440 protein-coding genes, 4 tRNA genes, 1 other RNA gene, 1 pseudogene and 1 riboswitch (2 of these 447 only partly in view) are annotated in these 433,854 nt (G+C 66.9%); of the genes and pseudogenes, 224 read left to right on the top strand and 222 right to left on the bottom strand.

The window, feature by feature from the left end:
• Together ACGRVM_RS10095 and ACGRVM_RS10090 are read right to left on the bottom strand one after the other, a co-directional pair.
• On the bottom strand, positions 1-1,807 hold the 5' portion of the coding sequence (locus tag ACGRVM_RS10095) for a monovalent cation/H+ antiporter subunit A (protein ID WP_377170270.1). It extends 1,064 nt beyond the left edge of the window; the window shows 1,807 of its 2,871 coding nt (coding positions 1-1,807); it begins with the start codon at positions 1,805-1,807; the stop codon falls past the left edge of the window.
• A 172-nt stretch (positions 1,808-1,979) separates the two neighbouring features.
• On the bottom strand, positions 1,980-4,007 hold the full coding sequence (locus ACGRVM_RS10090) for a 4Fe-4S dicluster domain-containing protein (protein ID WP_377170273.1): 2,028 nt from the start codon (positions 4,005-4,007) through the stop codon (positions 1,980-1,982).
• 122 nt (positions 4,008-4,129) lie between these two features.
• Between ACGRVM_RS10090 and ACGRVM_RS10085 the strand changes: the two genes are divergently transcribed.
• From ACGRVM_RS10085 to ACGRVM_RS10005, 17 genes are all read left to right on the top strand, one after another.
• Positions 4,130-4,843, top strand: a complete 714-nt coding sequence (locus tag ACGRVM_RS10085) for a biotin/lipoate--protein ligase family protein (protein ID WP_377170275.1) — start codon at positions 4,130-4,132, stop codon at positions 4,841-4,843.
• Positions 4,840-5,406 carry a DUF6505 family protein gene (locus tag ACGRVM_RS10080; protein ID WP_377170277.1) on the top strand — a complete coding sequence of 189 codons (567 nt, stop codon included), beginning with the start codon at positions 4,840-4,842 and terminating at the stop codon, positions 5,404-5,406. Before ACGRVM_RS10085 ends, ACGRVM_RS10080 begins: the two co-directional genes overlap by 4 nt.
• Positions 5,403-6,422 carry a DUF6352 family protein gene (locus tag ACGRVM_RS10075; protein WP_377170279.1) on the top strand — a complete coding sequence of 340 codons (1,020 nt, stop codon included), beginning with the start codon at positions 5,403-5,405 and terminating at the stop codon, positions 6,420-6,422. The genes ACGRVM_RS10080 and ACGRVM_RS10075 overlap by 4 nt, the downstream gene beginning before the upstream one ends.
• On the top strand, positions 6,422-6,958 hold the full coding sequence (locus tag ACGRVM_RS10070; RefSeq protein ID WP_377170281.1) for a DUF3305 domain-containing protein: 537 nt from the start codon (positions 6,422-6,424) through the stop codon (positions 6,956-6,958). Before ACGRVM_RS10075 ends, ACGRVM_RS10070 begins: the two co-directional genes overlap by 1 nt.
• Entirely contained in the window at positions 6,955-7,605 is a 651-nt protein-coding gene (locus ACGRVM_RS10065) for a DUF3306 domain-containing protein (RefSeq protein ID WP_377170283.1), read from the top strand. The genes ACGRVM_RS10070 and ACGRVM_RS10065 overlap by 4 nt, the downstream gene beginning before the upstream one ends.
• A gap of 134 nt (positions 7,606-7,739) precedes the next feature.
• A complete protein-coding gene (locus ACGRVM_RS10060; protein ID WP_377170285.1) occupies positions 7,740-8,405 on the top strand; it encodes a TorD/DmsD family molecular chaperone in 666 nt (221 codons plus the stop codon).
• Positions 8,406-8,465: 60 nt separating this feature from the next.
• Positions 8,466-8,675, top strand: a complete 210-nt coding sequence (locus ACGRVM_RS10055; RefSeq protein WP_377170288.1) for a hypothetical protein — start codon at positions 8,466-8,468, stop codon at positions 8,673-8,675.
• A 3-nt stretch (positions 8,676-8,678) separates the two neighbouring features.
• Positions 8,679-11,639: a formate dehydrogenase subunit alpha gene (locus ACGRVM_RS10050; RefSeq protein WP_377170290.1), complete on the top strand. Its 2,961-nt coding sequence runs from the start codon at positions 8,679-8,681 to the stop codon at positions 11,637-11,639.
• A gap of 15 nt (positions 11,640-11,654) precedes the next feature.
• The gene (gene fdh3B, locus ACGRVM_RS10045; RefSeq protein WP_377170292.1) at positions 11,655-12,251 is read left to right on the top strand and encodes a formate dehydrogenase FDH3 subunit beta; all 597 of its coding nucleotides are present in this window, start codon (positions 11,655-11,657) and stop codon (positions 12,249-12,251) included.
• A 23-nt stretch (positions 12,252-12,274) separates the two neighbouring features.
• Positions 12,275-13,285 carry a formate dehydrogenase subunit gamma gene (locus tag ACGRVM_RS10040; RefSeq protein ID WP_377170294.1) on the top strand — a complete coding sequence of 337 codons (1,011 nt, stop codon included), beginning with the start codon at positions 12,275-12,277 and terminating at the stop codon, positions 13,283-13,285.
• A gap of 114 nt (positions 13,286-13,399) precedes the next feature.
• A complete protein-coding gene (locus ACGRVM_RS10035) occupies positions 13,400-14,509 on the top strand; it encodes an Mrp/NBP35 family ATP-binding protein (RefSeq protein ID WP_377170296.1) in 1,110 nt (369 codons plus the stop codon).
• Between the two features lie 3 nt (positions 14,510-14,512).
• On the top strand, positions 14,513-14,668 hold the full coding sequence (locus ACGRVM_RS10030; RefSeq protein ID WP_377170298.1) for a hypothetical protein: 156 nt from the start codon (positions 14,513-14,515) through the stop codon (positions 14,666-14,668).
• A gap of 20 nt (positions 14,669-14,688) precedes the next feature.
• Complete coding sequence (locus ACGRVM_RS10025) at positions 14,689-15,909, top strand: c-type cytochrome (protein ID WP_377170301.1); 1,221 nt, start codon at positions 14,689-14,691, stop codon at positions 15,907-15,909.
• Between the two features lie 198 nt (positions 15,910-16,107).
• Positions 16,108-17,271 (top strand): tyrosine-type recombinase/integrase, encoded by a 1,164-nt coding sequence (locus ACGRVM_RS10020; protein ID WP_377170303.1) that lies wholly within the window; start codon positions 16,108-16,110, stop codon positions 17,269-17,271.
• 203 nt (positions 17,272-17,474) lie between these two features.
• Entirely contained in the window at positions 17,475-17,810 is a 336-nt protein-coding gene (locus ACGRVM_RS10015; RefSeq protein WP_394624054.1) for a helix-turn-helix transcriptional regulator, read from the top strand.
• A gap of 319 nt (positions 17,811-18,129) precedes the next feature.
• Positions 18,130-18,963 (top strand): recombinase family protein, encoded by an 834-nt coding sequence (locus tag ACGRVM_RS10010; RefSeq protein ID WP_377170305.1) that lies wholly within the window; start codon positions 18,130-18,132, stop codon positions 18,961-18,963.
• A complete protein-coding gene (locus tag ACGRVM_RS10005) occupies positions 18,960-20,384 on the top strand; it encodes a hypothetical protein (protein ID WP_377170307.1) in 1,425 nt (474 codons plus the stop codon). Before ACGRVM_RS10010 ends, ACGRVM_RS10005 begins: the two co-directional genes overlap by 4 nt.
• A 219-nt stretch (positions 20,385-20,603) precedes the next feature.
• On the opposite strand, the gene ACGRVM_RS10000 is transcribed toward ACGRVM_RS10005, so the two are convergent.
• The 8 genes from ACGRVM_RS10000 to ACGRVM_RS09965 all read right to left on the bottom strand — a co-directional run bounded on the left by ACGRVM_RS10000 (position 20,604) and on the right by ACGRVM_RS09965 (position 27,566).
• A complete protein-coding gene (locus ACGRVM_RS10000; protein ID WP_394624048.1) occupies positions 20,604-21,173 on the bottom strand; it encodes a hypothetical protein in 570 nt (189 codons plus the stop codon).
• Positions 21,163-21,516 (bottom strand): hypothetical protein, encoded by a 354-nt coding sequence (locus ACGRVM_RS09995; protein ID WP_394624047.1) that lies wholly within the window; start codon positions 21,514-21,516, stop codon positions 21,163-21,165. Before ACGRVM_RS09995 ends, ACGRVM_RS10000 begins: the two co-directional genes overlap by 11 nt.
• Complete coding sequence (locus ACGRVM_RS09990) at positions 21,516-22,556, bottom strand: hypothetical protein (RefSeq protein ID WP_377170312.1); 1,041 nt, start codon at positions 22,554-22,556, stop codon at positions 21,516-21,518. Before ACGRVM_RS09990 ends, ACGRVM_RS09995 begins: the two co-directional genes overlap by 1 nt.
• Positions 22,557-22,840: 284 nt before the next feature.
• Positions 22,841-22,915, bottom strand: a tRNA-Glu gene (locus ACGRVM_RS09985).
• A 116-nt stretch (positions 22,916-23,031) separates the two neighbouring features.
• The gene (gene recJ / locus ACGRVM_RS09980; RefSeq protein ID WP_377170315.1) at positions 23,032-24,774 is read right to left on the bottom strand and encodes a single-stranded-DNA-specific exonuclease RecJ; all 1,743 of its coding nucleotides are present in this window, start codon (positions 24,772-24,774) and stop codon (positions 23,032-23,034) included.
• A 79-nt stretch (positions 24,775-24,853) separates the two neighbouring features.
• Positions 24,854-25,819 (bottom strand): class II fructose-bisphosphatase, encoded by a 966-nt coding sequence (glpX, locus tag ACGRVM_RS09975; protein ID WP_377170317.1) that lies wholly within the window; start codon positions 25,817-25,819, stop codon positions 24,854-24,856.
• A gap of 47 nt (positions 25,820-25,866) precedes the next feature.
• Positions 25,867-27,153, bottom strand: coding sequence for a homoserine dehydrogenase (locus tag ACGRVM_RS09970; protein ID WP_377170319.1), 1,287 nt, complete (start codon positions 27,151-27,153; stop codon positions 25,867-25,869).
• A 113-nt stretch (positions 27,154-27,266) separates the two neighbouring features.
• Positions 27,267-27,566, bottom strand: coding sequence for a hypothetical protein (locus ACGRVM_RS09965; protein WP_377170321.1), 300 nt, complete (start codon positions 27,564-27,566; stop codon positions 27,267-27,269).
• Positions 27,567-27,733: 167 nt separating this feature from the next.
• Between ACGRVM_RS09965 and ACGRVM_RS09960 the strand changes: the two genes are divergently transcribed.
• Complete coding sequence (locus ACGRVM_RS09960; RefSeq protein ID WP_377170323.1) at positions 27,734-28,678, top strand: NAD(P)-dependent oxidoreductase; 945 nt, start codon at positions 27,734-27,736, stop codon at positions 28,676-28,678.
• Positions 28,679-28,741: 63 nt separating this feature from the next.
• Here ACGRVM_RS09960 and ACGRVM_RS09955 read toward each other — a convergent pair whose 3' ends face one another.
• Genes ACGRVM_RS09955 through ACGRVM_RS09945 form a run of 3 tightly spaced genes read right to left on the bottom strand, consistent with a single transcriptional unit; the run spans position 28,742 to position 31,597 of the window.
• Positions 28,742-29,305, bottom strand: coding sequence for a TadE/TadG family type IV pilus assembly protein (locus ACGRVM_RS09955; protein ID WP_377170325.1), 564 nt, complete (start codon positions 29,303-29,305; stop codon positions 28,742-28,744).
• Position 29,306: 1 nt separating this feature from the next.
• Entirely contained in the window at positions 29,307-29,855 is a 549-nt protein-coding gene (locus tag ACGRVM_RS09950; RefSeq protein ID WP_377170327.1) for a TadE/TadG family type IV pilus assembly protein, read from the bottom strand.
• Entirely contained in the window at positions 29,852-31,597 is a 1,746-nt protein-coding gene (locus ACGRVM_RS09945) for a pilus assembly protein TadG-related protein (RefSeq protein ID WP_377170329.1), read from the bottom strand. The genes ACGRVM_RS09950 and ACGRVM_RS09945 overlap by 4 nt, the downstream gene beginning before the upstream one ends.
• 323 nt (positions 31,598-31,920) lie before the next feature.
• Between ACGRVM_RS09945 and ACGRVM_RS09940 the strand changes: the two genes are divergently transcribed.
• The 6 genes from ACGRVM_RS09940 (at position 31,921) to ACGRVM_RS09915 (ending at position 38,637) form a co-directional block, all read left to right on the top strand.
• Positions 31,921-33,351 (top strand): Glu/Leu/Phe/Val family dehydrogenase, encoded by a 1,431-nt coding sequence (locus ACGRVM_RS09940; RefSeq protein WP_377170331.1) that lies wholly within the window; start codon positions 31,921-31,923, stop codon positions 33,349-33,351.
• A gap of 166 nt (positions 33,352-33,517) precedes the next feature.
• Positions 33,518-33,826 (top strand): hypothetical protein, encoded by a 309-nt coding sequence (locus tag ACGRVM_RS09935; RefSeq protein ID WP_377170334.1) that lies wholly within the window; start codon positions 33,518-33,520, stop codon positions 33,824-33,826.
• 75 nt (positions 33,827-33,901) lie between these two features.
• The gene (gene dnaG, locus ACGRVM_RS09930) at positions 33,902-35,869 is read left to right on the top strand and encodes a DNA primase (protein ID WP_377170336.1); all 1,968 of its coding nucleotides are present in this window, start codon (positions 33,902-33,904) and stop codon (positions 35,867-35,869) included.
• Between the two features lie 126 nt (positions 35,870-35,995).
• Positions 35,996-37,978, top strand: a complete 1,983-nt coding sequence (gene rpoD, locus ACGRVM_RS09925; RefSeq protein ID WP_377170338.1) for an RNA polymerase sigma factor RpoD — start codon at positions 35,996-35,998, stop codon at positions 37,976-37,978.
• A gap of 6 nt (positions 37,979-37,984) precedes the next feature.
• Complete coding sequence (locus tag ACGRVM_RS09920) at positions 37,985-38,302, top strand: hypothetical protein (RefSeq protein WP_377170340.1); 318 nt, start codon at positions 37,985-37,987, stop codon at positions 38,300-38,302.
• 86 nt (positions 38,303-38,388) lie between these two features.
• Positions 38,389-38,637, top strand: a complete 249-nt coding sequence (locus ACGRVM_RS09915) for a hypothetical protein (RefSeq protein ID WP_377170342.1) — start codon at positions 38,389-38,391, stop codon at positions 38,635-38,637.
• A 93-nt stretch (positions 38,638-38,730) separates the two neighbouring features.
• Here the strand turns inward: ACGRVM_RS09915 and ACGRVM_RS09910 are convergent, their stop codons facing one another.
• Complete coding sequence (locus ACGRVM_RS09910) at positions 38,731-39,405, bottom strand: SDR family oxidoreductase (RefSeq protein ID WP_377170344.1); 675 nt, start codon at positions 39,403-39,405, stop codon at positions 38,731-38,733.
• Positions 39,406-39,589: 184 nt separating this feature from the next.
• Between ACGRVM_RS09910 and nrdR the strand changes: the two genes are divergently transcribed.
• Positions 39,590-40,084 (top strand): transcriptional regulator NrdR, encoded by a 495-nt coding sequence (gene nrdR / locus ACGRVM_RS09905; protein ID WP_377170346.1) that lies wholly within the window; start codon positions 39,590-39,592, stop codon positions 40,082-40,084.
• Positions 40,085-40,107: 23 nt separating this feature from the next.
• A complete protein-coding gene (gene ribD / locus ACGRVM_RS09900; protein WP_377171369.1) occupies positions 40,108-41,178 on the top strand; it encodes a bifunctional diaminohydroxyphosphoribosylaminopyrimidine deaminase/5-amino-6-(5-phosphoribosylamino)uracil reductase RibD in 1,071 nt (356 codons plus the stop codon).
• A 4-nt stretch (positions 41,179-41,182) separates the two neighbouring features.
• On the opposite strand, the gene ACGRVM_RS09895 is transcribed toward ribD, so the two are convergent.
• The gene (locus ACGRVM_RS09895) at positions 41,183-41,833 is read right to left on the bottom strand and encodes a carbonic anhydrase (protein ID WP_377170348.1); all 651 of its coding nucleotides are present in this window, start codon (positions 41,831-41,833) and stop codon (positions 41,183-41,185) included.
• 172 nt (positions 41,834-42,005) lie between these two features.
• Between ACGRVM_RS09895 and ACGRVM_RS09890 the strand changes: the two genes are divergently transcribed.
• The 3 genes from ACGRVM_RS09890 (at position 42,006) to ACGRVM_RS09880 (ending at position 44,724) form a co-directional block, all read left to right on the top strand.
• Positions 42,006-42,386 carry a hypothetical protein gene (locus tag ACGRVM_RS09890; protein WP_377170350.1) on the top strand — a complete coding sequence of 127 codons (381 nt, stop codon included), beginning with the start codon at positions 42,006-42,008 and terminating at the stop codon, positions 42,384-42,386.
• A gap of 95 nt (positions 42,387-42,481) precedes the next feature.
• Positions 42,482-43,885 (top strand): leucyl aminopeptidase family protein, encoded by a 1,404-nt coding sequence (locus ACGRVM_RS09885; RefSeq protein WP_377170352.1) that lies wholly within the window; start codon positions 42,482-42,484, stop codon positions 43,883-43,885.
• On the top strand, positions 43,882-44,724 hold the full coding sequence (locus ACGRVM_RS09880; RefSeq protein ID WP_377170354.1) for a C40 family peptidase: 843 nt from the start codon (positions 43,882-43,884) through the stop codon (positions 44,722-44,724). The genes ACGRVM_RS09885 and ACGRVM_RS09880 overlap by 4 nt, the downstream gene beginning before the upstream one ends.
• An 18-nt stretch (positions 44,725-44,742) precedes the next feature.
• Here the strand turns inward: ACGRVM_RS09880 and ACGRVM_RS09875 are convergent, their stop codons facing one another.
• From ACGRVM_RS09875 to ACGRVM_RS09865, 3 genes are read right to left on the bottom strand one after another with little or no spacing between them, the layout of a single operon-like run.
• On the bottom strand, positions 44,743-46,164 hold the full coding sequence (locus ACGRVM_RS09875; protein WP_377170356.1) for an FAD-binding oxidoreductase: 1,422 nt from the start codon (positions 46,162-46,164) through the stop codon (positions 44,743-44,745).
• A gap of 3 nt (positions 46,165-46,167) precedes the next feature.
• Entirely contained in the window at positions 46,168-46,404 is a 237-nt protein-coding gene (locus ACGRVM_RS09870) for an Lrp/AsnC family transcriptional regulator (protein WP_377170358.1), read from the bottom strand.
• Between the two features lie 28 nt (positions 46,405-46,432).
• Positions 46,433-46,858, bottom strand: coding sequence for a tellurite resistance TerB family protein (locus tag ACGRVM_RS09865; protein WP_377170361.1), 426 nt, complete (start codon positions 46,856-46,858; stop codon positions 46,433-46,435).
• Between the two features lie 122 nt (positions 46,859-46,980).
• On the opposite strand from ACGRVM_RS09865, the gene ACGRVM_RS09860 reads away from it, so the two are divergent.
• Positions 46,981-48,555, top strand: a complete 1,575-nt coding sequence (locus tag ACGRVM_RS09860) for a lysine--tRNA ligase (RefSeq protein ID WP_377170363.1) — start codon at positions 46,981-46,983, stop codon at positions 48,553-48,555.
• A 68-nt stretch (positions 48,556-48,623) separates the two neighbouring features.
• Complete coding sequence (locus tag ACGRVM_RS09855; RefSeq protein WP_377170365.1) at positions 48,624-49,034, top strand: c-type cytochrome; 411 nt, start codon at positions 48,624-48,626, stop codon at positions 49,032-49,034.
• On the opposite strand, the gene ACGRVM_RS09850 is transcribed toward ACGRVM_RS09855, so the two are convergent.
• The 14 genes from ACGRVM_RS09850 to ACGRVM_RS09785 all read right to left on the bottom strand — a co-directional run bounded on the left by ACGRVM_RS09850 (position 49,022) and on the right by ACGRVM_RS09785 (position 63,772).
• Positions 49,022-51,433, bottom strand: coding sequence for a ligase-associated DNA damage response DEXH box helicase (locus ACGRVM_RS09850; protein ID WP_377170367.1), 2,412 nt, complete (start codon positions 51,431-51,433; stop codon positions 49,022-49,024). The genes ACGRVM_RS09855 and ACGRVM_RS09850 overlap by 13 nt on opposite strands.
• A 58-nt stretch (positions 51,434-51,491) precedes the next feature.
• On the bottom strand, positions 51,492-52,808 hold the full coding sequence (locus tag ACGRVM_RS09845; RefSeq protein ID WP_377170370.1) for an ATPase: 1,317 nt from the start codon (positions 52,806-52,808) through the stop codon (positions 51,492-51,494).
• A gap of 91 nt (positions 52,809-52,899) precedes the next feature.
• Positions 52,900-53,394: a prepilin peptidase gene (locus ACGRVM_RS09840; RefSeq protein ID WP_377170372.1), complete on the bottom strand. Its 495-nt coding sequence runs from the start codon at positions 53,392-53,394 to the stop codon at positions 52,900-52,902.
• Between the two features lie 19 nt (positions 53,395-53,413).
• The gene (locus ACGRVM_RS09835) at positions 53,414-54,271 is read right to left on the bottom strand and encodes a tetratricopeptide repeat protein (protein ID WP_377170374.1); all 858 of its coding nucleotides are present in this window, start codon (positions 54,269-54,271) and stop codon (positions 53,414-53,416) included.
• Between the two features lie 71 nt (positions 54,272-54,342).
• Positions 54,343-54,897, bottom strand: a complete 555-nt coding sequence (locus ACGRVM_RS09830) for a tetratricopeptide repeat protein (RefSeq protein ID WP_377170376.1) — start codon at positions 54,895-54,897, stop codon at positions 54,343-54,345.
• A gap of 25 nt (positions 54,898-54,922) precedes the next feature.
• Complete coding sequence (locus ACGRVM_RS09825; protein ID WP_377170378.1) at positions 54,923-55,891, bottom strand: type II secretion system F family protein; 969 nt, start codon at positions 55,889-55,891, stop codon at positions 54,923-54,925.
• Between the two features lie 13 nt (positions 55,892-55,904).
• A complete protein-coding gene (locus ACGRVM_RS09820; protein ID WP_377170380.1) occupies positions 55,905-56,873 on the bottom strand; it encodes a type II secretion system F family protein in 969 nt (322 codons plus the stop codon).
• 5 nt (positions 56,874-56,878) lie between these two features.
• Complete coding sequence (locus tag ACGRVM_RS09815) at positions 56,879-58,321, bottom strand: CpaF family protein (protein ID WP_377170382.1); 1,443 nt, start codon at positions 58,319-58,321, stop codon at positions 56,879-56,881.
• 27 nt (positions 58,322-58,348) lie between these two features.
• Positions 58,349-59,575, bottom strand: coding sequence for an AAA family ATPase (locus tag ACGRVM_RS09810; RefSeq protein WP_377170384.1), 1,227 nt, complete (start codon positions 59,573-59,575; stop codon positions 58,349-58,351).
• A gap of 305 nt (positions 59,576-59,880) precedes the next feature.
• Positions 59,881-60,543, bottom strand: a complete 663-nt coding sequence (locus ACGRVM_RS09805; RefSeq protein WP_377170386.1) for an OmpA family protein — start codon at positions 60,541-60,543, stop codon at positions 59,881-59,883.
• A gap of 17 nt (positions 60,544-60,560) precedes the next feature.
• A complete protein-coding gene (locus ACGRVM_RS09800) occupies positions 60,561-61,982 on the bottom strand; it encodes a type II and III secretion system protein family protein (RefSeq protein WP_377170389.1) in 1,422 nt (473 codons plus the stop codon).
• Positions 61,983-62,187: 205 nt separating this feature from the next.
• Positions 62,188-63,057: a Flp pilus assembly protein CpaB gene (cpaB, locus tag ACGRVM_RS09795; RefSeq protein ID WP_377170391.1), complete on the bottom strand. Its 870-nt coding sequence runs from the start codon at positions 63,055-63,057 to the stop codon at positions 62,188-62,190.
• Positions 63,058-63,209: 152 nt separating this feature from the next.
• Positions 63,210-63,407, bottom strand: coding sequence for a Flp family type IVb pilin (locus ACGRVM_RS09790; RefSeq protein WP_377170393.1), 198 nt, complete (start codon positions 63,405-63,407; stop codon positions 63,210-63,212).
• 164 nt (positions 63,408-63,571) lie between these two features.
• Entirely contained in the window at positions 63,572-63,772 is a 201-nt protein-coding gene (locus tag ACGRVM_RS09785; RefSeq protein ID WP_377170395.1) for a Flp family type IVb pilin, read from the bottom strand.
• A gap of 352 nt (positions 63,773-64,124) precedes the next feature.
• On the opposite strand from ACGRVM_RS09785, the gene ACGRVM_RS09780 reads away from it, so the two are divergent.
• The gene (locus ACGRVM_RS09780; RefSeq protein WP_377170397.1) at positions 64,125-64,970 is read left to right on the top strand and encodes a lytic transglycosylase domain-containing protein; all 846 of its coding nucleotides are present in this window, start codon (positions 64,125-64,127) and stop codon (positions 64,968-64,970) included.
• Positions 64,971-65,024: 54 nt separating this feature from the next.
• On the opposite strand, the gene ACGRVM_RS09775 is transcribed toward ACGRVM_RS09780, so the two are convergent.
• The 6 genes from ACGRVM_RS09775 to tldD all read right to left on the bottom strand — a co-directional run bounded on the left by ACGRVM_RS09775 (position 65,025) and on the right by tldD (position 72,838).
• Complete coding sequence (locus ACGRVM_RS09775) at positions 65,025-65,663, bottom strand: 3-oxoacid CoA-transferase subunit B (protein WP_377171371.1); 639 nt, start codon at positions 65,661-65,663, stop codon at positions 65,025-65,027.
• The gene (locus ACGRVM_RS09770) at positions 65,663-66,367 is read right to left on the bottom strand and encodes a CoA transferase subunit A (RefSeq protein ID WP_377170399.1); all 705 of its coding nucleotides are present in this window, start codon (positions 66,365-66,367) and stop codon (positions 65,663-65,665) included. Before ACGRVM_RS09770 ends, ACGRVM_RS09775 begins: the two co-directional genes overlap by 1 nt.
• Before the next feature lie 124 nt (positions 66,368-66,491).
• The gene (locus tag ACGRVM_RS09765) at positions 66,492-67,073 is read right to left on the bottom strand and encodes a L,D-transpeptidase (protein ID WP_377170401.1); all 582 of its coding nucleotides are present in this window, start codon (positions 67,071-67,073) and stop codon (positions 66,492-66,494) included.
• Positions 67,074-67,203: 130 nt separating this feature from the next.
• Entirely contained in the window at positions 67,204-69,921 is a 2,718-nt protein-coding gene (gene topA, locus ACGRVM_RS09760) for a type I DNA topoisomerase (protein ID WP_377170403.1), read from the bottom strand.
• 228 nt (positions 69,922-70,149) lie between these two features.
• On the bottom strand, positions 70,150-71,289 hold the full coding sequence (gene dprA, locus ACGRVM_RS09755; RefSeq protein ID WP_377170405.1) for a DNA-processing protein DprA: 1,140 nt from the start codon (positions 71,287-71,289) through the stop codon (positions 70,150-70,152).
• A 127-nt stretch (positions 71,290-71,416) separates the two neighbouring features.
• Complete coding sequence (tldD, locus tag ACGRVM_RS09750; protein ID WP_377170407.1) at positions 71,417-72,838, bottom strand: metalloprotease TldD; 1,422 nt, start codon at positions 72,836-72,838, stop codon at positions 71,417-71,419.
• A gap of 269 nt (positions 72,839-73,107) precedes the next feature.
• On the opposite strand from tldD, the gene coxB reads away from it, so the two are divergent.
• From coxB to ACGRVM_RS09700, 10 genes are all read left to right on the top strand, one after another.
• Positions 73,108-73,998, top strand: coding sequence for a cytochrome c oxidase subunit II (gene coxB / locus ACGRVM_RS09745; RefSeq protein ID WP_377170409.1), 891 nt, complete (start codon positions 73,108-73,110; stop codon positions 73,996-73,998).
• 118 nt (positions 73,999-74,116) lie between these two features.
• On the top strand, positions 74,117-75,073 hold the full coding sequence (locus tag ACGRVM_RS09740) for a heme o synthase (RefSeq protein ID WP_377170411.1): 957 nt from the start codon (positions 74,117-74,119) through the stop codon (positions 75,071-75,073).
• Positions 75,073-75,249, top strand: coding sequence for a hypothetical protein (locus tag ACGRVM_RS09735; protein WP_394624046.1), 177 nt, complete (start codon positions 75,073-75,075; stop codon positions 75,247-75,249). The genes ACGRVM_RS09740 and ACGRVM_RS09735 overlap by 1 nt, the downstream gene beginning before the upstream one ends.
• On the top strand, positions 75,239-75,838 hold the full coding sequence (locus tag ACGRVM_RS09730; RefSeq protein ID WP_377170415.1) for a cytochrome c oxidase assembly protein: 600 nt from the start codon (positions 75,239-75,241) through the stop codon (positions 75,836-75,838). Before ACGRVM_RS09735 ends, ACGRVM_RS09730 begins: the two co-directional genes overlap by 11 nt.
• A 50-nt stretch (positions 75,839-75,888) precedes the next feature.
• The gene (locus ACGRVM_RS09725; RefSeq protein WP_377170417.1) at positions 75,889-76,701 is read left to right on the top strand and encodes a cytochrome c oxidase subunit 3; all 813 of its coding nucleotides are present in this window, start codon (positions 75,889-75,891) and stop codon (positions 76,699-76,701) included.
• Positions 76,702-76,820: 119 nt separating this feature from the next.
• Positions 76,821-77,507, top strand: a complete 687-nt coding sequence (locus ACGRVM_RS09720) for an SURF1 family protein (RefSeq protein ID WP_377170419.1) — start codon at positions 76,821-76,823, stop codon at positions 77,505-77,507.
• A 3-nt stretch (positions 77,508-77,510) separates the two neighbouring features.
• Entirely contained in the window at positions 77,511-78,899 is a 1,389-nt protein-coding gene (thrC, locus tag ACGRVM_RS09715; RefSeq protein ID WP_377170421.1) for a threonine synthase, read from the top strand.
• Positions 78,896-80,158 (top strand): M16 family metallopeptidase, encoded by a 1,263-nt coding sequence (locus tag ACGRVM_RS09710; RefSeq protein WP_377170423.1) that lies wholly within the window; start codon positions 78,896-78,898, stop codon positions 80,156-80,158. Before thrC ends, ACGRVM_RS09710 begins: the two co-directional genes overlap by 4 nt.
• On the top strand, positions 80,158-80,745 hold the full coding sequence (locus ACGRVM_RS09705) for a GNAT family N-acetyltransferase (protein WP_377171373.1): 588 nt from the start codon (positions 80,158-80,160) through the stop codon (positions 80,743-80,745). Before ACGRVM_RS09710 ends, ACGRVM_RS09705 begins: the two co-directional genes overlap by 1 nt.
• A gap of 51 nt (positions 80,746-80,796) precedes the next feature.
• Complete coding sequence (locus ACGRVM_RS09700; RefSeq protein ID WP_377170425.1) at positions 80,797-82,206, top strand: FAD-binding oxidoreductase; 1,410 nt, start codon at positions 80,797-80,799, stop codon at positions 82,204-82,206.
• Between the two features lie 60 nt (positions 82,207-82,266).
• On the opposite strand, the gene ACGRVM_RS09695 is transcribed toward ACGRVM_RS09700, so the two are convergent.
• Positions 82,267-83,274, bottom strand: a complete 1,008-nt coding sequence (locus ACGRVM_RS09695) for an extracellular solute-binding protein (RefSeq protein WP_377170427.1) — start codon at positions 83,272-83,274, stop codon at positions 82,267-82,269.
• Between the two features lie 161 nt (positions 83,275-83,435).
• On the opposite strand from ACGRVM_RS09695, the gene ACGRVM_RS09690 reads away from it, so the two are divergent.
• Complete coding sequence (locus ACGRVM_RS09690; protein WP_377170429.1) at positions 83,436-85,346, top strand: acyl-CoA synthetase; 1,911 nt, start codon at positions 83,436-83,438, stop codon at positions 85,344-85,346.
• The gene (locus ACGRVM_RS09685) at positions 85,343-85,696 is read left to right on the top strand and encodes a cupin domain-containing protein (protein ID WP_377170431.1); all 354 of its coding nucleotides are present in this window, start codon (positions 85,343-85,345) and stop codon (positions 85,694-85,696) included. The genes ACGRVM_RS09690 and ACGRVM_RS09685 overlap by 4 nt, the downstream gene beginning before the upstream one ends.
• A gap of 63 nt (positions 85,697-85,759) precedes the next feature.
• On the opposite strand, the gene ACGRVM_RS09680 is transcribed toward ACGRVM_RS09685, so the two are convergent.
• Both ACGRVM_RS09680 and ACGRVM_RS09675 read right to left on the bottom strand, forming a co-directional pair.
• Positions 85,760-87,349, bottom strand: coding sequence for a 2-isopropylmalate synthase (locus tag ACGRVM_RS09680; protein ID WP_377170433.1), 1,590 nt, complete (start codon positions 87,347-87,349; stop codon positions 85,760-85,762).
• Between the two features lie 14 nt (positions 87,350-87,363).
• Positions 87,364-87,720: a cupin domain-containing protein gene (locus ACGRVM_RS09675; protein WP_377170435.1), complete on the bottom strand. Its 357-nt coding sequence runs from the start codon at positions 87,718-87,720 to the stop codon at positions 87,364-87,366.
• A gap of 263 nt (positions 87,721-87,983) precedes the next feature.
• Here ACGRVM_RS09675 and ACGRVM_RS09670 point away from each other — a divergent pair, with 263 nt between their 5' ends.
• Together ACGRVM_RS09670 and ACGRVM_RS09665 are read left to right on the top strand one after the other, a co-directional pair.
• The gene (locus ACGRVM_RS09670; RefSeq protein ID WP_377170437.1) at positions 87,984-88,652 is read left to right on the top strand and encodes an SDR family oxidoreductase; all 669 of its coding nucleotides are present in this window, start codon (positions 87,984-87,986) and stop codon (positions 88,650-88,652) included.
• The gene (locus ACGRVM_RS09665) at positions 88,649-90,178 is read left to right on the top strand and encodes a cryptochrome/photolyase family protein (RefSeq protein WP_377170439.1); all 1,530 of its coding nucleotides are present in this window, start codon (positions 88,649-88,651) and stop codon (positions 90,176-90,178) included. Before ACGRVM_RS09670 ends, ACGRVM_RS09665 begins: the two co-directional genes overlap by 4 nt.
• Here the strand turns inward: ACGRVM_RS09665 and ACGRVM_RS09660 are convergent.
• Positions 90,175-91,362 (bottom strand): TIGR03862 family flavoprotein, encoded by a 1,188-nt coding sequence (locus tag ACGRVM_RS09660; RefSeq protein WP_377170441.1) that lies wholly within the window; start codon positions 91,360-91,362, stop codon positions 90,175-90,177. The genes ACGRVM_RS09665 and ACGRVM_RS09660 overlap by 4 nt on opposite strands.
• Positions 91,363-91,424: 62 nt before the next feature.
• Between ACGRVM_RS09660 and ACGRVM_RS09655 the strand changes: the two genes are divergently transcribed.
• Positions 91,425-91,727: an HNH endonuclease gene (locus ACGRVM_RS09655; protein WP_377170443.1), complete on the top strand. Its 303-nt coding sequence runs from the start codon at positions 91,425-91,427 to the stop codon at positions 91,725-91,727.
• A 1-nt stretch (position 91,728) separates the two neighbouring features.
• Here the strand turns inward: ACGRVM_RS09655 and hemE are convergent, their stop codons facing one another.
• On the bottom strand, positions 91,729-92,772 hold the full coding sequence (gene hemE / locus ACGRVM_RS09650) for a uroporphyrinogen decarboxylase (RefSeq protein ID WP_377170445.1): 1,044 nt from the start codon (positions 92,770-92,772) through the stop codon (positions 91,729-91,731).
• A gap of 102 nt (positions 92,773-92,874) precedes the next feature.
• Between hemE and hemC the strand changes: the two genes are divergently transcribed.
• Positions 92,875-93,822 carry a hydroxymethylbilane synthase gene (gene hemC, locus ACGRVM_RS09645; RefSeq protein WP_377170447.1) on the top strand — a complete coding sequence of 316 codons (948 nt, stop codon included), beginning with the start codon at positions 92,875-92,877 and terminating at the stop codon, positions 93,820-93,822.
• On the opposite strand, the gene ACGRVM_RS09640 is transcribed toward hemC, so the two are convergent.
• The 4 genes from ACGRVM_RS09640 to ACGRVM_RS09625 form a co-directional block, all read right to left on the bottom strand.
• Positions 93,823-94,449, bottom strand: coding sequence for a LysE family translocator (locus ACGRVM_RS09640; protein WP_377170449.1), 627 nt, complete (start codon positions 94,447-94,449; stop codon positions 93,823-93,825).
• A gap of 18 nt (positions 94,450-94,467) precedes the next feature.
• Complete coding sequence (locus tag ACGRVM_RS09635) at positions 94,468-94,806, bottom strand: DUF2794 domain-containing protein (RefSeq protein WP_377170452.1); 339 nt, start codon at positions 94,804-94,806, stop codon at positions 94,468-94,470.
• Positions 94,807-94,855: 49 nt separating this feature from the next.
• Positions 94,856-96,514: a Y-family DNA polymerase gene (locus ACGRVM_RS09630; protein WP_377170454.1), complete on the bottom strand. Its 1,659-nt coding sequence runs from the start codon at positions 96,512-96,514 to the stop codon at positions 94,856-94,858.
• A gap of 88 nt (positions 96,515-96,602) precedes the next feature.
• A complete protein-coding gene (locus tag ACGRVM_RS09625) occupies positions 96,603-96,911 on the bottom strand; it encodes an I78 family peptidase inhibitor (RefSeq protein ID WP_377170456.1) in 309 nt (102 codons plus the stop codon).
• Positions 96,912-97,047: 136 nt separating this feature from the next.
• On the opposite strand from ACGRVM_RS09625, the gene ACGRVM_RS09620 reads away from it, so the two are divergent.
• Entirely contained in the window at positions 97,048-98,160 is a 1,113-nt protein-coding gene (locus tag ACGRVM_RS09620) for an S-(hydroxymethyl)glutathione dehydrogenase/class III alcohol dehydrogenase (RefSeq protein ID WP_377170458.1), read from the top strand.
• Between the two features lie 45 nt (positions 98,161-98,205).
• Here the strand turns inward: ACGRVM_RS09620 and ACGRVM_RS09615 are convergent, their stop codons facing one another.
• Positions 98,206-98,898, bottom strand: coding sequence for a M48 family metalloprotease (locus tag ACGRVM_RS09615; RefSeq protein WP_377170460.1), 693 nt, complete (start codon positions 98,896-98,898; stop codon positions 98,206-98,208).
• 138 nt (positions 98,899-99,036) lie between these two features.
• Here ACGRVM_RS09615 and yghU point away from each other — a divergent pair, with 138 nt between their 5' ends.
• Positions 99,037-99,909 carry a glutathione-dependent disulfide-bond oxidoreductase gene (gene yghU, locus ACGRVM_RS09610; protein WP_377170463.1) on the top strand — a complete coding sequence of 291 codons (873 nt, stop codon included), beginning with the start codon at positions 99,037-99,039 and terminating at the stop codon, positions 99,907-99,909.
• A gap of 3 nt (positions 99,910-99,912) precedes the next feature.
• On the opposite strand, the gene ACGRVM_RS09605 is transcribed toward yghU, so the two are convergent.
• Positions 99,913-100,488 carry a hypothetical protein gene (locus ACGRVM_RS09605; protein WP_377170465.1) on the bottom strand — a complete coding sequence of 192 codons (576 nt, stop codon included), beginning with the start codon at positions 100,486-100,488 and terminating at the stop codon, positions 99,913-99,915.
• A gap of 166 nt (positions 100,489-100,654) precedes the next feature.
• Between ACGRVM_RS09605 and parA the strand changes: the two genes are divergently transcribed.
• The 3 genes from parA to gltX all read left to right on the top strand — a co-directional run bounded on the left by parA (position 100,655) and on the right by gltX (position 103,475).
• The gene (parA, locus tag ACGRVM_RS09600) at positions 100,655-101,293 is read left to right on the top strand and encodes a ParA family partition ATPase (protein WP_377170467.1); all 639 of its coding nucleotides are present in this window, start codon (positions 100,655-100,657) and stop codon (positions 101,291-101,293) included.
• 94 nt (positions 101,294-101,387) lie between these two features.
• On the top strand, positions 101,388-102,086 hold the full coding sequence (locus ACGRVM_RS09595; protein WP_377170469.1) for an NYN domain-containing protein: 699 nt from the start codon (positions 101,388-101,390) through the stop codon (positions 102,084-102,086).
• A 63-nt stretch (positions 102,087-102,149) separates the two neighbouring features.
• On the top strand, positions 102,150-103,475 hold the full coding sequence (gene gltX, locus ACGRVM_RS09590) for a glutamate--tRNA ligase (protein WP_377170471.1): 1,326 nt from the start codon (positions 102,150-102,152) through the stop codon (positions 103,473-103,475).
• A 39-nt stretch (positions 103,476-103,514) separates the two neighbouring features.
• Here the strand turns inward: gltX and ACGRVM_RS09585 are convergent, their stop codons facing one another.
• Positions 103,515-104,096 (bottom strand): gamma-glutamylcyclotransferase family protein, encoded by a 582-nt coding sequence (locus tag ACGRVM_RS09585; protein ID WP_377170473.1) that lies wholly within the window; start codon positions 104,094-104,096, stop codon positions 103,515-103,517.
• A 106-nt stretch (positions 104,097-104,202) separates the two neighbouring features.
• A riboswitch (glycine riboswitch) is annotated at positions 104,203-104,289 on the top strand.
• 176 nt (positions 104,290-104,465) lie between these two features.
• On the opposite strand from ACGRVM_RS09585, the gene gcvT reads away from it, so the two are divergent.
• From gcvT to gcvP, 3 genes are all read left to right on the top strand, one after another.
• Complete coding sequence (gcvT, locus tag ACGRVM_RS09580; protein WP_377170475.1) at positions 104,466-105,590, top strand: glycine cleavage system aminomethyltransferase GcvT; 1,125 nt, start codon at positions 104,466-104,468, stop codon at positions 105,588-105,590.
• Positions 105,591-105,611: 21 nt separating this feature from the next.
• Positions 105,612-105,971, top strand: a complete 360-nt coding sequence (gcvH, locus tag ACGRVM_RS09575; protein WP_377170477.1) for a glycine cleavage system protein GcvH — start codon at positions 105,612-105,614, stop codon at positions 105,969-105,971.
• Positions 105,972-106,083: 112 nt separating this feature from the next.
• A complete protein-coding gene (gene gcvP / locus ACGRVM_RS09570; protein WP_377170479.1) occupies positions 106,084-108,933 on the top strand; it encodes an aminomethyl-transferring glycine dehydrogenase in 2,850 nt (949 codons plus the stop codon).
• Between the two features lie 54 nt (positions 108,934-108,987).
• Here gcvP and ACGRVM_RS09565 read toward each other — a convergent pair whose 3' ends face one another.
• Both ACGRVM_RS09565 and ACGRVM_RS09560 read right to left on the bottom strand, forming a co-directional pair.
• Positions 108,988-111,498, bottom strand: a complete 2,511-nt coding sequence (locus tag ACGRVM_RS09565; protein ID WP_377170481.1) for an ABC transporter permease — start codon at positions 111,496-111,498, stop codon at positions 108,988-108,990.
• On the bottom strand, positions 111,495-112,163 hold the full coding sequence (locus ACGRVM_RS09560; protein ID WP_377170483.1) for an ABC transporter ATP-binding protein: 669 nt from the start codon (positions 112,161-112,163) through the stop codon (positions 111,495-111,497). The genes ACGRVM_RS09565 and ACGRVM_RS09560 overlap by 4 nt, the downstream gene beginning before the upstream one ends.
• Positions 112,164-112,226: 63 nt before the next feature.
• On the opposite strand from ACGRVM_RS09560, the gene ACGRVM_RS09555 reads away from it, so the two are divergent.
• Positions 112,227-112,889, top strand: a complete 663-nt coding sequence (locus ACGRVM_RS09555; protein WP_377170485.1) for an arylesterase — start codon at positions 112,227-112,229, stop codon at positions 112,887-112,889.
• A 78-nt stretch (positions 112,890-112,967) separates the two neighbouring features.
• Here the strand turns inward: ACGRVM_RS09555 and ACGRVM_RS09550 are convergent, their stop codons facing one another.
• The 3 genes from ACGRVM_RS09550 to ACGRVM_RS09540 all read right to left on the bottom strand — a co-directional run bounded on the left by ACGRVM_RS09550 (position 112,968) and on the right by ACGRVM_RS09540 (position 117,067).
• Positions 112,968-113,174 carry a cold-shock protein gene (locus tag ACGRVM_RS09550; protein ID WP_377170487.1) on the bottom strand — a complete coding sequence of 69 codons (207 nt, stop codon included), beginning with the start codon at positions 113,172-113,174 and terminating at the stop codon, positions 112,968-112,970.
• Positions 113,175-113,385: 211 nt separating this feature from the next.
• The gene (gene ettA, locus ACGRVM_RS09545; RefSeq protein ID WP_377170489.1) at positions 113,386-115,035 is read right to left on the bottom strand and encodes an energy-dependent translational throttle protein EttA; all 1,650 of its coding nucleotides are present in this window, start codon (positions 115,033-115,035) and stop codon (positions 113,386-113,388) included.
• 112 nt (positions 115,036-115,147) lie between these two features.
• Positions 115,148-117,067 carry a putative bifunctional diguanylate cyclase/phosphodiesterase gene (locus ACGRVM_RS09540; protein WP_377170491.1) on the bottom strand — a complete coding sequence of 640 codons (1,920 nt, stop codon included), beginning with the start codon at positions 117,065-117,067 and terminating at the stop codon, positions 115,148-115,150.
• A gap of 115 nt (positions 117,068-117,182) precedes the next feature.
• Here ACGRVM_RS09540 and ACGRVM_RS09535 point away from each other — a divergent pair, with 115 nt between their 5' ends.
• From ACGRVM_RS09535 to ACGRVM_RS09525, 3 genes are all read left to right on the top strand, one after another.
• Positions 117,183-117,821, top strand: coding sequence for a nicotinate-nucleotide adenylyltransferase (locus ACGRVM_RS09535; protein ID WP_377171375.1), 639 nt, complete (start codon positions 117,183-117,185; stop codon positions 117,819-117,821).
• An 81-nt stretch (positions 117,822-117,902) separates the two neighbouring features.
• On the top strand, positions 117,903-119,381 hold the full coding sequence (gene dacB / locus ACGRVM_RS09530) for a D-alanyl-D-alanine carboxypeptidase/D-alanyl-D-alanine endopeptidase (RefSeq protein WP_377170493.1): 1,479 nt from the start codon (positions 117,903-117,905) through the stop codon (positions 119,379-119,381).
• Positions 119,382-119,462: 81 nt separating this feature from the next.
• A tRNA-Cys gene (locus tag ACGRVM_RS09525) sits at positions 119,463-119,536 on the top strand.
• 18 nt (positions 119,537-119,554) lie between these two features.
• Here ACGRVM_RS09525 and ACGRVM_RS09520 read toward each other — a convergent pair.
• Positions 119,555-120,532, bottom strand: a complete 978-nt coding sequence (locus ACGRVM_RS09520; RefSeq protein ID WP_377170495.1) for a DNA topoisomerase IB — start codon at positions 120,530-120,532, stop codon at positions 119,555-119,557.
• A 154-nt stretch (positions 120,533-120,686) separates the two neighbouring features.
• Here ACGRVM_RS09520 and ACGRVM_RS09515 point away from each other — a divergent pair, with 154 nt between their 5' ends.
• Positions 120,687-120,917: a hypothetical protein gene (locus ACGRVM_RS09515; protein ID WP_377170497.1), complete on the top strand. Its 231-nt coding sequence runs from the start codon at positions 120,687-120,689 to the stop codon at positions 120,915-120,917.
• Positions 120,918-120,923: 6 nt separating this feature from the next.
• On the opposite strand, the gene ACGRVM_RS09510 is transcribed toward ACGRVM_RS09515, so the two are convergent.
• Positions 120,924-122,024 (bottom strand): lytic murein transglycosylase, encoded by a 1,101-nt coding sequence (locus ACGRVM_RS09510; protein WP_377171377.1) that lies wholly within the window; start codon positions 122,022-122,024, stop codon positions 120,924-120,926.
• A 357-nt stretch (positions 122,025-122,381) separates the two neighbouring features.
• Here ACGRVM_RS09510 and ACGRVM_RS09505 point away from each other — a divergent pair, with 357 nt between their 5' ends.
• The 4 genes from ACGRVM_RS09505 to ACGRVM_RS09490 all read left to right on the top strand — a co-directional run bounded on the left by ACGRVM_RS09505 (position 122,382) and on the right by ACGRVM_RS09490 (position 127,693).
• Positions 122,382-124,361, top strand: coding sequence for a polysaccharide biosynthesis protein (locus ACGRVM_RS09505; RefSeq protein WP_377170499.1), 1,980 nt, complete (start codon positions 122,382-122,384; stop codon positions 124,359-124,361).
• A 120-nt stretch (positions 124,362-124,481) separates the two neighbouring features.
• A complete protein-coding gene (locus ACGRVM_RS09500) occupies positions 124,482-125,135 on the top strand; it encodes a protein-L-isoaspartate O-methyltransferase family protein (protein WP_377170501.1) in 654 nt (217 codons plus the stop codon).
• A gap of 64 nt (positions 125,136-125,199) precedes the next feature.
• On the top strand, positions 125,200-126,666 hold the full coding sequence (locus ACGRVM_RS09495; RefSeq protein ID WP_377170503.1) for a TolC family outer membrane protein: 1,467 nt from the start codon (positions 125,200-125,202) through the stop codon (positions 126,664-126,666).
• Between the two features lie 79 nt (positions 126,667-126,745).
• Positions 126,746-127,693: a hypothetical protein gene (locus ACGRVM_RS09490; RefSeq protein ID WP_377170505.1), complete on the top strand. Its 948-nt coding sequence runs from the start codon at positions 126,746-126,748 to the stop codon at positions 127,691-127,693.
• Here ACGRVM_RS09490 and ACGRVM_RS09485 read toward each other — a convergent pair whose 3' ends face one another.
• Positions 127,694-129,145, bottom strand: a complete 1,452-nt coding sequence (locus ACGRVM_RS09485; protein ID WP_377170507.1) for a cobyric acid synthase — start codon at positions 129,143-129,145, stop codon at positions 127,694-127,696. It abuts the gene before it with no gap.
• A 103-nt stretch (positions 129,146-129,248) separates the two neighbouring features.
• Complete coding sequence (locus ACGRVM_RS09480; protein ID WP_113911825.1) at positions 129,249-129,569, bottom strand: DUF6280 family protein; 321 nt, start codon at positions 129,567-129,569, stop codon at positions 129,249-129,251.
• 215 nt (positions 129,570-129,784) lie between these two features.
• Between ACGRVM_RS09480 and efp the strand changes: the two genes are divergently transcribed.
• The gene (efp, locus tag ACGRVM_RS09475; RefSeq protein ID WP_377170509.1) at positions 129,785-130,348 is read left to right on the top strand and encodes an elongation factor P; all 564 of its coding nucleotides are present in this window, start codon (positions 129,785-129,787) and stop codon (positions 130,346-130,348) included.
• Between the two features lie 73 nt (positions 130,349-130,421).
• Here the strand turns inward: efp and ACGRVM_RS09470 are convergent, their stop codons facing one another.
• The 3 genes from ACGRVM_RS09470 to ACGRVM_RS09460 all read right to left on the bottom strand — a co-directional run bounded on the left by ACGRVM_RS09470 (position 130,422) and on the right by ACGRVM_RS09460 (position 134,998).
• Complete coding sequence (locus tag ACGRVM_RS09470; RefSeq protein ID WP_377170511.1) at positions 130,422-132,437, bottom strand: capsular polysaccharide biosynthesis protein; 2,016 nt, start codon at positions 132,435-132,437, stop codon at positions 130,422-130,424.
• Entirely contained in the window at positions 132,437-133,585 is a 1,149-nt protein-coding gene (locus ACGRVM_RS09465) for a polysaccharide biosynthesis/export family protein (protein WP_377170513.1), read from the bottom strand. The genes ACGRVM_RS09470 and ACGRVM_RS09465 overlap by 1 nt, the downstream gene beginning before the upstream one ends.
• A gap of 120 nt (positions 133,586-133,705) precedes the next feature.
• Positions 133,706-134,998: a capsule biosynthesis protein gene (locus tag ACGRVM_RS09460; RefSeq protein ID WP_377170515.1), complete on the bottom strand. Its 1,293-nt coding sequence runs from the start codon at positions 134,996-134,998 to the stop codon at positions 133,706-133,708.
• A gap of 156 nt (positions 134,999-135,154) precedes the next feature.
• Between ACGRVM_RS09460 and ACGRVM_RS09455 the strand changes: the two genes are divergently transcribed.
• The 3 genes from ACGRVM_RS09455 (at position 135,155) to ACGRVM_RS09445 (ending at position 138,078) form a co-directional block, all read left to right on the top strand.
• The gene (locus tag ACGRVM_RS09455; RefSeq protein ID WP_377170517.1) at positions 135,155-135,742 is read left to right on the top strand and encodes a riboflavin synthase; all 588 of its coding nucleotides are present in this window, start codon (positions 135,155-135,157) and stop codon (positions 135,740-135,742) included.
• Between the two features lie 83 nt (positions 135,743-135,825).
• Positions 135,826-137,235, top strand: a complete 1,410-nt coding sequence (locus ACGRVM_RS09450; protein ID WP_377170519.1) for an amidase — start codon at positions 135,826-135,828, stop codon at positions 137,233-137,235.
• A 12-nt stretch (positions 137,236-137,247) separates the two neighbouring features.
• A complete protein-coding gene (locus ACGRVM_RS09445) occupies positions 137,248-138,078 on the top strand; it encodes a DUF2189 domain-containing protein (protein ID WP_377170521.1) in 831 nt (276 codons plus the stop codon).
• Here ACGRVM_RS09445 and ACGRVM_RS09440 read toward each other — a convergent pair.
• The 9 genes from ACGRVM_RS09440 to ACGRVM_RS09400 all read right to left on the bottom strand — a co-directional run bounded on the left by ACGRVM_RS09440 (position 138,011) and on the right by ACGRVM_RS09400 (position 148,689).
• Complete coding sequence (locus ACGRVM_RS09440) at positions 138,011-140,944, bottom strand: error-prone DNA polymerase (RefSeq protein ID WP_377170523.1); 2,934 nt, start codon at positions 140,942-140,944, stop codon at positions 138,011-138,013. The genes ACGRVM_RS09445 and ACGRVM_RS09440 overlap by 68 nt on opposite strands.
• A gap of 69 nt (positions 140,945-141,013) precedes the next feature.
• On the bottom strand, positions 141,014-141,514 hold the full coding sequence (locus tag ACGRVM_RS09435; protein ID WP_377170525.1) for a hypothetical protein: 501 nt from the start codon (positions 141,512-141,514) through the stop codon (positions 141,014-141,016).
• On the bottom strand, positions 141,514-141,996 hold the full coding sequence (locus ACGRVM_RS09430) for an RNA pyrophosphohydrolase (RefSeq protein WP_377170527.1): 483 nt from the start codon (positions 141,994-141,996) through the stop codon (positions 141,514-141,516). Before ACGRVM_RS09430 ends, ACGRVM_RS09435 begins: the two co-directional genes overlap by 1 nt.
• A gap of 78 nt (positions 141,997-142,074) precedes the next feature.
• Complete coding sequence (locus tag ACGRVM_RS09425) at positions 142,075-143,415, bottom strand: S41 family peptidase (RefSeq protein WP_377170529.1); 1,341 nt, start codon at positions 143,413-143,415, stop codon at positions 142,075-142,077.
• A gap of 3 nt (positions 143,416-143,418) precedes the next feature.
• A complete protein-coding gene (locus ACGRVM_RS09420) occupies positions 143,419-144,576 on the bottom strand; it encodes a murein hydrolase activator EnvC family protein (protein ID WP_377170531.1) in 1,158 nt (385 codons plus the stop codon).
• Entirely contained in the window at positions 144,573-146,126 is a 1,554-nt protein-coding gene (gene gpmI / locus ACGRVM_RS09415; RefSeq protein ID WP_377170532.1) for a 2,3-bisphosphoglycerate-independent phosphoglycerate mutase, read from the bottom strand. Before gpmI ends, ACGRVM_RS09420 begins: the two co-directional genes overlap by 4 nt.
• A gap of 169 nt (positions 146,127-146,295) precedes the next feature.
• Positions 146,296-146,766: a 23S rRNA (pseudouridine(1915)-N(3))-methyltransferase RlmH gene (gene rlmH / locus ACGRVM_RS09410; RefSeq protein WP_377170534.1), complete on the bottom strand. Its 471-nt coding sequence runs from the start codon at positions 146,764-146,766 to the stop codon at positions 146,296-146,298.
• The gene (gene rsfS, locus ACGRVM_RS09405; RefSeq protein ID WP_377170536.1) at positions 146,766-147,230 is read right to left on the bottom strand and encodes a ribosome silencing factor; all 465 of its coding nucleotides are present in this window, start codon (positions 147,228-147,230) and stop codon (positions 146,766-146,768) included. Before rsfS ends, rlmH begins: the two co-directional genes overlap by 1 nt.
• 112 nt (positions 147,231-147,342) lie before the next feature.
• Entirely contained in the window at positions 147,343-148,689 is a 1,347-nt protein-coding gene (locus ACGRVM_RS09400; protein WP_377170538.1) for a mechanosensitive ion channel family protein, read from the bottom strand.
• 102 nt (positions 148,690-148,791) lie between these two features.
• Here ACGRVM_RS09400 and ACGRVM_RS09395 point away from each other — a divergent pair, with 102 nt between their 5' ends.
• The 4 genes from ACGRVM_RS09395 to ACGRVM_RS09380 all read left to right on the top strand — a co-directional run bounded on the left by ACGRVM_RS09395 (position 148,792) and on the right by ACGRVM_RS09380 (position 153,916).
• Positions 148,792-149,718: a histone deacetylase family protein gene (locus ACGRVM_RS09395; RefSeq protein WP_377170540.1), complete on the top strand. Its 927-nt coding sequence runs from the start codon at positions 148,792-148,794 to the stop codon at positions 149,716-149,718.
• 71 nt (positions 149,719-149,789) lie between these two features.
• The gene (locus ACGRVM_RS09390; RefSeq protein ID WP_377170541.1) at positions 149,790-150,965 is read left to right on the top strand and encodes an MFS transporter; all 1,176 of its coding nucleotides are present in this window, start codon (positions 149,790-149,792) and stop codon (positions 150,963-150,965) included.
• A 73-nt stretch (positions 150,966-151,038) separates the two neighbouring features.
• On the top strand, positions 151,039-152,061 hold the full coding sequence (locus ACGRVM_RS09385; protein ID WP_377170542.1) for an aspartate-semialdehyde dehydrogenase: 1,023 nt from the start codon (positions 151,039-151,041) through the stop codon (positions 152,059-152,061).
• A gap of 220 nt (positions 152,062-152,281) precedes the next feature.
• The gene (locus ACGRVM_RS09380) at positions 152,282-153,916 is read left to right on the top strand and encodes a DUF4139 domain-containing protein (protein WP_377170543.1); all 1,635 of its coding nucleotides are present in this window, start codon (positions 152,282-152,284) and stop codon (positions 153,914-153,916) included.
• A gap of 62 nt (positions 153,917-153,978) precedes the next feature.
• On the opposite strand, the gene recR is transcribed toward ACGRVM_RS09380, so the two are convergent.
• The 5 genes from recR to ACGRVM_RS09355 form a co-directional block, all read right to left on the bottom strand.
• A complete protein-coding gene (gene recR, locus ACGRVM_RS09375) occupies positions 153,979-154,572 on the bottom strand; it encodes a recombination mediator RecR (protein WP_377170544.1) in 594 nt (197 codons plus the stop codon).
• A 76-nt stretch (positions 154,573-154,648) separates the two neighbouring features.
• Positions 154,649-154,993 carry a YbaB/EbfC family nucleoid-associated protein gene (locus ACGRVM_RS09370; RefSeq protein ID WP_377170545.1) on the bottom strand — a complete coding sequence of 115 codons (345 nt, stop codon included), beginning with the start codon at positions 154,991-154,993 and terminating at the stop codon, positions 154,649-154,651.
• Between the two features lie 127 nt (positions 154,994-155,120).
• Positions 155,121-155,507 (bottom strand): hypothetical protein, encoded by a 387-nt coding sequence (locus tag ACGRVM_RS09365; protein WP_377170546.1) that lies wholly within the window; start codon positions 155,505-155,507, stop codon positions 155,121-155,123.
• Positions 155,504-157,306, bottom strand: a complete 1,803-nt coding sequence (locus ACGRVM_RS09360; RefSeq protein WP_377170547.1) for a DNA polymerase III subunit gamma/tau — start codon at positions 157,304-157,306, stop codon at positions 155,504-155,506. The genes ACGRVM_RS09365 and ACGRVM_RS09360 overlap by 4 nt, the downstream gene beginning before the upstream one ends.
• An 81-nt stretch (positions 157,307-157,387) precedes the next feature.
• The gene (locus tag ACGRVM_RS09355) at positions 157,388-157,750 is read right to left on the bottom strand and encodes a DUF202 domain-containing protein (protein ID WP_377170548.1); all 363 of its coding nucleotides are present in this window, start codon (positions 157,748-157,750) and stop codon (positions 157,388-157,390) included.
• Positions 157,751-158,000: 250 nt separating this feature from the next.
• Here ACGRVM_RS09355 and ACGRVM_RS09350 point away from each other — a divergent pair, with 250 nt between their 5' ends.
• Entirely contained in the window at positions 158,001-158,498 is a 498-nt protein-coding gene (locus ACGRVM_RS09350; RefSeq protein WP_377170549.1) for a protein-tyrosine phosphatase family protein, read from the top strand.
• A gap of 10 nt (positions 158,499-158,508) precedes the next feature.
• Here ACGRVM_RS09350 and ffs read toward each other — a convergent pair.
• Both ffs and ACGRVM_RS09340 read right to left on the bottom strand, forming a co-directional pair.
• An RNA gene (gene ffs / locus ACGRVM_RS09345) (signal recognition particle sRNA small type) lies at positions 158,509-158,605 on the bottom strand.
• 65 nt (positions 158,606-158,670) lie between these two features.
• On the bottom strand, positions 158,671-159,072 hold the full coding sequence (locus ACGRVM_RS09340; protein WP_377170551.1) for a diacylglycerol kinase: 402 nt from the start codon (positions 159,070-159,072) through the stop codon (positions 158,671-158,673).
• A gap of 192 nt (positions 159,073-159,264) precedes the next feature.
• Here ACGRVM_RS09340 and ACGRVM_RS09335 point away from each other — a divergent pair, with 192 nt between their 5' ends.
• A complete protein-coding gene (locus tag ACGRVM_RS09335; RefSeq protein ID WP_377170554.1) occupies positions 159,265-159,720 on the top strand; it encodes a GNAT family N-acetyltransferase in 456 nt (151 codons plus the stop codon).
• Positions 159,717-160,583 (top strand): DMT family transporter, encoded by an 867-nt coding sequence (locus ACGRVM_RS09330; RefSeq protein WP_377170556.1) that lies wholly within the window; start codon positions 159,717-159,719, stop codon positions 160,581-160,583. Before ACGRVM_RS09335 ends, ACGRVM_RS09330 begins: the two co-directional genes overlap by 4 nt.
• 4 nt (positions 160,584-160,587) lie before the next feature.
• Here the strand turns inward: ACGRVM_RS09330 and ACGRVM_RS09325 are convergent, their stop codons facing one another.
• Entirely contained in the window at positions 160,588-161,088 is a 501-nt protein-coding gene (locus ACGRVM_RS09325; RefSeq protein ID WP_377170558.1) for a GreA/GreB family elongation factor, read from the bottom strand.
• Between the two features lie 6 nt (positions 161,089-161,094).
• A complete protein-coding gene (locus ACGRVM_RS09320) occupies positions 161,095-161,532 on the bottom strand; it encodes an NUDIX domain-containing protein (protein WP_377170561.1) in 438 nt (145 codons plus the stop codon).
• A gap of 85 nt (positions 161,533-161,617) precedes the next feature.
• Here ACGRVM_RS09320 and ACGRVM_RS09315 point away from each other — a divergent pair, with 85 nt between their 5' ends.
• The 3 genes from ACGRVM_RS09315 (at position 161,618) to ACGRVM_RS09305 (ending at position 164,855) form a co-directional block, all read left to right on the top strand.
• Entirely contained in the window at positions 161,618-162,361 is a 744-nt protein-coding gene (locus tag ACGRVM_RS09315; RefSeq protein WP_377170563.1) for an esterase/lipase family protein, read from the top strand.
• A complete protein-coding gene (locus ACGRVM_RS09310) occupies positions 162,352-163,494 on the top strand; it encodes an alpha-D-ribose 1-methylphosphonate 5-triphosphate diphosphatase (RefSeq protein ID WP_377170565.1) in 1,143 nt (380 codons plus the stop codon). The genes ACGRVM_RS09315 and ACGRVM_RS09310 overlap by 10 nt, the downstream gene beginning before the upstream one ends.
• A 101-nt stretch (positions 163,495-163,595) precedes the next feature.
• A complete protein-coding gene (locus ACGRVM_RS09305) occupies positions 163,596-164,855 on the top strand; it encodes a lytic murein transglycosylase (RefSeq protein WP_377170567.1) in 1,260 nt (419 codons plus the stop codon).
• A 28-nt stretch (positions 164,856-164,883) separates the two neighbouring features.
• Here ACGRVM_RS09305 and ACGRVM_RS09300 read toward each other — a convergent pair whose 3' ends face one another.
• The 5 genes from ACGRVM_RS09300 to ACGRVM_RS09280 are packed head-to-tail and all read right to left on the bottom strand — an operon-like array spanning position 164,884 to position 171,831.
• The gene (locus ACGRVM_RS09300; protein WP_377170569.1) at positions 164,884-167,523 is read right to left on the bottom strand and encodes a phosphoenolpyruvate carboxylase; all 2,640 of its coding nucleotides are present in this window, start codon (positions 167,521-167,523) and stop codon (positions 164,884-164,886) included.
• Positions 167,523-168,494, bottom strand: coding sequence for a 2-hydroxyacid dehydrogenase (locus ACGRVM_RS09295; RefSeq protein WP_377170571.1), 972 nt, complete (start codon positions 168,492-168,494; stop codon positions 167,523-167,525). Before ACGRVM_RS09295 ends, ACGRVM_RS09300 begins: the two co-directional genes overlap by 1 nt.
• An 11-nt stretch (positions 168,495-168,505) precedes the next feature.
• A complete protein-coding gene (gene sucD, locus ACGRVM_RS09290; RefSeq protein WP_377170573.1) occupies positions 168,506-169,384 on the bottom strand; it encodes a succinate--CoA ligase subunit alpha in 879 nt (292 codons plus the stop codon).
• A 2-nt stretch (positions 169,385-169,386) separates the two neighbouring features.
• On the bottom strand, positions 169,387-170,577 hold the full coding sequence (locus tag ACGRVM_RS09285) for a malate--CoA ligase subunit beta (RefSeq protein WP_377170575.1): 1,191 nt from the start codon (positions 170,575-170,577) through the stop codon (positions 169,387-169,389).
• A 9-nt stretch (positions 170,578-170,586) separates the two neighbouring features.
• Positions 170,587-171,831 carry an aminotransferase gene (locus ACGRVM_RS09280; RefSeq protein ID WP_377170577.1) on the bottom strand — a complete coding sequence of 415 codons (1,245 nt, stop codon included), beginning with the start codon at positions 171,829-171,831 and terminating at the stop codon, positions 170,587-170,589.
• A 195-nt stretch (positions 171,832-172,026) separates the two neighbouring features.
• Between ACGRVM_RS09280 and ACGRVM_RS09275 the strand changes: the two genes are divergently transcribed.
• From ACGRVM_RS09275 to ACGRVM_RS09265, 3 genes are all read left to right on the top strand, one after another.
• Positions 172,027-172,677 carry a LuxR C-terminal-related transcriptional regulator gene (locus ACGRVM_RS09275; protein ID WP_377170579.1) on the top strand — a complete coding sequence of 217 codons (651 nt, stop codon included), beginning with the start codon at positions 172,027-172,029 and terminating at the stop codon, positions 172,675-172,677.
• Between the two features lie 103 nt (positions 172,678-172,780).
• The gene (locus ACGRVM_RS09270) at positions 172,781-173,758 is read left to right on the top strand and encodes an HpcH/HpaI aldolase/citrate lyase family protein (protein ID WP_377170582.1); all 978 of its coding nucleotides are present in this window, start codon (positions 172,781-172,783) and stop codon (positions 173,756-173,758) included.
• A complete protein-coding gene (locus ACGRVM_RS09265) occupies positions 173,755-175,011 on the top strand; it encodes a glycerate kinase type-2 family protein (RefSeq protein ID WP_377170584.1) in 1,257 nt (418 codons plus the stop codon). Before ACGRVM_RS09270 ends, ACGRVM_RS09265 begins: the two co-directional genes overlap by 4 nt.
• Positions 175,012-175,032: 21 nt before the next feature.
• Here ACGRVM_RS09265 and ACGRVM_RS09260 read toward each other — a convergent pair whose 3' ends face one another.
• The 6 genes from ACGRVM_RS09260 to ACGRVM_RS09235 form a co-directional block, all read right to left on the bottom strand.
• On the bottom strand, positions 175,033-175,674 hold the full coding sequence (locus ACGRVM_RS09260) for a DUF3726 domain-containing protein (protein WP_377170586.1): 642 nt from the start codon (positions 175,672-175,674) through the stop codon (positions 175,033-175,035).
• Positions 175,671-177,362: a hypothetical protein gene (locus ACGRVM_RS09255; protein WP_377170588.1), complete on the bottom strand. Its 1,692-nt coding sequence runs from the start codon at positions 177,360-177,362 to the stop codon at positions 175,671-175,673. The genes ACGRVM_RS09260 and ACGRVM_RS09255 overlap by 4 nt, the downstream gene beginning before the upstream one ends.
• 61 nt (positions 177,363-177,423) lie before the next feature.
• On the bottom strand, positions 177,424-178,968 hold the full coding sequence (locus ACGRVM_RS09250) for a BCCT family transporter (protein ID WP_377170590.1): 1,545 nt from the start codon (positions 178,966-178,968) through the stop codon (positions 177,424-177,426).
• A 54-nt stretch (positions 178,969-179,022) separates the two neighbouring features.
• Entirely contained in the window at positions 179,023-180,036 is a 1,014-nt protein-coding gene (locus ACGRVM_RS09245; RefSeq protein WP_377170593.1) for a membrane dipeptidase, read from the bottom strand.
• 61 nt (positions 180,037-180,097) lie between these two features.
• Positions 180,098-181,549, bottom strand: a complete 1,452-nt coding sequence (locus ACGRVM_RS09240) for an aldehyde dehydrogenase family protein (protein WP_377170595.1) — start codon at positions 181,547-181,549, stop codon at positions 180,098-180,100.
• 121 nt (positions 181,550-181,670) lie between these two features.
• Complete coding sequence (locus ACGRVM_RS09235; protein WP_394624045.1) at positions 181,671-182,570, bottom strand: LysR family transcriptional regulator; 900 nt, start codon at positions 182,568-182,570, stop codon at positions 181,671-181,673.
• Positions 182,571-182,692: 122 nt separating this feature from the next.
• On the opposite strand from ACGRVM_RS09235, the gene ACGRVM_RS09230 reads away from it, so the two are divergent.
• Together ACGRVM_RS09230 and ACGRVM_RS09225 are read left to right on the top strand one after the other, a co-directional pair.
• Complete coding sequence (locus tag ACGRVM_RS09230; RefSeq protein ID WP_377170599.1) at positions 182,693-183,004, top strand: ETC complex I subunit; 312 nt, start codon at positions 182,693-182,695, stop codon at positions 183,002-183,004.
• A gap of 74 nt (positions 183,005-183,078) precedes the next feature.
• On the top strand, positions 183,079-184,434 hold the full coding sequence (locus ACGRVM_RS09225) for an MATE family efflux transporter (protein ID WP_377170601.1): 1,356 nt from the start codon (positions 183,079-183,081) through the stop codon (positions 184,432-184,434).
• A gap of 5 nt (positions 184,435-184,439) precedes the next feature.
• Here the strand turns inward: ACGRVM_RS09225 and ACGRVM_RS09220 are convergent, their stop codons facing one another.
• Together ACGRVM_RS09220 and ACGRVM_RS09215 are read right to left on the bottom strand one after the other, a co-directional pair.
• A complete protein-coding gene (locus ACGRVM_RS09220; protein ID WP_377170603.1) occupies positions 184,440-184,844 on the bottom strand; it encodes a hypothetical protein in 405 nt (134 codons plus the stop codon).
• 18 nt (positions 184,845-184,862) lie between these two features.
• Positions 184,863-186,065 (bottom strand): pyridoxal phosphate-dependent aminotransferase, encoded by a 1,203-nt coding sequence (locus tag ACGRVM_RS09215; RefSeq protein WP_377170605.1) that lies wholly within the window; start codon positions 186,063-186,065, stop codon positions 184,863-184,865.
• Between the two features lie 95 nt (positions 186,066-186,160).
• Here ACGRVM_RS09215 and ACGRVM_RS09210 point away from each other — a divergent pair, with 95 nt between their 5' ends.
• From ACGRVM_RS09210 to ACGRVM_RS09200, 3 genes are all read left to right on the top strand, one after another.
• Positions 186,161-186,562: a helix-turn-helix domain-containing protein gene (locus ACGRVM_RS09210; protein WP_377170607.1), complete on the top strand. Its 402-nt coding sequence runs from the start codon at positions 186,161-186,163 to the stop codon at positions 186,560-186,562.
• 13 nt (positions 186,563-186,575) lie between these two features.
• Positions 186,576-186,836 (top strand): succinate dehydrogenase assembly factor 2, encoded by a 261-nt coding sequence (locus ACGRVM_RS09205; protein WP_377170609.1) that lies wholly within the window; start codon positions 186,576-186,578, stop codon positions 186,834-186,836.
• A gap of 123 nt (positions 186,837-186,959) precedes the next feature.
• The gene (locus tag ACGRVM_RS09200) at positions 186,960-187,460 is read left to right on the top strand and encodes a MarR family winged helix-turn-helix transcriptional regulator (protein ID WP_377170611.1); all 501 of its coding nucleotides are present in this window, start codon (positions 186,960-186,962) and stop codon (positions 187,458-187,460) included.
• On the opposite strand, the gene ACGRVM_RS09195 is transcribed toward ACGRVM_RS09200, so the two are convergent.
• The 3 genes from ACGRVM_RS09195 to ACGRVM_RS09185 are packed head-to-tail and all read right to left on the bottom strand — an operon-like array spanning position 187,454 to position 189,298.
• On the bottom strand, positions 187,454-188,197 hold the full coding sequence (locus ACGRVM_RS09195; RefSeq protein WP_377170614.1) for a DUF1194 domain-containing protein: 744 nt from the start codon (positions 188,195-188,197) through the stop codon (positions 187,454-187,456). The genes ACGRVM_RS09200 and ACGRVM_RS09195 overlap by 7 nt on opposite strands.
• Complete coding sequence (locus ACGRVM_RS09190) at positions 188,166-188,873, bottom strand: DUF1194 domain-containing protein (RefSeq protein WP_377170617.1); 708 nt, start codon at positions 188,871-188,873, stop codon at positions 188,166-188,168. The genes ACGRVM_RS09195 and ACGRVM_RS09190 overlap by 32 nt, the downstream gene beginning before the upstream one ends.
• Complete coding sequence (locus ACGRVM_RS09185) at positions 188,870-189,298, bottom strand: VOC family protein (RefSeq protein ID WP_377170619.1); 429 nt, start codon at positions 189,296-189,298, stop codon at positions 188,870-188,872. The genes ACGRVM_RS09190 and ACGRVM_RS09185 overlap by 4 nt, the downstream gene beginning before the upstream one ends.
• A gap of 135 nt (positions 189,299-189,433) precedes the next feature.
• Here ACGRVM_RS09185 and thyX point away from each other — a divergent pair, with 135 nt between their 5' ends.
• Entirely contained in the window at positions 189,434-190,342 is a 909-nt protein-coding gene (gene thyX / locus ACGRVM_RS09180; RefSeq protein WP_377170621.1) for an FAD-dependent thymidylate synthase, read from the top strand.
• 46 nt (positions 190,343-190,388) lie between these two features.
• On the top strand, positions 190,389-190,892 hold the full coding sequence (locus ACGRVM_RS09175) for a hypothetical protein (protein WP_377170623.1): 504 nt from the start codon (positions 190,389-190,391) through the stop codon (positions 190,890-190,892).
• On the opposite strand, the gene ACGRVM_RS09170 is transcribed toward ACGRVM_RS09175, so the two are convergent.
• Positions 190,889-191,650 (bottom strand): alpha/beta fold hydrolase, encoded by a 762-nt coding sequence (locus ACGRVM_RS09170; RefSeq protein ID WP_377170625.1) that lies wholly within the window; start codon positions 191,648-191,650, stop codon positions 190,889-190,891. The two genes, ACGRVM_RS09175 and ACGRVM_RS09170, sit on opposite strands and share 4 nt — an antisense overlap.
• Positions 191,651-191,746: 96 nt before the next feature.
• On the opposite strand from ACGRVM_RS09170, the gene ACGRVM_RS09165 reads away from it, so the two are divergent.
• A complete protein-coding gene (locus ACGRVM_RS09165) occupies positions 191,747-192,121 on the top strand; it encodes a hypothetical protein (RefSeq protein WP_377170627.1) in 375 nt (124 codons plus the stop codon).
• Between the two features lie 55 nt (positions 192,122-192,176).
• Here ACGRVM_RS09165 and glyA read toward each other — a convergent pair whose 3' ends face one another.
• Entirely contained in the window at positions 192,177-193,460 is a 1,284-nt protein-coding gene (glyA, locus tag ACGRVM_RS09160; protein WP_377170629.1) for a serine hydroxymethyltransferase, read from the bottom strand.
• Positions 193,461-193,643: 183 nt separating this feature from the next.
• Between glyA and ACGRVM_RS09155 the strand changes: the two genes are divergently transcribed.
• The 6 genes from ACGRVM_RS09155 (at position 193,644) to ACGRVM_RS09130 (ending at position 196,974) form a co-directional block, all read left to right on the top strand.
• Positions 193,644-194,405, top strand: coding sequence for an NAD kinase (locus ACGRVM_RS09155; RefSeq protein ID WP_377170631.1), 762 nt, complete (start codon positions 193,644-193,646; stop codon positions 194,403-194,405).
• A gap of 106 nt (positions 194,406-194,511) precedes the next feature.
• The gene (locus tag ACGRVM_RS09150; protein ID WP_377170633.1) at positions 194,512-194,709 is read left to right on the top strand and encodes a CsbD family protein; all 198 of its coding nucleotides are present in this window, start codon (positions 194,512-194,514) and stop codon (positions 194,707-194,709) included.
• A 177-nt stretch (positions 194,710-194,886) separates the two neighbouring features.
• Positions 194,887-195,141: a type II toxin-antitoxin system CcdA family antitoxin gene (locus tag ACGRVM_RS09145; protein ID WP_377170635.1), complete on the top strand. Its 255-nt coding sequence runs from the start codon at positions 194,887-194,889 to the stop codon at positions 195,139-195,141.
• Positions 195,129-195,419 carry a CcdB family protein gene (locus tag ACGRVM_RS09140; protein WP_377170637.1) on the top strand — a complete coding sequence of 97 codons (291 nt, stop codon included), beginning with the start codon at positions 195,129-195,131 and terminating at the stop codon, positions 195,417-195,419. The genes ACGRVM_RS09145 and ACGRVM_RS09140 overlap by 13 nt, the downstream gene beginning before the upstream one ends.
• Before the next feature lie 110 nt (positions 195,420-195,529).
• Positions 195,530-196,168, top strand: coding sequence for a sulfotransferase family 2 domain-containing protein (locus ACGRVM_RS09135; protein ID WP_377170639.1), 639 nt, complete (start codon positions 195,530-195,532; stop codon positions 196,166-196,168).
• Positions 196,169-196,332: 164 nt separating this feature from the next.
• On the top strand, positions 196,333-196,974 hold the full coding sequence (locus ACGRVM_RS09130) for a Hint domain-containing protein (RefSeq protein WP_377170641.1): 642 nt from the start codon (positions 196,333-196,335) through the stop codon (positions 196,972-196,974).
• Here the strand turns inward: ACGRVM_RS09130 and ACGRVM_RS09125 are convergent.
• The 3 genes from ACGRVM_RS09125 to ACGRVM_RS09115 all read right to left on the bottom strand — a co-directional run bounded on the left by ACGRVM_RS09125 (position 196,935) and on the right by ACGRVM_RS09115 (position 198,359).
• Complete coding sequence (locus ACGRVM_RS09125) at positions 196,935-197,570, bottom strand: glutathione S-transferase family protein (RefSeq protein ID WP_377170643.1); 636 nt, start codon at positions 197,568-197,570, stop codon at positions 196,935-196,937. The genes ACGRVM_RS09130 and ACGRVM_RS09125 overlap by 40 nt on opposite strands.
• A 64-nt stretch (positions 197,571-197,634) precedes the next feature.
• Positions 197,635-197,847, bottom strand: a complete 213-nt coding sequence (locus ACGRVM_RS09120; protein ID WP_377170645.1) for a hypothetical protein — start codon at positions 197,845-197,847, stop codon at positions 197,635-197,637.
• 110 nt (positions 197,848-197,957) lie between these two features.
• Complete coding sequence (locus ACGRVM_RS09115) at positions 197,958-198,359, bottom strand: MerR family transcriptional regulator (RefSeq protein ID WP_377170647.1); 402 nt, start codon at positions 198,357-198,359, stop codon at positions 197,958-197,960.
• Between the two features lie 161 nt (positions 198,360-198,520).
• Here ACGRVM_RS09115 and ACGRVM_RS09110 point away from each other — a divergent pair, with 161 nt between their 5' ends.
• Positions 198,521-199,864 carry an MATE family efflux transporter gene (locus ACGRVM_RS09110; protein WP_377170649.1) on the top strand — a complete coding sequence of 448 codons (1,344 nt, stop codon included), beginning with the start codon at positions 198,521-198,523 and terminating at the stop codon, positions 199,862-199,864.
• Here ACGRVM_RS09110 and ACGRVM_RS09105 read toward each other — a convergent pair.
• Genes ACGRVM_RS09105 through ACGRVM_RS09090 form a run of 4 tightly spaced genes read right to left on the bottom strand, consistent with a single transcriptional unit; the run spans position 199,861 to position 203,219 of the window.
• Complete coding sequence (locus tag ACGRVM_RS09105; RefSeq protein ID WP_377170651.1) at positions 199,861-201,480, bottom strand: MFS transporter; 1,620 nt, start codon at positions 201,478-201,480, stop codon at positions 199,861-199,863. The two genes, ACGRVM_RS09110 and ACGRVM_RS09105, sit on opposite strands and share 4 nt — an antisense overlap.
• 7 nt (positions 201,481-201,487) lie before the next feature.
• Positions 201,488-201,835, bottom strand: a complete 348-nt coding sequence (gene arsC, locus ACGRVM_RS09100; protein WP_377170653.1) for an arsenate reductase (glutaredoxin) — start codon at positions 201,833-201,835, stop codon at positions 201,488-201,490.
• Entirely contained in the window at positions 201,826-202,884 is a 1,059-nt protein-coding gene (locus tag ACGRVM_RS09095; protein ID WP_377170655.1) for a quinone-dependent dihydroorotate dehydrogenase, read from the bottom strand. The genes arsC and ACGRVM_RS09095 overlap by 10 nt, the downstream gene beginning before the upstream one ends.
• Positions 202,881-203,219, bottom strand: a complete 339-nt coding sequence (locus tag ACGRVM_RS09090; RefSeq protein WP_377170657.1) for a DUF952 domain-containing protein — start codon at positions 203,217-203,219, stop codon at positions 202,881-202,883. The genes ACGRVM_RS09095 and ACGRVM_RS09090 overlap by 4 nt, the downstream gene beginning before the upstream one ends.
• A 170-nt stretch (positions 203,220-203,389) precedes the next feature.
• Here ACGRVM_RS09090 and ACGRVM_RS09085 point away from each other — a divergent pair, with 170 nt between their 5' ends.
• The gene (locus tag ACGRVM_RS09085) at positions 203,390-204,601 is read left to right on the top strand and encodes a class I SAM-dependent methyltransferase (RefSeq protein ID WP_377170659.1); all 1,212 of its coding nucleotides are present in this window, start codon (positions 203,390-203,392) and stop codon (positions 204,599-204,601) included.
• Between the two features lie 18 nt (positions 204,602-204,619).
• On the opposite strand, the gene ACGRVM_RS09080 is transcribed toward ACGRVM_RS09085, so the two are convergent.
• The 3 genes from ACGRVM_RS09080 to ACGRVM_RS09070 are packed head-to-tail and all read right to left on the bottom strand — an operon-like array spanning position 204,620 to position 206,706.
• Positions 204,620-205,171: an adenine phosphoribosyltransferase gene (locus ACGRVM_RS09080; RefSeq protein ID WP_377170661.1), complete on the bottom strand. Its 552-nt coding sequence runs from the start codon at positions 205,169-205,171 to the stop codon at positions 204,620-204,622.
• Positions 205,168-205,797 (bottom strand): LysE family translocator, encoded by a 630-nt coding sequence (locus ACGRVM_RS09075; protein WP_377170663.1) that lies wholly within the window; start codon positions 205,795-205,797, stop codon positions 205,168-205,170. Before ACGRVM_RS09075 ends, ACGRVM_RS09080 begins: the two co-directional genes overlap by 4 nt.
• Before the next feature lie 24 nt (positions 205,798-205,821).
• On the bottom strand, positions 205,822-206,706 hold the full coding sequence (locus ACGRVM_RS09070) for an S-methyl-5'-thioadenosine phosphorylase (RefSeq protein ID WP_377170665.1): 885 nt from the start codon (positions 206,704-206,706) through the stop codon (positions 205,822-205,824).
• A 296-nt stretch (positions 206,707-207,002) separates the two neighbouring features.
• Here ACGRVM_RS09070 and ACGRVM_RS09065 point away from each other — a divergent pair, with 296 nt between their 5' ends.
• The 3 genes from ACGRVM_RS09065 to ACGRVM_RS09055 all read left to right on the top strand — a co-directional run bounded on the left by ACGRVM_RS09065 (position 207,003) and on the right by ACGRVM_RS09055 (position 209,950).
• Positions 207,003-208,592, top strand: coding sequence for a SulP family inorganic anion transporter (locus ACGRVM_RS09065; RefSeq protein WP_377171379.1), 1,590 nt, complete (start codon positions 207,003-207,005; stop codon positions 208,590-208,592).
• 73 nt (positions 208,593-208,665) lie between these two features.
• Positions 208,666-209,148 (top strand): GNAT family N-acetyltransferase, encoded by a 483-nt coding sequence (locus ACGRVM_RS09060; RefSeq protein WP_377170667.1) that lies wholly within the window; start codon positions 208,666-208,668, stop codon positions 209,146-209,148.
• 34 nt (positions 209,149-209,182) lie between these two features.
• Positions 209,183-209,950, top strand: a complete 768-nt coding sequence (locus ACGRVM_RS09055; RefSeq protein ID WP_377171381.1) for an EcsC family protein — start codon at positions 209,183-209,185, stop codon at positions 209,948-209,950.
• Positions 209,951-210,082: 132 nt separating this feature from the next.
• Here the strand turns inward: ACGRVM_RS09055 and ACGRVM_RS09050 are convergent, their stop codons facing one another.
• The 6 genes from ACGRVM_RS09050 to ACGRVM_RS09025 all read right to left on the bottom strand — a co-directional run bounded on the left by ACGRVM_RS09050 (position 210,083) and on the right by ACGRVM_RS09025 (position 215,448).
• On the bottom strand, positions 210,083-210,301 hold the full coding sequence (locus ACGRVM_RS09050; protein ID WP_377170669.1) for a cupin domain-containing protein: 219 nt from the start codon (positions 210,299-210,301) through the stop codon (positions 210,083-210,085).
• Positions 210,302-210,371: 70 nt separating this feature from the next.
• Positions 210,372-212,615, bottom strand: a complete 2,244-nt coding sequence (ptsP, locus tag ACGRVM_RS09045) for a phosphoenolpyruvate--protein phosphotransferase (protein WP_377170671.1) — start codon at positions 212,613-212,615, stop codon at positions 210,372-210,374.
• Positions 212,616-212,663: 48 nt separating this feature from the next.
• Positions 212,664-213,902 (bottom strand): aspartate kinase, encoded by a 1,239-nt coding sequence (locus tag ACGRVM_RS09040; RefSeq protein WP_377170673.1) that lies wholly within the window; start codon positions 213,900-213,902, stop codon positions 212,664-212,666.
• 81 nt (positions 213,903-213,983) lie between these two features.
• A complete protein-coding gene (locus ACGRVM_RS09035) occupies positions 213,984-214,400 on the bottom strand; it encodes an ACT domain-containing protein (protein WP_394624044.1) in 417 nt (138 codons plus the stop codon).
• A gap of 44 nt (positions 214,401-214,444) precedes the next feature.
• A complete protein-coding gene (locus ACGRVM_RS09030; RefSeq protein ID WP_377170677.1) occupies positions 214,445-214,894 on the bottom strand; it encodes a DUF1178 family protein in 450 nt (149 codons plus the stop codon).
• Between the two features lie 80 nt (positions 214,895-214,974).
• Positions 214,975-215,448: an NUDIX hydrolase gene (locus tag ACGRVM_RS09025; protein WP_377170679.1), complete on the bottom strand. Its 474-nt coding sequence runs from the start codon at positions 215,446-215,448 to the stop codon at positions 214,975-214,977.
• A gap of 181 nt (positions 215,449-215,629) precedes the next feature.
• On the opposite strand from ACGRVM_RS09025, the gene modA reads away from it, so the two are divergent.
• From modA to modC, 3 genes are read left to right on the top strand one after another with little or no spacing between them, the layout of a single operon-like run.
• Positions 215,630-216,403 carry a molybdate ABC transporter substrate-binding protein gene (gene modA / locus ACGRVM_RS09020; protein WP_377170681.1) on the top strand — a complete coding sequence of 258 codons (774 nt, stop codon included), beginning with the start codon at positions 215,630-215,632 and terminating at the stop codon, positions 216,401-216,403.
• Complete coding sequence (gene modB, locus ACGRVM_RS09015) at positions 216,403-217,086, top strand: molybdate ABC transporter permease subunit (protein ID WP_377170684.1); 684 nt, start codon at positions 216,403-216,405, stop codon at positions 217,084-217,086. The genes modA and modB overlap by 1 nt, the downstream gene beginning before the upstream one ends.
• Complete coding sequence (gene modC, locus ACGRVM_RS09010; RefSeq protein WP_394624043.1) at positions 217,047-218,186, top strand: molybdenum ABC transporter ATP-binding protein; 1,140 nt, start codon at positions 217,047-217,049, stop codon at positions 218,184-218,186. The genes modB and modC overlap by 40 nt, the downstream gene beginning before the upstream one ends.
• Before the next feature lie 78 nt (positions 218,187-218,264).
• On the opposite strand, the gene ACGRVM_RS09005 is transcribed toward modC, so the two are convergent.
• From ACGRVM_RS09005 to ACGRVM_RS08985, 5 genes are all read right to left on the bottom strand, one after another.
• Positions 218,265-219,260 carry an ABC transporter ATP-binding protein gene (locus ACGRVM_RS09005; protein WP_377170688.1) on the bottom strand — a complete coding sequence of 332 codons (996 nt, stop codon included), beginning with the start codon at positions 219,258-219,260 and terminating at the stop codon, positions 218,265-218,267.
• Entirely contained in the window at positions 219,257-220,228 is a 972-nt protein-coding gene (locus tag ACGRVM_RS09000) for an ABC transporter ATP-binding protein (protein WP_377170690.1), read from the bottom strand. The genes ACGRVM_RS09005 and ACGRVM_RS09000 overlap by 4 nt, the downstream gene beginning before the upstream one ends.
• Positions 220,228-221,136, bottom strand: coding sequence for an ABC transporter permease (locus tag ACGRVM_RS08995; protein WP_377170692.1), 909 nt, complete (start codon positions 221,134-221,136; stop codon positions 220,228-220,230). The genes ACGRVM_RS09000 and ACGRVM_RS08995 overlap by 1 nt, the downstream gene beginning before the upstream one ends.
• On the bottom strand, positions 221,133-222,119 hold the full coding sequence (locus ACGRVM_RS08990) for an ABC transporter permease (RefSeq protein WP_377170695.1): 987 nt from the start codon (positions 222,117-222,119) through the stop codon (positions 221,133-221,135). Before ACGRVM_RS08990 ends, ACGRVM_RS08995 begins: the two co-directional genes overlap by 4 nt.
• Before the next feature lie 179 nt (positions 222,120-222,298).
• Positions 222,299-223,843 (bottom strand): ABC transporter substrate-binding protein, encoded by a 1,545-nt coding sequence (locus tag ACGRVM_RS08985; protein ID WP_377170697.1) that lies wholly within the window; start codon positions 223,841-223,843, stop codon positions 222,299-222,301.
• A gap of 134 nt (positions 223,844-223,977) precedes the next feature.
• Here ACGRVM_RS08985 and ACGRVM_RS08980 point away from each other — a divergent pair, with 134 nt between their 5' ends.
• The 7 genes from ACGRVM_RS08980 to ACGRVM_RS08950 all read left to right on the top strand — a co-directional run bounded on the left by ACGRVM_RS08980 (position 223,978) and on the right by ACGRVM_RS08950 (position 229,432).
• Positions 223,978-224,106 carry a hypothetical protein gene (locus ACGRVM_RS08980; RefSeq protein ID WP_377170699.1) on the top strand — a complete coding sequence of 43 codons (129 nt, stop codon included), beginning with the start codon at positions 223,978-223,980 and terminating at the stop codon, positions 224,104-224,106.
• A 102-nt stretch (positions 224,107-224,208) separates the two neighbouring features.
• Positions 224,209-225,840, top strand: coding sequence for an ABC transporter permease (locus ACGRVM_RS08975; RefSeq protein WP_377170701.1), 1,632 nt, complete (start codon positions 224,209-224,211; stop codon positions 225,838-225,840).
• 147 nt (positions 225,841-225,987) lie between these two features.
• Positions 225,988-226,629, top strand: coding sequence for an ATP-dependent Clp protease proteolytic subunit (locus tag ACGRVM_RS08970; RefSeq protein ID WP_377170703.1), 642 nt, complete (start codon positions 225,988-225,990; stop codon positions 226,627-226,629).
• Between the two features lie 133 nt (positions 226,630-226,762).
• Positions 226,763-228,031, top strand: coding sequence for an ATP-dependent Clp protease ATP-binding subunit ClpX (clpX, locus tag ACGRVM_RS08965; protein WP_377170705.1), 1,269 nt, complete (start codon positions 226,763-226,765; stop codon positions 228,029-228,031).
• A gap of 164 nt (positions 228,032-228,195) precedes the next feature.
• A complete protein-coding gene (locus ACGRVM_RS08960; RefSeq protein WP_377170707.1) occupies positions 228,196-228,579 on the top strand; it encodes an NADH:ubiquinone oxidoreductase subunit NDUFA12 in 384 nt (127 codons plus the stop codon).
• Between the two features lie 26 nt (positions 228,580-228,605).
• On the top strand, positions 228,606-229,070 hold the full coding sequence (mlaD, locus tag ACGRVM_RS08955) for an outer membrane lipid asymmetry maintenance protein MlaD (protein WP_377170710.1): 465 nt from the start codon (positions 228,606-228,608) through the stop codon (positions 229,068-229,070).
• The gene (locus ACGRVM_RS08950; protein ID WP_377171383.1) at positions 229,070-229,432 is read left to right on the top strand and encodes a DUF2155 domain-containing protein; all 363 of its coding nucleotides are present in this window, start codon (positions 229,070-229,072) and stop codon (positions 229,430-229,432) included. The genes mlaD and ACGRVM_RS08950 overlap by 1 nt, the downstream gene beginning before the upstream one ends.
• Here ACGRVM_RS08950 and aat read toward each other — a convergent pair.
• The 3 genes from aat to accB are packed head-to-tail and all read right to left on the bottom strand — an operon-like array spanning position 229,387 to position 231,925.
• Positions 229,387-230,046, bottom strand: coding sequence for a leucyl/phenylalanyl-tRNA--protein transferase (aat, locus tag ACGRVM_RS08945; protein ID WP_377170712.1), 660 nt, complete (start codon positions 230,044-230,046; stop codon positions 229,387-229,389). The genes ACGRVM_RS08950 and aat overlap by 46 nt on opposite strands.
• A gap of 22 nt (positions 230,047-230,068) precedes the next feature.
• A complete protein-coding gene (gene accC, locus ACGRVM_RS08940) occupies positions 230,069-231,418 on the bottom strand; it encodes an acetyl-CoA carboxylase biotin carboxylase subunit (protein ID WP_377170714.1) in 1,350 nt (449 codons plus the stop codon).
• 9 nt (positions 231,419-231,427) lie between these two features.
• Entirely contained in the window at positions 231,428-231,925 is a 498-nt protein-coding gene (accB, locus tag ACGRVM_RS08935; protein WP_377170716.1) for an acetyl-CoA carboxylase biotin carboxyl carrier protein, read from the bottom strand.
• Positions 231,926-232,154: 229 nt separating this feature from the next.
• On the opposite strand from accB, the gene queC reads away from it, so the two are divergent.
• Genes queC through queF form a run of 4 tightly spaced genes read left to right on the top strand, consistent with a single transcriptional unit; the run spans position 232,155 to position 234,412 of the window.
• On the top strand, positions 232,155-232,850 hold the full coding sequence (gene queC / locus ACGRVM_RS08930; protein ID WP_377170718.1) for a 7-cyano-7-deazaguanine synthase QueC: 696 nt from the start codon (positions 232,155-232,157) through the stop codon (positions 232,848-232,850).
• Positions 232,851-232,853: 3 nt separating this feature from the next.
• Positions 232,854-233,210 carry a 6-carboxytetrahydropterin synthase QueD gene (gene queD / locus ACGRVM_RS08925; protein ID WP_377170720.1) on the top strand — a complete coding sequence of 119 codons (357 nt, stop codon included), beginning with the start codon at positions 232,854-232,856 and terminating at the stop codon, positions 233,208-233,210.
• Entirely contained in the window at positions 233,189-233,929 is a 741-nt protein-coding gene (gene queE / locus ACGRVM_RS08920; protein WP_377170722.1) for a 7-carboxy-7-deazaguanine synthase QueE, read from the top strand. The genes queD and queE overlap by 22 nt, the downstream gene beginning before the upstream one ends.
• Positions 233,930-233,947: 18 nt before the next feature.
• Positions 233,948-234,412: a preQ(1) synthase gene (queF, locus tag ACGRVM_RS08915; protein WP_377170724.1), complete on the top strand. Its 465-nt coding sequence runs from the start codon at positions 233,948-233,950 to the stop codon at positions 234,410-234,412.
• A 52-nt stretch (positions 234,413-234,464) separates the two neighbouring features.
• On the opposite strand, the gene acs is transcribed toward queF, so the two are convergent.
• The 7 genes and pseudogenes from acs to ACGRVM_RS08885 form a co-directional block, all read right to left on the bottom strand.
• Entirely contained in the window at positions 234,465-236,414 is a 1,950-nt protein-coding gene (gene acs / locus ACGRVM_RS08910; RefSeq protein ID WP_377170726.1) for an acetate--CoA ligase, read from the bottom strand.
• Between the two features lie 59 nt (positions 236,415-236,473).
• A complete protein-coding gene (locus ACGRVM_RS08905) occupies positions 236,474-237,229 on the bottom strand; it encodes an ABC transporter ATP-binding protein (protein ID WP_377170728.1) in 756 nt (251 codons plus the stop codon).
• A gap of 48 nt (positions 237,230-237,277) precedes the next feature.
• Positions 237,278-237,412 carry an ABC transporter ATP-binding protein C-terminal domain-containing protein gene (locus tag ACGRVM_RS16405; RefSeq protein ID WP_449619167.1) on the bottom strand — a complete coding sequence of 45 codons (135 nt, stop codon included), beginning with the start codon at positions 237,410-237,412 and terminating at the stop codon, positions 237,278-237,280.
• A gap of 105 nt (positions 237,413-237,517) precedes the next feature.
• A pseudogene (locus tag ACGRVM_RS08900) lies at positions 237,518-238,036 on the bottom strand (ABC transporter ATP-binding protein); the annotation flags it as partial.
• A 27-nt stretch (positions 238,037-238,063) separates the two neighbouring features.
• Positions 238,064-239,254, bottom strand: a complete 1,191-nt coding sequence (locus tag ACGRVM_RS08895) for a branched-chain amino acid ABC transporter permease (protein ID WP_377170732.1) — start codon at positions 239,252-239,254, stop codon at positions 238,064-238,066.
• 4 nt (positions 239,255-239,258) lie between these two features.
• Entirely contained in the window at positions 239,259-240,290 is a 1,032-nt protein-coding gene (locus ACGRVM_RS08890) for a branched-chain amino acid ABC transporter permease (protein ID WP_377170734.1), read from the bottom strand.
• Positions 240,291-240,425: 135 nt separating this feature from the next.
• Positions 240,426-241,799 carry a substrate-binding protein gene (locus ACGRVM_RS08885; protein WP_377170736.1) on the bottom strand — a complete coding sequence of 458 codons (1,374 nt, stop codon included), beginning with the start codon at positions 241,797-241,799 and terminating at the stop codon, positions 240,426-240,428.
• A 198-nt stretch (positions 241,800-241,997) separates the two neighbouring features.
• Here ACGRVM_RS08885 and ACGRVM_RS08880 point away from each other — a divergent pair, with 198 nt between their 5' ends.
• From ACGRVM_RS08880 to ACGRVM_RS08860, 5 genes are all read left to right on the top strand, one after another.
• A complete protein-coding gene (locus tag ACGRVM_RS08880; RefSeq protein WP_377170738.1) occupies positions 241,998-243,380 on the top strand; it encodes a helix-turn-helix domain-containing protein in 1,383 nt (460 codons plus the stop codon).
• Positions 243,381-243,439: 59 nt separating this feature from the next.
• The gene (locus ACGRVM_RS08875) at positions 243,440-243,811 is read left to right on the top strand and encodes a response regulator transcription factor (protein ID WP_377170740.1); all 372 of its coding nucleotides are present in this window, start codon (positions 243,440-243,442) and stop codon (positions 243,809-243,811) included.
• On the top strand, positions 243,808-244,194 hold the full coding sequence (locus ACGRVM_RS08870) for a hypothetical protein (RefSeq protein WP_377170742.1): 387 nt from the start codon (positions 243,808-243,810) through the stop codon (positions 244,192-244,194). The genes ACGRVM_RS08875 and ACGRVM_RS08870 overlap by 4 nt, the downstream gene beginning before the upstream one ends.
• Positions 244,194-246,884, top strand: a complete 2,691-nt coding sequence (locus tag ACGRVM_RS08865; RefSeq protein ID WP_377170744.1) for an ATP-binding protein — start codon at positions 244,194-244,196, stop codon at positions 246,882-246,884. Before ACGRVM_RS08870 ends, ACGRVM_RS08865 begins: the two co-directional genes overlap by 1 nt.
• Positions 246,885-246,981: 97 nt before the next feature.
• A complete protein-coding gene (locus ACGRVM_RS08860; RefSeq protein ID WP_377170746.1) occupies positions 246,982-248,004 on the top strand; it encodes a FliM/FliN family flagellar motor C-terminal domain-containing protein in 1,023 nt (340 codons plus the stop codon).
• Between the two features lie 15 nt (positions 248,005-248,019).
• Here ACGRVM_RS08860 and ACGRVM_RS08855 read toward each other — a convergent pair whose 3' ends face one another.
• Positions 248,020-248,235, bottom strand: a complete 216-nt coding sequence (locus ACGRVM_RS08855) for a hypothetical protein (RefSeq protein ID WP_377170748.1) — start codon at positions 248,233-248,235, stop codon at positions 248,020-248,022.
• A gap of 135 nt (positions 248,236-248,370) precedes the next feature.
• Here ACGRVM_RS08855 and ACGRVM_RS08850 point away from each other — a divergent pair, with 135 nt between their 5' ends.
• Positions 248,371-248,643 (top strand): DUF2312 domain-containing protein, encoded by a 273-nt coding sequence (locus ACGRVM_RS08850; protein ID WP_377170751.1) that lies wholly within the window; start codon positions 248,371-248,373, stop codon positions 248,641-248,643.
• A 14-nt stretch (positions 248,644-248,657) separates the two neighbouring features.
• Here ACGRVM_RS08850 and ACGRVM_RS08845 read toward each other — a convergent pair whose 3' ends face one another.
• The 4 genes from ACGRVM_RS08845 to rpsF form a co-directional block, all read right to left on the bottom strand.
• Positions 248,658-249,614, bottom strand: coding sequence for a class I SAM-dependent DNA methyltransferase (locus ACGRVM_RS08845; RefSeq protein WP_377170753.1), 957 nt, complete (start codon positions 249,612-249,614; stop codon positions 248,658-248,660).
• Positions 249,615-249,764: 150 nt separating this feature from the next.
• Complete coding sequence (gene rplI / locus ACGRVM_RS08840) at positions 249,765-250,391, bottom strand: 50S ribosomal protein L9 (protein WP_377170755.1); 627 nt, start codon at positions 250,389-250,391, stop codon at positions 249,765-249,767.
• Between the two features lie 11 nt (positions 250,392-250,402).
• Positions 250,403-250,630, bottom strand: a complete 228-nt coding sequence (gene rpsR / locus ACGRVM_RS08835) for a 30S ribosomal protein S18 (RefSeq protein WP_036700444.1) — start codon at positions 250,628-250,630, stop codon at positions 250,403-250,405.
• A gap of 28 nt (positions 250,631-250,658) precedes the next feature.
• Positions 250,659-251,012 carry a 30S ribosomal protein S6 gene (gene rpsF / locus ACGRVM_RS08830; RefSeq protein ID WP_377170758.1) on the bottom strand — a complete coding sequence of 118 codons (354 nt, stop codon included), beginning with the start codon at positions 251,010-251,012 and terminating at the stop codon, positions 250,659-250,661.
• 360 nt (positions 251,013-251,372) lie between these two features.
• On the opposite strand from rpsF, the gene ACGRVM_RS08825 reads away from it, so the two are divergent.
• A complete protein-coding gene (locus ACGRVM_RS08825) occupies positions 251,373-251,882 on the top strand; it encodes a hypothetical protein (protein WP_377170760.1) in 510 nt (169 codons plus the stop codon).
• Positions 251,883-252,044: 162 nt separating this feature from the next.
• Complete coding sequence (locus ACGRVM_RS08820; RefSeq protein ID WP_377170762.1) at positions 252,045-252,626, top strand: YceI family protein; 582 nt, start codon at positions 252,045-252,047, stop codon at positions 252,624-252,626.
• A 56-nt stretch (positions 252,627-252,682) separates the two neighbouring features.
• Here ACGRVM_RS08820 and ACGRVM_RS08815 read toward each other — a convergent pair whose 3' ends face one another.
• Positions 252,683-253,951 (bottom strand): cytochrome b/b6 domain-containing protein, encoded by a 1,269-nt coding sequence (locus ACGRVM_RS08815; RefSeq protein WP_377170764.1) that lies wholly within the window; start codon positions 253,949-253,951, stop codon positions 252,683-252,685.
• Positions 253,952-254,101: 150 nt separating this feature from the next.
• On the opposite strand from ACGRVM_RS08815, the gene fabD reads away from it, so the two are divergent.
• The 3 genes from fabD (at position 254,102) to ACGRVM_RS08800 (ending at position 256,251) form a co-directional block, all read left to right on the top strand.
• Positions 254,102-255,046 (top strand): ACP S-malonyltransferase, encoded by a 945-nt coding sequence (gene fabD, locus ACGRVM_RS08810; RefSeq protein WP_377170766.1) that lies wholly within the window; start codon positions 254,102-254,104, stop codon positions 255,044-255,046.
• A gap of 12 nt (positions 255,047-255,058) precedes the next feature.
• On the top strand, positions 255,059-255,796 hold the full coding sequence (gene fabG, locus ACGRVM_RS08805; RefSeq protein ID WP_377170768.1) for a 3-oxoacyl-[acyl-carrier-protein] reductase: 738 nt from the start codon (positions 255,059-255,061) through the stop codon (positions 255,794-255,796).
• Between the two features lie 221 nt (positions 255,797-256,017).
• Positions 256,018-256,251 carry an acyl carrier protein gene (locus ACGRVM_RS08800; protein ID WP_076531917.1) on the top strand — a complete coding sequence of 78 codons (234 nt, stop codon included), beginning with the start codon at positions 256,018-256,020 and terminating at the stop codon, positions 256,249-256,251.
• 119 nt (positions 256,252-256,370) lie between these two features.
• On the opposite strand, the gene ACGRVM_RS08795 is transcribed toward ACGRVM_RS08800, so the two are convergent.
• Positions 256,371-256,826 carry a PRC-barrel domain-containing protein gene (locus ACGRVM_RS08795; RefSeq protein ID WP_377170770.1) on the bottom strand — a complete coding sequence of 152 codons (456 nt, stop codon included), beginning with the start codon at positions 256,824-256,826 and terminating at the stop codon, positions 256,371-256,373.
• 222 nt (positions 256,827-257,048) lie between these two features.
• Here ACGRVM_RS08795 and ACGRVM_RS08790 point away from each other — a divergent pair, with 222 nt between their 5' ends.
• From ACGRVM_RS08790 to ACGRVM_RS08745, 10 genes are all read left to right on the top strand, one after another.
• Positions 257,049-257,792 carry a 1-(5-phosphoribosyl)-5-[(5-phosphoribosylamino)methylideneamino]imidazole-4-carboxamide isomerase gene (locus tag ACGRVM_RS08790; RefSeq protein WP_377170772.1) on the top strand — a complete coding sequence of 248 codons (744 nt, stop codon included), beginning with the start codon at positions 257,049-257,051 and terminating at the stop codon, positions 257,790-257,792.
• Positions 257,793-257,915: 123 nt separating this feature from the next.
• Positions 257,916-259,175, top strand: a complete 1,260-nt coding sequence (fabF, locus tag ACGRVM_RS08785) for a beta-ketoacyl-ACP synthase II (protein WP_377170774.1) — start codon at positions 257,916-257,918, stop codon at positions 259,173-259,175.
• Positions 259,175-260,332, top strand: a complete 1,158-nt coding sequence (gene mltG / locus ACGRVM_RS08780) for an endolytic transglycosylase MltG (protein ID WP_377170776.1) — start codon at positions 259,175-259,177, stop codon at positions 260,330-260,332. The genes fabF and mltG overlap by 1 nt, the downstream gene beginning before the upstream one ends.
• Positions 260,333-260,425: 93 nt before the next feature.
• The gene (locus tag ACGRVM_RS08775) at positions 260,426-262,216 is read left to right on the top strand and encodes an ABC transporter transmembrane domain-containing protein (RefSeq protein ID WP_377170778.1); all 1,791 of its coding nucleotides are present in this window, start codon (positions 260,426-260,428) and stop codon (positions 262,214-262,216) included.
• Positions 262,217-262,314: 98 nt separating this feature from the next.
• Positions 262,315-263,199, top strand: coding sequence for a carbon-nitrogen hydrolase family protein (locus ACGRVM_RS08770; protein ID WP_377170780.1), 885 nt, complete (start codon positions 262,315-262,317; stop codon positions 263,197-263,199).
• Between the two features lie 108 nt (positions 263,200-263,307).
• On the top strand, positions 263,308-263,526 hold the full coding sequence (gene infA, locus ACGRVM_RS08765; protein ID WP_005978431.1) for a translation initiation factor IF-1: 219 nt from the start codon (positions 263,308-263,310) through the stop codon (positions 263,524-263,526).
• Between the two features lie 82 nt (positions 263,527-263,608).
• The gene (locus ACGRVM_RS08760) at positions 263,609-264,199 is read left to right on the top strand and encodes a Maf family protein (RefSeq protein ID WP_377170782.1); all 591 of its coding nucleotides are present in this window, start codon (positions 263,609-263,611) and stop codon (positions 264,197-264,199) included.
• Complete coding sequence (locus ACGRVM_RS08755; RefSeq protein ID WP_377170784.1) at positions 264,196-265,215, top strand: ribonuclease E/G; 1,020 nt, start codon at positions 264,196-264,198, stop codon at positions 265,213-265,215. Before ACGRVM_RS08760 ends, ACGRVM_RS08755 begins: the two co-directional genes overlap by 4 nt.
• Positions 265,212-265,394 (top strand): DNA gyrase inhibitor YacG, encoded by a 183-nt coding sequence (locus tag ACGRVM_RS08750; protein ID WP_377170786.1) that lies wholly within the window; start codon positions 265,212-265,214, stop codon positions 265,392-265,394. Before ACGRVM_RS08755 ends, ACGRVM_RS08750 begins: the two co-directional genes overlap by 4 nt.
• Positions 265,395-265,472: 78 nt before the next feature.
• A tRNA-Phe gene (locus ACGRVM_RS08745) sits at positions 265,473-265,547 on the top strand.
• A 105-nt stretch (positions 265,548-265,652) separates the two neighbouring features.
• Here ACGRVM_RS08745 and ACGRVM_RS08740 read toward each other — a convergent pair.
• The gene (locus ACGRVM_RS08740; protein ID WP_377170788.1) at positions 265,653-266,498 is read right to left on the bottom strand and encodes a GIY-YIG nuclease family protein; all 846 of its coding nucleotides are present in this window, start codon (positions 266,496-266,498) and stop codon (positions 265,653-265,655) included.
• 216 nt (positions 266,499-266,714) lie between these two features.
• On the opposite strand from ACGRVM_RS08740, the gene ACGRVM_RS08735 reads away from it, so the two are divergent.
• The 6 genes from ACGRVM_RS08735 to ACGRVM_RS08710 all read left to right on the top strand — a co-directional run bounded on the left by ACGRVM_RS08735 (position 266,715) and on the right by ACGRVM_RS08710 (position 272,313).
• The gene (locus ACGRVM_RS08735) at positions 266,715-267,803 is read left to right on the top strand and encodes a LacI family DNA-binding transcriptional regulator (RefSeq protein ID WP_377170790.1); all 1,089 of its coding nucleotides are present in this window, start codon (positions 266,715-266,717) and stop codon (positions 267,801-267,803) included.
• Positions 267,804-267,807: 4 nt separating this feature from the next.
• A complete protein-coding gene (locus tag ACGRVM_RS08730) occupies positions 267,808-268,803 on the top strand; it encodes an ABC transporter substrate-binding protein (protein WP_377170792.1) in 996 nt (331 codons plus the stop codon).
• Between the two features lie 70 nt (positions 268,804-268,873).
• Positions 268,874-269,677, top strand: coding sequence for an ABC transporter permease (locus ACGRVM_RS08725; RefSeq protein ID WP_377170794.1), 804 nt, complete (start codon positions 268,874-268,876; stop codon positions 269,675-269,677).
• 4 nt (positions 269,678-269,681) lie between these two features.
• Positions 269,682-270,470 carry an ABC transporter permease gene (locus ACGRVM_RS08720; RefSeq protein WP_377170796.1) on the top strand — a complete coding sequence of 263 codons (789 nt, stop codon included), beginning with the start codon at positions 269,682-269,684 and terminating at the stop codon, positions 270,468-270,470.
• Complete coding sequence (locus ACGRVM_RS08715; RefSeq protein WP_377170798.1) at positions 270,467-271,645, top strand: ABC transporter ATP-binding protein; 1,179 nt, start codon at positions 270,467-270,469, stop codon at positions 271,643-271,645. Before ACGRVM_RS08720 ends, ACGRVM_RS08715 begins: the two co-directional genes overlap by 4 nt.
• Positions 271,531-272,313, top strand: a complete 783-nt coding sequence (locus ACGRVM_RS08710) for a phosphodiesterase (protein ID WP_394624053.1) — start codon at positions 271,531-271,533, stop codon at positions 272,311-272,313. The genes ACGRVM_RS08715 and ACGRVM_RS08710 overlap by 115 nt, the downstream gene beginning before the upstream one ends.
• 39 nt (positions 272,314-272,352) lie before the next feature.
• Here ACGRVM_RS08710 and ygfZ read toward each other — a convergent pair whose 3' ends face one another.
• Positions 272,353-273,096 (bottom strand): CAF17-like 4Fe-4S cluster assembly/insertion protein YgfZ, encoded by a 744-nt coding sequence (ygfZ, locus tag ACGRVM_RS08705; RefSeq protein WP_377170800.1) that lies wholly within the window; start codon positions 273,094-273,096, stop codon positions 272,353-272,355.
• Between the two features lie 70 nt (positions 273,097-273,166).
• Between ygfZ and ACGRVM_RS08700 the strand changes: the two genes are divergently transcribed.
• Both ACGRVM_RS08700 and ACGRVM_RS08695 read left to right on the top strand, forming a co-directional pair.
• A complete protein-coding gene (locus ACGRVM_RS08700) occupies positions 273,167-273,838 on the top strand; it encodes a TIGR04283 family arsenosugar biosynthesis glycosyltransferase (RefSeq protein ID WP_377170802.1) in 672 nt (223 codons plus the stop codon).
• A gap of 91 nt (positions 273,839-273,929) precedes the next feature.
• Positions 273,930-274,003: transfer RNA gene (locus tag ACGRVM_RS08695), tRNA-Gly, on the top strand.
• Between the two features lie 8 nt (positions 274,004-274,011).
• Here ACGRVM_RS08695 and ACGRVM_RS08690 read toward each other — a convergent pair.
• The 5 genes from ACGRVM_RS08690 to ACGRVM_RS08670 form a co-directional block, all read right to left on the bottom strand.
• The gene (locus ACGRVM_RS08690; RefSeq protein ID WP_377170804.1) at positions 274,012-275,322 is read right to left on the bottom strand and encodes an NAD(P)/FAD-dependent oxidoreductase; all 1,311 of its coding nucleotides are present in this window, start codon (positions 275,320-275,322) and stop codon (positions 274,012-274,014) included.
• A 74-nt stretch (positions 275,323-275,396) separates the two neighbouring features.
• The gene (locus ACGRVM_RS08685; protein ID WP_377170806.1) at positions 275,397-275,960 is read right to left on the bottom strand and encodes a sarcosine oxidase subunit gamma; all 564 of its coding nucleotides are present in this window, start codon (positions 275,958-275,960) and stop codon (positions 275,397-275,399) included.
• Positions 275,953-278,901 (bottom strand): sarcosine oxidase subunit alpha family protein, encoded by a 2,949-nt coding sequence (locus tag ACGRVM_RS08680; protein ID WP_377170808.1) that lies wholly within the window; start codon positions 278,899-278,901, stop codon positions 275,953-275,955. The genes ACGRVM_RS08685 and ACGRVM_RS08680 overlap by 8 nt, the downstream gene beginning before the upstream one ends.
• Positions 278,898-279,185, bottom strand: coding sequence for a sarcosine oxidase subunit delta (locus ACGRVM_RS08675; protein ID WP_377170810.1), 288 nt, complete (start codon positions 279,183-279,185; stop codon positions 278,898-278,900). Before ACGRVM_RS08675 ends, ACGRVM_RS08680 begins: the two co-directional genes overlap by 4 nt.
• A gap of 64 nt (positions 279,186-279,249) precedes the next feature.
• Entirely contained in the window at positions 279,250-280,500 is a 1,251-nt protein-coding gene (locus ACGRVM_RS08670) for a sarcosine oxidase subunit beta family protein (protein WP_377170812.1), read from the bottom strand.
• Between the two features lie 81 nt (positions 280,501-280,581).
• Here ACGRVM_RS08670 and ACGRVM_RS08665 point away from each other — a divergent pair, with 81 nt between their 5' ends.
• Entirely contained in the window at positions 280,582-281,550 is a 969-nt protein-coding gene (locus ACGRVM_RS08665) for a GlxA family transcriptional regulator (RefSeq protein WP_377170814.1), read from the top strand.
• A gap of 3 nt (positions 281,551-281,553) precedes the next feature.
• On the opposite strand, the gene dapA is transcribed toward ACGRVM_RS08665, so the two are convergent.
• Positions 281,554-282,429 carry a 4-hydroxy-tetrahydrodipicolinate synthase gene (gene dapA / locus ACGRVM_RS08660; RefSeq protein ID WP_377170816.1) on the bottom strand — a complete coding sequence of 292 codons (876 nt, stop codon included), beginning with the start codon at positions 282,427-282,429 and terminating at the stop codon, positions 281,554-281,556.
• Positions 282,430-282,588: 159 nt separating this feature from the next.
• Between dapA and ACGRVM_RS08655 the strand changes: the two genes are divergently transcribed.
• Positions 282,589-284,574 carry a lytic transglycosylase domain-containing protein gene (locus ACGRVM_RS08655; RefSeq protein WP_377170818.1) on the top strand — a complete coding sequence of 662 codons (1,986 nt, stop codon included), beginning with the start codon at positions 282,589-282,591 and terminating at the stop codon, positions 284,572-284,574.
• Between the two features lie 43 nt (positions 284,575-284,617).
• Here the strand turns inward: ACGRVM_RS08655 and ACGRVM_RS08650 are convergent, their stop codons facing one another.
• The 3 genes from ACGRVM_RS08650 to mnmD all read right to left on the bottom strand — a co-directional run bounded on the left by ACGRVM_RS08650 (position 284,618) and on the right by mnmD (position 286,987).
• A complete protein-coding gene (locus ACGRVM_RS08650) occupies positions 284,618-285,379 on the bottom strand; it encodes a class II aldolase and adducin N-terminal domain-containing protein (RefSeq protein WP_377170820.1) in 762 nt (253 codons plus the stop codon).
• Positions 285,380-285,446: 67 nt separating this feature from the next.
• Positions 285,447-286,313, bottom strand: a complete 867-nt coding sequence (locus ACGRVM_RS08645) for a DMT family transporter (RefSeq protein ID WP_377170822.1) — start codon at positions 286,311-286,313, stop codon at positions 285,447-285,449.
• Positions 286,310-286,987 (bottom strand): tRNA (5-methylaminomethyl-2-thiouridine)(34)-methyltransferase MnmD, encoded by a 678-nt coding sequence (gene mnmD, locus ACGRVM_RS08640; protein ID WP_377170824.1) that lies wholly within the window; start codon positions 286,985-286,987, stop codon positions 286,310-286,312. The genes ACGRVM_RS08645 and mnmD overlap by 4 nt, the downstream gene beginning before the upstream one ends.
• A gap of 63 nt (positions 286,988-287,050) precedes the next feature.
• On the opposite strand from mnmD, the gene ACGRVM_RS08635 reads away from it, so the two are divergent.
• The 3 genes from ACGRVM_RS08635 to ACGRVM_RS08625 all read left to right on the top strand — a co-directional run bounded on the left by ACGRVM_RS08635 (position 287,051) and on the right by ACGRVM_RS08625 (position 289,045).
• Positions 287,051-288,076 carry an NAD(P)/FAD-dependent oxidoreductase gene (locus ACGRVM_RS08635; RefSeq protein ID WP_377170826.1) on the top strand — a complete coding sequence of 342 codons (1,026 nt, stop codon included), beginning with the start codon at positions 287,051-287,053 and terminating at the stop codon, positions 288,074-288,076.
• 11 nt (positions 288,077-288,087) lie between these two features.
• Positions 288,088-288,591, top strand: coding sequence for a L,D-transpeptidase family protein (locus tag ACGRVM_RS08630; protein WP_377170828.1), 504 nt, complete (start codon positions 288,088-288,090; stop codon positions 288,589-288,591).
• 91 nt (positions 288,592-288,682) lie between these two features.
• Entirely contained in the window at positions 288,683-289,045 is a 363-nt protein-coding gene (locus ACGRVM_RS08625; protein ID WP_394624042.1) for an H-NS histone family protein, read from the top strand.
• Between the two features lie 75 nt (positions 289,046-289,120).
• Here the strand turns inward: ACGRVM_RS08625 and ACGRVM_RS08620 are convergent, their stop codons facing one another.
• Positions 289,121-289,774 carry a YggS family pyridoxal phosphate-dependent enzyme gene (locus ACGRVM_RS08620; RefSeq protein ID WP_377170830.1) on the bottom strand — a complete coding sequence of 218 codons (654 nt, stop codon included), beginning with the start codon at positions 289,772-289,774 and terminating at the stop codon, positions 289,121-289,123.
• A gap of 155 nt (positions 289,775-289,929) precedes the next feature.
• On the opposite strand from ACGRVM_RS08620, the gene ACGRVM_RS08615 reads away from it, so the two are divergent.
• The gene (locus tag ACGRVM_RS08615; RefSeq protein ID WP_377170832.1) at positions 289,930-290,418 is read left to right on the top strand and encodes a DUF3576 domain-containing protein; all 489 of its coding nucleotides are present in this window, start codon (positions 289,930-289,932) and stop codon (positions 290,416-290,418) included.
• On the opposite strand, the gene ACGRVM_RS08610 is transcribed toward ACGRVM_RS08615, so the two are convergent.
• Entirely contained in the window at positions 290,412-291,680 is a 1,269-nt protein-coding gene (locus tag ACGRVM_RS08610; RefSeq protein WP_377170834.1) for a glycosyltransferase, read from the bottom strand. The genes ACGRVM_RS08615 and ACGRVM_RS08610 overlap by 7 nt on opposite strands.
• Before the next feature lie 182 nt (positions 291,681-291,862).
• Between ACGRVM_RS08610 and leuS the strand changes: the two genes are divergently transcribed.
• Genes leuS through holA form a run of 3 tightly spaced genes read left to right on the top strand, consistent with a single transcriptional unit; the run spans position 291,863 to position 295,953 of the window.
• Complete coding sequence (gene leuS / locus ACGRVM_RS08605) at positions 291,863-294,409, top strand: leucine--tRNA ligase (RefSeq protein WP_377170836.1); 2,547 nt, start codon at positions 291,863-291,865, stop codon at positions 294,407-294,409.
• A 24-nt stretch (positions 294,410-294,433) separates the two neighbouring features.
• Positions 294,434-294,931: an LPS assembly lipoprotein LptE gene (gene lptE, locus ACGRVM_RS08600; protein WP_377170838.1), complete on the top strand. Its 498-nt coding sequence runs from the start codon at positions 294,434-294,436 to the stop codon at positions 294,929-294,931.
• The gene (gene holA / locus ACGRVM_RS08595) at positions 294,928-295,953 is read left to right on the top strand and encodes a DNA polymerase III subunit delta (RefSeq protein WP_377170840.1); all 1,026 of its coding nucleotides are present in this window, start codon (positions 294,928-294,930) and stop codon (positions 295,951-295,953) included. Before lptE ends, holA begins: the two co-directional genes overlap by 4 nt.
• Positions 295,954-295,959: 6 nt before the next feature.
• Here holA and ACGRVM_RS08590 read toward each other — a convergent pair whose 3' ends face one another.
• Together ACGRVM_RS08590 and ACGRVM_RS08585 are read right to left on the bottom strand one after the other, a co-directional pair.
• Positions 295,960-296,394 (bottom strand): GFA family protein, encoded by a 435-nt coding sequence (locus ACGRVM_RS08590; protein WP_377170842.1) that lies wholly within the window; start codon positions 296,392-296,394, stop codon positions 295,960-295,962.
• A 43-nt stretch (positions 296,395-296,437) separates the two neighbouring features.
• Positions 296,438-297,967, bottom strand: coding sequence for an MORN repeat-containing protein (locus ACGRVM_RS08585; protein WP_377170844.1), 1,530 nt, complete (start codon positions 297,965-297,967; stop codon positions 296,438-296,440).
• A 150-nt stretch (positions 297,968-298,117) separates the two neighbouring features.
• Here ACGRVM_RS08585 and ACGRVM_RS08580 point away from each other — a divergent pair, with 150 nt between their 5' ends.
• Positions 298,118-299,845, top strand: a complete 1,728-nt coding sequence (locus tag ACGRVM_RS08580) for an NAD+ synthase (protein ID WP_377170846.1) — start codon at positions 298,118-298,120, stop codon at positions 299,843-299,845.
• 114 nt (positions 299,846-299,959) lie between these two features.
• On the top strand, positions 299,960-300,544 hold the full coding sequence (gene wrbA / locus ACGRVM_RS08575; RefSeq protein ID WP_377170848.1) for an NAD(P)H:quinone oxidoreductase: 585 nt from the start codon (positions 299,960-299,962) through the stop codon (positions 300,542-300,544).
• A 6-nt stretch (positions 300,545-300,550) separates the two neighbouring features.
• Here the strand turns inward: wrbA and ACGRVM_RS08570 are convergent, their stop codons facing one another.
• The 3 genes from ACGRVM_RS08570 to ACGRVM_RS08560 are packed head-to-tail and all read right to left on the bottom strand — an operon-like array spanning position 300,551 to position 303,876.
• Positions 300,551-300,940, bottom strand: a complete 390-nt coding sequence (locus ACGRVM_RS08570) for a metallopeptidase family protein (protein ID WP_377170850.1) — start codon at positions 300,938-300,940, stop codon at positions 300,551-300,553.
• 54 nt (positions 300,941-300,994) lie between these two features.
• On the bottom strand, positions 300,995-301,906 hold the full coding sequence (locus ACGRVM_RS08565; RefSeq protein WP_377170852.1) for an MBL fold metallo-hydrolase: 912 nt from the start codon (positions 301,904-301,906) through the stop codon (positions 300,995-300,997).
• Between the two features lie 56 nt (positions 301,907-301,962).
• Positions 301,963-303,876, bottom strand: coding sequence for a bifunctional 2',3'-cyclic-nucleotide 2'-phosphodiesterase/3'-nucleotidase (locus ACGRVM_RS08560; RefSeq protein ID WP_377170854.1), 1,914 nt, complete (start codon positions 303,874-303,876; stop codon positions 301,963-301,965).
• A gap of 209 nt (positions 303,877-304,085) precedes the next feature.
• Here ACGRVM_RS08560 and nudC point away from each other — a divergent pair, with 209 nt between their 5' ends.
• Positions 304,086-305,039 carry an NAD(+) diphosphatase gene (gene nudC, locus ACGRVM_RS08555; protein ID WP_377171389.1) on the top strand — a complete coding sequence of 318 codons (954 nt, stop codon included), beginning with the start codon at positions 304,086-304,088 and terminating at the stop codon, positions 305,037-305,039.
• Between the two features lie 78 nt (positions 305,040-305,117).
• A complete protein-coding gene (locus ACGRVM_RS08550; RefSeq protein WP_377170856.1) occupies positions 305,118-305,585 on the top strand; it encodes an SRPBCC family protein in 468 nt (155 codons plus the stop codon).
• A gap of 82 nt (positions 305,586-305,667) precedes the next feature.
• Here ACGRVM_RS08550 and ACGRVM_RS08545 read toward each other — a convergent pair whose 3' ends face one another.
• Positions 305,668-306,246 carry a hypothetical protein gene (locus ACGRVM_RS08545; protein ID WP_377170858.1) on the bottom strand — a complete coding sequence of 193 codons (579 nt, stop codon included), beginning with the start codon at positions 306,244-306,246 and terminating at the stop codon, positions 305,668-305,670.
• A 256-nt stretch (positions 306,247-306,502) separates the two neighbouring features.
• Positions 306,503-307,336 (bottom strand): prephenate dehydratase, encoded by an 834-nt coding sequence (locus ACGRVM_RS08540; protein WP_377170860.1) that lies wholly within the window; start codon positions 307,334-307,336, stop codon positions 306,503-306,505.
• A 167-nt stretch (positions 307,337-307,503) separates the two neighbouring features.
• Here ACGRVM_RS08540 and ACGRVM_RS08535 point away from each other — a divergent pair, with 167 nt between their 5' ends.
• The 5 genes from ACGRVM_RS08535 (at position 307,504) to ACGRVM_RS08515 (ending at position 314,118) form a co-directional block, all read left to right on the top strand.
• On the top strand, positions 307,504-308,028 hold the full coding sequence (locus ACGRVM_RS08535; RefSeq protein WP_377170862.1) for a c-type cytochrome: 525 nt from the start codon (positions 307,504-307,506) through the stop codon (positions 308,026-308,028).
• Between the two features lie 278 nt (positions 308,029-308,306).
• On the top strand, positions 308,307-310,202 hold the full coding sequence (locus tag ACGRVM_RS08530) for an extracellular solute-binding protein (RefSeq protein WP_377171392.1): 1,896 nt from the start codon (positions 308,307-308,309) through the stop codon (positions 310,200-310,202).
• A 7-nt stretch (positions 310,203-310,209) separates the two neighbouring features.
• Positions 310,210-311,301 carry a microcin C ABC transporter permease YejB gene (locus tag ACGRVM_RS08525; protein WP_377170864.1) on the top strand — a complete coding sequence of 364 codons (1,092 nt, stop codon included), beginning with the start codon at positions 310,210-310,212 and terminating at the stop codon, positions 311,299-311,301.
• A 118-nt stretch (positions 311,302-311,419) separates the two neighbouring features.
• A complete protein-coding gene (locus ACGRVM_RS08520) occupies positions 311,420-312,526 on the top strand; it encodes an ABC transporter permease (protein ID WP_377170866.1) in 1,107 nt (368 codons plus the stop codon).
• Positions 312,523-314,118 (top strand): ABC transporter ATP-binding protein, encoded by a 1,596-nt coding sequence (locus ACGRVM_RS08515; protein ID WP_377170868.1) that lies wholly within the window; start codon positions 312,523-312,525, stop codon positions 314,116-314,118. Before ACGRVM_RS08520 ends, ACGRVM_RS08515 begins: the two co-directional genes overlap by 4 nt.
• A gap of 16 nt (positions 314,119-314,134) precedes the next feature.
• Here the strand turns inward: ACGRVM_RS08515 and ACGRVM_RS08510 are convergent, their stop codons facing one another.
• Complete coding sequence (locus ACGRVM_RS08510) at positions 314,135-314,275, bottom strand: hypothetical protein (protein ID WP_377170870.1); 141 nt, start codon at positions 314,273-314,275, stop codon at positions 314,135-314,137.
• 100 nt (positions 314,276-314,375) lie between these two features.
• Here ACGRVM_RS08510 and ACGRVM_RS08505 point away from each other — a divergent pair, with 100 nt between their 5' ends.
• A complete protein-coding gene (locus ACGRVM_RS08505; RefSeq protein WP_377170872.1) occupies positions 314,376-315,251 on the top strand; it encodes a LysR family transcriptional regulator in 876 nt (291 codons plus the stop codon).
• Between the two features lie 70 nt (positions 315,252-315,321).
• Here ACGRVM_RS08505 and ACGRVM_RS08500 read toward each other — a convergent pair whose 3' ends face one another.
• Together ACGRVM_RS08500 and ACGRVM_RS08495 are read right to left on the bottom strand one after the other, a co-directional pair.
• On the bottom strand, positions 315,322-316,848 hold the full coding sequence (locus ACGRVM_RS08500) for a D-alanyl-D-alanine carboxypeptidase family protein (protein WP_377170874.1): 1,527 nt from the start codon (positions 316,846-316,848) through the stop codon (positions 315,322-315,324).
• A gap of 215 nt (positions 316,849-317,063) precedes the next feature.
• Positions 317,064-317,657 (bottom strand): DNA-3-methyladenine glycosylase I, encoded by a 594-nt coding sequence (locus ACGRVM_RS08495; RefSeq protein WP_377170876.1) that lies wholly within the window; start codon positions 317,655-317,657, stop codon positions 317,064-317,066.
• 90 nt (positions 317,658-317,747) lie between these two features.
• Here ACGRVM_RS08495 and ACGRVM_RS08490 point away from each other — a divergent pair, with 90 nt between their 5' ends.
• The 4 genes from ACGRVM_RS08490 (at position 317,748) to phbB (ending at position 321,500) form a co-directional block, all read left to right on the top strand.
• The gene (locus tag ACGRVM_RS08490; RefSeq protein WP_377170878.1) at positions 317,748-318,620 is read left to right on the top strand and encodes an EAL domain-containing protein; all 873 of its coding nucleotides are present in this window, start codon (positions 317,748-317,750) and stop codon (positions 318,618-318,620) included.
• A 97-nt stretch (positions 318,621-318,717) separates the two neighbouring features.
• On the top strand, positions 318,718-319,893 hold the full coding sequence (locus ACGRVM_RS08485; RefSeq protein WP_377170880.1) for an acetyl-CoA C-acetyltransferase: 1,176 nt from the start codon (positions 318,718-318,720) through the stop codon (positions 319,891-319,893).
• Between the two features lie 22 nt (positions 319,894-319,915).
• Entirely contained in the window at positions 319,916-320,752 is an 837-nt protein-coding gene (locus ACGRVM_RS08480) for a patatin-like phospholipase family protein (RefSeq protein ID WP_377170882.1), read from the top strand.
• Between the two features lie 25 nt (positions 320,753-320,777).
• Positions 320,778-321,500, top strand: coding sequence for an acetoacetyl-CoA reductase (phbB, locus tag ACGRVM_RS08475; RefSeq protein WP_377170883.1), 723 nt, complete (start codon positions 320,778-320,780; stop codon positions 321,498-321,500).
• Positions 321,501-321,589: 89 nt separating this feature from the next.
• Here phbB and ACGRVM_RS08470 read toward each other — a convergent pair whose 3' ends face one another.
• Complete coding sequence (locus ACGRVM_RS08470; protein WP_377170885.1) at positions 321,590-321,757, bottom strand: YdcH family protein; 168 nt, start codon at positions 321,755-321,757, stop codon at positions 321,590-321,592.
• Positions 321,758-321,941: 184 nt separating this feature from the next.
• On the bottom strand, positions 321,942-322,163 hold the full coding sequence (locus ACGRVM_RS08465) for a putative signal transducing protein (RefSeq protein WP_377170887.1): 222 nt from the start codon (positions 322,161-322,163) through the stop codon (positions 321,942-321,944).
• A gap of 47 nt (positions 322,164-322,210) precedes the next feature.
• On the opposite strand from ACGRVM_RS08465, the gene ACGRVM_RS08460 reads away from it, so the two are divergent.
• Positions 322,211-323,221 carry a polyprenyl synthetase family protein gene (locus ACGRVM_RS08460; protein ID WP_377170889.1) on the top strand — a complete coding sequence of 337 codons (1,011 nt, stop codon included), beginning with the start codon at positions 322,211-322,213 and terminating at the stop codon, positions 323,219-323,221.
• Here the strand turns inward: ACGRVM_RS08460 and ACGRVM_RS08455 are convergent.
• The 3 genes from ACGRVM_RS08455 to ACGRVM_RS08445 all read right to left on the bottom strand — a co-directional run bounded on the left by ACGRVM_RS08455 (position 323,218) and on the right by ACGRVM_RS08445 (position 327,616).
• Positions 323,218-324,087, bottom strand: a complete 870-nt coding sequence (locus tag ACGRVM_RS08455) for a 4-(cytidine 5'-diphospho)-2-C-methyl-D-erythritol kinase (RefSeq protein ID WP_377170891.1) — start codon at positions 324,085-324,087, stop codon at positions 323,218-323,220. The genes ACGRVM_RS08460 and ACGRVM_RS08455 overlap by 4 nt on opposite strands.
• Positions 324,077-325,810, bottom strand: coding sequence for a tetratricopeptide repeat protein (locus ACGRVM_RS08450; protein WP_377170893.1), 1,734 nt, complete (start codon positions 325,808-325,810; stop codon positions 324,077-324,079). The genes ACGRVM_RS08455 and ACGRVM_RS08450 overlap by 11 nt, the downstream gene beginning before the upstream one ends.
• 147 nt (positions 325,811-325,957) lie before the next feature.
• A complete protein-coding gene (locus tag ACGRVM_RS08445; RefSeq protein WP_377170895.1) occupies positions 325,958-327,616 on the bottom strand; it encodes an electron transfer flavoprotein-ubiquinone oxidoreductase in 1,659 nt (552 codons plus the stop codon).
• Between the two features lie 258 nt (positions 327,617-327,874).
• Here ACGRVM_RS08445 and greA point away from each other — a divergent pair, with 258 nt between their 5' ends.
• Positions 327,875-328,345, top strand: coding sequence for a transcription elongation factor GreA (gene greA, locus ACGRVM_RS08440; RefSeq protein ID WP_377170897.1), 471 nt, complete (start codon positions 327,875-327,877; stop codon positions 328,343-328,345).
• Between the two features lie 97 nt (positions 328,346-328,442).
• Positions 328,443-329,426 (top strand): hypothetical protein, encoded by a 984-nt coding sequence (locus tag ACGRVM_RS08435; RefSeq protein ID WP_377171394.1) that lies wholly within the window; start codon positions 328,443-328,445, stop codon positions 329,424-329,426.
• Between the two features lie 19 nt (positions 329,427-329,445).
• Here the strand turns inward: ACGRVM_RS08435 and ACGRVM_RS08430 are convergent, their stop codons facing one another.
• The 9 genes from ACGRVM_RS08430 to ACGRVM_RS08390 all read right to left on the bottom strand — a co-directional run bounded on the left by ACGRVM_RS08430 (position 329,446) and on the right by ACGRVM_RS08390 (position 338,616).
• Positions 329,446-330,291, bottom strand: coding sequence for a metal ABC transporter permease (locus tag ACGRVM_RS08430; protein ID WP_377170899.1), 846 nt, complete (start codon positions 330,289-330,291; stop codon positions 329,446-329,448).
• The gene (locus ACGRVM_RS08425) at positions 330,288-331,157 is read right to left on the bottom strand and encodes a metal ABC transporter permease (RefSeq protein WP_377170901.1); all 870 of its coding nucleotides are present in this window, start codon (positions 331,155-331,157) and stop codon (positions 330,288-330,290) included. Before ACGRVM_RS08425 ends, ACGRVM_RS08430 begins: the two co-directional genes overlap by 4 nt.
• On the bottom strand, positions 331,154-332,056 hold the full coding sequence (locus ACGRVM_RS08420; protein ID WP_377170903.1) for a manganese/iron ABC transporter ATP-binding protein: 903 nt from the start codon (positions 332,054-332,056) through the stop codon (positions 331,154-331,156). Before ACGRVM_RS08420 ends, ACGRVM_RS08425 begins: the two co-directional genes overlap by 4 nt.
• A gap of 25 nt (positions 332,057-332,081) precedes the next feature.
• Complete coding sequence (locus ACGRVM_RS08415; RefSeq protein ID WP_377170905.1) at positions 332,082-332,993, bottom strand: metal ABC transporter substrate-binding protein; 912 nt, start codon at positions 332,991-332,993, stop codon at positions 332,082-332,084.
• 100 nt (positions 332,994-333,093) lie between these two features.
• Positions 333,094-333,918, bottom strand: a complete 825-nt coding sequence (locus ACGRVM_RS08410; RefSeq protein WP_377170907.1) for an FAS1-like dehydratase domain-containing protein — start codon at positions 333,916-333,918, stop codon at positions 333,094-333,096.
• Positions 333,915-335,207, bottom strand: coding sequence for an MmgE/PrpD family protein (locus ACGRVM_RS08405; protein ID WP_377170909.1), 1,293 nt, complete (start codon positions 335,205-335,207; stop codon positions 333,915-333,917). Before ACGRVM_RS08405 ends, ACGRVM_RS08410 begins: the two co-directional genes overlap by 4 nt.
• Positions 335,204-336,376: an acyl-CoA dehydrogenase family protein gene (locus ACGRVM_RS08400; RefSeq protein WP_377170911.1), complete on the bottom strand. Its 1,173-nt coding sequence runs from the start codon at positions 336,374-336,376 to the stop codon at positions 335,204-335,206. Before ACGRVM_RS08400 ends, ACGRVM_RS08405 begins: the two co-directional genes overlap by 4 nt.
• A gap of 90 nt (positions 336,377-336,466) precedes the next feature.
• The gene (locus tag ACGRVM_RS08395) at positions 336,467-337,414 is read right to left on the bottom strand and encodes a LysR family transcriptional regulator (RefSeq protein WP_377170913.1); all 948 of its coding nucleotides are present in this window, start codon (positions 337,412-337,414) and stop codon (positions 336,467-336,469) included.
• Positions 337,415-337,491: 77 nt separating this feature from the next.
• Complete coding sequence (locus ACGRVM_RS08390) at positions 337,492-338,616, bottom strand: zinc-dependent alcohol dehydrogenase family protein (RefSeq protein WP_377170915.1); 1,125 nt, start codon at positions 338,614-338,616, stop codon at positions 337,492-337,494.
• A gap of 391 nt (positions 338,617-339,007) precedes the next feature.
• Between ACGRVM_RS08390 and ACGRVM_RS08385 the strand changes: the two genes are divergently transcribed.
• From ACGRVM_RS08385 to ACGRVM_RS08355, 7 genes are all read left to right on the top strand, one after another.
• Entirely contained in the window at positions 339,008-340,294 is a 1,287-nt protein-coding gene (locus ACGRVM_RS08385) for an ABC transporter substrate-binding protein (protein WP_377170917.1), read from the top strand.
• Between the two features lie 124 nt (positions 340,295-340,418).
• Positions 340,419-341,324: a branched-chain amino acid ABC transporter permease gene (locus ACGRVM_RS08380; protein ID WP_377170919.1), complete on the top strand. Its 906-nt coding sequence runs from the start codon at positions 340,419-340,421 to the stop codon at positions 341,322-341,324.
• Positions 341,325-341,336: 12 nt separating this feature from the next.
• On the top strand, positions 341,337-342,293 hold the full coding sequence (locus ACGRVM_RS08375) for a branched-chain amino acid ABC transporter permease (protein ID WP_377170921.1): 957 nt from the start codon (positions 341,337-341,339) through the stop codon (positions 342,291-342,293).
• On the top strand, positions 342,290-343,036 hold the full coding sequence (locus ACGRVM_RS08370) for an ABC transporter ATP-binding protein (protein WP_377170923.1): 747 nt from the start codon (positions 342,290-342,292) through the stop codon (positions 343,034-343,036). The genes ACGRVM_RS08375 and ACGRVM_RS08370 overlap by 4 nt, the downstream gene beginning before the upstream one ends.
• Positions 343,036-343,716, top strand: a complete 681-nt coding sequence (locus tag ACGRVM_RS08365; RefSeq protein ID WP_377170925.1) for an ABC transporter ATP-binding protein — start codon at positions 343,036-343,038, stop codon at positions 343,714-343,716. The genes ACGRVM_RS08370 and ACGRVM_RS08365 overlap by 1 nt, the downstream gene beginning before the upstream one ends.
• On the top strand, positions 343,716-345,167 hold the full coding sequence (locus ACGRVM_RS08360) for an aldehyde dehydrogenase family protein (RefSeq protein WP_377170927.1): 1,452 nt from the start codon (positions 343,716-343,718) through the stop codon (positions 345,165-345,167). The genes ACGRVM_RS08365 and ACGRVM_RS08360 overlap by 1 nt, the downstream gene beginning before the upstream one ends.
• A 10-nt stretch (positions 345,168-345,177) precedes the next feature.
• On the top strand, positions 345,178-345,927 hold the full coding sequence (locus tag ACGRVM_RS08355) for an SDR family oxidoreductase (RefSeq protein ID WP_377170930.1): 750 nt from the start codon (positions 345,178-345,180) through the stop codon (positions 345,925-345,927).
• Between the two features lie 21 nt (positions 345,928-345,948).
• Here the strand turns inward: ACGRVM_RS08355 and ACGRVM_RS08350 are convergent, their stop codons facing one another.
• Both ACGRVM_RS08350 and ACGRVM_RS08345 read right to left on the bottom strand, forming a co-directional pair.
• Positions 345,949-347,499, bottom strand: a complete 1,551-nt coding sequence (locus ACGRVM_RS08350) for a FumA C-terminus/TtdB family hydratase beta subunit (protein WP_377170933.1) — start codon at positions 347,497-347,499, stop codon at positions 345,949-345,951.
• The gene (locus tag ACGRVM_RS08345) at positions 347,496-348,302 is read right to left on the bottom strand and encodes an HpcH/HpaI aldolase/citrate lyase family protein (RefSeq protein ID WP_377170934.1); all 807 of its coding nucleotides are present in this window, start codon (positions 348,300-348,302) and stop codon (positions 347,496-347,498) included. Before ACGRVM_RS08345 ends, ACGRVM_RS08350 begins: the two co-directional genes overlap by 4 nt.
• A 178-nt stretch (positions 348,303-348,480) precedes the next feature.
• Here ACGRVM_RS08345 and ACGRVM_RS08340 point away from each other — a divergent pair, with 178 nt between their 5' ends.
• The 3 genes from ACGRVM_RS08340 to ACGRVM_RS08330 are packed head-to-tail and all read left to right on the top strand — an operon-like array spanning position 348,481 to position 351,735.
• Positions 348,481-349,608, top strand: a complete 1,128-nt coding sequence (locus ACGRVM_RS08340) for a CaiB/BaiF CoA transferase family protein (protein ID WP_377170936.1) — start codon at positions 348,481-348,483, stop codon at positions 349,606-349,608.
• 10 nt (positions 349,609-349,618) lie between these two features.
• Positions 349,619-350,203 carry a cysteine dioxygenase family protein gene (locus ACGRVM_RS08335; RefSeq protein ID WP_377170938.1) on the top strand — a complete coding sequence of 195 codons (585 nt, stop codon included), beginning with the start codon at positions 349,619-349,621 and terminating at the stop codon, positions 350,201-350,203.
• The gene (locus ACGRVM_RS08330) at positions 350,200-351,735 is read left to right on the top strand and encodes a rhodanese-like domain-containing protein (protein WP_377170940.1); all 1,536 of its coding nucleotides are present in this window, start codon (positions 350,200-350,202) and stop codon (positions 351,733-351,735) included. Before ACGRVM_RS08335 ends, ACGRVM_RS08330 begins: the two co-directional genes overlap by 4 nt.
• Here ACGRVM_RS08330 and ACGRVM_RS08325 read toward each other — a convergent pair.
• Genes ACGRVM_RS08325 through ACGRVM_RS08310 form a run of 4 tightly spaced genes read right to left on the bottom strand, consistent with a single transcriptional unit; the run spans position 351,732 to position 354,880 of the window.
• Positions 351,732-352,511, bottom strand: a complete 780-nt coding sequence (locus tag ACGRVM_RS08325; protein ID WP_377170943.1) for an ABC transporter permease — start codon at positions 352,509-352,511, stop codon at positions 351,732-351,734. The two genes, ACGRVM_RS08330 and ACGRVM_RS08325, sit on opposite strands and share 4 nt — an antisense overlap.
• A 4-nt stretch (positions 352,512-352,515) precedes the next feature.
• Positions 352,516-353,232, bottom strand: coding sequence for an ABC transporter permease (locus tag ACGRVM_RS08320; protein ID WP_377170945.1), 717 nt, complete (start codon positions 353,230-353,232; stop codon positions 352,516-352,518).
• Between the two features lie 9 nt (positions 353,233-353,241).
• On the bottom strand, positions 353,242-354,018 hold the full coding sequence (locus ACGRVM_RS08315; RefSeq protein WP_377170947.1) for a transporter substrate-binding domain-containing protein: 777 nt from the start codon (positions 354,016-354,018) through the stop codon (positions 353,242-353,244).
• A 49-nt stretch (positions 354,019-354,067) separates the two neighbouring features.
• Entirely contained in the window at positions 354,068-354,880 is an 813-nt protein-coding gene (locus ACGRVM_RS08310) for an ABC transporter ATP-binding protein (protein WP_377170949.1), read from the bottom strand.
• A 113-nt stretch (positions 354,881-354,993) separates the two neighbouring features.
• Here ACGRVM_RS08310 and ACGRVM_RS08305 point away from each other — a divergent pair, with 113 nt between their 5' ends.
• From ACGRVM_RS08305 to ACGRVM_RS08295, 3 genes are read left to right on the top strand one after another with little or no spacing between them, the layout of a single operon-like run.
• Complete coding sequence (locus ACGRVM_RS08305) at positions 354,994-355,704, top strand: TetR family transcriptional regulator C-terminal domain-containing protein (RefSeq protein ID WP_377170951.1); 711 nt, start codon at positions 354,994-354,996, stop codon at positions 355,702-355,704.
• Entirely contained in the window at positions 355,701-356,888 is a 1,188-nt protein-coding gene (locus ACGRVM_RS08300) for a pyridoxal phosphate-dependent aminotransferase (RefSeq protein WP_377170953.1), read from the top strand. The genes ACGRVM_RS08305 and ACGRVM_RS08300 overlap by 4 nt, the downstream gene beginning before the upstream one ends.
• An 18-nt stretch (positions 356,889-356,906) precedes the next feature.
• The gene (locus ACGRVM_RS08295; RefSeq protein ID WP_377170954.1) at positions 356,907-357,695 is read left to right on the top strand and encodes a dimethylarginine dimethylaminohydrolase family protein; all 789 of its coding nucleotides are present in this window, start codon (positions 356,907-356,909) and stop codon (positions 357,693-357,695) included.
• Between the two features lie 6 nt (positions 357,696-357,701).
• On the opposite strand, the gene ACGRVM_RS08290 is transcribed toward ACGRVM_RS08295, so the two are convergent.
• A complete protein-coding gene (locus ACGRVM_RS08290) occupies positions 357,702-357,986 on the bottom strand; it encodes a cupin domain-containing protein (protein WP_377170957.1) in 285 nt (94 codons plus the stop codon).
• 430 nt (positions 357,987-358,416) lie between these two features.
• Between ACGRVM_RS08290 and ACGRVM_RS08285 the strand changes: the two genes are divergently transcribed.
• The 7 genes from ACGRVM_RS08285 to ACGRVM_RS08255 all read left to right on the top strand — a co-directional run bounded on the left by ACGRVM_RS08285 (position 358,417) and on the right by ACGRVM_RS08255 (position 364,658).
• Positions 358,417-359,586: a porin gene (locus ACGRVM_RS08285; RefSeq protein WP_377170959.1), complete on the top strand. Its 1,170-nt coding sequence runs from the start codon at positions 358,417-358,419 to the stop codon at positions 359,584-359,586.
• Positions 359,587-359,705: 119 nt separating this feature from the next.
• Positions 359,706-360,944 carry a porin gene (locus ACGRVM_RS08280; protein WP_377170961.1) on the top strand — a complete coding sequence of 413 codons (1,239 nt, stop codon included), beginning with the start codon at positions 359,706-359,708 and terminating at the stop codon, positions 360,942-360,944.
• Positions 360,945-361,043: 99 nt separating this feature from the next.
• Positions 361,044-361,961, top strand: a complete 918-nt coding sequence (locus tag ACGRVM_RS08275) for a sulfotransferase domain-containing protein (RefSeq protein WP_377170963.1) — start codon at positions 361,044-361,046, stop codon at positions 361,959-361,961.
• A gap of 1 nt (position 361,962) precedes the next feature.
• On the top strand, positions 361,963-362,835 hold the full coding sequence (locus ACGRVM_RS08270; protein WP_377170965.1) for a sulfotransferase domain-containing protein: 873 nt from the start codon (positions 361,963-361,965) through the stop codon (positions 362,833-362,835).
• Between the two features lie 29 nt (positions 362,836-362,864).
• Positions 362,865-363,452: a hypothetical protein gene (locus ACGRVM_RS08265; protein ID WP_377170967.1), complete on the top strand. Its 588-nt coding sequence runs from the start codon at positions 362,865-362,867 to the stop codon at positions 363,450-363,452.
• A 76-nt stretch (positions 363,453-363,528) separates the two neighbouring features.
• Complete coding sequence (locus ACGRVM_RS08260; RefSeq protein ID WP_377170969.1) at positions 363,529-363,720, top strand: PLD nuclease N-terminal domain-containing protein; 192 nt, start codon at positions 363,529-363,531, stop codon at positions 363,718-363,720.
• Positions 363,717-364,658: a YihY/virulence factor BrkB family protein gene (locus tag ACGRVM_RS08255; RefSeq protein WP_377170972.1), complete on the top strand. Its 942-nt coding sequence runs from the start codon at positions 363,717-363,719 to the stop codon at positions 364,656-364,658. Before ACGRVM_RS08260 ends, ACGRVM_RS08255 begins: the two co-directional genes overlap by 4 nt.
• A 1-nt stretch (position 364,659) precedes the next feature.
• On the opposite strand, the gene ACGRVM_RS08250 is transcribed toward ACGRVM_RS08255, so the two are convergent.
• A complete protein-coding gene (locus ACGRVM_RS08250; RefSeq protein ID WP_377170974.1) occupies positions 364,660-365,028 on the bottom strand; it encodes a hypothetical protein in 369 nt (122 codons plus the stop codon).
• A gap of 5 nt (positions 365,029-365,033) precedes the next feature.
• Positions 365,034-365,348: a DUF883 family protein gene (locus tag ACGRVM_RS08245; RefSeq protein WP_377170976.1), complete on the bottom strand. Its 315-nt coding sequence runs from the start codon at positions 365,346-365,348 to the stop codon at positions 365,034-365,036.
• A gap of 194 nt (positions 365,349-365,542) precedes the next feature.
• On the opposite strand from ACGRVM_RS08245, the gene ACGRVM_RS08240 reads away from it, so the two are divergent.
• Positions 365,543-365,704 (top strand): DUF1328 domain-containing protein, encoded by a 162-nt coding sequence (locus ACGRVM_RS08240; protein ID WP_377170978.1) that lies wholly within the window; start codon positions 365,543-365,545, stop codon positions 365,702-365,704.
• Positions 365,705-365,783: 79 nt separating this feature from the next.
• Here the strand turns inward: ACGRVM_RS08240 and ACGRVM_RS08235 are convergent, their stop codons facing one another.
• Positions 365,784-366,614 (bottom strand): response regulator, encoded by an 831-nt coding sequence (locus tag ACGRVM_RS08235; protein WP_394624041.1) that lies wholly within the window; start codon positions 366,612-366,614, stop codon positions 365,784-365,786.
• A gap of 126 nt (positions 366,615-366,740) precedes the next feature.
• Between ACGRVM_RS08235 and ACGRVM_RS08230 the strand changes: the two genes are divergently transcribed.
• The 4 genes from ACGRVM_RS08230 (at position 366,741) to ACGRVM_RS08215 (ending at position 370,036) form a co-directional block, all read left to right on the top strand.
• Positions 366,741-366,914 carry a NepR family anti-sigma factor gene (locus tag ACGRVM_RS08230; protein WP_377170982.1) on the top strand — a complete coding sequence of 58 codons (174 nt, stop codon included), beginning with the start codon at positions 366,741-366,743 and terminating at the stop codon, positions 366,912-366,914.
• Positions 366,911-367,489 carry an RNA polymerase sigma factor gene (locus tag ACGRVM_RS08225; protein ID WP_377170985.1) on the top strand — a complete coding sequence of 193 codons (579 nt, stop codon included), beginning with the start codon at positions 366,911-366,913 and terminating at the stop codon, positions 367,487-367,489. The genes ACGRVM_RS08230 and ACGRVM_RS08225 overlap by 4 nt, the downstream gene beginning before the upstream one ends.
• Positions 367,490-367,567: 78 nt before the next feature.
• The gene (locus ACGRVM_RS08220) at positions 367,568-369,268 is read left to right on the top strand and encodes a sensor histidine kinase (protein WP_377170987.1); all 1,701 of its coding nucleotides are present in this window, start codon (positions 367,568-367,570) and stop codon (positions 369,266-369,268) included.
• A gap of 21 nt (positions 369,269-369,289) precedes the next feature.
• Positions 369,290-370,036 (top strand): ZIP family metal transporter, encoded by a 747-nt coding sequence (locus ACGRVM_RS08215; RefSeq protein ID WP_377170990.1) that lies wholly within the window; start codon positions 369,290-369,292, stop codon positions 370,034-370,036.
• Positions 370,037-370,046: 10 nt separating this feature from the next.
• Here ACGRVM_RS08215 and ACGRVM_RS08210 read toward each other — a convergent pair whose 3' ends face one another.
• The 8 genes from ACGRVM_RS08210 to ACGRVM_RS08175 all read right to left on the bottom strand — a co-directional run bounded on the left by ACGRVM_RS08210 (position 370,047) and on the right by ACGRVM_RS08175 (position 378,005).
• A complete protein-coding gene (locus tag ACGRVM_RS08210; RefSeq protein ID WP_377170992.1) occupies positions 370,047-371,057 on the bottom strand; it encodes an ABC transporter permease in 1,011 nt (336 codons plus the stop codon).
• The gene (locus ACGRVM_RS08205; RefSeq protein WP_377170994.1) at positions 371,054-372,553 is read right to left on the bottom strand and encodes a sugar ABC transporter ATP-binding protein; all 1,500 of its coding nucleotides are present in this window, start codon (positions 372,551-372,553) and stop codon (positions 371,054-371,056) included. Before ACGRVM_RS08205 ends, ACGRVM_RS08210 begins: the two co-directional genes overlap by 4 nt.
• A gap of 62 nt (positions 372,554-372,615) precedes the next feature.
• A complete protein-coding gene (gene torT, locus ACGRVM_RS08200) occupies positions 372,616-373,692 on the bottom strand; it encodes a TMAO reductase system periplasmic protein TorT (RefSeq protein WP_377170996.1) in 1,077 nt (358 codons plus the stop codon).
• A gap of 64 nt (positions 373,693-373,756) precedes the next feature.
• On the bottom strand, positions 373,757-374,728 hold the full coding sequence (locus tag ACGRVM_RS08195) for a 5-oxoprolinase subunit C family protein (protein ID WP_377170998.1): 972 nt from the start codon (positions 374,726-374,728) through the stop codon (positions 373,757-373,759).
• Positions 374,718-375,593: a 5-oxoprolinase subunit B family protein gene (locus ACGRVM_RS08190; RefSeq protein ID WP_377171000.1), complete on the bottom strand. Its 876-nt coding sequence runs from the start codon at positions 375,591-375,593 to the stop codon at positions 374,718-374,720. The genes ACGRVM_RS08195 and ACGRVM_RS08190 overlap by 11 nt, the downstream gene beginning before the upstream one ends.
• A complete protein-coding gene (locus ACGRVM_RS08185; RefSeq protein WP_377171002.1) occupies positions 375,590-376,969 on the bottom strand; it encodes an acetyl-CoA carboxylase biotin carboxylase subunit in 1,380 nt (459 codons plus the stop codon). The genes ACGRVM_RS08190 and ACGRVM_RS08185 overlap by 4 nt, the downstream gene beginning before the upstream one ends.
• Before the next feature lies 1 nt (position 376,970).
• A complete protein-coding gene (locus ACGRVM_RS08180; protein ID WP_377171004.1) occupies positions 376,971-377,204 on the bottom strand; it encodes an acetyl-CoA carboxylase in 234 nt (77 codons plus the stop codon).
• A gap of 15 nt (positions 377,205-377,219) precedes the next feature.
• Positions 377,220-378,005, bottom strand: a complete 786-nt coding sequence (locus tag ACGRVM_RS08175) for a 5-oxoprolinase subunit PxpA (protein ID WP_377171006.1) — start codon at positions 378,003-378,005, stop codon at positions 377,220-377,222.
• Positions 378,006-378,127: 122 nt separating this feature from the next.
• Here ACGRVM_RS08175 and ACGRVM_RS08170 point away from each other — a divergent pair, with 122 nt between their 5' ends.
• Positions 378,128-379,027 carry a LysR family transcriptional regulator gene (locus ACGRVM_RS08170; RefSeq protein ID WP_377171008.1) on the top strand — a complete coding sequence of 300 codons (900 nt, stop codon included), beginning with the start codon at positions 378,128-378,130 and terminating at the stop codon, positions 379,025-379,027.
• Positions 379,028-379,030: 3 nt separating this feature from the next.
• Here ACGRVM_RS08170 and cls read toward each other — a convergent pair whose 3' ends face one another.
• The 6 genes from cls to ACGRVM_RS08140 all read right to left on the bottom strand — a co-directional run bounded on the left by cls (position 379,031) and on the right by ACGRVM_RS08140 (position 384,645).
• Positions 379,031-380,473 (bottom strand): cardiolipin synthase, encoded by a 1,443-nt coding sequence (gene cls / locus ACGRVM_RS08165; RefSeq protein WP_377171010.1) that lies wholly within the window; start codon positions 380,471-380,473, stop codon positions 379,031-379,033.
• Positions 380,470-381,192, bottom strand: coding sequence for an endonuclease/exonuclease/phosphatase family protein (locus ACGRVM_RS08160; protein WP_377171012.1), 723 nt, complete (start codon positions 381,190-381,192; stop codon positions 380,470-380,472). Before ACGRVM_RS08160 ends, cls begins: the two co-directional genes overlap by 4 nt.
• Before the next feature lie 7 nt (positions 381,193-381,199).
• Positions 381,200-382,741, bottom strand: coding sequence for a phospholipase D family protein (locus ACGRVM_RS08155; protein ID WP_377171015.1), 1,542 nt, complete (start codon positions 382,739-382,741; stop codon positions 381,200-381,202).
• 118 nt (positions 382,742-382,859) lie between these two features.
• Complete coding sequence (locus tag ACGRVM_RS08150; RefSeq protein ID WP_377171018.1) at positions 382,860-383,771, bottom strand: MBL fold metallo-hydrolase; 912 nt, start codon at positions 383,769-383,771, stop codon at positions 382,860-382,862.
• 20 nt (positions 383,772-383,791) lie between these two features.
• Positions 383,792-384,205, bottom strand: a complete 414-nt coding sequence (locus tag ACGRVM_RS08145; protein ID WP_377171396.1) for a DUF6691 family protein — start codon at positions 384,203-384,205, stop codon at positions 383,792-383,794.
• Positions 384,205-384,645, bottom strand: coding sequence for a YeeE/YedE family protein (locus tag ACGRVM_RS08140; RefSeq protein ID WP_377171020.1), 441 nt, complete (start codon positions 384,643-384,645; stop codon positions 384,205-384,207). The genes ACGRVM_RS08145 and ACGRVM_RS08140 overlap by 1 nt, the downstream gene beginning before the upstream one ends.
• 159 nt (positions 384,646-384,804) lie before the next feature.
• Between ACGRVM_RS08140 and ACGRVM_RS08135 the strand changes: the two genes are divergently transcribed.
• Positions 384,805-385,509 (top strand): GntR family transcriptional regulator, encoded by a 705-nt coding sequence (locus tag ACGRVM_RS08135; protein ID WP_377171022.1) that lies wholly within the window; start codon positions 384,805-384,807, stop codon positions 385,507-385,509.
• A gap of 143 nt (positions 385,510-385,652) precedes the next feature.
• Entirely contained in the window at positions 385,653-386,615 is a 963-nt protein-coding gene (locus ACGRVM_RS08130; RefSeq protein WP_377171024.1) for a dihydrodipicolinate synthase family protein, read from the top strand.
• A gap of 56 nt (positions 386,616-386,671) precedes the next feature.
• Here ACGRVM_RS08130 and ACGRVM_RS08125 read toward each other — a convergent pair whose 3' ends face one another.
• Entirely contained in the window at positions 386,672-387,703 is a 1,032-nt protein-coding gene (locus ACGRVM_RS08125; protein WP_377171026.1) for an Ldh family oxidoreductase, read from the bottom strand.
• Positions 387,704-387,983: 280 nt separating this feature from the next.
• Between ACGRVM_RS08125 and ACGRVM_RS08120 the strand changes: the two genes are divergently transcribed.
• Genes ACGRVM_RS08120 through lhpI form a run of 3 tightly spaced genes read left to right on the top strand, consistent with a single transcriptional unit; the run spans position 387,984 to position 391,944 of the window.
• Complete coding sequence (locus ACGRVM_RS08120) at positions 387,984-389,216, top strand: NAD(P)/FAD-dependent oxidoreductase (protein ID WP_377171029.1); 1,233 nt, start codon at positions 387,984-387,986, stop codon at positions 389,214-389,216.
• Positions 389,213-390,214, top strand: coding sequence for a 4-hydroxyproline epimerase (locus ACGRVM_RS08115; protein ID WP_377171031.1), 1,002 nt, complete (start codon positions 389,213-389,215; stop codon positions 390,212-390,214). Before ACGRVM_RS08120 ends, ACGRVM_RS08115 begins: the two co-directional genes overlap by 4 nt.
• Before the next feature lie 11 nt (positions 390,215-390,225).
• Positions 390,226-391,944 carry a cis-3-hydroxy-L-proline dehydratase gene (gene lhpI, locus ACGRVM_RS08110; protein WP_377171034.1) on the top strand — a complete coding sequence of 573 codons (1,719 nt, stop codon included), beginning with the start codon at positions 390,226-390,228 and terminating at the stop codon, positions 391,942-391,944.
• Here lhpI and ACGRVM_RS08105 read toward each other — a convergent pair.
• The 4 genes from ACGRVM_RS08105 to ACGRVM_RS08090 are packed head-to-tail and all read right to left on the bottom strand — an operon-like array spanning position 391,914 to position 396,020.
• Positions 391,914-394,046 (bottom strand): molybdopterin-binding protein, encoded by a 2,133-nt coding sequence (locus tag ACGRVM_RS08105; protein ID WP_377171036.1) that lies wholly within the window; start codon positions 394,044-394,046, stop codon positions 391,914-391,916. The two genes, lhpI and ACGRVM_RS08105, sit on opposite strands and share 31 nt — an antisense overlap.
• Positions 394,043-394,534, bottom strand: coding sequence for a molybdopterin-guanine dinucleotide biosynthesis protein B (mobB, locus tag ACGRVM_RS08100; protein WP_377171038.1), 492 nt, complete (start codon positions 394,532-394,534; stop codon positions 394,043-394,045). The genes ACGRVM_RS08105 and mobB overlap by 4 nt, the downstream gene beginning before the upstream one ends.
• On the bottom strand, positions 394,531-395,124 hold the full coding sequence (mobA, locus tag ACGRVM_RS08095; protein ID WP_377171040.1) for a molybdenum cofactor guanylyltransferase MobA: 594 nt from the start codon (positions 395,122-395,124) through the stop codon (positions 394,531-394,533). The genes mobB and mobA overlap by 4 nt, the downstream gene beginning before the upstream one ends.
• Positions 395,121-396,020, bottom strand: a complete 900-nt coding sequence (locus ACGRVM_RS08090; RefSeq protein ID WP_377171042.1) for a formate dehydrogenase accessory sulfurtransferase FdhD — start codon at positions 396,018-396,020, stop codon at positions 395,121-395,123. The genes mobA and ACGRVM_RS08090 overlap by 4 nt, the downstream gene beginning before the upstream one ends.
• 60 nt (positions 396,021-396,080) lie before the next feature.
• On the opposite strand from ACGRVM_RS08090, the gene ACGRVM_RS08085 reads away from it, so the two are divergent.
• Positions 396,081-396,797 (top strand): AzlC family ABC transporter permease, encoded by a 717-nt coding sequence (locus ACGRVM_RS08085; RefSeq protein ID WP_377171044.1) that lies wholly within the window; start codon positions 396,081-396,083, stop codon positions 396,795-396,797.
• Positions 396,794-397,126, top strand: a complete 333-nt coding sequence (locus ACGRVM_RS08080; protein WP_377171046.1) for an AzlD domain-containing protein — start codon at positions 396,794-396,796, stop codon at positions 397,124-397,126. Before ACGRVM_RS08085 ends, ACGRVM_RS08080 begins: the two co-directional genes overlap by 4 nt.
• Before the next feature lie 198 nt (positions 397,127-397,324).
• On the opposite strand, the gene ACGRVM_RS08075 is transcribed toward ACGRVM_RS08080, so the two are convergent.
• On the bottom strand, positions 397,325-398,923 hold the full coding sequence (locus tag ACGRVM_RS08075) for a phosphoenolpyruvate carboxykinase (protein ID WP_377171048.1): 1,599 nt from the start codon (positions 398,921-398,923) through the stop codon (positions 397,325-397,327).
• Positions 398,924-399,307: 384 nt separating this feature from the next.
• On the opposite strand from ACGRVM_RS08075, the gene ACGRVM_RS08070 reads away from it, so the two are divergent.
• The 8 genes from ACGRVM_RS08070 to aroA all read left to right on the top strand — a co-directional run bounded on the left by ACGRVM_RS08070 (position 399,308) and on the right by aroA (position 406,250).
• The gene (locus ACGRVM_RS08070; protein ID WP_377171050.1) at positions 399,308-400,012 is read left to right on the top strand and encodes a response regulator transcription factor; all 705 of its coding nucleotides are present in this window, start codon (positions 399,308-399,310) and stop codon (positions 400,010-400,012) included.
• Between the two features lie 2 nt (positions 400,013-400,014).
• The gene (locus ACGRVM_RS08065; RefSeq protein WP_377171398.1) at positions 400,015-401,724 is read left to right on the top strand and encodes a sensor N-terminal transmembrane domain-containing protein; all 1,710 of its coding nucleotides are present in this window, start codon (positions 400,015-400,017) and stop codon (positions 401,722-401,724) included.
• Positions 401,725-401,727: 3 nt separating this feature from the next.
• Positions 401,728-402,156 (top strand): HPr kinase/phosphorylase, encoded by a 429-nt coding sequence (locus tag ACGRVM_RS08060; RefSeq protein ID WP_377171052.1) that lies wholly within the window; start codon positions 401,728-401,730, stop codon positions 402,154-402,156.
• Between the two features lie 27 nt (positions 402,157-402,183).
• Positions 402,184-403,128: an RNase adapter RapZ gene (rapZ, locus tag ACGRVM_RS08055; protein ID WP_377171054.1), complete on the top strand. Its 945-nt coding sequence runs from the start codon at positions 402,184-402,186 to the stop codon at positions 403,126-403,128.
• A gap of 22 nt (positions 403,129-403,150) precedes the next feature.
• On the top strand, positions 403,151-403,546 hold the full coding sequence (locus ACGRVM_RS08050) for a PTS sugar transporter subunit IIA (protein ID WP_377171056.1): 396 nt from the start codon (positions 403,151-403,153) through the stop codon (positions 403,544-403,546).
• 3 nt (positions 403,547-403,549) lie between these two features.
• Complete coding sequence (locus ACGRVM_RS08045) at positions 403,550-403,828, top strand: HPr family phosphocarrier protein (RefSeq protein ID WP_076532115.1); 279 nt, start codon at positions 403,550-403,552, stop codon at positions 403,826-403,828.
• A gap of 124 nt (positions 403,829-403,952) precedes the next feature.
• A complete protein-coding gene (locus ACGRVM_RS08040) occupies positions 403,953-404,831 on the top strand; it encodes a lysophospholipid acyltransferase family protein (protein WP_377171058.1) in 879 nt (292 codons plus the stop codon).
• A gap of 69 nt (positions 404,832-404,900) precedes the next feature.
• Positions 404,901-406,250 (top strand): 3-phosphoshikimate 1-carboxyvinyltransferase, encoded by a 1,350-nt coding sequence (gene aroA, locus ACGRVM_RS08035; RefSeq protein WP_377171060.1) that lies wholly within the window; start codon positions 404,901-404,903, stop codon positions 406,248-406,250.
• A gap of 166 nt (positions 406,251-406,416) precedes the next feature.
• Here aroA and ACGRVM_RS08030 read toward each other — a convergent pair whose 3' ends face one another.
• The 8 genes from ACGRVM_RS08030 to ACGRVM_RS07995 all read right to left on the bottom strand — a co-directional run bounded on the left by ACGRVM_RS08030 (position 406,417) and on the right by ACGRVM_RS07995 (position 413,571).
• Positions 406,417-407,412, bottom strand: coding sequence for an ABC transporter substrate-binding protein (locus tag ACGRVM_RS08030; protein WP_377171062.1), 996 nt, complete (start codon positions 407,410-407,412; stop codon positions 406,417-406,419).
• A 34-nt stretch (positions 407,413-407,446) separates the two neighbouring features.
• Positions 407,447-408,379, bottom strand: a complete 933-nt coding sequence (locus ACGRVM_RS08025; protein ID WP_377171064.1) for an ABC transporter permease — start codon at positions 408,377-408,379, stop codon at positions 407,447-407,449.
• Complete coding sequence (locus ACGRVM_RS08020) at positions 408,376-409,251, bottom strand: ABC transporter permease (RefSeq protein WP_377171067.1); 876 nt, start codon at positions 409,249-409,251, stop codon at positions 408,376-408,378. The genes ACGRVM_RS08025 and ACGRVM_RS08020 overlap by 4 nt, the downstream gene beginning before the upstream one ends.
• Entirely contained in the window at positions 409,248-409,475 is a 228-nt protein-coding gene (locus ACGRVM_RS08015) for a hypothetical protein (protein WP_377171069.1), read from the bottom strand. The genes ACGRVM_RS08020 and ACGRVM_RS08015 overlap by 4 nt, the downstream gene beginning before the upstream one ends.
• A 45-nt stretch (positions 409,476-409,520) precedes the next feature.
• Positions 409,521-410,315, bottom strand: coding sequence for an ABC transporter ATP-binding protein (locus ACGRVM_RS08010; protein WP_377171070.1), 795 nt, complete (start codon positions 410,313-410,315; stop codon positions 409,521-409,523).
• Entirely contained in the window at positions 410,312-410,725 is a 414-nt protein-coding gene (locus ACGRVM_RS08005) for a VOC family protein (RefSeq protein WP_377171071.1), read from the bottom strand. The genes ACGRVM_RS08010 and ACGRVM_RS08005 overlap by 4 nt, the downstream gene beginning before the upstream one ends.
• 13 nt (positions 410,726-410,738) lie before the next feature.
• A complete protein-coding gene (gene hydA / locus ACGRVM_RS08000; protein WP_377171073.1) occupies positions 410,739-412,202 on the bottom strand; it encodes a dihydropyrimidinase in 1,464 nt (487 codons plus the stop codon).
• Between the two features lie 106 nt (positions 412,203-412,308).
• Positions 412,309-413,571 (bottom strand): Zn-dependent hydrolase, encoded by a 1,263-nt coding sequence (locus ACGRVM_RS07995; RefSeq protein WP_377171075.1) that lies wholly within the window; start codon positions 413,569-413,571, stop codon positions 412,309-412,311.
• Positions 413,572-413,734: 163 nt separating this feature from the next.
• On the opposite strand from ACGRVM_RS07995, the gene ACGRVM_RS07990 reads away from it, so the two are divergent.
• Positions 413,735-414,367: a TetR family transcriptional regulator C-terminal domain-containing protein gene (locus tag ACGRVM_RS07990; RefSeq protein ID WP_377171077.1), complete on the top strand. Its 633-nt coding sequence runs from the start codon at positions 413,735-413,737 to the stop codon at positions 414,365-414,367.
• Positions 414,368-414,459: 92 nt separating this feature from the next.
• Positions 414,460-414,720, top strand: coding sequence for a hypothetical protein (locus tag ACGRVM_RS07985; protein WP_377171079.1), 261 nt, complete (start codon positions 414,460-414,462; stop codon positions 414,718-414,720).
• Between the two features lie 10 nt (positions 414,721-414,730).
• On the opposite strand, the gene preA is transcribed toward ACGRVM_RS07985, so the two are convergent.
• Together preA and ACGRVM_RS07975 are read right to left on the bottom strand one after the other, a co-directional pair.
• On the bottom strand, positions 414,731-416,035 hold the full coding sequence (gene preA / locus ACGRVM_RS07980) for an NAD-dependent dihydropyrimidine dehydrogenase subunit PreA (RefSeq protein ID WP_377171081.1): 1,305 nt from the start codon (positions 416,033-416,035) through the stop codon (positions 414,731-414,733).
• A 3-nt stretch (positions 416,036-416,038) separates the two neighbouring features.
• Positions 416,039-417,379, bottom strand: a complete 1,341-nt coding sequence (locus tag ACGRVM_RS07975; protein WP_377171083.1) for an NAD(P)-dependent oxidoreductase — start codon at positions 417,377-417,379, stop codon at positions 416,039-416,041.
• A 189-nt stretch (positions 417,380-417,568) separates the two neighbouring features.
• On the opposite strand from ACGRVM_RS07975, the gene ACGRVM_RS07970 reads away from it, so the two are divergent.
• The gene (locus ACGRVM_RS07970; RefSeq protein WP_394624040.1) at positions 417,569-417,949 is read left to right on the top strand and encodes a hypothetical protein; all 381 of its coding nucleotides are present in this window, start codon (positions 417,569-417,571) and stop codon (positions 417,947-417,949) included.
• Between the two features lie 79 nt (positions 417,950-418,028).
• Complete coding sequence (locus ACGRVM_RS07965) at positions 418,029-418,208, top strand: hypothetical protein (RefSeq protein ID WP_377171087.1); 180 nt, start codon at positions 418,029-418,031, stop codon at positions 418,206-418,208.
• A gap of 6 nt (positions 418,209-418,214) precedes the next feature.
• On the opposite strand, the gene ACGRVM_RS07960 is transcribed toward ACGRVM_RS07965, so the two are convergent.
• Positions 418,215-418,664 (bottom strand): GNAT family N-acetyltransferase, encoded by a 450-nt coding sequence (locus tag ACGRVM_RS07960; RefSeq protein WP_377171089.1) that lies wholly within the window; start codon positions 418,662-418,664, stop codon positions 418,215-418,217.
• Between the two features lie 183 nt (positions 418,665-418,847).
• On the opposite strand from ACGRVM_RS07960, the gene ACGRVM_RS07955 reads away from it, so the two are divergent.
• On the top strand, positions 418,848-422,303 hold the full coding sequence (locus ACGRVM_RS07955) for a chromosome segregation SMC family protein (protein WP_394624039.1): 3,456 nt from the start codon (positions 418,848-418,850) through the stop codon (positions 422,301-422,303).
• A gap of 10 nt (positions 422,304-422,313) precedes the next feature.
• Here ACGRVM_RS07955 and cbiB read toward each other — a convergent pair whose 3' ends face one another.
• Positions 422,314-423,225, bottom strand: a complete 912-nt coding sequence (gene cbiB, locus ACGRVM_RS07950; RefSeq protein ID WP_377171094.1) for an adenosylcobinamide-phosphate synthase CbiB — start codon at positions 423,223-423,225, stop codon at positions 422,314-422,316.
• Positions 423,226-423,421: 196 nt separating this feature from the next.
• On the opposite strand from cbiB, the gene ACGRVM_RS07945 reads away from it, so the two are divergent.
• Positions 423,422-423,781 (top strand): hypothetical protein, encoded by a 360-nt coding sequence (locus ACGRVM_RS07945; RefSeq protein ID WP_377171096.1) that lies wholly within the window; start codon positions 423,422-423,424, stop codon positions 423,779-423,781.
• A gap of 16 nt (positions 423,782-423,797) precedes the next feature.
• On the opposite strand, the gene ACGRVM_RS07940 is transcribed toward ACGRVM_RS07945, so the two are convergent.
• Entirely contained in the window at positions 423,798-424,967 is a 1,170-nt protein-coding gene (locus tag ACGRVM_RS07940; RefSeq protein ID WP_377171097.1) for a MalY/PatB family protein, read from the bottom strand.
• A 110-nt stretch (positions 424,968-425,077) separates the two neighbouring features.
• Between ACGRVM_RS07940 and def (ACGRVM_RS07935) the strand changes: the two genes are divergently transcribed.
• Genes def (ACGRVM_RS07935) through ACGRVM_RS07920 form a run of 4 tightly spaced genes read left to right on the top strand, consistent with a single transcriptional unit; the run spans position 425,078 to position 427,265 of the window.
• Entirely contained in the window at positions 425,078-425,596 is a 519-nt protein-coding gene (def, locus tag ACGRVM_RS07935; protein ID WP_377171099.1) for a peptide deformylase, read from the top strand.
• Position 425,597: 1 nt separating this feature from the next.
• A complete protein-coding gene (gene def / locus ACGRVM_RS07930; protein WP_377171101.1) occupies positions 425,598-426,095 on the top strand; it encodes a peptide deformylase in 498 nt (165 codons plus the stop codon).
• Positions 426,096-426,098: 3 nt separating this feature from the next.
• Complete coding sequence (fmt, locus tag ACGRVM_RS07925) at positions 426,099-427,013, top strand: methionyl-tRNA formyltransferase (RefSeq protein WP_377171103.1); 915 nt, start codon at positions 426,099-426,101, stop codon at positions 427,011-427,013.
• A 9-nt stretch (positions 427,014-427,022) separates the two neighbouring features.
• Entirely contained in the window at positions 427,023-427,265 is a 243-nt protein-coding gene (locus ACGRVM_RS07920; protein WP_377171105.1) for a hypothetical protein, read from the top strand.
• Between the two features lie 52 nt (positions 427,266-427,317).
• Here the strand turns inward: ACGRVM_RS07920 and ACGRVM_RS07915 are convergent, their stop codons facing one another.
• From ACGRVM_RS07915 to ACGRVM_RS07890, 6 genes are all read right to left on the bottom strand, one after another.
• Positions 427,318-427,941 (bottom strand): trimeric intracellular cation channel family protein, encoded by a 624-nt coding sequence (locus ACGRVM_RS07915; protein WP_377171108.1) that lies wholly within the window; start codon positions 427,939-427,941, stop codon positions 427,318-427,320.
• Complete coding sequence (gene rnhA / locus ACGRVM_RS07910; protein WP_377171110.1) at positions 427,938-428,399, bottom strand: ribonuclease HI; 462 nt, start codon at positions 428,397-428,399, stop codon at positions 427,938-427,940. The genes ACGRVM_RS07915 and rnhA overlap by 4 nt, the downstream gene beginning before the upstream one ends.
• The gene (locus tag ACGRVM_RS07905) at positions 428,392-428,985 is read right to left on the bottom strand and encodes a methyltransferase domain-containing protein (protein ID WP_377171112.1); all 594 of its coding nucleotides are present in this window, start codon (positions 428,983-428,985) and stop codon (positions 428,392-428,394) included. The genes rnhA and ACGRVM_RS07905 overlap by 8 nt, the downstream gene beginning before the upstream one ends.
• The gene (locus tag ACGRVM_RS07900) at positions 428,982-429,434 is read right to left on the bottom strand and encodes a DUF3429 domain-containing protein (RefSeq protein WP_377171114.1); all 453 of its coding nucleotides are present in this window, start codon (positions 429,432-429,434) and stop codon (positions 428,982-428,984) included. Before ACGRVM_RS07900 ends, ACGRVM_RS07905 begins: the two co-directional genes overlap by 4 nt.
• Entirely contained in the window at positions 429,431-430,381 is a 951-nt protein-coding gene (gene ispH / locus ACGRVM_RS07895; RefSeq protein ID WP_377171116.1) for a 4-hydroxy-3-methylbut-2-enyl diphosphate reductase, read from the bottom strand. The genes ACGRVM_RS07900 and ispH overlap by 4 nt, the downstream gene beginning before the upstream one ends.
• Before the next feature lie 107 nt (positions 430,382-430,488).
• A complete protein-coding gene (locus ACGRVM_RS07890; RefSeq protein WP_377171118.1) occupies positions 430,489-431,061 on the bottom strand; it encodes a LabA-like NYN domain-containing protein in 573 nt (190 codons plus the stop codon).
• A 157-nt stretch (positions 431,062-431,218) separates the two neighbouring features.
• Between ACGRVM_RS07890 and folK the strand changes: the two genes are divergently transcribed.
• The 3 genes from folK to ACGRVM_RS07875 form a co-directional block, all read left to right on the top strand.
• Positions 431,219-431,803, top strand: a complete 585-nt coding sequence (gene folK / locus ACGRVM_RS07885) for a 2-amino-4-hydroxy-6-hydroxymethyldihydropteridine diphosphokinase (protein ID WP_377171120.1) — start codon at positions 431,219-431,221, stop codon at positions 431,801-431,803.
• A 73-nt stretch (positions 431,804-431,876) separates the two neighbouring features.
• Positions 431,877-432,230: a DNA-directed RNA polymerase subunit omega gene (gene rpoZ / locus ACGRVM_RS07880; RefSeq protein ID WP_377171123.1), complete on the top strand. Its 354-nt coding sequence runs from the start codon at positions 431,877-431,879 to the stop codon at positions 432,228-432,230.
• A gap of 89 nt (positions 432,231-432,319) precedes the next feature.
• On the top strand, positions 432,320-433,854 hold the 5' portion of the coding sequence (locus ACGRVM_RS07875; protein WP_377171125.1) for a RelA/SpoT family protein. Its footprint extends 601 nt past the window's final position; 1,535 of the gene's 2,136 nt are visible here — the first part of the coding sequence; its start codon is at positions 432,320-432,322; its stop codon lies beyond the right edge, outside the window.

Genomic DNA, 433,854 nt, shown 5'->3' with positions numbered 1-433,854 from the left:
CGATCGTGGTCGCGGGCGTCATCTCATGATCGGCGGGCCCGACGCTGCCGGTGAGCCAGGCATGCGCGGTGAGCGCGATGATCGTCGTCACCATGATCGCGGCATAGCGCGAGAAGCTGCCGTCATGCAGCGGCGCGATGATGCCGCGCGCGGCGGCGACCGCCCAGCCGATCACGCGGTCGAAGATCGCCTTGGCCTCGGGGCGCGGGGCCGCGTCCCATGCGCGCAGGAGCGGCGTGAAGGCCGCGAGGACGAGAAGGCCGCCGATGACGGCCGCGACGGACATGTAGAGCGCCGGAACGAGGCCGTGCCAGATCTTGAAATAGGCCGTGGGCACCTCGGCCGCGCCGCCGAGCACGGCGGAGGTCACCAGCTTGACGAAGGGCTCGGCGAGGAAGGGCGCGACGCCGATGACCACCACGGGCACGATCAGCAGCGCCGGGGGCAGCCACATGCCCGCGCCCGGATCATGCGGCTTGGCGGGATAGTCGTCCCGCTTGGGCCCGAGGAAGGTATGCGCGATCAGGCGGAAGCAATAGGCCGCCGAAAAGAGCGAGCCGAGCACCGCGAGCGCGGGCACGAGCCACGGCGCGTCGAAGAGCGTGGTGCGGTACGCCTCTTCGAGCATCATTTCCTTGCTGAGGAACCCGTTGAGCAGCGGAATGCCCGCCATCGACAGCGCGCCCAGCGTCGCGATCACGAAGGTGATCGGCATGAGGTGGCGCAGCCCGCCGAGGCGGCGGATGTCGCGCGTGTGCGTCTCGTGGTCGATGATGCCCGCCGACATGAAGAGCGCAGCCTTGAACGTCGCGTGGTTGAGGATGTGGAACATCGCCGCCATCGCGCCGAAGGCCGTGCCGGTGCCCAAGAGCATGGTGATGAGGCCCAGATGGCTGACCGTCGAGAAGGCCAGGAGCGCCTTCAGGTCATGCTTGAAGAGCGCGATCACGGCGCCCAGCACCATCGTGACGAGGCCCGCAGTTGTGACGATAATGAACCATTCGGGCGTGCCCGACAGGACCGGCCACATCCGCGCCATGAGGAAGATGCCCGCCTTCACCATCGTGGCCGAGTGCAGGTAGGCGCTGACCGGGGTGGGGGCGGCCATCGCGTGCGGCAGCCAGAAATGGAAGGGGAATTGCGCCGATTTGGTGAAGCAGCCCAAAAGGATCAGGATCAGCGCCGGCACATAAAGGGGCGAAGCCTGGATCAGCTCGCGGTTTTGCAGAATGACGCTCAGGTCGTAGCTGCCCGCGATCTGCCCCAGCAGCAGCATGCCCGCGATCATGGCAAGGCCGCCCATGCCGGTCACGGTCAGCGCCATGCGCGCGCCCTGACGGCCTTCGGGCAGATGTTTCCAATAGCCGATCAGCAGGAAGGACGAGAGCGACGTCAGCTCCCAGAAGATGAGCAGAAGCAGGATATTGTCCGACAGAACGATGCCGACCATCGCGCCCTGGAACAGCAGCAGGTAGGTGAAGAACTCGCCCATGTTGTCCTCGCGCGACAGATAGAACCGCGCGTAGGTGATGATGAGCAGGCCGATCCCGAGGATGAGGCAGGCGAAGAAGAAGCCGAGCGGGTCGAGCATCAGCGTCATGTTCAGCCCGATGGCGGGCAGCCACGAGAAACCCTCCATCACCACCTCGCCGCCGAAGACGGCGGGGGCGTTCGTCAGAAGGCCGATCAGCGCCGCCAGCGTGACGGTGAAGGTGACACCGGCGCAGGCCTGGCGCCCTGCGGAATTCATCAGACCGGGCAGCAAGGCCCCCAGAAACGGCAGGGCGACGACGAGAAAGAGGGACACGGGCACTCCTGACTTGATTGCCTTTTCGGCGCTCACCCTCTCTGGCCAAAAATCCCCGCATTCTCAAGCGAAACCGAACGGAAAACGTTCGATTTCGCACATGTAGCGGCATCGCTTTCGTCAAGATCGGCGGAAAAAGGACAGGCTGCGTCCGGTTGTCGCGCCTCGGGCCTCAGTTGAGCTTGCCGGGTGCCTCCGGCGCGGGATAATCCTTGGAGGTGCGCACCTTTCGCGGCTCGGCCCCGTGCGGATCGAAGCCTTGGGTGACGACCTCCTCGACGCGGCAATTCTCGCACATCTCGAGCATCCCAAGCCGCGCCGCGCCGCCGTCGCCGGTGAACATCCAGTGATCCGACAGCTTGGACTGGATCCGCTCGATCGCCGAGCGCGTGGCGAAGGCCGCACCGCATTTCGCGCAGCAGAACGGCTCCTCCTCGTGCAGGATGCGGCGGGGCGCGTCCCAGGCGGCGACGTCGATCTGCGGCTCGAGCGTGATCGCGTTCTCGGGGCAGGTCGCGGCGCAAAGCCCGCATTGCACGCAGGCGCTCTCGGCGAAGCGCAGCATGGGCGCGTCGGGATTGTCGAGCAGCGCGCCAGTAGGGCAGACCCCGGTGCAGGCTTGGCAGAGCGTGCAGGCCTCGGCATCGACGACGATCGCACCGAAGGGCGCACCGGCGGCGAGGGGGATCACCTCCGCAGGCTGGGGCGCGCTGCGCTGCATTTCCGCGAAGGCCGCGACGAGAAGCCCGCGCTTGTCGGCCGGGGGCAGGAAGCTCGCCGGAGCTTTGTGGAGCGGGCTCCGGGGCAGCTCGGCGAGGGCCGCTTCGAGCGCGTCGGGATCGTCGGTCTCGATCAGGCGGGCCGTTCCGTGCCCGAGCGCCTCGGCGACCTCGTTGACGAGGGTGAGCGAGGCGGCAAGGCCGTCCATATCGTGCAGGGGTTTGGCGCGGCCGAGAAGCGCGACGCCGCCCGCGCCGTAGGCCAGCGCCGCCGCCAGGATCTCGGGGCCGACTTGCGTGATCTCGTTGACGGCGAGCGGGATGACATGGGCGGGCAGGCCGCGCCCGAACCGGCCCGATGCGTCGATCAGCGGCGTGCCGTGATCGCCGTCGTGCAGCAGAACGACCGGCGCCGACTTGCCCCCCGCCGCGTGCCAAGCCTTGAGCGCTGCCCGCAGCTGAAGGACGGTGGTGTCCGGGCCGGGCAGCGCATAGGTCGCCGCGCCCGTCGGGCAGGCGGCGGCGCATTGCCCGCAGCCCGCGCAGATCGCGGGATCGATGCTGACGCTGTCGCCATCGGGCGTGATCGCGCCGGTGGGACAAAGCGGCAGGCAGCGCGTGCAGCCGGTGATGCCGTTGCGCGAATGCGCGCAGAGATCGGCGGCGAAGTCGATATAGACCGGCTTGTCGAAGGTGCCGACCATCTGGCCCGCCTCGGCCACGAGATCGGCCACGGCGCGCGGATCGCGCGGATCGGCGCGCAGATAGCCCGGCCGCAGATCATGCGCGGCGAAGAGGGGCGTGCCGCCGGTGAGGTCGATCACCAGATCGGCCCGCGAGGTCGCGCCGTCGCGCGCGCCGCCGAAGCGCAGCACCTCGCGCGACGAGGGCGCGGGCACGGCATAGCTGTCGACCGTCAGAACGAAGGCGCCCAGATGCCCGGTCGCGCCGCCGATCTTGCCTTGCAGCACCGGAAAGCGCGTCTCGCGCGGGGGCGCCACCTTGCTGCCGGGGGCGAGCAGGACCGTGATGTCGAGCTGCGATTCGAGCCGCGCGGCCACCTCGAGCGCCACCTCGTCCCGCCCGAGGATGAGCGTGACGCCCCCGCTTTCGAGCGTGGTGATGCCGAAGGGCGCGGGCGCGATCCCGGCGGCGGCGATCATCGCCGCCATCTTGGGCCCCGATGCCTTGGCCTCGGCGGTCCAGCCGGCTGTCTCGCGGATGTTCGCGAAGGCCAGCGGCACATCCGGCGCCTCGGCGCCCGCGATCTCGGCGAAGAGCGGCGCCTCCTGCGTGCAGGCGACGGTGACGGGCAATCCTTCGGCCAGGGCGGCGCGGAACGTGGCGAGATTCGCGCGGCAGAGCTGGCGCGCGGGCGCGTCGCCGCCGCAGCCCGCCTTGGCGAGCGCGGCGCCATCGGGCGCCATCGTGTCCTCGCAGGTGCAGGTCAGTATCGTGCGGCTGGCACTTGGCTGGCTCATCGGTTTCTCGCTGGCTGAGATGTTGCGTTGCGGCGCCCGCTGCGGCGGCCGGTCGCCCTTGCGGCGCGGGGCGGGATCCTTATACTCCCCGCATTCATCTTCATGTGCAAGGATGCGTTCGAGTGCTGGATCAAAATGCCGCCCCGCGCGCCCTCGTCCTGCCGCCGCCCTACACGGCCCATTGGCTGGCCGGCGGGGACGCTTTCGCCGAGGCGCAGCGCCTCGCGCCCGAGCATGGCGCGGGCTTGCTCGTGTGGCACCTCTCGACGGGCGAAGGCCGCGCCGGGCGTCTCGATTTCGCCGTGGTGCTCGAGCCGGAGACGCCGCTCGTCGAGGCGCGCCGCGCGTTCCTCATCGGCATGGTGGCCCTGTCCGAGGCGATCTCCGCCCATTGCCCGCCCGAGCGCGCCGTGACCTTCGGCTGGCCTGGGCAGGTGCTCTTCGACGGGGGCAAGCTGGGCGGGATGCGTTTCGCCTCGGCGCCCGTCCTGGGCGAGGCGGATGTGCCGGACTGGATGGTGCTCGGCGCCGAGTTGATCGCGGACCGCAATCATCTGGCGATGCCGGGCAGCATGCCCGGCTCGGTCTCTCTCGAGGAGGAGGGGTTCGCCGATCCCGCGGCCATCGTCGAGAGCTTCGCGGCCTATCTCATGCTCAATTTCGACCGCTGGACGCATGACGGCTTCGCCTCCGTCGCCGCGCGCTATGCCGCAGCGATCGGCCCGGAGGCCGCCATCGACGAAAGCGGCGCGCTCGTGCGCGAGGGGAGCACGGCGCCGCTGGCCGAAGCTGTGACCGAGACGCCGTGGCGGGATGCGGAGGGGCCGACCCTGTGATCCGCCTGCCGCGCACCATTCGCCTCGATCGTTCGGACGAGGTGATCTTCGCGCCGGCTGCCGCGCCCGGCGAATGGGCCGTGCCGGGCACATTCCTTTTCGCGGGCCGCGATCCCGAGACGCTGAGCCGCAAGGAGCGTGTCGCCTTGCGCTCGGGATTTCTGGGAATCGAGAGTTTCGGCTGGTCCACGCTGGTCACCGTCAGCCTCGTGCGGCGCGAGGATCGGGACGCCGCCGTCGCGGCGCTGGCTGCGCAGCTTGTGGCGCATCTGGGCGCGCCCGGCATCGAGGTCGCCATGCCCGCCGCCGAGGAGGAGCTTGCGCTGGCCGAGGATCTTTGCCGGGGCCATGCGGAGGGGACCCTGATCGCGCTGCATCGCAGCCATGAGGAAGGCGCGCTGCGCGAGCGGTTCCGCACGCTCAAGCCGCGAGACGAGACGGCCTTTTCGGCCGGCTATCTCGGCGGGCATGACAAGGCGTTTCACTTTGTCGAAACGGATGAGGACGAGGGCGAAGACGTGGTCGATCTGCGCGGGCTCGCCGAAGGGAGCGGAACGAGATGAGGGAATTCTGGGTCGCCTCGGGCCACCATCTGACGCGCCTCGATGATGCGGGGCGCATGCTGGTCACGGACGAGCTTATTCTCGCGTGGCTCGCCCGCCCCGAGATCCTGCCCCCGCCCGAGGCCTGCGCCGCCGAGCGCGCGCTCCATGCGCGGCTTCTCGCGTCGCCCCGTGCGCCGGTTCCTGCGCTCGATCTGGCGAACATGAAGGATGCGGATGCGCGCGAGAACTGGGGTTTCCTGCTGGCGATGCGCGATGCGCTTCTGAGGGCGGGCACGATCGAGGCGGGCTATCTCGATCTGGTGCGCAGCCGCACCGTGCTGCCGCATCTCTTCTACGACCAGCTTGTGCAGCTGATCCTGCGCAACGCGCTCGACGGGTGCGAGGACGTGCATGTGCTGCGCGCCGCCGAGATGTTCTTCCGCCCGCAATGCGGCTACCTGCACGAAGGCGCGCTCATGTTGGCCGATGACGAGCTGGTGACCGAACTCAAGGACCAGCAGCACAGCAACCCCCTCTTCGCGATGATGAACGGCGGCGTGGAGGAGCTGGACATTCTCGGGGACGGCAACGCCTGGACCTATTGGAGCCGGTCGGACGCGCATTCGATGGTGCTCCCCTTCGGCGCGGACCCCAAGGCGCGGGCGGGGCTGGCGGAGGCGATTGCGCGCTTCGTCCATCACCTGCTCGGCCGCCGCGTGAGGGTGAGCGCGATGACCGAAGCGCCCGACGTGGACCTGCGCTGGTATGTCGGTCTCGATCCGGTGGGCACGACCATCGGCAACGCGCTTTGGAAGGGCGAGACGCCGCCCGCCGCGCTCGTCGGGCTTTTCGCGCTGCAGTTCGAGAGCGCCGAAGGCGTGCTGCCGGGGGTGGCGGGTGCGCCTGTGCATCTGATGATGGGGCTTGACGGCTCGAACGTGATCCGGCTCAAGCCGCAGAACCTCGTGACCGGCCTGCCGCTCGCGGGCGAGGGCGATGCCGGAGCCATGCCGGCTGCGATGGGGTCGGCCTGATGCCGCGCGACGTCTTTCGCGTCGCCGTGGTGGGCGTCTCGCATCCGCCGGCGAACAAATGGGCGCGGCGCAGCCTGCGGCCCGCCGCGATCCTCGCCGCCATCCCCGCGCTCGAGCGCGGCAGCGTAATGACCGAGCAGGGCGAGGTACTGAGCGTCTATCTCGGGGATTTTTCGGTGCAGCTCCATTCGGGCGAGACATCGCATTACTTCGACAATCTCTCCGCCGCGCAGCCGTCGCTCTGGGTGGCGATGGACGGGGCCGAGGTCAAGCTCGTGACCGCCGATCCCTACGAGGGCGAGGCGCTGGCGAGCGATCCCGAGCGCGTCGTCGAGGCGCTGGCCATGCCGCCCGCGATCATGGCGCGCGTGCGCTCCTTCGCCGAGGCGCATCACAAGCAGGAGACCTTTCACAAGCGCCGCCGCAGCGCCGCGATGCCCGACGAGGATCCGCGTGCGCCCCGCATTCTCTCGGAAGAGGACAAATGGGTCACGTCCCGGGGCAAGGCGGGCCTGCCGCCCAAGGCGCCGCGATGAGCGGCTCGGACGAAACCCGCGAGGGCGGCTTTTTCAGCGGCTGGTCGCGGCGCAAGCTCGCGGCCAAGCGCGAAGAGGCGCGGCAGGCGCGCCCGCCCGAAGACGAGGCCCCGGAGGAGGCCGAGGCGCGCGCCGCGCTTGAGGAGGCATCCCGCGAAGAGGCGCTGGACGAAGAGGCCATCGCGGCGCTCCCCTCGCTCGACAGCCTGAAGGCGGGCAGCGATATCAAGCCTTTCCTCGCGCCGGGTATCCCGGCCAAGCTCAAGAACGCGGCGCTGCGCCGGATGTGGTCGGTAACGCCCGGCGTGCGCGACTATTCCGATCCCGCCGTGGATTACGCCTGGGACTGGAACGCGCCGGGCGGGGTGCCCGGCGGAGGCGGCGCCCTGACTGAGACGGGCGTCGCGCGCATGGTGAAGGATCTGATCGGCGGCAAACCCGAGGCCGAAGCGATCGCCGACGCGCCGCAAGGCGAAGCCGAGGACGAGGAGACGCTCGAGATCGCCGAGGCCGAGCCTGCGGAGCCGCCGGAAGCCGTGCGCCGCTCGGCGCCGGCCAAAGCTTCCGAAGACGAGCGCAAGACGCCCGCGCGCGAGGTCGCACAGGCGACGCAGCCGCGGCGTCATGGTGGCGCGGTGCCGGAATAGGCCCGAAATCCCGGGAAAAACGCGCGTTCTTATGCGACGAATTTGCGCATTCGATACGTCCGTGCACAATTGCGTACTAGAAATTTACATGCTACGCTTTACTACTTTCTACGAAATCTGATCCTGGAGACGTCATGTCGTTCAGCGCCAGCCCGGCCAAGGCCGAGCCAGCCAATTCGGACTATAATGCGCTACGAGCACAGCAATGGGGCTTGATCGCAGGGCTTTTGTCCGCGCCGCCCTCCTCCGGGGATCTCGAGGCACTTGCCGGCCTGACCGGCGATGAAACCGCTCTGGGCCAGGCCTATGCCGCGCTCGCCCGCGCCGCAGCGGACGCCTCCGCGAAGGATGTCGAGCGCGAGTTTTTCGAGCTTTTCATCGGTGTCGGTCGCGGTGAGCTTCTGCCTTACGCGTCCTTCTATCTCACGGGCTTTCTCAACGAGCGTCCGCTGGCCGATCTGCGCCGCGATCTCGCCGCGATGGGCATTGCGCGGGCCGATGGCCGGCACGAGCCGGAGGACCACATGGCCAGCCTCGCCGAGGTGATGGCCGGGCTTGCGCGCGGCGAGTTCGACGCGAGCGTCCTGGGCTGCGGCGCGGCCGGCGAGGCGGGGTTCTACGCCCGCCATCTCGAACCGTGGGCCGCGCAATTCTTCGACGATCTGGCGGTGTCGCCGAGCGCGCGCTTCTATCGCAACGTGGCCGAAATCGGCCGCATCTTCACCGATATCGAAACACGGGGCTTCGCGCTCGAGGCCGCGTCGCATCGCGCGCCCGCGGCGTCGGGTGCCCGCAACTGACAACGGGAATGTCCCCCGCCGGATGGATGACCGGCCGAGGGACGTGAAAGGGAGGACTACATGGCCGATACTGACAAGAAGCAAAATGGCATAGGGCGTCGCGGGTTCTTCGGCGTCGCCGCCGCAGCGGCCGCGACCGGCGCGATCGCCGGTGGCGCGCGTCCCGTCATGGCCGAGGAGACGGGCGACGAGCGCACCAAGGCGCGCTATCAGGAGACCGAGCACGTCCAGGCCTTCTATCGCACCAACCGTTACTATCAGGGGTCGTGAGCCATGCTTATCAAGCGTAGAACATCCGAAACCACGCGCGGCGGCCTTGCCGCCTTCGCTCAGGGCGTGGCCGCCAAGCCCGTGGATCGCCGCAGCTTCCTGCGCACCTCCGGTCTCGCTGTCGGGGGCCTTGCCGCCATCGGCACGCTGGGCGCCGGAACCGTGCGCCGCGCCGAGGCCGGCATGACCGATCCGGCTCAGCCGGTCGAGATCAAGACCAACATCTGCACGCATTGCTCGGTCGGCTGCACGGTCAAGGCCGAAGTGCAGAACGGCGTCTGGGTGGGGCAGGAGCCCGCGTGGAAAAGCCCGATCAACCGCGGCACGCATTGCGCCAAGGGCGCATCGGTGCGCGAGATCGTCCACGGCGACCGCCGCCTGAAATACCCGATGAAGAAAGAGAACGGCGAGTGGGTCCGCATCTCCTGGGATCAGGCGATCGAGGAGATCGGCGACAAGATGCTCTCGATCCGCGAGAAGAGCGGGGCCGACAGTGCCTATCTGCTCGGCTCGGCCAAGATGTCGAACGAGGGCGCGTATCTCTTCCGCAAGTTCGCGGCCTTCTGGGGCACGAACAACGTCGATCACCAGGCGCGAATCTGCCACTCGACGACTGTTGCGGGTGTGGCGAATACATGGGGCTACGGCGCCATGACCAACAGCTACAACGACATCCGCAACTCCAAGACGATCATCTTCATGGGCTCGAACGCCGCCGAGGCGCATCCCGTCTCGTTGCAGCACATCCTGACCGGCAAGGAGACGAACCGCGCGAACGTCATCGTGATCGACCCGCGTTTCACCCGCACGGCGGCCCATGCGACGGATTACATCCGCATGCGTTCGGGCACGGATATCGCCATCATCTGGGGTATCATGTGGCACATCTTCGAGAACGGCTGGGAGGATCAGGAATACCTTGACCAGCGCGTCTGGGGGATGGATCAGATCCGCGAGCAGGTCAAGAATTACGCCCCCGCCGAGGTCGAGCGCATCACCGGCATTCCCGAGGCGCAGCTGCGCCGCGTCGCCGAGACCTTCGCGACCCAGCGCCCCTCGACCTTCATCTGGTGCATGGGCGGCACGCAGCACACGGTCGGCACGGCCAACGTGCGCACCTATTGCAACCTGCTGCTGGCCACGGGCAACGTCGGCTCGGTCGGCACCGGCGCCAACATCTTCCGCGGCCACTGCAACGTGCAGGGCGCCACGGATTTCGGCCTCGATATCGGCTCGCTGCCTTGCTACTACGGCCTGTCCGAAGGCGGCTGGAAGCATTGGAGCCGCGTCTGGGACGTCAGCTATGACTATCTTCAGTCGCGCTTCGACGAAGTGCCGGCCAAGGGTGGGCGCGATGCGCGTGACCGCAAGGCCAACATGGAAATGGCGGGCATCCCGTCGACCCGCTGGTTCGACGCCACCACGCTCGATGCGGAGGAGGTCGATCAGCGCGACAACGTGAAGGCGATGATCGTCTTCGGCCATGGCGGCAACACGGTTCCGCGCATGGGCGACAGCCTCAAGGGGATGAACGCGCTCGACCTGCTGGTCGTCGCGGACCCGCACCCCACCACCTTCGCCGCGCTGCATGACCGCACGGACGACACCTATCTTCTGCCGATCTCGACCCAGTTCGAGTGCAGCGGAAGCCGCACGGCGTCGAACCGCTCGGTCCAGTGGGGCGAGAAAGTGGTCGAGCCGATCTTCGAGAGCGACAACGACTATGCGGTGATCTACCGCCTCGCGCAGAAGCTCGGTTTCGCGGAAGACATGTTCAAGCCCTACGAGATGGTGCAGGGCAAGTTCTCGATGGAGCCGACGCCCGAGTCGATCCTGCGCGAGATCAACCGCGGCGGCTGGTCCACCGGCTATACCGGCCAGAGCCCCGAGCGTCTCAAGGCGCATATGGCGAACCAGGAGAAGTTCGATCTGGTCACGCTGCGCGCGCCCAAGGACGATGCCGAGGTGGGCGGCGACTATTACGGTCTGCCGTGGCCCTGCTGGGGCACGCCCGAGTTCAAGCATCCGGGCACGCATATCCTTTATAATCCGAACATCCCGGTCAAGGATGGCGGCGGCGCCTTCCGGCCCCGCTTCGGCCTCGACCGCGATGGCGAGACGCTTCTGGCCGAGGGCAGCTACCCGGTCGGATCGGATATCGAGGACGGCTATCCGCAGTTCACTTACGGCATCCTCCAGACGCTGGGCTGGGATGGCGATCTCACCGCGGAAGAGCTTGCGACGATCGAGCGGATCGGCGGCGGCGATCCCGAGAAGATGGCCGAAGTAAGCTGGTCCACCGATCTTTCGGGCGGCATCCAGCGTGTCGCGATCGAGCATGGCTGCGTGCCCTTCGGCAACGGCAAGGCACGCGCCGTGGCGTGGAACCTGCCCGACCCGATCCCGGTCCACCGCGAGCCGATCTATTCGCCGCGTCCGGACCTCGTGGCCGATTACCCGACGCCGGAGGACGGGCGCCAGTTCCGCGTCCCGAACGTCGGCTTCTCGATGCAGGCCTCGGCGGTCGAGCGCAAACTGTCGGAAAGCTTCCCGATCGTTCTGACCTCGGGCCGCCTCGTGGAATACGAGGGCGGCGGCGAGGAAACCCGCTCGAACCCGTGGCTGGCCGAATTGCAGCAGGACATGTTCGTCGAGATCAACCCGGCCGATGCGTCGGCGCGGGGGATCACCGATGGCGGATGGGTCTGGGTCAAGGGCCCCGAGAACGACAGCAAGGCCCGCGTCAAAGCGCTGGTGACCGAGCGCGTGGCCGAGGGTGTGGCCTTCATGCCCTTCCACTTCGCGGGCTGGTTCCAGGGCGTCGATCAGCGGGGCAACTACCCCGCCGGCACTGACCCGATCGTGCTGGGCGAGAGCGTGAACGCGATCACGTCCTACGGCTATGATCCGGTGACGGGCATGCATGAAGGCAAGGTCACGCTTTGCCAAATCGAAGCGGCATAAGGGAGGATACAACAAATGGCACGTATGAAATTCCTGTGCGACGCGGATCGCTGCATCGAGTGCAACGCCTGCGTCACCGCTTGCAAGAACGAGCACGAGGTGCCGTGGGGCATCAACCGGCGCCGGGTCGTCACGATCAATGACGGCCTGCCGGGCGAGCGTTCGGTCTCGATGGCCTGCATGCACTGCACCGATGCGCCCTGCGCCGCGGTCTGCCCGGTCGATTGCTTCTACACCACCGCCGATGGCGTGGTCCTGCACTCCAAGGACACCTGCATCGGCTGCGGCTATTGCTTCTACGCGTGCCCCTTCGGCGCGCCGCAATATCCCAAGGTCGGCAACTTCGGCACGCGCGGCAAGATGGACAAGTGCACTTATTGCGCCGGCGGCCCCGAAGAGGACATGACGGAGGCGGAATACGTCAAGTACGGCACCAACCGTCTTGCCGAGGGCAAATTGCCCCTCTGTGCCGAGATGTGCTCGACCAAGGCCCTGCTTGCAGGCGATGGCGACATCATCGCGGAAATCTACAAGGAACGCGTCGTGACCCGCGGCTACGGCTCGGGTGCATGGGGCTGGCGCACCGCCTATGGCGACACGGTCGCGACATGAGCGGGGGGATGAGGAACATGACTATGAAAACCGTTTGGACACATCTCTGCGGCGCTCTCGCCATCACGATGCTGCTGGCCTTTACCGGTGCCCCCGGCGCCAATGCCCAGCAGGTGAATCCGACCAACGAGGCCGTCTCGGAAGAGGCGCTCTTCCAGCAGCTTCAGGCCGGACAAAGCGTTTCGGGCCGCGTCTCGATCCCCGATGATGGCGCCGCTGGCCTCATCAAGCCGGACAACAAGGGATGGGCCGCGACCCATACCGGCACCGTGCGCACGCTGAGCATCGCCGCGATCGTGGCCGCGATCGTCGTGCTGGGCGCCTTCTACCTGATCCGGGGCCGTATCCGCATCGATGCGGGCCGGTCGGGCATCCGCATCCTGCGCTTCTCGGCCTTCGAGCGGTTCTCGCACTGGCTCATGGCCGGCTCGTTCATCGTGCTGGCACTGACGGGTCTCAACCTCGTCCTCGGCCGCATGATCGTGCTGCCGTGGCTGGGAGAAGGCGCGTTCTCGACGCTCACGACCTGGGGCAAGATCTCGCACAACTATGTCGCCTGGGCCTTCATGCTGGGCCTGATCCTGTCCTTCCTCGTCTGGGTCGCGCACAACATCCCCGACAAGGTCGACGCCAATTGGATCAAGCAGGGCGGCGGACTTCTGTCTTCGGGCAATCATCCGCCCGCCAAGAAGTTCAACGCCGGTCAGAAGATCATCTTCTGGGCCGTCACCCTCGGCGGTGCCGCGCTCTCCTTCACCGGCGTCATGATGCTCTTCCCGGCGCTGACCGGCGGCGAGGCCGACTGGCAGCTCTATCAGCTGATCCACGGCATCGTGTCCGCCGTGCTCTCCTTCGTCATCATCGCGCATATCTATATCGGCTCCGTCGGCATGGAAGGCGCGTTCGATGCGATGGGTTCCGGCGAGGTCGATCTGAACTGGGCCAAGGAGCACCATTCGCTCTGGGTCGATGAAGTGAAGGCCGATCCGAACCGCGATATTCCGCCGGCCAAAGGCACTCAGCCGGCCGAGTGAGTCACATCATCGGGGGCGTCCGGGCGCGAAAGTGCCGGGCGCCCCTTTTCCATTCTCGCCGCCGATGGGACGGGGGCGAGGGGCATCCGCAAGAATGGAAAGACCACCGGGCTCATGCGTGACGATCCGATCCTGACAGCCGCGCGACAGGCGCTGGCCGGGCTCGCCCTGCCGGGCGGTGCCCCGCTTCTGGACGCACCCGAGGTTTCGGGCCCGGTCCTCGCGGGCGGACGGCTGAGCCTGTCGATCACCACCACAGCCGACGCGGCCCCCGGCCTCGCCGCCCTGCGCGCCGAGGCCGAGACCGCGCTGCGCGGCGTGCCGGGCGCGAGCGGCGCCGTCGTCACCCTCACCGGCGAAAAACCGGCCCCGCCCAATCTTTCGCGCCCCGCCGCTTCCAAACCCGCCGCCGCGCCCGCGCGGACCCTTGCGGGCGTGCGCCATGTGGTCGCCGTCGCCTCGGGCAAGGGCGGCGTGGGCAAATCGACCACTGCCGTCAATCTCGCTCTCGGTCTGCGCGCGCTCGGCCTGCGGGTCGGCATTCTCGATGCCGATATCCACGGGCCTTCGCTGCCGACGCTCCTCGGCCTTCATGGCCGCCCCCGCATGGGCAAGGATCGCAAGCTTCTGCCGATGCAATCGAACGGTCTGGCCGCCATGTCCATGGGCCTCATGGTCGATGCCGAGACGGCGATGGTCTGGCGCGGGCCGATGGTCATGTCGGCCATCACGCAGATGATATCCGATGTCGACTGGGGCACGCTCGACGTGCTCGTCGTGGACATGCCGCCCGGCACGGGCGACGCCCAGCTTGCGATCTCGCAGGGCACGAACCTGTCCGGTGCCGTGATCGTCTCGACCCCGCAGGACCTCGCGCTCATCGATGCGCGGCGCGGGATCACGATGTTTCGCAAGGTGGATGTGCCGATCCTCGGCCTCATCGAGAACATGGCACATTTCATCTGCCCCGATTGCGGGTCTGAGCATGCGATTTTCGGCACCGGCGGCGCGGCGGCCGAGGCGAAGCGCCTCGGCGTGCCCTATCTCGGCGCCGTGCCCCTCACGATGGAGCTGCGCGCCGCCTCGGATGCGGGCCGGCCCATCACCGCCCGCGAGCCCGACGGCACGCTCGGGCGTATCTACACCGACATTGCGCGTGAGGTCTGGACGGGCCTCGACGCGCAAGGTGCCACCCCACGACACGCAAACATGCAAGGAGCCTGAAGAATGAAAGCCTTTCTCACCGCCTCGGTCGTCGCCATCGTCATCGCCATCGGCGCGTCCTTCCTTCTGAACGATCAGTTCCAGACCGATAGCCAGACCGCCTTCACCACCGAGGGCGTGCGCCTCTCGACCGGCGAGGGCGAGACCGCGTCCTACTGATCCGGGCGCGGGCGCAGACGATGCTCAGGCCCGCGGCTCCGGCGCTTGCGCTGATCCTCGCGCTTGCCGCGCCCGCGGCGGCGCAGGATCTGCGCGGGCATGGCGGGCCTGTCCGCGCGCTCGCCGTGGGCGAGGACGGCCTCGTCTATAGCGGCTCCTTCGATACGCGCGCGATCCTCTGGGACGGCGCCACAGCCGCACGCATCACCCGCCACCACACCGGCGCCGTCACGGCCATCCTGCCGCTGCCAGAGGGGCGCTTCGCGACCGGCGGCCAGGACGGCGTCGTGGCGATCTGGGGCGACGGCCTCGTGACGCTTCACTCGGAAGAGCTTCACCCCATGCCCGTCGCCGCTCTCGCAGCGTGGGAGGGCGGGCTTGCCTCGGGCGGCTGGGACGGGCGTATCGCGCTCTGGTCCGGGGCGGAGCCGCCGCGCTTCATAGACGCGCATGAGGGGCAGATCACCGGCCTCGTGGCCTTCGAGGGCGGCCTCGCCAGTACGGGCGCCGATCTTTCCTTGCGGCTCTGGGACGCGTCCGGCGCGCCCGGCGCGCGCATCGGGCTGGCCGCGCCCGTCTCGAGCCTTGCGACCGACGGGCGCGCGTTCTTCCTCGCCTCGCCCGACGGCACGTTGCGCCGCATCGCGCCGGACGGCAGCGGCCCCGAGGCCGCCTTGTCGGATCGCCCGCTTCTGTCGGTGGCCGCCGCCGAGGGTCTGCTGGCCGCCGGGGACATGACCGGGACGCTCAGAATCATCGCGCCCGAGACGCTCGAGGTCCTGGCCGAGATCGAGACAGGGCAAGGCCCGCTCTGGACGCTTGCGATCACGCCGGAGGCGATCCTCAGCGGGGGCAATGACGGGCTCATTCGGCGCTGGAGCCACGCGGGCGCGCCGCTCGGCACCGGACCGGCCGCGCCCGAGACCACGCTCGTCAGTCCGCGCGGCGCCGAGGTGTTCCGTGCCTGCGCGGTCTGCCACACGCTCACGCCCGACGACGGCGCGCGCGCCGGCCCGACATTGCACGGCATCTTCGGGCGGCGCATCGCGACGGCGCCCGGCTATGACTATTCGCCCGCCTTGCGCGAGATGGATATCGTCTGGACGCCCGAGACCGTTTCGGAACTCTTCGAATTCGGCCCCGAAGCCTACACCCCCGGCAGCCGCATGCCCGAACAGCGCATCCCGAGCGCCGAAGACCGCGCGGAGCTTATGAAATTTCTGCAGACCGCGACCCGGTGAGGGCGGTGCATGGGTTGTGCTAATGGCGGAGGAAAGTGGCAGCCCGTAGGTCTACCTTTAGCATATCCACCTTGATCTTAGTTTCTTTATTATCTTCCTGAATTCGCTCCATGAATTGACTGAATTCCTCACCGTGAATATCGCTCTGTCCCAACAGGTCCAACGCTCAGTGTTGGTATAAATGTTGGGAGAGGTCAGATGCCAAAACTGTCTAAACGCCGCGTGGACACCGTTAAGGAGCCGGGGTTTTATGGTGATGGAGACGGGCTATACCTCTCTGTTAAACCCTCCGGCTCAAAGTCTTGGGTATTGCGAACAGTGGTTTTGGGTCGGCGCAGGGACATTGGCATCGGTTCGTCTGTGCTTGTGTCGCTGGCCGACGCTAGAGACAAAGCACGCGAACTAAGAAAGGTTGCGCGAGACGGGGGCGATCCTTTAGCCGAGCGCAACAAGAAGGCGCTCACATTTGGGGAGGCGGCTCAAGAATACCATCGAATAATAGCGGCGTCTTTCAGCAGTGAGAAACATGGACGCCTTTGGCTATCGGGGCTGAGAATACATGCTTTCCCTGTTCTTGGTGATCTGCCCCTCGAACATGTATGCGTAGCAGACGTCCGAAAGGTCTTGGAGCCAATCTGGCAAACAAATTACGAAACAGCGCGACGGATAAGACAGCGGATTGAAGCAATATTCGATTGGGCAAAGGCAGAGGGGCATTTCACCGGTGAGAACCCAAGTGTCGGTGTGAAGAGGGTGCTCAAGCCACAACGCCGTAACCCAACTCACCATGCAGCACTGCCTTGGACAGAGCTTCCAGCGTTCTACGAGGCTCTCACTGAACGGGAAAGCACAGCCGCACTTGCTCTCCGTTTCATTATTCTGACGACAAGCCGATCACGTGAGGTTCGAGAAGCTAGGTGGTTAGAGCTTGATGGGAATGTCTGGACCATCCCCTCAGACCGAGCGAAGACGCGAAAACCGCACCGCGTCCCACTTTCTGCGGAATGCATCAAAATCTTAGAGCAGGTAAGCGGCCTTGATGACGACCTGATTTTCCCTAGCGTTCGGTATCGCGGAACGCGGGGAAGCCGCCCACTGTCAGTGAACGCATTTCGAGCGCTTTATAGTCGTATGGGGCAGGTGGGTCTGACGACGCATGGCTTTCGATCAACATTTAGAGATTGGTGCAGCGAGAAGGCGGGGGTTTCTCGTGAAGTTGCTGAGGCGGCTCTAGCCCACTCCCTCGGTGAGGTGGAACGGGCTTACCGTCGGTCTGATCTGTTTAATCTCAGGTCCGAGCTAATGGACCAATGGTCTGACTACGTCCTATCGAACCGGTTAGGTGATTCTAGCAATCGGTAGCCCACACGCGAGCAAAAGCTCCTAAAAACCTGTCTCCTCATGAACTTCAACGCACGGAAAATTTGCGTAAAGGCAGTTCTTGTAATCATGGGCCTAGAAAAACAATCTAAAAATGCCCTTAGATTCATGGCAATAAAAGGAGACTCCTAAATTTTCTCATATTGATTGCACGAGTTACATTTCTGAAAAACTTAGCTTTTGAAATGTGTTCAAATATCTGCAAGCTTAAAGGGACATCACAGATTTGGTGGGAAAACTTAGTGAGCGAAAATGGGGATAAGCCAATGCCAGAAAACTTCATCAATATCGACGAACTCTGCAAACGCCTTAATTGCGCAACATCCACCATATACCGCTGGATTGAACAAGGGCATTTTCCCCGGCCAATCAAGATTGGTGGCATGGCTCGTTGGAGTGAGGGTGACTATGACGGCTTTGTTCAAGAAGCAGTACAGAGACGGAATGACGCTGGACTACGACCAAGGTCAGTTCGTCGCGGTCGGCCTACCCACTCGCGAAACCCTCACAAGAAGAAGTAAATCTTTCAATTTCTAAAACCTACTAAGCCCCCGTATCTCTTTAGTTGGAAAAAACTTGGGCAGTAAATCGGATACGACATAACAAACTAATAGTTTAGCGCATCGACAAACTGTTCCCAGCTCGGAACTGCTAGAAACTTTCAGCATAACGAATCCATCCTTAAGTAGATGAATTATAAAGATAAACCTTGGAAACCCGTTGCATGGTTGGAAATGCTAGGGTCGCCCAGCCCAACGGAGTAGAGCGCCGGTGAATGTGTGTAGAAAAAACAACGTGTTAGATGGAAGCTTGCTGCGGCTGTTGTGTCAAATACACGTAATGAAGGTTAGCTCCGCCAAATTGGGTGCAAAATCGATTAATTTGCCCTGCAGCCCTTCAATGGGCGCAACTGGTGATCAGGTCTGTTCACAAGCAAACCAACGTTCACTTGTGAAGGAATCTGTTATGTTCTCAAAAAAATATATTGCTTACTATCGTGTTTCGACGGTCCGGCAAGGCGCGAGCGGTTTGGGCTTGGATGCCCAGCGCAATGCAACGTCGAACTTTATTCAAAACACCGGAGGCGAACTCTTAAACGAGTTTACTGAGGTTGAAAGTGGAAAGGTCAAGAACCGTCCGGAATTGGGTGCTGCTATTGAGGTATGCCGGCAAGTTGGCGCAACTCTTCTCATCGCAAAGCTCGATCGTCTCGCGCGGAACGTCGCTTTTATCGCTAATCTTATTGAAAGCGGCGTCAAATTCACTGCTATCGACATGCCGAACGCAGATCGCTTTATGCTCCACGTGTACGCTGCAATGGGCGAGGAGGAGGGGCGTCGTATCAGTGAGAGAACCAAGGCAGCTTTGGCGTCGGCTAAAGCAAGGGGCGTCAAGCTAGGAGTAAATGGGAAAAACCTAGCCACTGACCATAAACAAAAAGCAGACGATTTCGCACTTCGTTATGGTCCTAAAATTTCCCAACTGCGCTCAGAGCGAAGATTAAGTTTTCGCGCAATTGCAATTGCTCTAAATGACGAGCATTTGGTTCCGAACCGTCACGGTGGAAAATGGCATCAGTCCAGTGTTCACCGCCTCCATACTCGGTTTTTGCGTCTTCAAGCCGATGGAACGCAAGAGAACTCCCATTCGTATAGGCAGGCAACTGCCCCATGAGGATACCAAAACCAATACGCCCGAGCCGATTGCATAGGAAGTTCTGGGATGAGTTGCGTGCCCGAGAAGAGGAGGCGTTAATCGATAAGTGCGATGTGGTGATCGGTGGTTGGAAGTTCAGTGCAGCGCGTCATCAAGTCACAAAACTTGTTCCTCGACTATCTCAGCTAACGGTTTCATGTGGTGAGGGAAGTACCACTCGTCTCTTTGAGAACCGAACTGCAGATGACGGTCGTTACAGCCATACGCTAACTGTACGTGGAACCGGATCAGGAGAAGGAGTCAAACACCCGTACCCAACTTTTCGAGGTTACTTGAAGCTCCGAGAAACTAGTCGAGAGGAGGGGAACAGTTTTGCCAAAAGAGATTGGGAAGGGATACTTTTTTCTTATCTCAATATCAATCGTTCGCTCCAAGCGCAGGAACTTGTTAAGATCGGTTTGGGCGCAGACAAGCGTTGGGCGATTTCCAATCCCTATGCATTGGCTCTTTCAGACAGAGCAAAATCTAAGGTGAAAGAAAGAACTCTTGCGCCGGCAGATAATATCTTGGACCGAACAGCAAAGCGAACTGCATATGTGCTTTCCCGCCCCGCAGAGCAACATTTTAGCGACCAGATCTGGGCGATATTCAGAACTATTTCCAAAGCGCTCCCCATCAATGATAAAGGAGCCGATCCGCGCCGTGAGCCAACAATCACGCTCAAAACGGTCGAAGTCTGTTGGGACTATTTCGATGAACAGCCAATATTGACCGTCTTGGCGATCAAGAGCAGAATTCAGAGCATCTCTCGGCGTATACTGTCGAGGCATCTTCCCGCCGATCGGCTCGAAGAAGGTCTCGAATACGACAGTCCATCAGTAATGATTTATCTAAAGGATGGGGTGGCTGTCCGATTTTATGCCAAAGCTGAAACGACCGTTCGCTTCGAGGTAGTCTATTCCCGTTCTGAAATTATGAAAGCTGCCGACGTTAAGGGCATCCAAAGCATAACCGGCGCGGTTGATAGCATTGGCAAGTTGAAATTGGATGCAGCGAATAGGCTGAATAAGCTGTTCGATTTTGTCCGCGAAAGGTCAGAAGCCAAGAACGACGATGCGACTATGGAGGAGTTGGTTGAAGCAGTTCTTGGTGCGGCTGACACCGCGTGGGACGGCGTATCTCTGCTAACGAGCCTCGCGTATCACCATCGCATATCTCCCTTTCCGCATGATTCAATCTATCCGCAGCTTCGGGCGCTCAAGCGTATTGGAGTACTGCAGAACGAGCCGAATTCGCCACGTGGGCGAAACTACGTTGTGACGCCTCGTTATCGTAAGGCAAGGTCGCAGCTTGTTACTTCATCTTTGATTACTAATTTAGCTTCGATATGTTCAGACAGAAAACGAAAAATCCGGCGAAAGCCAGTTCGAAACTTTTGAGGTAAAAAGTGCACTGCATTGCACTTTACGTTCAGGAGGTAGGGGAGGGCTAGAAGCCGCTTTTGGGCCATTGTGTGGGCAATGAAAGGCGGAAGGTGAGGTGTTATGAGAATAAGGAATATTGGGCATCAGGGTCTTATGCGAGGTTTCGGAAGAACATTCCTGCAATCGATTGCAAGCAACTCAAACGGTACGTTGGACTAGAACTCATTTGCATCGTTAGTTACGTTTCATTTCGTGGAACGCCAAAAAAGCGTTGACGACGAGGCCTAGGCACCAAACCAGTGATACCGTAACGCTTGGTGGGCCACCCCATTCAAAAGTGGCAAAGTCGGTTTTGGCCATGATCACTAGACTTGGTGCAGAAACCAATAATAGACCACTAAAAAACCATGTAGCGATCAATCGACGAAAAAAGAACGCGCGATCAAACATCCGGAATATCATTCGGATAAGAATGGCAACTACCAAAGACGAAATGAGTGCCCACAAAAATTTAAATCGAAACTCCAGCAAGCACACTGCTATACTTACCAGAAAAAAGATTAGAGCCGTTCCTTCTGGACCAAATGCAACGTTCAAATACTTCTGCGCGGCAGGTTCTTGGTTATGGGTTTTCAACATTCCAAATACCAAGTGTTCGAAAGAAATGCGTTGAACCCCGTCTTCGATCGCTTTGGAACGTTCTCGAAGCGCGGAAAATTGCTCTCCTTCCGGCAAACGAACTATCTCGTCAAACGCCTTTTTCGCAGTTTCGTGCGCGATTTCTAAGTCTAGTTCAGTTACCAAGGCGCGCCTCTGCCGTGTAAACGGTTTCGACGTTCCGGAACGGGTCAATCGCGATATAATCGCCGGTTGAGGTATCCAAAATACTTTCAGGCACATCTAGTAGACTGGAGAATTTTGCAACAGGCGATCTATTGCGGGGAGATAAGACACGATAAAACACGTGAACTTCTCCGTCGAGTATTCTTTCTGTCACTGCATTCAGGAGAAGACGATCGCTCGGTGCGTTGACTAAGGATTTCAGACGATTGTACGTGACCTCCTTATAGTATCCAGCCTGCCGCAGTTTTTCAAACTCAGCATCTAGTCGCGACTTCCAGTCTTGCGTTGCCCTATCAGTGGGCATCAATAAATCTCCATGACCTTCAGGATTGCTTGAAGTATTTCATCGTACTCGGTGCGAGTGACGTTGGAAGTGACAATAATTTCATTGTCGAGTTCTGTCAGAATCACATTTATCTTGCGGGTATTGCCAATTTTGTAGCTAACCCTCGCTCGCTCACAGTACGCGTCATATCCAGCGTCTGAAAATTGGTCGATTACACCGGTGGTTACTTCCGAACCGTTAATACCACCGTGATCTGGATCGGAAGACGATTGCATCCTGTCTCCACGGTCGTTCTTTAACTCAGCCTCAAGAAGCTCGAACTGTGGAGGCAAGGCGGGCCGTTTTGTGCTATCTGCAAAAACATCCCTTGCCCGTCCGAGTGAATAGTCACCAACAGTCCCAGTTGGCAAAATTCCATCCAAATAGTTCATCGCGCTTAGCGCTGCGCCGGGGTATGAAATCGCGCCAGAGCGAGTGTGTACCCTCACCTCGACTAAACCACTGCCATGAACCTTTACGACGTCAACAGCACGATACTTGGAGACTTCGGCCATATAAACTTCACGACCTTGATACTCGACTATTTCCGCTGTTTTGCGTCTTTGCAGCGTTCTAGCGATCTTCAGTACGATAGCCTCTTTTTGTTCTCCGTCGCCTACTCGAACCTCAGTGACGGTTGGAACATTAGGGAAGGCTGCGAACACATACTTGCCAGTTACTGGTAGTCCTTTTTCTTTCGCCCAACCATTCAGCCACGTCGGATCGAACATTGACTTGATGTTCTCTAGTTCTTCCGGATTGAACCGATACATCATTACATGCTTGTGACCGTGCTCCTCACTCTCTTTGATTAACTCAACTAGTTCTTCAACTTGAAGAGAGCCGTCACTAATCGCGGGAACGAGCCTGCTTTCGACCATTTTTTCCCAGCTCGAAGCCGAGTGAGGTAGATCTTTCTCTCTCAACAAGCCACGTACAGTTTCAAGTGTTGTCTGGCTTTCTAGTACCTCGAACAGTTCACTGTTTGATATTTCGTCTTTAAGTGACTTATTGAACATTCTTTTTCCCGTTGCGCAGTCTGCTACCCGAAGCCGTTGGTCGTCACTGTTCGGTGCTAAATGTCTCAAAGGTCACATTAAGCGGGAACAATCGCAACCATAAACAACCAAGGTGGGAAGTGCGAAAGATTCGGGTCTTAAGCCACGGAGACGGAACGGATTGGATGATTTGGCTCCGCAACGATGTGACAATATAGCAACCTACGTCCTGATGGTACACATGATGGTATGCAGAGCGCAATCTACATAACGGTCAACTATATCAGTACATTACAGAGGTGGGGTGGCAGCCCGTAGGGGAATCGAACCCCTCTTTCCAGGTTGAAAACCTGGCGTCCTAACCGATAGACGAACGGGCCACGCGCTGCGTGAGGCGGTTCCTAAGGCAAAAGGCCGGGGGTGCGCAAGGGCCTTTTTGCATCGAATCGCGGGGATGGGTGAAATAATTCGGGCCGGGCCGACAGGCGCCGCGACGTCAGGCGCGCGCGGCGTCCTCGAGGCGCAGTTGCGCCGATTGACGCCCCTGCCAGACGTTGAGCTCGAGCCGTCCCGCAAGGTGGAACCGCGCACCGCCATGCCCCTCGAGCGCGGGGCCGAGCGGCCCATCGAAGGCGCCGAAGGCGATGGCGTCGAGCTGCGCGCCCAGCCCGTCGCCGAATCGCATCTTAAGATGGCGCTCGCCGACGCGCTTGGCGAAGGTGATCTGCATATCCGCGAAGACATGGCGCGGGGCGGGGGATCCCGCACCGAAGGGGCCGGCCGCTTCGAGCGTTCCGATCAGCTCGGGCGTCGCCGCGCCGGGCATCAGAAGCCCGTCGAGCACGAGATCCGCCGCGCCCCGCTCGGCGGCGCCCTGGCGCTCCAGAAGCTCCGCGAGACGCGCCATCGCGGGCTCGAGCCGTGCGCGCTCGACGGTGAGGCCCGCGGCCATCTTGTGCCCGCCGCCCTTGAGCAGGAGGCCTTCGGCGGCGAGACGCTGGATCGCGGCGCCCAGATCGACCCCCGAGATCGAGCGGCCCGATCCCTTGCCGATCTCGCCGTCGAAGCCGATCACGATGGCCGGGCGGTGGGCGGCCTCCTTGAGGCGGCTCGCCACGATGCCGACGACACCCGGATGCCAGCCCTCGCTCGCGGCCCAGACGAGCGGTGCATCGAGGCCGCGCGCTTCGGCCTGCGCCATGGCGGCGGCCTGCACCCCGGCCTCGATCTCGCGGCGTTCGGAGTTGAGCTGGTCGAGCCGCTCGGCCATCGCCTGCGCCTCGTGCGGGACATTGCAGGCCAGAAGGCGCGCGCCGAGATCGGCGCGCCCGACGCGGCCCCCGGCATTGACGCGCGGGCCGAGAAGGAAGCCCAGATGGTAGGGGCTGGGTGCGCTGTCCATCCGCGCGACATCGGCGAGCGCGACGAGGCCGGGCCGCTCGCGCCGCGCCATGACGCGCAGGCCTTGCCGCACGAAAGCGCGGTTGACCCCGATCAACGGCGCGACATCGGCCACGGTGGCCAACGCCACCAGATCGAGCATCGCCAAGAGGTCCGGGCCTTTCCGGCCCGCCTCGCGCAATTGCCGACCCGCCTCGACCAGCATGAGAAAGACGACGGCGGCGGCGCAGAGATGCGCAAGATCGCCGCTCTCGTCCTGCCGGTTTGGGTTCACCACAGCCAGTGCATCGGGCAGCGTCTCGCCCCCGAGGTGGTGATCCAGAATGACCACGTCCGCGCCTTTGGCGGCGGCGACCGGCCCATGGCTCAGCGTGCCGCAATCGACGCAGACAATCAGGTCATGCGTGGCGGCGAGCTGCGACATCGCCTCGTCATTCGGCCCGTAGCCCTCGTCGATCCGGTCGGGCACATAGAGCGTCGCCTCGCGCCCCATCTGCCGCAGCCAGTCGATCAGGAGCGCGGCACTGGTCCCGCCATCCACGTCGTAGTCGGCGAAGATCGCGATGCGCTCGCGCGCATCGACGGCGGCGAGAAAGCGCCGCGCGGCCTTTTCCATGTCGAGAAGGCTGCGCGGGTCGGGGAGCAGGTCGCGCAGGGACGGCGCGAGATAGGCCTCGCAGGCCTCGGGCGCGATACCCCGGCGCGCGAGCGCCATCGCCACGGCGGGCGGCAGCCCCGCGCCTTGGGCGATCGCCTCGGCGGCGCGGTCCATGAGCGCGGTGGGGCCGACCCAGCGCCGCCCCGTGAGAGAGGTTTCGATATCCAGAAAGGCGGTCATGCGGCTCCCCCTTTCGCTTTCGCCCGATTGCCCGAGCCCGGCGGGCACGGCTGGGCAGCCTCCGTCAGCGGCGCCCGGCTCACTTCACCGGGTTGCGATAGATCATCCGCCGCACCGAGCCGGTCTTGGAGCGCATCAGCACCGTTTCCGTCTCGACGAAGCCGGGGCGGCGCTTGACGCCCCGGACGAGCGAGCCGTCGGTCACGCCGGTCGCGGCGAAGATCACGTCGCCCGTCACCATGTCGTCGCGCGCATAGATGCGGTCCAGATCGGTGATGCCCGCCTTGGCCGCGCGGCCCCGCTCGTCATCGTTGCGGAAGAGGAGCCGGCCCCAGATCTGGCCGCCCATGCATTTGAGCGCCGACGCCGCCAGAACGCCCTCGGGCGCGCCGCCCGAGCCCATATAAATGTCGACGCCCGTCGCCTCGGCATCGGCGCAATGGATCACGCCCGCCACGTCGCCATCGGTGATGAGAAAGACGGCGGCGCCGGTGCCACGCACCTCGTCGATCATCTCCTGGTGTCGCGGTCGCTCGAGGATGCAGACCGTGATGTCGGATGTCTTGCAGCCGCGCGCCTTGGCCAGCGCCTCGACCCGCTCGCGCGGGGACATGTCCAGCGACACCACGTCCTTGTCATAGCCCGGCCCGATCGCGAGCTTGTCCATATAGACGTCCGGCGCGTGCAGGAGCGTGCCGCGCGGCGCCATCGAGATCACGGTGAGCGCGTTGGGCATGGCCTTGGCGGTCAGCGTCGTGCCTTCCAGCGGATCGAGCGCGATATCGACGCCGGGGCCGTCGCCGCTGCCCACTTCCTCGCCGATATAGAGCATCGGCGCCTCGTCGCGCTCGCCCTCGCCGATCACCACGACGCCCTTGATGGCCAGCTTGTTGAGCTGCTCGCGCATCGCGTTGACGGCCATCTGGTCGGCGGCCTTCTCGTCACCGCGGCCGATCATGTCGGCGCAGGCCAGCGCGGCGGCCTCGGAGACGCGGGCAAGCCCGAGCGACAGCATGCGGTCGTTGAAATCGGCGGTGTCGGTCATGGCAAAGTCCTTCGGATGGGGCAAACGGGGTGGGAGCGGCCCTTGGCCTAGAGGTTTTCGATCCGGAGCGCGATGGGCGCGCCGGTGACGACGCCGAGGCCCGGCATCGCGTCCAGCGCCTGCGCCAGTTCGGCGCGGCCGGTCTTGTGCGTGACGATGAGGACGGGCGCATCGGGGCCGGCGTGATCGTATTGGCGCATGCGGTCGATGGAAATTCCGGCCTCCCCGAGGGCGGTCGCCACCTTCGCGAGCGCACCGGGTTTGTCGGCGAGCGACATGCGCAGGTAATAGGGCGCGGGCGTGCCCGAAGCAGCGGGCCGCGCGGCCGCGAGGCTCGTCGCGGGGCGCCCGAACGTCGGCAGGCGCACGCCGCGCGCGATATCCATCACGTCGCTCATCACCGCGCTCGCGGTCGGGCCCATGCCGGCGCCGGGGCCGCGCAGCACCACCTGCTCGACACTGTCGCCTTCGAGCACGACCATGTTCGTGCCGCCTTCGAGCGTGCCGAGCGGGCTGTTCGACGGCACGAGGCAGGGCGTCATGCGCTGCTCGAGCCCGCGGCCCGTCATCTGCGCGACGCCCAGAAGCTTGATGCGATAGCCCATGTCGGCGGCGTGGTTGATATCCTCGATGGTGATCGAGCCGATACCCTCCATCTCGACGCCGCCGAAATCGACCTGCGTGCCGAAGGCGATGGCCGCGAGAATGGCCAGCTTGTGCGCCGCGTCGATGCCGCCCACGTCGAGCTGGGGATCGGCTTCGAGATATCCGAGATCTGACGCTTCTTGAAAGACCTCGGCATAGGGCAGCCCGGCCGATTGCATCCGCGTCAGGATGTAGTTGCAGGTGCCGTTCATCACGCCCATCACGCGGGTCATGTCGTTGCCGGCAAGCCCTTCGGTCAATGCCTTGACCACGGGGATGCCGCCCGCGACGGCGGCCTCGAAACGGATGACGCGGCCCGCCTCCTCGGCGGCCAGCGCCAGCGCGTGACCGTGATGCGCGAGCAGCGCCTTGTTCGCGGTCACGACGTCTTTGCCCGCCGCGATGGCCGCTTCGACCGCGTCCTTGGCCGGACCCTCGTCGCCGCCCACCAGCTCGACGAAGACGTCCACGTCATCGCGCCGCGCCAGAGCGACGGGATCATTCTCCCAGGCGTAATCGGCGAGGCTCACCCCCCGGTCCTTGCCCTTCGAGCGGGCCGAGACGGCGCTGATCGTGATGGGGCGGCCTGCGCGCGCCTCGAGCAGCTTGGCCTTCTGGCGGATGATGCGCACGACGCCGGTGCCGACAGTGCCCAATCCGGCGATACCGAGGCGCAGGGGGTCTGTCATGGCGTGTCTCCGAAAAATGAAGTGGTGATCGGTCCAAAAAGGCTATGCCGCGATCTACAGGCAAAGGGGCAGGCGTGCAACGCGGGTTTTACCCGCGTGGCACGCGGGCGGGGTCACTCGGTGACGCCGCGCGCCATGCGGCGCCGGGTGCCGGGATCGACGATATCTCCGCGCAGCCGGTCGGCGCGTGCCTCTAGTGCGGCGATGCGCGCCTCGATCGTGCCGACCGTGTCGGGCGTGATGCGGCTCTGGCCCCGCTGCGTGTCGAGACCCGAGAGGGGCACGAGATCGGGATAGGGCTGGGCAAGCGCGGCGTCGGACGCGGCATCGCGCAGATCGGGGAACGGGGTGCAGCCGGCCATGAGCAGGGCACCGAAGAACGCCCCGGGCAGCGCCATGCGTAGGGCGGCCATCTTGCTTTCGTCACGTCTCGATTTCATCCGCGCATCCCCGTGCCTCGCCCTTTCATGCCATTCTTTGCCGCAACTGGGCAAGCGGCGGCGGCGCGCAGTCGCTTTCGGCCGCGACGGGGCGCCCCCGCCGGGGCAGTCTCACCTGAAAATTCAACGGGAGAGATAACTTGAGAATCGGATTCATCGGCCTCGGCAATGTCGGGGGAAAGCTTGCGGGCAGCCTGTTGCGCAACGGGATCGACCTTGTGGTGCATGATCTGAGCCCGGCGCTCGTCGCGGGGTTCGTGGAGCGCGGCGCGGCGGCGGGCGAGAGCCCCGCGCAGATGATGCAGACATGCGATGCGGTCATTACCTGCCTGCCCAGCCCCGCGGCGAGCGATGCGGTGGTGCGGCAGATGCTGCCCGTGGCCGGACCGGGCAAGATCTGGATGGAGATGTCGACCACGGATGCGGCCGAGATCGCGCGGCTCGGGGCCGAGATGATCGCCACGGGCGCGGCGGCGGTGGATTGCCCCGTCTCGGGCGGGTGCCATCGCGCCGACACCGGCAATATCAGCATCTATGCGGGCTGCGATCGCCCCACCTTCGAGCGCATCCTGCCGCTTCTGACCATCATGGGGCGGCGGGTGCTGCACACGGGCGATCTGGGCAGCGCATCGGTTCTGAAGGTCATGACCAATTATCTGGCGACGGCCAATCTTCTGACGCTCTGCGAAGCGCTGACCGTGATGAAGGCGGCCGGCATGGACCTCGCCACCACCTACGAGGCGATCGCGATCTCTTCGGGAACGTCCTTCGTGCACGAGACCGAAAGCCAGCTCATCCTCTCGGGCTCGCGCGACGTGAATTTCACGATGGATCTCGTGCAGAAGGATATCGGGCTTTTCCAGAAGCTGGCTGATCTGCACGAGGTACCGCTCGAGATATCGCCGCTGATGATCGAGATCATGCGCGACGGGCAGCGCCGCTATGGCGAGCGGGCGCAGTCGGACCGCATCATCGAGCGTCTGGAGGAGGCGACGGGCCTCAGCGTCACCGCGCCGGGCTTTCCGACCGAACTCATCGACACCGAGCCGGAAGAGCGCGGCGCCGAGGTGCGCCCGCGCCGCTGAACCGACAGAAAAAGGGCGCCGGGAGAACCCCGGCGCCCGATATCGTCGGACCTTGTATGGCCGTCAGCTGTTCGACCAGTTGATCTGCGGCGCGAAACGCGGGATCGTCGTCACGCGGGTCGCGACCTGCATCCCGTCGGTGAAGCCCACATCGAAGCGCGCGGGATAATCCGAGAGGCTCTCGACGACGACCAGCTCCTCGCCATCGCGCATCGCGGGCAGGGTGGCATGGGCGTCCTTCACATCAGCCGTCGTCAGCTTGGACAGCTTTGTCGGACCGCGCACCTCGCTCCATTTCACCGAATACTCGTCCTCGTCCTCGTCGTACTTGATGATGGTCACGCGCAGCGCGTCGTTCCCGTTATCGTTGGTGATCGTGTCGAAGACCGTCTTGGCGTTGTTGATGTAGGTCGCGTTGATCGGCAGCATCTCGCGCGAGACCATGTCGGCGATGGTATAGGCCGCCTTGTCGCGCGTGCTCTTGTAGCGGTGGACCTCGAAGAACTCGTAGGTCATGCCCACGCCCCAGATCAGCAGGGGCAGGGTGATGATCGCTTCGACCGTCACCGAGCCGCGTTCCTGCCGCCGAAAGCGGTTCAGCCAGGTCTTGATGCGTATACAGGCCATCTTACAAGGGCTCCTGAACGAAGGCGGACATGGTCACGATGGCGACCTGCCCACTGTTGTCCCGGCTGAGCGTGCGGGCGAGGTGCCAGGTCGGGAAGATCGGATCGAACTTCAGGCAGGCGCGCAGGAACATCAGCTGGTTCTGCTGGCCGGGCGTGAATTTCAGCACCGGAGCGCCTTCCTCTTCCTTGTCGGTGCACAAGACCTCGCCGCCGAGCGTGGTGAGGTTGCGCATGTCCGAGGGCACCATCTCGAGGCGCAGCGATTCCTCGCACTCGACGATGATGAGCGCCTCGTCGCAAATCCGTTTCTTGATCGCGTCATGCGTCGGGGACGTGCCGGTTCCGAGGCGGATGTCGCGCACCGTAATGTCCAGCCCGCGCTCCAGCATCGTCTGGCGCAGCGTGATGAAGCTCAGCTCGAGCGACATGATCAGCAGCGCCATGTAGATCGGCAGGATGATCATGAACTCGACCGTCGCGGTGCCGCCATCCTCGCGCCGCCGCAGAAGGGCGGCGCGACGGCGCAGACGGGTGATGAGATGCATCATTGCGTGAGCCTCAGGTTGACCACGTTCGACGCGATCGAGCTGAACGCATCCGTGATGTTGATACCCTTCGCCTTGTAGTAATGCGCCTCGCTGGTCGCGCATTTCTTGAGCTGGGTCTCGGCGGTGCCGCCTGCGGGAACCTCGAAGCCGATCGTGTAGACCACGACGCCCTTCGATTTGATGGCCGTGCAGATGTCGTCCATCTGATCGTCCTTCTCCCCGCCCTGGACGCGGTTCGTGCTGCTCTCGAACTCGTCTTCGGCATCGTCGTAGCCGATCTCGTCGTTGACGTAGTCCGGGCTCATCATGCCCCACGCCTCTTCCCAGGACAGCTGCTCGTGAGACTTGAAGCCTTCCGAGGTTTGCAGCGCGGCGAATTGCGATGCCGTCAGCCACTCGTTGTTGGACAGGTTCTTGTACCGGCCGTCATCGGGATCGTTGAGGAAATACGACGAGAAGCTGATCGGCTTGTAGACGCATTTCCACCACCAGTTGGCGCAGTCGCTTTCGCGGTTCGTGCGGTAGCTGGAGTTGTAGACGAAATAGCCGTAGTCGAAGACCATCTCTTCCCATTCGACGAAATGCAGGATCGAGTTCGGGCCGCGGAAGGAGCTGTCTTCGGGGAACTGGTTCGAATAGGTGTTCTGGCCGTCGGACATAAGGACGATGACCTTAAGCGTTTCGGCCTCGTTGAATGCGGCGGGAACCTCGCCGACCAGATCGTCGACCAGCGGAACGTTGTCGATCTTGATCGCGTTCAGATCTTCCTTCACGTCCTCGAATTTCGGGTCGAGCAGGGCCGAGCCCCACTTCATCCCGATATTGGCGGACGTGTTGCCGTTCGCCACCAGAGAGTCGATCTTGCTGTGGAGCGCCGTCTCGTTGATCGAATAGGCCAGGATCTCGGCGTTGGGCTCGTTATAGCAGGTGCGGTCGCCCGCATCCAACCTGTCGAAACCGTCATGCTCCTCGGACGTGTAGATCAGTTGGAGCTGCTCGATCTCGGGGTCGATCGCCGTGCTGTTGAAATCGTCGTCGCTGAACTGAAGGCAGGTCGAGTAATCGTGGCGCACATCGACGTCGAGCGAATTCATGATATTCCAGCCCGGCGACACATCCCAGCTAAACGGCACGACCGAAATCACCGAGTCGCCCTTGGACGTGCTGTTGAGGATGGTGGTCACGAATTTCTTGCCGGCTTTCTTGAGGTTCGTGATGCGCGAGTTGCGCATCGAGCCCGACACGTCGAGCACCATCGCCACTTCCAGCTTTGGCACGCGGCGCTCCGCGCTCGAGGCGGTGGCGGCGGACATCGTCTTGATGCCCAGAAGGCGCATCAGGTGGGTGTCCATCTCCATGCGCGCGCTCGCCGTGACCCGGCTCGTGTTGAGCGTCTGCGCGACGTCGTCGTCGCCGCCCTCGCCGTCATCGTCGATATCGTCGAGATAATTGCTCATCTGCGCCTTGGCGAAGTAATCCTCGACGATCGCTTTCGGCTTGGTGCCGAAGGGCGCGCCGGCGGCGGCCAGCACGGCGGTGTCGAGCGTGTTCTGAAGGCGCGTGCGCTCCATCTCGTGGCGCATCACGTCGACGGCGATGCCGCCCGCCAGAAGCATCATGACGAGGATGAAGAGCGTGAATGCCACGACGGCGCCATCTTCCTCGCGCTTCATGCTGCGCAGATGCTGGTGCAAGGACATCACTGCCTTGATCGTCTCGATCCGGGAACCTTTACGTGTCACTTTGTTACCTCGCGATGCCATTGAACGGCGGTGTCGACTCGGAATGCGTCGCGAGTTTTATCGCGCCGCACTGTGGCCGAAATAGGGCCAAAATCCTCAAAAATAGGACAAAATTCGATCAATTGCGCGACAATGATTTCCCTGTCGCAGAGTTGTTTCCGATCTTGCGCATTATCGGTTGCGGACGTATCCGGCAGGCCCGCGCCTCGGGACAGTCGGCTGGACAAAACAGACACATGCTTTAACGATGCGTTGGGTAATTTCGATTTATTGAGGTCCGGCGGGCGCCCAAGGCGCGCGCGCCGCACCCTGGGAGGACAGCGATGACAGCTGCGAAAGAGCCGAGTTTCCGCGAGTCAGTGGACCTGATGTTCAACCGTGCGGTTGCGCTGATGGATCTGCCGCCCGGTCTCGAGGAGAAGATCCGCGTCTGCAACGCCACCTACACCGTGCGCTTCGGTGTCCGCCTGCGCGGCCAGATCCACACATTCACCGGCTATCGCAGCGTCCATTCGGAGCATATGGAGCCGGTCAAGGGCGGCATCCGCTTCGCGATGAGCGTCAATCAGGATGAGGTCGAGGCGCTCGCGGCGCTCATGACCTACAAATGCGCGCTGGTCGAAGCGCCGTTCGGCGGCTCGAAGGGCGGTCTGCGGATCGACCCGCGCGAATGGGATGAAACCGAGCTCGAGCGCATCACGCGCCGTTTCGCCTATGAGCTCATCAAACGCGATCTCATCAACCCGAGCCAGAACGTGCCCGCCCCCGACATGGGCACGGGCGAGCGCGAGATGGCGTGGATCGCGGACCAGTATCACCGCATGCACACCACGGACATCAACAGCCGCGCCTGCGTCACCGGCAAGCCGATCAACGCGGGCGGCATCCAGGGCCGGACCGAGGCGACGGGCCGCGGCGTGCAATACGCGCTTCAGGAATTCTTCCGTCACCCGGAGGACATCAAGGCCGCCAACCTGGAAGGCAAGCTCGACGGCAAGACCGTCGTGGTCCAGGGCCTCGGAAACGTGGGTTATCACGCGGCCAAGTTCCTTTCGGAAGAGGACGGCTGCGTCATCACCGCCATCATCGAGCGCGACGGCGCGCTCATCAACGACAAGGGCCTGAGCGTGCAGGAGGTCCATAACTGGATCGGCAAGCATGGCGGCGTGAAAGGCTTTCCGGATGCCGAATACGTGGCCGAAGGCGCCAAGGTGCTGGAGAAGGCGTGCGATATCCTGATCCCCGCCGCGATGGAGGGCGTCATCAACATCTCGAACGCCGCCGACATCTCGGCCAAGCTCATCATCGAGGCCGCGAACGGCCCGGTGACTGCCGGCGCGGACCAGATCCTGCGCGAGAAGGGCTGCATCATCGTGCCCGACATGTATGCCAACGCGGGCGGTGTGACGGTCTCCTACTTCGAATGGGTCAAGAACCTCAGCCATATCCGTTTCGGGCGGATGGGCCGCCGGCAGGAGGAGTCGCGCCACCAGCTCGTCGTCGACGAGCTCGAGCGGCTCAGCAACGACAAGCAGCTCGGCTGGACGCTCAGCCCCGATTTCAAGCAGCGCTACCTGCGCGGCGCGGGCGAGCTCGAGCTGGTGCGCTCGGGCCTCGACGACACGATGCGCGCGGCCTACCAGTCGATGCGCGAGGTCTGGCACGGGCGCGAAGACGTGAGCGATCTGCGCACCGCCGCCTATCTCGTCTCGATCGGCAAGGTCGCGGCGAGCTATCGCGCGCTCGGCCTCTGATAGTGGCACCGCGCCTGCGCGGGTGGCGTGAACTGCCCGCGCAGGCGCACCCGTCTGCCGGCGTGATCCAGCCGATCGCAACCGGCCTCGCCCCGGCGGCGTTGCCATGCGCCTGATGCCCCGACATGGTCGGGCCGAACCAGACAACCGAAAGGATCAGACCATCATGCTTCGCCTCGCCGCTCTCGCCCTGCCGCTCGCCCTCGCCGTTCCCGCCGCCGCCCAGACGAACGATGCGGACAAGGCCGCGGGCTGCGCCGCCACCGCGGAAATCGTCTCGGACGCGGTGGAGCTGCGCGCCGGCGGATCGCAAAGGGACGCGGCCGCCCAAGCGATCGCGGCGGGCGACACCGATGCGAAATACGCCGAGGCGATCGGCCCGCTCGTCGATTGGGTCTATACCCTGCCCGAAGAGCAGCTGACCGACGAGGCCGCGAGCGCCTTCACCGACGCCTGCCTCGCGCAGATGGGCTGACCCCTGCCGCGCTTTGCCGCGATGTGACGCGCGCGCCATCTTGGCGCGGGCGCCGCCATGGTCCATATTGGCGCAATGGCTCTACCCCCTGGCTTTCTCGATGAATTGCGGACCCGGACCTCGCTGACGCAGGTCGTCGGGCGCAAGGTCATGTGGGACATGCGCAAATCCAACCAGGGCAAGGGCGACATGTGGGCGCCGTGCCCGTTCCATCACGAAAAGACGGCGAGTTTCCACGTCGATGACCGCAAGGGGTATTATTACTGCTTCGGCTGTCACGCCAAGGGCGACGCCATCAGCTTCGTGCGCGAGACCGAAAACGTCGAGTTCATGGAGGCGATCCGCATCCTCGCCGCCGAGGCGGGCATGCAGATCCCCGAGCGCGATCCGCAAGCGCAGGCCAAGGCCGACCGTCGCACGCAGCTCGCCGAGGTGATGGATGCGGCGCAGCAGTATTTCCGCCTCATGCTGAAACGGGCCGACGGCGCCGAGGCGCGCGCCTATCTCGAGCGCCGCGGCCTCGACGAGGCGACGCAGGAGCGCTTCGGCATCGGCTTCGCGCCCCAGGCGTGGCAGGGGCTTTGGGATCATCTGACGGGCAAGGGCGTCGCGGCGGAGCTCATCCTCGGCTGCGGACTCGCGCGGCCCTCGCAGAAGGGCGGCACGCCCTATGACGTCTTTCGCGGGCGCGTCATGTTTCCGATCCACGACGCGCGTGGGCGTGTGATCGCCTTCGGCGGGCGGGCGATGGATCCCAACGACAACGCCAAATATCTCAACTCGCCCGAGACCGAGCTCTTCGACAAATCGCTCACGCTTTATAATTACGGCCCCGCACGCGAGGCGGCGGGCAAGGGCCAGCCGCTGATCGTGGCCGAAGGCTACATGGACGTGATCGCGCTGGCGCAGGCGGGCTTCGGCGGGGCGGTCGCGCCGCTCGGCACGGCGGTGACCGAGGCGCAACTGGCGCTGATGTGGCGCGCGGCGGACGAGCCGATCATGGCGCTCGACGGGGATCGCGCGGGGCTTGCCGCCGCGCGGCGCGTGATCGATCTGGCGCTGCCGCTGCTCGAGGCGGGCAAGAGCCTGCGATTCGCGCTGATGCCCGAGGGGCAGGATCCGGACGATATCCTACGCGCGCAGGGCGCGGGGGCGGTTCAGGCCATTCTCGACGCGGCGCAGCCGATGGTCCGCCTGCTCTGGCAACGCGAGACGGAAGGGCGCGAGTTCGACAGCCCCGAGCGGCGCGCCGCGCTCGACAAGTCGCTGCGCGCCGCCATCGGCCTCATTCGCGATCCCTCGATCCGCAGTCATTACGGGCAGGCCATCAAGGATCTGCGCTGGGAGCTCTTTTCGCCCAGGTCCGGCGGCGCGCCCCGGCAGGGCGGCGCGCGCGGCAGTCAGGGCAAGGGGCGCTGGGCCAAGCCCGATCTGTCGGCGCGCGCCAGCACCAAATCCTCGCCGCTCGCCCGCTCGGACGCGCGCCAGCACGACCACCTGCGCGAGGCCGTGATCCTCGCGTCCTTCATCGCGACGCCCGCGGTGGCCGAGGAGTTCGAGACGGCGCTCGAGAGACTCGACTGTTTCGACGCGCAACACGCGCAGCTGCGCGATCTGATCGTGGCCCATGCCGGGGACGGGGCCGAGGCGCTGCAAGGCGCGATCACCGAGGCGATGGGGGCCGATGCCCTTGAAAAGCTGATGGGGCTGCCCCATGTCGCATTGGCACCGCCGGTCAGAAATCCGGGCAACATGGCTCTGGCGCAGATGACCGTGGCCGAGGAGCTGGCCAAGATCGCGGCGACGCGCGGCCTTCAGGCCGAGATCGTGGATGCCGCCGAAGACATGATGGGCGTGGCGGACGAGGCGGTGACATGGCGCCTCGGGCAGGCCGCCGAGGCCCGCAACCGCGCCGTTCGAAGCGAGCATGAGGATCGCGCCGAGTACGATGTCGCCGAAAACGGCGCCCGCCTGAACCGGGGCGAGCGCGAAGAATTTGACGCACTTCTGGACAGGATTACGTTCTCGAAACCGCGCCGATGAATGGATTTTGGTGAGGTTCGGGTAAGAAGAACAAGGTAAACAGGTTGCGAATCACTTCTGCGCAGGGATGATTCGCGGCACAGTGGGTGCAGTGCGAATCATGCGCCCGCCACTCAGGAGACTTACATGGCCGCCAAGGACACCGACGACCAGAAGCCGGACGATCAGGACGCCGAGATGTCGCTCGACATGAGCCAGGCGGCCATCAAGAAGATGATCGGCGAGGCGCGTGAGAAGGGGTTCATCACCTACGATCAGCTCAACAAGGTACTGCCGCCCGATCAGGTCAGCTCCGAGCAGATCGAGGACGTCATGTCGATGCTCTCGGAGATGGGCATCAACGTCATCGAGAACGACGATGCCGAGGACGAGGAGCAGCGCAGCACCGCCGTGGCCGAGATCGGCCGCAAAGGCGAGCTGACGCTCGGCTCGGGCACGGGCGAGAAGCTCGACCGCACGGACGATCCGGTGCGCATGTATCTGCGTGAGATGGGCAGCGTCGAGCTGCTCAGCCGCGAGGGCGAGATCGCCATCGCCAAGCGGATCGAGGCCGGGCGCAACACCATGATCGCGGGCCTCTGCGAAAGCCCGCTGACCTTTCAGGCCATCACGATCTGGCGCGACGAGCTTGTCTCTGAAGACATCTTGCTGCGCGACGTGATCGACCTCGAGACGACCTTCGGCAACCAGCTCGAGGGCGAGGGCGACGCCGTGGTCGAGGCCGCGAATGTGGGCAGCGCCCCCTCGACCTCCAAGAGCGGCGGCGACGAGCTCGACGCCGACGGCAATCCCATCTCCGGCGCCGATGACGACGATGACGACGAGGACGATCAGGCCAACATGAGCCTCGCGGCCATGGAAGCGGCGCTGAAGCCCTCCGTGCTCGAGACGCTCGACAGGATCGCGGACGATTATCTCAAGCTGGCCGAGATGCAGGACAGCCGGATTTCGGCCACCCTGAACGAGGACGGCACCTTCTCCTCGACGCAGGAGGAGACCTATCAGAAGCTGCGCAGCGAAATCGTCGTTCTGGTCAACTCGCTGCATCTTCACAACAACCGCATCGAGGCGCTGATCGACCAGCTTTACGGGATCAACCAGCGCATCATGATGATCGACGGCGCGATGGTGAAGCTTGCCGATCAGGCGCGCATCAACCGCCGCGAGTTCATCGACGAGTATCGCGGCCGCGAGCTCGACCCGCATTGGCTCGACGACATGGCGCAAAAGTCTGGCCGTGGCTGGCAGGCGCTGATCGAGCGCTCGAACGATAAGGTGGCCGAGCTGCGTGCCGACATGGCGCAGGTCGGGCAGTATGTCGGCCTCGACATCAGCGAATTCCGCCGCATCGTCGGCCAGGTCCAGAAGGGCGAGCAGGAAGCGCGGCTCGCCAAGAAGGAGATGGTCGAGGCGAACCTGCGGCTCGTGATCTCCATCGCCAAGAAATACACCAATCGCGGCCTGCAATTCCTGGACCTCATCCAAGAAGGCAATATCGGCCTGATGAAGGCCGTGGACAAGTTCGAGTATCGCCGCGGCTACAAGTTCTCGACCTATGCGACATGGTGGATCCGCCAGGCCATCACGCGCTCGATCGCGGATCAGGCCCGAACGATCCGTATTCCGGTCCACATGATCGAGACGATCAACAAGCTGGTGCGCACGGGCCGCCAGATGCTCCACGAGATCGGCCGCGAGCCGACGCCCGAGGAGCTGGCCGAGAAGCTGCAAATGCCGCTCGAGAAGGTCCGCAAGGTGATGAAGATCGCCAAGGAACCGATCAGCCTCGAGACGCCCATCGGTGACGAGGAAGACAGCCAGCTCGGCGATTTCATCGAGGACAAGAACGCGGTTCTGCCGCTCGACTCGGCCATTCAGGACAATCTCAAGGAGACGACGACGCGCGTTCTGTCGTCGCTCACCCCGCGCGAGGAGCGGGTTCTGCGGATGCGTTTCGGCATCGGCATGAACACCGACCACACGCTCGAGGAAGTCGGCCAGCAGTTCAGCGTCACGCGCGAGCGTATCCGCCAGATCGAGGCGAAGGCGCTGCGCAAGCTCAAGCACCCGAGCCGCTCGCGCAAACTGCGGTCCTTCCTCGATCAGTAAGCGCGCATGGTGCCGGACACACGCGCGCATGTCTTCGAGACCGACGAGATCGCCGTCGCGCTGCGTGAGCGCGCCGAGATGCTTGCGGACCGGATCGAGGGACTGACCGGCTGGCGGCCGAAATCGTCCGCCGATGCGCTGCCCGAGAGGGTACAGGAGCCACGCGCGGCGCAGCTTCTGGACGAGTGGAAGGCGGCACGGCGCACTTGGGAAGCGCGCCTGACACAGACCGATCGCGCGCGGCTTTCGCGGTTTCAGAAAGGCGAGTTCCAGGACGAGGCGGAGGCGCGCGCAGCAAAGATCTGGTGGCTGGGGCGCTACTGACGCAGCGGGTCATGCGCAGCGTTTTCAGACAGATGGCAACCAAATGGCGGTAATTGCGTTGTTTTCCCAGCTGCAAGGAGAACGCCATGAAACGCTTCATTTTGATTTCCGCACTTTGCGTGCCCGTCGCGGGCCTCGCCACCGCTTTCGACGGCTCCGTGGAGATGACGCCGAACATCGTCGAAATCCGCGTGGCGCCGAATGATCTGGCGGAATGCCAGCGCAGTTTGGATACGCTGCGGCAAAAGCCTGTCGTGACGGATGACGGCTTCCGGCTTCCCGAATTCATGCGCGGCGACGATCTTCCGCGCAGCGTGTGCGTCGCCCGGTCCTGAGCCTTCCGCCGTCTCGCTCAATGAAAAAGCCGATGCGCGTTGCATCGGCTTTTATCGTTTTTGCGCATCAGTTGCGAAAACGCGGCAACTGCATCACTGCGTCGGCATGACCACGATCTCCTGAACATTGGCATGCTCCGGCTGGTCGATCGCATAGACCACGGCCTTCGCGATATCCTCGGGCTTGAGCTTGTCCGGCTTGGCCTCATCGAAGAAGGGCGTATCGACCATGCCGGGCGCGATGACGGTGCAGCGCCCGCCCCATTCGCGCATGTCGGGCGTCATGTTGCCCGCAAGGCCGTGCACGAACCATTTCGACGCGCCGTAGACGGATGCCGAAATATGGATGCGCCCCGCGACCGAGCCGGTCAGAACGAGATGCCCCTTCGCCTTCTTGAGCGCGGGATAGCTCGCCTTCAGCGTCAGCAGGATGCCCTTGATGTTGATGTCGATCAGCTTGGACCACTCCTCGGGATCGCCCTTCTCGATGCCGGGCGTATCGAGGCCGGTGCCGGCATTGGCGAAGACCGCATCGAGGCTGCCGAATGTCTCTTGGGTCTTGTCCACTGCCGCCTGAAGCGAGCCGAGATCGGTCACGTCACCGGGAAGCGCGATGGCGTTCTCCCCGATCTCGCTTGCCAGATCCTTCAGCTTGTCCTCGCTCCGCGCGAAAAGCGCCACCTTCCAACCCGCATCGGCGGCCTGCCGGGCCGTTTGCGCCCCGATGCCCGAAGATGCGCCGGTGATGAACAGAACCTTGCCTGCCATGTCGTTTCTCCTTTTCCTGAAACATTCGACAGCCAACGCGACGGGGCGCCACAAAGGTCCATCCGCTGCATCTGGGGCAGGAATTTCGCCTCTACCCAAAACCTTGCGGCTGTCCTATAGTGCCTGTGGATAATTGGGCGTCAGACCCAATCTCGAGAGGCAGAGAAGAGAAGGGGACAGGCCGATGCGCTGCCCGTTTTGCGGAAATATCGAAACGCAGGTCAAGGATTCACGTCCCGCCGAAGAGCATGTCTCGATCCGGCGCCGCCGCTTCTGTCCGGCTTGCGGCGGGCGGTTCACCACCTATGAGCGGGTTCAACTGCGCGATCTGGTCGTCGTCAAGACGAACGGGCGCCGCGAGGACTTCGACCGTGACAAGCTCGAGCGGTCGATCCGCATCGCGCTCCAGAAACGACCGGTCGAGCCGGAGCGGATCGAGCAGATGATCTCGGGCATCGTGCGCCGCCTCGAGAGCATGGGCGACACGGACATCGCCTCGAAGACGGTGGGCGAGATCGTGATGGAAAGCCTCGCGCGGATCGATACGGTCGCCTATGTGCGCTTCGCCAGCGTCTACAAGAATTTTCAGGCCGCCGACGATTTCGACAAGTTCGTCAGCGAATTGCGCCCCGATGCCGCCGCCGGTGGCGGTGCCGGAGGCGACAAGCCCGGCGCGTGAGCGCGGACCGGGACATGCACCACATGCGCGCCGCGCTGGCCCTCGGCCGGCGCGGTCAGGGCCTCACATGGCCCAACCCGGCGGTCGGCTGCGTGATCGTGGCGGACGGGCGCGTCGTGGGGCGCGCGCATACCGGGCCGGGCGGGCGCCCTCATGCCGAGCCTCAGGCGCTGGCGCAGGCGGGCGCCGCGGCGCGCGGCGCCACGGTCTATGTCACGCTCGAGCCTTGCGCCCATCACGGCCGAACCCCGCCCTGCGCCGATGCGCTGGTCGAGGCGGGCGTCGCGCAGGTGGTCATCGCCTGCACCGATCCCGATCCGCGCGTTTCGGGACGCGGCATCGCCAGTCTCGAGCGGGCGGGCATTGCCGTCGAGACCGGCGTGATGGAGCGCGAGGCGGCGCGCGATCTTGCCGGATTTCTCAGCCGCATCACGCAAGGCCGGCCCGAGATATTGCTGAAACTCGCGACCTCTTTCGACGGGCGCATCGCGACGGCGGGCGGCGAGTCCCGCTGGATCACCGGCCCCGAGGCGCGGCGCGCGGTGCATGCGATGCGCGCGCGTCATGACGCGGTGATGATCGGCGGGGGCACGGCGCGCGCCGACGATCCGATGCTCACCGTGCGTGACATGGGCGCCGAGCGCCAGCCGGTGCGTATCGTCGTCTCGCGCGGGCTGGACCTCTCGCTCACATCGCGCCTTGCCGTCAGCGCGCGGCAGGTGCCGCTCTGGCTTATCCACGGCCCCGAAGCCGATGGCGCGCGCATCGCCGCGTGGAAGGCGCTCGGCGCGCGTCTGATCGCCTGCCCCGCCGAGGGTGGGCGCCTCGATCTCGGCGCTGCGATGGCACGGCTCGGCGACGCGGGGCTCACCCGTGTGTTCTGCGAGGGCGGCGGCGCGCTGGCCGCCTCGCTCCTCGGCGCGGGGCTCGTCGACCGGCTCGCGGGGTTCGCCGCCGGGATGGCGCTCGGCGGGGATGCGCGCCCGGCCATCGGCGCCTTGGGGCTGGAGACGCTGGAGCGCGCGCCGCGCTTCGCGCTCGAAGAGACGTGCCGCATCGGCGCCGACACGCTCACCCTTTGGCGGCGCGCCTGATCCCTCAGATCGGAACGAAGGTGCCGGCGGCGGCGCTGTATTGCTCGATCCGGCCCTCGCCGATATCGAGCCATACGCCATGCAGCGTCAGCGTGCCCTTCTGCATCGCGGCCTCGACGAAAGGAAAGCTCGTCAGGTTCTCGAGCGAGACGAGCACCGCCTCCTTCTCGAGCGCCCGGAGCCGTTCGGCATCGTTCGGGATATCGGCGATGCGCGCATGGCCGGGACGCAGGATATCCATCCAGCGGCCCACGAAACTGGTGCGCTCCTCGAGTTCGGGCGCGCGCCCCGAGCACATGTCGTCGCAGCCCTTGATGCCCCCGCAGCTCGAATGGCCCATCACGATCACATGCGCGACCTTGAGCGCGCAGACCGCGTATTCCACTGCCGCCGAGGTCCCGTGCTGCCCGCCATCGGTGGTGTAGGGCGGCACGAGATTGGCGATGTTGCGATGGATGAAGAACTCGCCCTGATCGGCGCCGAAGATCGAGGTGACATGCACCCGGCTGTCGCAGCAGGAAATCAGCATGGCGCGCGGGTGCTGCCCCTCCTGCGCGAGCGTGCGATACCAGCTTTCGTTCTCGGTATAGGACGTCGCCTTCCAGCCGTGATAGCGCTGGATCAGATAGGGCGGCAGGGGGCGTGCGTGCTGCATCCGGGGGCCTTTGCTCAGAGCGTCGCTACACGGGATAGACGGTATTCGCGCCTAATTCGACAGACAAAATGCCCGCGCCGAAACCTTTTGGGAAGGAAAGCCGGGCAGTTTGGCGCTGTCGTGTCAGGCAGTGGGGCCGGCGCGGCGCATGACGCGAAGCCGGGGTGAGACCGTGGAACAGATAACGATGCTCGAGCACCGGGAGGTGGTGCGCCTCGATGCCGCCCGCCTCGAGGAGCTCTATGCCCAACTGGGCGAGAAAGGGGCCGAGGATGTGGTGTGCCGCGCGCTCGAGGAGTTGGCCTTGCGCCTGTCGCATACCGAGCGCTGCCACCACGAGGGGCGGCTAGAGGAGATGCGCAAATCCGCCCGCAGCCTCGTCGCCATCGCCGATCAGATCGGCATGCAGGCGCTCTCGCGCGTCGCGGGGGACGTGACGCGCGCCATCGACAATGTGGACCGGGTCGCCATCGCCGCGACCCTCTCGCGCCTTCTGCGCATCGGCGACAGCAGCCTGAGCGAGGTGTGGCACATGCACGACCTCTCGATTTGACGCCTTGCGGGCGCGGCCCTGTCGGATAGGCTGCACGCGGCGCGATGCGGGCAGAGCATCGCGCGCCGCACCAGCACCGAAAGGCCAGAACCAGCATGTCTTCCACCGCCTCGCCCGCCCGCAACCCCGGTTTCGCCGCAGATGACGCCAAGGCGATCCCGCTCCATGTGATCGAGGCCGATGCGCTCGAAAGCTGGCTGGGTGCGCAGCCCGAGGCGCTGCGCGGCTGGGTGCGGGCCGCGGGCTTCAAGGCGTCTCTCGGCGCGAGCCTTCTGGTGCCGGGCGAGGGCGGGCGCATCGACATGGCGCTCGCGGGCTACGGCGATGCGGCGGCACGGGCGCGCGGGCGCTTCCATCTCGCCGCCGTCGCCGCCGTCCTTCCCGAGGGGAGCTATCGCCTCACCGGCCTGCCGCCCGCACGCGCCGAGGAGGAGGCGCTGGGCTGGCTTCTGGCGAGCTACGCCTTCGATCGCTACCAGGACCAGAAGGGCGCCACGGCGCGGCTGGTGGCGCCCGGTGCCGTGGATGCCGCCCGGCTCGAGGCGATCGCCGCCGCCGAGATGCTGACGCGCGATCTCATCAACACACCCGCCAACGACATGGGCCCGGACACGCTCGAGGCCGCGACGGCGGATCTCGCCGATGCGTTCGGCGCGACGCTCGAGGTGACGCGCGGCGACGATCTGATCGCGGCGAATTTCCCTCTCATCCACGCGGTCGGGCGCGCGTCGGATCGCGCGCCGCGCCTTCTCGACATGCGTTGGGGCGATGCCGGCCCGCAGCTCACGCTGGTCGGCAAGGGCGTCTGTTTCGACACGGGCGGGCTCAATCTCAAGCCCGGCTCGAGCATGGGCCTGATGAAGAAGGACATGGGCGGCGCGGCGACGGTGCTGGGCCTTGCGCGGATGATCATGGCGCTCGGCCTGCCGCTGCGGCTGCGCGTCCTGATCCCCGCGGTCGAGAACGCGGTCAGCGCCAATGCGATGCGCCCCGGCGATATCCTCACGGCCCGGAACGGCAAGACGATCGAGATCAACAACACCGATGCCGAGGGGCGGCTCCTGCTGGCCGATGCGCTCAGCCTCGGGGCCGAGGAGGCGCCCGATCTGATGATCTCGATGGCGACGCTGACCGGCGCCGCGCGGGTCGCCGTCGGGCCGGACCTCGCGCCCTATTACGCCGATGATGCGCGGCTCGTCTCGGCGATCGAGGCGGGCGCGGCCCGGGTCGCCGATCCGGTTTGGCGCATGCCGTTTCACGCGCCTTACGAGGCGATGATCGAGCCGGGCATAGCCGATCTCGACAACGCGCCCTCGGGCGGTTTCGCGGGCTCGATCACCGCCGCGCTCTTCCTGCGGCGCTTTGCGGGTGGCACCCGCTATGCGCATTTCGACATCTATGGCTGGAACCCCAGCGCCGCGCCTGCCCGGCCCAAGGGCGGCGTCGGCATGGGCGCGCGCGCCCTGCTCGAGGCCCTGCCCGAGGCGCTCGGCCTGTGAGCGATCCGCGCATGACGCCCGCCAATGCGCGCGTCGCCGCCGCCGCCCTGCGTGGGCGTGTCGATGCGCCGCGCCATGTCGAAGGCGAAGCGCGGCGGATCATCGTCCCCGTCGCCGATTTGTCGCTCACGCCCGGCGGCGCGCGCACGCGGCAATGGCTCATGGGCGCGCCCGTCACCTGCTACGAGACGCACGAGGGCCATGCCTTCGTGCAGGGCGAGGACGGCTATGTCGGATATCTGCCCGACACCGCGCTCTCGGACGGCCCCGCCCCGACCCATTGGGTGAGCGCCCGCGCGAGCCATGCCTACACCGCGCCCGATCTCAAATCGCCCGAGCGCGCCGCGCTCAGCCATCTGAGCCGCGTCGCGGTGACGGCCATCACGGGCAACTGGGCCGAAACCCCCTCGGGTCATATCCCGCTTCAGCATCTGCGCCCCCTGCCGATGGCCGAGACCGATCCCGTCGCGGTGGCCGAGACCTATCTTGGCGCGCCCTATCTCTGGGGCGGCAATTCGGCTTTCGGCATAGATTGCTCGGGTCTCGTGCAGGCCGGCTACCGCGCCTGCAGCATCGCGTGCCCCGGCGACAGCGACCAGCAGGAGGCGGGGCTGGGCATGCCCTTGGCCGAGAACGCGCCTCTCGAGCGCGGCGATCTCCTGTTCTGGAAAGGCCATGTCGCCTGGGTTCAGGATGCCGCCCATATCCTTCATGCCAACGCCCACACGATGAGCGTCGCGGTCGAGCCTCTCGGCGCCGCCATCGCGCGGATCGCGGCGCAGGGCGGCGGGCCGGTGACCGCCCGAAAACGCCTCGAGGGCGTGTCTTCATCTTGGTGAAAATACTCGGATGCCCGGTCAGACCGGGGGCAGGACCTTGCCGGGATTCATGATCCCGTTCGGATCGAGCGCCGTCTTGATCGCCCGCATCGCCGCCATCGCGCTGGGGCTCTTGTAGCGGATCATGCTCGGCTGCTTGCTGAGGCCGATGCCATGCTCCGCCGAGAAGCTGCCGCCGAGGGCGAGCGCGGCATCCTCCACGGCATTGCCGATCTCGGTGCAGAGCGCGTCGTCGGGGCGGGTCGGGAAGACGCCCAGATGCATGTTGCCGTCGCCCAGATGCGCCACCGACACATCGCGCGCGCCGGGATCGAGCCGCGCGATGATGGCCGCCACCTCGTCCACCAGATCCTGCATGCGGTCCACCGGCACCGCGATGTCGCGGTCGGCGTAAGGCTCGTGCAGCGTGATGACCTCTGCCGCCGCCTCGCGCCGCGCCCACATCTCGCCGCGCTGCGCCTCGTTCTGGGCGACCACCGCGTCGAGGATCGCGCCCTCTTCGAAAAGCGCGCCGAGCACCTCTTCGAGATGCGCGGCGATGGGCACCTGTCCGCTCGCATCGGGTAAGGCGTCGCGCGGTGCGATGGCGCCCACTTCGACGAGGATGTTGACGTCATGGCGCCCCTCGAACGGCTCGCGATGCGCGGACGACAGTTCGAGATAGGTCTCCATATAGGCGCGCGGCATGTATTCGAAGGCCTGCACTGCGCCGCCCGTCTCCTGCTGCAAGCGGTTGAGCAGGTCCAGCGCATCCGTGATGCGCGGCACCGCGACCATCGCCGTCGCGGTGGCGAGTGGCGCGGGGTGCAGCTTGATCACGGCGGCGGTGATGATGCCGAGCGTGCCCTCGGCGCCGATCAGCAGATGGCGCAGATCATAGCCCGAATTGTCCTTGTGGAGCTGGCGCATCAGATCGATGATCTCGCCATTCGGCATCACCGCCTCGATCCCGAGGCACAGATCGCGCGTATTGCCGTAGCGCAGCACGTTCGAGCCGCCCGCATTCGTCGAAAGCGCCCCACCGATCATAGCCGAGCCGCGCGCGCCGAAGAAAAGCGGGAAGATGAGGCCATGCTCGGCCACCGCATCATGGATCGAGGCGAGGATCGCGCCCGCCTCGACGATGGCGATACGGCTGGATGGACGGATCTCGCGGATGCGGTTCATGCGCCCGACCGACAAAAGGATCGCGCCCCCGGCCTCCGTCGCGTCGGTCAGCCCGGTATTGCCGGCCTGCGGCACGATGGGCGTGCCGGTCTCGTTGGCGAGCTTGACGATGGCCGACACCTCGGCTGTCGAGCCGGGCCGGACGACGGCGCGCGGCGTGCCGCGCTTGTGCCCCGACCAGTCGGCGTCATAGCCGGCCATGTCGGCCCCGGTCAGCACATGCGCATCGCCGACGATCGCGCGCAGGCGGCTCAGGAGGGCGTCGTCCTGCATGGTCTAGAAGGCCTTGAAGGTCAGCGTGGTCTCGGTCCGTTCGATATTCGGGATCTGGAGCAGGTTCTCGTTGATGAACTTGCCCACATCGTCCTTGTCGGAAATGTAGAGCTTCAGCAGCAGATCGAAGGGTCCGGAGGTCGAATAGAGCTCGGAATGGAACTCGCGCAGGGCGATCTCCTCGGCCACCTTGTAGGAGGTGCCTGGCTTGCAGCGGATATTGACGAAAACGCAGCGCATCGGGGAATTCCTTCGTGGTTGCGAGCCGTCAGAGGCTCAGGTGCCGGGCGCGCGCGCCCCGCTCGATCGCCGCCGCGTGCAGCCGGTCGAGGTTCAGCTCGTATCGGATTTCCTCCAGAAGGCGCAGCTCGGTATCGCCCAGAACGCCGTCGGCGGCGGCCACGTCGCAGGCGAGCGCATAGGCGGTCTCGAACAGGCGCTCGGGCAGGCTCTCGCGGATGAGGCCGAAAAGCGCGTCGAGCCCGTCTTCGTCCGAGAAGAGATCGAAGACCGTCTGCGCGACGATGTTGATGCGATCGGTATCGTAGCTTCCGAAGATCGGCAGGTTGTTGATCGTCGTCTCGATCTTGACCAGTTCGGCCGTTCGGATCTGCTCGTCCGAGGCCGAGACCGCGATCATGACGGCCACCAGGCAGTCCTGCGCGCTCAGCGGGTGCGTCTCGGTATCGGGCATCGCATGATCCTTTGCAAATCCTTGTGTCGCCGCGCAGATTATTGACCTCGGCCCGGCTCGGCAATAGGAAGCGGCGGACCTTCGCGCGCATCCGCGCGGGGGCGAAACCCTGGAGTTGACCCATGTCCGATCTGCGCGACGCCGCGATGACCTCGAAAGCCTGGCCTTTTGAAGAAGCGCGCCGTCTGCTCAAACGGTACGAGAAGAAGGCGCCCGAGAAGGGATACGTTCTTTTCGAGACGGGTTACGGCCCCTCGGGCCTGCCGCATATCGGCACGTTCGGCGAGGTGCTGCGCACGACGATGATCCGCCGCGCCTTCGAGGTGATCAGCGACATTCCGACCCGGCTCATCTGCTTTTCCGACGATCTCGATGGCATGCGCAAGGTGCCGGGCAACGTGCCCAACCGCGAGGCGCTGGCCGAGCATCTGCAAAAGCCGCTCACCTCGGTGCCCGATCCCTTCGGCACGCATGAGAGCTTCGGGCATCACAATAACGCGATGCTGCGGCGCTTTCTCGATACGTTCGGTTTCGAATACGAGTTCATCAGCGCCACGGAGTTCTATCGCACCGGTCAGTTCGACGAGGTTCTGCTGCGCGCCGCCGAGCGTTATGACGCGATCATGAAGGTCATGCTCAAGAGCCTGCGCGAAGAGCGCCAGCAGACCTATTCGATCTTCCTGCCCATCCATCCCGAGACGGGCCGCGTGATGTATGTGCCGATGAAGCATGTCGATGCCGCGAACGGCACGATCACATTCGACACCGACGAGGGCGAGGAAATGACGCTCCCCGTCACGGGCGGCAACGTCAAGCTTCAGTGGAAGCCCGATTTCGGCGCCCGCTGGGCGGCGCTCGGCGTCGATTTCGAGATGTACGGCAAGGATCACAGCACCAATACGCCGATCTACGACAGCATCTGCGAGATCCTCGGCGGCCGGAAGCCCGAGCATTTCACCTACGAGCTGTTCCTCGACGAGAATGGTCAGAAGATCTCCAAATCCTCTGGCAACGGCATCTCGATCGACGAGTGGCTGACCTATGCCGCGACCGAGTCGCTCAGCTATTTCATGTATGCCAAGCCGAAGACGGCCAAGCGCATGCATTTCGACGTGATTCCGAAGGCGGTGGACGAATATCATCAGCAATTGCGCGCCTATCCCGCGCAGGACGCGGCGGCGCAGGCGGCCAACCCGGTCTTTCACATCCATCCCGAGGGCGTGCCCGAGAGCCGGATGGTCGTGCCGTTCTCGATGCTCCTGAACCTCGCCTCCGTCGCGGGGGCCGAGCGGAAGGATCAGCTCTGGGGCTTCATCCAGCGCTATGCCCCCAAGGCCAGCGCCGAGACGAACCCCGACATGGACGCCGCCGTTGGCTATGCGCTGCGCTATTACGAGGATTTCGTGAAGCCGGCCAAGGTCTACCGCGCGCCGACCGATCTTGAGCGCGAGGCGCTCGAGGATCTGAAGGCCCAGCTTGCCGCCTATGACGGCCCGCTCGATGACGAGGCGCTGCAATCCATCGTCTATGCCGTGGGGCGCGACCGTTTCGATCCGCTGCGCGACTGGTTCAGGGCGCTCTACGAGGTGCTCCTGGGCGCGTCCCAGGGTCCCCGTTTCGGCGGTTTCATCGCGCTTTACGGTGTCGATGAAACGCAGGCGTTGATCGACGACGCGCTGGCTGGCAAGTTCGTCTGAACCCCGCTTGCGCTGGATCAAGGCGCGACGAGACGGGGCAGGGCAGGCTGAGGCAAAAGGAGAGCGGCATGAAACAGGCATGGATCGTTGCGGCGATGACGGGAGCGGGCGCGCTGGCGGCCTGCATGGACACGGCCTCGATGCCCGAGGCGGGTGAGGGGCGCGCGCTTTATGTCGAGAATTGCGCGCAGTGCCATGGCCCGACCGGCCGTGGCGACGGCCCTTGGGCCAAGGGGATGAACCCGGCGCCCTCGGATCTCACGCAGCTGTCGGAGAATGGCGCCTTTCCGCGCGCGCAGGTGCTTTCGACCATCGACGGCTATCACCGCGCGCAGCTTCCCGGCCAACAGATGCCCGAATTCGGCGCGCTCTTGCAGGGCGACACGGTGCCGGTGGATACGGGCGACGGTGTGATGACGCCCACGCCCCGCCCGCTCGCCGCGCTGCTGAGCTATCTCGAAAGCATTCAGGAGGGCTGAGCCAGCCCCGCCTCGCGCATCAGCCGGCCCGCTTCTTCGGTCAGAAGCCGCTCCTCGCCGGCGCCGCTGACGGGCGTGCGCCCCGCCTCTAGGAAGAGCGGCGCGGCCAGCGGCGTGACGCGCGGCAGGCGCAGCAGATCGACGCGCCCTTCGATGCGCGCGATCATCTCCTCGATACGGCCGAAATCGACGAGGCCGCGCATCGCCTCGGTCCGCGTGATCCTGAGCAGGAGGTGATCGGGATCGTATTTGACCAGCGTGTCATAGAGGATGTCCGACGAGAACGTCGCCTGACGCCCGGTCTTGCGCGCTTGCGGCATGTTGCGCTGGATCAGCCCCGCGATGGTGGCCGAGGCGCGGAACGTCCGTTTCATCACCGCATTGCCGGTCAGCCATTGATCCAGCCCATCGCGCAGCGCCGCCGGATCGAAGAGGGGCGCGGCGTCCGTCAGCGGCTCCAGCCCCCAGATCAGCGTCGCGTAGTCGGTCGAAACGAACCCCAGCGGATCGAGGCCCAGCTCCTCCATCCGCTTGGTCAGCAAAAGCCCCAGCGTCTGCTGCGCGTTGCGGCCCGCGAAGCCGTAGATGCACGCATGTTCGCGCCCGTCATGCGGGAAGCTCTCGATCAGGAGCCGCCCGGCCTGCGGCATCCGGCTCACCTCGCGCTGAAGATGCAGCCAATCGGCGGTGTGGCGGGGCAGGGCGGGCCAGTCGGGCTGGGCCAGCATGCTCAGGATGCGCTGGCTGAGCTGCGTCGAGGTGGCGAATTTCGTGCCCGCGAAGGTGGCGATCTTGGGCTTCTTGCCATCCGCGCGGCTGACCTCGACGACCATCTCGCGCAGATTCTCGTACCGGACGACCTGACCGCCCATGAGGAACGTATCGCCCGGCGTCAGCGTGGCGGCGAAGCCTTCCTCGATCTCGCCCAAGGGTTTGCCGCCGCGATTGCGCTGCATGCGCACCTTGACGAGATCGCTGTCCTGAATGGTGCCGATATTCATGCGGATGATCTGCGCCGAACGGGGATCGCGCAGCCGCCAGAGGCCGTCCCGCTCGACCAGCCGCTGCCACTTGTCATAGGCGCGCAGCGCATAGCCGCCGGTCGCGCAGAAATCGAGGCAATCGTCGAACGCGGCGCGGGTGAGGGCCGCATAGGGGCCGGCGGCGCGCACCTCGTCATAGAGCGCGTCCGCATCGAAGGGACCAGAACAGGCGGCGATCAGGATATGCTGGCAAAGCACGTCGAGCGGGCCGGGCCCGCGCGGATCGCCATCGAGATCGCGCGCGCGCACCGCCTCGAGGGCGGCGACGCATTCGACCACCTCGAAGCGGTTCGCGGGGACCAGCAGCGCCTTTGACGGCGCGTTGTAGCGATGGTTCGCCCGCCCGATGCGCTGCACCAGCCGCTTGACGTTCTTCGGCGCGCCCACCTGGATCACGAGGTCCACATCGCCCCAGTCGATGCCGAGATCGAGCGAGCCGGTGCAGACGATCGCGCGCAACTCGCCGCGCTGCATGGCGCCTTCGACGCGCTGGCGCTGGCCCCGGTCGAGACTGCCGTGATGAATACCGATCGCGAGGTTGCCCTCGTTCGCGAGCCACAGGTTGCGAAAGAAGATCTCGGCCTGCGCGCGGGTGTTATGAAAAATGAGCGTGGTGTTATGCGCCTTCACCTGCTCGAGCACGGCGGGGATCGCGTAGGCCGCGCCGCCCCCGGACCAGGGCGGCGCCTCGGCCACCTCCAGCATCGCGATATCGGGCTCGGGGCCGGGATCGGCCTCGATGATCTCGCAGGGGTCGGGATGTTTCGCCAGAAAACGCGCGATGGCCTGCGGATCCTCGACCGTGGCGGAAAGTCCCACCCGCCGCAGCCCCGGGCAGAGCGCTTGAAGCCGGCTCAGCGCCAGCATCAGTTGATCGCCGCGCTTCGATTCGGCCAGCGCATGGATTTCGTCCACCACGACGCGCTTGAGCCCTGCGAAGATGCGCGGCGCATCTTCGTAGGAGGTCAGGAGCGCAAGGCTTTCGGGCGTGGTCAGCAGGATGTCGGGCGGATCGGCGCGCTGGCGGCGCTTTTGCGTGTAGGACGTATCGCCCGTGCGGTCCTCGATCCTGATGGGCAGGCCCATCTCCTCGACAGGGCGCGTGAGATTGCGCCGAATATCGTTCGCGAGCGCCTTGAGCGGCGAGATGTAGAGCGTATGAAGCCCCTCGTGCCCGCCCTCGCTCAGCTCGGCCAGCGTGGGCAGGAAACCCGCCAGCGTCTTGCCGCCGCCGGTGGGCGCGATGAGCAGAAGGGCCGGATCGCCCGCGCGGTCCAGCATCTGCTGCTGATGGGGATGCACCGACCAGCCGCGCGCGGCGAACCAGTCGGTGAATTTCGGGGGTAATTCGGTCATGCCGCCTATGTAGGGCGGGCGGCGCGGATTTTCGCGAAAATTCCGCGCGAACCGCGCGTCAGCGCACGATTTCGCTATCCTCGACGAACATGTTCGCCCATGCGCGGTCGATCAGCTCGGGGCTCATCTGGTTCGGGATGCCCTCGAACTGGCAGATCGAGATCATCTGGTCGATCAGGAAGACCGGCTGATAGTTGGCGTAGACGTTGTTGATCTCGGGGTATTTCTTCTTGAGCAGATGCACGAGGGCGGGCTCGTTCAGCGGCATCTTCTTCTTGCGGGCGACCATCGCGAAGATCTTGAGGAAGTCGGCCTGATTGGGTCCGTCGATCTTGATCTTGTAGAAGATCCGGCGCAGCGCGGCCTGGTCGAAGATCTTGTTCGGATGAAAGTTGGTCGAGAAGATCGCCAGCGTGTCGAAGGGCACCTCGAACTTCTCGCCCGATTGCAAGGCGAGGATGTCCTTCGATTCCTCGAGCGGCACGATCCAGCGGTTGACGAGGTTCTGCGGCGGCTCGGCCTGACGGCCAAGGTCGTCCACGATGAAGATGCCGCCCGTCGATTTGAGCTGAAGCGACGCCTGATAGGTGCGCGCGGTCGGGTTGTAGACCAGATCGAGCATGTCGAGCGTAAGCTCGCCGCCGGTGATGACGGTGGGGCGCTCGCAGCGCACGTAGCGTGCATCGAAGGTGCGGCGGCGGCGCAGCGAATTCGGATCGTCCGATTCCGCCTCGGCCTTGGAATGGACGATGGGATCGTAGACCGTGATGACCTGGCCCGCGTATTCGATGGCCATCGGCACGTAGATCTTGTCGCCCATCGCATCGCGGATGCCGTTCGAAATGCTCGATTTACCGTTGCCCGGCGGGCCGTACATCAGGATCGAGCGGCCCGCGCTCACTGCCGGGCCGAGCTGATCTAGAAGCGTGGGCGGCAGCACGAGATGCCCCATCGCGCCGGTCAGTTGCTCGCGCGTGATCTGGATGTTGCGAATCGACTGGCGCTTGACCTGCTCGGCATAGACGGCGAGCGGGACGGGCATGGGGCCGAAATACTCGGATTGCGCCAGCGCATCGAGCGCGCGCGCCTTGCCCGCATCCGTCAGCTGATAGCCCATCTCGCTGCCCGCGGTGGCGCTCATCGTGCCGGTCGCCTCGAGAAGGCGCTGTTCGCGCGCGAGGTCCACGAGTTCCTGCGTGACGGTGCGCGGCAGGCAGATCGCCGTGGCGATCTCGCTCACCATGTCGATATTCTTGCGGAAGATTGTCTTGAGAAGGATGTCGCGCATCATGACGACGCTCAGGCGCATGTCCTGAATCGTGACGGGCGGCGGCGGCGGCTGCACGCCCGTGTGCGGGGTGAGTTGCATGTTCATTGCGGACGGCCCTCGGGTCTCTGGGTGCGATCGGGGCCGAGGATGCCCGCCAATCTGGGGCAAATTAAGGCAGCGCGGGGGCGGCCCGACGTCAGGCGCCCGTCAGCGCGCCCTGCACGAGGTAGATCCCGAGCGCGCCGCCCAGTGACAGGCCCATCGGATATTTGCCTTCGCGCGTCCAGCTCACCCAATCGGGGGCGAGGCGGCGCAGCGGGCTGTGCTTGGCGATGCGGTGGATGACGTAGCCGAAAAAGGCCGCCGCGGCGAGGATGAAGAGGATCAGCTTGAGATCGCCGAGCGCGATGAAGGGCGCGGCGGCGGCGGCGAATTTCGCGTCGCCCGCCCCGAGCGCGCCGATGGCGTTGAGCGCGATCCCCGCGACGAGCACCACCGCCAGATGCAGCCAGCGCCACGCATAGACGTCGAGCGGCAGGGCGACGAGGCCGATGACCAGATAGACGCAGACAAGCGTCATCACCGCCTTGTTCGTGATCTTCATCAGCTTGAGGTCGGTATAGGCGACCCAGAAACAGATCGGCAGCACGAAGGGCAGGAACCACATCGCGGCATGGGCGGTGATCGTCATGTGCGCCCCTCCGGCCGGCTCAGTTCGTCACATTGCCTTCCAGCGCCCCGAGGCTGCGCGCGGCGGCCTCGAAATGCTGGGGGTGCGTTTCGATCGCATCGCGCAGAAGGCCCTTGCCGGTCTCGACATCGCCTTGCTTGATCGCCGTGAGGCCCAGCGTATAGAGAAGCTCGGCGCGCTCGGTCTGGCTGATCGGCATGACGGGGATGGCGTAGTTGCGCTGCGCGCCGCGCGCCAGAACGAGGTTGTTCTTGGCGGTGAAGAGCGAAGCATCCTGGCGGATCGCGTCCGAGAAGAGACGCTCCGCGTCGGCGAAATCGCCTCGGCTCAGCTTAGAATAGCCCCAGTTGTTCATCACGCTCGCGGGCTGCGTGGTCAGGCCCACGGCGGTCTCGTAGAAACTGTCGGCCTTCGCCCATTCCTTGTTGCTGTCGGCCACCATCGCCTCGAGGCGATAGCGCTTGTAGGTCTCGAGCGTGGGCGGGATGGAATTCAGGACGGCTTCGGCGCGGTCCCATTCATTGTTGCGGATCAACGCATCGGCGAATTCGACGCGGTCCTCGTCGGTGGCGTCCTTGTGCTCGGTCACCGTTTTCCAAGCCGTCACGCTCTCGGTGCCACGCCCGGCGCGCACGAGGCTCTTGGCGAGGCCGCGGCGCAGGTCGATGCGCTCGGGCTTCTCGGCGACGGTGCGCTGGAAATAGGCCACGGCCTCGTCAGGATCGCCCGCCGTCAGCATCACATCGTTGAGATTGCTCTCGTCGATCACGTTGACGCCCTGAAAGGCGCGATCGACATCCTCAGTCTTGGACTGCTCGCAGCCGGACAGGGCGAACGCCCCTGCCGCGCAGAGCGATACTAGGATAGGGTGGCGCATTTTTGCGTCCTTTTACTGCCGTGCCTCGTCCTGGTTGCGTGCGCAGTTTCCGCCATCCACCCCGTTGCCTGTCAGGGGATCGAGCGGATCAGGTAATCGCTGCTGCCGCGCCGCACCAATTTGTAGTCTTGCTCTTCCGCCTCAGCATAGACCGAATTTTCCTGTTTTGCGAGTGCCAAGCGCAGATTGTCGCGAATTGAGTCACTTTCGCCATTGTCGAGCGCATAGGCGCGGCGAAAGACCTGTTCGGCCTCGGCGGTCTCGCCCTGTTCCATCAAGGTCACGCCGAGGTTGTTCCACGCCTCGGGCGAGGTTTCGTCCTTGGCGACCGCATCGCGCAGAAGTTGTTCGGCCTGCCCGACGCGGCCCAGCCCCAGATAGGCGCTGCCGAGGCCCAGAAGGATTTCGGAGGTCAGCCCGTCATTGAGCGCGGCGCGCGAGAAGGATTGGATCGCAAGCTCGTATTCGCCCGCGCGCATCAGCCGGTGACCCACCAGGGCCGCGTCCACCGCCGCGCCGTTCTTGGCGACGCCGGGCGCGAAAGGGCCGTTGCCCGCGCCGCCTGAACAGGCGGCGAGGGCGAAGGCCGTCACGATGAAAGCGAGCGTGCCGCGGATCGGTGTCATATGCGCCTTGGCGAAGTCCCGTGTTCTACTGCGCGCCGGCCGTCAGTTCCATGATGCCCACGACGGACGGCCCCACCAGAATGATGAGCAATGGCGGAACTGTAAGCATCATGGTGGCCAATGTCATCTTCGTCGGCAGCTTGTTCGCCTTTTCCTCGGCGCGCATGACGCGCTTGTCACGCATCTCGCCCGCATAGACGCGCAGCGCGTCGGCGATCGAGGTGCCGAAGGTCTGCGACTGCACCAGCACCGTCACGAAGCTCGAGATGTCCTGGACGCCGCAGCGCTCGGCCATTTCGTTGAGCACCGAGGCCTTGTCGCGACCCGCCTTGATCTGCTGGCTTACGATCAGATATTCCTGCGCGATGGCCGGATAGGACGGCTCGATCTCGTTCGCCACGCGGATGATGGACTGATCGAGCGACTGGCCCGCCTCCACGCAGACGAGCATCATGTCGAGACTGTCGGGAAAGCCGTCGGTGATTTGGCCCTGGCGCTCCTGCTGGCGCTTGGTGACCCAGTATTTCGGCGCCATGTATCCGATCGCGCCGGGGCCGAGCGTCCACATGACGATCTGCGTCGTCGTCGTCTCGCCGCCCGATTTGAAGAGCACGTAATAGATCACGCCCAGCACGAGGCCGCCGACCCCCAGCGCGAACTGCGCGAAGTGGAAGTAGCGCACGGCGTCGCGGTCGCGATAGCCGGCCTGCATCAGCTTCTTGCGCATCTCGCTGAGCTGCTTTTCATCCTGCGGCTCGAGGAAGCCCGCGTATTTGTCGAGCTTCTCGTTCTTGGAGCCCCGCAGGCGCTGCTGGCGGACCTTGCCCTCGATCTGCTCGCGCTGCTGGCGCTTGAGCTTGTCGATGGGATCCTCGGGCCGGTTCATCATCAGAACGACCGTGATGAGGATCAGCATGAGGCCCAGAACGCCCACCGCGATGATCGGGCCGAACGGCCCGAGCGCGCCTGTCAGAATGTCGTTGAGAACGTCCATCGGGGGATCCTTGTCAGACTTTGATGTTCACGAGGGCGCGCATGACGAAGAGGTTCACCGTCAGGAAGACGCCCACGATCAGACATGCGGGGATGAAGGCCGGATGGTCCATGACCTTGTCGTAGTAATTCGGATCGAGAAGCTGGATCCCGACCAGCGCCAGAAGCGGGAAGCCCGACAGGAACTTGCCCGACCACTGCGCCTCGGCGGTGATCGCCTTGACCCGGCGGAAGAGGCGGAAGCGCGCGCGGATCACCTTGGCGAGACCGGCGAGGATCTCGGCCAGGTTGCCGCCCGATTGCTGCTGGATGGCGACGGCCACGGCCAGAAAGCGCAGATCCTGCATGTCGAGCCGCTCGGACATGTCCTTGAGCGCCTCGCCCATGTCGCGCCCGTAGGCGGCCTCGTCCGCGATGATGCCGAACTCGGTCGCCAGCGGGTCCGAGACCTCGGACGCCACGATGCCGATGGCCGACGAGAAGGGATGCCCCACCTTGAGCGAGCGCACCATGAGCTCGATCGCGTCGGGAAGCTGCTCTTCGAGCAGGTCCATCCGCTTTTTCGCCTTCATCGAGATCCACATGAAGATGCCGCCGACGCCCATCGCGATGGCCACGGCGATGCGCACGGGCAGGGACGTCCCCGTCCCGATGGTCAGCCCGAGAAACGCGAGGAACGACACCAGCCCCATCAGCATCATGAGCTGCTTGGGCGAGAATGCGATGGCCGCCTTCTGCGCCTTGGTGGCGAGGATCGAATAGAGCGGGAAGCCCCGGCCGCGCAGGTGCTGCTGCATTTCCTTGCGCAGCTTCTCCATCACCTCGTCGCGGCGCCCGCCCTTGTCGAGCATCTCGAGACGGCGGTTCACGCGGCTGTTGAGGCTGATGGATTTGCCGAAGACGGTCAGGTAGATGCCCTCGACGAGCACCAGCACCCCGATGAAGATCAGGCCATAGATGATTGGTTCCGCGCTGATGGTCATCGGGGTTACTCCGGTTTCACGGGTTCATAGATCGAGGCGGGCAGATCGTAGCCCCAGAGGCGGAACCGCTCGGAGAAGTTGGAGCGCACGCCGGTGGCGGTGAAATGGCCGATGATCTTGTTCTCGGGCGTGAGGCCCACGCGCTGGAAGCGGAAGATTTCCTGCATCGAGATCACCTCGCCCTCCATCCCCGTCACCTCGGTGATCGAGGTCATGCGGCGGCTGCCGTCCTGAAGACGGCTGGCCTGCACGATGAGATGCACGGCGCTGGCGATCTGGCTGCGCACGGCCTTGAGCGGCATCTCGATCCCGGCCATGGCGACCATGTTCTCGAGACGGCTGATGCCGTCGCGCGGGTTGTTGGCGTGGATCGTCGTCATCGAGCCGTCATGGCCCGTGTTCATGGCCTGAAGCATGTCGATCACTTCCTCGCCGCGCGTCTCGCCGACGATGATGCGGTCGGGGCGCATCCGCAGCGCGTTCTTGAGACAGTCGCGGGGGCTCACCTCGCCCTTGCCCTCGACGTTGGGCGGACGGCTTTCCATGCGGCCCACATGGATCTGCTGAAGCTGAAGTTCCGCCGTATCCTCGATCGTCAGGATCCGCTCGGCATTGTCGATGAAGGACGAGAGCGCGTTGAGCGTCGTCGTCTTGCCCGAGCCGGTACCGCCCGAGACGATGACGTTGAGACGGCAGGCGACGGCGGCTTGCAGATAGGCGGCCATTTCTTCGGAGAAGGCGCCGAAATTCACCAGATCGTCGATGCCGAGCTTGTCCTTCTTGAACTTACGGATTGAGACGAGGCTGCCGTCGACGGCCACCGGCGGCACCATCGCGTTGAAACGCGAGCCGTCGGCGAGACGGGCGTCGACATAGGGGTTCGATTCGTCCACGCGCCGGCCCACGGCGCTCACGATCTTGTCTATGATCCGCAGGAGGTGCTTTTCGTCCTTGAAGGTGACGTCCGACAGCTCGAGCTTGCCCGCGCGTTCGATGAAGATCTGGTGCGGGCCGTTGACGAGGATGTCGTTGACCGTGTCGTCCTTCAGCAGCGTCTCGAGCGGGCCGAGGCCGCGCACCTCGTCATAAAGCTCCTGCGTGAGGGTCATGCGATCCTCGCGGTTGAGCACGATGCTGCGCTCCTCGAGCACTTCGGCGGTGATCGCGCTGATCTCGGCGCGAAGGTCCTGCTCGCTCGCCTGGTCGAGCGCGCCAAGGTTCAGGTTGTCCAGAAGCGCGCGGTGCATGTCGAGCTTGATCTCGCCCAGGCGCTCCTTGCGCTTGCGCTCGCGGTCCTGCGGCGCGAGATCGGCCTTGGCCGCGGGCGCGGGACGGCGCAGGCTGGCCGCCGGCGCCTTGGCGGCGGGGGCGGGCGCCTTGGCCGGCTCGGCGGCCGGCTTGACGGGGGTGGCCTGTCCGGCCTCGGGCTTCTTGTAGCGTGAGAACATCGGTCGTTACCTTTCTCGTCGGCGCGCTCAGGCGGCCTCCGCGTCACTCTTGCCGAGCGCATGGATCGAGCCGGCGAGCTTGGCGATCTCCTTGCGCAGCGGGTTTTTCGGTGCCGAATTGGCGAGAGGAAGTCCGTGATCGGCGCCCTGGCTGACCGCCTTGCCGCCATCGGGCAGGTGCAGCTCGATCGAGATTTCGAGGCTTTCGGCCATGCGCTTCACGCGGCTCTTGCCGCTCATGTCGGTGAACTTGGGCGCGCGGTTCATGCAATAGCGCAGCCGCTCGAGCGGCAGATCCTCGGCCTTGAGCGCGCGCTTGAGCCGCAGCGTGTTCTGGGCCGAGCGCATGTCCATCTCGAGCGTCGTGAAATAGAGCTGCGCGGCGCAGAGGACCGTCTCGGACCACTGCACGAGCGTCGTCGGCATGTCCACGATCACGTAGTCGAAATGCGTGCGCGCCTGATCCAGAACGCGACTCACATCCTCGGGGCTGATGATGTCGAGCGGCAGCATCTCGGGCGGGGCGGTCAGCACCCAGAGCCGGTCCTGATAGCTGACCAGCGCCTGTTTGAAGATATCCTCGTCCATCGTCTCGGTATCGGACCACATCTCGAAGACGGGCTCGCGGCGCGGCAGATCGAGGAAGGTCGAGACCGAGCCGAATTGCAGATCGAGATCGAGGATGCACACGCGCGGCGCCTTCTCCTTGGAGGCGTTGGCCAGCTCCCAGGCGAGATTGACCGCGAGCGTCGTCGCGCCCGTGCCGCCGGCGATGCCGTGCACACCGAGGATCACGCCCTCGCCGCCATTGGCGCGGGGGGTGGAGTTGACCGAAGCGGCGGGCTCGGGCGGCTTGCGCAGCCGCTCGATCGCGGCCGCCAGCTCGCCCTCGGGGAGCGGGTAGGGCACGAATTCGTCCGCGCCCTGGCGCAGAAGGCTGTGCAGCGCGGCGGGGCTGACATCGTCGGCGATGAGAATGACCTTGACGCGCAGCTTGCCGGCGAGGGTGATGATCTCGCCGATCAGCGCGAGGTCGGCCTCGTCATCCTCGTCGATGGCGACCGCGATGAATTCCAGCGATTTCGCCTCGAGCTGTCCGAGGAAGGCGAGGGCCTCGGGAAAGCCCAGATCGCCCCAGGCTTCGCCAACCGCCGCTTCCATGTCCTCGATCAGCAGATCGAAATTCGTCACGTCACGGCTGATCGTGCACGCGACAAGCGGGCTGGGTTCGGGTTGATTGGTCGCACTGCTCATTGCGTCATCGTCCTATCTTGCGGACCAAGCGATGTGCGCGGCCTTCGCGTGGGCCGCCGGTGCACAAAGGGCCCGGGTATCCGAAATGCCGGCCCGCGAGTCACAAGCGGGGCGGTTTTTCCTTGTGCCAAACTCACCCAAAATCTGGGCAACAATAGGGCCGCATTATCGTAATTGTGCGTCGGGACGGATCATTCGCGCCCGCGCCGCGCCTTTGTTTCCGCCCGAAAAAAAGACCCGCCGAATTGCGGCGGGTCTGGAGATGTCCCGGCAAGCCGGGCAGGGAGAAACTCTTGCCGTGCGGCCTATTCGGCGGTGACCGATGTGCTTTCGCCCACCATCATCAGATCCGAGGCCGGTTTGGCGCTGTTGACCGTCTCGCGATAGACCACCTGCGCGTATTTGCCGTCCATGATGATCGGATGCGATTTCACGAAGCCCGAAACCTCGGTCACGGTGCGCCGGTTGCGCCGCTCGCGGCCTTGCGTGACGATCAGCGGCTGCGCCTCGCCGAAGGAGACGACCGCCTCGAGCCGTGCGCGGCTGATGCCCTGGCTGGTCAGGTAATCGACCACCGCCCGCGCCCGGCGCATGCCCAGATCCTTGTTGTAGGCGTTCGCGCCGACGAGATCGGTATGGCCGTAGACCTTGAAGCGGACTTCGGGAAACTGGCGGATCCACGCCGCCTGCTCGCGCAGCGTGTCGCGCGCCCCGGCGTCGAGCTGATCCGAGTTGAACGCGAAGTTCACCGTGGTCAGAACCTCGCTCGCGAAGCGGTTGGACAGATCGTAGACATAGCTGCGCTCGCCCGTCATCGCTTGGGTGTTCTGCATCACGGCATTGCCGAAATTGCCGCCATCGACCAGCGCACCCGCCTCGGTGAAATACGAGCGGTAGACTTCGGGGCCGCCGCCGGCGCATCCGGCGAGAGCCAGGATCGGTACGATCGAAAGAGTTTTCCTCATCATGGTCCCCGCTCCCCGCATCAATCCATCACATAGCCGTAAGAGCCGCTGAAGTCCTGATTCGCGACTTCGCCGGCGCCGCCCGTCGTCGGGCGGGCATCGCGTGCCACGCGGCCGTTGAGGAAGAGATCCGCTTCGGAGGGCAGGCGCACCCGGTCGGTCGGCAGGGCAAGGGCCTCGCCGCGTGTCGGCGTGACAAGATGGGCGGTCACGATGATGACGAGCTCGGTCTGCGAGCGCTGGTAATCCGCGCTGCGGAAGAGCGCGCCCAGAACCGGCACGTCCCCGAGCCAGGGCACCTGGCCCGCGTTGTCGCGGAAGTCGTCCTGCAAAAGTCCTGCGATCGCAAAGCTTTCGCCGTCGCGCAGCGCCACCGTTGTCGAGGCATCGCGGCGGCGGAAGCCGCTGATGGTCAGCGTGCCGTTGGTGAAGCCGTTGCTCGAGTCGAGCGACGAGACCGCCGCCGCCATCTCGAGATTGATGATCCCGTCATCGAGAACGCGCGGCACGAAGTTGAGCTCGACGCCGAAGGGCTTGAACTCGACCGTGATCGCGCCGTCTTCCTGGCTGACCGGGATCGGATATTCGCCGCCGGCGAGGAACTTGGCTTCCTGGCCCGAGAGGGCGGTCAGGTTCGGCTCGGCGAGGGTGCGCACGACGCCCTTCGTCTCGAGCGCCTGAAGCAGGATGCCGATCTGCGCGGACCCGGCGTTGAAGCCGAAGAAGGCCGCGCCGTTATTCGCGCCGAGATTGGCCGACGTGCCAGGGGCAACACCCGCGGGGGCCGCGTTCGAGGTGATGTTGTTGGTCGCGACGCCCCCGCCGAGACCGCCGGTCGACAGACCGTCGATGGCGAGCGAGGTCGAAAGGCTCTTGGCGACGCTGCGCTGCATTTCCGCGAAGCGCACCTTCAGCATGACCTGCTGCTTGCCCGAGACGCTCATGAGGTTCGAGACCCGCTCGGGCGCGTACCGCTCGGCCAGATCCAGTGCGCGCTGCATGCGCGGCGCGCTGCTGACCGTGCCCGACATGACGATGCCGTCATTGGCGGTGCGCACCTCGATCTGCTCGTTGGGCAGGATCTGGCGCAGCCGTTCCTTGAATTCCGACACGTCCGCGCTGACCTGCACCTCGACATTCGCGATCAGGCGACCGTTCTCGTCCAGAAGGGTGAGCGTGGTGCGGCCCGGCGACTTGCCGAGCACATAGATGGTGCGGTCCGATAGGGTCGAGAAATCCGCGATCGCGGGGTTCGCGATGCTGAGTTCGGCGAACGGCACGTCGCTTTCGACCACGACCGCGCGGTTCATCGCGATGCTCAGATCACGGCCCGAACCCTTGCGCACGACCTGCAGGTTTTCGGCCTGAACAGGCGCAGGTGCGCTTGAGAAAGAGGCGGTCAACCCGATCAGGGCCGCCGCGAATACATTCGTCATTTTCATGTGACCTGCCTTCCGATCACGCCTCGTTTTTCGGGTCTTGACGCCCAAGATTGAAAATACTGTGCGTCAGTTTTTTCTTTTTATCAAGAATCAATGACACTTAGCGGCGTTTTGTGACTTTTGTGGTGAAAGGGCGTCACTCAAGGCAAAGGGCGCCGCAGGTGCGGCGCCCGTCAAGAAGCGTATCTTTAGAGAGACTTAGCTCTCAATTGGTGCAGGGGATCGGCGTTTCGATCACCTCGGCGCCGCGGCGGGTGCGCACCGTGCATATCTCGGGCGTTTCCATCTCGACCGGGGTCGGTGCGGCGGTGAGGCCCAGAAGCTGGCGCTGATCGACCTCGATCTGCTGGGCCACCACCTCGTCCTCGGTGCCGACGAGGCTGAGCGTCAGGCGGCCCGTTGCCTGGGCCTGTGCCAGAGCGGCGACCTGCTCGGGGCGAACGGTGACGGTGACGGTACGCGCGATGCTGGCCTCCGTGCGGTCGGTGTTGGCCGACTGGTCCACGGCGATCAGCTGCACGTTCGACTGGATGAGCTTGGTCACGTCGCCCTCGCTGTCGCCCTCGGTGCGCACGCCGCCCCGGCCGATATTGCCGGTCCAGTAGACATCGACGCGGTCGCCGGGACGCAGGAAGCCCGAGACGCCGGTGATGCTGTCCACCTGGATGGCGAAGGCGCGCATGCCGCGGCCCAGCTTGCTCGAGATGCCGGCGTCCTGGCCGGGCTCGGTCACCTTGACGGCGAGGATCGCCTCGCCCTTCTCCATCGCGCGCAGCGTCGCGCGGGGCTCTTCATCGCCGCGCGGGAAAAGCTCTTCGGCGGTGCGGAAGACGCCCTCGGGCAGCGACGCCTCGGGGAAGGCGACGAGCTGAACGTCGGTGCTCAGGATGGGGTCGCTGAAATTCAGCGTGCGGGTCGCGACATAGATGTCGACCGTCTTGATCGGCTCGGGGCGCGACTGGCGCTCCTGCTCGAGCTGGGCCTGGTAGCCCGAAATGTAATTCTTTGCCATGTAGACGGCGAAGCCCGCCAGCGCCACGCCGAGAAGCAGTACCAGTCCAAAAATCAAGCGCATGGCTTATCCTTTCGATTCTATCCCGGTGTGCGGGTCCAGCGGTAGGGGCCCGTCCGCCTGCGCGCCATCATGGCGCGCAACAATGGTGACAGTAAGGCGGCCGCGCGGCGAAAACGCGGCACGGCCATGACCTTCGATCGGGCGTTCGCCGCTCAAGGAGTGGTTGAAGCGTTGCCGACGGACTGGCTGGAGACGCCCGAGGCGATGTTCACGGCCAGGGTGTTCACGCCGGTGCGCGCCGATGCGACGGCGGCGACGCCGAGGCCCACGACAGCTGCGGTCAGCACGACCCAGTCGACGGTAATTGCGCCGCTTTCGTCGCGGAGCCAATTGGTAATGAAGTTCGTCATGATATGCTCGCTCTCATTGAATTGGTTGTCATTGCGGATGCAACGCGTGCGCGAGCGATGGTTTGCGGGCGGCGCCACGACACACCTCTAGGGGTGAAAGAGCCGCAAATCGTCGGACTTGCGGCTCTTTGAAGTCAGATCGTCACGTAAGCGTGTCGATGGTATTACGGCGTGGTGGTCGTGCCTGCGCCAACGGTCGTGCCGGTCACGCCCGACGCGATGTTCGTCGCCAGCGTCTGGACCGAACCACGGACGGTTGCCACACCGGCAACACCGAGGCCAACGACGGCTGCGGTCAGAACGACCCAGTCAACGGTCACTGCGCCGTCTTCGTCAGCGCGGAAGTTCTTGATGAAATTGATCATGTGATGTCCCTCCAAAGGATCATGTCTACTCAGGTTTCTCACCGTCTTGCTGGCTGGGCCGCCTCTCTCTGTTGGCCCTCAGCGCCTCGGATGAGTAGTTTTTGCCGGTCAATGAAGGCGCAAATTAGGCACGATTGGTGCGTTTTTGGCGCATCATTGTTTTCATGCCGTATGCTTATTTAAGGCATTGAAATAAAATGAATAAAAATCTGAAAAATTATTGAAAACATCCCTGAAAGGGGTGCGAATCCATCCTGGAAACACGCGTGAATCATGCCGAGACTGGCGCGGTGCTGCGTTTTTTGCGATGATTTGCGCAAAAGAGCATGAGCGCGAACAGGCAGATCACACCGTGAGACATTCCCTCGCCCCTCTTCTGGCGGCGCTGCTGCTGTGCCCGGCCGCCGTGGCCGTCGCAGATCCCGCGCCGTTTCCCGATTTCACCTTCAAGATGGGCAAGCCGCCCAAGCCCGGCACGTCCAAGCGGATCACGGTGCAGATCAAGCCCGGCGATCAGCCCGCACCGGCCCCCAGCACGCCGCGCGCCGGCGAGGGCGCCGAGGCGGAGCCCGCCGCCCCCGGCGCCGCGCCCGCGCGCACGGCGAGCTATGGCTGGTTCTGGGACAAGGTGCCTCCGGGCTATGCCGAGGCCGGCACGCTGCGCTTCGACGAGGCGCTGGGCGTGCTCTCCAAGCCGCCCGCGGGCCAGCGCGCGCCGAGCTACCGGCTCCAGGATCTTCAGGATATCGCGACCGCGCAGGGACAGCACATCCTGACCGCGACGATCGGGACCAACGTCTCGCCCGCCCTGGTGCTGGCGGTGATCGCGGTGGAATCGGGCGGGCGGCGTACGGCGGTGAGCGAGAAGGGCGCACAGGGCCTGATGCAGCTCATCCCCGATACGGCGGCGCGCTTCGGCGTGGCCGACAGTCTTTCGGAAGCCGAGAACATTCGCGGCGGCGTCGCCTATCTCGACTGGCTGCTCAAGGAGTTCGAGGGCGATCCCATCCTCGCGCTCGCGGGCTACAACGCGGGCGAGGGCGCGGTGAAGGCCAACAAGGGTGTGCCGCCCTATGCAGAGACGCGCGACTACGTCCCGAAAGTGCTGGCCGCCTACGACATCGCGCGGGGTCTGTGCAAGACGCGGCCCGAATTCATCTCGGACGGCTGCGCGCTCAACATGGCGCGGGCCAATTGAAAAGGGCGGCGCCCGAAGGTACCGCCCCTTGATCTGTCGCGCGTTCGGAACGCCTCAGACGATCGTCGCCTCGGTCGCGGCGCGGATCTCGTCCTCGGTAACGCCGGTCGCGCATTCCACGATCTTCAGACCGCCCTCGACCACGTCGAGCACGCCCAGATTGGTGATGATGCGGTCCACGACGCCCGTGCCGGTCAGCGGCAGCGAGCATTCCTTGAGCAGCTTGCTCTCGCCCGCCTTGTTGGTGTGATCCATCACGACGATGACGCGGCCCACGCCCGCGACGAGGTCCATCGCGCCGCCCATGCCCTTCACGAGCTTGCCGGGGATCATCCAGTTGGCCAGATCGCCGTTCTCGGCCACTTCCATCGCGCCGAGGATCGCGGCGGCGATCTTGCCGCCCCGGATCATGCCGAAGCTGGTGGCCGAATCGAAATAGGCGGTGCGGTTCAACTCGGTGATGGTCTGCTTGCCGGCGTTGATGAGGTCCGGGTCTTCCTCGCCCTCATAGGGAAAGGCGCCCATGCCCAGCATCCCGTTCTCGGACTGGAGCGTGATCTCCTTGTCGCCGACATAGTTGGCGACCAGCGTCGGGATCCCGATGCCGAGATTGACATACATGCCGTCTTCCAGCTCCTGCGCCGCGCGCTCGGCCATCTGGTTGCGGTCCCATCCTTTGACTTCACCGGACATCATGCTTCCTCCCGCTTGCGTGTCGTGCGCTGTTCGATCCGTTTCTCGTGCTCGCCCTGGATCAGGCGGTGCACATAGATGCCGGGCAGGTGGATGTGATCGGGATCGAGGCTGCCGCGCGGGACGATTTCCTCGACCTCCGCCACGCAGACCTTGCCGCACATCGCGGCGGGCGGGTTGAAGTTGCGCGCGGTCTTGCGAAAGACGAGGTTGCCAGTGTCGTCGGCCTTCCACGCCTTGACGATGCTGAGATCCGCGACGATCCCCCGCTCGAGGATATAGGTCTCCCCATCGAACTCCTTGTGCTCCTTGCCCTCGGCCACCTGCGTGCCGACGCCGGTCTTGGTGTAGAAGCCCGGAATGCCCGCGCCGCCGGCGCGCATCCGCTCGGCCAGCGTGCCCTGCGGGTTGAACTCGATCTCGAGCTCGCCCGCGAGATACTGGCGCATGAACTCGGCGTTCTCGCCCACATAGGAGCTCATCATCTTCTTGACCTGCTTGGTCTGAAGAAGGATGCCGATGCCGAAATCGTCCACGCCCGCATTGTTGCTGGCGAAGGTCAGATCCTTGGCGCCATGCTCCTTGATGGCCTGAAGAAGCAATTCGGGAATGCCGCAGAGGCCAAATCCACCGGCCGCGATGGTCATGCCGTCATGCAGCAGACCCTCCAGCGCCTCGGTTGCGTTCGCATACACTTTTTTCATGAAGAACCCCTCTCAACCACGGTCTCGAGGGTTGTGCGCAGCGGCGCGGCGAGAGTCAATGCCGTCGCCGCGCGCCTGTCTTTTCAGGTGGAGTATCGCCCGATACCCCTTCCGGCCTTGCCGTTCAGATCACCCGCACCTGCATGCCGATGGGCGTGATCGCGAAAAGCTCCTCGATCTTCTGATTGTAGAGACCGATGCAGCCGGAAGACGACCGGCGCCCGATCTTGCGCGTGTCATGCGTGCCGTGGATCAGGTAGGCGGGCCATGTGAGATACATCGCATGCGTTCCGAGCGGATTGCCCGGACCCGGCGGCATGTAGTCGGGAAGCGTCGGGTCGCGCTCCTTCATGCTCTCGGTCGGCGTCCAGTCGGGGCCGACCTTCTTGCGCACGATCTTGGTGTAGCCGGTGCGCGTCAACTCGTCCGTCATCGGCACGGAGGTGGGATAGACGCGGTAATCGGTCGCGTCGGAGTTCCAGTAATGCAGGGCGCGCGAGGCGGTATCGCAGACGATGGCACCGCTGCCGAGGCTATCAAAGTGATCCTGCCAGTTCTGGATCACGAAGCTCGATGCGTTGCGGCGCGTGCCTTCGACATTCTGCGCCCGCACGATCCCCGGCGTGGCCAGCGTGGTCACCGCAGCAGCGCCCCCGATGAGCGCGGCGCGGCGGGTCAGTCCCGATTTATGCCCTTTTTCTTGCATGACTGCGTTCCTCTCAAACTGCCGGGCAGAATCGCTGCCCTTGGCAGGGTAGATGCATATTACCGCGCCGCGTTGCCAATAACAAAGCCGTGTAGTCGCAGGCTTTGCGCCCGGCAGGGTTGCGCACGGCTCAATCCTTGGGTGGCGTCTTGGGGGCGGCCTTCTTGGGCGCCGCCTTTTTGGCGGGCGCTTTCTTGGCGGCGGCCTTTTTCGGTGCCGCCTTCTTGGCCGGGGCCTTCTTGCCCTTGCCCGATTTCGCCGCCTTGGCCGCGATGAGATCCATCGCCATCGCGAGCGTCACATCCTCGGGCGCGGTGTCCTTGGGCAGGGTCGCGTTGACCTTCTCCCATTTGACGTAAGGGCCGTAGCGCCCCTCCATGACCGAGATCGCGCCGCCGCTTTCGGGATGCTCGCCCAGCTCCTTGAGGGGTTTGGCCGCCGTGCGGCTGCGCCCGCCGGGATTGGCGCGCTTCTCGGCCAGAAGCTCGACCGCGCGGTTCATGCCTAGCTCGAAGACATCCGCCGGATCCTTCAGATTGGCGTAAATGCCCTTTGCGTCCTCGGGGCCCTTGTGAAAGACGTAAGGCCCGAAGCGACCGAAATTGGTCGAGATCATGCCGCCCTCGGGATGCTCTCCGATCTCGCGCGGCAAGCTCAGGAGCGTGAGCGCCTTCTCGAGATCCATCGCCTCGGGTGCCCAGCCCTTGGGCAGCGAGGCGCGGGGCGGCTTCTTGTTCTCCTCGGTCGCCTCGCCGCGCTGGACATATGGGCCGAAGCGGCCCGACCGAAGGCTGATCTCATCGCCGTCATCGACGCCCAACACCCGGTCGCCCGCTTCGGCGGCCTCCGCGCCGATGGGGCGCGTGTAGCGGCATTCGGGATAATTGCCGCAGCCGACGAACCCGCCCGATTTCGACGTCTTGAGGTGAAGCTTGCCCGTGCCACAGAGCGGGCAGGTGCGCGGATCGCTCCCGTCTTCGCGCGGCGGGTAGAGCGTGGGCGCCAGCGCCTCGTCGAGCACGTCGAGCACCTCGGCGATGCGCAGCTCGGACGTCTCGGCGATGGCGGCGGAGAAATCGCGCCAGAAGCGGTTCAGGATTTCCTTCCAGTCGGCCTCGCCCGCGCTGACATGGTCGAGATCCTCCTCGAGATCGGCGGTGAATTCGTAGCCCACGTATTTCTTGAAGAAATTGAGCAGGAAGATCGTGACGATGCGCCCCTTGTCCTCGGGGATCAGGCGGTTGCCGTCCTTGCGCACATATTCGCGGTCCTGGATCGTCGTGACGATGCTGGCATAGGTCGAAGGGCGGCCGATGCCGAGCTCCTCCATGCGCTTGACCAGCGTCGCCTCGGTATAGCGGGGCGGCGGCTGGGTGTGCGATTGCAGGCCCAGAACGGCGGCGTTCTCGGACAGGATCGCGGCGTCGTGGCGCAGCGCGGACTTGCTCTTGGACGCCGCGCTGTCCTCGGACTTGTCGGCCTTCTGGAACTGCTCGCGCAGGCCCGATTTGCCGAAGACCGCCTTGTCGCCTTCCGAAATCTGCGGCAGGCGCGCGTCCTCGCCGCTCTCGTCCACGTCGTCGCGGCCTTCCTCGTAGACGCGCAGGAACCCGTCGAAGAGCACGACCTGGCCCGTCGCCCGCAGCCCGACCTGACCGTCATCCGAGCCGATCTCGACCGTCGTGCGCTCGAGCCGCGCGCCGGCCATCTGGCAGGCCAGCGTGCGCTTCCAAATCAGATCGTAGAGGCGCGCCTGATCGCGGTCGCCGATCTTGAGCGCGGCGGCGTCCTTGGATATCTCGGTGGGGCGGATGCATTCATGCGCTTCCTGCGCGTTCTTGGCCTTGTTCTTGTAGATGCGCGGCTCCTTCGGCACGTAGTCCTTGCCGTAGCGATCCGCGATGGCCTCGCGCGCGGCGCTCACCGCCTCGGGCGCCATGTCGATCCCGTCCGTTCGCATATAGGTGATGTGCCCCGCCTCGTAGAGACGCTGCGCCGCGCTCATCGTCTGGCGCGCGCCCATCCCGAACTTGCGGCTGGCCTCCTGCTGAAGCGTCGAGGTCATGAAGGGGGCCGACGGGTTGCGGCTGGCCGGTTTCGCCTCAACGGAGGTGACTTTCAATGCGCGCGACGACACCGCCTGCACGGCCATCTCGGCCTGCGTGGCGTTGGCCAGATCGAATTTCTCGAGCCGCTTGCCCGCCAGCGTCGTGAGCCGCGCCTCGTATTCCTGCCCGCGCGGCGTCGCGAGCAGGGCCTTGACGGACCAGTATTCGCGGGGATTGAACGCCTCGATCTCCATCTCGCGCTCGACGATGAGGCGCAGGCAGACCGATTGCACGCGGCCCGCCGACTTGGCGCCCGGCAGCTTGCGCCAGAGCACGGGGCTGAGGTTGAAGCCGACGAGATAGTCGAGCGCGCGGCGGGCGAGATAGGCCTCGACGAGCGGCGCATCGACCTGCCTCGGGTTGGCCATCGCCTCGGTCACGGCCGTCTTGGTGATCGCGTTGAAGACGACGCGGCTGACGGGCGTGTCCTTGGTGATCGCCTTGCGCTTGCGCAGCGCCTCCTCGAGATGCCAGCTGATCGCCTCGCCTTCGCGGTCGGGGTCGGTGGCGAGGATGAGCGCGTTGTCCTCGGCCAGCGCGTCGGCGATCGCCTTGACATGCTTGCGGCTGTCGGCGCCCACCTCCCATTTCATGTCGAAACCGTTATCGGGATCGACCGAGCCGTCCTTGGGCGGCAGATCGCGCACATGGCCATAGGAGGCCAGAACGGTGTAGCCCGCACCGAGATACTTGTTGATGGTCTTTGCCTTGGCGGGGGATTCGACGACGACGACGGGCATGCAATTCCTTTTCACTCTCTCGCTTCGGCACGCGCCCCAGGCGGGGCGCGGGGCGCGGAGCAGGGCACCTTCCGGGCACGCGTTCCGCGCCGAAATCGCCGCGATCTTCCTCGCCGCGAAGGTCCGATTCCCGGCGCGATAGCCGAAGGTCGGCCCGAGCCGCGCTTATGGCGGCGCAACATGTGGTGGTGCAAGGGGAATTGTCAATGAGCCGCCGGGCGGCTTCTTTCACTCGGCAAGCGACAGAAGGCCCCCCGCCTGCCGCCGGATGCGCCCGTCGAGCTCGAGATCGACGAGCGCGGGGGCGACGGTGCGGGCGGGCGCCGCCAGATCGCGGATGAGCTGATCCTCGGCCAGGGGCGAGGGGCCGAGCCGCTCGAGAATGCGGCTGTGAAGATCGGCCGTCTCGCGCAGATCGCGCGTCTCGGGCTGCGGTGCGGGGATCGTCTCGGGCGGCGTGTGCGCGGGTTCGGTCGCGGCGGGCAGGGCCTCGATCACATCGGCGCCCGAGCGCACGAGGCGGGCGCCGTCGCGGATCAGCATGTTGCACCCGGCGGCGCGCGCGTCGAACGGATGGCCCGGCACCGCCAGCACCTCGCGCCCCTGATCGAGCGCCTCGCGCGCCGTGATGAGCGAGCCGGACTTGGCCGCCGCCTCGACCACGATCACCGCCTGCGCGAGGCCGCTGATGATCCGGTTGCGGCGCGGGAAATGGCGCGCCTGCGGCACCGTGCCCATCGGCATCTCCGACAGGCGCAGCCCGCAGCGCAGGATATCCGAGGCGAGACGGGCGTTCTCGGCGGGATAGATGACATCGACGCCGCCGGCCATCACGGCGATCGTGCCACCCTCGAGCGCCGCGGTATGCGCCGCGGTGTCGATCCCGCGCGCGAGGCCCGAGACGATCACATGACCATCCTTCGACAGCTCGGTCGCCAGCGCCCGGGCCATCCGCGTGCCGAGCGACGACGCGTTGCGCGCGCCGACCATCGCCAGCATGGGCCGCGCCAGCGCCCCGAGATCGCCGATCGCCCAGAGAAGCGGTGGCGGGTCGGGGATGTCGCGCAGCGCGGCGGGATAGAGCGGATCGGTCAGGCACAAAAGCTCGGCCCCGGCCATGCGCGCGGCGCGCATCTCGGCCAAGACGACGCACTCGGGGCAGATCTCGTAATCGTCGATCCCGGCGGCGCGTGCCACCTCGGGCAGCGCCCGAAGCGCCGCCTGCGCGGTGCCGTGCTCGGCCAGGAGGCGATAGAAGGTCGCGATCCCGACGCGCCGGGAGCGCAAGAGGCGAAGCCACGCGACCCGATCATCTTCCGTGGTGGGTGGGAGTGGGGGGTGAGTGGAAGGATGTGTTTCCTCGGACATCATGGCTCCGCCTGCTTGCAGAATCATGTCTAGCGCACGGGTGGTTAACATGCCGTAAACCACGGCCCGCACTTCATCTTGGAAAAAATACTCGCACCCGGCGCGTCACTCCGCGCCGCCGCCCGGCTCAGCTTCCCGAGCCGCCCACGGTCAGCCCGCCGATCATCATCGTCGGCTGGCCCACGCCCACGGGCACCCACTGGCCCGCCTTGCCGCAATTGCCGATGCCGGGATCGAGCGCCGGATCGTCGCCCACCGCGCGGATCTTCTGAAGCGCCGTCGCGCCGTCGCCGATCAGCGTCGCGCCCTTCACGGGCGCGCCGACGACGCCGTTCTTCACGCGGTATGCTTCGGTGCAGGAAAAGACGAACTTTCCGTTGGTGATATCGACCTGCCCGCCGCCGAAGCCCACGGCGTAGATGCCGTCCTTGAGATCGGCGACGATATCGCCGGGCGCCGTGTCGCCGCCCAGCATGTAGGTGTTGGTCATGCGCGGCATCGGCACATGCGCATGGCTCTGGCGGCGCCCGTTGCCCGTGGGCTCCACGCCCATGAGGCGCGCGTTCTGGCGGTCCTGCATGTAGCCGACGAGGATGCCGTCCTCGATCAGCACGTTGCGCCGCGAGGGCGTGCCCTCGTCGTCGATGGTGATGCTGCCGCGCCGGTCCGGGATCGTGCCGTCGTCGAGCACCGTGACGCCCGGCGCCGCGATGCGCTGGCCCATGAGGCCCGCGAAGGCCGATGCGCCCTTGCGGTTGAAATCACCCTCGAGCCCGTGCCCGATGGCCTCGTGCAGCAGGATGCCGGGCCAGCCGGGGCCGAGCACGACGTCCATGACACCGGCGGGCGCCGGCTCGGCCCGCAGGTTGACGAGCGCGATTCGCAGCGCCTCGCGCGCCTTGCCCTGCCAGCCCTCGGGCGCGATCAGCCCATCGAGACCGACGCGCCCGCCGCCGCCCGCCGTGCCCTGCTCGCGGCGGCCGTCCTCCTCGACGATGACCGACACGTTGACGCGGCACATCGGGCGCACATCGCGCAGATGCGTGCCGTCGGCGCGCAGGATCTCGATCTCCTGGCAGGAGGCGGCGATGACGGCGGTGACCTGCACGACGCGCGGGTCGAGCGCGCGGGCGAAGGCGTCGATCTCGCGCAGCGTCTCGATCTTCACCGGAAAGGCGGCGCCGGCGATGGGATCGTCGTCGCTGTAAAGCCGCGTGTTGGTCGGCTGGGGTGAGGGGGCCATTACGCCGCCGCCATCCCCGACCGCGAGCCGGGCGGTATCGACGGCGCGCGCCAGCGCCGCTTCGGAAATGTCGGACGCATGGGCGTATCCCACCGCCTCGCCGCGCACGGCGCGCAGACCGAACCCTTCGGCGGCGTCATAGCTCGCCGTCCTGACGCGCCCGTCATCGAGGACGAGCGACTCGCTGCGCGCGCGCTCGAGAAAGAGCTCGCCATCGTGGGCGCCCGCCACTGCGCGGCGCAGCGCGGCGAGGGTCGCCTCCTTGTCCAGATTGTCCTCGAAGGGGCGAAATGCCGTGCCTGTCATGGGGTCCGTCCTGATCCTTGGGGCGGGGCGCGCCCGCGGCGGTCGCGCTTCCGGTCCTGTCGCCGCGACGCCGTGCCGCGGTCCTTGCGACGAAAACGACGCGTGAATTTGACCGAAATCAAACGAAGCGTCCGATTGCCGCAACCGTCATTCTTGTCTCACGGGCAGATATATGGTTTTAACGCGGCAAGATACAACGGGGCTGGTCCCCGCGTGGCCCCGTGCCGCGAGTTCGATACCATATCCGCTTCAACCGATCAGGGTGCCATATGCGATACATTTCCTCCTTGCTTGCCACGATGGCGGCATTTACCGCGCTTCCCGCCATCGCCCAGGACGCGCTGTCGCAAGCCGATCTCGAGATCGTGGGCAAGCCGACGCCGGGGGGAATCGGCTTTCAGCCCGCCGCGACCGAGCTGGCCAGCGACATTCACTGGCTGGACGGCATGGTTCTGGTCATCATCACGATCATCACCCTCTTCGTGACGGCGCTGCTCGCCTATTCGATCATCCGCTTCAACCGCCGCGCGAACCCGAAGCCCGCGAATTTCACGCACAACACCCCGATCGAATTCGCTTGGACCGTCGTGCCCATCCTGATTCTCTTCTTCATCGGTGCCTTCTCGCTTCCGGTGCTCTTCAAGCAGCAGGAAATTCCCGAGGCCGACATCAACATCAAGGTGACGGGCTACCAGTGGTATTGGGGATATGAGTATACCGACCATGATTTCGGCTTCGAAAGCTTCATGATCGGCGACGGCAAGGTTCTGAACGACGAAGTCATCGCGGAGCTTCAGGAGGCGGGATATACCGCCGACGAGTTCAAGCTTGCCACCGACACCGCCGTGGTCGTGCCCGTGGGCAAGACGGTCGTGATGCAGGTCACCGGCGCGGACGTCATTCACAGCTGGACCATCCCCGCCTTCGGCGTGAAGCAGGACGCGGTTCCCGGCCGCCTTGCGCAGCTCTGGTTCAAGGCCGAGCGCGAGGGCGTCTATTTCGGCCAGTGCAGCGAGCTTTGCGGCAAGGATCACGCCTATATGCCGATCACCGTCAAGGTCGTGAGCCAGGAAGTCTATGACGCATGGCTCGAAGAGGCGAAGGCCGAGTACGCGAGCCTGCCCGCGCAGGACACCTATAAGGTCGCATCGGCGCAATAAGCGACCGACGCGGCAGCGTGGCCCGATCCGCCCGCCTCGGCAATCGCAGGGGCGGGCGGGCGTTATGCGACCCCTTAGCCGAAAGCTGCCCGCGCGCAGCCCGTGACCGGAGTTCGACATGAGCGATGCAAGCCTCAACGCCAGCCAGTCCAAGGCGGGATCCGCAGAGCCGCAAGAGGCGGGCTTCTCGGATTTCTTCGCGCTTCTGAAGCCGCGCGTCATGTCGCTGGTGGTGTTCACGGCGCTGGTCGGCCTTCTGGCCGCGCCGGTGGGCGTGCATCCTGTGGTGGGCTTCACGGCGATCCTCTTCATCGCCATCGGCGGCGGCGCCTCGGGCGCGCTCAACATGTGGTGGGACGCCGATATCGACAGGATCATGAAGCGGACCAAGGGCCGGCCCATCCCGGCGGGCCGCATCACCGAGGGCGAGGCGTTCGGTTTCGGCATCGCGCTTTCGGGCATTGCGGTCATCATGCTGGGCCTTGCGACCAACTTCGTCGCGGCGGGCCTTCTGGCCTTCACCATCTTCTTCTACGTCGTCATCTACTCGATGTGGCTCAAGCGCTGGACGCCGCAGAACATCGTGATCGGCGGCGCGGCGGGCGCCTTTCCTCCGATGATCGGCTGGGCCGCGGCGACGGGTTCGGTCGGCATCGAGGCGGTGCTGATGTTCGCGCTGATCTTCATGTGGACCCCGCCGCATTTCTGGGCGCTCGCGCTCTTCATGAAATCCGACTACGACGAGGCGGGCGTGCCGATGCTCACCTCGACGCATGGCCGCCGCGTGACGCGCAATCACATCCTCGCCTACACGGTGCTGCTGGTGCCGGTCTCCTTCGCGCTGGTCTTCACCTCGATTGGCGGTCCGGCCTATCTCGTGGCCGCGATCGCGCTCAACGCGCTCTTCCTGCGCGGGGCGTGGCGCATCTGGCGCCGCGACGAGACGATGGCCGAGGCGGACGGCTACGGCGTCGAGAAGACGGTGTTCAGACACTCGCTCTACTATCTCTTCGGCCTCTTCGTCGCGATCCTTATCGATGCCACGTTGCGCGGCTTCGGCGTCTGGAGCGTCTGATGGCCTTTTTCCGCAAAAGCCACGAAATGCACGAGCGCCGGTTCAGCCGGAATCTGGGCCTCGGCCTTGTTCTGGCAGCATTTGTCGCATTGGTTTTCGGCCTGACCGTCGCCAAGGTCAGTCAGGACGATTTCGCAATCCCCGAGACGGGCACAGGAGGCGCATATGGCAACTGAAGGTGACACCAAACGCAGGAACACGCGCAAAACAGTGCTGCAACTCGTCGGCGTCGTGGTGACGATGGGCGCATTGGCCTGGGCCTCGGTGCCGTTCTACGATTGGTTCTGCCGCGTCACCGGTTTCGGCGGCGCGACCGGCGTGGCCGAAGCCGAGTCGGACGTGATCCTCGACAAGACGATCAAGGTGCGCTTCGACGGCAGCCTCGAGCGCGACATGGCCTGGAGCTTCAAGCCCATGCAGCGCGAGATGGAAGTGCGCATCGGCGAGACCGGACTGGCCTTCTACGAGGCCTACAACCCGACCGACCGCCCCATCGCGGGACAGGCCTCCTACAATGTGACGCCCTACGAGGCGGGCGGCTTCTTCGAGAAGATCGAGTGCTTCTGCTTCGTCGAGCAGGTGCTCCAGCCCGGCGAGCGCGTCGAGATGCCTGTGACCTTCTTCGTCGATCCCGAAATCGTGGACGACCGCGATGCGAAATACACGCACACGATCACGCTCTCCTACACATTCTACGAGATCGACCTGCCCGAGCAGCAGGCCGCACTTGCGAATGACGCTGAAACGGGTAGAACCGTCAACTGACGCGGCTCTGCCGGCCGCACAAGATAAGCCCGACCACGAGGGAGCCTGACATGGCACAAGAAAAGAACCACGACTATCACATCCTCACCCCGTCCGTCTGGCCCTTCTTGGGCGCGGTCGCGGGCTTCGTCATGCTGTTCGGCGCGGTGCTTTGGATGTCGCCCGCCGTCGAGAACAACCAGCCCTGGCTGTTCCTGATCGGCTTCGTGGGTGTGCTCTACGTCATGTATGGCTGGTGGGCCGAGACCATCGCCGAGAACAAGGCGGGCGATCACACGCCGGTCGTGCGGATCGGCCTGCGCTACGGCTTCATCATGTTCATCATGTCCGAGGTCATGTTCTTCGCCGCATGGTTCTGGAGCTTTTTCAAGCATGCGATGTATCCGATGGGCGAGCTGTCGCCCGGCATCGACGGCGTCTGGCCGCCCGCGGGCATCGAGACCTTCGATCCCTGGCACCTGCCGCTGATCAACACGCTGATCCTCCTTTGCTCGGGCGCGGCGGCGACATGGGCGCACCATGCGCTGGTGCATGAGAACAATCGCGCGGACATGAAGAAGGGCCTTCTTCTGGCCGTGGGTCTGGGCGTTCTCTTCACGGGCTTCCAGATCTACGAGTACACCCATGCCGCCTTCGGCTTCTCGGGCAACATCTACGGCGCGAACTTCTTCATGGCGACGGGCTTTCACGGCGTCCATGTCGTGATCGGGACGATCTTCCTCTTCGTGTGCTACCTGCGCACGGTGAAGGGTCACTTCACCCCCGAGAATCACGTCGGCTTCGAGGCGGCGGCCTGGTACTGGCACTTCGTCGACGTGGTCTGGCTCTTCCTCTTCGCCGCGGTCTATATCTGGGGCCAGTGACGCGGGGGCCGAGGCGGGCGCCTCTCGCCAGCTCCGGCGCTCTCGGCGAGAGTTTCCATGGAATGATGAAAATGCGGGGGGCGCGCCTTCCGCATTTTCGGTTTGAGGGATGAGGGTTCATGCGGCGTCTGGTGGTGCCATTGATGATCGGTCTGATCGGGGCGGGCATCCTGATCGGCCTCGGGACGTGGCAGGTGCAGCGCCTTGCGTGGAAGGAGGGCGTGCTGGCCGAGATCGAGGCGCGGCTCGCGGCCGAGCCAGCGCCGCTGCCCGCGGAGCTCAGCCCCGAGGCGGACAGGTATCTGCCGGTGATCGAAACGGGCACGCTCACGGGCCCTGAACTCCACGTGCTGGTGGGAGCGAAGGAGCTCGGCGCCGGCTATCGCCTGATCCAGCCCTTCGAGACCGACACGGGCCGGCGCATCATGGTGGACCGTGGTCTCATCCCGCTCGAGGCCAAGGACGCGCCACGGGACGGCGGCCGCGCGACACTTAGCGGCAACCTGCACTGGCCCGACGAGATCGACAGCTACACGCCCGAGCCGGACCGGGAGCGCGGTATCTGGTTCGCGCGGGACGTGCCCGCGATGGCCGAGACGCTCGGGACCGAGCCGGTGCTCCTCGTCCTGCGGCGCCAGGAGGGCGGGCCGGGCGGCGATATCACGCCATTGCCGGTGGACACCGGCGCGATTTCGAACAATCACCTGCAATACGCGATCACCTGGTTCTCGCTCGCCGCGATATGGCTGGTGATGACGGGGTATCTGATCTGGCGCATCACGCGCCGCCGCGAGACGAAAGGCTAGGCCATGAGATACGTATCGACGCGGGGCAAGGCCCCCATCCTCAGCTTCGAGGAGGCCATGCTGACCGGCCTCGCGCGCGACGGCGGCCTCTACCTGCCCGAGACGATCCCGCAGATGAGCCACGCCGATATCGCCGCGCTCGCGGGCCTCAGTTACGAAGAGGCGGCGTTTCGCGTGATGCGGCCCTATATCGGCGACGCCTTCACCGATACCGAGTTCCAGGACATCATCGCGCGCGCCTATGCCGGCTTCGCGCATGCCGCGCGCGCGCCGCTGGTGCAACTGGCGCCGGGTCATCACCTTTTGGAGCTGTTCCACGGCCCGACGCTCGCCTTCAAGGATTTCGCGATGCAGCTGATCGGCCAGCTTTTCGAAGCCTCGCTGACGCGCAGCGGGAGCCGCGTGTGCATCGTGGGCGCGACGAGCGGCGATACCGGCTCGGCCGCGATCGACGCGTTCCGGGGGCTGGAGGCGGTGGATGTCTTCATCCTCTACCCGCATGGCCGCGTGAGCGAGGTGCAGCGCCGCCAGATGAGCACGCCCGGAGAGGCGAATGTCCACGCGCTCGCCGTCGAGGGGCATTTCGACGATTGCCAGGCCCGCGTGAAGGACATGTTCAACGATTTCGAATTCCGCGACGCCGTGGGCCTTGCGGGCGTCAATTCGATCAACTGGGCGCGGGTTCTGGCGCAGGTCGTCTATTACTTCACCTCCGCCGTCGCCCTGGGTGCGCCGCATCGCAAGGTGAGCTTTACCGTGCCCACCGGCAATTTCGGCGATATCTTCGCGGGCTACATCGCCAAGCGCATGGGCCTGCCCATCGACCGCCTCGTGGTGGCGACGAACCAGAACGACATCCTGCATCGGTGCCTTTCGGGGGGCGACTACACGCCCGACGGCGTCATCCCGTCGATCAGCCCGTCGATGGACATTCAGGTCTCCTCCAATTTCGAGCGCGCCCTGTTCGAGGCCTATGGCCGCGACGGAAGCGCCACGGCGCAGCTCATGGACGAGCTGAAATCGGGCGGCTTCACCGTCAGCCAGGGCGCGCTCGAGGCGCTGCGCGAGAGCTTCTCGTCTGGGCGCTGCGACGAGGACCAGACCCGCGCCGCGATCCGGCGCACATGGAACGAGACGGGCGAGCTGCTCTGCCCGCACAGTGCCATCGGCGTGCATGTGGCCGAAGAGCACCTGAAGCCCGATGTGCCGATGATCACGCTCGCCACCGCGCACCCGGCCAAGTTTCCCGCCGCCGTCGAGGAGGCCAGCGGCCAGCATCCGCCCTTGCCTGCCCACATGGCCGACCTTTATGACCGCGAGGAACGCATCACCGAGTTGCCCAACGATCTGGGCGCCATCGAATCTCTGATAAAAGAACGGACCGCCCATTGAGCGTCAATCTCACCACCCTTCCCAACGGCTTTCGCATCGTGACCGAGAACATGCCGGGGCTGAAATCCGCGGCGATCGGCGTCTGGGTTCTGGCCGGGGCGCGTAACGAGCTGCCGCAGCAGAACGGCATCGCGCATTTCCTCGAGCATATGGCCTTCAAGGGCACGAAGCGGCGCAGCGCCTTGCAGATCGCCGAGGCGATCGAGGATGTGGGCGGCTATATCAACGCCTACACGAGCCGCGAGGTGACGGCCTATTACGCCCGCGTGCTCGAGCAGGACGTGCCGCTCGCGCTCGATGTGGTGGGCGATATCCTGCGCAACTCGGTCTTCGACGTCTCCGAGATCGAAACGGAGCGCGGCGTGATCCTTCAGGAGATCGGGCAGGCGCTCGACACGCCCGATGACATCATCTTCGACTGGCTGCAGGAGAAGGCCTATCCCGACCACCCGCTCGGCCGCGCCATCCTCGGCCAGCAAGAGGGCGTCGCGCGGTTCAGCCGCGAGGATCTGACCGGCTTCGTCGATCAGCATTACAATCCGGGCCAGATGGTGCTCTCGGCGGCGGGCGCCGTCGATCATGAGGCGCTGGTGAAGGCTGCCGAGCGCATGTTCGGCGACATGACTCCCAAGGAGGTGCAGGAGGCGCCTCGCGCGCAGTTTCGCGGCGGCGAGAGCCGCACTGTCAAGGTGCTCGAGCAGGCGCATATGGCGCTGGCCTTCGAATCGCCCGACTATGGCGATCCGGCGATCCACGCGGCGCAGATCTATTCCACCGCGCTCGGCGGGAGCATGTCCTCGCGCCTCTTTCAGGAGATCCGCGAGAAGCGGGGCCTGTGCTACACCATCTACGCGCAGGCGGGAGCCTATGCCGATACCGGCATGATGACGATCTACGCCGGCACCTCGGGCGATTCCATGGCCGGTCTGGCCGAGATCACCATCGACGAGATGAAACGCGCCGCGAGCGACATGCGCCCCGACGAGATCGAGCGCGCGCGGGCGCAGATGAAGGCGGGCCTTCTGATGGGGCTGGAAAGCCCGAGCAACCGGGCCGAGCGCCTCGCGCGGATGATTCAGATCTGGGGCCGCGTGCCCGGCGTCGAGGAGGTGGTCGAGAAGATCGATGCCGTGACGCTGGCCGATGTGCGCGCCATCGCCGAGCGCACCGTCGCTGAGGCGCCCGCCGCGCTGGCGCTCTATGGCCCGGTCGAGGACGCGCCGACGCTGGAGGCTCTGCAGACCCGGCGCGCTGCGTGATGCTGCTGACGCGGCGCAAGATCCGTATCGAGACCGAGCGGATGAGCCTGCGCCAGCCGATGATGAGCGATTTTCGGGACTGGGCGCATCTGCGCCGCGTCTCGGCTGATTTCCTGACCCCGTGGGAGCCGACATGGGCCGCCGACCATTTGTCGCGCAAGGGTTTCACCAATCGCGTCTATTGGGCGCAGCGCAGCATTTCGGGCGGCACGGCGCTCCCGCTTTTCCTCATCCGGCGCGAGGACGAGCGCCTTCTGGGGGCCATCACGCTCGACAATATCCGGCGCGGTCCGAGCCAGTCCGGCACGCTCGGCTATTGGATCGGCGAGGCCTATGCGCGGCAGGGCTACATGCGCGAGGCGATCCCTGCGGTCGTGCATTACGCGTTCGACCGGCTCGACCTGAGCCGGATCGAGGCGGCGTGTCTGCCGTCGAACACGGCGTCGCGCGGCCTTCTGGAGAAATCCGGTTTCAAATACGAGGGCGTCGCGCAGAGCTATCTTCAGATCGGCGGGCGCTGGCGCACGCATGTCCTTTATGCCGCGCTGCGCGGTGATCGGCGCGGGCGCAGCGACGCGGGGCTTTGAGCGCCGCTTTTGCCATTTGCGGCCCCTGCGCGCGGCGCTAGGATCGGACGCATGAGCGATCCCGCCGATTTTCTGTCCCGTCTCTCCGGCGCCTTGCCCGCCGCCGCGCTGCGCGCGGTCGCGCCGCGCTACCTCTCCGAGCCGCGCGGGCGCTGGGAAGGGCGGGCCTGCGCCGTCGTCGCGCCCGGAAGCGCCGAGGAGGCGGCGACCGCGCTCCGGCTCGCCTGCGAAGCGCGCGTGCCGGTCATCCCCTATGGCGGGGGCACGGGCCTCGTCGGCGGGCAGGTGGCGCAAGGCGGGGCCGCGCCGCTGCTCGTCAGCCTCGAGCGGATGACGCGCATCCGCGAGGTCTATCCGGATGAAAACGTGATGATCGTCGAGGCGGGCGCGATCCTGTCAGACGTGCATGACGCCGCCGAGAAGGCGCACCGCCTCTTTCCGCTCAGCATCGCGGCCAAGGGCAGCGCACGGATCGGCGGGCTGCTGGCCACCAACGCGGGCGGCGTCAACGTGCTGCGCTACGGTAATGCGCGCGATCTGTGCCTCGGGCTCGAGGCCGTGATGCCGTCGGGCGAGGTCTGGCACGGGCTGAAACGGCTGCGCAAGGACAATACGGGCTATGATCTGCGCAATCTTCTGATCGGCTCCGAAGGCACGCTCGGCCTCATTACCGCCGCGTCGCTCAAACTTGCGCCGCGCCCGGCGGGCGAGGGCACCGCGCTGATGGTGGTCGAAGGGCCGGCGGCCGCGCTGCGCCTCTTGTCGATGGCGCGCGATCATATGGGCGAGGGGGTCAGCGCCTTCGAGCTGATGCACCGCGAGGGCCTGAATTTCCTTGCCGAGACGATGCCGCAGGTGCGCCAGCCCTGGGAGGCAGCGCCCGAATGGTTCGTGCTGATCGACGTGGGCCTCGCGCGCGGGCTCGATCCCGCGGGCGCGCTCGAGGCGCTTTTCGAGGCGGCGCTGGAGGCGGGGCTGGTCAGCGACGGCATGATCGCGCAGTCCGAAGGACAGCGCACGGATTTCTGGACCATCCGCGAATCCATCCCCGAGGCGAACCGCCATATCGGCGCCATCAGCTCGCATGACGTCTCCCTGCCGCTCGGCGCGGTGGCCGAGTTCGTCGCTGCGGCGCCCGGCGCGCTTGCCCGGATCGGCGCCTTCCGCATCAATTGCTTCGGCCATCTGGGCGACGGAAATCTGCATTACAACGTCTTTCCGGTGCCGGGCCGCAGCCGCGTCGAGCACGAGGATCAGCGCGATGCGATCAAGACATGCGTGCATGACATGGTTCACGCGCTCGGCGGTTCGGTCAGTGCCGAGCACGGTATCGGCCGGCTCAAGGTGGGCGATCTCGAGCGCTATGGCGATCCAGCCAAGCTTGCGGCGATGCGCGCGATCAAGGCTGCGCTCGATCCGGCGGGGATCATGAATCCGGGCGCCGTCCTGAGAGTGCTCTGAGGCGCCAAAGAAAAAGCGGGCCCGAAGGCCCGCTTTGACATCTCTCGATCAAGCAAAAACTTAGGGCCAGTTGACCTCGTTGAAGATCGCCTGCGCCTCTTTCGCCTTCGAGGCGAAGACGGCCGTCGGCGTGGTGGTGTCGGCCTTGAACTCGCCGAGACGGTCGGTGCTCTCGTTGGTGACGCCCTCGACTGCCGGATACTCGTTGTTCTGGCTTGCGAAATGCGTCTGGGCGAAATCGCTGGTCAGGAATTCGAGCAGCGCCTTGGCCTCTTCTGGGTTGGGCGCGGATTTGGCCATCGCGGCGGCGGTCAGGTTCACATGCGTGCCGCGACCGTCCTGGTTGGGCCAGACCCAGCCGATATTGTCGGTGTTAGACGTCAGCCCTTCGACCTCTTCGCTGAAGGCGCGCAGGTAGTAGTAGTGGTTCGACACCGCGATGTCGCACTCGCCCGAGACGATCCCGAGAAGCTGATCGGTATCGCCGCCCTGCGGCTCGCGCGCCATGTTCTCGGCCACGCCCGCGGCCCATTCCTTGGCTGCCTCGGCGCCATCGGCCTCGATGATCGAAGCGAGCAGCGACTGGTTGTAGATGTTCGTGGAGGAGCGGATGCAGATCTGGCCTTCGTATTGCGGATCGGCCAGCGCCTCGTAGGTCTGCGGCGGGTTCTCGACGCGGTCCTTGGCGTAGAAGATTATGCGTGCGCGCTGGCTGACGCCGAACCACAGATCGTCCGGGTGACGCAGGTTCGCGGGAATAGCCTCGTTGATGACCTCGGAATTGTAGGGCTGGAGGATCTCGGTCTCCTCGGCGCGCGCCATGCGGCCCGCATCGACGGTGATGAACACGTCCGCCGGGCTGTTGTCGCCCTCGGCCTCGAGACGCGCGATCAGCTCGTCGGCCTTGCCTTCGATGCGGTTGACCGTGATGCCAGTCTCTTCGGTGAACTTGTTGTAGAGCGCATCGTCGCTGTCATAGTGGCGCGAGGAGTAGACGTTGACCTCTGCGGCCATGGCGGTGCCGGCCAGCGCGACCAGCGACGTGGCGAGGGTGAAAGAGCGTAGCATGGACGAGAATCCTTTTATTCTGACAAAATTCATCAACTACATCTCTTTTCCGACAAAAAGAGTCAAGCGTCGATCTTGCGCGCTGCACCTTGCGCCCGCGACCAATCGTCATCATTCTCGCTCGGACATATGACGAGACGTCACGAGGAGGGGAGGCCGCGATGACATTCGCCGTTCGACAGGATGCGCTGGATATCCAGAACGAGATGCCGTGGGAGGCGCGCGAGCGCCCCGCGACGATGCACGCCATGCTGGCCGAGACGGCCCGCGCCTTTCCAGACCGTCCGGCCATCGGCTATCAGCTGACATCGGGCGCCAAGGATCCGGCGGTGACGCAGACCTGGGCCGAATTTCATGCCGAAGTCTGCCGCGCCGCCAATCTCTTCCGCAGCCTCGGCGTGCAGGAGAGCGACGCCGTGGCGCTGGTTCTGCCCAATTGCCTCGAGACGGCGGCGGCCACCTTGGGCGCGATGATCGCGGGCATCGTCGCGCCGATCAATCCGCTGCTCGAGCCCGAGCAGATCGCCGCGCTCTTGCGCGAGACGGGCGCGCGCGTCGTCGTGACGCTCAAGGCGTTTCCCAAGACCGATATCAGCGCCAAGACCGCCGAGGCCGTGCGTCACGCGCCGAAGGTCGGCACGGTGCTCGAGATCGACCTCAACCGCTATCTGCGCCCGCCGAAAAGCTGGATCGTGCCGTTCATCCGCCCGCGCGACACCACCAAGCATCGCGCCGATGTGCTGAGCTACGCCGCCGAGGTCGCGCGCCAGCCCAAGACGCTCAGCTTCGACGACGGCGGCAAGGACCGCATCGCGGCCTATTTCCACACAGGCGGCACGACCGGCATGCCGAAGATGGCGCAGCACCGCTATTCCGGCATGGTCTATAACGGATGGATCGGCGACCACCTTCTCTTCACCGAGAAGGACGTGCTGATGTGCCCGCTGCCGCTCTTTCACGTCTTCGCCTGCCATGTCGTGCTTATGTCGGCGCTGAAATCGGGCGCGCAGATCGTGCTGCCGACACCCGCCGGTTATCGCGGCGAAGGCGTGATCGGCAATTTCTGGAAGCTGTGCGAGCGCTGGGGCGTGACCTTCGTCATCACCGTGCCGACCGCCGTCGCGGCGCTCATGCAGCGCAAGGTGGATGCCGATATCAGCCGGGTCCAGAACGCCTTTTCCGGCAGCGCGCCGATGCCGCTCGAGCTTTTCAAGCGGTTCGAGGGCGCGACCGGCATGAAGGTGATCGAGGGTTACGGCCTGACCGAGGTGACCTGCCTTGTGTCGGTCAACCCGCCCGAGGGCGAGAAGAAAGTCGGCTCGGTCGGCATTCCGCTGCCCTATACGGATGTGCGCATCATCCGCATGACGGATGACGGCCCGGTGCGCTGCGAGCCTGACGAGGTGGGCGAGATCTGCATCAACAATCCCGGCGTATCGGTGGGCGAGACCTATACCGATCCCGCCCGCAACCGCGATCTTTTCCACGGCGACTACCTGCGCACGGGCGATCTGGGCCGCATCGACGCGGACGGCTATCTGTGGATCACCGGGCGCGCCAAGGATCTCATCATTCGCGGCGGGCACAATATCGACCCCGCCGAGATCGAGGAGGCGCTGATGGCGCATCCCGCCGTCGCGGGCGCCGGCGCGATCGGCCAGCCCGACGCGCATTCGGGCGAGTTGCCTTGCGCCTATGTGGAGCTTGTCGAGGGCGGCGAGGTCACGTCCGAGGCGCTGCTCGAGCATTGCCGCCAGCGCGTGCGCGAACGGGCGGCGATCCCGAAATACATCGAAATTCTTGATGAATTGCCGAAAACCGCCGTGGGCAAGGTCTTCAAGCCCGACCTTCGCAAGCTCGCGATCAAGCGGATCTACGACAAGGCCCTCGAAGAGGCCGGGAGCGACGCGCGCGTCGCCAAGGTTTACGACGACAAGAAACGCGGCCTCGTCGCCCAGATCGACGGAAGCGCGAGCGACGACCGCGTCGGCGCGGCGCTGGGCGAATTCACGCGCCCGTGGGAATGGGCGGACGGCACGCAGAACGGCAGCGACAAGGACAAGACGTCATGAGCCAGGAAACATTCCGCATCGATCCCGCCCCGCCCATGCAGCCCTCGTCGCTGACCGGCGCGGATGCCTTCACGACCGACGACCGCTCGGAAGGCAACCACACCCATTTCGAGACCGCCGACGAGAGCATCTCGGTCGGCACGTGGGAATGCGCGCCCTGCCGCGAGGTGGTCGCGTCCTGGCCGGTGCACGAGATGATGACCGTGGTCGAGGGGGCGGTGACGCTCACGCATGAGGACGGGCGGAGCGAAAGCTTCGGGCCGGGCGATACGTTCTACATCGCCAAGGGCCAGCATGTCGTCTGGGAGATCACCCAGAAGCTGCGCAAGATGTACATGATCGTCGCCTGACGGCGGCGTCCCCCAAGGGTTTTCGCGCAACCCTTGGGGGTATCTTTCCGCTGGAGGCTTGGCTCAGCTGACGTCCTTGTAGCTGACCTCGGGCGTGTCCTTGCCCGCTTTCTCGCGGCGCACGATGAGGCGGCTCAGCGCGTGGACATAGGCCTTGGCCGAGGCGACGACGGTATCGGTATCCGCCGATTGGCCGGTCACGATCCGCCCGCCTTCTTCCATCCGCACCGAGACGGTCGCCTGCGCGTCCGTGCCTTCGGTCACGGCATGCACCTGGTAGAGTTGCAGCCGCGCCTCATGCGGGAAGAGCTGCTTGACCGCGTTGAAGCTGGCATCGACCGGCCCGTCGCCGGTGGCTTCGGTGCTGTGCTCGGCCCCGTCGATCAGGAGCGTCAGCGCGGCGGTCTGCGGCCCTTCGGTGCCGCAGACGACACGCAGCGACTTGATGACAAGGCGGTTTTCGTCCTCGGCGGCCTCGGTGGTGGCGAGCGCGATCAGGTCCTCGTCATAGACCTCCTTCTTGCGGTCGGCGAGTTCCTTGAACCGCACGAACACATCGTTCAGCTGGTTCTCGGCCAGCTCATAGCCCAGATCCTTCAGCTTGGAGCGCAGCGCGGCGCGGCCCGAATGCTTGCCCATGACGATATTCGTCTCGGCAAGGCCCACATCGGCGGGGCGCATGATCTCGAAGGTCTCGGCATTCTTGAGCATGCCGTCCTGATGGATGCCGCTCTCATGCGCGAAGGCGTTCTTGCCGACGATCGCCTTGTTGAACTGCACGGCGAAGCCGCTGACCGTGGCGACGCGGCGCGAGATGTTCATGATCTTGGTCGTGTCGATGCCGGTCCGGTAGGGCATGATGTCGCCGCGCACCTTCATGGCCATCACGACCTCTTCCAGCGCGGTGTTGCCCGCGCGCTCGCCGAGGCCATTGATCGTGCATTCGATCTGCCGCGCGCCGCCCTCGACGGCGGCGAGGCTGTTGGCCGTCGCCATGCCCAGATCGTTGTGGCAATGCGTCGCGAAGATGATCTCGTCCGCGCCGGGCACCTCCTTGATGAGGCGGCGGATCAGCTCGGCGGATTCGACGGGCGCAGTATAGCCCACCGTGTCGGGGATGTTGATCGTGGTCGCGCCCGCCTTGATGGCGATCTCGACGACGCGGGCGAGATAGTCCCACTCGGTGCGGGTCGCGTCCATGGGCGACCATTGCACGTTGTCGCAAAGGTTGCGCGCATGGGTCACCGTCTCGTGGATGCGCTCGGCCATCTCGTCCTGCGTGAGGTTCGGGATGGCGCGGTGCAGCGGCGAGGTGCCGATGAAGGTGTGGATGCGCGGCTGGCGGGCGTGCTTCACCGCCTCCCAGCAGCGGTCGATATCCTTGAGGTTCGCCCGCGCGAGGCCGCAGATCACGGCATCCTTGCTGCGCTTGGCGATCTCCGAGACGGCGCGGAAATCGCCCTCGGAGGCGATGGGAAAGCCCGCCTCGATGATATCGACGCCCATCTCGTCCAGAAGCTGCGCGATCTCCAGCTTCTCGGCATGGGTCATGGTGGCGCCAGGCGATTGCTCGCCGTCGCGCAGGGTGGTGTCGAAGATATAGACGCGGTCTTTGCCTTCGTCCGAGGCGCGCTTTTTGGGTGTATGGGTCATGGTCGTCTTCCGTCTCAAATATGGTCTTTGGCGGCCGCTGGCGCGCCGCTGTTGCCGGTGTTGGGCTCGCCCTTCGGCTCGATCAGCAGGACATGCGCCTCCGCATCGGCGCGGGGGCGATGGACCTGGCCCGCTGGCACGACGACAAGCTCGCCCGCCCCGAAGGTGACGCTCTCGGCGCCCTCGTAATCCATCGTCACGCTTCCCGAAAGCACGAGAAAGAAATCGTCCGTGTCCGCGTGGCTGTGGAAGGGAAATTCGCCCGCGAATTTCACGACCATCACATCGTTGCCATTGTAACTGGCGACGACCTTGGGGTCCCAATGGGTCTCGAATTGCGCCAGCTTGGCGGCAAGATTGATTTTCTGCATGGTTTTGGTCCTGATGCTGATCCGGGTGGGGTTCCGGCGCGCTATGTCACATCCCCTGAGCGCTCGCGCCGGGCCGGCACGCTCAGAGGCGACTAAGCAGCAGGAGGGCAGCAAGGCGCGCACGGGCGGGGCCGTGGGCATCCGTAGGGATATGCTGCGCGTTCGTCATGGCCCTGACGTTACGCAAAGCGCGCGGTGATGAAAAGACGGTTTTTTCCATACCGGGCGTTGAAGGGCCGGGCCGCGCCTCTACCATTCGGGCCATGACACACAGATCCCTCATCATCGGCGCCTCGGGCGGTATCGGCAGCGCGATCACCGCGCGGCTCAAGGAAAACGGCAGTGACGTGACGACGCTCTCGCGCAGCGAGGACGGGCTCGATGTCACCGACGAGGCGAGCGTCGCGGACTGCATGAAGAAGGCCGAGGGCGAGTTTCAGCTGATTTTCGTCGCCACCGGCGCGCTGGAAGTGGACGGCGCCGAGCCGGAAAAGGCGCTGAAGGACATCAGCGCCAAGGCGATGGCGGATCAGTTCGCGGTCAATTGCATCGGGCCGTCGCTCGTCATGAAGCACGCGCTGCCGATGCTGCCGCGCAAGGGGCCTTCGTGCTTCGCCGCGCTTTCGGCGCGGGTCGGCTCCATCGGCGACAACCAGATCGGCGGATGGTATTCCTACCGCACCGCCAAGGCCGCCCTCAACCAGATGATCCACGGCGCCGCGATCGAATTGAAGCGCACGCACAAGGAGGCTGTCTGCGTCGCGCTCCATCCCGGCACCGTCGCCACGGATTTCACCGCGAAATACGCGGGCCGCCACAAGACCGTGGAGCCGAGCGAGGCCGCGCATAATCTGCTGAGCGTGCTCGAAGGGCTCGGCCCGGACGATACCGGCCTTTTCTTCGACTGGCAGGGCGAGCGGGTGGAGTGGTGAGCCCGCGCCTCGTTCTCGTCCTCGGCGATCAGCTGAGCAAGGGGCTGAGCGCGCTCGCCAAGGCCGACAAGGAGCGCGACGTCGTCGTCATGGCCGAGGTGACGGACGAGACGGGCTATGTGCCGCACCATCCCAAGAAGATCGCACTGATCCTGTCGGCAATGCGCCATTTCGCGCAGGAGCTGCGCGAGGATGGCTGGACCGTGGACTATTCCAAGCTCGATGACGCCGAGAACAGCGGCTCCATCCCCGGCGAGCTTTTGCGCCGCGCCGATGCGCATGGGGCGCGCGAGGTGATCTGCACCCGGCCCGGCGAATGGCGCCTGATCGGGGCGCTGGACGACATGCCGCTCGATCTGACCACGCTGGCGGATGATCGGTTCATCGCATCGCTCGATGAGTTCAACGATTGGGCCGAGGGCCGCAAAGAGCTGCGGATGGAGTATTTCTACCGCGAGATGCGGCGCAAGACCGGGCTGATGATGAAGGATGGCGAGCCGGCCGGCGACAAGTGGAATTTCGACCACGACAACCGCAAGCCCGCGCAGTCCGACATGCTGCGCAGCGCGCCCATGTCCTTCACGCCCGACGAGATCACCGAGGAGGTGCTGGAGCTTGTCGAGCGGCGCTTCGACAACAATTTCGGCACCCTGCGCCCCTTCAACTTCGCGGTGACGCGGGGCCAGGCCCTGCGCGCGCTCGATCACTTCGTGAAATACCTGCTCGAAGGCTTCGGCGACTATCAGGACGCGATGCTGACGGGCGAGCCGTTTCTCAACCACTCGCTCCTCTCGCCCTACATCAATCTCGGGTTGCTCGGACCTCTGGAGGTATGCCAGCGGGTCGAAGAGGCGTGGAAGGATGGCGATGCGCCGATCAACGCCGCCGAGGGCTATATCCGCCAGATCATCGGCTGGCGCGAATACATGCGCGGCATCTATTTCCGCGAGGGGCCGGACTACACCTCGCGCAACATCCTGCGGCATGACCGCAAGCTGCCGTGGATGTATTGGGGCGGCGAGACGAAAATGGCCTGCATGAAGGCCGCCATCGGCCAGACGCGGGACGAGGGATACGCCCACCATATCCAGCGCCTCATGGTCACCGGCAATTTCGCGCTGCTGGCCGGGATCGCGCCCGAAGAGGTGCACGAGTGGTATCTGTCGGTCTATGTCGACGCGTATGAGTGGGTCGAAGCGCCCAATGTGATCGGCATGAGCCAATGGGCCGATGGCGGCATCATCGCATCGAAGCCCTATGTCAGTTCCGGCAACTATATCAACAAGATGTCTGACTATTGCGACGGCTGCGCCTATTCGGTGAAGCAAAAGACAGGCGAGGGGTCCTGCCCGTTCAACACGCTCTATTGGCAGTTCCTGGACCGGCATCGCCAGCGGTTCGAGGGCAATCACCGCATGGGCATGGTGTTCCGCACATGGGACAAGATGGACGCGGAAAAGCGCCGCGAGGTGCTCGATACTGCCGAGGCGTTTCTCGATCGGATGGACGCGGGCGAGGTGGTTTAGGGCTGGTGCCCTTTCTTAATCCATGCCGCCGCATTTCGCCCCGCGTGAAGCCCCGTCGCAAGGCAGGCCGTGATGAGATAGCCGCCCGTCGGTGCCTCCCAATCCAGCATCTCCCCGGCGGCGAAGGTGCCTGGGCGGTCCTTCAGCATCAGCGCGGCATCCAGCGCCTCCCAGCGCAGCCCGCCCGCCGTCGAGATCGCCTGATCCATCGGCAGCGGGCCCTTGTGACTCACCGGGAGCGCTTTGATCATGGGCGCCAGATCATCGGGCAGGGGCCGTGCGAATTCCATCAGCAGCGCCTGCTTCTCGGGCGTCCATTTCAGCGCCTTGCGCAGGTGGTTCGCGATGCTCTCCTTGCCGCGCTTGCGGGCGAGGCGGCGGCGCACCTCCTCGAGCGTCAGATCGGGCATGAGGTCCAGCGTGAGCGCCGCGCCTTCCCGCACCGCGCGCGACACCTCGTAGATGCCGCCGCCCTCGATCCCGGCGCGGCTGAGCACGATCTCGCCGCGCGATGCCATGTGCCCGGCATGCAGCGCGATCCCTTTGACGGGGCGGCCGACATGACGCTCCATATGCGCTGACCAGTCCACCGCGAAACCCATGTTCGCGGGCTGGAAGGGCGCCACCTTGCCCGGCAGATGCGCGGCCCATGCGCCGTCCGAGCCGAGCCGCGCCCAGCTCGCCCCGCCGCAGGCCAGAACGCAGGCCCCGGGGGTCAGCCGCCGGTCGCCGTCGGGCGTCTTCATGAGCACCTCACCGCCGTCCCAGCCCAGCCAGCGCCAGCGCCGCATGATCCGCACGCCCATCCCCTCCAGACGCGCGAGCCACGCGCGCAGGAGGGGCGAGGCCTTCATCACCTCGGGAAAGACGCGCCCTGTCGAGCCTGTGAAAAGCGGCTGGCCCAGCCCGCGCGCCCAGTCCTGCACCGCGTCCGGGCCGAAGGCCGCAAGGATCGGATGGAGCGGCGCCGCGTCCGCGCCAAAGGCCGCGCGGAACGCCTCATCCTCCTCGGCCTTCGTCAGGTTCAGGCCGGATTTCCCTGCCATCAGGAACTTGCGCGCGGGCGATGGCTTGGCCTCGGCCACGATCACCGAATGGCCCCCGCGCGCCAGCGCCTCCGCGGCCATCAGACCGGCCGGACCCGCGCCGATGACGAGCGCAAAGGGCGTGTTTTCAGCGATCAATTCCTTGCCTCCCCGCGCAGCCGCGCCATCCTCATGGGCCGAAGAGACCCGAGGATCAAGCGATGGACGCCGAGCACCCGATATGCCCGATCTGCCAGCGCCCCATCCCGCCCGATGCGCGGCAGAGCCTCCATCACCTCGTGCCCAAGCTGAAGGGCGGCAAGGGCGGCCCGGTCGTTCTGGTCCATCAGATCTGTCATAACGAGATCCACGCGACGCTGAGCGAGGCGGAGCTTGCCCGCGAGTTCAACACGCCCGAGGCGCTGCGTGCGCATCCGAGGCTGGCCAAGTTCATCGCATGGGTCCGCAAGCGCCCGCCGACCTTCCATTCGAAAACGCCGAAGAAGATGCGGGGCCGCAAGTGATCTAGGCGCCGCGAACGGTGTCGATCATCAGTTGCACATTGGCCGGGTCCGCATCGGGCGTGATGCCGTGCCCGAGGTTGAAGATATGCGGGCCGCCCTGCAGCGCCTCGACGATGGCGCGCGTCTCGCGCACCAGATCGTCGCCGCCCGTCACCATGTGCCGCGAGGCGAGATTGCCCTGCACGCAGCCGCCGGGCTGCACATGCTCGGCCACCCACTGGGCGCTCACGCTGTCGTCCACGGCGACGCAATCGGCGCCCGTGGCGGCGTGAAAGCCGATATACTTCTCGCCGGCCTGACGCGGGAAGGCGATGATGGGCGTGTTCGGGTGGCGCTTTTTCAGCTCGGAGATGATCTTCTTTGTAGGCTCCAGCGCGTAGCGGTCGAAATCGGGGCCTTTCAGTGATCCGGCCCAGCTATCGAAGATCTTGACGACCTCCGCGCCCGCGTCGATCTGCGCTGAAAGGTATTCGATCGTCGCCGCTGTAATACGCTCGATCAGCGCATCGAACACCGCGGGATGCGTTCCCTTCAGCTCATGCGCGGGGCCTTGGTCGGGTGTGCCCTTCCCGGCGATCATGTAGGTGGCGACGGTCCAGGGCGCGCCGGCGAACCCGATCAGCGTCGTCTCTTTGGGCAGCGCCGAGGCGAGGTTGCGCACCGTCTGGTAGATCGGCGACAGGGTCTCGTGGATCTCGTCCACGGGGCGCAGCTGCGCCAGTTCCGCCTCGCCCGTGATGGTCGAAAGGCGCGGGCCTTCGCCGGTGACGAACCACAGATCCGCGCCCAGGGCCTGCGGCACCAGAAGGATGTCGGCGAAAAGGATCGCGGCGTCGAAGCCGTAGCGGCGGATGGGCTGAAGCGTCACCTCGGTCGCCAGATCGGGATTGTAGCAGAGCGAGAGAAAATCCCCGGCCTCGGCCCGCGTCGCCTTGTATTCGGGCAGGTAGCGGCCCGCCTGGCGCATCATCCAGATGGGCGGCGTCGGCAGCGTCTCGCCCGCGAGCGCGCGCAGGATCGTCTTGTCCGGGGTGGGGTGGGCCATGATGCGTCCTTCTCTCTGCGTCCCGGGTGGTCGCCGCGCGATGATGCGATGTCAACCCTGCGCTCTATTGCGTCGTGTCCCACGCACAATTAAACCTCCTGCATGACAATGCAAATGCCCACTCCCATGGCCCCGATGAAACTGGGCACACGCGGCTCGCCGCTTGCGCTCGCGCAGGCGAACGAAACACGCGCGCGCCTTGCCGAAGCGCATGACCTGCCGCTCGAGGCGTTCGAGATCGTGGTGATCAAGACCACGGGTGACCGGATCATTGACCGGCCGCTGAAGGAGATCGGCGGCAAGGGGCTTTTCACCCGCGAGATCGAGGAGGCGCTCCTGTCGGGCGAGATCGACATCGCGGTGCATTCGATGAAGGACATGCCGACGCTCCAGCCTGAGGGGCTTTTGCTCGACACCTATCTGCCGCGCGAGGATGTGCGCGACGGGTTCGTCTCGCCGGGGCATGCCACGCTGGCGGATCTGCCGGAGGGTGCGAAGGTCGGCACGTCGTCCCTGCGCCGCCGCGCGCAGGTGCTCGTGGCCTATCCGCATCTCGAGGTGGTCGAGTTTCGCGGCAACGTCCAGACCCGGCTGAAGAAGCTCGAGGACGGCGTCGCATCCTGCACCTTCCTCGCCATGGCGGGCCTCAACCGTTTGGGGCGCACGGATGTGGCGCAAAGCGCGCTCGATCCGTCGGTTATGCTGCCCGCCATCGCGCAGGGCGCCATCGGGATCGAACGGCGCGCGAATGATGCCCGCGCCGCCGAGATGCTGAGCGCGATCCACCACGCGGAGACGGGCCAGCGCCTCGCCGCCGAGCGCGCGTTTCTGGCCGCTTTGGATGGCTCCTGCGAGACGCCCATCGCCGGGCTGGCCGAGCTCGACGGCGACATGCTGCACCTGCGCGGTGAGGTGCTGCGCCCCGACGGCTCGCAATCGATCAAGGATGCGCGCAGCGCGCCCATCGCGGACGGAGCCGAGCTGGGCCGCGCCATGGCGGCGGACATGCTGCGCGAGGCGGGGCCGGGCTTTTTCGACTGGCGGGAGTGACTACCGCGCGGGGCGCATGTCCTTGAGCGCGAGAAGCGCCGCGCCCGCCAGCATCAATCCGCCGCAGATCTTGTTCACAAGGCCGAAGCGCGCGCCGCGCAGGGCGCCCGCCGCCCGTGCGCCGAGCCACCCCCAAAGCATCAGGATCGCGCCGTCGACCACCAGATAGGTCGCGCCGAGAATGGCCAGGTGTGGCAGCACCGGCGCGGCGGGGTCGATGAATTGCGGGAAAAGCGCGCCGAAGAACACGACGGCGAAGGGATTGGCCATCGATGTGAGGAAGCCTTGGCGATAGAGGCGCGCGGCGCTGTTCTGCGCGGGGCTGGCCTCGTCCGCGCCGCCCTTCGACAGGATCAGCTGCAACCCGATCCACGCAAGATAGGCGACGCCCAGCCACCTGATGAGGGCGAAGGCCGTGGCCGAAGTGGCGATGATCGCCGCAAGGCCGAAGGCGGCGGCGCTCATCTGGATTGCGTTGGCCGAAAGGTCTCCGAACACCGTCCAGAGGCTGCGCCGCAGCCCGTGGCGGATAGCGTTTGAAATGATCAGAAGCTGGTTGGTATCGGGCGGCGTGGCGAAGAACACGGCCACTGCAGCGAGGTAGAGCAGGTAGGTCTCGAGGCTCATCGGGCGCCCCTTCCGGGTTCACTCCACCGCGCGGATCAGCTTGCGCTCCAATACCCGCAGCACCTGCCGCAGGTCCGCGCCGCGCTTGAGGATCTGGCCGTCCATCCCGATCACGGCGTATTGCCCCTGCCTTCCGCGCAGCTTGGGGCGCTTCTCGATCCGGTAGAGCGGATGCTCGGCCGTGCGGCGAAAGACCGAGAAGACGGCCACGTCGCGCAGGCTCGAGATGCCGTAGTCGCGCCACTCGCCCGCCGCCACCATGCGCCCGTAGAGCGACAGGATGATGCCCAGCTCGGTCCGGTGAAAGGCCACCTGATCCGGCGCGGCGAATGCGGGTGCGATGGGTTGGTAGTTCATACGTTCAGACTTGCCCTGAATGTCCGCGAAATCAAGCGTCTTGCGCGGCTCAGGCGAATTGGCCGTGGCAGAACCATCCGGGGCTGAGCGCCGCGCCATGCGCATAGAAGAGCCAGAGCCGCGCCCCGCCTGCCGTCACGACGTCCCAATAGTCGCGCACGCCGCTGCGCCATTCGGGATCGTCGAGCCACCATTCTGGCGCGATGCGCTCGGGGCCGGTGGCGCCCGCCAGCGCGTGATCCTGCCCGCGCCAGCGGAACGTCGCGGGCGGGCGCGGGCTTTCGGGGGCGGTGACCAGTTCGGGACGCCAGAGCAGGAGGGGGCGCGGGCCGGGCGGCGTGGGCCATGCACCGGACGCGGCGGGCTGCGACCATGCGGCGGGCTGCACGCTGCTGCATTTCTCGGGGATGTGGCTGCTGGCCGGATGGCGCCGCGTGATCGCATCGAGGCCGACGCGCGCGCCGATGCGCCCGATCAGATCCTCGAGCGCGGTGTCGCGCCCGGCCCTTTGCTGCGCCGCGCGGCCCGCATCGAGATGCCCGGCGGGGCGGGTCTTGTGCACCGGCTCGGTCTGCGTCGCCTCGAGGCGCAGGATGTCGATGCCGGGGCCCGCGTCCAGATCGTCCAGCTTCATCGCCAGAAGCGGCGCGATGCGCTCGGACTGGTCGGCGGGGCGGGCAAGGCCGATCTGCACCCAGGTCGCGGTATCGTCGCAGCGATAGGCTTCGAGCCGAACGGCCCGCGCGCCCTGGCCCTTCTCGCGCAGCATCTCGCACAGGCGCGGCACGAGGCGGGCGAGCGCCGCCTCGACATCCTCGCGCAGCCCGATCGGATCGGGCAGGCTGAGGCGGGTGGCGAAGCGCGGCGGCGCGGCATGGGGCGAGACCGGCTCGGGCACCGCGCCGAGCGCCTGGTCGATGCGCATCAAAAGACCCTTGCCGAAACGCCGCGCGAGCGGGCCGCGCGGCTGGCCGGTCAGATCGCCGATGCGCCGAAGGCCGAGCCGCGCGAGGGCGGCGGCGGTCTCGCCGTCGAGGCGCAGCGCGGTGACGGGCAGGGGGGCGAGCGCCTGCCGCGTCTGGCCGGGCGCGGCGATGCGCGGCGCGGCGCCCTTGGTCTGCGCGGCGGGGGCGGCGCCGCCCCGTTCCCAGTGGCGCCGCTTGGCCGCGCGCGAGCGGGTCGCGCGCGCCTCTTGGTCGATCGCATCGCCCGAGCGGTCGTGCTGCACGCCGCGCCCCGCATAGCGCGCCAGCGCCCAGGCCGCGCCGGGCGTGTCGGCCAGCCCGCATTCCGCCTGTACGCCCAGATCCGCGGCCTCCTGCGTCAGGGTCTCGATCAGCGCCGCCTCGCCGCCGAAAAGATGCGTGCAGCCGGTCACGTCCAGCATCAGCGCATCCGGCGGCTGCGCGGCGACCCAGGGGCTGTAGCGCCCGGCCCAGCGGGTCAGCGCGTTGAGGAACGCCGCCTCGGCATGGGGGTTGCGCACCCGCGTGACGAGGCCCGCGCACATCGCATGCGCATCGCGCGCGGGCTGGCCCACGCGCAGCCCCGCCGCCGAGGCGAGCGGGCAAAGGGCGCTGACGATCTGCATCTGGCCGGTTTCCTCGAGCACGGCGAAGGGCGCGCCGTGCAGATCGCCGAGGCGGCGCAGCAGGCGGTCGGCCCCGAGGCGGGGAAACCAGACGGAGAGGATTCGGCGGGTGGGCATGGCAGTGTTTCGTTCGCTATTTGTTCTTATCGTTATAGCGAGGAAAAACCGAAGTCGAGTCGCGGGGATGCGGCGCGCCGGCCCCGGCTCATCCGCACCAGATGCGCGTGATGCGGCCTTGCCCGTCGATATCCACGTTCAGCCGGGCGGGGTTGTAATCCATCGTCATCGCCATGTCGGGCCCGATGATGCGCAGCGGGCGATCCGGCGCGCTGAAGTCGAAGGCCTTGTGATCCTTGCCGATCCGGTCCGAATAGGCCGTCGCGCCGCAGCTGTCGGTGGCCGCCGGGGTGAAGACCGGCTCTGCCCCGCGCTGGGCGCCCGGCGCGCCTCCGCCGCAGGCGGCGAGCGCCAGCGCGGCGGGCAGGATCAGGGCGGCGGTCGAACGGCGTTGCATGGCGCACTCCTCGGGGCTTGCCCCGCCAGCGTCGCGCAGCCGCGCCGCGAATTCAAGTCCCCCGCTCTGGCGCATTGAAACGCCCGACCATTTCGCCCAAACTCCGCCCGAAGCACGAAACAGCAAGGACAGCATCATGCGCACCACAGCCGCCGTGGCCCTCGAGGCCGGAAAGCCCATGGAAATCATGGAGGTCAATCTCGACGGCCCCAAGAAGGGCGAGGTTCTGGTCGAGATCAAGGCGACGGGCCTGTGCCATACGGACGATTTCACCCTCTCGGGCGCCGATCCCGAAGGCGCCTTTCCCGCGATCCTCGGCCATGAGGGCGCGGGCGTCGTCGTCGAGGTGGGCGAGGGCGTCACGTCGCTCGAGGTGGGCGATCATGTGATCCCGCTCTACACGCCCGAATGCCGCGAATGCGAGTATTGCCTCAATCCCAAGACCAACCTCTGCCAGACGATCCGCGCGACGCAGGGCAAGGGCGTCATGCCCGACGGCACCAGCCGCTTCTCGATGCTCGATGGCACGCCGATCCTGCATTATATGGGCTGCTCGACCTTCTCGAACCATACGGTTCTGCCCGAGATCGCGCTGGCCAAGGTCCGCAAGGACGCGCCTTTCGACAAGATCTGCTATATCGGCTGCGGCGTAACCACCGGCATCGGCGCCGTCATCAACACGGCCAAGGTCGAGATCGGCAGCCGCGCCATCGTCTTCGGCCTCGGCGGGATCGGTCTCAACGTCATTCAGGGCCTGCGCATGGCCGGGGCCAGCCAGATCGTCGGCGTGGATATCGACCCCAAGAAGGTCGAGATGGCCAAGCGCTTCGGCATGACCGATTTCGTCAACCCGAACGAGGTGAAGGGCGATCTCGTCGGCCATCTCGTCGAGCTGACGGGCGGCGGCGGCGACTACACCTTCGACGCCACGGGAAATGTGGGCGTGATGCGCACCGCTCTGGAAGCGTCGCACAAGGGCTGGGGCGAGAGCGTCATCATCGGCGTCGCACCGGCGGGCGCCGAGATCGCGACGCGCCCCTTCCAGCTGGTCACGGGCCGCACATGGAAGGGCACCGCCTTCGGCGGCGCGCGGGGCCGCACGGATGTGCCCAAGATCGTCGACTGGTACATGGACGGCAAGATCGAGATCGATCCGATGATCACGCATATCCTCAAGCTCGAGGAGATCAACAAGGGCTTCGAGATGATGCATGCGGGCGAGAGCATCCGCAGCGTGGTGGTTTACTGAGACCCCGTCGCGGGGCCGGCCGGATCGCCGGCCCCGCGCACCGTCCTACCAGCGCGTCATGCGCGTCATGATGTCGGTGGCGAGCGAGGCCGGATCGGGAAGTCCGGCCGCGTTTCCGCCGCCCAGGGTATACCCATTGTAAATTGCGTTCAGCCGCGAGACCGTGTCGGGATGGCTCGGGCTGCCATGCGGCGAGAACATGAATAGCTGCGCCTCGGCCAGATCCTCCGGCTTGGCGCCGAGGGTGGCCATTACGAAGCCCGCATGCCGATCGGCATAAAGCTCGCGCCCCCACGGATAGTTCAGCGCAGCCAGCGTCTGCGGAGGGGCGTATGATCCTAGCTGGATCGCCTCATGCGCCTGCACAAGGTGGCCGATTTCATGCGCGATGACGGCGAGCTGCGCCCACTCGTTCTGGCGCGCCGCGTCGAGCTGCGCCATGAAAGCGGGGTTGTAATGCATGGCGTGACGCCACTGGTTCGGCCCGACCTGCCGGGTGAAGGCCATCGCATTCGGCACCCACGCATTGCGGCACACATAGACGGTCGGCAAGGGCGGCTGGAAATGCTGCCGCGTCATGTCGAGCACGCGCTTGATGAGTTTGCCCGCATAGGCCGACGGCTGAGCGCAGCTGTTGAACACGCCGAAGCCCTGCGCCTCGGCAGCGGTTGAAAAGAGGCCCGCAAGAGCGAGCGATGCCGCGGCACTCAGGCGCGCGAAACCGGATAATTCTTTCATGAAATTCTCCCCATTCGGTACGTAATGCGTAGAGTTAACCATGAAGCGCGCCGGTTCGTCCAATACGCGCGCCCCCTTGCATCGCCCGTGAGGGCCGTTACCTCTTTCGTCCAAGCGATTTCAAACCGGAGCGACCAGATGACCGACGATACCTACACCCCGCCCGAGGTCTGGACGTGGGATGCCGAAAGCGGGGGCAAGTTCGCCTCGACCAACCGGCCCATCGCGGGCGCGACGCACGAGAAGGAGCTGCCGGTGGGCAAGCATCCGTTCCAGCTCTATTCGCTGGCGACGCCGAACGGGGTCAAGGTGACCGTGATGTTCGAGGAGCTGCTCGAGGCCGGGCATGACGCGCAATACGACGCGTGGCTGATCGACATCGGCAAGGGCGACCAGTTCGGAAGCGATTTCACCGAGATCAATCCCAATTCCAAAATTCCCGCGCTGCTCGACCGCTCGCGCGAGACGCCGGTGCGCGTCTTCGAGTCGGGCTCGATCCTGCTGCATCTGGCCGAAAAATACGGCGCCTTCCTGCCCGCCTCGGGCGCGCAGCGCACCGAAGTGCTCAACTGGCTTTTCTGGCAGATGGGCAGTGCGCCCTATCTCGGCGGCGGCTTCGGACATTTCTACCATTACGCGCCCGAGAAATGGGAATACCCGATCAACCGGTTCGCGATGGAGACCAAGCGCCAGCTCGACGTGCTCGACAGGCAGCTCGCCAGCCGCGAGCATATCGCGGGCGAGGTCTACAGCATCGCCGATATCGCGATCTGGCCGTGGTACGGCAATCTGGCGCTCGGCCGCCAATACGGCGATGCGGGCCGCTTCCTCGACGTCGAAAGCTACGAGAACGTGCAGCGCTGGGCCAAGGCGATCGATGCGCGCCCGGCGGTGCAGCGGGGCCGCAAGGTCAACCGCAATTTCGGCGCGCCCGAGATGCAGCTCCACGAGCGCCATGACGCGGCGGATTTCGACACGCGAACGCAGGACAAGATCGGCACGCCCGAATAGGCGTCAGGTGTCGGCCCGGGTCAGGTCCGGGCCGTCGCCGCGCTTGCGCACGGGCACATCCGCGCGGGCCTTCCAATTGTATTTGGTGTCGTTCGCGACATGGTCCCAGTGGAGCCTGCCGCCCGTGCGCCACGGATCGAGCACGATGCCGCGCCGCCAGTCACCGCCGCGCGGGATGACGACGGCGGTGGAATGCTCCAGAAGAAACGGATTATCGGCATTGGCGACAAGCCCGGTGAATTGCAGCGTCGCATAGCGCGCCGCCGTCATTCGCGTCTGGATGTCGCGCGCCCAGTGATAACAGAGGCCACGCTCCTTGATCCCCAGATTGACCTTGGTGTTGTGCACGAGCGGCGGGTCCGTGATCTCGTATTCGCGGGCGAGCTGATCCGAGACGGCATAGGCCATACGCGCCGCGCGCGCGGCCTCGGCCGGGTCCACGTCGGGGCCGAGGCCCAGAATGGCCCGCTCGAGCCCCGCGACACCGCTAACAGTGCCTCCGGGCGCGGGCGCGCCGCCGCAGCCCGCCAGCAGCGCCATTCCGCCCAGTCCCAGGATCATCCCGCGCCGTGTCGTCACCCGCTCGCCCCCCTTGTCGCCTGCGCGCCCAGAAATACCCAAGGCCGCCGCCCAAGGCCAGCCCCGAGGCGCCGCGTGGCCTCCGCTGACGCAGCGGCAAGAGCGCTAGTGCCTTCCGCGCCGATTCGTGCGATGCTGCGGCGCAGCACAACCTTTGGAGGCGGACATGACCGGCAGGATTATCACCATCGCCCAGCAGAAGGGCGGCTCGGGCAAGACGACCGTGACGGCCAATCTCGCGGCGGAACTCGCCGCGCGCGGCCACAAGGTGGCGCTGATCGATACCGACCCACAAGGCAGCCTCGGGCGCTGGTTCATGACACGGCGCGAGGCGATGGCGCATCCCGGCCTCGAATTCTCCACCTCCTCGGCCTGGGGTGTCGATTACGAGGCGGGCAAGCTCGCGGACGGGCATGATTTCGTGCTGGTCGACACGCCGCCCAAGGCCGACAGCGATCTGCGCCCGGCGCTGCGCGCCGCCGATCTGGTGCTGGTCCCCGTCGCCACGAGTCATGTCGATCTCTGGGCCACGGAAAGCGTGCTCGATCTGGCCTCGCGCGCCGGAACCCCGGCGATGATCGTTCTCAACCGCACCCGCGCGGGCACGCGCCTCGGGGCCGAGATCGCCGAGGAGGCCGCGAAGGTCGACGCGGCGCTGGCGGGCGCGGCGCTCGCCAACCGCATCGCCTATGCCGAAACGCTCGGGCGCGGGCAGGCGGTGCGCGATGCCGCACCCAAGGGGCCCGCCGCCGCCGAGGTCGCCGCGCTGGCGGACGATGTTCTGGCCCATCTGCACCGGGCGTAGGATCCGGCTTCATCTTGGCGAAAATACTCATTCGCCCGCGCCGCCTTTCGCCGCGCGCGCAGATAGGGCATGAAGGACCGCAAAGGAGCCCATCATGCGCGACAGCACCCCTCTTCTCGCCGTCCTCATCGACGCCGACAACACCTCGCCCCGCTGGACCAAGGCTATCTTCGACGAGATCGCGGGCATCGGCGAGGCCTCCGTGCGCCGCTGCTACGGTGATTTCTCGTCCCAGCAGATGAGCGGCTGGAACAAGGTGCAGGCCGAGTTCGGGCTTGTCCCGCACCATCAGCCGGCCAACACGGTGGGCAAGAACGCGAGCGATATCGCACTGGTGATCGACGCGATGGACCTCATGCATTCGGGCCGCTTCGACGGGTTCGTGCTGGTCTCGTCGGACAGCGATTTCACCCGGCTGGCCAGCCGCATCCGCGAGCAGGGGCTGGACGTCTTCGGCATCGGCGCGAAGAAAACGCCCGAGGCGTTCCGCAAGGCCTGCAAGCGGTTCATCTATCTGGAAAACCTCGGCGGCGCGCCGGAGGAGGAGCCGGCCAAGCCCTCGACCGCCAATCTCAACGAAGCGCGCGACATGCTCTTCAAGGCGATGGACAGCATCGATCAGGATAGCGACTGGTATGCGCTGGGCCGGCTCGGCCAGCAGATGACCACCGCAAACCCCGATTTCGACACGCGCAGCTACGGGCACAAGAAGCTGAGCGATCTCATCGCGGCGATCAAGGTGCTCGAGACGCGGCGCGAGGGCAATCAGCTCATGGTGCGGCGGCGCGACTGAGCGCCCAATCTGGACAAGCCACGCCCCCTGTGACACATCGTGGCCGACCAAGGAGCCGCGCCCATGACCATCACCCGTTTCGCCCCGTCGCCCACCGGCTACATCCATGTCGGCAACCTGCGCACCGCGCTGATGAACTGGCTCATCGCGCGCAAAGCGGGCGGCACCTTCATCCTGCGCATCGACGATACCGATCCCGTGCGCTCGAAGGAGGAATATGTCGACGGTCTGAAATACGACCTCGAATGGCTGGGCCTGACATGGGACCGTGTCGAGCGTCAGTCCGAGCGGCTCGATCGCTATCACGAGGCCGCCGACCGCTTGCGCGACATGGGCCGCTTCTACGAGGCGTTCGAGACGCCGACCGAGCTCGATCTCAAGCGCAAGAAACAGCTCAACATGGGCCGCCCGCCGGTCTATGACCGTGCGGCGCTGGCGCTGAGCGAGGCCGAGAAGGACCGCCTGCGCGACGAGCGCGGCCCCGGCGTCTGGCGCTTCAAGCTCGATCAGGAGCGGATCGAGTGGACCGACGGCATTCTCGGCCCGATCAGCATCGACGCCGCCTCGGTCAGCGATCCGGTCCTCATTCGCGGCGACGGGCAGGTGCTCTACACGCTGGCCTCGGTCGTCGACGACACCGAAATGGGCGTCACCGATATCGTGCGTGGCTCGGACCACGTGACCAATACCGCGACGCAGATCCAGATCATCGACGCGCTGGGCGGGCATGTGCCCAATTTCGCGCATCATTCGCTGCTGACAGGCCCGCAGGGCGAGTCGCTCTCGAAGCGGCTCGGCACGCTGTCCCTGCGCGATCTGCGCGCGGCGGGCATCCAGCCGGCGGCGCTTTTGAGTCTCATGGCGCGCCTCGGCTCGGCCGATCCGGTCGAGCTGCGCACCGACATGCAAGAGCTGCTGGATGGGTTCGATATCTCGCGCTTCGGCTCCGCACCGACGAAATTCGACGTGAACGATCTCTACCCGCTGACCGCGCATTACCTGCAAGGGCTGGACTACGCCTCGGTCGAGGGCCGCATCCGCGAGCTGGGCGTGCCCGACGATCTCGCGCCGCTCTTCTGGCAGGTGACGCGCGACAACATCACCACGCTGGGCGATCTCGATGCCTGGTGGGCGATGTTCCGCGACGGGGCCGAGCCCGCGATTGACGACGAGGACGCGGAGTTCGTGGCCGTGGCGATGACGCTCCTGCCCGAAGGCCCGCTCGACGAGACAAGCTGGAGTTCCTGGACGACCGCCGTCAAGGAAGAGACCGGCCGCAAGGGCAAGGGGCTTTTCATGCCGCTGCGCAAGGCGCTGACCGGGCAGGCGCATGGGCCGGAGATGGCGCAGGTGCTGCCGCTTCTTCAGGTCATCCGCGCGCGGGGGTAGGCGCGGCGCCTTCGGGGCAGCGATCCGGGGCGACGCCCCTCACGCCTTCCGCATCCGCACAGGCAGATCAGCCAGCCCCGCATCCACGACCTCGGTCTCGGAGGGCGTGAGGCGGCAGGCCCGCGGATACTGCGGCGCCGCGCGGTCATCGAGCACATCGACCTCCCAGCCATCGGTCGTCTCGAAGAAATGCCGCGCGCCGTCCGGGCCGAATTCGCGCAGATAGCCTTGGATCACCACGTCGATATAGCTCAGGAGCAGATGGTGCCCACGCTCCTCGGCCTTGTGAGGTGCGGCATAGCCCGGCACGGCATAGACGGCGATCTGCGGGCGGTGGGGCAGGGGATGCTCGATCATATGCGCCGCGGGCACCCGGTCATAGGCCCCCTCGCGCAGATCGAGCGCGTGCCAATCGGCATCGGGCACCGGCGCGATCAGACCGTCGATGGCGGTGCCTTCGTCCTGCACGACCGAAAGATACGCGACCTCGCGCAGATTGGTAGGCCGCCAGCGCCGCCGCCAGCCCTTCAGCCGTGCGGGATGCGCCTCCTTGAAGGCGTGCGTGTCGCGGTTGACGAGGCTGCCATAGCCAAAGAAATAGGCGTGGGATGCGGTTTCCATGCCGCGTTTCTGCCCGAGCGCCGGTCCGAGCGCAACTGGGCGCCTCCCATGTCGCCTCCGAGAAAACCCCTCTTGCCGCGCGCCGGGCGGTATACTACCGTCCACATAGATTGAATCGGGAGAACTGGCACCGGCCAGTGCCGAAGGAGCAACCGCCCCGGAAACTCTCAGGCGACAGGACCTTTTCGATCGACAGGACTCTGGAGAGACCCGCGTGTGAGGCGACTTGCGCGGGGGCGCCGAAGGGATAGCGATCTCAGGCGAAAGGACAGAGGGGGCATCGTGGCGCAGCCTGAACAGGGCTTATGCGTCTTTGCGATGCCGCAGTTGATTTCCCATCGACCCGGCAGCCATGGCAGGAGGGCCGGTATGAGCGATCTGAAGGCGACGGTGCTGAACGCGCTGCATCGCGAGCTGGGGGCCAAGATGGTGCCTTTCGCGGGCTACGAGATGCCCGTGCAATACCCGATGGGCGTGATGAAGGAGCATCTGCATTGCCGCGCGCATGCGGGCCTTTTCGATGTGAGCCATATGGGCCAGGTCATCGTGCGCGCACCCGGCGGCTATGCCGAGGTCGCCGAGGCGATGGAGCGTCTCGTGCCCGTCGATGTGGCGGGCCTCGCCGATGGACGGCAACGCTACGCGATGTTCACCAATGACGAGGGCGGCATCGAGGACGATCTGATGCTGGCACGCCGGGGCGAGGATCTGTTCGTCGTCGTCAACGCGGCCTGCAAGGAGGCCGATATTCACCGCATGACGACCGGCATGCCCGGCTGCGACGTGCTGCCCGTGGCGGAGCGCGCGCTTTTGGCATTGCAAGGCCCGGCCGCCGCGCTCGCGCTCGATGCCGTGGCGCCGGGGGCGGGCGAGATGCGTTTCATGGACATCGCCAAGCTGAACAGCGACTGGGGTGAGCTTTGGCTCTCGCGCTCGGGCTATACCGGCGAGGACGGCTTCGAGATTTCGGTCGAGGAGGACCATGCGGAGGAGTTCGCCCGCGCGCTGCTCGATCTCGACGCGGTGGCGCCCATCGGTCTCGGCGCGCGCGACAGCTTGCGCCTCGAGGCGGGGCTCTGCCTTTATGGCCACGATATCGACAGCGGCACGACGCCCGTCGAGGCGAGCCTCGGCTGGGCCATCCAGAAGGTCCGCCGCAGCGGCGGCGACCGCGAGGGCGGCTTTCCGGGCGGCGAGGTGATCCTGCGCCAGTTGGCCGAAGGCACCGAGCGCTGCCGCGTGGGCCTGCGCCCCGAGGGCCGCGCGCCGATGCGCGAGGGCACCGAGCTTTATGCCGATGCGACCGGCGGCACGCCCATCGGCACCGTCACCTCCGGCGCATACGGTCCGACCATCGAAGCGCCCATGTCGATGGGCTATGTGCCCGCCGATCTGGCGGCCTCCGGCACGACGGTCTATGGCGACGTCCGGGGCAAGCGCATGGCGGCGCGCGTCACGGCGCTGCCCTTCACACCCGCGAATTTCAAACGCTGATACCTCAGGGAGATCCCAGGCATGAAATACACCGAAGAACATGAATGGCTGCGCGTCGAGGATGACGTGATCGTCGTCGGCATCACCGAACATGCCGCCGAACAGCTGGGCGATATCGTCTTCATCGAACTGCCCGAGGTGGGCAGCGAGGTGGCCAAGGACGACGAGGTCGTCGTGATCGAGAGCGTCAAGGCGGCGAGCGACATCCTCGCCCCGATCGACGGCGAGATCGTCGAGGTCAACGAGGCGCTGGTCGACTCGCCCAGCACCGTCAACGACGACGCCATCGGCAACGGCTGGTTCTTCAAGATGAAGACCGACGACATGAGCCAGCTCGACGACATGATGGACGAGGCTGCCTACAAGAAATTCGTGGGCTGACCCGTCCGGCCCCTGCCTGAGAAGCTTTCCGGCAAGGGCGTTCACGACACGACGAAAGACGGGCGGGGCGACATCGCGGCCTGCCCGCACCCCCGACATGATGGAGTGTGACATGGCGTTCGAGCCCACCGACTACCTGCCTTATGACTTCGCCAACCGGCGCCATATCGGTCCCTCGCCCGAGGAAATGGCCGAGATGCTGAAGGTGCTGGGCGCCGAGAGCCTCGATGCGCTGATCGACGAGACGGTGCCGAAGGCGATCCGCCAGAAGGCGCCGCTCGATTTCGGTAAGGCGAAGTCCGAGCGCGAGCTGCTCCATCACATGCGGCGCGTCGCAGGCAAGAACAAGGTTCTGGTGAGCCTGATCGGGCAGGGCTATCACGGCACCGTCACGCCGCCCGCCATCCAGCGCAACATCTTCGAAAACCCGGCCTGGTACACGGCCTACACGCCCTATCAGCCCGAGATCAGCCAGGGCCGCCTCGAGGCACTGCTGAATTTCCAGACGATGGTGTCGGACCTCACCGGCCTCGAGATCGCCAACGCATCCCTTCTGGACGAGGCGACCGCCTGCGCAGAGGCGATGACCACCGCGCAGCGCGTGGCCAAGTCGAAGCAAAAGGCCTTCTTTGTAGACCGCGATTGCCACCCGCAGAACATCGCGCTCGTCCAGACGCGAGCGGCGCCCCTGGGGATCGAGGTGATCGTCGGCAATCCCGACAAGATGGATGCCAGCCAGGTCTTTGGCGCGCTTTTCCAGTATCCCGGCACTTATGGCCATGTCCGCGATTTCACCGATCATATCGCCGCGCTGCACGAGCATGGCGCGATCGGCATCGTCTCGGCCGATCCGCTGGCGCTGACCCTGCTAAAAGAGCCGGGCGCGATGGATGCCGATATCGCCGTGGGCTCGACCCAGCGTTTCGGCGTGCCTCTGGGCTATGGCGGCCCTTACGCCGCCTACATGGCCTGCCGCGATGCCTACAAGCGCGCGATGCCGGGCCGCATCGTGGGCGTTTCCATCGACAGCCACGGCAATCGCGCCTACCGCCTCAGCCTGCAAACCCGCGAGCAGCATATCCGCCGCGAGAAGGCCACCAGCAATGTCTGCACCGCGCAGGCGCTTCTGGCGGTGATGGCGTCGATGTATGCCGTCTTTCACGGGCCGAAGGGCCTCAAGGCCATCGCGCAGCGCATCCACCGCAAGACGGTGCGCCTCGCCAAGGGGTTGGAGGCCGCGGGCTTTCAGGTGGATCCCAAGGCGTTCTTCGACACGATCACCGTCGATGTCGGCCCGCTTCAGGCCGCCGTTCTGAAATCGGCCGTGGACGAAGGGATCAACCTGCGCCGCGTCGGCGAGACGCGCGTCGGAATTTCCCTCGACGAGTGCACGCGCCCGCAGAATATCGAGAGCGTCTGGCGCGCCTTCGGCATCACCGAGCATGACGACGATTTCACGCCCGAATACCGCGTGCCGGAGAACATGCACCGCACGAGCGATTACCTGACGCATCCGGTCTTTCACATGAACCGGGCCGAGACCGAGATGATGCGCTACATGCGCCGTCTCGCGGATCGCGACCTCGCGCTCGACCGCGCGATGATCCCGCTCGGCTCCTGCACGATGAAGCTGAACTCGGCGGCCGAGATGATGCCGGTGAGTTGGCGCGAATTCAGCCGGATGCATCCGTTCGTACCCAAGGATCAGGCCGAGGGCTATCACGAGCTGATCGATGATCTGAGCGCGAAGCTATGCGATATCACCGGCTATGACGCCATCTCGATGCAGCCCAATTCGGGCGCGCAGGGGGAATATGCGGGCCTTTTGAGCATTGCCGCCTATCACCGCGCGAACGGCGATCACGACCGCAATGTCTGCCTCATCCCGAACAATGCGCATGGCACGAACCCCGCCTCGGCGCAGATGGTGGGCTGGAAGGTGGTCCCCGTGAAATGCGACGCGCGCGGCGATATCGATCTGGAGGATTTCCGCGAGAAAGCCGGCAAGTACAGCGAGACTCTGGCCGGCTGCATGATCACCTATCCCAGCACGCATGGCGTCTTCGAGGAGACGGTGATCGAGGTCTGCAAGATCACGCATGAGCATGGCGGCCAGGTCTATATCGACGGGGCCAACATGAACGCGATGGTGGGCCTCTCGCGCCCCGGCGATCTGGGCGGCGACGTGAGCCATCTCAACTTGCACAAGACCTTCTGCATCCCGCATGGCGGCGGCGGTCCCGGCATGGGGCCGATCGGCGTCAAGAAGCACCTGATCCCGCATCTGCCGGGCCATCCGCATACGGGCGGCGACGAGGGGCCGGTGAGCGCCGCGCCCTTCGGCTCGCCCTCGCTCCTGCCGATTTCCTGGGCCTATATCCTGATGATGGGCGGCGAGGGGCTGACGCAAGCGACGCGGGTGGCCATCCTCAACGCCAACTACATCGCGAAGCGGCTCGAGGGCGCTTATGATGTGCTCTACAAGGGCGAGAACGGGCGCGTGGCGCATGAGTGCATTCTCGACACCCGGCCCTTCGCCGAGGGCGCGCATGTCACCGTGGACGACATCGCCAAGCGGCTGATCGATTGCGGCTTTCACGCCCCGACGATGAGCTGGCCCGTGGCCGGAACGCTGATGGTGGAGCCGACCGAGAGCGAGACCAAGGCCGAGCTCGATCGCTTCTGCGACGCGATGCTGGCGATCCGGGACGAGATCCGCGACATCGAGGAAGGCCGGATCGACGCGGAGAACAACCCGCTCAAGAACGCGCCGCACACGATGGAGGATCTGGTCAAGGACTGGGACCGGCCCTACAGCCGCGAGCAGGGCTGCTTCCCGCCGGGCGCCTTCCGTGTGGACAAGTATTGGCCGTCGGTCAACCGGGTGGACAATGTCTATGGCGACCGGAACCTCGTCTGCACCTGCCCGCCGATGGAGGATTACGCCGAAGCGGCGGAGTAATGTCTCGAGATGCCGGCATGAAGCGGGCCCCGATGCGGGGCCCGCTTTTTCGTGTCACTCCCGGGCGCGCAGCACGCGTGCGGGGCGCGCGGCGAGCGGGCGCAGCGCGAAGGCGAGGCCGGTCAGCAGCGTCACCAGAACGCCCGCGCCGATGATGACCAGCGCCGACGGCCAGAGGATGCTGTATTTCACCTCCATCACGTAATGGCTGACCGCCCAGCCCCCGAGCGCGCCCGCCCCGAGCGCCACGATCCCCGCCGCCGCCCCGAGAAGAAGCGCGCGTAGTGCGAGGCTCGCGAGGATGCGCGCGCGCGAGGCGCCCAGCGTCTTGAGCACCGCCGCCTCGAAAATGCGCGCGTTCTGATCCGCCGCCGCCGCGCCGATCAGCACCAGAAAGCCCGTCAGAAGCGTGGCCGACGCGCCCCATGACGTGGCTGCGGCCAGCCCCTTGAGCAATTCGCCGACGCGGTCGATGGCCTCCTTGACGGGAATGCCGGTCACGTTGGGATAGGTCTCGGACACGGCGCGCAAGAGCCGCGCCTCGGCGCCCGCATCCGCATAGACGGTCGACAGGATGCTGTGCGGCGCGCGCTCGAGCGCGGCGGGGTTCATCACGATGACGAAGCCGATGCCAGCGGTCGAGAAATCGACGTCGCGCAGGCTGGTGATTTCGGCGGTGATGTCGCGGCCGAGCACGTTGACGGTGATCTCGTCCCCGATGCCGACACCCATCTCGAGCGCTTCCTCCTCGGCGAAGCTGATCTGGGGCGGGCCGTCATAGTCCTCGGGCCACCACTCCCCCGCCGTGACGGTGCCGTCGGGTGCGGCGGCATAGCTGATGCCCCGGTCGCCGCTGACGACCCAGTGATCGCCCGCGACCTCGCGCGCGTCGCGCCCGTTGATCTGCGTGACGACGCCGCGCAGCATGGGGGCGGTGTCGACGCGGGTCACATCCGGATCAGCCTCGGTCAGCTCGAGAAAGCCGTCCATCTGGTCGGGTTGCAGATCGACGAAGAAGAAGGACGGCGCGCGCTCGGGCAGGTTGCCGGTAATCGCGCCGCGCAGCGTGCCGTCGATCTGGCCCACGGCGGCCAGCACCGTCAGGCCGAGGCCGAGCGCGAGCATCGTGGGGGCCGCCGTGCTGCGCGGCCCGCCGATCGCGGCGAGCGCCCAGCCGAGCGCGGGGCGTCCGTAGCCCAGACCTCTTGCGAGGCGGGCGAGCGCCTGCACGCCCCACGCGGCGAGCCACAGGAGCGCCAGCGCGCCCAGAATGCCGCCCGCCGTCCAGAGCGTCAGCCGCAGGTTGCCCGAGAAGAGCACCGCCGCGAGCAGAAGAAGGCCGGTGAGCAGCGCGATGATCGCCAGCATCTGCCAGCGCGGCAGACGCCGCCCGCCGGTGCCGCCATCGCGAAAGAGGCTGGCCGCGCGGATCTCCTCGATCCTCGATAGCGGCGCGATGGTGAAGATCAGAACCGCCAGCGCGCCGTAGATCGCGGCCTCGGCCATCGGCTGCGCGTAGAAGCCGAAGGCGGCGGGCACCGGCAGTCGCGCCTCGATGATCGGCGAGAGCGCCACGGGCACGCCCGCCCCCAGAAGGATGCCGAGCGCGAGGCCGAGCCCGCCGAGCGCGCCGATCTGAAGGAAATAGGTGGCCATGACCGTGCCGCGATCCGCGCCGAGCGTGCGCAGCGTGGCGATGGTCGCGGTCTTGCGGGCGAGATAGGCGCGCACCGCCGAGGAGATGCCGACGCCGCCCACCGCGAGGCCGCTCAGCCCCACGAGGACCAGAAAGGCGCCCAGCCGGTTCACGAATTCCGAGATGCCGGGGGCGCCCTCGCGCGCGTCCTGCCACTCGATCCCGCTGGTGCCGAGCGCGCTCTGCGCCTCGGCCTCGAGCGCGGCGAGGTCCGTGCCCTCGGGCAGATCGAGGCGGTAATCCGTCGAGAAGAGCGTGCCCTCCTGCAAGAGGCCCGAGGCCTGAAGCGCCTCGGTGCGCACCAAGGTGCGCGGGCCGAGCGCGAACCCCGCGGCGGCGCCGTCGGGCTCGTCGACGAGCGCGGCCATCAGAACGAAATCCTGCGTGCCGAGGCGGAAGCTGTCGCCGATCTCGAGCGCAAGGCGCGCGATGAGATCGGGCGCCATGACCGCGCCGGGCAGTGCGCCGCTCCCGTCCAGCGCCTCGGGCAGGGGCATCGCGGGATCGAGGCCGACATCGCCCAGAAGCGGATAGGCGGCATCGACGGCCTTCACTTGCGTCAGCGCGCGGTCGTCGCCCACCACCGCCATCGAGCGGAAATCGACGACTTCCGACACGGCCTCGGCATTGGCCGCCATCCATGCGCGCTCGTCTTCGGTGGCGAAGCGGTAGGTCAGCCCGATCTCGGCATCGCCGCCCAGAAGCTCGGCACCCTTCTCGGAGAGACCCGCCTCGATACTGGCGCGGATCGTGCCGACGGCGGCGATCGCGGCCACGCCGAGGATGATGCAGCCCAGAAGGATGCGGAACCCGGCGAGACCTCCGCGAAGCTCGCGCGCGGCCAGTTTGGCGGCGATCCTGAGGTTCATGCGATGCGCCCGTCCGAGAGCGATACGGTCCTGTCGCAGCGCGCAGCGAGGTCGTGATCGTGCGTCACCATGATGAGCGTCGCGCCATGCTCGGCCCTCAGGGCGAAGAGCAGGTCCATGATCGCGCCGCCGCTCGTGCTGTCGAGATTGCCCGTCGGCTCGTCGGCGAGAATGAGGCGCGGGGCGGGTGCGGTGGCGCGGGCGAGCGCCGTGCGCTGCTGCTCGCCGCCCGACATCTGCGAGGGGTAATGCCCCGCGCGGTGCGCGAGGCCGACCGCCTCGAGCTGCGCCGCGGCCCGCGCGCCCGCATCCTTGATGCCGGCAAGCTCCAGCGGCACCGCGACGTTCTCGAGCGCGGTGAGCGTCGGGATGAGGTGGAAGGACTGGAAGACCACGCCCATATGCCCGCGCCTGAGCCGCGCCAGCGCGTCTTCGCTCAGCTCGTTCAGATCCTGGCCCAGCGCCGTCACCCGACCCGACGTGGCCCGCTCGAGCCCGCCCATGAGCATCAGGAGCGACGACTTGCCCGACCCCGACGGCCCGACAAGAGCCAGCGTCTCGCCCTCGGCGACATCCAGCGTTATCCCATGCAGGATCTCGACGTCGCCGGTGCCGGATCTAAGTGTAAGCCCAGCATGATCGAGCGACACGATTGGAGAGGTCATAGGATGCGCCTGAAATTAGGAAGTTTCTTGGGATATGGGGCCTTGGCCGCAGGGGGCAAGGCTTTGGCGCTTGCGGTTTTGATGGGGTTCGGCGCCATGGTGGCGGCCGAGGAGGCCGCGCCGAACGAAGTGCGCGTCATGACCTTCGGAGACAGCCTGACGGCGGGCTACGGCCTGCCGCGCGAAGACGGGTTCGCGGCGCAGCTCAGCGTCTGGCTGCGGGAGAACGGAACGCCGGACGGCGTGCCGGTACGCATCCTCAACGGCTCGGTTTCGGGCAGCACCACGGCGGGCGGCGTGCGCCGCCTCGATTGGGCGCTCGGCGATGATCCCGACGCGATGATCCTCGAGCTTGGCGGCAACGATCTGCTGCGCGGCACCGATCCGTCCGAGACGCGTGCCAATCTCGACACGATCCTCGCGCGCGCGACCGAGGAGGGCATCGAGGTGCTGCTCGTCGGGCTGGTCGCCAAGGACAATTACGGGCCGGAATATCGCGAGGCGTTCAATTCCATCTTCCCCGATCTGGCCGAGAAATACGATGTGCCCTTGCAGGTCGATTTCTTCGGCGCTCTGCCGGAAAAAAGCTCGGATCAGGTGCCTTACCTGCAAAGTGACGGAACGCACCCCAACGCGCGCGGCATCGCCGAGGTCGTGGCCGATATGGGTCCGCGCGTGCAGGCGCTGATCTCGGACGTTCTGAAGGACCGTGCGGCGGCCCGGTGAGCCGGGCGCCCGCGACATCAGGCGCCGGACACAAAAAGGGGCCCCGCGGGGCCCCGATTCACCACTTATAACGCAGGCTCAGGCCAGAACGATGTTCGACGCCGACTCGCGGCCGTCACGGCCGGCTTCGATGTCGAAGGTCACTTTCTGGTCGTCTGCGAGGCCGGTCAGACCCGCGCGCTCGACTGCGGAGATGTGGACGAAAACGTCCTTGCCGCCGCCATCGGGCGCGATGAAGCCGTAGCCTTTAGTTGCGTTGAACCATTTCACGGTGCCAGTGGCCATATCCGTAACTCCTTCATTTCGCTGCCCGCGTCAGTGCGGCAGCCCGGCTAGTCAGTGCAAGATCGAGTGCCTGAGCCGTAAGGAGCAGATGGTCGATAGTGGTAACGTCGCGCCTCTCAGATACGCGCATTCGCGTGAATTTGCAAGAGCGTTGGAGGGCAGGGCATGCGGCGCCCCCGTGCGAGGCGGGGGCGCCGGGATCGCGGCAGGATCAGCGCGCGAATTTCTTGTGCTTGGATTTCGAGGGCTCGCTGTCGCCCATGCGGCGGATCTTGTCCTCCTCGTAATCCTCGAAATTCCCCTCGAACCATTCGACATGGCCGTCGCCCTCGAAGGCGAGCATATGGGTGCAGATCCGGTCGAGGAAAAAGCGGTCGTGGCTGATGACCACGGCGCAGCCCGCGAAATCGACCAGCGCATCCTCGAGCGCGCGGAGCGTCTCGACATCGAGATCGTTCGTCGGCTCGTCAAGGAGCAGCACGTTGCCGCCCGAGCGCAGAAGGCGCGCCATGTGCACGCGGTTGCGCTCGCCGCCCGAGAGGAGCGAGACCTTCTTCTGCTGGTCGCTGCCCTTGAAGTTGAAGGCGCCGCAATAGGCGCGCGCATTCACTTCGGCGTCGCCCAGCTTGATGATGTCCTGCCCGTCCGCGATGGCCTCCCAGACGTTCTCGTCGGGCTTCAGATCGTCGCGCGACTGATCGACATAGCTCAGATCGACGGTCGTCCCCAATTCGATCGTCCCTTCGTCGGGCTGCTCCTGCCCGGTGATCATCTTGAAGAGCGTCGACTTGCCCGCGCCGTTGGGGCCGATCACGCCGACGATGCCGCCGGGCGGCAGCGAGAAGCTGAGATTGTCGATCAGCTTGCGATCCCCGAAGGACTTGCTGAGATTGTTGACCTCGATCACCTTCGAGCCGAGGCGCTGCCCGTTCGGAATGACGATCTGCGCCTTCGTCAGCTTCTCGCGCTCGGACTGGTCGGCCAGCTCGTTATAGGACTTGATCCGGGCCTTCGACTTGGCCTGACGCGCCTTGGCGCCCTGCCGCATCCAGGCGAGTTCGCGCTCGAGCGTCTTTTGCTTGGACTTGTCCTCGCGCGCCTCCTGCAACAGGCGCTTGGCCTTCTGCTCGACCCAGCTCGAATAGTTGCCCTCGTAGGGAATGCCGCGGCCGCGGTCGAGCTCGAGAATCCAGCCGGTGATGCTGTCGAGGAAATAGCGGTCATGGGTGACGATCAGGATCGTGCCCTTGTAGTCGATGAGGTGCTGTTGCAGCCACGCGATGGTCTCGGCGTCGAGATGGTTGGTCGGCTCGTCGAGGAGAAGCATGTCGGGCGCTTCGAGCAGGAGCTTGCAGAGCGCGACGCGGCGGCGCTCACCGCCCGAAAGGCCGGTGATCGCGGCGTCGCCCGGCGGGCAGCCCAAAGCCTCCATCGACACGTCGATCTGGCTGTCGAGATCCCACAGGTTGTCGCTGTCGATCTCGTCTTGAAGCGCGGCCATCTCGTCGGCGGTTTCGTCCGAATAGTTCATCGCCAGCTCGTTGAACCGCTCGAGCTTGGCCTTCTTGGCGGCGACGCCCAGCATGACGTTCTCGCGCACGGTCAGGCTCTCGTCGAGCTGCGGCTCCTGCGGAAGATAGCCGACGGTCGCGTCCTTGGCCGCCCATGCCTCGCCCTGAAAATCCTTATCGATGCCGGCCATGATCTTCATCAGCGTCGACTTGCCCGAGCCGTTGACGCCGACGACGCCGATCTTGACCCCGGGCAGGAAGCTCAGATGGATGTTCTCGAAGCATTTCTTGCCGCCGGGATAGGCTTTGGAGACGCCCTGCATGTGATAGACATATTGATTGGCAGCCATGACGCACCTCTTTGATCTGATGAACGGGCGCAGCCGCCCGGCATTGCGGCGCCCGCGCCGGGGCGGCGGAGGCGTGCAGTCAAGGGCCATGTAAACGGGCCGGCGGGCGAATTCAATCGGATGTATCGCGCGGCGCCCCCGCCGCCTTACGGTGCGGGGCGCGCGCCGCGCTCTCGCCATGCTGCGGCTCCGCCCGCAGCACCAGCGGGCCGGGCGAGTGCGCGCGCAGCCACTCGGCCAGATCGGGCAGCGCCATGGGCCGGGCCAGCCCGTAGCCCTGCACTTGCGGGCAGCCCGCCCGTCGCAGGATGCCGAGTTGCTCCTCCGTCTCCACGCCCGAGGCGATCACATCCATTCCGAGCACCCCGCAGAGCCGGATGAGCGCGCGTGTGATGACGCGCGCGCGCGGGTCTTGCCCAAGGCGGCGGATCATCGTGCGGTCGAGCTTGATCGCGTCGATCTCGACGGCGGACATATGCGCGAAGCCCGCATAGCCCGTGCCGAAATCGTCGAGCGCGACGCGCATGCCGAGCGCGCGCAGCCGCGTCATCGCGCCCGTCACGTCATGGCCCGCGCGGTTCTGCATCGTCGTCTCGAGCACTTCGATGCAGACCGCCGCCGAGGGCAGGCCGCGCGTCTGAAGCGCCCAGTCGAGAAGCGCGGGGTAATCGGCATCGACGAGGATCGAGGTGGACACGTTGAGCGACATGGTCAGATCCGCGAAGCCCGCGGCCCGCAGCTCTGCCAGCGCATCGAGCGCGGCATTCATCGCAAGATAGTCGATCTCGCTCAGAAGCTGCGCGGAGTCGGCGGCCGGGAGGAAGGACGCGGGCGGCAGCAATCCGCGCGCCGGGTGCGCCCAGCGCAAGAGCGCCTCGCAGCCGGTGATCCGGCCCGTCTCGACCTCTGCGATGGGTTGCAGATGGACGCAGAACTGACCCTCCTCGACCGCGTCCTTGAGATCGCGGGCGAGGGCCTGCTCGGCCCGGTGCCGCCGCCCGAGCGCGGGCGAGTAGAGCGCCGCGCGGCCGCGCCCCGCCGCCTTGGCGCTGTAGAGCGCCAGATCCGCCTGCCGGATCAGCGCCTCGCCGTCGAGCGCCTCGCCCGTCTCTGCGTCTCGATCGCCGCCGGGCATGCTGGCGCCGATCGAGACGCCCGGCAGGATCGTCTGGCCGCGCCAGTGCAGCGGGCGCGCGGCCTGCGCCAGCACGTCCTCGGCGCGCCGCACGAGGCGCGCGCGGTCCGGCACATCGGTGCAGATCAGCACGAACTCGTCTCCGCCCATCCGGCAGGCCAGATCGCCCGCCTCGATGCTGCGCGACAGCGCGCCCGCGACGTGACGCAGCACCGCATCCCCCGCGTCATGGCCCAGCGTGTCGTTGATCTGCTTGAAGCGGTCGAGATCGAGTTGCAGCACGCCCATCCGCGCCCCCCGCAGGCTTGCCCGGGCGGGGGCGGAGCGCAAGAAGCGCGAGAGTTTCTTGCGATTGCCGAGGCCGGTCAGATCGTCGTGATGGGCCGCATGCTCCAGATCGTCCTTGGCGCTGCGCAGCGCGGTCTGCACCTCCACCTCGTCCGAGATGTCGCGGCAGGTGACGACCACCATCTTCTGCGTCTCGGCGGGGCCGAGATCTATCAAGGCATGGCTCTGCTGGTTCCAGAAGAGCGTGCCGTCGCGGCGCATGTGGCGCGTCACGCGATACTTGGCGAAGAGCGAGGAGGCCGGATCGTAGCGGAACCGCGCCAGCGCCTCCGGGGTCGGCCCGGCGCCCGGGGGCGAGATCAGCTCGGCGGGGTTGCGTCCCCGCGCCTCGTCCAGCGTCCAGCCCAGCATCCGCTCGAGCGCGGGGTTCATCCACAAAAGGCGCCCGCGCATGTCGAGAAGCGCGATCCCGTCGCGCGCGTGATCGAGAATGAGCCCGCTCAGATGCCCCTCGGCCAGACCCCGAGGCGTGCCCGGCGCGGGATGCGCACCGTGCCGAGGCGCCGCCCGGACGCCTTTTGTGCCTAGCCCTGTCGCTTCGCCGCTCACGCGCTCACCTGTTCAAATCCCCGATGGCGGAGCGTGGCGCGGCGCCGTTAATATCGGGTGGCCATGCCCCCGCTTTCTGTTTAGAAAAATCGTTGAATTTTAGGAGACTGCGATGATGACCGCGCCCGAGCGCCCGCCCGTCCGCACGCCCCTGCGCGATGCCGGTGCGCTGCCGCCCACGCGGCGGGGGCAGGTGATCGGTCTTCTGGGCGGCTCGTTCGATCCGCCGCATGAGGGGCATGTCCACATCACCCGCGAGGCGCTCAAGCTCTTCGGGCTCGATGCGGTCTGGTGGCTGGTCAGCCCCGGCAATCCGCTCAAGGCGCATGGGCCGGCGCCGCTGCCGCGCCGCATGGAGGCCGCCCGCGCGATCATGCGGCATCCGCGCGTCCATGTCAGCGACATCGAGGGCCGCATCGGCGCGCGCTATACCGCCGATACCGTGACCGCGCTTCAGGAGGCCTGTCCCGAAATACGCTTCGTCTGGCTCATGGGCGCCGACAACATGGTGCAGTTTCATCGCTGGCAGGACTGGCGCAGCATCATGGAGAGCGTGCCCATCGGCATCCTCGCGCGTCCCGGCGCGCGTCTGGCCGCGCGGGCCTCGGTCGCGGCGCGGATCTACGAGCATGCGCGCGTGCCGCTCGGCGCCGCTCGGCGCCTCGGGCGGATGGAGGCGCCCGCCTGGTGCTTCGCGAACGTGCCGATGGTCACCCTGTCGTCGAGCCGCCTGCGCGCGCAGGGGGTGTGGTGAAACACCGCCCTGCACGAATGTGATCGCGCCCGCCCCACAAGGCGATTGCGGCGCCCCGGTGCCTGCGGTTAAATCCCGCGCATGACACATCCCATCTCCCGACGTCTCTTCATCGGCGCGGCCCTCTCGGCGCTGGCCGGCGGCTGCGCGCAGGCCGGTGCGCCCGCCGTCTCCCTGCGGCCCAATCCGCGGCCTTCGGATCTCGGCCAGTTGCCCGATGCGGGACGGCTCATCGACGAGGCGCGGCTGGGCGGGCGCGTGGGCTTCGCCGTGGTCGACATGACGAGCGGGCAGGTCCTGGAATCGCGCGAGGGCGCCACGGGCTTTCCGCCCGCGAGCGTCACCAAGGCGCTGACGGCGCTCTATGCGCTCGAGGCGCTGGGGCCGACCTACCGCTTCCGAACCCGGCTCGTCGCGACGGGGCCCGTGGTGGACGGCATCATCCAGGGAGATCTGGTGCTGGCGGGCGGCGGCGATCCGGTGCTCGACACCGATGCGCTGGGCGACATGGCGGCCGGCCTCAAGAGCGCGGGCGTGCGCGGCGTCACGGGGGCCTTCCGGGTCTATGGCGGCGCGCTCCCCTACGAGCGGGTGATCGACGCCTCTCAACCCGATCAGGTGGGCTACAATCCCGCGATCTCAGGCCTCAGCCTCAATTTCAACCGCGTGCATTTCCAATGGCAGCGCGGCGCGAACGGATATGCGGTGACGATGGACGCCCGCTCGAGCCGGTATCGCCCCGAAGTGTCGATCGCGCGCATGCAGATCTCGGACCGCGCGGCGCCGATCTTCGTCTACCAGGACGGCGGCGATCACGATCAATGGAGCGTCGCGCGCGGGGCGCTCGGCACCTCGGGCACGCGCTGGCTTCCGGTGCGGCGGCCCGCCGAATACGCGGGCGAGGTCTTCGCCAGCCTCGCCCGCGCGCAGGGCATCACCCTCGGCGCGCCGCGCATGCAGCAAGGCGCGCCCTCGGGCGATACGCTGGTCAGCCATCTGAGCGATCCGCTCCCCGAGCTTCTGACCGGAATGCTGAAATTTTCGAACAACCTGACCGCCGAGCTGATCGGCCTGACCGCGACGCAGGCACGCACCGGCGGCGTCGCCTCGCTCGATGCCTCCGCGCAGCAGATGACGGCTTGGGCACGCGGATCGCTCGGGCTCGAGGGCGCGCGTTTCGTCGATCATTCGGGGCTCGGCGACAGCTCGCGCGTGAGCCCGCTCGCGCTAGCCCGCGTTCTGGCCGCCGCGCAGCGCCACGCGGCCTTGCGCCCGATGCTCAAGGAATTCCGGATGCGCGGGCGGAACGGCGGCTTCGACGACAACCACCCGGTGCGCGTCGATGCCAAGACCGGAACGCTCCATTTCGTCAGCGCGCTCGCGGGCTACGCGACCGGACCCTCGGGCCGCCCGCTCGCCTTCGCGATCTTCACCGAGGAGCAGAGCCGCCGCGCCGCCATCGCCGGCCTGCCCGACGACAGCCCGCCGGGCGTGTCGGACTGGAACCGCCGCGCCAAGGGCCTGCAACAGGCCCTTCTCGAGCGGTGGGGGTCCGTTTAGCGACAAGGCCGTAGGGAGGCGGGCGAAAGCGCTCTTGCACCGTCCCGCGCCATCCACTAATTGATCCCTACCACCACGGCAGGCGAGTTGGCGGAGTGGTGACGCAGCGGATTGCAAATCCGTGTACACCGGTTCGATTCCGGTACTCGCCTCCAAAATTCACCCAAATCACCTCACGTCCGCTCGGCGAGAAACGCCTCGAGGCGCTGTTCGCTCACACTGAGGTCGCGCCGGCCGGATGGGGCGGGCAGGGGGCGTTCGGTCTTGGCGAGCGACAGGATCTCGGGGTGGATGTAGCTGCTGCGCGCGATGGCGGGTGTGTTGTGCAGGCGCTCGGAGGCGGCTTCGGCCATCGCCTTGATCGTGGGGCGCGGGGTGCCCAGCGCGACTTCGAAGGCGGCGACGCTGCCCGACCATGTCCGGAACGTCTTGGCGGTCAGGCCCTCGATCCCTCCCGCCTCGGCAAGATACGCGTTGAGCCGCTCGGAGGTCACGCGGCGCGGGGCGCCCTCGTCGTCGAGCCATGTCAGAAGCTCGGCGCCGGGCAGATCGCGGATGCGCTCGAGCGCCTTCATCAGCCGCGAATCGGCGAGCTGGCGGCGCACGCGCTTGCCGCCTTTGCCCTTGTAGGAAATGTCGAGCCGTCCATCGGTGAGGCGCACGTGGCGTCCGCGTAGCGTCAGCACGCCGTGGGTTCCGTTGCTGCGGGTGTATTCGGGGCTGCCGACGCGCAGCGATAGCCGGTCGATCATCGCGGCGGCGGCGGCGACGGCGAAGGCCTCCTCGCCCGCCTCCTCGGCCAGATCGCGGCGGATGCGGCGGCGGATGGCGGGCAGGGCGGCGGCGAATTCGGGCAGATGCGCGAATTTCATCGCGGCCCGAAGCGCGGTCCAGTCGGGATGATAGCGATACTGCTTGCGCGCTTTCGTGTCCTGCCCGGTGGCGACGAGATGCCCGTTGCGCAGCGGAGAGATCCAGACGTCCTCCCAGGCGGGCGGCACGGCGAGCGCCTTGAGCCTCGCGCGCTCGGCGGCGGCGTCGATCCGCGTGCCATCGGTGCCCAGATACGTGAAGCCGCGCCCGCAGCGGCGCCGCCGGATGCCGGGCCGGTCGTCGGGATAGTAGCGCAGATTGGGCGGCAAATCGGGCATCGGGGCCTTCGGGTCAGAGGCGCGTAGCAGGGCAGGGGCGAAACGGCGCCGCCCTCCGCCGGGTTCCGCGAGGGCGGGAACCGGGCGCGCATGTCGCAGGTTCTTGGCTCAGGCACGCGGCGCGGCGCCGCATCCCACGCAAAAGGACTTGCCCATGAAACAGCAGAGCACCGCTCCCGGCGCAGAGCCGGGCCCCCGCCCCGGAGAGCCGAACACGCCCAATCCCGGCCCGGCCAATCCCGGACGCCCCGATCCCGAACGCGCCCCCGAAGAGGTGCCGAACGATCTTCCGCCGGAGACTGTGCCGAGCCCGCCCCCCGAGACGCCGAACGATCTGCCGAACGAGGCGCCGCCCGGCGCCCCGTCCGAAATTCCGGCGCGTTGAGCTGCGTCAGCGCAGGCTGCGCAGCAATTCGGGCGAGGGCTCGCCCGTCGCGGGCAGGCCGATGCTGGACTGATAGGCGCTGATCGCACTGCGTGTGTTCGGCCCGATCACGCCGTCCGCCCCGCCCGTGTCGAAGCCGCGCGCCGTCAGGCGCGTCTGCAGCACGATCCGGTCATCCTTGGTCAGGCCCGTGGCATCGGGCGGGAAGCTGCTCTGCAAGGGGCCCGCGCCGCCGATGCGGTCGGACAGATGGCCGACGCCGATCGCATAGGCATCCGAGTTGTTGTAGCGCTTGATGGCGCGGAAATTGCCGGTGACCGCGAAGCGCGGCCCGCCCGGCTGCGGCTGGATGATCTCGCCCGAGGCGCTCTGTCCCGGCAGAACCTCGCGGCCCCAGGGCGTGCCCGGCGTCCAGCCGTTCTTGGCGAGATAGGCCGCCGTCGAGGCGAGCGCGTCCGAGGGATCCTCGGACCAGATATCGCGCCGTCCGTCGCCGTCGAAATCCACCGCGAACAGCTCGTAGGAGGTGGGGATGAACTGCGTGTGCCCCATCGCCCCGGCCCAGGAGCCGGTCATGCGATCCGCCGCGATGTCGCCGTTCTGGATGATCTTGAGCGCCGCGACGAGCTGCTTTTCGAAAAAGGCCCCGCGGCGCCCGTCGAAGGCGAGCGTCGAGGTCGCCGAGATGACCGGCACGTCGCCGCGCCGCTCGCCGTAAAAGCTCTCGAGACCCCAGATCGCACAGATGATGTGCGCATCGACGCCGTAGCGCGATTCGAGCGCATTCAGGGTCGTGTGGTGGCGCTGGAAGGCCGCGCGCCCCTTGGCCACGCGCTCGTCCGAGGCGGCGATGGCGAGGTAATCCTCGAGCGTGCGGGTGAATTCCGTCTGGTTGCGGTCGCGCTTGACGACGCCGGGCAGATAGCCGGTGCCGCTAAAGGCCGCGGCGAGGGTCCGCTCGCTGATTCCGTAGCTGCCCGCGCGGCTGCGGAAGGATGCGACCCAGGCGTCATAGGCGGCGTTCGGCGTCGGGCGCAGATCGTCGTCGAGCGTGGGGCGCGCGCGCGGGCGGCTCTCGGACGCGTTGGCCATTCCGAGCCCGCGCATGTCGCCGCAGCCGGCAAGCCCCATCGCGGCGAGGCCGATCCCGAAGCTGCGTCTGCTGACGCCGCGCGATTGCCGTGTGCCGCTTGGCCTTTTGATGTCGTCGCTCATGCCTGCCTCTCGCTGTTCGTTTTGCGGCGCAGCCTAAGCGAAACGGCGCTGCGGCGAAAGGCGGGCGTTGCCGCTCGTGGGGAATACCGCCGACGCTCGGTGCCAAATTTGTGCGCGACTCAATCAAGGGTTGAGTCTTCGGATTTTTTAACGGAATCTCAAGAGTATGCGCCGAAGCATCGGCATGTGTTCCACCAAGGTGCCGCCCTACGAGGCGGCGCGGCTCCGATCAAAAAGTGCGCACTGTCGATGCTGAAATCCGCACTCACCCGCATGCTGGCGCTGAGCCGCGCGCAAAAGCGCGCGATTCAGCTCGTCCTCGATGCGGCGCTTCTGGTGCTCGGCTATATCGCGGCGACGCGTCTCGCCGGGGTGGATCTGGCGGCGCCGGGCGTCATCGTGGGACGCGGCAGCGGCGCCTTCTGGCTGGCGGCCGCGCTTTTCGTGCCGCTCAGCCTTGCGATCTTCGTGCGGCTCGGCTTCTACCGGGCGGTCGTGCGCTACTTGTCCATGCGGCTCCTGCTGACGATCTTCGTCGGCGTTCAGGCCTCGGCCGCCGTCCTGCTCGCGGCGGTGCTGGTGGCCGGATCGCCCGGCCCGCTCACGATCGTTCCGATCTACGCGCTCATCGCGATGTCCGGTCTCGGCGGCATGCGCATGGCGATGCGCGAGATCCTGCAGCTTCACGGCGCCGGCGCGCGCAGGCCGGTGATCCTCTATGGCGCGGGCCGGTCCGGCCGGCAACTTCTCAGCTCGCTGCGCGAGCATCCGGGTTATGCGCCCGTCGCCTTCCTCGACGATGCCGCCGAGCTTCACGGATCGGAGATCGGCGGACTTCAGGTGCATGATCCCGCCCGGCTCGGACGGCTCATCGCCGCGCATGGGGCGAGCCTTGTTCTGCTGGCCATGCCCAGCGCTTCGCGCGCCGAGCGGCGCGCGGTTCTCACGCGCCTCGCCGCCTTCCCGGTGCGCGTTCAGACGGTGCCCGGCATGTCCGATATCCTCTCGGGCAAGGCGCGGCTGAGCGATCTGCACGATGTGGCGATCGAGGATCTTCTGGGCCGCGATCCGGTGCCACCGATGGAGCCGCTGATGAAAGCCAGCATCGCCGGCAAGACCGTCATGGTGACCGGCGCGGGCGGCTCCATCGGCTCCGAGCTCTGCCGCCAGATCATCGCGCAGGGGCCCGATGCGCTCGTCCTGTGGGATCTGTCCGAGCTCGCGCTCTACACCTTGCATGCCGAGCTCGAGGACCTTGTGGCCGCGCGCCGTCTGGCCGTGCGGCTCGTGCCGCTCATGGGCTCGGTGCAGGATCATGCGCGGCTCGGGGCGGCGCTGGCGCGCTTCGGCGTGCAGACGATCTATCACGCGGCCGCCTACAAGCATGTGCCGCTGGTCGAACGGAACGCCATTGAGGGCGTGCGCAACAACGTCTTCGGCACGCGCATTCTCGCCGAGGCCGCGATCGACGCGGGCGTCGAAGCGGTGATCCTCGTCTCCTCCGACAAGGCCGTGCGCCCCGCCAACATCATGGGCGCCTCGAAGCGCCTCGCCGAGCTGATCTTTCAGGCCGCGGCGCTGCGGCAAAGCCGTACCGTCTTTTCCATGGTGCGCTTCGGCAACGTGCTCGGCTCCTCAGGCTCCGTCATCCCGCGCTTTCGCGAGCAGGTGGCGCGCGGCGGGCCGGTGACGGTGACCGATCCCGACGTGACGCGCTATTTCATGACCATCCCCGAGGCGGCGCAGCTCGTGATCCAGGCGGGTGCGATGGCGAGGGGGGGCGATGTCTTCGTGCTCGACATGGGCGAGCCGATCCGGATCGTCGATCTCGCGGAGCGGATGGTGCGCCTGAGCGGCCTCACGCCTTACCGTCTCGCGGCGCACGGGGGCGGCGCACCGGGTCCGGTGGAGGCCGAAAAGGAAAACGGCGATATCGCGATCCTCTTCACCGGATTGCGGCCCGGCGAGAAGCTTTTCGAGGAATTGTTGATCGGCGGCACGGCGCGGCGCACCCTGCATCCGCGCATCCTGACGGCGAGCGAAAGCCGCCTCGCGCCCGGCAAGCTCGACACTCTTCTCGACGCTCTCATGGCGGCCTGCATGGCGCAGGACTGCGCGCGGCTCCGCGCGCTGATGGCGGCGGCGCCCCTCGGATACGCGCCCGCCGCGCCGCCCTTCGACGCGTTCGGCGAGGCCGAGGGCGGACGGCCCCTCGCCGCCGCGGAATGAGCGGGGGCGCCCGGGCGCCGAAACACGCCGCAAGAGGCGCCGCGAGGCCAGAGCGCCGTTGCCCATGTCCGGCTTATGTGGCAAACCATCGGTCAAGAGATTGAACGGAAGAGTTTAGCCATGACCGACTACGCCGCCCGCCGCACCATGATGGTCGACACGCAGATCCGACCGGCGGACGTCACCAAGTTCCCGATCATCGACGCGATGCTGAGCGTGCCGCGCGAAGCCTTCGTCCCGCGCGCCCTGCGCGAGGCCGCCTATATCGGCGAGAATCTCGAGCTGGGCGGGGGCCGCGTGCTGCTCGAGCCGCGCACCCTCGCCAAGATCCTCGATGCGCTCGACATCCGCGGCGACGAGCTCGTGCTCGATGTCGGCAGTGCCATGGGCTATTCCGCGGCCATCATGGCGCGCATGGCCGAAGCCGTGGTCGCCCTCGAAGAGGACGAGACGATGGGCGGCGAGGCGCAGGCGCTCCTGCTCGAGCATGGCGCGGACAATGTGATCGCCCATGCCGCGCCGCTGAACGAAGGCGCGCCCGAACATGGCCCCTACGATGTCATCGTGATCGAAGGCGCCGTGCAGGATTTGCCTGCGGCCCTCGGAGATCAGCTCAAGGAAGGCGGGCGCATCGCCTGTCTCTTCATGGAGGGCGCGCTGGGCGCCGTGCGCATCGGCTACAAGCTGAACGGCAAGCTCACCTGGCGCTTCGCCTTCAATGCGGGCGCGCCGGTGCTGCCGGGATTCGAGCGAAAGACCGCTTTCGCGCTTTGACGATTTGGACCTGAAACCAGGCGCCACGCCGCGCCGACCCGGCATGACCGAAAGGAAGATCTCGATGATGACCCTTCGCAACAATGCGTGGCCTTTCCGCCGGCTCGGTCTTTCGCGGGGCCTAAAGGGCGCCGCAGCCGCCATCGCGCTGGCGCTTCCCGCCGCGATCGCCGCGCCGAACGCGCGGGCCGACACGCTGGCAGACGCGCTGGCCGGGGCCTACAACACGAGCGGGCTTCTCGAGCAGAACCGCGCGCTTCTGCGCGCCGCCGACGAAGACGTGGCGAGCACCGTCGCGGGCTTGCGTCCCATCATCAACTGGTCGACCGACGTCACGCGCAACTACTCGAACATTTCCGGGAACAGGGGCGCAAACGCGCTTGCCAACGGCAGTTCGGGGACGACCAACCTCAACGCCGGGATCACCGCAGAGTGGCTGCTTTACGATTTCGGGCGCACCGATCTGAGCGTCGATGCCGCCAAGGAGCTGGTTCTGGCCACGCGCCAGTCGCTCATCGGGATCGAGCAGCAGGTCATGCTGCGCGCGGTTCAGGCCTATATGAACGTGGTGCGCAACACGCGCTTCGTCGATCTGCGGCGCAACAACGTGCGCGTGATCGGCGAGTCGCTGCGCGCGGCGCAAGACCGGTTCGAAGTGGGCGAGGTCACGCGTACCGATGTCGCGCAGGCCGAGGCGCGTCTTTCGCTCTCGCGCAGCAACCTCGCCACGGCGCAGGGCGATCTCGAGCGCGCGATCGAGGAATACGTCGCCGTGACGGGCCGGCGTCCCGGCACCTTGTCCCAGCCGCCCAGCCCGCCCCGCCTCACGCGCGACGAGGAGACGGCCAAGCAGGTCGCGCTTCGCAACCATCCCGACATGCTGGCCGCGCAATTCAACGTGGCGGCCGCGAAGCTCAATGTGCTGGTCGCCGAGGCGGCGATGAAGCCGCGCGTGTCGCTCAACGCCACCCTGGGCGTGCGCGAGGAGTTGAACGGCGATGTGACCTCCGAGACGGGCAGCCTCGGCGTGGGCATCAGCGGCCCGATCTATCAGGGCGGCGCGCTTTCCTCGGCCAAGCGCCGCGCCTATGCGCAGCGCGACGCGCAGCTCGGTATCCTCCACCAGACGCGCGACCGCATCCGCCAGAATGTCGGCAACGCCTATGCGATTCTCGAGGCCGCGCGCGCCTCGGCCGTCGCGTCCGCCGAGCAGGTGCGCGCGGGCCGGATCGCCTTCGAGGGCGTCAACGAGGAGGCCAATCTGGGGGCGCGCACGACGCTCGACGTGCTCGACGCCGAGCAGGAATTCCTCGATGCGCAGGCCAACCAGATCTCGGCGCAGGCCGATGTGATTATCGCGGCCTATTCGGTGCTGGAATCGGTGGGCGAGCTGACCGCGCGGGATCTCAATCTCGCGGTGCAGACCTATGATCCCGCAGCCTATTACAACCTCGTCGAAGATGCGCCCGCCGCGCTGAGCGAGCGGGGCCAGCAGCTCGACCGGGTGCTGCGCAAGATCGGAAACCAGTAAAACTGCGCCTATCTGTTGTGCGAAAGCCTCGGCGCCGGTAAACTGGCGACCGAGGCAAGAACCGAGGGCGATAAAAACAATGTCCGATCCCGTCACGAATGTCGAAATCGAGGATGTGCTGTCGTCGATCCGCAGGCTGGTTTCGAGCGATGGGCGCCCTGTGAAAGCGGGCGAGACGCCCGCTCAGCCTGCCAAACCCTCCAAGCCTGCCGAGCCTGAGCGCCTCGTGCTGACACCCTCTTTGCGTGTCGATGACGCGGCCAAGGCCGCCGATGCGGATGAAGAGGATGGTGCCGACTCCGTCGAGGCCGTGGCGGGCGAAGACTTGGGCGGCGATGACTGGTCGGAAGATGACTGGTCGAACGAGGTGGACGCCCCGGATGCCGAGGCCGAGGACATGAACGCGGCGCCCCAGGACGAGTTCGACGCGGATATCGCGATGGCCGAGGTGGATGCCGCCCCCGCCGCCGAGGATGCGGGCGACGAGACGCCCCGGACAGATCCGCTGCGTCAGCGCGTGGCCGAGCTCGAGGAAGTCGTCGCGCGCCAACCCGATCAGTGGGAGCCCGACGGCCCGGGCGGCGACGGCAATTCGGGCAGCCCCGTCTCGCCCCTTCCGTGGGAGGATTACAGCCCCGAGGACGAGTCCGAGGACGAGGGCGCGCCCGAGGAGGTCGTCGAGGACGCCATTCGGGAGGCGGCGCAGCCGGCTGTGCGGCACGCGGCCCGCGGGGCAGAGGCGGATCGTGCCAAGGCCCGGCCCGAGCGCGACGAGGACGACATTCCCGCGAATTTCGCCGCCGAGGACGGGCACCGCTTCGAGGGTGCCGAAGATGACGGCCTTCACGAGAACGACTTCCTCCCCGGCAATGACGAGTTTCTCGACGAGGACGCGTTGCGGGATCTGGTGGCCGATATCGTGCGGCAGGAATTGCAGGGCGCGTTGGGCGAGCGGATCACGCGCAACGTGCGCAAGCTGGTGCGACGCGAGATTCACCGCGCGCTCACCAGTCAGGACTTCCAGTAATCAGCCGATATCGGCGGCCAGCGACAGCAGGCGGTCGATATCGAGATGCGCCTCCAGGTGATCGGCGAGCGCGTCGAGCGCCGCATCGACGCCGCGCTCGAACCGCGTGGTGGACGCGCAGCCCAGATCGCTCAGATAGGCCGCGCGAAACTCGTCCGAGCTCAGCAGGCCGTGCACATAGGATCCGCGGATCAGCCCGTCCGCGCTGGCCGCGCCCTCGGGCACGCCGCCGATCTCCAGCCAGGCGCGCGCGCAATCGGGCCCCTGCGTGCGGCCCATGTGGATCTCGTAGCCGGTGATCTCGGCGCCGCTGGCAACGTGGCGGCCATGCGCCTCGGTCACGCGCTTGTTTGCGTGCATGACGGTTTCGACGTCGAGCAGCCCGAGGCCCGGCACGGTGCAGGCCGGCCCCTCGACCCCGCCGGGATCGGAGACGCTTCGGCCCAGCATCTGGTATCCGCCGCAAAGACCCAGCACCGCGCCGCCGCGCCGCACATGCGCCGCGAGGTCGATATCCCATCCGTTCGCGCGGAAGGCGGCGAGGTCGGCGATGGTCGATTTGCTGCCGGGGATCAGCACCAGCCTCGCGTCGCCGGGCAGGGGGCGGCCCGGCTCGATCATGCGCACGCTCACGCCCGGCTCGGCCGACAGGGGATCGAGATCGTCGAAATTTGCGATCCGTCCGAGCCGGGGCACCGCGACGATCATCTCCCCGCCCGGGCGCTCGACGATGTCGAGCGCATCCTCGGCGGGCAGGCGCCACGCGTCCGGGAACCACGGCACGACGCCGAGCGACGGCCAGCCCGTGCGCGCCTCGATGGCGCGCAGGCCGTCCGCGAAAAGCGCGGTGTCGCCCCGGAACTTGTTGATCGCGAAGGCGCGGATGAGCGCCGCATCGGCGGGGTCGAGCACGGCCTGCGTGCCGACGACTTGCGCGATCACGCCGCCCCGGTCGATATCCCCGACGAGCACGACAGGCACGCGCGCGGCCTCCGCGAACCCCATATTGGCGATATCGCCCGCGCGCAGGTTGATCTCGGCGGGACTGCCCGCGCCTTCGACGAGGATCAGATCGGCGCTGCGTGCAAGCCGCGCGAAACTCTCGAGCACCGCGCGCAGGAGCTCCGCCTTGCGCGTGCCGTAGGCCTTGGCCTCTGACCGCCCGATCGCGCGGCCCTGAAGGACGATCTGCGCGCCCGTCTCGTTTTCGGGTTTGAGAAGGACCGGGTTCATGTCGCTATGCGGCGCGCGCCCGGCGGCGCGGGCCTGAAGCGCCTGCGCGCGGCCGATCTCGCCGCCATCGACGGTCACCGCCGCGTTGTTCGACATGTTCTGCGGCTTGAAGGGCGCGACGCTCATGCCGCGGCGCAGGCAGGCGCGGGCGATGCCGGCCACCAGCATCGACTTGCCGACATTCGAGCCGGCGCCCTGGATCATGATCGCTCGGGCCATGGCCCTCTCCCGTGCTGTGAGTGCCCGCCCGAAGCCGATGCCCGGACACGCAAAAGCCCCACCGAGAGGCGGGGCTTTGCAGGGTCGCGCCGATGTGGCGCGATCAGGCGGCTTCGGCCTGCGCGGCGGCGTTGCGGCGCTCGCTCTCTTCGCGCGACAGCGCGACGGAGGTGCGCACGCCCTTGGAGACGAACTCCATCAGGCCCGACACGACACGCTCGTTCGGGTCGATCCCGGCGCAGGACAGAACCTCGCGCCCGTCGCGCGACCGCGCCCAGCGGGCGATCTGATCGGGGCCGTTGCCATATTTCTTGTCATCCGAAATGGCATCATCGAGTGCAGCCAGTACAACGGCCGCGAAAAGTTTGCGGGCGCGATTGCCTTGTTCGTTATTGAAGGCGGCGCCGTCAACGAAATCCTTCATGGTTCGTCCTTGTTTTATTGCTCTTGCACTTTGGGCGTGGGGCCGGTTATGGCGGAGTTTGGGTGATTCGGATAGAGCAGATTTGCATACCTCTTATGCGCTCTGCGCATGGCTCCGTCAGTTGGCACACGAGATACGTTCGCTTGCCCCGTGCCGTGCCGCCATATATAGGGTTGGCCAGAAATCTATCAACCTTTTGTCAGGATTTTGACACAATGCCCAAGATCAACGGAAACGAGATCCGCCCCGGTAACGTGCTGGAGCATAACGGCGGTTTGTGGTCCGCCGTGAAGGTCGATCACGTCAAGCCCGGCAAGGGCGGCGCCTTCGCCCAGGTCGAGCTGCGCAACCTGCGCAACGGCTCGAAACTCAATGAACGCTTCCGCTCCGCCGACAAGGTCGAGCGCGTCCGCCTCGAGCAGAAGGACCAGCAATTCCTCTACGAGCAGGAGGGGATGCTGATCTTTATGGACAGCGAAACCTACGAGCAGATCGAGCTGCCCGCCGAGATCCTCGGCGAGCGCCGCCCGTTCCTTCAGGACGGCATGACCGTGCATATCGAATATCACGAGAACGAGGCGCTGAACGCCACGCTGCCGCAGAAAGTCACCTGCACCGTGGTCGAGACCGAGCCGGTCGTGAAGGGCCAGACGGCAGCCAACAGCTTCAAGCCGGCGGTCCTGGACAACGGCGTCAAGGTGATGGTGCCGCCCTTCGTCGGGCAGGACGAGGCGATCATCGTGAACACCGAAACGATGGAATATTCCGAGCGCGCCTGACCGCCACTCGCAAGAATGTCCTGAGACAGATTAAAACGCCGCGGCCCCTGTTCGGGTCGCGGCGTTTGCCGTTCTAGCGCCAGAGCGCGGCGCGCGAGGCGAAGAGGCCCTGAAGCTTCGAAAGAAGCCGGTTGGCCGGGCCGGGATGGGGCACGGCGCCGCTCGCCAGCCGGTCGAGCACGATCTCGGGCGGGCAGGGAAGGCCGGTCTGTGGATCGAAATAGCGCGGATAGTCGATGAGGGCGGCATGGACGAGGCCGGGCAGGCCGGGCCGTGCCTGACGGCGCGCGGGCACCGGCCCCAGATCGGGCGTGAGGCCCCAACCGGCATAGAAGGGCGCGCCCGTCGTGGTCACGCGGCAGCCGCGCATCAGCGCCTCGAACCCCATCAGCGACGTCATCGTCCAGACTTCGTCGACCATGCCGAGCAGCGCCGCAGGGTCGGCCTTGCTCAGCACCATATCGGCGAGCGCCAATGCGTCCTCCTCGGCGATCGCCCCCGCGCGCAGGCCCGCCTCGACATCGGGATGCGGCTTGTAGAGCAGGACCGCATCCGGATGGGCCGCGCGCGCGGCCTCGAGCAGCGCGAGGTTCGTGCGGATGCGCCCCGCGCCGGCGCGGATCGAAGCGTCGTCCTCCACCTGGCCCGGCACGAGGATGCGGTGCCCTCGGGGCAGGTCGGGGACCGTCCCTCCGAGATTGTACTTCGTGCGCCCCTCGGCGGTGATGCGCGCGATGAGCGCCTCCGCCCGGCGCGTCTGATCGGGGCGCATATGGGCGCGGCGCGCGATCCAGTCCTCGAGATCGCTGGGCCGCGTCGGATCGTAGTAGATGCCGCGCCGGTCGAGAACGAGGCTGAGCGGCGGCACCAGCTCGGCCCCGAGCCCGCGCGAGCGCAGGAACCCGTCCTCGACGCGCACGGCATCCTCGGGCGCCGCCTCGGCCTTGCCCGCCCAGACCATCTGCGGCACGCGGCGCGGCTTGCCCGGAAAGGTCACGGCGCCATGGCGCCCGAAAACCTTGCGCAGCGGGGCGCGTTTCCACAGGCGCATGCCATGCGCCTGCCAGCCGAGACGATCCTCGCGCCATTCTCGCGCCAGAGCGGCGAGCGTGCCGATGGCCTCTTCGATCCCGCAAAGCCGGTCGCGATAGGGATCGTACCACTTGGGATAGAGGATCATCGCCGCCGCGAAGAGCTGCGCGCGGCTGAGCGCGCGGCCCCTGCGCGCAAGGGGCAGGGGGCTGCGATCGTCGGTGAGGCCCCAGCCGGCGTAGAAGGGTCGCCCGAAGACGCAAGGCCGGTGCCCGGCGAAGATCGCCTCGAACCCGAGCTGGCTCGAGACGGTATAGACGGCGATGGCCCCCTCGAGCAGCGCCCACGGACTGACGGGATCGGTACAGAGGCCGATGCGTCCGTTCGCGTCCTCGGGTCCGAAATATCCGGGTCGGTGGCCGGCGGCGCTTTCGGGATGGGTCTTGATGACGATGCGCGCGCCGGGGTGATCCTCCTGCGCGTAATAGAGCATCTCGCGGAAGGTGTTCGCATCTGCGCCGCCGATGCGCACCGAGGCGTCGCCCCGCGTCTGGTCGATCACCAGAACATAGCCCGGATCGGGGCAGGGCGCGGCGGGGTCGTGCGCGTTGTATTTGCTCAGATGCGCCTCTTGCAGCCGCGCGATGGCGGCGCGGGCGCGGTCCATCAAGGCGGTGTCGTCGAGCGGGTGCCGCGCGAGCAGATCCTCGAGATCGGACGGACCAGAGGGATCGAAATGCGCGCGCTGGGTGTCGATCAAGAGGCCCAGCGGCGGCTCGCCCGCGCGGCCGGGATGGACCGAGCGCAGCCACGCATCCTCGAGCCGGATCAGCCCCGCGCCGGTGCGCCGCGCGGCCGCCTCGCCCCGCGCGGCATAGGGGCTGTGCCCCCAGACGGCGATGCGGTCCTCGGGGCCGGGCCAGCCGAGGCGCAGATCGTACGCGGCCAGCTCCATGATGCGGCGCAGGCGGCGCTGGCGCAGAAAACCGGCGTTGAAATAGAAAACCCGCCGGCGCCCCTCGGCCCCGGCGGGATCGTGTTCGTCTGTGCCGCGCATTAACTGCCGCCGAGCGCCGTCGATGCGGAGTCGACCGTGCCGATCACCCCCAGCGTTCCGGTGAGCGCGCCGATGACCTTGCTCCACTGGGCGAAGGGCGCCTCGGTCACATAAAGCGTGTCCTGATCGCGCACCGAGAAGTCGCGCGCCATGAACATGCCGTTCGGCTTGGTCAGATCGAGCACGTAGACGACGCGTTGGTCGCCCACGAGGTCGTTGCGGCCCAGCACCTGATTGGCGATCTCGGCGGGCTCGTTGCGCAGGATGAAGACGCCCGTCGGGTCCGCCGCGGCGGCCTGAAGACCGCCCACGGTGGCGATCGCCTCGATCGCGCTGAGCGTCTGGGTCTCGAAGGTCACGCGCGATTGCGCGCCGGTCGCGCCGAGCGCGGTGAAGGAGCGCGTGTCCTGCTCGACGAGGATGCGGTCGCCGCCGCGCAGGGCGATGTCGAATTCGGGATGCTTGTAGAGATCCTGGAACCAGACCTTGCTGCGCTGCCCGCCCCTGAGAACGGTGATCTGCGCGACCTCGGCGGGGATGACGATGCCGCCCGCCGCCGACAGCATGGCCGAGAGGGTGCGCGTCGGGCGCTCGATCGGATAGACGCCCTGCGCGCCGACCGAACCCACGAGCGACACGGTGGCCCCGTCTCCGGCGAGACGGCGCACCTGCACCTGCGGGTCGGGCGTCTGCTCGTCGAGCTTGGACGTGATGATGCGCCGGATCGCCTCGGGCGTGTTGCCCGCGGCCTTGATGCGGCCCGCATAGGGCACGAAGATGAAGCCCGAGCCGTCGACCTGCACCTCTTCGAGGATGGTCTGGTTCGTCGCCTCTCCGGCCAGAAGGCCGTCATCGACGTTCTCCCAGATGGTCAGGCCGAGCGTGTCGCCGGGGTTGATCGTGTCCGAGCCGAGCTGACCCGCATTGCGGAACGCCTCGCTGAAGCCGAGCGCGGGCTGCACGGCGGTGGCGCGGGTCACGCGGTCGTTGACGGAGACGACGAAGGCGTCGCCCGACCTCTGGACCGATCCGGAATAGATCTGGCGCTTGTTCGGGCCGACCTGCGGCAGAACGCTGCAAGAGGCGACCATCATGGAAATGGCCATGGCGGCGACGGACCGCGCCCAGCGGCTTGTCTGGATGTTCACTGCTCGGTCTCCTCGACCTGATTTCTGCCTCGGTCTTGTTTTCACGCCGTCTTCGCAGCGCTGTTTTTTGTCACGGTAGACGAATTCGAAATCAAAAGAAAGCGTTGGCGCGCGTTCCTGTCATTTCACCACGCGCAACTGTTGCCTCGGCGCCGCGGTCCCGCGGCGCAGCGCATCATAGGGATCGTCCGCGCTCAGCATCATGTCGACCGCCTGCCGCAGCACCTGCCGGCGACCCTGTGCCGAGTAGAATCCGCCTGCGATCTGGCTGGTTTCAAGAAGATAGCGGCGGTAATCGGTATAGGCGCGCCGGTCGGGACGCTCGGCGGCGGCGAAGAAATCGGCGAGCGGCTTGGTCGAGACGAATTCGGGCTTGGCATAGACGGCGGCGCCGAAGGTCTTGAGCGGAATTCCGCGCCAGAGCACCTGCTGCGCGGCCGTCGAGTTCACCGTCACGGCGCTGCGCGCCTCGTCGAGAAGCTGCGCGAGCTTGCCGCCGCGCACGTAATGCACGCGGTCCGCGACGCCATGGGCGCGGGCGAGGCGGCGCAATTCGCGGCGCAGCGGCACGCGCCCATCCTCGAGCGGATGCGCCTTGACGACGAGGTGATGATGGCGCGGCGCGCCGCGCGCGAAGCCGGTCACGACCGTTTCGAGAAACTCGGTCATCGTGCCGAAGGGCGAATGCATCTGGAAGCTGCTGTCATGCTCGAGTTGCAGGAGCGCCAGATGATAGGGAAAACCGCCGTGGCGGATGCGCCAGGTGGCAATGCGCCGCTCGATTGCCTGAAAGGGCATGAGCACGAGGCGCTGGAGATAGAGCGCGAATTCCTTGCGCACGCTCAGCGCGCGGTGGGGACGGAAATTGCGGTAGCGCCAGTTCAGCGCCAGCACGCAGAAATGATAGAGCGCGCCGTAGAAGATGTGATGGCGCATGTCGCCCCAGCTTGCCGGCGGCAGGGCGCTGTCCATGTCCGACTGCTCGAGATCGGCGCGCATGCGCTCGACGCTCAGTTCCATCAGGCGCGAATTTCCGTTGCTGCCGCCACGCTCGTAGGTCACCCAATAGGGCCGCATGTAGCCTTCCTCGAAGACATGAACCGTGATGCCGCGCGCATGGGCCGCGCGCACCGCCTCGGCATGGATCGGGCGGGTGTCGCCGTAAAGGACGATATCGGTGATGCCCTTTTCTTTCAGGATGCCGTCCAGCGTCTCTGCCCAGCTTTCGGGAGCGTAGGTGAAGGGCAGGAAACTGGCGCGGTCGGGCCAGAAGGCGCTATCGCCCGCGTTGAAGCCGACGCGCCAGACCTCTGCGCCCGCACGGCGCAGCATCCGCCCCAGCCGGGCGAAGAAAGGCCCGTGCGGCCCTTGCAGGAATAGAAATACGCGGCGCCCGCCGGCGGATGTGGTCATGCTCGGATCATACGCTCGAAATTTTAACAACTGCTCAAATACCACTATCGAATACGACGCGAGTGAGGCGAAATTAAGACAAATGCGCCGCGCCGTCTTGCCGAGGCCGCGCGGCCCGGCTACCTCGGAGGCACCAGAAGGACAAGGACGGCCATCATGTTCACCGGTATCGTAACCGATCAGGGCACCATCCGCGCGCTCGAGCAGGCGGGCGATCTGCGCGCACGCATCGCCTGCGGATACGACATGAGCGGTGTCGCTCTGGGCGCGTCCATCGCCTGTGACGGCGTGTGCCTCACGGTGATCGAGACGGGGCCGGACTGGTTCGACGTGCAGATTTCGGCCGAGACCGTCTCGAAGAGCAATCTCGGCGATTGGGAGATCGGGCGCGAGGTCAATCTCGAGCGCGCGCTCAAGGTCGGGGACGAGCTGGGCGGGCATATCGTGTCGGGGCATGTGGACGGCATCGCGCGGATCACGGCGGTCGAGGACGAGGGCGACAGCACCCGTGTCACGCTCACCGCGCCCGAGGATCTTGCGCGCTTCATCGCCCCCAAGGGGTCGGTCGCGCTCAACGGCACATCGCTGACGGTCAACGAGGTCGATGGGTGCAGCTTCGGCATCAATTTCATCCCGCATACCAAGCAGGTCACGACATGGGGACGCGCGAAGCTGGGCGATGCGGTGAATCTCGAGATCGACACGATGGCGCGCTATGTCGCGCGGCTGCGCGAGTTCGCCTGACTCCGGCCCGGTAGGCTCCCGAGGCGCGGCAAAAAGCCACATAGAAACTTGCGCGGTGCGGCGGCGCGGGGCCATAGTGCCGCATGGACATCTTGAACATGGAGGCGCGCGGCCAGTCGGCCGCGCTGGAGCGGAGGGATCTGTCGGCGCTCGAGCTGATGGAGGCGACGCTTGCGCGCATCGAGGCGGTCAATCCCGCGATCAATGCCGTGGTGAGCCTGCGCGATGGTGACACGCTCCGCGCCGAGGCGCGCGCGGCGGATGAAGGCCCGCGCAAGGGCTGGCTGCACGGCATGCCGATCGCGATCAAGGATCTGGCGAACGCGGCGGGTCTGCCAACCTCGCAGGGCTCGCCGCTCTTCGCCGGGCAGGTGGCGGCGCGCGACGACATCATGGTCGCGCGGCTGCGTGCGGCCGGCGCCATCGTCATCGGCAAGACGAACACGCCCGAATTCGGCCTCGGCTCGCACACGGTGAACCCGGTGCATGGCGCGACGCGCAACCCCTACGACACGGCGTGCTCGGCGGGCGGCTCCTCGGGCGGGGCGGCGGCGGCCCTGGCGACGGGGATGCTGGCGGTCGCCGACGGATCGGACATGATGGGCAGCCTGCGCAACCCGGCGGGCTGGAACAACGTCTACGGCATGCGCCCCACATGGGGCACGGTTCCGGGCGATGCCGAGGGCGATCTTTTCCTGCATCCGCTCTCAACGCTCGGGCCGATGGCGCGCAGCCCGGCGGATATGGCGGCGCTTTTGGATACGATGACGGGCGCGGACCCGGCCCTGCCGCTCAGCACGGATGGCGGCAGCGCCCGCGCCGCGATGGAGACGCCGCCCGGCGCGCTGCGGATCGGCTGGCTCGGCGATTGGGGCGGCGCCTTTCCCTACGAGCCGGGCATCGCCGAGATCTGCGAGGGCGCATTGCGGCAGATGGCCGATATGGGCCACCGGATCGACGCGCCGGGGCCGCCCTTCGACGCCGACCTGATGTGGCGCGCGTGGTGCGATCTGCGCGCGCTCGCCGTCGCGGCCAAGCTGCGCGGCCTCCATGCCGACGAGGCCAAGCGCGCGCATCTCAAGCCTGCCGCCCTTTGGGAGGTGGAGTGCGGGCTGGCGCTGGATGCGAGGCGCATCCTCGAGGCGAGCGCGCGCCGCTCGGACTGGTTCCGCAGCGCGCAGGCGCTTTTCCAAGGCTTCGACGTGCTCGCCTTGCCCTCGGCGCAGGTCTGGCCGTTCGACGTGACCTGGACCGCGCCCGAGCGTATCGGCGCGCGCGAGATGGATACCTATCACCGCTGGATGCAGGTGGTCGTGCCGGCGAGCCTGATCGGCCTGCCGGTGGTCAATGTGCCGGTCGGCTTCGGGCGGAACGGCCTGCCGGCGGGGATGCAGCTGATCGGGCCGCGCGGCAGCGACGGTGCGCTGCTGCGGCTGGCGCAGCAATGGCATGACGGGACGGGCTGGCCGCAGGCCCGCCCGCCGCAGATGTAGGAGGGCAATCACATGGAGATCACATCGGAGCGCGCCCATGGCATCCCGCCGCTCGGCGCGCCGAGCTCGGCACTCTTTCGCAAGGCGCTGTCGGCGGGCTGGCGCGATTTTCGCGCGGCCCCGGCCTTCGGGCTGATCGTCGCGTCGCTCTGCCTTCTGGCGGGCTGGGGCATGGCGGGGCTGACCATCTGGGCGGGCCATACGTTCTGGCTGGTGCTGGGGGTCTTCGGCTTTCCGCTGGTCGCGCCCTTCGCGGCGCTCGGCACCTACGAGGTCTCGCGGCTGCGCGGACTCGGCGAGGCGCCGTCGGTGGGGCGGGTGATCCACGTTCTGATGCACGAGCGGGGCAAGCATCTGCCGATGCTCTGCGCGCTGATGATGGTGATGCTGCTCTTCTGGTTCTTTCTGGGGCACATGATCTTCGCGCTCTTTCTGGGCCTCAAGCCGATGACCAACATCATGTCCTCCGCCGAGGTGTTCCTCAGCCCGAACGGCCTCATGATGCTGGCCTTCGGCTCGGCCATCGGGGCGGGCTTCGCGCTTTTTCTCTATGCGATCTGCGTGATCGGCCTGCCGCTCCTTCTGGACCGCGAGGTCGATTGCATCACCGCGACGGCGCGCAGCGTCATGGTGGTCATGGGCCATCCGGCGCCGATGCTGGGCTGGGCGGCCTTCATCTCGGTCACCATCGTGCTGGCGATGATCCCGGCCTTTCTGGGCCTCATCGTCGTGCTGCCGTGGCTCGGCCATGCGTCATGGCATGTCTATGCGGGTCTCAAGGAGGCGCAGGACGGTGCGGCGGCGGCGCCTCCGCCGCCCTCTGGGGTGTCAGCCGCGCCCTGAGCAGGGCCAGCGGATGCGCCTTGAGGCTGAGGCGCGTCGTCACGTAATCCTCCACCATCTCCTCGCCGCGCGTCATGGCGGGCAGGTGGGCGGCAGGCTCGTTCAGGATCTCCTCGCCCAGATCGGCGGCGAAGAGGGGCAGCGGCCGCTCCGCCGTCAGCGCCTTGGCCTGCCAGAGCGCCTCGCGTCGCGTCAGCCCCTCGCCGGCGAAGCAATCTGCCTCGGCCAGCCGCGTGATGACCGAGGGCGGCAGACCCGCGCGGCGCCACACATCGCCCGGCGTGCCATAGCCGTTGCCCCGCGCGGCGCTGAGCCAGGCCGCGCTTTCCTCGTCCATGCCCTTGATCTGACGGTATCCCAGCCGGAGCGCCAGCCCGCCCTTGCCGTTGGGCTCGACCGTGTTGTCCCAGAAACTCGCGTTGATGCAGACGGGCCGCACCACCACGCCATGCTCGCGCGCGTCGCGCACGATCTGCGCGGGCGCATAGAAGCCCATCGGCTGCGAGTTCAGGAGCGCGCAGGCGAAGATCGTCGGGTGATGGCACTTGATCCAGGCCGAGGCGTAGACCAGGAGCGCGAAGCTGGCCGCGTGGCTTTCGGGAAAGCCGTAGCTGCCGAACCCTTCGATCTGGGCGAAACACCTCTCGGCGAAATCATCCTCATAACCGTTCGCCTTCATGCCGCGCAGAAAGAGCGTGCGGAACTCGCTGATATTGCCCAGCTTCTTGAAGGTGGCGAGGGCGCGGCGCAGTCGGTCGGCTTGATCGGGGGTGAAGCCCGCGCCGACGATGGCGATCTGCATCGCCTGCTCCTGAAAGAGCGGCACGCCCAGCGTCTTGCCCAGCACCGCCCCGAGCGCGTCCGAGGGAAATGTCACCTGCTCCTCGCCGTTGCGGCGACGGATATAGGGATGGACCATGTCGCCCTGGATGGGGCCGGGGCGGATGATGGCCACCTCGATCACCAGATCGTAGAAGCAGCGCGGGCGCATGCGCGGCAGGAAGTTCATCTGCGCGCGGCTTTCGACCTGAAAGACGCCGACACTGTCCGCGCGGCAAAGCATGTCATAGACTTTAGTATCTTCGGGTGGCAGCGTCGCGAGATCGTATTTCTGCCCGTGATGCTGCGCCAGCAGGCCGAACGCCTTGCGGATGCAGGTGAGCATGCCCAGCGCCAGCACATCGACCTTGAGGATGCCCAGCGCCTCGATATCGTCCTTGTCCCACGAGATCACCGTGCGCCCCTCCATCGAGGCGTTCTCGACCGGCACCAGTTCATCGAGCCGCCCTTCCGTCACGACGAAGCCGCCGACATGCTGGCTGAGATGCCGGGGAAAGCCCTCGATCTCCTCGACCAGCGCCATCGTCTGCTTGAGGCGGGCGTCATCCGGATCGAGGCCGATCTCGCGCATGCGTTCGCGTGCGACCGCGCCGGTCGAGAAAAAGCCCCAGAGCTGCGAGGAGAGCGCACCGATCGTGTCCTGGCTCAGGCCCATGGCGCGGCCCACCTCGCGGATCGCTCGCTTGCCGCGATAGTGGATGACGGTGGCGCAAAGGCCCGCGCGGTGGCGGCCGTAACGCTCGTAGATATGCTGGATCACCTCCTCGCGGCGCTCATGCTCGAAATCGACGTCGATGTCGGGCGGCTCGTCCCGCGCCTCGCTCACGAAACGTTCGAAGACCATCGTGCCGATCTCGGGGCTGACCGAGGTGACGCCGAGGCAGTAGCAGACCACCGAATTCGCCGCCGAGCCGCGCCCCTGGCAAAGGATGCCGCGCGCGCGCGCGAAGGCGACGATATCGCGCACGGTCAGGAAATAGGGCTCGTATTTCAGCTTGGCGATCAGCGTCAGCTCATGTTCCAGAAGGTTCCGCACCCGGTCGCTCGCGCCATGCGGATAGCGCCATTTCAGCCCCTCCTCGGCCAGCCGGCGCAGGCGGGCGCCGGGCGTCTCGCCCTCGGCGATCTCGCTGGGATACTCGTAGCGCAGGCTCCCGAGGCAGAATGTCAGCCCGGCGGCGAGCGTGCCTGCGCGCTCCACCGCGCCTTCATGGCCGCTGAAAAGGCGTCGCATCTCGGCCCCGCTGCGCAGGCGGCATTCGCCATTGGCCAGCGCCGCGCGGCCCAGATCATCGACGCGCGTGCCGGTGCGCACCGCCGTTAGCACATCGGCCAATCGACGCCGCCGCCCGTGATGCATGCGCGGCTGCGCGCTGGCGACGGTCTCGAGGCCGAGGGCGCCGGCCAGTTTTTCCTGCCGGGCGAAGCGCGCCGCATCGCGCCCGTCATATCGCGGCGCCATGAGCAGATACATCCGCGCCCCGAGCGTCCCGAGCGCCCGGGCGAGCGGCGCCGCATGCTTGCGCCACGGCCTCGGATCGCCCTCGGGCGCGTGCAGAAGGAGGGTCAGCCCCTCGGCGCGCTCGAGCAGGTCGCTGGTCCGGAGCGCGCAATCCCCCTTGGGCGCGCGGCGGCGGCCCGTGGTCAGAAGGCGGCAAAGGCTGGCCCAGCCGGTGCGGTCCCGGACCAGCGCGGTCAGCGTCAGCCCTTCCTCCAGCACCAGTCGGGCGGCGGGGATGAGGCGCGGCACATTCGCCCAATCGGGCGCGCGGGGCTGCGGCGCGGGCGGGCCGATCATGCCGTCCCGCGCCTCGAGCGCCTGCCGCTCGGCCACCTGCCGCGCGATCTCGCGCGCCGCCGACCAGGAGCGCACGATGCCCGCGACGGTGTTCTCGTCCGCGATGGCGAGGGCGGGCAGGCCAAGAAGCGCGGCGCGCTGCATGTATTCCTCGGGGTGCGAGGCCCCGGTGAGGAAGGTGAAATTGCTGAGCGCCGACAATTCGGCGAAAGGGCTGTGATCTCGCATGGCGAGTCACTTTATATTCACCTTTTGTTCTTATGCCGAGTCCCCATGAGACGGATTTTCATCATGGGGTTACTGGGGTTCTTCGACCTCGCACTCGCCGCCGGTAAAGCAGCGATGCGCCTTGTCCAGCATCGCGGCGTCCGGCCCGAAGAAGGCATCGCCGCCGCACGGATCGGTCGTGAGGGTGAAGCCCTCGGGATCCTGCCGCAGGAAGGCCAGCACCTCGCCGACGGCGGGCGGCTGGGCGCACCACGGCCCGAAACATTCGACGATGAGTGTCACCGGCCCCGCGAACGGACGGTTGAAGCCCACCCGGCTCAGCGCTTCGCCCGATATGCGCGCGGGGATCCGCGTCTCCTTCGGGGTGGCCTGCTGATCGGCCATGTCCACCTCGGGCAGGAGGCTCTCGTCGAACTCGAGCGTGCCGTTGAACGCGACGTATGTCTCGGCGGCGGAATTGACCCTCTCAAACGTCCGGGCAAGGTCATGCGGCAGGCATGACAAGGCGGCGGCGGGACCGCTGGCCATGGCTGCCGCGAGGGCGGCGGCGATCATTGGGGAAAGCCGCATCAGAGCACCTCCTTGAATTCCTTGAGAACCGCGGCGTAGACCGAGCGCTTGAACGGTACGATGCTCGCCTCCAGATCGCCGGGCGGCAGCCAGCGCCACTGCGAGAATTCGGGATGCGGCGTGGCGATGTCGATCTGCGCATCGCGCCCGTGAAAGCGCATGAGGAACCATTTCTGTTCCTGCCCGCGATAGCGGCCTTTCCACATGCGCGGTACCAGATCATGCGGCAGATCATAGCGCACCCAGCCGTCGGTCTCGGCCTCGATGCGCACCAGATCGGGTGTGACGCCGGTCTCCTCGAAAAGCTCGCGCAGCGCCGCCGCCTCGGGCGCCTCGCCCGCGTCGATCCCGCCTTGCGGCATCTGCCAGGCGGGCGCCTCGGTGTCGATGCGCTGGCCGACGAAGACCTCGCCCGCCGCATTGGCGAGCATCACGCCCACGCAGGGGCGATAGGGAAGGGCGGCGATCTGATCGGGGGTCATGCGCGGGCCTCGGATCGGGGCGGGGGCAGGCAAAACGCGCCCGGCCGCACCCCGAAGGGCGGGCCGGACGAGGGCGCCTTACTTGGCGCCGTTCAGCGTGGTCAGACCCTTCAGGATGTCGACCGCGTAGGCGAGTTGGTAATCCTCCTCGCGCAGCTTGGCGCTCTCCTCGGCGCGCTCGCGCGTTTCCTCGATATGCTGGATCTCGTCTTCGGTGAGACTGTCATTGTCGAGGCTGCCGCGCAGATCGGCTTCGGAGCGCAGGAGCGGCGGGGCGCCGTTCTCCTCCTCTTCCTCGGTCTCGGGCGCGCGGCGGGGCTGCGCGACGAGAATGTCGGGCGACACGCCCAGCGCCTGGATCGAGCGGCCCGACGGCGTGTAGTAGCGCGAGGTGGTCAGGCGCATCGCCCCGTCGCCGCGCAGGGGCATGACGGTCTGGACCGACCCCTTGCCGAAGCTCTTGGTGCCGACGACCACGGCGCGTCCGTGGTCCTGCAGCGCGCCCGCGACGATCTCCGAAGCGGAAGCTGAGCCGCCATTGATGAGCACGACGATGGGCTTGCCTTCGGCCAGATCGCCGGGCGTCGCGTTGAAACGCTCGCCATCCTGAGCCTCGCGGCCCCTCGTGCTGACGATCTCGCCCTTCTCGAGGAAGGCGTCCGACACCTTGATCGCCTGGTTCAGAAGCCCGCCGGGATTGTTGCGCAGGTCGATCACGATGCCGTTGATATTGTCGAGGCCGCCCGCCTTCTCGATCTCCTCGGCGAGGCCGTCCTCGAGGTTCTGATAGGTCTGGTCGCTGAAGCTCGACACGCGCAGCACCACGGCCTTCTGCTCGGTCCGGGCGCGCACGGCGGTCACCTTGATCGTGTCGCGCACGATCGACAGATCGAAGGGCTCGGCCTCGCCCTCGCGCACGACGGTGATGACGATCTCGCTGCCCACCGGGCCGCGCATCATGTCCACCGCCTCGTCGAGGCTCAGGCCCAGAACGCTCTCGCCATCGACATGGGTGATGTAGTCGCCCGCCTCGACGCCCGCATTGTAGGCAGGCGTTCCGTCGATGGGCGAGACCACCTTGACGAAACCCTCCTCCTGCGTGACCTCGATGCCGAGCCCGCCGAATTCGCCGCGCGTCTGGACCTGCATGTCCTCGGCATCCTCGGGCGGCAGGTAGCTCGAATGCGGATCGAGCGATGTCAGCATGCCGTTGATCGCGGCCTCGATCAGATCGCCCTCGTCGACTTCCTCGACATATTGCGCGCGGATCCGCTCGAAGATGTCGCCGAAGAGGTCCAGTTGTTCATAGACATTCGTGTTGCGCTCCGTCTCCTGCGCCATCAGGGGCGCGGCGACCTGCGTGGTCACGATCACGCCGGCAAGGGTGCCGGCGCCGGCGGCCATCAGGAATTTCTTCATTGCTCATTCATCCTTGTCTGTCTTGAACCACAGCGCGGGATCCACGGCGGTGTCACCTTGCCTCACCTCAATATAGAGGGTTTGCGTCCACTCGGTAGCCGCCTCCAGCAGCTCGGCGGGCACGATTTCGTCATCGGCCGCGTCTCCGGGGGTGCCGACGCCCCCCATCAGCCCGACGGGGCTGCCGCCCGGCAGAACCTGCCCCGTCTCGCCATAGACCACGTCCATTCCCGCGAAGACCAGCAGAATCCCCGATTGAGGCTCCAGAATGGCGACATTTCCGTAATCCAGCAAGGGGCCGCGATAGCGCAGCGTCGCGGCGGCGGGCGTCGTGACCAGAGCGCGGGGCGGCGCCGCCATCACGATGCCAGGGCGGGTGATGCCCGCCGCGTCCGCCTCGCCCGCGCGGCGCAGGATGCGCCCCTCGACCGGGAGCGGAAGCTCGCCCTTGCGGTCCTCGATGCCCGGCAGGCTGCCCGGCACTTCGCCCACGGCGATCTGGCTCAGGCCGCTGGCGAAGCCGTCGAGCGATTCGGTGGAGGCGATCAGGAGGGCGGTCTGCACGGGATCCTCGGTGAAGCGGCGCGGCAGGTCGGTGCGGTCGGCGATGGCCTGGCTGAGCCGTGTGCGCGCCTCCTGCGCGCTGGCGAGCCCTTCCTCGAGCTTGCCCGCCGCGCTCTGCTGAAGCGCGCGCAGCGCCGCCAGTTCCTCGAGATCGGCGCGCAGCACGGCGGCGCGCGCGTTGAGCGCGGGCGTCACATCGGCGAGCAGCATGCCCGAGCGCGCCGTGCCGACCGGCCCCGAGGGGTGCAAAAGCGTGACCGGAGCGGGTGTCGCGTTGATCGAGCTGAGCACGCCCAGAAGCTGCGCGATCTCGTCCTCGCGCGAGGCAAGATCGCGCTCGAGCGTCTGCGCGCGGATGGCGGCCTCGCGCATGCCGACGCGCATCGCCCGCAGCCCCGCCTCGAAGGCCCGCACCGTCTGGCTGAGCGCCTTGACGCGGCTCGCGGCGCCCTCGGCCTCGTCGAGCGCGCGCGTCGCCTCGGACAGCATCTCGGAAGCCTCGCGCGCGGCCGCACCGGGATCGGCGGCGCCGTCCTCCGCCGCCGCGCCGAACGGCGCGAGCGCCAGAAGAGCCGCGCCGAGGAGGAGGCGGATCATTCCGCCGCGTCCGCGCCGCGCGCCGCCTCGGCCGGCACGATCAGCGACCGGCCGGTCATTTCGGGCGGCACGTCCAGTCCCATGAGCGTCAGAAGCGTCGGGGCGAGATCGCTCAGGCGTCCGTCCCGCAGCGCCGCACCCTCGGGCCCGCCGACGAGGATGACGGGCACCGGGTTCACCGTGTGGGCGGTATGGGGCGCGCCGGTCTCGGGGTCGATCATCGTTTCGCAATTGCCGTGATCGGCGGTGACGATCATGGCGCCGCCCGCGCGCTCCACCGCCTCCATCACACGGCCGAGGCCTTGATCCACGGCCTCGCAGGCGGCGATGGCGGCGTTCAGATCGCCCGTATGCCCGACCATGTCGGGATTGGCGTAATTGGCGACGATGAGATCATATCCCTCCGCGATGGCCGCAACGAGGTGATCGGTCACCTCGGGCGCCGACATCTCGGGTTTGAGATCGTAGGTCGCAACGCGGGGCGATGCGGCCATGTAGCGGTCCTCGCCCTCCTCGGGCGCTTCGCGGCCACCGTTCAGGAAGAAGGTGACATGCGGATATTTCTCGGTCTCGGCGATGTGGAATTGCCGCAAGCCCTGCTTGGCCACCCAGATCCCCAGCGTGTTGTCCGGCTGCTCGTCCGGAAAGATGCAGTCCATGTAGGTCTTGTGGCGCGCGGAATAGTCGGTGAAGCCGCTGACGATGGCGAATTTCGGGCGCCGGCCCGTTTCGAACTTGTCGAATTCCGGATCGGCGAAGGCCGCGAGGATCTCGCGCGCGCGGTCGGCGCGGAAATTGAGGCACATGAGGCCGTCCCCGTCGCGCATCCCGGCATATTGGCCCAGAACGCGCGGCTTGATGAACTCGTCCGTGCGGCCCTTTCCATAGGCGTTGTCGATCGCCTCGGCGGCGGTCTCGGCGTGATAGCCTTCGGCGGCGGCGATGGCGGCATAGGCGAGCGAGACGCGCTCCCACCGGTTGTCCCGGTCCATCGCGTAATAGCGCCCCGAGACGGTCGCGATGCGCGCGCCGAGCGGGAGCGCCGCCTGCAACTCGTCCAGATAGGACATGGCCGAAACCTGCGCGACGTCCCGCCCATCGGTGAAAGCGTGGATCGCGACGGGAATGCCCTCGGCTGCCAGCGTATGCGCGGCGGCGATCATGTGGCTGATATGCGAATGCACGCCGCCGTTCGACAGAACGCCCAAAAGATGCGCCGTGCCGCCCGAGGCCTTCATCGCCTCGACGAAACGCCGGATGCCGGGCAGGGCGGCGAAGGTGCCTGTCTCGACCGCGCGGTCGATTCGGCGCAGGTCCATCTCGATGATGCGCCCGGCGCCGATATTGAGATGGCCCACCTCGGAGTTGCCCATCTGGCCCTCGGGAAGACCCACGTCGATCCCATGGGTGACGAGCCGCGCATTCGGGCATCGCGCCATCGCGGCGTCGAAATTGGGTGTGCGGGCCAGCGCGGGCGCGTTGCCGTGCTCGGTGTCGGACAGGCCCCAGCCGTCGAGGATACAAAGAACCACGGGTTTGGGGATGCTCATCTGTCGCTCCGCGCTTGGGCTTGCCTGCCCGGGTTCTACTCAAGATGGCGGGGGTTTGAAACAGGGCATGGGTGGATGGTTGCGCTAAACCCGGCAAGGTTTCGCCCGGCGCCCGGTCGGCGCATCGGTATTTCGGAGAAGATGGAGGATACGCGGCGCCGCCGGGGCGTCAGGCGCGGTGATAGGGTCCGCCCGCGAGGATGGTCGTTGCGCGGTAGATCTGCTCGGCCAGCATGACCCGCGCCAGCATGTGCGGCCAGACCATCGCGCCGAAGGAGAGCGTGAAATCGGCGGTGGCGCGCAGGGCGGGATCGATCCCGTCGGCGCCGCCGATGAGGAAGGCGGCATCGCTGCGCCCGGCGTCGCGCCAATCACCGAGTTTTGCGGCGAAATCGGGCGAGCCGATCAGCTTGCCGCGCTCGTCGAGCGCGATGCGCAGGGCGCCGGAGGGCAAGGCCCGCTCGAGAAGGGCCGCTTCGGCGGCGGGGCCGCCGCCCTTCTTGTCCTCGACCTCGTGCAGGGTGGTGGGGCCGAGGCCGAGGGCGCGGCCGGTGCGATCGGCCCGCAACAGGTAATCGTCCAGAAGATCGCGCTCGGGGCCGGCGCGCATCCGGCCCACCGCGCAGATATGAAGCCGCATCAGCGCCCGGCGGGGGGCGGTGTCGCGGCGCCTGCGGCTCCCGCCGGCACCCACATCTTCTCGAGCTGGTAGAAGTCACGCACTTCGGGGCGGAAGACATGGACGATCACGTCGCCCGTGTCGATCAGCACCCAGTCGCCCGTCTCGCGGCCCTCGATGCGGCTCGCGCGGTTCAGATCGTGCTTGAGCTTGTCGACCAGCTTCTCGGCGATGGCGCTGACCTGCCGCGAGGAGCGGCCCGAGCAGATGACCATGTAGTCGCCGATCGAGGATTTGCCGCGCAGGTCCACCTCGACGATATCCTCCGCCTTGTCCGCATCGAGCGAGGCGAGGATGAGATCGAGTTGCTGGCGGCTGGTGGCGTCGCCGGATGTCGCGGCATGCGCTCCGGCAGGGGTGGCGGTGTGGGCGGCGTCGGCCGCTTGGGCGGAAATGGACAGAACGTCGTCCTCCTGGTTGCGCACCTGTATCCCGCCCCGGTGCCGGGCCTATCCCGAAAATAGCGACCCGGCGGCGAAGTTTCAACAAAGCATGGAGCGAAGCGTGGCCGGTGCGGCCATTTCGCGCCGGCGCGCGTCAATCGAGCGCCGGTGCGGCCTCCTTGCTGCCCTCGGGCGTCTCCAGCATGCGCACCTCGCGCTGCGGGAAGGGGATCGAGATCCCGTGCTCCTTGAAGGCGTCCCAGAGCGCGAGATAGACATTGCCGCGGATGTTGGTGAGGCCCTGCGTGGGGTCGCGGATCCAGAAGCGCAGGATATAATCCACGCTGCTGTCGCCGAAACCGACGATATGGCACACCGGCGCCTTCATGCTGAGCACGCGCGGCACGCCCGCCGCCGCCTCGATCGCGATCTTGCGCACGAGGTGCGGATCGTCCGCATAGGCGGTGCCGAAATAGATGTCGAGCCGCACGAATTCGTTCGAATGCGACCAGTTGACCACCTGGCTGGTGATCAGATCCTCGTTCGGGATGAGGTATTCCTTGCCGTCGCGCGTGACCACGCTGACATAGCGCGCCCCGAGCGAGTTGATCCATCCGAAGGTCTCGCCGAGGCTGATGACGTCGCCCGGCTTGATCGACTTGTCGAGCAGGATGATGACGCCCGAGACGAGGTTCGAGACCACCTTTTGCAGACCGAAGCCGAGGCCGACGCCGATCGCGCCCGAGAGAACCGCAAGGCCCGTCAGATCGACGCCCACGGTGCGCAGCCCGATGAAGAAGGCCGCGCCGTAGAGCAGCACCTGAAGGAACTTGACCGCCAGAACCTGCATCGAGGGCGAGATTTCCTCGTTCCGCGCGATGCGCGCCGAGGTGGTGCGCGAGACGAGCCGCGCCACGAAGAAAAGCGCGCCGAGGATCACGACCGCCTGAAGCACCAGCCAGACCGAGATGCGTGTCTCGCCCAGGTGAACGGCGAGGCTGTCGAGAAGCTGCTGCGCTTCGTCCGTGAGGCCGAGGATGATGAGCGTCGCCCAGGCCCAGCCCGCATAGCGCACGATCCCGCGCAGGAAGCCGTTGGCGATAAGCCGCGTGACGAACGCGATCACGAGCCATGCGGTGGCGAGGCTCGCCGCGATCTCGATGAGGTAGGAGCGGCTGTGCCAGGTCACCTCGCGCATCACCGCGAAGGTGATCCAGGCGAGCAGCACGAAGAAGATGAGGCGAAGCCGCCGATGCACCATGACCAGAAAGCGCATCCGCCATTTCGGCCAGCCCTCGCGCGTGCGCATCCACGCATGAAGGCGCGGGCCCAGCACCGCGCGCAGCAGATGCGCCGCGAAGATGAGGCCGAGGATGATGAGCATCTGATAGGCGTTCCAGGGCCGCATCATGCCCATCGCGAAACCATGTCCCTGCGCCCAGAGGCCGATCGCGATGTCCTGCGCCTGTTCGATGGGGGGAAGTGTCGGGTCCGTGGCCATGACGCTTAAGGTGGCACGGGTCGCGGGGTGCGGCAAGCGGGGACTGGACAGGCCCCGCGCTTTTGCGTTTGGCTGGGGCGCGCGCATCCGGAAAGGCCAGCCATGACCACCGCCCTCATCACCCACGAGGATTGCCTCGCCCATGACATGCCCGAGGGCCATCCTGAATCCGCGGCCCGGCTCACGGCGGTCCTGCGCGCGCTCGACGGCAAGGATCTTCTCCGCGCCGAGGCGCCGCTGGCCAGCGATGCGCAGATCTGCGCCGTGCATCCGAGGGCGCATCTCGAGGCGCTCGCGGCGATGATCCCCGAGATGGGCGGCACGCCGATCGACGGCGACACATGGCTCTCGCCCGGCTCGCTCATCGCCGCGCGGCGTGCGGCGGGGGGCGCCGTGCAGGGCGTGGACATGGTGATGGAGGGCCGCGCGCGGAACGCCTTCGTGGCGACGCGCCCGCCCGGACACCATGCCGAGGCGTCGCGCGCCATGGGCTTCTGCCTTTTGTGCCATGTCGCCATCGCCGCGCGGCACGCGCTGGGCCATCACGGGCTGAGCCGCGTCGCGATCGTGGATTTCGACGTGCATCACGGCAACGGCACGCAAGCTCTCGTCGAGGGGGAGGCGCGCATCGCCTATCTCTCGGCGCATCAGATGCCGCTCTATCCCGGCACGGGCGATCCGTCGGAGACGGGCGTCGACGGCAATGTCGTCAATGTCCCGCTGCACGCGGGCGCGGGGAGCGCCGCCTTCCGCGCCGCGATGGAGCGCGAGATCCTGCCCGCCGCCCATGCCTTCGCGCCCGAGCTTCTGATAGTCTCGGCGGGCTTTGATGCGCACCGGGCCGATCCGCTGGCGGGCCTTCTGCTCGAGACGGCGGATTTCGCCTGGATCACCGAGGCGCTCTGCGATCTTGCCGATGCGCGATGCGGCGGTCGCCTCGTCTCGTGCCTCGAGGGCGGATACGATCTGCGCGCGCTGGCCGAGAGCGCGGCGGCGCATGTGGACGTGCTGATCGCGCGCGGCGCCTGACCCGCGCGCAGGCTTGCCAGCCGCGCGGCGCCGTGCCACGAGAGGCGAGCCATTCGACGCGGAGGATCCCGATGCGCGCCGGTCTTTCGCTCCTGTGCCTCACCTATGTGCTCAGCCAGTTCTACCGCGCGTTCCTCGCGGTTCTCGGCCCCGCGCTCCTGCGCGATCTGGGCGCCGGCCCGGAGGATCTGGCGACGGCGTCGGGCCTGTGGTTTCTGGCCTTCGCGCTGGCGCAACTGCCCATCGGCTGGGCGCTGGACCGGCTCGGGCCGCGCCGGACGGTGTCGAGCGTTCTGATGCTGGGCGGCGCGGGCGGCGCGCTCCTGTTTTCCGTGGCGGGCAGCGCGCTCCATGTCAAACTCGCCATGATGCTGATCGGGGCGGGCTGCGCGCCGGTGCTCGTCTCGGCCTATTACATCCTCGCCCGGCAAGGCAGCCCGGCGCAATTCGCGACGATGGCGGCGCTTTTGCTCGGCATCGGGTCGATCGGCAATCTGGGCGCGTCCTGGCCCATGGCCTTCGCGGTCGAGACGGTGGGCTGGCGCGCGGCGATGGTCCTTCTGGCGGCGCTGACCGGTGCGGCGGCGCTGGCGCTCTTCATGGTCGTGCGCGATCCGGAAGCGCCCGAGCACGGGCGGCGCGGATCGGTGCTCGATCTGCTGAAGATGCGCGCGCTCTGGCCGATCATCCCGATGATGTTCGCCTGCTATGCGCCCGCCGCCGCTGTGCGCGGCCTCTGGATCGGGCCCTACCTCAGCGATATCTTCGGGCTGAGCGTGACGCAGCTCGGGCAGGCCTCGCTGGTAATGGGCATCGCGATGATCTGCGGCACGCTGATCTACGGCCCGCTCGACCGTGTGTTCGGTACGCATAAATGGGTGATCCTCGTCGGCAACCTCGCGTGCGGCCTCTCGGCGCTGGCGCTGGCGCTTCTTGCGGGCACGAGCGCGGCGGTGGGTATCGCGCTCTGCGCGGCGATCGGGCTTTTCGGCGCGAGCTTTCCGGTGATGATCGCGCATGCGCGCGGCTTTTTCCCGGCGCATCTCGCCGGGCGCGGCGTCACCTTGATGAACCTCTTCGGCATCGGCGGGGTCGGGCTGATGCAGCTCGCCTCGGGCGGCATTCACGCGCAGGTCGCCGCCGGTGCGGGCGCGCTCGCCTCGTATCAGGTGCTTTTTGCCTTTTTCGGGGCGGTCTCGCTCCTTGGCGTGCTGGCCTATCTCTTCAGCCGCGACGCGCCCGCCTGACCCCTTTCATATCGCGGCGATGCGGGATATGAGGCGCCGAGCCATACCGCATTTGCATCAGGAGTTTTATCAGATGGGCTACAGGGTCGCCGTCGTCGGCGCCACGGGCAACGTGGGCCGCGAAATGCTGAACATCCTGGCCGAGCGCCAGTTTCCCGCCGACGAGGTCGTCGCGCTTGCCAGCCGCAAGTCGCTCGGCACCGAGGTCAGCTATGGCGACAAGACCCTGAAAACCAAGGATCTCGATGCGTTCGATTTCGCGGGCTGGGACATCGCGCTCTTCGCCATCGGCTCGGATGCGACCAAGACCTACGCGCCCAAGGCCGCCAAGGCCGGCTGCGTCGTGATCGACAACTCGTCGCTCTACCGCTACGACGCGGACATCCCGCTCATCGTGCCCGAGGTCAATCCCGAGGCGGTCGAGATGGTCAAGAACCGCAACATCATCGCGAACCCCAACTGCTCGACCGCGCAGATGGTCGTGGCGCTCAAGCCCCTGCATGACCGCGCCCGCATCAAGCGCGTCGTGGTGTCGACCTACCAGTCGGTCTCGGGCGCGGGCAAGGAAGGCATCGACGAGCTCTGGGACCAGACCAAGTCGATCTACAACCCGACCGACGACAAGCCCGCCAGGAAATTCACCAAGCAGATCGCCTTCAACGTGATCCCGCATATCGACGTCTTCATGGATTCGGGCGACACCAAGGAAGAGTGGAAGATGGTCGCCGAGACCAAGAAGATCCTCGACAGCGCGATCAAGGTCACCGCGACCTGCGTGCGCGTGCCGGTCTTCGTGGGGCATTCGGAATCGATCAACATCGAGTTCGAGGATTTCCTCGACGAGGACGAGGCGCGCGACATCCTGCGCGAGGCGCCGGGCATCATGGTGATCGACAAGCGCGAGAACGGCGGCTACGTCACGCCCGTCGAATGCGTCGGCGATTTCGCGACCTTCATCAGCCGCATCCGGCAGGACAGCACCATCGACAACGGGCTGAACCTCTGGTGCGTCTCGGACAACCTGCGCAAGGGCGCGGCCCTCAACGCGGTGCAGATCGCCGAGACGCTGGGCCAGCGCGTGCTGAAAAAGGGCTGACGCCCTCTGCCATCCGGCAAATAATCGCCCGGCGCCGCGCGGCGGCCCGGGCGAGATGACGGCCCACCTCGAACACCACGATCCGCAAACTCCCTGTCCTCGTTATATCAGGCGCAGGCCGCGTAAAACTCGCGCGTTTCCGCGCAAGCGGAGCGCGGCCCGCTTGCATTCGCGCGGGCGCCGCCCAAGACTGGGCACGACCATTTGGGGGAGACCGACCATGCGCGCGACCGTTCCGTTTCTGTGCCTCGTCATCGCCATGCCGCTCGGCGCCGCGGCCGAGGATATCGCGCTCACCAGCCGCGTTGCAGCCGTCACGCTCTATCCGCAGGGCGCGCGCGTGGTGCGCGAGGTGCCGTTCGATGTGCCCGCCGGCCAGCATGATCTCGTCCTCGTCGATCTGCCGCAGGACACCGATCTGGCCACCCTCCGCGCCGAGGTGAGCGGCGCCGAGATGGGCAGCGTGACCACCCGCCGCACCGCCCAGCCGCCCCGCAGCGAGACGCAGAGCGCCGCCATCGAGGCCGCCCGCGAGGAGGTCGAGCGGCGCGAGGACGCCTTGCGCGCCGCCCGTGCCGATATCGCGCGCCTGCGCCTCGCCGTCGATGCCGCCGAGGCGCAGACCGCTTTCCTGGGCCAGCTCGGGCAGGGCGAGGGGATCGCGGCGCAGGATGTCGCAACGCTGCGCGAGATGGCCGAGATGATCGGCCAGCAGACACTCGCCGCGCGCGAGGCCGCCCATGACGCCGCCCGCGCCGCCGAGATCGCCGAGCGCGGGCTCGAGGATCTCGAGGAGGCGCTCGCCGAGGCGCGACAGGCCCTCGCCGCGCTCGTGCCTGAGGAAGAGGACCGCGCGATGCTCGCTGTCACTATCACGGCGGCGGAGCCATCGACCGGCACGCTCGCGGTGACGTATCAGACATGGAACGCGGGCTGGGCGCCGGTCTATGACATGAGCCTCGCGCGCGAGACGGGCCTCCTGACGATCGAGCGCGGCGCCTATGTGCGCCAGCAGACCGGCGAGAATTGGCAGGACGTCGCACTCAGCCTCTCCACCCAGCGGCCGAGCGGCCAGACCCGGCCCAGCGAGATCGGCCCGCTTCTGCGCCGCATCGGCCCGCCGGAGCCCCAGCTGCGCAAGGAGGCGCTCGGCGCCGCGATGGACAGCATGGCGATGAGCGAGGCCGCGCCTTCGTGGCAAGACGCTCCAATCGTTGAGACGGCCTCTGCCGAGTTCGACGGCCTCTCGGTCAGCTACGACTACGCGCCGCCCGTCTCGGTCGCCTCGGGCGCGGACGCTTTGCGCATCGCGCTCGGAACGCTCGAGACCGAGGCGACCATCGAGGCGCGCGCCGTGCCGCTTTATGATTCGAACGCCTTCCTCATGGCCGAATTCACCAACGACACGGGCGAGCTGATCCTGCCCGGCGAGACGCATTTCTATCTGGGCGAGAGCTATGTCGGCCAGACGATGGGCGATCTCATCCCGGCAGGCGCCAAGAGCGAGGCCTCCTTCGGGCCGATCGACGGGCTGACCCTCATGCGCACCGTACTGGACCGCGAGGAGGGCGGCAGCGGCCTCATCCGCAAGTCGAACGATCTGGACGAGACCGCACGCATCGAGATCGAGAACCTGACCGCCGAGGCATGGCCCGTCCGCCTTCTCGACCGCGTGCCCTATTCCGAGCAGGAGGACCTGCAGATCGACTGGCAGGCCGAGCCGCGCCCGGACGAGGTGGATGTGGAGGATCAGACCGGCGTTCTGGCCTGGGACTTCGAGATGGCGCCCGGCGAGACGCGCAGGCTCCGGATCGATTACAGTATGCAATGGCCCGAAGAGCAGGAGCTTCGCTAGCGCGCCGCGCCCGGCTTCATCTTGGCGGAAATACTCAAATCCCGCCGCCGGATCGAAAGGGCTCAGATATCCTTGCGCGCGCTCAGCGCCGCGCTGATCGTGCCGTCGTCGAGATAGTCGAGCTCGCCGCCGATGGGCACGCCCTGCGCGAGCGAGGTGAGGCGCACGCGCCCCTCGATCTGGTCGGCGATGTAATGCGCGGTGGTCTGGCCATCGACGGTGGCGGCCAGCGCGAGGATGACCTCCTCAATCCCCTCCGCTTCGATGCGCCGGATCATCTGCGGGATGCGCAGTTGCTCGGGTCCGATCTGGTCGAGCGCGCTCAGCGTCCCGCCGAGGACGTGATAGCGCCCCTTGAAGGCGCCGCCGCGCTCCATCGCCCAGAGGTCCGAGACGCTTTCGACCACGCAGAGCATGCCGTTCGCGCGCTTGGGCGAGGCGCAGATGTCGCAGATCTCGGTGGTGCCGACATTGCCGCAAGTCGCGCATTCGCGCGCGGTCGCGGCGACGGTCTGCATCATGTCCGCCAGCGGCATCAGCTTCATCTCGCGCTTGGCGATGAGATGCAGCACCGCGCGCCGGGCCGAGCGCGGTCCGAGACCCGGCAGGCGGGCCATCATCTCGATCAGGCTGTCGATATCGCGTGTCGAACTCAATCGGTCGGTCCCGGATCTGTCTCTGGACGCCTTCGGCGAGAGTATTTTCGCCAAGATGAAGCTGCGGCGAGGCGCTTCAGAAGGGCAGTTTCATGTCCTTGGGCAGGCCCATGCCCTCGGTCAGCTTGCTCATCTCTTCCTGAGCGCGGTCGTTGGCCTTGGATTGCGCGTCCTTGATCGCGGCGAGGATCAGGTCCTCGACGACTTCCTTGTCGTCGCCCGAGAAGATCGAAGGGTCGATGTCGAGGCTCTTGAGCTCGCCCTTGCAGGATGCGGTGGCCTTGACGAGGCCCGCGCCGCTTTCGCCGGTCACGGTCATCGCGTGCATCTCCTCCTGGAGCGCCGCCATCTTCTGCTGCATTTCCTGCGCGGCCTTCATCATCTTGGCCATGTCGCCCATCTGGCCCAGTCCCTTGAACATGTCTGTCTCCGAATTGCTGAGGATCTTGCCTGATAGATACGGGGGCGGCCCCCTGCGCACAAGGGGCAGGCCGGAGGGCAGGCCGGAGGGCAGGCCGGGGGCGGAGGCCGCAGGGGCTGCCGGCCCGTCAGGGCGTTTCGTCGCGCTCAGGGGCCGGGCGGCCCGTGCGCAGGATCATCGCGCCGCAGATCGCGGCCACGATCACGATGAAGAGCGCGGGCGAGGCCCGGCAGCCTTCGGCCAGCGCCTCGGCGCGCAGCCCGCCCGGATCGGCGACCGCGACCAGCATCGTGAGCCCCGACCAGAGCACGCAGAGCACGAGCGCGGCCCAAGGGCTGCGGAAGGCGACGGCGAGTGCCGAGCCGACGAGGAGCGCGAGCGCCGCGGGGCTGGCGAAAAGCGCGAGCGTCTCCGCCCAGATCGTGACCGGCGCGCCGTCCCAGCCCGGACGCATCAGATCGCAGGCGCCGGCCAGTGCCGCGCCCGGAGACAGCGCCAGGGCCGCCGCGATCAATCCTCCTCGAACGGGTCCCATTCATCCTCGACTTCGGGCAGCGCATCGGCGAGCGCGGCGTTCTCGATCTGGCGCATCGTGCGGATCTCGATGATCTCCGCGCCGGGAAAGGCGTCCTTGACCGCCTGCACGAGCGGATGCCCTTCGGCCTCCGCGCGCAGCGCCATGTCCTCGGCGTCGCGCTGCGCCGCGATGGTCTTGGCGCCGCCCTCGTTGACCAGCGTGACCGCCCAGCGATTGCCGGTCCAGCGCTGGAGCGCGGCGCCGAGGCGCTGGGCGAGATCGCGCGGCGCGTTCTCGGTGGGCACGAATTCGATCCGGCCGGGCTGATAGGCGGCGAGCTGCACGCAGGTCTCGACCTCGACCAGAAGCTTCACGTCCCGGTTCGAGCGGATCAGTTCGACCACATGGTGGAAGCTCGGGTAATGGGCGAGCGCCGCATCGGCGGCGAGCGCGAGGGTCTGGCCCGCGCCGTTGCCCCCCGACGCGCGCGGCTGATGGGACGTGTGCGCCGGAGGTTGCGACATGCCCTGCGCCGGGCCCTGCGCCGTGCTGCCCGTGCCACCCTGCTGCACGGCCTGCCCGCCGCTGCCGCCCGCCGGGCCGCCCGAGGGGGCGGGGGCCGGCTGCGGCGCGTCCTTAAGCTTGCGAAGAATGTCCTCGGGGCTGGGCAGGTCGGCCACATGGGTGAGGCGGATCACGGCCATCTCGGCGGCCATCATCGCGTTGGGCGCGCCGGACACTTCCTCGAGCGCTTTCAGCAGCATCTGCCACATGCGGGTCAGCACCCGCATCGGCAGCGCCTCGGCCATTTGCAGCCCGCGCGCGCGCTCGTCCGGGCCGATGGTGGGATCGTCGGCGGCCTCGGGCGTGATCTTGACCACCGAAGTCCAATGCGTGATCTCGGCCAGATCGCGCAGGACGGCCAGCGGGTCGGCCCCGCCTGCATATTGCGCGCCGAGCTCGGTCAGCGCGCCCGCCGCGTCGCCCTTCAGGATAAGGTCGAACAGGTCGAGCACCCGGCCCCGGTCCGCAAGGCCCAGCATCGCGCGCACCTGATCGGCGCCGGTCTCGCCCGCGCCGTGGCTGATCGCCTGATCCAGCAGTGAGGTCGCATCGCGGGCCGAGCCTTCGGCGGCGCGGGTGATGAGCGCCAGCGCGTCGTCGGTGATCTCGGCGCCCTCGCTGTCGGCGATGCGGCGCATCAGCTTCAGCATCACTTCGGGCTCGATCCGGCGCAGATCGAAACGCTGGCAGCGCGACAGGACCGTGACCGGCACCTTGCGGATCTCGGTCGTGGCGAAGATGAATTTCACATGCGCGGGCGGCTCTTCGAGCGTCTTCAAGAGCGCGTTGAAGGCCGAGGTGCTGAGCATATGCACCTCGTCGATGATGAAGATCTTGTAGCGCGCGCTGGCGGCGCGGTAGCTGACCGTCTCGATGATCGCGTCGCGGATGTTCTGCACGCCCGTATGGCTCGCCGCGTCCATTTCCATCACATCGACATGGCGGCCTTCCATGATGGCCGTGCAATGCTCGCAGACGCCGCAGGGGTCGGTCGTGGGGCCGCCGGTGCCGTCCGCGCCGATGCAGTTCATGCCCTTGGCGATGATCCGCGCGGTGGTGGTCTTGCCGGTCCCGCGAATGCCCGTCATGATGAAGGCCTGCGCGATGCGATCCGCCTGGAACGCGTTCTTGAGCGTGCGCACCATCGCATCCTGCCCCACGAGATCGGCGAAGGTTTCGGGCCGGTACTTGCGGGCCAGAACGCGGTAGCCGGAAGGGGCGGTATCGGTCATCGGGAGGGCGCCTGCGGGATTCGTCTGATGTCAGGCGGTTAAGGTAGCGGCGCCGCGCGCCCGCGTCCACCGCCCGCGACGTCACAGCATCCAGAGCACCCCGCCCGTGCCGAGCGTCGCAATCGTCAGCAGGAGGGCGAGGCGGCGGAAATTCTTGGCCTCCGTCACCTCGGCATCGCGGCAGGTGAGCCGCTCATGCGTCTTGTGGGCCTGCGCGGCGGCGGTCCAGTAGATGACGATCGCGGCGAGCAGAAAGAGCGAGGCGACCAGCTTGGCGGCCCATGTCGGGGCGAAATCGCCGAAGACGGCCTTGAGCGCGATGGCGACACCCACGGCCCCGAGGCCGAGCCCCATCCAGGAATTGAACGTGCGCTCATTCGCCATGATGGTCCGGTCCTCGGCCCAATCGGTGCGTTGCGCGGCTTTCTCGTTCTTGTCACTCATGACCTAAGGTTAAAGCCATTCCGCGCCGTGCAGAAGCGCTTTCATGCGGGCGGATCCGCCGGTGCCCGCGCCCCGCGCTTGTTTTTGTGGCGCGCGGAGGGCGCGCCGGTATAGCTTGCAACGTAGAGGACGGTCCTGCCGAAGAGGTCGCCATGAATGTCACGCGCCCCGAATCCACCCGCGCGAACGGGATGCGGCGCCTCCCGGAGGGGTCGACGCGGCAGAGGCCCGCGCGGCGCTAGGCGGGGTCATGGGGGGCTTCGTCATACATGCGCTTCCGGTCCTGCGTGGCATCCTCGCGCTGGTGCCGCTGCCCGGGTCGGGCGGGGATTACGCCGGCGACATGGAGCATCTGCGCGACTGGCGCCCCTCGATGGTCATGAGCCTCACGAGCCGCGCCGAGATGGTCGAGGCCGGGGCCGGCGAGATGGGCCATTCGGTCGTCGCGCTCGGGGCGCGCTGGGTGCATGTGCCGGTCGTGCGATCGGGCGTGCCGGATGCCGCCGGTCAGGCGACGTGGCGCAAGTCGGCGCCGCTCGCGCTCTCGGCCTTGCGCGGCGGCGGGCGCGTGCTCGTCCATTGCGGGAACGGCACGGGCCGGTCGGGCATGGCGGCCTTGCGCCTCATGACCGAGGCGGGCGAGCCGGGGGCGGCGGCGCTGGCGCGGCTGCGCCATCTGCGCCCCCAAACCGCCCTGACGGACACGCAGGCGCGCTGGGCCCTGCAAGGGGGCGACCACGCGGCATGAGAGGGGTAAGGGTGAGAGGCTGGACAACGACCCAAGCGGGGCTCGTTACGGCTGCTTCCTTCCGGATCTGACCGGGTTGGCGAGGCGCCTGCCCGCGCCAACCTCTCACCCGGGTATCTAGAGAGGATGCGCCCCGGGTGCAAGGGGGGCGGCGACATCGGGCCGTGTCGCGCTAGAGAAGGCCCGCCGCACCCGCCAGCACCGAGGCGAGGAAAAGCCCGTTCGCGACCAGCAGGCACATCGTCGCGAAAGAGCCGAGATCCTTGGCGTCGCGCGCGAATTCCTGCCAATCGGGCGCAAGGTGATCGACGACGCATTCGATCGCCGTGTTGAGCGCCTCGACCGCGACGAGGATCAGCGTCAGCACGGTGAAGATCGCGATTTCGGACAGCCCCGCGCGCGCCCATATGAGCAGGGCGAGCGAGGCGGCGAAGCCGAGCGCGATATGCCGCAGCGCCGTTTCCTGCCAAAGCCTGCGCGCACCGCCCGCCGAATAGCGCGTCGCGGCCACAAGGTGGCGCGCGCCGGTGACGCGCGGCGGCCGGGGCCGGATTTCGGGATCGGGCAGGGTCATCGGGCGCATCCCTTTCGCGGAGCCGTTCAGCCGACCCTCGGGGGCCGCCGCGCCGAGCATAGCGGGCGGTCATGACGCCCGGCAAGGCGAGCGTTCCGCGATCCCCGCGGCCTGTGGCCTCTGTGCCGCGCGGCATCGAAGCGGCATTGAAAACGCGGGCGCGCCGCCCCGAAGCGTGCTAAGCGCCGGCGCATGATACTCAGATTTCCCGAATTCAGCCGCGACATGCGGCGCGGCGACGAGGCGGCGGTCGATTCGCTTCTGGCCGAGACCGATAGAGTTGCGGTGCGCCGCGTGGCTGCGCTGCGCCGCTCTGGCAGGATCGCGGGCGAGACGGTGCTGCCGTGGCAGGGCGAAATCGTGGGCTATTACGCTCTGGCGGGCATGGAGGCGCCCGAGGGCTGTCTTTGCCTCGCCGCGCTGGCGATCGCGCCGGACTGGCAGGGCGCCGGGCATGGGCGCCGCCTGATCGGGATGCTCTCCGAATGGGCGCGGCTCAGCGGCAGGAGCGTCGTCGCGCGCGGCCCGGGCGCATTTCTCGAGCGCGCGGGCTTCGTGCCGATGGAGGGCGCCGGGCTCTACGTCGCTGGCCCCGCGCCGGAGGCCTCGGCGCTCGTCTTTCCGCCGGACATGGCGCCCCGCGCATGAAGCTTCTCGGCCTCGTCTGTCTCGCGATGGCGGCTTTCGCGGCCAATTCGGTGCTGAACCGCGCCGCGCTCACCGGGGGCGGCGTCGATCCCGTCGCCTTCGGCGTCCTGCGCCTCGCCTCGGGCGCGGCGGTGCTCGCGCCGCTCGCGCTCCTGCGCGGGGGCGTGCCGCTGCTTGGGCGCGGGCGTCTCACGGGGGCGCTGGCGCTCTCCATCTACGTCTTCGGCTTTTCGCTGGCCTATCTCGGCCTCGATGCGGGGCTGGGCGCGCTGATCCTCTTCGGCTGCGTTCAGATCACGATGTTCGGCGGCGCCCTCGTGCAGCGCGAGAGCGTGCCGCCACTGCGCTGGATCGGGGCGGGGATCGCTTTCGCGGGGTTGCTCTGGTTGCTGTGGCCGGGCGGCGCCGAGGCCGCGCCGCGCGTCGCGCCGCTGAGCGGGGCGATGATGGCGGCGGCGGGCATCGCCTGGGGCATCTACTCGCTCAGCGGGCGGGGCGCGGGCGATCCGCTGGCGGGCACGGCGGCGAATTTCGTCTGGGCGGCGCTGGCCGCGCTCGGGGCGGCGGCGCTCCTTCTGCTCTGGCCGAGCCTCTTGCCCGGCACGCAGATCCTGCGCATCGACGCGCAGGGCGCTCTGCTCGCGATCATGTCGGGCGCGGTGACGTCGGGCCTCGGTTACGCGCTCTGGTATGCGGTGCTCCCCCGCCTCGCGGCGAGCAGCGCGGGCGCCGCGCAGCTCAGCGTGCCGATCCTCGCCATGGCGGGCGGCGCGGCCTTTCTCGGCGAGCCGGTGACGGCGGAATTCGCCATCGCGGCGCTGATCGTGCTCGGCGGTGTCGGACTGTCGCTCTTGCGACGCTGACGGCTCAGGCCTTGCGAATCGCCACGATTTCGAGCTCGACCATGCCGTTCGGGCGCGGCCATTCGACGACGTCGCCCGTCTCGGCCTCGAGCAGCGCCCGCGCGAGCGGCGAGGGCGCGGCGATCAGCCCCTTGGCCGGATCGGCCTCGTCCTCGCCGACGATGGTATAGCGCGCGGGCCTGCCGTCCTCATCGAGCACGTCCACCACGGCGCCGAACTGCACGCGCGGATAATCCCCCTCGGGCGGCTCGATCAGGATGGCCGAGGCGAGACGCGCCTCGACATAGCGCAGATCCCGCTCGGCCACGGCCAGCGGATAAAGCGCCTCGGCATCCTCGCCCATCGCGCGAAGCCGCGCGATTTCCGTCTCGAGCGCCTCCGCGCGGGCGTGAAGCTGCGCGAGGCCATTCGGCGTGACGTGATTTGGATGCGGCGAAATCGGCAGATCGTCGAGCCGCTGAGGCCCCGCGCTGCCGTCGTCTTCCTTGGTGAATGCCTTGTTCATGCCGCCTCAGCCGATGATCGCTTCGATCGGATCATAGAGGATGCCGCCGGAAAAGGCGATATCGGGCAGGCTGTCGGGCTTGAGCCTGATGGCGCCGAGCTCATCGCGCGCGAACCAGCGCCGATGCGTCACCACGCCTTCGGGATCGCGCCACGCGGCGTCGAGCGCGCCCGCGACGAGCGTGCAGCGAAAGAAGATCTCGACCTGATGAAACGCGCCTTCGGGATCGTGAAACTCGTTCACGAGGCAAGGCGCGCCCAGTTCGATCTCGAGGCCCGTCTCCTCGTGCACTTCGCGGAGCAGCGTCTGCCCAAGCCCGTCATGCAGATGCACGCCGCCGCCCGGCGCGCACCACAGATCGCTTTTCCCGTCCGGGTAGGCGTTGACCAAAAGAAGCCTGCCCTCATGGACCAGAACGGCGCGGGCGGCGAGGCGGATCGGCATGGGGCGGACTTCCTTCGGCGTGGGCGCGCGCAGGGCGCGGGTTATGGCCTTTTCGCCGCGCCAGTTTGCGCATATCTCCACTGCGATGAAAACACCGCGCATCATAGCGGCGCTCGCGCTGATCTTGGCTGGCCTGCCGATGGCGGCGCGGGCCGATTGCGCGGTGCTCCTGCACGGCCTCGCGCGGAGCGACGCGTCCTTTCTGGTGATGGAGGAGGCGCTGGAATTGGCGGATTTCACCGTCGTGCGCCCGTCCTACCCCTCGACCGAGGCGCGTATCGCCGCGCTCGCGGACGAAGTCCTGCCCGAGGCGGTCGCCGCCTGCGGGGACGAGACGGTGCATTTCGTCACGCATTCGATGGGCGGCATCCTCTTGCGCGCGTGGCTGCCCGAGCATCGCCCCGAGAAGCTGGGCCGCGTCGTCATGATGGCGCCGCCCAATCACGGCAGCGAAGTGGTGGACGAACTGGGCGCGCTCGAGCTGTTCGAATGGCTCAACGGCCCCGCGGGGATGCAGCTCGATACCGGCCCCGGCACCTATACCGAAACCCTGCCTGCCGTCGATTTCGAGCTGGGGGTGATCGCAGGCACGCGCTCGCTCAACCCCTATTTCTCGGTTCTTCTGGAAGGGGCGGATGACGGCAAGGTCTCGGTCGCCTCGACGCGCATCGACGGCATGGCCGATCACATCACGTTGCCGGTCACGCATACCTTCATGATGAACAACCCGATGGTGATCGCGCAGGTCGAGATCTTCCTCAAGACGGGCGCCTTCGATCACGAGATGGGCCTCAGCGATCTTTTCGACTGGAGCGCGCCGTGGCGCTGACCCTGCGCTTCACCCGCGCCGAGGTTCTGCATCCCGGCGGGCTCGAGACCGCGCCTCTCTCGATCGCGGAGGGGCGCATCGCAGAGGCGGGCGGGCGCGAGGTCGATCTGTCGGGCTACATGATCCTGCCGGGCATCGTCGATATTCACGGCGACGGGTTCGAGCGGCATCTGGCGCCTCGGCGCGGCGCGATGAAGGATATCGGCACGGGCCTTCTGGCCGCCGAGGCGGAGCTTGCCGCGAACGGCATCACGACGGCGGTTCTGGCGCAATTCTACAGCTGGGAAGGCGGCATGCGCGGGCCCGATTTCGCGCGCTCCGTGTTCGAGGGGCTGGACCGCGTCCGCCCCGAGACCGTGACCGACCTTCACACGCAGCTGCGCTTCGAGATCGCGATGCTGGACGCGTATGACGCGGTGCGCGCGCTCGTCGCGGCGCATCGCATCGGCTATGTCGTCTTCAACGATCATTTGCCGCATGAGGCGCTGGCGGCGGGCAAGCGTCCGCCGCGCCTGACGGGGCAGGCGCTCCGGATCGGTCGCAATCCCGAGGCGCATCTGGCCGCGATGCAGGCCCTGCACGCCGGGATGGACCGCGTGCCCGAGGCGCTGGCGCATCTCGCGCGCGACCTTGCGCAGGCGGGCGTGCGGATGGGCAGCCATGACGACCGGACCGCCGAGGCGCGCGCAAGCTGGCGGGCGATGGGCGTGCCGATTGCCGAGTTTCCGGAAACGATCGACGCGGCCGAGGCGGCCCGCGCGGGGGGCGACGCGATCGTCATGGGGGCGCCCAACGTGGTGCGGGGCGGCTCGCATAACGGCAATGCGAGCGCGCCCGACATGGCCGCGATGGGGCTGATCGACGCGCTCGCGTCGGATTATCATTACCCCTCGCTGCGCCGCGCCGCCTTTCTTCTGAGCGATGCGGGCATCCACGATCTGGCCGGGGCGTGGCGGCTCGTCTCGAAAGGCCCTGCGCGCATTCTGGGACTGGACGACCGGGGCGATCTCGCCCCCGGGCAGCGCGCGGATTTCGTGGTGCTCGAGGCCGCGTCGCGCCGCGTTGCGGGCACCTTCTCGGGCGGACGGGCGAGCTATCTCGCCGGGGATCTGGCCGAGCGGCTGATCGGCTGACCGCCTCTCGGCGGATGTTTGCGGGCAGGATGGCCAAGCCGCTTTCACCGGGCCGAATTGTTGCGTATTCTGAAACGGTGATGCGCGAGGGAGAGCGGGCGATGAGGGGTCTATGGGCATGTGCCGCGGCGGCGCTTTTGCTGGTGCCGTCCCTCGCGCGCGCCGATCTGGCGGGCGAGCTGCGCCCCAAGCCGAGGCCCGCCGCGCTCGAGGAGGCCGCGCAGCGCTTCGCCGCGTCGGATGCGGGTTTTCGCGACTGGCTCGCGGGGTTTCGCGGCCGCGCCGTCGAGGCGGGCATCCTCGAGGCCACGCTCGATGCGGCTTTCGCCGGGGCGCGCTACAACGCTGGCATCGTGCGGCACGACAGCAACCAGTCGGAATTCTCCAAGCAGATCTGGGACTATCTCGACACCGCCGTGTCGGATGCGCGCATCGACAGCGGGCGCCGCGCCATCGCCGCCGAGGGCCGCACCCTGCGCCTGATCGAGCAGGACTACGGCGTCGACAAGGAGATCGTGGCCGCGATCTGGGGGCTCGAGAGCGCCTATGGCGCGGTGCGGGGCGAGACGCCCCTCATCACCGCGCTGGCCACGCTGGCCTATGACGGGCGGCGCGGCGCGTTTTTCGAGGCCGAGCTTCTGGCGGCGCTCGGCATCCTGCAATCGGGCGATGTGCGCCCCGCCGACATGACCGGCTCTTGGGCCGGCGCGATGGGCCACACGCAGTTCATGCCCAGCTCGTATCTCGCGCATGCGGTCGATTTCACCGGCGACGGCAGACGCGACATCTGGTCCGACGATCCCGCCGACGCGCTCGCCTCGACGGCGGCCTATCTGCGGCATTTCGGCTGGACGCCCGGCCAACCCTGGGGCGTCGAGGTGGTGCTGCCAGAGGGCTTCGATCCGGTCCGCGCGCGCCGCGATCTGATGCAAAGCCCGACCCTCTGGGCCGAGGAAGGCATTCTCGACACGCAGGGGCGCCCGGTTCCCGATCATGGCCGCGCCTCGATCCTGCTGCCCGGCGGCGCGAGCGGTCCGGCCTTCATGATCTTCGACAATTTCGAGGTGCTCGAGCAGTACAACAAGGCCGATGCCTATGTGATCGGCGTCGGGCATCTGGCGGACCGGCTGAGGGGCGGGCCGGCCATCGCCGCGCCCTGGCCGCGCCAGCACCGCGCCATCAGCGCTGCCGAGCGCCGCGAGCTTCAGCGCAAGCTGCAAAGCCGGGGTTTTGCGGTCGAGAAGATCGACGGCATCATCGGCCCGAACACGATCGACGCGATCCGCGCCTTTCAAAAATCCGCCGGGATGCGCGCCGACGGCTTTCCGACCGAGGAATTGCTGAAGGCGCTGGACGGCTGAGGGGTCCCGAGGATCGGCCTCGTGCCTCTCAGCCCGTCCAGCCCAGCCCCGCGGAAATGCAGGTCATCGACTGGAGGAGGCGAGCGGTATCGGAGCGCTCGGGGTCCGCGCGGAGCGCGCGCAATTGCTCGATCTGGACCCCATGAATGATGCCGAGATGCGCGCGGCTCGCCTCGACGCGGGCGGTGAGCCGCGGGAAACGCGCCGCCAGAACCGGCTGGCCCGTGATCGCGTGGATGGCCTCGCAAGAGGCGGCATGTTCGGCGCGCACCATGCCGAAGATCGCGGCGCCGTTCTCGGCGTCCGTCGAGAGCGCGGCATAGCGCGCGGCGATCTGCATGTCCGATTGAAAGAGCGTCTTCTCGACCTCGTCGACCATCAGCTGAAAGAGCTTCGAGGCCGCGAACATCTCGCGCAGCATGTCCCAGCCCGCGGGGCCGCGCACCTTCGCGAAGGACTGGCAGGCGGTCCCGAACCCGTACCAGCCGGTCAGCAGATGCCGGTTCTGCGACCAGGCGAAGACCCACGGGATGGCGCGCAGGTCCGACAGCTCCGCCGCCCCGAAGCGCCGCGCCGGGCGCGATCCGATTTTGAGCATGGCCAGCTCCTCGACGGGGCTCGCCTCGTGGAAATACCGCACGAAGCCGGGCGCGCTCAGCAGGCTCGCATAGGCCACTTGCGACATGCCGGAGAGCGCGCGCAACGCGTCGTCATGCGCGGGATCGCGGAGCGGTGCGGTGCCCGAGAGCGCGGTATGGCGCAGCGCCGAGGAGGCGAGTTGCTCGAGTTCGCGGAGCGCCGTGCCCCGGTTCGCGTATTTGGCCGACACCACTTCGCCCTGTTCGGTGGTGCGCATCGCGCCGTTGAGCGTCATCGCGGGCTGGGCCGCGATCGCGCGTCCCGTCGGCGCGCCGCCCCGGCTCACCGAGCCGCCGCGCCCGTGAAAGAAGGCCGGCACGAGGCCGAGCGCGCCGAGTGCGCGCGTGATCTCGCGCTGGGCCTGCTCGAGTTCCCAAGTGGAGCAGATGAAGCCGCCGTCCTTGTTGCTGTCCGAATAGCCCAGCATGATCTCGACGCGGCTTCCCTGCCGCTTGAGGCTGCGGCGCGCGGTCGGCACCTCGGCCAGATCCGCCAGGATACGCGGCGCCCGGCGCAGATCGTCGATGGTCTCGAAAAGCGGCACGACGGGCAAATCGAGCGCTTCGCCCGCGGCGCCCGCGTGGCGCGCGAGAAGGTAGACCGCCAGAAGATCGTCGGTGGAGCGCGTCATAGACAGGATGAAGGCGCCGATGGCGTCCGGATCATCGCCCGCGCGCACATCGAGGACGGTGCGCAGGAGCGTGAGAAGCTCGCGCGCCTCGTCGCCGAGGCTGGCCATGGCGACCGGGGGCAGCGTCTCGGCGGCCAGGTCCTGCCTCAGGCGCGCGGACCAGGCGGCGCTGCCGTAGTCCAGCTCGTCGCCCCAGATTTCGGCCAGCACGCGCGTCGTCACGGAGGAATTCTGGCGGATGTCGAGCGCGGTCGTGCGGAACCCGAAGACCTCGACGCGCCAGCGGATCGGACGGATATAGCTCTCGCCGAGCTGCTCCGAGCCGATGGCGGCGAGGGCCGCTTCGATGCGGTGCAGATCGGCCGCCATATCCTCGACATGCCGATAGCGCGGCCGCCCGTCGAGCCGCGCGATGATCGCGCTCGTGGCCTGCCGGAAGATCTCGCCTGGGTTGCGTCTCGCGATCGCCTCATGATCGTCGGCGCGCGCCACGATGGCGTCGAGCGCCGCGAGATGGGGCGCGGGAATGTGCGCGATGTCGCGGCTGATGCTGATATCGCGGGCGGCGCGCGCAAGGTCGGCCATATGCCTCTGGATGGCGGTGCTGCGGCCCTTGGCGAGCGCGGCCTTGGTCGCCTCGACGGTGACGTTCGGATTGCCGTCGCGGTCCCCGCCGATCCACGAGTGGAACTTGAGGCAGGGCCGCACGGCGCCGGCCTGCTGTGGAAAGAACGCCTCGCGCGCGGCGATGAACTGCTCGAAGAGTTGCGGCGTCGCATCGAAGAGGCTGTCGCGGAAGAATTGCAGCCCCCATTCGATCTCGTCCGCGAGGCTCGGACGCTCGAGCCGCAGCTCGCCCGAAAGCCAGAGCAGGTCGATCTCGCCGCGCAGCCGCTCGATCCTCGCGGCGCGCTCGCGCGGGGTCCAGCGGTGGGTTTCGAGCGAGACGAGCAGGCGGTAGATGCGCCGGTGGATTTCGAGGATCGTGACGCGCTTGGCCTCGGTCGGATGCGCGGTGAGCGTGGGCCCGACCGCGAGGCAGCCCACGGCGCTCTCGAAAGTCTCGGGTGCGGTTGCGGCGATCTCGGCCATCGCCTCGGCGAAACTGCCTTCGACGCTCTGGGCGCCGCGCGTCGCCTCGGTTCGGCGGCGCGCGCGCACGGCGGCGTTCTCCTCGGCGATCTTCGTCAGGTGAAACCAGATATTGACCGCCTGGAGAAAGTCGCCGGTCTGCTCGGGCGCGGGCGGCGCCGCCTCGTCCGGCGCGCGGAGAAGCGCGGCGACGCCCGGCGCACGGTGCAGCACGACCCTGAGAAGCTGGCTCCAGAGCAGGTCGCGCAGCTGGGCGGCATAGCCATCGCCCTCGGCGCCGGGGATTTTCGCCGCGCCCGCCACCATCAGGTCACGCGGTCGGGAGGCGGGCGTCCCTCGAAGAAGGCCCGCAGGTTGTCGAGCACGCGAAAGCCCATGTCGTTGCGCGTCTCGGCGGTCGCGCTTCCAAGATGCGGGAGCATCACGAGGCCCTCGCATGCCAGAAGCTCGGGCGCAATGGCAGGCTCGCCGTCGAAGACGTCGAGCGCCGCCCCGGCGATGGTCTTTCGTGTCAGCGCCTCGGCAAGGTCGCGCTCGGCGATCACCTCGCCTCGGGCGGTGTTGACGAGGAACGCGCCGGGCCGCATCAGCGCGAGCCTGCGGGCGTCGATCAGGTGCCGGTTCTCGGCGCCGCCGGGGCAGTGGAGCGAGACGAAATCGCAGCGCGGGAGCAGATCGTCGAGGCTCTCCGCCTGGCGCGCGCCGAAGCGCGCAAGGGTCTCGGGCGCGATGCGGCTGCGGTTGTGAACGACGATATCCATGCCGAAGCCGAAATGCGCGCGCCGCGCCATTTCCTGCCCGATCCGCCCGAAGCCGACGATGCCGAGCGTCTTGCCGGAGACGCGCGTTCCGACGAGATGCGTGGGCCGCCAGCCCGTCCATGCGCCCGCGCGCAGCTCGCGCTCGCCCTCGCCGGCGCGGCGCGCGGCCATTAGAAGGAGCGTCATGGCCAGATCCGCCGTGCATTCCGAAAGAACGTCCGGCGTGTTCGTGACGACCATGCCCCGCGCGCTGGCTGCCGGAATGTCGATATGGCTGAACCCGACACCGTAATTGGCGAGGATCCGGCAGCGCGGGGCGTCCACATCGAGCGCGCCTGCGTCGATGCGGTCGGTCACGGTCGGCAGGACCGCGTCGAAATCGCGGAACGCCTCCCGGAATGCGCCGGTATCAAGGGGTCTGTCATGCTCCGAGAAGACCGCATCGAATTCCTCGGCGAGCCGCGCCTCGACCGCGTCGGGCCAGCGGCGCGTGACGAGCACTCTGGGCTTGGCCACCTCGGCTCTCCCTACATCACGCGCGCGATGGTCTCGCCGATGACGGCGGGGTTCTCGGCGACGGTCACGCCCGCGGCCGAAAGGATCTCGACCTTCTCGGAGGCGCTTTCGCCGAAGGCCGAGATGATCGCGCCCGCATGGCCCATCGTGCGGCCCTTGGGCGCGGTGAGGCCCGCGACATAGGCCACGACCGGCTTCGTCACATGGTCCTGGATATAGGCGGCCGCCTCGGCCTCCTGCGGGCCGCCGATCTCGCCGATCATGGCGATCACATGGGTCTCGTCGTCATTCTCGAACTGCTCGAGCACGTCGCGGAAGGACGAGCCGTTGATCGGATCGCCCCCGATGCCGACGCTGGTCGACACGCCAATGCCGCGCTCCTTGAGTTGCGCCGCCGCCTCGTAGCCAAGCGTGCCCGAGCGCCCGACGATGCCGACATTGCCCGGAAGGAAGATATGCCCCGGCATGATCCCGAGCATCGCCTTGCCCGGCGAGATCGTGCCCGCGCAGTTCGGGCCGGTCAGAACCATCCGGCGCTCCTTGGTGTAGCGCATCATGTAGCGTTTCACCTGGATCATGTCCTGCGCGGGGATGCCGTCGGTGATGCAGACGCAATAGCGGATGCCCGCATCGGCGGCCTCCATGATGCTGTCGGCGGCGAAGGGCGGCGGCACGAAGACGAGGCTGGCCTCGGCCTGGGTTTCGGCGACCGCTTCCTTGACGGTGTCGAAGACCGGCACGCCATGCACGCTCGAGCCGCCCTTGCCGGGGACGACACCGCCGACCACGTTGGTGCCGTAATCCAGCATTTCCTTGGTATGAAATTGCGCCATCCGCCCGGTGATGCCCTGAACGATGACTCGGGTCTCGCGGTTGAGATAGATGCTCATGATTATGAAGCCTTCAGATTGGGGGAGTTGTCGCTTTTCCATGCGGCGACCGCACGCTCGGCGGCCTCCATCAGCGTCGATGCGCGGATGATTGGCAGGCCGCTCTTGGCGAGGATCTTCTGGCCTTCCTCCACATTCGTGCCAGCGAGGCGCACGATCACGGGCACATCGACCTGCACTTCGCGCAGCGCCTGTACGACACCTTCGGCCACCCAATCGCAGCGGTTGATGCCGGCGAAGATATTGACGAGCACCGCCTGCACGTTCTTGTCGGACATGACGAGGCGGAACGCCTTGGCCACGCGCTCGGGCGTGGCGCCGCCTCCGATATCGAGGAAGTTGGCCGGCTCGCCGCCCGCGAGCTTGATCGTGTCCATCGTCGCCATGGCAAGGCCCGCGCCGTTGACGATGCAGCCGATATTGCCCTCGAGCCCCACATAGGAGAGGCCGCGATCCGCCGCGCGCGCCTCGCGCGGGTCTTCCTGGCTCTTGTCGCGCAGCTCGCTGATCTGCGGATGGCGGAAGAGGGCGTTGTCGTCGAAGGTCATCTTGGCGTCGAGCGCCAGAACCCGGTTGTCGCCGGTGATGACGAGCGGGTTGATCTCGACCATCGTCGCGTCGAGCTCGCGGAAGGCGCGGTAGCAGCCCTGAAGCGTGCGGACCATCGCCTGCGTGAGGCCCGGCTCGATCCCGAGCTGGAACGCGATCTCGCGCGCCTGGAAGTCGCGCAGGCCCACGGCGGGCTCGACCGTCGAGCGCACGATGCTTTCGGGTTTTTTCTCGGAGATGTCCTCGATCTCCATGCCGCCCTCGGCCGACGCCACGATCATGATGCGCTGCAAGGTGCGGTCGAGCACGAAGCCGAGATAGATCTCGCGGTCGATCGGCACGGCGGCCTCGACATAGACGCGGTAGATGCCCTTGCCCTCGGGGCCGGTCTGATGCGTCACCAGCTTCTTGCCGAACATGTCCTCGCAGGCGGCGTGAATCTCGTGCTCGGTATCGCAGAGCTTGACCCCGCCGGCCTTGCCGCGCCCGCCGGCATGGACCTGCGCCTTCACGATCCAGCGGTCGCCGCCCAGCTCGCGGGCGCGATAGGCGGCCTGCTCGGGGCTGTAGGCGAGCGCCCCGCCGGGGATCTCGACGCCGAAATTGCTCAGAATTTCCTTGGCCTGGTATTCGTGGATATCCATTGCCGCCTCCTATGCCGCGATGCGGGATTGATAATGTGCGTCGAGATCGCCGAGGATCGATTCGAGATCGACCTCGGCGCCGAGCGCCGTCATGGCCTGCGCGAAGCGCGTCACGATCTCGGTGATCGCCGATTGGCTGAGCAGGTTCAGGATGCCGATGCGGATCTGGACCGGCGCCGAAAGGGTCGGCCAGATGCCGAAGCCCTGCGCACGGCAGCTTTGAACGAGCTCCATCTCGCGGCCCGCGAAGGCGGGGGGCAGGTTCATGACCACAAGGCTCGTCATGTTGGAGGTGACGTCGCAGCCCATCGCCGTCACGGCGCCGCGCAGGGCCTTTTCGTGGAAGGCGTAATCCTTGGCCCGCGCGCTCAGCCCCTCGGCGAGGTTGATGCGCAGCGCCTCGTGGAAGGCGCAGACCGCATAGGCCGAATGGGTCCGGTGATAGGCGCCTTTTTCTACATCCTTGCCGTCCACGATGCCCCAATGGCGCGCTTCCATGATCGGATGGTTCGCATAGGTGTAGGCACCGTTAGCCTTCAGTGTCTCGATGTAGCGATCGGTGAAGCTGACCGGCGCATAGGTCAGCGGTAGGCACAAGAGGCCCTTTTGCGGGCAGGAGGCCCAGCCGACCACGCCGGGGTAATCGTCGATGGCGAAATCCGCGACGCCGAGCGAGGAGACGGCATCGACGAGGCCCATCGCGTCATGCCGCTCGCAGGCGTCCGAGAAGCCGCGAAGATCGTTGATCCGGCCCGATCCGGTCTCCCAATGCGCCATGAAGGCCCATTTCGGCTTGTGAGCGGCGAGCGCGCGCTCGATGATCTCGGCGGTGACGGACTGCCCGTGCGGCACGTCGATCACGGTGACACTCGCGGGCTTGGGGTCAAGGCTGCTTGCGGCCAGTTCCGCGCGCGTCGCCGCCTTCATGCGCAGCGTCAGCGCGTCGATGCCCGAAAAGGTGCCGTTGGCGAAGACGACCACGGTATCGCCGGGCATGACGGCCGATGTCATGCAGTCGAGACCGCTCCAGCCGGTGCCCGCGACGCCGAAGGTGTGAACGTTCTTGGTGCCCATGAAGCTGCGCAGCATGTGTTTGCACTCGATCATGCCGCGCAGGACGTCCGCATGCATGTGATCGGCAAGGCCCGCTTCGGCATAGGCCGCGAGAACGCGCGCATCGGTATTGCCCGGCCCGGGGCCGGCGGCCAGCGTGTCCGGGATCACGAGTTTGGGGAATGAAGAAGCTTGCGTCATGGCGGCGTCCACCTCGGTAAGAAATAATTCTCACCACGATGAAATGCGCGTTTGGTTTTTGCCGCAACGTAGGATACTCCTGCTTTCGGGTATCTATTCGGGTAGTTAATTTACTACTCAAAGCGGTGGAAATACCGTGGTATACCCAAAATTCGCCCACTCTTCCGGGTAGGTATTCACGAAAAAGGACAGCAAATGCCCTACGTTAAGGCCCAATCGGCCCCGATCACGGTGGCGCTCGCGGACAGCAACGTTCTGGTGCTGTCCGCCATGTCCGAGATTTTCGACCGCGATCCGCGATTCTCTCTCGTGGCCACGGCTTCAGCCGCGGAGGACTTCCTCAGCACGGTGCTGCGCGTGCCGGTGCAGGTGGGCATCATCGATTGGAACCTGCCGGTTCTGGGCGGCAAGAAACTGATCGAGGTGCTACGCGATCAGGCGACCGCGCCGCGCGTTCTGGTCTATGGCGACGAGGCCGGGGCGGTGCCGCGCCAGGCGCTCGCGGCGGGCGCCGCGGGCTTCACGCCCCGGAGCGGCCCGGTCGAGGGCCTGCTCGACACGGCGGCGGCGGTGGCGGCGGGGCAGATGGTCTTCCCGTTTCTCGACGTCCGCGAATTGCAGCGCGACCCGATCCATCAGCTCACCAAGCGCGAGAAGGCGCTGCTGCGCGCGCTGGCGCGCGGCCTCTCGAATCGGCAGCTTGCGACCGAGTTCGAGATTTCGGCCAACACGGTGAAATTCCACCTCTCGAACCTCTACGAGAAGCTGTCGGTCGGCAGCCGGACGCAGGCGGTGGCGTTTTTCTTTTCGACGCAGATGGGCACACGCGACGAGGACGAGGACTGATCGCGGCCCCGTCGAGACCGAAAAACATATTTCTTGACAAGAAAAATTTTTTCTCACCTGTCTTGGTGCCATTGCCCACCCGCAACCGACAGGATCCCAGCTCATGAGTTTTCATCCCATCGAACAAGCCCCCGCGCGCCTGAACAGATCGGAGCTGGCCGTTCCCGGAAGCCAGCCGCAAATGTTTGAAAAGGCGGCCCAATCCGACGCCGATGTGATCTTCCTCGATCTCGAGGACGCGGTCGCGCCGGACGAGAAGGCGCAGGCGCGCAAGAACATCATCAAGGCCCTGAACGAGGTCGATTGGGGCACGAAAACCATGTCGGTTCGAATCAACGGACTCGACACGCATTACATGTATCGCGACGTGGTGGACGTGGTCGAGCAGGCGGGCGAGCGGCTCGATCTCATCATGATCCCCAAGGTCGGCACCGCCGCCGATGTCTATGCCGTCGACATGATGGTGACCCAGATCGAGGATGCGATGGGCTTTTCCAAGCGCATCGGCTTCGAGCACATCATCGAAACCGCGCTCGGCATGCAGAACGTCAACGCGATCGCGGGCGCCTCCAAGCGCAACGAGAGCCTGCATTTCGGCGTCGCGGACTATGCCGCGAGCATGCGCGCGCGCACCACGGTCATCGGCGGCGTGAACCAGCATTATTCGGTGCTGACCGACCCCGACGAGGCGGGCGCGCGGCAGGTGCACTGGGGCGACATGTGGCATTCGGCCATCGCCAACATGGTGGTGGCCGCGCGCGCCAACGGGCTGCGCCCCGTCGATGGCCCGTTCGGCGATTTCTCCGATCCCGAGGGCTACAAGGCGGCGGCGTTCCGCGCCGCCGTGCTCGGCTGCGAGGGCAAATGGGCGATCCATCCCAGCCAGATCGCACTCGCCAACGAGGTCATGAGCCCCTCGGAGGCCGAGGTCACGAAGGCGCGGCGCATCATCGAGGCGATGGCCGAGGCCGAGGCGGCGGGTAAGGGCGCTGTGTCGCTCGACGGGCGTCTGATCGACTATGCCTCGATCCGGCAGGCCGAGGTTCTGGTCGAGAAGGCAAGGCAAATCGCCGCAGGATGACGGGCAAGGATCTGAAGGCCGCGGTCCGCGATCTCTTTCTGGCAGGGGTGCGGGCCGCCGATCCGGGGCAGGCGGTGCGGCGCGCCCTGAGCGCCGCGCCCCTCGCGCCTGCGCCGAAGGGCCGGCTTTTGCTGATCGCCTTCGGCAAGGCGTCCTGCGCGATGATGGCCGAAGCCTTGCGCCATGTGCCGCGCGGCCAGCGGATCGAGGCGATCGCCGTTCCCAATTACGAGAACGCGGCCCCCATCGAGGGATGCCGCGTCATGCCTGCGGGCCATCCGCTGCCTGACGAGAACGGGCTCGAGGCGGGCGTCGCCGTGATGGACATGCTGCGCGCGGCGGGCGCGGAGGACCGCGTGCTCTGCCTCATTTCGGGCGGCGGATCGGCCTTGCTGCCGACGCCGCGCGAGGGGCTGAGCCTCGGCGAGAAAATCGAGGTCAGCCGGCTTCTGCTCGCGGGCGGGTTCGATATCGGGCAGATGAACCGCGTGCGGCAGCGATTGTCGGTGCTCAAGGGCGGCGGCCTCGTCGATCTGGCGCATCCCGCACCGGTGCGCAGCCTCATCATATCGGACGTCGTCGGGGATGATCTGAGCATCATCGCCAGCGGCCCGACCGCGCCGCCCGCGACCGGCGCCGATCCCGCCGATCTGCTGCAATCGGCGGGGCTGTGGGACGCCTTGCCCGCCGTCGCGCGCGACTTGCTGAGCGCACCCCGGCGCGTCGCGCGCCGCGATGCCGAGAATGCGCTGATCTGCTCGAACGCCCAAAGCCTTGCGGCCATAGCGGATGCCGCGCCCGACTGGGCGCCTCAAGTCGCGAAGGAGCCGCTCGTCGGCGATGTGGGCGACGCGGCGCGAAGCCTTCTCGCGCAGATCGAGGCGGCGCCGAAAGGGGCGCGCCAATTGCTCATCTGGGGCGGCGAGACGACGGTGAGGATCGCTGGGACGGGACGCGGCGGGCGCAATCAGGAACTAACGGTCCGTTTCGCGAGGCTCGCCGCGCACCTGCCCGGAGAGTGGGTCTTTCTCAGCGGCGGGACGGACGGCCGCGACGGGCCGACCGATGCGGCGGGCGGGATCGTGGACAGCCGCACGCTCGGCAAGGCGCGGGCGGGCGGCGTGGATGTCGATGCGGCGCTGGCCGATAACGACAGCTACCGCATCCTCGGCGCGGCGGGCGATCTGCTCAGCATCGGCGCGACGGGCACGAATGTGGCCGACATACAGATCTTCCTGCGCCTCGATGGCTGAGCCCGCCTGACCGCTCCCGCCTCAATCGTTATCGGCGAGGCCCGCGCCCGCGCCCGACAGGCGGCTTTCCTCGCTGTCGGGCGCATAGGTGCGCGCGGCGAAAGCCGCGAGGCGCGCGGCGGGCTCCTCGGCCAGATCGTAGCGCATCTGGCAATCGGGGAGGGGCAAAGCGTCGTTCTCGCCCTGCTGGACCCGCGCGGGCGAGAGCGCCAGCATCGGCGTCGCCGCCGCGCCCCGCACCTCGGAGGAGAAGGCGAACTCGCCGCCCGGCCAGATCAGGCGCTCGGACTGCGCGCCATCCTCGGCGGCGGCGCGCACGAAGGGCAAGAGGAGCAGGGGATAGGCGCAATTCTCGATGTCGATGTCGCGGCTGGGCGCGTCGTCCTGCGCCAGATCGCAGAGCGCGCAACCCGCCGAAATCGGGCAGATCACCCCGCCCGCCGCCGTCCATCTGTCGATCCCGGTATCGCGCGGGCGCATCTCGCTATGGGGCGTACGGTCGTAGGCTTCGAGAAAATCGGCAAGCACTTCGGGGCCGGGCAGGCCGATCCCCGCCAGCCAGCGCGCCGCCTTGCCCGCCTCCTCGGCCATGCCCCAACTGAAGCCCGCGCCGCGCGCGGCCTTGCGCGCGAGGCCCTCGATCTCGCTCAGTGCCCAGCTCATAAAGCATCCAGCGCCGGGTAGGTCCAATCGTCTGCATCGCCGGTCGCCAGCTCGCCCGGATAGGGCGCGTTCTGGAACATCGTGATGCGCACCCAGCGGTCCGAGCGCGGATCGAAATGGCACGCGCCGAAGAAGCTGAGCTTGGCGCGCAGCATGTCGATGGGCAAAAGCGCGGCGCCGATCGTGTTGCCGCGGATCTCGGCGTAGGGCAGGCGCGCGGCGATCTGCGCGCGGCGCACGATATGGCGGTGCTCGGGATGGGCCAGCACGAAGGCGGCGACGGTGTCGCCCTCGAAGCGCTCCAGATCCTCCATCATGCGCGCGGCATCGCGGCCGGGGCAGAGCGGCTGCTCGTAGGCGGCCACCGGCTCGAGATGGCGCTCGCCGAGGCGCGGCTCGAGCTTGGCCTCCGAGACGTACCAGACGCGGGCCTGCGCCTCGGGCGCGTCCCAATCGGTCTCGAGCGCCCAGCCGTAGATATCCTTGACGATGACCGACAGGCGCTCGCGGCTCATGCCACCCCAGATGCGCCATTGACGCTCCTCGTCGCAGGCCATCGAGCCGGCGAGATCGTCCACCATCTCTGGGTAGGGCTCGAGCAAGAGCGAGACGAGCTGTTCCTGCCCTTCGAGCGTCAGCGCCTCCTCGGCCCAGTGCCAGAGTGCGTCCCAGGGCCGGCGGCGGGCAAGGCCCTTCGTGTCCAGATGCGCCTCCAGCTTGGCCAGATCGCCGCGCAGATCGGCCAGTTTCGCCACCTGCGCGGGATGCTCGCTGTGCCACGCCTCGGCATGCAGGATCGCGCGGGACACCATTTCGCGGAACTTGGCCGCATGTCTCGGCGAGGCGGTGCCGAGCGCGCGGATGCGCGAGAAGGCGGTTTCGCGCGCGGCGATCCAGCTGTGCAGGAGGGCCGGGTGATTCAGCAGATACGGCGCCATGCCGAGGCCGGTGGAATTGCCGATGCCGAAGCGGCGGCGCAAGGCGGGGTTCATCGGCACGGCCGTTTCGGGCGCGCGCTGGCGGGCCATTTCCTCGACGAGGTCCATGACGAAGGCGCGGGTGAGATAGACCGAAAGCATCTCGACCTGGTAGGGCGCCTGGAATTCGGGGCGCGAGGAGGTGGCCGCGCGGTCGGCGGCGCCGAACTTGCCCGAGCCGTAGACGGCAGTGGTGCGCATAAGATAGCCGACGTCGTCGATCATGGCCGTATCGGGCTGGCGGCCCGCCGCGAGCGCGTCCACGACATGATCCCAGAGCCGGACCGAACGGTTCGCGCGGCTGAGCGACAGCTCGCTCTCGGAAATGCGCCCGGCCTCCTGCAAGGGCACGTTGGCGCGCAGGCGGTCGATGTCGGCCTCGGTCGGGATGCCGTCGAAAAGGGTGAAGGTCGCGTCCCATTCGGTCGCGATCACGCGGTCCGAGCGTTTCGCTGGGTCGAGATCATTGGCGAAGGCGACGAGGCTGTAGCTGTGCTTGGGCCCGTGCGCGGTATAGACCGCCGTCCCGGTGCCGCGCGCGTCGATGTCGAAGCGCGTGCGCTCGATCCGCCAGTTCTCGGATTTGAGGCGGCGCAGCAGGATGCGCATGAAGGAAAGGCGGCATTGATGAAAGGATCCCAGTCGTTCGAGCCGCATCACCTGGTTCGGCTGGCGCATGGCGGCGATGGCCGCGGGCATGTCGATCTGCATCTTTTCAATCCTCCCTTCTCATAAATAGGGCGGCCCGATCGGGCCGCCCAGTGTTTTCGTGTCAATCCGTGCCGCGCCCTTTCGCGAGGGTGATGCGGAACGCATCCCAGAGCGAGGGCAGCAGGATCAGCGAGACCGGCACGGCGGTGACGACGATGAAGCTTTGCAGCTTGCCGATGCCGCCCGAGCCTGTCCAGATCAGGATGAGGGCCATGACACCCATCGTGACGCCCCAGAAGACGCGCACGCCGGTTGAGCTGCGGTCCTCGTCCGACATGGCGACCGAGATGACATAGGTCATCGAATCGCCCGTCGTGGCGACGAAGATCGTCGTCAGGATCAGGAACAGCACCGACACGAGGAAGCCGAGCGGCATCTGCTGCGTGATCGCCAGAAGCGCGGCGGGCAGGTTGAAGCCTTCGAAGGCGGTCGAGATCGAGCCGGGATTGTTCAGCTCGAACGCGATGCCCGAGCCACCGACGATCGAGAACCAGAAGGTGGTCACGACCGGCGCGACGATCGACAGCATGATGATGATCGAGCGGATCGACCGGCCGCGGCTCACGCGGGCGATGAACATCGCCATCAGCGGGCCGTAGCCCATGAACCAGCCCCAGAAGAACACGGTCCACCAGCCGAGCCAGCCCGGCTCGCCGAACACCTCGGCCTCACCGCGATAGAGCGCCATGCCGAAGAAGTCGGTGATGTAGGTCGAAAAGCCCTGCGCGAAGCTCGAGAAGATGAAGGTCGTCGGGCCCGCGATCAGCATGTAGGCCAGAAGAACGCCCGCGAGGATCACGTTGATCCGGCTGAGGATCTGGATGCCTTTCGAGATGCCCGTGATGGCCGAGATCGTGTAGAGCGTGACCAGACCGCCGATAACGATCGCTTGCGTCGTGAACGTGTCGGGAATGCCGAAGAGCGCGTTGAGGCCATAGCTCACCTGAAGGCCGAGAAAGCCGACGGGGCCGACGGTGCCCGCGACCACGGCGATGATGCAGGCCGCATCCGCGATCCAGCCGAGCGGGCCGTTGATGGCCGCATCGCCGAAGACCGGGTAGAGAAGCGTGCGGGGCGCCATCGGCAGGCCCTTCTCGTAGTGGTAATGCATCAGCATGATGCTGCTGAGCGCGCCCAGAATGGCCCAGGCGAGGAAGCCCCAATGCATGAAGCTTTGCGCCATCGCGGGGCCGACGGCCTCGGCGGTGCCGGATTCCGCGCCGAAATAGGGCGGCGACGACAGGAAATGCGCCATCGGCTCGCCCGCGGCCCAGAAGACGCCACCGCCCGCCAGAAGCGTACACATGATCATGGCGCCCCACTGGAAGGCGGGGAATTCCGGCACGCTCATGTTGCCCATGATCGCGCGCCCGCCGGGCATGACGACCAGAACGAGGCCGATGAGGAACGTGGCCAGAAGCAGGATCTGCCAGTAGAGGCCGAAATATTTGGCCGAGAAGGCAAAGCCCGCATCGACGATGCTCGACAGAAGTTCGAGATCGATCAGCGCGACGATGCAGAAGAGGGCGATGAAGCCCCCGGTGATCGCGAACAGGGGTCTGTTGATATGCGCGCGGGGTTTGCCCGCCGCCGTGGTATCGCTCATGTTACACCCTCCCTGAGTGTATGGGTCCGTGGTGCCGGATGATCCCGGCAATTCTCAATTGCCCGCGGATTCGGCGGTGAAGCCGCGGGGGATGAAGTTTTCTTCAAAGAAACGCAACCAATTGCCGCCCATGAGGCCGCGTATCTCGTTCTCGTCGAAGCCGATCTGCCTGAGGCCGGTCTCGAAATTCGGAAAATCCGTGTTGTCCTTGAACCAGTCCGGCTGCGGCGGAAAGCCGGGCGCGGCCGCGCTGCCCTCGCCGTAGTCGATCTCCTTGGTCCAGCGGCCCACGCGCATCCATTCGACGACGCTGTCGGGCTGGTCCTGGCACAGATCCGTGCCGATGCCGAAATGCTCGGCCCCGAAGGTCTCGGCGGCGCGGGCGATCATCTCGCAGAAGTCCTGCAGCGTGCAGTCCGACTTGCCCTTGAGGTGATGCGGATAGGCCGAGAAGCCCATCATGCCGCCGTTCTGCGTGACGGCGCGAATGACGTCATCGCGCTTGTTGCGCAAGGCGGGCTGCCAGGAATGCAGGTTCGCATGGGTGATGGCGATGGGCCGTGCGCTCAGATCGGCGGCCTCGATGGTCGAGCGGTCGGCCGAATGGCTCATGTCCACGACCATCCCGACGCGGTTCATCTCCTTGATGACCTGCCGCCCCATGCGGGTGATGCCGGGATCCTCGGCCTCGTAGCAGCCCGTCGCCAACAAGGACTGGTTGTTGTAGCTCAGCTGCATGAAGCGCGCGCCGAGATCGTGCAGCACCTCGACCAGTCCGATATCGTCCTCGATGGGGCTCGGGTTCTGGAACCCGAAGAAGATGGCCGTGCGCCCCGTCTCGCGCGCCGCCCCCACATCGCGCGCCCAGCGGCCCTTCATGATGAGGTCCGGATACTGCTCGAACCAGCGGTTCCAGCGCTCGATGTTCAGCACCGTCTCGCGGAAATTCTCGTGATAGGCGATGGTGACATGCACCGCGTCGAGACCGCCCGCGCGCATCTCGCGGAAGATCTTCTCGGACCAGTTGGCGTATTGCAGACAGTCGATGCGGGGGGCGAAATCGCTCATGCCGCGTCTCCCGTAGCGAGGCCGGGTATGAGTATTTCTACCAAGATGAAGCCGGGGCGGGTCATGCCGGGGTGCCGCTCGAGATATAGGCGGTCTTGACGACGGTGTAGAACTCGCGTGCGGTCTGGCCCTGCTCGCGCGGGCCATAGGAGCTGTCGCCGCGCCCGCCGAAGGGGACGTGGTAGTCGGTGCCCGCCGTGGGCAGGTTGACCGTGACGACGCCGGTACGCGCGTTGCGGCGGAAATGCGTGGCGCGGGCGAGCGAGCGGGTGACGATGCCGGAGGTGAGGCCGAAATTCGTGTCGTTGACGACATCGAGGCCCTCCTCATAGCTGGCGACCTTGATGACGCAGGCCAGCGGCGCGAACATTTCCTCGCGGTTGATCTGCATATCGTTCGTGGTGCCGGTGAAGATGCCCGGCGACATGAAATAGCCCTCGGTCTCGAGCGTCAGGCGCTCACCGCCGCAGGCGAGGGTGGCGCCCATCGCGCGGCCTTTTTCGACCCAGGCGAGGTTCTCGTTCAGTTGCTCTTCGGAGACGACGGGGCCGATCTGCGTGCCGGCCGCCAATGCGGGGCCGACCTTCATCGCCTTCGCGCCCTTGATCAGTTTCTCGACGAAGGCGTCGTGGACGGCGTCCATGACCACGAGGCGCGAGGAGGCGGTGCATTTCTGGCCGGTGCCGCCGAAGGCGCCGCCGAGCGCGAGCGTCACGGCAAGGTCGATATCGGCGTCGTCGCAGACCAGAAGCGCGTTTTTCGAACCCATTTCCATCTGCACGCGGGTGAAGTTCTGGACCGCCGCGGCGGCGATGCCGCGGCCCACGGGGACCGAGCCGGTGAAGGAGATGGCGTCGATCTTGGGGCTCTCGACAAGGCGCTGGCCCACGTCGCGGCCCGCGCCCATGACGAGGTTGAACAGGCCCTTGGGGATGTCCTGCCGCGAGATGATCTCGGTCAGCGCGTGGGCGGAGGCGGGCGTGACGTTGGCGGGCTTCCAGATCACGGCGTTGCCATAGGCGAGCGCGGGCGCGATCTTCCAGCTTGCGGTGGCGGTCGGGAAGTTCCATGGGCTGATGATGGCCACGGTGCCCACGGGCTCGCGGCGCACGTCGATCTCGACGCCCGCGCGGACGCTGTCGGCGGTCTCGCCCAGTTGCCGCAGGATCTCGGCGGCGTAATAGGTGAAGAATTGCCCGGCGCGGTAGACCTCGCCCTTGCCTTCCGCGAAGGGCTTGCCTTCCTCGCGGCTCAGCAGCGTGCCCAGTTCCTCGGCGCGGGCCATCATCTCGGTGCCGATGGCGTTCAGCACGGCCTGCTTGCGCTCGAGCCCGTAGGCGGCCCACTCGGCCTGCGCGGTCTTCGCGGCGTCGAGCGCCTGGTCGAGCTGCTCGGCGCTGGCCTGGGCGTAGGTGCCGATCACGTCCGAGAGGTCCGAAGGATTGATGTTCTCGATCTGGCCCGGGCCGGTGACCCATTCGCCCGCGATGTAGTTCTTGCGAATGTCGGTCATGGCGGAAATCCTCTGATTGCATGCGAAGGTAGACGCTCGAAAGCGCTGCCCGGCACTGTCGAAGCAGTGCCGATTCAGGGCAATCGCAAAGTAGTGAAGCTGGCTTCAGGTTTTCTGAAGTTCAGGCGCCGTCGCCGCCGCGTTCGATCACCGCCGCGCGGATCGCCGCGGCAAGCGCCTCGGCGGCGGGGGTGACGTCCGTCTCGGGCGGCATGACCATCCACACCTCGCGCCGCGCATCGCTGCCGATGAGCGGCAGGAACGCGAGGTCCGAAGGCTCGGGCGGCACGGCGCGGCGGGGCAGGATCGTCACGCCCGCGCCGGCGCGCACCATGCTGAGAAGCGAGGCCGTATTGCGCAGCATGAGGCGCGAGGCGGCGAGGATGGGCTGAAAATCGGCATCGGGGATCTGCGTGCAAAGCCCGTTGGCGATGAACTCGTAGCCTGCGAGGTCGGCCCAGCCGAGCTCATCCCATCGTTCGGTCAGCGGATGGCCGGCGGGGCAGACCACGCCAAACGCATCGGAAAAAAGCAACTCGCGGCGGAAACCCGGCAAGGGCGGCAGGGTCGCGAGGCCGATATCGGCGCGCCCCTCCAGAAGATCGCGCTGCACCGTGCCGCTGTCGGTGTCGCGCATGTCGATGCGCATGCCGGGCCGGGCGGCGATGAAATCGCGCAGGATCGGCGGCATGACCGACCCCGCGACCGAGGGCGTGCAGGAGAGCCGCACATTCCCGGCCTTGGCCAGCGCCAGCGCCTCGATGGCCTCGATCGTACGCGCGTAATGGGCCAGCTCGCGCGCGGCCTCGGCGCGGATCTGCGCGCCGAGCGGCGTGAGGCGCGACTTGCGCGCGCTCTCGAACAGGGGCGCGCCCACATGGTCCTCGAACTGGCGCAGCATCATCGAGACCGCCGAGGGCGTGCGGCCCAGCGCCTCGGCGGCGCCGGTCAGGCTGCCGTGATCGGCCACCGCCGAAAAGCAGCGCAACATTTCGATCTTGATCGCCATCGGGGGCCGCATCGCCTTTCGCCTTGGTCCGGCGAGGATAGAGCAGACGCAGCGCGGCGTCACGCAATTGACATCCCCCGCCCGCATGGTGCAATTGATCCTCAGCACGTCCCCGTTCCGCCAAGGAGATGCCGATGCCCGCCCGTATCTATCGCCCCGCCCGCACCGCCATGTCGTCGGGCACCGCCAAGACCCGCAAATGGGTGCTGGAGCATGTCGCGGATACGGCGCGCGAGGTCGATCCGCTGATGGGCTGGACCTCGTCGAGCGACACGCAGGCGCAGGTGCGGCTGACCTTCCCGACCAAGGAAGCGGCGCTCGAATACGCCGAGGAGCACGGGATCGACGTCGTCGTGCAGGATCCGAACGCGCGCAAGCCCAATATCCGCCCCGGCGGCTATGGCGAGAATTTCGCGACCAACCGCAAGGGTGCGTGGACGCACTGAGCTTGCATTACCGGGCACGGCGGTCCATCGCCTTCGGGGGCTGATCCGCGCCCCCGATCCGAGACCTCTGCCCAATGCCGCCCGCCGTTCCCTCCTTTCGCCGTGATGCGCGCTCGCTTCTGGTGCTGGGTCTTCCGCTGATCGGCAGCCACCTCGCGCAGATGGCCATCCACCTGACCGATGCGATCATGCTCGGCTGGTACAGCGTCGAGGCGCTGGCGGCCGAGGTGCTGGCGGGCACGTTCCTGTTCATCTTCTTCATCATGGGGTCGGGCTTCGCCTTCGCAGTGATGCCGATGGTCGCGACCGCCGTCGCCGAGGGCGACGAGGCGCAGGTGCGGCGCGTCACGCGGATGGGGGTCTGGGCCTCGCTGATCTACGCGGCGCTGGTGCTGCCGCTGATGATCGGCTCCGAGACGCTTTTCCTCTTGCTGGATCAGGATCCGGGCACGGCGGCGCTGGCGGCGGATTACCTGCGCATCGCGGGCTGGGTCATCATCCCCGCGCTGATCGTGATGGTGCTCAAGTCCTATCTCGCCGCGCTCGAGCGCACGCAGGTCGTGCTTTGGGTCACGGTGGGGGGCGTCGTTCTCAATGCGGGCGTTAACTGGGTGCTGATCTTCGGCAATCTCGGCGCGCCGGAGCTGGGGGTCGAGGGGGCGGCCATCGCGTCGCTCATCACCACCACGGCGACACTGCTGGCGCTGTGCGTCTATGTCGCGCGCGCGACGCCCGAGCATGCGATCTTCAGCCGGGTCTGGCGTCCCGACTGGGAAGCGCTGCGCGATGTGGTGCGGCTCGGCTGGCCCATCGGGATCACGAACCTCGCCGAGACAGGCCTTTTCGCCGCCTCCTCCGTCATGATGGGCTGGCTCGGAACGCTGCCGCTCGCCGCCCACGGGATCGCGATCCAACTCACCTCGATCACTTTCATGGTGCATATGGGCCTGTCGAACGCCGCGACGGTGCGCGCGGGGCAATCCTACGGCCTGCGCGATCCCGTGGGCCTGCGCGCGGGTGCGCTCGTCGCGGCGGCGCTCTCGGCGGGATTCGCGGTGGCGACGGCGGCGGTCTTCGTGATCACGCCCGAGCCGCTCATGTCGATCTTCCTCGGCCCGGACGAGCCCGACAGGGCGGCGGTGATCGCCATCGGCATCGGCCTTCTCGCGGCGGCGGCCTTCTTTCAGATCGCGGATGCGGGGCAGGTGATGGCGCTCGGGCTCCTGCGCGCGGTGCGCGACACGCGGGTGCCGATGATCCTCGCGGGCATCAGCTATTGGCTGATCGGGATTCCCTGCAGCTATTTTCTGGGCTTCACGCTGGGCTTCGGCGGCGTGGGCGTCTGGATCGGGCTGGCCGTGGGCCTCGTCGCGGCGTCCTGCCTCCTGGGTCTGCGCTTCTGGCGCTGGCTCGAGCGCTGGCAGGTCTGACGCGCCTACTTCCCGCCGATGAGCCGGTCCGCCTTCTTGCGCACCAGGACGGTCCGCAGATCGTGCATGGCCAGAAGAAGCGCATCCGTCACCGCCTCGAGCTGCGCGTCCGTGGCCTTGGACTGCACCCAATGCGCGGTGGTGTTGAGATAGTCCACCGCGCGGTGGATGTCGTCGATATCGCGGTATTCCAGCAGCTCGAGCCGCTCGGCCATCCATTCAGAGATGACGGCGGTATCTTCCTCGGTCAGTTCACGCTCGCCATGCGGCTTGATCTCGCCCTTGCGGATATTGACCGTCGCGATCTGATCGAGGTCGATGCGGCGCTGCCGGTTCTCGGTATCCACCCGGTAGACGAAAGCGCCGTTCTCGCGCACCCTGAAATAGTAGTCCGGCAGCTCTCCGGCCATATGGGCGCCTCCTCCGGGTCAGGTCAGGCTCTTGCAGAAATCCTGAATGCGCGTGCAGGCTTCCTTGAGGGCCTCGTCGGAGGTAGCGTAGCTGACGCGGAAGTTCGGCGATAGTCCGAAGGCCGCGCCGAACACCACGGCGACGCCCTTGGCCTCGAGAAGCTCGGTCGCGAAGACTTCGTCATCGGTGATCTTCGTGCCGCTGGGCGCGGTCTTGCCGATGCAGCCGGCGATGGACGGGTAGACGTAGAAGGCGCCCTCGGGCATGGGGCATTCGATGCCCTCCGCATCGTTCAGCATCGAGACCACGAGATCGCGGCGGCGCTGGAAGATTTCGTTATGCTTCGGAATGAAGTCCTGCGTGCCGTTCAGCGCCTCGACCGCGGCCCATTGGCTGATCGAGCAGGGGTTCGACGTGCTCTGGCTCTGGATCTTGCCCATCGCCTTGATGATCTGCTCGGGACCGGCGGCATAGCCGATGCGCCAGCCGGTCATCGCATAGGCCTTGGAGACGCCGTTGCAGGTGAGCGTGCGGTCATAGAGCTTCGGCTCGACCTCGGCGGGGGTGCAGAATTCATAGTCGCCGAAGACGAGGTGCTCATACATGTCGTCGGTCATGACGAGGACATGCGGATGGCGCAGCAGAACGTCCGTCAGCGCCTTCAGCTCGTCCCAGGTATAGCCCGCGCCGGTGGGGTTGGAGGGCGAGTTGAAGATGAACCACTTGGTCTTGGGCGTGATCGCCGCCTCGAGCTGATCCGCGGTGATCTTGTAGGCGGTGTCCATGCCCGCCTCGACGAAGACCGGCTTGCCGCCCGCCAGAAGCACCATGTCGGGATAGCTGACCCAGTAGGGCGCGGGGATGACGACCTCGTCGCCGGGATTGAGCGTGGCCATGAGGGCGTTGTAGAGGATCTGCTTGCCACCCGTGCCGACGCTGACCTGGGCGGGGGTGTAGTCCAGCCCATTGTCGCGCTTGAACTTGGCGCAGATCGCCTTTTTCAGCTCGGGGATGCCGTCGGGCGCGGTGTAGCGCGTTTTGCCCTCGTCGATGGCGCGCTTGGCGGCCTCGCGAATGTTTTCGGGCGTGTCGAAATCCGGCTCCCCGGCGCCGAGGCCGATCACGTCGCGCCCCGCTTCCTTGAGCTCGCGCGCCTTGGTGCTGACGGCGATGGTGGGCGAGGGCTTCACGCGCGACAATGTCGCGGACAGGGTGATCATGTCGGTCTCCGGATTTGAAACTTCGGCGTCGCTGTTCTAGGTTGCAACGCAAGGCCGTTCAAGCGCCATGACAAACCTTTCGGGAGATCCCTCAGATGCAAGACGACACCGCCGAAAAATGGTTCGACCCCGACGCGACGACATTCGGGGATCGTCTGGCCGGTGCCCGAGAGATGGCGAACATGACGCAGGCGCAGCTGGCCAAGCGGCTGGGTGTCAAGAAGAAGACGCTCGAGGATTGGGAGAACGACCTGCGCGGCCCGCGCGCCATGCGTCTGTCGATGCTGGCCGGACTGCTCAATGTCTCGCTCCTGTGGCTTCTGACCGGCGAGGGCGACGGTCCGGGCGAGCCGGGCGATGCCACAAGCTATGTGCGCGGCGCGCATCAGCTTCTGGACGAGATCAACGCGATCTCGGCGCAGATGGCGCTGAGCGCCGAGCGTCTGGCGCGCGTCGAGGAAGAGCTGAAGGGGCTTTTGAAGGACGCCGATGGCTGATCCGGCGACTTCCATGACCGAGACGCGCGAGATCCGGCTGCGCCGCCTGACCATGCGGTCGATGCGGCGCGGCATCCGCGAGATGGACATCTTGCTCATGCGCTACGTCAAGGCGCGGCTCGATACGCTGAGCGATGCCGAACTCGACGTCTATGACGCGCTTCTCGAGGAGAACGATCAGGATCTTTACCAGTGGGTCAGCGGGCAAGTCGCGCCGCCCGCCCGCTATGGCGCGCTGATCGAGGATATCGCGTCCGCGCCCGGCGAACTCTGAGCCGGCCTTTTCCGCGAAATACCTCGCATTTTATCCATGAAAGCGTTTCATGGGCGCGGTTTAACCGGATGTTCGGCAATTTGCCTCAATTTCCCTCCGAGCAGATTTCGCACGGAGAAAGAAATGAGCATGCACACATCCCTGGGGCCGAGCGCCCATGAAAAGGGCTTCATGTCCGGGTATCTCGACGCCCTGTCGCTGGTCGAGCGGCTCCACCGGCTGCTTCTCGACGTCATCAAGGACGAATTCGAGCGCGTCGGCATTCTCGACATCAACGCGGTGCAGGCGCTCTTGCTGTTCAACATCGGCGATCACGAGGTGACGGCGGGCGAGCTGAAATCGCGCGGCTACTATCAGGGCAGCAATGTCAGCTACAATCTCAAGAAGCTGGTCGAGATGGAGTACATGCACCATCAGCGCTGCGAGATCGACCGCCGCTCGGTACGGGTGCGCCTGACACAGAAGGGCCGGGATATCCGCGATATCGTGACCGACCTCTTCGGACGCCATGCCGTGGGGTTGCAGGCGAGCGGCGTTTTGGGCGTCGACGGGATCGACCAGATCGCGGCCTCGCTGCGCCGGGTCGAGCGCTACTGGGCCGACCAGATCCGCTATATCTACTGAGGCGCCGGGCCGAGCGACAGGGCCGCGGGCCGTATCTCGCGCATGAGCTTGCGCGTCATCGCGGCCTCGAAATCGCTGAAATCACGGGCCGTTTCGACGAAGGCGCCGGGGCCGCGCAGAACATGCGCGCGGTAGTGATCGAGCAGTGTGCGGGTATGCGTCAGATCCTTCGTCACGTTGTCGCGCCCGCCCGGATTGACGACGAGCGCGTTGATCGTGATGCCAGCGCCCGGATCGGTCAGCACGGTCGCGGGCAGGGGGCCGGCATTCGAGGGCCCGTCGCCCGAAATGTCGAGCGTGCGTTGCCAGCATTCGCGTCGCTCGTCCAGAAGCGCGCCGCCGAAGCGCATAGCGGCCCCGAGCGCGGTAAAGGGATCGTCGAAGCGCAGATCGGCCCGGCGCAGCGCTTCGGCGGCCTCGGCCGCGTCGGCGGGCGTCTCGATCCGGCTCCAGCGGAGCAGCACCGTCTGCTGGCGCTCGGCGCCCCATTGATAGACCGACAGCATCACATGCGTGCCCGGAACCCCGAACAGCGCGTCCTGCACCTCGGGCGCCATCAGCGCGCCCGCGACGCCGTCGAGTTGGAGGCGATATTCCGCATCATCGACCGAGCCCGACACATCGAGCCCGAGCGCCAGCGCGAGGCGGCAGCCCGCCCCGGCGGGCGCGGCCAGAAGCCCGAAACAGAGCGCGACCAGCGCCGCCCTACCCATGCGGCGACGGGCGCGGCAGATCATGCGCGCCCAGCATCATGTCGTTGATCTCGCGGAAAAGCTTGCGCGTCATGGCGGCGCGGAACCCCTCGAAGCCGTTCGACAGCTCCACGAAGGCGCCCGGCCCGTGCACCACCTCGCGCCGGTAGAACGCCTCGACTCCGGGATCGTCGCCGAGGATGACGAGCCCGTTTACCTGCACGTCGCGCAGGGGAAAATGGCGGTAGGCTTCGGCGGGGCCATAACCGTAATTGTTGACGCCGTCGCCCGAGATATCGACGACCTTCCGGTCGCAATCCGGCCCGCGCCGGAGCAGCGAAGCGGCATAGCCCAGCGCCTGCCCGACCGAGGTCGGAAAGCCCTCGTAGCTGCGGCTGATATTGCCGAGGGCCAGAACCGCCCGGTCGATATCGTCATGGCTCGCCAGAAGGCTCCAGTCGAGATGCATCTGCTGCTGGAAGCGCCCCGACCATTCGAAGACCGAGAGCGCCACCGCGCCGCCCTGGCCGCGCAAGATCGCGCTGCGCACATCGGGCGCATCGAGCGCCGCCGCGAGGCCGAGGCGCTGAAGATCGTATTCCTCGGCATCGACCGAGGCCGACACGTCGAGCGCGAGCACCAGCGCCAGACGGCATTGCCCCTGGGCCGCGGCGGGCGCGGCCCAGATCAGCGCGCCGAGCGCCAGTGCCGCGAGCCTCACCAATGCCCGACATTCTCCATGCTGGCCCAAGGCTCGGCCGGCTCCAGCGCGTCGCCGGCCTGCAACAGCTCGACCGAGATGTTGTCGGGGCTGCGCACGAAGGCCATGTAGCCGTCGCGCGGCGGGCGGTTGATCGTCACGCCGTTCTTCTGCAGATGCGCGCACATGTCGTAGATATTGTCGACCCGGTACGCCAGATGCCCGAAATGGCGGCTGTCGTCGGGCAGCTTGTCGTCGCCGTCCCAATTATAGGTCAGCTCGACCGGGCACTCCTCCTGGCCCTCGGGCGCCATGAAGATGAGCGAGAAACGCCCGCCCTCGTTGTCGATCCGCTTGGTCTCGCGCAGGCCCAGAAGCTCGTAGAACGCCATGGATGTCTCGAGGTCCTTCACCCGGACCATCGTGTGCAGATATCGCGTCGCCATGTGGCTCTCCTCCTTATTGCTCGGGAACAGCTTAGGCGGAAACGGCGGCCCGTCCAGCCCGCTGGCCTTTTCGGGGGGCATGCGGCTAGATATGGGCAGACCGATTCATGCACTTTTGCGCCAAGGACCATGCCCATGCCCCTCACGCCCGAGCAGACCGCCGAAATCGACGCGCAGCGCGCCCAGACCGCGACGACGCTGCGCGCCACCGCCGAGGGGATGGAGGCGCATCTCTATACCGCCTATCCGGTGCTCGATCACGGCTTCGTGCGGGTCATCGACTATATGGGCGACGACGCCGCGATCACGCAGGCCGCACGGGTCAGCTACGGCAAGGGCACGAAATCGGTGCAGAACGACGAGGGGCTGATCCGCTATCTCATGCGGCACTGGCACTCGACCCCTTTCGAGATGTGCGAGATCAAGCTGCATGTGAAGCTGCCCGTCTTCGTCGCGCGCCAGTGGATCCGCCACCGCACCGCCAACGTCAACGAATACTCGGCCCGCTATTCGATCCTCGACCGCGAATTCTATATCCCCGCGCCCGATGCGCTCAACGCGCAATCGGTGGTCAACAATCAGGGCCGGGGCGAGGTGCTGGAGGGCGAGGAGGCGCAGCGCGTCTTGAAATTCCTGCAGGACGACGCGATGCGCGCTTACGATCATTACGAGGAAATGATCTCGACCGAGGGCCAGCAGGGCCTTGCCCGCGAGCTGGCGCGTATGAACCTGCCCGCCAATATCTATACGCAATGGTATTGGAAGGTGGACCTGCACAACCTCCTGCACTTCCTGCGCCTGCGCGCCGACAGCCACGCGCAATACGAGATCCGCGTCTATGCCGAGGAAATCTGCAAGATCGTCGCCGACTGGGTGCCCTTCGCCTACCGCGCCTTCGAGGATTACCGCATGGGCGGCGCGCAGCTCTCGGCGACCGCTCTGGACTGCGTGCGGCGGATGCTGAAGGGGGAAGAGGTGACGCAGGAGACTTCCGGCATGAGCAAGGGGGAATGGCGGGAGTTCGAGGGGGTTTTGAAGGGCTGAGGTTTGACCTCAAGCGAGCTTGGAACGTGGAAAAGTTGGATCAAAAGTGATGGTTGAAAGCGCGTTCTGGGTATTCGTTGGCGTTGTTGCAGGCGCAATTATTCAGTTCTTCTTTCACTACATCATAAGCCTTTCGCAAAGAGCTAATGCAAAAAGACTATTCAGAGTTGAGCTTGAGATAAACTCGGAATTATTGGCTGGAGTAGAGGCAGATCTTCTGCGGAAGAAGAGCTTGTTTGTCTCTGGTCAGCAAAATGAAACTGACTTCATTTTCAACTTCTTCGATTTCAATTACCGCATGGTAGATCCACTCATAAATACGGGCCATTTTCATGCAATTGTAGGCGCGGACGGTGTGAAAGCTTACTTCCAATTCATGAATGATCTGAACTCAGGAAATGCGATTAGCCTTGAAAAGATTCTTAGGCGGCAACATGATGAGAACACTTCAGTGCGCTTTCTCGATCATCTTATCGAGGTGAAGCTTAAGCAATGGAAAACCACAATTTCGTTGATGCGTAAAAAGGTAGGCAAGTATGGTAATACTTAAGCCCGCGCCAACCACCCACCCACGACATCCACAAACGCCCTCGGCTCCTCCGCATGGAGCCAATGCCCTGCACCCTTCAGCGTCATGAAGCGGGCACTGGGGAAGAGCGGCTTGATCACCTCGCGGTGCTCCGCCCGCACGTAGTCCGAGGTCTCGCCGGACAAAAACAGCGCGGGGCCGGCGAACTCTCCCGATACCTCGGGAAAGCTCATGATCTTCGGCATCTCGGCGGCGAGGACGTCCAGGTTCAAGCGCCAGCGGCGCTGAGCCACGTCCAGCGATTGCAGGAAGAACGGGACCAGCGCGGGGTTGTCCACCGCCGCCTCGAGGAGGGGCGCGGCGTCGCTGCGGCGCTCGACGCCCGATAGGTCCACGGACTTCATCGCCTCGATATAGGGCAGCTGGCTATGCGTGTAGGTGACCGGCGCGATATCGGCGATTATCAGACGCCTCACCAGATCGGGCCGGGTCAGGGCCAGCGTCATCGCCGCCTTGCCGCCCATGGAATGGCCCAGAAGGTCGACCGGCCCGCCGATCGCCTCGATCACCTCGGCCAAGTCGCCAGCCATGTCGGGATAGCCGTGCGTGTCGAACCACGGGCTTTCCCCGTGATTGCGCATGTCCACCGCGACGACGCGGCGCGCCTCGCCCAGGCGTTTGGCGATCACGCCCCAGTTGCGCGCCGAGCCGTAGAGGCCATGCGCGATGAGAAGGGTGGGGGCGTCCGTGGCGGCGCCGTGCTCGATCATGTTCAACATGGGCGCCGTGATAGCGCGGGGCCTCGCGCCCTTCCAGCCCCCATTGAGCCTTGCGGGCGCGGCCTGTAGGCTCGGCCACTGGAAAGGAGGCCCGCGATGGTGGATCCCAAGGCATTTCAGAGCGATCTCGACGCGGCCTCCGAGAAGCTGCGCAACCGTCTCGGCGCGCGCGGCGCCACGCTGGCGCGGCAGATCGGGCGCGCGGGCCGGGCGCTGCCCAAGCCCGCGCGGGCGGGCGGCAAGCGGGTGGTCGAGCTCGAGGCGATGATGGCGCATCCGCGCCTTCGGCGGCTCGTCCGGGCCGAGGATGCCGCGGCGGCCTTCGCGGCGCTCAATGCCCCGCTCGACAAGATCGACGTGAAGGAGCGGCGCAAGGACCGGGCGCTGCGCATCGCCGGCGCCGTGGTGGGCAATCTGCTCCTCTTCGGCGCGCTGCTTGTCGCGTTTCTGCGCTGGCGCGGGATCGTCTGAAACGCGATGCGGCGCCGCGATTGCCCGCGGCGCCGCATTTGTCCAAGCCTGAGGCTCAGAGGTTGGGATAAAGCGGGAAGCGCGCGCACATTTCCTCAACCTCGCCGCGCACCTTCGCCTCGACCGCCTCGTTGCCATCGGCGCCGTTGGCGGCCAGACCGTCCACGACCTCGACGATCCAGTCGCCGATCTGGCGGAACTCGGCCTCCTTGAAGCCGCGCGTCGTGCCCGCGGGGCTGCCGAGGCGGATGCCGCTCGTGACGGTCGGCTTTTCGGGATCGAACGGCACACCGTTCTTGTTGCAGGTGATATGCGCGCGGCCGAGCGCGGCGTCTGTGATGTTGCCGGTCACCTTCTTGGGCCGCAGATCGACGAGCATCACATGCGTGTCGGTGCCGCCGGTGACGATATCGAGCCCACCTTTCATCAGTTGATCGGCCAGAGCCTGCGCGTTCTTGATGACCTGCGCGATGTAGTCCTTGAAGGACGGATCCAGCGCCTCACCGAAGGCCACGGCCTTGCCGGCGATCACATGCATCAGCGGGCCGCCCTGGATGCCGGGGAAGATGGCCGAGTTGAACTTCTTGGCCAGCGCCTCGTCATCGGTCAGGATCATGCCGCCGCGCGGGCCGCGCAGCGTCTTGTGCGTGGTGGTCGTGGCGACATGCGCGTGCGGGAAGGGCGAGGGATATTGCCCCGCCGCGATCAGGCCCGCGAAATGGGCCACGTCGGCCAGCACCCAGGCGCCGACCATGTCCGCGATCTCGCGGATGCGCTTGAAATCGAGATGGCGGGGGATGGCGCTGCCGCCCGCGATGATCATCTTGGGCTTGTGCTCCTTCGCGAGCGCTTCCATCTGGTCGTAATCGACATCGAGCGTATCGCGGCGAACGCCGTATTGCACCGCGTTGAACCACTTGCCCGACTGGTTGGGCGCCGCGCCATGCGTGAGGTGCCCGCCCGCATCGAGGCTCATGCCGAGGATCGTGTCGCCCGGCTGAAGCAGCGCCTGGAACACGCCCTGGTTGGCCTGGCTGCCCGAATTGGGCTGCACATTGGCGAAACCGCAGCCGAAGAGCTTGCAGGCGCGCTCGATCGCGAGGTTCTCGGCGATATCGACGAACTGGCAGCCGCCATAGTAGCGGCGCCCCGGATAGCCTTCGGCGTATTTGTTCGTCATGACCGAGCCCTGGGCCTCCATCACGGCGGCGGAGACGATGTTCTCGGAGGCGATCAGCTCGATCTCGCTGCGCTGGCGGCCCAGCTCCTGCGTGATCGAGGCATAGAGCTCGGGGTCGCGGTCGGACAGGGCTTGTGTGAAGAAACCGGCATCGGACATGGGTGGTCTCCCTTGGAGTGAAATATGTTGCCGCATGGCGTAGCGGAAAGCGCGCTTCATTGTAAGCGGGCAAAGCGACAATTTCCGTTGGCGATGCGGCAGCGCTGGCGGTGCGGCGCAAACTGTGGTGTCATTGGCGGGATCTGAATTTCGGGGATGATCCAGCATGACGGGCCAGGCGGCATGACGCGCAAAATCGCCTTTCTTTCCAGCCGCGCGCCCATCGCGCAGGCCGCCCTGGCCGAGCTGGTCGCGCGCTATGGGGACGCCCCCGAGGGGGAAGCCGATGTGATCGTCGCGCTGGGCGGCGACGGCTTCATGCTTGCGACACTGCACCGCACGCAGGAGCTCGACGTGCCGGTCTACGGCATGAACCGGGGCACGGTCGGCTTTCTGATGAACGAATACGGCGAGGACGATCTGATCGAGCGGCTGGATGCGGCCTGCGAGGAGGTAATCAACCCGCTCTCGATGCGCGCCGAATCCGCCGATGGCAAGCTTCACCATGCGCTGGCGATCAACGAGGTATCGCTTTTGCGGGGCGGCCCGCAGGCGGCGCAGCTTCGGATCTCGGTCGATGGTCTCGTCCGCCTGTCCGAGCTGGTCTGCGACGGTGCGCTGGTGTCGACGCCCGCAGGCTCGACCGCGTATAATTACAGCGCGCATGGCCCGATCCTGCCCATCGGCGCGGATGTGCTGGCGCTCACCGCCGTCGCGGCCTTCCGCCCCCGGCGCTGGCGCGGCGCGCTTTTGCCCAAGGGCGCCGTCGTGCGCTTCGACACCTGCGAGCCCGAGAAACGGCCCGTGATGGCCGTGGCCGACGCGACCTCGGTCGATAATGTGCTCTGGGTCGAGATCCGCTCCGAGCCGAGCATCGGCCACCGCATCCTCTTCGATCCGGGTCACGGTCTCGAAGAGCGGCTGCTGCGCGAACAATTCGTGTGAATTCGCTCCTGTCGAACGGAACCCAGACGCCTGCGATGGGTTGAGGCCACAGAACCGGCGCGGGCGAGCCCCGCGCATCGTTTCAAGGCTTTAAAGGAGTGCAGACATGAATTGGGATACCATCAAAGGCAACTGGAACCAGATGACCGGCGAAGCCAAGGCGCAATGGGGCCAACTGACGGATGACGACCTTCAGGAAGCGGCAGGCGAGCGCGAGAAGCTGGTCGGCAAGATTCAGGAACGCTACGGCGTCGCCAAGGACGAGGCCGAGCGCCAAGTGGATGATTTCGCCGCCAAGCATTAACGGCGCGCTTTCCTCGGATCAGTGTCATGATCGGGAAAAAGGTGGCTCATTTGAGCCGCCTTTTTTCTTGCGCGGTGTTTGCAGACTCTGTCGGTCGACTTGATGGCTCGGCGGCCGTGGTCTTGTATCACATTGGGGGCGGTATATAGTAGAGGTATTGATGCGGAGTATGGTTGAATGTCATCTCAAACCCGGCGCAAGACATCCCTGACCCTCAATGCTGAAGCGCTCGATTGCGCAAGGGAGCTTGGGATCAATGTCTCCGCCGTCGCCGAGGCAGCGCTTGTCAAGGCCGTCGCCGACGCACGACGTGAGAAATGGCTCGCCGAGAACGCGGATGCGTTCGCGGCCCAGTCGGAGTGGCACGAGAGGAACGGGCACCCTCTGGCCGACATCATCGTGGCGCCAGGAGGATCGTCTTGGAAGAGTTGAGACGCTTCGATGTCGCGGAATACAACGGCGTTCTCATGGTCACGGTCGAGAGCGAACTGCTACCGCCTGATCCTGCCGTGGTCGTGATCCCTCTTCTGGCCGACTACCCGGCGGTCCGGTATCTGAACCCCGAACTTCAGTGCGACGGCAAACGCCTGATCCTTGCCACGAGGCTGATTTCCGCCGTTCGACGGGCGGGTCTTCGCCGCGTGGGGACGGTCGCGGACCAGGGTGATACGGTCACGAAAGCTGTCGATGTCCTCATGGCGGGCGTCTAGGGTTCACAATCAACGCGATTTGTGGAGATGTCGCGTTTGGGCGGTGATGTCTTGGCCCGCCAAGGCGCGCGGCTCTTTCGCGGGTCGCGCGCGCGGTCTAGTCTTCGTGCATGATCGTCTCGCCCGGCCGCAATTACATCTTCGTCCACATCCCCAAGACGGGCGGTACCTCGCTCGCCGCCGCGCTCGAGGGGCGGGCGATGAAGGACGATCTGCTCATCGGGGACACGCCCAAGGCGCGGCGGCGGCGCGGGCGGCTCGAGGGGCTCGAGACGGCGGGGCGGCTTTGGAAGCATTCGAGCATCGCCGACATCGAAGGCCTGATGCCCGGCGATTGGATAGCGCGTGCATTCGTCTTCACGCTGGTGCGCAACCCGTGGGACAGGATGGTGAGCTACTATCACTGGCTGCGGATGCAGCGCTTCGATCATCCGGCCGTCGAGGCTGCCAAAGCGACTGACTTCGCCGGGTTCCTGCGCCTTCCGGCAACGCAAGGCGCGATCCGCGCGCATCCCTACGCGCGCTATGTCGAAGGCGCGGCGACGCCCGTGTTCATCCGGCTGGAGCATTTCGAACACGATGCCGAGCCCCTTTGGGACCATCTCGGCTTTCGGCTCGAATTGCCGCATCTCAACCGCTCGGAGCGGGCACCCAGCTATGCGGCGCAATACGATGCCGAGACGCGCGCCATCGTCGATACGATCTGCGCCGAGGATATCGCGCGGTTCGGCTATGACTTCCTGCACTGACATGCGGCGGCGGAAAACCCGCGCATGACGTCACTTTTCGTGCAAAGCTGGGCCGGCGCGCCCCGAAGGCGCCACAGCATGGCCGAGGGATCGCCAGAAAGATTGTTTAACATGCTGCGCTTGGCGCAGGCAGGACGCGGCGCCGCAGGGACGGAAAGGACCGGATGTTCGGATGGCTGGGCAGTGGGACCGGGCCGGATGCACCCGAGACGGGCGCGCCGGGGCCGGGGCGGACGGGGCTTGCCGGTGCCGTGCGCGTGGCCACGCCGGATGGCTGGAGACCCGTAGGCGAGATCGAGCCGGGCGACGATATCCTGACGTTCGACGCCGGATTGCAGCGGGTCGAGACGGTTTTCTCCGAGCCGGTCTGGCCCGGCACCGGCCCATGCCCGCCAGCGCTCTGGCCGGTCGAGGTGGCGCCGGGCGTGCTCGGCAATCGCGACCTCATCCATCTTGCGCCGGACCAGCTTTTCTTGATCGAAAGCGACGAGGCCGAAGCCCGGACGGGCGATCCCTTCGCGCTGCTGAGTGCCGAGAGCCTCGCGGATCTGCCGGGCATTCACCGCGCGCCGCCGGCGCCGGAGGCGGTCATGGTGAGCTTGGGTTTCGCGGTCGAGCAGATCGTCTTCGCGGGAGGCGGCGCGATGCTGCATTGCCCCGGCGCCGCGCCGGACCTTCTGGACGACGCGCCGCGTGCGCTGCGCTATCCACGGCTCGGCGCGCGGGAAGCGCGAGCGGTGGCCGCGCGCCTTGCCGGCGGGCCGGATCAGGCGCGGTCGGCGGGGCTGCCCGGCATCAGATCGTAGGGATGTTTCCATCCCGGCAGGCTTTCGATCCGGCCCAGCCACGCGTCGATGGCGGGCCAGTCGCCGCGCACGAAGCCGAACGGCTCGGGGTAGAAGAGATAGCCGCAGCAACTGAAATCGGCATGGGTCGGGGCGTCTCCGACGATCCAGGACCGCTCGGTCAGATGCGCCTCGAGTACCGCATAGGCGGCGGCGAGTCTGCCCTGATTGAACGCGATCACGTCCGGGTTGCGCTTTTCCTCCGGCAGGAAGTTCATCAAAAAGCGCGTCGCCCCGGCTTGGCTGCTGAGCTTGTGATTGTCCCACAGCACCCAGCGCAGGACGTCGCGCGCCTCGGCCGCCGTCTCGCCGCCGAATTTGCCGGTCAGATCGGTGATGTGCATCTGGATGATGCCCGATTGGGTGATGACCTTGTCGCCATCGACCAGCACGGGCACTTCGCCCATCGGGTTGAGCTTGCGGAATGCCTCGGTGCGCGTCTCGCCTCCGAAGAAATCGACATAGACCGGCTCCCAGTCGAGGCCGCTGAGCGCGAGCGGAAGCGCCGCCTTGTAGGCATTGCCCGACTCGCCCATGCAATGAAGTTTGAGGGTCATTCCGGTCCTTTCGTCGCCGCGCCCGCGACGGCGGGCTTGGGGGAATATACTGGAAGGGGTAGCCCTACTTCTTGCGCGCGTCGAGTTCGGAATTGAAAAGCCGCAGGCGGTGGCTGAACGTGTCCTCGTCGATCACGCTGTCGAAATTCTCGAACAGGAAAGACAGCGCCTCGCCCTCGTCGAGCCCCGCTTCCTGCGCGAGGCGCCGCAGGCGGCGATAGCCGTCTTCTGTCATCGCCACGTTGAAGCGGCGGGTCATGCGGAATCGTTTGGGCATCGCGGCTCTCCGGGTCGGGCTGGCGGGCGCGGGGCAGGATCGCCCGCGCCGCCATGCAGAGCATAGACCGCGGCGCCCGTCCGCGTCACGCGCGGATCAGGCCGCCCAACTTATTCGGCCGCCTGTGCAGCAGCGTCGCGCTCGGCCAGCATGCGCGCGAACCAGTCCATCTGGTTGCGCAGATCCTCGATCGCCTCGTCGAGCTCCTCGCGCTGGCGCTCCATATCGTTCAGCCGCTCGGCCGCGAGTTCCTGCGTGCGCTGCAATTGCGAGCGCTGCTGGTCGCCGGCATCGTAAAGATCGAGAAGCTGGCGGATCTGCTCGAGCGAGAAGCCGAAGCGCTTGCCGCGCAGGATCAGCTTGAGCCGGGCGCGGTCGCGCTTGGTGAAGAGGCGTTTCTGCCCTTGCCGGATCGGTGCCAGCAATTCCTTGGCCTCGTAGAAGCGCAAGGTGCGCGGCGTCACCTCGTAGGTGTCGCACATCTCTCGGATGGTCATCGTTTCAGTGGTCATGGGAGTATCCCGTCTATTTCATTGATGCCCGCGACATAATGAACGCAGCGTAAGATGCAACACGCAGCGAGGGTGACGCGGCACGAACGCTACGTCACTTTTATGTGTTCACGCGCCGCGCGCGCCCTTGCGGTTGCCGTGCGGCCCGCCAATAACGGGGCATGAGTACGACCCAGCCACTCGAGACGGCGCCCGTGCGCCTCACCCATCGCCGGGTGCTGCGCATCGCGTGGCCCATCGTGCTGTCGAACGCGACAGTGCCGCTTCTGGGGCTTGTCGATACCGGCGTGATCGGCCAGCTCGGCGAGGCGGCGCCGATCGGGGCGGTGGGGATCGGCGCGGTGATCCTGACCGCGATCTACTGGATGTTCGGCTTTTTGCGCATGGGCACATCGGGCCTCACCGCGCAGGCGCGCGGCGCCGGGGACGTGCCCGAGGTCGCTGCGATGCTGACCCGCGCGCTCTTGATCGGGGCGGCGGGCGGCGCGCTCGTGCTGCTATTTCATGTGCCGCTTTTTCAAGGCGCCTTCGCCATCGCGCCCGCCAGCGCCGAGGTCGAGCGGCTGGCGCAGGACTACATGGGCATCCGCGTCTGGAGCGCGCCCGCCATGATCGCGCTTTTCGGCATGACCGGCTGGCTGATCGCGATGGAGCGCACGGGCGCCGTGCTGATGATCCAGCTCGTGATGAACGGCCTCAACATCACGCTGAATTTTTGGTTCGTGCTGGGCCTCGGTTGGGGTGTCGAGGGCGTGGCATGGGCCAGTTTCGTCGCCGAATGGGCCGGGCTGATCGCCGCTTTCGTGCTCTGCCGCGACGCGTTCCGCGTGCCCGCATGGCGCAACTGGCCGCTCGTCTTCGATGCCGGGCGGCTGAAGCGCATGGCGTCGGTCAATACCGATATCCTGCTGCGCTCGGCCATGCTCGAGGTCGTGATGCTGTCCTTCATCTTTCTGGGCAGCGATCTGGGCGACGTGACGCTCGCGGCCAATCAGGTGCTGGTGCAGTTCCTGCATGTGTCGAGCTACATAATGGACGGCTTCGCCTTCGCCGCCGAGGCGCTGGTGGGGCAGGCCGTGGGCGCGCGCGCCATCGGCGCGGTGCGGCGCGCCTCGATCCTGACAAGCCAATGGGGGCTGGGCGCGGGCGCGCTTCTGGCCGCGTGTTTCGCGCTGGGCGGAGGCGCAGCGATCGACCTGCTGGCGACCGACGAAGCCGTGCGCGAGGCCGCGCGCAGCTATCTGCCCTACATGGTCGCCGCGCCGCTCTTCGGGGCCGCCGCGTGGATGCTTGACGGCATCTTCATCGGCGCGACGCGCACGCGCGACATGCGCAACATGATGGCGCTCTCGCTTTTGATCTACGGCGCGTCGCTCCTCGCGCTGGTGCCCCTTTTCGGCAATCACGGCCTCTGGATGGGGCTTCTCGTCAGCTTCGCCGTGCGCGGCCTCACGCTCGGCGCGCGCTATCCCGCGCTCGAGCGGGCGGCGGCGGGCCCGGCCTAGTCGCTGGTGCGCAGCCGCGAGCGCTGAACCAGCCAGATCGTGGCGAGCGGCAGCGCGACGGTCAGAACGCCCGCCACGATCAGGAGCATCCCGAGCTCGCTGTAATCGGCGGGCACGGTGACGGCGCCGGTCTCGCGGTCGGTCACTTCGCGGGTCACGGTGAAGATCTCGTTGAGATATTTCGTGGCCAGCGACGAGGCCGAAAGCGCGAGATTGGTGAAGGAGGCCATGACGGCGAAGAACGTGGCCTTGAGCTCGGCCGGGGCGTTGCGCGCGATCCATGCCAGCATCGGGATCAGCGCGATCTGGCTGAGCGGGCTTTCGGCGGCCGTGTCGAGAACCGCGATGAACCGCGCATCGACGATGCCGAAGGTCAGCGGCGCGGTGATGTTCTGGATGCCGTAGTAGAGCGCGATATTGGGCAGGGCCAGAACGCCCGCGATGATCGTCAGCACCAGATAGACCCGCGTCAGCCTGCGCCGCGCCATGTAGGGGCGCAGCACCAGCATCGCCGCCAGTGTCAGCAGGGCCGCGATCATGCCGAGGACCGACAGGAACTGCGCATCGAAGCCCAGCCCGTCGATCACGAACCATGTCGCGCCGGGGCCGGGCAGGGGCACCGCGCGAAAGACGAAGACGATCAGCGCCGTGCCCACCAGCATGCGCGCCTGCGCCGGATCGAGCGCGCGCATGAGCTGGCGCATCAGCACCAGAACGATGCCCATCGAGCCGGCGAAGACGATCTCCTGCGCGAACGGCACGTTCAAGAGCCCCACGCCCAGCGACAGGGCGACGAAGGCGCCGCCGCCGATGAAATACCACGGGTTCACCTCGGTCGGCGGGCCGGGACGCTCCATCAGCGGCGCCGTGTCATGCCCGAGCCGCGTCGCGCGCACGATGGCGCGGCGGCGCTGCCACGCGGCCAGCATGACCCCCGAGACGGAGATGACCGGCACGATCATGGCGATGGCATAGATGCGCGCGTAGATGTCGGCCTTCATCTCTTGCGGCAGATCCTCGACCCCCGCGAAGACGGTGATGTTGATCGCCGAGACGATGAGCGTGCCGCCGATCAGCGCGATGCGGCCCAGCGTCTGCATCGTGGTATGGAGCGCGCGTGACGTCTCCTCGTCGAGCGGCGCGCCCTGCGCATCGACGACCGGCACCGCCTCGACGGACATGCCGTCGGCCACCGCGTCCTGAAGCACCAGACCGCAAGGCATGAGAAGCATCGCGCCCACATACCACGCCTCGATCGGCATGAGCGCGGCCATCGTACCGGGCGCGGCGACGAGCTGATACATGACGCCGAGGCTGCCCGCGACGAGGCCCGCCCCGAGCCAGACCAGCGCGCCCTTCCATTTCCAGATGATGTCCACCAGATGCCCGAGCGGCATCTTCAGCGCCCAGGGCAATCCCGCCCAAAAGGCCAGACCGGCGAGAAAGGCCGCCGAGAGGCCGAGATATTCCTTGACGAAAAACGTGCCGACGATGCCCGTGATGGTCGAGATGCCATAGGCGAGATAGACCATGAGCGGCGGCAGGTAGGACCAGCGCATCTGCCGCGCAAGCTCGAAGAGCGTGGCGTCGATCCACTTCGCGGCGGGGCCGATCATGCCCGCCTCATCGGTCCAGAAGCGCCAGCACCGCTTCGGGCGGGCGTCCGATCACGGCGCGGCCCGCGGTCATGGCGAGGGGCCGCTCGATCAGGATCGGATGCGCGGCCATCGCGGCGAAGAGCGCGTCCTCGGGGCTGTCCTTCGTCAGACCCGCCTGCCGGAACGCGGCCTCGCCGGTGCGCATCATCGCGATGACCGGCCCGCCCAGCTGGGCATGCGCCGCGCGCAGTTCTGCCTCGCCCGGCGCGTCGTCGAGATAGCGGCGAACCTCGACATCCCGCCCCTCGAGCATCGCCAGCGCGGCGCGCGATTTCGAGCAGCGCGGATTGTGCCAGAAAGTGATCAGAGCCATTTGCCGCGCTCCGTTCCCACCGCCTCGGCCACCCTTGAGAACCCGTCCGCCTCGAGCAGCCGGTCGAGCCCGCGTGCGATCCGGGGCACGAGGCTCAGCCCCTCGTAGACGAGCGCCGAGTAGAGCTGCACCGCCGACGCGCCCGCACGGATCTTGGCATAGGCATCCTCGGCCGAGGCGATGCCGCCCACGCCGATCAGAGGCATGCGGCCCTCCGTCAGCTGCGAGAGCCGCGCCAGAACCCGTGTCGAGCGCTCGAAGAGCGGCGCGCCCGAGAGACCGCCCACCTCGCCCTTCCGCGCGCTGCGCAGCCCGCCGCGATCCAGCGTGGTGTTGGTGGCGATGATGCCTGCAAGCCCCGCGCGTGTCGCCACCTCGGCGATCTCCGTCAGGGCCGCATCGTCCAGATCGGGCGCGATCTTGAGAAAGACGGGGATGGGCCGTTCGAGCCAGTTGCGCGCCTCCATCACCCCCGCCAGCAGCGCGGTGAGCGCGGCGCCGCCCTGAAGATCGCGCAGCTTCTCGGTATTGGGGCTCGAGACGTTGACTGTCGCGAAATCGAGATGCCGTCCGCAATGCGCGAGCACGCGGGCGAAATCCTCGGCCCGGTCGTCGCTGTCCTTGTTCGCCCCGAGATTGAGGCCGATCACCGCGCCCTCGGGCCGCGCGGCCAGACGGCGTGCGGCGACCTCCATCCCCTCGTTGTTGAAGCCGAACCGGTTGATGACGGCGCGATCTTCGGTCAGGCGGAAGAGGCGCGGGCGCGGATTGCCCGGCTGCGGGCGCGGCGTGATCGCGCCGAGCTCGATCATGCCGAAGCCCGCCCGCGCGAGCGGCGCCAGCGCCTCGGCATTCTTGTCGAACCCCGCCGCGAGCCCCACCGGGTTGTCGAGCCGCAGCCCCGCGAGATCGCAGGCCAGGCGCGGCGAGGTCACGCGGCCGGGCAGCGGCACCAGCCCCGAGCGCAGCGCCTTCAGCGCGAGGCCATGCGCGCGCTCGGGATCGAGGCGGCGCAGAAGGCCGAGGCCCGCCCGCTCGAGCGCGCTCATGCCGCGCCCGCCGGAAACCTGTGCACGCCGTCGACGAGCGGCAGCGGCTGCGCCCAGGCCACGTCCGACAGGCGCAGCTCGCGGTAGAGATGCGGGAAGAGCGCGCCGCCCCGCGACGGCTCCCATTTCAGATCCTCGCCCAGCCTTTCCGTCTCGATGCCGAGAAGGAAAAGCTCGGTCTCGTTCGCGAAATGCCGGGCCGCCGTTTCCGCCGCCTGCTCGGGCGTCGAAAGATGCACATAGCCGTCGGCGAGGTCCACCGGCGCGCCCGCGCTGGTGCCCTCGCGGCGCAGGGCCGCCCATTCGCTCGCGCGGAAGATCTTGTAGACTATCATGGCCCCCTGATGCCGCGCGCCGCGCCGCCGGTCAAGGGATTGAGGGCGTGGGCGCGCCCCCGCTTCATCTTGGGAAAAATACTCATGCCCGGCCGGCCCGTGCGTGCGGGCTTTGCTTCGGGGCCGGGATCGGGGATACCTTGGCGCACGCATCCTGACGAGGCAGCCAGATGAGCGACGTCGCATCGCAATACGAGGCCTATCCCTATCCCGCCCGCGATCCGGCGGACGAGGCGCGGCGGCTCGTCACCGGCTCGCCCTCGCATCCGCTCGAGATCGACCATTTCCTCTATTCCGGCACGCGCGACTGGTCGCGGCCCCTGCGCGTGCTGGTCGCGGGCGGCGGCACGGGCGACGGGCTGATCCAGCTCGCGCAGATGATGGCGCGGATGCGCAAGCCCTGCGAGATCACCTATGTCGATCTGAGCACCGCCTCGCGCCGCATCGCCGAGGCGCGGGCGGCGGCGCGCGGGCTTTCCGGCATCCGCTTCGTCACCGGATCGCTCATGGAGGCGGCGGATCTGGGCGCGTTCGACTATATCGATTGCTGCGGCGTGCTCCATCATCTTCCCGATCCGGCGGCGGGCTTCGCCGCGCTCCACGCCGCGCTCGCGCCCGAGGTGGCCGAGGCGGGGGGCGGGCTCGGCTTCATGGTCTATGCGCCTTACGGACGCTCCGGGGTCTACCCGCTTCAGGCGGCGTTCGGCGCGCTTTTCGAGGGCCTTGCGCCCGAGGCGCGGCTCGCGGCGGCGCGCGGTCTCGTCGCGGCGCTGCCCGAGGGGCATCCCTTCGCGCGCAATCCCAATCTCGGCGATCACAAGGACAGCGACGCGGGCTTTTACGATCTGCTGCTCCATTCGCAGGATCGCGCCTTCGGTACCACCGAGCTTCTGGCGGTGCTCGACGCCTCGGGCTGGAGTTTCGGCGGCTTCACCATGCCCGCGCTCTATGATCTGGCGCGCATCGCGCCGGTGCCGCCGCATCTGGACGCGGCGCGTCAGATGGCCGTGGCCGAGCAATTGCGCGGCACGATCAAGACGCATGTGGCCTATGCGGTGCCCAAGGGCGCGCGCCATGCCCGGCCGCCCAGCGGGCAGAACCGTGCCCTCATTCCCCATCTCAAGGGGATCGAGGCCGGACCGCTGGCGCAGGCCATCGCGCGGGGGGCGGCGCCGCGGCTCGATTTTTCGGGGATCGCCGCGCAATTGCACCTGCCGCGCGAGGCGGCGCCGCTCATCGGAGCGATCGACGGGCGCCGCAGCCTCAGCCAGATCGCGGATGCGGCGCGGCTCGATCCGATCCGCGCCGGGGCGCTCTGGGCCAAGCTCCACAAGGAGCTGGGCGACTGGGGCATGCTGCTCTATTCGCGCGCTCTGGTCTGATCGCTCCGGTCTGAGCGCTCAGGCCCCGTCGAACGCGACGAGCGTATGCACGCTCATGCCGAGCGCTTCGAGCCGCTTGCGCCCGCCGAGCGCCGGCAGATCGACGATGAAGCTACAGGCCGCGATGCGTGCGCCCAGCCGCTCAAGGAGCGCGATGCCGGCCTCGGCGGTCCCGCCCGTGGCCAGAAGATCGTCCACGATCAGCACCGTCTCGCCCGCCTCGATCGCGTCCTCGTGGAGCTCGAAGGTCGCGCTGCCGTATTCGAGCGCGTAATCCTGCGTGAGCACCTTGCCGGGCAGCTTGCCCGCCTTGCGCACCGGCACGAAGCCGGCGCCGAGATGGCAGGCGACCGCGCCACCGAGGATGAAGCCGCGCGCTTCGAGCCCGATCACCTTGTCGATGCCGTGGCCCTCCCAAGGCTCCGCCATCCGCGCCACCGAGGCGCGCAGCCCGGCGCCATCGGCCAGAAGGGTCGTCACGTCGCGGAACAGGATCCCCGGCTTCGGAAAGTCGGGGATGGTGCGGATCAGCGCGCGCAGATCGTGGTTGCCGCTCGCCGCGCCCGTCATGCCGCGCTGCGCCGCAGGAAGGCCGTGGCGAACCCCATCGCGATGAGCGCGCCGCCGCCTGCGCGGGTGATCCACGCGATCACGCCAGGCCGCGCGATGCGCGCGCGCATCCGATCCGCCAGAAGCGCGTAGGCCAGCGCATTGAGCGCGGCGAGTGCGACGAACGTGCCCACCAAAATGGCGAATTGCGGCGCGAGCGGCGCGTTCAGCGTCACGAATTGCGGCACGAAGGCGATGAAGAAGGCGATGGATTTGGGATTGAGCGCGGTGACGGCGGCGGCATGCCAAAAGACGCTGCGCCCCGTGACCCGCGCGCCCTGGGGCAGCTCGAGCCCGGTGGCCTGCGCGCTGCGGATCAGCTTGATCCCGAGCCAGATCAGATAGACCGCGCCGACCCATTTGAGCGCCGTGAAGAGCGTGGCCGAGGCCAGAACCAGCGCGCCTAGGCCCATGAGAGACGCGCTCATCGCCACCAGATCGCCCAAGGCGACGCCCCCGGCGGAGGCGAGCGCGACGCCCCGACCCTTGCTGAGTGCGTAGCTGAGCACCAGAAGAACCGTCGGTCCGGGGATCAGCAGAAGGGCGGTGGAGGCGGCGACGAAGGCCAGCCAAAGCTCGAAGGGCATGGGAGAACTCCTGTGGCGCGCGGATCAGTCCGCCTTATTCAGCACACGGCCCGCCACCGCGTCCAGCTTTTCCAGCATCGCGGGATCGCGCGCCTCGGGCGCGGTCAGGATCGCGTATTCCAGCGCGCGGTCGCAGCCATGGGGGCAGGGCGATGCGTCCCTCTCCAGATGATCGGGCAGGGCGCGCAGCATGTCCTTGGCGCGCGCCGCATTGCCCATGAGCGTCGCGATGATCGCCGTCACGTCCACCTCGCCATGATCGGGGTGCCAGCTGTCGTAATCGGTGATCATCGCCACGCTGGCGTAGCAAAGCTCGGCCTCGCGGGCGAGCTTGGCCTCGGGCATGCCGGTCATGCCGATCACGTCGCAGCCCCAGTGCTCGCGATAGAGCTTCGACTCGGCCAGCGTCGAGAATTGCGGGCCTTCCATCGCGAGATACGTGCCGCCCCGGTGCACACGGCTGCCCGTGGCCTCGGCGGCATCGGCGCAGGCCGCCGAAAGGCGCGGGCAGGTCGGGTGCGCGATGCTGACATGCGCAACGCAGCCCGGCCCGAAGAAGGATTTCTCGCGCGCGAAGGTGCGGTCGATATATTGGTCGAGGATCACGAAATCGCCCGGCGCCATCTCCTCGCGGAAGGACCCGCAGGCCGAGGCGCTGACCACATCCGTCACCCCCAGACGCTTCAGCGCATCGATATTGGCGCGGTAGGGCACCGAGGAGGGGCTGTGGACATGCCCGCGCCCGTGACGGGGCAGGAAGGCCATCTTCATGCCGCTGAGCGTGCCGGTCAGGATCCGGTCCGAGGGCGCACCGAAGGGCGATCGCACCTCGCGCCATTCCGCGCCCTCCAGTCCCTCGATGTCGTAGACCCCCGATCCGCCGATCACCCCGATCATCCGTTCGCCCATGCGCGTGCCCCTCTTCCTTGCAGTCCCCAAGCTGTAGGCGTCCGCGCCCCCGATGAAAAGCGTGCAGCGCCCAATGCAGCGGCGGAGGCTGTCACGATGCCGTGGGCGGCGCGCGAGAGGGGCGTATATCCCTGTTGCCATCGGGCCGCCGCGGCGCGCGGCGGGCAATTGGGGTGTGGCCAACCGGGCCAAGGACGGCTAAGGGGGCCATTCGCCACGCAACCCCGCGCATACCGCCGATTGTCAGGATAATCCCCTTGAGAACCTCGCTCGCCGCTTTCGCCAAGACCATCACCATGCCCGATCTCAGCGTCATGCAGGACGAGACGTTCAGCGCGTCGCGCATCCGCATCGAGCTTCTGTCGGGCCTGACCGTGGCGCTAGCGCTGGTGCCCGAAGCGGTGGCCTTCGCTTTCGTTGCGGGCGTGCATCCGCTGGTCGGTCTCTACGCCGCCTTCCTCGTGGGTCTCATCACGGCGCTGATCGGCGGGCGGCCCGGCATGATTTCCGGGGCGACGGGCGCGCTCGCGGTCGTGATGGTGGCGCTCGTCGCGCAGCACGGCGTCGAGTACCTTTTTGCCACTGTGGTCCTCATGGGCATTTTGCAGGTCACGGCCGGCGTGCTTCGATGGGGCAAGTTCATCCGGCTTGTGCCGCACCCGGTGATGCTCGGCTTCGTCAACGGCCTCGCCATCGTGATCTTTCTCGCGCAGCTCGGGCAGTTCAAGGTGCCGGGCACGATGGAGAATACGGGCCACGGCATGGACGGCGGCGTCTGGCTCTCGGGCCAGCCGCTTCTCGTGATGCTGGCGCTCGTGGCGCTGACCATGGGCATCATCTACGTCATGCCGCGTATCACCCGCGTCATCCCGGCGCCGCTTGCCGGCATCGGCGTCGTCGCGGCTATCGTCATCGCCTTCGGCCTCGACGTGCCGCGCGTCGGCGATCTCGCCTCGATCAAGGGCGGGCTGCCCAGCCTGCATATCCCGATGGTGCCGCTCAACCTCGAGACGCTCGAGATCATCCTGCCCTATGCGATCATCCTCGCCGCCATCGGCCTGATCGAGAGCCTTCTGACGCTCAACCTCGTGGGCGAGATGACCGGCAAGCGCGGCGGCGCGAGCCAGGAATGCATCGCGCAAGGGCTCGCAAATACCGTCACCGGCTTCTTCGGCGGCATGGGCGGCTGCGCCATGATCGGCCAGTCGATGATCAACGTGAAATCGGGCGGGCGCACGCGGATCGCGGGAATCGCGGCGGCGCTTTTCCTGCTGATCTTCATCCTCTTCGCCGCGCCGCTGATCGAGCAGATCCCGCTCGCCGCGCTCGTGGGCGTCATGTTCATGGTCGTGATCGGCACCTTTGCGTGGAACTCGCTCACCATCCTGCGGAAGGTGCCGCTAACCGACGCGATGGTGATCGTGCTCGTGACGGCGGTGACGGTGAAATACGATCTGGCCATCGCGGTCGTGGTGGGCGTCATCGTCTCGGCGCTGGCCTATTCGTGGAACAACGCCAAGCGCATTCACGCCACCACCCGGCTCGACGAGAGCGGCGCGCGTGTCTATGCGATCGAGGGGCCGCTCTTCTTCGGCTCGGCCGAGGGTTTCGGCGAGCTGTTCAACGTGGCGGGCGATCCCCAGGTGGTGATCGTCGATTTCGACCAGAGCCGCGTGGTGGACCAGTCCGCCCTTCAGGCGATCGAGGCGCTCGCGGGCAAGTATCAGGCGGCGGGCAAGACGCTGCAACTGCGCCATCTCAGCCGCGATTGCCACCGCCTGCTGACCAAGGCGGGCCATCTCATGATCGACAGCGACGACGATCCCGAATACCAGATCGCGGTCGATTACGACGTGCGCACCGGCATTCTGGGCGGCGGCCACTAGGGGCCGCGCGCGATTGTGACGCGGCGCGGGCCATGCTAGCCAAGCGCCGTGATGCGAAGGGAGCGGCGCGGCGTTGGAACTCAGGCCCGAAACGGAAGCCGACTGGTGGGAGGTCGAGGCGCTCCTCGATCTTTGTTTCGCGCCGGGCCGCGAGGCCTTGTCGTCCTACCGTCTGCGCGAGGGCATTCCCCCCGTTCCCGGCCTCAGCGCGGTCGCGCGCGACGAGGCGGGCATCCTCGCCGGGGCGATCCGCTATTGGCCGGTGCGCATCGGCGACGTGACGGCGCTCCTCCTCGGGCCGGTCGCCGTGCACCCGACGCATCAGGGCGAGGGCCTCGGCGCGTTCCTCATGCGCTCGTCGCTGGCAGCGGCGCGCGAGAAGGGGTGGGAGCGCGTGATGCTGGTGGGCGATGCGCCCTATTACAACCGTTTTGGGTTCGAGCGGCTCGACCATGTCGAGATGCCCCCGCCGACCAACCCCGACCGCGTGCTGGGCCTCGATCTCGTGCCGGGCGCGTGGGAGGGGATCGCGGGTAAAGTGACCCGCGCCGCTTGAAACCGCGCCCCGCTGCGCCGATCTATGGCGGATGATGGACGTGCTTGGACCCCCTCTCGACAAGGCCGACGTGGATGCGCGGCTCGATGCGCTGGCGCTGCGGCACCGGCGCGCGGGCAATCTCGGGATTCAGGTTCTGAACGTCGTGGGCGGCCGCGCCGAGGCGCTGCTCGACCGGCTGCCCGACACCGTCATGGGCCGCCTCGAGACCGGCACGCAGCAGGCGCTCGAGATGGCGATGAACGCGGCGCATCGCTCGCGCGGGATGGTCGGCACGCAGCCCGGCTGGCTGAGCCGCGCGGTCACGACCGCGATGGGCGCGGCGGGCGGCTTCGGCGGGCTGCCGAGCGCGATGGCGGAACTGCCGATCACCACGACGATCCTGCTGCGCGCCATTCAGGACGTGGCGGGCGAATACGGCTTCGATCCGGCGGAGGAGGGCGTGCGCTTCGATTGCGTTCAGGTCTTCGCGGCGGCCGGGCCGCTCGATCACGATGACGGCGCGGACCTCGCCTTTCTCACGACGCGGGTCGCGGTGACGGGCAAGGCGATGCAGGCGCTGATCGCCAAGGTCGCGCCGCGCCTCAGTGTGGTGCTGGGCCAGAAACTCGCCGCGCAGACGGTGCCGGTGCTGGGCGCGGCGGCTGGGGCGGCCACGAATTACGCCTTCACCAGCTATTACCAGCAGATGGCCCATGTGCATTTCGGCCTGCGCCGCCTGGCGATCGAGGCCGACATTCCCCATGCCGAGTTGCTGGAGCGGTTCCGTGCGCGCCTCGTCGCGCCGCCCGCGCGGCGCTGAGACGGCGCAGGGCGGTCAGCCGCGCAATCCGTAGCGATCGGTTTCCTCGAACACGTCGATGACCCGCGTGCCGGCCTTGATCCTGGCGCTGTGCAGCACGCGTTCGGCGATGGTGTAGCTGTCGCCGGGGCGCTAGATGCGCGTCTCGTCCCCGATGGTGAATTCGATCTCGCCCTCGACGACCGTGCCCCATTGCGCCTTGTGCGCATGGGCCGGAAGCTCGAAATCCTTGAGGAAGGTGAAGAAGACCACGAGACCGGCGTCCGAGCGGATCGCCCGTGTCGTCACGACATCGTCGGGGAAGGGCAGATCCAGGGCCGGAAATGCCTCCATGAAGGCCGGGAAGGTCATCGAGCGTCTCCTCGGGGTGCGGATGGCGCAGCAGACACGGCGCGCATGGGACACGTCAAGCCCTGCCGGATCAGAGCTTTTCGCGCAGGTAGTCCATCACGGCGGGGCGCACCGATTGATCGCCGCGCCGTCCCGCCTCGTCGATTACGCTGCGCAGCTCGTCGAGATTGGTGCGGCGCAGGATCGACTTGACCGGGCCGATGGAGGCCGGGCGCATTGAGAGGCTGCGCAGTCCGATGGCGGCGAGGCAGGCGGCCTCGACCGGGCGGCCCGCATCCTCGCCGCAGAAGCTCAGCGGCGTGTTCGTCGCCATGCAGCGCTCGACGATGTTTTGCAAAAAGGTCAGGAAGCTCACGTTGAGCGTGTCGTAGCGGCGGCGCACCCGCTCGTTCTCGCGGTCGGCGGCGAAGAAGAACTGCTTGAGATCGTTGCCCCCGATCGAGAGGAAATCGACGCTGCGATAGAACTGGTCAGGCGCATAGGCGAGGCTTGGCGTCTCGAGCATCGCGCCGAGTTTGAGCGTCTCGGGCAGCGGATGGCCGAGGATGCGCTCGCGCTCCATCGCCTTGTCCATCTCGGCGCGGCCCGCATCGAATTCCTCGCGCTGCGCGACGAAGGGGAACATGATCGCGAGCGGGCGCCCCTTGGCGCCGCGGATCAGCGCCTGAAGCTGCATGCGCATCACGCCCGGCTTGTCGAGGCCCACGCGGATCGCGCGCCAGCCGAGCGCGGGATTCGGCTCGTCGGTGGGCTTCATGTAGGGCAGCACCTTGTCCGAGCCGATGTCGAGCGTGCGGAAGACCACCTGACGGCCCTTGGCGGCATCCATGACGCGGCTGTAAAGCTCGCTCAGCTCGGCGCGCTGCGGCATCTTCGAGCGCACGAGGAATTGCAGCTCGGTGCGGAAAAGGCCCACGCCATCGGCGCCCGAGCCTTCGAGGCTGGGCAGATCGGCCATGAGGCCCGCGTTCATCGTCAGCGAGAGCGTGCGCCCGCAAAGCGTCTTGGCCGGCTTGTCGCGGATCGACGCATAGCGCTCCTGCGCCTTGGCCTGCATCGCCATCTTGTCGCGGAAGGCGGCGAAGACCGTGTCGTCGGGCCGCAGATGGGCGATGCCCTGATCGCCGTCGACGAGGATCGGATCGCCGTTCAGCGCCTCGGTCGTGATGTTCTTTGCGTGGATGACCAGCGGGATCGCGAGGGCGCGCGCGACGATGGTCGCGTGGCTGCCCACGGCGCCCTCCTCGAGCACGATGCCCTTGAGGCTGCGCCCGTAATCCAGAAGCTCGGCGGGGCCGATATTGCGCGCGATCAGGATGGGATCGGCGGGCATGTCCGCGCCGGTCTCGTTGCCCTGTCCGGTCAGGATGCGCAGCAGGCGGTTCGACAGATCATCAAGGTCATGAAGCCGGTCGCGCAGGTAGGCGTCGGCCACCTGTCCGAGCCGCGCGCGGGCGGTTGATTGCTCTTTCTCGACGGCAGCCTCGGCCGAGAGGCCGCGATTGATGTCCTGCTCCATCCGCCGCATCCAGCCCTTGGAATTGGCGAACATGCGGTAGGCCTCGAGCACCTCGAGCTGGTCCTTGTCCCCGAAGCGGGCGCTTGTGAGCATGCGGTCGACGCCCACGCGCAGCTCCTCCACGGCCTCGTTGAGACGCTCGAGCTCGCGCGCGGGGTCTTCGGCGATGAGGTTCGTGACGACGACGCGCGGCTCGTGCAGCCAGACATGGCCGCGCGCCGCGCCTTCCTGCGCCGTGGTGCCGCGAAAGAGCACGGGATGCTGGTGGCGCGCCTTCATCGCGGCGCCCTCGCCGATGAAGGCCCCCAGCTCGGCCATCTCGGCCAGCACCATGGCGACGACCTCGACGGCATAGACCTCCTCGTCCGAGAAGGTGCGCGCGTCCTTCGACTGCACGACCAGAACGCCCAGCTTCTCGCCGAGGCGCTGGATCGGCACGCCCATGAAGGAGGAATAGGCCTCCTCGCCCGTCTCGGGCATGAAGCGGAAGCCGCGCGTGCCGGGCGCGTCGTCGGTATTGATGACCTGGCCCGTGCGCGCGACGCGCCCCACGAGGCCTTCGCCCAGCTTCATGCGGGTTTCATGCACCGCGGACGGGTTGAGGCCTTCGGTCGCGCAAAGCTCGAGCGTTTCCTCGTCGCGGAAAAGATAGATCGAGCAGACCTCGATGCGCATTTCTTCGGCGATGAGGCGGGTGATTTGGTCGAGCCGCGCCTGACCTGCGGCGTCCTCTGCCATGACCGCCCGGAGGCGGCCCAGCATCTGGCGGCTGTCAGTCTGGAAATCATGGCTCATCAGCGCGTCGCCTGTCCGCCGGTCTGTGTGGGGAAGGGGGCGATCGGCTCAGCCCGCCTTTTCCAGCTTGAACGCATCATGCAGCGCCTGCACGGCGAGTTCCATGTATTTCCTGTCGATCAGCACGGAAATCTTGATCTCGGAGGTGGCGATGACCTTGATGTTGATGCCCTCGTCCGAGAGCGTCTTGAACATCTGCGCCGCCACGCCCGACTGGCTGCGCATGCCGATGCCCACGGCCGAGACCTTGGCGACGTCCGTGTCGGCCACGAGGTCCTGATACTCGATCTGGCCGGCGGCAACTGCGTCCTTCAGCGCCTTTTCGGCGCGCATCACCTGATCGGTGGGGCAGGAGAAGGTCATGTCGGTGCGTCCGTCCTCGGAGATGTTCTGAATGATCATGTCGACATTCACGCCCGCATCCGAAAGCGGGCCGAAGATCGCGGCGGCGATGCCGGGGCGGTCGGCCACCGACAGAAGGGTCATCTTGGCCTCGTCGCGGGAATAGGCGATGCCGGTCACAACATTGGATTCCATGATTTCCTCCTCGGCGCAGACAAGGGTGCCGGCGTCATCTGATTGTTCCTCGAAGCTGCTGAGCACGCGCAGCTTGACATTGTAGCGCATCGCCAGCTCGACCGAGCGCGTCTGAAGCACCTTGGCACCGAGGCTGGCCAGCTCCAACATCTCCTCGAAGGCGATGCGGTCGAGCTTGCGGGCCTTGGAGGCGATGCGCGGATCGGTCGTATAGACGCCGTCCACATCGGTGTAGATGTCGCAGCGCTCGGCATGAAACGCGGCGGCGAAGGCGACGGCCGTCGTGTCCGACCCGCCCCGGCCCAGCGTCGTGATGCGGCCCTCGGGGCTGACGCCCTGAAAGCCCGCGACGACGGCGACGCGCATGCCTTGGGCGAACTTTGCCATGATATTCTCGGACGGGATCTCCTCGATGCGCGCGGCGGAATGCGCCGACGTGGTGCGCACCGGCACCTGCCAGCCCTGCCAGCTGCGCGCGGGGATCTCCATCTCCTGCAAGGTCAGCGCCATGAGGCCCGCGGTCACGTTCTCGCCCGAGGAGACAACGGCATCGTATTCGCGCGCGTCGTAGAGCGGCGAGGTCTCGCCCACCCAGCCCACGAGCTCATTCGTCTTGCCCGACATGGCCGACACGATGACGATGACGTCATAGCCCTTGGCCACCTCGACGCCCACGCGCTTGGCGGCGCGGCGGATGCGGTCGAGATTGGCGACGGAGGTGCCGCCGAATTTCATCACGAGAACGGGCATATGGGGCGTCCCTTGGCTGTAATCGCACGCGGTTTACGCGGCGGCGCGGGCGAGGGCAAGGGGATGCACGCGGGCGCGGGATCAGGCGCGCGCCGATCCCGCGGCCTCGCGCGCCATTTCGCCGAGCGCGGTCATCGCGTCGCTGGCGCGGTCTGTCGGCACGAAAAGATGGTCGTGATAATAGCCGGCGACCGGGTTCACACCCATCCCGAGATCGGCGAGCCGCGTCGTCACGCGCGCGAGAAAGCCGACCGCATCGAGCGCGGAATGCACGTCGAGCGTGATCATGCGGCATTCGAAGACATGATCGAGCCCGGCGGCCTCCGCCTCCTCGCGGGTCACGATGATGGTGGTCCCTTCGCCCTCCTGCATGGTCATGCGCGGGGCGAGGCCCTCAGGCACCTCGCGGCCCGGAAGGGTCACGAAGACATAGCTCGCCTCGTCCAGAACCGGCGACATGCCGGCCAGAAGGCGTTTCAGATCGTGCTCGCCTGTCATGATCGGTGTCTTCCTCATCGGCTTTGTTTCAGGGGCACGGCGCGTCAATTCACCTTGCGCGCGGGCATGAAGGGCAGGGGCAGGATCGGCACGCCGTCCTCGATCAGCTTGCGCGCCTCGGCAGGCTTGGCCTCGCCATGGATCGAGCGCGTCGGGGCCTCGCCCTCGTGCATCTGCCGCGCGGCGCGGGCGAAATCGGTGCCGACATACTCGGAATTCGCCTCGATGCGGCGCCGCAGCTCGGCCATGGCGGCCTCGGCGGGCGACGCGGGCGCGGCCAGGGCATGGGCCCGGGGCGCGTCCTTGGGCAAGCGCGCCTCGGTCGTACGGGCGGGGCGCACGCTGGGGGCCATGACGGTCTTGCTCACATCCGTGTCGCCGCAGACCGCGCAGGCGATCATGCCGCGCGATGCGAGCTTTTCATACGCATCCGCGGACTGAAACCAGCTATCGAACCGGTGGTCCTTGCTGCATTTGAGCGAAAACTTGATCATGTCCCAAGCGCCTGATTTCGACTTGCTAGACATAGCCGCAACGCGGCCGAGTTCAAGCGCGCATCACCGCGCGCGGCGGCTCAGACCTTCACGAAGGCAGGGTCGAAATATCTGACCATATGCGCGAGATCCGGCTCCTCGATCAGCGCGGCCGCCTTCTTGGGGCGCAGCCATTTGCGCCGGCGCTCATGCGCCTCGGGATAGTCCGACGCAAGCTCGCGCACCTTGAGTGCGTAGAGCATGGTCACACAGGGAAAATCCTCGCCGTCATCGGTCGTCTTGCGGTAGGAGAACAGCCCGAGGCAGCGGTCATAGACGCGTCCGCGCACGCCCGCCTCTTCCCAGGCCTCGATCTCGGCGCATTCGGTCGGCGTCTTGCCATCCATCGGCCAGCCCTTGGGCACGATCCAGCGCCCCGTGCGGCGGCTGGTCACGAGCAGGATTTCCGGCTTGCCCCGTTTCATGCGGAAGCAGAGCGCACCGAACTGGGTGCGCACGTCGCGTTTGTGCGCATCCGTCAGGTCTATCGGCTCGAGAGCCACTGAAAAATTCATGCTCACGTCGTCGTCTGCTCTACTTGCTGCGCCTGAGGGTCGCACCTCGTTAGCCATCGCCCATATGCGCTTTTGCTCTTGCTTTCATACAGTATATTGCGAACCCTCCCCGAAAACAACCATGTGTGGTGCGCAGAGGGCACATCGAGGCCCCGCTTGCGCATCCCGGATAGGCCAAGGCATGCGAGACGGCACGATCATCCACAGGCGCGCTCTGGCGGGGCGGGTGGCGCTCCTTTGCCTGCTGGCGCTCGTGGCCGCGCCGGCCCCGGCCGCGCCGAAGGTGACGGTCTTCGCCGCCGCCTCGCTGTCGGACGTGCTCGAGAAGATCGCGCAGATCTATCCCGGCGAGGTTGTCGTCTCGGCGTCGGGCAGCGGCACGATCGCGCGGCAGATCGCGCAGGGCGCGCCCGCCGATGCGGTGATTCTCGCCAATGCGGAATGGATGGATTGGCTGGAGGCCGAGGGGCATGTCGCGGCCGGAGCGCGGGTCGATCTGCTGGGTAATCGGCTGGTGCTGATCGCCCCGGCCGGAACGCCCGATCTGCCCGAGACGAGCGCGGCGAGCCTGATCGCGCGGCTGGGTGGAGGGCGGCTCGCGATCGGGCAGACCGAGGGCGTGCCCGCCGGGATCTACGGGCGAGAGTGGCTCGAGGCCGCGGGGCTTTGGGACGCGCTCCGCCCGCATCTCGCGCAGACCGACAATGTGCGCGCGGTGCTCGCGCTGGTCGCGCGGGGCGAGGCGCCCCTCGGCATCGTCTACGCGACCGACGCGGTGGCGGAGCCTTCCGTGCGCGTGCTTCATGAGGTGGGGCAGGCGCTCCACTCGCCCATCGTCTATCCCGCCGCGGCGCTGACGCCCGCGGGCGCCGATTTCATCGCCTTTCTCGATCAGGAGGCGGCCCGCGCCATCTTTGTCGAGGCGGGCTTCCTGCCCCCGGCGGGCGCGCGCTGATGCTGGATGCCGCCGCTCTCGACGCCGTGCTCCTGTCGCTGCGCGTCGCGATCGTCGCGACGCTGTGCAGCCTGCCCTTCGCGGTCGGGGTGGCCTGGCTTCTGGCGCGGCGGCGTTTCTGGGGCCATTCGGCGCTGAGCGCGCTCGTCCATCTGCCACTGGTCCTGCCGCCGGTCGTCACGGGCTATCTGCTCCTCTTGGCTTTCGGGCGGCAGGGCTGGATCGGGGGCGCGTTCGCCGAGATCGGGATCGTCTTCGCCTTTCGCTGGACCGGCGCGGCGCTGGCGGCGGCGATCATGGGCTTTCCCCTGATGGTGCGTGCGATCCGCCTGTCGATCGAGGCGGTCGATCCGGGCCTCGAAGAGGCGGCGGCGACGCTGGGGGCAGGGCGCTGGGGCGTCTTCTGCCGCGTGACGCTGCCGCTGATCGCGCCGGGGCTCTTGGCGGGCGTCGTCATGGGCTTCGCCAAGGCGATGGGGGAATTCGGCGCGACGATCACCTTCGTCGCCAACATCCCCGGCGAGACGCAGACGCTGCCGTCGGCCATCTACGCTTTTCTACAGGTGCCGGGCGGTGAGGGGGCGGCGCTGCGCCTCGTCGCCGTGGCACTGGCGCTGTCGGTCGGCGCGGTGCTGCTGTCGGAATGGCTGGCGCGGCGCATGGCGGCACGGGTGGCGGCATGAGCCTCGGGATCGACATCGCGCACCGGATCGGAGGTTTTGCGCTCGAGGCGGCCTTCGACGCGGGTCCGGGCGTCACTGCGATCTTCGGGCCTTCGGGCTCGGGCAAGACGACCATCGCAAAGGCTGTCGCGGGGCTTATGACGCCCGATGCTGGGCGGATCGATCTGGGCGGCGACACGCTCTTCGATGCGGCGCGGCGCGTGAACCTGCCGCCCGCGCGGCGGCGCGTCGGCGTCGTGTTTCAGGACGGGCGGCTCTTTCCGCATCTCACGGTCGCGCAGAACATCGCCTTCGGGGCGCGGCATGCGCCCAAGGGCGCGCCGGGCCTTGGCGCGGAGGTGATCGAGCGTATCCTCGGCATCGGCGGGCTGATGGCGCGGCGTCCGGCGGGCCTCTCGGGCGGCGAGAAGCAGCGCGTCGCCATCGCCCGCGCGCTCGCCATGCGCCCGCGTCTTCTGCTGATGGACGAGCCTCTGGCGGCACTCGACGGGCCGCGCAAGGACGAGATCCTGCCCTATCTCGAGCGGCTGCGCGATGCGGGCGGCGAGGCCGGTGGCGTGCCGATCGTCTATATCAGCCACGCCGTGTCCGAGATCGCGCGGCTGGCCGACCGGATCGTCGTGCTGCGCGACGGCCGGGTTCTGCGCGCCGGGGCCATGACGGAGGTTTTGAGCGATCCGGCGATGGTGCCGCTCATGGGAGTGCGCGAGGCGGGGTCGGTGCTGATGGCGCGCGTGACCGAGGCGGACCCCGGCGGGCTGAGCCGGCTCGCCTTCGGCGGCGGCGAGCTGCGCCTGCCGGGGATCGCGGCGGAGGTCGGCACCGTCCTGCGCATTCGCATCCTCGCGCAAGACGTGCTGATCGCGCTCGCGAGGCCCACGGGGCTGTCGTCGCGCAACATCCTGCCTGCCACGGTCGAGGCGATGCATCGCGGCGGCGGGCCGGGGGTCGCGCTGTCGCTGCGCCTCGGGGAGGAGCGTATCCTCGCGCGGATCACCTCCGAGGCGATGGACGAGCTGGGCCTCACGCCCGGCACGCCCTGCTTCGCGGTGCTGAAGGCGACGGCGGTCGCGCGGGCCGATATCGGCGCCGCTGGCTAGACCTGTCCGAAAAATGATCCGCGCCGCCGGGTTATCCACCGCGGCGGCGCAAGCGCATGTCGAAACCCTGCAGGGCGCCTATTCGGCGAGATGGCATGCCGCCATCGTGCCGCGATCCCCCACCGGGCGCAGGCGCGGGCGCTCGGCGCGGCAGATATCCTGCGCGATGGGACAGCGCGGCGCGAAGGGGCAGCCCGGCGGCGGGTTCACCGGATCGGGCAACTCGCCCGGCTCGCGCGGGGCATCGAAGGAGCCGCCTTCGAGCCGGGGGATCGCGTCGAGCAGAAGCTGGGTATAGGGATGCTTCGGCTCGGCGAAGATCGCGCCCACCTCGGCCAGCTCCATCACCTGCCCCAGATACATCACCGCCACGCGGTCGCCGAAATGCTCGACCACGCTCAGATCGTGCGTGATGAACATGTAGGTCAGGCCGCGTTCGTCCTGAAGATCGTTGAGAAGATTGAGGATCTGCGCCTGGATCGAGACGTCGAGCGCCGAGATCGGCTCGTCCGCGACGATGAAGGCGGGGTTCGTCACCAGCGCGCGGGCGATGGCGATGCGCTGGCGCTGACCGCCCGAGAATTCATGCGGCAGCTTGCGCTGCCAGCTCTGGTCGCAGCCGGTCGCGTCCAGCACGTTCTCGACTTGGCTGCGCACGTCCGCCTCGGATTTCTCGGGCATCAGATGGCGGATCGGCTCGGCGAGGGTCTGGAACACCGTGCGGCGCGGATTGAGCGACGCATAGGGGTTCTGAAACACCATCTGCATGTCGGCGCGGATCGGCTTGCGCGCCTCCTCGCCCATCGTGTCGATGCGGCGGCCCTCGAAGTAGATCTCGCCCGCCGACGGCGTGAGCAGGCCCATGATCGCGCGCCCGAGCGTGGTCTTGCCGCAGCCGCTCTCGCCCACGACGCAGAAGGTTTCGCCCTTCTCGATTCGTAGATCGACGCCCGAGAGGGCATGCAGGACCGGCTTTTCGCGGCTCAGGAAATGCGTCGGCAGGTTGAAGCGCAGCTCGAGCCCCTTGGTCTCGACGATGGGCGTGCCGGTGTCTTCTGTCGCGGATGAGGTCATTCTGCGGTCTCCGCATTCTCGTGCATGGGGTGATAGCAGGCCACGCCCTGCGTGAGCGGCGGCATCGAGGCGCGGCATTCCTCCGTCGCCCGCTCGCAGCGCGGGTGATAGGGGCAGCCCGAGGGCAGGTTGGTGATGGGGGGCATCGAGCCGGGGATCTGGTAGAGCTTGGCGCCCTTGGTGCTGTTCTGCGGCAGCGCTTTCAGAAGGCCGACGGCATAGGGATGCTTCGGCGCGTCGATGATGTCGCGCGTGCGGCCCGTCTCGACGCATTTGCCGGCATACATGATCATGATGCGCTCGGTCACCTCGGCGACGACGCCCAGATCATGGGTGATGAGGATGAGCGCCACGTCATTCTCGCGGCAGAGCCGCAGGATGAGCGACATGATCTCGGCCTGGATCGTCACGTCGAGCGCCGTTGTCGGCTCGTCCGCGATGATGAGTTCGGGATCCGTCAGCAGGGCGATGGCGATGACCACGCGCTGACGCAGGCCGCCCGACAGCTCGTGCGGGTAGGCGTCCATGCGGCTCTCGGCCGAGGGAATGGCGACCAGTTTCAGCTTCTCGACGCAGAGGCGATGCGCCTCGCGGGTCGAGATGCTGCGATGCGCCTTGAGCGTTTCGATCATCTGCTGGCCGATGCTGAGCACTGGGTTCAGCGTGACCATAGGGTCCTGGAAGATCATCGAGATGCGGTTGCCACGGATGCGGCGGATCTGCCGCTCCGAAAGCTCGAGCAGGTTCTGGCCGTCGAAGGTGACGGAGCCTTGCGTGACGCGCCCCGGCTCGGCGATGAGATTGAGGATCGCGAAGGCGAGCATCGACTTGCCTGCGCCCGATTCGCCCACGACGCCGAGGCGCTGGCCCTTTTCGAGCACCAGATCGACGCCGCGCAGGGCCTCGACCTCGCCCTTCTTGCCGCGCGGGAAGGCGACATGCAGATCCTTGACTTCGAGAAGTGCCATCAGTCGTCCCCCCGGCGCAGTTTCGGGTTGAGCACGTCGCGCAGCCAGTCCCCCAGAAGGTTGAGGGCGAGCACCAGCGTGACGAGCACGATCGCGGGATAGAGCGTGATCCACCACGAGCCCGAGAAGATGAATTCGAAGCCCGAGCGGATCAGCGAGCCGAGCGACGGCTTGTCCGTGGGCATGCCGAGGCCGAGAAAGCTCAGCGCCGCTTCGGTCATGATCGCCTCGGCGACCTGGATGGTCGAGATGACCAGCACCGGCGTCAGCGTGTTGGGCAGGATGTGGCCCCACATCACCTTGCGCGCGGGCAGGCCGATCACGCGGGCCGCATCGACATATTCCTTGCCCTTCTCGCCCAGCACCGACGAGCGCACGGTGCGCGCGAATTTCGGCCATTCGGCGACGCCGATGATGAGGATCAGCATGATGATCGCATAGTCGGCGTAGATATTGGCGTCGAAGGCCGCCTTGAAGAGGGCCAGCGCGATGATGGCGATCATCAGCGTCGAGAGCGACATCTGGATATCAGCCATGCGCATCAGGAAACTGTCGACCCAGCCGCCGCGATAGCCGGCCCAGAGGCCGAGGCTGACGCCGAGGATCGCCTGCACGAAGACGGCGCCGATCCCGATCAGCAGGCTGATGCCGGTGCCGTAGAGGATGGTCGAGAAGACGCCGCGGCCCTGCGCATCGGTGCCGAGCCAAAAGCGCTCGTCCCCGCCTTCGCGCCAGGAGGGCGGCATCTCGCTGTCCATGATGTTGAGCTGCATCAGGTCATAGGGGTTCTGCGGTGCGATCCAGGGCGCGAGGACGGCCAGCGTGACGAGAACCAGAAGGACGAATCCGGCGCCGATGGCGACGGGGTCCGACAGGAAGCGTTTGAGAAATCCTTGCCAGGTGATCATGACTTGGCCCCCGGAAGTTTCACCATCGGATTGATGAGTGTGTAAATGAAGTCGACGATGGTGTTCACGACCACGAAGATCAGCCCGACGACGATGATGTAGGCGATGATGAGCGGGGTATCGACGCGGTTCACCGCCTCGAGGAAGAGAAAGCCCATGCCCGGCCATTGAAAGACCGTTTCGGTCAGAATCGTGTAGGCGATGAGCGTGCCGATCATAAGGCCGCCCACCGTGACGACAGGGAGCAGCGTGTTGCGGAAGGCGTGGACATAGCGCACGCGCGGCGTCGAGAGGCCCTTGGCGCGGGCGAAGCGCACGTAATCGGTGCCCATCGCCTCCATCATCTCGGCCCGGATGAGGCGGATGAAGAGCGGCAACATGATCGAGCTGAGCGCGATCGAGGGCAGGATGAGGTGCGAGAGGCCATCGAGCGTCAGAAGGCCCGTGTCCCAGCCCCAGGGCAGCTCGACCGTGTCACCGCGTCCGAAGGCCGGCAGCCAGCCCAGCTCGACCCCGAAGAGCCAGACCAAGAGGATGGCCGTCAGGAAGACCGGGATGGAAATGCCGACGATCGAGGCGGTCATGATGGTCTTGGCGAGCCATTTCTCGCGGTTGATCGCGCAGTAGATGCCGCCCGGAATGCTGAGCGACAGGAAGATCACGACGGAGCCGAGGACCAGCTCGAACGTCGCGGGAAACTTGTCCATGATCACGTCGAGCGCTGGACGCTTGAAGAAATAGGACGTGCCCAGATCGCCCTGCACGGCATTGCCGAGAAAGCGCCCGTATTGCACGAGAAAGCTGTCGTTGAGGCCCAGCTCGTCGCGGAGCGCCTCGCGCTCGGCTTCGGAGACGGATTGGCCGACGAGTTCGCGCAACGGATCGCCCAGATTGTCCTGGATCGAGAACCCGATGAGCGAGATGACGAACATCACGATCACCGCCTGAATGGCGCGCCGGATGAGAAAGGCGAGAATATGCATGGTGCTTTTACGTCTCTGGCGGCTGCTGGAGGGGCGTTCTTGCAAGCGGCCCCGAAATCCGGCGCCGTCTAGGCCGGGCGGGGCGGCGCGTCAACCCGAGGGGCAGGGTGACGCGGCGGAGGTCTGCTGAGGACAGACGAAGGATGGCGGGCCGGATCGCTCCGGCCCGCCATTTAAACTCATTCCTCGATGACGAGATCGCCCAGATAGGGGAAATCCATCACGTTGAGGACGGGCTCGATATCGACGCCCTTGCGGGCCGCCCATGCGAGGTCCTGCCAATGCAGCGGGATGTAGGCCGCCTCGTCATAGAGGATCTGCTCGACTTCCTGGAGCATCTCCGCGCGCTTGGCGGGGTCCGTCTCGGTCAGCGATGCCATGGTCAGCTCGTCCACCCGCGCATTCGAGTAGTTGCCCGAGTTGTACTGACCTTTGCCGGTGTCGGCGTTCGGCGTCATGTTGAGGAATTCGTAGAAGTTGGCCGAATCCTCGGTATCGGCGTGCCAGCCGATCATCATGATGTCCGCCGCGCGCTCGTCGAACTGGGGCCAGTACTGCGCCTTGGGCATCGTGGTCAGATCGACGTCGATCTTGATCTGCGCCAGCATCGCTGCCGCCGCTTCACAGATCTTGTAGTCGTTCACGTAGCGGTTGTTCGGGCACATCATGCTGGCCGAGAAGCCATCGGCATAGCCGGCCTCTTCCATCAGCGCGCGGGCCTTCTCCAGATCGAAGCGCGGCTCGAGGCTGGGATTGTGGCCCAGATAGCCCTCGGGCGAGTTCTGCGCGGCGACCGTGCCGAAGCCCTTCATGATCTTGTCGACGATGCCGGCGTTGTTGATCGCGTGGTCGATGGCGAGGCGGACCTGCTGGTTCGCCAGCGCCTCGTTCCGCTCCTGGTTCAGCTGGAGCGTGATGACCCGCGTGCCCGACATGGTGATGAGATTGGTGTTCTCGTCATTCTCGATGCGCTCGAGATCGGTGGGCGGCACGGGCGCGATGAAATCGACATCGCCCGACAGGAGCGCCGCGACGCGCGTCGGCGCTTCCTTGATCGGCGTCAGGATCGCGGTCTGCACGTTGCCCGGGCTTTCGGTGTCCCAGTAATCGCCGAAGCGCTCGAACACGACGCGCACGCCCTGCTCGCGCTCGGCGACGGTGAAGGGGCCGGTCCCCGAGATGTTCTTGGACGCGAAGCTGTCACCATGCTTGGCGATCTCGGCGCCGCCTTCCTCGTAGAACTTCTTGTCCATCGGGAAGACATAGGTCGCGGTGTGCAGGACCAGCGGGTTCGGGCCGTCGGTCTTGATCTCGATCGTGTAGTCGTCCAGCGCCTCGACAGAGGTCCAGGCCGAGAAGATGCCTTTGAAATCCGGCGAGGATTTCAGGCGCTCGATCGTCCAGACCACGTCTTCGGCGGTCATCTCGTTGCCGGAGTGGAACTTGACGCCTTCGCGCAGCATGAAGCGCATCGTGGTGTCGTCGACACGCTCCCATTCCGGGGCGAGGCGGCCGTCGAAGCCCAGATCCTTATTCCAGCGCACGAGCGGGTCGAAGACCATGTGGCTGAGCTGAAGCGTGCCGCCCGAAAGCTGCTCGTGCGGATCGAGCGAGACGGGGTCGGCGTCATAGGCGAAGTTGAGCGTCTGCGCGGAGGCGAGCGTCGCCGCACCCATGAGCAGAGCGGTCGCCGAAGCCGTGGCGAGGTGTCTGAGTGTTTTCATGATGATCTCCCTGATCGTGATCGCGGCGGTGGCGATCGTTGCCGTCCCGCCTTGGCGATGTGGAAAGGTGTCCCGATTCTCGGAGCATGTAAAGACAGCCATTCCGTGTGCTTGACGTAACGTAGGATGAAATTATGAGAAAAATCAGCGCGCTGGAACGCAACAATTTTGCGCGGGCGGTGCGAATCGGCGTGGGCCGGCTCGGGGCCGCCTCGGGCAAAGCGGCGGGCCGGCTGCTTGACCCCACCGGGCGGGCGCAATAGTGATCGAAATACTCAAGTATTGGCGCGCATCGTCCTGGCCGGCCCCGCTCGGCCTTCCGTGCGGGCGTCGCCGCGCGGGGCCGGGAGGCGAAGGGCAGGCAAGTGACGGAACGGCTGATGAACCGGATGGCGTGGCTCGTCGCCGCGCTCTGCGTGGCGCCGATCGTCGCGGCCGCGCTGGCGGCGCTGGGCGGCGATCTCGATACGTGGCGCAACGTGCTCTCCTCGGTTCTGCCGCGCTACACGGTGACGACGCTCGCGCTCGTGGTGATCGTGGGCGCCGGCGCGGCGATCATCGGAACCTCGACGGCCTGGCTCGTGACGGTCTACCGCTTTCCGGGCGTGCGCTGGCTCGAGGTGGCGCTGGCGCTGCCGCTCGCCTTTCCGGCCTATGTTCTGGCCTACGCCTACACCTCGCTGCTCGATCATCCCGGCCCGGTGCAGTCCCTGTTGCGCGACGTGACCGGCTGGGGGCCGCGCGACTACTGGTTTCCCGAGATCCGAAGCCTAGGCGGCGCGGCGCTGATGCTGGTGATGGTGCTTTATCCTTATGTCTACCTGCTGGCGCGCGCCTCCTTTCGCCAGCAAAGCTCGAACGCGTTTCTCGTCGCGCGCACGCTCGGGCGCTCGCCTCTGGCCGCGTTCCGCGCGGTGGCGCTGCCGATGGCGCGCCCGGCCATCGTGGGCGGCACGCTTCTGGTGGTGATGGAGACGATCGCCGATTTCGGCACCGTCGCCTTCTTCAACGTGCAGACCTTCGCGACCGGCATCTATCAGGCGTGGTTCAGCCTTGGCGACAGGGCGGCGGCGGCGCAGCTCTCGCTCTGCCTTCTGACCTTCGCGCTGCTCCTCGCCGGGCTGGAGCGGGCGCAGCGCGGCAGCGTGCGGCGCGCGGCGGGCGGCGGCGCGCGGTTCGAGGTTCTGACGAAGCCGCTGCTGACCGGCTGGCGCGCTTGGGGCGCGGTGGCGATCTGCACGCTGCCGGTTCTGCTCGGCTTTCTCGTGCCGGTCGTCATGCTCGGCCTCATGGCCTGGGGGTCGGGCCAGAGCGTGCTCGAGGCGCGCTATCTCGGGTTCATGAGCAATTCGGTGCTGCTCGCGATGGTGGCGTCCGTCCTGACCGTGCTCGGCGCGATCCTGATCGGTTTTCGCGCGCGCACCCGGCCCGACCGGACGTCGCGCGGCCTCGTCGTCGGGGCGGGGCTCGGCTATGCGGTGCCGGGCGGGGTGATCGCCGTGGGGCTGATGGTGCCGCTCGCGGGTCTCGACAATGCCATCGACCGGTTCATGGAGGCGAATTTCGGCATCGATACCGGGCTGCTCATCACCGGCTCGATCTGGCTGATGGTGCTGGCCTACATGGCGCGGTTCATGGCCGCCGCGCTCAACGCCTATGACAGCGGCATGGCGACGGTGCCCAGCCATTACGACGCCATCGCGCGCAGCCTCGGGCAGGGGCGGGCGCGGCTTTTGTGGCGGGTCCATCTGCCGGTGGCCAAGACCTCGGTTCTCACGGCCCTTCTGATCGTCTTCGTCGATGTGATGAAGGAGCTGCCCGCGACGCTCATCCTGCATCCGTTCAATTTCGAGACGCTGGCCGTGCAGGCCTATCGCCTCGCCGCGGACGAGCGGCTGCGCGAGGCGGCGGTGCCGTCGCTGGCGCTCGTCGCCTTCGGGCTGATCCCGGTGCTTTTGCTGTGCCGCACCATCGGGCGCGAAAGTGCCGAGGGCTGAGCGCGCGCCTGCGGCAGAGCGGCGCGGCGACCCGGCGGCAAGGGGACAATTCAGGCCGGTCCCCTTGCGGGTGGGTTGGCGCGGCACTAAGACTTCGTTAGGAATGATCCGCTAGACGGCGGACGCACTCAGCAGGCAAGGCGGATTATGAAAGACCCGATGGACATCTACATGAACACCCTCGTGCCTATGGTGGTCGAACAGACCAGCCGGGGCGAGCGTGCCTACGACATCTTCTCGCGCCTGCTGAAGGAGCGGATCATCTTTCTGAACGGGCCCGTGCATGACGGCATGTCGAGCCTGATCGTGGCGCAGCTTCTGCATCTCGAGGCGGAGAACCCGTCGAAAGAGATCAGCATGTACATCAACAGCCCCGGCGGCGTGGTGACGAGCGGCCTGTCGATCTATGACACGATGCAGTATATCCGCCCCAAGGTCTCGACGCTGGTCATCGGCCAGGCGGCCTCGATGGGCTCGCTTCTGTTGACCGCGGGCGCGCCCGGCATGCGCTTCTCGCTGCCCAACAGCCGCATCATGGTCCACCAGCCCTCGGGCGGCTACCAGGGCCAGGCGACGGACATCATGATCCATGCCGAAGAGACGCTGAAGCTCAAGAAGCGCCTCAACGAGATCTACGTCAAGCATACCGGCCAGACGCTCAAGAAGGTCGAGGACGCGCTCGAGCGGGACAATTTCATGTCGCCCGAGGACGCCAAGAACTGGGGCTTGATCGACGAGATCGTCGAAAACCGCGCCAAGCCCGAGGACGAGGAAAAGCCCAAGTCCTAAAGGGCGCGGCGGGCACCGGCCCGCGCGGCATTTTGCGATTGTCGCCGCTCGGTGCCTGCCATAAGCTAAGAAAAACGGCGGTCGGACCCGGCTTTGGCCCCCGATTTGCAACGCATCGCTTGAAAGGTAGAACATGTCGAATAGTTCAGGCAGCGACAGCAAGAACACCCTCTATTGCAGCTTTTGTGGCAAGAGCCAGCATGAGGTGCGCAAGCTGATCGCGGGGCCGACCGTGTTCATCTGTGACGAATGCGTCGAGCTGTGCATGGACATCATCCGCGAGGAGACCCGCAGCGCGGGCCTCAAGTCGTCCGAGGGCGTTCCCGCCCCGCGCGAGATCTGCGACGTCCTGGATGATTACGTGATCGGTCAGTTCACCGCCAAGCGGGTGCTGTCGGTCGCCGTGCACAACCACTACAAGCGGCTCAACAACTCGGGCAAATCCGGGGATATCGAGCTTCAGAAATCCAACATCATGCTGATCGGCCCCACCGGCTGCGGCAAGACGCTTCTGGCCCAGACGCTGGCGCGCATTCTCGATGTGCCGTTCACGATGGCCGACGCGACGACGCTGACCGAGGCGGGCTATGTCGGCGAGGATGTCGAGAACATCATCCTCAAGCTGCTTCAGGCCTCGGAATACAATGTCGAACGCGCGCAGCGCGGCATCGTTTATATCGACGAGGTCGACAAGATCACGCGCAAGTCCGAGAACCCGTCGATCACCCGCGACGTGTCGGGCGAGGGCGTGCAGCAGGCGCTTCTCAAGCTGATGGAAGGCACCGTCGCCGCCGTGCCGCCGCAGGGCGGGCGCAAGCATCCGCAGCAGGAATTCCTGCAGGTGGACACGACGAACATCCTCTTCATCTGCGGCGGCGCCTTCGCGGGTCTCGACAAGATCATCTCGGCGCGCGGCAAGGGCAGCGCGATGGGCTTTGGCGCGGATGTGCGCGACAAGGACGACCGCGGCATCGGCGAGGTCTTCAAGGATCTCGAGCCCGAGGATCTGCTGAAATTCGGCCTCATCCCCGAATTCGTCGGCCGTCTGCCGGTGATCGCGACGCTCGAGGATCTGGACGAGGACGCGCTCATCACCATCCTCACCCAGCCCAAGAACGCGCTGGTCAAGCAATATCAGCGCCTCTTCGAGCTGGAGAACGCGCAACTGACCTTCACCGACGACGCGCTGACCGCCATCGCCAAGCGCGCGATCAAGCGCAAGACCGGCGCGCGGGGCCTGCGCTCGATCCTCGAGGACATTCTGCTCGACACGATGTTCGAGCTGCCCAGCATGGAGAATGTCGAGGAAGTGATCGTCAACGAAGAGGCGGTCACATCGGGCGCCAAGCCGCTGATGATCTACGCCGAGAGCGCCAAGAAAGAGGGCGCGTCGGCGGGCTGATCCGCGGCAAATCGAGACGCGATCGAGGGCAGGCCGCCGGGCCTGCCCTTTTTCGTATCCGCCCGCCCGCTTCGGCGGGATTCTGGCGCCATTCCGCCGTCTGCCCCACTGGACCTTTGCCCGCCGATGCGCCATATCAGGAGCAACGACCTTCGGAGGACGACATGGGCATTCTCAACACGCTGCTGCGCGCCGTCACCTGGTGGAACGGCCAGACGCTGAACACTCAGCTCTATACCTGGCGCCGCGGCGTCAAGGTGGGCGAGGACAGCCAAGGCAACATCTTCTACCGCTCCAAGGATGGCGACCGCCGCTGGGTCATCTACAATGGCGAGGCCGAGGCGAGCCGGGTCAGCCCCGAATGGCATGGCTGGCTGCATCACACCTATCAGGACCCGCCGACCGAGGCGCCCTTGACCCGCCAGCCCTGGGAAAAGCCGCATCTCGAGAACCTGACCGGCACCGCGCTGGCCTATGCGCCCGCCGGCTCCATCCGCCGCAGCGAGCCGAAGCAGCGCAGCGATTACGAGGCATGGCGCCCCGAATAACGCCGCGCCCCCAGCAGAGAGCGATCATGGCAGAGAACAAGAGCGAAATCATCGCGGGCGCAGTTGTGCTGGCCGTCGCCGTCGGCTTCGTCGTCTATGCGGGCAAGCTGACGGGCGCGTCCGCCGGCGGCGACAGCTATGAGCTGAGCGCCTCTTTTCGCTCGGCTGACGGGATCACCGTTGGAACGGATGTGCGCCTTGCCGGCGTGAAGGTGGGCCGCGTGACCTCGATGGAGCTCGATCCGCAGACCTACCGCGCCGGCACCACGATCAGCGTGGCCGAGGGGATCGACGTGCCCGACGACAGCGCGCTCGCCATCTCCTCCGAGGGGCTGCTGGGCGGCAATTACGTCGAGATCCTGCCGGGCGGCTCGCCCATGTATTTCGCGCCGGGCGACCAGATCGAATTCACCCAAGGCTCGGTCAGTCTCGTCTCGCTCCTGATGAAGTTCGTCGGCGACGACGATGCGGCGGCGGCGCCGTCCGAATGATGCGGACGGCCCTCGCGCTGGCGCTCGCCGCCCTTTTGCCGGGGCTGGCAAACGCGCAGGAGAACGCCGAGCAGGGCGTCGGCGCCGTGCTGCGCGGGCTCGAGAAGGTGTCGGGCGATATCGTGGACATGACGCTCAGCCCCGGCGACGCGGCCCGGATCGGGCCGCTCACCGTGGAGCTGCGTGAATGCCGCTACCCGCAGGGCGATCCGGCGGCGGATGCCTTCGCCTTCCTCACCATCCGGGACGAGACCGTGGCCGAGCCGATCTTTTCGGGTTGGATGGTCGCGTCGTCACCGGCGCTCAACGCGCTCGATCATCCGCGATTCGACGTCTGGGTCCTGCGTTGCAGGACCGAGTGAGGCGACGGATCGAGCGGCACGCGCCGTATATCCGCAGGTGAGTTGAGCGCGGTTGCGAGCGCGCTGCGATAGGCCGCGCGGCTTATCTCGATGGCGCCGAGGCTGGCCAGATGCTCGGTGATGAACTGTGTGTCGAAAAGCAGATAGCCGCAGCGATGCAGATGGTCGATGAGATGGACCAGCGCGAGTTTCGAGCCGCCCGTGCCGCGTGAGAACATGCTCTCCCCGAAGAACGCGGCGCCGATGCTCACGCCGTAGACACCGCCCATGAGCGCGCCCTCGGCCCGGACCTCGAGCGAATGGGCATGCCCCAAGCGGTGCAGCGCGACGTATTGATCGCGGATTTCGGAGTTGATCCATGTCTCGGGCCGGTCGGCGCAGGCATCGACGACCGCGCCGAAATCACGGTCGAGCGAGACCTCGTAGCCGCCGCGCCGCATCTGCTTGGCGAGGCTGCGCGAGATGTGCGGGCCGTCCAGGGGCATGACGCCCCGGCGGCGCGGATCGACCCAGAAGATCTCGGGATCGTCGCGGCCCTCGGACATCGGGAAGATGCCCGAGGCATAGGCGTTGAGCAGAAGGTCCGGCGTCAGCGAAAAGTCGGCATCCTTCATCTCGCGCTCCCGGCAACGCGCGTCAGCCGCGCAGATTCGTCTCCAGCCAGTGCTCCAGCCAGTGGATATTGTAGTCCCCCGATTGCACATCCGCATCCTGCAAAAGCGCGTGGAAGAGCGGCACCGTGGTATCGACGCCGTCCACGATCAACTCGCCGAGGGCCCGGTTAAGACGCGCGAGCGCGGCGGGTCGGTCGGCGGCATGCACGATCAGCTTGCCGATGAGCGAATCGTAATAGGGCGGGATGCTGTAGCCATCGTAGAGCGCGCTATCCATGCGCACGCCCAAACCGCCCGGCGCGTGAAACTGCGTGATGCGGCCCGGACGGGGCGAGAATTCCGGCAGCTTCTCGGCGTTGATGCGCACTTCGATGGCATGGCCGTTGATCTTGAGGTCGTCCTGCTGGAATTCCATGTCCAGCCCCGCCGCCACGCGGATCTGCTGGCGCACGAGATCGACGCCGAAGATCGCCTCGGTCACCGGATGCTCGACCTGCAGGCGCGTATTCATCTCGATGAAGTAGAACTCGCCGTTCTCGTAGAGAAATTCGATCGTGCCGGCGCCGGTATAGTTGATGCGCGCCACGGCGTCGGCGCAGATCTTGCCGATGCGGTCGCGCTCTTCTTGCGTGATCGACGGACCGGGCGCCTCTTCGAAGACCTTCTGGTGGCGCCGCTGGAGCGAGCAGTCGCGCTCGCCCAGATGCACGGCGCGGCCCTTGCCGTCGCCGAATACCTGGATCTCGATATGGCGGGGCGTCGTCAGGTATTTCTCGATATAGACTTCGTCATTGCCGAAATTCGATTTGCCCTCGGCGCGCGCGGTCTGGAAGGCGCGCTCCATCTCGGCGGCGCTCTGCGCCACTTTCATACCCTTGCCGCCGCCGCCCGCCGTGGCCTTGATGATGACCGGATAGCCGATCTCGTCACCGATGCGCTTGGCCTCGGCGAGATTGGCGACGCCGCCCTCGCTGCCCGGAACGCAGGGCACGCCGAGTTGCTTCATCGTGTCCTTGGCGGTGATCTTGTCGCCCATGACGCGGATATGCTCGGCGGTGGGGCCGATGAAGGTCAGGCCGTGATCCTCGACGATCTGCACGAAGGTCGCGTTTTCCGACAGAAAGCCATAGCCCGGATGGATCGCCTGCGCGCCCGTGACCTCGCAGGCCGCGATGATCGCGGGGATGCTCAGATAGCTGTCGGTGCTGGCGGGCGGGCCGATGCAGACGCTCTCGTCGGCCATGCGCACATGCATCGCATCGGCGTCGGCGGTCGAATGCACGGCGACCGTGTGAATGCCCATCTCGCGCGCGGCGCGGATGACCCGCAGGGCGATTTCGCCCCGGTTGGCGATGAGGATCTTGTCGAACATGGGTGTGCCTTACTCGATGATCATCAGGGGCGCGCCGTATTCCACGGCGCCGCCATCCTCGACGAGGATACGCTTGACCGTGCCGGCGCGGGGGGCCGGAATGTGGTTCATCGTCTTCATCGCCTCGATGATCAGGAGCGTGTCGCCCTCGCTGACCTTGTCGCCGACCGACACGAAGGCGGGCGCGCCCGGCTCGGCCTGGGTATAGACCGTGCCGACCATGGGCGATGTCACCGCGCCCGGATGGCTGGCCGGATCCTCGCCCTGCGCGGGCGCGGCTGCGGCGGCGGGGGCCGATGCGGCACCGGCGGCGGGGGCCTGCTGGGCCGGGGCGGGGGCGTAATATTGCTGCGGGGCGGCCTCGGTCCTGCGGCTGACGCGCACGTTCAGGCTGTCGTCCTCGCCATAATCGCGCTTGACCTGAAGCTCGGTCAGGTCGTTCTCGTTCAGGAGTTCGGCCAGCGCCTTGATGAAGGCGACATCGTCGTCATGCGTGGTCTTGGGCATCGTTGGTCCTCAAACGGCTTGCGCCCGTTTGGCGCTTTGTGATTTTGCGCGCTTATATGCGAAGCGGACGCCATAGAAAACCGGCTTTGTGCGATGCGCGGTCCGCGGCCTGCGCGGCCCGACCGACCGGGCCTGCGACAGCCTGCGGGTTGCAAGGCGGCGTCCGCGGGCGTAAAGGCGGAGGCACTACACGCGGTCGCAGCCTACCCGCTCAAAACAAGGACGAGACATGAAAACCATAGTCATCTGCTCCGGCGGGATGGATTCGGTCGCTTTGGCGCACCGCTATGCCGCCTCGGGCGATCTGCACGCCCTGCTGTCGTTTCACTACGGCCAGCGCCACGCCAAGGAGCTGGATTTCGCCGCCGCCTGCGCGCGGCGTCTGGGCGTGCCGCATCATCTGCTGAATATCTCCGCGATCGGCGCGGCGCTCGGCGGCAGTGCGCTGACGGACGATATCGACGTGCCCGACGGGCATTATGCCGAAGAGACGATGCGCATCACCGTGGTGCCCAACCGCAATGCCATCATGCTCAGCATCGCCTTCGGCCTCGCCGTGGCGCAGAAGGCGGATGCGGTCGCGACGGCGGTGCATGGCGGGGACCATTTCATCTATCCCGATTGCCGCCCCGGCTTTGTCGAGGCGTTCGGCGCGATGCAGGCCCATGCGCTCGAAGGCTATGCCGATGTCAAACTGCTCACGCCCTACGTGCACGGCACCAAGGCCGATATCGCGGCGGATGGCGCCAGGAACGGCACGCCCTTCGATCAGACATGGTCCTGCTACAAGGGCGGCGATCTGCATTGCGGGCGCTGCGGCACGTGCGTCGAGCGGCGCGAGGCGTTTCATCTCGCGGGCGTCGCGGACCCCACGATTTATGAAGACCCGGATTTCTGGCGCAGCGCCACCGGGCAGGAGGGCTGAGCGATGTATCGCATCACCAAGGAATTCCATTTCTCCGCGTCGCACCAGCTTTTCGGGCTACCCGAAGAGCATCAATGCGCGCGGCTGCACGGCCATAACTACATCGTCGTCATCGAACTCACATCCGAGACGCTGAACCGGCACGGCTTCATCCGCGACTATCTCGAGCTGGCGCCGCTCAAGCGCTATATCGACGACGAGCTCGATCACCGGCATCTCAACGATGTGCTGGGCGACGATTGCGTGACCGCCGAGCGGATGGCCAAGCATCTCTATGAGTGGTGCGCCGCCCGCTGGCCCGAGACGAGTGCCGTCAAGGTCAGCGAGACGCCCAAGACATGGGCCGAGTACCGCCCGTGAGCGACACGCTGCGCATCTCCGAGATCTTCGGGCCGACCATTCAGGGCGAGGGCGCGCTGATCGGGGTGCCCACCGTCTTCGTGCGGACGGGCGGCTGCGATTTCCGCTGCGTGTGGTGCGACAGCCTTCATGCGGTCGAAAGCGAGTATCGCCACACATGGGCGCCGATGAGCGCCGAGGCGGTGATGGACGAAGTGCGGCGCCTCTCAAGCGGTGTGCCGCTGACCGTGACGCTCTCGGGCGGCAATCCGGCGATCCAGCCGCTGGGCGATCTGATCGAGATGGGCCGCGCCGAAGGCTATGGCTTCGCCATCGAGACGCAAGGCTCGGTCGCGCGGGACTGGTTCGCGCGGCTCGACATGCTGGTGCTCAGCCCCAAACCGCCCTCGTCGGAGATGGAGACGGATTGGGCGATCCTTCGGGATTGCATCGATGCCGCCAAGGGCGCGCCCACGGTGCTGAAGATCGTCGTCTTCGACGAGGCGGATTACGCCTATGCGCGGGACGTGGCCGCGCGGCATCCGGATCTGCCGATCTACCTTCAGCCCGGCAACCATACGCCGCCCCCGCCCGAGGATGACAGCGCGACCGTCGATCAGGAAGGTATCGATGCGCGCATGCGCTGGCTGGTGGACCGGGTGATCGACGACAAATGGCATGCGGCGCGGGTGCTGCCGCAGCTTCACGTGATGCTGTGGGGAAACAAGCGCGGCGTCTGAGCCGGCAAAGGAGACCGAATGAGCGAGAATATCTACCAGAACCTCAAGCAGCTCGGCGCCAATACCGAGCTGCCGAGCGATCCGTCCGAGGCCGAGCTTGAGCGGGTGCAGAACCCGCAGGCGGACACCGACTATAACGTGCGCTTCGTCGCGCCCGAATTCACGTCGCTCTGCCCGATGACGGGCCAGCCCGATTTCGCGCATCTCGTGATCGACTATGTGCCGGGAGAATGGCTGGTCGAGTCGAAATCGCTCAAGCTCTTTCTGGGCAGTTTCCGCAATCACGGCGCGTTTCACGAGGATTGCACCGTCACCATCGGGCGCCGCATCGCCGAGTTCACCGAGGCCAAATGGCTGCGCATCGGCGGCTACTGGTATCCGCGCGGCGGCATTCCGATCGACGTGTTCTGGCAGACGGGCGAGATGCCGAAAGGCGTCTGGATTCCCGATCAGGGCGTGCCGCCCTATCGCGGAAGGGGCTGAGACGGACCCTTGAAACTCGGCGCCCCGCGAGGATCTCGCGGGGCGCCTTGTCTTACTTGCGGTTCATCCGGTTCTCGATCAGATCGTCCACGACCGACGGATCGGCGAGGGTCGAGGTATCGCCCAGGGCGCCGAAATCGTCCTCGGCGATCTTGCGCAGGATGCGGCGCATGATCTTGCCCGAGCGGGTCTTGGGCAGGCCGGGCGCCCATTGGATGAGATCCGGCTTGGCGATGGGGCCGATCTCGGTGCGCACCCATTTCTCGAGTTCCTTGCGCAGCTCTTCGGAGGGCTCGACGCCGTTCATGACGGTGACATAGGCATAGATGCCCTGACCTTTGATCTCGTGCGGATAGCCGACCACGGCGGCCTCGGCCACGTCCGAATGCGCGACGAGGGCCGATTCGACCTCGGCGGTGCCCATCCGGTGCCCCGAGACGTTGATGACGTCATCGACGCGGCCCGTGATCCAGTAATAGCCGTCCTTGTCGCGGCGGCAGCCGTCGCCGGTGAAATAGTAGCCCTTGTAGTCCGAGAAATAGGTCTTCTCGAACCGCTCGTGATCGCCGAAGACGGTGCGCATCTGGCCCGGCCAGCTGCTCTTGATGCACAGAACGCCCGAGGCTTCGGTCTCGGTCTGCTCTTCGCCGGTCTGCGGGTCGAGAATGACCGGCTCGATCCCGAAGAAGGGACGCGTGCAGCTGCCGGGCTTGGTCGGCGTCGCGCCGGGCAGTGGGGTCATGAGATGGCCGCCCGTTTCGGTCTGCCACCATGTGTCCACGATGGGACGGGTGCCCTTGCCGACGACATCGTTATACCAGTTCCAGGCCTCGGGATTGATCGGCTCGCCCACGGTGCCCAGCACCTTGAGATCGCTCAGATCGCATTTCTCGACGAATTCCTTGCCCTGACCCATGAGCGCACGGATGGCGGTGGGGGCGGTGTAGAACTGGTTCACCTTGTGCTTCTCGCAGACCTGCCAGAAGCGGCTGGCGTCGGGATAGGTCGGCACGCCCTCGAACATGACGGTCGTGGCGCCGTTCGCCAGCGGGCCATAGACGATATAGCTGTGGCCGGTGACCCAACCGACATCGGCGGTACACCAGAAGACGTCGCCCTCGTGATAGTCGAAGACATATTTATGCGTGAGGCCGGCATAGAGCAGGTAGCCCGCGCTGCTGTGTACCACGCCCTTCGGCTGGCCGGTCGAGCCCGAGGTGTAGAGGATGAAAAGCGGGTCCTCGGCATTCATGGGGCGCGCGGGGCAGTCGGGGCTGGCATGCTCCATCTGCGCCTTGACGTCGATGTCGCGCCCTTCGATCCAAGTGGTCTGCCCGCCGGTGTGCTTGACCACGAGGCAGCGCACCTTGTCCGAGCAATGCAGCAAGGCCGCGTCGGTGTTCGATTTCAGCGCTGTCTTGCGACCGCCGCGCGGGGCCTCGTCGGCCGTTATGACGACCTTGGCGCCCGAGTTGTTGATGCGGTTCGCCAGCGCGTCGGGCGAGAACCCGGCGAAGACGACTGAATGCACAGCGCCGATCCGCGCGCAGGCCAGCATGGCATAGGCGGCCTCGGGGATCATCGGCAGATAGATCACGACACGGTCGCCGCGCATGATACCCTGGCTCAGCAGAACGTTGGCGAAGCGGTTCACCTTCTCGTTGAGCTGGTTGTAGGTGATGTGCAGCGCGGGCGTTTCGGGATCGTCCGGCTCCCAGATGATCGCGGTCTGCTCGCCGCGCGTGGCGAGATGGCGGTCGATGCAGTTGGCCGCGACGTTGAGCTGGCCGTCCTCGAACCACCGGATGTCGATATTGCCCGGCTTGAACGAGGCGTTGCGCACCTTGGTGAAAGGCTGGATCCAATCGAGATTCTGCGCATGTTCCTTCCAGAACGTATCGGGATCCTCGATCGAGGCCGCATACATCCTGTCATAGGCGTCGGCGTCGATATGGGCGGATTTCGCGAATTCCGGGCTGGGTGCGTAGGTAGTGTCGGACATGGATGTGACCTCGTGGTGATTTGGCAGGCGGGATGCGCGCGGATCGGAGCGCCGGGGCGTCAGATCGCGAGGTATTCCGCGCGTAGCTTCTCGTTGTTGAGCACCTCTTCGGCGCTACCGTCGAAAACGATCCCGCCGGTGTCAAGGATGACGGCCCGGTCCGACAGGTTGAGCGCGCGCACGGCGTTCTGCTCGACGAGGATGGTGGTGATGCCCTGCTCCTTGATGATGCGCAGCGTCTTCTCGATCTCGTCCACGATCACGGGCGCGAGGCCCTCGTAAGGCTCGTCGAGCAAAAGCACCTTGATGTCGCGGGCCAGCGCGCGCGCGACGGAAAGCATCTGCTGCTCGCCGCCCGAAAGGGTCACGCCTTCCTGCTGGCGGCGCTCGGCGAGGCGCGGGAAAAGGTCGTAAAGGCGTTCGATTGACCAGCCGATGGGCGGCGCGATCTGCGCGAGTTGCAGGTTCTCCTCGACCGTGAGGCCGGGGATGATGCAGCGATCCTCGGGCACGAGGCCGATCCCGGCCATGGCGGCCTCATGGCTCTTCATCTTGTGCAGCGGCTGGTGGTCCAGCCAGATCTCGCCGTGGTTCAGCTGCGGATTGTCCATCCGGGCGATGGCGCGCAGCGTCGTCGTCTTGCCGGCGCCGTTGCGGCCCAGAAGCGCGAGGATCTCGCCCTCATGGACGTTGAAGCTGATATCCTGAACGATATAGCTCTCGCCGTAATAGGCCTGCATCCCCCAGACCGACAGAAAGGCGGGCGCGGTCGAGGCGTGGTTGGCGTGCTTTGAAAAGTCGGGTTGTGCGGTCATGTCTGTCTCCCGTCCCGGATCCGTCCGGGCTCATGTGATCGTCGCGCGTCAGGCGGCGGTTTCGCCGAGGTAGGCTTCGCGCACCTTCGGATGGCCCTTGATCTTGTCGGGCGTGTCCTCGACGAGCGGGGTGCCTTGCGCCAGCACGGTGATCCGCTCGGCCAGCGAGAAGACCACGTGCATGTCGTGCTCGATGATGGCGATGGTGATGTCGCGCTCTTCCTTGATCTGCTTGAGCAGGTCGATCGTGTTGTTGGTATCGGCCCGCGCCATGCCGGCCGTCGGCTCGTCCAGCAGCAGAAGACGCGGGTTCTGCGCGAGGCACATGCCGATCTCGAGACGCCGCTTGTTGCCACGGCTCATCGCGGCGGAGTGATTGTGCCGCTGATCGGCGAGGCCGAGGCTCTCCAGCATCTCTTCGGCCTGCGCCACGACATCGCGCTCGCTGCCGACGCTTTCGATGGCATGCATGCGGAAGGCGCCGTCGCGCTTGGCGAAGATCGGGATCATCATGTTCTCCAGAACCGTCAGATCGCCGAAGATCTCGGGGGTCTGGAACACGCGGGAGATGCCCATCTGGTTGATCTCGTAGGGCTTGCGGCCCAGCACGGACTGGCCGTCGAAGCTGACCGATCCGGTATCGGGGATCAGCTTGCCGACCAGCACGTTGAGAAGGGTGGATTTACCGGCCCCGTTGGGGCCGATGATCGCGTGCACGGTGTTTTCCGCGACGCTGAGGTTCACGTCGCCCAGTGCCTGAAGGCCACCGAACCGCTTGTTGACGTTCTTGACTTCGAGAATGCCCATGGTTGCGTTTCCTTGTTCGGTGCCGGCTTATTCAGCGGGCGAGGTTTGCGAGGACGGCTTGGCGCGCTTGCCTTGCAGGACGCGGCGGATGCGCTGGCCCCCTTCGACGAGGCCGCCGGGCAGGAAGATGACGACGAGCATGAAGACGATGCCCAGCGTCAGGTGCCAGCCCTTGCCGACGAACGGATAGATCAGCGACACCATCAGGTCCTCGAGCCCGTCCGGCATCCAGTAGAACCAATCGTGCAGGACGCTCGAGTTGATCTTGGAGACGATGTTCTCCATGTACTTGATGAGGCCCGCGCCCAGCACCGGGCCGATGAGCGTGCCCGCGCCGCCGAGGATCGTCATCAGCACGACCTCGCCCGAGGCCGTCCAGAACATCCGCTCCGGGCCCACCTGGGTGTCCATCGCGACCATCAGGCCACCGGCGAGACCGGCATACATGCCCGAGATCACGAAGGCCGCCAGCGCGTAGGGACGTGCATTGAGGCCCGTATAGGTCATGCGGGTGTTGTTGCACTTGATCGCGCGCAGCATCATCCCGAAGGGTGAGCGGAAGATCCGGATCGAGAGGTAGAAGGCCAGCACCATCACCACGGCGGCGATGTAGTAGCCCGCGTTGAAGGTGAACTGCCATCCGCTCAGATAGAGGTCGATGCTCGAGGTCATGTCGAGGCCAAAGAGATTGGCGCTCGCCCGCTCGCCGCCCTCGAGCGCCGCGTCGAGAATGCGCGCGTCGTTGAGCTTGAGCTGAAGGCCCGTCTCGCCGCCCGTGATGGGTGTGAGGACCGAGTAGGCCAGGGCATAGGACATCTGCGCGAAGGCCAGCGTCAGGATCGAGAAGTAGATGCCCGACCGGCGCAGCGAGATGTAGCCCACGATCAGGGCGAAGAGGCCCGCGACGATGATCGACATGATGATGCCGGGGATGATGTTGGCCGTCAGCAGCTTCATCATCCAGATCGCGGCATAGCTGCCCACGCCGAGGAAGGCGGCATGGCCGAAGCTGAGATAGCCGGTCAGGCCGAACAGGATGTTGAAGCCGATGGCGAAGATCCCGAAGATCACGAAGCGCTGCATCAGGTCGGGATAGCCCGCGTTGAATTGCGCCATGTTCGAGTTCACCGGAAACGGGTTCAGGATGAAGGGGGCCAGCAGCGCGAGCGCTGCGACCAGCACCAGCAGAAGGCCGTCTTTGCGTGTCAGTCCCAGCATTGGCTTAATCCTCCATCACGCCCTTGCGGCCCATCAGGCCACGCGGACGGGTCAGCAAAACGATGATCGCAACAAGATAGATGACGATCTGGTTGATGCCCGGCAGGGCTTCGAGAACGGCGGACATCGAGGCGAAGCTCTCAAGGATCCCCAGAAGGAAGCCCGCGAGCACGGCGCCCGCGAGACTGCCCATTCCGCCCACGACCACCACGACGAAGCTGAGGACCAGGAAGTCCATGCCCATATGGTAGTTGGGGCTGTTGATCGGCGTGTACATCACGCCCGCAAGGCCCGCGACCGCGGCGGCGATGCCGAACATGATCGTGAAGCGCTTGTCGATGTTGATGCCCAGAAGGCCGACGGTTTCGCGGTCGGCCATGCCGGCGCGCACGACCATCCCGAAGGTGGTGAAGCGCAGGAAGGCGAAGACGCCGCCGACGATCAGCAGGGCGAAGGCGAAATAGACGAGGCGCCAGTAGGGATAGATGATCGAATTGGCCTCCATCCCGAGGAAGGCGCCGAAATCGAACGAGCCGCGGAACGCCTCGGGGGCGGGGGTCGGGATCGGGTTGGCGCCGTAGAAATACTTGATGATTTCCTGAAGCACGATCGCGAGGCCGAAGGTCACGAGGATCTGGTCCGCATGCGGGCGCTTGTAGAAATGCTTGATGAGGCCGCGCTCCATGACGACGCCGATCAGGATCATCACCGGGATGGCGAAGAGGATCGACAGGGGCACCGCCCAGTCGATCATGAAGTCCCCGGCCGTCTGCCCCACGATCTCGTGGATATAGGGCACATCGACGGTCATCGGATTGCCGAGGAAGTCCGTCCGGGTCTCGTCCACGACCTGGTGGCTGAGCGTCAGGATGCGGCTCAGGGTGACGGCGCAGAAGGCACCGATCATGAAGAGCGCGCCATGGGCGAAATTGACCACCCCCAGCGTGCCGAAGATCAATGTCAGGCCAAGCGCGATCAGCGCGTAGGCCGACCCCTTGTCCAGTCCATTGAGGATTTGCAGGATTATCGCATCCATGGTCTGCCTCGCATGTCAGAAATCACTCCGGGCCAGACATCCGGCCGGATCGGCCCGGAACGCGGGCCTTCGCGATTGTGGATTGTGCAGGGTTGGCCCGCCCCCGAAGGATGTCGGGGGCAGGCCGCTAAACGCTTATGCGCCGGCGTTGCACTCGCCGAGGGACGCTTCGGGGCCACCGAATTCGGGGGCGTCGGGCGCGTAGGTCACTTGCTCGACAGGGGTCACCTCGACGATCTCGACGAGGTCGAATTCGTTCTCGGGGTTCTCCTTGCCGCGCACGACCACGACGTCCTTGAAGCACTGGTGATCCTCGGCGCGATAGAGCGTCGGGCCGCTGCCCAGACCGTCGAACTCGAAGCCCTCGAGGGCCTCGACCACGGCGCAGGGGTTGAAGCTGCCCGCGCGCTCGACCGCATCGGCGTAGAGCAGCGCCTGCACGTAGCAGGTATGCGCCGCCTGGCTCGGCGGGAAGCCGAACTTCTCGCCGAAGGATTTGACGAAGGCGTCGGTGCCGACATAGCGGGCACCCAGCTCGCGCTCGAGTTTCCAGTCCCAGTTCTGCGAGCCGAAGATGCCGGCGATGTTCTTGCCGGCGCCGCGGGCCATGAGCTCGGAATAGAGCGGCACGATGATCTCGAACTTCTTGTCGTTGACCATCTTGTCGCGCAGGCCGAACTGGACCGCGTTGGTCAGCGAGTTGACCATGTTCCCGCCGTAGTGGTTCAGGACCAGCACATCGGCGTCGGACTGAAGCACGGGGGTGATGTAGGCGCTGAAGTCGGTCTGGGTCAGCGGCGTGAGAACTGCGTTGACGGTCTCCCAGCCCATGGCCTCGGTCGAGTTGCGGATCGCTTCCTCGGTGGTATAGCCCCAGTTGTAGTCGGCCGTCAGGTGATAGGCCTTGCGGTCCGTGCCGTAGGCGTTCGCCAGAACGGGCGCGAGCGCCGCGCCGGACATCCAGCTGTTGAAGAAGTGACGGAAGCCGTTGGCCTTGCGGTCCTTGCCGGTCGTGTCGTTCGAGTGCGTGAGACCCGCCATGAAGATCACGCCCGCCTCCTGGCAGAGCGCCTGCACGGCCACGGCCACGCCCGAGGACGAGCCGCCGGTGATCATCACCGCGCCGTCCTTCTCGATCATCGACTTCGCCGAGGCGCGTGCCGCGTCCGACTTGGTCTGGGTGTCGCCGGTGACGTATTCCACCTTCTTGCCCATGATGCCGTTGCCTTGCAGCGCCTTGGAGCTGAAGGTGTTCAGCATGCCGCCGTCGCCGCCACCGTTCAGGTGCTCGACCGCCAGCTCGTAGGCGCGCAGCTCGTCGGCGCCCTCGTCGGCATAGGGGCCGGACTGGGGAACGTTGAAGCCGAGCGTGACGCTGCTGGCATCGGTGGGGTCATTGGTGAAGGCAGATACGCTGCTGGCCGTGAATATGGTCGGGACCGCGAGGCCCGCGCCCGCGACGGCGCTGGTCTTCAGCATCCCGCGACGGGTGAAGTTGGATGTGGACATTGAAATCCTCCCTTTATGAGTAATCACGGCAGCCGCCTCCTCCGCGCCTTGCCGTAACTGCACCAAGTGCAAAGGTAGTATGACACGCCGCAAGAAAACTTCTCAACAACTGCCTTTTGCGAAACGATTATTTTGTAAATTTATGCACAGCGCCTCAGTATTTCGTGTAAATATATGTCAATGAGCGGAGGAAGCGGCTTGAATCGAAACGAAAATGACGCAGGCGGCGCGGCGGCGCGCGCCGCGGCCGGTGGCGCTATCACCGGAACGCGCATCCGCGAAAGGCGGCTCGAGCGCGGTCTGGCGCAGGGTGCGCTGGCGCGGGAGGCGGGGATTTCGCCCTCCTATCTGAACCTGATCGAGCACAACCGGCGCAGAATCGGCGGCGGTATTCTGCTGCGCATCGCGGCGGCGCTGGGCGTCGAGGCGCAATCGCTCGCGCATGGCGGCGAGGCCGCGCTGATGGACGGTCTGCGCGAGGCGGCGGGCGCCGCGCCGCGCGGCGAGGATGCGCCCGCGCCCGAGCTTGACCGGATCGAGGAATTCGCGGGCCGCTTTCCGGGCTGGGCGCATCTGGCCGTGGCCACGCTGCGCCGCGCGCAGGGCGAGACGCGCCGCGCCGATGCCCTGGCCGACCGCCTGGCGCATGACCCGCATCTCGCGGCCTCCCTCCACGAGGTGCTGTCGGTCGTGACCGCGATCCGCTCGACCGCGTCGATCCTCACCGACACGTCGGGACTCGAGCCGGAATGGCAGGCGCGCTTTCACCGCAATCTCGGGGAGGACAGCCGCCGGCTGGCCGAGGGAGCCGAGCGGCTGGTGCGCTATCTCGACGATGGGCCGGGCACTGGCAGCGACATCCTCTCGCCGCAGGACGAGCTCGACAGGTTTCTCGCGGCGCACGATCACCGCTTCGAGGCGCTCGAGGCCGGGGGCGATCCGGCCGATCTTCTGCGCGCGAGCGGCATCCGCGCGGGCACGGGCGCACATGCGCTGATCGCGGAGGCGCTCGAGACCTATGCGCGCGACGCGCGCGCGCTCCCCGAGGTGATGCTTCTGGATGCGATGCGGCGGCACGGGCCCGACCCGGTGCCGCTTGCGCGGGCGCTGGGCGCGGCGTTGCCGCTCGTCTTCCGGCGCCTCGCCGCGCTTCCCGAGGAAGCGCATGGCCCCATCGGCCTCGTCAGCGCGGATGCCTCGGGCGCGATCACCGGCCTCAAGCCCCTGCCGGGCTTCGCCGTCACGCGCCTTGCCGGGGCCTGCCCGCTCTGGCCGCTCTTCCGCGCCGCGGCGCATCCGGGAATGATGCTGCGCCAGCGCCTCCATCAGCCGGACCGGGACGCGCGCGTCGCCGTCGCGCTCACCGCCGCCGAGGAGGTCATGCCCGGCGGCGTCAACGCGCCGCCGCTCCTGCGCAGCTACATGCTGCTACTGCCCGACGATGCCGGCCCCGAGCCGGTCCAGCCCGTCGGCACCTCCTGCCGTATCTGCCCGCGCCGCGCCTGCCGCGCCCGGCGCGAGCCGTCGATCCTGCCCGAAACCGAGACGGAAGATAGCGGCGCGGATGCTGCAAGCTTTTGACAGGTCAGGGTCTTTGGCCAATAGTGGCGCAGGGGCTGGAGCAAGGGGAGGTGCGCCAGATGACCAAGCAGGTTTTGCTCATCGAGGATGAGCCGAACATCATCGAGGCGATCAGTTTCATCCTGTCGCGCGATGGCTGGCAGGTGCGCAGCCATACCGGCGGCGAGGGCGCGATGGACGCGGTTCGCACGCGCCGCGCCGATCTCATCATTCTCGACGTCATGCTGCCGCATCGCTCGGGCTTCGAGATCCTGAGCGATATCCGCGCCGATCCCGAACTGGGCGAAACGCCCGTGCTGATGCTGACCGCGCGGGGCCAGCGCAAGGACCGCGAGATGGCCGAGCGCGCGGGCGCGAGCCGCTTCATGACCAAGCCCTTCTCCAATTCCGAAATGCTGGAGGCCGTGCGCGCCCTCGTGGGCGAGGCATGAGCGACAGGCGCGAGGCGGGCCCGCCGCGCAAGGCGCGCAGCACCGGTGAGACATCCGGCGCGGGCTATGCCGTCTTCGTCGCGCGCGGCACCTATCGGCAGCGCCGCATGATCGACGCGGCCGGGCTTCTGCCGGTCCTCGGTGCCATCCTCTTCGCGCTCCCGCTCCTGTGGCTGGGCGCCGATGGCACGGCGCCGCGCACCTCGCATGTGATGATCTACCTCTTCGTGGTCTGGGGCGCGCTGGCGTTTCTCTCGGCCCGGATCACGCGCGGTCTGCGCAGCGACGACGACCCCGAGGAAGAGCAGGGCGCCGAGGCGCTGGCGGATGCGGCGGGGCAGTCCGCAACGAGCCAGCTCCCCGGCGAGAGGCCGCGCGGCTGATGGCGACGCCCGGCATTCTCGCGGCGGTCTGCATCGCCTATGTCATCTTTCTCTTCGCCGTCGCCTTCGCTGCCGACCGCGCGGCGCGGCGCGGGCGCGGCGCATGGCTGCGCTCGCCGCTGGTCTATACGCTCTCGCTTTCGATCTATTGCACCGCCTGGACGTTCTATGGCGCCGTCGGCTTCGCGGCCCGCTCGGGCCTCGAATACGTGACCATCTATCTCGGGCCGACGCTCGTCATGATCGGCTGGTGGTGGACCTTGCGCAAGATGGTGCGCGTGGGCCGCAGCCAGCGCATCACCTCGATCGCAGACATGATCTCTTCGCGCTACGGCAAGTCGAACACGCTGGCGGTCTGCGTCACGGTGATCGCGGTCATCGGCGCCACGCCCTATATCGCGCTCCAATTGCAATCAGTCACACTCTCTTTCGCCGCCTTCTCGCCGCCCGGAGGCGAGGGCGGACGCTCCGTCCAGTCCATCGCGATCTATGTCGCGCTGGGGCTCACGCTCTTCACCATCCTCTTCGGCACGCGCAATCTCGACGCGAACGAGCGGCATCACGGCGTGGTCATCGCCATCGCGCTCGAGGCGGTGGTGAAGCTGTTGGCGCTGATCGCGGTCGGCATCTTCGTCGTCTGGGGCCTCGAAGGGGGGCTCGCGGCGACGCTCGCGCGCATCGACGCGTCGCCCATCGCCGATTTCGACGTCTCGGGCAGCCGCTGGACCGCGCTCACTCTCCTGTCGGCGGCGGCGTTCCTCTGCCTGCCGCGCATGTTTCAGGTCATGGTGGTCGAGAACGAGGACGAAGGGCACCTGCGCACCGCTGCCTGGGCCTTTCCGCTCTATCTCATGCTGATCAGCCTTTTCGTCGTGCCGATCGCCGCCGTGGGCCTCGACATCATGCCCTCCGGCTCGAACCCCGATCTCTACGTCCTGAAACTTCCCCTGCTGGCCGGGCAGGACGGTCTGGCGATCCTGTCGTTCCTCGGCGGCTTTTCCTCGGCGACCTCGATGGTGATCGTCGCGGCCATCGCGCTTTCGACGATGGTATCGAACCATATCGTCATGCCGATCTGGCTGCGCGCCACGGGCGGCGCCGCGATGATGTCGGGCGATGTGCGCCATGTCGCGCTTCTGGCGCGGCGCCTGTCCATCGGCGGCGTCATCATGCTGGGCTATCTCTATTTCCGCATCTCGGGCGGCGGCACGGCGCTGGCCGCCATCGGCCTCGTCGCCTTCGCGGGGGTCGCGCAATTCCTGCCGGCGCTGATGGGCGGGCTGATCTGGCGCGGCGCCACGCGTAACGGCGCGCTGGCGGGGCTGGCCGTCGGGTCCGTCCTGTGGATCTACTGCCTTTTCCTGCCGAGCTTCGGCCCCGGCGTCGTCCTGCCGCAACACGTTTTCGACCAGGGGCTCTTCGGCCTTTCGTGGCTGCGCCCGCAGGCGCTTTTCTGGACCGCCGGAATGGATCCGCTGGTGCATGCGGTGATGTGGTCCGTGGGCCTCAACACCGCCGCCTTCTGCGCCGTGTCGATCCTCAGCTTTCCGCGCCCGGTCGAGCGGCTGCAGGGCGCGCAATTCGTCAATGTTTTCGAGCATTCGCGCGGCCCCGGCACATGGAGCGGCGGGCGCGGGCAGTCCGAGGATCTGCTCATCATGGCGCAGCGCATCATGGGCGCCGCCGAGGCGCAGGAGCTTTTCTCGCGCGCCGCGCGCCGGCAGGGCCTCAGCGGATATTTGCCCGAGCCTTCGCCCGAATTTCTAGAATGGCTCGAACGGCGCCTCTCCGGCTCGGTCGGCGCCGCCACGGCGCATGCGATGATCTCGCAGATCGTCGGACGCGCGACCGTCTCCGTCGAGGATCTTCTGGCCGTGGCCGACGAGACCGCGCAGATCATGGAATATTCGAACCAGCTCGAGGCGAAATCCGCCGAGCAGGCCCGCACCGCGCGCCAGCTGCGCGAGGTGAACGAGAAGCTCACGCGCCTTTCGGTGCAGAAGGACGGTTTCCTGAGCCAGGTCAGCCACGAGTTGCGCACGCCCATGACGTCGATCCGCGCCTTCTCGGAAATCCTGCGCGATGGCGGTCTCGGCGCCGAGGAGCAGCAGAAATACGCGTCGATCATCCATGCCGAGTCGCTGCGCCTGACGCGGCTTCTGGACGATCTGCTGGACCTGTCGGTGCTGGAGTCGGGCCAGGTGGTGCTGAACGCGCAGACCGGCACGCTGGCCGAGGTGCTGGACCGGGCGGTCGCCGCCGCCGTGGGCAGCGGCCCCGGCGCCGCGCAGCCCGGCGCGCCGGGCGATCTGCGCATTCAGCGCGACCCTGGCGCCGAGGCGGTGCGGCTCAACACCGATATGGATCGACTGGCGCAGGTCTTCATCAATCTCATCGCCAATGCACGCAAATATTGCGACGCCGCAAGCCCTCTGCTGCGCGTGCGCACTGAGATGGGCGAGGCGGGCCTCACGGTGGATTTCATCGACAACGGCACCGGCATTCCCCTTCAGGACGAGGCGCTCATCTTCGAGAAATTCTCGCGGCTCGGGGCGTCGAGCGCGCCGGGCGCGGGGCTGGGCCTCGCCATCTGCCGCGAGATCATGCACCGGCTGGGCGGGACCATCGTCTATCTGCCGGGGCAGGGCGGTGCGGCCTTCCGCGTGACGCTGCCGCGCGACGCGATCTGAGCGCGGTCGAATCCCGTGCATCCCGAAACCATTTGGTAACCGCGCGCGGGTTACGGTCGGCGCATCCGGCATTCGGCAAGGGACATCGGCGGCGCGCATGACAGCTCAGGGCGGCAATACGGTCATCCATCGCAAGGCGCGCGCCTCGCGCGAGGAATATCAGGCGCGCGCGATGTCCCCGGCCAAGGCGCTGAGGCTGGCGCTTGCGCAGGCATCGGACGGGCTCTTCGCTTTGCCGATGGTCGTGGCGGCGGTCGAGCAGGTGGAAATCTCGCAAACCGCGCTGCGCGCCGAACTGGGCGAGGGCGGCTTGATGGTGCTTCTCGACGGGCCGCGCGGCGCGCGCGGGGCGGTGCGCATCGACCCCGCGATGCTGGCCGCGCTGATCGAGATACAGACGACGGGCCGCATCAGTGGGCGCGGCATGGGCACGCGCGCGGTCACGCGCACCGATGCCGCCATCGCCGCGCCGCTGATCGACGCGGCCCTCGCCGGGGCCGAAGAAAAGCTCACCGGAGAGGCGGAGAGCGAGGCGGAGGCCGCGCCGCATTGGGCTGCGGGCTATCGCTTCGGCGTGATGATGGAGGATGCGCGCGGCATGGCTCTGGCGCTCGGTGCGCCCGCCTTTCATGTCTTTCGCCTCATGGTCGAGCTGGGGGCAGAAGGTCATCCGGGCGCGATCACCTTTCTTCTGCCCGTGCCGGAGGCGCCGCCGCGCCGCGCGGCAGCACATGGCGGCGCGCCGGCCGGCCGCACGCTCGAGCAAAGCGCGATGAACGCGCCGGCGCTCCTCGACGCGGTGCTGGGGCGGGTGAGCCTGCCGCTCGCCAGGGCCTGCGCGCTCGAGGTGGGCGGTCTGCTGCCGCTCGGGGCGGATGCGACGCTCGAGGTGCGGCTCGAAGCGAGCCAGAAACATGTGGTCGCGACGGCCCGGCTCGGCCAGCTCAACGGCGCGCGGGCGGTTCGCCTCATCCCGAGCGCGCCGCAGATCGCCTCGGCGCCGAAAGAGGACGAGGAGGCTGCGCAGCCGCTCGCGCGGATCGCCGCTGTCGCGCAGGCCGCGCCGGAGCCGGGCACGGGACCCGCCGCGCGGCAGGCCGCCGATCAGGGGGCGGCGTGAGGCACCCCGTGCCGATCAGCGCAGGAGGATGCCGACAACCACCATCATGAGCCCGATGACAGACAGGAAAAGCGCGCCCGTATTCACCGGCAGAACCTTTTGCAGAACCTTGCGCATCTCGGCCTCGTCGAGCTTGGCGCGGCGGGCGCGCCAGACGCGCGCGATGCACCAGATCAGACCGGCGAGACCGGCGAGCGACACGGCGGCGCCGGCCCAGATGAGTGTTTCCATGACTGCGCTCCTCGGGTGACGTGGCGGCCCACCGCTGCTTAGCGCGGAGCGGGGCCGAGCTCAAGCCGCCGGGGCTTGCAGCATGGCGGGCCGCGCTGTACTCACCGGCATCTTCTGAGGATGCGGAGTAGTGAAATGAGCGACCAGACCCTTGATGCCAATACCGACGCCAATTACCGCGTCACCGCCGACGAGCTGCGTCAGTTCATCGAGCGGATCGAGCGTCTCGACGCCGAGAAGAAAGACCTCGCCGAGCAGCAAAAAGAGGTGATGGCCGAGGCCAAGGCGCGCGGCTATGACACCAAGGTCATGCGCAAGGTCATCGCCCTGCGCAAGCGCGACAAGGACGACATCGCCGAGGAAGAGGCGGTGCTCGAGATGTACAAGGAAGCGCTCGGCATGGTCTGAGCGCCCGCGGCGCATCAGGCGGGGACGGCGTCCTCGCCATCGCCCTGCCGCGCCCTGGGCGCGGTCAGGCCCCCAGCGACGATGACGAGCCCGGCGATATCCTCGCCGGCATCCTTGCGCAGAACCGCCTCCGCGATCTCCACCGACACGAAGCCCGCCGCGCGCAGGATCGCCTCGACATGTGCGCGCGCATGGGCGAAACGGCGGCTTGCGCGCAGCGTGAGCGGCGCCTCGCCGGGCTGGCACGCCTCGACGGTGAAGGCGAGCACCCCGCCCGGCGCGAGCGCGCCCGCGCACCAGCCGATGATCCGTTCGAGCGCGCCGAGATAGGTGAAGACATCGGCGGCGAGGATCAGATCATAGCGCTCGGGACCGGCGCCGAGCCTGCCCAGATCCCGCCGCTCGAGCCGGTCGTAGATGCCCTTGGCGGCAGCCTCCCGCAGCATGCCTTCGGAGATGTCGCAGCCGCCCAGCCAATCGCAGATGTCGCGGACGGCAAGACCTGCCAGCCCCGTGCCGCAGCCAAGATCGAGCGCGCGCGCATAGCGCCGTGCCGGACCGCCGAGCGCCGCGCGCAGAAGCTCGGGCGCGCGGTAGTCGAGCCTGCCGACGAGCGCGTCCTCGAAACCCGGCGCGTATTGATCGAAAAGCGCCTCGACGAAGGCGGCCGGCATCGTTTCGGTGAGCGGGACACGGCGCGCGAGATCGCGCTTCGGCCCCGCGCCGAGCCGGTCCGCCGGGTCCGCCGCGAGCGCCGCGTCCCAGGCCGCGATGGCGTCGGCGGCGCGCCCCGCCGCCTCGCACCATTCGCCGAGCCGGAACCAGCCCGCGGCCCAGCCGGGCGCGAGGCGCAGCGCGCCGTGCAAAAGCTCGGCGGCCGCGTCGAGATCGCCGGCCTCGGCCAGCGCCTCGGCATAGTCGAGCCTCCTGTCGACGATGAGATCGCCCGAGGACCAGAGCCGTGCCGTCATGTGGGAAGAACTTTCGAGAGGGTGCACCGCCTGTCGATGCGCCGCGCGATTAGGGCATTCGCGCGTGCCGCGTCAAGAGGGCACGCGCCCCCAACAAGAAGGGCCGCGCGGTTGCCCGCGCGGCCCTCGAATGCTCACCGATGCGCCGGGTCAGGCGTCGTCGTCGCTCTCGTCGTTGCGCGAGCGGTCGACCGCCTCGGCCAGGTCCTCGTCGTCCGACGCGGCCGAGCCGATATCGTCGAAAAGCTCGGCGATCTCGAAATCGGCTGCCGCTTCTTCCTCGGCGGCCAGTTCCTGGATCGACTTGCCCGAGGCCTGCAATTCGGCCTCTTCGACCGAGCGCGCGACGTTCAGCGTCACGGTCGCCTCGACTTCGGGGTGCAGCGAGATGTGGATCTGGTGCAGGCCCAGTTCTTTGATCGGCTTGCCCAGCGAGACCTGCTTGCGGTCGACCGAGAAGCCGCCTTCGCCGGCCGCATCGGCGGCGTCGCGCGTGGTGACCGAGCCGTAGAGCGCGCCCGAATCGGCGGCCTGGCGAATCACGATGAACTGCTGGCCGTCGAGCTTGGCGGCGAGCGCCTCGGCTTCCTTGCGGGTCTCGAGGTTCTGCGCCTCGAGATGCGCCTTGCGCGCCTCGAAATCGGCGATGTTGCGCTCGGAGGCCGACAGCGCCTTGCGCTGGGGCAGCAGGTAGTTGCGTGCGAAGCCGGGCTTCACGTCGACGACGTCGCCCATCTGGCCCAGCTTGGCCACACGCTCGAGAAGGATAACTTGCATTGTCTTACTCCTTACTTGACGGCGTAGGGCAGCAGGGCGAGGAAGCGGGCGCGCTTGATCGCACGGGCCAGCTCACGCTGCTTCTTGGCCGAGACGGCGGTGATGCGCGAGGGCACGATCTTGCCGCGCTCGGAGATGTAGCGCTGCAGGAGGCGGGTATCCTTGTAGTCGATCGCAGGTGCGTTCTCGCCCGAGAAGGGGCAGACCTTACGGCGACGGAAAAACGGTTTGGTAGCCATGGTTTATGTCCTTTTTCTCAGGCGTTGATCAACGGCGCTCGCGGCGCTCGGACCGCTCGTCGCGCTTCTGCATCTGGACCGACGGAAGCTCCTTGTGCTCCTCGACCTTGATGGTCAGCGTGCGCATGACGTCGTCATGCAGGCGCATCAGACGCTCCATTTCCTGCACGGCTTCGGACGGCGCGTCCGAGCGCAGGAAGGCGTAGTGGCCCTTGCGGTTCTTGTTGATCTTGTAGGCCATCGTCTTGACGCCCCAGTACTCGTGATCGACGAGCTTGCCGCCGTTATCGGCGAGCACGGTGCCGAAATGTTCGATGAGGCCCTCGGCCTGTGCGCTGGACAAATCCTGGCGCGAGATGAAGACATGCTCGTAAAGGGGCATGTTGGATCCACTTCTATCAAGGCGCATTTCATAGGCGGGGCAAGTCGTTTCGCGGCCCCACCACGAGAGACTGCGCGGTTCATGCGTATCTGCGAAACGAGGGCGAGCCATACAGCCATCGGCCCCAAGGCGCAAGGGCGCATGGCCGCCTTGATGGCGCGTTTCCGGAGCGGGGCGGCGACGCATCATGACCGTGTCACCGATTCATCCCGCGCTCGCCCCTCATCCGCCCCAATCACGCCCGATTTGCAAGCGATCCATTAACCAAGCCGGAGCCGATCCGAGAGGTCCGGTCCGGAACGGCCAATCGGCGCGAGGGGCGCGCCGTATCAGGGCCGAGCTAGCGAAGGGGCGACACCGATGACATCACTTCCCGACACGTTCATGCCCGAGGGGCCGCTGCGCCATCAGCGCAGCATTCCGGTTCACCATATCGAAACGCACGGACCGGGCGCGCTGCGCCGGATCGGTCTGCGCTGCGCGGCTGTGGCGCTCCTGATCGCGGCGACGGGTCTCTGGCTCGTTCCGGTCGTCGAGGGCGACGCGATGATGCAGCTTTTCAAGCTGGCCTTCTCGGCGGCGCTGGCGCTCTTGGGGGTGATGCTGCTGACCGCGCCGCGCGAGGCCACCGGCCCCGAGGTGCAGATCAGCCCGTCCCTGCGGCGCATGACCATCATCGAGCGCGGTGAGCGGGGCCAGGTGCGCTCGGAAGTCACGCATGACATCGACACTCTGGGCGAGATCGTGCTGCGCGACGGGCTCTTCACCGCGCATTGCCAATCGGGCGCGGCGCTGGTCACGGTGCCGGTCACGGATCCGCGCATCGAAGCCGCGCTGCGCGAGATGCTGGGCGCCCGCGCGGCTGCCTGAACGCACATTGCGGGGCGCCGCCACGCGCCCCGCGCCACGGCTGCGGAGGCCCGGCAAATCTGCGCCGATCCACACGCAGTGTTGAATTCTGCGCAATTGCCTTGTTTCGCGATTGAGATACCTCTGGGCGCAGTGACGTATAACCCAGAGGAGACAGACCCCATGAAAGCATCCCTTTTCGCAGCCGCCGCGACCGCCGCCGCCCTCGGCGCCACCGCCGCAAGTGCCGAGCCCGTGGCCTACACGCTCGATCCGAGCCACAGCCAGGTGATGTTCACCTACGACCACCTCGGCTATTCGACGACCTACAACATGTTCGCCGGCTGGGAAGGCCAGATCATGTTCGACAAGGAAAACCCCGCGAATTCCTCGGTCGAGGTGTCGATCCCTCTCAAGTCGCTCTACACCGGCTGGGAAGCGCGCTTCGAGCATTTCATGAAGGATGACTTCTTCGGCGCCGAGGACGGCGATCTGGTGACGTTCAAATCGACCGCGATCGAGGTGACGGGCGACGACACCGCGATCATCACCGGCGATCTGACGATGAACGGCATCACCAAGTCGGTGCAGCTCGAGACCGAGCTGAACCTCGATGGCCAGCACCCGATGCAGAACAAGGCATGGCTCGGCTTCGATGCGGAAACCAAGATCCTGCGCTCCGATTTCGGCGTCGGCGCCTTCGCGCCCAATGTCTCGGACGAGCTGGATGTCGAAATCTCGATCGAGGCCGGCATCGCCGAGTGATGCTCTACATGCGTTGACGAAGAGGCCCGCGCCCCCGCAATAGGGCGCGGGCCTTTTTATTGGGCGGTGCCTTCGGTTGCGGCGCTGGTCTCGTCGCCGCCTTCCGCGCCGCGTGTGGCGGTGAGTTGCCAGTCGATGCGCACCTCATGGGCGAGGGTGCTTTCGTCCGTGGTGCCGGTGCCGACGTTGAACGTCATCCGGTTCACGGCAAGCCCGCCCGACGCCTCGGCGCGGTCGCCGTCGAGCGCGAGGTCGACGGGCATGCTCACCGGGGCGGATTGATCGCGGATGCGCAGCGTGCCCTCGGCGGTCAGAGCTTCGCCCGACTCCACTAGGTCGGCCTCGAAGACGGCGGTGGGAAAGTCTTCCGCCGCGAAGAAATCGGCGCCCATCGCCTGCCCGGTCACGCTGCCGAGCGTGAGCGACGGGATCGAGACGGTCACCTTGACGTCGCCGTGCCGGCCCTCGGCATCCGCTTCGGGATCATAGGTGATTTCGGCTGTCCAGTCGGCGAAGCTGCCCGTCACGTCCGAGCCGTTCTGCACGATGGTGATCGAGAGGCTTCCTTCCTCGACCTGCCATTCGCTGCTGACCTCCGCGAGCGCCTCGGCGCGTGCGCCGTCCTCGGGGCTGAGCCAGCCCGCCCAGGCCCCGCCTCCGAGCGCGGCGGCCCAGACGGCGAGGGCGGCCAGAACGGGCAGGGCGTGGCCCGGCTGCGTCTCGGTCGGCAGGGCGGTCAGATGACCCGGCAGCATGCGACGCAACGTGGCGTCGCGGTCGACGATGTGATGCTTGAGCGCGCCCGCGACATGCAGCGCGATGGACCCGGCCAGCACCCATTGCAGGATGAAATGCACGGCGCCCGTCACCTCGGCCACGGCGGGGTCCTTGGGAACGAAGGGCAGGCCCTGCCCGAACGGCCACCAGATCGGCGCATAGCCCGTGGTCGAGGCGTGATGCACCCAGCCGCTGAGCGGAACGAGCACGAGCGAGCCGTAGAGAAGCCAATGCACCGTCTCGGCCAGCCGCGCCTCGAGCGGCTTGTCGCCGTTGAGCAGCTTGGGCTTGGGCTGCGAGACGACCCAGAGGATGCGCAGGAGCGCCACTGCGAAAATGGCGATGCCGAGCGTCTTGTGAATGGAAAAGAGCGTCTTGGCCCAGGCGATCATGGCGTCGCTCGCCGTGATGTCGGGCGCCTCGATGCGGTGCGCAAGCTCGCTCGCCACCCAGCCGAGCGGAAACATCGACAGGATCATCAGCGCGATGGTCCAGTGAAAGAACTTGGTGACGCTGCCATAGCTCGTCGCGGTGTTGCCGAAGGGCATTTCGAGGATCCTCTCGCTGTCGTGGCTGGCGCGAAACCTAGCCCATCTCGGGGGGGCTGCAATCCTGCGGCGCCGCACAGAAGGTCTGCGCCATTGCCTCGCGCGGCCTTGCGCGTTATCCGTCCGGTCATTGAGTTAAGGAGGGCCAGCATGGGCCGAGCATTCATTTTTCCGGGGCAGGGCGCACAGACCATCGGCATGGGCCGCGCGCTGGCCGAGGCCTATCCGGCGGCGCGCGACGTCTTCGACGAGGTGGACGACGCGCTGGGCGAGGCGCTGTCGGCGCTCATCTGGGACGGCGATCAGGACACGCTGACCCTGACGCAGAACGCGCAGCCCGCGCTTATGGCGACCTCCCTCGCCGCGCTGCGCGCCCTCGAGGCCGAGGGCGTCACGCTGGATGCCGCGCAATTCGTCGCCGGCCATTCGCTGGGCGAATATTCCGCGCTCGCCGCCGCCGGTGCGCTCAGCGTGGCGGACACGGCGCGGCTTTTGCGCATCCGGGGCCGCGCCATGCAGGAGGCCGTTCCCGTGGGCGTCGGCGCCATGGCCGCCATTCTGGGTCTCGATTTCGAAGCCGTGACCGCGCTCGCGCGCGATGCCGCCGAGGGCGATGTCTGCCAGGCTGCCAACGACAACGATTCGGGGCAGGTCGTCGTCTCGGGGCACAAGGCCGCCGTGGAGCGCGCCGTCGACATGGCCAAGGCGCGCGGCGCCAAGCGCGCGATGCTGCTGCCGGTCAGCGCGCCCTTCCACTGCGCCCTGATGCAACCCGCCGCCGAGGTGATGCGCGAGGCGCTGGAAGAGGTCGCGATGGACGCGCCCGCCATGCCGCTCGTCGCCAATGTGCGCGCCGAGGCCGTGAGCGCGCCCGAAGAGATCCGCGCCCTGTTGGTGAGCCAGGTCACCGGCTCCGTGCGCTGGCGCGAGAGCGTCGGCTACATGGCGCGGCAGGGTGTGAGCGAGACATGGGAGATCGGTGCGGGCAAGGCCCTTTCGGGAATGGTTCGCCGGATCGAGAAGGATATCGCGGTGCGCAACATCGGCACGCCTGAAGAGGCCGCGGCGGCGGCTGCCGCACTGCAAGAGAATTGAGAGGAATTCGAGATGTTTGATCTGACAGGCAAAACCGCGCTGGTGACCGGCGCATCGGGCGGGATCGGCGGCGAGATCGCCCGCGCCCTTCACGCGGCGGGCGCCACCGTCGGCCTCAGCGGCACGCGCACCGAGCCGCTCGAGGCGCTGGCGAAGGAGCTGGGCACGCGCGCGCATGTCCTGCCGTGCGATCTGTCGAACAAGGAGGCCGTCGAGGCGCTGCCGAAACAGGCGATCGAGGCGATGGGCGGGCTCGATATCCTCGTCAACAATGCCGGGATCACGCGCGACCAGATCTTCATGCGCATGTCGGACGACGAATGGCAAAGCGTGCTCGACGTGAACCTGACCAGCACCATGCGCCTCTGCCGCGCCGTGATGCGCCCGATGATGAAGGCGCGCTGGGGCCGGATCATCAACATCAGCTCCATCGTTGGCGCGACGGGCAATCCGGGGCAAGCCAATTACGCGGCCTCGAAGGCCGGTGTCGTCGGCATGACCAAGTCCATCGCCTACGAGGTGGCCAGCCGCGGCATCACCGCCAACGCCATTGCCCCCGGCTTCATCGCCACGGCCATGACCGACAAGCTGACCGACGATCAGAAAGCCAAGATCAACGGGCAGATTCCCGCCGCCCGCATGGGCGAGCCTTCCGAGATCGCGGCCGCCGTGCTCTATCTCGCCAGCACCGAGGCGGGCTATGTCACGGGCAGCACGCTGCACGTCAACGGCGGCATGGCGATGCTCTAGAACGGGGCCTCGCGCGGGGCGGCGAAAACATTTGCCTCGCGCGCGCCATATGCTATAGGCGGCGCAGATTCAGCGGGCGGTCGCAAATCGCGGTCCCTGACGCAGCGCCATCTTGGGCATTGACATAAAGCCCGCGACGGGCACCATTCACGCCGACACCCGCAAGACGGGCGGGGGCAAAATCGGGCCGAGGCGCCCATCGAAAAAACAAGGATTATGACATGAGCGATATCGCAGACCGCGTGAAGAAGATCGTAGTCGAGCATCTGGGCGTCGAAGAGGACAAGGTCGTCGAGAACGCTTCCTTCATCGACGATCTGGGCGCCGACAGCCTCGACACGGTCGAGCTGGTCATGGCCTTCGAGGAAGAGTTCGGCATCGAGATCCCCGATGACGCCGCCGAGAACATCCAGACCTTCGGCGACGCGGTGAAGTTCATCAAGGAAGCCTCCTGATATCGCGGCAGCGCCGGGCCTGTCGGGCCACGGCGCCGAGCCACCGAAAAAAGGGCGCGAGGAGTTCATCCTCGCGCCCTTTCTCCATCCGGGAGGCCTGACCCAGGCGCCCGCGCGGCTTAATTCCAGAAGCCTTCATCGACGCTGGGCAGCTCTTCCATTTCCTCCTCGTTCATGCGGGTGAGCAGAACGATTTCCGTGTCATCGACCGGCACGAGGCGGATGTCATCCACCGCGATCATCACGTGCTTGTCGGCCACGCCCAGAAAGCCGCCGACTTCGGCCACGACGCCCTGCATCTGGCCGCCTTGATCCAGAACGACGTCCTCGATCTCGCCGATCTCGTTCCAATCGGCACCGATATCGGCGTAATCCGCGCCGCTCCAGCCTTCGTCATTGGCCGCGTCAGACGTGTAGATCGCGCCGCCGGTGATGTCGCGGGTGCGGATCAGATCGCCCTGCATCGCGGACATGTCGGCGCTGTTTTCCGCCGCCGTCCGCATCGTGCCGTCTTGCGCCATCGCGCCGCCTGCGGCGACGGTGAGGGCCATTGCGCTCGCTGTCAGGAATTTCATCTCTGTCTCTCCTTTCGGTGCGTTGCGTCCACGGGGCCAACGGGTGCGTTGGGGCGAGGTTCCATGTTCGGTGCGCCCGCCCGGGGAGAAATCGCGTCCAAGGGCGGCCATGGCCGCATAAGGCGCGACGAGTGCCGATTTGGGACGCTCCGCACCGCACCGCGCCATGCGAGAAAAGCAGCGGGGCGACTCGCCTCTGGCGCTATTTTCGGGAGAGCCGACATGATCATCTATCCTACGCTCGAGTTGCTGGACGGCAAATGCGTCACGCTGCGGCGCGGTGAATTGCGCGATCCGGTCCTGTGGCACCGCGAGCCGCTCGACGTGGTGCGCGGCTGGGCGCGCGAGGGGGCGAGTTGGGTGCATGTGACGGACCTCAACGGGCTGCGCGGCGACGGCGACAACACGGCCCTGCTCGAGGAAATCATCCGCAGCGCCGGCGTTCCGGTGCAAATGGGGGGCGGGTTCCGCACCCAGCGGCAGGTCGAGACATGGCTCGACAAGGGCGCGGGCCGCATCGTCGCCAGCACCATGGCGGCACAAAGCCCGATGCTGCTGCGCGAATTGGCCAAGTTCTATCCCGACCAGATCGTCATGGCGCTCGACGTGCATGACGGCCATGTCGTGACCGACGGCTGGCGCGAGCGGTCGAGCTTCTCGCCCGCCTCCTTCCTCGAAGCCTTCGAGGCCGATCCGCTCGCGGGCATCATCGTGACCGATGTGGGCGGCATGATCGGCGATGGCGACGGCGCGCTCGGCGTCATCACGGGCCTTGCCGCGCAGACGCGTCATTCGGTGATCGCACGCGGCACGGTGCGCAGCGTCGACGACGTGGCGCGGCTGCGCTACGTGCCCAACATCGCGGGCACGATGATCGGGCAGGCGCTGATGTCGCGCGATGTGGATCTGGCCGAGGCGATCGGCATCGCCGCCGCCCCGCTCGAACCGGTGGCCCCCTTCCAGTAAGCCTAGCCCGCGGCCCGGCGAGGCGCCGCTGCCCAAGGGGCCGCGCGCCGAGCCCGGTCTTGCCCCCCGGCCCAAGAAAAGGGTATGAGCAGCGGAAAAGAATTTCGTGGAAAGGGGCAGCAGATGCGCCGTGTCGTCGTAACAGGCCTTGGACTGGTCACACCGCTTGCCTCGGGCGTCGAGGAAACCTGGAGCCGCCTTCTGGACGGCCAATCGGGGGCCGGACCCATCACGCGGTTCGATCCGGTCAACGTGCAGACCAAATACGCCTGCGAAGTGCCGCTCGGCGACGGAACGGACGGCACCTTCAATGCCGACGCCTACATGGAGCCGAAGGAGCGCCGCAAGGTCGACGACTTCATCCTCTACGGGGTCGCCGCCGCGCAACAGGCGGTCGAGGATGCGTGCTGGATGCCCGAGGACGAGGAGGCGCGCGAGCGCACCGGCGTCATGATCGGCTCGGGCATCGGCGGTCTGCGCTCGATCGAGGAGACGACGCTCATCATCCGCGACAAGGGTGTGCGGCGCGTGTCGCCCTTCTTCATTCCCGGCGCGCTCATCAACCTCATCTCGGGGCAGGTGGGCATCCGCTACGGCTTCAAGGGTCCGAATCATTCGGTCGTCACCGCCTGCTCGACCGGCGCGCATGCCATCGGCGATGCCGCGCGTCTCATCATGTTCGGCGATGCCGACGTGATGATCGCGGGCGGCGCCGAGGCGGCGATCTGCGAGATCGGGATCGCGGGCTTCAACGCCTGCAAGGCGCTCTCCACCAAACGCGCGGACGATCCCAAGGCCGCGAGCCGGCCCTATGACACCGACCGCGACGGCTTCGTCATGGGCGAGGGCGCGGGCATCGTCGTGCTCGAGGAATACGAGCACGCCAAGGCGCGCGGCGCCAAGATCTATGCCGAGGTTCTGGGCTATGGCCTCTCGGGCGACGCCTATCACATCACCGCGCCCAGCGAGGACGGCGATGGCGGCTTCCGTGCGATGAAGATGGCTCTGGGCCATGCGGGCCTCGATCCCGCGCAGGTCGATTACATCAACGCGCATGGCACCTCGACGATGGCCGACACGATCGAATTGAAGGCGGTCGAGCGGCTTCTGGGCGACGCGGCCTCGAAGGCGACGATGAGCTCGACGAAATCCGCGACGGGGCACCTTCTGGGCGCGGCGGGCGCGATCGAGGCGATCTTCTCGATCCTGGCGATCCGCGATCAGGTGGCCCCGCCCACCATCAACCTCGACAATCCGGCGGTGGAAACCCCGCTCGACCTCGCGCCGAACAGGAAGGTCGCACGCGAGGTGAAGGTGGCGCTCTCGAACAGCTTCGGCTTCGGCGGAACGAATGCGAGCGTCTGCTTCGGTGCGCTCCGCTGATGTGGCGCAATATCGCTTCCTCCGCGCTCAGCTTTCTAGTCGTGGTCGTCTTTCTGCTCGGCGGCGTCATCGTCTGGGGGCAGAACACCTATAACTCGGCGGGCCCGTCGGACGCGCCGGTCTGCCTGCGGGTCGATCGCGGCGCATCCATGCGCGACGCGTCGGCCAGCCTCGCCGAACAGGGCGCGATCTCGAGCCCGGTGATTTTCCGCATCGGCGCCGATTACGCCGGCAAGTCGGGCGATCTGAAGGCCGGAAGCTGGCTCATCCCCGAGGGCGCGACGATGGGCGAGATCACCCGCATCATCACCCGCGGCGGCGCCAGCACCTGCGGCACCGAAATCGTCTATCGCATCGGCGTCAACGATCAGGAAGTCGAGCTGCGCGAGCTCGATCTCGAGACGAACCGATATGTCGAGAAGGCCGCCTATGATCTGGCCGAGGAGGAGGCGCCCGCCGTCTTCGAGGAGGTGCGCGGCCAGGCCGACACCCGTTTCCGCGTCGCCGTGGCCGAGGGCACGACGAGCTGGCAGGTCGTCGAGGGGCTGAAATCCGTCGATGTGCTGGAGGGCGAGGTCGCGGAGGTTCCCGCCGAGGGAACGCTCGCGCCCGACAGCTACGAGGTGGCGCGCGGCGATACCCGCGCGAGCCTGATCGAGCGCATGACCGAGGCGCAGGAGGTCATCGTCGCCGCCGCCTGGGCGAGCCGTGCCGAGGGTCTGCCGCTCGAGAACGAGGACGAATTGCTGATCCTCGCGTCGATCATCGAGAAGGAAACCGCCGTCGCCGAAGAGCGCCGGCAGGTGGCGAGCGTCTTCGAGAACCGCCTGCGCCGGGGCATGCGCCTTCAGACGGACCCGACGGTGATCTACGGCATCACCGAGGGCAAAGGCGTTCTTGGCCGGGGCCTGCGCGCGAGTGAGCTGCGCGCCGCGACGCCCTGGAACACCTATGTCATCGAAGGCCTTCCGCCGACGCCCATCGCCAATCCGGGCCGCGCCAGCATAGAGGCGGCGGTCGATCCGGCGGTCACGGACTACGTCTTCTTCGTGGCCGACGGCACCGGGGGGCATGCCTTCGCCGAGACGCTGGACGAGCACAACGCCAATGTCGCGCGCTGGCGCGCCATCGAGGCCGAGCGCAACCAGACGGAGTGAGCCGGACGCGCTGCGGCGAATGGGCGCTTGACCGCCCTGCGCGCGGGGGTCAAGAACGGGCCGCGATCCCGACCCGACCGACAGGAGCGAGCCATGGCCCGAAGCGGAGCAAGCAGCGCGGAACTGCGTGATCGAGACCCCTCGAAGCGCATCGGTGCGCTCGCTGCGCTCGGCCCGTTTCTCATGCCCTACAAAGCGCTCATGGCCGCCGCCGGTCTCGCGCTTTTCCTGACGGCGGCCGTGTCGCTGACGCTGCCGCTGGCCGTGCGCCGGGTGATCGACAATTTCAGCGTCGAGAACGGCGAGATCCTCGATCGCTATTTCATGGGTGCGCTGATAATCACCGCGCTGCTCGCCATCGGCACGGGCCTGCGCTATGCGCTTGTGACCAAGCTGGGCGAGCGGGTGGTGGCCGATATCCGCCGCGCCGTTTTCGACCGTGTGATCGCCATGAGCCCGGTCTTTTTCGAGCGCATCATGACCGGCGAGGTGCTGAGCCGGATCACGACCGACACGACGCTGATCCTCAGCGTGATCGGCTCGTCCATCTCGATCGCGCTGCGCAACGCGCTCATCTTCGTGGGGGGGCTCGCGCTGATGCTGGCGACCTCGCCCAAGCTGACGGGGCTGGTGCTGCTGATCGTGCCGCTCATCATCGTTCCCATCATGACGCTGGGCCGCAAGCTGCGGCGCCTCAGCCGCGACAATCAGGACTGGATCGCCGAAAGCTCGGGCAAGGCGTCCGAGGCGCTGCTGAGCGTGCAGGCGGTGCAGGCCTTCACCCACGAGACCGCGACCCGCGCGGATTTCGCAGACGCGACCGAGCGCAGCTATGCCTCCGCGCGCGAGCGCATCCGCGTGCGCGCGATGATGACGGTGATCGTGATCTTCCTCGTCTTCACCGGCGTCGTCTGCGTCCTCTGGATCGGGGCGCGCGACGTGCGCGGCGGCGACATGAGCGCGGGCTCGCTGGTGCAGTTCGTTATCTATTCCGTGATGGTCGCGGGCGCCGTGGGCGCGCTTTCGGAGATCTGGGGCGAGCTTCAGCGCGCGGCGGGCGCGACCGAGCGCCTGGTCGAGCTTCTCAACAGCGACGATCCGGTGCAGGATCCCGCGGCGCCCGCGGCGCTGCCCGCGCGCGTGACGGGCGATATCCGCTTCGAGGGCGTCGATTTCGTTTATCCCGCGCGGCCCGACGTGCCGGCGCTTCACGGCTTCGATCTGCATATCGAGGCGGGTGAGACGGTGGCGCTCGTCGGCCCCTCGGGGGCGGGCAAGACGACGGTGATCCAGCTTCTCCAGCGGTTCTACGATCCGGTCGCGGGGCGGGTGCTGCTCGACGGCGTCGCGCTCTCGGACATGCGGCGCGATGCCTTTCGCCGCGTGATGGCGCTCGTGCCGCAGGACCCGGTGATCTTCGCCGCCACGGCGCGCGAGAACATCCGCTTCGGGCGGCTCGATGCGAGCGATGCCGAGGTCGAGGCCGCCGCGCGCACCGCCGCCGCGCATGATTTCATCATGAACCTGCCGGAAGGCTATGACAGTCAGGTGGGCGAGCGTGGCGTGATGCTTTCGGGCGGGCAGAAACAGCGTATCGCCATCGCCCGCGCGATCCTGCGCGACGCGCCGGTCCTGCTGCTCGACGAGGCGACGAGCGCGCTCGATGCCGAGAGCGAACGCGCGGTGCAGGAGGCGGTGGACCTTCTGGCCAAGGGCCGCACCACGATCATCGTCGCGCATCGCCTCGCCACGGTGAAGAAAGCGGGCCGCATCGTCGTAATGGAGGCGGGCCGCATCGTCGCGACCGGCACCCATGACAGCCTCGTGGCCGAGGACGGCCTTTATGCGCGGCTCGCGCGGCTCCAATTCACCGGCAGCGCCTGACCTCGGCGGCCGAGCCATGAGTATTTTCGCCAAGATGAACCCGGGGCGGTGCGCGCCGGGTCTGGCAGCGGCGCGGCGGGGCTGGTAGAGTCGGCTGCATGAAAATAGCCACCGCCGCATACCCGCTCGATCCGCTGCCCGACTGGGCAGCGTTCAAGACCAAGCTGACCGACTGGGTGGCGAATGCCGCCGGGCAGGGGGCGGAGCTTCTGGTCTTCCCCGAATATGGCGCGCTCGAGCTGTCGATGCTCGCGGGGCCGGACGTGGCGGGCGATCTCGAGGGGTGCTTGCGGGCGACATCGGACCTGATGGGCGATGTCGACGATCTTCACGCCGATCTCGCGGCGCGCTACGGCGTCCATATCCTCTCGGCCTCTGCGCCGGTCTTCGACGAGGCCTTCGGCGCGCGCCCGGTCAACCGCACGACCCTCTTCGCCCCCGGCGGCGGGCGCGGCGTTCAGGACAAGCAGATCATGACCCGCTTCGAGCGTACGCCCTGGGACGTGGTGGGCGGCGGCAACCTTCGGGTCTTCGACACCGCGCTGGGCAAGATCGCGATTCTCATCTGCTATGACAGCGAATTCCCGCTCCTCGCCCGCGCCGTGAGCGAGGCCGAGCTTCTGCTGGTCCCGTCCTGCACCGACACGCTGGCCGGCTACAGCCGGGTGCGCATCGGCTCGATGGCCCGCGCGCTCGAGGCGCAATGCGTGAGCGTCATGTCCTCGCTCGTGGGCGAAGCGCCCTGGTCGCCCGCCGTGGACGTCAATGTCGGCATGGGCGGCATCTTCGGGCCGCCCGATCACGGCTTCCCGCCGACCGGCGTGATCGCCGAAGGCGTGATGAACCGGCCCGGTTGGACCATCGGCGAGGTGGATCTCGCGCGTGTGGCCGATGTGCGGGCCGATGGCGGCGTTCTCAACCGCGCGCATTGGACCGATCAGGCGGGGCGCGAGGGCGCGCCGGCGATGGTCCCGCTGCGCTGAGGCACGCCCCCGCGCCAGGGCGACAATAGCCCTTGAAAAAGACGGGGAATGAGGCCATTTAAGGCGCTGTTCCGCCGCAGCGCGGAAATTACCGCTTTAGGAGACCACATGGCCAAGGAAGATACGCTCGAATTTCCCGGTGTCGTCAAGGAACTCCTGCCGAATGCGACATTCAGGGTCGAGCTGGAAAACGGCCATGAGATCATCGCACATACGGCAGGCAAGATGCGCAAGAACCGCATCCGCGTTCTCGCAGGTGACAAGGTGCAGGTCGAGATGACCCCCTATGATCTGACCAAGGGCCGGATCAACTATCGTTTCAAGTAACGGCCAGGCATCGCTTGGCCGCGCGCGCGATCGCGGCCCGCTTGCGGGCGGGCGGACGCGCGGTGCAGACAGCCCGGGTGCCATGACTGAGACGCCGACCTCCCCCCGCCTCGTCCTCGGCTCGGCCAGCCCGCGCCGCCGCGATCTTCTGGCCCAGATCGGCATCGTGCCCGATGCCATTCGCGCGCCCGAGATCGACGAGACCCCCGCCAAGGCCGAATTGCCGCGTTCCTATTGCATCCGCATGGCGCGCGAGAAGGCGTATGCGCTCCAGGCAGGCGCGGACGAGATCGTCCTCGCGGCCGACACGACCGTCGCGCTCGGCCGCCGCATCTTGGGCAAACCCGCCGATGCCGCCGAGGCCGAGGCGTTTCTGCGCGCCTTGTCGGGGCGCCGCCACAGCGTCATCACCGCCGTCGCGCTGCGCCGGGGCGACCGGCTCTGGCAGCGCGACGTGCTCACCAAGGTGCGCATGAAGCGTCTCTCGGAGGCCGAGATCGCCGCCTATCTCGCGACAGGCGACTGGCAGGGCAAGGCGGGCGGCTATGGCATTCAAGGCCCCGCCGCCGCGTTCATCCCCTGGATCGCGGGCTCGCATGCGGCGGTCGTCGGACTGCCGCTGGCCGAGACCGCCACATTGCTCGCCGCCGCGGGCTGGAGGAAAGACGCATGAGCCGTGAGACCATCGTTCTGGATCATCTCGGCCCGCGCGAGGCCGCCGCGCGCCTCGTCGCCGGCCGGCTCGAGGATGTGCTGATCGACGGGGATGCGCCGCGCGTCGGCACGATCTACCGCGCGATCTGCGAGCGGCCCGTGAAAGGGCAGGGCGGCATGTTCCTGCGCACGCCCGACGGGCCAGCCTTCCTGCGCCAGGTGCGCGGCCTCGCGCCCGGCCAGCCGCTCCTTGTGCAGGTCACCGGGCAGGCCGAGCCGGGCAAGGCACTGCCGGTGACGCAGAAGATCCTCTTCAAGTCCCGCTACGCCATCGTCACGCCCGATGCGCCCGGCCTCAACATCAGCCGCCGGATCAAGGATGACGACCGCCGCGATGTGCTGATCCAGATAGCCCGAAGCGAGATGGAGGGCGCCGAGATGGGCCTCATCCTGCGCTCCTCCTGCCTCGATACCGATGACGGCGAGATCGCAGAGGACATTCGCGCCATGGCCGATCTTGCCGCGACCGTGATGGCCGATGCCGAGGGTGAGGCCGAGGTCCTGCTCGAGGGCGACGGCCCGCACCAGCTCGCCTGGCGCGACTGGAGCGCGCCCGCGGATGTCGTGACCGAGCCGGGCGGCTTCGAGGCCGAGGGCGTGCTCGATCAGCTCGATCTTCTGGCCGGCGCGCATGTGCCGCTGGCCGCGGGCGCCGCGATGTATGTCGAGCCGACCCGTGCGCTCGTCGCCGTCGATGTGAATACCGGCGCAGACACCAGCCCCGCCGCGGGCCACAAGGCCAATCTCGCCGCCGCGCGCGAGCTTCCGCGCCAGCTGCGCCTGCGCGGCCTCGGCGGGCAGATCACGCTCGATCTCGCGCCGATGGCCAAGAAGGACAGGCGCCAGTTCGAGGATGCGCTGCGCGCGGCTTTCCGCGCCGACACGGGCGAGACGGCGCTCGTCGGCTGGACGCCGCTCGGCCATTACGAGCTGCAAAGAAAGCGCGACCGCGCCCCGCTCGAGTGGCCGCTATGAGCTGCCCGATCTGCCGAAAACCCGTGGATCCGGCGCACCGCCCCTTCTGCTCGAAACGCTGCGCCGACCTCGATCTCGCCCGCTGGCTGGGCGGCGGATACGCCATCCCTTCGGACGATCCGGAAGACATCGAAGCCGCGATCGAGGCCGCCGAGGCCGAGCTTCGAAAACAGCGCTGAAAAAGTTGCCAAAGCCTCTGGACAGCGCCTAACCCCTCGCCTAGAACGCCCTCACCCGAACGCCAAGGCGTTCCCGATGCCCGGGTAGCTCAGGGGTAGAGCAGTGGATTGAAAATCCTCGTGTCGGTGGTTCGATTCCGCCCCCGGGCACCACATTAGCAAGCATGAGTTTGACCCTACGAACCTGCGCTCTGTTCTATGGCAATGGTCGATGTGGATACTGGACGCACGCCCTTGCGGACAGCCCCTTGCACCAGTTCAATTGGCGTTCAACCCATGCGCCCTCGCCCCGAGTTTTTCCTTCCATGCGGCTTCTCGGGCGATGATCTCGGTCGGCGACATGTCCGGGGACGCCGTTTCGAGTATCGACACCTGAAAATCGCGCTGATCCGCCGCGAGCGTCGTCAGCTCGCGGTTTCCGCCATGTCCGTTCGACGCGTAGACACTCCAGCGTCCCCAGAAACCGCCGGTGCCATAGGCCGAGCCGACATATTGGCGTCCATCGGGCGTCGCCAGCAGATAGACACCACCAACGCTCGCGAGTGCGCCTTGCCAGCTTTGCGGTAGGAAACGGAGCGAACTCAGATGCTCGTGGAAGCGCGCGAATCCGGGAAACGGCTCCTCGCGCGCATCGAGACGCAACTCGAGAATGTCTTTGTGTTTGCCGTGCGCCCATTGCGACCATGATCGCGTTCCAGCCCCCCAATCGATCAGAATACGCTCGACATAGGGTCGGCACGCGGGGCACCAGGTCAAATCGAAGAGGTCGAGGGCGTCCGGGCTCGACCGCTCCTGTGCGAGCACCTCCGCATCCTGGGCGAGCGGCGGCTCCCTGCGGTCCCAAGGCCGTCGGTTGCGGACCTCCGTGGCGCCGATAAAGAGCGCCGTCGCCCTTCCGTTCAGCACCGGGCCCGCGATGAAGTGACAGGCGTGAGACGGATCCCCACGATAAGGAGAGTTCGCCTGCGTTTGGATCGACGCGAAGCATAGAAACGCGTCGGGTCCGCGCCTCCAACTCCCCGAGCCGCGCGCGTCATGGCGGAGCAGGCGCGTGCGCGCCGGATCGAGTCCGCATCGCTCGAGAAACTCGTGAAATCGAAACACTGGCGATACCTTTCAGCGCGCATGCTTGCCGAAACGCGCCCGAGGGGTCAACGCAGTTGGAGACCTCGAGTGGTCAGGTCATCGCGATGCGCGTGGGTCTCGATCTGGGTGCTCCTCATCTCCGATGCGCTCTCCCACACCGCCTCATCCCCCTGTCACATTCCTGTAGGGAATCACCTGTATCTCTTGTGGAAACGTTTCCACAAGGATCGTGGCATGGATGCTCGCCAGAAAATCACGATCAAGGATGTCGCCCGGCGCGCCGGCTGCGGGATCGCGACGGCGAGCCGTGTGTTGAACCGGTCCGGGCCGGCGAGCGCGGAGGTGCGTGCGCGGGTCGAGAGCGCGGCGGATGCGCTCGGGTTTTCCTTCAGCGCGATGGGGCGGGCCTTGCAGGGCGGACGCAGTATGACCATCGGCTGCCTCGTGCCGTCGCTGGCCAACCCCGTCTTCGCCGAGGCGGTGCAGGGCGTGCAGGAGGCGCTGTCGGGATCGGGCTACCAGCTTCTCATCGCCAGCTCGAATTACGACGGCGAGGCCGACAACGACGCGATCGCGACGCTCGTCGCCAAGGAAGTGGACGGTGTGATCGTCACGATGGTCGCGCCCGAGAAGAGCGCGGCGCTGAGCGACGCGCGCGGCAGGGGGCTGCCGGTGTCGCTGATGTTTCACGACCCGATCGACGGTTTCGTGACCGCCCACGTGGACAATTTCACCGCCGCGCGCGAGGTGGCGCGGCGCTTCGCCGATCTCGGGCACCGGCACACGGCCTTCCTGTCGCTGCGCTTTTCCAGCTCGGACCGCTCGCGCAACCGCTATGCGGGGTTCCGCGCCGAATGCGCGGCGCGGGGTCTGCCGGACCCCGTGCTGATCGAGCTGGGCGAGCTCGAGGCCGACCGGCCCGAGCTCTTGGCGGACAGCTTCGCGTCCCTGAAAGACGTGACGGCGCTTTTCGCGTCGAACGATTTTCTGGCGATCGCGGTGCAGAAGGCCGCCCGGCTGATGGGCAAGAGCGTGCCGCAGGATCTTTCGGTCGTCGGCTTCGACGGGATCGAGATCGGACGGCTTCTCGAGCTGCCGCTCGCCACGATCGAGACGGCCCCGCACGCGATGGGCCGGCAGGCCGCACAGACGCTTCTGGAGATGCTGCAAGGGAAGGCCTGCGTTCAGCGGCCGCCCTTGCCCTTCGATTTCCGCGCGGGGGCCACGCTTGCCCGCCCGCGCGCGGAAAGCCGCGACGACGACCAGGGTACCGCCTGGCCGCCGTCTGTTCCCTCGCTGAAGATCGCTCAAAAACAAGGATGAACACATGAAACATACTGCCCTCTCGGCACTTTTCGCAACCGCGATCGCCGCTCCGGCGATGGCGGAGGACGCCATCTGCTACAACTGCCCGCCGCAATGGGCGGATTGGGCCTCGATGCTCGAAGCCATCGACGAAAATCTCGGCATCAAGATGCCGCATGACAACAAGAACTCGGGCCAGACGCTCAGCCAGCTTCTCGCCGAGCGCGCGAGCCCGGTCGCCGATGTCGCCTATTACGGCGTGACGACCGGCATCAAGGCCGGCAGCGAAGGCGTGGTGCAGCCCTACAAACCCGCGGGCTTCGACGAAATCCCCGAGGGTCTGAAGGATCCCGAGGGGAACTGGTTCGCCGTGCATTACGGCACGCTCGGCCTTTTCGTGAATGTCGATGCGCTGGGCGGCGCGCCGGTCCCGCAATGCTGGGCCGATCTGACGGATGAGCAATATCGCGGCATGGTCGGCTATCTCGATCCGTCCTCGGCCTTCGTGGGCTATGCCGGCGCGGTCGCTGTCAATCTCGCCAATGGCGGCGATCTGACGAATTTCGATCCCGCCATCGCCTATTTCAACGAGCTTGGCGCGAACGATCCCATCGTGCCCAAGCAGACCTCCTACGCGCGGGTGGTCTCGGGCGAGATCCCGATCCTTTTCGACTACGATTTCAACGCCTATCGCGGGAAATACGAGGAGGACGGGAATTTCGAATTCGTTCTGCCCTGCGAGGGCTCCGTGCGCGTGCCCTATGTCATGAGCCTTGTCGCCGGCGCTCCGAACGAGGATGCGGGCAAGCGCGTTCTGGACTTCATCCTCTCGGACGAAGGCCAGGCGATCTGGACCAACGCCTATCTTCAGCCCGCCCGCCCGGTCGAGCTGCCCGCCGAGGTCAAGGAGAAGTTCCTGCCGGCGTCGGATTACGAGCGCGCCGTCGCGGTGGATTATGCCGAAATGGAGCGCGCGCAGGCCGGCTTCGGCGATCGCTACCTGAACGAGGTTCAGTAACCCTCAAGGATCCTCGGGCCGGGCAGGGGTGCATCCTTGCCCGGCCGCGGGCCCCATCGGAGCCGACGCGGTGAGCCAACGCACTTTCCTGACCTTCTGCCTGCTGCCGCTGGCGATCTTCACGCTGGCCTTTCTCGCGATCCCGCTGGGGCGGCTCATCCTCGCCTCGAGCGAGAGCGGCGATGGCTGGGGCATCTACCTGAGAATTCTGCAAACGCCGCGCTATCTGTCGACGCTCCTTCAGACCGTCCTTGTGTCGCTGGCCGTCACTGGAACCGCGCTCGCCATCTCGACCATCGCGGGGCTCTTTCTGGTGCGCAACCGCTTTGCCGGGCGCAATGTCCTGCTGTCGATCCTCACCTTGCCGCTCGCCTTTCCGGGCGTGGTCGTCGGCTTCATGATCATTCTGCTGGGCGGGCGCCAGGGCCTCGTCAATCAGCTTCTGCCGGGGCATTGGGTCTTCGCCTATTCGATCACCGGGCTTTTTCTGGGCTATCTCTATTTCTCGATCCCGCGGGTGCTGCTGACCGTCATGGCCTCGGCCGAGAAGATCGACCCGGCGCTGGAAGAGGCGGCGCGGACATTGGGCGCACCGCCCCATCGCATCGTCCTCGACGTGCTCCTTCCGGCGCTCGCACCCGCGCTGATCGCGGCCGGGGCCATCGCCTTCGCGACCGCGATGGGCGCCTTCGGCACGGCTTTCACGCTCGCCACCGATATCGATGTGCTGCCGATGGTGATCTACACCGAGTTCACGCTCTCGGCCAACATCGCCATGGCCTCGGCCCTGTCGGTCATGCTGGGGCTGGTGACCTGGGCGCTTCTTCTGATCGCGCGCAGCCTGTCGGGCGACACCGTCGCGGCAGGGGGCTGAGCCGATGAGACCCGTCCTCAAGGCCCTGCCGCTCGCCGTCACCCTGCTGGCCTGCGCCTTCCTTTTGATCCCGATCGTCCAGTCGGTGCTCGCAGGGCTGACGGTGAATTACTTCCGGGGCGTCTCTTCGGGCCTCACGCTGAAATGGGTCGGCCAGGTCTGGGAGCTTTATGCCTCGAGCATCTTCCTCTCGATCTGGCTCGCGCTGGCCTGTCTCGTGGTCACGCTGATCCTCGGGGTGCCCACGGCCTACGCGCTGGCGCGCAATCCCGGCCGGGCATCGCGCGTTCTCGAGGAATTCATCTCGCTGCCGCTGGCCATTCCGGGCCTCGCGCTCGCGCTCGCGCTTCTCCAGCTCTACGGCTCGCTTCAGGGCTTTCGCACCAGTTGGAGCTTCATCCTTGTCGGGCATGTGCTCTACACGATGCCCTTCATGGTGCGCTCGGTGCTGTCGGTGCTCGCGGCGATCGACCTCAAGACGCTCGAGGAGGGCGCGGCATCGCTCGGCGCGGGGCCGGCGCGGCGCTTCGTCGACATCGTGGTTCCCAACGCGCTGCCCGGCATTCTCGCCGGCTCGCTGACCGTCGTCACCCTCTCGATCGGGGAATTCAACCTGACATGGATGCTGCACACCCCCTATCTCAAGACGCTGCCCGTGGGGCTGGCCGACAGCTATGCGTCGATGCGGCTCGAGGTCGCGTCGGCCTACACGCTGGTCTTCTTCGTGATGATCGTGCCGCTTCTGATGGCCATGCAATGGGCCAGCGCCCGCGCTCAAAGGATCATGCAATGACGTTGATGCTCGCCAATATCGCCAAGACGTTTCCGGGCGGCGTGCGCGCGCTTCACAGCACCGATCTCGAGATCGCGCGGGGCGAGATCGTCGCGCTGCTCGGCCCGTCGGGATGCGGCAAGTCCACGCTTCTGCGCATCGTCGCGGGCCTCGAGACGCCCGATCCGGGCGCGCGGATCGTCTTCGATGGCGAGGATCTGACGCGGCAATCGGCCGAAACCCGAAAGATGGGCATGGTTTTCCAGTCCTACGCGCTCTTTCCCAACATGTCGGTGCGCGGCAACATCGGCTACGGCCTCAAGATGCAGAAGCTGCCGAAGCCGGAGATCGCGCGGCGCGTGGACGAGGTGATCGCGCTCTGCCGTCTCGAAGCCTATGCGGACCGCGCGATCACGGCCCTCTCGGGCGGCCAGCGGCAGCGGGTCGCGCTGGCCCGCGCGATGGCGCCGCGGCCTCGGGTTCTTCTCCTCGACGAGCCGCTCTCGGCGCTCGACGCCGCGCTGCGCGGCCAGTTGCGCACGGAACTGGCGCTCTTGCTGCGAGACTTCGGGATCACCGCGATTTTCGTCACGCATGATCAGGACGAGGCGATGGCCATCGCCGACCGCGTTGCCGTGATGAGCGAGGGCCGCGTCGCGCAGATCGGCACGCCCGAGGCGCTCTATCGCAAGCCCGCCACCGGCTTCGTCGCGCGGTTCGTGGGGAACGCGATGCCCCTGCCGGGCCGGATCGAGGGGGGCCGCCTGCATCTGCGCGGCGGAACGCTGATCCTCCCCAAGGGTGCGGGCGGGCAGGAGGTGCTGGTGCGCGCCGAGGATATCCGCGTCGATCCGGATGGCCCGCTCGCGGCACGCATCGACGCGGTGACCTTTCTCGGCACGCATTACCGCCTCACTCTCTCGGGCGCGGCCGAGGAGCCGCTGCATGCCCTCCATTCGGGGCTGAGCGCGCCCGAGACGGGATCGGAGGTCCGCTTGTCCATCGCGCCTGAGGCACTTCTGATCCTGCCCAAGGGAGAGACCGCCTTATGTCCGGCTTCATCCTCATCACGGATACGCATATCGTCGCGCCCGGCGCGCTGGCCTATGGACGCTCGGACACCGCCGGGGCGCTGCGCCGCGCGATCGATACGATCAACGCGAAGCTGCCGCTGCTGGGCAAGATTCAATGCGTGATCGTCACGGGCGATCTGACCGATCACGGAACGTCCGAGGAATATGCGCATTTCGCCGAGCTCATGACACCGCTTGCGCTGCCGTGGCTGGCCGTGCCCGGCAATCACGACGCGCGCGGTGCGATGCGTGCGGCCTTCGTCGCCGCGCCCTGGATGCCCGAGGCCGGTCCGATCCACTGGATGCGTGACTTCGGCCCCTTCGCCGCCATCGGTCTCGATACGTTGCGCGAGGGTGCCCATCACGGCGAGCTTTCGCGCGACGGCCTCGAGTTCCTGCGCGCGTCGCTTGCGCGCATCGGCGCGCGCCCCGTGGTCGTCTGCACGCATCATCCGTGGATGCATTCCGGCATTCCGGCGATGGATGCCGACAATCTGCGCAACGGCGCCGAAATGATAGCGCTGCTCGAGGACCATCCCGCGCCGGTGCGCATGCTCTCGGGCCATGTCCACCGCGCCGTCACCGGCCAGATCGGGCGCGTGGTCTGCCAGATCGCGCCCGCGACCTGTCACGCCGTCCTGACCGATCACCGGGCGGAAGAGGCGCCGCAGCTCGTGCTCGAGCCCGCCGCCATCACGGTCTGCCGATGGCTGGAGGCGCCTGCGCCGACCCTCGTGACGGATGTCATCCCATCGGGCAGCCATTCCGGCCCGTGGCCTTTCACCGACTGATCCGCGAAGGGGCCGCGAAGGGGCCGCGCGGGCCCCGGATCATGCCTCGGCGGCGCCCTCCTGCCGGAGAACCCGCGCGCCCTCGGCCTCCATCGGGCCGCTCGCGCGGTCGAAGCGCAGATAGGCGATGGCGCGCCCGCCCGCGCGCGTGTGGAGCGTGCCGACGGGCTTGCCCTCGGCGGTGATCGGCGTGCCGGGTTCGGCGTCGCCCTCGACGCTCACCGTGGCGAGACCCTTGCGCAGCTCGGTCTTGTGCTTCATGCGGGCGGTCACTTCCTGCCCGACATAGCAGCCCTTGCGGAAATCGACGCCGTTCAGCCGCCCGAAACCGGCCTCGAGGATGAAGGTGTCGGGCGTGAGCTCGATGCCGGTCTCGGGGATGCAATGCGCGACCCGGAGCGCGTCCCAATCGGTGCCGTCATCGCCCGCCTCGCTCCCGTAGAGCCGCCAGCCGAGATCCGGGTGGCGCGGATCGGCCAGCGCGCCCTCGGGAGCCGGGCCGGTGCCGCGGCGCAGCGTCAGATCCGTCTCGGAGATCTGCACATCCGCGCGCAGGCGATACATGTTGAGCCGCTGGACGAGGCCCGGCGCGACACCGGCATCGGCGTCGAGATGCAGGATGCCGCCACGCTCGAAGACGAAGAAATCGGCCAGATACTTGCCCTGCGGGGTCAGCATCGCGGCATAGACGAGGCCATCGCGCGCCTTGGCCACATCGTTCGTGACCAGCCCTTGCAGGAAACTGGCCGCATCGGCGCCGGTGATCTGGTGAATGGAGCGCATGGCTGCTACCTCTCTTGGCGTTACGCCCACCATATAGGCGCGGGCGGGCGGCGGCGACAGGGGGGGGGACATGCGCGCAAGACTATCCGTGATCGTGCCGGTCCTCGACGCCGAAGGCGCGCTGCCGCGCCTGCTGCCCGGTCTCATGGAGGGCGTCGAGGCGGGTCTGATCCGCGAACTCGTCCTTTCGGACGGCGGCTCTCGCGACAAGACGGCCGAGATCGCGGAGGAGATCGGCGCGGTCTGGCTCACGGGGCCCGCCTCGCGCGGCGGGCAGCTGCGCCGGGGCGCCGAGGCGGCGGGGGGCGCGTGGCTCCTCTTTTTGCATGCCGACAGCCAGTTGCCGCGCGGCTGGAGCGAAACCGTCCTCGCGCAGATGGCCGAAGGGCGCCCCGCCGCCTTCCGCCTCGGCTTCGACGCGGGCGGCGTTCCTGCAAGGCTGGTGGCGGGATGGGCCAACCTGCGCTCGCGCATCTTCCGTCTGCCTTACGGCGATCAAGGCCTTCTCATCCCGCGCGCTCTGTATGACGCGGTGGGCGGCTATGACGACATGCCGCTGATGGAGGACGTCGCCATGGCGCGCAAGCTGGGCCGGCGCCTCGATCTGATGCCCGTGATCCTGCGCACCGGGGCCGGGCGGTATCTGCGCGAGGGCTGGATGCGGCGCGGCGCGCGCAATCTCTGGCTCCTGCTGCGCTATCTGGGCGGCGCCGATCCCGAGGCGCTGCGGCGGCGCTACTGAGCCGTGCGGATTTTTGCGTCCCATCCCGCGCCCCGCGCTTGCACCGCGCGGCCGGGCGCGGTAATCACGGCGATGCCGGACGCGGCCCTGAGCGGGCGTTGTGTAATGGTAAGACCTCAGCCTTCCAAGCTGATGATACGGGTTCGATTCCCGTCGCCCGCTCCAATCATTCCCTAACGAGACCGCCGGCTTTCGGCCCAATCCACGGCGCTGCGGTACCACAGGTTCGCGGCATGAAGGAAATGCGGCTTCTGCGTCGGATGAAGCCAATGCCGGGTGAGATGCGTGGCCGCATAGCCCGTGCGCCCGCGCGAATCGCCCATCGCGCGATAGGCGGCCTTGGCGCCGAGCCACGGCGCCATCACCGTCCCCGAACCCGAATAGCCCATGGCATGATGCAGGCCCCGGTCCTCGCCCACATTGGGCATGTGGGTGAAGCTGTAGCCGGTATGGCCGCGCCAGGAATGGCTGATGCGCGTGCCCTCGAGTTCGGGCCAGATCTCGCACATCGTCCGGCGCAGGCGCCGCGCGGCGGTCTCGGGCGGGACGTTCACCATCGACGCGCGCCCGCCGAAGAGAATGCGGCTGCCATCGGGCGAGATGCGGAAATAGCTGTGCCGCGCGCGGGTTTCGACCATCATCCGGCGGCCCGGCGCGAGGTGGCCAATGAGGTTCGCCGCCAGCGGCTCGGTGGCGATGATGTAGCTGGGCAGGGCGAAGACGCGCGATGCGTGCCAAGTGAATGGCTTCGCCGTATAGCCGTTCGTGGCGAGCAGCACCTTCTGCGCCGTGATGCGACCGCGCGGCGTGGTGGCGGCGAAGGTGGTGCCGGTGCGCTCGAGCGCGGTGACGGGGCAATGGGCGATCACCGGAATGCCGCGCGCCTGAACCGCACGCATGAGGCCCTGATGGAATTTGGCCGGCTGAATGCCGCAATGCTCGTCGAAGACGATGCCGCCGAAATAGCGCTCGGTGGCGATCTCCTGCGTGAGGCGCTCGCGCGGCATGATATGCGCCCGGACGCGGCTTTTCTCGGCCAGCGTCTGTGCCAGCGCCTTCTGGGTCTCGAAATGCCTGGAGGTCCATGCAAGCTGGATGCGGCCCGTCTGCTGTAGATCGCAGTCGATCCCCTCGCGGGCGATCAGATCCTTGGCCCAGTCGAGCGCGTCGGAGGCTTCGGCGAAGAGAGCGTCCGCCACCTCGGCGCCGAACCCTTTTTGCAGCGTGGACCACCCGAGGCGCGGATGCGCGCCGAACATGCCGCCATTGCGCGTGGACGCGCCCTTGCCGGGATCCAGCGCATCGACCACCGCGACGCGCGCGCCGCAATCATGTGCCGCGAGCGCCGCCGAGAGGCCGGTATAGCCGCCGCCGATCACGAGCAGATCGCAGGCCTCCGGCAGATCGCCTTCGGGCGCGGCCCAGTCGAGGCCGTCCCACCAATAGGGGCGGCCGGGGCTTGCATCATCGGTCCAGAGCGTCATGGCGGGCCTCGGTCTTTTGCCCGACGCTGCGCGCGAATCCGGGCGAAATCAAGAGCCGGACCCGCGCGCCCGGCTCAGCTCACGTTCTTGGCCGAAACCTCGACCGCATGCGCGAAGGACTTGGCCGAGGAGCTGGCCGAAAGAAGCAGATACGCCTCTTCGCCGGTGCGCAGCACGATCGCGCCCATATGTTCCATGACCGTGCGCGCGAGGGCATTCACGGCGAAGACATCGGGGTGCAGATCGACGGGGCAGATCCGCTCGAGCGCGCGGCGCGCGCCCGGGCCGCTGATCTCGAGCGCGCACCAGGCATCCGTCTGATCGGTCGTGTAGGCCGCGCCGCCCAGCTTGGCCGCGACATGTGGCTCGGCATCGGGCGTGGCGCGCGTCATCAGCACGAAGGCCTGATCGAGGCCGAGGCGCACAAGGCGCACGTCCTTGGCGGCGGCCGAAAGGCCCACATCGGGCAGCGCGGCGCCGAAGGCGGATTTGATCGCCGTCTTGGCCGCATCCTCGCCGCCGAGCGGCAGCGCTATGGAGACGATGGCCAGATCCTTGGGCGCGCTCAGCCGGATGTCGCCGAAGCTGCGGTCATACCCGGCCAGGGGCGGGGCCGCTGTAAGAGTGAAATCAGGCACGCAGACGCTCTCCTTCGGGGTCGATGAAATGGGCCGAGACGATCTCGACCTCCATCTCGGTGTCGTGGACCGGGCTGACGGCGCGGACGATCTCGCCCATGCGCGTATCGCCGGACTTGATGAAGCCGAGGCCGATGGAATGGCCGAGGCTGGGCGAGAAGGCGACCGACGTCATCCAGCCCTGATCGTTCTCCATGTTCGCCTCGTCGCCCTTGGCGATGAAATGCGAGCCCGCGATGAGCTTCACGCTGCGATCCACGGGACGGAAGCCGACCAGCTTGACCGCATCGTCACGCATCATCTCGGGGCGGCGCGAGAGGACGGCGCCGATGCTGTCCTTCTTGTCGCTGACCATGCGGCCCATGCCGAGATTATGCGCCGTGGTGCGCCCGTCGAGCTCGTTGCCCGCCGCGTGGCCCTTCTCGATCCGCATCACGCCGAGCGCCTCGAGACCGTAGGGGCAGGCACCGAATTCCTCGCCCGCCTTGACCAGCGCCTCCATCATGGAATTGCCGTAACGCGCGGGCACCGCGATCTCGTAGGCCAACTCGCCCGAGAAGGAGATGCGGAAAAGCCGCGCGGGCGTGCCGCCGCAGACGCTCACCTCGCCGCAGGCCATGAAGGGGAAGGCCTCGTTCGAGATGTCGTGATCCTGGTCCACGATCTTCCGCAAAAGATCGCGCGCCCTGGGGCCGGCCACGGCGAATTGCGCCCAGGCATCGGTGGTCGAGATCAGATGCACGTCGAGATCGGGCCAGAGGCACTGGCGCGCGAATTCGAGCCGGCGGAAGACCAGCACCGCGTTGGCGGTGGTCGTCGTCATCACGTAGTGGTTCTCGCCCATGCGCGCGGTGGTGCCGTCATCGTAGCAGATGCCGTCCTCGCGCAGCATGATGCCATAGCGCACGCGGCCCACGGCCAGCTTGGCGAAGCCGTTGGCATAGACGCGGTTCAGGAACTCGGCGGCGTCGCGGCCCTGCACGTCGATCTTGCCCAGCGTGGTCACGTCGCAGATACCCGCGTTCTGGCGAGTGTTCAGCACCTCGCGGTCGACGCTGTCGCGCCAGCCCTTCTCCGAGCCCTTCACGAACCATTGCGCCCGCAGCCAGTTGCCGACCTCGACAAAGCTCGCGCCGTTCGCCTTGGCCCATTCGTGGCTGGGTGTCAGGCGGTAGGGGCGGAAATCCTGCCCGCGCGCCCGGCCCGCGAGCGCGCCGAGGGGGATGGGCGTGTAGGGCGGGCGGAAGATGGTCGTGCCGGTGTCCTGAATGGATTTGCCGGTGCATTCGGCCATGATCGCCAGCGCCGAGATATTGGACGTCTTGCCTTGATCGGTCGCCATGCCGGTCGTCGTGTAGCGCTTGAGATGCTCGACCGAGACGAAGCCTTCGCGGTGCGACTGCTTGATGTCCTTGACGGTCACGTCGTTCTGGAAATCCACCCACGCGCGGGTCTTGCCCGAGGGGATATGCCATTTCGCCGCGCCCTCATGGGCCTCGTCCTCGGCCTTGGGGGCCGCCTTGCGGGACGGGGTGAACCCCAGATCCTTGATCTGCGCATTCGCGGCCTTGCGGCCTTCCTCGAGCGCGGCGGCCAGCGTGAGCCTGCCATTCGCGGCGCCCGCGACGACCATGCCCTGCGGAAGATCGCGCCCGGGCACGAATGCGTTGATCGCCTCGTTCCAGGTGGGGCGCCCGCGCTGATGGCAGGTCAGGTGCACGTTCGGGTTCCAGCCGCCCGAGACGGCGAGGCAATCGACGTCGATCATCTGCCCGTCGGTCAGCGTGATCCGCTTGAGCGCCCTGCGGCCAGCCGTATCGACCACGCCCGCGCCGCGCACATGGCGCGCGCCGGGAATGTCCATGAAGGCGGGCGCATCGCGCGTGTCGATCACCGCACGCACCTCGACGCCCTTGGCGGCCAGATCGGCGGCGGTGCGCCAGCCGTCGTCATTGTTGGTCAGCACGGCGACCTTTTGGCCCGGCGTCACGCCGTAGCGGTTCACATATGTGCGCACGGCCCCGGCCAGCATGATGCCCGGACGGTCGTTGTTGCCGAAGGCGATGGGCCGCTCGGTCGCGCCGGCGGCCAGCACGGCGCGCTTCGAATAGATGCGCCAGAGAACCTGGCGCGGCTTGCCGCCTGACGAGGGCAGGTGATCCGTGCAGCGCTCGAGCGCGCCGTAGACGCCGTGATCATAGGCGCCATAGACCGTGGTGCGCGTCATCAGGCGCACATTGTCCATGGACGCGAGTTCGGCCACGGTCTGCGCGGCCCAGTCGGCGCCCGCCATGCCGTCCACTTCGAGCGTTTCGGCATTGAGGCGTCCGCCGGGCGCGAAATCCTCGTCGGCGAGGATCACCCGAGCGCCGGCACGCGCGCCGGCCAGCGCGGCGGCGAGGCCCGAGGGACCGGCGCCGATCACCAGAAGATCGCAATGCAGGAAACCCTTGTCATAGGTGTCGGGATCCTCCTGCATCGACAGGCGGCCAAGGCCCGCCGAGTGGCGGATCGCCGGCTCGTAGAGCTTCTCCCAAAGGGCGGCGGGCCACATGAAGGTCTTGTAATAAAAGCCCGCGCTGAGGAAGGGCGACATGAGGTCCGTGACCGCCATCAGATCGAATTCGAGCGGGCCGCGATGGTTCTGGCTGGTCGCCGTCAGCCCGTCGAAAAGCTCGGCCACCGTCGCGCGGGTGTTCGGCTCCTGAGCCGCGCCGCTGCGCAGATGCACGAGCGCGTTCGGCTCCTCGCTGCCGGCGGTCAGAATGCCGCGCGGGCGGTGGTACTTGAACGAACGGCCGACCAGCACCTGACCGTTGGCCAGAAGCGCTGAGGCCAGCGTGTCGCCCGCGAGGCCCTGCATGGACTTGCCGTTGAAGGTGAAATTCATCGGCTTCGAGCGGTCGACGAGGCCGCCCTTGATACGGTTCACCTGGCTCATTTGCTGCGCCCTCTTTGCCGCGCCACATCGCGGGCGAGTTCCACCTTCGAAATTTCATGCGTGAGCGTGTCGCGCGTCACCACCAGCCAGCTGCGATCGCCCTGCTCGTGATACCAGAGCTCCTGCATCTGCCCGGCGATGTTGTCGCGCAGATAGCCGTATTCGTAGAAGGCCTCGGCGGCGTCTTCGGCCTGCCAGTCGGGCCGGTCGATCAGGGCCGCGTCGCCCAGATAGATGAATTCGGCGGCGTCGCGCGGGCCGAGAAGGGGGTGGTCGATGATCATGCGGGGCACCTCGGTGCTGATGTCGGAATGTGAGTATTTCTGCCAAGATGAAGCATGGGGCCGCTCAATGGAGGTTGGGCTGGTTTCCCTGGCCCTTCTCGTCGATCATGTGCCCGCGCTTGAACCGGTCGAGGCGCATCTCGCGCGCGACGGGGTGGCTTTGGCCGGTGGCGATCAGATGCGCATAGCACCAGCCCGAGCCGGGCGTCGCCTTGAAGCCGCCATAGCACCAGCCGCCGTTGAAATAGAGCCCGTCGATATGGGTGCGGTCGATGAAAGGCGAGCCGTCCATCGACATGTCCATGACGCCGCCCCAGCTGCGCAGAAGGCGCGCGCGCCCGATGATGGGCATGATCGCCATGCCGCCCTCTGCCACGTCCTCGACCACCGGAAGGTTGCCGCGCTGGGCATAGGAATTGTAGCCGTCGATATCGCCGCCGAAGACCAGCCCGCCCTTGTCGGACTGGCTGACATAGAAGTGGCCCGCGCCGAAGGTGATGACGCCGGGGATGACGGGCTTCAGCCCTTCCGAGACGAAGGCCTGCAAAACGTGGCTCTCGATCGGCAGGCGCATGCCCGCCTGCGCCGCTACACGGCCCGAGGAGCCGGCGACGCACATGGCGATCTTCTTGGCCTTGATCGGGCCGCGCGAGGTCTGAACGCCCCGGCAGACGCCGTTCTCGATATCGAAGCCGGTGACTTCGCAATTCTGGATGATGTCGACGCCCCGGCTGTCGGCGCCGCGCGCATAGCCCCAGGCGACCGCGTCATGGCGCACCGTGCCGCCGCGCCGCTGGAAGAGGCCGCCCTTGATGGGAAAGCGCGCATTGTCGAAATCGAGGAACGGAAGCTCCGCGCGAAGCTGATCGGCGGTGGCGTATTCGGCATCCGCGCCCGCGAGGAACATCGCGTTGCCGCGCCGGATGAAGGCATCGCGCTGCGCGTCCGAATGCAGAAGGTTCAGGATCGAGCGCTGGGAGACCATCGCGTTGTAGTTGAAATCCTGCTCGAGCCCTTCCCAGAGCTTCAGCGACAGCTCGTAGAAAGGCTCGTTGCCTGGAAGGAGATAGTTCGAGCGGATGATGGTGGTGTTGCGGCCCACATTGCCGCCACCGATCCAGCCCTTTTCCAGCACCGCGACATTGGTGATGCCATGCTCCTTGGCGAGGTAATAGGCCGTGGCGAGGCCGTGGCCGCCGCCGCCGATGATGATGACATCATATTCGGATTTCGGCTCGGGATCGCGCCAGGCGGGCTTCCAGCCCTTGTTGCCGGTCAGGCCTTCCTTGAGGATGCGGAGTGCGGAGTAGCGCATGGGGGGATCTTCCGGTGATCAATGCTCGCGCCCTTCATGACGGTTTCGCGGCGTTTGCACTTTCCTGAAAAGGTCGGATAGATGTCTCTAATGGACACGCCTCTCGATCCCGCCGCCCGGCCCCTGCGAATCGGCATCCTGCCGATCGAGGATTTCGCCGTGATGTCCTATGCCGCCACGGTCGAGCCGTTGCGCGCGGCCAACCTGCTGGCGGGGCGCATGCTCTACGAAGTCGTGCATGTGGGACAGGGCGCGGCGCCGGTGCGAAGCTCGGGTGCGGCGGTGGTGCCGCCGGATGCGCGGGTGGGCGCGGCGCTGAAGCTCGACATGCTCTTCGTCATCGCGGGCGGCGATGTGGGCGCGCATGACGATCCGGGCCTCGCGCGCTGGCTCGCGCGCCTCGCGCGTGAAGGCGTCGCGCTCGGCGGCGTTTCTGGCGGTCCGGTCATCCTCGCCCGCGCTGGGCTGATGGCGGGGCGGCGCATGACGCTGCACTGGGAATATGCCGAGGCGCTGGCCGAAGCCGCGCCCGAGCTGGCGCTAGAGCGCACGCTTTACGTGATCGACCGCGACCGCATGACCTGCGCGGGCGGCACCGCGCCGCTCGACATGATGCACGCGCTGATCGCGCGCGCACATGGCGCGGCTTTCGCGCGGCGCGTCAGCGACTGGTTCATGCATACCGAAGTGCGCCCCTCCATCGGCCCGCAGCGCGCGGGCCTCGCCGAGCGGGTGGGCAGCCACACGCCCGCCATTCTCGATGCGGTCGAGGTGATGGAAAGCCATCTGGCCGATCCGCTGGATCTCGGGCAGCTCGCGGGCATTGCGGGCGTCTCGCCGCGGCAGCTCAATCGCCTCTTTGCCGATCAACTGGGCACGCCCGCCATGCGCTATTACCGCGCGCTGCGGCTGGGCCGCGCGCAGAGCCTTCTGCGCAACTCGTCCATGCCGCTCACGCAGATTGCGCTGGCGACCGGTTTCGCCAATTCATCGCATTTCAGCCGCGCCTATTCGGCGCAGTTCGGCCATCCGCCCTCGCGCTACCGCTGAGGATCAGTTGAGCAGGCCCGCATGGCGCATGGCCTTCTCGATCAGCGCCTTGGTACCCTCGGTCAGCGGCACGAGGGGCGAGCGCACCTCGGGGCTGCACTTGCCCAGAAGCGACATCGCGTATTTGGCGCCGACAAGGCCCGGCTCGGTGAAGATCGCGTGATGCAGCGGCATCAGCCGGTCCTGGATCTTGAGCGCCTCGGCATAGTCGCCGGCAAGGCAGGCGGCCTGCAATTGCGCGCTCAGCTTCGGCGCCGCGTTGGCCGTGACCGAGATGCAGCCCACGCCGCCTTGCGCGTTGAAGCCGTGCGCCGTCGCGTCCTCGCCCGAAATCTGGATGAAATCGGTGCCGCAGGTGATGCGCTGCGCGCAGACGCGCGCGAGATCGCCGGTCGCGTCCTTGACGCCGATGATGCGCGGCAGCTTGGCCAGCTCGCCCATCGTGGCGGGGCTCATGTCCACGGCCGAGCGGCCGGGGATGTTGTAGATGACGATCGGCAGATCGCAGCTGTCATGCGCGGCGGTGAAATGCGCGATCAGCCCGGCCTGCGTCGGCTTGTTGTAATAGGGCGTCACGACCAGCGCCGCATCCGCGCCGACCTTGTGCGCGTGGCGCATGAACGCGACCGTCTCGGCGGTGTTGTTGCTGCCCGCGCCGGCGATCACCGGGATGCGGCCATCCACGGCGCGCACCACCTCCTCCACGACCTGCATATGCTCGTCATGGGTGAGCGTCGGGCTCTCGCCCGTGGTGCCGACCGGCACGAGCCCGTGGCTGCCTTCGGCGATATGCCATTCTACCAGCTTGCCCAGCGTGTCGAAATCCACGGCGCCGTCTTTGAGCGGCGTGACCAGGGCGGGAAGCGAACCTTTGATCATCGTGAACTCCTTGGCTTGGGCTCGGGCGCTTCGGCCCGAAAGGTGGGGGCGGGGCATGGCACGGCGGCGGCATCGGCCCTACATGGCCCGGTGGACGGCGCGCGGGTGCCCGCTTAGACTGCGCCCGTCTATCCTTCGCCTTGATGGGAAATGCAAGACATGTCGCGTCCCCTTTTCGCCGCTCTGATGCTGCTGGGCACAGCCCTGCCGGCCTTTTCCCAAGGCGCCGAGGGGATCGGCGCGGTGCGCCCGCCCCATGCGCTGGCCAGCGCGCTCGACGCAGGCGCGGCAGGACGCTGGGACCGCGCGGCGCAGCTCGCCGCGCGCGAGGGGCGCGTCGCCGGCAAGCTGATCGAATGGGCGCGCCTGCGTTCGGGCGAGGGCACGCTGGAGGAGGTTCTGGCTTTTCTCAACGCGCATCCAGGCTGGCCGGGGCTCGAGCGGCTGCGCGCCCGCTCGCTCGAGGTGCTGGAGGGCGCGGGCGACGCCGAGATCGCGCGGTTCTACGAGGGGGCCGCGCCGCAGACGGGCGAAGGCACGCTGCGCCTTGCCGCCGCACTCGAAGGGCTGGGGCGCGGCGAGGAGGCGCAGAAACTCGTCATCGAGGCGTGGCGCGGCTTCGATCTGAGCACCGAGGAACATACCGAATTTCTCAACGCCTACGGCACGGTCCTTGTGCCGCATCACGCGGCGCGCATGGATATGGCGCTCTGGCGCGGGCTGCGCGACGCCGCCTTGATGATGCCGCTCGTGGACGAGGAGACGCGGCGGCGCGCGGAAATCCGCATGAGCGCCGGAAGCAATCCGGGCGGTCTGGAGGCCCGGATCGCGGCGCTGCCCGAGGCGCTGCAACGCGATCCAGGCATCGCGCATGTCCTTTTCGAGCGCTACATCGCGACCGACAAGCCCGAGCAGGCGATGGACCTCATGCTGCGCCAGAGCCGGATCGAAGACGGTCTGGGCGAGGCGGCGCGCTGGGCCGGATGGCGGCGCAGTTTCGCGCGGCGGATGATGCGGGACGCGCAATATGCGCGCGCCTACGATCTGGCTGCGCATCACCAGCTCGAGGGCGGCGCGGCCTATGCCGATCTCGAATGGCTGTCGGGCTATCTCGCGCTGCGCTTCATGGACGACCCGGCGCTCGCGCTCGATCACTTCCAGCGGCTGCGCGCCGGGGTGGAGACGCCCATTTCGCTGGGGCGCGCGCATTACTGGATCGGGCGCGCGCAGGAGGCGCTGGGCGATCCCGAGGCCGCGCAGATCGCCTATGCGCAGGGCGCGGGCGAGCAGACGAGCTTCTACGGGCTTCTGGCGGCGGAGAAGGCGGGCATGCCCTTCGATCCGGCGCTGGCGGGGGGCGAGACTTTCCCGCCCTGGCGCGAGGCGGCCTTCGTGCGCTCGGACGCGTTCCGCGCCATCGCGCTTCTGGCGGCGGCGGATCAGGTGACGCTGGCCGAATGGTTCGTGACCGCTCTTGCGGACACGCTCGGGCGCGATGATCTGGGCAGCCTCGGCGCGGCGCTCGGCGATATGGGCCAGCCGCATCTTCAGGTGATGTTGGGCAAATCGGCGGCCTCTCGCGGGATCGTCCTGCCCGCGGATTACTACGCGCTGCACCCGATGCAGGAGATGGACCTGCCCGTGCCGATGGAAATGGCCCTCTCCATCGCGCGCCGCGAGAGCGAGTTCGATCACCGCGTCGCCAGCAGCGCGGGGGCGCTCGGGCTGATGCAGGTGCTGCCCGGCACAGCGAGCGACGTGGCGCGCGATCTGGGCATTTCCTACGACCGCGCCGCCGTGCTCGACGATTGGCGCTACAACGCAAGGCTCGGCGCGACCTATCTCGCGCAGATGTCGGAGCGCTTCGGCGGCAATGTCGTGATGATTTCGGCGGCCTACAATGCCGGTCCCGCGCGCCCGCCGCGCTGGATCGAGGAGCGGGGCGATCCGAGGGACGGCACCGGCATGAACGGTCTCGACGTCGTGGACTGGATCGAGTTCATCCCCTTCGACGAGACGCGCAACTATGTGCAGCGCGTGGCCGAGAGCCTGCCGATCTACCGCGCGCGCCTCGGCAAGGAGCCGCACCCGGTCCCCTTCAGCGAGGAATTGACAGGCGCGACCATTCCCTCGTCGCTCGACTGAGGCTTCATCTTGGCGAAAATACTATCCCGCGCGCGCCAAGCGCTCAGGCGGCGTAGTCCGCGCCCTCCGCATCCAAGATGGCCCTGATTTCCGACAGGTGCCGCGCGGCCTGACCCGGATAGTCGTCGAGCGCGCTGGCGGTCTTCTCGGCGATCTCGTCCGAGAGGACGCGCAGCGGCCGGCCGGTCTGGAGCGCGCGGATATAGGTCTCGGCGGCGCGCTCGAAATAATAGAGCCGATTGAAGCAATCGCCGACGGTGTCGCCCAGCACCAGAACGCCGTGATTGCCCATCACCAGCACCTTGATCTTGGGATCGGACAGAAGGCGCGCGCAGCGTGTGCCCTCGTCCTCGAGCGCGAGGCCGCCATACTGCTCATCGACCGCATGGCGGCCGAAGAACATTGCTGAATTCTGGTCGATGGCAGGCAGGTGGCTGTCGGCGAGGCTGGCCAGCACAGTGGAATGGATCGGATGGGCGTGCATCACGCAGCGCGCATGCGGCACATGGCGGTGGATCGAGCCGTGCAGCCCCCAGGCCGTCGGATCGGGCGCGCCGGGGTGCTCCATCACATCGGCGTCGTTGGCGTCGAGCAGAAGAAGGTCGGATGCCTTGATGCGGCTGAAATGCATCTGGTCGGGGTTCATCAGAAAGCGAGTGCCGTCCTCGTTGACGGCGAGGCTAAAATGGTTAGCGACCCCTTCATGCATGCCCAGCCGCGCGGTCCAGCGGAAGGCGGCGGCGAGATCGGCGCGCTCGGCCATATGGGCGATGTGGGGGGCAGGGGCGTTCGCGGCTTGGCTCATGTGACGGGCTCCGGGTCGGTGGCTGGCGGCAGGATGGCAAATCGCGCGCGCGTTGACAAATGCTGCGTCACGCCGCCTTGCGCTGCCGCCAGAGCGTGAAGAGGCCTGCGCAGACGACGATGGCCACGCCGATCGCCACATTGGTGCGGATCGTCTCGCCGAAGACGAAGATGCCGATGATGCTGACGAAGACGAGTTGCAGATAGGCGAAGGGCTGCACGGCGCTCGCCTCGGCCACCTCGTAGCATTTGATGAGCGTGAAATGCCCCAGAACGCCGGTGACGCAAAGCAGCGCCATCCACGCCTTGTCGCCGCCAAGCATCGGCTCCCAGAACCACATGCCGACGGCGGTCATCCCCAGCATGCCGACGATCCCCGTCCAGAAGAAGCTGGTCGCCGCCGTGTCCTTGCGCGCGGCGAAGCGTGTCAGCAGGCCGTAGAGCGCGAACATGAGCGCCGAGACGAGCGGAATGACGGCCAAAGGATCGAAGACGGCGATGCCCGGCTCGAGGATGATGAGCACGCCCGCGAAACCGATGCCGATCGCGCTCCAGCGGCGCCAGCCCACCCGTTCGCCCAGAACCGGACCCGAAAACGCGGCGACCAGAAGCGGGTAGGAGGCGAAGATGGCATGGCTCTCGACGAGGCCCAGGAGGGTGAAGGAAGTCACCATCACGCAGATCTGGCTGATGAGCAGCAGCGCGCGCACGGTTTGCAGGATGGGCTGGCGCGTGCGCGCAGCCTTCAACAGCCCGCCCCGCCGCCGCGCCGAGATGGCGATGACGAAGGCGGCGAAGAACCAGAACCGCACCATGATGACCATGTAGACGTTGTATTCCGCCGCGAGATAGCGCGAGATCCCGTCCTGCACCGCGAAGACCATCGTCGTTGCGACCATCAGGAGGACGCCGAGGCGGGCGTTCTGCTCGATCATGCGGGCATCCGCGCGCGTGTCATGTGGCGCTTGCGTCCGTGGCCCGGCACGCGCTCCACGTCGAAGCCGGCATCGGCGAGCGCGCGGCGCACATGGCCCGCCGCGCTGTAGGTGGCCGCTGTGCCGCCCGGGGCGGTATGCGCGGCGACGGCGGCAAGGAGGGACGGCTCCCAAAGCTCGGGATTGCGCGCGGGCGAGAAGCCGTCGAGAAACCACGCATCGGCCCGGCCCCGCCATGCGGGCAGCGTCTCGCGCGCATCGCCGATGACGATTTCGAGCCGCACGCCGTCGCCCAAATCCATCACCCGCGCGCCCGCCCGCCAGCCGTCCAGCAGCCTTGCGGCCCGCACGCCGAGCGCCGGAAAGACCGCCAGAGCGCGCGCCATGTCGCCCGGCTCCATCGGGTAGGCCTCGAAGGAGGTGAGCCGCAGCGTGCCCCGAGCGCCCAGCGCCGCCCATGCCTCGGCGGTGGCCAGCATGTTGAGCCCGGTGCCGAACCCCAGTTCCGCGATGGCGAAGCCGTCCCTCATGCGCGCGGGCAGATCATTGCCCTCGATAAAGACGTGCCGCGTCTCGGCCAGCCCGTCGTTCAGGCTGAAATAGGGATCGTCGAAACGGCGTGACACGGGCACGTCGCCCGGACGCCAGTCCAGCTCTGCATGCTGGTCCTGCATGGCGCGGTCCTTTATGAGATGCGCGGAGTGACGCGACCATGGAGCGCGAGGAAAGGGATGGCAATGGCCGATGTAACCGTCCGCGGGGCAGGGGTATTCGGACTGGCTATAGCGTGGTCCTGCCTGATGCGCGGCGCCCGCGTGCAGGTGATCGATCCCGCGGGGCCGGGGGCGGGCGCCTCGGGCGGCCTCGTCGGCGCCCTTGCACCGCACGTGCCCGAAGCGTGGAACGACAAGAAGGCCTTTCAACTCGAAAGCCTGCTGATGGCCGAGGCGTTCTGGCGGGGCGTCGCCGAGGCGGGCGGGCGCGATCCCGGCTATGCGCGGACGGGCCGTGTGCAGCCCCTCCCCGAAGGTGGGCGCGCTCTCGCCGAGGCGCGCGGGCAGGGCGCCGAGATGCTCTGGCAAGGCCGCGCCGAATGGCGCGTCGCCCCGGCGCGCGACTTCGAGCATGCCCCCCAGAGCGCGAGCGGCCTCGTCATCCATGACACGCTGAGCGCGCGGGTGCATCCCGCGAAAGGCTGCGCCGCACTGGCCGCCGCGATCAGGGCGCGCGGCGGGCGCATCGTCGCCGAGGGCGCGGATGCGGGACAAGTGGTCTGGGCGACGGGCGCCGCCGGTCTGGCCGAGCTCAACGCCCGTCACACGCGCCTCGTCGGCGCGCCGATCAAAGGGCAGGCGGCGCTTCTGGGGTTCGCCATGCCGGATCATCCGCAGCTTTTCGCGGGCGGCGTGCATATCGTGCCCCATGCGGACGGCACGACCGCCATCGGCTCGACCACCGAGCGGGAGTTCGACGGGCTCGAAACGGACGCGCAGCTGGACGATGTGATCGCCGCCGCCCGTGCCGCTCTGCCCGCGCTCGAGGCGGCGCCGGTGATCGCGCGCTGGGCGGGGTTGCGCCCACGCGCGCGCAGCCGCGCGCCCATGCTGGGCGCGCATCCGCTTCGCGCCGGGCAGTTCATCGCCAATGGCGGCTTCAAGATCGGGTTCGGTATGGCGCCCAAGGTGGGCGCGGTGATGGCGGATCTGATGCTCGAGGGGCGCGCGGACATTCCCGAGGGATTTCGCCCCGAGGCCTCTTACTGAAAGGATACGCAATGCGTTTCGACGATCTGATCCTGACCCCGACCGGCCTGCGCTATCGCGGGCGCCGCTATCCGTGCAGCATCGGGCGAGGCGGCATCTCCGAGCGCAAACGCGAGGGTGACGGCGCGACGCCCGCGGGCGAGCACCGCGTGGTGAGGACGCTCTATCGCCCCGACCGCATCCCGGCTCCCGCGCCCTGGGCCGAGCCGATCCTGCCGGGCGATCTGTGGTCGGACGCGAGCGATGATGCGGCCTATAACAGCCATGTGCGCGCGCCTTACCCGCACAGTCACGAGGCGCTGCGCCGCGCCGATCCGCTCTACGATCTCATCATGGTGATGGATTGGAACTGGCCCGATGCGATTCCTGAAAAGGGATCATGCATTTTCATTCACCAATGGCGCCGCCCCGGCTTTCCCACCGAAGGCTGCCTTGCGTTGCGCCGCGCGGACCTTTTTCGCCTTGCGGGAGAAATCGAACCCGGAACGCGCGTCATCGTCCCGAGTTTTCGCTGAATAAAACACGTCCTGTCAAAAAAGCGTCGCATTTTTATTGCGCGGTGATTAAATTCGGCGCAATAGCAGTCCTTTGATAGCGGAAAATGAAATGGCGAATGTCGATTTGAAATCCCTGAGCGTTCAGGAACTGAAATCCCTGCATAAGAAAGTCGAGCGCGAATTGTCGGATCGCGAGAAGCGCATGCGCAAGGAGGCTTTGAACGCCGTGCGCGAAAAGGCCAAGCAGATGGGCTATTCGCTCGACGATCTGGTTAAGCCGGGCAAAACCGGCGGGGCGGTCACGCCGGAAGGTACGAGCCCCAAGCCCAAGGCGCGGGCTGCGGCGGCTCCGAAATATCGCTCGAAAAAAGATCCGAGCCTGACCTGGAGCGGACGCGGGCGCCCGCCCGCATGGATCAAGGAAGCGCGCGAAAAAGGGATCGACATCGAAACCATGCGCATCCACGATTGAGGCCTTCGATCGGGTGAAACGAAAAAAACGCAGCGCCCGGCGCTGCGTTTTTGATCTCGAAAGATACGGCGCCTATCAGCCGTAATCCCGCGCCCCGAAAATGGCGCTGCCCACGCGGATATGCGTCGCGCCCTGCGCGATCGCGGATTCGAAATCTCCGCTCATGCCCATCGACAGACCGGAAATATCGTTGCGTTCGGCTATCTTGGCTAGAAGCGCGAAATGCAGGCTCGGCTCCTCGTTTTCGGGCGGAATACACATGAGGCCCCGGATCGGCAATTCGAGCGCGCGGCATTCCGCGATGAAGGCATCTGCATCCTTGGGCGAAACGCCCGCCTTCTGTTCCTCCTCGCCGGTATTCACTTGCAAAAAGACTTCGGGGCAGTGCCCTTCCTCGTCCGCGATGCGCGCGATGGCCTTGGCGAGTTTCGGGCGGTCCACGGACTGGATCACGTCGAAAAGCCCGAAGGCCTGCCGGACCTTGTTGGTCTGCAACGGGCCGATCAGGTGCAATTCGATCCCGTCGAAACGCGCGCGGAAATCGGGCCATTTGCCGGCGGCCTCCTGCACGCGGTTTTCGCCGAAGACGCGGTGGCCTTCGGACAGCACGGCTTCGACGCGCGCGTTCGGCTGGACCTTGGAGACGGCGATGAGCGTGACATCTCCGGGTGCGCGCCCCGCCTTCGCGAGGGCGGCATCGACGCGGGCGGTGATCTCGGAAAGGCTCATGTGACCCTCATGCTTTCATGCCATCGCCTTCAATTAGCGCCCCGCGCGGCGGGATGCAAAGCCGGATGGCGATGCGGGGCCGCCGGCCGCCGCAAACACCTTGCCCCACCGGCGCGCGTTGGTTACTAGGGGATGAGGCAACGTCGGACGGTAACATGATGCTCTTTTCGGTAAAACGCGCCGCTTGCGCCCTCTCGGCGTTGGCACTTCTCGGGGCCTGCGGCGACGAGCCGGCGACATTCGATCCCGATGCCGTGACCATCGAAAGCGGCCGCGAGTCCAAGGGCGGCGCGCGCGTCACCTCGGGCACGAGCCTGCTCGATATCTTCCGCGGAAGCGAGGATGCGGGCGTCAAGGTGAACCGTTACCTCTGGACCGCTTCGCTCCAGGTTCTCGATTTCCTGCCGATCCAATCCGCCGATCCGTTCACCGGCGTGATCTCGACCGGCTTCGGCGTGCCGCCGGGCGGCGGGCGCGCCTACCGCGCGACGATCCTCATCAGCGATCCGGCGCTCGATGCGCGCTCGCTCAACGTGGCGATCGCGACGCAAAGCGGCCCTGTGGATGCGGATACGCGCCGCGCGGTCGAGGACGCGATCCTGTCGCGCGCGCGCCAGCTGCGCATCCAGGCCGAGAACTACTGATCCGCGCGCGCCGCCGCCACCGGCGGTAGCGCCATCACCTCGTCCACCCAGGCCAGTTGGCGGGGCAGGCAGACGGTCTTCAGATCATACCTCTCGATCATGAGCGCGCGTGCGGCGGCGCCGAGCCGGGCGCGGGCGTCCGCATCCGTGGCCAGATCGCAAATCTCGCGCACGAGGGCCTTCCGGTCGAAGAAATCGACCAGCCGTCCCGTCTCGTCATGGGTGATGACCTCGCGGACGGGCGCGGTGTCGCTCGCGACGATGGCCGCGCCGCAGGACATCGCCTCCATCAGTGACCAGCTCAGCACGAAGGGGTAGGTCAAATAGACATGGACGCGGCTGAGTTGCAGCACGCGGGTGAAATCCTCGTGCGGGATGCGCCCGAGGAAATGCACGCGGCGCCAGTCCTCGGCGGTCATCCGGTCCGCGACCTCCTCGCGGAAGATCTGCTTCCAGGTGCGGCCCTTGGGCGGCGCGCCGCCATAGCTCACCTCGTCGCCGCCGATGATGATGACGCGCGCTTCGGGGCGGGCGCGCAGAAGATCGGGCAGGGCGCGCATGAAGACGTGATAGCCGCGATAGGGCTCGAGATTGCGGTTGATGAAGGTGATGATCTCGGTGTCGCGGGTGAAGGGCGCATGGCCCTTGAGCGTGATCGAGACACCGGGCCTGGGCGCCGAGAACGCCGTGTCGATCCCGTCATGGCAGACCGTGATCTTGCTGCGGAACTCGGGCGGGAAGGTGTCCGCCTGAAAATTCGTGGGGCTGATCCCGGCTTCGGCCAGCGGGAAATGCAGATGGTTGCCGAGATTCTTGAGACGCATCCGCAGGGGCTGGATCTCGGGTTCCTTGCTGGCGAATTCGGGGTCGAAGTCGAGATGCGGATAGCCCGCCTGATGGTAAAGCTCGCAATAGAGCGCCATGCGCGCGCGCGGCCAGAGATCGCGCAGGAACATCGATTCGCCCCAGCCGTGATGCGCGAGGATGAGATCGGGCGCATAGCCCTCTTCGGCCAGCGCGCGCGCCGCGCGCCAGCACGCCTCGCCGCGCGTCACCTTCGTGTCGAGGTCGATCAGCCAGGGATGCACCTTCTGCGCGTCGCGCCTCGGAAGCTTGTAGGGCAGGATGCGCACGCCGCGCCAATCGGTCGCCGTCTCCACCTTGAGCGTGAGGGCCGTGCAGTCATGCCCCGCCTCCGCCAGCGCGGGGGCGAGATGCTTGAACTGCCCCGGGAAATTCTGGTGGATGAAGAGTATTCTCATGCTGCCCGCCTGCCTGCCTCGCCCCGAGGGTTATAGGCAGAGGCGCGAGGCCTGCAAAGCCTCGCATTTTTGCGCCGCGGCACTGGACGCTGGCGCGCGCGCGGCCTATCACCCTTGGCCAATGACCGCGCCGAGGCGCGCCTTGACCATTGCCCGTGCCATTGCCCGTGAAAGAGCCTGCCATGTCCCGCTATTCCGCCGCCGAAATCGAAGCCAATTGGCAAAAAGCCTGGGACGAGGCCGGCATTTTCCGGGCCCAGCAGGGCGGCGACAAGCCGAAATATTACGTGCTCGAGATGTTCCCCTATCCGTCGGGGCGCATCCATATGGGCCATGTGCGCAACTACACGATGGGCGACGTGATCGCGCGGCACAAGCTGGCGACGGGTCATAACGTGCTGCATCCGATGGGCTGGGACGCGTTCGGCATGCCGGCCGAGAATGCGGCGATGGCCATCGGCGGGCATCCCAAGGAATGGACCTACGGCAACATCGCGGACATGCGTGCGCAGATGAAGCCGCTGGGCCTTTCGATCGACTGGAGCCGCGAATTCGCCACCTGCGATCCCGAATATTACGGCCAGCAGCAGGCGCTGTTCCTCGACATGCTCGAGGCGGGGCTGGTCTATCGCAAGAACGCGGTCGTCAACTGGGACCCGGTCGACATGACCGTCCTGGCGAATGAGCAGGTCGAGAACGGACGCGGCTGGCGCTCGGGCGCCGAGGTCGAGCGGCGCGAGCTGACGCAATGGTTCTTCGCGATCTCGGACATGGCCGAGGAACTGCTCGGCGCGCTCGAGACGCTGGACGACTGGCCCGCGAAGGTGCGGCTGATGCAGGAGAACTGGATCGGCAAGTCGCGCGGCCTGCAATTCGCCTTCGGCCTCAATAGCGGCCCCGAGGGGTTCGACCGCGTCGAGGTCTACACCACCCGTCCAGACACGCTGATGGGCGCGAGCTTCGTGGCCATCTCGCCCGACCATCCGCTCGCCAAGCGGCTCGAGCAGGGCGATGCGGATCTGGCGGCGTTTTCCGCCGAGTGCCGCAAGGGCGGCACCACCGAGGAGGCGCTGGAGAAGGCCGAGAAGCGCGGCTACGACACCGGGCTGACGGTGCGCCACCCGTTCGATACGGCGTGGGAATTGCCGGTCTATGTCGCCAATTTCGTGCTGATGGACTACGGCACCGGCGCGGTCTTCGGCTGCCCGGCGCATGACCAGCGCGATTTCGATTTCGCGGTGAAATACGGCCTGCCGATCATCCCCACCTACCTTCCCGAGGAGGGCGCGAGCGAAGATCTGGCCGAGGCCTTCGTGCCGCCGAAAACGCAGCGGGTGTTCTACAATCGCGGCTTCGCGGGCGAGGCGCATCAGACCGCGCATGAGGCCATCGAGGCCGCCATCGCCTTTTGCGAGGCGAATGGCGCAGGGCAGGGCGTGACCAAGTTCCGCCTGCGCGACTGGGGCCTTTCGCGTCAGCGCTATTGGGGATGCCCCATTCCCGTGGTGCATTGCGACACCTGCGGCGTCGTGCCCGAGAAGAAGGAAAACCTGCCGATCCGCCTGCCGGACGACGTGACCTTCGATGTGCCGGGCAATCCGCTCGACCGGCATCCGACATGGCGCGATGCGCCCTGCCCGAAATGCGGCGCGGCGGCGCGGCGCGAGACGGACACGATGGACACCTTCGTCGACAGCTCGTGGTATTTCGCGCGCTTCACCGCGCCCCGGGCCGAGACGCCCACCGACCTTGCGGCGGCCGACTACTGGATGAACGTGGACCAGTATATCGGCGGCATCGAGCATGCGATCCTGCATCTTCTCTACAGCCGATTTTTTGCGCGCGCGATGCAGATCACCGGCCACTTGCCCGAGAAGGCCATCGAGCCCTTCAATGCGCTCTTCACGCAAGGGATGGTGACGCACGAGATCTACCAGACCCGTGACGCCAAGGGCCGCGCGGTCTATCACCTGCCCGAGGACGTCAGGGACGGCAAGCTGGCGGACGGAACGCCCGTCGAGGTCATCCCCTCTGCCAAGATGTCGAAATCCAAGAAGAACGTGGTCGATCCCGTGGGCATCATCGAGGCTTACGGCGCCGATACGGCGCGCTGGTTCGTTCTGTCGGACAGCCCGCCCGAGCGCGATGTGGAATGGACCGCCGCCGGGGCCGAGGCCGCGCACAAACATCTGGCGCGCGTCTGGCGCATCGCGTCCGAGATCGCGGCCAGCGACGCGCCGGATGCGCCCGAGGCCGACGAGGCGCTTTTGCGCGAGATGCACAAGGCTATCCACGACGTGAGCACCGGGGTCGAATCCTTCGGGTTCAACGCGGCCATCGCGCGGCTTTATGCCTTTACCGGCACGCTTGCGAAAAGCGCGGCGGGCGCGGCGGCCAAGCGGCGCGCGGCCCGCGCGCTGGCGCAGCTCATGGCGCCGATGACGCCGCACCTCGCCGAGGCAATCTGGCACATGCTGGGCGGCGAGGGGCTGATCGCGCTCGCGCCATGGCCGGTGGCCGATCCCGCGATGCTGGTCGACGACACCGTCACTCTGCCCGTCCAGATCAACGGCAAGCGCCGCACCGAGGTCGAGGTGCCGCAGGACATGGCCAAGGACGAGGTTGAAAAGATCGCGCTGGCGACCGATGCTGTGCAAAAGGCACTGGAGGGCGGCACGCCCAAGAAGGTGATCGTCGTGCCGGGCCGCATCGTCAACGTCGTCATCTGATCCCCTACCGCGCAGGAGCCCGCATTGATCCGTCCCCGCCTCACGCGCCGCGCCTTCGCCCTCGGCCTTCTGGCCGCGCTGCCGGCCTGCGGCTTCGCGCCGGTCTATGGCCCGGGGCGGGCGGGCTCCGCGCTCGAGGGGCAGATCCTCGCCGACGATCCGGTGACGCGCGAGGATTACCTCCTGGTGCGCGAGTTCGAGTCGCGGCTCGGGCGCGCGCAGCCGGGGCGCTACGGGCTGAGCTACAAGATCTCCGTCAGCACGGCGGGCGCCGCCGTCTCGAGGGCCAACGTCACCACGCGCTATAACGTTCTGGGCGAAGTGACCTATGCGCTGCGCGATCTCGAGACGGGGGCGGTCATCACTTCGGGCAAGACCAGCAATTTCACCGGCTATTCCGCGTCGGGCACCACCGTGGCGACGCAGGCCGCCGAGCGGGACGCGCGCGAGCGGCTCATGGTCATCCTGACCGACCAGATCATCACGCGCCTTCTCGTGGCCGTGCCCAGATCGGGCCTATGAAGCTCAGCCCCCGCGATGCGCCCGGCTATTTCGCCCGCCCCGAGGCCGACCGGGCGGGCCTTTTGATCTACGGCGCCGACGCCATGCGCATCGCGCTGCGCCGCGCCGAGGTGATCGCGGCCCTCGTCGGGCCGAAGGGCGAGGAGGAGATGCGCGTGACGCGCATGCAAGCGGGCGAGTTGCGCAAGGATCCTGCAAGGCTCAACGATGCGGTCAAGGCCGCGAGTTTCTTTCCCGGCCCGCGCGTCGCCTTCGTCGAGGACGCGACCGAGGCGCTCGCGGCGCCCATCCTCGCCGCGCTCGAGGATTGGCGCGAGGGGGATGCGCAGATCATCGTGACGGCGGGACAGCTCAAGCCCACGTCGAAGCTGCGCAAGACGTTCGAGACGCACAAGAACGCCTATGCCGCCGCGATCTACGACGAGCCGCCGAGCCGCGCCGAGATCGAGGCGATGCTCCAGAAATCGGGCCTCAAGAACATCGCGCAGGAGGCTTTGCGCGATCTCAATGACCTCGGCCGTGCGCTCGATCCGGGCGATTTCCGCCAGACACTCGACAAGCTCGCGCTCTACAAGCTGAACGACGAGGGGCAGGTGACGCCCGAGGATGTCGCCGCCTGTGCGCCCGCCTCGGTCGAGGCCGATCTCGACGATGTGCTTCACGTCGTGGCAGAGGCGCGCTCGGGCGAGATCGGACCGCTGATGAAGCAACTCAGGGCGCAAGGCGTGCAGCCGGTCGCGCTCGTGATCGCGGCCTCGCGCCACTTCCGGGCGCTCTACACCGCGGCCTCCGATCCGGGCGGCGTCAGCCAGGGGATCGCGCGGATGCGCCCGCCGGTCTTCGGGCCGCGCCGCGACCGGATGCAGCGTCAGGCGCAGGCCTGGGGCGCGGCGAACCTGCAAGCGGCGCTGAGCGTGCTGACCGAGGTGGATCTCGCGCTGCGCTCGGCGGGGCAGACCGCGCCGCAGATGGCGCTGGTCGAACGCGCGCTCATCCGCCTTGCGATGATGATCCGGCGCTGACGCGGCTCACTTCCGGGCGGCGGCCTCGATCATCGCGAAGAATTCCGCGCCCGTCATGCGGTGATGGTCCCCGGCCAGCGCATAGCCATCGGGCTTGGCGTCGATGAAAAGCTCGCCGGCGAGAGGGATGCCCGATGGATCGTCCAGCGTGCCCAGATTCCAATAGTAGGTTCCCTGCTTCGGCCCGGGCGCCGTCAGTCGCGAATAAAGTCCGCTACCACATATGTCACAAAATGCGCGTTCGGCCCATTCGGACGATTGATAGGCCTTGATGGCGTCTCCGGCCTCGAAGGTCACGCCGTCCTTCGGAACTTCGAAGGCGAGGGCGACACCGCCCGACCACTTGAGGCACATGCTGCAATGGCAGGCATGGGTTTCGGCCATGGGAGCGGAAATGGTGAACTTGACTGCGCCGCAGAGGCAGGATCCGGTTCGTGTCATCTGGGTAATCCCTTTGCTTGCCGCGCCCATATGCGTCTGGGGGTTATTCGGTGGAGGGCGCGGGCGCGTCACCGCTTTCCGCCTCGGTCTCCGGATCAGGCTCTTCGGAGGGCTCGGGTGCGCTCTCGCCCGGGGTCTCGGCATCGCTCGGCGCGGCGCTCGTATCCGCGGCGAGCGCGCCGTTCTGCCATTGGCCGGTCTCTTCCTCGCCCGACGCGTAGCGCATCGTGCCGGTGCCCTGCCGCTTGCCATCCTCGAAAAGGCCCTCGTAGATGTCGCCATTGGCATAGGTCGCCTTGCCCATGCCGTTGATCTCGCCGTTCTTCCACTCGCCCTCGTAGACGAAGCCGCTCGGCATCTCGATCCGGCCCATGCCGTCGCGCTGCCCGGCGGTGAAGCCGCCGGTATAGACGGTGCCGTCCTTGTAGGTGGCGGTCCCCTGGCCCTCGCGCTCGCCATCGACCCATTCGCCCTCGTAGCGATAGCCGTCCGGATAGGTCATCACGCCCTGGCCGTGATTGCGCGCGTTCTTGAACATGCCCTCGTAGACGAGGCCGCTGGGATAGGTCGCGCGGCCCTGGCCCTCGATCACGCCGTCGACCCATTGCCCCTCGTAGGTGGCGCCGTCGGGATAGGTGATCTTGCCCTCGCCATTGGCCTGATCGTCGCGGAAGTCGCCCTCGTAGACCGACCCGTCGGGATAGGTGACCCGTCCCGAGCCCGAGATGCGGCCCGCGACCCAGGAGCCGGTATAGACATAGCCGTCCGTGCCGGTGAACGTGCCTTGCCCATCGCGCTTGTCATCCGCGAAATCGCCCTCGTAGACGTCGCCGTTCTCATAGACGACGCGGCCTTCGCCCTCGCGGCGCCCGGCCACCAGCTCGCCCTCGTAGACATCGCCATTGGGCTGGGTCAGCGTGCCGATGCCGCTGATCTGCCCGTCCTTCCAGGTTCCCTCGTAGACCAGCCCGTCCGGCATGGTGAGCGTGCCCGTCCCGTCGCGCGCGCCGCGCTTGACCTCGCCCTCATAGGTCGCGCCATCGGGATAGGTGATCGAGGCGCGGCCTTCCTTCGTGCCTTCGACCCAGTCGCCCTCGTAGACATAGCCGTTGGGCGAGCTCATCGTGCCGCGCCCGTGATGCATCGCGTTGAGGAACTCGCCCTCGTAGCGCACGCCGTTGGCATAGGCGGCGACGCCGCGCCCGGTGATCTTGCCGTTCACCCACTGGCCCTCGTAGGTGCCGCCATCGGTGAAGACGATCTTGCCGATGCCGTTCGGCTTGCCGAGCGCGAATTCGCCCTCGTAGACCGACCCGTTGGGAAAGCGCGCGGTGCCGCGCCCGGTGATGTCGCCCTCCTGCCATTCGCCGGTATATTCATAGCCGTTGGGCAGGGTGTAGGTGCCGGTGCCGTGCTGGAGGCCGTCCTTGAACGTGCCTTCATAGACGCCGCCATCGTCGTATTGCTTGGTCTGGATGGCGTCGTCCTGCGCACGCGCGTCACCGGGCAGACCGGCCGCTCCTGCGGCCAGCAATGCGGCGATGATGGAATTGCGTGCTGTGGTGATTGCCATGCTCTGCCCCGGATAGCCTTGCCCGCGCTGCCGCGTGGCTTTGGCAGAAGTTAATGGAGCGCCCCCATCGGGGCAACGCGATTCGGTCAAATCGGCTTTCCTCCGCGCGCCCGTCTGCTAGATGTTGGGGCGCAAAGATAGGATGCCCCCATGCCCGACAGCCCCGACCAAGGCAGCACGACAGGCCGCCCCGGTGCCCATTCCGGTGACCGTTCCGAGCCCAGGCCCGCCACGTTCCGCCTGACGCTCGCGCAGCTCAACGCCACGGTCGGCGATCTGAAAGGCAACGCCGCCCGCGCCCGTTCGGCATGGGAGGAGGCCAAGGCCGCCGGGGCGGATATGCTGGCCCTGCCGGAGATGTTCATCACCGGATACAACACCCAGGACCTGGTGATGAAGCCCGCCTTCCATCAGGCCGCCATGGCCCAGATCGCGGCGCTGGCCGAGGGCTGCGCCGAGGGGCCGGCCATCGCCATCGGCGGCCCCGCTCTCGAGGGGGCCGAGCTCTTCAACGCCTATTACATCCTGCAAGGCGGCAAGATCAGCGCGCGGGTGCTCAAGCACCACCTGCCGAACGAGACGGTCTTCGACGAAGTGCGGCTCTATGGCTCGGCGCCCGTCGCAGGGCCATATACCGTGGGCGATCTGCGCATCGGCAGCCCGATCTGCGAGGATGCCTGGCATGATGACGTGGCCGAGACATTGGCCGAGACGGGCGCCGAGATCCTGCTCGTGCCCAACGGCTCGCCCTATTACCGGGGCAAGATGCACATCCGCCAGACGATCATGGTCAGCCGCGTGATCGAGACGGGCCTGCCGCTCGTCTATCTCAACCTCGTGGGCGGGCAGGACGATCAGGTCTTCGACGGGGGCAGTTTCGTGCTCAATCCGGGCGGAGGCCTCGCCGTGCAGCTGCCGCTCTTCGGGGAGGCGCTGGCGCATGTCGATTTCACGCGCGGCCCCGAGGGCTGGAGCGCCGCGAAAGGCGCGCTCGCGACCATGCCGGACCTCATGGAGCAGGACTATCACGCGATGGTGCTCGCCTTGCGCGACTACATGCGCAAGACCGGGTTCCAGAAGGTGCTTCTGGGCCTTTCGGGCGGCATCGACTCGGCCATCGTCGCGGTGATCGCCGCCGATGCGCTCGGCCCCGAGAACGTGCGCTGCGTTATGCTGCCTTCGGAATACACGAGCCAGGCGTCGCTCGACGACGCGCAGGCCGTCGCCGAGGCGCTCGGATGCGCCTATGATTTCGTGCCGATCGACAAGGGCCGAGCCGCGATCACCGAAACGCTCGCGCCGCTCTTCGAGGGCCGCGCCGAGGATCTGACCGAGGAGAACATCCAGTCGCGCCTGCGCGGACTTCTTCTGATGGCGATGTCCAACAAGTTCGGGGAAATGCTGCTGACCACGGGCAACAAGTCCGAGGTCGCGGTGGGCTATGCCACGATTTATGGCGACATGAACGGCGGCTACAATCCGATCAAGGATCTCTACAAGACCCGTGTCTTCGAGATGTGCCGCTGGCGCAACGCCAATCACCGCCCGTGGATGATGGGGCCCGAGGGCGAGGTGATCGCACCGCGCATCATCGACAAGCCGCCCTCGGCCGAGCTGCGCGCGGATCAGAAGGACAGCGACTCCCTGCCGGATTACCCGGTCCTCGATGCGATCCTCGAGATCCTCGTCGACGGCGACGGGAGCGTCGAGGATTGCGTGAAGGCGGGATATGCGCGCGAGGATGCCGCGAAGGTCGAGAACCTGATTTACATCAGCGAATACAAGCGCTTTCAGTCCGCGCCGGGAACGCGGCTCAGCAAGCGCGCCTTCTGGCTCGATCGCCGCTATCCCATCGTCAACCGCTGGCGGGATGGCTGACCTCCGGGATCCAAGTATTTCCGCCAAGATGAAGCATCGGGGCGCGCGCGGAATGACGCGGGAACATATGGGCTTGCGGGCGCATTGACAGGAAAGCCTTGCAAGGAGATTTCCATGACCCGCCTCTTGATCCTCTTCTACACCACCTACGGCACCAACCACCGGATGGCCGAATGCGCCGAGGCCGCCGCCCGCGAGGCCGGCGCCGAGGTCCGCTTGCGCCGTGTGCGCGAGACCGCGCCGCAGGAGGTGATCGACGGGCAGGACGCGTGGAAGGCCCAGCTGGAGCGGATGAAGGACATCCCCGAGGCTGTGCCCGAGGACATGGAATGGGCGAGCGCCTATCTCGTTTCGGCGCCGACGCGGTTTTCGTCCATGCCGAGCCAGATGCAGACCTTCTTCGACACGCTTGGCCCGCTCTGGCAGAAGGGCGCGATGGCGAACAAGCCGGCCTCGGGCATGACCTCGACCCAGAGCGCGCATGGCGGGCAGGAGACGACGCTGATGCATCTGCACGCGACGTTCATCCACTGGGGCTGCATCGTCACGGCGCCCGGCTATACCGATGACGTGATGTTCGAGCTGGGCAATCCCTATGGCGCCACGGCCATCGCGGGCGAGGTGAGCGACACCGTGAAAGGCGCGATCGAACATCAGACGCGGCGCATGATCGAGATCGCCGAGAAGCTCGCGGCCTGAGGCCGGTCATTCCCACCAACGGTCTATGCTGGCGATATCGTCGTCGGACCAACCGAAGTGATGGGCGAATTCGTGGATCGTCACATGCGCGACCAACTCGTCCAGCGTGACGCCCTCGCGCGTTGCGAGTTCGGCAAGGATCGGCTGGCGGAACAGCCAGACGGTATCGGGCCAAGGGTCGGGATAGGCCGAGGACTTCTCGGTCATGGGCACGCCCTCGTAAAGCCCCGTCAGATCGAGCGGATCGTCCATGCCGAGATCGGCCAGCATGCGCGCATCGGGCATATCCTCCACTTGCAGCACCACCTGCCTCGCCGCGGCGGCGAAAGCCACGGGCAGCGCCTCGATGGTGGCGAGCGCGATTTCTTCGATACGGGCGAGGCTGGGCTGGCTCATGGGCCAGATATGGCCCGCGCGCCGGCAAAAGGGAAGCGGCGCGCGGGCATCGGTTCAGAGCCGGAGTTGGTAGCTTTCGGGCACATAGCCGTACCCGTCGCCGCGCTTCTCGACGAAGCCCATGGCGGGGAAGGGCATGTGATAGCCGATGAAGGGCATCCGCTCGGCGGCCAGCATGTCGAGAAGCTTGCGCCGCGTGGCGGCGGCTGCCGGTTTGTCCATGTCGAATTTCACCTCCCAATCGGGCTGCTCCAGGGAGAAGACCGGATGATTGGCGAAATCCGCGGCGATCAGGAGCGACTTGCCCTCGCTCTCGATGCGGTAGGCCATGTGGCCGGGCGTGTGGCCGAAGGCCTCGACGGCGGTGATGCCGCCCGCGGCCTCTTGGCCCGGGGCGATCATCGTGGTCTGATCGGCGAAGGGGCGCATCTTGGCGTCGAACGTATCGTTCCCCGCCGCCGCCCAGTGATCGTATTCCGCGGCGCCTGTGACGTAGCGCGCGTTGGGGAAGGTCGGCGCCTCGTCGCCGCGCAATCCGCCGATATGATCGCCATGCATATGCGTGAGGACCACGATATCGACCTGATCGGCGCTGTAGCCCGCCGCCTCGAGCGCCGCCGTGATCCCGGCGGGATCGAGCCCGGTGTCGAAGAGGACGAGCGCCTCGCCCGTATTCACCAGCGTCGGAGTGAAGAAGAATTGCGCGACGTCCACCGGCAAAAGCGCATCCCGCGCCACCTGCTCGAATGTTTCGGCGTCCACGTCGAGGCCGAAGATCGAATGCGGATCCTCGCGCGGCATGCTGCCGGCGAGCAGCGTCGTCACCTCGAAACCGCCCAGAGCTATCCGGCGGTGGATCGCGGCGGAGGCGCCGAGCATCGGGGCCGCGGCTTGCGCGGCATGGGCGAGGGGGAGGGCTGCGGCCGCGCCGAGAAGGGTGCGGCGGCTCATGCGATGCGTCGTCATGTCGTATCTCCTGTTGCTGTCCCGTCTGAGGTAGCGCGGCCAGCGCCGCACACGGCTCACGTTTTTGTGAGGGCCGGCATGGCGAGCGGGATGGCGATGCGGCAGAACCCGTCCTCCGTATCGCCGAGATCACGCGCGCCGAGCGCGGCGAGCGCGCCCGGATCGCTGCGCAGGCCCGGCCCGGTATCGAGCAGCACCTCGGTCCCCGGCATCAAAGCGAAGCGCCATGCCGTCTCGAACCCCGGCGGCGGCGCGAGCGGGGCGCGGCCGATCTCCTCGGCCAATGCGTCTTGCAGCGGCAGGTCAGCGACATGCGCGATGCGCGCGGCGGGCACGGGCGGAAAGGCGCCCGCGCCATGGGCGCGATAGGTGTTCGTGGCGAGCAGAAAACGCATTCCGGGCGGGATGGCCCGGCCCTCGAATTGCAGATCGCGGATGCGGCCTTCCGCGCCCGTGCGCCGCGCGCCGGTGCGGCCATAGAGCGGCTGTGCCGAAAGATCGATGGTGTAGCTCAGCCCAGATATCACGTCGAAATCATGCCCCGGCACGTCCATGTCGCGCAGCATCTGCCCCGGCTCTCCGGCCCGGATCGTTGCAAAGCAGATCGCCGCCCGCTCGAGCCAATCGAGAAGGCCCGCGCCGTCGATCTCGATCCCGCAGAGGCGGTTGGGGAAGGGGTAGAGGTCCGCCGCGTGGCGGAGCGACAGCGCGCCCTCGGGCAGATCGGTGAAGTTGCGCGGCCCACCGCGCCCGCCGGTCTTGAAGGCGGGGGTGGCCGACAGGATGGGCAGCGCGTCAAGGGCGGTGCCCGCGACCGCGCGGCGCAGAAGGCGGGTCTGCACCGCGTTCAGAGCGGCCACGGAGGCGTCGGGCCGCGCGAGCGCCAGATAGCTGTGAAGCCGCTGCGGCGCACTGCCGATGGGTTGGCGCATGCGGGCGAGCGTGTGCGCATGCGCGGGGGCGAGCGTTTCTTCGAGCCCCTTGTCGCGCGCGCTGTTCCGCGCCGGGCGCAGCGCCGCGCTGTGGGCGGCGACGCGCCATCGGCCCGCCTCGCGCATGAGCCGCAGGTCGAGCACGCCCAGATGCGTGCCGCAGGCCCCGGCCATCAGGGCGGGCGTGCCGCCGAGGCGCCCCCTCACGTGATCGATCCTCGCATCGCGCCTGGAGGGCGTACCCGGATCGGGAAAGAGCGCGTGGCTGTGGCCTGTCATGATCGCGTCGATCCCGTCGATATCCGCAAGGGCGAGGGCCGCGTTCTCGGCCATGTGCCCGGGCGCTTCCGGGTCGATCCCGCTATGGGCGAGGGCGATCACCAGATCGGCGCCCTCCGCGCGCAGGCGCGGGACCATGCGGCGCGCGGTCGCGGTCATGTCGAAGGCCTCGAGCCGGCCCGCGAGATGGCTGTGATCCCATTGGACGACCTGCGGCGGCACGAGGCCGAAGAGCCCGATCCGGAGCGTGCGCCGCGCGCCGTCCTCGCACAAGATCTCGCGCGGCAGTATCAGGCTCGGCACGACCGGCCAGCCGGGCGGCGGCGCGCTCAGCGCGATATTCGCGCAGGTTACCGGAAAGGCGGCCTGCCCGAGCGCGTAGGACAGCCAGTCGAGCCCGTGGTTGAACTCGTGATTGCCGAGCGCCGCCGCGTCATAGCCCAGACGGTTCATCGCGGCGATCACCGGACTGGGCTCGGCGCTGCCCGGCGCCTCGGGATCGCCGATCGGGGAGCCTTGAAGCGCGTCGCCGTTATCCAGAAGCAGTGTGTTCGGCGCCTCGGCGCGGGCGGCGTGAATGACGGTCGCTATGCGCACGAGGCCGAAGGGCCGGTCATCCGCGTCGGCATAGTAATCGTAGGCCATGAGATGCGCGTGCAGATCGGTCGTGCAGAGAAGCCGGAGCCGCGCCGAGACGCCGGCGGCCGCCTCGGCGGCGCTGGCCGCGTCCTGAAGCTCCCGAGCCGGATTTATCGTCATGCGCGATCCTTCGGATGTGGCGCGCCTGCGGTTTGGGGCGCCTTCCTCCTTACCTCGCTAATACAGCTCATAGAAATTTCAAAACGTTAAGAAACAACCTTGAGGTGAGTCGTGGCGTTTTCGCCCGAGTGTTGCCGGCAGGTCATGCAGCGCTTGCGCAGCCCCGGCGATCATGGCACCTCGGGCCGGATGGGATGGGGGCATGGTGGATGAAGCTGGCCGAGACGGTGACCTTCGGGGGCGGCACGCTCGACCGCGCGGCGGAGCTGCGCGGAACGGACCTCGATGCGGCGGCGCGCATGGCGGGGGGCGGTACGATCCTAATGTGGCGGGGCAAGCCCTTGGTGTGCGCGGGCGCGCTCGCCCCGCTCATGCGCCTGCCGCTCGATCATCCGGTGCTGGGCGGTGCGCGGCGTGTGCTGCTCGGCCGCCGGGAGGACGGCACGCTCGTCTTCGCGCATGACATCTCGCATTGGACGCCCGCCGACATGCCCGGCACCCTCGACAGTTTCGCCGACCCGACCGAGCAGAGCCATCCCGATCTGCCGGACGCCGTCTTCGCCGAGCTGCGCCGGATCATGGTGCTTCTGGATGCCGAGGAGGCCGCCGAGGCCGCGACCGCGCGCGCGCTCTTCGGCTGGCACGACATCCACGGCTTCTGCGCGCGCTGCGGCGCGCCGAGCGAGATCGTGCAGGCCGGATGGCAGCGCACCTGTCCAAGCTGCGGTGCCCACCATTTCCCGCGCACCGATCCCGTGGTCATCATGCTCGTGACCGATGGCAATTCGGCGCTTCTGGGCCGCTCGCCGGGATGGCCCGAGGGGATGTATTCGCTGCTCGCGGGCTTCGTCGAGCCGGGTGAGACGCTCGAGGCCGCCGTGCGGCGCGAGGTCTATGAGGAAACGCGCGTGCCTGTGGGCGAGGTCGAGTATCTCGCCAGTCAGCCCTGGCCGTTTCCGGCCTCCTTGATGATCGGGATGCGGGGCCGGGCGCTCGGGCGCGAGATCACCATAGATCCCGTCGAGATCGAGGACGCGATCTGGGTGACCCGCGAGAACGTGTCGGATGCGATGGCCGGGCGGCACGCCTTCCTGATGCCCGCGCGCGAGGGGGCGATCGCGCAATTCCTGCTGCGCAACTGGCTTGCGGACCGTCTGGATTGAGGCAAATATAACCGCAAGACCCGTGGCTCACCGCAGGGCGGGCGCCGAACGGGCGATATATCGAGGCGAGACAGAGACATGCATTTTTCCACCCGAGAGGATATCGAGGCGCCGATAGACTACGTCTTCGCGCAGATATCCGACTTCGCGTCGATCGAGCGGTCGATCCTGCGGCGCGGCGCCGAAGTCCAGCGCAGGGTCGATCGCACGCCGCCCGCGGAAGGGATGATGTGGGACACGTCCTTCGATCTCAAGGGCAAGCGCCGGCAGGTGGAGGTTACGCTGACTTCGTTCGAGCCGCCCAGCATGATGACGTTCAAGGGCGAGTCGAAGAACATTTCGGGCGATGTGGTGATCGAGCTCGTGGCGCTCTCGCGCGGGCGCACGCGGCTTGCGATGACCTGCGATCTGACGCCCCGGACCCTGACCGCCCGGCTGATGCTGCAATCGCTGAAACTCGCCAAGGGCAACGTGTCGCGCCGCTTCGAGATGCGCGTCGCGTCCTACGCCAAGGAAATGGAAGACCGCTACAAGCGGAGCGCCTGACGCGGCCACGGCGGGCGCGCACGCAGAAAAGGCGCCGCTGGAGAGCGGCGCCGTTTTGTTGTTGGTGACTGGTGGGTTCAGCTCAGGCGATGGTCGCTTCGGCGCGCTCACCGGCGCTCAGTTCCGCGACCTGGACACCTTCTGCACGCTCGTCGGTGCTGAGTTCAGCGACCTTGATGCCATCGGCACGCTCGTCGGTGCTGAGTTCCGCGACCTTGATGCCAGCGGCACGCTCGTCGGTGCTGAGTTCAGCGACCTTGATGCCAGCGGCACGTTCATCGGTGCTGAGCTCCGCGACCTTGATGCCATCGGCACGCTCGTCGGTGCTGAGTTCCGCGAGTTTGATGCCATCGGCACGCTCGTCGGTGCTGAGTTCCGCGACCTTGATGCCGTCGGCACGCTCGTCGGTGCTCAGTTCGGAGACCCGGAAGTTCTCGGCGCGGTCGCCGATGTCGCGGGCCTTCAGAAGATCGTTGGCGTCGCGCTCGCCGGTGCTGAGTTCGCTGACACGGAAGCCTTCGGCACGCTCACCGGTGCTCAGTTCGCTGATGTGGAAATTCTCGGCGCCGTCGCCGATGTCGCGGGCTGCGGTGGTGAAGTCATTGGCCAGCGCGGGGACTGCGGTGACGGCGAGAAGTGGGATGATTGCGATGCGGTTCATGGTATTAACTCCTTGGGGTTTATGATGTTTTCAAGTCCGTGCAGTCCGGTTGTCGTCCTGCTGTGGGAGTAATATGGACCGAGTGGTCCGATATGGAAACCCACCTCGCGACCACGTGATGGAGACGTCGGTCGCGGCACACGCCGGCGTGATGCGGCAAAGCGCCCGCCGTGAGCGGATGAAACGAAAAGTGCATGAAAAACGCCCACCGGAGGGTCCGACGGGCGCCTATAATCACATCTTTTCAGTGAGTTGCTCAGTCCCGGCGGGGATCGCGGGGGTAAACGCCCAGAATATTGAGCTGGCTGGTGAAGTAATCGAGCTCTTCCAGCGCCAATGCAACATTCGCATCCTCGGGATGCCCTTCGACATCGGCATAGAACTGAGTCGCCGAGAAAGAGCCGCCCACCATGTAGCTTTCAAGCTTGGTCATGTTGACGCCGTTCGTCGCGAATCCGCCCATCGCCTTGTAGAGCGCGGCGGGAATGTTGCGCACCTCGAAGACGAAGCTGGTCATCATGCCCGCGTCGCCGCGCCGCGTCATGTCGGGCTCGGGCGCCATCACCAGAAAGCGCGTCGTGTTGTTGCCCTCGTCCTCGATGCCCTTGGCCAGGATGTCGAGCCCGTAGATCTCGGCGGCGAGCGGACTTGCCAAGGCGGCGGTCGCGGGATCGCCCAGCTCGGAGACCTCGCGCGCGGAGCCTGCGGTGTCCGCGCCCGTCACGCGCGTGATGCCGTGCTCGGCCAGAAAGGCGCGGCACTGGCCCAGCAGCATCGCATGGCTCACCGCGCGCTCGACCGTCTCGAGCTTCGTGCCCGGCACCGCCATCAGCGCGATCTCGACCCGCACGAACGCCTCGCCGATGATATGCAGACCGCTGCCCGGCAGAAGATGATGGATGTCGGCGACGCGCCCGAAGGTCGAATTCTCGACCGGGAGCATGGCGAGCTGCGCCGCCCCGCTGCGCACGGCGTCGATCGCGTCCTCGAAGGTGCGGCAGGGAAGGGGCGTCGCCTCCGGATAGGTGCTGATGCAGGCCTGATGCGAATAGGCCCCCGGCTCGCCCTGGAAGGCAATGGTCTGGCTCATCGGTCTGGGGTTCCTTTCTGGCGGCGTGATCGGCGGTGCGCGATACCGGCGAAGCCCTTCGGCGAGGTGCCTCGGGGCGGGCATTTGGTCGCGGAAACTATACCTTGCGCAAGGGGAGGGGAAGCGGATAGATACGCGGCCAACGGATATCAAATGGAAGCGAGCTCATGTTCGATACAATGACATTCACCAAAGTCCTGGGCGGGTTCGCAGGCGCTTTTCTGGTGTTCCTCCTTGGCAAGTTCGTCGCCGAGAAGCTGTATCACGCCGAGGTCGCGGGCCATCATGACGGTGAAGTCGTTCAGGGCTATCTGATCGAGACCGCGAGCGACGAGGGCGGCCAGGAAGAAGAGGGCGGCCCCACCTTCGAGGAAGTCTTCGCCTCCGCCGATCCCGGCAAGGGCGAGCGCGTCTTCAACAAGTGCAAGGCATGCCACAAGCTCGAAGCGGGTGAGAACTCGACCGGCCCCTATCTTTACAACGTCGTCGGCCGCGAAGTGGACACGGCGACCGGCTACCAGTATTCCGGCGCGCTCGAAGAGGTGGCCGATGTCTGGAGCCCCGAGAACCTGAACGCCTTCCTCGAGAACCCGCAGGGCTACGCGCCCGGCACCTCGATGGGTTTCGCTGGCCTCAACAAGGTCGAGGACCGCGCCGACGTGATCGCCTATCTCGCGACCTTCAGCGATTGAACGGACGCGCGCCGCGGATCAGGGGCCGCCTCCCGGCAGGGATGGCGGCCTTTTTCATGCGCGGCGCGGCTTTGGCGGTGGGCCTGCGGCGATGGCGCGCAAGGCACGGATTTTTTACCCGCTTGAATGTCGCGCCCCCCCTCCTTTAGCGTGAGGGCTGTCTATATGATGGCGGCATGGTATCGCCGCGGCAGGCGCATTCGGGGAGGGATGGCATGACAGGGGCAAGCAAGGTGGCCGAAATATCCGCAACGGGGCACCGATCGGCATGGGCCTTCATGGGCCTCGCGCTCGGCGCCTTTCTGGCCGCGCAGGCCGCGCTCGCCTCGGACGAGGCCGCCTCCAGCGGCTCGGGCGGTGGCGAGATCATCACGAGCCACGGCTACAGTTATTTCGGCGATCTGACCTATCCTGCCGATTTCCCGCATTTCGACTATGTGAACCCGGATGCGCCCAAGGGCGGCGAGATTTCCCTCAACGCCTCCGGCACGTTCGATTCGATGAACCCCTATTCGCGCAAGGGCCGCGCGGGCGCCTATTCGTGGATGGTCTATGAAAGCCTTCTGGGCGAGATGCCCGCGACGGGCGAGGGCGCGCCGGCGGATGTCTATGGCGAATCCTACGGGCTGTTGGCCGAGCGGCTGGAATACGATGCGGGCAAGACATGGGTGATCTTTCACATGCGCCCCGAGGCGCGGTTTTCCGACGGCACGCCCGTCACCGCGCATGATGTGGTCTTTTCGCACAATCTCTTTCTCGAGCAGGGGCTGCAATCCTATGCCGAGGCGGTCAAGCGCCGCGTGACCGGGGCCGAGGCGCTCGACGATCATACGGTGAAGTTCACCTTCGCCGAAGGCATCTCGCGCCGCTCGCTCGTCGATCAGGTGGGCAGCGTGCCGGTCTTTCCGAAGGCTTGGTATGAAGAGACGGGCGCGCGGCTCGACGAGCCACGGCTCGACGCGGCGCCCGGCTCGGGGCCCTACATGCTCGACGAGGCCGAGGTGAACCGGCGCATCGTCTACAAGCGCAATCCCGATTACTGGGGCGCCGATCTGCCGATCAATGTGGGCCGGCACAATTTCGATACGATCCGCATCGAGTATTTCGCCGACGACTCCGCCGCGTTTCAGGCCTTCACGGCGGGCGAATACACCTTCCGCGCCGAGACAAACTCCAAGACCTGGGCGACGGGGTACGATTTCCCCGCCGCGCAGAAGGGCTGGGTCAAGCTCGAGGAGATCCCCGACGGCTCGCCCCCGACACCCTCGGGCATCGTATTCAATCTCGGCCGCGAGGCGCTTCGGGACAAGCGCGTGCGTGAGGCGATCTCGCTCGGCTTCAACTTCGAATGGACCAATGAGAGTCTGCAATACGGCCTCTTCGAGCAGCGCGACAGCTTCGTTCAGGACACCCCGCTCGAGGCCAAGGGCCCGCCCGAGGGCGCCGAGCTCGAGCTGCTGAAGAGCCTCGGGGACGTGATCCCGCCCGAGCTTCTGACCGAGGCCGCCGTGACCGCGCATACCTCCGATCCGAGCCGCCTGACCGACCGGCGCAACCTGCGCCGCGCGATGAAGCTTCTCGACGAGGCGGGCTGGCCCGTGGGCGAGGGCGGCATCCGGCGCAATGCCGAAGGCCAGACGCTCAGCATCGATTTTCCCATCCCGTCCTCCGGCTCGGCCACGATCGGGGCGGTCGTCGAGAATTTCATCAACAATCTCGAGGCGATGGGCATCGACGCGCGGATGGAGAAGATCGACCCCTCGCAATACACGCTGCGCAGCCGCGATCGCGACTACGATCTGGTCTTCGACAGCTATTCGACCTTCCTGCAACCCGGCACAGGCCTCATGCAGCGCTTCGGCTCGAGCGAGGCGGCATTCAGCCTCTTCAATCCAGCCGGTCTCGCCAGCCCGATGGTGGACGCCATCATCAATGCCGCGCTCGACACCGACGAGCAGGAAATCCAGGACGCGGCGCTCATGGCGCTCGACCGGGCGCTGCGCTACGAGCGCTTCATGATCCCGGTCTGGTACAACGATGCGCATTGGGTCGCCTATTGGGACAAGTTCGATCATCCCGAGACGATCCCGCCCTATTCGCTCGGCGTGCTCGATTTCTGGTGGGTCGACGCCGAGAAGGCCGCCGCGCTGCAAGCCGCCGGCGCGCTGAGGTAGCGCCGCGATGGGAGCCTATATCCTGCGGCGATTGCTGCTGATCATTCCCACGCTGTTCGGGATCATGGTCATCAATTTCGCGCTGGTGCAATTCGTGCCGGGCGGCCCCGTCGAGCAGGCGATCGCCAACATGCAGGGCTCGGGCGACGTCTTCGAGAGCTTCGCAGGCGGCGGCAACGACGCGGGGCAGGACATGGGCGCGCAGGGCGGCGAGAGCGCCTATGTCGGCGCGCGCGGCCTGCCGCCCGAGATGATCGCGGAGCTCGAAAAGCAGTTCGGCCTCGACAAGCCGCCGCTCGAGCGGTTCGGGCTGATGATGTGGAACTACATTCAGTTCGACTTCGGCGAGAGCTATTTCCGCAAGATCGAGGTGACCGATCTGGTGCTGGAAAAGATGCCGGTCTCGATCTCCCTCGGGCTCTGGTCGACGCTGATCGCCTATCTCATCTCGATCCCCCTCGGCGTGTCCAAGGCCGTGCGCGACGGCAGCAGCTTCGACACCTGGACGAGCGGCGTCATCATCGTTGCCTATGCGATCCCGGCGTTCCTCTTCGCCATCATGCTGCTCGTTCTCTTCGCGGGCGGCAGCTATTGGAAGATTTTTCCGCTGCGCGGCCTCACCTCGGACGAGTTCGACACGCTGAGCGTGGGCGGCAAGATACTCGATTACCTGTGGCACATCACGCTGCCCGTCCTGGCCAGCACCATCGCCGCCTTCGCGACGCTGACGCTGCTGACCAAGAACAGCTTTCTCGACGAGGTGAAGAAGCAATACGTCATCACCGCCCGCGCCAAGGGCCTGTCGGAGAAGAAGGTGCTTTACGGCCATGTCTTCCGCAACGCGATGCTGATCGTGATCGCGGGCTTCCCGACCGTCTTCATCGGCATCTTCTTCGGCGGCTCGGTTCTGATCGAGACGATCTTCTCTCTCGACGGGCTGGGGCGCCTCGGCTTCGAGGCCGCCGTGGGGCGCGATTATCCGGTGATGTTCGGCACGCTCTTCCTTTTCGGCCTCATCGGCCTCGTGGTGAACATTCTCAGCGATCTGATGTATGTGCTGGTCGATCCGCGCATCGATTTCGAAAAGCGGGAGGGATGATGATTTCGGCCAGCGGCCCTTCGCGTGCGGGACGGGGGCTTCGCCCCCAGCGTCGAAACTGCGTTTCGACGCTTCCCCCAGGATATTTTCGGCAAGAAGAACGGGGGCGCGCGCTCTGATGGCCCTCTCGCCGCTCAACCAGCGCCGCTGGCGCAATTTCAGGCGCAACCGCCGTGCCTTCTGGTCGCTCATTCTCTTCTCGGTGATCTTCGGGCTGAGCCTCTTCGCGGAGTTCCTCGCCAACGACAAGCCGATCCTCGTGCAGTATCGCGGCGAGTTCTACACGCCGATCTTCAACTTCTATCCCGAGACGGAGTTCGGGGGCGACTTCAAGACCGAGGCCGTGTATCGCGATCCCGAAGTGCGTTGCCTGATCGCCTCGGGCGGGCTCGACATCTGCTTCGACGACCCGGAGGGTGTCATCGAGGATGCCGCCGACGGCGAGGTGAAAGGCGAGGCGATCGAGAAGGGCTGGGCCATCTGGCCGCCCATTCCCTACAGCTACGATACGCCCGTGGACCGGCCCGGCGCGGCGCCGCTGCCGCCGAACGGGCAGAACCTTCTGGGCACCGACAACACCAAGCGCGACGTACTGGCGCGGGTGATCTACGGGTTCCGCCTGTCGGTGATGTTCACGCTGATCGTCACGACGCTCGCCTCGATCATCGGCATCGCGGCGGGGGCGGTGCAGGGCTATTTCGGCGGCTGGCTCGATCTCACCTTCCAGCGCTTCATCGAGATCTGGGCGGCGACGCCGCAGCTTTATGTCATCATCATCCTCTTCTCGATATTGCCGCGCGGTTTCTGGCTACTGGTGGCGATCACGGTGCTTTTCGGGTGGATGGCGCTCGTGGGCGTGGTGCGGGCCGAATTCCTGCGCGCGCGTAACCTCGAATATGTGCGGGCGGCCAAGGCTCTGGGCGTCAGCAACCGGCGCATCATGTTCCGGCACATGCTGCCCAACGCGATGGTCGCGACGCTGACCATGCTGCCCTTCGTCATCACCGGCACGATCAGCCTGCTCGCCGGGCTCGATTTCCTCGGCTTCGGCCTGCCCTCGTCGGCGCCCAGCCTCGGCGAGCTGACGCTTCAGGCCAAGAACAACCTTCAGGCGCCATGGCTCGCCTTCACCGCCTTCTTCGCCTTCGCGATCATGCTGTCGCTGCTGGTGTTCATCTTCGAGGGGGTCCGCGATGCGTTCGATCCCAGAAAGACGTTTCGATGAGCCTTCTGACGGTCGAGAACCTGACCATCGCGTTTCGGCAGGATGGCACGCTGACGCGCTGCGTGCATGGCGTGAGCTTTACCGTGGACCGCGGAGAGACCGTCGCGCTCGTGGGCGAGAGCGGCTCGGGCAAGTCGGTCACGGCGCTCAGCACCGTCTCGCTTCTGGGCGATGCGGCGGAAGTCTCGGGCTCGGTGCGCTATGACGGGCAGGAGTTGATCGGCGCGCCCGCCAAGACCTTGCGCAAGGTGCGGGGCAACGACATCAGCTTCATCTTCCAGGAGCCGATGACATCGCTCAACCCGCTTCACACGCTCGAAAAGCAGCTGGGCGAGTCGCTGGCGCTGCACCAGGGCCTGAGCGGTGCGGAGGCACGCGCGCGCATCGTTCAGCTGCTCGACGAGGTGGGTATCCGCGATCCCGAAAGCCGCCTCGGCGCCTATCCGCACCAGCTCTCGGGCGGGCAGCGGCAGCGCGTGATGATCGCGATGGCGCTCGCCAACGATCCCGACATCCTCATCGCGGACGAGCCGACGACCGCGCTCGATGTGACCATCCAGGCGCAGATCCTCGATCTTCTGGCCGAGCTCAAGAGCCGGGACATGGGCATGCTCTTCATCACCCATGATCTGACCATCGTGCGCCGCATCGCGGACAAGGTCTGCGTTATGAAGGACGGCATGGTGGTGGAGGCGGGGCCGACCGCCGAGGTCTTCGGCGCGCCGAAGCACGACTATACCCGCAAGCTACTGGGCGCGCAGCCCTCGGGGCGGCCCGATCCGGTGCCCGAGGGCGCGCCCGTGGTGGCCGAGGCCGAGAAGTTGCGCGTGTGGTTCCCGATCGAACGGGGTTTGCTCAAGCGGGTCGTCGGGCATGTGAAGGCCGTCAACGAAGCGAGCCTTTCGGTGCGCGCGGGCGAGACGCTCGGCATCGTGGGCGAGAGCGGGTCGGGCAAGACGACGCTCGCGCTCGCGATGATGCGGCTCATCGCCTCCGAGGGGCGCATCGCCTTTTGCGGCGAGGATGTGAACCGCTGGAACACGCGCCAGCTCCGGCGACGCCGCGCCGACATGCAGATCGTCTTTCAGGACCCGTTCGGCAGTCTCAGCCCGCGCATGACCTGCGCCGAGATCATCGCCGAGGGGCTGGGCGTGCATGGCATGCCCGAGGGGCAGGAGGGGCGGGGCGAGCGCGATCTCGTGGCCGAGATGCTCGACGAGGTGGAATTGCCGCGCGACGCGATGGACCGCTACCCGCATGAATTCTCGGGCGGGCAGCGCCAGCGCATCGCCATCGCGCGGGCGATGATCCTGCGGCCGAAGCTCCTCGTTCTCGACGAGCCGACGAGCGCGCTCGACATGACGGTGCAGGTGCAGATCGTGGATCTGCTGCGCCGGCTTCAGCGCAAGTTCGGGCTGGCCTATCTCTTCATCAGCCATGATCTCGCCGTGGTGCGCGCGATGAGCCACAAGATCATGGTGATGAAGGGCGGCGACGTGATCGAGGCGGGCAGCGCCGAGGATCTGTTCGAGCGGCCCCGGACCGAATACGCGCAGACCCTTCTGAGGGCGGCGCTGGACCCGGCGCGCTAGCCGCCGGGCCTGCCGCTCAATCGCGGCGACGTGCGGTGAGATGCGCTTCGATCTCGGCCTCCCGGCGCGAGTCGAAGCGGCTTCGGCGGCCCTGGTGGCCCTTGGCTTCGGGCTGGCGGGCGGCGGTCATGAAAGTTTTCGCGAAGATGTTGAGCATGGGGTGATCCTCTCGGGTGATGGCTTGTGCTATACAGATGCGCTTTAGCGTGGCATGATGCGAGTCCGAAAGAATTCTACTGTGTAAGGATAACTTACGGATGGAGTGGCGCAGTCTTCCTCCGCTCAACGCGTTGCGGGCTTTCGCGGCATTGGCGCAGACCGGATCGGCCAGTGCGGCCGGTGCGGCGCTCAACGTCAGCCATGCGGCGATCAGCCAGCAGATCAAGGCGCTCGAGGCGCATATGGGCCTTGCGCTCGTGCGGCGCGACGGGCGCGGCCTCGCGCTGACCGGCGAAGGGCGGCTTCTGGCCGAGGCGCTTGACGAGGGGTTCGGCCTGATCGCGCAGCGGGTGGCGGCGCTCACCGGGGCGGATGCGGCGCGGCCCTTGCAGATTTCCACGACGCCGCAATTCGCCGCTTCGTGGCTCATGCCGCGCCTGCGCGATTTTCAGTCGCGCCATCCGGGCGTCGATCTGATGGTGCATCCCTCGCCGCAGCGCGCCGACCCGGCGCCCGGCGGCGTCGATCTGGCGATCCGCTTCGGCCTCGGCGCATGGGACGGGCTCGAGGCCGAGCTGCTGGTGCCGACCGATATCGTCGTGACCGCCGCGCCCTCGCTGGTGGGCGCGCGCGACTTCACCTCGCGGGACGAGCTTCTGGAATTTCCCTGGCTGATGGAGCTGGACCAGAGCCCGGCCTCGGACTGGATGTTCCGCGCGGGGCTGGGCGAGATGCGCGGCACGTCCGTCACGCATGTGCCCGGCAACCTGATGCTGGACGGCGCGCGGGCCGGGCACGGGATCGCGGTGATGACGGCGTCCTCGGTGAACGAGGACGTGGAGGCCGGGCGGCTGCGCATCCTCTTCCGCGATTGCGGCGAGACGGGCTATTTCATCGTGACCCGCCCGGGCGTCCTGCGCCCGCAGGCGAAGGCGTTTCTACGCTGGCTGCGCACGCAGCGCGCCGCCGCCTGAGGCGACCATGAAAAAGGCGCGGCAGGCTTCATGCCCGCCGCGCCTTGGATGTCCCTCCGGTGCCCGGCTATCAGCCCGGCTCGATAATGAAGCAGGTGAACTGGCGCGATTGCAGGCGGCGGCAGGCGAGATCCGCCGTCTCGCGCGTGAGACCCATGAAGTTGGCGTCGAACCCGTTCGAGCGGGAGACGACCTTGCGCAGCGATCCGTCGAGCGTGCTCATCTCGCTCAGCGCGGTCTGGAGCAGCACCTTGCGCGCCTGGTACTGGCTGGGATAGCGGCCCACATTGATGCCCCAGTTGCGCCCGCCCGAGGTGGAGATGCGCGTGACCACCTCCTGCACCGGGTCTTCGGTCTGGCTTTGTTGCAGGCTGGCGAGGGTCAGGCCCTCGGGCCGCAACATCGGGCGCGCCGTGTCGGCATCGAGCTCGGGCGCCGCATTGGCCACGGCAATCGCGGCGCTTGCGGCGGTCGTGGCGGGGGCGGGCTGCTCGGGCGCGGTGGCGGTCTCGGCGGGCAGCGACGCGGCGGCGATATCGGCCTCCTGCGCAGCGGCCAGAGCCTTCTCGATATCGTCGGCCGCGGCGATCAGGACAGGCTCGGCGGGCAGGGGCCGCGCCTTGGGCCGCAGGCTCGTCTTGACGGCGGCGGCTGCGCTCAGGCGGACCGTCTTGCCCGCGACACCGTGCTCCTCGCTGTCGCCCGCGATCACGACGCGGGTGCCGCCGGGGCCCTGATAGCGTGGCTTCGACGGGCGGTTGAAGGCGACCTGCGTCGGGGACTTCTGAAAGCCGATGTCGAGAAGCTCTGCCACGCGGGCGTTGCGCGTTGCGGTCGAGCGGCCGCCGAAAACGGTGGCGATGACGCGCTCGCTGCCCTTTTCGGCGCTGGCGACGAGGTTGAAACCGGCGGCGCGGGTGTAACCCGTCTTGATCCCGTCGGCGCCCTTGTAATCGCGCAGAAGCTTGCGGTTCGTATGCGCGACCTGGCGGACGCCCGCATCGGCGGTGATGCGCGAGAAGAGATTGTAATACTCGGGGAAGTCATAAAGCAGGTGACGCCCCATAACCGTCATGTCGCGCGCGGTGGAAAGATGCCCCTCCTCGGTCAGGCCGTGCGCGTTCTTGAAGGTGGTGCGCGTCATCCCGAGCGCCTGCGCGGTGCGGTTCATGCGGCGCGCGAAGGCCGCCTCGCTGCCTTCGATCGCCTCGCCGATGGCGGTGGCGGCATCGTTCGCCGATTTCACTGCGGCGGCGCGGATCAGGTAGCGCAGCTTGATCCGCTGGCCGGATTTCAGCCCCAGCTTGCTCGGCGGCTCGCCCGCGGCGTGGCGCGTGATCGTCACCTCGTCGTCGAGCGCGATCTCGCCATGCTCGACCGCCTCGAAGGCGATATAGAGCGTCATCATCTTGGTCAGGGAGGCCGGATGCAGGCGCGCATCGGCGTTTTCGGCATGCAGCACCTTGCCCGAGCGCGCGTCCATCACCATCGCCGCGTAAGGTGCCGCCGCTGCACTCAGCGGCAGGATGACCAACATCCAGAGCGTTGCGAACGCCCACAGACCCAGCCGGATCGGCTGCCTGTTCCGAGTTTTCATGGAACCACTCTTTTTTCACTGCCTCGTGCCGCCGATTTGCTCGACTGGCATTCATTATGGAAAGGAAGGTATCACATCATCTCTTGCGAATAAAGTGTTCTATTCAATGGAATTTATGGTGCAGGCAAAGGGCCGCACCCCACATCTGGGGGCGCGCGCAGCGCCGCCCACAAGACCAAGCATTGTGGCGAGAATATGGCGCGCCTTCGCGGCGATCAGGTGGCGCGATCCGGACGGCTTCGCGCCATCGCCGCGACGGGGGCATGGCGGTGGCAGGCGGTCAGGTGATCGTTGACGAGGCCGCAAGCCTGCATGAAGGCATAGACGATCGTCGGCCCACAGAATTTGAAGCCATGACGCTTCAGATCTTTCGAGATGCGGTTCGACAGCGGCGTGTGGGCGGGCACGTCCGCCATGCTGGCGAACCGGTTCTGGATCGGGCTGCCGCCGACATAATCCCACAAAAAGACGTCGAAGCCGCCCGCATCCTCGATCCGCCTCCAGGCCTGCGCATTGGTGATCGTGGCTTCGATCTTGCCGCGGTGCCGGATGATGCCCGGATCGGCCAGAAGCCGCTCGACCTCGGGCGCGCCCCAGGCGGCGATAACGTCCGGATCGAACCCGGCGAAGGCGGCGCGGAAATTCTCGCGCTTTTTCAGTATCGTGATCCAGGACAGCCCGGCCTGAAACCCGTCGAGGATCAGCTTTTCCCAGAGCGCGCGGCTGTCCCATTCGGGCACGCCCCATTCGGTATCGTGATAGTCGATGTAGATCTCCTCGGGCCCGGCCCAGCCGCATCGGATGCACATATGGAAAATCCTCGGTATTTGCACGGGCTCGTCTTAAGTCTCCCTTAGGGCATGCGACGCAATTTGGGCAAACTCAAATCGGAGCGTGCCATGCAGGATCATCACAAGGCGAAAGGCGGGGGCCTCGGGAAGGGGGCGCTCAAATGGGCCGATGTGCCCTACGGCCATCACGACCCGCTCTCCTATGCCATCGCCGCGCGCGACCGCTCGACCGTCGAGATGGTCAATGACGCGGTGCGCCACAAGCAGGTGATGCTGGCCTTCCAGCCCGTCGTGCCCGCCGGCCAGTCCGACCGTGTCGCCTTCTACGAAGGGCTGATCCGCGTGCTCGACGCCACGGGCCGCATCATTCCCGCGCGCGAGTTCATCGGCGCGATCGAGACGACGGAGACCGGGCGCATCATCGATTGCCTCGCGCTCGAGAAGGGGCTGAGGACGCTGTCGATGCATGGCGGCCTGCGCCTGTCGATCAACATGTCGGCCCGCTCCATCGGCTATGCGCGCTGGATGCGCACGCTCACCAAGGGGCTTGACGCCGATCCCACGGTGGCCGAGCGGCTGATCCTCGAGATCACGGAAAGCTCGGCCATGCTGGTGCCGGAGCTGGTGACCGGCTTCATGGACGAGATCTCGCAGCGCGGGGTCAGCTTCGCGCTGGACGATTTCGGGGCGGGCTTCACCTCGATGCGCTATCTGCGGGATTTCTATTTCGACATCCTCAAGATCGACGGGCAGTTCATCCGCGGCATCGCGCAGGATACCGACAATCAGGTGCTGACGACGGCGCTGGCCACGATCGGGCGGCAGTTCGACATGGTCACCATCGCCGAAAGCGTCGAGCGCGCGGACGACGCGGCCTTCCTCACGGCCATCGGGATCGACTGCCTTCAGGGCTATTTCTTCGGCGCGCCTTCGGTCAAGCCTGTCTGGCTCACACCCGATGCGCGGCGGGGGGCCGCCTGATCGCGCAGGTTGCCGCACTGCGGCGTATGGGATATGCCTTCGACGAGGGGCGCCGCGCGAGGGCCGCGCCCGCGAAGATCCTGGTGGAGGAAGTCCTATGACCAAAGTCGTTATCGCATCAGCCGCGCGCACCGCTGTCGGCTCTTTCGGCGGCGCGTTCGCCGCGACGCCCGCGCATGATCTGGGCGCCGCCGTTCTCGAAGCCGTCGTCGCGCGCGCCGGCATCGACAAGTCCGAGGTTTCGGAAACGATCCTCGGCCAGGTGCTGACCGCCGCGCAGGGCCAGAACCCCGCGCGCCAGGCGCATATCAACGCGGGCCTGCCCAAGGAAGCGGCGGCCTGGGGCATCAACCAGGTCTGCGGCTCGGGTCTCCGGGCGGTGGCGCTCGGCGCGCAGCACATCATGCTGGGCGATGCGTCCATCGTCTGTGCGGGCGGGCAGGAGAACATGACGCTCAGCCCCCATGCCGCCGCGCTGCGGGCCGGCCACAAGATGGGCGACATGGCGATGATCGACACGATGATCCGCGATGGCCTCTGGGACGCGTTCAACGGCTATCACATGGGCCAGACCGCCGAGAACGTGGCCGAGCAATGGCAGATCAGCCGCGAGATGCAGGACGAATTCGCCCTCGCCAGCCAGAACAAGGCCGAGGCGGCGCAGAACGCGGGCAAGTTCGACGATGAGGTCATCCCCTTCACTGTCAAGACCCGCAAGGGCGAGACGGTGGTCGACAAGGATGAATACATCCGCCACGGCGCGGTGATCGAGGCGATGCAGAAGATGCGGCCCGCCTTCACCAAGGACGGCAGCGTGACCGCCGCCAACGCCTCGGGCATCAACGACGGCGCCGCCGCGACATTGCTGATGAGTGCGGACGAGGCCGAGAAGCGCGGGATCGAGCCGCTGGCGCGCATCGCGAGCTATGCCACGGCGGGTCTCGATCCGTCGATCATGGGCGTCGGCCCGATCCATGCGAGCCGCAAGGCGCTGGAAAAAGCGGGCTGGAGCGTCGAGGATCTGGACCTCGTCGAGGCGAACGAGGCCTTCGCCGCGCAGGCCTGCGCGGTGAACAAGGACATGGGCTGGGATCCGTCGATCGTGAACGTCAACGGCGGCGCCATCGCCATCGGCCATCCCATCGGCGCCTCGGGCTGCCGCGTGCTCAACACGCTGCTCTTCGAGATGAGGCGCCGCGGTGCCAAGAAGGGCCTCGCGACGCTCTGCATCGGCGGCGGCATGGGTGTCGCCATGTGCGTGGAGCGGGGCTGAGACAATGGCAGGGCGCGAGGCCATGGGCCCGCGCCCGCCCTATGACCAGATCGTCTTTTCCGGCGGCGGCACGCGCTGTTTCTGGCAAGGCGGATTTCTCGATGTGGTGCGCGATCCGCTCGGTCTCGATCCTGCACGCATCTCGGCGGTCAGCGGCGGCGCGCTGACCGGCGCGGGGTTCATCACCCGCCAGGGCGCGCGCATCCTTTCGCTGATGAAAGAGGCCTTCGCCGAGCAGCAGAGCAATGCCCCGATGCACGAGATCGCCGAGGGCGCGGGGATCAGCCCGCATCAGCGGATCTATCGCGAGGTCGTCGAAGCGGCGATGACGCGAAAGGCCATCGAGACGATCGCAAACGGCCCCGTCTTCCAGATCTATCTCGGCCATCCGCCCACCGGCACACTCGCGCCCATGACCGGCGTCGCCGCGACGCTGGCCTACGAGGCCGAGCTGCATCTCATCTCCTCGCCGCATTTCAACTGGGCCGAGCGGATCGGCGTCACCGCGACGATGGTCGATGCGCGCCAGGCCGCGCGCGACGGGCGCCTGACCGATCTGATCTGCGCCGCCGCCGTCATCCCGCCGCTCTTCGATCTGGCGCGCTGGGACGGCAAGGACGTGATCGACGGCGGCATGTCCGATCAGGCACCGATGCCCGAGCCGGATGAGGGCCGCAGCCTGATCCTGCTCACCCGCGCCTATCGGCGCATCCCCGAGATCGAGGGGCGCCACTACGTCGCGCCGGGCGACGAGGTGGAGGCCGACAAGGTCGATTTCACCGATCCGGCAAAAATTGACCGCACGTGGAATCAGGGTAAGAATGAGGGCGAGCGCTTCCTGCGGGGCGCCGAAAAATAAAATCATCTCGGGAGGATGGACGATCATGGCAAGAACGGCATTGGTGACGGGCGGCACGCGCGGGATCGGCGCGGCGATCTCGAAACAGCTCAAGGCGGACGGGTGCAACGTGGCGGCGACCTATGCCGGCAATGACGACGCGGCGAAGGCCTTCACCGAAGAGACGGGCATCGCCACCTACAAGTGGAACGTGGCCGATTACGAGGAGAGCGCCGCCGGAATCGCCAAGGTCGAGGCCGATCTTGGCCCGATCGACATCGTCGTCGCCAATGCCGGAATCACCAAGGACGCGCCCTTTCACAAGATGACGCCCGAGCAGTGGCATCAGGTGATCGACACCAACCTCACCGGCGTCTTCAACACCGTCCATCCCGTCTGGCCCGGCATGCGCGAGCGCAAGTTCGGCCGCGTCATCGTCATCAGTTCGATCAACGGCCAGAAGGGCCAGTTCGCTCAGGTGAATTATGCCGCGACCAAGGCGGGCGATCTGGGCATCGTGAAATCGCTGGCCCAGGAAGGCGCGCGCGCCGGCATCACCGCCAACGCGGTCTGCCCCGGCTATATCGCGACCGAAATGGTCATGGCCGTGCCCGAAAAGGTGCGCGAGGCCATCATCGGACAGATCCCGACCGGCCGCCTGGGCGAGCCCGAGGAAATCGCGCGCTGCGTGTCCTTTTTGGCCGCCGACGGCTCGGGCTTCATCAACGGCTCGACCATTTCGGCCAATGGCGGTCAGTTCTTCGTCTGAGAGAGCTTGATCGAGGCAACGAAAAAGGGCCGGTGCATCCCGCACCGGCCCTTCGCCCGTCCGGGGCGCGTTCTGGAGGGAACGTCAGGTCAGAGGCCCGAAAGGCGGGCGATTTCTTCCTTGAGGCGCAATTTCTGCTTTTTCATTTCCGACACGTCGAGGTTGCTGACACCCGGCGCGCGCTGCGCCTGATCGACCTTCGCCGAGAGGTCCTGATGCTTTTTCTTCAGTTCTTCGATGTGCGATCCCAGGCTCATGAAAAGCTCCTCTGTGAGTGTGTACGAAATGTAACATGGGTAGTGCACCACAGAATTTTAAGTCTGTCACGCCGCAGCCGCAGCATGTGCGCAAGATTTCGCGGACGATTTCACGCAACTTGTGCAAAAACAGGCTGAAAAAATGGAAGATGCAGGGGCGCGACATTTCCGCCCAGCCGGCGGCTCAGGCGCCTTCGTGCACGTCGATCCCATTGTCCCGCAGCGTCTCGGCCGCGTCGTCCCAATCGTCGGGATGCACCATGAGACGGCGGGGAAAAATCCCGATACCGCCTTCGAGGACGCTCATGTTTACGTCCATTTCAAAGCAGTCTATACCCTCGCCCTGAAGCAGCGCCTGGGCAAAGGCGATGGTGGACATGTCGGTGGTGCGCATCAATTGTTTCATGGATACGATCTAGGCATGCGGGCCGCATCTTGTCGAGCCGCGCAGTGATGAGTGGACCGGATTTGGACGCTAAGACGCAAAAACCGCATGACCGGCTGGCGGCCCGGTTCGAGGCCAAGCTGGAGGCGGTGGGCGCGCTCATCCGCGCGCGCATGGAATCGCGCCACGCACCGCGCATTCCCGAAGTCACCGCGCATCTCGTGGGCGCGGGCGGCAAACGGTTGCGGCCCATGCTGACGCTCGCCGCGGCGGATCTCTGCGGCTATCGCGGCACCGACGACGAGAAGCTGGCCGCGACGGTCGAATTCATTCATACGGCAACGCTTCTGCATGACGACGTGGTGGACGAAAGCCGGCAGCGGCGGGGCAGGGCCACGGCCAATCTGCTCTGGGACAACAAGTCGAGCATTCTTGTCGGGGATTATCTCTTTTCGCGCTCGTTCCAGCTCATGGTCGAGACGGGGAGCCTTCGGGTGCTCGACATTCTCGCCAATGCCTCGGCCACGATCGCCGAGGGCGAGGTCCTGCAACTGACCGCCGCGCGCGATCTTGCGACGACCGAAGAGGTCTATTTGCAAGTCGTGCGCGGCAAGACCGCCGCGCTCTTTTCGGCGGCGACCGAGGTGGGCGGCGTGATCGCGGGGGCGCCGGACGCGCAGACGCGCGCGCTTTTCGACTATGGCGACGCGCTCGGCATCGCGTTTCAGATCGCGGACGATCTTCTGGATTTCCAAGGGGATGCGAGCGCGACCGGCAAGAACGTCGGCGACGATTTCCGCGAGCGCAAGCTGACGCTGCCGATCATCAAGGCGGTGGCCAAGGCCGATGCCGAGGAGCGCGCTTTCTGGAGCCGCACGATCGAGAAGGGTGTGCAGGAGCATGGCGATCTCGAACACGCGATCGCGCTGATGACATCGCATGGCGCGCTCGATGCCGCGCGGGACGATGCGCTGGCATGGGCCGGTCGCGCCGTCGATGCGCTCGGCGCGCTGCCCGATCATCCGGTGCGGGTCATGCTGGCCGATCTGGCCGATTACGTGGTCTCGCGGATCAGCTAGGCGGGCGTGTTGAGGCGCGCGGCGCTGACCCACCATCCCGGGTGGGTCTGGTGCAGCCGGCCCGCCGCCGAGGCGGCCGTTTCGGCATCGGCGTAAAGACCGAAGCAGGTGGCGCCCGATCCCGACATGCGCGTGAGCAGACAGCCCGGCGTCACTTCGAGCGCGGCGAAGATCTGCGCGATCACCGGCTCGGCTTCGATGGCGGCCTCTTGCAGATCGTTGCGCTGGCCCGTGAGCCAGCCGATCAGCTCCGCCGCGTCGCAATCTTGCGGCAGCTCGTCGGGCATGGCCGCATTCTCGCGGTTCTTCAGGTTGCGATAGACGCGCGCCGTCTCGCACGGCACGTTCGGATTGACCAGCACGGCGTGCAACTCGGGCAGGCCGGGGGCGCCGACCACCTTGTCGCCGATCCCGCTCATGCGGGCCGCGCCATGCGTGGCGGCGCAGCAGACGCGCGTATCGGCGCCGAGGCTCAGCACATCTTCGGGAATGTCGCGGCCGGAAAGCTGCGAAAGTGCGCGCAGCGTGGCGGCGGCGTCGCTCGAGCCCCCGCCGATCCCGGCGGCGATGGGAAGATGCTTGTCGAGCGTGATATGCGCGGTGACACCCATCAGGTCCGCCGCGCGCAGCACGAGATTATCGGTGCCATGCGGAGTCTTCTCGGCCATCGGGCCGATGATCTCGAGGCTGGTGTCGTCGGCGGCGCGCACGGTGATCCTGTCGCCCAGATCCGCGAACATGACGAGCGAGTCGAGCAGGTGATAGCCGTCCTCGCGCTGGCCGGTCACATGCAGCGTCAGGTTGATCTTCGCGGGAGCCAGAACCTCGATCACCTCGCCTCCGGCCTGTGTCTGCTCATCCTTCATTGTCGCTCACCTTCAATGGCGCAGCGCCCTCTTCCTCGAGCACCTTGTCGAGGCCGACGTCCAGCTTGCGGCGCACGCGCTCGGGGTCGATATCGGGCGAGGGCTTGTCCATGTCGATCAGCGACAAGGCGCGGCGCCACTGGAAACGCGCTTCGGTCGTGCGCCCCACCGCCCACATCGCGTCGCCAAGATGGTCGTTGATGACGGGATCGACGGCATAGAGCTCGGCCGCCCGCTCGAGCGTCACGACCGCCTCCTGGTAGCGCCCGAGGCGGAATTGCGCCCAGCCGAGGCTGTCCACGATGGCGCCGCTATTGGGTTCGGCCTCGACCGCGCGCTCGATCATCTCGAGCGCCTCGTCCAGTTTCTCGCGCTGCTCGACCAGGGAATAGCCGAGATAATTCAACACCATGGGCTCGTCGGGATTGAGCTCGAGCGCGCGGCGGAAATCGGCCTCGGCGGGCGGCCAGATGCCTTGGCGCTCATAGCTGATGGCGCGGGCGTAATAGACGAACCACGGCTCGTCGCCCTCGCGCGTCTCGTAGATTTCGAGCGCGGCATCGTAGGCGACGACTGCCTTCTCGTATTGCTCGTTCTGGCGATAGAGATCGCCCGCCGAAGCATGCACGAGCGCCACCTGCGGATGCGTCTCGCGCAGCTTCGCGACCACCTCGATCGCGGCCTCGAGATCGCCCGCGCTGCGCAGCGCTTCGGCGCGGCCCAGCTCGGCGGTGTAATAGCCGGGCGCATCCTCGGGCACGCGGGCGAAGGCTTCCGTCGCCAGCTCGTAACGGCCCAGTTGCTCGAGCAGCTCGCCCGTCATGATCTGCGCGTCGATATCGCCTTCGTCGAGATATTCGGCCATGCGGCTGTAGAGAAGGACGTAATCCGCGCTCGTTTCCTGCAAAAGCGCCATACCGAGCGACAGGAACACCTCCGCGATACCCTCGGCGGGGGATTCGATCCGCCCCAGATCGAGCGTCTCGCCCGCATCCAGCCGGGCGCGCAGATCGACGATCTGCGGATCGGGGTCTGTGCCGAAAGTCTCGTCCAGCACCTCGATCGCCTCCTCGAAGCGCTCGAGCTGGCTCAGCACCTCGACCCATGCGAGGATGCTGCGCCTTGTGGTCTGCATCGGCCCGTCGCTCTCGCCGGAATAGATCGCATCCGCGCTCTCGAAATCCCCGACCGAGGCGAAGGCCAGCGCCTTGTGATAGATCGCGAGGCCGCGCAGCCCCGGCTCGGCGGCAATCTCGTCGAATTTCTCGAGCGCGGCGCCCATGTCGCCTTGGCCGAGCGTCGCCCAGGCGCCGATCAGACCATCGGCGAGCGGGCCGACCGCGTCCTCCGCCTCGATCCGGGCGAGAACCGCGTCATAGGCGCCGCGCTTCACCTCGTCGCCCAGCAGCACCATCTGCGCGACCTGGCTGCGCACCTCCTCTTCGGCCATGCGCTGCGCGACGGGCAGCGCGCGGTCGATCTCGCCCGTGGCGAGCAGCGCGCCGACGGCGCTTTCCATCAGAAGCGGATTGTCGGGATCGGATTGGAGCGCCTCGAGCGCATATTTCGCGGCGGCGGCGAAATCGCTGTCATAGCGGGCCTGACGCGTGGCGAGATAGGCGCCCGCGGCCTCGTTCGCGGCCGATTGCGCCGAAACCGGAGCGGGCGCGACGATATAGGCGGGTGCCGCGAGGGCCAGAATTGTCAGAAACCGGATTGTCACGCGCGCCGCCCCTCGATTGATGTATCTCGCCTCTTCGGCGCAACGTAATGCGGCACCGCCCCAAGGGCAATGCGAGCCCGCGCATCGGCGCGGGCTCGCTCATGACTTCTGCGTGTGCGGGGCCGGGCGGATTTCCGCCCGGATGGCTTACATATTGGGATAATTCGGCCCGTCGCCGCCTTGGGGCGTGGTCCAGACGATATTCTGCGACGGATCCTTGATGTCGCAGGTCTTGCAATGCACGCAGTTCTGGAAGTTGATCTGGAAGCGCGGCGGCTTGCCCTCTTCCTCGACGAACTCGTAGACGCCCGCGGGACAGTAACGCGCCGAGGGGCCCGCGTATTTCGGCAGGTTCACATCGACGGGAATGCTCGCGTCCTTGAGGCGCAGATGCGCGGGCTGGTTCTCCTCGTGATTGGTCATCGAGAAGCTGACATTGGTCAGCCGGTCGAAGCTGAGCGTGCCGTCGGGCTTGGGATAGTCGATCTTCTTGTGCTTGTCCGCAGGCTCGGTCGCTTCGGCGTCGCTCTTCCCGTGTTTCATCGTGCCGAGGATCGAAAAGCCGAGCGGGCCGAGGCTGTTTGTCCACATGTCGAGCCCCCCGAGCGCCAGCGACGCGGTGAGCCCGTGCTTCGACCAGAGCGGCTTGACGTTGCGCACCTTCTTGAGATCCGCACCGATATCGCCGCTCCGCACTTCCTTTTCATAGTCCGAAAGCTCGTCGCCGCTGCGCCCGTCCTTGATCGCGGCATGCGCGGCCTCGGCGGCGGCGATGCCCGACAGCATCGCGTTGTGGTTGCCTTTGATGCGCGGCACGTTGACCATGCCGACCGAGCAGCCAAGGAGCGCGACACCCGGTGCGACCATCTTGGGCATCGACTGATAGCCGCCTTCGCTGATGGCGCGCGCGCCATAGGCGACGCGCTTGCCGCCTTTCAGAAGCTCGGCCACCATCGGATGGTGCTTGAACCGCTGGAATTCCATGTAGGGATAGAGATGCGGGTTCTTGTAGTTCAGGTGGACAACGAAGCCGACATAGACCTGATTGTTCTCGAGATGATAGATGAACGATCCGCCGCCCGCGTTCTTGCCGAGCGGCCAGCCCATCGTGTGCGTCACGCTGCCCTGGCGGTGCTTCTCGGGGTCGATCTCCCAGATTTCCTTCATGCCGAGGCCGTATTTCTGCGGCTCGTGCCCGGCGGAAAGATCGAACTTGGCGATGACCTGCTTGGACAGCGAGCCGCGCACGCCCTCGCCGAGGAAGACGTATTTGCCGTGCAGCTCCATCCCCGGCTCGTAATTCGGCCCTTCGGTGCCGTCGGGATTGCGCCCGAATTCGCCCGCGACGACGCCCTTGATGCTGCCGTCCGCGCCATAGACCAGCTCCGAGCAGGACATGCCGGGGAAGACCTCGACGCCCAGCTCCTCCGCCTGCTCGGCCATCCAGCGGCAAACATTGCCCATCGAGACGATGTAGTTGCCGTGATTGTTCATCAGCGGCGGCATCGGGAAATTGGGGATGCGGATCTGACCGGCTTCGCCCAGCAGATAGAAATTGTCGTCCTCGACCGGCACGTTGAGCGGCGCGCCCTTGTCCTTCCAGTCGGGGATGAGCCGATCGAGACCCACGGGATCGAGAACGGCGCCCGACAGGATATGCGCGCCCACCTCGCTGCCCTTTTCCAGCACAACGACCGACAGATCGGCGTCGAGCTGCTTGAGCCGGATCGCGGCCGAAAGGCCCGCCGGTCCCGCACCGACGATCACAACGTCATATCCCATCGTCTCACGTGCCTGATCGGCCATCCGAACATCCTTTCGCTTGGCGCCCCGGCAGGGCAATTTCCGGTCGCACGTGCCTAGCGCGCCCTGCCGTCGCTCGTCAATTCAAACACGACGCTTCGCCTTGTGGAAAACGGCATTTCGCCGCGGCTGCGGCATGATTGCGCATGCGGGCCCGATGGCCTATTGCAATGCCGCGCGCCCTTGGGTCATCCTCGGGCGATACCGCAGGCATGAAGCGGCAGGCGCGGCAGGGGCCGCGCCGCCGATTTGGGGGATTGAATGGAAAAACTACCGATGACCCGCGCCGGCTTTGACGCGCTCAACGCCGAGCTGAAGCAATTGAAATCGGTCGAGCGTCCGGCGATCATCCGTGCCATCGCGGAGGCGCGCGAGCATGGCGATTTGTCCGAGAACGCCGAATACCATTCGGCGCGCGAAAAGCAGAGTTTCATCGAGGGCCGCATCAAGGAGCTCGAGGGCGCGCTCGGCCTGTCGGAAGTGATCGATCCCACCAAACTCTCCGGCCCGATCAAGTTCGGCGCGACCGTGACGCTGGTCGACGAGGACACCGACGAGGAAAAGACCTGGCAGATCGTGGGCGAGCACGAGGCGAATATCGAGAAGGGCCTTCTCAACATCAAGTCGCCCATCGCGCGCGCGCTCATCGGCAAGGATGAGGGCGACAGCGTGGAGGTGCGCACGCCCGGCGGCGATCGCGCCTACGAAGTGTTGAAGATCCAGTATATCTGAAAAGGCGCAGAGCATGCCCTCGCAGACATCGCAGCCCGAGGCCGCATCGCATGGCCCGAAGTCGCCGGCCGGCGGCCTGCGCCCCGGTCTGCCCGGCATGCCCCCGGCCGAGCCGCCGCGCCTTTCGGGGCCGGAGCTCGCGGCGCTTGTGCTGTCGGGCCTGTGGCTGACGCTCGCGGCGGTCGTCTTCGCGATCTTCGGCTTCGGCGGCTCCGAGGGCGCGATCGGTTTTCTCGTGGTGGCGATGGTCGTCTTCATGCCGGTCGCGATGATCTGGGTCGCGGCGACGGCGGCGCGCACCGCGCGCGTCATGCGCGACGAGAGCGCCCGGCTCCACGCGGCGATCGACGCGATCCGCAAGGCCTATATCGCGCAGAGCCAATCGCTCATCGCGCCGGGCGGCGGGCAGACCACGGTGGCGCGCAAGCTCGACGAGATCGCGGCGGCGCAGCGCAAGACCGAAACGGCGCTGGCCACCTTCTCGTCGATCCGCCCGATGCCTTCCGCGCAGCCCGCGCGCCGCGCGGCGCCCGCGCCCGCGCCTGCGGCGCCCGCTGATGACGGGCAGGTGGCGCTGCCGCTCGGCACGCAGGCCAGCGACATGAGCCCGCCGCTCGAGCGGGCGGATTTCATCCGCGCGCTCAATTTCCCGGAGACCGCCGAGGACAAGGAAGGCTTCGCCGCGCTGCGCCGTGCGTTGAAGGACCGCCCCACGGCGCAGCTTATTCAGGCGGCGCAGGACGTGCTGACGCTTCTCAGTCAGGACGGGATCTACATGGACGATCTGCGCCCCGACATGGCGCGCCCCGAGACGTGGCGCAGCTTCGCGGGCGGCGCGCGGGGCCGTGCCATCGCGGCGCTGGGAGGCATACGCGACCGCTCGTCGCTGGCGCTGGCGGCGGCGCGCATGAAGAACGATCCGATCTTCCGCGATGCCGCGCATCACTTCCTGCGCCGCTTCGATCAGATGTTCTCGAGCTTCGCGGACGACGCAAGCGACAGCGACATCTCGGATCTGTCGGACACGCGCACGGCGCGCGCCTTCATGCTCCTCGGCCGGGTCGCGGGCACGTTCGACTGACGCGGCACGCCCTGAACGCCTACGCGTCTTTCAGCGCGCGCCGCGAGGTCGAGCGGGTGATGGCCATGCGGCGCAGGAAGGCCGCGATGAAGACGCCCGTCAGCATCAGCACGATGGTCGCGGCGGGCGATGCGTCGAGAAAGAAGCTTGCATAGGTGCCGCCCAGCATCGCGCCCCCGCAGACCAGCACCGAGACGAGAAGCATGCGCCCGAAGCTGCGCACCAGCAGGAAGGCGATCGCGCCCGGCGTGACCAGCAGCGCGATGGCGAGGATGAGCCCGACCGAGCTGAGCGTCGCCACGATCATGAGCGAAAGCGCGGCCAGAAGCCCGTAATGCAGCACCCCGCCGCGCAGCCCCGAGGCCTGCGCCTGCGCGGGATCGAAAGCATGAAGCAGAAGGTCGCGCCATTTCAGCGCCAGAAACCCGGTCACCGCCAGCGCGATGAGGCCGGAGGTCCAAAGATCCTCGGCGCCGACGCCCAGCATGTTGCCGAAGAGAATGTGATCGAGATGCTCGTTCGTACTGATCGAGGTGTACATGACGATACCGAGGCCGAACATTCCCGAGAAGACGACGCCCATCACCGTGTCCTCCTTGACCCGGCTGTTGTAGGACAGAAACCCCGTCGCCAGCGCGCAGGCCATGCCCGCCGCGAAGGCGCCCGCGATGAGCGGCATGCCCAGCATCCAGGCCAGCACGATGCCCGGCAGCGTCGCATGGCTGACCGCATCGCCCATCAGCGCCCAGCCCTTCAGCACCATGAAGCATGACAGAAGCGCCGTGGGCGGCGCGACCAGCAGGACGATCCAGAAGGCGTTCTGCATGAACGGAAACTGGAAGGGCAGGAAAATCTGGTCGATCATGGCCGTGCCTCGCCCGGTGTACGCGCCGCCGCGGCCTTGCGCCGTGCCGCCATCATGCCGTGGCGCGGCGCGAAGGTGAAGGCGGCGAGGAAAAGCAGCGTTTGCAGCACCACGATGATCCCGCCCGTCGCGCCGTCGAGAAAATAGCTGAGATAGGCCCCGACGAAGCTGGTGAGCGTGCCGATCAGCACCGAGACGAGGATGAGGCGCGGGAAGCGGTCGCACAGAAGATAGGCGGTGGCGCCCGGCGTCACGACCAGCGCGATGACCAGAAAGGCGCCCACCGTCATCATGGCGGCCACGACGGCGGCCGAGAGGAGCATGAAGAAGACCGCCTTCAGCAGATCGGGCCGCAACCCGACGCTGCGCGCATGGTTCTCGTCGAAGAAGACGACCATGAGGTCCTTCCACTTGGCCAGCAGCACCACGAGCGAGACGCATCCGATGATCGCGAGTTGCAGCGTGTCCTCGGGCGTGATGGCGAGGATGTTGCCCATGATGATCGTCTGGATGCTCACCGACATGGGCGAGAGCGAGACCATGAAGAGGCCGAGGCCGAAGAAGGACGTGAAGATGATGCCGATGATGACATCCATCTTGAGCCCCGACCGGCCCGACAGGAACAGCATCGCCCCCGCCGCGAGGCCGCCCGCGAGGAAGGCGCCGAGTGCGAAGGGCAGGCCGAGAAGATAGGCGCCCGCGACGCCCGGCACGACCGAATGGCTGAGCGCGTCGCCGATCAGCGACCAGCCCTTGAGCATGAGATAGCAAGACAGGAACGCGCAGACGCCGCCCGTCAGCGCCGAAACCCACATGGCGTTGAACATGTAGCCATAGGTGAAGGGCTCGAGGAGGGTCGCGATCATTCCGCCTTCTCCGGCTTGGCCGGCTTCACCTTGCGGCGGCGCTCGCCGTAATGCACGAAGGGACGCTCGTCATCGGTGATGATGCGCAGCTCGCGCGGATCGTCATCGTCGTGGAGCTCGTCGCCGCCGAGGGTGAAGTGCCGCAACACGCCCCCGAAGGCCTTCTCCAGCATGTCGCGGGTGAAGACTTCGTCGGTCGGCCCGTAGGCCAGCACGGTGCCCTTGACCAAGATCGTGCGGTCGCAGAATTCGGGGACCGAGCCGAGGTTATGCGTCGAGACCAGCATCACGCGCCCCTCGTCGCGCAATTCGCGCAGGAGCGCGATGATCTGGTCCTCGGTCTTGACATCGACGCCGGTGAAGGGCTCGTCGAGCAGGATCACCTGGCCGTCCTGCGCGAGGCTCCGCGCAAGGAAGACGCGTTTGCGCTGGCCGCCCGACAGCTCGCCGATCTGGCGGTGGCGATAGTCCTGCATGCCGACGCGCGCCAGCGCCTTGTCCACCGCCGCGCGGTCCGCGGCGCGCGGGCGGCGCAGGAAGCCCATATGCCCGTAGCGGCCCATCATGACCACGTCCTCGACCAGCACGGGGAAGGCCCAATCGACCTCTTCGGATTGTGGAACATAGGCCACGAGATTCTCGCGCAGCGCCTCCTTCACCGACTTGCCGAGCAGGCGGATCTGGCCGCTCGCGGCGGGCACGAAGCCCATGATCGCCTTGAAGAGCGTCGATTTTCCGGCCCCGTTCACCCCTACGAGCGCGGTGATCGTGCCGCGCGGGATCTCGAAGCTGGCATCGTGGAGCGCGGTGTGACCGTTGCGGTAAGTCACGCTCACACCGCGGGCGGTGATGCCGTCCATCGGGGCGCGGTCGGTGGCCTCGGGCCTTGTCGCGGTCATGGAACGTCCTTGGTGCTGGCTCTTGCTAGTTCGCGGGCGAGAGAAGCGCGTCCGCGATGGTTTCGGCATCGACGCGCAAAAGGTCGAGATAGGTCGGCACCGGCCCATCCTCGGCGCTGAGGCTGTCGACGTAAAGGACGCCGCCATAGCGCGCGCCGGTCTCTCGGGCGATCTGCTCGGCGGGATCGGTGTTGACGGTGCTCTCGCAGAAGACCACGTCGATGCCGTTCTCGCGCACACCGTCGATGACGCGGCGCACCTGCTGGGGCGTGCCGGTCTGATCGGCGTTCATCGGCCAGAGATAGAGCTCTTTCAGGCCGAAATCGCGGGCGAGATAGCTGAACGCGCCCTCGCAGGTCACGAGCCAGCGGTCCTCTTCGGGGATCTGCTGGATGCGCTCGCGCAGGGGGGCCACGGCCTCGCGCACGCGGGACTTGTAGTCCTCGGCATTGGCCGCGTAGGTCGCGGCATTCTCCGGGTCCTGCTTCGAGAGGGCGGCGGCGATGTTGTCGATATAGACCATCGCGTTATCGAGGCCCATCCACGCATGCGGGTTGGACTGGCCCTCGTAGCTGCCCGAGGAAATGGGGATCGGCGCGATGCCTTCGGTCAGCGTGGCCGAGGGGATATCGCCCAGATTGGCGAGGAACTGCTCGAACCAGAGCTCGAGATTGAGGCCGTTCCAGAGAATCAGATCGGCGTCCGAGGCGCGCACGATATCCTGCGGCGTCGGCTGATAGCCGTGGATCTCGGCGCCGGGCTTGGTGATCGAGACGACGTCCGCGGCGTCGCCGGCGACGTTCTGGGCCATGTCCTGAAGGATGGTGAAGGTCGTCACGACCTTGAGCCGATCCTCCTCGGCGAGCGCCGCGGAGGCGCCGAGGGCGGCGCCGAGTGTCAGGGCGAGGCGGAGCGGGGTGCGAAAGCGGTTGGGCATTCTATCCTCATCTGAATATGCGATGAGGTAGTGTAATTGCGAGGCGCTCGCAAGATGCAAGTAAAATGATAGTCATTCGCAATTAGAGACCGGCGCCACTTCAGGCTCCGGCATGGCCCTGCATGGTGATGGCATTGTCCGCAAGGCGCCGCACGCGCAGCGCATATCCCTCGCCGTCGGGCCGCGCTTCGACGCGGGCCGGCTCGCCGCAGATCAGCGGGGCCGTGCCGCGATACTCGAAGTCTTGTGGCGCGCGGCCGATCAGCCGCGCGGCGAGGTTCTGCATCCAGATCGCCTGCAACGGCCCGTGCACCACGAGGCCCGCATAGCCTTCCGTCTCGCGCGCATAATCCGCATCGTAATGGATCCGGTGCCCGTTGAAGGTAAGCGCCGAATAGCGAAAGAGGAGCGTCGGCGTGGTGGCGATGTCCTGCCCCTCGGCATCGGGCCAATCCTCGGCCTGCGGCAGGACCGGCGCGGGCGCGTCCAGCGCGGGATCCTCGCGATAGACGATGTCCTGCCGCTCGGTCACGCAGGTCTCGCCGTCGATGGCGTAGAGATGACGCAATGTGACGAAGCCGAGCCGCCCGCTGCGGCCCGTCTTGAAGGCGACATTCTCGATGGTGGAATGGCGCGTGATTTCGGCGCCCTCGACCAGGGGCGCATGGCGCGTGATCCTCCCTCCGGCCCACATGCGGCGGGGCAGCGGCAGATCCGGCAGGTAAAGGCCCGTGCGCGGATGCCCGTCGCGGCCGAGCTGCGCGGGCGGGCAGATGTCGGGGCAGAGCAGGAACTCGGCCCCGGGCGGCATGTCGAGCGGGGCGAGCGTGCCGCCCAGCGCCGCGCGGAACCCGGCCATGAGACGGGGCGTCAGCGTATCGCGGCGCGTGATCTCGCGCCCGATCCAGTCCGAAAAATCGCTCATGACGCGCCCCCCAGCACGTCGCCCAGGGCGCGCGCGTCCTTGCCCTCGAGCCGCTCCAGCGCATCGCAGAGCGCCTCGCCCGGCGGGCCGAGCAAAGCGGCGGCCTTGGCGCGCAGGCTGCGCGCCAGCATCTGCGCCGGGATCGGCGCCGCCAGATCATGCGCGAAGGTGCGGGTGCTCCCGTCCGCGAACGTGATTTCCCCCTCGGCCTGCATGTCCGTCAGGCGCGCATCGCCCTCGACGCGCACGCGGCGGGCGAAATCGGCCAGCGCGGGATCGGCGGCCAGCGCATCGGTGTAATGCCGGTCGCTGCCCGTCGCATCTGCGCGCAGCGCCATCCCGGCGAGCCAGGCATAGCTGAACTTCACCTCGAGCCCGGTGCGCGGCGCCTTGATGTCGCAGACCGTCAGCCAGCGGGGATTGGTGCGCAGATGCAGCGCGCGCACCTCGTTCATGTCTGCGGCGCCTTGAAGCGCCTCGATCATCGCATGGGTGCCATGGCAGCAGGCGTGCAGCTTGTATTTCACCTCGTCCAGCAGCCATGCACCGCGCGGCGCCTCGATCTCTCCCGGCGCATCGCTATGGGTGGCGAGATAGCCGTTCTGCCCGAAAAGCCCGTCATCGGGCGCGGTCATGCCCGCGCGGGCGAGCTGCGCGCATTCGACGCCCGCCGAGGCCGCGACGCCGGCATTGTAGGGCTTGCCCATCGTGCCGAACTGGCAGCGCAGGCCGGTGGCGCGGGTGGCGCAGAGGCCGATGGCGGCGCGCATCCGGCCCCGGTCCAGCCCCATGAGGCGCCCGGCGGCGATGGTGGCGCCGAAGGCGCCGGCGGTGGCGGTCTGGTGAAATCCCCGCTCGTAATGCGCGCGTCCGAGGGCAAGGCCCACGCGGATCGCCGCCTCGGCACCGACGGCGAAGGCCGCGCGGACCGCGCCCGCCTTTGCGCCCACCGCTTCGCCGGCTGCCAGCGCAGCGGGGTAGATGCCGACCGACAAATGCCCGACATGAGCGAAATGCGTGTCGTCATAATCGAGCGCGTGGGAGATGGTGCCGTTGACCAGAGCGGCCATGCGCGCGGGCGCACGACCCCCGCCGAAAAGCGCCGCCTCGCCCGTGCCGCCTTCGGCCCGGGCCAACTCCCGCAGGATATCCGCCACCGGCTCGGCGAGGCCCGCGCGCCCGCAGGCCATCCAATCCATCAGCGACAGATGCGCAATGGCCCGGCTCGGCTCGGGGATATTTTCCTCGGGCAGGGCCGCGAGATCGAGAAGCGCGTCGAGCCCGCTCATGCGCCGTAGGACTTGGGCAGGCCCAGCACGCGCTCGGCGATGAAGCACAAGATGAGATTGGTCGAGATGGGCGCCACCTGATAGAGGCGCGCCTCGCGGAACTTGCGCTCCACGTCATACTCCTCGGCGAAGCCGAAGCCGCCGTGGGTTTGCAGACACGCTTCGGCGGCCTCCCAGCTTGCATCGGCGGCCAGCATCTTGGCCGTGTTCGCCTCGACGCCGGGAGTCTCGCCCGCGTCATACATGGCGGCGGCGCGGTAGACGATCGCCTCGGCGGCCATCATATGCGCATGGGCGCGGGCCAAGGGGAACTGCACGCCTTGATTGGCGCCGATCGGCTTGCCGAAGACCACGCGCTCGCGGGCGTAATCCGAGCCTTTTTCAAGAAACCATTTGGCATCGCCGATGCATTCGGCGGCGATGAGGATGCGCTCGGAATTCATGCCCGACAGGATATAGCGGAAACCCTGACCCTCTTCGCCGACCAGCGACGAGGCCGGAATCCGGGCGTTTTCGAAGAAAATCTCGGTCGTGGCGTGGTTGATCATCGTGCGGATGGGCCGTATCTCCACCCCGTTGCCGCGCAGCTCGCGCAGGTCGATCAGAAAGACCGAGAGGCCGTCCGTCTTCTTTTCGACCTGATCGCGCGGCGTCGTGCGGGCCAGAAGCACCATCAGATCCGAATGCTCGGCACGGGAGATCCAGATCTTCTGGCCGTTGACGATGTAATCGTCGCCATCGCGCCGCGCCGTCGTCTTGAGTGCGAGCGTGTCGGTGCCGCTGGTCGGCTCGGTCACGCCGAAGGCCTGAAGGCGGATCGAGCCGTCGGCGATGCCCGGCAGGTATTGGCGCTTCTGCGCATCGCTGCCGTGGCGCAGGACGGTGCCCATCGTGTACATCTGCGCGTGACAGGCGGCCGCGTTAGCGCCGCTGCGGTGGATCTCCTCGAGAATGACGGCGCCCGCCGTCAGGCTGAGGCCGAGGCCGCCGTATTCCTCGGGAATCATCGCGCCGAGGTAGCCCTCGCGGATAAGCGCCTGCACGAACTCCTTGGGATAGGCGCGCCGCGCATCGAGATCGCGCCAATAGCTGCCGGGAAACTGCGCGCAGACGGCGGCGACGCCGTCGCGGATGTCCTGATAGTCGGCCGTGGGGTGAAAGGATGTCATCGGCGCACCTCGCGAAGTCTTTGGGACATATGTGCCGCAAGCGACCTGCATCGGCCAATAGGCGCTGGGTCTGGCGGCTATCGGGCGTGCCTATGTGGTATGCGCGGCCTCGAGCTCGCCCTCCCAGATGCCGCGTTGCACCAGATCGCGAGCGACGTCGAGCGTGACCTGCGCGATGGCGTGGCAGGCGCGGCTGCTCTTGCGGGCGGGATTGCTGGCCAGATAGACCGGGCGCACCATGTCGGGCTCGCAGATCGGCGCCTTGACCAGATCGCCGCGCGCGACGAAATCATGCGCGGCGGCGGGGGCGAAGATCGTGTGGCCCGAGCCGCGCGCGACCAGCTCCTTGATCTGCGTCATCGCGTCCATCTCGATCGTCACGTTGAGCTGAATGCCGCGCGGCAGGGCGTAATCCTCGATCGTCTTGCGCAGACCATGCGAGGGGCTGGGCAGGATCAATTCCAGCTTTTGGAGATCGCGCAGGCGCACCGGCGTGCCGGGCGGCGTGTCGAGCGGCCAGTTGTCGGGCGCCGAGAAAAAGAAAAGCCGCTCGTTCAGAACATGAATGACGCGGAAATGATCGGCCTTCGCGAGATCGTAGATGAAGCCGATATCGACCGTGCCGTCGTCGATCCACGTCTTGATGTAGCCGCTCATCGCCTCGATGGCCTGAAGGCGCAGATCGGGAAATTCGACGCGCACGGTTTCGGCCAGCGGCACGGCCATCACCATCGAGACCGAGGGCGGCATGCCGAAGCCCACCTTGCCGCGCAGCGCGCCGCCCGCTTCGCGCATCTCGTCAAGGCAATCCTCGAAGGCGGCGCAGACGGTGCGCGCGTGTTTGAGAAAGAGCACCCCGTCATCGGTGAGGACCGTGCCGCGCGGGCTGCGCTCGACAAGGCGGACGCCCAATTCCTCCTCCATGCGCACCACATTCTGCGACAGGGAGGGCTGCGCGACGCCCAGCGTGCTGGCCGCGACCGAGAGCGACGGGGCCTCGGCGATGGCGATGAAATAGCGCAGCTGTCGGATATCCATAGGCATGCCCTTCGGGTGGCGGCAGTCAAGCTAGAGGGTTTGCCTATGGGCTTGTCAAGTCGCGCGGCCGCGCCGCGTCAGCCGAAATCGACGATCTGGCGGATCGCGGTCCCGTCGTTCAGCCGGTCCATCGCGATGTTGATGTCCTCGAGCCGCACGCGGTGGCTCAGCATCTTCTCGACCGGCAGCTTGCCCTGCTCGTAGAGCGAGAACATGCGCGGCAGATCGCGCTGCGGCACGCAGGAGCCGATATAGCTGCCCTTGAGCGTGCGCTCCTCGGCCACGAGCTTGAGCGCGGGCAGGGCCATGCGCTGATCGGGATGCGGCAGGCCCGCCGTAACGGTCAGGCCGCCGCGCCGGGTGATCTCGTAGGCGGTCTCGAGCGCCTTGACCGATCCGGCCAGCTCGATGGCGCAATCGACGCCGCCACCCGTCAGATCGCGCACCGCGGTGATCGTATCGCCATCGGCCTTGATGCAATCGGTCGCGCCCATGCCGCGCGCGGCCTCCATCTTGGACTCGAACGGGTCGATCGCGATGACGCGGCCCGCGCCCGCCGCCGCCGCGCCGAGCACCGCCGAAAGGCCGACGCCGCCGAGGCCGATCACAGCCACGGTCTGGCCCGGAAGGATGCGCGCGGTGTTGAAGACGGCGCCGGCGCCGGTCAGCATCGCGCAGGAAAACAGGGCGGAAATATGCGCGGGCAAATCATGCTCGACCTTTACGAGCGAGCGGCGATCCATCACGGCATGCGTGGCGAAGGCCGAGACGCCCACGTGGTGGTTGATGGGCTTGCCATCCATCGACAGGCGCCGCGCGCCGGTCATGAGCTCGCCCACGCCGTGATGCTTGGCCGCGCGCTCGCAGAGCGCTGGGCGGCCCTCGGCGCAGGGCGTGCAGATGCGGCAGCCGGGCGCGAAGATGCAGGCGACGTGATCGCCGGGCTTCAGATCGTCGACGCCGTCGCCCACCTCCTCGACATAGCCCGACGCCTCGTGCCCGAGCGCCATGGGCAGCGGACGGGGCCTCGTGCCGTTGATGACCGACAGGTCCGAATGACAGACGCCCGCGGCGCCCATGCGGATCAGAACCTCGCCGCGCCCCGGAGGCGCCAGATCGACCTCGCGCACCTCGAGCGGCGCGGCCTCGGCGAAATTCTCGGTGACGCCATCGCGCATCAGCACGGCTGCGGTGATCTTCATGATGTCCCTCCCATCTGTCGGCTTGCGGCGCCCCGGCCGGAGCGTCGCGCCGACAAGTCTTGCCCGGGCCGAGCTTAATGCGAAAGGCCGCTCGGCGCCAAGAGCGATAGGTGAAGGCTATGACAGCGGAAGGGACAAACTATTAGTCGCGACCCGGCGATCATGCGTAAGCTTCCCGAACGTCACGCCTTTGGGAGGAGGAATGCTGATGTCTGCCGCTCGTGCCGTCGCCATTTCCGCCATGTCGCACGCAAGGCACGCGCCCGACGTTGCTGGGGCGCCGCGTTCGGGCCGGCGTGCCGGGATGTCTACCGCGTTCTTCTGAGAAGCGCGAAAGCGCCGCCGCGCGACAAGCGGCGGCAAGGTTCAACGAAAAAGGGGAGAGAAACCAATGAAGAAACTGCTGATGGCAACCGCTGCCTGCGCCCTGACGCCGCTCGCGGCGCTCGCGCAGGACAAGCCCGAGAAACTGCAGGTGGGCGTCACCGCCTTCCTGACCGGCCCCGCATCGGTCTTCGGCGTGCCCGCCAAGGATGCGGCCGAAATCATGGCCGAGGAGATCAACGCGGCCGGCGGCATCCAGGGGGTTCCGATCGAGCTTTCCTTCATCGACGAAGGCGCGGGCGCGGAAGTGCTCACAACCGAATACCGCCGCCTCGTCGAGAACGGCGCGGACGCGATGCTGGCCTCGATCTCGTCGGGCAACTGCAAGACGATCGCCCCGCTGGCCGAAGACCTCAAGGTCATCAACATCATGTGGGATTGCGGTACGCAGACCATCTTCGAGCAGGGCGAATACAACTATGTCTTCCGCAGCCAGGCCCATGCCGGGACCGAGATGCTGGCCACCGTCGCCTATCTGCTGAAGACCAAGCCCGATTTCCAGACCATCGCGGTCGTCAACCAGGACTACGCCTGGGGCCGTGACAGCTGGGATATCTTCAGCGCCGCGCTCAAGGCCCTGAAGCCCGAAGTCGAAGTGGTCGGCGAGTTCTTCCCGAAATTCGGCTCGCCCGACTTCTCGACCGAGATCTCGCGCCTTCAGGCGCTTCAGCCGGACATCATCCTCAGCACCTCCTGGGGCGGCGATCTCGACACCTTCGTGCAACAGGCCTCGCAGCGCGGGCTGACCAATACCTCGACCTTCGTTCTGCCGCTGGCCGAAAGCTCGCTCGAGCGTCTCGGCTCGGCGCTGCCCTCGGGCCATATCGTCGGCGCGCGCGGCGATCACTACTGGAACCACCCCGAGCGCCGCGATGACGAGGATTTCAAGTCGTTCATGGCCAAGTTCGAGGAAAAGACCGGCTCCAAGGCGATCTATCCCGTCTTCCACATGAGCCAGGGCCTCGCCGCGCTCGAGGCGGCCTATGACAAGGCGGCCGAAGCCAATGGCGGCAACTGGCCGAACGAGGATCAGGTGATCGCGGCGATGGACGGGCTGGAATTCCAGGGCCTCGGCCGTCCGGTCACGCTGCGCGAGGATCATCAGGGCATCGAAGCGCAGCTTCTGGGCATGTCGGTGCAGGGCGGCGAGCTTCCCTTCGCCACGCTCGAGAACATCATGATCTTCGACGGTGCCGAGCTGACCACGCCGGTCGGCGAGGAATCGGTCTCGTGGGTCGGCTCGCTCGAGCCGGGCTGGCTCGATACGCTGACGGTTGACAATTACGAGAACTGATCCTGCGGGAGTGACGTGCGGGGCCTTCGCCAGTCGGAGGCCCCGTTCGCGCCCTGATCGCGCCCCGCGCGGGACGCGTCCCGGCCCGCAGCCATGACCACCGCCACATAACAGAGTGGATCCCATGAACCTGACCCTGTTCCTGCTCGCCTTGTTCGACGGTATCGCCTATGCGGCGCTCGTCTTCATCGTCGCCGTCGGCCTGACCCTGATCTTCGGGGTGATGCGCATCCTCAACGTCGCGCATGGATCGCTCTACGCGGTGGGCGCGTATCTGACCGCCTCGCTGACCACCTTCATCCTGTCGGCCGGTCTGCCGCCTGTCTTCGCCTTCCCGATGATGCTGGTCTCGGCGGTGCTGATCGGTGTCGTGCTGGGCGGGCCGCTCGAATGGCTTCTGCTCCGGCGCATCTACCACAAGCCCGAGGTGCTTCAGCTTCTGGTCACCTTCGCGATCTTCATGATCCTCGAGGACGTCCAGCGTCTGATCTGGGGCACGCAGCCGATCTTTCAGGCGACGGCGCTGCAACTTCTGGGCAACGTCAAGGTGTTCTCGGTCAATTACACGGTCTATCAGCTCATCCTTCTGCCGCTCGTCGCCATCGGCCTGCTGGTCGGGCTGCGGTTCTTCCTGCGCTTCACCGTCGCGGGCAAGCTGATCCTCGCCACCACGGAAGACCGCGAGATGGCGCAGGGCATCGGCATCGACGCCGATAAGGTCTTCTTGCTGACCTTCATCGTGGGCGCGGGCCTCGCCGGCCTCGGCGGCGCGCTCGCTTCGCCCTCGACCTCGGTCCTGCCGGGCATCGGCGCGGACATGATCGTGCTGAGCTTCGCCGTCGTCGCGACCGCCGGGCTCGGCCAGATCGAGGGGGCGGCGCTCACCGCGCTTCTGATCGGTCTCGGGCGCTCCTTCGCCGTCTATGTCTGGCCCGAAGCGCAGGTGCTCGTGCCCTATCTCATCATGGTCGCGGTTCTGCTGGTGCGCCCCGAAGGGCTTTTCGGCAGCCCGTCGGCGCGCAAGATCTGAGGGGGCGGAGCCATGAACATTCGCACCATCATTCCGGCCATCCTGCTGGTTCTCGTCGCGCTCGTGCCCTTCATCGCGGGCGGCCTCAAGGTGCTGCTGACGCTGGCGCTGGCCAAGGGGATCGCCGTCATGGGCATCACCGTGCTTTTGCGCAGTGGGCAGGTCTCTTTCGGTCATGCGCTTTATTTCGCCATCGCGGCCTATGCGGGCGCCTTCACCCTGATGCTGATGCCAGGGGCGGACCTCATCGTCGTTTTCGCCATCGCGGTCGTGGCGGCGGTGGTCTCGGGCGTGCTCGTGGGCCTCTTCGTGGCACGCTACCGTTTCATCTTCTTCGCGATGCTGAACCTCGCCTTCTCGATGATCTTCTGGTCCATTCTCGAGAAATCCTATCACTACACCGGCGGCGCCGACGGCATGCGCCTGCCGCGCCCGACCGTCTTCTGGATCGAGATGGAGCGCGGGGCCTATGAGCTCTTCATGTTCTACCTCGCGCTGATCCTCGCCCTCGGCCTCGGCTGGTTCTCGATGCGCTGGCTCGAGTCGCCCACGGGGCAGCTGTTCCGCACGATCAAGACGAACGAGACGCGCCTGCAATATCTGGGCATGTCACCGCAGCGCGTGATGCTGGTGGGCTACGTGCTCTCGGCGCTGCTCTGCGGCGTGGGCGGCATCATCATGGGGCTGGTGCAGGGCGTGGTGACGCCGGAATATGCCTTCTGGGTGCGCTCGGGCGAGATGGTGTTCATCGCCGTGCTGGGCGGCGCGGGATCGGTGCCGGGCGCGCTGGTGGGCGCCGCGATCTACGAGATCGTGCGCACCTACGCGTCGGCCTTCGCGGCCGATATCTGGCAGATGGTGCTGGGGATCTTCCTTCTGGTCATCATTCTTTTCGCGCCGGGCGGGATCGCCGGCATCTACAACAGCCTGATGGACCGCATCGCCGGCAAGAAGGAGGAGGGTGAATGACCCATCTGCTCGAAACCAAGGGGCTCGAGATCCGCTTCGGCGGGGTCGTTGCGGCGGATGACGTGACGCTTCAGATCGACGCGGGCAAGAACCTCGCCATCATCGGGCCGAACGGCGCGGGCAAGACGACCTTCCTCAACATCTGCACCGGCTGGCTCAAGCCCGCCAAGGGCCATGTCTATTTCGAAGGCCGCGACGTGACGCCCCTCAGCCCGCGCGAGATCACGCGTCAGGGCGTCGCGCGCGCCTTCCAGATCCCGCAGCTTTTCACCGAGCACACGGCGCTCGAGAACCTGCTGATCGCCGTCGCCGCGCGCGACCGGCTGCGCAACCCGATCCGCGCGCTCAAGGACCGCAGTCAGAAGGCCGAGATGATGCATCTTCTGGACCTCGTGAACTGCACCGATGTCGCGCATCGGCAGGTGGACGAGCTGTCCGAGGGTCAGCGCAAGCTGATCGACATCGCGGTCGCGCTGGCGCTCAAGCCCAAGCTCCTGCTGATGGACGAGCCGACATCGGGCGTCGCCAGCTCTGAGAAGTTCGGGGTGATGGAAATCCTCGTCAAGGCGCTGGCCGAGGCCGAGGTGACCGCCGTTTTCGTCGAGCATGACATGGGCATCGTCGAGAAATACGCCGACGAGGTCGCCGTCTGGAACATGGGCAAGATCGAGATGCGCGGAACGCCCGAGGAGGTGCTGGCGCATCCCGACGTGATCCGCGACGTGATCGGGGAGGTCGCCTGATGCTGAGCTTTCACAAATCCGATGCATCCATCGGAAATATCCCCATTCTGCGCGGTCTCGATTTCACGATCCCGGCATCCAGTACCGCCGCGCTGATCGGGCGGAACGGCGCAGGCAAGACGACGCTCCTGCGCTCGGTCATGGGCTTCACCAACGTCACCGGCGAGATCCGCTTCGACGGGCAGGAGATCACCGACATGACCCCGGCCAAGCGTCCCGCGCTCGGCATCGGATACGCGCCCGAGGACCGGCGGCTTTTTTCGGCTTTCACGGTCGAGGAGAACATCCTTCTGCCCGCGCAGGTGGCCAAGCTCGATGCGGCGGCGACGCGGCAGCGGCTCGACCGGGTCTACCACATCCTGCCCGAGCTCAAGGAGATGGCGGGCCGGCCCGCGGGCAACGTCTCGGGCGGGCAGGGCAAGATGGTGGCGCTGGGCCGCGCGCTGATGCTCGGCACCAAGCTCATCATGCTGGACGAGCCTTTCCAGGGCCTCGCGCCGGCATTGGCCAAACGCTATGCCGATGCGCTGCGCGATCTGCGCGACACGGACCGGAACGTGACGCTCATCATCACCGAATCGAACCCCGCGCTCCTGCGCGGCTTCGCGAGCCACACCTTCGTGATCGAGCGCGGCGCCGTGAGCGAGGGCTCGCTCGACGAGAAGAAACAGGAGGCCTGATGCCAAACGAGACGATCCTGCCGAAGCCGCTGAACCTCATCGGCGGAAAATGGGTGCCCGCGGCCTCGGGCGAGGAAATGGACGTGCGCTCGCCGCTCGACGGAGAGGTCTTCACCAGCATCGCGGCCTCGCAGCCCGAGGATGTGGACGCCGCCGTGCGTGCGGCGCGCGCGGCCTTCGACAGCGGCGCATGGGGCGAGATGCCCGCCGCCGAGCGCGGCCGCCTGATGCAGAAGATAAGCCTTGCGATCCTCGATGAGGCCGAGGCGCTGGCCCAGCTCGAGACGCGCGACAACGGCAAGCCGCTCAAGCAATCGCGCGCCGATATGGTCGCCTGTGCGCGCTATTTCGAATTCTACGGCGGCGCCGCCGACAAGGTGCATGGCGAGGTCATTCCCTTCATGGCGGGCTACAATGTGCAGGTGCACCGCGAGCCCTTCGGCGTGATCGCCTGCATCATTCCGTGGAATTACCCCTCGCAGATGTTCGGCCGCGCCCTCGCGCCCGCGCTCGCGATGGGCAATGCGACCGTGCTGAAGCCCGCCGAGGACGCCTGCCTCACATGCCTGCGCCTCGCCGAGATCGCGGGCGAAGTCGGCTTTCCGGAGGGCGCGATCAACGTGGTCACGGGCCGCGGCGATGTGGCGGGCAAGGCGCTGAGCGAGCATCCCGGCGTCGATTTCATCGCCTTCACCGGCTCGCCCGAGGTAGGCCAGATGATCCAGATCGCGGCGGCCAAGAATTACATCGCCTGCACGCTGGAGCTGGGCGGCAAATCCCCGCAGATCGTCTTCGACGACGCCGATATCGAGGCGGCGCTGCCTTTTCTGGTGGGCGGGATCATCGCCAATGCGGGGCAGACCTGCTCGGCGGGGAGCCGGATCCTCATTCAGGAAGGCGTCTATGACAAGGTGATCGCGGGCCTGAAAGAGCGGTTCGAGGGTATCGAGGCGTCCGACCTCTCCGAAAAGGCGGTGCTGGGCCCGGTCATCTCGGCCAAGCAGAAGAAACGCGTGGAGGCCTATATCGAAGGCGCCGACGCGCCGCTGATCGCGCGCGGAACGGTGCGCAAGGGCGCGCCCGAGGGCGGCTATTACGTGGCGCCCGCGCTTTTCGGGCCGGTCGATCCCAAGTCGAGGATCGGGCAGGAGGAGGTCTTCGGCCCCGTCCTCTGCGCGATGACGTTCAAGGACGAGGCGGACGCGCTGCGCATCGCCAACGACACCGAGTACGGCCTGATGGCCTCGATCTGGACCCGCGACGGCAACCGCCAGCAGCGCCTCGCCAAGAGGCTGCGCGGGGGGCAGGTCTATATCAACGGCTTCGGCGCGGGCGGCGGTATCGAGCTGCCCTTCGGCGGGGTGCGCAAATCCGGCCACGGGCGCGAGAAGGGCTTTGCCGCGCTTCTCGAGTTTTCGCAGATCAAGACGATCATTCACAAGCACGACTGAGGGCAGAACCATGAGATTGCAGGGAAAAACGGCATTGGTGACGGGCGCGGCCTCGGGCTTCGGCAAGGGCATCGCCGAGCTTTTCGTGGCCGAGGGCGCGCGCGTGGCCATCGTCGATCTGAACGGAGACGGCGCGAGCGACGTGGCCGCGAGCCTCGGGGACAAGGCCATCGCCATCACATGCGACGTCTCGGACGGCGCGCAGGTGGCACAGGCGGTCGAGAAGGCGCGCGAGGCGTTCGGCGGGCTCGACATCGTGGTCAACAACGCGGGCTGGACCAACAAGAACAGCCCCCTGATGGAGACGGACGAGGCGACGTTCCGCAAGATCTACGACATCAACGTGCTGTCGATCTTCCACATGACCAAGGCCTGCGTGCCGATATGGCGCGAGCAGGGCGGCGGCGTGATGATCAATATCGGCTCGGTCGCCGGCATCCGTCCGCGCCCGGGCCTGACATGGTACAACTCATCCAAGGGCGCGGTGAACCTCATGACCAAATCGCTCGCCGTGGAGCTCGCGCCGGACAAGATCCGCGTCAACTGCGTGGCGCCGGTGATGGGGGCAACCGGCCTTCTCGAGCAGTTCATGGGCATGGAGGACACGCCCGAGAACCGCAAGAAATTCATCGCGACCGTCCCGATGGGCCGCCTGAGCGAGGCGCGCGACATCGCGAACGCGGCGCTCTATCTCGCGTCGGACGAGGCCGATTTCATCACCGGGGTGGTGATGGAGGTGGATGGCGGGCGCACCATCTGAGCCATCGAAGATGTGTTGAAATCAGGCCTGCGCCGCTGGTTTTCTCCATTGGCGCGGGCCGGTTTCGTGAATGGAGGTACCGCGCGTGTCCACGGCGACGGTCACCGGCATATCCTCCACGGTGAATTCGCGGATCGCCTCCATCCCCAGATCGTCATAGGCGACGACGCGCGCGGCCTTGATCGCCTGGCTCACCAGATAGGCCGCGCCGCCCACGGCGATCATGTAGACCGCGCCGTGCCGCCGGATCGCCTCGATCGCCTCGGCGCCGCGCTCGGCCTTGCCGATCATCACCTTGAGGCCGGTTTTGGCGAGTATCTCCTCGGTGAACTTGTCCATCCGCGTCGCGGTGGTCGGCCCCGCGGGGCCGATGATCTCGCCCGGCACGGCATCGACGGGGCCGACATAATAGAGCGCGCGGCCCCTCAGATCGACGGGCAAGGGGCCGCCCGCGCGCAGCGTCTCGACCATGCGTTTATGCGCGGCGTCCCGGCCCGTATAGAGCGTGCCCGACAGAAGCAGCGTCTCGCCCGGCTCGAGCGTGGCCAGCACCTGGTCGGTCAGCTCGTCGAGCGAGAGCCGCCGCCCGATGGGCGCTTGACCTTCGATCTCGGGCCAAAGCGCGCTGTCGGGCGGGGCGAATTCGACGGGGCCGTCGCCCGTCAGAGTGAAATCCACATGCCGCGTCGCTGCGCAATTGGGCACGAGCGCCACGGGGAGCGAGGCGGCATGGGTGGGGAAGGTCTCGATCTTGACGTCGAGCGCGGTGGTGATCCCGCCCAGCCCCTGCGCTCCGATCCCGAGCGCGTTGACCCTCTCGAGAATGTCGAGCCGCATCTCCTCGATCCGGTTTCGCGGGGCGCGCGCGCGCAGATCGGTGATGTCGATCGGCTGATTGAGCGCGGCCTTGGCCATCGCCATCGCCTTGTCGACGCTGCCGCCCACCCCGATCCCGAGAATGCCCGGCGGGCACCAGCCCGCGCCCATCCGCGCGACCCGCTCGACAACCCAGTCCGCGACATCCGCCGAAGGGTTCAGCACCGCGAATTGCGCCTTGTTTTCGGACCCGCCGCCCTTGGCCGAGACGGTCACATGCACCTCGCGCCCCGCGACCAGCGCCGTCTGGATCATGGCGGGGGTGTTGTCGCCGCTGTTGCGGCGGCTGTCGAGCGGATCGACGACGACCGAGGCGCGCAAAGGGTTCGTCTCCCGCGTCCAGGCCTGCCGGACCGCATCGTCCACCATGTCCTGCAAGGGGCGGGTCCAATCGGTCCACGCCTCGACTCCGACCTCGACGAAGACATTGACGGTGCCGGTATCTTGGCAGATCGGGCGATGGCCCATGGCGCACATGTAGGAATTAGTCAGGATCTGCCCGATGGCGGCCTTGGCCGAGGGGCTTTGTTCGCGCGCATAGGCATCCGCCATCGCGGCGATGAAATCGGGTGGATGATAATAGGAGATGTATTGCAGCGCATCCGCGATGCTCGCGATCAGATCGGCCTCGGTGATGGGCGATCCCAGGTGGCGAGGGGCCTCGCCCACGATATCGCTCGGCATGCGCGGGCTCATGCCGCCGCCTCGCTGCGCGCGAGGATGCGCCGCGCACGGGCGATCACGGGCGCGTCGATCATGGCGCCGTCCATCTGCACCGCCGCGCCGTCCCCGGCGGCCTCCAGAACGCGGCGCGCCCAACGCGCCTCGTCTTCGGTGGGCGCGAAGCCGCGCCGCGCCGGCGCGATCTGCGCCGGGTGGATCAGAAGCTTGCCGCCCATGCCCATTTCGGTCGCGTGGCGGCACTCCTCCTCGACCAAAGCCGCATCGCGTGTCGCGGTCGTCACCCCGTCGAGCGGCGCGGGCTGGTCCGCCAGCCGCGCGGCCAGAACCAGCGCGGCGCGCGCAGCGAGGAGCGATTGGCGCGTGTGGCCCATCCCGAGATCGGCGGCATAGTCGATCGAGCCGAAGGCCATGCGCGACGAGGCTGCGGCGATCCCGGCCAGATCGGCGATGCCGCGCGCCGTCTCGACCAGCGCGATCACGGGCTTGCCGGTGGCGCGCGCGACTTGGGCGCAGCTCTCGCCCGTCTCAGCCTTGGCCAGCATCACGGCGGCGAGGGGCAGGCGCGCCGCCGCCATGAGATCGCTCGCGTGCCAAGGCGTGCCCGCCGCGTTGATGCGCAGAACGAGCGGCGCGGCGATCCCGCTCATCGCGGCGTCCAGCCCCTCGCGGGCCGCGCCCCGCGCGTCCGGCGCGACCGCATCCTCGAGATCCACGATCACCGCGTCCGCGCCCGCCGCCGCGGCCTTGGCGATGCGCTCGGGCCGGTCCGCGGGCACGAAGAGCACGAGGGTCATGGCGTCGGTCGATGGGGGCATGGGCGGTAACTCCGGGCAAGTCTGCGCCATGCTAGCGCGGCGGGCCCGCTCGGGCCAGAGAGGCGCGCATCCGGGCATAGCCCGTGCCTATGGCCCTTGGACCCTTGCGGCTATTTCCCGCGATTTGCAGGATCGGGCAAACTCCGGCCGATAGGCCGACACAATCAGGGACGAATGCATGGCGGGCGATCTGGACGGTTTGTTGGTGATATCGGTCGAGCAGGCCGTGGCGGCGCCCTATGTATCGGGCCGGCTCGCCGAAGCCGGCGCCCGCGTCATCAAGGTCGAGCGGCCCGAGGGCGATTTCGCGCGCGGCTACGATCATCTCGTCCACGGCGAAAGCGCTTATTTCGTCTGGCTGAACCGGGGCAAGGAATCGCTCTGTCTCGATCTGCGCGAGGCCGGCGACAAGGCGCTGCTCGAGCGGATGCTGGCCCGCGCGGACGTCTTCATCCAGAATCTCGCACCCGGTGCCATCGCACGGCTGGGCTTCGATCAGGCCGAGTTGCGCCGCAAGTATCCGCGCCTCATCACCGTGGCCATTTCGGGCTATGGCGAGGAGGGGCCGCTCAAGGATCTGAAGGCCTATGACCTTCTCGTGCAGGCCGAAAGCGGGCTGTCGCAGATCACCGGCACCGAGACCGCGCAGGCGCGGGTGGGGGTCTCGGTCTGCGATATCGCCGCCGGGATGACCGCGTTTCAGGCGGTGCTTCAGGCTCTCATCGGGCGCGGCGTGACGGGGCAGGGGCGGCACCTGTCGATCTCGCTCTTTCATGCGCTGACCGACTGGATGAACGTGCCCTACCTGCAATATGTCTATGGCGGGAAGGAGCCGGTGCGCAGCGGGCTCAACCATCCCACCATCGCGCCTTACGGCGCCTATACCGGCGCGGACGGCAAGGACGTGCTTTTCTCCATCCAGAACGAGCGGGAATGGCGCGTCTTCTGCGCCGATATCCTGGGGATGCCGGACCTGCCGAGCGATCCGCGCTTCGACACGAATTCGCACCGGGTCGCGAACCGTGCCGCGCTGGACGAGATCATCCGCCCCGTCTTCGCCAAGGTCCCGCGCGACGACATGGCGGACCGGCTCGAGGCCGCGCGTATCGCCTATGGGCGGGTAAGCACGATGGAGGATCTGGCGCATCATCCGCAGAACCGCTTCATCGAGGTGGGCAGTCCCACGGGGCCGGTCAGGATGCTGGCCCCCGGCGCGCTGGCGGATGGCCAGGTGACGCGCCCCGGCGACGTGCCGGCGCTCGGCCAGCACAGCGAGGCGCTGCGCGCCGAGTTCGGCAGCGGGTAGGGAGAGGGACATGAGCCACGCGACAGCACGCAAGGATGCGGTGCGCGACTTCATCGCAGAGGCCCGCGCCATCGCCGCCGAGGGCGAGATGGACCGCACCCGGCTGGACCGGATCAAGGAGCGGCTGATGGAGATCGCCGCCCGCACCGAGCTCTGGGGCGAGGCGGAGTTTCCCGCGCCCAGCCGCGAGGAAAAGCAGAACCGCTATTTCATCGCGGGCGATCCGAGCGGTCTGACGCTCTATCTCAACGTCATGCAGCCCGGGAAGGTGATCCCGCCGCATAATCACACCGTCTTCGCCTGCATCGCCGCCGTCGAGGGGGCCGAGCAAAACAAGGTCTATGAGCGGGTCGATGACGGATCGGTGCCCGGAAAGGCCGAGTTGAAACTGCGCGAGCAGGTCGATCTGCGCCCCGGCACCGCGCTTGCGATGATGCCCGACGATATCCATAGCGTCGTGATTGAAGGGACCGAAATCATCCGGCACCTGCATTTCTACGGCCAGCCGCTCGAATCGCTCGACCGGCGGATCAGCTACGATCTGGACGCGGGCACCTGCAAGGTGATGGATATCGGCGCCAAGACCCGCAAATGAACGCCGCGCGCATCAGCGTCCGAGAGGTGCGCGCCGCCCTGAAGGACGGGGGAGAAATCGCCCTGATCGATCTGCGCGAGTTCGGGCGATACGGCGAAGGGCATCCCTTTTTCGCCGTCAACATCCCGTTCAGCCGGCTCGAGCATGACGCGCCGCGCCTGATGCCGCGCCGCTCCGTGCGCTGCGTGCTCTTCGGCGACGGGGAAGGCATTGCGGAGCGCGGCGCCGAGGTGCTGGGCGCGCTCGGCTACAGCGATCTGCACATCATGGAAGGCGGCGCGCCGGCTTGGGCGGCGGCAGGGCATACACTTTTCAAGGGCGTGAACCTGCCGTCCAAGGCCTTCGGCGAGATCGTCGAGCATGATTTGGGCACGCCCTCGCTCTCGGCGGAGGAGCTGCACGCGATGCAGGAGGGCGGGCGCGCGCCGTTGGTGCTCGACGGGCGCAGCGCGGGCGAATTCACCAAGATGTCCATTCCCGGCGCGCGCTCCTGCCCCAATGCCGAGCTGGGATACCGCGCGGGCCAGATGGCCCCTCCGGGTGCGCCCATCGTGGTCAATTGCGCCGGGCGCACGCGCTCAATCATCGGGGCCGAAACGCTCCGGCTGGCGGGTTGGGACGGCCCCGTGCATGCGCTGCGCAACGGAACGCAAGGCTGGCGGCTGGCGGGGTACGGTCTGGCGTATGGGCAGGACGCGGGCAGCCTGCCGCCCGTGCCGCCCGACGGGATCCGGGCCGCGCGCCGTCGGGCGGCGACGCTGATCTCGGACTATGGCCTGCCGGTGGTGGACATGACCGAGCTGCGCCTCTGGGACGATGCCGCGCACACCATCTTTCGCTTCGATGTGCGCAGCGAGGCCGAGTATCGCGCGGGTCATGCGCCGGGGTTCGTTCATGCGCCGGGCGGGCAATTGGTGCAGGCGACGGACGAGAAGCTGGCCGTGCGCGGCGCGCGCATCGTACTGAGCTGCGACACCGGGCTTCGCGCGGTGACGACCGCCATCTGGCTGCGCGGGATGGGGCATGATGCGCGCATCCTTGAAGGCGCGCCAATGGACGAGCCCGCGCCCACCCGCGAGACCGAGGCGCCCGACATGCGCCGGCTGCGGCCCGGCACCTGGCTCGACGCATCGCGCGGGCTCGACTATCGCGCGGCGCATATCGAGGGCGCGCTCTGGGTGAACCGCGCGCAGCTTTGGCGCGAGCGGCCCGCCTCCAAGTCGCCGATCACCGTGGTCGGGCGGGATGCGGCGCTGGTCGCGGGCGTGGTGGCCGAGCTGAAACATCAGGGCCATGGCGATGTCGCGGCGCTGCCGAGCGGCCCCGAGGACTGGCGCGCCGCAGGGCTGAATGTGGTTGCCTCGCCCGACTGCCCGAGCGATGCGGAGTGCATCGATCATCTGTGGTTCGTCCATGACCGGCATGACGGGAATCTCGACGCCGCGCGGCGCTATCTCGAGTGGGAGATGGGGCTTCTGGCGCAGCTCGATGCGGACGAGCGCGCGGCGCTGAAACCGCTCAGGCCGCGCTAGCGGCTCATGCGCGGCCCGCGCCCCTCGATCCAGCGGAAGGCCAGCGTGATGACGCCCGCGATCAGCAGGTATCCGGCGGCCAGCAGCAGCAGCGGCTCGTAGACGATGAACGTGTCCTGCCGGACGCGCGAGGCGACGGCGTAAAGCTCGACGATGGTGATGGTCGCGACGAGCGGCGTCGCCTTGAGTTGCAAAATCGTCTCGCCGCCCAGCGTCGGCATCGCGCTGCGGAACGCCTGCGGAAGCCAGATGCGGAAGAAGATCTTGTGGCGCGGCATCCCGAAGGCGCGCGCCGCCTCGATCTGTCCCTTCTGAACAGAGGCGAAGGCGCCGCGCATTACCTCGCCCTCGTAGCCCGCGTAGGAGAGGGTCAGCGACAGGACCGCATAGGGCCAGGCCTGGCGCAGATAGGGCCACAGCTCGGAATTGCGGATGGCCGGGAATTGCGGGAAGAGCGAGCCCAGCCCGTAATACAAAAGCCAGATCTGCAAGAGCAGCGGCGTTCCGCGGATGATCGTGCAGAAGGCGCGGGCGGGCGCCGACAGGTACCAAGGCCCGATCGCCTGCGCCAATCCCAGCGGCACGGCGAGCATGAAGCCGAGGATGATCGACACGGCGAGTATCCAGATCGTGGCCCAAAGCCCGTCGAGGATGAGGGGCGTGTAGCGCGGCAGCCAGCTCCAATCCATCGACACGGCGCACCACGCGACAAAAGCCGCGAAGAGGCCCAGCATGACGAGGCGGCGGGGGATGAGCATGGCGCGGATCATGTCCATCGGCTCAACTCCGGTGCGAGGGCTGGCCGCGCCGCGCCCATTTCTCGATCCGCCCGAAGATCACGCCCGAGAAGAGCGTGACCATCAGGTAGAGGAAACCGGCGGCGAGGAAGAAGGTGAAATAGGCGCGCGTCGATTGCGCGGCCTGCCGCGTCTCGAGCGTCAGCTCGCTGAAACCGACGACGGCAAGGAGGGCGGTGTCCTTGGTGGCGATCAGCCACAGGTTGGCGAGGCCCGGAATGGCGAAGGCGGTCATCGCGGGGATCGTGACGCGCCGGGCCATGAGGATGCGCGGCATGCCGTAGGCGCGCGCCGCCTCGATCTGGCCGGGCGGAATGGCGGTGATCGCGCCGCGCAGGATTTCGGTGGCATAGGCGCCCTGCACGATGCCGAGCACCCAGATACCGGCGGCGACGCCGCTGATTTCGACCGGCCCGCGCCCCAGCGCGTCGGCCGCCTGGTTCAGCAGGTCCGTGCCCACATAGTAGAGGATCAGGATCAGCACGAGTTCGGGCACCGCGCGCACGACGGTCGTATAGACCTCGAGCAGATCGCGCAGCCAGGCGCTGCCGTAGAGCTTTCCCATCGCGCCGAAAAAGCCGATGACGAGGCCGAAGCCAAAAGCGCCGAGCGCGATCTGGATCGAGTTGACCAGACCGCGCAGAAGATTCGCCCCCCAGCCGGGGGGCGAAAGCGAGAGCAGTTCGAGCGTTTGCTCCAAGTTCCGGCCTTACTTGCTGTAGATCGGGGCCGAGAAATACTTGGCGGTGATCTCCTCGTGGGTGCCGTCCTCGAGAACCTTGGCGATGCCCATGTTGATCTTCTCGCGCAGCTCGTCATCGCCCTTGCGCACACCGGCGCCGACGCCTTGACCGAGAACGGCCACGTCATCCTCGACCGCGCCGACGATCTCGCAGCAATCCCCGATATCGCTCTCGACGAAATCGGCCATCGCGATGCTGTCGGCCTGAATGGCGTCGATGCGGCCCGAAACGAGGTCCTGATTGGCTTCGTCCTGCGTCTGATAGACGCGGATCTCGGCCACGGCCTCCTCGAAATGCTTCTGTGCGTAGGCCTGGTGCGTGGTCGAGGCCTGAACGCCGAGGATCTTGCCCGAGAGGCCTTCGGCGGTGGGCTCGATGCCCGAGTCCTTGGCCGCGACGACGACGGCGGGCGTCTTGTAGTAGTGATCCGAGAAGTCGATCTGCTTGGCGCGCTCCTCGGTGATCGACATGGACGCCATGATGACGTCGATCTGCTCGCCCATCAGCGAGGGGATGATGCCGTCCCATGCGACGGGCGTGAGCACGCATTCCAGCTCGGCGGCGCCGCAGACGGCGTCGATCATCTCGACTTCCCAGCCGGTCCAGTTGCCGGCGCTGTCGGGCGCGGCGAAGGGCGGGTAGGGCTCGGCGGCGATGCCGACCTTGACCGGATCGGCGAGCGCGGCCCCGGTCATCATCGCGAGCGCGGCGGCCCCTGCGGTGAGCGTTGTCTTGAGTTTCATCGGTAGTCTCCCTGTTTTGATTGTCGTCTCTTGATTTTCGCCGCCCGGTCTAGCCGACGGTGCGGAGAAACTGTTTGAGGCGCTCGGATTTCGGATTGCCGAACACCTCTTCGGGCGGACCCTCCTCTTCGATGCGACCCTCGGATAGGTAGATGACATGGCTCGCCACTTCGCGCGCGAATTTCATCTCGTGCGTGACGAGGATCATTGTGCGCCCCTCGGCGGCCAGATCGCGGATCACGGTCAGCACCTCGCCCACCAGCTCGGGGTCGAGCGCGCTCGTCGGCTCGTCGAAGAGCATGACCTTCGGATCGACCGCAAGCGCGCGCGCGATCGCGGCGCGCTGCTGCTGGCCGCCCGACAGGAACGCGGGGTAGCTTGCATGCTTCTCGGCGAGGCCCACGCGTTCGAGCAATTCCATCGCGCGGCGCGTCGCTTCGGCCTTGGGCACTTTCAGAACATGGACCGGCACTTCGATCACGTTTTCCAGAAGCGTGCGATGCGTCCAGAGATTGAAGGACTGAAAGACCATGGCAAGGCTGAGGCGGATCCGCTCGATCTGGCGGGCCTTGGCAGGGGAGCCATCGGGGCGGGTCAGCACCTCTTCGCCGCCGACGATGATGCGCCCGCTCGTGGGCGTTTCGAGAAAGTTGATGCAGCGCAGCATGGTCGACTTGCCCGAGCCCGAGCCGCCGATGATCGCCACCACATCACCCTGCGCGGCGTTGAGCGACACGCCCTTGAGAACCTCGAGCGTTCCGAAGGATTTGTGCAGATCCTCGACACGCACGGCTTCGCTCGCGCTGGCGGCATCGAATGTGGCGTTCGCCTCCGCTTTTGGCGCGGATTGTGCGGAACTCATGCGGCAGTCTCCCTTGTCGCTTGCAGTAATTCCGATTCTAGCTAATTGTGCAACTGTATAATTAATTGCCGTGGGGTCGCCCCGCCGCATCTTTCGACAGCCAAGGCCCGCAAATGTCGCCCGACCGCAAACCCTTTCGCCGAATCGGCCCCGATGGTCGCCGCGAGGCGATGATCGACGCGATGCTCGCCATCATCGCCGAGGAAGGCATCGCCGCCGCCACGACGCGCACCGTGGCGGCGCGCGCCGGCGTGACGCCCGGCCTCATCCGGCATTACTTCGAAAGCAAGGACGCGCTTCTGGGCGCAGCCTATGAGCGGCACATGACCGAGCTTACCGCCGCGACGCGCGGCACCGGTCGGGGCGCGCCGGGGCAGGGCGAGCGGGCGCCGGGCGATGCACGGCAGGGCGGCCGCGCCGCCGCGCGGCTCGCCGCCTTCATCGCGGCGGGGCTGCGCGCGCCCGTGGTGAGCGCCGAGGCCGTATCGCTCTGGGCGGGGTTCCTGACCCATGTGCAGCGCAGCGCGGCGATGATGGACGTGCATGCGCGCACCTACGCCGAGTTCCGCGATCACCTCGAGGGCCTCGTCGCGGCGGCATTGGCGGAGGCGGGCCGACCCGCCGCGCCCGAGACGCTGCGCCGCCACGCCATCGCCTGCAACGCGGTGCTGGACGGGCTCTGGCTCGAAGGGGGCATGCTGCCGGGCGCCTTCGCCCCCGGCGAATTGGCGTCGATCGGGCTGGACACGATCGGCGCGATGCTTGATCTGCCGCTAACGCGCGCCGCGGCGACCGAAGACAGACTGGAAGGACTCGAGACATGAAATTCGCAGACATCACGCAGCGCCTGACCGGGCTCGGAAGCGCCAAATGGGCCGTTCACTCGCGCGGCCGCGCGCTTGCCCGCGAAGGGCGCGACATCGTCGAGCTGACGATTGGCGAGCCGGACGTGCCGCCCGTCGATGCGCTGATGGAGGATGCCGCGACCGCGATGCGCGCGGGCCGCATGGGCTATTCCGACGGGCGGGGCGAGCCCGGCCTGCGCGCGGCACTCGCGCGGCGCTATACCGAATCGACGGGGCGCGACATTCATCCCGACCAGGTGATGTGCCTTCCGGGCACGCAGACATCGCTCTTCACCGCGCTCATGGGCATCACGCAGGAGGGCGACGAGGTGCTCGTGGGCGATCCCATGTACGCCACCTACGAGGGCTGCATCCGCGCGAGCGGCGCGGCGATGGTGCCGGTCCCGCTCGATCCCGAGAACGGGTTCCGCATGAAAGCCGCCGATATCGAGGCACGCATCACGCCGAGAAGCCGCGTCATCATGCTCAACACCCCGCACAACCCGACGGGCGCGGTGCTCACGCGGCAGGATGTGCAGGAGATCGGCGCGGTCGCGCGCAAGCATGATCTGTGGATCCTCTCGGACGAAGTCTACGAGGAGCTCATTTTCGACGGTGTGCCCTTCGCCTCGCCCCTGGCCGAGCCGGACCTGGCCGAACGGGTCGTCATCGTCTCGTCGATTTCGAAAAGCCATGCCGCCCCCGGCTTCCGCAGCGGCTGGGCCATCGGAAGCCTCGAGTTCATCGAGGCGCTGCTTCCCCTCTCCGAGACCATGCTCTTCGGCAGCCAGCCCTTTCTGGCGGACGCGACCGCCGCCGCCGTCTCCGCCCCGTCGAGCGTGGCACCCGGCATGCGCCAGCGATTCGCGGCGCGGGCGGGCTACATCGCGACCCGTCTCGAGGCCGAAAGCGCTTTGAGCGTCAGCCGCCCGCAAGCGGGCATGTTCGCATTGATCGACATCTCGAGCACCGGGATGGACGCCGAAAGCTACGCGTTCGATCTGCTCGAGACCGCCGGCGTCGCCGTGATGCCCGGCACATCCTTCGGGCTGAGCCTCGATACGTGGGTGCGCGTCGCGCTGACCGCATCCGACGATGCGATCGAGGCGGCATGCGACCGGATGATCGCCCATGCCGCCGCGCGCGTGCATGAAACCGCCTGACCCTTCGGAGCCCCAGACATGACCAGTCCCGCCACCCATTTCAGCCACGCCGTCTCGCGCCGCCCCGGACAGTCCGTCACCGGCGGTCTGCGCGCGGAGGATCGCGGCGCGCCCGATCTCGTCCGGATGCTGGCCGCGCATGACGCCTACATCGCCACCCTTCGCGCCACCGGCGCCGAGGTGACGGTGCTCGACCCGCTCGAGGAGTATCCCGACGCGCTCTTCGTCGAGGATACGGCGCTTTGCCTGCCCGAAGGCGCGATCATGATGCGACCCGGCGCCCCGAGCCGCATGGGCGAGGTGGATCACATGCGCCCGGTGCTCGCGGGCATGTTCGACGATTTGCGCGAAATCACGGGGCCGGGCCATATCGAGGGTGGCGACATTCTCTATACCGGGCGCGAGGTTCTGGTGGGCAAGTCGGCCCGCACCGACGCGGCGGGCGTGGCCGAGTTGCGCGCGATTCTCGATGATTGGGGCCATCCCCTGCGCGAGTTGCAGACGCCAGAGGGGGTGCTGCATTTCAAGACCGATTGCTCGCTGCTCGATCCCGAGACGATCCTTTCGACGCGCCTGCTCGATTCGGGGGGCTGCTTCGAGGGGTACCGCGTGCTGCACCTGCCCGACGGCGAGGAAGCGGCGGCCAATGCCATCCGCTTCAACGATGTGGTGCTGCTGCCCGACGGCTTTCCGAGGACCGCCGAAATGCTGACGCGCGAGGGCTACGACATCCGCCCCATCGACAATACCGATTGCGCGCTTCTGGACGGAGGCATGTCCTGCCTCTCGCTGCGCTTCATTCTCTGAGCGGGCCTATTTCAGCTCGACCTCGATGAAGGACATGGGCGCGTCGCCGCCGTTGATGACGTTATGCTCCACGTCTTCCTGCCGGCGATAGACACTGCCCGCGCTCACCTTGTTCTCGGCGGTCTCGCCGCCGGGAAGCTCGAGGCGCATGTGGCAGTCCGTCAGCGCGGTGATGACGTAATCCATCTCGTGCCGGTGCCAGCCCGTTTGCTGGCCCGGCGCGAAATCGAAGCGGGTGACGCGGACGCGCGCATCGTCGATGAGTTGCGTGGCGGTGCAGGTCATGGTCATGGGGGAGCCTCCGGCAGGACTGTTCGCAGAAACGATGAATGCCCATCGGGCCACGCCGCGCATGGCTTGTCCAGAGGCGCAAAGGGCGCGCGGCGCGCCCCGTGGGTCGAATCGTGGCGGCTCTGGCCCGCGTCTTTCGGCCTTATGGCTCACATGCAGGTCACACAGGCGCGATGACAGCGCGGAGCGTTCCGGCCATGCGTTCGAGCGCATAGCCCCTTGAAACCATGCGCAATTCATTTGCCGGCCCGTATTTGCGGCAACACTGTGTGCCAAAATCGTCACAAAGTCGGCAACATCGGCTCGGCTCGGGCGGGGTTCGTTGACAGGAGCGTGAGAAATGCAGCATTTGAACCTCAAGTCGCGTCCACCTTCGGAGGCGGCGGATCATGACACACATCATTCCTGCTACTCTGAGGAGGGACATACCTTGAAAAAGCATCTGCTTAGCACCAGCGCGATCGCCCTGGGCGTCGCCGCAGCGGCACCTGCCGCGGCCCAAGAATGGGACGTTTCGTTCGGCGGCTTCATGAGCCAGCACGTCGCATACGCAGACCTGAGCGGTTCCGCTCTGGCAGCCGGCGGCGACTATGACGGCGTCGATCTGCACTCGTCGTCCGAAATCATCTTCACCCCCTCGATCACGCTGGACAACGGCCTGACCTTCGGTGTGAACGTTCAGCTCGAGACCGAGCAGAACGCAACTGGCGAAATCGACGAGTCGTACATGTCGATCAGCTCGGACACCCTCGGTCAGATCCTGATCGGTTCCGAGAACTCGGCTGGTTACAAGTCCATGGTTGGCGCGCCCGGCGTGACCTCCATGTTCATCAACTCGCCCTCGATCTCGACCTTCATCCCCTTCTCGCTGGCATATCCGGGCGGCTTCCGTCAGGCAGGCCTGTCGAGCTTCACCGAAGTCGCGGGTAACAACGACGTTCAGCGTCTGACCTACTTCACGCCGTCCTTCAACGGCCTGACCGTCGGTGTTTCGTACGCACCCACCGGCAGTGTCAACGTCGGCAACAGCTTCGGCGTCGATAAGAACGCGGTTCTGTCGGATATCTTCGACATCGGCGTGAACTACAGCCAGACCTTCGGCACCACCAGTGTTACCCTGGCAGCCCGTTACGGAACCGGTGACTCGCAGTTTGCCGCGGGTTCCGATCCCGAGACCTGGGGTGTCGGCTTCCAGATTGGGTTCGCTGACTTCACTTTCGGCGGTAGCTACACCGAGAACGACAACGGCGCACCTGGTGGTGTCAGCGGAAACGTTGCCGCTGTCCAGCCCACACCCGGTAACGTCGGTGTCGCGGGTACCACTGTGGACTACGGTTCCGACAGCAGCGGCTACAGCATTGGCATGACCTACGACATTGCTGGTCCGTGGGCTGTTGAAGCACTGGCTTACTTCGGTGAAGTCGAGCAGGGCGCAAACGATGCCGAGTATGAAGCCTACCGCATCGGCGCAAGCCGTGACCTGGGCCCGGGCGTCGACTGGGATATCTATGTCGTCCAGCTGGATGCAGACAGCGGCGGCGCAACGCCGACCGACGTAAGCGGCACCGTGATCGGCACCGGCATCAACCTGTCCTTCTAAGACCGGTTGATCTGACCAAGATCGAGCGGGAGGGGTGGCAACGCCCCTCCCGTTTTCTTTGTGGCGCGAAAGCCACTCGGCGCGGGATAGTGACCGCGCCGGATGAGCCAGATGGACGGATGACGAGAAATGCAGAATGGATTCTGCATAACGTCCTCCTTTGTGGAACATCCCATAAAAACTATCTGCTCGGCACCAGTGCACTCGCGCTCGGTGCGGTCATTTCTGCGCCCGTTTCGGCCCAGGAATGGAACGTGCCCTTTACCGGCTTCATGAGCCAGCATGTCGGCTATGCCGATTTGAGCGGCTCGGCGCTCGCCGCGGGCGGCGATTTCGACGGCGTCGATATTCACTCTTCGACCGAGATCATCTTCACCCCGTCGATCACCCTCGACAACGGCCTGACCTTCGGTGTGAACGCCTCGCTCGAGGGCGAGAACACCGGACAGGAAATCGACGAGTCCTATTTCTCGATCAGCGGCGACACGCTCGGCAAGGTCGTCATCGGCTCGGAGAATCCCGCCGGCTACACGATGATGGTCTCGGCGCCGATCGTCACGGCGATGTATATCAACTCGCCCTCGATCTCGACCTTCATCCCCTTTTCGGCGGCCTATCCGGGCGGCTTTCTTCAGGCGGGCCTGACGTCCTTCACCGAGGTGGCCGGCAACGATGACGTCCAGCGCCTGAGCTATTACACGCCCAGTTTCAATGGCTTGACCCTCGGTATCTCCTATGCGCCCACCGGCATGAACAACGTCGCGAACAGCTTCGGCGTGGACAAGAACACCGTTCTGTCGGACATTTTCGACATCGGCGCCAACTACACGCAGACCTTCGGCAGCACCTCGGTGTCGCTGGCCGCGCGCTATGGAGTCGGCTCCGTAGCTAGTATCATTCCCGCCGTTGCAGCAAGTGCAGGGCCAGATGGTCTTGATGGCACCGCTGACGACATCGCAGCCACTGCCGCTGCCCTAAATCCTGACGGCGACCCCGAAACATGGGGCATCGGCGCGCAGATCGGCTTCGGTGATTTCATGGTCGGCGGCAGCTATGCCGAGAACGATAATGGCGGCGCCCTGGGCGCCGGCGACAGCTCGGGCTGGAATTTCGGCGCGACCTATGATGCACCCGGCGCCTGGTCCTTCGAAGTCGTGGCCTATCTGGGCGAGACCGATATCGGCGCCACGAATGCCGAATACAACGCCTACCGCATCGGCGCGAGCCGCGATCTGGGTCCGGGCGTGGATTGGGACATCTATGTCGTGCAGCTCGATGCCGATGACGGCGTCCCCGGTGCCGCCGGTCTCGATGTCGAGGGCACGGTTCTGGGCACGGGCATCAACCTGTCCTTCTGAGGCGACAGAGCCGTCCAAGATGCAGCGGGAGGGGTGGCAACGCCCCTCCCGTTCGTTTATTCCCGTAAGGAATAAGCGTTGTGCAGGCAGGCCGGACCGATGAGCAAGAAACCCGACAGGAAAACCGCCCCCAAGCCGGCTCCGGGCGCGCCGAAGCCTCGGCCCAAGGTCCAACCCTCGGGCAAGCCGAAGGCGAGCATCGTCTGGCTGGCCTCCTATCCGAAATCGGGCAACACTTGGACGCGGATCTTCCTCGCCAATTACCTGACCAATGCCGAGAAGCCGGTCTCGATCAATCAGGTCCACCGCTTCGGCATGGGCGACTCGATCGCCAAGACCTACGACATGGTCGCCGCGCCCCATGAGCCCGATCTGAACGATCACCTCGTCACGCTCGGCCTGCGCGACAAGGTCTTGCGCGGGATCATCGGCAACGGCGCCGATGTGAACCTCGTCAAGACGCACAACATCCGCTCGAAGGCCTACGGAACCGAGCTCATCCCGCCGCAATATACGCGCTCTTCGGTCTATATCGTGCGCAACCCGCTCGACATGGTGCTCTCCTATGCGCGCCATTACGGGATCGCGCCCGAGGCCGCGGTCGAGGCGATCGGGCGCAGCGACAACGCGAACGCGACCGATGGCGCGGCGGTCTGGCAATTCCTCGGCTCCTGGTCCGAGCATGTGACGAGTTGGACCACCAATTCGCCCTATCCATCCCTGGTGCTGCGCTACGAGGACATGCTCGAGAAGCCCGAAGAGGCCTTCGGCGCGCTGGTGCGTCACTTGGGCCTGCCGCCGCAGCCCGAGCGGCTGGAAAAGGCGATCCGGTTCGCCAGTTTCGACGAAGTGTCGAGTCAGGAAAAGGCCGGCGGCTTTGCCGAAAATCCCGGCAAGAGCGAGACGTTCTTCACCTCGGGCAAGTCGGGCACCGGCAAGGCGACGCTCGGCCCCGATCTGGTGAAGAAAATTGAGACCGATCACAAGGCGGTCATGAAGCGGTTCGGGTATCTCTGAAATGGCGCCGCTCAACCGTATCATCTGGATCGCGTCCTATCCGAAATCTGGCAATACATGGATGCGCAGCCTCCTCGCGCATTACTTCATGCCGCCGGGGCAGGCGCCCGACATCAACAACCTGCGCAATTTCACCACAGCCGATGTGCGGCAGGACTTCTACGACGCGGCCAATGGCGGCCCCTACAAGGGCGCGGGGCTGGAGGACTGGATGCGGGTGCGCCCGCAGGCGCTGCGCCTCATCGCGCAGTCGCGGCCGAACCATCATTTCGTCAAGACGCATTGCCAGACGGTGCGGCTCGGAACGCAGGACGTGATCCCACCCGAGGTGACGGCGGGCGGCATCTATCTCATCCGCAATCCGTTCGATCTCGCACCCAGCTTCGCGCGGCATCAGTCGGCGGATATCGACACGGCGATCGACCGGATGTGCAATCCCGAGACGGTCATGGGCACGCCGACCGGCATTTTCGACCTTCTGGGCCGCTGGGACGATCACGTCCATTCCTGGACGAACGCGCCCGGCCTCAAGCGGCGCGTGATCCGCTATGAGGACCTTCTCACCAAGCCCGCCAAGGAGATGCGGGGCCTTCTCGAAGTGTTTCTCGGGCAAAAGGTCGACGCGGCCAAGCTGGCCCGCGCGATCAAGGCGACGGCCTTCGACAAGATGAAGAAACAGGAGCGGGAACAAGGCTTTACGGAAAAGCCCGCCGGCATGAGCGATTTTTTCGCCAAGGGGCAGGCGGGCGTCTGGAAGGACGATCTGACGCCGAAACAGGTGGCTCGCCTGCGCGAGGCTTTCCTTCCCGCGCTGAAGATGCATTATCCCGAAATGCTGGCCGAAACCGAAGCCTTCGCGCGCGGCACGGCCTGATCCCTCATTCCAATCCGAGGAAACAAGACATGCAGAAGTCGTTCAAGATCCTCATGGCCGCGCTCGCCGCGGCGGCGCTCGGCGCCTGCGCCTCGCCCAACATGCCCGCGGGAACCGCCACGCTCGGGGCGTCGCCCACGGTCGGCGGCGGCACCTTCACCTCGCCGGGCGGACTTTCGATCGCGGTCGATGCGCGCGATATCGGCGGGCGGACCGGCATCTGCGGCGTCTGGGCCGAGAGCATCAACCAGTCGGTCATGACGCGCAATTCCGGCCCCAAGATCCTCGCCAGCGGCGGCGTCACGCTCGGCGGCGAGGGTGTCGCGCGCGGTCTGTCCTTCCTGCGCAAGGTCGAGCCGGCGGAGAGCTATGCCGGCATGGAGGCGAATTGCGTCGTCTCCGAGCGCCCGTGGCGCGCGGGCGACGAGGCGCGCGAGCTTCGAATCCATATCCCGCGGCAAGTGGTCTATAACGGCCTCGACGGCGATTTCGGCGTCTCGGGCGGTATTCTGATCTGGTTCCGCCCCGGCGGCCCCGGCGCGCATCCGAGCGATCCGAAGCCCTGGTATCATCTGAACGGCACGGGCGTCTCGGGATCGCTGGCCAAGGACGAGTGACGGCGGCGGGAACCGGCTTGGCCCTCATCGCGTTCGTTTTACGTAAAGCTGCGTAACCGAAGTGCGAGGGACTGGTATGGTCGAGATAACGAGTGTGGGCGGGTTCATCGTCCTTGTGTGCGACGTGTGGGCGATCGTGTCGATCTTCGGATCGCGCGCATCGACTTGGCGCAAGGCGCTATGGATCATCGCGGTCCTCCTTCTGCCCATTCTCGGCTTCATTCTCTGGCTGCTCTTCGGCCCGCGCGCGGCGCGGAATCCGGCATGAGCGAGCATAGCCCCACCGCCTATGGCAAACCGAGCTGGCCAGTGGGTATCTGGCCCGCGCTGAAGGGTGTCTGGACGTTGATCGGCGAGAAGAACCTCAATCTGATCGCCTCGGGCATCGGGTTTTACGGGCTTCTAGCGACGTTTCCGGCGATCGCGGCGACCATCGCTCTCTGGGGTTTCGTCGCCGATCCGGCCCTCGTTCAGGCGCAGGTCTCGCAATTCACGACGCTGCTGCCCGAAGAGGTGGCGACGCTGCTGACCGCGCGCGTTGCCGAACTGGTGGCGGCGGATTCGACGACGCTCGGCTGGGCGGGGCTCTTGTCCATCGCGCTTGCGCTCTGGTCGGCGCGGGCAGGCATCGCGGCGCTGGTCGTCGGGCTGAACGCCGTTTACGGCGAGAAGAACCGGGGCGGGCTCAAGCATATCCTTGTGGCCTTCAGCCTGACGGGGTCGCTCATCGTGCTGGCTCTGGCCTGTTTCGCGGCGCTGGTGGGCGTGCCTTTGGTGCTCACCTTCCTGCCGCTCGGCCCGTTCGGCACCTTCATCGCCGAGGTGCTGCGCTGGTGCGTGGCGGTCTCGACCGTGCTTCTGGCGCTGGGGCTGCTCTATCGCTATGCGCCCAATCGGCGCAGTCTCGCGCGAGCGGGATGGATCACGCCGGGCGCGATTTCCGCCACGATCCTATGGGCGCTGGCGACCTGGGGATTCACCCTCTACCTGCAGAATTTCGCGAATTACAACGAGATCTACGGCTCGCTCGGGGCGGTGATCGTGTTGCTTCTGTGGCTCTACCTCAGCGCCTTCGTCTGCCTTCTGGGCGCGGCGCTCAATGCCGAGCTCGAGCTGCAACAGAAGAAGGACACGACACGCGGTCCCGAGAAACCGATGGGGGAGCGGGGGGCATTCGTCGCGGACAACATGAGCCGCGACGAATGATCTACTTGCGGCCGCGCGCGGCCTGCGCGGCGTTCAATCCGATGATGAAGGCTTCGGCCAAGGGCGAAAGGCCACCGAGTGGCGGCGGTGTCGCCGGGCCGTGCAGCGCGGCGGCTTCGGCGGCGATCATCTTGGCGCGTTTCTTGGCGCGTGCGGCGATGCCGATGAAAATCAGGCCGAACCCGACAAAAATGCCGCCGAGGACCGCTGCGGCGAAGAGGGCGGAATAGGCCTCCTCGAGCAGGATCCACGCGGCGGACGTCAGGAACCCGACCCCGATCGCGATGAGCACACCGCCCACCGAATTGAGCAGCACGCGCCGGATGGCGCGTGCCGAGCGATACTTGACCGCTGTGATCAGACCGATCACGCCGATCAGCGACGGCTGGTGGAGAGGATCCCCACGACGAAGCCGAGCGCGGCGGCCATGCCGAGCGACAGGGCCGGTTTTTCCTGAACGAATTCCTGCGCCTGGGCATTCAACGCATTGGCCTGCGCCTGAGCGCTGTGGAGCGCGTCCGCACCCTGCGCGCGGGCCTTCTCGTACTTGCGCTGAGCGGCTTCCGTCATGCCGTCCTTCTGGGCCTTGGCCATGGCGCCGAGCGTCTCCGTGATGCCCGCGAGATCCTGCCGCAACGTCGCGATCTGTTTTTGCAGGTCTTCGGTATCGGGATTTTTGGTCTGTGCCATCTAGGCCTCCTTGAATTCAACTTGACGGCATCGCAACGCGCGCGGGGCGGATCGGTTCCATGAAAAATGGCTGTTTTCACGATCGGGTGAGGCGGCTTGCACCGGGTGGAACCGCCCTGCGCATCGCGCGTTCGCCTGCCAGCTTCAACTCTTGTCCGTGTCAGACCGCAGGAGGCAATTGGAAAGGATCGATCATGCTCTATTGGGCCGCCGTTTTCTTCGTCATCGCCATCGTCGCCGCCGTGTTCGGCTTCGGCGGTATCGCTTCCGCCTCGGCCAGCATCGCGCAGATTCTGTTCGTGATCTTCGCCGTGCTCTTTGTCGTCGCGCTCATCCTGCGCATGGTCAGAAAATAACAAGGCAACTCGCCGAATGAAAAACGCCGCGCGGAATGCACTCCGCGCGGCGTTTTCTTTGCACGAAGTTGTTCGGCCTTCACGCCATGTTAAGCGTTTCGGTCGATGAAAAGAACATCGCCTGACCGACGGCCGAGCGGACCTGGTCCTCGGTATAGGGCTTGGCGATCACGAAGGCCGGCTCGGGCTTGTCGCCCGTCAGCAGACGCTCGGGGAAGGCGGTGATGAAGATGACGGGAATGTCGCCGATCTGCTTGAGCAGGGCATTGACCGCGTCGATGCCGGAGGAGTTATCGGCAAGCTGGATATCCGCGAGGATCAAATCCGGCGTCTTCTTGAGCCCCAGATCGATCGCGGCGTCCCGCGTGCGGCCGATCCCGGTGACGTTGTGACCGATGGAGGTGACGATACTGTGCAGGTCCATCGCGATGATCGCCTCGTCCTCGATGACGAGCACGTCGCCCGCCATGCTTTCCTCGATCTCACGGCGCGCGGCGGCGATCAGATCTTCGGCGTCGGCGGCCGAGATGTCCATGATCTTGCCGATCTCCTCGGGCGTGAATTCCTCGATGGAGTTGAGCAGCAGCGCCTGCCGCGTGTCGGGCGTGAGCTGGCTCATGTGATCTTGGGCCGCCGTCTCGAGACTGCGGGGCACCGGCCCTTCGGCGACTTCCTCGGGCGCGCCGGCGCTTTGCCAGACCAGACGGAAGGCACGAAAAAGAGCGACCCGTGGGGACGGATCGCTTGCATAGGCGTCCCGGTCCATCAGGATCGCTTCGAGTGTGGCCGTCGCGAAAGCGTCTCCGCTGCTCTGGCTGCCGGTGAGTGCGCGCGCGTAACGCCTCAGGTAGGGAAGGTGGTGTGCGATCTGCTGCGAAAAATCCGCGCTCGCGTCAGAAGTACCCATCATTTCTCCATTTTTCTTCTGTATATTTCTGAAAGTTCTTGGAACCAACTCGTGCCGGGCGCGTTCGGTTCCGATACAGGGACAATATTTTTCAACCGAAGGTAACAAGTATGAAGCGCGGGCAACATTATGAAGCGTGACGAAGATGGCGGCAATGCCGACGGCGCGCCGAGCAGGAAGGCGCCCAAGCGCGACCAGATCGACGAAAATCTCAAGCGTGTCTATAACGAGATGCTCGAACAGGACGTGCCCGACCGGTTCGAGGAATTGCTCCGACAATTGCGCGAGCAGGACAAGTCATGACCCCCGGCAAGAACGCGGACAGCTCCGCGCAAATGGACCCGCGTGACGAGATCGTCACGCATCTCAAACCGATGCGTGCCTTCGCATTGTCGCTGACGCGCGACGTGGCGCGGGCGGACGATCTGGTGCAGGATACGGTGGTCAAGGCTTGGACCAATATCGACAAGTTCACCGTCGGTACGAACATGCGCGCATGGCTCTTCACCATTCTGCGCAACACGTTCTATTCCGAGCGCCGCAAGGCCAAGCGCGAGGTTGCCGATGTCGATGGCGCGATGACCGAACGGATGTCCGAAAAGCCCGCGCATGACGGGCGGCTCGCGCTCACGGATTTCCGTCGCGCCTTCGATCAGCTTCCGGCGGAGCAGCGCGAGGCGCTCATCCTCGTCGGCGCGCAAGGCTTTGCCTATGAGGAGGCCGCGCAGATGTGCGGCTGCGCGGTCGGAACGGTCAAGAGCCGTGCCAATCGCGGCCGCAAGCGCCTTGCCGAAATGCTGGACATGCATGAGGATGAGGCCATGGAGCTGACAGATCAGGCCACGGTCGCGGTCATCAGTCGAAATTCGGGTATGTGACGCGTGCAGGACGACCGGCCGGATAAGGCGATAACTCCGGCTGAGGGGTGGCAGGCGGCGCGGCGGCGCAACGCGTTGATGCCGCGAACGGCGCTGTTGCTCACGCTGGCGCTTCTGCCCCTCGGGATCATCGCCGTCGCCCAGACCCAAAGCGCCATCGAGGCCGCGCGCGAGACCTATCGCGCCGGCCTCAGCGCGCAGACGACTAGGCTCGTCGCGTCCGAGACGGAGGCCATCCAGGGCGCGCGCGGCATCACGCAAGGCCTCGCGGACGCACTGGCCGTGATGGGGCCGGACGATGAGATCTGCACCGACCTGATGAAGTACTCCGCGCAGCGCAACGAGGCGGTGGTGTTTCTCGGCTACATCGACACGGACCGCCGGTCTTCGTGCAACAATTTCGGCGAAAGCTACGATTTTTCGGACATCACCCGGCTTTCCGAGGCGATGGAGCGCGAACAGCTCTCGGTCACCTACAGCCCCAAGGGCGGCGCCAGCGGAATGCCCGTCGTCGTCGTCCAGCAGCCCGTCTACAGCGAGCAGGGCGTATTTCGCGGGTTCATCTCGCTGTCGATGCTGAGCGAGCGGATCAGCGCCAGCCGCGCGGCCGATCCGCTCGGCGCGGATGCGGTCGTGGTCACGTTCAATGCCGACGGCGTCATCTTGACGGCCGACGACGCGCCCCGAGGATATGAGGACTATTTGCCTGCCGAGACCGCGCTGACGGATCTCGTCGGCAAGGGCTCGCAACTTTTTTCCGAGGAGACGATTGGCGGGCAGATACGCGAATTCGCGGTCGTTCCCATTCTCGAGGATCAGGTCTACGGCCTCGGAAGCTGGCAGTCGCAGCGCCCGCTGATGCGCGAGCGGGCGTTTTCGGTCTTCACGCTGCTCTTCCCGATCCTGATGTGGCTCATCAGCCTTGTCGTGGCGCTTCTGGCGATCCGGTTACAGGTGATCCGGCCCATCCGCATCCTCGGGCGGCAGATGCGCGACTTCGCGGAAGGTCGCCGCGTCTTCCGCAGCGAAGCGCTCGACAGCGCGCCGAGCGAGCTGCGCGAGATCGGCGAGACCTTCTCCACGATGGCGCAGAAGGTGATCCGCGACGAGGCGGATCTCGAGAACACCGTCCACGAGCGCGACGTGCTCATCAAGGAGGTGCATCACCGGGTCAAGAACAACCTTCAGCTCATGTCCTCGATCCTGAACATGCAATCGCGCAGCGCACCCGGCGCCGACACGCGCGGCGCATTGCGCAAGGTGCAGGACCGCCTGACGAGCCTCGCCGCCGTCCACCGGGGCCTTTACGAGACGCCGCTGGTCAGTCAGGTGCGTGTCGATATGCTGCTCGACGATCTTCTGCGCCAGCTCTCCAAGCTGGGCGACAGCGAGGCGGCGCCGCTCGACGTGGTGCTCGACCTCGAGCCGGTGACGCTCGTGCCCGACCAGGCCGGACCGCTGGCCATGATGGCGGCCGAGGGCTTCACCAACGCGCTGAAATACGCGGCGCCCGGCACCGACGGGATGCGCCGCATCCATGTGAAACTGCGCCCCGATCCGGAGCGTGCCGATATGGTCGAATTCGAGATCGGCAACACCGTCGAGGTTAAGATCCGCGCCGAGGCGGAGCAAGGGCTCGGGATGAAGCTCATTCAGGCCTTCTGCGCGCAGCTCGATTGCCGTATGACCAGTAGCGACGAGGAAGCTGGCTGGTTTGGTATTCATGTTCGATTCAAGATGCAGGAATTCGTCTCGGAGCAGCACACTCCGCGCGTCTGACGCTCCCGAAGGACGCGGCGCGTGATCCCTCTCGTCTGGCAGGCCGCGCTTTTCGGCCTCGTCGCGGGCAGCGCGCTCGTCGTCGGGGCGTGGGCCGGCTATTTCCTGCGGCTGCCGAAGGTGCTCTGCTCATCCATCATGGCCTTCGGGATCGGGGTGCTGATTTCGGCGCTCGCCTTCGATCTGATGGACGAGGCCTTCGCCGAAGGCGGGATCTGGGCCGCGACGGCGGGCTTCGCGCTGGGCGGCGCGCTCTATGCCGGGGCGAATGCGTGGCTCGCCTCGGCGGGGGCGCGCAAGCGCAAGCGCTCGGACCGGGGCGGGGCGACGGCGGCCTCGGCATCGCTCGCCATCGCGGTCGGCTCGCTTCTCGACGGCATTCCCGAAAGCGCCGCCATCGGCATCTCGCTTCTGGACGGCGAGGGGGTGGCCATCGTCGCGCTGGCCGCGATCTTCGTGTCGAACGTGGCCGAGGGCCTGTCGAGCACCATCGGGATGAAGGCGGCGGGCAAGTCCGCGCGCTACATCTTCACCATCTGGGGCAGCATCGCCTTCGCCTGCGCGCTGTCGGGGATGCTGGGTTATGTCGTGGTCGGCCAGCTCGGGCTGTTCTGGATCGCGGCGGCCACGGCCTGCGCGGCGGGGGCGGTTTTCGTGATGCTGATCGACACGATGATTCCCGAAGCCTTCGAGAAGATCCACGCGCTCTCGGGTCCGGTCGCGGCGCTCGGCTTCCTGCTGGCCTTCGCGGGCAGCCACGTCTTCTGAGCCGGGCGCGTCAGCGCCCGCTCATGATCATCCGGAAGCGCAGCTGATCGAAGATCACCGCGAGGATCAGAAGCGCGCCCAGAAGCACCATCTGCATGTAGGAGCTGACCTGCGCGAGGTTCATCCCGTTCTGCACGAGGATGATGAAGAAGCCGCCCAGCACCACGTTCTCCACGCGCCCGAGTCCGCCGCGCAGCGACACGCCCGCGATGACGCAGGCGGCGATGGATTCAAGCGCGATCGTTCCGCCCAGATTGGCCTCGCCCGATTCAACCCGCGCGGTCAGCAAAAGCCCCGTCAGCGCCGCGATCAGGGCGCAGAGGATATACGCGGTCATCAGCGTGCGCCGCGTGTTGATCGCCGACAGATGCGCGGCCTTGATGTTGCCGCCCACCGCATAGACCTGCGCGCCCGCGCGGGTGCGCGCCATGAATATCCACATCCCCGCAACGCAGAGTGCCGCGACGATCACCGGCACCGGCACACCCCAGAGCCTGCCGAAGCCGAAGACATTGCCGAAGGCGAAGGGCAGGCCCGAGACCGGGATGCCGCCCGTCAGAAAAAGGGCCAGCCCCGCGCCGACCGAGCTCACGCCCAGCGTCATGATGAAGGGCGAGACCTCGAAGACCGCGACCCCGATGCCGTTGATGCCGCCGACGAGCAGCGCCGCGCCGAAGCCCGCCAACGCACCGAGCGCGATGGCGATCCAGACCGCATCGGGAAACATCGGCGCCGCCGCGACCATCGTCATCGCCGAGACGACCGAGCTGAGCGCGATGACCGTCCCCACCGAAAGATCGAAGCCCCCCGAGATGAGCACCAGCATCTGGCCCAGCGACACGAGGATCAGATAGACCGACTGGCGCCCCACATTGACGAGGTTCTGGATGGTGAGGAACTTGTCCGAGAGCAAGGTGAAGACGATCAGCGCGATCCCGAGAAAGAAGGGCAGCACGCCCACGCGGATGAAGATCCGCTTGAGAAAGTTGTCCCGGGTCTCGCCGTCGGCGCTGGTGGTCATGCAATCTCTCCCGTGTCGTCGAAAAAGTGGCGCAGCACATTGTCTTCGGTGCGATCCGCGCCGGTCAGCTCGGCGGTGATGCGGCCTTCGGCCATCACCAGAACGCGGTGCGCGAGGTTCAGAACTTCGGGCAGATCGGAGGAAATGACGACCACCGCCTTGCCCGATGCGGCGATGTCGCCGATCAGCCGGTAGAGCGCGGCGCGCGTGCCCATATCGACGCCCACCGTCGGCTCGTCGAAGATGAAGAGGTCGGCGTCGTGCCCGAAGCTCTTGGCGAAGAGCACCTTTTGCTGGTTTCCGCCCGAGAGCTGCGCGACCGCCTTGGGCCGATAGCTGTCCTTGAGCTCGACCGTCTCGAATATCTCGGCGGAGGCGGCGCGGAGCGCGCGGGGACGGATCATCGCGCTCGCCTCGCGGCCCATCATCAGGTCGATGCCGAGGTTCTGCCAGGCGGTCTTGGCCAGATCCAGCCCCTCGGCCTTGCGGTCGGAGGAAAGGTAATGGATGCCCGCGCCGATGACGTGGCGTGTGGCGGCGCCGGTGATGTCCTCGCCCTTCCAGCGCACGCTGCCGCCGCGGATGGGCTGGATGCCCATGAGCGCGCGAAAGAGCCGCGACTTGCCCGAGCCGACGAGCCCCGCCATGCCCAGAACCTCGCCGCGCCGCGCGGCGAGCGAGGCGCCGTTCACACCCCATGCGCGCAGGCCCTCGACTTCCAGCAGCACCTCGGCGGGCGCATGAGGGATATCGGGATAGATGTCGCGGATCGCGCGGCCCGCCATCATCTCGACCAGCGTCGCCTCGTCCGTATCGGCCATTGGCACCGTGCCGATATAGGCGCCGTCGCGCAGCACGGTGACGCGGTCGGCGATGCGTTCGAACTCGTGGATGCGATGCGAGATGTAGATGATCGCCACGCCCTCGGCGCGCAGCTTGAGGATCGTCTCGAAAAGGTGGTCCACCTCGCGGTCGGTGAGCGAGGCCGTCGGCTCGTCGAGGATGAGGCATTTGGGCTGGCCGTGAAAGGCCTTGGCGATCTCGACCATCTGTTGTTGCGCGCGGCTGAGATGGGCGACGGTCTCGCCCACCGGCACATCGAAGCCGAGGCGTTCGAGAAGCGCGGCGGCGCCGCGCCGCATCGCGCGGTGATCCGTGAACGGGCCGAAGCCCGGCTCGCGCCCGAGAAACATGTTCTGCGCGACGGTCATCGTCGGAATGAGCGAGAATTCTTGGAAAACGGTATATATGCCTGCGGCCTGCGCATCCGCGACGGAGCCGAAGCGCACGGCGCGCCCCTCGACCTCGATCGTACCGCCCGAGGGCGTGTTGGCCCCGGCCAGCAGGGAAATAAGCGTCGATTTGCCCGCGCCGTTCTCACCGAAGAGCACATGGACCTCGCCGCGCGCCACGTCGAAATCGACGTGATCGAGCGCGATGACGCCGGGATAGGCGCGCGTCAGTCCGCGTGTCCGGATGAGGGGGGTATCGCTCATGTCAGATGGGTGCCTTCGAAAGGTGCGCCGGGCGGCGAGGGTGGCCGCCCGGCATGGAGGGGTCACTCGACCGAGAAGACGGGCGAGAAATCCTCGGGGGGCAGCACGGTGCTACGGTCCGTGTCGGCGATGTTGTCCTGATTGATGACGAAGATCTTCGGGCCGACATGCTTGATGACGTCCTTGCCTTCGAGAATGCGCACGGCCTGATCGACCGCCATGCGCGCCTGGATCACCATCGAGTCGGCAGGCGCCGCGGTGATGAAGCCGCGCTCGATCCCGGTCCAGACACCGGGGGTCAGGTAGAAGGCGAGAATGCCGGTCTGGTCCATCAGCCCGCGCTCGCGGATGAGGCCCTGCGCCGCCTCAGCGGTCACGGCCGTGCCCGCGATGTAATCGACCTCGGGATTGGCTTGCAGCACGTCCTCGACGAGCTTGAGCTGCGCCTCCTTGCCGGTATCGCCGTAGCGCGGCTCGAGCACGGTGACGGCGGAGCCTTCGACCGCCTGCATGAAGCCGGTGTTCGCCGCCTCGACCCAGCCCGCGCCCGCCGGGCCTGGGAACCAGCCGACGGTGACTTCATCGCTGCCGGCGGGATGCTTCTCGGCCAGGTAGTTGCCGATCTCGCTGCCCATGGTCTGGAACGAGACGAGCGCCTTGGCCGCGATATCCTGCGACGAGACGCCGTTGACCACGTCGATGACCGGAATGCCCTGGCCCGCGACTTCGGAGATGACCGAGTTGAGGCCATCGAAGGAGATCGCGCCGACGATCACGGCATCGGCGCCGCCCGCAACGCAATCCTCGATCTGGCTGATCTGGTTGGCAAGCTCGGTATAGCCGCCCGCCTCGGTCACGTTCAGCTTGACGCCGAGGCGCTTGGCCTCCTCGACGAGGCCGTAATCGACGCCCAGCCAATAGGCGTCCTTCATGTGGGGCAGGGCCGCGCAGATATTCCACGCCTTCTCGGCCTTCTCGAGCGCCTCGTAGGTGACGGGCGCGCGCTCGCCATCGGCGGCGAAGGCGGGCGTCGTCTCTTCGGCGTCATAGGGGAACCACGCGTCCTGCGCGGCGCCCGCGACCGGCATCAGCGCGGCCAGCGCGGTGCCGAGGGTAAGTTTCGTGAGGGTCTTGGTCATTGATCGTTACTCCCGTTTGGTATGCGGGCGGGCGTCATGCCCGCCTCGTTGGTGCCGCACGCGCCTAGGTCAGCGCGCTGCGGATCTTCTCGAGCCGCGCGGTGCGCGCGCGGCGAGCGTCGAGCGCCTCGGCCATGTCCACCTGCACGAAACGCACGGCGGTGTTGGGCTGAAGCTGGCCGATCAGGTCCATATCGGCCGAGATGATCGCGCCGATGGTGAAATACCCGCCCCCCGACACCGCGTCGCGGTGCAGCACGATGGGCTCGGTGCCGCCGGGGATCTGGATCGAGCCGTAGCTGTAGCAGCCATCGACGATGTTCGATGGATCCGAGCCCGCGCCGAAGGGCTGCTCGCGCTCCACGAACTTCATCGGCTTGCCGCCGCGGAAGCGGTATCCCATGCGGTCCGCCTCGGGCGCGACCTTCCACTCATCCGCGAAGAACTGCTTTTGCGAGCCTTCGGTGAGGCGGTGCCAGTATAGGCCGGGCAAAACGCGCAGCTCCACTGGCTTCGGCAGCTCGGCCAGAAGGTTCCGGTCGAGCCTGCGCTCCTTCGCCTGCGCATTGGCCGTGCCCACGGGCACGGTATCGCCCGCCGCGAGCGCGCGGCCCTCGAAGCCGCCGAGCGCGCCGATGGGATAGGTCGAGCGGCTGCCGAGCGCCGGGGGCGTGTCGATGCCGCCCGCGATGGCGATATAGATGCGCGCGCCGGTCTTGAGATATCCGAATTTCAGCGTCTGGCCTGCCTTGACCGGGAAGGATTCCCAGCATTTGCGCTCCTCGCCATCGACGAAGACGGGCATCTCCGCCCCGGCCACGGCGACCAGCGCGTCGTGGTTGAATTTCAGCTCGGGTCCCATGAAGACCGCCTCGAGACCGGCGGCATCCTCGGGATTGCCGACCAGCATGTTGGCGATGCGCATCGCGGCGCGGTCCATCGCACCGCCCTCGGGAATGCCGAGGTGGAAATAGCCCGGACGCCCCAGATCCTGAATGGTGGTCAAAAGGCCGGGTTTGATGACTTCAAACGTCATTGAGAGCCTCCATCAGCTTGGCGTTGGTGCCTTCCATGTCGCCGTTGAACTCTTCCAGGTCGAAGGTCACGGTCGCGATGCGCGGCGTGTAGGTCCCATCCTCGACCGCCTTGAGGATGCGGTCGTATTCCGCGCGGTCGATCGGCTTCCACTTGACGATGTCGCCCGGCTTGAAAAAGACCATGAAATCCTTGAGATAGCTAACCTTCTGGTCCGCATCGAAGATCGTCATCGGCGTGATGCCGAACATCTGATAGCCGCCCGCGCCGCGCACCGAATAGACGCAGGAGAAACACCCGCCATAGCCCACCGTCTGCTTCGGCGTGTCGGTGCGCGGCTTGAGGTATTTCGGCACCTCGATCTGCTTGTCGCGCTCGACCAGCTGATAAAGGAAGGGAAGGCCCGACACGAACCCGACCATCGACACGAACCAGGGCTGCGAGTGATGGGCCTCGATGAAGGCCTCGACACTGTCATAGCCATTGATGCGCGCGGCATATTCCAGATCGGTGCCGCTCGGGTCCTGATGCCGCTCGCGAAAGCGCATCACGCATTCATGCGTCCAGGGGTCCTGATAGAAGACGGGCACCTCGATGATGCGCGTCTCGAGGCGCTTTTCCGCGTTCTCGGCCTTGGCCTCCAGCTCTTTCAGCTTGGCCATCATGTCTTCGGGCGCGATCACCTCGGGATCATAGCGCACCTGAAAGGAGGCGTTGGCCGGGCAGATCTCGCGCACGCCGTCGATCTTGGCGTCGCGCGCCGCGTTGCTCATGGCGAGCGACTTGAAGAACGCGTCGAGCGACATCTCCTCGTCCATCTCGACGAAGATGTGCTCGTCGCCGCCGTATGAATACCGTGTCTTCACGATGCTCCTCCTGTCTCTTGGGTGAGGTTGCCCGCATCCAGCCACGGCTCGAGCCATTGGGTGTGGATGCGGCCCGCGCGCACGTCATCCGAGGCGGCCAGCGCCTTGTGCAGCGGGATGGTGGTCTTGAGCCCGTCGATCTTCACCGCGCCGAGCGCGCCGGCCATCTTGTCGATGGCCGCCTCGCGGGTCTGCGCATGCACGATCAGCTTGCCGATGAGCGAGTCGTAGAAGGGCGGGATCTGGTAGCCCTCGTAGAGGAAATGATCGACGCGGATACCATCCGATTCCGGCAGGTCGAGAGCGCCCACCGCGCCGGGGAACGGCATGAATTTCTTATGCGGATCTTCGGCGTTGAGCCGCACCTCGATGGCGTGGCCGTTCAGCGCGATCTCGTCCTGGCTGACGGGCAGCGCCTCGCCGCCGCAGACGCGGATCATCAGCGCCACGAGGTCGAGCCCGGTCACCATCTCGGTCACGGGGTGCTCCACCTGGATGCGCGTGTTCATCTCGATGAAATAGTATTTGTCGGCCAGCGCGTCGTAGAGATACTCGACCGTGCCCGCGCCCATGTATTCCACCGCCTCCGCCAGATCGACGGCGCTGTCGCACATGGCTTGGCGCGTCGCCTCGGGCAGGGCGAAGGCGGGCGCCTCCTCCCAGACTTTCTGGCGGCGGCGCTGGAGCGAGCATTCGCGCTCATAGCAATGCACCGCGCGTTTGCCATCCGCCAGAACCTGCACCTCGATATGACGCGGCTCACGAATGACTTTCTCGATATAGATGCCGCCATCCCCAAAGGCCGCCTCTGCCTCCTGCCGGGCCTGCGGGGCCAGCTTGGCCAGCTCCTCGGGCGTTTCAGCGATGCGGATGCCGCGCCCGCCGCCGCCTGCGCTCGCCTTGATCATCACCGGATAGCCGATGCGCTGGGCGATCTCGGCGGCGGCGTCCATGTCATCGACGCGCCCGTCCGATCCGGGCACGACCGGAACGCCCGCCGCCTCGGCGGCCTGCCTGGCCGAGACCTTGTCGCCCATGCTCTGGATCGTGTCGGCAGACGGCCCGACAAAGATCATGCCGGCCTCGACGACGGCGCGCGCAAACCGCGGGCTTTCGGCGAGGAAGCCGTAGCCCGGATGCACCGCGTCCGCGCCCGCGTCCTTGGCCGCCTTCACCACGGCGTCCACGTCGAGATAGGATTTCGACGCCTGCGCGGGACCGATGCACACCGCCTCATCCGCCATGCGCACGGCCAGCATGTCGGCATCGGCCTCGGAATGGGCCTGTATCGTGTGAATGCCGAGCGATTTGGCCGCGCGGATGATGCGCACGGCAATCTCGCCCCGGTTCGCGATGAAGAGGCGCGCGATGCTCATGTCACTTCAACGTCGCCAGAACGTCGCCCGCCGAGACGGCCGCCTCGTTCTCGGCGGTGTAGCCGCCGAAGGTGCCGTCCGCTTCGGCCTGCACCTCGATGAAGGATTTCATCACCTCAACGAGGCCGATCGTATCGCCCGCCTTGACCGCGTCGCCCGTCGATTTGAAGGGTGCGTCCTCGGGCGAGGGGCGATGGTAGAAGGTGCCCGGAACGGGGGATTGAATATCAGCCATGTGTCGTCTCCTGTTTCAGGTGTTGCTTCGGGCCAGCACGTCGGCGGCGGGCGCGATGGCGATGCCGTTCTCCGTCAGGGTCCGGCGGATGGTGCGGCCGATCTCGAGCGCGCCGGGCGTGTCGGAGTGAAAGCAGATCGATTCGAACTCGACCTCGATATCCTTGCCGTCCACCGTCTCGACCACGCCCTCCCGGCAGGCGCGCAGGCATTTCTGCGCGATTTGCTCGGGGTCCATCAGCGCGCCCTTGCGGGTGAAGACGATCATCCCGTCGGCGCCGTATTCGCGGTCGGAATAGAATTCGCGCACCACGGGGTGCGAATGGCGGCGCGCGACCTCGTGCGTGACGGCGGCGCCCATGCAGAAGAGGATGAGGTCGGGCGCGGTGGCCTGGAGCGTCTCGACGAGGTGGCGCGACAGATCCTCGTTGCGGGCGGCCTCCATATAGAGCGCGCCATGCGGCTTGACGTGCTGGAGCGGGACATCGTGGCGCCGCCCGAATTCGCGCAGCGCGCCGACCTGATAGAGAATGTCGTTGACCAGCTCGTCATCCGACGCCTCGATCTTGCGCCGGCCGAAGCCTTGCAGATCGTTGTAGGCCGGATGCGCGCCCAGCGCGACGGCATGCGCCTTGGCGAGCGCGGCGACGCGGTTCATCGAATTGGGATCCCCGGCATGAAAGCCCGTGGCGACATTGGCCGAGCTGATGATCTCCATCAGCTGCTCGTCGGGCGCGTCCCCATAGCTCCAATGGCCGAACCCTTCGCCCATGTCGCAATTGAGGTCCACAATCTTGCGCATATCGCATCCCCCCGGATGTTTTATTACCTGCAAGGTTGCGCCCGTCGCCGGTGTTTGTAAATTGTGGAATATTGCAACTCGATTATCGGATTTTCCGATAATTAAAATCCGCAGGACGCCGCATGAATCTCCGCCAGCTCAAATATTTCGTGGCGACGGCCGAGACGGCGCAGGTCAGCCGTGCCGCCTCCGCGCTGTCGATATCGCAAAGCTCGGTCACGACGGCGATCCGCGATCTGGAAACCTCGCTCGGCGCGACGCTCTTCCTGCGCACGCGGCACGGGATGGACCTGACCGATGCGGGGCGCGAGCTTCTGGCCTCGGCCTATGCGATCCTCGGCAAGATCGAGGAGGCGCAGAACCTGCGCCACCGCGACACCGACGCATCCGGCACGATCCGCGTCGCGGCGAGCTATACCGTGATCGGCTATTTCCTGCCCTATCACCTCGACCGGCTGCGCCGCCTGCATCCCAATCTCGACATCGAATTGCACGAGCTCAACCGCGATAGTATCGAGGAGGGGCTTTTGTCGAACCGCTTCGACGTGGCCGTCCTGCTGACCTCGAACATCACCAATCCGGGGCTGGAGAGCGAAACGCTTCTGCGCTCGGCCCGGCGGGTCTGGTGCGCAAGCGGGCATCCCTTCGCGCAGCGCCGCAACATCAGTTTCGACGAGATCGCGCAGGAAGACTATATCCTGCTGACCGTGGACGAGGCGGCGAACACGGCCATGAAATACTGGAGCGCGCAGACCTGCGCGCCGCGCGTGCGCCTGCGCACCATGTCGATCGAAGCGGTCCGCTCCATGGTGGCGAACGGGCAGGGCATCACGATCCTGAGCGACATGGTCTATCGGCCCTGGTCGCTCGAGGGCAAGCGCATCGCCACGGTCATGCCCGCCGCGCCGGTGCCGACGATGGATGTGGGTCTCGCGTGGCGGCGGGGGGCCGTTTTCACGCCGCAGATGGAATTGATGCATGCGTATTTCCGGCAGGCCTTCAACTCGCCCTATACCGGCTGAGGCTCAGAGGATCGGGCCGGCTGTCGCGACCGCGTTGTACCAGATGCGCCGATGATAGGGCCATGCGTCCACATCGGCGAGCGTGACCGGTATCGACGCCGCGAGATAGCTCGCCTGCCGGCCCTCGATGGCCTGCGTGAGCGCCTCGTCCTGCATCAGGATGTTGTTCTCGAAATTCAGATCGAAGCTGCGCAGATCGATATTGGACGAGCCGATCAGGCTCACCTTGCCGTCGATCGTCATGGTCTTGGCATGAAGAAGCCCGCCCTTGAATTCGCGCAGATGGCAGCCCGCCTGAAGGAGCCTGCGATAAAAGCTGCGGCTCGCGGAGGCGACGATCCAGCTGTCGTTGCGATGCGGCAGGATCAGCGTGACCTCGACGCCCCGGTAAGCCGCGGCGCAAAGCGCCTCGAGCACGGTTGCGTCGGGCACGAAATAGGGAGTCGAGATCGTCACGCGCCGCCGCGCGCAGGCCAGCGCGGTCGCGAAGAGATGCGGCGTCGAGCCGCGCCGTTCGGTCGGGCCGTGGCCCAACGCGGAGGCGGGCAGACCGGCGCCGGGCGTGGGGCAGGGCGCGCGCAAGGTCTCGGCCAGCGCGGCGGTGGGCGTGCCCGTCGCGCGCATCCAGTCGCTGGCGAACAGAAGCTGGTTCTGCGCGACGACCGGCCCGGTCAGGCGCAGCATGATATCGACCCAAGGCGCGAACTTCGCCTTGGGCAGAAACTCGGGATCGGCCGAATTGCGGCTGCCGCAATAGGTGACCCTGCCGTCGATCACGGTAATCTTGCGATGATTGCGCATGTCGATGCGGCTGGTCAGGATCGTGCGGATCGGATTGTCGATCGGCATGGCGACGGCAAGCTCGACGCCCGCCTCGCCCATACGCCGCCACAGATCCGAGCGGATGAGACCGCGCGAGCCGAGCGCATCTGCCATCGCGCGGCAGGCGATGCCGCGCCCTGCCGCGCGGATCAGCGCCTCGGCGAGTTCGGTGCCGGTGGTGTCGGTCAGCCAGATGTAATAGAGCGCGTGCACATGATGCGTCGCCGCATCGATATCCTCGAGCATGCGCCGCCGCGTTTCCTCGGCATCCTCCATGAGCTCGGCGGTATTGCCCGGCACCGGATGAAAGCCGTTGATCGAGGCGCCGTAGGCGAACAGGGGACGAAAGCGCGAGGCGATCTCGGCGCGGATGGTCGCAGCCTCGCCCATCGCCGCCCCGGCGAGGCGGTGCATCTCCTCGTGCATGCTGCGGTGGCGCGCGCGCGCGTGGCGGCCCAGCTCGATCTCGCCGAAGAGCATGTAGATGATGGTGCCGATCACCGGCAGCAGTACCAGAACGATGATCCAGGCGAGCCGCGCGGGCGGCGAGAGATCATCGCGAAGCATGAGGCGCACGGTCATCCCGGCGACCACCGCGATATGCAGCAGCAGTGCGTAGTTCATTGCTTGGCTTCTTTCGGTTTTGGGGTTTTCAGCGCGTCCGGCCAGTCGAGATCGAGCACGACGGGCAGGTGATCGGATGCGCGGGCGGCGAGATCCGAGGCATGCACGCGCGCCGCCAGATGTTCCAGCTCGCCCCGCAGCACGAAACGGTCGAGCGGCGCGCTGGGCCGCGCGGCGTGAAAGCTGTTACCGGGCAGGATCATGCGGCACCCTGGGCCGAGCAGGCGCGGGATCGCGGCATCCTCACGCCAGGCGTTGAAATCGCCCGCGATGAGGACGGGATGATCGGCGCCCGCGATCCGCTCTCCCAGCGCGGCGAGTTGGCGCGCGCGCACCCTGCGCGCCAAGGCCAGATGCACGCCGATCACCTCGAGGCCCGGATCGCCGAACCGCGCCGACACGGCGCCGCGCGGCTCGAGCGAGGGCAGCTCGATGCGGGCGGCATCGGTAAGAACCAGCGAATGGTCGCGGTAGAGGATGAGATTGCCATGCCAGCCATGGCTCGCCTCGCGCACCGACAGATCGACGGCCCGAAGCCCCAACGCCTCGCGCAGGGTATCGGCGGGCAGCACGCCCGCGCGTGCACCGATCCGTTTGTCGGCCTCTTGCAGGATCACGATATCGGCGTCGATCTCGCGCAGCACGTCCACGATGCGGTCCGCATCGCGGCGCCAGTCGAGGCCGACGGCCTTGCGGATATTGTAGCTCGCAACCCGCATCGGACCCTCAGAGCAGCCATTCGACCGGCAGCCAGCCGATCAGTTTGAGCGCCGCGCGCTTTGCGGCGCTCGTGCCCGGCTCGGTCCGTGTGCTCGCGCCCGTCGCAGGGTCGGTCCAGGTCAGCGCGCCCTCATCGAGCGTCACGCGCCAGGCGCGTCCGGCGAGATCGGCGTCGAAGGCGTCATGCATGCGACCGGCCATGCGGGGGCTGTCGATCAAAAGGCCCATTTCCGTGTTGAGAAGGGCCGAGCGCGGATCGAAATTGAACGAGCCGATGAAGATGCGCGCGCCATCCACCGCGAAGGTCTTGGCATGAAGGCTCGCGCCCGAGGAGCCGAAGGGGCCATGCGCCTCGCGCGGCATCGCGGCGCCCGCCTCGCGCTTGAGCTCGTAGATTTCCGTGCCCGCCTCCAGAAGCGCGCGCCGCCGCTTGGCATAGCCCGCATGGACCGGCAGCACGTCCGTCGCCTCGAGCGAATTGGTCAGCATCCGCGTCTGCGTGCCGACCCGCTCGAGCGCCGCGAAAGCCTCGGTGCCCGCGCGGCCCGGCACGAAATAGGGCGAGACCCCGTCGAAGCGCGTCTCGACCTCGCCCACCGCGCGCATGAGCCGCGACGCCAGGAGATCCTCGCGCGGCGCGCGGCCCATGCCCTTGGCCGGATCGTCGCTGACCAGAACCGCGTCGGTCCATTCGAGATCGGCATGCCCGGCCTTGAGCTGCGGGATGAGATCGGATTGCGCCAGAAGCGCGCGATACTCGGCCATCTGCCCGTCGCCCTCGAAGGCCGCGACGCGCGCCGCGATGGGATCGCCCTGCGGCGGCTCGCCGAGGATGCGGCCCGCGCGATAAACCGCCTCGGCCGACCAGTAGCGATCGAAATCCGTGGCGACTTCGGGCACGATCCGGCCCACGGCCAGCACGTCGAGATCGACATAGATCGCCGACTCTCCGGTATCGAAATACTGGTCCCCGACATTGCGCCCGCCGAGGATGGTGGCGGTCCCGTCGACGGTGAAGGACTTGTTGTGCATGCGCCGGTTCAGCCGGAAGAAATCGATGGCGAAGGACAGCATCTTGGGGCGGCGCAGGTTGAAGGGGTTGTAGAGACGCACCTCCGCATTCTCATGCGCATCGAGCGCGGCGAGTTCCGCGTCCATGCCCGATATGCCGTTGTCGTCGAGCAGGAGCCGCACGCGAACGCCGCGCTCCGCCGCCCGCGCCAGCGCGTCGAGCAGAAGCGCGCCGGTCAGATCGTTCTGCCAGATGTAGTATTGCGCATCGATCGAGGATTGCGCGGCCTCGGCGAGGATCATCCGCGCGGCGAAGGCATCCGCACCGCTGGTGAGGGGCAGCGCGCCCGTCTTGCCCGGATGCGCCGCCTCCTGCCGGTCGAGCGCGCGCGAGAGCGCGCTTTGCTCGGGCGGCGGGAGCGAGGCGGTGTCGATCCGCCCGTCCTGCGGCGGCAGCGCGAAGATGACGCGCGTCGCGATAATGGCGAGCAGCGCGACGCCGACGATGCCGAGCAGGACCTTGAGCGCGGTCATCATGGGGCGGTCTCCTTCGGGTCTGCCGGCGCCCAGGCAGAGGCGATCATACGGCGGGGCTCCGCATGTCTTGCACATGGCGCCTGCGGCGTCGAGAGCGCGGGGGACGGCGCGCCGCGCGTCAGAAGCGGTTCACCGGCAGCTTGAGGTAATGACGCCCGTCGCTCTCGGCCTCGGGCAGGGCGCCCGCGCGCAGGTTGATCTGGAGCGCCGCCAGCATGCGGTCGGGCAGGGGCAGCGTCGCATCGCGCGCGTCGCGGACGGCGATGTAATCGGCCTTCTTGGTGCCGTCCCTCACATGCTTGTTCTCGGCCCTGTGCTCGGCCACGGTCGCCTCCCATGCGGGCGCATCGCGGCTCTCCGAGCCGTAGTCGTGCCCGATGAAGAGGCGCGTCTCGCGCGGGAGCGACAGGATCGCCTGGATCGAGTCCCAAAGCTCGGCGGTCGATCCGCCGGGAAAGTCGGCGCGGCTGGTGCCCGTATCTGGCATCATCAGCGTGTCGTGCACGAAGGCCGCGTCCCCGCAGACATAGGTGATCGAGCCGAGCGTGTGCCCCGGCGACAGCATCACCCGCAGATCGAGCGCGCCGATGCCGAACCTGTCGCCGTCCTCGAAGAGGTGGTCGAAATCGCGGTCCACGTCGAAGGCGTCGGGCGTGTTGTAATAGTCGCGCCACAGCTCCGCGATCTCGCGCACCTTGGCCCCGATCCCGTTCGGCACGCCCAGCCGCTCCTTGAGCTGGCGCGACGCCATCAGATGGTCGGCATGCGGATGCGTGTCGAGGATCTTCTCGATCTTCAGATCGTGCCGCGCGGCGAGGGCCAGCACCTCGTCCATGCTGCGCGTGGAGGTCGCGAAGCTCTTGGGGTCGAAATTCCAGACCACGTCGATGAGCGCGGCCTTACGCGTCTCGGGGCAGGCGCAGATATACTGGATCGATCCGGTATCGGCCTCGTAGATGCCCCAGACATCGGCACTGCCCGGGCCGCTGGAGGGGGAGTGTCGGACGATTGAGTCGATGCTGTCGCTCATGGGTCTGCTCCTTTCTGTCGTCATGCTCTTTTCTTGAGATATGTGCCCGCGGCCAGTCCTGCCAGCATCGCGGGCAGGAATGCCAGGGTGCCCGGCGCGCCGATCAGGAGCGCGGTCCAGGCCGGGCCTGGGCAGTAGCCGCCGATGCCCCAGCCGATCCCGAAGATCGCGGCGCCCGTGAGGAGCGGCGCGTCGATGCGCCCCGGTCCGGGCAGATCGAACCTTTCCATCAGCACGGGCCGGGCGCGGCGCCATGCGATGCGGAAGCCGATGAAGGCCGTCAGGGACGCGCCGCCCATCACGAAGGCGAGGCTGGGATCCCAGGCGCCGAAGATATCGAGAAAGTTCAGGACCTTGGCGGGGTTCGCCATGCCCGAGAGGATGAGGCCGATGCCGAAGACGAGGCCCGCGATGAAACCGAAGAGGATCCGCATCATGCGCCCCCCGCGATGACGTGGCGCAGCACGAAGACCGTCGCCGCCGCCGCGATCATGAAGACCGCCACCGCCGCGAGCGAGCGCGGCGAGAGCCGCGCGAGGCCGCAAACCCCGTGCCCCGAGGTGCAGCCCGAGCCGAGCGATGTGCCGAGCCCCACCAGAAGCCCCGCCATGGCCATGCCGACGAGACTGGGCGGCAGCGTCTGCGCGGGCATGCCGCCCGTGGCGGTCCACCAGATGAGAGGCGCCGCGACGAGCCCCGCCAGAAACGCGATCCTCCAGCCCTTGTCGCTGCCCGTCGCGGCGCCTGTCGTGATCCCGGCGATGCCGGTGATGCGCCCGAAAAGCGCCATCACCATCACCGCCGAGAGGCCGATGAGGATGCCGCCCGCGAGCGAGGCGTAGGGGGTGAATTCCGTTGGCGAGATGGGGGGCATGACCGGCTCCTTCGGCAATTCCTGCCCGGCCGCGCCGGGCGCCGCCCGCACTATCGCGCCGCGCGCGGAGGGGTTCAAGAGGGAGCGTGGTTCATCCCCTTTGCGCTTGAAGCGAGCGGGGCGGGCTTCTACGATTCCGGCATTCATGAAGGAGACGACATGGCCGTGCCCCCCTTCCGCAAACCGGCCGAGCGCAAGCGCGGGTCGGGCGTGCAGTATATCTACGGCGTCCTGCGCGACGAAATCCTGAACCTGACCCTCGCGCCCGGCAGCCCCATCGACGAGGTCCGGCTTTCCGAGCGTCTCCAGATGTCGCGGACCCCGATCCGCGAGGCGCTGGTCCGCCTGGCCGCCGAGGGGCTTGTCACGACCTTGCCGAACCGCTCGACGGTCGTCGCCAACATCGATTTCCTGAACCTTCACACCTTCTTCGATGCTATCACTCTGATGTATCGCGTGACGACGCGCTTCGCGGCGGAGAACCGCACCGATGCCGATCTCACGATCATCCGCGCGCGTCAGGCGGAATTCGCGCAGGCCGTCGCCGCGCAGGACGCGCTCGCCATGATCGCGACGAACCGCGAATTTCATGCCGCCATCGCCGCCGCTGGGCGCAACCCCTATTACGAGGGCCTCTTCCTGCGCCTGCTCGACGAGGGGCGGCGCCTTCTGCGGCTCTACTATTCGTCCTTCGACGACCGCCTTCCGGCGCGCTACGCAGCCGAGCACGACCGGATGATCGCGGCGATCGAGGCCCGCGACATCGACACCTCGGACAGTCTGGCACGCGCGCATGCGGACCAGATCACGGCGCAGATCCGCGCGATGATCGCGGCGGACCGGCGCCACGACATCGCATTATAGGCGCCGGGCGCCCGTCCATTTTTTGTCGACAAATAAAATGCAAGATGTAGGATCAGGCAATACATCGCCTGCGCCTCGCCTGCGTGCAGCCCTTGCCCTCGCGCCGTTTTCGGACCCTCGGCGCCTTATTCGGAGGAAGTTTCATGACCGCCAGCATATTCTCGGGCACGGTTCCCGCCTTGATGACCCCCTGCAAAGCCGACCGCAGCCCCGATTACGACACGCTGGTGCGCAAGGGGCGCGAGTTGATCGACATGGGCATGCGCGCGGTCGTCTATTGCGGGTCGATGGGGGATTGGCCGCTTCTGACGGATGAAGAGCGGATGGAAGGCGTCGCCCGCCTCGCCGAGGCGGGCGTGCCCGTCATCGTCGGCACCGGCGCGGTCAATACCAGGATCGCGGCGGAGCATGCCGCTCATGCGCAGAAAGTGGGTGCGCAGGGTTTGATGGTGATCCCGCGCGTTCTGTCGCGCGGCATCTCGCCCGCAGCGCAGCGCAGCCATTTCAAGGCCGTTCTTTCGGCGGCGCCCGATCTTCCCGCCGTGATCTACAATAGCCCCTATTACGGCTTCGCGACCCGCGCCGATCTTTTCTTCGCGCTGCGGGCCGAGCACAAGAACCTCGTGGGCTTCAAGGAGTTCGGCGGCCCCGAGGATCTCAGCTATGCGGCCGAGCACATCACCAGTGCCGACGACGAGGTCGTGCTGATGATCGGCGTTGATACCACTGTCTATCATGGCTTCGTCAATTGCGGCGCGGCGGGCGCGATCACCGGGATCGGCAATGTGCTGCCGCGCGAGGTTCTGCATCTCGTCGCGCTCAGCAAGGCCGCCGCCGCGGGCGATGCCGAGGCGCGGGTCCGCGCGCAGGAGCTCGACGCCGCCATGCAGGCGCTCTCGACCTTTGATGCGGGGCCGGATCTCGTCCTTTATTTCAAGCATATGATGGTGCTGAACGGCGAGCGGGAATACGCGCTGAATTTCAACGAGGACGATGTTCTGTCGGAGAGCCAGCGCGGCTATGCCGAGGCGCAGCTGAAACTCTTCCGCAATTGGTATGCCGATTGGAGCAAGCAGCCCGGCGCGGTGGCGAAATACGCGGCCTGATATCGGCCAATGGGTACGAGGCGGCCCCGCCGGAAATGGCGGGGCCGCCTTGCGTCTCAGTCGACCGCGTCCAGTCCAAGCTCCTCGAGCCGGCCGAGATGCGCGATTTCCTCCGCGCTCAGCGCGATGCCCTTCTCCATCGCCTTTCGGCGCGCGGCGAAGCGGCGCTGCGACGGCAGCCGGGCGCCCTGGCCGGTGATCGCGTCGAAGAGCGTCTCGGCCCGCGCCATCGCACTTCCTTCGCGCCCGGCGGAAAAACGCGCGGGATCGAAGGCGAGGATGAGCTCGCCATGCGCCGGGAGCATCGTGAAATCGCCCAGCCGGTCCAGCGCCTCGCGGCTGGTCAGATCGCCGATCATGGCGCCCGCCAGAAGCTCGATCATCGTGGCGATGGCCGATCCCTTGTGCCCGCCGAAGGGCAGCATCGCGCCGTTCAGCGCCGCCTCGGGATCGGTCGTGGGATTGCCGTCCGAATCGACCGCCCAACCCTCGGGCAGGGGAGTGCCCGCGCGGCGATGCAGCTCGATCTCGCCGCGCGCGGCGACGCTGGTGGCGAAGTCGAAGACATAGGGATCGGCGCTCTCGCGCGGCCAGCCGAAGGCGAAGGGGTTGGTACCCATCAGCGCCTCGTTGCCGCCCGTGGGCGCGACGGTGGAATAGCTGGGGCACATCGCCATCGCGGCGAGGCCATGGGAGGTCAGCGCCTCGATCTCGGGCCAGAGGGCGGCGAAATGGGTGCAATCGTTGATGACGAGCGCCGCGAGACCAAGCTCCTTGGCGCGGCGCGCGAGTTCGGGCGCGCCAAGCTCGAAAGCGGCGTTGGCGAAGCCGCCATGCGCCGCGACGCGCAGGATCGCGCCATCCTCGGGCGCAAGCTCGGGCACGGCGTCGCGCGTGACCATGCCCGCCTTGACCGTGCGCAGGCAGCCGTCGATGCGGTAGATGCCGTGGGACTTGCACGCGTCCCGCTCGCCCGCGGCGATCGTCCGCGCCACCGCGTCGGATTGCAGCGCGGAAAGGCCGGCGCGCTGGAAGATGCGGGAGACGCGCTCGGTCAGGGCGTCGAAGGTCAGAATGGTGTCGCTCATCACGGCCTCGTCGGTTTGCTTGTCTCTTTGCATACATGCTGTATGCTTGATCCCGCGCGGCGCGCGCGTGTTCGTATCGCGCGCCGGGCGGTGGTCACCAATGCAAGTTAAGCGTTTCGGAGCGCATGGAAAACACCCGATCTGGGGCATCGTGGCGCGGCCCGCACATCCGCCGCCGGGCTGGCCAGCGCGCGGGGCGGCGTGGTAGCGGTATGAACGGCATGGCCGCTCGGAATTGGGTCGGCGAGGAGGATGGCATGAAACGGGTCGGAGCCGCGCCGTGACGCGCAATGTGATCGTCGTCGGCGCGGGCGTCATCGGTCTCTCCATCGCGCTCGAGGCGCAATCGCGCGGCCTTGCGGTTCGCGTGATCGACCGCACCGGTCCCGCCGCGGGCGCCTCCGCCGGGAATGCGGGCGCCTTCGCCTTCGCCGATATCCTGCCGCTCGCCTCGCCGCGCATCATGCGGCAGGCGCCGAAATGGCTCCTCGATCCGCTCGGGCCGCTCAGCGTGCCGGTGGCCTACGCGCCGCGGCTTCTGCCGTGGATGTGGCGGTTCTGGCGCGCGAGCCGCCCGGCGCAGGTGGCCGCGTCGACGGTGGCGCAGACCGCGATGATGCGCCATGCGCAAGCGACGCTCGACGGCTTTCTGGCCCGCGCGGGCGCCTCCAACATGCTGCGCCGCGAGGGACAATTGCAGGTCTACGAGGGCGGCGCGCAGTTCGACGCCTCGCTCGAGGGCTGGCGCGCGCGCGAGGAGGGCGGGGTCGCCTTCCGCCATCTCGAAGGCGACGAGATACGACAGATGCAGCCCGGCCTGTCGCCGCGCTTCACCCATGCCACCTTCACCCCCGGCTGGGCCACGATCGACGAGCCGAAGCTCTATGTCGAAACGCTGGCCGGGAAGTTCGTCGCCGATGGCGGCGAGATCATCATCGCGGATGCCGAGGCGCTGACCGAAGAGGGCCTGCGCAGCAGCGCGGGCGAGATGTCGGGCCGCGTCGTCATCGCGGCAGGCGCGCATTCGCATCACCTCGCGCGCAGTGCCGGTGTCAGGATCCCGCTCGAGACGGAGCGCGGCTACAACACGACGCTGCCCCATGGCGGGATCGAGCTGCGCCAGCACATCACCTTTCCGGCGCATGGCTTCGTCATCTCGAAGCTGAACGGGCGCCTGCGCGTCGGCGGCGCGGTCGAGCTGGGCGGGCTGACCGCGCCGCCCAACTACAAGCGCGCGGATGCGATGCTGCGGAAGGCCAAGGCGTTCCTGCCCGGCCTTGATATCACGGGCGGCACGCAGTGGATGGGCTTTCGCCCCTCGCTGCCCGACAGCCTTCCCGCCATCGGCCCGCTGCCCGGTCATCCGAACGTTATCTGCGCCTTCGGTCACGGCCATCTCGGCCTCACGCAATCGACGGCGACCGCCGATATCGTCGCCGATCTCTTGACAGGCAAGGCGCCGGGCATCGACATGGCCCCATTCTCGCCCGCGCGGTTCCAGAGGCCCATATGACGCAACATACCTTTCCCTGCATCGACGGTCATACCTGCGGGAACCCCGTACGCCTCGTCACCGGGGGTGCGCCGATCCTGCATGGTGCGGACATGCTCGAGAAACGGGCGCATTTCCTGGCCGAATACGACTGGATCCGCACCGGCCTCATGTTCGAGCCGCGTGGCCACGCCCAGATGTCGGGCGCGATCCTCTATCCGCCGACGCGCTCCGATTGCGATGTCGCGGTGCTCTTCATCGAGACCTCGGGCTGCCTGCCCATGTGCGGCCACGGCACCATCGGCACCGTCACCATCGCGCTCGAGAACGGTCTCGTGCGGCCGCGCGTGCCGGGGCGCCTCGCGCTCGAGACGCCCGCGGGGCGCGTCGATGTGAGCTACCGGCAGGAGGGGCGCTTCGTCGAGGAGGTGCGGCTGACCAACGTGGCGTCGTTCCTGCATTCCGAAGGTCTGAGCGTCCATGTCGAGGGGATGGGCGAGGTGGTGGTCGATGTCGCCTATGGCGGCAATTTCTACGCCATCGTCGAGCCGCAGAAGACCTTCGCGGATATCGCCGATTTCACGGCCTCGCAGCTCATCGGCCTCAGCCCGCGCCTGCGCGCCGCGCTCAACGCGAAATACGAATTCATCCATCCCGAGCATCCGAGCATCAACGGGCTGAGCCATGTCCTCTGGACCGGCGCGCCGCGCGATCCGGGCGCCGATGCGCGCAACGCGGTCTTCTACGGCGACAAGGCGATCGACCGCTCGCCCTGCGGGACCGGCACCTCAGCGCGCATGGCGCAGCGCGCCGCCAAGGGCCTGCTCGGGCCCGGCGACACCTTCGTTCACGAGAGCATCATCGGCTCGCTCTTCACGGGCCGCATCGAGGCGCGCGCCGAGGTCGCGGGCAGGCCCGCCATCGTCCCGTCCATCGCGGGTTGGGCGCGGGTCACCGGCTTCAACACGATCTTCATCGACGAGCGCGATCCCTTCGCGCATGGGTTCGTCGTCATCTGAAAGGACGCGCCGTGGGTCGGATCATCGCCGAGGCGAAGGCGCGGGGCCCGATCCTCGCCAGCGCCGAGGGGCTGAGCTTCTGGGGCGGGGTCGATGCAGCGACGGGGTGCGTGATCGACGCGCATCATCCGCTGCATGGCTGCTCGCTCGCCGGCAAGATCCTTTTGCTGCCGACAAGCCGAGGCTCCTGCACCGGAAGCGCCGTCCTGCTGGAGCTTGCGCTGGGCGGAAATGCCCCCGCCGCGCTGGTTTTCCGCGAGGAGGAGGACATCCTGACGCTGGGTGCGCTGATCGCGGGGCGCATGTTCGGCAAACCGCTCGGCGTCCTGCGGCTCGGGGCCGAAGACTGGGAGAGGCTCGCGCGGGAGGGGCGCGCCGAGATCGCCGGGGGAAGGCTCCTCGCCGGGGACTGGGCGCTCGATCTCGCCCCGCCGCAAGAGGAAGCGCTGGAATTGAGCGCGGCCGACCGCGCCATGCTGGACGGCGCCGACGGCGCGGCGGCGCAGCTCGCGCTCGAGGTGATCTGCAAGGTGGCCGCCGGGCACGGGGCGGCGCGGCTGACGGACGTGACGCGCGCGCATATCGACGGCTGCATCTATGCCAGCCCCGCGACCCTCACATTCGCGCGCCGCATGGCCGACATGGGCGCACGGGTGCGGGTGCCGACCACGATGAACGCGATTTCGGTCGATCATGCCGAGTGGCGCACCCAGGGCGTGCCGCCCGTCTTCGGCAATCCCGCGCAAGCCCTTGCCGACGCCTATGTCGAGATGGGTGCGCGGCCCAGCTTCACCTGCGCGCCCTACCTCCTGCAGGAGCCGCCGGCCTTCGGCGAGATGATCGGCTGGTCCGAGTCGAACGCGGTGATCTTCGCCAATTCGGTGCTGGGTGCGCGGTCGGTCAAGCATCCCGATTTCATGGACCTCTTCATCGCGCTCACGGGCCGCGCGCCCCTGTCGGGCGTCTATCTCGATGCGGGCCGCGCCGCGCGCAGGGCCGTGCATGCGGATGTGCCCGCGGGGCATGACGATGCGCTCTGGCCGCTTCTGGGCTGGCTGATCGGGCGCGCCGCGCCGGACCGCATCCCGCTCGTGACCGGCTTGGAAGAAACCGCGCCGTCCGAGGCCGATCTGAAGGCGCTCTGCGCCGCCTTCGGCACCACATCGGCCGCGCCGATGCTGCATCTCGCCGGGATCACGCCCGAGGCGGAGGGCGCGCTTGCAGCCGATGCGGATGCGGCGCGCATCGGCGCCGAGGATCTGGCGTCGGCATGGCGGCAGTTCAACGCAGCGCCCGCCGAGGTGGACCTGATCGCGTTCGGCAGCCCGCATTTCTCGGCCCCCGAATGCCGCGCGCTGGCGGCGGCGCTGGCGGGGCGCAGATGTGCCGAGGACACGGCGGTGATCGCCACCGTGGGACGGGACGTGCTCGAGACTATCCGCGCGGACGGCACGCTCGCGGCGCTCGCGGCGTCGGGCGTGCAGGTCGTGCCCGATATCTGCTGGTGCTCGATCTCCGAGCCGGTCTTTCCGCCCTCGGCGCGCACCCTCATGACCAATTCGGGCAAATACGCCCATTATGCGCCGGGCCTTTCGGGCCGCGCCGTGCGCTTCGGCAGCCTTGCCGATTGCGCGGACGCCGCGATCACGGGCCGCGCGCCCGAGCGGCTTCCGCACTGGCTGGCGCGGGGTGCGGCGGGTCAGAGCGCGAAGCTGCCGAAGGGGATGTAGCGCACCGGATCGCCCGGCGCGATTTGTGCCGCGCCGTCGGGCAATTCGACCAGCCCCTCGGCCCAGCTGAGACTGCTGACCCGCCCCGATCCCTCGGACGGGAAAACCTCGGCGCGCCCGTCCCGGATGCGCGCGCGCAGATATTCGCGCCGGCCCGGCTTTTTCGACTTGGTGAACCCGGCGGGCATGTCGAAGCCCTGCGGCGCGCTCCATCCCGCTCCGGCAAGCAGACCGAGCGCCGGGCGCGCGAAGACGAGCGTGCAAACCAGCGCCGCCACCGGGTTGCCCGGCAGACCGAAGACCGGCGCGCCCCGCCACAGCCCGAGCGCGAGGGGGCGGCCGGGCTTGAGCGCGATACGCCACTCGCGCATCGCTCCGGCCTCCCGCAGAAGGGCCGAGACGTGATCCTCGTCCCCCGCCGAGGCGCCGCCAGAGGTCAGGATCACATCCGCGCGCCCCGCCGCGTCATCGAGTGCCGCGCGCAGCGCCGCGCGGTCGTCGGGGATGCGCCCCATGTCGATCGCCTCCATCCCCCAACGCGCGATCTGCGCGAGGAGCATCGGGCGGTTCGCATCGAAGATCTGGCCGGGCCGCGCCTCGCCCCCGGCCTCGATCAGCTCGTCCCCGGTCGAGATCACCGCGACGCGCAGGCAATCGAACACCGTCACCTCGCCGATGCCGACGGACGCGAGGAGCGCGAGATCGGCGGGCGTCAGCACGCGGCCTGCGGGCAGCACCTCGGCGCCCTCCTGCATGTCCTCGCCCGCGCGGCGCGTGTTGGCACCGGGCTTGATCCCCGCGCGGAAGGCGATGTGCCCCGCGCCCTGCCGGGTGTCCTCTTCGAGGATCACCGTATCGACGCCTTCGGGCAGGATCGCGCCCGTCAGGATGCGCACGGCCTGCCCCGCGGGAAGCGCGCCAGGGTAGGGCGCGCCGGCCGCCGCGCGGCCCTCGGCGAGGGGCATGACCGGATCGCCGGGCGGCAGCGACGCATGTGCGAAGCCGTAGCCGTCCACCGCAGAATTCGCGTGCGGCGGGCTGGCGCGGCGTGCCGTGACGGGCAGGGCAAGGACGCGGCCCGCCGCCGCCGCCACGGGGCAGCGTCCGCTCTGCACGACCGGGTGAAGCCCGCGCTCGAGCGCGGCGAGCGCGTCGTCCACCGGCGTCCAGTCGGTGCCTGCGGGCATGGCGAAGCAATCGTCGCGCAGCGGCGGCGGCGCGGGCGGCGCTTCGCCCCCTGCAAGCGCGGCCAGTGCCTCCCCCGCGCCCGCGCCGAGGATCCAGGCCTCCTCGGCAGCCTCGGGCGGCAGGTCCGACATGAGCGCACCGAGCCGTGCCTCTGGCATCCTCGCCAGCGCGCGCGAGAGCAGATCGACCTGCACCGCGTCGCGGATGCGCCCCGGCGCCTCTGCCATCGCCGCCCGCACCGCAGGCTCGATCAGGCCGGGCCAGATCTCGGCCAGCACGACATCGGCCTCCTGCCACGCCTCGAAGGGCCAGACGGCGACGCCGGGCAGGCGGCGCAGGCGCGAGAGCATGGGAAGGCCCATGAGCATCTGGCTGCCCACGGTCGGATTGTAGCAAAGCTGAAAGCAGCTGCTCGCGGCCCTGGCGGCCAGATCGCAGGCGCGCATCTCGGGGATGCCGTCGAAGGCGATGCCATCCTTGCGGTAGGGAATGCCCGGCCAGCGATCGCGGTGCGTCTTGCCCCAGAACGGCCCCGGCCCCTCGAAGAGCGCATTCATCGCCTCGGCGACATCGAAGCGGTTGTTCGCGCCCGTCTCGCTGTCTTTGATGCGCCCGGCCAGCCAATCCCAGAGGACGAGCGCGTCGTCCCGGCCGGTCGCGCGCCGCGCGACGCCGCGCGGATAGCCGAAGGGAAAATCGAACCCCGCGAGAAGGCGGCGCCCGGCGCGGCGCTCGGCCTCGATGATGGCGGCGATGCGCGCCTCCGCCTCGATCCGGGTGCGGCAATAGACCGGCTCCTGCGGCGCGCCGCCCTGCACGAAGCCGAGCCAGATCGCATCCTTCGACGGACGCGCGGGGGCGCGGGTGCTCGCGGCGGACCAGTCCACGACGAGGACGCTGTCGAAGCCCCTCACAGCCCCAGCTCGCGCAGGATGAAATCGGCGATGGCGCGCGTGTCGTCGAGATCCATGACGGGGCATGGCGCCTCAAGGGGGCTGTCCGCCGCGACGGCGCGGATGCTGGGATCGTTCGGCGCGATGAGCGGATGGCCCGCCGCCGCGCGCCATGCCTCGATCTTGGGATGGAGCGCGCGCTTGTAGCCTTCGATCAGCACCAGATCGACGGGCGAGAGGCGCGCAAGGAGCGTCTCGAGCTCGGGCTCGGGCGCGCCCCGCAATTCCTGCATGATGGCAACGCGCGTGCCCGAGGCCAGCAGCACCTCGTGCGCGCCCGCTACGCGGTGGCGATGGCTGTCGCGCCCGGGATGGTCCACATCGAAACTGTGATGCGCGTGCTTGATAGTGGACACGCTCAGCCCGCGCGCGGTGATCTCGGTCACGAGCCGCTCCATCAGCCCGGTCTTTCCCGCGTTCTTCCAGCCGGTGACGCCGTAGACCTTCATCGCAAGCGCTCCTGCGCGCGGGCGAGATCCTCGGGCGTGTTCACGTTGAAGAAGGGATCGCCCTCGGCGGGAAAGGTCGCCGTGGCGGCGCCATGCGCGTCGGTCCATTGCACCACCTTGCGCAGCCCGCCCCTCAGCGCCGCGCGCAGATCGTCCCGAAGGCTCACCGGCCAGAGACCGAAGGTCGGATGACGCCCATCGGGCGTCGCGGCCAGCGCGAGTGGCGCCTCCATCCCCTCGGCGGCGAGAAGGAGGCGCGGCACCAGATCGCAGGGAAAGAAGGGCGTGTCGGCGGCGACCGAGACGACCGTCTCGGCGCCCTCCCTCGCGGCCCAGTCCATGCCCGCCAGAACCCCGGCGAGCGGCCCGACGAAGCCTTCGACCGGATCGGCCAGAACCGGCAGGCCGAAGCGCGCGAGCCGCGCCGGATCGCCATTGGCGTTGAGTGCGACCGCCGCCGCCTGCGGCGCGATCCGCTCGATCACATGATCGAGAAGCGTGGCCTCCCCGAGCGGCAGCAGCCCCTTGTCGCCGCCGCCCATGCGCGTCGCGCGCCCCCCGGCGAGGATGATGGCATGCGGCTCGGTCATGCGCCGTCCTCCGCGCGGGCGGATTTGCGGCGGTGCCTGCCGTCCTCTTCGGCGACCGCGCCCGGATCAGCGTCGCGCAGAAGGCGCTCCTCGCCCGAAAGACACACGAAGCGCCGCCCGCGCATCCGCCCGATCAGCGTCAACCCCACCTGCCGGGCGATCTCGACCCCCCAGGCGGTAAAGCCCGAGCGCGAGGCGAGCACGGGAATGCCCATGAGCGCGGTCTTGATGACCATCTCGGACGTGAGCCGCCCGGTCGTGTAGAGCATCTTGCCCTCCGGCCCGACACCTTCCGAAAGCATCCAGCCCGCGATCTTGTCGACCGCGTTATGGCGCCCGACATCCTCCATGTAGACGAGCGGGCGGCCCCCTTCGCAGAGCACCGTGCCATGGATCGCCCCGGCCTCGAGATAAAGGCTCGGCGTGGTGTTGATGACATGCGCGAGCGCATAGAGATCCGAGGTGCGCACGGCCGTCTCGGGCAGCGTCACACCCTCCAGCCCCTCCATCATGTCGCCGAAGACCGTGCCGACGGCGCAGCCGCTCGTGCGGGTCTTCTTCTTGAGCTTGTCCTCGTAGGTGGTGCGCCCGTCGGTGCGCACCACGACCGTCTCGAGCTCCTCGTCGTAGTCGACGCGCAGCACGGTCTCGCCATCCTTCAGCATGCCCTGATTGCGCAAAAAGCCCAGCGCGAGATATTCGGGATAATCGCCGATCGTCATCGCGGTCACGATCTCCTGCGCGTTGAGAAAGATCGTCAGCGGGCGCTCCTCGACCACGTTGATCGTCTGCGCGCGCCCCTCGTGATCGGTGCCGGTCACACTGCGCGTCAGGCCGGGTGCGGCGGGCGCGGGCGCGATGATGTAGGGGCTGTCACCTGAGGCGGACAATTGCATCTCCTTGGTCGGGCGGCTAAGCGCGAGTGAACGGCGCAAAATTCGGCAGGCGGGCGGCTCGTGACACCAGAAACCACCAAATCCACCTACTGGCAAGGCGTGGGCGCCGGTGCGCCCTTCATCCTCGTGCTGGTGCCTTTCGCGCTGCTCTTCGGCGTGGTGGCGACCGAGGCGGGGCTGACCCTGATCGAGACCTTCTCCTTCTCGATCCTCGTCGTCGCGGGCGCGGCGCAATTCACGGCGATCCAGCTTCTGTCCGAACATGCGCCGACGATCATCGTGGTCGTGACGGCGCTCGCGGTCAACCTGCGCATGGCGATGTATTCGGCGTCGCTCACGCCGCATCTGGGCAACGCGCCGCTCGGCACGCGCGCGCTCGTGGCCTATTGCATGGTCGATCAGGCCTATGCGAGCGCGATCCTCGCCTATGAAAAGCATCCCGGCTGGACCACGCGCCAGAAGGTGGCCTTCTATTTCGGCGCGGTCACGCCGCTCATGCCGCTCTGGCTTCTCTTCACGGTGATCGGCGCGCTGGTGGGCGGGCGCATCCCGCCCGAATTCGCGCTCGATTTCGCAGTGCCCATCACGTTCCTTGCGATGATCGCGCCGATGCTGCGCACCGTGCCGCATGTGGTGGCGGCAATGACCGCGATCGCGGTCTCGCTTCTGCTCGCTTTCCTGCCCTACAGCCTCGGGCTGCTGGTGGCCGGTTTGGCGGGGATGATGGCGGGCGCGCAGGCCGAACTCATGATGACCCGAAAGGATGCGGGCGCATGAGGGAGATCGCGACGCTCGACATCTGGATCACCATCGCCTGCCTCGGCCTCGGCAGCTTCGGGCTGCGCTTCGTCTTTCTCGGCCTCATCGGGGATCGCCCGCTGCCCGCATGGATCCTGCGCCATCTGCGCTACACGGCCGTGGCCGTTCTTCCGGGGCTGGTCGCGCCGATGGTGGTCTGGCCCGCCGCGACGGGCGGCACGCTCGACCCCGCGCGCATGAGCGCGGCCTGCGCCACGATCCTCATCGGACTCTGGACGCGCAACGTCGTGGCGGCGATCCTCGGCGGGGCGGTGACGCTCTATGCGATGCTCTACCTGATCGGCTGACCTGCGCGGGATGCCCGTCCGCCTCCGGCGGGGATATTTGAAGCAAGAAGAAAAGCCCGGGCCTTTCTTTTCTTCTTGCCGGAAATATCCCGGGGTGCGGAGCAGCGCCCCGCGATCGCGCCGGTTTCAAAGGAGCCGAGGCAAAGAAAAAGGGCGCACCCCGCGGGATGCGCCCCTCTTGCATGTCGCGCGCCGATCTCAGCCGATGGCGGCGGCTTTCACGTCCTCGTCGATATGCGGCAGATATTGCTCGAAATTCTCGGCGAACATCTTGACGAGCTTGGCGGCCTGGCGGTCGTAGCTCTCGGGGTTGTCCCAGGTGCGGCGCGGATCGAGCAGGACGGTGGGCACGCCGGGCGCGTCCACGGGCACCTCGAAGCCGAAATTGGCGTCCGTGCGGAATTTCACATCGCCCAGCGAGCCGTCGAGCGCAGCCGTCAACAGCGCGCGCGTCGCCTTGATGGGCATGCGGCTGCCGGTGCCGTAGGCGCCGCCGGTCCAGCCGGTATTGACCAGCCAGCAGGTCGCGCCGTGCTTGGCGATCTTGGAGCGCAGGAGGTTGCCGTAAACCTCGGGGCGGCGCGGCATGAAAGGCGCGCCGAAGCAGGTCGAGAAGGTGGGCTCGGGCTCGGTGATGCCGCGCTCGGTTCCGGCGACCTTGGAGGTGAAACCCGACAGGAAGTGATACATCGCCTGCGCGGGCGTCAGCCGCGCGATGGGCGGCAGAACGCCGAAGGCGTCGCAGGTCAGCATGATGATGTTCTTGGGATGCCCCCCGAGCGCCGTGTCGGACGCGTTCGAGATATACTCGAGCGGGTAGGCGCAGCGCATGTTCGCGGTGAGCGAATCGTCATCGAAATCGAGCTCGCGGGTCTCTTCGTCATAGACCATGTTCTCGATCACGGTCCCGAATTTCGACGTCGTGGCGTAGATCTCGGGCTCGGCCTCGGGGTCGAGATTGATCGTCTTGGCATAGCAGCCGCCTTCGAAGTTGAAGGTGCCGCGGCTCGACCAGCCATGCTCGTCATCGCCGATCAGCGTCCGGCCCGGATCGGCCGAGAGCGTCGTCTTGCCGGTGCCCGAAAGGCCGAAGAAGATCGCCGTGTCCACCGGATTGCCCTTGGCGTGATTGGCCGAGCAATGCATCGGCATCACGTCCTTCTCGGGCAGCAGGTAGTTCAGGAGCGAGAAGACCGATTTCTTGTTCTCGCCCGCGTATTCCGTGCCGCCGATCAGGATGATCTTGCGGTCGAAATTCATCGCGATCACCGTCTCGCTGCGGCAATCGTGCTTCTTGGGGTCGGCCTGGAAACTGGGGCAGTTGATGACCGTGAAATCCGCGACGAAGCCGTCGAGCGCGTCGCGGTCCGGGCGCCGCAGCAGGTGGCGGATGAAGAGGCCGTGCCAGGCGAGCTCGGTCACCATGCGCACCTTGATCGCGTGCGCGGGATCGGCGCCGCCGGTCAGGTCCTGCACATAGTACGTGCCGCCTTTCATGTGCTCGAGCATGTCCTCATAGAGCGCGTCGAAGCCTTCGGGCGACATCGCCGCGTTGTTCTCCCACCAGATGCTGTCTTTCACGCTCGGCGTGGCGACGACATGCTTGTCCTTGGGCGAGCGGCCGGTGAATTTGCCGGTCGAGACCAGAAAGGCGCCGCCGCGGCCCAACGTGCCTTCGCCGTTTTTCAGGGCGGCTTCGATCAGCGCCGGCTCGATCAGATTGTAGTGGACGTTCTCCAGCCCATCGATGCCCTGGTCCTCGAGGCGGAAATTCGGGTTCACCCGTCCAAATGTCATGACAATGTCTCTCCGGTATCTGATCGCGGCCAAGGGGGCGCGGGGGCTTGCGCGGGGGCGCCTCGGATGCGCCGCCGCCGCCTCCGAACCCGGGGCACGCGGGCCTCTTAGCATGCGCTCTTCGGGATTGAACAGGCAGGTTTGCAGGCGTTAGCGCAACCAAATCGCCGTTAGCGCAACCGTCGGCGCCCCGCCGCCACCCTGCGCCCGCCTCTGCATGAAAAGGCGGCAAAAGTGAGTCATATTAGCCATTGGTTATGAAAATCGGCGCCTAATGGCTCTCGAAAGTGGGGCGATTCGACAATTCTTATTGATCGGACTGCGCGAACATAGGCATAATGATGAAAAAATTCAGGTAATCTGAGCAGTACAAGGAATAGCTACATGTCCAAAATCGCCCTTGTGGACGATGACAGGAATATTCTGACATCCGTTTCCATGACGCTCGAGGCCGAGGGCTTCGAGGTCGAAACCTACAATGACGGCCAGCAGGCCTTCGACGCATTTTCCAAGAAATTGCCCGATATGGCGGTGCTCGATATCAAGATGCCGCGCATGGACGGGATGGACCTCTTGCAGCGCCTGCGCCAGAAATCTCAGATGCCGGTGATCTTCCTGACCTCCAAGGACGACGAGATCGACGAGGTTCTGGGCCTGCGCATGGGCGCAGACGATTACGTCAAGAAGCCCTTCTCGCAGCGCCTTCTGGTCGAGCGGATCCGCGCGCTGCTGCGCCGGCAGGACGCGATGGACGGCAAGGTGGCCGCGACCGATGCCGAAGACGGCAAGGTGATCGAGCGCGGCGATCTGCGGATGGATCCGCTGCGCCACGCGGTAAGCTGGAAGGGCGCGGACGTCTCGCTCACGGTGACCGAATTCCTGCTTCTCCAGGCGCTCGCGCAGCGACCCGGCTTTGTCAAGAGCCGCGATCAGCTCATGGACGTGGCCTATGACGATCAGGTCTATGTCGATGATCGCACCATCGACAGCCATATCAAGCGGCTGCGCAAGAAACTGCGCCAGGTCGATCCCGAGTTCTCGGCGATTGAGACGCTTTATGGGATCGGCTACAGATATAACGAAGAATAATACTGGCCAAGGCCGAGGGGGCTGACGTGCGCGACACGGCACCGGGACGGGATGGCGACGTGGTTCTGGGCGACGATTTTGTCGCGCCCGATACCATGGTCGAGGAGGAGGTGCGCGCGCGCAGGGCACGGCGCGGCTTCTTCTCGCTGCGCGAGTCGCCGCTGACGCGCAAGATCATCATCTTCAACCTGATCGCGCTCAATATCCTCGTCGCCGGCATTCTCTATCTCAACTCGTCGCGCGACGGACTCGCCGTGCAGCGGATGAGCGGCCTCGTCGGCGAGGCGGAGCTCGTGGCGAATGTCTTCGAGGTGCAGCTGCCCGGGCGCTCGCCGGTCGATCTGATGACGGGCGACGGGATCGACGTCGCCGGCACGCTCGAGACGATCGACGTGCAGAGCGGCGCCGAGGTCTTCGTGTTCGATGCGGGCGGTGCGCTTGCCGGGCGCGTCACGGGCGCCGCGGGCCGCCCCGCCATGACCGAGGGCGGTCAGCCGACGATCATCACCGACGCGATGGCGCGATTCTGGACATGGATCTCGACGCCGTTCATGTCGGGCGACGCCGCGCCCCTCGCCACGGTCGAGGACCTGGCCCGCGCGCAGGTCGATGCGGCGCTGAGCCAGGGCACGCAAGTGACCACGGGCGAGGTCGCGGGCGGCGCCGTCTTCGTCGTTTCCTCTCCGATCATGCAGGGCGACGCGCCCATCGCCGTCGTCTCGATGGTGAGCGCGACGGGTGAGATCGACAATCTCGTGATGTCCGAGCATGAGCGCGTCCTTCAGATGTTCATCATCGCCACGCTCGTGTCGATCGGCCTCAGCCTCATTCTCGCCTCCACCATCGCGCATCCGCTCGCCGATCTGGCCGCCGCCGCCGAGATCGGCGGGGCGCGCAATCGCGGCAAGCAGGGCGCGGGCCGCATCCGCATTCCGGACCTCACCGCGCGCCCGGACGAGATCGGGCGCCTGTCTGGCGCGCTGCGCGGCATGGTGGCCGCGCTCTACAACCGCATCGACGGGAACGAGCAATTCGCGGCGGACGTCGCGCATGAGATCAAGAACCCGCTCGCCAGCCTGCGCAGCGCGGTCGGCACGATGCGCGTGGCCAAGCGCGAGGACCAGCGCGAGAAGCTGCTCGATGTGATTGACCATGACGTGCGCCGGCTCGACCGGCTGGTGAGCGACATCTCGAACGCCTCGCGCCTCGACAGCGAGCTTGTCAAGGAAGAGGAAGAGCCCTTCGATCTGCTGACGATGATGCGCAATCTGGGCCAGTATCTCGGCCAGCAGGCGAACGAGAAGGGCATCGAATTCATCACCGATTTCCCGAGCCAGCCGATCATCATCAACGGGCTCGAGGCGCGGCTCGCGCAGGTCTTCGTCAATCTCATCTCGAACGCCACGAGCTTCTGCGAGGAGGGCGACGCGATCCGCCTCTGGGCGCGCCGCCGCGAGAACCGCGTGCTGATCGTGGTCGAGGATACCGGCCCCGGCATCCCCGACCAGGCGCTCACCAAGATCTTCCAGCGCTTCTACTCGCAGCGCGACGCCAATGATTTCGGCAACAATTCCGGCCTCGGCCTCGCCATTTCCAAGCAGATCGTCGAAGCGCATGGCGGCGTGATCTGGGCCGAGAACATCCGGCCAACGGATGCGGACATCACCTCCGATCCTCTTGGCGCGCGGTTCGTCGTCGGCCTGCCGGTCTGAGCCATGCTGCCGCCGCATGACGCTACGCTCCACGCGACGAGCGTCGCCGTGGACGGGCGCGCGGCGCTGATCCGCGGTGCCTCGGGGGCCGGGAAATCCGCGCTCGCGCTGCATCTCATCGCGCTGGGCGCGCAGCTCGTCTCCGATGATCGCACGCTGATACGCCGCGAGGGCGCGCAGCTCATCCTCGATGCACCCGAGACGATCCGGGGCCGGATCGAGGCGCGCGGCGTCGGCATCCTCACCGCGCCGAGCGCCGGGCCGACCCCGGCCGCGCTCGTCGTCGATCTGACCGAAGACATGCAGCCGCGCTTGCCGCCCGAGGACGAAGCCGAAATCCTCGGCTTGCGTCTTCCACTGGTGCGCGGGATGGTCGCAGGGCATTTCGCCGCCGCCGTTCATCTCTATCTACGTGGTGGGCGCGCGGCATGAAGCCGCGTGCATGAAGGACCGGGCGTCATGACCCAGCACCATCAGAGCGACGATGCGCCGGACGGCAGCACAGCCGAGCCGCCGGTGATCCTCGTCACCGGCCCCTCGGGGGCAGGTCGCAGCACGGCGATCCGCGCGCTCGAGGACATGGGCTATGAGGCGATCGACAATCTGCCGCTGAGCCTTCTGCCGCGTCTTCTGACCGCTCCCGAAGGAAGCGGCGGTCAGCAGGGGCGGCCCATGGCGCTCGGCGTCGATCCGCGCAACCGCGATTTTTCCGCCGAGGCGGTGATCGACGCGCTCGAGAGCCTTTGCGCGCGCGGCGATCGGCATGTGCAGCTTCTCTTCGTCGATTGCGACCCGGATGTGCTCCTGCGCCGCTTTTCGGAGACGCGGCGCCGGCATCCTCTCGCCCCGGCGGAGAGCGCGCAGATCGGCATCGCGCGCGAGATGGACCTTCTGCGCGCGGTGCGCACGCGTGCCGACATCCTGATCGACACGACCGAGCTGAGCCCGCACGAGCTGCGCGCCGAGCTCGAGCAATGGGTGCGCCCCGGCGGCGCCGCGCGCCTTGCCGTTTCGGTGCATTCCTTTTCCTACAAGCGCGGCCTGCCGCGCGGCGTCGACATGGTCTTCGACTGCCGATTCCTGCGAAACCCCTATTGGGAGCCGAGCCTGCGCAGCCTCGATGGGCGCGCGCCCGAGGTCGCGGCGCATGTGGCCGCCGACCCGCGCTTCGAGGCGTTCCACGCGCAGCTTTCGGACATGATGCGCCTGCTGTTGCCCGCGTTCGAGGCCGAGGGGAAATCCTATCTCTCCATCGCGCTCGGCTGCACCGGCGGGCAGCATCGCTCGGTCGCGGTGGCGGAAAACTTGGCGCGGACCCTTGCGGAAGAGGGGTGGCAGGTGTCAATTAGACACCGTGAACTCGAGCGCCGGACGGGCGGCGCCGCACCGCAGCAAGCGGTGTAGGAAGAATAAGGATTACAAGGCGTTGATCGGTATCGTCATCGTTGCACACGGCGGGCTCGCGCGGGAATACCTCGCCGCGATCGAACATGTCGTGGGCCCGCAGCAGGGCATCCGCGCCATCTCGGTCGAGAACGGCGACGACCGCGAGGCGAAAGCGTCGGAAATCAGCGCCGCCGCCTGCGAGGTGGATCGCGGCGCGGGTGTCGCGGTGGTGACCGACATGTTCGGCGGCTCGCCCTCGAACCTCTCGCTGCCCGCCTGCCGCAGCGGAGACCGGCGCATGCTCTACGGCGCGAACCTGCCGATGCTCATCAAACTGGCGAAATCCCGCGACAAGCCGCTGCCCGATGCGGTGCGGGATGCGTTATATGCGGCACGCAAGTACATCGACAGCCAGAACATATCAGTGGAAGAGTGAGCCATGTCCGCACCCGTCACGCGAAAACTCGAGATCGTCAACGTCAAGGGACTGCACGCGCGCGCCTCGGCCAAGCTCGTCGAGGTGGTCGAGGGGTTCGACGCGACGGCGGAAATCTCGCATGACGGGCAATCGGCGAGTGGCGACAGCATCATGGGGCTTTTGATGTTGGCAGCCGCGATGGGAACCACTATTGACGTCGAAACCCGCGGACCGGACGCCGAGGCGCTGGCCGATGCGGTGGCCGCCCTCGTGGCGGCGAAGTTCGGCGAAGACATGTAGCGCGCCCCGGCGCGCGAAGGGCGGATTGGAACGGTCCATTTTGGCAAGCGAGCGACGCGAGGAAGGGCTCCCGAAGCCCCGCTATTCCGGCCGGTCAGGCCAGTCACCCCTCCAGGGCACGGAAATGGGCGGTGCCTCGGGCGCGGGCGAGGGCACGGTGACCTTCCCCAAATACGACCGGCGCAGCCTGACCTATGCCAATTCCTTCGACTCGCCCATGACCGCCGCCACCATCCGCGCGATCGAGTGGATGACGGGCAAGCTGTCGATCATCCGCATGATCCGCGATTTCGAGCGGCGCGGCGCGCCTTCGGGCCAGCCCTTCTGGCGCGCGTCGCTCGACACGATGGGGATCGACCTTCTGACGCCGGACGAGGAGCTGGAGAACATCCCCCAGACCGGGCCGGTCGTCGCGGTGGCCAATCACCCGCACGGGCTGGTCGATGGCATGATCCTCGCCGATCTGATCGGGCGGCGGCGCACCGACTACAAGATCCTGACGCGCGCGCTGCTGACCGGGATCGACGAGGTCGCGGCCAGTTACATGATCCCGGTGCCCTTCCCGCACGAGCCCGACGCGCAGCGAAAATCGGTCGAGATGCGGGCGGGCGCGATGGCGCATCTCAAGGATGGCGGCCTCATCAGCGTCTTTCCCTCGGGCGTCGTCGCCTCGTCCGACACGATGTTCGGCCCCGCGATCGAGCGCGAGTGGAACGTCTTCACCGCGCAGATGATCCGCCGCTCGGGCGCGAAGGTGGTGCCGATCTATTTCCCCGGCTCCAACAGCCGCTGGTATCAGATCGCCAACCGGATCTCCCCGACGCTGCGGCAGGGCCTCTTGCTGCACGAGGTCGTCCATAGCTGCAACCGGCCGCAGAAACCCGTGGTCGGCGCGCCGGTGAGCGATGCGCGCATGGAAATGCTCGAGAAGGATCCGCGCGGCTTCATGACATGGCTGCGCGCGCACACGTTGTCGCTGGGCGAGGGCGGCTCCGAAGGCTGAGCGCGCGATGGACCGCCCCGCACGGGTGCGCTATCAGGTGGGCGAAGCAGGTTTCCAGAGGGCGCGCATATGTCAGGCCACGGCCATCCCATTCCCATGAGTTCGGCCAGATGCGGCCCCCTGACCGGCAGGGCGGACGTGCCCGGCGACAAGTCGATCTCGCACCGCGCGCTGATCCTCGGCGCGCTGGCGGTGGGCGAGACGCGCATCACGGGCCTTCTCGAGGGGCAGGACGTGCTCGACACGGCGCGCGCGATGCGCGCTTTCGGGGCCGAGGTCACGGATCACGGCGGCGGCGCGTGGTCGGTGCATGGCGTGGGGGTGGGCGGTTTCGCCGAGCCCGATCAGGTGATCGATTGCGGCAATTCGGGCACCGGCGTGCGCCTCATCATGGGCGCGATGGCGACGACGCCGATCACGGCGACGTTCACGGGCGATGCCTCGCTCAACAAGCGGCCGATGGCGCGGGTGACCGATCCTCTCGCGCTTTTCGGCGCGCAGTCGCATGGCCGCAGCGGCGGGCGCCTGCCCATGACCATCATCGGCGCCGCCGATCCCGTTCCCGTGCGCTACTCAACGCCCATGCCCTCGGCGCAGGTGAAGTCGGCGGTGCTCCTGGCCGGTCTCGGCGCGCCCGGCGAGACGGTCGTGATCGAGCGCGAGGCGACGCGCGATCATTCCGAGCGGATGCTGGCGGGCTTCGGCGCGGATATCGTGAGCGAAGAGAGCGCGGAGGGCCGCGTCATTACCCTCAAGGGCCAGCCCGAGCTGCGCGCGCAGAGCATCGAGGTGCCGCGCGATCCCAGCTCGGCCGCCTTTCCCGTCTGCGCCGCGCTGATCGTGCCCGACTCTGATGTGCTCATCCCCAATATCGGCCTCAATCCGACGCGCGCGGGCCTTTTCACCATTTTGCGCGAGATGGGCGCCGATCTTCTCTACGAGAACGAGCGTGAGGAGGGGGGAGAGCCAGTGGCGGACCTGCGCGCGCGCTTCTCGCCCGATCTGAAGGGCATCGAGGTGGACCCGGCCCGCGCGGCGTCGATGATCGACGAATACCCTGTCCTGTCGGTCGTCGCGGCCTTCGCCGAGGGCGCGACGGTGATGCGCGGCGTCGCCGAGCTTCGGGTCAAGGAATCCGACCGGATCGACGCGATGGCGACGGGCCTGCGCGCCAACGGCATCGAGGTGGAGGACGGCCCCGATTGGTGGATCGTGCACGGGCGCGGGCACGGCGACGTGCCGGGCGGCGCCACCTGCGCCAGCCATCTCGATCACCGCATCGCGATGTCCTTCCTGATCCTCGGCATGGCGGCGAACGCGCCGGTCAGCGTCGATGACGGCGGCCCCATCGCCACGTCCTTCCCCATCTTCGAGCCGCTGATGGCGCGTCTCGGCGCCCGCCTGAGCAGAGGTGCCTGACGGGATCCGAGTATTTGGGCCAAGATGAAGCAGGGCGCGCCGCGCCCTTTTCTTCTTGCCGTAAATATCCTCGCCGAAGGCTCTGCCCGCGCCACAGGTCATGGCCGATGAAAAGGGGGCGCGCCCATCGCCGGACGCGCCCCTTGATGTTCGAGGGAACTTGGCGTCAGTTCAGCGCCTTGTCCGTCACCTCATGCGTCCAGGCCGCCTCGCCGGGATCGGCGGTGATGACCGGGTCCGAGCCGCCCGAAAGGAGCGAGTCGATCGTGCGCTGGAAATCCGCGGGATCGAGCGCGCCGTTGCTGCCGGCGGTCAGCTTGGCGATCTCCTGCATCATGCGGATCTGATGCTCCTCGGTCTGCGCGCCGCTCGCGTCGTTGTCGAGCACGATCATCGCGGCTTCCTCGGGGTTCTCCTCGGCCCATTTCCAGCCCTTCATCGAGGCGCGCACGAAGCGGGCCATCTTGTCGACGAAGGCCGGATCCTCGAGGTTCTCGCCCAGCACATAGAGCCCGTCCTCGAGCGTCGAGACGCCCTGATCCTCGTATTTGAAGACGACCAGCTCCTCCGGGGTGAGGCCCGCGTCGAGCACCTGACCGTATTCGTTATAGGTCATGGTCGAGATGCAGGCCGCCTGACCCTGAAGGAGCGGATCGACGTTGAAGCCCTGTTTGAGCACGGTCACGCCGCCCTCGGAGCCATCGGTCGGGATGCCCAGCTTGCTCATCCAGCTGAGGAACGGGTATTCGTTGCCGCTGAACCACACGCCCAGCGTCTTGCCCGGGAAGTCTTCGGGGGACTCCACGCCGCTATCCTTGCGGCAGGTCAGCATCATGCCCGAAGACTTGAAGGGCTGCGCGATATTGACGAGGTCGAGCCCCTTCTCGCGGCTGGCCATGGCCGAGGGCATCCAGTCGACGACGACATCCGCGCCGCCGCCCGCGATCACCTGCGCGGGCGCGATGTCCGGCCCGCCCGGCTTGATGGTGACATTGAGGTCCTCCTCGTCGTAGAAGCCCTGATCCTGCGCCACGTAATAGCCGGCGAATTGCGCCTGCGTGACCCATTTGAGCTGAAGCGTGACATCATCCGCCGCCTGCGCCGCGCCCGCGCCCATGAGGGCCGCGCCGGCGATGCCGAGTGTCGCTTTGAGATTTTTCATTCTGTCGTCTCCCTGTTGTTTATCTTTCTTGCAATCAGCGGCCCCGCTGTGACGGGTGCCAGAAGGTCAGCGCCTTTTCCGCCAGCGCGATGGCGCCGTAGAAGGCCGATCCGGCCAGCGCGGCCACCACGATCTCGGCCCAGACCAGATCCATCGCGAGCTGCCCGACCGAGATCGAGATTCGAAATCCCATACCCTTGGTGGGCGAGCCGAAGAACTCTGCCACGATCGCCCCGATCAGCGCCAGCGTCGTTGCGATCTTGAGGCCGTTGAAGATGAAGGGCATCGCCGCGGGCAAGCGCAGTTTCAGAAGGGTCTGCCAATAGCTCGCCGCATAGGTGCGCATCAGATCGCGTTGCATCGCACCCGTGTCGGCGAGGCCCTGAACCGTGTTCACAAGCATGGGGAAGAAGACCATGACGACCACGACCGCGGCCTTCGATTCCCAGTCGAAGCCGAACCACATCACCAGAATGGGTGCGAGGCCGATGATCGGCAGGGCGGCCATGAAGTTGCCGATGGGCAAAAGCCCGCGTTGCAGGAAAGGAAAGCGGTCCACCGCGATGGCCATCAGAAAGGCCGCGCCGCAGCCGATCACGTAGCCGCTCATCGCGCCCTTGATGACGGTCTGCACGAAATCCTGCCACAAAAGCCCCGTGGAGGCCGCGAAGGTGGCGGCGATATCGCTCGGCGCGGGCAGTAGAACCGCGCTGATGTCGAAGCCGCGCACCGCGATCTCCCAGAGCGCCAGCAGCGTCAGGCCGAAGATGATCGGCACGAGGATCCGCGCCGCCCGCGTGTCGGACCGCGCGAGCCACGCATTGAGACGCCACGCCCCGAGCCAGACGACCAGAAGAAGCGCGAGGACCGGGCTGAGCAGCGCGGCGGCGCCGACAAGGAGCGCGAGGAGGCCGAGCTGCACGAGCCCGGCGGTCCAGCCGCCGTGTGCCGCGTCCCGCGCCGTCATCGCCCCATCCCCATCCGTGCGAGCGCCACCCGTTGCACCGCGCCGATGATCCCGACGAGGATCGCCGCGAGGAGCGCGGCCATCAGAAGCGCGCTCCAGATCTGCACGGTCTGGCCGTAATAGCTTCCCGCCAGAAGCCGCGCGCCAAGGCCCGCGACGGCGCCGGTCGGCAATTCGCCGATGATCGCGCCGACGAGGCTCGCCGCCATGGCGATCTTCAGCGAGGTGAAGAAATAGGGCATCGAGGAGGGCAGGCGCAGGTAGCGGAAGGTCTGCGTGCGGCTCGCGTTCCATGTGCGCATCTGGTCGAGCTGCATCGCGTCGGGGCTGCGCAGCCCTTTGACCATGCCGACCACCACCGGAAAGAAGGACAGATACATCGAGATCATGGCCTTGGGCAGCAGCCCCGAGATGCCGACCGCGTTGAGCACGACGATGATCATCGGGGCGATGGCGATGATCGGCACGGTCTGGCTCGCGATCACCCAGGGCATGACGCTGCGGTCCATCGTGCGGTTGTGCACGATCCCCACCGCCAGAAGGATGCCGAGCCCCGTGCCCAGAAGAAAGCCGAGCATCGTCGCGCTGAACGTCACCCAGCTATGATAGAGAAGCGAGCGCTTGGAAAAGCCGCGCCCCTTCAGCACGAGCGCGCCGGTCGTGTCCCATATCTCGGCCGCGACCTGATGCGGCACCGGCAGCTTGGGCTTGTCCTGCGCCCAGGTGTCGGCCACCAGATCGGCCGCGCTCAGCTCGATCCCCGCGCGCTGCGCCTTGTCGTAGGCCCATGGCGCGTTGAGCGGCACGGCGGCGGCATACCAGATCGCGATGATCGCGGCGACGACGGTGAGAACGGGCAGGACGTTTCTCATTTAGGTTTGAGGGCCCAGCTATCGCTCATGACCCCTTCTTTTCTCAAAGCAGTCGCTGCCCACCGCATATCGTACTGCCATTTGAAGAATAGATCGCCCGACGCACGAAGCTCGTGCTCATGATTCTCCCAGATGTGTCGAGCGACTTCAATTATTGTAGATTTGCCTCCCTTGTCTTTCAGAGCATCGACAACCCAGATTTTCAGATCGTTTCGATCGGCCATTACCCAATCTTCCCTGTTTGGTTGTTACCGTTTGTTTGTAGGTTTTCACTCATCGCCGTGCCCCGCGCGCAGCCCCTCGCGGACGCGGTGGGCGATGTCGATGAACTCCTGGCTGTCGCGGATGTCGAGCGGGCGATGCCGGGGCAGGGGGCTGTCGATCACATCCGCGATGCGCCCGGGCCGGGGGGACATGACGACGATCTTGGTGCTCAGATAGACCGCCTCGGGGATCGAATGGGTGACGAAGCAGATGGTCTTGCCGGTACGGTCCCAAAGGTTCAGAAGCTGCTCGTTGAGATGGTCGCGCACGATCTCGTCGAGCGCGCCGAACGGCTCGTCCATCAGCAGGATATCGGCATCGAAGGCCAGTGCCCGCGCGATGGAGGCGCGCTGCTGCATGCCACCCGAGAGTTGCCACGGAAATTTCTTCTCGAAGCCTGCAAGCTCGACCAGCTCCAGCACCTCGGCGGTGCGGCGGGCCTGCTCGTCCTTCGAATAGCCCATGATCTCGAGCGGCAGGCGGATATTACCGCCGATGGTGCGCCACGGGTAGAGGCCGGCGGCCTGGAAGACATAGCCATAGGCCCGCGCGCGACGCGCCTCCTCGGGCGTCACGCCGTTGACGGTAATGGTGCCCGCTGTCTGATGCTCGAGATCGGCCATGACGCGCAGGAAGGTGGTCTTGCCACAGCCCGAGGGGCCGATGAAGCTGACGAAATCGCCCTGCTTCACGTCGAGGCTGACATCCTTGAGCGCATGGACCGGGCCGTCATTCGTCTCGAAGATCAGCGAGAGGTTCCTGGCGCTGATGATCGTGTCCCTTGTATCGGTCCCGGTCACGCGTCGAACCCCCAGAGTTTGGCCTCGGCGAATTCGACGGAGTTGCGCGCGGGGTCTCGCACATAGATCGAGCGCGCGCCGCCCGGCCACTCGAAATCCGCCTCGATCTCGATCCGAGAGGCCTGGAAATGCGCGGCCCAGCCGTCCAGCTCGCCGGAGCGCGCGCGAAAGCAGACATGCCCCTCGCCTGTCGCGCCATGCGGCGGCACGGGGAAGGCGCCACCGGTGTCCTGCGTCGCTACGGGATCGAAAAGGAGGATCATGGATGTCTCGCAGCGCAGGAAGACATGGCGGCCCTTCACGCGCTGCTCTTCCTCGAGGCCGATGACGGATTTGTAGAACTCAGCCGTCTCCTCGAGGTTGGGGGCATAGAGCGCGGTCTCGAGGACGGCTCCGGGGGGCTTGGGCATCGGCATATACGGTTCAGATCCCCGCCGGAATGTTCAGAGGATCGCGCTGGATCATCTTGGGCGAATTGAGCGCCTTCCATTTGCTGAGCGCGGTATGCGCCGATGGGAAGGCGGGGCGCGGCACGAAGCGGCCACGGCCGGGCTGGGGCTGCGAGTTCTGGCCCCAGGCCCAGATCACCTCGCCGCGGCTCAGCGTGAAGCGCGCGTTGGCCGTCACCTCGAAGCCCTCGAAAACGTTGTAGTCGAGGATCGAATGGTGGTTGGCGGGGCTGATCGTCTTGGTGATCTTGGGGTCCCACACGACGATATCTGCGTCCGCGCCCTCAACAATCGCTCCCTTTCGGGGATAGATGTTCAGGATCTTGGCGACGTTGGTCGAGGTCACTGCGACGAACTCGTTCGGCGTCAGCCGGCCCGTCTCGACACCCGTGGTCCAAAGGACCGGAAGGCGCTCTTCCAGCCCGTTCGAGCCGTTGGGGATGATGCGGAAATCGTCGCGGCCCGCGCGCTTCTGTTCGGTCGAGAAGGCGGCGTGATCGGTGGCGACCACCTGCAGGCTGCCCGCCTGAAGCCCGGCCCAGAGCGAGTCCTGATGCTCCTTGTTGCGGAAGGGGGGCGACATCACGCGGCGCGCGGCATGGTCCCAATCCTTGTTGAAATACTCGCTCTCGTCGAGCGTCAGGAACTGCACCAAGGGCTCGCCATAGACGCGCATGCCCTTCTGGCGCGCGCGCCGGATCGCCTCATGGGCCTGCTCGCAGGAGACATGCACGATATAGAGCGGCACGCCCGCCGCGTCGGCGATGCAGATGGCGCGGTTCGCGGCCTCGCCCTCGAATTCGGGCGGGCGGGAATAGGCGTGGCCCTCGGGGCCGGTGATGCCCTGATCGAAGTATTTCTGCTGCATCTCGGCCACCAGATCGCCGTTCTCGGCATGGACCATCGGCAGCGCGCCCAGCTCGGCGCAGCGCTTGAAGGAGGCGAACATCTCGTCGTCCTCGATCATCAGCGCGCCCTTGTAGGCCATGAAATGCTTGAAGGAATTGACGCCCATGTCGACGGCGTCCTTCATCTCGTCGAAGACGGTCTCGTTCCAGCCGGTGATCGCCATGTGATACCCGATATCCGAGCAGATCTGCGGCGCGGATTTGCGGTGCCATTCGTTGATGGCGTTCTTGATCGAGCCGTCCGCGCCCGGAAGGCAGAAATCGACCAGCATCGTCGTGCCGCCGCAGGCCGCGGCCCATGTGCCGGTCTCGAAGGTTTCGGCCGCCGTCGTGCCCATGAAGGGCATTTCGAGATGCGTGTGCGGGTCGATCCCGCCGGGGATGACATAGGCGCCCTCGGCGTCGATATACTCGTCGCCCTTCAGGTCCTCGCCGATCTGCTTGATCGTCTCGCCCTCGATCAGGACATCGGCCTTCCACGTGCGGTCTGCGGTGCAGACGGTGCCGCCCTTGATGACTTTGGTGGTCATGATGTGTCTCCCTTGATCGCGTTTCGGCGTTTTCTTCTTGCTTCAAATATCCCGGGGGATGCCCTGAATTTTCATCGAAAATTCAGGGTTGGGGGCTGGCCCCCTTCTAGCCCTCCACACCCGCTGTCTCCACAACGGCGTGCAGCAGCACGTCGGCCCCGGCGCGCGCCCAGTCCATCGTGATCTCCTCGGCCTCGTTATGCGACAGGCCATCGACGCAGGGGCACATGACCATCGCGGTGGGCGCCACGCGGTTGATCCAGCAGGCATCGTGCCCCGCGCCGGAGATGACGTCCTGATGCGAATACCCCAGACGCTCGGCGGCAGAGCGGATCGCGCTCACGCAGCCGGCATCGAACTCAACGGGATCGAAGCCGCCGACCTTCTCGAAGCTCACGTCCAGCTCCATCTCGTCGCAGATCGCTTTGGCGGCCTCCTTCATCTGCGCCACCATCTTGGCCAGCACATCGATATCGGGCGAGCGGAAATCGACGGTGAAGACCGCCTTGCCGGGGATCACGTTGCGCGAATTGGGAAAGACCTCGAGCGCGCCGACCGCGCCGACGGCGCTCGGCCCGTGGGCGAGGGCGATCTCGTCCACCTTCTCCAGCACGCGCGCCATGCCGAGGCCCGCGTTGCGGCGCATCGGCATCGGGGTGGAGCCGGTATGCGCGTCCTTGCCGGTGATGGTCACTTCGGTCCATTCGAGGCCCTGTCCGTGCGTGACGACACCGATATCCTTGCCCTCGGCCTCCAGGATCGGACCCTGCTCGATATGGAGCTCGAAAAACGCCTTCATCTTGCGCGCGCCCACCGGCTCGTCGCCCTGCCAGCCGATGCGCTTCAACTCGTCGCCGAAACGTTTGCCGTCGCGGTCCGTGCGGTCCATCGCCCATGCCTCGTCATGCAGCCCGGCGAAGACGCCGGAGGCCAGCATGGCGGGCGCGAAGCGCGTGCCTTCCTCGTTGGTCCAGTTGGTGACGACGATGGGATGCTTCGTCTTGATGTCGAGATCGTTTAGGGTGCGGACAAGCTCCAGCCCCGCCAGCACACCAAGAACCCCGTCGTATTTGCCGCCCGTCGGCTGGGTGTCGAGATGCGAGCCGACATAGACGGGCAGGGCGTCCGGATCGCTGCCCGCGCGGGTGGCGAACATGTTGCCCATCGTATCGAGGCCCATCGCGCAGCCCGCATCCTCGCACCACTTCTGGAAGAGCGCGCGCCCTTCGGCATCCGCGTCGGTCAGCGTCTGGCGATTGTTGCCGCCCGCGATGCCGGGCCCGATCTTGGCCATCTCCATCAGGCTGTCCCAGAGGCGCTCGCCGTTGATCCGGAGGTTCTGTCCCTGGGCGGTTGTGGGGGCTGGCATGGGGTGTCCTTTCTCGCGAACGGGGCGCGGTCTTTTTACCGTTTGGTCAACGAAACGATTGCGGAGCGCGCCTTACCTGTCAAGAATAGTGTTCGGCGATCTCGCTGTCGCCGGTAACTTGCCCGATTTTCGGGCAAATGTGGCTGGAGGCCAGAGACGCCCTATGACCGAGCCCGCGAAATCGCGCGCCCCCGCACCCAGCCGCATCCAGCGGCGCAATCGCAAGCGCATCCTCGACGCGGCGCTCGACGTCTTCTCGCAGCACGGCTATCGCGGCGCCACGCTCGACCAGATCGCCGAGAGCGCGGGGCTGAGCAAGCCCAATATTCTCTACTATTTCGCGGGCAAGGAAGAGATCCACGCCACGCTTCTGCATCAGCTCATGGACACATGGCTCGAGCCGCTGCGCCAGATCGACCCCGAGGGCGAGCCGCTGGACGAGATCCTGACCTACATGCAGCGCAAGCTGGAGATGAGCCAGCATTTCCCGCGCGAGAGCCGCCTTTTCGCCAACGAGATCCTGCAAGGCGCACCGCGCATCGGGCCGCTCCTCGACGGCGAGCTGAAGCCGCTCTTCGATGCCTCCGCCGCCGTGATCGACGGCTGGAGCCGCGCGGGCGCCATCGCCTCCGTCGATGCGCGGCACCTCATCTTCTCCATCTGGGCCACGACGCAGCATTACGCGGATTTCGACGCGCAGATCGGCGTTCTGATGGGCGGTGACGACGCGACGGAGGGCGCGGGCCTCTTTCTCACGGGCCTCTATCGCCGCGCGCTGGCGCCCGGCGCGCGGTAAGCTTTCGTTAAACATCACCGCGAAATCGGCTGGCTCCGGCACGGCCCGCATGGCTAGTCTCGGCCCCGGGTGGCGGCCTCGGGAGTGGCCTCATGACGGGATATCATTATCGCGATTTCGGCAATGCCGATGCGGGGCAGGACGCCTTGGTTCAACAAAAGCTGCGCCGCGCGCAGATGGAGCGGGCGCTGGGCGAGGCGGCGGGCCTCGCTGCGCGCGGGGTGCATGCCGCCGCGCGGCCCGCGCCGCAGGCGCTTTCGGGCGAGGTGCTCGAGAAGGACGATCCGGGCGGCGATGGCGCCCGCCTGATCGCGCCCGATGGCGCGGGGCCCCGGACCCCGCGCCACCCCTGACCCACGCGCATCACTCGGCGGCGCAGGCGCCCGGGTTGTTGGGATGCGTCGTCCAGTTGGCATAGTCCGCCTCGACCACCTTGCCGGTGCGCGGATCGACGCTGCCGGGCGCCATCGCCTCCATCGTGATGCATCCCTCGACCGGGCAGACATTTACGCAGAGGTTGCAGGCCACGCATTCGGCGTCGATCACCTCGAAGACACGGTCCGGGGACATCGAGATCGCCTGATGCGAGGTGTCCTCGCAGGCCGCATAGCAGCGTCCGCATTTGATGCAGAGATCCTGGTCGATGACCGCCTTGGCGACGTAGTTGAGATTGAGGTCCTGCCAGTTGACGGTATTGGGCACCGCGCGCCCGACTATTTCGTGGGTGCTCACATAGCCCTTCTCGTCCATCCATTGCGACAGCCCCGAAATCATCTCCTCGACGATTTTGAAGCCATAGGTCATCGCCGCCGTGCAGACCTGCACGTTGCCGGCCCCAAGCGCCATGAACTCGGCCGCGTCGCGCCATGTGGTGATGCCGCCGATGCCGCTGATGGGAAGGCCACGCGTCGCCGGATCGCGGGCGATCTCGGCCACCATGTTGAGCGCGATGGGCTTGACCGCCGGGCCGCAATAGCCGCCATGCGCGCCTTGCCCGTCGATCGTGGGCTGGGGCGCGAAGAGATCGAGATCGACCGAGGTGATCGAGTTGATCGTGTTGATGAGGCTGACGGCATCCGCGCCGCCCTCCATCGCCGCCTGCGCGGGCTTGCGGATATCGGTGATGTTGGGCGTCAGCTTCACGATCACCGGCAGGTCCGAATGCTTCTTGCACCAATGCGCGACCTGGCCGACATATTCGGGCACCTGGCCCACGGCGCTGCCCATGCCGCGCTCGCTCATCCCGTGCGGGCAGCCGAAGTTCAGCTCGACCCCGTCGCAGCCGGTATCCTCGACGCGGCGCAGGATTTCCTTCCACGCATCCTCGTTGACCGGCACCATGAGCGAGGCGATCAGCGCGCGGTCCGGGTAATCCCGCTTGACGCGGCGCATCTCCTCCAGATTCACCTCGAGCGGGCGGTCTGTGATCAGCTCGATATTGTTGAGGCCCAGAAGGCGCCGGTCCGCACCCCAGATCGCGCCATAGCGCGGCCCGTTGACATTGACGACGGGCGGCCCGGCCTCGCCCAGGGTCTTCCAGACGACGCCGCCCCAACCCGCATCGAAGGCGCGGCGGACGTTATATTCCTTGTCCGTCGGCGGCGCCGAGGCCAGCCAGAAGGGATTGGGGGATTTGATTCCGATGAAGTCGCTCGTGAGGTCGGCCATCGCTCAGCCCTCCGCCGTCAGTGTTGCGTGAATGTCCATCGCGGCGTCGCGCCCTTCGGCCACCGCTGTCACGGTCAGATCGTCGCCGCCCGATGCGCAATCGCCCCCCGCCCAGATGCCTTGGATCGAGGTGCGGCCTGCGCCGGTGACGGCGATCTTGCGCCCGTCGAGATCGGGAAGGCCCGCGCCCTCCAGTGTCTGGCCGATGGCGCGAAAGACCTGATCGGCGGCAAGGCGGAAGGTCTGGCCCGTGGGCTTCAGCGCGTCGTCGGTGTATTCGAATTCGATTTCACGCACCGCGCCGTTGCCGATCACCGCGACGGGGCTTGCGTTCGTCACGATCCGCACGCCCGAGGAGGCGGCGAGGTCCTGCTCGTAGACGCTCGCGTTCATCCGCTCGCGCCCGCGCCGATAGACCAGCGTGACATTGAGCGCGCCCAGACGCTTGGCCTGCACGGCGGCGTCCACGGCGGTCATGCCGCCGCCGATCACCACCACGTCGCGCCCGATGGGCAAACGCGAGAGATCGCCCGCCTGCCGCAGATCGGCGATGAAATCGACCGCATCGCGCAGCCCGTCCTTGTCCTCGCCCTCGAGGTTCAGCGCATTGACGCCGCCGAGGCCGATGCCGAGGAAGACCGCGTCGAAATCCGATTTCAGCTCGTCCAGCGTGACCTCGCGCCCGAGCGCCTTGCCCGTCTCGACGGCGATGCCGCCTATCTTGAGCAGCCAGTCCACCTCACGCGCGGCGAAATCGTCCGTCGTCTTGTAGCTCGCGATCCCGTATTCGTTGAGCCCGCCCGGCTTGGGGCGCGCGTCGTAGACCGTCACGCCGTGGCCCAGCATGGCGAGGCGATGCGCGCAGGCGAGGCCCGCGGGCCCGGCGCCGACCACCGCGATGCGCTTGCCGGTATCCGGCGCGCGGGTGAAAGGATGGATGCCCTGCTCCATCAGAATGTCCGTGGCATAGCGCTGAAGCTGGCCGATCAGCACCGGCTTGCCCTCGGCCACCTCGCGCACGCAGACCTCTTCGCAGAGGGTCTCGGTCGGGCAGACGCGCGCGCACATGCCTCCCATGATGTTCTGGGTGAGGATCGTCTTGGCCGCCGCCTCGGGCGTGCCGGTGGCGATCTGGCGGATGAAGAGGGGGATGTCGATATCCGTTGGGCAGGCCGTGATGCAGGGCGCGTCATGGCAGAAATAGCACCGGTCGGCCGCGACGAGCGCCTCGTGCCGGTCGAGCCTCGGGTGCAGGTCGCTGAAATTCTCGGCGTAGTCTTCGGCGGGCAGACGCCCCGGCACGATACCGGGCGTCAGGCTGCCGGGATGGGATCTTTCGGTCATGGCGTCCTCCTCGGGCAAGGGGTGGCTGACCTCGAGTAAAACACGGATTGAAATTTTATCAACTGGTAAAATTAAAGGCCGCGACAGAATGTTGCGGCTCGGGGGCTGCTCGCGACATTTCGGATCGGCGGTGCGCGGCTAACCATCCGTTAACGATTCGTGTGGCAATCTACGGGCATGAAAGCCCTGATGATCCTTCTTGCCGCAGCCGTCATGCTCATGGCCTGCAACACGCCCGGACCGGGGTTCCGCGGGGTGGAGGCTCAGCGCATCTCGCTCGGCGGGGATGTGTTCGACGTGCGGGTGGACGGGCTGCGGGCCGAGGCGATGCGCCTCAACGCGCGCTGGGCGCCGCGCCTGTCCAGCGCCGCGCCGAACGGCGCGCTCGCCATCGAGAAGGTGTCGGGCTGCAAGGTGCGCGCGCTCGACGGCGACGCGGCGCTGATGACCGCGCGGCTCGATTGCGGCCAGCGGCTCGAGCCGTTGCCGCGCGCGCAATCCTACCGGTGCGATGCCTACAAGATCTTCGACGGCATCGCCGAGCTCGAATGCCGGCCCGCGCCCGGCTGATGCGCCCGCTTGATTTCGGGGCGGCTTTGCGGCAAGAGCGGGGCCTGGGGCAGCGTCGCCCCGCAAGGATGACCTTTCCATGAATTACAAGGCACAAGGCGCGCCCAAACTGGGCCGCAACGCACCGCGCCATACCGAGCATAATGCGCCCGGATCGCAGAAAGACCCGTTCGGCAAGCGCGGCAAGGAACGCCCCGGCAAGGCCGAGCTTCTGGCCCGCATGAAGGCGGCGCAGGACAAGGCCGCCGGCAAGGACTAAGGCGCGCTAGAGCGTCTTTTCCATGTAGACGCTCACGTCGTTCTCGACATAGGCGCCGAACCTGCCGCACCGGGTGAAGCCCGCACGCTCGTAAAGGCGCACGGCACCGTCCAGAATATCGGCCGTCTCGAGCCTGAGCAGCGCGAGGTCCGTCTCGCGCGCATGATCCTCGAGTGCGCGTAGGATGGCGGCGCCGACGCCGCGCCCCCGCGCATCGGGGGCGGTGAACATCGACTTGACCTCGCCATAGCCCTCCATCCGCACCAACGCACCCGTGCCGAGTGTCGTGCCGCCCTCGCGCGCGGCGATGAAATGCACCTCGGGCGCGCGCAGCGCTTCGAAGCCGAGGAAATAGTTCTCCTCCGGCTCGAACAGCTCCTGCATCATCGCATGGCTCTGCTCAAGCAGGGCATGCGGTCCGGGGGCGAGAGGATTGGCGGGCTCGACGATCAACATGCGCCGATCAGGAGCCGAGCGCGGCGCGGCTGTCAAGCGCGCGATGCCGACGCCCGTGTCAATATCTTGTGGATAACCCCGCTAAATCGGCCATATGCGGGGCAAATGCGTTGACAGAGGCCCGCGCGGCCCCGCACATTACCCGCCAGACCCGCACCTCGTCGCCCGGAGACCCCACGCCCCTTGCGCTTTTCCAAGCTCAGACTGAACGGCTTCAAGAGCTTCGTCGATCCGACCGATCTCATCATCGGCAGCGGGCGCACCGGCGTGGTCGGCCCCAATGGCTGCGGCAAGTCGAACCTTCTGGAGGCGCTGCGCTGGGTCATGGGCGAGAACCGCCCGACCGCGATGCGCGGCGGCGGCATGGAGGACGTGATCTTCGCCGGCGCCGCATCGCGCGGCGCGCGCAACTTCGCCGAGGTCACGATCCATATCGACAATGCCGACCGGCTCGCCCCTGCGGGTTTCAACGATAGCGATCACATCGAGATCGTGCGCCGCATCACCCGTGACGTGGGCAGCGCCTATCAGGTCAACGGCAAGGACGTGCGCGCGCGCGACGTTCAGATGCTCTTCGCCGATGCCTCGACCGGCTCGCACTCTCCCGCGCTCGTGCGCCAAGGGCAGATTTCCGAGCTGATCAACGCCAAGCCCAAGTCGCGCCGCCGCATTCTCGAGGAGGCGGCGGGCATCTCCGGTCTCTACCAGCGGCGGCACGAGGCGGAATTGAAGCTGAAGGGCGCCGAGACAAATCTCGCGCGCGTCGATGACACGGTCGAGCAACTGGCGAGCCAGCTTGCCTCGCTCGCCCGGCAGGCACGGCAGGCGGCGCGCTACCGCGCCATCGGGGACGAGCTGCGCACCGCGGAGGGGCTTTTGCTCTATCGCCGCTGGCGCGAGGCCGACGAGGCGCTGGCCGCCGCGCGGGGCGAGCTTCGCGAGCGCACCGCCGCCACCGCCCGTGCCGAGACCGCCGCCCGCGAGGCCGCCAAGGCCCGCGCCGCCGCAGAAGACATCCTTCCGAAACTGCGCGAGGAAGAGGCGATCGCCGCCGCCGTCCTGCAACGGCTGAACCTCCAGCACGGCAGCCTCGCCGATCAGGAGGACGCCGCGCGCACGCGGATCGAAACGCTGGAGGGGCGCATCGCGCAGCTCGAGCGCGACATGGAGCGCGAGGCGGGGCTCAACGCCGATGCCGAGGAGACGATCAAGCGCCTCGAATGGGAGCAGGCCGAGCTGGTCAAGGCGAGCGAGGGGCACGAGGCCCGGCTCGAGGCCGCCGCCGAAGCCGCGCGCGAGGCGAGCCAGACCTTGCAGGCCCGCGAGGCGGATCTGTCGACGCTGACCGAGGATGTCGCGCGCCTCTCCGCGCGGCACCAGTCGGCGCAGCGCCTTCTGGCGGACAGCCGCAAGACGCTCGAACGCAGCGAGGCCGAAGAGGCGCGCGCGCGGGCCGCTGTCGAGGGCAGCCGTGCGGCGATGGGGAAGGCCGGGGCCGAGTTCGAGGCCGCGGGCCGCGCCGAGGCCGAGGCGCTCGCCGCCGCGGAGCACGCCGAGGCCGCGCTGAGCGCCGCCGATGCCGCCCGCGCCGACACACAGACGCGCGAGGCCGCCGCCCGCGCCGAGCGCAGCGAGGCCGAAGGCGAGCTGAGCGCGATCAGCGCCGAAGTTTCGGCCCTCGCTCGCCTGCTGGAACGCGACACGGCCGAGGGCGGGCAGATCCTCGATCGCCTGCAGGTGCAGCTCGGCTACGAGAAGGCGCTGGGCGCGGCGCTCGCCGACGATCTGCGCGCGCCGCAGGTGGGCCCCGACGGGCCCTCCGGCTGGGCCGAGCTTCCGCCCTACGAGGTGCCGCAATCGCTGCCCGAAGGGGTGGCGCCGCTCACGCAGAACGTGTCGGTGCCCGATGTGCTGGCGCGCCGCATGGGCCAGATCGGGATCGTCGATGCGGATGACGGCCTGCGCCTCCAGCCGCTTCTCAAGCCCGGCCAGCGGCTCGTCAGCCTCGAAGGCGATCTCTGGCGCTGGGACGGCTATCGCGCCTGGGCCGAGGATGCGCCTTCGGCGGCGGCGCTCCGGCTCGAGCAGCTCAACCGCCTCGAATCGCTCAAGCAACAGCTCGCCCATGCGACCGCCCGCGCCGATGGCGCGCGCGATGCGCATGAGGCGCTGGGCCGCCAGTTGGCCGAGCGCACCGAGGCCGACAAGGCCGCCCGCGCCGCGCGCCGCGCCGCCGATGCCGCGGTGAACGACGCCTCCCGCGCGCTCAGCCGCGCCGAGGCGGACCGCAATCTGGCGGCGTCGAAGCTCGAATCGCTCGGCCTCGCCGTGACCCGTCATGCCGAGGAGGCGATGGCCGCCCGCGCGAGCCTTGCGGAGGCCGAGAAGGGCCTGTCGGAGCTGGGCGATCTCGAGGCCGAGCGCGCCCGCGCCGAGGATATCAAGATGACGGTCGAGGCCGCGCGCATCACGATGATGACGCGCCGGTCCTCGCATGACGAGCTACGCCGCGAGGGCGACGCGCGGGTGCGGCGCCGGCAGGAAGTCACCAAGGAAATCAGCGGCTGGCGCCACCGGCTCGAGACGGCGGAGAAGCGCGGCGCGGAACTTCGCGAGCGCAAGGAAAGCTCCGAGGCTGATCTGGCCGAGGCGCGTCCCATACCAGGCGCGCTCGAGGCCGAGCGCGCGGCTCTGGCGGGCAAGATCACCGAGGCCGAGGCGCGCGTCGCCGCCGCGCGCGATGCGCTGAGCGGCGGCGAAGGCGCCCTGCGGCAGGCGACCGAGGCCGAGCGCGCCGCCGAGCGGGCCGCAGGCGAAGCGCGCGAGGCCCGCGCGCGCAGCGAGGCGCGCACCGATGCCGCCTCAGAGGCCCGCCGCGCGGCGCATCAGCGGATCGAGGATGAGCTCGAGACATCGCCCGAAGCGCTTCTCGAAGGTCTCCAGATGGATGTCGGCACCATGCCCGCCTCCGAGGAGATCGAGGCCGAGGTGAACCGGCTCAAGCGCCAGCGTGACGCGCTCGGTGCGGTGAACCTGCGCGCCGAGGAGGATGCCAAGGAGATCGAGGAAGAGCACGGTACGCTCGTCGCCGAGAAGACCGATCTCGAGGAGGCCATCAAGGCGCTGCGCAGCGGCATCGCCAGCCTCAACCGCGAGGGGCGCGAGCGCCTGCTGACCGCCTTCGAGCAGGTGAATTCGAATTTCGCCATGCTGTTCAAGCATCTCTTCGGTGGCGGCGAGGCCAATCTCGTGCTGGTCGAGAGCGACGATCCGCTCGAGGCGGGGCTCGAGATCATGTGCCAGCCGCCGGGCAAGAAACTGAGCGTTCTCAGCCTTCTGTCGGGCGGCGAGCAGACGCTGACCGCGCTCGCCCTCATCTTCGGCGTCTTTCTCGCAAACCCTGCGCCGATCTGCGTGCTCGACGAGGTGGACGCTCCGCTCGATGATGCCAACGTGGCACGCTTCTGCGATTTGCTGGACGAGATGTGCCGCCGGACCGAGACGCGGTTTCTCATCATCACGCATAACGCCGTGACGATGAGCCGGATGGACCGGCTCTTCGGTGTCACCATGGCCGAGCAGGGCGTCTCGCAGCTCGTGTCGGTCGATCTCAAGAAGGCCGAGGCGATGGTCGCCTGAGGGGCGTCCGTCAGAGCAGGATCGCCAGCACCGACGCCGCGGCAAGCACCGCGCCCCATGCCCGCCAGAGCACTCTCACCGCCGCGTCGATCTGAACGGGCCCGGGCATGCGCATGCCGTCCGGATGAACGAAGGGATAGTCCTGCATCCGGCCATTATAGGCGCGCGGTCCCGCGAGGGCGGTGTCGATGCTGCGCGCCATGGCCGCCTCGGGCCAGCCGCCATTGGGCGAGCGGTGGCGGATCGCATCGGCGCGGATGTCGCGCCAGGGCGCGCGCGGGCGGTCGAGCATCCAGATAAGCGCGGCGCTTGCGCGGGCGGGGATGAGGTTCAGCGCGTCGTCGAGCCGCGCGGAGGCCCAGCCGAAAGCCTCGTGACGCGGGGTGCGGTGGCCGATCATGCTGTCGGCGGTGTTGACCGCCTTGTAGATCGCGAGGCCCGGCAGCCCGCCGACCGCCAGCCAGAAGAGGGGCGCGATCACACCGTCGCTGAAATTCTCCGACGCCGATTCGATCGCCGCGCGCGTCACGTCGGCTTGCGTCATGCTCTCGGTATCGCGCCCGACGATCATGGCGACGGCGGCGCGTCCCGCCTCGGTCGATCGCCGGAGCGCGGTGGCGACCGCCGCGACATGATCGACGAGCGAGCGCTGCGCGATGAGGATCGCCGCCGCGAGGATGGTGGCGATGCTGCCGAGCTGCGAGATCAGCCAGCCGGCGAGGCCCGCGCCCGCGCAAAGAAGAAGGAGGGCGAGCACGCCCTTGATGCGCCGCGACCCGCCGTTGTTCAGCCGCGCCTCGAGCGCGTCGATGGCGCGGCCCATCAGCACGGCGGGGTGCGGCAGGCGCGACCAGAGCCAGCGCGGCTCGCCCAGTGCGGCGTCGAGCAGCATGGCGAGCGCGAGGATGGCGGCGATGTTCATCGAGATGTCCTTGCACGGCGGCGGGCGGTGCTGCCCGCGCTTCTTGAACGCCATCGGCGGGGTCCGCGCAAGAGGCGGCTTGCCCGCGCGGTCTGGCAAATCGGTGACTGCGAGGAAATTTCGTAAATTCTTAACTTGATTGAAAGGCTTGGCGGCGCATTCTGATGGAAAGGGCAGGCACGAAGGAGGCCGGATCATGGACATGCATTTGCCGCGCGACGTGCAGGACGGGCTCGATGCCGCGCGCCGGGCCGCGCATCTGAGGAGCAGCCGGCTCCGCGTCGAGGCGGATGGCGTCTCGCTGCGCGTGTTGCGCGCCTGGCCGGGCGGTTTTGCCGTGGACGCGGCGGAGGGCGCGCATCTGCGCGGTCTCGTGGATATCTTCGACGGGCCGCGCCATCTCTCGCGCGGGCTGATCGTGGCCGCCGCCGAGGAGGGCGGCGAGCGGGTTTTCGACTACAAGCGCATGACGGAGGCGACGGGCAGCCAGCCCGCCGATTTCGTGCGTGCCGCCGATGCGCCCGCGGGCCTGCTCGAGGCGCCGCGGGGCGAATGATCCTGCGGCGCGGGCGTTATTGAAGGTCCGCGAAGGCGTCCTGAAGACGGCTCACCGCCTCGGCGACGCGGGCGCGCGGCGTGGCGAGGTTGAAGCGCAAATGGTCCGCGCCGCCCGCGCCGAAGGTGGGGCCGTGATTGGCCGCGATGCGCGCGCTTTCCTGCACGCGCGAGACGACCTCCGCCGCCGGCATGCCTGTGCCCGAGAAATCGACCCAGGCGAGATACGTGGCCTCGAGCGGCATGGACCGCACGCCCGGAATGGTGTTCACCCCCTCGTCGAAGAGGCGCGCATTGCCGTGCAGATAGTCGCAAAGCGCATCGACCCATGCCGCGCCCTCGGGCGAATAGGCGGCCTCGGTCATGAACAGGCCGAAGGAATTGGCCGATATTCCCATCGCCGCCATGCGCGCGGCGAAGCGCGCGCGCAGACCCGGGTCCGCGATGATGACGTTCCCGGCATGCGCGCCCGCGATGTTGAAGGTCTTGGTCGTCGCCGTCATCATCACCAGCCTCTCCGCCGCACCTTCGATCAGCGACATCGGCACATGGCGATGGCCCGGCATCACCAGATCGTGGTGGATCTCGTCCGAGACGAGGATGAGGTCATGCCGCCGCGCGAACGCCGCGACCCCCTCGAGCTCCTCGCGGGTCCAGACGCGCCCGCCGGGATTGTGCGGCGAGCAGAGGATCACCATCCGCTCGCGCCCGGTGAGCTGCGCGTCGTAGGCGTCGAAATCCATGACGTATTTTGCGCCGTCATGGCGCAGCTCGCATTCCGTCACCTCGCGGCCCGCGGCTTTGATGACGCGGGCGAAGGCGTGATAGACCGGCGTGAAGAGGACCACGCCGTCGCCAGGCGCGGTGAAGGCATCGACGCACATGGCCGTGCCGTTGACGAGGCCATGCGTGGTGAAGATGGCGTCCTTGTCGAGCGCCCAGCCGTGCCGCTCCTTCATCCACCACTGGATCGCCGCGCGATAGGTGGCGTCGTCGCCGTAATAGCCGTAGATCCCGTGATCGTGCATCGCCGCCACGGCGTCCGACACGCATTTCGGCGGGCGGAAATCCATGTCGGCCACCCACATCGAGATCCCGTCCTTGGGGCTGACCCCATAGATCGGCTCCATCATGTCCCATTTGCTGGAATGCGTGCCGACACGGTCGATGATCTCGTCGAAATTCATGCAGTCTCTCCTTCTGGTCACCCCGCGATGGGCTGCGCGGCAGGCTAACCGAGGCGGCGGCGGGCGCAAGGGGCGTTGCGCATGCGGCGGGCTTGCCCTACATGGCCTGCATGAAAATGCCGATCCTGATCCACCCCGATCCCCGCCTCAAGAAGGTCTGCGCGCCCGTCGATGACGTGACGGACGAGATGCGCAAGCTGGCCGAGGACATGCTCGAGACGATGTATCACGCGCCGGGCATCGGCCTCGCGGCGCCGCAGGTGGGTATTCTGAGCCGCCTCATCGTGATGGATTGCGTGAAGGAAGAGGGTGCGGAGCAGGAGCCTCTGGTGATGTTCAACCCCGAGATCGTGGCGCGCTCGGACGAGCAGAACGTCTATGAGGAAGGCTGCCTTTCGATCCCCGATCAATTCGCCGAAGTGACGCGCCCCGCCGAGGTGGAGGTGCGCTGGATCGACATGGACGGGCGCGAGCGGCGCGCGGGCATGGACGGCCTCTGGGCCACCTGCGTGCAGCACGAGATCGACCATCTCAACGGCAAGCTCTTCATCGACCATATCGGCCCGATGAAACGCCAGCTCATCACGCGCCGCATGCAGAAGCTCAAGCGCGAGCAGGCGCGGGGCTGACATGCCGGCGCGCCGCTGCATTCCTTGGCCGGACAAGCGCCTGCGCACGCCCGCCGACCCGGTCGAGGCGATCACGGACGAGATCCGCGCGCATTGGAACGACATGATCGACACGATGGAGGCGATGCCGGGGGTCGGCCTCGCCGCGCCTCAGATCGGCGTGATGCTGCGCCTCGCGGTCGTCGACGCGAGCGAGACGCGCGGGCAGGCGATCCGCATGGCCAATCCCGAAATCCTTTATGCCAGCGTCCAGATGCGCCCGCACGAGGAGGCGAGCCCGAACCTGCCGGGCCTGTCGGCGCTGGTCGCGCGGCCCCGCGCGGTGACGGTGCGCTTCCTGAACGCAGCGGGCGAGGTGGAAGAGCGCGATTTCGTGCACCTCTGGGCCACCTCGGTGCAGCACCAGATCGATCATCTGAACGGGCGCATGTATTACGACCGCCTGACCAAGCTGCGCCGCGACATGTTCCTGCGCCGCGCGCGCAAGGTGATGGGGTAGGTTATGCGCATCGTCTTCATGGGAACGCCCGATTTCTCGGTTCCGGTGCTCGAGGCGCTGGTCGATGCTGGTCACGAGATCGCGGCGGTCTATTGCCAGCCGCCGCGCCCCGCCGGCCGGGGCAAGAAGGACCGCCCGACGCCGGTTCACGCGCGGGCCGAGGAGCTGGGCCTAGAGGTGCGCCATCCGGTGTCGCTGAAAGGCGCGGAGGAGCAGGCGGACTTCGCCGCGCTCGGCGCGGACGTGGCTGTCGTCGTGGCCTATGGTCTCATCCTGCCGCAGGCGGTGCTGGACGCACCGACGCGCGGCTGCCTCAACATCCACGCCTCGCTCTTGCCGCATTGGCGCGGGGCCGCGCCCATCCACCGCGCGATCATGGCGGGCGATGCAGAGACGGGCATCTGCATCATGCGGATGGAGGCGGGGCTCGACACCGGCCCGGTTCTCCTGCGGCAGGCCACGCCCATCGGCGCCGCAGAGACCACGGGCGCGCTGCATGACCGGCTGAGCGCGATGGGCGCCGCGCTCATCGTCGAAGCGCTTGGCACGCTCGATACGCTTGTTCCCGAGCCTCAGCCGGATGAGGGCGTGAGCTATGCCGCCAAGATCGACAAGGCCGAGGCGCGCATCGATTGGAGCGAGGATGCGGCCCGGATCGACCGGCAGATCCGGGGCCTTTCGCCTTTTCCGGGCGCCTGGTGCGAGATGGATGGCCAGCGGATCAAGCTCCTCGCATCGCGCCTCGGGGAGGGCGCGGGCGCGCTGGGCGAGGTGCTGGCGGCCGGGCCGGGCGGGCTGACCGTGGCCTGCGGCCAGGGCGCGGTGCGGCTTTTGCGCTTGCAGCGGGCCGGGCGCGGGGCGCAGGATGCGGGCGAGTTCTTGCGCGGCATGGCCGTGCCGGTGGGCACGGTTCTGTAGGGCAGGCAAATGTTTCCAACCATCATGGGCACGGTCGTGATCGCGGGGATCGTCGGGTATCTGTCGGAGAAATCCGGCTTCACCCGCAACGGCATCCTGCAATCCATCATCATCTGCATCGGCGGCGCGTTTCTCGCCTATTTCCTGCGGCTGATGTTCGGGATCGGTTTCGGCTCGCCCGGGCTGAACGCCATCGCGTCGTCCATCGGCGCGCTCGTCATCGTGCCGACCCATTGGCGCGGACGCCGCTAGATCCGCAGGCGCGGGATTTGAGTATTTCTGCCAAGATGAAGAGGGGGCCGCGCTAGTGCCGGGGCGGGCGCGCCTTATAGACGGGCAGCGACCAGCCGAAGGCGAGCGAGCCTGCGCGCAGCGCCCATGTGACCGCGCCGCAGCCACCCAGCACGATGAGCGGATCGGGAGTGACGCCGCGCAGAAGCACGGCGGCGAGCGCGCCCGCGAAGGCGGCGCTGACGTAGAGCTCGCCCTGTTTGAGAACCAGCGGCACCTCGCCGATCACCACGTCGCGCATGAGGCCGCCCATGCAGCCCGTGACCATGCCCATCAGCACGATGATCGGCGCGGGCTGCGAGAGGCTCATCGCCACCGAGACGCCCGCCGGAACCGCGACCGCGAGTGCGAAGGCATCGAGCCACAAGAGCCAGCGATAGCGGCTCTCGACCAGATGCGCGGTGAAGAAGATGAGCGCGGCGGCGCTGGCGGCGATGAGGATGTAAGTCGGATCGCCCATCCAGAAGATCGGATTTCGGTCGAGCATGACGTCGCGCAGCGTGCCGCCGCCCACGGCGGTGAGGCAGGCAATGAAGGCGAAGCCCACGATATCGAGCTGCGCGCGGCTGGCCACCAGCGCGCCGGTGAGCGCGAATATCAGGACCGACGCGTAGTCCAGAAGGACGGGCGCGCTCATGCGCCGGATTTCTTGAACGGGGCCATCCCTTCGCGGGCCAGCTCGTCGGCGCGCTCGTTCTCGGGGTGGCCGGCATGGCCCTTGACCCATTGCCAGGTCACGTCATGGCGCGCCTGCGCCGCATCGAGGCGCTGCCAGAGCTCGACATTCTTGACGGGCTTTTTCGCGGAGGTCTTCCAGCCGTTGCGCTTCCAGCCGTGGATCCAGCCCGTGACGCCGTTCTTGACGTACTGGCTGTCGGTCACGATGGTCAGCCGCGACGGTTTCGCCAGCGTCTCCAATGCGTTGATGGCCGCCAGAAGCTCCATCCGGTTGTTCGTCGTATTGGCCTCCCCGCCCTTGAGGCAGCGCTCCTTGACCACAGTCTCGCCGTCCATCGCGCGCAGGAGCGCGCCCCAGCCGCCCGGGCCGGGATTGCCCGAACAGGCCCCGTCGGTATAGGCGAAAAGCTCAGCCATGGGAGTGGATCACCACCCAGTCGGCGGGGGTGCCGTCGAGGCCGATATCGCGGCCCGTCCAGCTTTGCGCGGGGCGGAAACCAGCCTCGGCGAGCAGGGCGCGCAGCTCGGCCTCGGTGACATAGGTGTAGAGCCGCCCGAGAGCGTCGCGCGTCTCGCCGGTGCCGGTCTTCATGCCGACATGCAAAAGGCCGCCAGCTTTGAGCGCGGCCTTCAGCGCCGCGAGGTGGCGCGGCAGATCGGCGCGGGGCGCGTGCACGAGGCTGAAATTGGCCCAGATCCCGTCATAGATGTCGACGCCGCCGATCTCGTCGAAATCGGCCTGCCATGCGGTGACGCCCGGATGCGCGGCAGCCATGTCGACCATCTCGGGCACGGCATCCACCGCGTCGACGATCATGGCGCGGTCGGCCATCTGCCCTGCCGCGCGGCCCGGCCCGCAGCCCAGATCGAGCACGCGCGCGCTCTCGGGCATCGCGGCGATGAACGCGGCCAGATGCCTGTCGCCCGAAAGATCGGCGGTCATCTCGGCGTAATCCCGCGCCTTGGCGGCATAGACGACGAGGGTTTCGGCATCCGCGCTCATGCGAAGACACCCACGGCGAGGCAGGCCAGCACGATCGCGGTCAGAAGGACGCGCAGTTGCATCCACCATGCGGGCGCCGCGCCATAGCGCCAGAAGAGCCCATCGAGCGCGAGTAGGCCCGCGAAGCCCGCCATGAGCGAGATCCCCGCACTGACCGGCCCGCCCCCGGTGGTGAAGAAGGCCCAGAGCGCAGGAATGACCGAAAGCGCATAGCCCGTGCTTGCCTGCGCGCCCTCGAGCCGCGTCGAGAAGCCCCAGAGCACGCCCGACATGAAGGAAAGAATGATCGCGCCGTAGAAAAGCATCACATAGGGCCCGGCGAAGCGCGGCCCGATGGCGCGGATGGTCCACTCGGCCAAGGCGGGGTTCAGCACGGTCAGCGCGCCCCAGACGAAGGGCAGCAGACCCGCGAGGCCGAGCATCAGGGGCGCGCGGGGAATGCCCGTCATGCGCTGGCCCTCAGAACGCGCGGCACCTTGAATTCGACATTCTCGGTCGCCGTCTCGACCTGTTCGATGGTCACGTCAAAGCGCGCCTGAAGCGCTTCGATCACCTCGTTCACCAGCACTTCGGGCGCCGAGGCGCCGGCGGTGACGCCGATCGTGCTGATGCCTTCGAGGCTCCGCCAGTCGATATCGGCGGCGCGCTGGACGAGCTGCGCATAGCCGCAGCCCGCGCGCGCGCCCACCTCGACGAGGCGGCGCGAATTGCTGGAATTGGGCGCGCCCACCACCAGCATCGCCTCGCACCGGGCCGCCATCGCCTTGACCGCCGCCTGCCGGTTGGTGGTGGCATAGCAGATGTCTTCCTTGTGCGGGCCGCGAATGGACGGGAATCGCGCGGTCAGCGCCCCGACGATGCCGATCGTGTCGTCGACGCTGAGCGTCGTCTGCGTCACATAGGCCAGCGCGGTTTCGTCGCGCACCTCAAGCTGGGCCACGTCGGCCTCGGTCTCGACCAGAAGCACGGCGCCCTCGGGAAGCTGGCCCATCGTTCCGATGGTTTCAGGGTGGCCCTCATGGCCGATCATGATGATCTGAAGCCCCGCCTCGTGATGGCGCTCGGCCTCGATATGGACCTTCGACACCAACGGGCAGGTGGCATCGACATAGATCATCTGCCGCTTGTCCGCTTCGGCGGGCACGGATTTGGGCACGCCATGGGCCGAGAAGATCACCGGGCGGTCATCGGGGCATTCGTCCAGTTCCTCGACGAAAACCGCGCCCTTGGCGCGCAGATCGTCCACCACGTATTTGTTGTGCACGATCTCGTGGCGCACGTAGACGGGCGCGCCCCATTTCGCGAGCGCCATCTCGACGATCTTGATCGCGCGGTCGACGCCCGCGCAAAAACCGCGCGGCGCGGCGAGAAAGAGGGTGAGGGGCGGTTTGGTCATGGCGGGGCTCCTTGGGCGGAGAGGTAAGCCACGCGGCGCCATGCGTCCAGAGGCGATGGCCGTATTGATGGGATGGCGCGCCCCCCTTGTCAGGGCGCGCCTTAACGTCAGTCCTGCGTCTCGTAGGCGTCGCTGCGCTCGTTCTGATGCTCGCGCGGGGGGCGCCCGATCACGTCGCGGAGCTCTTCGAGTTCGATGAAATTGTCAGCCTGCCGACGCAGATCGTCCGAGATCATGGGCGGCTGGCTCCGTATCGTGGAGACGACCGAGACGCGCACGCCCTGGCGCTGGAGCGACTCGACGAGGGGCCGGAAATCACCGTCGCCCGAAAAGAGCACGATATGATCGACGCGCGGCGCGAGTTCCATCGCATCCACCGTGAGTTCGATATCCATGTTGCCCTTCACCTTACGGCGGCCCTGGCTGTCGGTGTATTCCTTGGCCGGTTTGGTGACCATGGTGAAGCCGTTGTAGTTCAGCCAGTCGACGAGGGGGCGAATGGGCGAATACTCGTCGTTCTCCAGCAGGGCGGTGTAGTAGAAAGCCCTCAGAAGCTTGCCCCGGCGCATGAACTCGGTGCGCAGGAGCTTGTAGTCGATATCGAACCCCAGCGCCTTTCCGGCGGCGTAGAGGTTGGATCCGTCGATGAACAGGGCGAGACGCTCATCTTTATAGAACATTGCTTGATCCTTTCGGTGCCGCGCACCCTCGGTTAGAAGACACGGACAGTGAAGGTTGAATTTTATATGCCGCTGGGCTGCTCCGCCAGATCGTTGCGGGCCGGGCACAGCCGGACGCGTTCTGAGCGAACAACGCGCAATAAGCGGGGAAAGGTCCATGATCCATACTGACGTGACGGAACCGCAGGACTTTCTCGTCGCGCTCGGCGGGAACATGCCGTCCGAGGCCGGAGCGCCGGGCGACACGCTGCAGGCGGCGCTTGCCGCGCTGGCGGAGGCGGGGGCGGATATCCGCGCCGTGAGCGCCTTCTATGCGACGCCCTGCTTTCCGGCCGGGGCGGGGCCCGATTACGTCAACGCCGCCGCGCGGATCGGCGCGGCGATGACGCCGGAGGCTTTCCTCGCGCTTCTCCACCGGATCGAGGCGCGCTTTGGGCGCGAGCGGGTGCGGCGCTGGGGGCAGCGCACGCTCGATCTCGATCTCGTCGCCTGCGGGGATGCGGTGCTGCCCGACGCGGATACCTTCGCCGCGTGGCGCGACCTCGATCCCGCGGCGCAGATGGAGCGCGCGCCAGAGACGCTCGTTCTGCCCCATCCGCGCCTTCAGGACCGCGCCTTCGTGCTGGTGCCGCTGAACGACGTCGCACCCGAGTGGCGCCATCCGGTGCTGGGGCGCACGGTCTCGGAGATGCTGGACGCGCTGCCGGCGAAAAGCCGCGCCGAGGTGCTCCGCCTGCCATAACCCGCTTGCACCTCGCCGCGCTGCCGCGTAGAGAGCAGGTTTACACCCCGATCCTACTCATTCCGGAGGTCTCATGGCCCGCGTTACGACCGAAGATTGCGTCGACAAGGTTCCCAACCGTTTCGACCTGGTGCTGCTCGCCGCGCACCGCGCCCGCGAAATCTCGTCCGGGGCGCCGCTGACCGTCGACCGCGACAACGACAAGAACCCGGTCGTCGCCCTGCGCGAGATCGCCGACGAGACGCAGAGCGCCGCCGATCTGCGCGAGCGGATGATCGAATCGAACCAGACCGAGATCGAGGTCGACGAGCCCGAAGAGGACCAGATGGCCCTTCTTATGGGCGGCGAAGCCGACAAGCCCGCCGAGGACGACATGTCCGAAGAGCGGCTGCTGCGCGAACTGATGCGGGCACAAGGGCAGGGCTGAGACCCCGCGCGTCCGCGCACCGGCCTTGCCGGGCGGGCGCGCAACTCCCCTTAACGAGTGTGGCCGCCCTCGCGCGGCGGGTGAACTTGATGATTACCGCCGATGACCTGATCGCGCTGGTCCGCACCTACAATCCACGCTGCGACGAGGGTCTTCTGCGGCGCGCCTACGATTACGGGCGCCGCATGCATGAGGGGCAGACCCGCCATTCGGGCGAGCCCTATTTCACCCATCCCATCGCCGTCGCCGCCATCCTCGCCCAGCAGCGTCTGGGCGATGCGACGCTCGTGACCGCGCTTCTGCATGACACGATCGAGGACACGCGCGCCTCCTATGCCGCCGTGAGCGAGATGTTCGGCGGCGAAATCGCCGATCTCGTGGATGGCGTGACCAAGCTGACCAATCTCCAGCTCAGCTCGTCCGAGACCAAGCAGGCCGAGAATTTCCGCAAGCTTCTCATCGCCATGTCGAAGGATCTGCGCGTCATCCTCGTCAAGCTGGCGGACCGTCTGCACAACATGCGCACCATCAAGGCGATGCGGCCCGAAAAGCAGGTGCAGAAGGCGCGCGAGACGATGGATATCTACGCGCCCCTCGCCGGGCGCATGGGCATGCAATGGATGCGCGAGGAGCTGGAGGATATGGCCTTCCGCGTCATCAATCCCGAGGCGCGCGCGTCGATCATGCGCCGCTTCATCACGCTCCAGCGCGAATCGGGCGACGTCATCACGCGCATCACCGGCGATATCCGCAAGGAACTGGCGAAGGTCGGCATCGAGGCCGAGGTGCTCGGCCGCGCCAAGAAGCCCTATTCGATCTGGCGCAAGATGCAGGAGAAGGATCTCGCCTTCTCGCGCCTGTCGGATATCTACGGGTTCCGCATCATCTGCGCCTCCGAGAGCGATTGCTATGCGATCCTCGGCGCGATCCACCAGCGCTGGCGCGCGGTTCCGGGCCGGTTCAAGGACTATATCAGCCAGCCCAAGTCGAACGGCTACCGCTCGATCCATACGACGGTCTCGGGCCGGGACGGCAAGCGCGTCGAGGTGCAGATCCGCACGCGGCAGATGCATGACGTGGCCGAGTCGGGCGTGGCCGCGCATTGGTCCTACCGCGACGGCGTGCGCAGCGAGAACCCCTTCGCCGTCGATCCGGCCAAATGGATCAGCACTCTGACCGATCAGCTCGACTCGGGCGACGATCACGAGGATTTTCTCGAGGCGGTCAAGCTCGAGATGTATTCCGATCAGGTGTTCTGCTTCACGCCGAAGGGCGATGTCATCAAGCTGCCGCGCGGTGCGACGCCGATCGATTTCGCCTATGCGATCCACACGCGGATCGGCCACGCGGTCGTCGGTGCCAAGATCGACGGGATGCGCGTGCCGCTCTGGACGCGGATCAAGAACGGGCAGTCCGTCGAGGTCATCATCGCGGACGGGCAGATGCCGCAATCGAGCTGGCTCGACATCGCGACGACCGGCAAGGCCAAGGCCGCGATCCGCCGCGCCCTGCGCGAGCAGGACCGGGGCCGCTACATCAAGCTCGGCCGCGAGCTTGCGCGCGCGGCGTTCGAACATGTGGGCAAGCGCGCGACCGACAAGGCGCTGACCACGGCGGCCCGCAA

The organism is Roseovarius aquimarinus (assembly GCF_043661195.1).
GTDB classification, from domain to species: Bacteria; Pseudomonadota; Alphaproteobacteria; order Rhodobacterales; family Rhodobacteraceae; genus Roseovarius; species Roseovarius aquimarinus.
This window is presented reverse-complemented; position numbering and strand designations above follow the sequence as displayed.

Excerpts from the sequence above, each read along its gene's own strand:
- ACGRVM_RS10090 (WP_377170273.1), bottom strand. The coding sequence starts at position 4,007 with ATGAGCCAGCCAAGTGCCAGCCGCACGATACTGACCTGCACCTGCGAG.
- ACGRVM_RS10075 (WP_377170279.1), top strand. The coding sequence starts at position 5,403 with ATGAGGGAATTCTGGGTCGCCTCGGGCCACCATCTGACGCGCCTCGAT.
- ACGRVM_RS10070 (WP_377170281.1), top strand. The coding sequence starts at position 6,422 with ATGCCGCGCGACGTCTTTCGCGTCGCCGTGGTGGGCGTCTCGCATCCG.
- ACGRVM_RS10065 (WP_377170283.1), top strand. The coding sequence starts at position 6,955 with ATGAGCGGCTCGGACGAAACCCGCGAGGGCGGCTTTTTCAGCGGCTGG.
- ACGRVM_RS10060 (WP_377170285.1), top strand. The coding sequence starts at position 7,740 with ATGTCGTTCAGCGCCAGCCCGGCCAAGGCCGAGCCAGCCAATTCGGAC.
- ACGRVM_RS10055 (WP_377170288.1), top strand. The coding sequence starts at position 8,466 with ATGGCCGATACTGACAAGAAGCAAAATGGCATAGGGCGTCGCGGGTTC.
- ACGRVM_RS10050 (WP_377170290.1), top strand. The coding sequence starts at position 8,679 with ATGCTTATCAAGCGTAGAACATCCGAAACCACGCGCGGCGGCCTTGCC.
- fdh3B (WP_377170292.1), top strand. The coding sequence starts at position 11,655 with ATGGCACGTATGAAATTCCTGTGCGACGCGGATCGCTGCATCGAGTGC.
- ACGRVM_RS10040 (WP_377170294.1), top strand. The coding sequence starts at position 12,275 with ATGAAAACCGTTTGGACACATCTCTGCGGCGCTCTCGCCATCACGATG.
- ACGRVM_RS10035 (WP_377170296.1), top strand. The coding sequence starts at position 13,400 with ATGCGTGACGATCCGATCCTGACAGCCGCGCGACAGGCGCTGGCCGGG.
- ACGRVM_RS10030 (WP_377170298.1), top strand. The coding sequence starts at position 14,513 with ATGAAAGCCTTTCTCACCGCCTCGGTCGTCGCCATCGTCATCGCCATC.
- ACGRVM_RS10025 (WP_377170301.1), top strand. The coding sequence starts at position 14,689 with ATGCTCAGGCCCGCGGCTCCGGCGCTTGCGCTGATCCTCGCGCTTGCC.
- ACGRVM_RS10020 (WP_377170303.1), top strand. The coding sequence starts at position 16,108 with ATGCCAAAACTGTCTAAACGCCGCGTGGACACCGTTAAGGAGCCGGGG.
- ACGRVM_RS10015 (WP_394624054.1), top strand. The coding sequence starts at position 17,475 with ATGTGTTCAAATATCTGCAAGCTTAAAGGGACATCACAGATTTGGTGG.
- ACGRVM_RS10010 (WP_377170305.1), top strand. The coding sequence starts at position 18,130 with ATGAAGGTTAGCTCCGCCAAATTGGGTGCAAAATCGATTAATTTGCCC.
- ACGRVM_RS10005 (WP_377170307.1), top strand. The coding sequence starts at position 18,960 with ATGAGGATACCAAAACCAATACGCCCGAGCCGATTGCATAGGAAGTTC.
- ACGRVM_RS09995 (WP_394624047.1), bottom strand. The coding sequence starts at position 21,516 with ATGCCCACTGATAGGGCAACGCAAGACTGGAAGTCGCGACTAGATGCT.
- ACGRVM_RS09990 (WP_377170312.1), bottom strand. The coding sequence starts at position 22,556 with ATGTTCAATAAGTCACTTAAAGACGAAATATCAAACAGTGAACTGTTC.
- recJ (WP_377170315.1), bottom strand. The coding sequence starts at position 24,774 with ATGACCGCCTTTCTGGATATCGAAACCTCTCTCACGGGGCGGCGCTGG.
- glpX (WP_377170317.1), bottom strand. The coding sequence starts at position 25,819 with ATGACCGACACCGCCGATTTCAACGACCGCATGCTGTCGCTCGGGCTT.
- ACGRVM_RS09970 (WP_377170319.1), bottom strand. The coding sequence starts at position 27,153 with ATGACAGACCCCCTGCGCCTCGGTATCGCCGGATTGGGCACTGTCGGC.
- ACGRVM_RS09965 (WP_377170321.1), bottom strand. The coding sequence starts at position 27,566 with ATGGCCGCCCTACGCATGGCGCTGCCCGGGGCGTTCTTCGGTGCCCTG.
- ACGRVM_RS09955 (WP_377170325.1), bottom strand. The coding sequence starts at position 29,305 with ATGGCCTGTATACGCATCAAGACCTGGCTGAACCGCTTTCGGCGGCAG.
- ACGRVM_RS09950 (WP_377170327.1), bottom strand. The coding sequence starts at position 29,855 with ATGATGCATCTCATCACCCGTCTGCGCCGTCGCGCCGCCCTTCTGCGG.
- ACGRVM_RS09940 (WP_377170331.1), top strand. The coding sequence starts at position 31,921 with ATGACAGCTGCGAAAGAGCCGAGTTTCCGCGAGTCAGTGGACCTGATG.
- ACGRVM_RS09935 (WP_377170334.1), top strand. The coding sequence starts at position 33,518 with ATGCTTCGCCTCGCCGCTCTCGCCCTGCCGCTCGCCCTCGCCGTTCCC.
- dnaG (WP_377170336.1), top strand. The coding sequence starts at position 33,902 with ATGGCTCTACCCCCTGGCTTTCTCGATGAATTGCGGACCCGGACCTCG.
- rpoD (WP_377170338.1), top strand. The coding sequence starts at position 35,996 with ATGGCCGCCAAGGACACCGACGACCAGAAGCCGGACGATCAGGACGCC.
- ACGRVM_RS09920 (WP_377170340.1), top strand. The coding sequence starts at position 37,985 with ATGGTGCCGGACACACGCGCGCATGTCTTCGAGACCGACGAGATCGCC.
- ACGRVM_RS09915 (WP_377170342.1), top strand. The coding sequence starts at position 38,389 with ATGAAACGCTTCATTTTGATTTCCGCACTTTGCGTGCCCGTCGCGGGC.
- ACGRVM_RS09910 (WP_377170344.1), bottom strand. The coding sequence starts at position 39,405 with ATGGCAGGCAAGGTTCTGTTCATCACCGGCGCATCTTCGGGCATCGGG.
- nrdR (WP_377170346.1), top strand. The coding sequence starts at position 39,590 with ATGCGCTGCCCGTTTTGCGGAAATATCGAAACGCAGGTCAAGGATTCA.
- ribD (WP_377171369.1), top strand. The coding sequence starts at position 40,108 with ATGCGCGCCGCGCTGGCCCTCGGCCGGCGCGGTCAGGGCCTCACATGG.
- ACGRVM_RS09895 (WP_377170348.1), bottom strand. The coding sequence starts at position 41,833 with ATGCAGCACGCACGCCCCCTGCCGCCCTATCTGATCCAGCGCTATCAC.
- ACGRVM_RS09885 (WP_377170352.1), top strand. The coding sequence starts at position 42,482 with ATGTCTTCCACCGCCTCGCCCGCCCGCAACCCCGGTTTCGCCGCAGAT.
- ACGRVM_RS09875 (WP_377170356.1), bottom strand. The coding sequence starts at position 46,164 with ATGCAGGACGACGCCCTCCTGAGCCGCCTGCGCGCGATCGTCGGCGAT.
- ACGRVM_RS09870 (WP_377170358.1), bottom strand. The coding sequence starts at position 46,404 with ATGCGCTGCGTTTTCGTCAATATCCGCTGCAAGCCAGGCACCTCCTAC.
- ACGRVM_RS09865 (WP_377170361.1), bottom strand. The coding sequence starts at position 46,858 with ATGCCCGATACCGAGACGCACCCGCTGAGCGCGCAGGACTGCCTGGTG.
- ACGRVM_RS09860 (WP_377170363.1), top strand. The coding sequence starts at position 46,981 with ATGTCCGATCTGCGCGACGCCGCGATGACCTCGAAAGCCTGGCCTTTT.
- ACGRVM_RS09855 (WP_377170365.1), top strand. The coding sequence starts at position 48,624 with ATGAAACAGGCATGGATCGTTGCGGCGATGACGGGAGCGGGCGCGCTG.
- ACGRVM_RS09850 (WP_377170367.1), bottom strand. The coding sequence starts at position 51,433 with ATGACCGAATTACCCCCGAAATTCACCGACTGGTTCGCCGCGCGCGGC.
- ACGRVM_RS09845 (WP_377170370.1), bottom strand. The coding sequence starts at position 52,808 with ATGAACATGCAACTCACCCCGCACACGGGCGTGCAGCCGCCGCCGCCG.
- ACGRVM_RS09840 (WP_377170372.1), bottom strand. The coding sequence starts at position 53,394 with ATGACGATCACCGCCCATGCCGCGATGTGGTTCCTGCCCTTCGTGCTG.
- ACGRVM_RS09835 (WP_377170374.1), bottom strand. The coding sequence starts at position 54,271 with ATGCGCCACCCTATCCTAGTATCGCTCTGCGCGGCAGGGGCGTTCGCC.
- ACGRVM_RS09830 (WP_377170376.1), bottom strand. The coding sequence starts at position 54,897 with ATGACACCGATCCGCGGCACGCTCGCTTTCATCGTGACGGCCTTCGCC.
- ACGRVM_RS09825 (WP_377170378.1), bottom strand. The coding sequence starts at position 55,891 with ATGGACGTTCTCAACGACATTCTGACAGGCGCGCTCGGGCCGTTCGGC.
- ACGRVM_RS09820 (WP_377170380.1), bottom strand. The coding sequence starts at position 56,873 with ATGACCATCAGCGCGGAACCAATCATCTATGGCCTGATCTTCATCGGG.
- ACGRVM_RS09815 (WP_377170382.1), bottom strand. The coding sequence starts at position 58,321 with ATGTTCTCACGCTACAAGAAGCCCGAGGCCGGACAGGCCACCCCCGTC.
- ACGRVM_RS09810 (WP_377170384.1), bottom strand. The coding sequence starts at position 59,575 with ATGAGCAGTGCGACCAATCAACCCGAACCCAGCCCGCTTGTCGCGTGC.
- ACGRVM_RS09805 (WP_377170386.1), bottom strand. The coding sequence starts at position 60,543 with ATGATGAGGAAAACTCTTTCGATCGTACCGATCCTGGCTCTCGCCGGA.
- ACGRVM_RS09800 (WP_377170389.1), bottom strand. The coding sequence starts at position 61,982 with ATGAAAATGACGAATGTATTCGCGGCGGCCCTGATCGGGTTGACCGCC.
- cpaB (WP_377170391.1), bottom strand. The coding sequence starts at position 63,057 with ATGCGCTTGATTTTTGGACTGGTACTGCTTCTCGGCGTGGCGCTGGCG.
- ACGRVM_RS09790 (WP_377170393.1), bottom strand. The coding sequence starts at position 63,407 with ATGACGAACTTCATTACCAATTGGCTCCGCGACGAAAGCGGCGCAATT.
- ACGRVM_RS09785 (WP_377170395.1), bottom strand. The coding sequence starts at position 63,772 with ATGATCAATTTCATCAAGAACTTCCGCGCTGACGAAGACGGCGCAGTG.
- ACGRVM_RS09775 (WP_377171371.1), bottom strand. The coding sequence starts at position 65,663 with ATGTCCGGTGAAGTCAAAGGATGGGACCGCAACCAGATGGCCGAGCGC.
- ACGRVM_RS09770 (WP_377170399.1), bottom strand. The coding sequence starts at position 66,367 with ATGAAAAAAGTGTATGCGAACGCAACCGAGGCGCTGGAGGGTCTGCTG.
- ACGRVM_RS09765 (WP_377170401.1), bottom strand. The coding sequence starts at position 67,073 with ATGCAAGAAAAAGGGCATAAATCGGGACTGACCCGCCGCGCCGCGCTC.
- topA (WP_377170403.1), bottom strand. The coding sequence starts at position 69,921 with ATGCCCGTCGTCGTCGTCGAATCCCCCGCCAAGGCAAAGACCATCAAC.
- dprA (WP_377170405.1), bottom strand. The coding sequence starts at position 71,289 with ATGTCCGAGGAAACACATCCTTCCACTCACCCCCCACTCCCACCCACC.
- tldD (WP_377170407.1), bottom strand. The coding sequence starts at position 72,838 with ATGACAGGCACGGCATTTCGCCCCTTCGAGGACAATCTGGACAAGGAG.
- coxB (WP_377170409.1), top strand. The coding sequence starts at position 73,108 with ATGCGATACATTTCCTCCTTGCTTGCCACGATGGCGGCATTTACCGCG.
- ACGRVM_RS09740 (WP_377170411.1), top strand. The coding sequence starts at position 74,117 with ATGAGCGATGCAAGCCTCAACGCCAGCCAGTCCAAGGCGGGATCCGCA.
- ACGRVM_RS09735 (WP_394624046.1), top strand. The coding sequence starts at position 75,073 with ATGGCCTTTTTCCGCAAAAGCCACGAAATGCACGAGCGCCGGTTCAGC.
- ACGRVM_RS09730 (WP_377170415.1), top strand. The coding sequence starts at position 75,239 with ATGGCAACTGAAGGTGACACCAAACGCAGGAACACGCGCAAAACAGTG.
- ACGRVM_RS09725 (WP_377170417.1), top strand. The coding sequence starts at position 75,889 with ATGGCACAAGAAAAGAACCACGACTATCACATCCTCACCCCGTCCGTC.
- ACGRVM_RS09720 (WP_377170419.1), top strand. The coding sequence starts at position 76,821 with ATGCGGCGTCTGGTGGTGCCATTGATGATCGGTCTGATCGGGGCGGGC.
- thrC (WP_377170421.1), top strand. The coding sequence starts at position 77,511 with ATGAGATACGTATCGACGCGGGGCAAGGCCCCCATCCTCAGCTTCGAG.
- ACGRVM_RS09705 (WP_377171373.1), top strand. The coding sequence starts at position 80,158 with ATGCTGCTGACGCGGCGCAAGATCCGTATCGAGACCGAGCGGATGAGC.
- ACGRVM_RS09700 (WP_377170425.1), top strand. The coding sequence starts at position 80,797 with ATGAGCGATCCCGCCGATTTTCTGTCCCGTCTCTCCGGCGCCTTGCCC.
- ACGRVM_RS09695 (WP_377170427.1), bottom strand. The coding sequence starts at position 83,274 with ATGCTACGCTCTTTCACCCTCGCCACGTCGCTGGTCGCGCTGGCCGGC.
- ACGRVM_RS09690 (WP_377170429.1), top strand. The coding sequence starts at position 83,436 with ATGACATTCGCCGTTCGACAGGATGCGCTGGATATCCAGAACGAGATG.
- ACGRVM_RS09685 (WP_377170431.1), top strand. The coding sequence starts at position 85,343 with ATGAGCCAGGAAACATTCCGCATCGATCCCGCCCCGCCCATGCAGCCC.
- ACGRVM_RS09680 (WP_377170433.1), bottom strand. The coding sequence starts at position 87,349 with ATGACCCATACACCCAAAAAGCGCGCCTCGGACGAAGGCAAAGACCGC.
- ACGRVM_RS09675 (WP_377170435.1), bottom strand. The coding sequence starts at position 87,720 with ATGCAGAAAATCAATCTTGCCGCCAAGCTGGCGCAATTCGAGACCCAT.
- ACGRVM_RS09670 (WP_377170437.1), top strand. The coding sequence starts at position 87,984 with ATGACACACAGATCCCTCATCATCGGCGCCTCGGGCGGTATCGGCAGC.
- ACGRVM_RS09655 (WP_377170443.1), top strand. The coding sequence starts at position 91,425 with ATGGACGCCGAGCACCCGATATGCCCGATCTGCCAGCGCCCCATCCCG.
- hemE (WP_377170445.1), bottom strand. The coding sequence starts at position 92,772 with ATGGCCCACCCCACCCCGGACAAGACGATCCTGCGCGCGCTCGCGGGC.
- hemC (WP_377170447.1), top strand. The coding sequence starts at position 92,875 with ATGACAATGCAAATGCCCACTCCCATGGCCCCGATGAAACTGGGCACA.
- ACGRVM_RS09640 (WP_377170449.1), bottom strand. The coding sequence starts at position 94,449 with ATGAGCCTCGAGACCTACCTGCTCTACCTCGCTGCAGTGGCCGTGTTC.
- ACGRVM_RS09635 (WP_377170452.1), bottom strand. The coding sequence starts at position 94,806 with ATGAACTACCAACCCATCGCACCCGCATTCGCCGCGCCGGATCAGGTG.
- ACGRVM_RS09630 (WP_377170454.1), bottom strand. The coding sequence starts at position 96,514 with ATGCCCACCCGCCGAATCCTCTCCGTCTGGTTTCCCCGCCTCGGGGCC.
- ACGRVM_RS09625 (WP_377170456.1), bottom strand. The coding sequence starts at position 96,911 with ATGCAACGCCGTTCGACCGCCGCCCTGATCCTGCCCGCCGCGCTGGCG.
- ACGRVM_RS09620 (WP_377170458.1), top strand. The coding sequence starts at position 97,048 with ATGCGCACCACAGCCGCCGTGGCCCTCGAGGCCGGAAAGCCCATGGAA.
- ACGRVM_RS09615 (WP_377170460.1), bottom strand. The coding sequence starts at position 98,898 with ATGAAAGAATTATCCGGTTTCGCGCGCCTGAGTGCCGCGGCATCGCTC.
- yghU (WP_377170463.1), top strand. The coding sequence starts at position 99,037 with ATGACCGACGATACCTACACCCCGCCCGAGGTCTGGACGTGGGATGCC.
- parA (WP_377170467.1), top strand. The coding sequence starts at position 100,655 with ATGACCGGCAGGATTATCACCATCGCCCAGCAGAAGGGCGGCTCGGGC.
- ACGRVM_RS09595 (WP_377170469.1), top strand. The coding sequence starts at position 101,388 with ATGCGCGACAGCACCCCTCTTCTCGCCGTCCTCATCGACGCCGACAAC.
- gltX (WP_377170471.1), top strand. The coding sequence starts at position 102,150 with ATGACCATCACCCGTTTCGCCCCGTCGCCCACCGGCTACATCCATGTC.
- ACGRVM_RS09585 (WP_377170473.1), bottom strand. The coding sequence starts at position 104,096 with ATGGAAACCGCATCCCACGCCTATTTCTTTGGCTATGGCAGCCTCGTC.
- gcvT (WP_377170475.1), top strand. The coding sequence starts at position 104,466 with ATGAGCGATCTGAAGGCGACGGTGCTGAACGCGCTGCATCGCGAGCTG.
- gcvH (WP_377170477.1), top strand. The coding sequence starts at position 105,612 with ATGAAATACACCGAAGAACATGAATGGCTGCGCGTCGAGGATGACGTG.
- gcvP (WP_377170479.1), top strand. The coding sequence starts at position 106,084 with ATGGCGTTCGAGCCCACCGACTACCTGCCTTATGACTTCGCCAACCGG.
- ACGRVM_RS09565 (WP_377170481.1), bottom strand. The coding sequence starts at position 111,498 with ATGAACCTCAGGATCGCCGCCAAACTGGCCGCGCGCGAGCTTCGCGGA.
- ACGRVM_RS09560 (WP_377170483.1), bottom strand. The coding sequence starts at position 112,163 with ATGACCTCTCCAATCGTGTCGCTCGATCATGCTGGGCTTACACTTAGA.
- ACGRVM_RS09550 (WP_377170487.1), bottom strand. The coding sequence starts at position 113,174 with ATGGCCACTGGCACCGTGAAATGGTTCAACGCAACTAAAGGCTACGGC.
- ettA (WP_377170489.1), bottom strand. The coding sequence starts at position 115,035 with ATGGCTGCCAATCAATATGTCTATCACATGCAGGGCGTCTCCAAAGCC.
- ACGRVM_RS09535 (WP_377171375.1), top strand. The coding sequence starts at position 117,183 with ATGACCGCGCCCGAGCGCCCGCCCGTCCGCACGCCCCTGCGCGATGCC.
- dacB (WP_377170493.1), top strand. The coding sequence starts at position 117,903 with ATGACACATCCCATCTCCCGACGTCTCTTCATCGGCGCGGCCCTCTCG.
- ACGRVM_RS09520 (WP_377170495.1), bottom strand. The coding sequence starts at position 120,532 with ATGCCCGATTTGCCGCCCAATCTGCGCTACTATCCCGACGACCGGCCC.
- ACGRVM_RS09515 (WP_377170497.1), top strand. The coding sequence starts at position 120,687 with ATGAAACAGCAGAGCACCGCTCCCGGCGCAGAGCCGGGCCCCCGCCCC.
- ACGRVM_RS09510 (WP_377171377.1), bottom strand. The coding sequence starts at position 122,024 with ATGCGCGGGCTCGGAATGGCCAACGCGTCCGAGAGCCGCCCGCGCGCG.
- ACGRVM_RS09505 (WP_377170499.1), top strand. The coding sequence starts at position 122,382 with ATGCTGAAATCCGCACTCACCCGCATGCTGGCGCTGAGCCGCGCGCAA.
- ACGRVM_RS09500 (WP_377170501.1), top strand. The coding sequence starts at position 124,482 with ATGACCGACTACGCCGCCCGCCGCACCATGATGGTCGACACGCAGATC.
- ACGRVM_RS09495 (WP_377170503.1), top strand. The coding sequence starts at position 125,200 with ATGATGACCCTTCGCAACAATGCGTGGCCTTTCCGCCGGCTCGGTCTT.
- ACGRVM_RS09490 (WP_377170505.1), top strand. The coding sequence starts at position 126,746 with ATGTCCGATCCCGTCACGAATGTCGAAATCGAGGATGTGCTGTCGTCG.
- ACGRVM_RS09485 (WP_377170507.1), bottom strand. The coding sequence starts at position 129,145 with ATGGCCCGAGCGATCATGATCCAGGGCGCCGGCTCGAATGTCGGCAAG.
- ACGRVM_RS09480 (WP_113911825.1), bottom strand. The coding sequence starts at position 129,569 with ATGAAGGATTTCGTTGACGGCGCCGCCTTCAATAACGAACAAGGCAAT.
- efp (WP_377170509.1), top strand. The coding sequence starts at position 129,785 with ATGCCCAAGATCAACGGAAACGAGATCCGCCCCGGTAACGTGCTGGAG.
- ACGRVM_RS09470 (WP_377170511.1), bottom strand. The coding sequence starts at position 132,437 with ATGCGCGGCACAGACGAACACGATCCCGCCGGGGCCGAGGGGCGCCGG.
- ACGRVM_RS09460 (WP_377170515.1), bottom strand. The coding sequence starts at position 134,998 with ATGACCACATCCGCCGGCGGGCGCCGCGTATTTCTATTCCTGCAAGGG.
- ACGRVM_RS09455 (WP_377170517.1), top strand. The coding sequence starts at position 135,155 with ATGTTCACCGGTATCGTAACCGATCAGGGCACCATCCGCGCGCTCGAG.
- ACGRVM_RS09450 (WP_377170519.1), top strand. The coding sequence starts at position 135,826 with ATGGACATCTTGAACATGGAGGCGCGCGGCCAGTCGGCCGCGCTGGAG.
- ACGRVM_RS09445 (WP_377170521.1), top strand. The coding sequence starts at position 137,248 with ATGGAGATCACATCGGAGCGCGCCCATGGCATCCCGCCGCTCGGCGCG.
- ACGRVM_RS09440 (WP_377170523.1), bottom strand. The coding sequence starts at position 140,944 with ATGCGAGATCACAGCCCTTTCGCCGAATTGTCGGCGCTCAGCAATTTC.
- ACGRVM_RS09435 (WP_377170525.1), bottom strand. The coding sequence starts at position 141,514 with ATGCGGCTTTCCCCAATGATCGCCGCCGCCCTCGCGGCAGCCATGGCC.
- ACGRVM_RS09430 (WP_377170527.1), bottom strand. The coding sequence starts at position 141,996 with ATGACCCCCGATCAGATCGCCGCCCTTCCCTATCGCCCCTGCGTGGGC.
- ACGRVM_RS09425 (WP_377170529.1), bottom strand. The coding sequence starts at position 143,415 with ATGAAGAAATTCCTGATGGCCGCCGGCGCCGGCACCCTTGCCGGCGTG.
- ACGRVM_RS09420 (WP_377170531.1), bottom strand. The coding sequence starts at position 144,576 with ATGATCCGCCTCCTCCTCGGCGCGGCTCTTCTGGCGCTCGCGCCGTTC.
- gpmI (WP_377170532.1), bottom strand. The coding sequence starts at position 146,126 with ATGAGCATCCCCAAACCCGTGGTTCTTTGTATCCTCGACGGCTGGGGC.
- rlmH (WP_377170534.1), bottom strand. The coding sequence starts at position 146,766 with ATGCGGCTTCATATCTGCGCGGTGGGCCGGATGCGCGCCGGCCCCGAG.
- ACGRVM_RS09400 (WP_377170538.1), bottom strand. The coding sequence starts at position 148,689 with ATGGCCACGGACCCGACACTTCCCCCCATCGAACAGGCGCAGGACATC.
- ACGRVM_RS09395 (WP_377170540.1), top strand. The coding sequence starts at position 148,792 with ATGACCACCGCCCTCATCACCCACGAGGATTGCCTCGCCCATGACATG.
- ACGRVM_RS09390 (WP_377170541.1), top strand. The coding sequence starts at position 149,790 with ATGCGCGCCGGTCTTTCGCTCCTGTGCCTCACCTATGTGCTCAGCCAG.
- ACGRVM_RS09385 (WP_377170542.1), top strand. The coding sequence starts at position 151,039 with ATGGGCTACAGGGTCGCCGTCGTCGGCGCCACGGGCAACGTGGGCCGC.
- ACGRVM_RS09380 (WP_377170543.1), top strand. The coding sequence starts at position 152,282 with ATGCGCGCGACCGTTCCGTTTCTGTGCCTCGTCATCGCCATGCCGCTC.
- ACGRVM_RS09370 (WP_377170545.1), bottom strand. The coding sequence starts at position 154,993 with ATGTTCAAGGGACTGGGCCAGATGGGCGACATGGCCAAGATGATGAAG.
- ACGRVM_RS09360 (WP_377170547.1), bottom strand. The coding sequence starts at position 157,306 with ATGACCGATACCGCCCCTTCCGGCTACCGCGTTCTGGCCCGCAAGTAC.
- ACGRVM_RS09355 (WP_377170548.1), bottom strand. The coding sequence starts at position 157,750 with ATGAGTGACAAGAACGAGAAAGCCGCGCAACGCACCGATTGGGCCGAG.
- ACGRVM_RS09350 (WP_377170549.1), top strand. The coding sequence starts at position 158,001 with ATGGGGGGCTTCGTCATACATGCGCTTCCGGTCCTGCGTGGCATCCTC.
- ACGRVM_RS09340 (WP_377170551.1), bottom strand. The coding sequence starts at position 159,072 with ATGACCCTGCCCGATCCCGAAATCCGGCCCCGGCCGCCGCGCGTCACC.
- ACGRVM_RS09335 (WP_377170554.1), top strand. The coding sequence starts at position 159,265 with ATGATACTCAGATTTCCCGAATTCAGCCGCGACATGCGGCGCGGCGAC.
- ACGRVM_RS09330 (WP_377170556.1), top strand. The coding sequence starts at position 159,717 with ATGAAGCTTCTCGGCCTCGTCTGTCTCGCGATGGCGGCTTTCGCGGCC.
- ACGRVM_RS09325 (WP_377170558.1), bottom strand. The coding sequence starts at position 161,088 with ATGAACAAGGCATTCACCAAGGAAGACGACGGCAGCGCGGGGCCTCAG.
- ACGRVM_RS09320 (WP_377170561.1), bottom strand. The coding sequence starts at position 161,532 with ATGCCGATCCGCCTCGCCGCCCGCGCCGTTCTGGTCCATGAGGGCAGG.
- ACGRVM_RS09315 (WP_377170563.1), top strand. The coding sequence starts at position 161,618 with ATGAAAACACCGCGCATCATAGCGGCGCTCGCGCTGATCTTGGCTGGC.
- ACGRVM_RS09305 (WP_377170567.1), top strand. The coding sequence starts at position 163,596 with ATGAGGGGTCTATGGGCATGTGCCGCGGCGGCGCTTTTGCTGGTGCCG.
- ACGRVM_RS09300 (WP_377170569.1), bottom strand. The coding sequence starts at position 167,523 with ATGGTGGCGGGCGCGGCGAAAATCCCCGGCGCCGAGGGCGATGGCTAT.
- sucD (WP_377170573.1), bottom strand. The coding sequence starts at position 169,384 with ATGAGCATCTATCTCAACCGCGAGACCCGAGTCATCGTTCAGGGCATC.
- ACGRVM_RS09285 (WP_377170575.1), bottom strand. The coding sequence starts at position 170,577 with ATGGATATCCACGAATACCAGGCCAAGGAAATTCTGAGCAATTTCGGC.
- ACGRVM_RS09280 (WP_377170577.1), bottom strand. The coding sequence starts at position 171,831 with ATGACGCAAGCTTCTTCATTCCCCAAACTCGTGATCCCGGACACGCTG.
- ACGRVM_RS09275 (WP_377170579.1), top strand. The coding sequence starts at position 172,027 with ATGCCCTACGTTAAGGCCCAATCGGCCCCGATCACGGTGGCGCTCGCG.
- ACGRVM_RS09270 (WP_377170582.1), top strand. The coding sequence starts at position 172,781 with ATGAGTTTTCATCCCATCGAACAAGCCCCCGCGCGCCTGAACAGATCG.
- ACGRVM_RS09265 (WP_377170584.1), top strand. The coding sequence starts at position 173,755 with ATGACGGGCAAGGATCTGAAGGCCGCGGTCCGCGATCTCTTTCTGGCA.
- ACGRVM_RS09260 (WP_377170586.1), bottom strand. The coding sequence starts at position 175,674 with ATGAGCTGGGCACTGAGCGAGATCGAGGGCCTCGCGCGCAAGGCCGCG.
- ACGRVM_RS09255 (WP_377170588.1), bottom strand. The coding sequence starts at position 177,362 with ATGCAGATCGACATGCCCGCGGCCATCGCCGCCATGCGCCAGCCGAAC.
- ACGRVM_RS09250 (WP_377170590.1), bottom strand. The coding sequence starts at position 178,968 with ATGAGCGATACCACGGCGGCGGGCAAACCCCGCGCGCATATCAACAGA.
- ACGRVM_RS09245 (WP_377170593.1), bottom strand. The coding sequence starts at position 180,036 with ATGAGCGATTTCGCCCCCCGCATCGACTGTCTGCAATACGCCAACTGG.
- ACGRVM_RS09240 (WP_377170595.1), bottom strand. The coding sequence starts at position 181,549 with ATGACCGACATTCGCAAGAACTACATCGCGGGCGAATGGGTCACCGGC.
- ACGRVM_RS09235 (WP_394624045.1), bottom strand. The coding sequence starts at position 182,570 with ATGCGGCCCCCGATGGCGATCAAGATCGAAATGTTGCGCTGCTTTTCG.
- ACGRVM_RS09230 (WP_377170599.1), top strand. The coding sequence starts at position 182,693 with ATGCCCGCCCGTATCTATCGCCCCGCCCGCACCGCCATGTCGTCGGGC.
- ACGRVM_RS09225 (WP_377170601.1), top strand. The coding sequence starts at position 183,079 with ATGCCGCCCGCCGTTCCCTCCTTTCGCCGTGATGCGCGCTCGCTTCTG.
- ACGRVM_RS09220 (WP_377170603.1), bottom strand. The coding sequence starts at position 184,844 with ATGGCCGGAGAGCTGCCGGACTACTATTTCAGGGTGCGCGAGAACGGC.
- ACGRVM_RS09215 (WP_377170605.1), bottom strand. The coding sequence starts at position 186,065 with ATGATCACCCTGTCCGCGACATTGTCGCGCGTGAAGCCCTCGCCCACC.
- ACGRVM_RS09210 (WP_377170607.1), top strand. The coding sequence starts at position 186,161 with ATGCAAGACGACACCGCCGAAAAATGGTTCGACCCCGACGCGACGACA.
- ACGRVM_RS09205 (WP_377170609.1), top strand. The coding sequence starts at position 186,576 with ATGACCGAGACGCGCGAGATCCGGCTGCGCCGCCTGACCATGCGGTCG.
- ACGRVM_RS09200 (WP_377170611.1), top strand. The coding sequence starts at position 186,960 with ATGAGCATGCACACATCCCTGGGGCCGAGCGCCCATGAAAAGGGCTTC.
- ACGRVM_RS09195 (WP_377170614.1), bottom strand. The coding sequence starts at position 188,197 with ATGATCTGCCGCGCCCGTCGCCGCATGGGTAGGGCGGCGCTGGTCGCG.
- ACGRVM_RS09185 (WP_377170619.1), bottom strand. The coding sequence starts at position 189,298 with ATGGCGACGCGATATCTGCACACGATGGTCCGGGTGAAGGACCTCGAG.
- thyX (WP_377170621.1), top strand. The coding sequence starts at position 189,434 with ATGCCCCTCACGCCCGAGCAGACCGCCGAAATCGACGCGCAGCGCGCC.
- ACGRVM_RS09170 (WP_377170625.1), bottom strand. The coding sequence starts at position 191,650 with ATGTTGAACATGATCGAGCACGGCGCCGCCACGGACGCCCCCACCCTT.
- ACGRVM_RS09165 (WP_377170627.1), top strand. The coding sequence starts at position 191,747 with ATGGTGGATCCCAAGGCATTTCAGAGCGATCTCGACGCGGCCTCCGAG.
- glyA (WP_377170629.1), bottom strand. The coding sequence starts at position 193,460 with ATGTCCGATGCCGGTTTCTTCACACAAGCCCTGTCCGACCGCGACCCC.
- ACGRVM_RS09155 (WP_377170631.1), top strand. The coding sequence starts at position 193,644 with ATGACGCGCAAAATCGCCTTTCTTTCCAGCCGCGCGCCCATCGCGCAG.
- ACGRVM_RS09150 (WP_377170633.1), top strand. The coding sequence starts at position 194,512 with ATGAATTGGGATACCATCAAAGGCAACTGGAACCAGATGACCGGCGAA.
- ACGRVM_RS09145 (WP_377170635.1), top strand. The coding sequence starts at position 194,887 with ATGTCATCTCAAACCCGGCGCAAGACATCCCTGACCCTCAATGCTGAA.
- ACGRVM_RS09135 (WP_377170639.1), top strand. The coding sequence starts at position 195,530 with ATGATCGTCTCGCCCGGCCGCAATTACATCTTCGTCCACATCCCCAAG.
- ACGRVM_RS09130 (WP_377170641.1), top strand. The coding sequence starts at position 196,333 with ATGTTCGGATGGCTGGGCAGTGGGACCGGGCCGGATGCACCCGAGACG.
- ACGRVM_RS09125 (WP_377170643.1), bottom strand. The coding sequence starts at position 197,570 with ATGACCCTCAAACTTCATTGCATGGGCGAGTCGGGCAATGCCTACAAG.
- ACGRVM_RS09120 (WP_377170645.1), bottom strand. The coding sequence starts at position 197,847 with ATGCCCAAACGATTCCGCATGACCCGCCGCTTCAACGTGGCGATGACA.
- ACGRVM_RS09115 (WP_377170647.1), bottom strand. The coding sequence starts at position 198,359 with ATGACCACTGAAACGATGACCATCCGAGAGATGTGCGACACCTACGAG.
- ACGRVM_RS09110 (WP_377170649.1), top strand. The coding sequence starts at position 198,521 with ATGAGTACGACCCAGCCACTCGAGACGGCGCCCGTGCGCCTCACCCAT.
- ACGRVM_RS09105 (WP_377170651.1), bottom strand. The coding sequence starts at position 201,480 with ATGATCGGCCCCGCCGCGAAGTGGATCGACGCCACGCTCTTCGAGCTT.
- arsC (WP_377170653.1), bottom strand. The coding sequence starts at position 201,835 with ATGGCTCTGATCACTTTCTGGCACAATCCGCGCTGCTCGAAATCGCGC.
- ACGRVM_RS09095 (WP_377170655.1), bottom strand. The coding sequence starts at position 202,884 with ATGAGCGCGCTCGAGCGGGCGGGCCTCGGCCTTCTGCGCCGCCTCGAT.
- ACGRVM_RS09090 (WP_377170657.1), bottom strand. The coding sequence starts at position 203,219 with ATGATAGTCTACAAGATCTTCCGCGCGAGCGAATGGGCGGCCCTGCGC.
- ACGRVM_RS09085 (WP_377170659.1), top strand. The coding sequence starts at position 203,390 with ATGAGCGACGTCGCATCGCAATACGAGGCCTATCCCTATCCCGCCCGC.
- ACGRVM_RS09080 (WP_377170661.1), bottom strand. The coding sequence starts at position 205,171 with ATGACGGGCGCGGCGAGCGGCAACCACGATCTGCGCGCGCTGATCCGC.
- ACGRVM_RS09075 (WP_377170663.1), bottom strand. The coding sequence starts at position 205,797 with ATGCCCTTCGAGCTTTGGCTGGCCTTCGTCGCCGCCTCCACCGCCCTT.
- ACGRVM_RS09070 (WP_377170665.1), bottom strand. The coding sequence starts at position 206,706 with ATGGGCGAACGGATGATCGGGGTGATCGGCGGATCGGGGGTCTACGAC.
- ACGRVM_RS09065 (WP_377171379.1), top strand. The coding sequence starts at position 207,003 with ATGCCCGATCTCAGCGTCATGCAGGACGAGACGTTCAGCGCGTCGCGC.
- ACGRVM_RS09055 (WP_377171381.1), top strand. The coding sequence starts at position 209,183 with ATGGACGTGCTTGGACCCCCTCTCGACAAGGCCGACGTGGATGCGCGG.
- ACGRVM_RS09050 (WP_377170669.1), bottom strand. The coding sequence starts at position 210,301 with ATGACCTTCCCGGCCTTCATGGAGGCATTTCCGGCCCTGGATCTGCCC.
- ptsP (WP_377170671.1), bottom strand. The coding sequence starts at position 212,615 with ATGAGCCATGATTTCCAGACTGACAGCCGCCAGATGCTGGGCCGCCTC.
- ACGRVM_RS09040 (WP_377170673.1), bottom strand. The coding sequence starts at position 213,902 with ATGCCCGTTCTCGTGATGAAATTCGGCGGCACCTCCGTCGCCAATCTC.
- ACGRVM_RS09035 (WP_394624044.1), bottom strand. The coding sequence starts at position 214,400 with ATGACAGGCGAGCACGATCTGAAACGCCTTCTGGCCGGCATGTCGCCG.
- ACGRVM_RS09030 (WP_377170677.1), bottom strand. The coding sequence starts at position 214,894 with ATGATCAAGTTTTCGCTCAAATGCAGCAAGGACCACCGGTTCGATAGC.
- ACGRVM_RS09025 (WP_377170679.1), bottom strand. The coding sequence starts at position 215,448 with ATGAATTTTTCAGTGGCTCTCGAGCCGATAGACCTGACGGATGCGCAC.
- modA (WP_377170681.1), top strand. The coding sequence starts at position 215,630 with ATGCGAGACGGCACGATCATCCACAGGCGCGCTCTGGCGGGGCGGGTG.
- modB (WP_377170684.1), top strand. The coding sequence starts at position 216,403 with ATGCTGGATGCCGCCGCTCTCGACGCCGTGCTCCTGTCGCTGCGCGTC.
- modC (WP_394624043.1), top strand. The coding sequence starts at position 217,047 with ATGGCTGGCGCGGCGCATGGCGGCACGGGTGGCGGCATGAGCCTCGGG.
- ACGRVM_RS09005 (WP_377170688.1), bottom strand. The coding sequence starts at position 219,260 with ATGACCTCATCCGCGACAGAAGACACCGGCACGCCCATCGTCGAGACC.
- ACGRVM_RS09000 (WP_377170690.1), bottom strand. The coding sequence starts at position 220,228 with ATGGCACTTCTCGAAGTCAAGGATCTGCATGTCGCCTTCCCGCGCGGC.
- ACGRVM_RS08995 (WP_377170692.1), bottom strand. The coding sequence starts at position 221,136 with ATGATCACCTGGCAAGGATTTCTCAAACGCTTCCTGTCGGACCCCGTC.
- ACGRVM_RS08990 (WP_377170695.1), bottom strand. The coding sequence starts at position 222,119 with ATGCATATTCTCGCCTTTCTCATCCGGCGCGCCATTCAGGCGGTGATC.
- ACGRVM_RS08985 (WP_377170697.1), bottom strand. The coding sequence starts at position 223,843 with ATGAAAACACTCAGACACCTCGCCACGGCTTCGGCGACCGCTCTGCTC.
- ACGRVM_RS08980 (WP_377170699.1), top strand. The coding sequence starts at position 223,978 with ATGAGAAAAATCAGCGCGCTGGAACGCAACAATTTTGCGCGGGCGGTG.
- ACGRVM_RS08970 (WP_377170703.1), top strand. The coding sequence starts at position 225,988 with ATGAAAGACCCGATGGACATCTACATGAACACCCTCGTGCCTATGGTG.
- clpX (WP_377170705.1), top strand. The coding sequence starts at position 226,763 with ATGTCGAATAGTTCAGGCAGCGACAGCAAGAACACCCTCTATTGCAGC.
- ACGRVM_RS08960 (WP_377170707.1), top strand. The coding sequence starts at position 228,196 with ATGGGCATTCTCAACACGCTGCTGCGCGCCGTCACCTGGTGGAACGGC.
- mlaD (WP_377170710.1), top strand. The coding sequence starts at position 228,606 with ATGGCAGAGAACAAGAGCGAAATCATCGCGGGCGCAGTTGTGCTGGCC.
- ACGRVM_RS08950 (WP_377171383.1), top strand. The coding sequence starts at position 229,070 with ATGCGGACGGCCCTCGCGCTGGCGCTCGCCGCCCTTTTGCCGGGGCTG.
- aat (WP_377170712.1), bottom strand. The coding sequence starts at position 230,046 with ATGAAGGATGCCGACTTTTCGCTGACGCCGGACCTTCTGCTCAACGCC.
- accC (WP_377170714.1), bottom strand. The coding sequence starts at position 231,418 with ATGTTCGACAAGATCCTCATCGCCAACCGGGGCGAAATCGCCCTGCGG.
- accB (WP_377170716.1), bottom strand. The coding sequence starts at position 231,925 with ATGCCCAAGACCACGCATGACGACGATGTCGCCTTCATCAAGGCGCTG.
- queC (WP_377170718.1), top strand. The coding sequence starts at position 232,155 with ATGAAAACCATAGTCATCTGCTCCGGCGGGATGGATTCGGTCGCTTTG.
- queD (WP_377170720.1), top strand. The coding sequence starts at position 232,854 with ATGTATCGCATCACCAAGGAATTCCATTTCTCCGCGTCGCACCAGCTT.
- queE (WP_377170722.1), top strand. The coding sequence starts at position 233,189 with ATGGGCCGAGTACCGCCCGTGAGCGACACGCTGCGCATCTCCGAGATC.
- queF (WP_377170724.1), top strand. The coding sequence starts at position 233,948 with ATGAGCGAGAATATCTACCAGAACCTCAAGCAGCTCGGCGCCAATACC.
- acs (WP_377170726.1), bottom strand. The coding sequence starts at position 236,414 with ATGTCCGACACTACCTACGCACCCAGCCCGGAATTCGCGAAATCCGCC.
- ACGRVM_RS08905 (WP_377170728.1), bottom strand. The coding sequence starts at position 237,229 with ATGACCGCACAACCCGACTTTTCAAAGCACGCCAACCACGCCTCGACC.
- ACGRVM_RS16405 (WP_449619167.1), bottom strand. The coding sequence starts at position 237,412 with ATGCACGTGGTCTTCTCGCTGGCCGAGCGGATCACCGTGCTGGCGCAA.
- ACGRVM_RS08895 (WP_377170732.1), bottom strand. The coding sequence starts at position 239,254 with ATGCTGGGACTGACACGCAAAGACGGCCTTCTGCTGGTGCTGGTCGCA.
- ACGRVM_RS08890 (WP_377170734.1), bottom strand. The coding sequence starts at position 240,290 with ATGGATGCGATAATCCTGCAAATCCTCAATGGACTGGACAAGGGGTCG.
- ACGRVM_RS08885 (WP_377170736.1), bottom strand. The coding sequence starts at position 241,799 with ATGTCCACATCCAACTTCACCCGTCGCGGGATGCTGAAGACCAGCGCC.
- ACGRVM_RS08875 (WP_377170740.1), top strand. The coding sequence starts at position 243,440 with ATGACCAAGCAGGTTTTGCTCATCGAGGATGAGCCGAACATCATCGAG.
- ACGRVM_RS08870 (WP_377170742.1), top strand. The coding sequence starts at position 243,808 with ATGAGCGACAGGCGCGAGGCGGGCCCGCCGCGCAAGGCGCGCAGCACC.
- ACGRVM_RS08865 (WP_377170744.1), top strand. The coding sequence starts at position 244,194 with ATGGCGACGCCCGGCATTCTCGCGGCGGTCTGCATCGCCTATGTCATC.
- ACGRVM_RS08860 (WP_377170746.1), top strand. The coding sequence starts at position 246,982 with ATGACAGCTCAGGGCGGCAATACGGTCATCCATCGCAAGGCGCGCGCC.
- ACGRVM_RS08855 (WP_377170748.1), bottom strand. The coding sequence starts at position 248,235 with ATGGAAACACTCATCTGGGCCGGCGCCGCCGTGTCGCTCGCCGGTCTC.
- ACGRVM_RS08850 (WP_377170751.1), top strand. The coding sequence starts at position 248,371 with ATGAGCGACCAGACCCTTGATGCCAATACCGACGCCAATTACCGCGTC.
- ACGRVM_RS08845 (WP_377170753.1), bottom strand. The coding sequence starts at position 249,614 with ATGACGGCACGGCTCTGGTCCTCGGGCGATCTCATCGTCGACAGGAGG.
- rplI (WP_377170755.1), bottom strand. The coding sequence starts at position 250,391 with ATGCAAGTTATCCTTCTCGAGCGTGTGGCCAAGCTGGGCCAGATGGGC.
- rpsR (WP_036700444.1), bottom strand. The coding sequence starts at position 250,630 with ATGGCTACCAAACCGTTTTTCCGTCGCCGTAAGGTCTGCCCCTTCTCG.
- rpsF (WP_377170758.1), bottom strand. The coding sequence starts at position 251,012 with ATGCCCCTTTACGAGCATGTCTTCATCTCGCGCCAGGATTTGTCCAGC.
- ACGRVM_RS08825 (WP_377170760.1), top strand. The coding sequence starts at position 251,373 with ATGACATCACTTCCCGACACGTTCATGCCCGAGGGGCCGCTGCGCCAT.
- ACGRVM_RS08820 (WP_377170762.1), top strand. The coding sequence starts at position 252,045 with ATGAAAGCATCCCTTTTCGCAGCCGCCGCGACCGCCGCCGCCCTCGGC.
- ACGRVM_RS08815 (WP_377170764.1), bottom strand. The coding sequence starts at position 253,951 with ATGCCCTTCGGCAACACCGCGACGAGCTATGGCAGCGTCACCAAGTTC.
- fabD (WP_377170766.1), top strand. The coding sequence starts at position 254,102 with ATGGGCCGAGCATTCATTTTTCCGGGGCAGGGCGCACAGACCATCGGC.
- fabG (WP_377170768.1), top strand. The coding sequence starts at position 255,059 with ATGTTTGATCTGACAGGCAAAACCGCGCTGGTGACCGGCGCATCGGGC.
- ACGRVM_RS08800 (WP_076531917.1), top strand. The coding sequence starts at position 256,018 with ATGAGCGATATCGCAGACCGCGTGAAGAAGATCGTAGTCGAGCATCTG.
- ACGRVM_RS08795 (WP_377170770.1), bottom strand. The coding sequence starts at position 256,826 with ATGAAATTCCTGACAGCGAGCGCAATGGCCCTCACCGTCGCCGCAGGC.
- ACGRVM_RS08790 (WP_377170772.1), top strand. The coding sequence starts at position 257,049 with ATGATCATCTATCCTACGCTCGAGTTGCTGGACGGCAAATGCGTCACG.
- fabF (WP_377170774.1), top strand. The coding sequence starts at position 257,916 with ATGCGCCGTGTCGTCGTAACAGGCCTTGGACTGGTCACACCGCTTGCC.
- mltG (WP_377170776.1), top strand. The coding sequence starts at position 259,175 with ATGTGGCGCAATATCGCTTCCTCCGCGCTCAGCTTTCTAGTCGTGGTC.
- ACGRVM_RS08775 (WP_377170778.1), top strand. The coding sequence starts at position 260,426 with ATGGCCCGAAGCGGAGCAAGCAGCGCGGAACTGCGTGATCGAGACCCC.
- ACGRVM_RS08770 (WP_377170780.1), top strand. The coding sequence starts at position 262,315 with ATGAAAATAGCCACCGCCGCATACCCGCTCGATCCGCTGCCCGACTGG.
- infA (WP_005978431.1), top strand. The coding sequence starts at position 263,308 with ATGGCCAAGGAAGATACGCTCGAATTTCCCGGTGTCGTCAAGGAACTC.
- ACGRVM_RS08760 (WP_377170782.1), top strand. The coding sequence starts at position 263,609 with ATGACTGAGACGCCGACCTCCCCCCGCCTCGTCCTCGGCTCGGCCAGC.
- ACGRVM_RS08755 (WP_377170784.1), top strand. The coding sequence starts at position 264,196 with ATGAGCCGTGAGACCATCGTTCTGGATCATCTCGGCCCGCGCGAGGCC.
- ACGRVM_RS08750 (WP_377170786.1), top strand. The coding sequence starts at position 265,212 with ATGAGCTGCCCGATCTGCCGAAAACCCGTGGATCCGGCGCACCGCCCC.
- ACGRVM_RS08735 (WP_377170790.1), top strand. The coding sequence starts at position 266,715 with ATGGATGCTCGCCAGAAAATCACGATCAAGGATGTCGCCCGGCGCGCC.
- ACGRVM_RS08730 (WP_377170792.1), top strand. The coding sequence starts at position 267,808 with ATGAAACATACTGCCCTCTCGGCACTTTTCGCAACCGCGATCGCCGCT.
- ACGRVM_RS08720 (WP_377170796.1), top strand. The coding sequence starts at position 269,682 with ATGAGACCCGTCCTCAAGGCCCTGCCGCTCGCCGTCACCCTGCTGGCC.
- ACGRVM_RS08715 (WP_377170798.1), top strand. The coding sequence starts at position 270,467 with ATGACGTTGATGCTCGCCAATATCGCCAAGACGTTTCCGGGCGGCGTG.
- ygfZ (WP_377170800.1), bottom strand. The coding sequence starts at position 273,096 with ATGCGCTCCATTCACCAGATCACCGGCGCCGATGCGGCCAGTTTCCTG.
- ACGRVM_RS08700 (WP_377170802.1), top strand. The coding sequence starts at position 273,167 with ATGCGCGCAAGACTATCCGTGATCGTGCCGGTCCTCGACGCCGAAGGC.
- ACGRVM_RS08690 (WP_377170804.1), bottom strand. The coding sequence starts at position 275,322 with ATGACGCTCTGGACCGATGATGCAAGCCCCGGCCGCCCCTATTGGTGG.
- ACGRVM_RS08680 (WP_377170808.1), bottom strand. The coding sequence starts at position 278,901 with ATGAGCCAGGTGAACCGTATCAAGGGCGGCCTCGTCGACCGCTCGAAG.
- ACGRVM_RS08675 (WP_377170810.1), bottom strand. The coding sequence starts at position 279,185 with ATGATCATCGACCACCCCCTTCTCGGCCCGCGCGACGCCGCCGAATTC.
- ACGRVM_RS08670 (WP_377170812.1), bottom strand. The coding sequence starts at position 280,500 with ATGCGCTACTCCGCACTCCGCATCCTCAAGGAAGGCCTGACCGGCAAC.
- ACGRVM_RS08665 (WP_377170814.1), top strand. The coding sequence starts at position 280,582 with ATGTCTCTAATGGACACGCCTCTCGATCCCGCCGCCCGGCCCCTGCGA.
- dapA (WP_377170816.1), bottom strand. The coding sequence starts at position 282,429 with ATGATCAAAGGTTCGCTTCCCGCCCTGGTCACGCCGCTCAAAGACGGC.
- ACGRVM_RS08655 (WP_377170818.1), top strand. The coding sequence starts at position 282,589 with ATGTCGCGTCCCCTTTTCGCCGCTCTGATGCTGCTGGGCACAGCCCTG.
- ACGRVM_RS08650 (WP_377170820.1), bottom strand. The coding sequence starts at position 285,379 with ATGAGCCAAGCCGCGAACGCCCCTGCCCCCCACATCGCCCATATGGCC.
- ACGRVM_RS08645 (WP_377170822.1), bottom strand. The coding sequence starts at position 286,313 with ATGATCGAGCAGAACGCCCGCCTCGGCGTCCTCCTGATGGTCGCAACG.
- mnmD (WP_377170824.1), bottom strand. The coding sequence starts at position 286,987 with ATGCAGGACCAGCATGCAGAGCTGGACTGGCGTCCGGGCGACGTGCCC.
- ACGRVM_RS08635 (WP_377170826.1), top strand. The coding sequence starts at position 287,051 with ATGGCCGATGTAACCGTCCGCGGGGCAGGGGTATTCGGACTGGCTATA.
- ACGRVM_RS08630 (WP_377170828.1), top strand. The coding sequence starts at position 288,088 with ATGCGTTTCGACGATCTGATCCTGACCCCGACCGGCCTGCGCTATCGC.
- ACGRVM_RS08625 (WP_394624042.1), top strand. The coding sequence starts at position 288,683 with ATGGCGAATGTCGATTTGAAATCCCTGAGCGTTCAGGAACTGAAATCC.
- ACGRVM_RS08620 (WP_377170830.1), bottom strand. The coding sequence starts at position 289,774 with ATGAGCCTTTCCGAGATCACCGCCCGCGTCGATGCCGCCCTCGCGAAG.
- ACGRVM_RS08615 (WP_377170832.1), top strand. The coding sequence starts at position 289,930 with ATGATGCTCTTTTCGGTAAAACGCGCCGCTTGCGCCCTCTCGGCGTTG.
- ACGRVM_RS08610 (WP_377170834.1), bottom strand. The coding sequence starts at position 291,680 with ATGAGAATACTCTTCATCCACCAGAATTTCCCGGGGCAGTTCAAGCAT.
- leuS (WP_377170836.1), top strand. The coding sequence starts at position 291,863 with ATGTCCCGCTATTCCGCCGCCGAAATCGAAGCCAATTGGCAAAAAGCC.
- holA (WP_377170840.1), top strand. The coding sequence starts at position 294,928 with ATGAAGCTCAGCCCCCGCGATGCGCCCGGCTATTTCGCCCGCCCCGAG.
- ACGRVM_RS08590 (WP_377170842.1), bottom strand. The coding sequence starts at position 296,394 with ATGACACGAACCGGATCCTGCCTCTGCGGCGCAGTCAAGTTCACCATT.
- ACGRVM_RS08585 (WP_377170844.1), bottom strand. The coding sequence starts at position 297,967 with ATGGCAATCACCACAGCACGCAATTCCATCATCGCCGCATTGCTGGCC.
- ACGRVM_RS08580 (WP_377170846.1), top strand. The coding sequence starts at position 298,118 with ATGCCCGACAGCCCCGACCAAGGCAGCACGACAGGCCGCCCCGGTGCC.
- wrbA (WP_377170848.1), top strand. The coding sequence starts at position 299,960 with ATGACCCGCCTCTTGATCCTCTTCTACACCACCTACGGCACCAACCAC.
- ACGRVM_RS08570 (WP_377170850.1), bottom strand. The coding sequence starts at position 300,940 with ATGAGCCAGCCCAGCCTCGCCCGTATCGAAGAAATCGCGCTCGCCACC.
- ACGRVM_RS08565 (WP_377170852.1), bottom strand. The coding sequence starts at position 301,906 with ATGACGACGCATCGCATGAGCCGCCGCACCCTTCTCGGCGCGGCCGCA.
- ACGRVM_RS08560 (WP_377170854.1), bottom strand. The coding sequence starts at position 303,876 with ATGACGATAAATCCGGCTCGGGAGCTTCAGGACGCGGCCAGCGCCGCC.
- nudC (WP_377171389.1), top strand. The coding sequence starts at position 304,086 with ATGAAGCTGGCCGAGACGGTGACCTTCGGGGGCGGCACGCTCGACCGC.
- ACGRVM_RS08550 (WP_377170856.1), top strand. The coding sequence starts at position 305,118 with ATGCATTTTTCCACCCGAGAGGATATCGAGGCGCCGATAGACTACGTC.
- ACGRVM_RS08545 (WP_377170858.1), bottom strand. The coding sequence starts at position 306,246 with ATGAACCGCATCGCAATCATCCCACTTCTCGCCGTCACCGCAGTCCCC.
- ACGRVM_RS08540 (WP_377170860.1), bottom strand. The coding sequence starts at position 307,336 with ATGAGCCAGACCATTGCCTTCCAGGGCGAGCCGGGGGCCTATTCGCAT.
- ACGRVM_RS08535 (WP_377170862.1), top strand. The coding sequence starts at position 307,504 with ATGTTCGATACAATGACATTCACCAAAGTCCTGGGCGGGTTCGCAGGC.
- ACGRVM_RS08530 (WP_377171392.1), top strand. The coding sequence starts at position 308,307 with ATGGGCCTCGCGCTCGGCGCCTTTCTGGCCGCGCAGGCCGCGCTCGCC.
- ACGRVM_RS08525 (WP_377170864.1), top strand. The coding sequence starts at position 310,210 with ATGGGAGCCTATATCCTGCGGCGATTGCTGCTGATCATTCCCACGCTG.
- ACGRVM_RS08520 (WP_377170866.1), top strand. The coding sequence starts at position 311,420 with ATGGCCCTCTCGCCGCTCAACCAGCGCCGCTGGCGCAATTTCAGGCGC.
- ACGRVM_RS08515 (WP_377170868.1), top strand. The coding sequence starts at position 312,523 with ATGAGCCTTCTGACGGTCGAGAACCTGACCATCGCGTTTCGGCAGGAT.
- ACGRVM_RS08510 (WP_377170870.1), bottom strand. The coding sequence starts at position 314,275 with ATGCTCAACATCTTCGCGAAAACTTTCATGACCGCCGCCCGCCAGCCC.
- ACGRVM_RS08505 (WP_377170872.1), top strand. The coding sequence starts at position 314,376 with ATGGAGTGGCGCAGTCTTCCTCCGCTCAACGCGTTGCGGGCTTTCGCG.
- ACGRVM_RS08500 (WP_377170874.1), bottom strand. The coding sequence starts at position 316,848 with ATGAAAACTCGGAACAGGCAGCCGATCCGGCTGGGTCTGTGGGCGTTC.
- ACGRVM_RS08495 (WP_377170876.1), bottom strand. The coding sequence starts at position 317,657 with ATGTGCATCCGATGCGGCTGGGCCGGGCCCGAGGAGATCTACATCGAC.
- ACGRVM_RS08490 (WP_377170878.1), top strand. The coding sequence starts at position 317,748 with ATGCAGGATCATCACAAGGCGAAAGGCGGGGGCCTCGGGAAGGGGGCG.
- ACGRVM_RS08485 (WP_377170880.1), top strand. The coding sequence starts at position 318,718 with ATGACCAAAGTCGTTATCGCATCAGCCGCGCGCACCGCTGTCGGCTCT.
- ACGRVM_RS08480 (WP_377170882.1), top strand. The coding sequence starts at position 319,916 with ATGGGCCCGCGCCCGCCCTATGACCAGATCGTCTTTTCCGGCGGCGGC.
- phbB (WP_377170883.1), top strand. The coding sequence starts at position 320,778 with ATGGCAAGAACGGCATTGGTGACGGGCGGCACGCGCGGGATCGGCGCG.
- ACGRVM_RS08470 (WP_377170885.1), bottom strand. The coding sequence starts at position 321,757 with ATGAGCCTGGGATCGCACATCGAAGAACTGAAGAAAAAGCATCAGGAC.
- ACGRVM_RS08465 (WP_377170887.1), bottom strand. The coding sequence starts at position 322,163 with ATGAAACAATTGATGCGCACCACCGACATGTCCACCATCGCCTTTGCC.
- ACGRVM_RS08460 (WP_377170889.1), top strand. The coding sequence starts at position 322,211 with ATGAGTGGACCGGATTTGGACGCTAAGACGCAAAAACCGCATGACCGG.
- ACGRVM_RS08455 (WP_377170891.1), bottom strand. The coding sequence starts at position 324,087 with ATGAAGGATGAGCAGACACAGGCCGGAGGCGAGGTGATCGAGGTTCTG.
- ACGRVM_RS08445 (WP_377170895.1), bottom strand. The coding sequence starts at position 327,616 with ATGGCCGATCAGGCACGTGAGACGATGGGATATGACGTTGTGATCGTC.
- greA (WP_377170897.1), top strand. The coding sequence starts at position 327,875 with ATGGAAAAACTACCGATGACCCGCGCCGGCTTTGACGCGCTCAACGCC.
- ACGRVM_RS08435 (WP_377171394.1), top strand. The coding sequence starts at position 328,443 with ATGCCCCCGGCCGAGCCGCCGCGCCTTTCGGGGCCGGAGCTCGCGGCG.
- ACGRVM_RS08430 (WP_377170899.1), bottom strand. The coding sequence starts at position 330,291 with ATGATCGACCAGATTTTCCTGCCCTTCCAGTTTCCGTTCATGCAGAAC.
- ACGRVM_RS08425 (WP_377170901.1), bottom strand. The coding sequence starts at position 331,157 with ATGATCGCGACCCTCCTCGAGCCCTTCACCTATGGCTACATGTTCAAC.
- ACGRVM_RS08420 (WP_377170903.1), bottom strand. The coding sequence starts at position 332,056 with ATGACCGCGACAAGGCCCGAGGCCACCGACCGCGCCCCGATGGACGGC.
- ACGRVM_RS08415 (WP_377170905.1), bottom strand. The coding sequence starts at position 332,993 with ATGCCCAACCGCTTTCGCACCCCGCTCCGCCTCGCCCTGACACTCGGC.
- ACGRVM_RS08410 (WP_377170907.1), bottom strand. The coding sequence starts at position 333,918 with ATGAGCGATTTTTCGGACTGGATCGGGCGCGAGATCACGCGCCGCGAT.
- ACGRVM_RS08405 (WP_377170909.1), bottom strand. The coding sequence starts at position 335,207 with ATGAGCGGGCTCGACGCGCTTCTCGATCTCGCGGCCCTGCCCGAGGAA.
- ACGRVM_RS08400 (WP_377170911.1), bottom strand. The coding sequence starts at position 336,376 with ATGACATCCTTTCACCCCACGGCCGACTATCAGGACATCCGCGACGGC.
- ACGRVM_RS08395 (WP_377170913.1), bottom strand. The coding sequence starts at position 337,414 with ATGGATATCCGACAGCTGCGCTATTTCATCGCCATCGCCGAGGCCCCG.
- ACGRVM_RS08390 (WP_377170915.1), bottom strand. The coding sequence starts at position 338,616 with ATGAAGATCACCGCAGCCGTGCTGATGCGCGATGGCGTCACCGAGAAT.
- ACGRVM_RS08385 (WP_377170917.1), top strand. The coding sequence starts at position 339,008 with ATGAAGAAACTGCTGATGGCAACCGCTGCCTGCGCCCTGACGCCGCTC.
- ACGRVM_RS08380 (WP_377170919.1), top strand. The coding sequence starts at position 340,419 with ATGAACCTGACCCTGTTCCTGCTCGCCTTGTTCGACGGTATCGCCTAT.
- ACGRVM_RS08375 (WP_377170921.1), top strand. The coding sequence starts at position 341,337 with ATGAACATTCGCACCATCATTCCGGCCATCCTGCTGGTTCTCGTCGCG.
- ACGRVM_RS08370 (WP_377170923.1), top strand. The coding sequence starts at position 342,290 with ATGACCCATCTGCTCGAAACCAAGGGGCTCGAGATCCGCTTCGGCGGG.
- ACGRVM_RS08365 (WP_377170925.1), top strand. The coding sequence starts at position 343,036 with ATGCTGAGCTTTCACAAATCCGATGCATCCATCGGAAATATCCCCATT.
- ACGRVM_RS08360 (WP_377170927.1), top strand. The coding sequence starts at position 343,716 with ATGCCAAACGAGACGATCCTGCCGAAGCCGCTGAACCTCATCGGCGGA.
- ACGRVM_RS08355 (WP_377170930.1), top strand. The coding sequence starts at position 345,178 with ATGAGATTGCAGGGAAAAACGGCATTGGTGACGGGCGCGGCCTCGGGC.
- ACGRVM_RS08350 (WP_377170933.1), bottom strand. The coding sequence starts at position 347,499 with ATGAGCCCGCGCATGCCGAGCGATATCGTGGGCGAGGCCCCTCGCCAC.
- ACGRVM_RS08345 (WP_377170934.1), bottom strand. The coding sequence starts at position 348,302 with ATGCCCCCATCGACCGACGCCATGACCCTCGTGCTCTTCGTGCCCGCG.
- ACGRVM_RS08340 (WP_377170936.1), top strand. The coding sequence starts at position 348,481 with ATGGCGGGCGATCTGGACGGTTTGTTGGTGATATCGGTCGAGCAGGCC.
- ACGRVM_RS08335 (WP_377170938.1), top strand. The coding sequence starts at position 349,619 with ATGAGCCACGCGACAGCACGCAAGGATGCGGTGCGCGACTTCATCGCA.
- ACGRVM_RS08330 (WP_377170940.1), top strand. The coding sequence starts at position 350,200 with ATGAACGCCGCGCGCATCAGCGTCCGAGAGGTGCGCGCCGCCCTGAAG.
- ACGRVM_RS08325 (WP_377170943.1), bottom strand. The coding sequence starts at position 352,511 with ATGGACATGATCCGCGCCATGCTCATCCCCCGCCGCCTCGTCATGCTG.
- ACGRVM_RS08315 (WP_377170947.1), bottom strand. The coding sequence starts at position 354,018 with ATGAAACTCAAGACAACGCTCACCGCAGGGGCCGCCGCGCTCGCGATG.
- ACGRVM_RS08310 (WP_377170949.1), bottom strand. The coding sequence starts at position 354,880 with ATGAGTTCCGCACAATCCGCGCCAAAAGCGGAGGCGAACGCCACATTC.
- ACGRVM_RS08305 (WP_377170951.1), top strand. The coding sequence starts at position 354,994 with ATGTCGCCCGACCGCAAACCCTTTCGCCGAATCGGCCCCGATGGTCGC.
- ACGRVM_RS08300 (WP_377170953.1), top strand. The coding sequence starts at position 355,701 with ATGAAATTCGCAGACATCACGCAGCGCCTGACCGGGCTCGGAAGCGCC.
- ACGRVM_RS08295 (WP_377170954.1), top strand. The coding sequence starts at position 356,907 with ATGACCAGTCCCGCCACCCATTTCAGCCACGCCGTCTCGCGCCGCCCC.
- ACGRVM_RS08290 (WP_377170957.1), bottom strand. The coding sequence starts at position 357,986 with ATGACCATGACCTGCACCGCCACGCAACTCATCGACGATGCGCGCGTC.
- ACGRVM_RS08280 (WP_377170961.1), top strand. The coding sequence starts at position 359,706 with ATGACGAGAAATGCAGAATGGATTCTGCATAACGTCCTCCTTTGTGGA.
- ACGRVM_RS08275 (WP_377170963.1), top strand. The coding sequence starts at position 361,044 with ATGAGCAAGAAACCCGACAGGAAAACCGCCCCCAAGCCGGCTCCGGGC.
- ACGRVM_RS08270 (WP_377170965.1), top strand. The coding sequence starts at position 361,963 with ATGGCGCCGCTCAACCGTATCATCTGGATCGCGTCCTATCCGAAATCT.
- ACGRVM_RS08265 (WP_377170967.1), top strand. The coding sequence starts at position 362,865 with ATGCAGAAGTCGTTCAAGATCCTCATGGCCGCGCTCGCCGCGGCGGCG.
- ACGRVM_RS08260 (WP_377170969.1), top strand. The coding sequence starts at position 363,529 with ATGGTCGAGATAACGAGTGTGGGCGGGTTCATCGTCCTTGTGTGCGAC.
- ACGRVM_RS08255 (WP_377170972.1), top strand. The coding sequence starts at position 363,717 with ATGAGCGAGCATAGCCCCACCGCCTATGGCAAACCGAGCTGGCCAGTG.
- ACGRVM_RS08245 (WP_377170976.1), bottom strand. The coding sequence starts at position 365,348 with ATGGCACAGACCAAAAATCCCGATACCGAAGACCTGCAAAAACAGATC.
- ACGRVM_RS08240 (WP_377170978.1), top strand. The coding sequence starts at position 365,543 with ATGCTCTATTGGGCCGCCGTTTTCTTCGTCATCGCCATCGTCGCCGCC.
- ACGRVM_RS08235 (WP_394624041.1), bottom strand. The coding sequence starts at position 366,614 with ATGATGGGTACTTCTGACGCGAGCGCGGATTTTTCGCAGCAGATCGCA.
- ACGRVM_RS08230 (WP_377170982.1), top strand. The coding sequence starts at position 366,741 with ATGAAGCGTGACGAAGATGGCGGCAATGCCGACGGCGCGCCGAGCAGG.
- ACGRVM_RS08225 (WP_377170985.1), top strand. The coding sequence starts at position 366,911 with ATGACCCCCGGCAAGAACGCGGACAGCTCCGCGCAAATGGACCCGCGT.
- ACGRVM_RS08220 (WP_377170987.1), top strand. The coding sequence starts at position 367,568 with ATGCCGCGAACGGCGCTGTTGCTCACGCTGGCGCTTCTGCCCCTCGGG.
- ACGRVM_RS08210 (WP_377170992.1), bottom strand. The coding sequence starts at position 371,057 with ATGACCACCAGCGCCGACGGCGAGACCCGGGACAACTTTCTCAAGCGG.
- ACGRVM_RS08205 (WP_377170994.1), bottom strand. The coding sequence starts at position 372,553 with ATGAGCGATACCCCCCTCATCCGGACACGCGGACTGACGCGCGCCTAT.
- torT (WP_377170996.1), bottom strand. The coding sequence starts at position 373,692 with ATGACCAAGACCCTCACGAAACTTACCCTCGGCACCGCGCTGGCCGCG.
- ACGRVM_RS08195 (WP_377170998.1), bottom strand. The coding sequence starts at position 374,728 with ATGACGTTTGAAGTCATCAAACCCGGCCTTTTGACCACCATTCAGGAT.
- ACGRVM_RS08185 (WP_377171002.1), bottom strand. The coding sequence starts at position 376,969 with ATGAGCATCGCGCGCCTCTTCATCGCGAACCGGGGCGAGATTGCCGTG.
- ACGRVM_RS08180 (WP_377171004.1), bottom strand. The coding sequence starts at position 377,204 with ATGGCTGATATTCAATCCCCCGTTCCGGGCACCTTCTACCATCGCCCC.
- ACGRVM_RS08175 (WP_377171006.1), bottom strand. The coding sequence starts at position 378,005 with ATGCGCAAGATTGTGGACCTCAATTGCGACATGGGCGAAGGGTTCGGC.
- ACGRVM_RS08170 (WP_377171008.1), top strand. The coding sequence starts at position 378,128 with ATGAATCTCCGCCAGCTCAAATATTTCGTGGCGACGGCCGAGACGGCG.
- cls (WP_377171010.1), bottom strand. The coding sequence starts at position 380,473 with ATGAACTACGCACTGCTGCTGCATATCGCGGTGGTCGCCGGGATGACC.
- ACGRVM_RS08160 (WP_377171012.1), bottom strand. The coding sequence starts at position 381,192 with ATGCGGGTTGCGAGCTACAATATCCGCAAGGCCGTCGGCCTCGACTGG.
- ACGRVM_RS08155 (WP_377171015.1), bottom strand. The coding sequence starts at position 382,741 with ATGATGACCGCGCTCAAGGTCCTGCTCGGCATCGTCGGCGTCGCGCTG.
- ACGRVM_RS08150 (WP_377171018.1), bottom strand. The coding sequence starts at position 383,771 with ATGAGCGACAGCATCGACTCAATCGTCCGACACTCCCCCTCCAGCGGC.
- ACGRVM_RS08145 (WP_377171396.1), bottom strand. The coding sequence starts at position 384,205 with ATGCGGATCCTCTTCGGTTTCATCGCGGGCCTCGTCTTCGGCATCGGC.
- ACGRVM_RS08140 (WP_377171020.1), bottom strand. The coding sequence starts at position 384,645 with ATGCCCCCCATCTCGCCAACGGAATTCACCCCCTACGCCTCGCTCGCG.
- ACGRVM_RS08135 (WP_377171022.1), top strand. The coding sequence starts at position 384,805 with ATGGCCGTGCCCCCCTTCCGCAAACCGGCCGAGCGCAAGCGCGGGTCG.
- ACGRVM_RS08130 (WP_377171024.1), top strand. The coding sequence starts at position 385,653 with ATGACCGCCAGCATATTCTCGGGCACGGTTCCCGCCTTGATGACCCCC.
- ACGRVM_RS08125 (WP_377171026.1), bottom strand. The coding sequence starts at position 387,703 with ATGAGCGACACCATTCTGACCTTCGACGCCCTGACCGAGCGCGTCTCC.
- ACGRVM_RS08115 (WP_377171031.1), top strand. The coding sequence starts at position 389,213 with ATGACGCAACATACCTTTCCCTGCATCGACGGTCATACCTGCGGGAAC.
- mobB (WP_377171038.1), bottom strand. The coding sequence starts at position 394,534 with ATGAAGGTCTACGGCGTCACCGGCTGGAAGAACGCGGGAAAGACCGGG.
- mobA (WP_377171040.1), bottom strand. The coding sequence starts at position 395,124 with ATGACCGAGCCGCATGCCATCATCCTCGCCGGGGGGCGCGCGACGCGC.
- ACGRVM_RS08090 (WP_377171042.1), bottom strand. The coding sequence starts at position 396,020 with ATGCAATTGTCCGCCTCAGGTGACAGCCCCTACATCATCGCGCCCGCG.
- ACGRVM_RS08080 (WP_377171046.1), top strand. The coding sequence starts at position 396,794 with ATGAGGGAGATCGCGACGCTCGACATCTGGATCACCATCGCCTGCCTC.
- ACGRVM_RS08075 (WP_377171048.1), bottom strand. The coding sequence starts at position 398,923 with ATGACATTTGGACGGGTGAACCCGAATTTCCGCCTCGAGGACCAGGGC.
- ACGRVM_RS08070 (WP_377171050.1), top strand. The coding sequence starts at position 399,308 with ATGTCCAAAATCGCCCTTGTGGACGATGACAGGAATATTCTGACATCC.
- ACGRVM_RS08060 (WP_377171052.1), top strand. The coding sequence starts at position 401,728 with ATGCTGCCGCCGCATGACGCTACGCTCCACGCGACGAGCGTCGCCGTG.
- rapZ (WP_377171054.1), top strand. The coding sequence starts at position 402,184 with ATGACCCAGCACCATCAGAGCGACGATGCGCCGGACGGCAGCACAGCC.
- ACGRVM_RS08045 (WP_076532115.1), top strand. The coding sequence starts at position 403,550 with ATGTCCGCACCCGTCACGCGAAAACTCGAGATCGTCAACGTCAAGGGA.
- ACGRVM_RS08040 (WP_377171058.1), top strand. The coding sequence starts at position 403,953 with ATGGGCGGTGCCTCGGGCGCGGGCGAGGGCACGGTGACCTTCCCCAAA.
- aroA (WP_377171060.1), top strand. The coding sequence starts at position 404,901 with ATGTCAGGCCACGGCCATCCCATTCCCATGAGTTCGGCCAGATGCGGC.
- ACGRVM_RS08030 (WP_377171062.1), bottom strand. The coding sequence starts at position 407,412 with ATGAAAAATCTCAAAGCGACACTCGGCATCGCCGGCGCGGCCCTCATG.
- ACGRVM_RS08025 (WP_377171064.1), bottom strand. The coding sequence starts at position 408,379 with ATGACGGCGCGGGACGCGGCACACGGCGGCTGGACCGCCGGGCTCGTG.
- ACGRVM_RS08020 (WP_377171067.1), bottom strand. The coding sequence starts at position 409,251 with ATGAGAAACGTCCTGCCCGTTCTCACCGTCGTCGCCGCGATCATCGCG.
- ACGRVM_RS08015 (WP_377171069.1), bottom strand. The coding sequence starts at position 409,475 with ATGGCCGATCGAAACGATCTGAAAATCTGGGTTGTCGATGCTCTGAAA.
- ACGRVM_RS08005 (WP_377171071.1), bottom strand. The coding sequence starts at position 410,725 with ATGCCCAAGCCCCCCGGAGCCGTCCTCGAGACCGCGCTCTATGCCCCC.
- hydA (WP_377171073.1), bottom strand. The coding sequence starts at position 412,202 with ATGACCACCAAAGTCATCAAGGGCGGCACCGTCTGCACCGCAGACCGC.
- ACGRVM_RS07995 (WP_377171075.1), bottom strand. The coding sequence starts at position 413,571 with ATGCCAGCCCCCACAACCGCCCAGGGACAGAACCTCCGGATCAACGGC.
- ACGRVM_RS07990 (WP_377171077.1), top strand. The coding sequence starts at position 413,735 with ATGACCGAGCCCGCGAAATCGCGCGCCCCCGCACCCAGCCGCATCCAG.
- ACGRVM_RS07985 (WP_377171079.1), top strand. The coding sequence starts at position 414,460 with ATGACGGGATATCATTATCGCGATTTCGGCAATGCCGATGCGGGGCAG.
- preA (WP_377171081.1), bottom strand. The coding sequence starts at position 416,035 with ATGGCCGACCTCACGAGCGACTTCATCGGAATCAAATCCCCCAATCCC.
- ACGRVM_RS07975 (WP_377171083.1), bottom strand. The coding sequence starts at position 417,379 with ATGACCGAAAGATCCCATCCCGGCAGCCTGACGCCCGGTATCGTGCCG.
- ACGRVM_RS07970 (WP_394624040.1), top strand. The coding sequence starts at position 417,569 with ATGATCCTTCTTGCCGCAGCCGTCATGCTCATGGCCTGCAACACGCCC.
- ACGRVM_RS07965 (WP_377171087.1), top strand. The coding sequence starts at position 418,029 with ATGAATTACAAGGCACAAGGCGCGCCCAAACTGGGCCGCAACGCACCG.
- ACGRVM_RS07960 (WP_377171089.1), bottom strand. The coding sequence starts at position 418,664 with ATGTTGATCGTCGAGCCCGCCAATCCTCTCGCCCCCGGACCGCATGCC.
- cbiB (WP_377171094.1), bottom strand. The coding sequence starts at position 423,225 with ATGAACATCGCCGCCATCCTCGCGCTCGCCATGCTGCTCGACGCCGCA.
- ACGRVM_RS07945 (WP_377171096.1), top strand. The coding sequence starts at position 423,422 with ATGGACATGCATTTGCCGCGCGACGTGCAGGACGGGCTCGATGCCGCG.
- ACGRVM_RS07940 (WP_377171097.1), bottom strand. The coding sequence starts at position 424,967 with ATGAATTTCGACGAGATCATCGACCGTGTCGGCACGCATTCCAGCAAA.
- def (WP_377171099.1), top strand. The coding sequence starts at position 425,078 with ATGAAAATGCCGATCCTGATCCACCCCGATCCCCGCCTCAAGAAGGTC.
- def (WP_377171101.1), top strand. The coding sequence starts at position 425,598 with ATGCCGGCGCGCCGCTGCATTCCTTGGCCGGACAAGCGCCTGCGCACG.
- fmt (WP_377171103.1), top strand. The coding sequence starts at position 426,099 with ATGCGCATCGTCTTCATGGGAACGCCCGATTTCTCGGTTCCGGTGCTC.
- ACGRVM_RS07920 (WP_377171105.1), top strand. The coding sequence starts at position 427,023 with ATGTTTCCAACCATCATGGGCACGGTCGTGATCGCGGGGATCGTCGGG.
- ACGRVM_RS07915 (WP_377171108.1), bottom strand. The coding sequence starts at position 427,941 with ATGAGCGCGCCCGTCCTTCTGGACTACGCGTCGGTCCTGATATTCGCG.
- rnhA (WP_377171110.1), bottom strand. The coding sequence starts at position 428,399 with ATGGCTGAGCTTTTCGCCTATACCGACGGGGCCTGTTCGGGCAATCCC.
- ACGRVM_RS07905 (WP_377171112.1), bottom strand. The coding sequence starts at position 428,985 with ATGAGCGCGGATGCCGAAACCCTCGTCGTCTATGCCGCCAAGGCGCGG.
- ACGRVM_RS07900 (WP_377171114.1), bottom strand. The coding sequence starts at position 429,434 with ATGACGGGCATTCCCCGCGCGCCCCTGATGCTCGGCCTCGCGGGTCTG.
- ispH (WP_377171116.1), bottom strand. The coding sequence starts at position 430,381 with ATGACCAAACCGCCCCTCACCCTCTTTCTCGCCGCGCCGCGCGGTTTT.
- ACGRVM_RS07890 (WP_377171118.1), bottom strand. The coding sequence starts at position 431,061 with ATGTTCTATAAAGATGAGCGTCTCGCCCTGTTCATCGACGGATCCAAC.
- folK (WP_377171120.1), top strand. The coding sequence starts at position 431,219 with ATGATCCATACTGACGTGACGGAACCGCAGGACTTTCTCGTCGCGCTC.
- rpoZ (WP_377171123.1), top strand. The coding sequence starts at position 431,877 with ATGGCCCGCGTTACGACCGAAGATTGCGTCGACAAGGTTCCCAACCGT.